The sequence below is a fragment of the Photorhabdus akhurstii genome (genome assembly GCF_019090985.1).
In the GTDB taxonomy this organism is placed as follows: Bacteria; Pseudomonadota; Gammaproteobacteria; order Enterobacterales; family Enterobacteriaceae; genus Photorhabdus; species Photorhabdus akhurstii.
This window is the reverse complement of the sequence record NZ_CP020335.1, coordinates 5,120,187-5,581,559: the sequence shown is the minus strand read 5'-3', so window position 1 is coordinate 5,581,559 and position 461,373 is coordinate 5,120,187. Positions and strand designations below refer to the sequence as shown.

Sequence of the window (461,373 nt, the reverse complement as noted above, 5' to 3'; positions counted from 1 at the left end):
GTTTCGGTCACTAACCAGATCCAGGGCAGCGAACGATCTGTTTATGAAATTCATATACACGCCGTTCCCGTACAATCCGCACAGGATATTGCTCAGGCGGTGGCTCGTGAACTGGATCGCCGTGAGCAACAACAACGCGCCCGCGCCCGTAGCTCATTTTCTGATAGAGAGGACTTTTATTCATGATGGCCGCATTGGGTTTATTTGTCTTTATGCTGAAAACCACGCCATACCAGAGCTTGCAACACCAACAATCATGGCGTTATGGATTTAACAATCGGGTGGGTACCCGTCCTGCTTTCCAGTTTATGGGGCCAAATAACGATACTATTATACTGTCCGGCACCCTGTACCCTGAAATCACCGGAGGCCAGTTGTCCTTGCTGGCCCTGCAATTGATGGCTGAGAGTGGCAAGGCATGGTCATTTCTGGATGGTAGCGGCACGATTTACGGCATGTTTATTATTGAAAGTATCGACCAGACCAAAAGTGAATTTTTTATCGATGGTACCGCTCGTAAAATTGACTTTACCGTCACGTTGCGCCGTGTGGATGACAATTTAGGGGAGATGTTCGGCGACCTTCGCACCCAAATGACTGACTTGAAAACCCGTGTCACACACAAATTGGGCGGGCTATTTTCATGATTTCTTTACCTGATATGCTAAAACTAGATTGGGTAACCGGCAAAACTAATACACCTGTGTATGTTCTCAGTGCTGGTGACAAAAATGTCAATGCCCGTATTCAGTCACGGTTGATTTCCCTGAATCTAACCGACAATCGGGGTTTTGAGGCTGACCAGTTGGATATTGAACTGAATGATAGCGATGGTCTGTTATCTCTGCCTCGTCGTGGGACGGAGTTATCTCTGCATCTGGGCTGGCAGGGGGAATCACTGATCCACAAAGGTAAATTTATTGTGGATGAAATCGAATACAGTGGTGCGCCGGACAAGATAATCATCCGTGCCCGCAGTGCAGATTTTCGGGCGACGCTTAATATCAATCGCGAGGTGGCTTATCACCAGAAAACGATCAGCGATATTGTGCGCACTATTGCCGTGCGTAACGATTTGACACCGAAAGTGGACAAAATGCTAGCCAACATCACTCTCAGTCATATTGACCAGACCAACGAATCCGACGGCAATTTTCTAACCCGGTTAGCAAAACAGGAGGGTGCCATTGCCACGATCAAGAGTGGCTATTTGCTTTTTATCCGACAGGGGCAGAACAAAGCTGCCAGCGGGCAGTCCCTGCCTTCGGTTATCATTACCCGGCAGTCTGGAGACGGTCACCGTTTTTCACTGGCAGATCGGGGCGCTTATACCGGCGTTTCCGCCAATTGGCTTAATATCCGTAACCCGAAGCAAAAAGAGAATATCACTGTTAAACGCAAGCGAAGCAAGACCAATCCGCAGCAAGAAAAGAAAAAACAGGACCATTATCTGGTTGGCAGTGAGGGTAACGTTTTTGTGATGAAGCACATCTATGCTAACAAGGCCAATGCCGAACGTGCAGCTAAAGCAGAATGGGAGAAAATTCAGCGCGGTGTGGCGTCATTCTCTATTCGACTGGCGAAGGGAAGGCCAGAGCTGTTCCCTGAAATGAAAGTCAGGGTGAGTGGCTTCAAGACCGAAATCGACGCGGCAGACTGGACGCTGGTAACTGTCACACACACCCTGAATGACAGTGGATTAACGTCATCCTTGCAATTGGAAGTGAAAATTTCTGATTCAGATAGGGTATAGTTGCTTTAGTGTCAGTTTCAGCGATGGCAACCTGTTTGTTGAGGTATTCGCGTTATGATGAGATGCCCCTTATGCGGCCACGCCGCACACACTCGTAGCAGTTTTGAACACACTCCCCAAACTAAGGAACGTTACAACCAGTGCCAGAATATTAATTGTGGCTCAACGTTTGTTAGTCATGAAACCTTTGTTCGGTTCGTCACCAAGCCGACATTGATTGAAGCGGTTCCGCCGCATCCTGATAGTGGACAGCAGACCGTGCTGGTATTCTGATCGAATAGGTGCCGATGAGTAAATAATTAAAAAAAGCGTTCCATTATTCATCGTGGTGCGCTTTTTTTATGTAAAAATCTTTTTCTTGGGAGGAGCTTAGGAACGATGGGAAGAAGGCTTATGTCATGATCGTCTCAAACTATATTCAATTTTCAGGGACGTCTCTGTGGTTCACTAAAATCTGATGAATAGCCAAAACAACATCAGAAAAATCATCATCTACAATATAAAAATAGCATTCAGGGACATTTAACACCTTGGAAAACGCGCACATTGTTTCAAAGGTTGGCTGATGAGTTCCATTTTCATACTGTGACACTCTCGCTCGTGCTGACTTTTCATCTATGCCAGCCGCAATTCCGAGTTTTTCTTGCGTGATATTTGCACGTAAACGAGCGGCTTTTAAACGTTTGTTAATCATAAAGTTAACCGTCAGTTATTAGACATGTAGCTGACGATATATTTAACATTTTTAAGAAGCGAAAAACGACGTCATTGTTTGACATCATAATGGGACCAAAATAGAATGATATCATCAAATGACGTCAATGGGATGAAGGATGATTAAGGTTAAAGAGCTGAGCTCAAAGCACCGCAAGACCCTTGCGGATGTGCTGACCACCCCGCCGAAATCCGGCATAAAATGGGATGATGTAGTCAGCCTGATTAACAAACTGGGGGGGGGAAGATCAAGAACGGCAACGGATCACGCCGGAAGTTTATCCTCATGGGCTCAGTCTATCAGACTCATCAACCTCATCCTGGTAACGTAATGGATAAAGGCGCAGTCAATGGCCTTCGTGAGTGGTTCGAAAATGTAATAGGGGTCGAACATGATTAAAAGCAACAACATTATGACTATCGACGGCCATCCCGCTTCTGTTATCTACGAAGCAGAAATTAGGGCCTTTCGCGGCAAGTTTCTGGATGTCACCGGATATTGTGATTTCGTATCAAACAGTATTGACGGGCTTGAAAAAGAGGGACAAATCTCACTGGCTGAATATATAGAAACGTGCGAGGAAGAGGGAATTAACCCATTCAAGGAAGAGGGCAAGCTAAAATCTTTTACGCTTCGTTATCCTGGCTGGCTGGAAGCTCGCTTGACTGCGGCGACAATATCACACGCAGTCTCAAAGAACCAGTTCATAGTTCAGCTGCTTGAGCGGGAACTTCAATAAAATAGATAACGCCGGACAGTGACAAAACTTGTTTTTATTGCTGTTTGGGGTTGTTGGGGTCTACTCAACCACCCCAGCGATAACAGATACTGCAATAGTGACTTATCGAGGATACTTTCCTGTTCGGTCTTGATAAATGAAAAAGCCTACAGTATGGGGCAGTGACCGGGTAGCTGTGATAACCGCCAACAAATGCGGGCTACACTGGCCCCCACTTTTGTTGGCTTTTTACTATTGCTTAATGCCTTGAAGTGACCTGCGGCGTTTCGTCATTGTTGCCGTATAGAACGATACCTGACGTGTCGATCTCATCTTCCAGTTAGCGTAAGTCGTAGTTCGTCTGTAAGCGCATCCAAAATGCCGGATTACTCCCCAGCGCAGCAGACAGTTGGATGGCGAGCGCCGGGGTTAACGCTGTTTTGCCCGAAAGAAAGCGGGAAACCGTCGCTGGAGTTACGCCGATGTTTTTAGCAAACTGGCGAACGCCAACCCCCAAATCCTCCAGCATGTTGGATACCATAACGCCCGGATGAGAAACAATAGCCTGTCTCATTAGTGATAATCCTCCAGGTTTAAAATGTAAGCATCACCATTTTTAAATTCGAATGTGATGCGCTAGTTAGCTCTGACAGTAATTGACCATATGCTAGTCCGAGCCCCTTTTAGGGGGTAACTTGTAGGCATGAATATTTATGATAATTAAAGATTTAATTGCTGTATATTTTATTTAATCTGGTTGATTTATGCAAAGATGGCTTGTGTATAAATTTTTTGGCAAGGTGAAGTGACATGAATATTAGTTACTAAAAACGAATATTTTTTGTGCTTGAGCACGTTATTTTGACTATGAACGATTTCAGCAATATTTGACGTGTGAAGATATTGAAAAGATACAACGTGCAATAACTAAAATCATTGGCGCATCAAATCTTATCGGTAAATCTGAAAGTTGACTCTTGGATTTTATCGACTAGAGTATGATTATTCCCCGTGAGGGCTTTGTTAAAAATTTCTCCCGCAAAGGGCTTATAACCCCTCAGACATATATGAGGGGTTTCAAACTGCTGACAAACCTCGTTGAAAATAAAGGGGTTGCTTCTTTCGTTATGAATCATAATGTCTCCATTTTCCTCATTAACCCGGTCTAATCCCCCGCCAGGGCGTTATTTTCACTTCTCCTGCAATAAAATGTTTGTTCTCCAGAAATAAAAACAACAAAGCATTGCGATTAGCAATGGCAGCTCGCAGGGCGAGACAGCTACGCAGGCTTGATGCACAGCACAACGTAGCCCCCGTCCGTTCAAAGAAGATAACGGGGGTGATTCATCTGTTGATGAAGGATACGCGCAATCAGAATATCGGTATCCCGGATAGTATAGAAAACCGTGTGGCGGTGAAACTCAACCCGCATGACACCTGGGACAGATGGGTATTCCCTCCCTATATGTGGCATCTCAGCTAGCGTGTCAAAAAATGCTTCCAGTGCCTCCGTATAATGGTCAGCCTGAGCTTCACCTGTATAATCATAAATCCCAGCAAAATCTTCAGCAGCCTGATCCGTGAGCTTATACATTATGTCTGCGTTTCCGTTGTTCCGCTATATCCCGTAGGGTCAGCGAGCTTTCCCCACTTTCCAAGCCAGCAATAACCGCCTTGCGTACAATCTCATCGTAAGCTTCTTGTTGCTCCAGCAAACGCAGCGCTGAACGCATAACTTCACTGGCATTTCCATAACGGCCACTTTCAATCATGCGCTGTACGAACCCGTCAAGCTGTTCGCCCATACTAACAGTAGTAATTTTTCTCATATCTCACCGATGTATTAATAGTTAATACATCAAGTGTGCAGCAAATGAGGCTGCATTACCAATGTCCTGAAGCCCCGAAAAAAATCGGGGCTTATGTCGATGTGGTCAAGGGGTGGACAATTACTTAAATAAATCCTTTTATTACAATGTGTTATGTTTTAAAAACAAACACCATCCCGTCTTTTCCCCCGCCTTATGGCGGGATTTTTTATCTAGCTAAGATTAATTCACTTTAAAATCAACCAGATAAAAATTTTATAAGCAACTGTAAGTAGCATGGAAATTCTTAAGTGTGGACACTTTTGAGTGCTACGGTTGCTTATGATTGCTAAATTTCCATGCCGCCATTCAGTGGGTTTAACGTGATTGCAAATAGTCGGGTGCCAGATGAGCATACGCCATAGTTTGTTGTATATTGGCATGACCGAGTATTTGTTGCAGTGCAACAATGTTTCCACCTTTCATCACAAAATGACTCGCGAATGTGTGGCGTAGAACGTGCGTTGCTTGTCCTTCTGGTAAATCAGGTTTTATTGACTTTAACTTTGTACGAAAGCTTTCGTAATCAACGTCAAATAATTCCCCTGACTTCTGTTTGATTTTCTTTTCTAACTCTTTTGATATCGGAATAGTTCTTTGCTTGCCATTTTTGGTTTTTAAAAATGTCACTCGACAACTTGGTATTTCGGGTTGTTGCTACCAAAAGACACTGTATTTGCACTTTCTGCAACCTACGAAAACGGGTATAACGGTGTCCGTGATGTTGCTTCGCATCCGCAAAACTGCGCTTTATCGCCTCCTTTCGTCGTTTGTAGATCTTTATTCCCCCACGGGGTTAATCGGTTTTCTCTGGCTTGCTTTTTACTGGCCTCCTAAATATGGCGGGTTATCATTTTTCAGGCTATTTTGCTAATATGACAACACAAATGGCAACATGCTTTAAGGCAATAATGAACTAAGGAGGATGAATGGAGACGATTCATTTTCGTATTGATGAAGAAACCAAGCGCTTAGCTATGCAAACTGCCAAACGCCATCAGACAGACTTTAACAAAGTTAATGAGGCAAAAAGCCGAAGAGTTGGCGAATGAAGAACGTGAGTATCAAAAAAATACCCATGCTCACTGGTTAGAAGCGGAAATTGAGAAAGCAATTGACCGATGTGAAAATGGTTTGGCTCATTTTATTGATGATTCTGAAAGTCATCGCCGGATGGCTCTACTGTGTAATAAGTTGAGCAGGGGATAAAGTGATACGTATTTCATGGGAGGAAACCGCCCAAACTGACCGGGAGCGAATTTATCTCTACTTCTTTGAGCAGGCTGGGCTGTTGTTGGCTGATAAAATTAGTACAAAATTTTCGGAAATGGCTGAACTTCTGAAAGTTACCCCATATGCAAGCATAGGCATAAAGGCTCGTAACAGCCCAGATGAGCATTATAGAAAACTCGTTGTCCTTCATTTTCCTTTTATCATGCTCTACCGTTACGATGAGGATATAGAAAATATAAAAATTCTCAGAATATTGCACATCTCCAGAAGAATAACCGGGCTTTTTTAAGTAAAAAACTTTGAGGTGAATCTAAAGAATATTCCAGTCAGATAACTGGGAGCATTTCTTTGTCTGACAGTAAACTGAGTTATAAAAAGCCTCTCGAAATACGAAGGGCTTTTGCTAAGGGTTTCAATTATACAGTAGATGAGATGTGGATAATTCATTTTAAAATCCCCTTATAATCAATGAATAATACCTTAAATAGTCCCACCCAGTATGTAGGGTTAGATTTGTTACTCTATTAACCCAATTGGTTCTCCAGTTTTGAGATCAATTTTCTGCCTGTTGCTTTGTGGCTCTTTTTTATAATCAGCGAGGGTTTTATTTGCTGTTTTAATTTTATCAGATGACTCTTTCTTGTTGCCATCGCTAAAGACGAAAAAATAAAGGCCAGAATAACGATCATTCGTTCCAGATTGGCTTGGCTTTGCATCCACAGCTCTTCAATTTGAGTCTTGATAAGGGTTTTATTCCTTCTATAACAACTACATAAGAAACACCATTTCTTGCACATTTTTGTGTTCACTGTTCGTTCATAAGAATGGTCTGTAATTAATTATGGCTGTTGGAATAGGCAGTAAGTGTGTTTTGTTTATTTGCTAGAAAATTGAATGGAATAAGTACAGTTAATCTCAAAACTGTATAAGGTGACTTTATTCATATCTGAGATCCTTGAGCAATTCTGTAGTAAGCGATCTGATGTGGTGCTCTGGCTGTTGAGTCTTCTTCTTTGCAGTGAGAGTCGTGCTGTTTTCATGACAAATGGAAGCTGTTGCGAGTCAGCTCTGACAAGGCCCTTTAGCCTATTAATTGTCCGATTTGGTCGGGCGGTACTCTTTCCGATGGTTTTTTATTGTTGTTATTCTAACCAATCCTGTTTATCTTATTTCATTTAACTTAAGTAGATTTGATTGTTCATTTGTGCTCAAAAAGGGAAAGGATATGTCTGGTAACGAGGTAAAAGATCGGCGTCCGATCAAGACACGCAATGCAGTGTGGGCCAGTAAGATGGCTAAATGGTTGCAATGTAAAGGGGCGACACCAAATGGCATATCTGTTGCCAGCGTTGTTTTTGCTGTATTAGCTGGCGTGTGTTTTGCCGTGTGTTTTTTAGTCGAGTCTTTTTGGTTGACTTCACTTTTATTGATTATTGGCGCCTTGCTTATTCAAGGTCGGCTAATATGTAATTTATTGGATGGTATGGTTGCTGTTGAAGGGGGATTGAAGACGGCTGCTGGTTCTGTTTTTAACGATCTTCCAGATCGTATTGCTGATTCTTTTATTCTGATTGGGGTAGGGTATGGCTTAACACTTTTCCCGTTTGCAGTTTCTCTTGGCTGTATTGCGGCATTACTGGCTGTTTTGACGGCTTATATTCGCTTATTAGGGGGTACTTGTGGTTTGCCTCAACGCTTCCTGGGCCCAATGGCAAAACAACATCGGATGGCATTAATTACTGTTAGTTCAATTGTTGCCGCTTTTTTACCGCAGTTATGGAGCCAGTATCTTTTATTGGCGGTATTAGTCGTTATCACATTAGGTTGTCTTTGGACATGTATTCGGCGAACCAGAGTCATATTAAGTGAATTACAAGAGAAGGATGCTTGTAATGAATAAATCACAAGAAGTGACGTTGGTAAGTAAAGGTATGGGTTCTTTCCTGTCTGGGCTTTGCCGTTTGTTAACTGGGGTAAGAATTCGTTGGATTGGGTGTAAGCCATCGGTAGCTTCTCGAATTTATTATGCTAATCATTCGAGTCATTTGGATGGGTTAGTTATTTGGGCTGGTTTTCCTCGGGTATTACGTTCTCGGGTGCATCCTGTCGCTGCCCGTGATTATTGGAGTAAGACTTATCTGCGCAAATATTTTATCAATAAAGTTTTTCGGGCTGTGCTGATTGATCGTAGAGGTGAGGATTGTTTAAAGGGAAATACTCTTACGCCAATGGAGGATGTATTAAAACGAGGTGAGTCTTTAATTTTGTTCCCAGAGGGGACACGAGGAAGTGGGGAACAAATTAATAAGTTTAAAGGCGGTCTGTATTATTTAGCGAAGAAATATCCTGATGTTGAGCTTATTCCTGTTTATTTGGAAAATTTAAACAGAGTCTTGCCAAAAGGCTCGGCACTTGTTGTTCCTGTTATTTGTTCGGCAACATTTGGGCAACCTTTGGAAAAATTAGGTGCAAAAGAGGAAAAAGCTGACTTTTTACAGCGAGCTCGTCAGGCATTGGAGGCGTTAATATTATGACTATGCTTAATAATAAATTACTCTTGTTGTTGGGGGGTATGTTCGTGCCGTTAATTATTGCCAGTATTATTGGTGCAATACTCTCTTCTAAATATTCAAGGGATAACAGTAATGCGACAATCGATAATCTGAATGCCCGCATCCGTGGTTGGTGGGGGATGTGTGTTATTTGTGTGTTGTCGGTGATTATTGGGCCAATCGGTTCAGTGTTATTATTTGCGAGTATGTCATTTTTCGCTTTACGGGAATTTTTCACTTTGACACCAACACGACGAAGTGACCATGAGGCGATGTTCTGGTGTTTCTTTATTTTCATGCCATTGCAATATGTTGCTGTTGGTATTGAGTGGTATGGCGTGTTTTCTATTTTCATTCCTGTTTATGTTTTCCTGTTTTTACCTGCTCGTATTGCATTGGCTGGAGATACAACGAACTTTCTGGAACGAACAGCTAAAATACAGTGGGGAATGTTGGTTGCGGTATTCTGTATTAGCCATGCGCCCGCTTTATTGATGTTGGATATTCCAGGTTATGAAGGGGAGAATGTCGAATTATTGCTGTTTTTAATGATTGTGGTGCAGATGTCGGATGTTTTGCAGTACGTATTTGGGAAATTGTTTGGCAAACATCCGATCGTGCCTAAGTTGAGCCCGAATAAAACAGTTGAAGGTTTTGCTGGGGGAATCTTGGCTTCCGTTTTGTTAGGAATGTCACTTTACTGGGTAACGCCATTTTCTCCGTGGGAGGCAGGTTTGATGTCGTTAGCAATTACGTTGATGGGTTTTATTGGTGGTTTGTGTATGTCAGCGATAAAACGTGATAGTGGCATTAAAGATTTCGGTGAAATGATTGAAGGGCATGGAGGGATGTTAGACAGGATCGACTCTTTATGCTTTGCGGCACCGGTATTTTTCCACCTAACGCGTTATTTCTATACCTGATGGAAAGACGCCAACGTAATGAATAAAGATTATGTTGAATCGGCACTGTGGTATGGATTGCCGCAGTGCTGGTTTCTGTGTTGTTGATGAGAGTTGGCTGAGGATGCAGCACTGAACAAAATTGCGGATGAACGTTTAAAAGATGCCGAATTTGTTAGCAAAAAACGTTGTAAGCCCTTGTCCAGTGTGAACGGGAATATTAAGGATAGGATTTCCCTGAAGTTGATTGATGATCTTAAGAGCTATAGCAGCATAATTAAATGGCTTTTTAGCCAATTTGATCTCAAAAAAGAGACTTATGTGAATGCAGACTTGGTTTTTTACCGTATTATATGAAAGTTGAATCAATTCAGCTTAATTGCTTCAGTACGCCAGGTGGTAACAGATTAAAGTGGTAACAGGTTAAAAAGGCAGATTTCTCAGGCAAAGTGATCGCATACAGAGTCCGCCGTTAGTGGGTTTGCAATTATTACATCTACAAGTCAGAGGTCATCATGAGCAATGGGATCAAAAGAATCGGTGTCTTAACGAGTGGCGGTGATGCGCCAGGTATGAATGCAGCTATTCGTGGTGTGGTTCGTGCAGGGTTAACCGAAGGGTTAGAGGTTTTCGGTGTTTATGATGGTTATCTTGGCTTGTATGAAAACCGCATGAAGAAACTCGACCGTTTCAGCGTATCCGACATGATTAACCGCGGTGGGACTTTCTTAGGCTCCGCTCGTTTCCCTGAGTTTAGAGATGAGAAGGTGCGGGCCATCGCTATTGAGAATATGAGAAGAAATGGTCTTGATGCATTGGTCGTCATTGGTGGTGATGGTTCTTATCTTGGGGCGAAGAAACTGACAGAAGCGGGTTTCCCTTGTATTGGTTTGCCGGGCACGATTGATAATGATGTGGCGGGTACGGACTATACCATCGGCTATTTCACTGCGCTGGAAACGGTGGTTGAAGCTATTGACCGTCTGCGTGACACTTCAACTTCCCACAAACGTATTTCCATTGTTGAAGTGATGGGGCGCTATTGCGGTGATCTCACTTTGTCAGCCGCCATTGCGGGAGGTTGTGAGTTTATTGTTCTGCCGGAAGTCTCATTTAGTTGTGATGAGCTTGTAGCTGAAATTAAAGCGGGTATCGATAAAGGCAAACGCCATGCCATTGTTGCAATTACTGAACATGTTTGTGATGTCTATGAACTGGCGAGACACATCGAAAAAGAGACGCATCATGAAACCCGTGCCACAGTCTTAGGCCATGTTCAGCGTGGTGGTTCCCCGGTTGCTTATGATCGTATTCTGGCTTCCCGTATGGGGGCGTATTCCATCCAATTATTGTTGGAAGGTTATGGTGGCCGTTGTGTTGGTATTCAGAACGAGAAACTTGTTCATCATGACATCATTGATGCAGTGCAGAATATGAAACGCGTGTTTAAACAGGATTGGTTGGAAACCGCGAAAAAGCTATATTGATCACGTCAATACCGGCAAATCTAAGTCTGTTGCAGCCTCGTTGGAGGCTGTAATTTGTCTTTAGATATTCCTATGGCATATAAATAAATGCTTTTAATTATTTCTGAGTGATAACGCTTTCTGTCAGCCTTGGATTTCATAACAGCCAAAAACAGTGTGGGAGAGATTCAAGTGAGAGTCAGATGGCATATAGCATTGGCGTTACTGTTGGTTACCAGTAGCAGTGTATGGGCAAAAGATCTTCAACTTCTTAATGTTTCCTATGATCCAACCCGTGAGTTATATCAGCAATATAATCAGGCTTTTAGTGATTATTGGCAGCAGAAGACAGGGGATAAAGTGATAATCCGGCAATCTCATGGTGGCTCGGGTAAACAGGCAACTTCTGTTATTAATGGCCTTGAGGCGGATGTGGTGACATTGGCTTTGGCCTATGATGTGGATGCCATTGCGGAACGTGGCCGGATAGCGAAAGCATGGATTCAGCGCTTGCCAGAGAATTCAGCCCCTTATACTTCAACCATTGTTTTTTTAGTGCGGAAAGGTAATCCAAAACAGATTAAAGATTGGTCAGATCTGGTTCGTCCAGGTGTATCTGTTGTAACGCCTAATCCAAAAACATCAGGTGGCGCACGCTGGAATTATCTGGCTGCATGGGGTTATGGGGTGATTCATAACAATCAGGATCAGGACAAAGCGAAAGCATTTGTTAAAGCCCTTTACCAGAATGTTGAAGTGCTCGATTCTGGCGCAAGAGGAGCGACCAGTACTTTTGTTGAGCGTGGAATCGGTGATGTATTAATTGCCTGGGAGAATGAGGCATTATTAGCGATTAATGCGCTTGATAAAGATAAATTCGAAATTGTGACGCCTAGCCTTTCAATTCTGGCTGAGCCGACGGTTTCTGTCGTTGATAAGGTCGTTGATAAACATCATAGCCGTGAGCTAGCAACAGAATATCTGCAATATCTTTACTCTCCCGTTGGACAGGAGATAGTGGCTAAAAACTATTATCGGCCACGTGATAAAACAGTTGCCGATAAGTATCGCTCTTCTTTTCCTGCGTTGGAATTATTTACTGTCGATAAAGTATTCGGTGGTTGGGGAAAAGCGCAAAAAGTGCATTTTGCGACGGGTGGTGTGTTTGATGAGATTATTCAGCGCTGAAAATGAATAGCCGCCGTAGGCATACGGCGGTCAATTATCGTTGAAATATGAATTAAGCTTTTTTCGCAGCAGCAGCGGCTTTTACAATAATAGCGAAAGCATCAGCTTTTAGAGAGGCACCGCCAACTAATGCGCCGTCAATGTCTGGCTGAGCGAATAGTTCAGCGGCATTATCCGCGTTCACAGAGCCACCGTACTGGATAATGATCTGTTGTGCGATTGCTTCGTCTCTTTTCGCAATATGATCACGAATGAATTTGTGCACAGCCTGAGCTTGTGCCGGTGTTGCTGATTTGCCTGTACCAATTGCCCAAACAGGTTCGTAAGCAATGACCGCGCCTTGGAATGCTTCTGCGCCCAATGTGTTCAGAACTGCATCAATTTGCCTTGCGCATACGGTTTCAGTCTGTCCGGCTTCATTTTCCTGTTCAGTTTCGCCGATGCACAAAACAGGGATTAGACCTTGTTGTTTAAGAATGGCGAATTTTTTCGCGATGAATTCGTCACTTTCTTGGTGGTAAGTACGGCGTTCAGAGTGGCCGATGATAATGTATTCTGCGCCAATGTCTTTCAACATTGTGGCGGAAGTTTCACCTGTAAATGCACCAGATAGGTTAACGTCAACATCCTGTGCGCCCAGAGCAATACGACTGCCAGCCAGCGCTTGTTTAGCCTGAGAGAGATAAAGTGCTGGTGGCGCGATAGCGACGTCACAGCCGGTAATACTGCTTAATTCTTTACGCAGGTCAGTGATAAGTTCGTTTACCATATGGGTACTGCCATTCAATTTCCAGTTACCCATCACCAATGGATGTCGCATGTTTTTTCCTCCAACCAGAGAAGTTTAAGTAGTGAGCTAAATTTAGGATCAATTCGGTAGATCAATGCTCCACAGTATAGTGATCATTACAAACAATAGCTTTTTTTATTCCTAAATTTGATTAGTTATCGGGTTCAGCTAACCATAGCTTAATCGGTTCAATGGCGAAAGTAAGCGTTTTTTCGCTACTATTTACCACAATATAGCGAATGGCGCCGATGTTGTGGCTGTAAAATGGCGATTTTTTGCTGTTTCTGAGCAAGTTATTAATGTTCTCTTTGCTCTGTTCCTGTGAAATAGTCGGGTTAAAGTGGCGCATCAGAGCTATCATGTATTGTTCTGCCAGAATATGGTTTTTCTGTGTTTCTGTTTCGCTTTCTGATGGTAATAATGTCAGTTGCAGGCTTTTGATTTTTTCACTTCCCCGCTCAAGTACGGCGGAAGAATAAAGTTTTTCATTGATTCTGCTGGCAGCTCGTGTCAGTGGCAGGTAAATGTTTTTACTTATGATTACCCGATACTCGTGTAGTGGCAATGTTGGATTGCGGCGATTATATTTTTCGCGAAATCGCGGGATGGTTTCATCAAAAGAGGGAGCATTTGGTAGAAGATAGGTTGCTTGCACTGTGGGTCCAGTGGTTGTGGATTCATCAGCATTGGCTACCAACGGCAAACCGATGATGCTTGCCGCGAATATTATGGCTAGAAATTTATTAACGTCCATTTTCATGTTGCCGCTCGCTTAGGTTAAACTGCGCTGAGAAACAGAATACACGATTGGAAAAGAATAGATGACATTACAACAATGGGGTTTTTCATTCAAAGGACGTATTGGGCGGCGTGAATTCTGGATTGGCATTGGTGTTTGCCTGGCCTTGATGTTTGTTATCCTGACTATTCAGGGAATGAATTCTTTAGCTATGCACTATGCTGTTTTTGCCCTTGTTTTGGTGATGTATCCTGCAACGGCAATGATGGTTAAGCGCCTGCATGACCGAAATAAGCAGGGAGGGTGGTCGCTGCTTTTATTACTGGCGGGGGTGTTGATTGCTGTTGACTGGGGTGGTATGGCACCGTTCTGGCAATGGGGGATTGGCCGTTTTATCCCCACATTGATCATTGTAATGATGGTGCTTGATTGCGGTGTATTCCGTGGCACTGATGGACCAAATCGGTTTGGTGAAGCAACAGAGAAAGTGGATTTTATTTCTGCCAAAGATGACTGAAATTACCAATATTGCTCACTAGTAATATGCCCCGGTTTGCGGCGTAAGTGTTTTGTCATTCCACGCTGCTCTTTTAGCAGTTGTTGGGTATCTTTCACCATTTGAGGATTACCGCATAGCATAATATGGCTGTTGTCATTGTTCATCGTAAGCCCGACTGCGGCCTCAAGTTCGCCGTTCTCAATCAGTGCCGGGATACGGCCGGTCAGTGAGCCGGGGTTTTGTTCACGGCTGACGATAGTTTGAATGCGTAATTTGCCATTGAAACGCTCAACTAGTTGTTGCATTAAGGGCAGATAGCTTAAATCCTGTGTGAGCCTGACTGCATGCACCAATACGATGCTCTCAAATCTTTCCAGGTAGTCCCCTTGTTGAAGAATTGACAGATAAGGGCCAATGGCTGTTCCCGTTGAGAGCATCCATAATGTTTTGCAATCAGGTATTTCATCAAGAATAAAGAAACCTGCGGCTTGTTCTGTCACTAGTAGATCATCACCGGGTTGCAGTGCTGCTAATCGTGGACTAAGTTTGCCGTCAGGAACTGTCACTAAATAGAATTCAAGATTATTATCTGTCGGAGCGTTAACGTAAGAGTAGGCCCGTTGTACCCGTTCATCATCTATTTCCATCGCCAGTTTTGCAAACTGGCCCGCGGTAAATTCTTCAACCGGTGCATGCATCCTGATGCTAAATAAGGTATTCGTCCAGTGAATAACTTGTGTAACTTTTCCTGTAACCCAGTTTGCCATTGGAACTTATCTCCTATCCCGAAAGAAATCTCCAAACCGTTTGTTTTTACGTCGCTATTTTAGTCCTATAGAGATAAATACCATTATCGATTCTGTGTTATAGAAAAATTAACCATTATTTTATTAATACTTAGTTTTATATGTACATATTTGTTGCCAGATATGGCGTAATTAACTGTTATTTTTTCTACAAATAAAATTGTGCACTATCTCGCAAAATATTTTAAATTTGTTAAGTTAGTCACATTAGTGGAGTAAGAGAATACAGGCCATTTTTTACATAGCCTGGGGTTTCTTGTGACTTTATGAATTGTATAAACTTATTGTGAATGCGATGAGAAAATTAGAAAACTTTCATTTATTGCTGACATTGATTGCACTGGCTGCTGTAGGGCAGATGACACAGACAATCTATGTGCCTGTTATTGCAGATATTGCTAAAGACTTTAATGTGTCGACGGGTTCTGTACAACGTGTGATGGCCGCATATCTGTTTTCTTATGGGCTTTCGCAGCTTTTTTACGGCCCTCTTTCAGACCAGATTGGCCGGCGCCCGGTTATTCTGGCCGGTATGATCATTTTCCTGTTTGCGACTGTCTGTGCTTTATTTTCTCCTAATTTGGATGTGTTGGTTGTTGCCAGTGCTTTGCAGGGGTTGGGAACAGGAGTTGCAGGTGTGATGGCCAGAACGATGCCAAGGGATTTATATACTGGCACTGCGCTGCGTTATGCTAATAGTTTGTTGAATATGGGAATTTTAGTTAGCCCGTTACTTGCGCCGATGATTGGCGGTGTGGTCGCGCATTTCTTTGGTTGGCGTTCCTGTTATCTGTTTTTATTGCTTTTGTGTATTGGTGTCGTTTATTACGTGTTTTGTAAGTTGCCGGAAACCCGGCCACAGCAAACCGAAAAACGAAAAATGTTCACCTCTTTCCATCAACTGTTATCGAATAGCTCGTTTACTGCTTATTTGGTGATGTTAATTGGTGGTCTGTCAGGGATTGCGGTCTTTGAGGCTTGTAGTGGGGTGCTGATGGGAGGAGTGCTTGGGTTGAACAGTATTACCGTCAGTATTTTGTTTATTTTGCCTATTCCAGCGGCTTTCTTTGGCGCGTGGTATGCCGGGCGAGAAGGAAGAACTTTTTATAATTTGATGTGGCATTCGGTGGTTTGCTGTTTATTGGCCGGTGCATTGATGTGGTTGCCAGGATGGTTAGGTGTAATGAATATTTGGACGCTATTGGTGCCTGCCGCCCTCTTTTTCTTTGGTGCAGGAATGTTGTTTCCTCTGGCAACAACCGGGGCAATGGAACCATTTCCTTATCTGGCAGGTGCAGCAGGGGCGCTAGTCGGCGGTTTGCAGAATGTTGGCTCTGGCTTGGCAACTTGGTTATCTGCAATGCTGCCGCAAAATAATCAATTCAGCGTGGGTATGCTGATGTTTTTTACGTCAATTTTGATCCTGCTTTGTTGGTTACCATTAGCGCATAGGATGCAGCGTCACGGGCATGTCGTTTAATCAAACAATTAAAGAAAGGGGGCATTCATTCCCCCCTTTCACATTTTATTCAGAAAATCTTAGTTTTTATCTTCCCAATCTTGTGCGCGGGCAACTGCCTTTTTCCAGCCATTGTATTTGTAATTTCGTTCGGTGGTTTCAATGCCCGGACGGAACTCTTTTTCAATGGTGGCTTTGCTTTTCACTTCATCGAGATCTTTCCAGTAACCAACCGCTAATCCTGCGAGGAATGCTGCGCCCAATGCGGTGCTTTCACGCACCACAGGGCGTTCTACACGGGTGCCAAGGATATCTGATTGGAATTGCATCAGGAAATTATTGGCAACAGCACCGCCATCTACCCGCAGTGCTTGCAGCCGGGTGCCTGAATCAGCCTGCATGGCATCCAGGACATCGCGGGTCTGATAGGCGATGGATTCCAGCGTCGCACGAATGATGTGATTACTATTGGTGCCGCGGGTCAGGCCAAAGATTGAGCCGCGGGCGTAGGGGTCCCAGTAGGGGGCGCCAAGGCCGGTAAAAGCGGGAACCACATATACGCCGTTACTATTTTTAACTTTGGTGGCAAAGTATTCGGAATCAGTAGCATCTGCAATAAGTTTCAGTTCATCACGTAGCCACTGAATAGAAGCACCACCAACGAAAACCGCACCTTCAAGTGCATAGTTCACTTCACCGCGGGGACCACAGGCAATGGTTGTCAGTAATCCATGATTGGAGCGAACAGCATCTGTACCTGTATTCATTAGCAGGAAACAGCCTGTTCCGTAGGTGTTTTTCGCCATACCCGGTTGGACACAAAGTTGACCATATAGAGCAGCTTGCTGGTCGCCTGCGATACCTGCTATAGGGATCCGGGTGCCGCCTTTACCGCCGATGTTGGTCTGACCATAAATCTCAGAAGATGAATGAACGGTAGGCAGTAGGGAGCGCGGGATTTGTAACTCATCAAGAATATGCTGATCCCATTCCAGATTGTGAATGTTGAACAGCATTGTTCGAGAGGCGTTTGTGAAATCGGTAACGTGAACTCGGCCTTGGGTCATTTTCCATACCAGCCAAGTATCCACAGTACCGAACAGTAGCTCACCTTTTTCAGCCCGTTCACGGGCGCCTGGGACATTATCTAAGATCCATTTTATTTTGGTGCCAGAGAAATAAGGGTCCACTACCAGCCCTGTATTCTGGCGAATATATTCTTCCAATCCCTCTTTTTGTTTTAGTTTAGTACATGCGTCCGCGGTACGGCGACATTGCCAAACGATGGCATTGTAGATAGGTTTACCGGTTTCTTTTTCCCAAATAATCGTCGTTTCACGTTGGTTGGTAATCCCAATACCGGCAATCTGATCAGAACTAATATCCGCTTTTGCCAATACTTCTACCAAAGTTGAGCTTTGGGTTGCCCAAATTTCCATTGGATCGTGTTCTACCCAACCCGGTTTAGGATAAATTTGCGCAAATTCTCTTTGAGAAATTGAGATAATATTGGCGTTGTGATCAAGAATTATCGCTCGGGAGCTGGTAGTTCCTTGATCAAGGGCGACAATATATTTTTTCTCAATCATATTTTCTGTTGTCATGATAATAACCTGTTCTGGTAATGCTCTACTCTAGGCTCTCTTTTTCTTCTGATCTTCAGTTTTATGAACATCAGATGGTAAATGGCGACCAATAAGTTTGCGGTAGCCAAATGCTCCCACAATACCGCCGATAATGGGTGCGGTCAGAGTAACCAGACAGTAAGGGATTTCACGTCCACCTGTCAGGGCAATATCTCCCCAACCCGCTAGATAAGCAATTAGTTTGGGACCAAAGTCACGGGCCGGATTCAGCGCGAAACCGGTTAATGGACCGAATGCTCCACCGATAACGGCAACCACAATACCAATCAGTAACGGAGCCAGAGGACCGCGAGGAATACCGTTACCATCGTCAGTTAGTGACAGAATTAAACAGACCAGAATAGCGGCAATGATAACTTCTATCATAAAAGCTTGAGAAATGGACAGTGACGCCATTGGATAAGTAGAGAATACGCCCGCTGTAAACAAGCTTTCAGGAGTGCCGCGAACGATATTATGTACTTGTTCGTAATCAAGGAATACGCTGTAGTACATCATGTAAATGAGAGCGGCAGCGATAAAGCCGCCAATCATCTGGGCAATAATAAAAGGGATAACTTTTTTGCCGTCAAAACGGGCAAACAACCATAAGGCAATTGTCACCGCTGGGTTAAGGTGAGCGCCGGAAACACCTGCGGTAAGATAAACAGCCAACGCAACGCTCATGCCCCAAATAATACTGATTTCCCATAAACCTAATTGTGCGCCGGCAATACGTGCAGCGGCAACACAGCCTACGCCAAGGAAAACCAATAGTGCGGTACCAAGAAGCTCAGCGATACATTGTCCGGTTAATGTCGTGCTAGTGGTTTGGCTCATATGTTCTATCCTACGAAGAAGATTTTAGAGGGGTAGTTATTATTGTCGCCTTCCAGCATTGAAAGGAGGAAAGTGTAAATTTATCGTTAATGCGCGGAAACGAGAAATAGCGAAATTGAAATGTGTGTGTTGTGTCAACAAAATGAGCGAATCCGCATTTATCCGCTATTTTGCTAAAAACTAAAGTGTGAGACACTTTGGGGTTTTTATTTGGTAGTTATTTTTCATGTGTTGGGGATGTTGCTAGACAGGGGCGCGTTGGCTACATACAATCAGACAATTGCTTATAAGGGGGAACCGAGAATGTCATTTGAAGTTTTTGAAAAGCTGGAAGCCAAGGTTCAGCAGGCGATTGATACTATTACCCTGCTACAAATGGAAATTGAAGAATTAAAAGAAAAAAATCGATCTTTGTCTCAGGAAATTCAGAATGCCACCAGCAGCCGTGAGTCTCTGACTCATGAGAATGAGCAATTAAAGCAAGAGCAACAAGTATGGCAAGAACGTTTGCGTGCCTTGTTGGGCAAAATGGAAGATGTTCAGTAATTACAAATTTCCAACAAATAAAAAGGGCGATCTAAAAAATCGCCCTTAATTCTATTATACGTTGCCATCAGATGATCTCATCTTCTTCACTCTCATCAAGTCCCAGTGGCTCTTCAGACAAAATGATACCGGTGTTGTCGGCATACAAATAATCGCCAGAGAAGAAGGTGACACCACCGAAATTCACCCGGATATCGCTTGCGCCGGTTCCTTCATCACGACAGCCAGCAGGAATAGCGGCTATAGCTTGAATACCGAGGTCGAACTCTGCTAGCTGGTCAACCTGACGTACAGCACCGTAAACAACAATGCCTTCCCATCCATTTTGCACAGCGAGTTGTGCCAGCTCAGCGTCAATTAATGCTTGGCGTACAGAACCCCCACCATCTACCAGTAAAATGCGTCCATGACCGTTCTCTTCAAGCAGGTCGTAAAGTAACCCGTTGTCTTCAAAGCATTTAACCGTGATGATTTGACCACCAAATGAAGTACGCCCGCCAAAATTGGAGAACATAGGTTCTACCACATTTACTTCTTCTTGATAGATGTCACAAAGCTCGGAAGTATCATATTTCATAGGATTTACGTCTGGTTAAGGTATGGAACGGTAAGTATATCCCTTTCAGGTGGATGTTAGCAAAATCATCAATTATTAAATTGATATTGTTAACAGGTATAGAATGATTAAGTTCAACCTCCCCGGAAAAGCAGCACAAATACTGTCTAGTTAAAAATAAGACCAACTGAAAATAAAATATTAGTCAGTAATGCCGCTTTAACCATCTGTCCCAACATTGGACGCATTCCCTCTGGTGTGGGTTCATTAAGTACATACCACATATGTTTGAACAACCAAGGCAAAGCGAGCAGGAACAGCCAGCCTGACCAGCCAGACGAGTTTTGTACGGTGAATAATGCCAGGCAAAGTATTGCTGTGATTATTAAACAGCCGTGATAATAACGGGCTTTTGTAGGGCCGAGGCGGACAGCTAGGGTGTTTTTGCCATGCCGTTTGTCATCTTCGATATCACGCAAATTATTGATATTTAAAACAGCAGTAGAGAGGAGACCACTGGCTGTAGCCGGGAGTATGACAACCGAGTCAAAAAAACCTGCTTGAAGATAATAAGTACCGGCAACACTTAACCAGCCAAAGAAAATCAGGACTGAAATATCGCCAAGCCCCATATAGCCATAAGGCTTTGCGCCAACGGTATAGGTAATTGCGGCAATAATTGCTAGCAGGCCAAGTACCAGAAAACCGAATATATCGCCGGGTTCTTCACAGGCAACGGCAATCAAGGCGCCACCAGACAGGCAAGCTAGCAGGACAATAATCTTCAGCGCTTTTTTCATCTGTGAGGCGGTAATAATGCCTTTTTGCATACCACGTAGTGGCCCGATACGCTTTTCAGTATCACTACCTTTGATAACATCACCGTAATCATTGGCGAGATTGGACAGAATTTGCAGTATGGCTGCTGTTAATAGCGCCAGTAAAGCAACCGGTAGCTTGAAATGCCCTGTCCAGGCAGCGAGGGCTGAACCAGTAATAATGGCTGCAAGGGCGAGTGGCAGCGTTTTAGGACGCAAACTTTCCAGCCATGCTTGAGTTTGACTAATGGAGGTTGATGAGTTCATTTCTGCGTTCACTTACTCCTGTAAATTTATAAAAAACAAATGGGAGGCAAGCCTCCCATCATTAATTACAGTGGATCAGGAATCGTATACACCGATTATAAGATAAAGCGGCTCAGATCTTCATCTGCAACCAGTTCATCTAGATGCTGTTTAACATAGTCGGCATCAATGTTAACTGACTGGCCTTGGCGTTCGCTGGCTTCGAAGGAGATATCTTCCATCAGCCGTTCAAGCACAGTATGCAGGCGACGAGCACCGATATTTTCGGTTGATTCATTTACTTGCCATGCTGATTCAGCGATTTTGCTGATGCCATCAGTCGTGAAACTGATATCCATTCCTTCTGTTGCCATAAGAGCTTTATATTGCTCTGTCAGAGATGCGCTTGGTTCAGTCAGAATACGCTCAAAATCTTCTGTGGTTAATGCTTGTAGTTCCACGCGGATTGGCAAACGCCCTTGTAATTCAGGGATTAGATCGGAAGGGCTGGCAACCTGGAATGCACCTGAGGCGATAAACAGGATGTGGTCTGTTTTTACCATGCCGTGTTTAGTGGATACCGTACAGCCTTCCACCAGTGGTAACAGGTCACGCTGAACACCTTCACGGGAAACATCAGGGCCTGAAGTTTGACCACGTTTACAAATTTTGTCGATTTCATCAATGAAGACAATACCGTGTTGTTCAACGGCATCAATGGCCTGTTGTTTCAATTCTTCCGGGTTAACCAGTTTAGAGGCTTCTTCTTCGACCAGTAGTTTGAAAGCATCTTTGATTTTTAGCTTACGAGATTTGTGTTTCTGACCAGCAAGGTTCTGGAACATAGATTGCAGCTGGTTTGTCATCTCTTCCATGCCCGGAGGCGCCATGATCTCGACGCCTACCGGTGTGGTAGCAACATCAATCTCGATTTCTTTATCATCCAGTTGACCTTCGCGTAATTTTTTACGGAATGCTTGGCGTGCGGCCGATGGTTCGACTTGCGTCTCCGTTTGTCCCCAATTATTTTTTGCTGGTGGAATCAGGACATCAAGAATACGCTCTTCTGCCAGTTCTTCTGCCCGATAACGGTTTTGTTCAATAGATTGCAGGCGAACCATTTTAACCGCAGCATCGGTCAGATCACGGATGATAGAGTCGACTTCTTTACCAACATAGCCAACTTCGGTGAATTTTGTCGCTTCGACTTTGATAAACGGCGCATTTGCCAGTTTTGCCAGGCGACGGGCGATTTCGGTTTTACCTACCCCAGTCGGACCAATCATCAGGATATTTTTAGGCGTTACCTCGTAGCGCAGCGTTTCATCTAGCTGCATACGACGCCAGCGGTTACGGAGTGCGATAGCTACAGCGCGTTTCGCTTTGTCCTGACCAATAATGTGTTTGTCAAGTTCGCTGACAATTTCGCGTGGAGTCATTTCAGACATACTATCTACCCTTACGCTTTTGAAGGAAGTTCTTCGAAGTTGTGATTATGGTTAGTGTAAATACAGATATCACCGGCAATGGTTAGCGCTTTCTCTGCGATTTGTCTGGCACTGAGATCGGTATTTTCCAACATTGCTCGTGCGGCGGATTGGGCGTACGGACCACCGGAACCAATAGCAATCAGGTCATTTTCTGGTTGAATGACATCGCCGTTACCTGTAATGATTAGAGAGGTATTTTCATCTGCGACTGCTAGCAGCGCTTCCAGTTTGCGTAGCATGCGATCAGTGCGCCAGTCTTTAGCAAGCTCGACCGCTGCCTTGGTTAGATGCCCTTGGTGCATTTCAAGTTTACGTTCAAACAGTTCAAACAGAGTAAAAGCGTCTGCTGTACCGCCGGCAAAACCCGCGATTACTTTGTCATTATAGAGGCGGCGAACTTTACGGACATTGCCTTTCATGACGGTATTACCCATCGTTGCCTGTCCATCACCACCGATTACGACTTGGCCATTACGGCGAACACTTACGATTGTAGTCACGAGTAAGCCCTTGGTTACAAAAATAGATAAATGTGACGCACGGTACTTTCGACAGTGTATACGGCTATCGAAAATACCGTGTGCACGGTGTTTAGCAGTATAGATGGGGGAGAATTATAATTTTTCAACCCCCAGTAACACGGAGAATGCAACCTGATACGCCAACGCCTTTCAGGCGCTCCCGCATTTTTTCTGCGGTGTTTTTACTGTAGGGACCAAGAACAACACGATGCCAGCCATCTCCCGTTGTGATCTGGCTTTCAATGCCCGCAAATGCCAGATTGGCGCGTACTGATTCAGCTTGGTCCATATTGCGGAATGAACCACATTGTAAAATCATACGCTGTGCCTTTTCTACGGGCTTTGGTTTACTGTTCTCAGCCGGTGGTAGCGTTTGTGGCTGAACTGGCTGAGTCTGCATTGATTGTTGCGGTAACGTTTGTTGAGGCTGTGGTTGCGGTCTTGTTTCCAGCGGTTGTTGTGTTTCCGTTGATGGCTTGATGATCACTTGTGAACGCGGCACTTGAACACCATTGTATGGTACTTCTGGCAGCGAAGTCGCCGGTTGGCGCATATCCGCCTGCATTTGTTCAAGTAACTGCCGTTGCTCGGCGGTTAGCTGAGTTTGTGAATTGATTTGCCCTCCGGATGAAGGCTCACGTGGTGTCTCAATGCCAACGGGACGATTTTCCAATTCTTTGATATAGCGCCAGCGTTCTTCCGGTTTTGGCGGTAACCCACTGTTTTGCTGAGAATGTTTTGGCACTACTTCTGATTCGCTTTTCTGTTTATTGTGGGTAATAAAGTAAAGGCCACCAATAAAGATAATGACTAATGCTACCGCGACAGCCAGTGTTGCTTTTGGCAGCCCTTGGGCTTGGTATTTTTTCTTATCGGTATTTTTACGGCGGGTGTTTGAACGCCCGCGACTCACATAATCTCGTTGTGCCACTGTCTAATTCGCTGAGTAATTTAAATAAAAGAAAATAATCGATATGTTACTTAACCTGCGGTTATTTGCCTAGCTTTTAGGCGAACAGGTGCTTTGCCGAATAATTAATTCTGATTCCAGTAACTGAGAACTGCCAGATGTTGTGTGGCCCTGAATTTGATCTAGCAACAGTAACATTGCTTTGTGACCAATTTGGTAACGGGGTTGGCCAACGGTTGTCAATGGCGGATCGCTGTACATGGCTAGACTTAAGTTATCAAACCCAATGATGGATAAATCTTCCGGTATTTTTAAGCCCATTCTTTTAGCCTGCCACATCACGCCAATCGCCATAACATCGCTGTGGCAGAAGATGGCTGTAGGGGGATCTAACAGAGAGAGTAGTTGTTCAGTCAATTTTGCGCCGCTTTCATGGGTAAAATTACCTTGGACAATATAATCTTCACGAATTGTCCCGCCAGAGCGACGCAGTGCTTGGATATATCCTTGAAGGCGATAGCGGCAAATCGGTATGTTTTCTGGGCCGGAGAGGCAAGCAATGCGTTTATGTCCCAATGTTTGCAGATAATGAGTGGCATTGAATGCGGCGGTCAGATTATCAATATGAATAGTCGGCAGCTCTAGCTCTGGTGCAAATTCGTTCGCCATTACCATAGGTGGTAGGTTTTTTTGCTCTTCTTTGCTGGCATCAAACGGGACATTAGAACCCAGTAACAACAGACCATCAATTTGTTTGGTGACAATCAGGTTAAGAAACGTGTGTTCCTGTTTTTGCTGATGTTGGCAATCACCGATTAAAACCAGATAGCCATGTTCTGCCGCTGTCTCTTCAATGCCGCAAATCACATCAGTGAAAAAGGGATCGCTGATATTTGGCACTATCACTAAAATAGTTTTTGACTCACCGCGTTTAAGATTACGGGATAAGTTATTTGGGCAATAACCCACAGCCAGTACAGCTTGTTCCACTTTTTGTCGGGTCTGGGAAGAAACCTTTTCTGGATTCATGAGTGTTCTTGATACTGTTGCGGTAGAAACGCCAGCCACTTCAGCGACATCTTTCATTGTTGCGGAGGTGCCATTCTTTTTCTGCTCCAAAACTCACTCCTCATTTCCTGACGGGTTAGTTAAATGATTGTCAATTTCTGGTTGCCGGGAAACCGTCAGTGACTTTAAGAAAAGTAATGACATGCGGTTTTAAGGTTATGACAATGTTATTAAGGGATCATTCTAAACAGTTTGGCAAATTCATTTATTCCTTAGTTTGTAAAAAAGTGTGATATAAATCATTTATTCGATATGGCTCGCAAATTAGTGAATAATTTTTCATTGATTACTGATTGTCAGGTGCGATTTTTTAAATAGTAAATAAGAGTATGTTTAATCTGCTCAGGTTATGTGTTTTAAAATAGAGGCAATTAATCGCTAACTGTCTGTTGGATCAACATCGATATTCCATTTCACTTTTCGAATTTGCGGCAAAGTTGTTATTTGTGAATAAACCATCGCCATGATTTTTTGTAAAAAAATTCTGGATGGATGTTGAATTAATAGTTGCCAACGATAACGACCGCTTCTTTTTGACTGTAATGCAGGAACCGGACCCATGATCCATAAGTTATCATCCCGCAAAGGATGATGTTCGAAAAGTAGGCGCAATTGCTGTAAAAAAGCAGGTGCTTGCTGATTATCGTGATCTTCTGACCGCAAGATAATATGGCTGGTAAATGGCGGCAAAAACACACTTTTGCGCTCATCCATAGCTTGAATAGCGAAAGCATCGTAGCCTTTATTGAGCAAAATTTGCAGTAATGGATGGTCAGGATGATGAGTTTGAAGAACCACTTCTCCTCGTTTACCTGCTCGACCAGCCCGACCAGAAACTTGTGTATAAAGTTGTGCAAAACGTTCCGCTGCCCGAAAGTCTGCTGAAAACAGAGCACCATCAACATCGAGTAAAGCGACCAGTGTGACATCAGGAAAATGGTGTCCTTTTGCCAGCATTTGAGTGCCAATCAGTATACGGGCATTTCCAGTGTGAATGTCAGCCAGTTGTTGTTCCAGTGTTCCTTTGCGGCTGGTGGTATCTCTGTCAATACGGGTAATGGGTACATCAGGAAATAGGGCTGAAATACCGTCTTCAAGCTGTTCTGTGCCAAGGCCAACAGGTTGAAGATGGGTAGAACCGCATTGCGGGCACTGGCGGGGAACGGGGCGTTGGCTGTCACAATAATGGCAACGTAACTGACGATGGTATTGATGCAGCGTGTAATAATGGTCACAGCGTTGGCATTCTGCAATCCAGCCGCATTCGTGGCAGAGTAAGGTAGGTGAGTAACCGCGGCGGTTAAGGAAAAGTATGACCTGATTGTTGGCTTGTAGATGTTCTTCAATACGCTTTATTAGTGGTTGAGATAACCCGACTTTGAGTGGTAAACCTTTTAAGTCCAATAGATGTTGAGTCGCTGGTTGAGCATGTCCTGCTCGTTTGGATAATGTCAGCGGGCGGTATTTGCCTTGTTGCACATTGTAAAGTGTTTCCAGTGCTGGAGTCGCAGAACCCATGATCACCGGGATATTCTCTTTTTTTGCTCTAAATACCGCTAGATCACGGGCATGATAACGCCAGCCCTCCTGTTGCTTATAAGAACTGTCATGCTCTTCATCGATAATGATGATGCCAAGACCGGAGAAAGGGGTAAATAGGGCTGATCGTGTACCGATGACAATTGCGTTCTCACCCTGTTGCGCCCGTAGCCATACAGCAAGGCGTTCACTGTCATTCAGGGCTGAGTGAAGAACATCAACCGGTGCGTTGAAACGTTCGCGGAAACGACGGATGGTTTGTGGTGTCAGGCCAATTTCTGGTACAAGTATCAGCGCTTGTTTACCTTGTGCCAAAATATTCTCCAGCACACTGAGATAAACTTCTGTTTTACCTGATCCGGTGATGCCTGCCAGTAACCAGGGAGAAAATTGCTGGTCTTCTGCGCGGATAGCTCCGACTGCTGTGGCTTGTTCGGTATTTAATTTCAGGCGTTCGCCGGTGATTTGGAAGTGATTTCGCCAGTTCTCATATCTAGGTTGCACAGGGTATAAATCGATAAGTGACTTCTTTTTGAGCGCCTGAAAAGCGCTTTCACTCAGTTCCAGTTCTGTAATCTGGTGGCGATATATTGCCTTACGGCGTAGGGTTGCCAGTACCTGCTGCTGTTTTGGTGAGCGTTTCAGTTGAGCCAGCGGTAATTCAGCACCGGCTGGAGTAATTTGCCATTGCCATAATGGGGCTGGTTCCGCGGGTTTTCCCTGACGAAGTAGTACCGGCAATGCATGGAACAGGACTTCACCGATGGGGTAATGGTAATAGCTGGATGCCCAGAGTAATAGTTGCCAAAGATTTTCTGAAAATAAGGAGCGAGTATCAAGAATAGATTCTATGGTTTTCAGTTGTTCTGCTGGAATATCACTGTTGTCAGCTATCCTGGTAACGATACCAATCGCTTTACGTTTGCCAAAAGGGACTGTTACTCGCATTCCTGCAACGGGTAATTGACCTTCTGTGGGCAACAGATAGTCAAAAGTGCGGGTAAGAGGGACAGGCAGAGCAACCTGAACGACAACCATAAAGTTATTCCGAACGATCAATAAATAAAGCGAAAAATTGGCTATAGGATATCATAGACAATAAACGGATTTCATTGCGAGATAGGCAGATCTTCTGTATGATCCGCCGCCTTTGGTATGGAAGATACCAAACTCATTTTATCAACACGACGTGTGGTGTCTGGCGGCAACAGGGCTGGATAGCGACACGGCCTTAACAGAGGTTATCCCATGAAAAAAGGTATTCATCCTAAATATGAAGAAGTTACTGCAACCTGCTCTTGCGGTAATGTAATGCAAATCAGATCTACCGTTGGTCACGCTCTGAACTTGGACGTATGCGGCCAATGCCACCCATTCTATACGGGTAAACAACGTGATGTTGCTACAGGTGGTCGTGTTGATCGCTTCAAGAAACGTTTCAACGTTCCAGGTGTCAGCAAGTAATTGCAGAATTGCGCCTGTCTGTAATGCCAGGCCAACTGGTACTAACGCCCGGTGTTTTGCATCGGGCGTTTTGTATTTTAGCCATATAAAAAATCCCTGAATTTCTACAGGAGTTTTTTGCGCTACTATCAATATTCCCAGGTATCGGGATCAATACCTAATTCCCGCATGATCTTTTTGGCAGCCTCTGGGATTTCATCATTACGCTCTTTGCGTAAATCAGCATCATCGGGCAGTGGTTGCCCAGTAAATGCGTGCAGGAATGCTTCACACAGCAATTCACTGTTGGTCGCGTGACGCAGGTTATTTACCTGGCGACGGGTGCGTTCGTCAGTGAGGATCCTCAACACTTTCAAAGGAATTGAAACTGTGATTTTCTTCACCTGTTCGCTTTTTTTGCCATGTTCAGCATAAGGGCTGACATATTCACCGTTCCACTCAGCCATGGGGTACCTTAAATAGTCGTAAAATCATAAAATTAAGCCAGATAACAACACCAGCTTTCGTTGTAACATATTGTCATTTTATCGTGATTTCCTTATCAATTATACAGTTATAGTATATGCGATAAACTAATGGCTATTAATAAATAAAGAATAAATAAAGCAGTATTAGTTATGATGAACAATTTTCCTATCGTTTAATCTAACCGTAAAGAGGTTTAGATGTCTAGATGTATTGACGTCTATTGTGCTAGCGGATATTCTTCCCTGATTCAATTTATGACAGACAGTGGTAGCTGATATGACACGCAAACCGGCAACAATAGCAGTTCGCAATGGGCTGAATAATGATGAACAGTATGGCTGTGTTGTTCCACCTATTTATCTTTCCAGTACATATAATTTTACAGATTTTAATCAGCCAAGGACGCATGATTATTCCCGCAGGAGTAATCCAGGCCGTGATATGGTGCAACGGGCGTTAGCTGAGTTGGAAGGGGGAGCGGGTGCTATCATGACCAGCAGCGGAATGTCAGCCATTCACCTGTTATGTACGGTTTTCCTTAAGCCCGGCGATCTGTTGGTTGCTCCTCATGACTGTTATGGCGGTAGCTACCGCTTGTTTGATAGCCTGAGTCAACGCGGTGCTTATGATGTGGCTTTTGTCGATCAGAGTGATGAACAGGCATTAAAACTAGTATTGTCCAAAAAACCAAAGTTGGTCTTGATTGAAACGCCCAGTAATCCTTTATTACGTATTGTCGATATTGCCCATATATGCCAGCTTTCCCATGAGGTAGGTGCGACAGTTGTTGTTGATAACACGTTCCTGAGCCCGGTATTACAGAAACCTCTGGAGTTGGGGGCAGATCTGGTTGTGCATTCCTGTACTAAATATCTTAACGGACATTCTGATGTGATTGCTGGAGCCATTATTGCAAAGGATGAAGAGGTTGCAACGGAACTTGCTTGGTGGGCGAATAATATTGGTGTAACCGGCGCCGCGTTTGATAGTTACTTGTTATTGCGTGGCATGCGGACTTTATCGCCACGGGTCTTGTTACAGCAAAAGAATGCATTGGAGATTGTCGATTATCTTCAACATCAACCGTTAGTGAAAAAACTTTTTTATCCAGCTTTGAAGGATCATCCAGGGCATGAAATTGCTTGTAAACAGCAATTTGGTTTTGGCGCAATGATAAGCTTTGAGTTAGACGGTAATGAACAGGCGATACGCCGTTTCCTGTCTGAGTTAAAGTTATTTACTTTGGCGGAATCATTGGGCGGGGTGGAAACCTTAATTTCCCATACGGCTACCATGACTCACGCTGGAATGTCAGCACAGGCGAGGGTGGAAGCGGGGATTACGGATTCACTATTGCGTGTTTCTGTGGGTATTGAAGATAGTCAGGATTTAATCGCTGATTTAGAAAATGCATTTCAGGCAGTAGTAAAGGAGTGACCATGAGTGCACTGGCAGTTGCAACGGCGGAAAATGGCCGCCAATTACATAAGTTTGGTGGAAGCAGTCTCGCGGATGTGAAATGTTATCAACGGGTAGCCAAGATTATGGCTAATTACAGCCAACCCGGTGATTTAATGGTGGTATCCGCAGCAGGCAGCACGACTAATCAGTTAATTAATTGGCTTAAACTTAGCCAGAACGACCGTATTTCTGCCCACCAGGTACAGCAGGTTCTGCGCCGTTATCAGCAGGATCTGATTAGAGGTTTATTACCTGAAACTGTTGCTGAAGAGTTGGTGAAGCGTTTTATTGCCGATCTTGAAAAGTTAAGCGCATTACTGGATAAACCAGTTAGTGATGTGACTTATGCAGAAGTGGTGGGACACGGAGAGATCTGGTCCGCACGTTTGATGTCAGCCGTGCTTGAAGACCAGGGTATTCCTAGCGCTTGGGTGGATGCTCGCCAGTTTTTACGCGCAGAGCGAGCGGCTCAACCACAAATCGACGTTACCCTTTCCCAGCCGTTGTTAAATCAGTTGTTAACTCAAAATCTAAATAAGCGACTGGTCGTGACCGGTTTTATCTCCAGTAATCATGATGGAGAAACGGTTTTATTGGGGCGGAATGGCAGTGACTATTCTGCAACTCAAGTCGGGGCTTTGGCAGGGGCGAGACGGGTAACAATCTGGAGTGATGTTGCTGGTGTGTACAGTGCTGATCCGAGAAAAGTTAAAGATGCCTGTTTGTTGCCGCTATTGCGTTTGGATGAAGCCAGCGAGCTTGCCCGTCTTGCCGCGCCTGTGCTGCATACCCGTACCTTACAGCCTGTTTCCATCAGTGATATTGATTTGCTATTACGTTGCAGCTACCAGCCGGAACAAGGCTCAACGCGTATTGAAAGAGTTTTAGCTTCTGGAACTGGCGCAAAAATTGTTACTAGCCATGATGATGTTTGCCTAATTGAGTTGCACGTGGCTGCTCATCATGATTTTAAACAGATATACAAAGACATTGATCTGTTGTTAAAACGGGAACAAATTCGTCCATTGGCAACAGGTATCCATCCAGACTGTAATTTGATTCAGCTTTGTTACACTTCGGAAGTGGTGAATAGTGCGCTGGGTGTGCTGGAAGATGCTGCGCTTCCGGGGAGACTTTCCCTAAGAGAAGGTCTGGCGTTGGTGGCGCTGGTTGGGGCCGGTGTATGCAAGAATCCATTACATTGCCACCGTTTTTATCAGCAACTTAAAGATCAGCCGGTAGAATTTATCTGGCACGCGGAGGATGGCATTAGCCTTGTCGCGGTGCTGCGGACCAATCAGATTGAACATGTGATTCAGGGGCTGCATCAGAGTTTGTTCCGTGCTGAAAAGCGGATTGGTCTGATTTTGTTTGGTAAGGGTAATATTGGCTCCCGTTGGTTGGAGTTATTCGCTCGTGAGCAGAAAAATATTTCGGCTCGCAGTGATTTTGAATTTATTCTAGCCGGTGTGGTGGATAGTCGCCGGAGCTTACTGGACTATCAAGGAATTGATGCTAGCCGAGCATTAGCTTTTTTTGACGATGAAGCGACAGAATATGATGTTGATGCATTATTTCTGTGGATGCGAGCGCACCCTTATGACGATCTGGTGATCTTGGATGTGACCGCTAGTGAAGAACTAGCTCGATGTTACAGAGATTTCGCCAGCTATGGTTTCCATGTTATCAGCGCCAATAAAATTGCAGGTGCTTCCAGTAGTAGCGACTATCGCCTTATTCGCGACGCATTTGCCAAAACGGGTCGTCATTGGTTTTACAATGCGACAGTTGGCGCGGGCTTACCGATCAACCATACAGTGAGAGATTTACGGGAGAGTGGCGATACCATTTTGTCCATTAGCGGCATTTTCTCCGGTACATTATCTTGGCTATTTCTGCAATTTGATGGTTCAGTACCATTCAGTGATTTAGTCGAACAGGCGTGGCAACAGGGATTGACAGAACCTGATCCGCGTATTGATCTGTCTGGTCAGGATGTGATGCGCAAATTGATTATCCTTGCCCGTGAAGCAGGGTATGAGATTGAGCCAGAGCAGGTGCGTGTTGAGTCACTAGTTCCGAAAGAAGCAGCATCAGGTTCTATTGAACAGTTCTTTGATAATAGCGGTGCGATCAATGAACAAATGGTGCAACGATTAGCCGCAGCGCAGGAAATGGGCATGGTGCTGCGCTATGTTGCTCGTTTTAATGCGAATGGTAAGGCAAAAGTGGGTGTTGAGGCGGTGCGTCCTGATCACCCATTGGCTTCCTTGCTACCGTGTGACAACGTGTTTGCGATTGAGAGCCGTTGGTACCGCGATAATCCGTTAGTGATACGTGGGCCGGGGGCGGGTCGTGATGTGACCGCCGGAGCGATTCAGTCGGATCTTAACCGTTTGTCACAACGGCTTTAAGTTTTATAACCTTCCTTGATTGATCAAATGTGATTTCCTTCGCTTGATACTTGAGGTAGTGAGAGGGTGGATGTCCTGAACAGGGCATCTTTCCTCATTGCTGCTTTAGGCATCGATCTGTAAGCCGATATAAACAAAGTTAAAGATTGCTTGATGAATTTTTTTCCGATTCAGGGTGAATATTCCTCACCGATTTAACTCAACTTTGTTGTTGACTAAAAAATGCCGATCCTTCATCTTATTTAGACGTCTAAACGTATAGGTGTTTAGAAGTGTAAACAAGAATAACTGGCAAATTATTGAGATGGGAAATTATTCCGCTTGTTAACGAGGTGCAGGGTATGAGTTTTTTTCACGCAAATCAGCGAGAGGCGCTGAATCAGAATCTGGCTGAACTGGAAGGACAGATCCGTGTTTCATTTGAATTCTTTCCACCGCGTACAACCGAGATGGAAAAAACCCTGTGGAAATCCATTAATCGCCTGAGCACCCTCAAGCCTAAATTTGTTTCCGTAACTTATGGTGCTAACTCTGGCGAGCGTGATCGTACCCATAGCATAATCAAGGGAATAAAAGAGAAAACTGGCCTTGAAGCAGCTCCGCACCTTACCTGTATTGATGCTAGCCGTGATGAGTTATGCGAAATTGCCCGTGATTATTGGAAGAATGGTATTCGCCATATTGTGGCTTTACGGGGTGATTTACCGGAAAACGGTGAAAAACCCAAAATGTATGGGTCTGATCTGGTTGAATTACTTAAGAAAGAAGCTGATTTTGATATTTCCGTTGCTGCTTACCCTGAAGTTCATCCAGAAGCAAAAAGTTCTCAGGCTGATCTGATTAGCCTGAAACGAAAAATTGATGCGGGTGCGAACCGGGCTATTACCCAATTCTTCTTTGATGTGGAAAGTTACCTGCGTTTTCGTGACCGCTGTGTGGCTGCGGGGATTGATGTAGAAATCGTACCGGGAATTTTGCCGGTATCCAATTTCCGTCAGCTTAAACGTTTTGCTGTAATGACCAATGTGCGTATTCCTAGCTGGATGACCAGAATGTTTGATGGGTTGGATGATGATCCTGAAAGCGCTAATTTAGTTGGTGCTTCTATTGCAATGGATATGGTGAAGATTTTAAGCCGCGAAGGTGTGAAGGATTTTCATTTTTATACCTTGAACCGCGCGGAACTGAGTTATGCAATTTGTCATACTTTGGGTGTTCGTCCTTAATCATTGGCTCTTACTAAGGAAATTCCTTGGTAAGAGCGTGTTTTTTTATCTATTGCATTCTTACAAAGTATAAATTTTTATTTTCCATCTGGATAATTGAGGTTAATTTATTTTTGATATTTTATAAAGTTGAATAAATGGAAGAATTAGGATGGTAATTAATAAAATTTTGTTATTAATTAACTCATTAAAAATAAACTATAGTAAATGACGACGCTGGTTATAACGTCTTTATAATATATTTCACATGATTATCACTTTTTCAGTCTCTTTATTGGAAATAAAATTAACTAATTGTAGTCGTCAAACTTATCAGCTCGTATAAAATCCTGCATCTTGGTAAATATCAATGATTACCATATCATTTTTAACACTCCAACGTAAAAAAATATGTTTGTGGCTTTCCCTTCTGGGCTGATAAATATATTTCCCATGCCTGATATCATTATGTGGCATTTTTTCGTATTCACTATTTCATACCAACCAAATTAGAGGATGAATCAGCCCTATGGGTGTTTTCAGGCGATATTATTTCAATAATATTCGTCCGTGTTTTTGATCCCTAACCTGTTAATACTGCACATTTGCAGTTGGTCTCTGTTTACCTGCTGCAATAACATTATCAATGAGAGATAATTATGCAAAACTCATTATCAAGCACTATCGATACTATTTGTCAGAAACTGCAATTAACTTGTCCGGCGGAAATTGCTTTGTATCCCTTTGATACTTTCCGGGAAAAAACTCGGGGAATGGTTAATTGGGGGGAAGCAAAACGGATTTATGAAACTGCACAAACGGAACAGGATAGAAACCTACTTCATGAAAAACGTATTTTTGCCTATGCCAATCCGCTGCTGAAAAACGCTGTTCGGTTGGGTACCCGGCAAATGTTGGGTTTTATACAAGGTTATAGTGATCTGCTTGGTAATCGTGCTGATAACTATGCCGCGCCAGGCTCGGTTGCATCGATGTTCTCACCGGCGGCTTATTTGACGGAATTGTACCGTGAAGCTAAAAACTTGCATGACAGCAGCTCAATTTATTATCTGGATAAACGTCGCCCGGATTTAGCAAGCTTAATGCTCAGCCAGAAAAATATGGATGAGGAAATTTCAACGCTGGCTCTCTCTAATGAATTGTGCCTTGCCGGGATAGAAACAAAAACAGGAAAATCACAAGATGAAGTGATGGATATGTTGTCAACTTATCGCTTAAGTGGGGAGACTCCTTATCATCACGCTTATGAAACTGTTCGTGAAATCGTTCATGAACGTGATCCGGGATTTCGTCATTTATCACAGGCACCCATTGTCGCTGCGAAGCTCGATCCTGTGACTTTGTTGGGTATTAGCTCCCATATTTCGCCAGAACTGTATAACTTGCTGATTGAGGAGATCCCGGAAAAAGATGAAGCCGCGCTTGATACGCTTTATAAAACAAACTTTGGCGATATTACTACTGCTCAGTTAATGTCCCCAAGTTATCTGGCCCGGTATTATGGCGTCTCACCGGAAGATATTGCCTACGTGACGACTTCATTATCACATGTTGGATATAGCAGTGATATTCTGGTTATTCCGTTGGTCGATGGTGCGGGTAAGATGGAAGTAGTTCGTGTTACCCGAACACCATCGGATAATTATACCAGTCAGACGAATTATATTGAGCTGTATCCACAGGGTGGTGACAATTATTTGATCAAATACAATCTAAGCAATAGTTTTGGTTTGGATGATTTTTATCTGCAATATAAAGATGGTTCCGCTGATTGGGCTGAGATTGCCCATAATCCCTATCCTGATATGGTCATAAATCAGAAGTATGAATCACAGGCGACAATTAAACGTAGTGACTCTGACAATATACTCAGTATAGGGTTACAAAGATGGCATAGCGGTAGTTATAATTTTGCCGCCGCCAATTTTAAAATTGACCAATACTCCCCGAAAGCTTTCCTGCTTAAAATGAATAAGGCTATTCGGTTGCTCAAAGCTACCGGCCTCTCTTTTGCTACGTTGGAGCGTATTGTTGATAGTGTTAATAGCACCAAATCCATCACGGTTGAGGTATTAAACAAGGTTTATCGGGTAAAATTCTATATTGATCGTTATGGCATCAGTGAAGAGACAGCCGCTATTTTGGCTAATATTAATATCTCTCAGCAAGCTGTTGGCAATCAGCTTAGCCAGTTTGAGCAACTATTTAATCACCCGCCGCTCAATGGTATTCGCTATGAAATCAGTGAGGACAACTCCAAACATCTTCCTAATCCTGATCTGAACCTTAAACCAGACAGTACCGGTGATGATCAACGCAAGGCGGTTTTAAAACGCGCGTTTCAGGTTAACGCCAGTGAGTTGTATCAGATGTTATTGATCACTGATCGTAAAGAAGACGGTGTTATCAAAAATAACTTAGAGAATTTGTCTGATCTGTATTTGGTTAGTTTGCTGGCCCAGATTCATAACCTGACTATTGCTGAATTGAACATTTTGTTGGTGATTTGTGGCTATGGCGACACCAACATTTATCAGATTACCGACGATAACTTAGCTAAAATAGTAGAAACATTGTTGTGGATCACTCAATGGTTGAAGACCCAAAAATGGACAGTTACCGACCTGTTTCTGATGACCACGGCCACTTACAGCACCACTTTAACGCCAGAAATTAGCAATCTGACGGCTACGTTGTCTTCAACTTTGCATGGTAAAGAGAGTCTGATTGGGGAAGATCTGAAAAGAGCAATGGCGCCTTGCTTTACTTCGGCTTTGCATTTGACTTCTCAAGAAGTTGCGTATGACCTGCTGTTGTGGATAGACCAGATTCAACCGGCACAAATAACTGTTGATGGGTTTTGGAAAGAAGTGCAAACAACACCAACCAGCTTGAAGGTGATTACCTTTGCTCAGGTGCTGGCACAATTGAGCCTGATCTATCGTCGTATTGGGTTAAGTGAAACGGAACTGTCACTGATCGTGACTCAATCTTCTCTGCTAGTGGCAGGCAAAAGCATACTGGATCACGGTCTGTTAACCCTGATGGCCTTGGAAGGTTTTCATACCTGGGTTAATGGTTTGGGGCAACATGCCTCCTTGATATTGGCGGCGTTGAAAGACGGAGCCTTGACAGTTACCGATGTAGCACAAGCTATGAATAAGGAGGAATCTCTCCTACAAATGGCAGCTAATCAGGTGGAGCAGGATCTAACAAAACTGACCAGTTGGACACAGATTGACGCTATTCTGCAATGGTTACAGATGTCTTCGGCCTTGGCGGTTTCTCCACTGGATCTGGCAGGGATGATGGCCCTGAAATATGGGATAGATCATAACTATGCTGCCTGGCAAGCTGCGGCGGCTGCGCTGATGGCTGATCATGCTAATCAGGCACAGAAAAAACTGGATGAGACGTTCAGTAAGGCATTATGTAACTATTATATTAATGCTGTTGTCGATAGTGCTGCTGGAGTACGTGATCGTAACGGTTTATATACCTATTTGCTGATTGATAATCAGGTTTCTGCCGATGTGATCACTTCACGTATTGCAGAAGCTATCGCCGGTATTCAACTGTACGTTAACCGGGCTTTAAACCGGGATGAAGGTCAGCTTGCATCGGACGTTAGTACTAGCCAATTCTTCACTGACTGGGAGCGCTACAATAAACGTTACAGCACTTGGGCTGGTGTCTCTGAACTGGTCTATTATCCAGAAAACTATGTTGATCCCACTCAGCGCATTGGGCAGACCAAAATGATGGATGCGCTGTTGCAATCCATCAACCAGAGCCAGCTAAATGCGGATACGGTGGAAGATGCTTTCAAAACTTATTTGACCAGCTTTGAGCAGGTAGCAAATCTGAAAGTAATTAGTGCTTACCACGATAATGTGAATGTGGATCAAGGATTAACTTATTTTATCGGTATCGACCAAGCAGCTCCGGGTACGTATTACTGGCGTAGTGTTGATCACAGCAAATGTGAAAATGGCAAGTTTGCCGCTAATGCTTGGGGTGAGTGGAATAAAATTACCTGTGCTGTCAATCCTTGGAAAAATATCATCCGTCCGGTTGTTTATATGTCCCGCTTATATCTGCTATGGCTGGAGCAGCAATCAAAGAAAAGTGATGATGGTAAAACCACGATTTATCAATATAACTTAAAACTGGCTCATATTCGTTACGACGGTAGTTGGAATACACCATTTACTTTTGATGTGACAGAAAAGGTAAAAAATTACACGTCGAGTACTGATGCTGCTGAATCTTTAGGGTTGTATTGTACTGGTTATCAAGGGGAAGACACTCTATTAGTTATGTTCTATTCGATGCAGAGTAGTTATAGCTCCTATACCGATAATAATGCGCCGGTCACTGGGCTATATATTTTCGCTGATATGTCATCAGACAATATGACGAATGCGCAAGCAACTAATTATTGGAATAACAGCTATCCGCAATTTGATACTGTGATGGTAGATTCGGATAGCGACAATAAAAAAGTCATAACCAGGAGAGTTAATAACCGTTATGCGGAGGATTATGAAATTCCTTCCTCTGTGACAAGTAACAGTAATTATTCTTGGGGTGATCACAGTTTAACCATGCTTTATGGTGGTAGTGTTCCTAATATTACTTTTGAATCGGCGGCAGAAGATTTAAGGCTATCTACCAATATGGCATTGAGTATTATTCATAATGGATATGCGGGAACCCGCCGTATACAATGTAATCTTATGAAACAATACGCTTCATTAGGTGATAAATTTATAATTTATGATTCATCATTTGATGATGCAAACCGTTTTAATCTGGTGCCATTGTTTAAATTCGGAAAAGACGAGAACTCAGATGATAGTATTTGTATATATAATGAAAACCCTTCCTCTGAAGATAAGAAGTGGTATTTTTCTTCGAAAGATGACAATAAAACAGCGGATTATAATGGTGGAACTCAATGTATAGATGCTGGAACCAGTAACAAAGATTTTTATTATAATCTCCAGGAGATTGAAGTAATTAGTGTTACTGGTGGGTATTGGTCGAGTTATAAAATATCCAACCCGATTAATATCAATACGGGCATTGATAGTGATAAAGTAAAAATCACCATAAAAGCGGGTGGTGACGATCAAATCTTTACTGCTGATAATAGTACCTATGTTCCTCAGCAACCGGCACCCAGTTTTGAGGAGATGATTTATCAGTTCAATAACCTGACAATAGATTGTAAGAATTTAAATTTCATCGACAATCAGGCACATATTGAGATTGATTTCACCGCTACGGCACAAGATGGCCGATTCTTGGGTTCAGAAACTTTTATTATCCCGGTAACTAAAAAAGTTCTCGGTACTGAGAACGTGATTGCGTTATATAGCGAAAATAACGGTGTTCAATATATGCAAATTGGTGCATATCGTACCCGTTTGAATACGTTATTCGCTCAACAGTTGGTTAGCCGTGCTAATCGTGGCATTGATGCAGTGCTCAGTATGGAAACTCAGAATATTCAGGAACCGCAATTAGGAGCGGGCACATATGTGCAGCTTGTGCTGGATAAATATGATGAGTCTATTCATGGCACTAATAAAAGCTTTGCTATTGAATATACTGATATATTTAAAGATGGCGATAATTTTGTTATTTATCAAGGGGAATTGAGTGAAACCAGCCAAACTGTTGTGAAAGTTTTTCTCCCCTATTTTATAGAGGCGTATGGAAATAAAAATCATTTATGGGTACGTGCAAAATACCAAAAGGAAACGACTGATAAGATCTTGTTCGACCGTACTGATGAGAAAGATCCGCACGGTTGGTTTCTCAGCGACGATCATAAGACCTTTAGTGGTCTCTCTTCCGCACAGGCATTAAAGAACGACAGTGAACCGATGGATTTCTCTGGCGCCAATGCTCTCTATTTCTGGGAACTGTTCTATTACACGCCGATGATGATGGCTCATCGTTTGTTGCAGGAACAGAATTTTGATGCGGCGAACCATTGGTTCCGTTATGTCTGGAGTCCATCCGGTTATATCGTTGATGGTAAAATTGCTATCTACCACTGGAACGTGCGACCGCTGGAAGAAGACACCAGTTGGAATGCACAACAACTGGACTCCACCGATCCAGATGCTGTAGCCCAAGATGATCCGATGCACTACAAGGTGGCTACCTTTATGGCGACGTTGGATCTGCTAATGGCCCGTGGTGATGCTGCTTACCGCCAGTTAGAGCGTGATACGTTGGCTGAAGCTAAAATGTGGTATACACAGGCGCTTAATCTGTTGGGTGATGAGCCACAAGTGATGCTGAGTACGACTTGGGCTAATCCAACATTGGGTAATGCTGCTTCAAAAACCACACAGCAGGTTCGTCAGCAAGTGCTTACCCAGTTGCGTCTCAATAGCAGGGTAAAAACCCTGTTGCTAGGAACAGCCAATTCCCTGACCGCTTTATTCCTGCCGCAGGAAAATAGCAAGCTCAAAGGCTACTGGCGGACACTGGCGCAGCGTATGTTTAATTTACGTCATAATCTGTCGATTGACGGCCAGCCGCTCTCCTTGCCGCTGTATGCTAAACCGGCTGATCCAAAAGCTTTACTGAGTGCGGCGGTTTCAGCTTCTCAAGGGGGAGCCGACTTGCCGAAGGCGCCGCTGACTATTCACCGCTTCCCTCAAATGCTAGAAGGGGCACGGGGCTTGGTTAACCAGCTTATACAGTTCGGTAGTTCACTATTGGGGTACAGTGAGCGTCAGGATGCGGAAGCTATGAGTCAACTACTGCAAACCCAAGCCAGCGAGTTAATACTGACCAGTATTCGTATGCAGGATAACCAATTGGCAGAGCTGGATTCGGAAAAAACCGCCTTGCAAGTCTCTTTAGCTGGAGTGCAACAACGGTTTGACAGCTATAGCCAACTGTATGAGGAGAACATCAACGCAGGTGAGCAGCGAGCGCTGGCGTTACGCTCAGAATCTGCTATTGAGTCTCAGGGAGCGCAGATTTCCCGTATGGCAGGCGCGGGTGTTGATATGGCGCCAAATATCTTCGGCCTGGCTGATGGCGGCATGCATTATGGTGCTATTGCCTATGCCATCGCTGACGGTATTGAGTTGAGTGCTTCTGCCAAGATGGTTGATGCGGAGAAAGTTGCTCAGTCGGAAATATATCGCCGTCGCCGTCAAGAATGGAAAATTCAGCGTGACAACGCACAAGCGGAGATTAACCAGTTAAACGCGCAACTGGAATCACTGTCTATTCGCCGTGAAGCCGCTGAAATGCAAAAAGAGTACCTGAAAACCCAGCAAGCTCAGGCGCAGGCACAACTTACTTTCTTAAGAAGCAAATTCAGTAATCAAGCGTTATATAGTTGGTTACGAGGGCGTTTGTCAGGTATTTATTTCCAGTTCTATGACTTGGCCGTATCACGTTGCCTGATGGCAGAGCAATCCTATCAATGGGAAGCTAATGATAATGCCATTAGCTTTGTCAAACCGGGTGCATGGCAAGGAACTTACGCCGGCTTATTGTGTGGAGAAGCTTTGATACAAAATCTGGCACAAATGGAAGAGGCATATCTGAAATGGGAATCTCGCGCTTTGGAAGTAGAACGCACGGTTTCATTGGCAGTGGTTTATGATTCACTGGAAGGTAATGATCGTTTTAATTTAGCGGAACAAATACCTGCATTATTGGATAAGGGGGAGGGAACAGCAGGAACTAAAGAAAATGGGTTATCATTGGCTAATGCTATCCTGTCAGCTTCGGTCAAATTGTCCGACTTGAAACTGGGAACGGATTATCCAGACAGTATCGTTGGTAGCAACAAGGTTCGTCGTATTAAGCAAATCAGTGTTTCGCTACCTGCATTGGTTGGGCCTTATCAGGATGTTCAGGCTATGCTCAGCTATGGTGGCAGTACTCAATTGCCGAAAGGTTGTTCAGCGTTGGCTGTGTCTCATGGTACCAATGATAGTGGTCAGTTCCAGTTGGATTTCAATGACGGCAAATACCTGCCATTTGAAGGTATTGCTCTTGATGATCAGGGTACACTGAATCTTCAATTTCCGAATGCTACCGACAAGCAGAAAGCAATATTGCAAACTATGAGCGATATTATTTTGCATATTCGTTATACCATCCGTTAATTAATTTCGCGATTATATAATACAGGCTCTCTTTTGGGGGAGCCTGATAGAAGCAATTTATGAGATATTTATAGAAGATAATTTTTTAAATTAACTTGAGGTTTTTATATTATTTAAGTTTAATCTATCTGTTTTCTGTTTTCTGTTTTCTGTTTTCTGTTTTCTGTTTTCTGTTTTCTGTTTTCTGTTTTCTGTTTTCTGTTTTCTGTTTTCTGTTTTCTGTTTTCTGTTTTCTGTTTTCTGTTTTCTGTTTTCTGTTTTCTTATTTTCTTAAAGGCGTGTAATGTAAAAAGGTGAGATCTCTTGTGATGATTCTGATTGGCCTGGAATGGGTCTTTTAGGACCTTAGCTTAAGGTTTGGTATAAATTGATAATTTCGATATCGTACCTGAAATGATCATTATTAATGATTAAACTAAAAAGAAGTTTTAGATTTTACGTACATGTATTCCTGTCTTGTGCCTGATTATAAATTAAAGGTTGTTTATGAAGAGTGTTGCGAAAAATAACTATTTTGTATAATATCCATTGGGTAGAGATAATTATGCTTATTTATATGATATTGTTTAAGTTACTTAGTTTGATTAATTTAATGAGTAATTGAGAGTATTTAAATGTGGAATAACTATTAATTATTGTATAAATGTGAGGAGAGTTGTAAGGCGATTTGGCGTGAAAATCTTTATATCTATTTTTCTGGAGACGTTTTCTCAATTTCAGAATAATATATGGTTATTATTACTTTTATGTCATAATTCAGGGAGGGAATTATTAAAAGCTGGGGTGGTTTTACTTTTAATGGTCAAGAATATAGACTTAATCATCTTGATGAATTCGAATTCACTTACATTCAAGAAAAAGAGTGTATTAAGCCGGAGAAGAGCTATAAATTTATTGTTGAATTTGGTCTACACTGTTTTACCCTGAAGCCTAATAAGCGCAAGGGTGAAACCCTTTCTAATTATCCCAGAGATCTCTATTACTTAGATTTTCTAGAAACACGTGTTTTTTGTTTTAAACGATACGTTATGTCTTTCTGCCTTCCAAATATAGTAAAAACGATAAACTCAAGAACTTGTTACAAGACAGGGAAAGGGAATTTTTTTACTATTGAATTCACTAATGACAATAGGGAAATTGTAGACTATGAAATCTATTTCAAAGTGTCACGAGAAAGCCGAGGGAAATTGCGATTATTTGTAGAAAGTGCCTACGTCAGAGATAGTGATCACGGTACGATTCAGCCACAGAAGAAAAAAATAAATTTCTTTGTTATTGCCCACAATATTCAGGTTAGAAAACTTATAAAGTAAAAAACCTCACAATAATGAGAGGTTTTTTACTTTATAACTAAGAAAATTAACTGGGAACTCTTTATAACCGCTCTTGGGTTGGTAACCATTGGTTGGATGAGACGCCTAGCTTCCGCTATCCCGTTCATACGCCTTTTAAAGTATATAGTTAACACTGTATACGCCCTATATTCTACACATATATTGTAAAATATTCTTGTCCATTTCGTGCTAAATAGCTATATGGATATCGACTCAATGCAGATATGGATTTTTATTTTTTCTGGCAATATAGTTTGTGTTGGGTACGTTCTTAGTAGTTTGGATCAAGAAATTCTCTTCAAACACGTTTCACCTTGCGTACAGCATTTATTGCGTTTTGTAAAGCAGCATTGGGAGCGAAAGCGTCATTCAAAGCGGTTGTGAATGCCTGAAAATCCTGGACTGTCATTGTTATGCGAGAGTCTCTATCTAATAGCTCACGTGCTTTCTCTTTAGCTGCTGTGCGCACGAATGCAGCCATTGTTGTGCCCATTAAAGCTGCGGCGTGAGAAATAACTTCCCTTTCATCTGTGTCCATCTTTAAATCAAATCGAGTGATAGCAGTCATTACTATTCCTCTTTAAGTACGGTAAATTAACGTATACGGTATTTTGCTGCATAAAAATTGAGTAAACAAGTTTTAATATTGAGTTTGTATCCCCACACTACATTGTCATTGTTAGATTATCTCGGTTTAATAAGTAAAGTCCGCCATAAGCCTTCGTCCAGTATGAACTGTTGTGGTTCAATAATCCTAGACACCTATCCCCGGATAATCCTTCTCCTCTGACATCTAAAACAGATAAAAATCGGGTCACTTTTTTACATAAGCAGGACAGGAAAAATACTAAGATGCCCTTAATTAATTCAATTTATGTTGGAAAAGGTTATGCCAATTTCATCCATCAGCGGTCATGTGCCACTTAGCCAAACGCAAGCTCCTCAGCACACCGTATCTTCTCCCCTACTCGAACAGGGCAACCGCTTGTTTGAACAGTCTGTCCGACGTGGCTCGCTGCATTTCCAGAGCTCGGATCTCAAGCACTTGATCGCCGAATTGCGCCAATTGCAGAGTGCTCCCAACAGCGCGCAAGCCCAACGGGTGCAAGATGCCATCCAGCACTGGGAGAACCACCATCCTAAAGAGGTAGCTGCCCGTAGCACCTGCCTTGCTGAGCTTAAACAAGCTCTGACAGAACAGGGCGCTATGGTGCGCACTTTTCAGCCAAAGGTAATGGCAACCGGCCCCCAAGCTATGTTGCAGCAGGCTATGCCAGCTTTACAGAAGATGGGAACTTACGCATGCACTGATGCCGGCACTTTCGTCAGCAAGCAGAATCCTCATTATCAGCAAATCATGGAGAGATTGAAGTCATTCAATGACAACCCGGATCGTCTGAGGGGTAACAACCAAGCCAACATGATGTCCAACATGGCGGCTATCGCCGCTAAACAAGGCAACGCCAGTCTTAACCAACTGCAATCTATCGCCGCCCGTGTCGCCCAAGCCCAAGCGGGTTGCTGCACCACTTTAGCTTATTCTGCGGCAGCCGAACTGGTGAAGCACAATCAAGGTGACCAGCAGCGCATTGAGGTAGTCGCTCATCGTGGCTCTAAGGGGCATACCCAGACCCATTGCTTCGTGGTGGTCGGGCGCGATCCCAGCAGTGAACTCAGCAAACCCGAAACTTGGGGTAAGCAAGCACATGTCATCGATCCTTGGGCTGCTACCATAGGTGGTAGATTGCAAGGTACGCCGAGTAATCCTCCGATCGCTAACCTGTGGCCGCCGACTGAATCTGTGTTTGACAACCATAAAGAGTAACCATGTTCAATTCCTTATTATCAGAACTGTGCCGACGCCTTGGGCAGGCCGAAGAATCTCTACATTCGGAGGGACTCGATCTGCTGCTCGGCCCTTTTAGTTTGCATATCCGCCAACGCGATGAGTTGGTAACTTTGTTTATTCCGTTAGGTGATGTCGAACCTTGTTCGTTGGCTACACTGGCCGATTGGCCATCATTGCAACTGAGCCGTAGCGGTGAGGGTGAGACTCTGCTCTGGAGCCGTGAATGGTTGGAGAGGCTGGATGCTGAGTTGTTGGTCAACTTGGTCGAGCGGATGTTACAGCAAGCCAGGAACCTTACAGCTACGGCCCCTATCACTGAAAGCCAAGAATGGCCGACATTCAGTATTCAAGGGAGTTCGTGGCACAAAGTTTAGGCGAAAAACTTTAAGAGATTAATCAGGTGTGTTATTGCAAGCCACGAGCGATATTATTTTGTGCATTCGTTATACCACTCGCTGACTAGTAATGTTATTACTGGGTACAGGTTTTCCTACGGGGGAGCCTGACGGAAATAATTTGTGAGAAATTCACCGAGGTAAACTTTTAAATTAATTTTATATAATTTCCTAATTACGAAGTTAAACCATCGGCGTCGATACCTGTGCGTAAGAATGAACAAGGGCGGTTTCCCGCCCCTCTTAATAGACTCTTAAATGGATTTCAGCAGGTCAAAGAATGCTGATCTGCGTTGACATGGTATTTCGAGGCCAATTAGCAGAAGTGTTCTGGTAGCTGAAGATACCATTTTGGTAGCCATCGAGGCTGTATTCTTTCAGGAAGCCAACCACAATTTGGCCCGCAGCACATGGCCAATTGTATTGCCCGTTTGTAATGCACACTGGTGTAGAAGAGTACAGCGAGTATGGCAGTGTACCGCCGTTCATCCAAGCAAAGGAATTATATCCATAGCCAATTTCCAGAACGGCGGCGCGGAGCTGATATCCTCCGTGATTGCAGTTCGTCACCGGTAAGTTGGAAGTGTATTCCCATCCGCAATTCGTTGAGCCAACGGCATAGACCCACATATTGGTTAGCGGAGGCGCGGCAACGTAAGCTACCTCAGACTTAGTGTTGAGTTCCTTCTCTTCAGCTCGGATTGGGCTCTCAGGATTAGGCAGTAGCTGAGATTGCGCTGCCAGGGCGTTTTGAGCAGTAGAGACCTCCTTCGGTTGCTCTGTTTGGGCATAGGCATTAATGCCAAACAAGGAAGCAAGAGATAACAGCATAGCAAGTTTATTTTTCTTCATTATTGAATTCTCTTAGAAATGGAAAAATCCAATTTTAGGGAAGTGAGCGAAAATCACATTATTAAATTTTATTTATGTAATGATCGAAATTTTTGCGGAGGTGATTGTTTGCTTGCTTAGTCTCACTACGGAACAAAGGTGGATAAATGATAAGGAATATTTCTTCAATTACCTTTCACCTGGTGAGAACTAACCTCTTTTTGTTGTCTATTGAGCACATTTTGTACTGGCGTGTTTGGGGAAAATGCCAGTATTGTGCTCAATAATATCACTACAATCGCGCTGAGATTGTCTCCTCCTGACAGCGACTAACCTGTATTTCGCATTCCCGCTGCGATACCGGCAATGGTTACCATCAACGCTTGTTCAACCTGAGGATCGGGATGCTGCTGTTGACGGGAACGCAGTAATAGTTCTGCCTGTAAGACGTTTAATGGATCAGTGTAAACATTACGTAGGGCGATTGATTCTGCAATCCACGGTAGATCTGCCATCAGGTGTTCATCTTTAGAAATGGTTAATACCGTCTTAATATCTGCGGAAAGTTGTTCGCGCAGTTTCTGGCCTAACGGCCATAAGTTCTTATCTACCAGACGATGATCATAATACTCCGCTAGCCACAAGTCGGCTTTAGCGAAGACCATTTCCAACATACCAATGCGAGTGGTAAAGAAAGGCCAGTCATGGCACATTTCTGCTAGTACATCCTGCTTCCCATCATTGACAACTTTTTGTAGCGCAGCACCTGCACCTAACCAAGCTGGCAACATTAGGCGATTCTGTGTCCAGGCGAAAATCCACGGGATAGCGCGTAAACTTTCCACGCCACCCGCCGGATGACGTTTGGCTGGGCGAGAACCTAAAGGCAGTCTAGCTAATTCCTGTTCTGGCGTTGCAGCGCGGAAATAAGGCACAAAATCGGGCTGTTCACGCACATAATCACGATACATCTTGCAGGAAACATCAGATAGGGTATCCATCACCTGATGCCATTCCAGTTTAGGCTCCGGTGGTGGTAGTAGGTTTGCTTCCAGAATTGCACTGGCATATAAGGCTAAGCTACTGATAGTGACCTGTGGCAGACCGAATTTAAAGCGGATCATTTCACCCTGTTCAGTTACACGTAGGCCACCTTTTAAGCTTCCCGGTGGTTGGGAAAGCAGTGCTGCATGTGCTGGCGCACCGCCACGACCAATGGTACCTCCGCGACCGTGGAACAAAGTCAGCGTAACGCCTTCTTTTTCACAAACTTTAATCAAGGCATCCTGTGCTCGGTATTGCGCCCATGCCGCAGCCATCACTCCGGCATCTTTCGCTGAATCAGAATAACCAATCATCACCATCTGTTTGTCCTGAATCAGAGCGCGATACCATTTAATATTCATTAATTGCTGAATGACATTTTCGGCATTATTCAGGTCATCAAGGGTTTCGAATAGCGGTGCAACGGGTAAGGTGAACGGACAACCAGCTTCTTTCAGTAGTAAGTGAACTGCTAATACATCAGAAGGTACTTTTGCCATTGAGATAACGTAAGCGGCGATAGCGTCTTGCGGTGACTTTGCAATGACTTTACAGGTTGCGAAAACTTCTTGCGTTTCTGTGCTTGGTTGTCAGTTATGTGGGATCAATGGACGTTTTGAGTGTAGTTCATGCAGTAGGAAAGCCTGTTTTTCTTCTTCTGACCAACTGGCGTAGTTACCTAATTCCAGATATTGCGTTAATTCAGAAATGGCGGTTGTATGGCGGGTACTTTCTTGGCGCACATCAATGCGTACCAGCGACAGGCCAAAGCAGCGGATACGGCGCAAGATATCTAATAGCTGACCATTGGCAATGATTTCCATTCCGCAGGTTTTTAGTGACTGATAACAGGCGTAAAGTGGTTGCCAAAGTTGTTCATTATCCACCAGCAGATCAGTTGGTGGCAGAACTTGCTCTCCTTTCAGTTGTTTCTCCAAATAAGTCAATGTATTGCTGAGTTGTGCCCGCAATTTTTTAGCAATTTCTCGGTAAGGTTCCAGAATTTCATCACCACCTGCTAGCTTACGAACTTCGGGTGTACATTCAGACATGGATAGTTCAGAAACCAGAACCTGAATATCTTTCAGGAATAGATCGGCTGCTTTCCAGCGGCTAAGCAGTAATACATGATGAGTCACTTCAGCCGTTACATTTGGATTACCGTCACGGTCGCCGCCCATCCAGGAAGTAAAGCGGATGGGTACCGCTTCAACTGGCAGGCTATAATCAATTGACTCTTCCAGTTGTTCATTAAATTCGCGCAGGAATGCCGGTACACCCTCCCACAAGCTGTTTTCCACCATAGCGAAGCCCCACTTAGCTTCATCAATTGGAGTTGGCCGAATTTTACGGATTTCATCGGTATGCCATGACTGGGCAACTAATTGACGCAGACGACGCATAATGTTGTTACGCTCATAATCTGCCAGATCATCGTGATCGAGTTGCGATAGACAAGTGTTAACTGCCACCAGCTTGTGAATTAATGTACGACGCGCGATTTCAGTAGGGTGAGCTGTGAGGACTAGTTCAATAGACAGCTCATTGACCGCTTTTTTCAGATCGTCGTTATTGAAATTTTTTTCTTTTAACTGGGTGAATAATTTCGCTAACGCAACGGGATTACTGGCGGCTTCACCATGTGGGGAGATGCTGTGATACTGTTCTGCAACGTTTGTTAGGTTGAGAAATTGGTTGAAAGCGCGGGCAACTGGCAATAGTTCATCATTAGATAGGTTTTGCAAGGTAGATAATAGTTGCTGGCGATCTATTTCGTTGCCTGCGCGGGATGATTTGGATAATTTGCGAATAGTCTCGACTTTATCGAGAATATCTTCTCCTAATGCTTCTTTGATTGTGTCTCCGAGCAGCTTACCTAGCATGCTGACATTACTACGCATTGCGGAATATTGTTGGTTCATATGACTCTTGGCCTTTATTGCTGGCAGAATGTTGGTTCTGTTCCTGTAGAAAAATTTTATTTAAGTGACGGAAAGTTGTTTTTTGTGTCGCCACAGTGTTGCATTTACCCTAAACCTTCATATTCATATCAGAAAATCATCAGTTTTGGCGAAATTTCTAAAATTTAATGGCAGGTCACGTTCCATAAGTATTACTTATGCGCAGGAGGCTTGGGGAAGGGGCTTTTGTTGCTAGTTATGATGCTTGAGTCCCCCTGACTTTTGGGGGACGAGTAAAACGATTAATTATTGCTTAGACAAAAATGATCTATTAACTGAGAAATTATCTTTCTGGTAGGTTCAATAAACGACATATCAATAAACTCATCCGGCTGATGTGCTTGTGCAATAGAACCTGGGCCAAGTACCAATGTGGGACATAATTCCTGAATGAATGGTGCTTCGGTACAGTAGTTGACCGTTTCAGCCTTGCGGCCTAGCAGTTTCTCTATCACATCAATCATTTTGTGATCGGTTGGGCATGCATAACCGGGAATCGGGGGATGTAATTCGTTGATAGTCAGACGGCCAGGCCAACGCTGCTTCACTGGTTCAAGGGCTTCATTTAACAGGTCGTTCAGATCCTGTAACGTTAGTCCCGGTAACGGGCGAATATCCATATGCAATTCACAATGGGCACAAATACGGTTTACTGCATCACCTCCGTGAATATAGCCGAAATTCATGGTTGGATATGGAATGGCAAATGCCGGGTTGTTGTAACGCTCTTTTAGCGTATTGCGTAGTTCAATCAAGTGCCCAATAGATTCGTGCATCAAATCAATGGCGTTTATACCACGGTCTGGATCACTGGAATGCCCGGATTGACCAACAATGCGAATAGCGTTCGATAAATGTCCTTTATGTGCGCAGATAGGATGCAATGAGGTCGGTTCACCGATAATAGCGAAATCTGGTCGAATAGTGGTACTTGCGGCGAAATAGCGGGCTCCTGCCATTGTTGTCTCTTCATCTGCGGTTGCCAGAATGTACAGCGGACGGGTTATTTTACTGACATCAATGTCTCGCAACGCATCAATAATAAAGGCGAAAAAGCCTTTCATGTCTGCTGTACCTAAACCATACAGTTTGTTATCTCGTTCTGTCAGGGTGAAGGGATCTTTAGCCCAAAGTCCTTCATCAAAGGGGACAGTATCAGTGTGTCCACATAGGAGTAATCCACCTAGGCCACTCCCCAGCGTCGCCAGCAGATTGTATTTTCCGGGGGCCTCGGGGACGGGTTGTATCTCAATCTCGAAACCAATTTCCTTTAACCAACTTGCCAGTAGGTTGATGAGAGGTTCATTGCTCTGGTCAATACTGACATCGGTGGCACTGATAGAAGGAGTCGCGATTAGTTGCCGAAATAACTCAATAAATGGAGGTAATTTTATATTCACTGTTGACAGCCTTTATTCATGATAGTATCAATATTCATGCATTTTTTTTGAATAAAAATACATTATCCCGTTTACATACTGAGCACAAGGTAAAGATATCCTATGTTGAATACGCTGGTTGTTGGTGCAAGTGGTTACACCGGAGCAGAACTGGCAGCATATCTGCATCGCCACCCGCATATAAATCTGATTGGACTAATGGTTTCTGCTCAGAGCGTTGATGCAGATAAATGTTTCTCAGATTTACATCCACAGTATAAAGGCATTGTTGATCTGCCGCTGCAACCGCTGACTGATATTATTAATGTTGCTAAAGGGATTGATGTGGTTTTCCTTGCCACCGCCCATGAAGTCAGTCATGACATTGCGCCGTTATTTCTGGCGGCAGGTTGCATTGTGTTCGATCTCTCCGGTGCCTATCGCATACAAAATGCTCAGATTTATCAACAATACTACGGATTCAAACATAAGCATACTGAATGGTTAGCACAAGCAGTATATGGGCTTGCCGAATGGCAGGCTGAAAAGATCAAACAGGCTCAATTGGTTGCTGTACCGGGATGTTATCCAACAGTTTCTCAACTCTCTTTGAAGCCACTGTTGGAAAATAGTTTGCTAGATATCAGCCATTGGCCAGTGATTAATGCTACCAGTGGCGTGAGTGGCGCAGGTCGGAAAGCCAGTATGACTAACAGCTTCTGCGAAATCAGTTTGCAACCTTATGGAATATTTACTCACCGTCATCAACCGGAGATTGAGGAACATCTGGGAACTAAGGTGATTTTTACTCCGCATCTTGGCAATTTCGTGCGAGGTATTCTTGCCACAATTACCTGTAAATTGAAGTCAGGTGTTACCGCAGAACAGATAAATGAAGCTTATCAGCAAGCATACAAGGATAAGCCATTGGTGCGGCTCTACAACAAAGGGGTACCGGCACTGAAATCCGTTGTTGGGCTACCGTTCTGTGATATCGGTTTTGTTGTACAGGATGATCACCTGATTGTTGTGGGTACTGAGGATAATCTTTTGAAAGGTGCGGCAGCTCAGGCAGTTCAGTGTATGAATATACGTTTTGGGTTTGAAGAAACTCAGGCATTACTTTAATGATTGACATGAAGGAGTAAAGCAGATGGAACCTTTAGTCATAAAATTAGGTGGCGTGTTACTGGACAGTGAAGAAGCATTGGAACGCGTGTTTACTGCATTGCAGGAATATCGACAAACGCATGAACGCCAGTTGGTTATTGTTCATGGTGGTGGCTGTCTGGTGGATGAGTTGATGCAGAAATTGCAGCTACCGATAGAGAAGAAACAAGGATTGCGGGTAACACCCGCTGATCAAATTGGGATGATTACGGGAGCGTTAGCGGGTATAGCCAATAAGACCTTGTTATCGTGGGCGACTAAATATCAACTTGCATCAGTTGGATTATATTTAGGAGATGGTAATGTGGTCAGGGTTTCCCAACTGAATGAAGAGTTGGGGCATGTGGGGAAAGCGATGCCGGGCGATGCTAAGTTGCTGAAAACGCTACTGGATGCAGGTTATATACCCATTATTAGTTCCATTGGTGTAACTGATAAAGGGGAATTGATGAATGTGAATGCCGATCAGGCAGCAACGGCGATAGCTCAGACGCTAGGTGCTGATTTGGTATTACTCTCTGATGTTAGCGGTATTTTGGATGGTAAAGGGCAGAAGATCCCTGACATTAATGCTGAGAAGGCGGAACAACTTATTGTGCAGGGCATCATTACTGACGGCATGATTGTGAAGGTGAATGCAGCTCTAGATGCCGCTAGGACATTAGGTCGCCCGGTAGATATCGCTAGTTGGCGTCATGCAGATCAACTGACCGACCTGTTTAACGGTGTTCCCGTCGGTACTCGTATTCTGGCTTAAATTAAGTTTGATTAATTTTCGGCAAAGCTTTGCTGATGAATAACAACGGAATTTTAAAGGGTAACTTCATGCATACTAAAGATATTAAAAAGATCGTTCTTGCTTATTCTGGTGGTCTGGATACTTCTGCCATTATTCCTTGGCTGAAAGAGCATTATGATAATTGTGAAGTTGTTGCGTTTGTCGCCGATGTGGGACAAAGCCGTGAAGATCTGGAGGGCGTGGAGCAGAAAGCTTTGCGCTCTGGCGCATCAGAATGTCATGTTGTGGATTTGCGTGAGGAGTTCATTAAAGATTATGTTTATCCGGTACTGAAAACTGGCGCTCTGTATGAGGGTAGCTATTTGTTGGGCACTTCAATGGCACGACCAATTATTGCTAAAGCACAGGTTGAATTGGCATTGAAAGTGGGGGCGGATGCACTTGCTCATGGCGCAACAGGTAAGGGGAACGATCAGGTGCGGTTTGAAAGCACTTATACGGCATTAGCCCCTCAGCTAAAAGTCGTCGCGCCGTGGAGAGAGTGGGATTTGCGTTCCCGTGAGGCGTTGTTGGATTATCTGAAAGCGCGAGATATTCCAACCACTGCAACATTAGAGAAAATTTACAGCCGTGATGAGAATGCGTGGCATATCTCTACCGAAGGTGGAGTACTGGAAAGTACCTGGAATGCATCCAATAAAGATTGTTGGGTGTGGACAGTCGCTCCAGAAGAGGCGCCAGATGAAGCCGAATTGGTTAGTGTCACCATTGAGAAAGGCGAGGTTGTTGGGGTTAACGGCAAGGTGATGTCTCCATATCAATGTCTTGAAATGTTGAATGCTCTGGGAGCAAAACATGGTATTGGTCGGATTGATATCGTGGAAAACCGGCTGGTGGGAATGAAATCTCGTGGCTGTTATGAAACACCGGGAGGAACCATTATGATGGCCGCGTTGCGTGGTGTTGAACAACTGGTTCTGGATCGCGATAGCTTTAAATGGCGTCAGCAGCTTGGACTGGAGATGTCCTATGTTGTTTATGACGGACGTTGGTTTGCCCCACTACGTCACTCTATTCAGGCAGCCGCTGAGACGTTGGCTGAGGATGTTCGTGGTGAAGTGGTGCTGAAACTCTATAAAGGTCAGGTGACGGCGATCCAGAAGAGATCAACAAATAGTCTCTATTCTGAAGCATTTGCAACATTTGGTGAAGATGAGGTTTATGATCACAGTCATGCAGCAGGATTTATCCGTCTGTATTCTCTCCCTTCGCGTATTCGGGCATTAAATAGTAAAGAGTAATTTCATTGTTCGTAGTTATGGAGATAATGACCAGATCGTAAATTCATCCTTGTATTTGATTTCTCTAGTCTATTATCTCCATATTGAAAATAAAATTGCTGTTTATAAAAGGTCATCAATCACTCAGACATCAGATAATCAGGAACGAAAATATGGCACTCTGGGGCGGGCGTTTCAGTCAGAAAGCAGATCAACGGTTCAAACAATTTAACGATTCACTTCGCTTTGATTACCGGTTGGCGGAACAGGATATTACCGGTTCAGTTGCATGGTCGAAAGCGCTGGTAACGGTTGGTGTGTTGACCGTTGAGGAGCAACGAAAACTGGAGTTGGCATTAAATGAATTGCTGAATGAAGTTCAAGCTAATCCACAAACCATCTTGCAAAGTGATGCAGAAGATATCCATAGTTGGGTAGAAGGGCAATTGATCAGTAAAGTTGGTGATTTGGGTAAGAAGCTCCATACTGGCCGTAGTCGTAACGATCAGGTGGCAACCGATCTCAAACTTTGGTGTAAAGAATACATTTCACATCTCTATCAGGCAATTGTGGAGTTACAGCAGGCATTGGTGATTACCGCGGAGAATAATCAAGATGCGGTGATGCCGGGCTATACCCATCTGCAAAGAGCGCAGCCTATCACATTTGCTCACTGGTGTTTGGCATATGTAGAAATGCTGGTTCGTGATGAAAGTCGGTTACAGGATACTTTAAAGCGGCTGAATACCAGCCCGCTTGGGTGCGGTGCATTGGCTGGAACCGCTTATGATATTGACCGCGAACAATTGGCATCATGGCTAGGTTTTGCTTCAGCGACGCGTAACAGCCTGGATAGTGTTTCAGATCGTGACCATGTATTGGAACTGCTATCTAATGCCGGTATCAGTATGATCCATCTTTCCCGTTTTGCGGAAGACCTCATTTTCTTTAATAGCGGTGAAGCAGGATTTATTGAACTGTCAGATCGAGTCACTTCCGGTTCTTCCCTGATGCCACAGAAGAAAAACCCGGATGCGCTGGAGTTAATCCGTGGGAAATGTGGCCGGGTGCAAGGGGCATTGACCGGCATGATGATGACGTTGAAAGGTCTGCCGTTGGCCTATAATAAAGATATGCAGGAGGATAAAGAGGGGTTATTTGATGCGCTGGACACTTGGCTGGATTGTTTGCATATGGCAGCGTTGGTGTTAGATGGCATTCAGGTCAGGCGTTCACGTTGTGCAGAAGCAGCTAAACAGGGTTATGCTAATGCGACCGAATTAGCTGATTATTTGGTTGCAAAAGGTGTTCCATTCCGTGAAGCTCACCATATTGTTGGGGAAATTGTGATTATGGCGCTTGCTCAGGGTAAGGCACTGGAAGCGTTGTCATTGGCAGAGTTGCAGAAGTTCAGCAGTGCAATTACTGATGATGTATATGATATTTTGTCTCTGCAATCTTGTCTGGACAAACGACTTGCAAAGGGTGGCGTATCGCAAAAACAGGTCATGAAAGCGATTTCAGAGGCTAAACAGAGGCTAAAATTAAGTTAGTCATTATCAGCAGGGGAGATGAATCTATCCCCTGTAAAATAAATGCGATCTTTATATATAAGTTTTTAATGATTATCTGATAGTCTTTCCCTCACGTTGATATAATTATCTATTGGTATTTTCTATCATTCATATTAGTTGAGGTGGGAATGAATATCCGCGATCTGGAATATCTTGTGGCGCTTGCGGAGCATCGGCACTTTCGCCATGCTGCTGATTCTTGCCACGTCAGCCAGCCTACATTGAGCGGGCAAATTCGTAAGCTTGAGGATGATCTGGATGTAATGTTATTGGAACGCACCAGCCGTAAAGTTTTGTTCACTCAACAAGGGATGTTATTAGTAGAACAGGCCAGAACGGTTCTCCGTGAGGTTAGAATTTTGCAGGAAATGGCGTCACTTCAAGGGGAAAACATGTCTGGTCCTCTGCATATTGGCCTGATCCCTACTATTGGCCCATATCTGTTGCCTCATATTATTCCTGGGCTTCATGGTTTGTTTCCTAAGTTGGAAATGTATTTGTATGAAGCCCAGACTCAAAGTTTGCTAGCCCAGTTAGATAGCGGCAAATTGGACATTGCGATTCTGGCAATGGGTAAGGAGACAAGAGCCTTCATTGAAGTGCCATTGTTTGAAGAACCCATGAAACTCGCTATCTATGATGGCCATCCTTGGGCAGAGCGAGAAAAAATTGCTATGGATGAATTGACGGGTGAAAAATTGCTGATGCTAGAAGATGGTCATTGCTTGCGTGATCAGGCTATGGGGTTCTGTTTTCAGGCTGGCGCGAAGGAAGATACCCATTTTCGTGCAACCAGTTTGGAAACTCTGCGTAATATGGTTGCTGCCGGTAGTGGAATAACCTTATTGCCTGATCTGGCAGTGCCACAAGAGAAAAAACGTGATGGTGTCTGTTATCTGGAGTGTAGCAACCCAGAGCCTAAGCGATCTGTTATTTTGATTTATCGTCCTGGTTCACCTCTGCGTGGTCGCTATGAGCAACTGGCAGAGGCTATTAGAGCTAGAATGGGCACTTATTACAGGCAATCAAAATAGCCGGTTCAGGCCATTTAGCGCTGCGACACGATAAGCTTCAGCCATAGTCGGATAGTTGAAAGTAGTATTGACGAAATATTCGATAGTATTACTTTCACCTTTCTGTTCCATAATCGCTTGGCCGATATGAATGATTTCAGCCGCACGTTCTCCGAAACAATGAATACCAAGAATCTCTTTTGTTTCTCTATGGAATAGTATTTTCAGGCTTCCTACGTTCATCCCCGCAATTTGTGCGCGTGCAAGATGTTTAAATTGTGCTCGTCCAACTTCATAAGGCACCTTCATTGCTGTTAATTGTTGTTCGGTTTTACCTACAGAGCTGATTTCAGGAATGGTATAGATACCCGTTGGAATATCTTCAATCAGATGAACTTCGGCGTTTCCTTTCGCCATTGCTTGAGCGGCAATTCGTCCTTGATCATAAGCAGCAGAGGCCAGGCTTGGATAACCGATAACATCTCCTACAGCGTAGATATTTTCATTGCTGGTTTGATAGATCTTATTAACTTTCAGTAAACCGCGGCTATCTGCTTCCAGACCAACGTTTTTCAGCCCTAGAGTATCAGTATTGCCTGTTCGGCCATTAGCATAAAGCAGACAGTCAGCTTTGACTTTTTTACCGGATTTGAGGTGAACGATAACACCGTCATCGACACCTTCAATTTTAGAATATTCTTCATTGTGGCGGATAACTATACCACTATTCCAGAAATGGTAAGAAAGTGCGTCTGACATCTCTTGATCAAGGAAAGCCAGTAAGTGGTTACGAGTGTTGATTAAATCAACTTTTACGCCTAATCCACGGAAGATTGAAGCATATTCGCAACCAATCACTCCGGCGCCATAAATAATGACATGCCGTGGTTCATGATCCAGTTTCAGAATGGAATCGCTGTTATAAATACGGGAATGGGTGAAATCAACATCTGGTGGACAATATGGGCGAGAACCGGTTGCGATAATAATCTTATCTGCGCTTAAAATATCGTAGTTATCGTCGGCATAGCGCACACTCACCCGGTGATCATCAATGAATGTTGCTTCCCCGGAAAACATACGACACCCATTACGTTCGTAAAATCCTTGACGCATTCTAGTTTGCTGATTAATCACCATTTCAGCACGGCGTAAGATTTCAGCAAATGAAGAGCGAAGAATGCGGGAGTTATCACTGTACAGAGGGTTTTGGTTAAATTCGATAATACGGCTGACGGCGTGACGGAGGGCTTTGGACGGGATGGTACCCCAATGAGTACAACCACCACCAACATTATTATAGCGTTCGATAACCGCAACGCTTTTACCCTGCTTCACCAATCCCATTGCTGCTCCTTCTCCACCGGGACCAGAACCAATGACAATGGCGTCAAAATGAATATGTTGCATATGAGGAAAGACCTGTTTTTACACAAAATTACAACGCTATATTAACATTGGTTGACTTAATAGCCCAATCGTCATAAGGATTTTATATCTCATTTAGGGTGAATTGAACATAGTTTTGCCCGTTACGTTAATCTGGCGCAAGATTATAAAGCTTTTGGAAAATAAATAATTATCTAACGATCGAAGTGAATTAACTAAAGAGGGAATGCTCTCCTTAATGATTTTTTGACTACGTATAGTCGCCTTTATCATCCTAATATCTAATAAGAAAATGCGCTGAGAAAATGACATTGATCATTATAAATGACATGATGAGCACATCATTACGGCAAACGCGTTAAAATTTGGTATATTTCCTAACATGTAGTTCAGATAAAGAGTCAGGATTCGTGTGAGTAACGTTATCGGCATCAGAGCGAAACAGAAAGAAAAAACTCGTCGTTCACTGATTGAAGCTGCTTTCAGCCAGTTGAGTGCCGAAAGGAGTTTTACCAGCCTTAGCTTGCGTGAAGTCGCCCGTGAAGCAGGTATTGCACCAACTTCATTTTATCGTCATTTTCGTGATGTGGATGAGCTTGGGCTGACGATGGTAGATGAAAGTGGTTTGATGTTACGTCAGTTAATGAGGCAAGCCCGGCAACGTATTGCTAAAGGTGGCAGTGTCATCCGTACATCTGTTTCAACTTTTATGGAATTTATCGGTAATAATCCAAATGCATTCCGATTATTATTACGTGAACGTTCAGGGACCTCTGCTGAATTTCGTGCCGCTGTCGCACGGGAAATCCAACATTTTATTGCTGAACTGGCAGACTATTTAGAACAGGAAAGCTGTATGCCGAGGTATTTTACTGAGGTGCAGGCAGAGGCAATGGTAACAATAGTATTCAGTGCCGGTGCAGAAGCATTGGATATTGATTTGGAGAAAAGACAGCGTTTAGAAGAACGTTTAGTCTTGCAGCTACGGATGATTGCTAAAGGTGCATATTATTGGTATCGCAAAGAAATGAATCCACCGAACCCTAAACTTAAATAACTATGAAGGAGGAGAACGAAATGATGGAACAATATCGCCAGGACAAAAGTACATTGTTACTCGCTTTTATTGTCGGACTAGCAACGAATGGAACGTTTTCAGCAGTTTTTAGCTCAGTTGTTTCTTTTTCAGTTTTCCCATTGATAACACTGATTTTATCAATTTATTGTATCCATCAGCGCTATTTGAATTACTCAATGCCAGATGGGATGCCTAAGTTAGTTGTTGCTTGTTTCCTCTTAGGATTATTTAGTTATAGTGCGATTATTAGAGTTGAATACCCTGAAATTGGCTCTAATTTTCTACCCGCGGTAATAGGTACCGTACTGGTATTCTGGATTTACAGAAAGGTAAAAATTCGCAAAAACCAGGCAATTATAGAAAATAGTCATTAATTGATGCAAAACGCCGGAGAGATAACTATCTGCCGGCGTTTCTGTTTTATATGTTCGTTAAGTATCAGTTTGATTTTTCCAGCAGTACTCCACATTCCATATGGTGTGTATAAGGAAACTGATCAAACAGAGCCAGATGGCTGATTTGATGCGTTTGGGTTAATGTTTCTAGATTATGGCAAAGGGTTTCCGGGTTACAGGAAATATAAAGGATCCGTGGATATGTCTGGACCATCTCAAGCGTTTTTTCATCAAGGCCGCTACGTGGCGGATCGACAAAAATAGTTTCACATTGATAGCTTTTTAAATTGATTCCTTGCAGGCGATTAAATTCGCGTTCACCATTCATTGCCTGGGTGAATTCCTCCGCTGACATGCGGATAATTTGTACATTATCAATCCCGTTGGCTGCAATATTGTATTGAGCGGCAGCTACGGATGGCTTGGCAATTTCTGTTGCCAATACTCGTTCAAAATTTTGAGCTAATGCCAGAGAGAAATTGCCATTACCACAATAAAGTTCAAGTAAATCACCTTTTGAACCCTTGGTAATATTAATTGCCCATTCAAGCATATGAATATTGACGCTAGCATTTGGTTGGGTGAAGCTGTTTTCCACCTGGCGATAAATCATTTTTCGGCCAGCTACAGATAAAACCTCATCAATATAATCATGATCCAATGTGATTTTGGTTTTAGCAGCTCTGCCAATTAATTCAATGTCAAACCCTTTATTTCTTAACGCCTCACGCAGTTTTAATGCTTGTTGTGTCCATTCATCACCCAATTTTTTGTGATAAAGCAAAGAAACAAGGATTTTATTACTGCACGTGGATAGATAATCAATTTGAAATAGCTTATGACGTAAGATCTGTTCAGATCTAATGGAGTCAATTAATTCTACCATCATTTTATTAATTAACTTACTAGCGACAGGGAATTGAACAAGACGAATACGTTGTTTCGTCTGTTGATCGAACATAATATGGTACAAATCATCCTGTTCATGCCAGATTCGAAATTCTGCTCGCATTCTGTAATGAGATTGCGGTGAGCGGAAAACCTCTGGCTCCGGGGGCTGGAAAGGCTCCATCATGTTTTTTAAGCGGCTGACCTTCTCCGTCAGTTGCTGCTCGTAGCTTTCCGTTGGCAGGAGATTTTGCATTATGTTTGTTCTCTTATATCTGTAGTAAGAAAAATTTTCGTGCGAAATTGTAGGGAAAGAGCAAAGGATGTCCAGTTTTCTTATTACTCATGCATAATCCTGTCTATGCTTACTATTATGAGTCAGTTTCACGCTTCATTGTAGTGTATCCTTCTGATAATAAATTGTGGGATATTTTCTCATGATAAATAAAAATCGGTTTTTATTATCCATTGTTTCAAGCGTGGTGATTTCTAGTTGGAATCAAGCTTCCGCTATGGTGGAGTCGCAGGATTCATTGGTTGTGACGGCGAGTCGTTTTAAACAGCCAGTGTCAAGCATACTGGCTCCTTATACTGTTGTAACACGAGATGAAATTGATCATTGGCAGTCAAATAGTGTAGCCGATATTTTACGTCGTCTACCCGGTGTTGATATTGCGCGGCATGGCGGTATTGGACAGCTAAGCTCTTTGTTTATACGTGGCACTCATGCTAGTCATGTATTAGTGCTGGTGGATGGGATACGTTTGAATCAAGCAGGTATCAGTGGCTCCTCTGATTTAAGCCAGATACCTGTATCATTGGTTCAGAAAATCGAATATATCCGCGGACCACGTTCCGCTGTTTATGGTTCTGATGCTATTGGTGGTGTTATTAATATCATCACTACCAGAGAGAAACTAGGCGCTAACCTTAACGTAGGTATCGGTTCACATGGTTATCAGACTTATGATGGCGCGACTCAGCAAAAGTTAGCTGAAAATACAGTCCTGACAGCAGCAGCTAACTATACCTATACTAAAGGATACGATGTTGTTGCTTATGGTAATACTGGTGGCTTTAGACAGCCTGATCGTGACGGTTTTATGAGCAAAATGCTTTGGTTGGGAGTCGATCAAAAATTTAATGAGCAAATCAGTGGGTTTATTCGAGCTTATGGCTATAACAATAAAACATCTTATGATGCGGATATTAATTGGAGTTATCCATATGCTAGACCGGATACCCGTGAACTTTATAGCCGCCACTATGATACGGGGATCAGATTTAACCGTGGGATCTACTCGTCCCAATTAATTGCAAGTTATAGTCATATAAAAGACTATAACTTTGACCCTAAATATGGGCGCTATGATAAGTCTGCTAGCCTTAATGATTCTGATCAATATAACCTGCAATGGGGAAATACGTTTCAGCTATATCAGGGTATGGTTAGTACAGGTGTGGATTTCCAAAAACAATCGATAGAAGCTGGGACCAGTTATATTCCGAAGAGTGAAACTGTACGTAATACAGGAATGTATCTGACAGCACAGCAACAACTAAAAGATTTTATTTTAGAAGGTGCAATTCGTTCAGATAAACATTCAGAAGCTGGTTGGAATACCACATGGCAAGCCAGTTTAGGTTGGGAATTTATTAAAAATTATCGTTTGATCACTTCTTATGGTACGGCATTTAAGGCTCCGACGCTTAGTCAGATGTATGGTTTTGGTGGTAATCATGATTTGAAACCGGAAGAAAGTAAACAATGGGAAGGTGGTATTGAAGGCGTCACAGGCCAGCTAAATTGGCGTCTGACTGTATATCGCAATGAGATTGAGCAATTGATCGATTATGCAAATAGCCGTTACTACAATATTGGTAAAGCAAAAATTAAAGGTGTTGAGTGGACTGGCTCAATGGACACAGGCATATTTCAGCATCAATTGACGGTACAATATATCGACCCTCGTAATAGTGAAACTAATGAAATTTTAGTTCGTCGTGCTAAGCAGCAAGTCAAATATCAACTTGACTGGCAGCTATATGATTTTGATTGGGGGTTAACTTATCAATATTTAGGGCGGCGTTATGACAACGATTTCAGTACATTCCCGGCTAAACGTGTGAAATTAGGTGGCGTCAGCTTTTGGGACTTAACGGTTTCATATCCAGTCACTTCTTATCTGACAATCCGTGCTAGAATAGCTAACCTGCTTGATAAAGATTACGAGACAGTTTATGGCTATCGCATTCCAGGACGCGAATACTATCTCACTGGGAGCTATAACTTCTGATTTAAATAAAGTCGCACGTCCGACAGTTTTAGTGTTTGATTCTGGGGTAGGCGGCTTATCTATTTACCAAGAGATCCGGCAATTATTGCCAGATCTCCACTATATATATGTTTTTGATAACGAAGCATTCCCTTATGGTGAAAAATCGGAAGAATTTATTGTTGAACGAGTTGTTCAAATTGTTGCGGCTGTTCAGCAAAAACATCCTCTGGCAATAGTGGTTATTGCATGTAACACGGCAAGTACAGTCAGTTTGCCTGCTCTACGTGAGCGGTTCAGTTTTCCGGTCGTTGGTGTGGTTCCAGCGATAAAACCCGCAGCAAAGTTAACTCGTAATGGTGTCGTTGGATTATTGGCGACTAGAGCAACAGTTAATCGCTCCTATACAAAGGAACTTATCGAAAAGTTTGCTACAGGTTGCAGGATTGAATCTATAGGCTCTGCTGAATTAGTAGAATTAGCTGAAGCTAAATTGCATGGTGGTAAGGTCTCTTCCGACATTTTAAAAAAGATACTGAAACCGTGGCTCGGAATGAAAGAACCACCTGACACAGTAGTATTGGGTTGTACTCATTTTCCACTATTAGCAGAAGAATTAGTTCAGATACTCCCTGATGGCACACACTTAATTGATTCTGGTGCCGCTATTGCCCGAAGAACGGCTTGGTTAGTTAAACATCAGAATAATCTTGTTTGTACTTCAGCAGATAGTCTTGCTTATTGTATGAAAGTGAATACTGATACTGATGCATTAATCCCCGTTTTGCAGGGATATGGATTTTCAAAACTGGAAAAATTGATAATTTAAGTTAAATTTGATGGAATAATCATCGGTCGTTAACTTTTTTCAAAATAATTATTGCCAGCGCCAGAGAACTCCCTATAATGCGCCACCACTGACCGACACAACGCTGATAAACATTGTGAAGTCAGGCAGAAGGAAAGCGAATAAGCGCTTGACTCTGCGGGCGAAAGGCGTAGTATACGCAGCCCGGCTGAGCGAGAATATTAAATTTTAATTCAGCCTGCTCTTTAACAATTAATCAGACAATCTGTGTGGGCACTCACAAGACCGTATCACAAAAAAATACGTTTTAAAGTCTTGAAGAGTGAACAACAGTTAATTCATTACGAACTAATTAGTCAGAATTCTTTGAGCATCAAGCTTTGAATTGAAGAGTTTGATCATGGCTCAGATTGAACGCTGGCGGCAGGCCTAACACATGCAAGTCGGGCGGTAACAGGAAAGCGCTCGCGCTTTTGCTGACGAGCGGCGGACGGGTGAGTAATGTCTGGGGATCTGCCCGGGGGCGGGGGATAACCACTGGAAACGGTGGCTAATACCGCATAATGTCGCAAGACCAAAGTGGGGGACCTGAAAGGGCCTCACGCCGTCGGATGAACCCAGATGGGATTAGCTGGTAGGTAGGGTAATGGCCTACCTAGGCGACGATCCCTAGCTGGTCTGAGAGGATGACCAGCCACACTGGGACTGAGACACGGCCCAGACTCCTACGGGAGGCAGCAGTGGGGAATATTGCACAATGGGCGCAAGCCTGATGCAGCCATGCCGCGTGTATGAAGAAGGCCTTCGGGTTGTAAAGTACTTTCAGCGGGGAGGAAGGGTTGAGCCTGAACAGGGCTGGGCCTTGACGTTACCCGCAGAAGAAGCACCGGCTAACTCCGTGCCAGCAGCCGCGGTAATACGGAGGGTGCGAGCGTTAATCGGAATGACTGGGCGTAAAGCGCACGCAGGCGGTCAATTAAGTTAGATGTGAAATCCCCGGGCTCAACCTGGGAACGGCATCTAAGACTGGTTGACTGGAGTCTCGTAGAGGGGGGTAGAATTCCATGTGTAGCGGTGAAATGCGTAGAGATGTGGAGGAATACCGGTGGCGAAGGCGGCCCCCTGGACGAAGACTGACGCTCAGGTGCGAAAGCGTGGGGAGCAAACAGGATTAGATACCCTGGTAGTCCACGCTGTAAACGATGTCGATTTGGAGGTTGCGGCCCTGAGCTGTGGCTTCCGAAGCTAACGCGTTAAATCGACCGCCTGGGGAGTACGGCCGCAAGGTTAAAACTCAAATGAATTGACGGGGGCCCGCACAAGCGGTGGAGCATGTGGTTTAATTCGATGCAACGCGAAGAACCTTACCTACTCTTGACATCCTCAGAATTTGCTGGAGACAGCGAAGTGCCTTCGGGAACTGAGAGACAGGTGCTGCATGGCTGTCGTCAGCTCGTGTTGTGAAATGTTGGGTTAAGTCCCGCAACGAGCGCAACCCTTATCCTTTGTTGCCAGCACGTCGAGGTGGGAACTCAAAGGAGACTGCCGGTGATAAACCGGAGGAAGGTGGGGATGACGTCAAGTCATCATGGCCCTTACGAGTAGGGCTACACACGTGCTACAATGGCGGATACAAAGTGAAGCGACCTCGCGAGAGCAAGCGGAACACACAAAGTCTGTCGTAGTCCGGATTGGAGTCTGCAACTCGACTCCATGAAGTCGGAATCGCTAGTAATCGTAGATCAGCATGCTACGGTGAATACGTTCCCGGGCCTTGTACACACCGCCCGTCACACCATGGGAGTGGGTGGCAAAAGAAGTCGGTAGCTTAACCTTTTTGGAGGGCGCTGACCACTTTGTGGCTCATGACTGGGGTGAAGTCGTAACAAGGTAACCGTAGGGGAACCTGCGGTTGGATCACCTCCTTACCTGAGATGCGTTGAGTGCAGTGCTCACACAGATTGTCTGATGAAAGTCGAGAGCAAGGGAGTCTGCGAAGCCGACCATAGGGTCCCCTTCGTCTAGAGGCCTAGGACACCGCCCTTTCACGGCGGTAACAGGGGTTCGAATCCCCTAGGGGACGCCACTTGCGGGATAACGGGTGAAAGGCGTTGTCGATGTGTCTTTAAGCGGATTTTAGAAATCTGTTTAGCGATATAAGCTCTTTAACAATCTGGAACAAGCTGAAAAATTGAAACACTCAGTAATATCGACAAGGTATTATTGGGGAGTCTCTCAAGCTGAGCAATCCGAGACCTTTTCGGGTTGTGAGGTTAAGCGAATAAGCGTACACGGTGGATGCCTAGGCAGTCAGAGGCGATGAAGGACGCGCTAATCTGCGAAAAGCGTCGGTAAGCTGATATGAAGCGCCATAACCGGCGATGTCCGAATGGGGAAACCCAGTGCGATGCGTCGCACTATCATTAACTGAATCCATAGGTTAATGAGGCGAACCGGGGGAACTGAAACATCTCAGTACCCCGAGGAAAAGAAATCAACCGAGATTCCCCCAGTAGCGGCGAGCGAACGGGGAGCAGCCCAGAACCAGCATCAGTCATAGCATCAGAGGAACGGTCTGGAAAGGCCGGCGAGAGAGGGTGACAGCCCCGTACTCGAAGGTGGCATGGCTGTGAGTTCGACGAGTAAGGCGGGACACGAGAAATCCTGTCTGAAGAGGGGGGGACCATCCTCCAAGGCTAAATACTCCTGACTGACCGATAGTGAACCAGTACCGTGAGGGAAAGGCGAAAAGAACCCCGGCGAGGGGAGTGAAAGAGAACCTGAAACCGTGTACGTACAAGCAGTGGGAGCCTTGATTCGTCAGGGTGACTGCGTACCTTTTGTATAATGGGTCAGCGACTTATATTCTGTAGCAAGGTTAACCGTATAGGGGAGCCGCAGGGAAACCGAGTCTTAACTGGGCGAATGAGTTGCAGGGTATAGACCCGAAACCCGGTGAGCTAGCCATGGGCAGGTTGAAGGTTGGGTAACACTAACTGGAGGACCGAACCGACTAATGTTGAAAAATTAGCGGATGACCTGTGGCTGGGGGTGAAAGGCCAATCAAACCGGGAGATAGCTGGTTCTCCCCGAAAGCTATTTAGGTAGCGCCTCGTGAAGTCATCTTCGGGGGTAGAGCACTGTTTCGGCTAGGGGGCCATCCCGGCTTACCAACCCGATGCAAACTGCGAATACCGAAGAATGTTATCACGGGAGACACACGGCGGGTGCTAACGTCCGTCGTGAAGAGGGAAACAACCCAGACCGCCAGCTAAGGTCCCAAAGTCATGGTTAAGTGGGAAACGATGTGGGAAGGCCCAGACAGCCAGGATGTTGGCTTAGAAGCAGCCATCATTGAAAGAAAGCGTAATAGCTCACTGGTCGAGTCGGCCTGCGCGGAAGATGTAACGGGGCTAAACCATGCGCCGAAGCTGCGGCAATGACATTCAGGTGTCATTGGGTAGGGGAGCGTTCTGTAAGCCGTTGAAGGTGGCGCTGTGAGGCCCGCTGGAGGTATCAGAAGTGCGAATGCTGACATAAGTAACGATAAAGCGGGTGAAAAACCCGCTCGCCGGAAGACCAAGGGTTCCTGTCCAACGTTAATCGGGGCAGGGTGAGTCGACCCCTAAGGCGAGGCCGAACGGCGTAGCTGATGGGAAACAGGTTAATATTCCTGTACTGAATGTGACTGCGAAGGGGGGACGGAGAAGGCTAGGCCATCCGGGCGACGGTCGTCCCGGTTTAAGCGTGTAGGTGGGAGGAGCAGGCAAATCCGCTCTTCTGTAACACTGAGGCGTGATGACGAGCTGCTACGGCAGTGAAGTGGTTGATGCCCGGCTTCCAGGAAAAGCCTCTAAGCATCAGGTGACATTGAATCGTACCCCAAACCGACACAGGTGGTCAGGTAGAGAATACTCAGGCGCTTGAGAGAACTCGGGTGAAGGAACTAGGCAAAATGGTGCCGTAACTTCGGGAGAAGGCACGCTGGCGGCAGGTGAAGGAGTTTGCCTCCGGAGCCGAAGCCAGTCGCAGAGACCAGCTGGCTGCAACTGTTTATTAAAAACACAGCACTGTGCAAACACGTAAGTGGACGTATACGGTGTGACGCCTGCCCGGTGCTGGAAGGTTAATTGATGGGGTTAGCCGCAAGGCGAGGCTCTTGATCGAAGCCCCAGTAAACGGCGGCCGTAACTATAACGGTCCTAAGGTAGCGAAATTCCTTGTCGGGTAAGTTCCGACCTGCACGAATGGCGTAATGATGGCCAGGCTGTCTCCACCCGAGACTCAGTGAAATTGAACTCGCTGTGAAGATGCAGTGTCCCCGCGGCAAGACGGAAAGACCCCGTGAACCTTTACTATAGCTTGACACTGAACATGGAGCCTTGATGTGTAGGATAGGTGGGAGGCCTGGAAGTGCGGACGCCAGTCTGCATGGAGCCATCCTTGAAATACCACCCTTGAATGCTCGATGTTCTCACTTAAGCCCGTTATCCGGGCTGAGGACAGTGTCTGGCGGGTAGTTTGACTGGGGCGGTCTCCTCCCAAAGCGTAACGGAGGAGCACGAAGGTTGGCTAATCACGGTCGGACATCGTGAGGTTAGTGCAAAGGCAGAAGCCAGCTTAACTGCGAGAGTGACGGCTCGAGCAGGTACGAAAGTAGGTCTTAGTGATTCGGTGGTTCTGAATGGAAGGGCCATCGCTCAACGGATAAAAGGTACTCCGGGGATAACAGGCTGATACCGCCCAAGAGTTCATATCGACGGCGGTGTTTGGCACCTCGATGTCGGCTCATCACATCCTGGGGCTGAAGTAGGTCCCAAGGGTATGGCTGTTCGCCATTTAAAGTGGTACGCGAGCTGGGTTTAGAACGTCGTGAGACAGTTCGGTCCCTATCTGCCGTGGGCGCAGGAAGATTGAAAGGGGCTGCTCCTAGTACGAGAGGACCGGAGTGGACGCACCGCTGGTGTACGGGTTGTCATGCCAATGGCATCGCCCGGTAGCTAAGTGCGGGAGAGATAACCGCTGAAAGCATCTAAGCGGGAAACTTGCCTTGAGATGAGTCTTCCCTTGACTTAGAGTCACGGAAGGAACGTTTAAGACGAAGACGTGGATAGGCTGGGTGTGTAAGCGCAGCGATGCGTTGAGCTGACCAGTACTAATGAACCGAGCGGCTTAACCTTACAACGCCGAAGGGGTTTTGGTGTCGGAAGACAGCAAACAGAAGTCGGAAGACAGAAGAGAGACAGATTTCAGCTTGTTCAGAGATTGGTTCCAATGGTTGTGTTGACGGAGAGTCAGACAAGGGTTGGAATAAAACGGAATATGCCTGGCGGCGATAGCGCGGCGGTCCCACCTGACCCCATGCCGAACTCAGCAGTGAAACGCCGTAGCGCCGATGGTAGTGTGGGGTCTCCCCATGTGAGAGTAGGACACTGCCAGGCTTGACTTTTAGTGTTGTGTTGCGATGAAAGGCAGCATAAAGCATATTTGATTTTTTGTGCCAACAGTGAGTTTGGCAGACTATTGCTGATATGGCTCAGTTGGTAGAGCACACCCTTGGTAAGGGTGAGGTCCCCAGTTCGAATCTGGGTATCAGCACCATGATAATATATAAAGAATTTGTCTGGCGGCGATAGCGCGGTGGTCCCACCTGACCCCATGCCGAACTCAGCAGTGAAACGCCGTAGCGCCGATGGTAGTGTGGGGTCTCCCCATGTGAGAGTAGGGAACTGCCAGACTTTATTTTGAGACAAAAAGGCCATCCAAAGGGGTGGCCTTTTTGCATTTAATAAAGAACTAACTTAGTTTTCCACGTCTATAGCTGATAAACTATTTATTAAATAGCTTTATTGAGTATTGAGTAAATGCTTTCTCTTAAAGAGTTTAATACCTTTGGGTTATCAGTCTATGCTAAACGTTTAGATATAGCTGAATCTGCCGAATCTTTATTAGCTTTATGGCGGAAAGCCAAAAGCGAAAAACAACCTGTGTTACTGCTTGGTGGTGGCAGTAATGTCTTATTTACTGCAAATTTTGAAGGAACTGTGATTCTGAATAGGATTATGGGGATTCAACAGCAGGAAACAGATGAATCGTGGCATTTACATGTAGGAGCAGGAGAAAATTGGCACGAATTAGTCTGCCATTCTCTTAAAAATCAAATCTATGGATTAGAGAATCTGGCCTTAATTCCTGGTTGCGCTGGTGCGGCACCAATTCAAAATATTGGTGCATATGGTATTGAGTTTAGAGATGTGTGTGAATATGTAGATGTTCTTAATCTAGAAACAGGGGAGCAAACGCGCCTTAGTTCTGGTGAATGTCAGTTTGGATATCGAAATAGTGTTTTCAAACATAAATATAAAGCAAATTATTCTATTCTCTCCGTAGGATTATTGTTGAAAAAGAATTGGCAGCCGATATTGAACTACGGTGATCTAACTAGGCTGTCGAAAGACAATGTAACTCCTCAGCAGATTTTTGATTCAGTGTGTGCAATGCGCACCAGTAAATTACCTGATCCTGCAATGACAGGAAACGCGGGGAGTTTCTTCAAAAACCCAATTGTCAGTGCGGAAGTTGCGGCGAAAATAAAAGAAAATTACCCTGATAGCCCCCAATATCCTTACACACATGGAATGTTTAAATTAGCGGCGGGTTGGCTCATTGAACATTGTAATTTAAAAGGTTATCGCATTGGAGGTGCATCTGTGCATCTTAGACAAGCTTTGGTATTGATAAATCAGGAAAATGCTACAGGCGAGGATATAGTTTCATTGGCTGCCTACATTCGCCAGCAAGTGATAAGTAAGTTTGGTGTATTACTTGAACCGGAGGTTCGTTTTATTGGTACTAAAGGCGAAATTGATGCTGTGGAATGTATTTCATGAAAGATATAACCGTGCCATTACAGTTGATTAAGATTTTGTCTGACGGTGACGTTCATTCCGGCCAACAGTTGGGACAAGATTTAGGGATGAGTAGAGCTGGAATTAATAAACATATACAGACAATCCGTGAATGGGGAATTGAACTAGAAACAACACCAGGCAAGGGTTATAGCCTTATGGCACCTATGCAGTTACTTGATGAATCTACTATTTTTCAATACTTGCCTCAGGATCGTATAACTGTTTTGCCAGTTATTGACTCGACTAATCAGTACTTGCTTGAACGTTTATCTGATTTGAAATCAGGGGATGCTTGTGTTGCAGAGTACCAGTATGCTGGCAGAGGAAGGCGTGGAAGGAAATGGGTTTCGCCCTTTGGTAAAAATCTTTATTTATCTATGTACTGGCGCCTTGAACAAGGACCTGCTGCTGCAATCGGATTGAGTCTGGTTGTTGGCATTGTTATTGCTGAAGTATTACATCGATTTGGCGCGGATAGAATTAGGGTAAAATGGCCAAATGATTTATATCTTGATGATAAGAAATTGGCGGGAATCTTAGTTGAACTAATAGGAAAGACTGGTGATGCTGCTCAGGTTGTAATAGGTGCGGGTATAAATATTTCGATGGATCATAAGGACGAAGAGTCTATTAATCAGCAATGGATTAATTTGTTGCAAGCAGGAATTGAAATTGATCGTAATAAATTGGCTGTAGAAATAATACTTGATCTAAGGAAAGCTCTAATTCAGTTTGAAAATGAAGGTTTGTCTTCATTTGTTTCTAGGTGGTTTGAGTTAGATAATTTTATGGATAGATCGGTAAAATTAATTATTGGTAGGCAGGAAGTGTATGGTATAGCTAGGGGTATTAATCAGCAAGGCGCTTTGTTACTTGATCAGAATGGTGTTATAACCCCATATATCGGCGGGGAAATTTCTTTAAGAGGCTGTTAGAAATGACCGGAAGAGAAATGTCTTCCGGGTTCGGAAACTATTTTTACTTACGTAGCCTTACGCTTTCAATAGTGTGGTTAGTACCTTTTGTCATGATTAGGCTTGCGCGTTCTCGAGTTGGTAAAATATTTTGTCGCAAATTTAGTCCATTTATCTCTTGCCAGATATCAGATGCAGTATTTATGGCTTCTTCTTCTGATAGCTTGGAATAGCTGTGGAAATAAGAGTCTGGATCGGAAAAAGCACCTTGGCGGAATTTTAAAAAACGACTGATATACCAACTCTTGAGTAATTTTTCTGGTGCATCGACGTAGATAGAAAAGTCGACAAAATCAGAGACAAATACATGGTGTGGATCATGAGGATAATCCATACCGCTTTGTAATACATTCAAACCCTCTAGAATCAAAATGTCTGGTTGTTTAATAAGTTTTTGCTCGTTTGGTACGATATCATAGGTAAGATGAGAGTAAACTGGTGCGGATACTTGTTTAGACCCCGATTTAATATCAGCTACAAATTTCACTAAGCTATGCATATCATATGATTGAGGAAATCCTTTCTTTTTCATCAGCCCACGTTCATTCAGTACACTGTTAGAATGTAGAAAACCATCTGTAGTAATTAATTCTACACTTCGGTGTTCAGGCCAACGACTCAGAAGGGCTTGCAATAGACGTGCAGTGGTACTTTTACCAACGGCAACACTGCCAGCAATTCCTATGACATAAGGGACTTTTTGTCCATCGGTACCTAGAAATTGTTCGAGCACTGCTTGACGACGTAAATTGGAACTAATATAAAAATTGAGCAAGCGAGATAAAGGAAGATAAATCTCAACAACTTCTTCTAAAGAAATTTCTTCATTGATTCCTTTTAGATCAATTAATTCTTCTTTTGTTAATGTCAGTGGAACTGAATCACGTAAGGTTGCCCATTGTTCACGATTGAATTGCAAATATGGAGTAGCCAAAAAAGGTTCTTTTTTATTCATAAACCAAAATCTGCCTGTTTGTGCAGGTTGGACAAGTTGCAATAAACAACCTGTACCCGACAAAAAATAAATCGCATGATATCGACTGATGAGCGGCAGGCGTAGGTTTTTTTATATTTTTAGCAGTTTTTTTTGTAAGAAATGCAGAATCGTAAAAAATTGAGTTGCTTTACTTAATGTTAGCTTTAGCTGTTTGTTTATCATGATGGACATTTGAATGACACAAAATGAAGTGACTAATCATGTTTTATTGGGTACAGAAATCAGTTCCTTAATAATTACAGGTAGTTTTGGTTTATTATTTGAGCTAAATATTTTGAAAAAAACAGCTTATTGAATAAAAATGAGCGTTTTGTGACCGAATGGTCAAGGAGAGCGATTTTTTGTTGCATAGTGCGTTCACACTGCCTAGAATGCGCAGCACTTGATGCCGGCATAGCTCAGTTGGTAGAGCAACTGACTTGTAATCAGTAGGTCCCGAGTTCGATTCTTGGTGCCGGCACCATTAAAAATTTGGAATAAGGTGGGGTTCCCGAGCGGCCAAAGGGAGCAGACTGTAAATCTGCCGTCACAGACTTCGAAGGTTCGAATCCTTCCCCACCACCAAAAATCAGATTTAGTCTTGATATTATTTTGGTTTTCGTTAGAAGCAAAGTATATTGAGATCAACGTACAGCTGATTAAAGTCAGGTAGCCGAGTTCAATGCGGGCATCGTATAATGGCTATTACCTCAGCCTTCCAAGCTGATGATGCGGGTTCGATTCCCGCTGCCCGCTCCAAGATGTGCTGATATAGCTCAGTTGGTAGAGCACACCCTTGGTAAGGGTGAGGTCGGCAGTTCGAATCTGCCTATCAGCACCACTTCCTTAATGTCCTTGTCTCCCGATTTTATTCCTGTAAACGATATTCAACGAGCAACTGCTTGGTTGATGTGGTGGAACCACCGATTCCGTGTCTTAGAGGGACAATCTAATGTCTAAAGAAAAGTTTGAACGTACAAAACCGCACGTTAACGTTGGTACTATCGGCCACGTTGACCACGGTAAAACTACCCTGACTGCTGCTATCACTACTGTACTGGCTAAAACCTTCGGTGGTAACGCTCGTGCATTCGACCAAATCGATAACGCGCCAGAAGAAAAAGCGCGTGGTATCACCATCTCTACTTCTCACGTAGAATACGACACCCCAAGCCGTCACTATGCGCACGTTGACTGCCCAGGCCACGCCGACTATGTGAAAAACATGATCACCGGCGCGGCTCAGATGGACGGCGCAATCCTGGTGGTTGCTGCGACTGACGGCCCAATGCCGCAGACTCGTGAGCACATCCTGTTAGGTCGTCAGGTAGGCGTTCCTTATATCATCGTATTCCTGAACAAATGTGACATGGTAGATGACGAAGAGCTGCTGGAACTGGTTGAGATGGAAGTGCGTGAGCTGCTGTCTCAGTACGATTTCCCAGGCGACGATACCCCGGTTATCCGTGGTTCCGCGCTGAAAGCGCTGGAAGGCGATGCAGAGTGGGAAGCGAAGATCATTGAACTGGCCGATGCCCTAGACAGCTACATCCCAGAACCAGAGCGTGCAATCGACCAGCCATTCCTGCTGCCAATCGAAGACGTATTCTCGATTTCAGGCCGTGGTACCGTGGTAACCGGTCGTGTAGAGCGCGGTATTGTTAAAGTGAGTGAAGAAGTTGAAATCGTTGGTATCAAAGACACAACGAAAACCACGTGTACTGGTGTAGAAATGTTCCGCAAACTGCTGGACGAAGGCCGTGCGGGTGAGAACGTGGGCGTTCTGCTGCGTGGTACCAAACGTGACGAAATCGAACGTGGTCAGGTACTGGCAAAACCGGGTTCAATCAAGCCACACACCACTTTCGAATCAGAAGTTTATATTCTGAGCAAAGACGAAGGCGGCCGTCATACGCCATTCTTCAAAGGCTACCGTCCACAGTTCTACTTCCGTACAACTGATGTAACCGGGACAATCGAGCTGCCAGAAGGCGTGGAAATGGTGATGCCAGGCGATAACATTCAGATGAAAGTGACTCTGATTGCGCCAATCGCAATGGACCAGGGTCTGCGCTTCGCTATCCGTGAAGGCGGCCGTACTGTAGGTGCTGGTGTTGTTGCTAAAATTATTGCTTAATAGCTAAGAATTAAGTACCTAACTTTAGGACAGGTTTGTATTCTGACTTGTTTTAGGACAGACACTTGGTTGTGCTACGCTAGGTGTCTGTTAGTTAGTGTTTTAATGGATATCACCTTTCCTTAAATTCCCTGTATGAACCATCCCATTCGGTTATCTCTTAGTGTCTTAAGTTTTTGATTTCGGCTGCTTGTTCCTACCGGTGTTATCGTTATCTGGCTGTTCTGCTAGGGTATTCTTAGAGTATATATTCATCATTCATCTGTAGAATACGTTAGCGGTAACCAACCCCCCACCTCGTGATTTTCCCGAATAAGCATTTGTCTTCAAACTTAGATGAGTCATCTTTTCTTTTATATACAGGTAGTAATATTTGACTCATGTTTGTTCTGCATCTGTTGGTATGCCCTAACGAAAGGAGGGGATACCAACGAAGAGAGTTGCTGATGTAGGAGATAGTTTTAGGATGGAATAAGTTTAAGAAAGCTCCCGATAGGGATAAAAATATTAATAATCAAAATATTACATAAATGAGAGAACTACTTCCATTTAACGAAGCTAAAGGATATTCGGAAGAACCTGAATCAGTAAATTAAAATGCGAATGATTATTGAAATGAGACTCATTATTATTTAATATGCGCTATAATGTGTACCAGAGAGTGTTATTTATGTATGTCTGCCTATGTAATGCGGTGAGTGACAAAACAATACGTAACGCGGTGCGTCAACATCATATTCACTCTATTAGAGAACTAAAACGTATTGTGCCTGTAGGCCGTGATTGTGGCAAATGCATACGCCAAGCCCGAGAGCTAATTAATGAGGAAATTGCACAGCTGCCTAAGATAGATAACGTTGCTTGATAAAAAAGAGATAAGTTTACTACTACTCTGCGGAATAGGTACTACACTTTAAGTACTGGAAGCGGAGGAGTAAACTATGAAAGGTGATAAAAAAATGATTGCTCATTTGAATAAACTTCTTGGAAATGAGCTTGTTGCAATTAATCAATATTTTCTACATGCCCGGATGTTCAAAAACTGGGGCCTTACCCGCCTGAATGATAAGGAATATCATGAATCTATCGATGAAATGAAGCATGCTGATAGGTACATCGAACGTATCCTTTTTCTTGAAGGAATTCCTAATTTGCAGGATCTAGGAAAACTTAACATCGGAGAAGATATCGAAGAAATGCTCAAATCTGACTTACAGCTCGAATTGCAGGGAGCTAGAGATTTGAAAGAAGCAATTACTTATGCTGATTCGATTCATGACTATGTTAGCCGTGATTTGATGATCGATGTCCTAGATGAAGAAGAAGAACACATTGATTGGTTGGAAACTCAATTTGAATTAATTGAACGTATGGGGATTCAAAATTATACTCAAGCACAGATCCTTGAAGGAGAATAGGTACGAAAAAATGCCCTATCTGTTAGGTTAGGGCATCTTGTTTACGCTCCTTTGATTCTATTCTGGATAAATCTTCATCTGTATCTTGCTTTGTTAATTGATTTGCGTATAATATGCGGTCTTACTTACGTGTAAGTCTGGTTTGATAACCAGTGAATGTGCAGTATTGCTTTGCTGCCATTTAAAATACTCCCGATAGGGGGGTTATATATTGAACGATTACACTCTCCCGTCAATCGAAATGGGTACGAGGAGTAATTATTTACGTTTATAAAATAGTTGGAGCTCTGGTCTCATGCAGAACCAAAGAATCCGTATTCGCCTGAAAGCATTTGATCATCGTTTGATCGATCAATCAACTGCGGAAATTGTCGAGACCGCTAAGCGTACTGGTGCGCAGGTGCGTGGTCCGATCCCGCTGCCGACTCGTAAAGAGCGTTTTACCGTTCTGATTTCTCCGCATGTTAATAAAGATGCGCGTGATCAGTACGAAATTCGCACTCATAAGCGTCTGGTTGACATCGTTGAGCCAACCGAGAAAACCGTTGATGCTCTGATGCGTCTGGATCTGGCTGCCGGTGTAGACGTGCAGATCAGCCTGGGTTAATCAGGTCATTGAACGATTGAGAGGTTGAAACAATGATTGGTTTAGTCGGTAAAAAAGTGGGTATGACTCGTATCTTCACTGAAGATGGCGTTTCTATCCCTGTAACTGTTATCGAAATTGAAGATAACCGTGTGACTCAGGTTAAAGATCTGGATAGTGATGGTTATCGTGCAATTCAGGTTACTACTGGTAGCAAAAAAGCTAACCGTATAAACAAACCTGAAGCAGGTCATTTCGCTAAAGCTGGCGTTGAAGCTGGCCGTATCCTGCGTGAATTCCGTCTGTCTGAAGGCGAAGAATATGCTGTAGGTCAAAGTATTAGCGTTGAGATTTTCGCTGACGTTAAGAAAGTCGACGTTACTGGTACATCTAAAGGTAAAGGTTTTGCTGGTACTGTTAAGCGCTGGAACTTCCGTACCCAAGATGCTAGCCACGGTAACTCTTTGTCTCATCGTGTCCCGGGTTCTATCGGTCAGAACCAAACCCCGGGCAAGGTATTTAAAGGCAAGAAAATGGCAGGCCAACTGGGTAATGAACGTGTAACTGTTCAAAGCCTAGATGTAGTACGTGTTGACGCTGAGCGCAACCTGCTGCTGGTCAAAGGTGCTGTTCCAGGTGCAACTGGCGGCAACCTGATCGTAAAACCGGCTGTCAAGGCGTAACGTCGAGGAGATAGGAATGGAATTGGTAATGAAAGACGCGCAAGGCGCGCTGACTGTTTCCGAAACTACCTTCGGGCGTGATTTCAATGAAGCGCTTGTGCATCAAGTAGTTGTTGCTTACGCAGCTGGTGCACGTCAAGGTACTCGTGCTCAGAAAACCCGTGCTGAAGTTTCTGGTTCAGGTAAGAAACCATGGCGTCAGAAAGGCACTGGCCGTGCACGTTCTGGTTCTATTAAGAGTCCAATTTGGCGCTCTGGTGGTGTAACTTTTGCAGCTAAACCACAGGACCACAGTCAAAAAGTTAATAAGAAAATGTACCGTGGTGCTTTAAAGAGCATCCTGTCTGAACTGGTACGTCAAGATCGTTTGATCGTTGTCGAGAAGTTTTCTGTAGAAGCTCCTAAAACCAAGCTTCTGGTTCAGAAACTGAAAGATATGGCTCTGGAAGATGTGCTGATTATCACTCATGAAGTTGATGAGAATTTATTCTTAGCAGCTCGCAACCTGTACAAGGTTGATGTTCGTGATGTAGCTGGTATTGATCCAGTTAGCTTAATCGCCTTCGATAAAGTGGTTATGACTGCTGATGCTGTGAAGCAAGTTGAGGAGATGCTGGCATGATCCGTGAAGAACGTCTGCTGAAAGTACTGCGTGCGCCGCACGTATCTGAAAAAGCTTCTACAGCGATGGAAAAGAGCAACACCATCGTTCTCAAAGTTGCGAAAGACGCGACTAAAGCAGAAATCAAAGCTGCTGTGCAGAGACTGTTTGAAGTCGAAGTTGAAGGTGTTAACACTTTGCTGGTTAAAGGCAAAACTAAACGTCACGGTCAGCGTATTGGTCGTCGTAGCGACTGGAAAAAAGCTTATGTCACACTGAAGGAAGGCCAGAATATGGACTTCATCGGTGGTGCAGAGTAAGTCGGAGGAGTAAAGAACAATGGCAATTGTTAAATGTAAACCTACGTCTCCGGGCCGTCGCCACGTTGTTAAAGTGGTTAACCCTGAGCTGCATAAGGGTAAACCTTATGCTCCATTGCTGGAAAAAAGCAGCAAAACCGGTGGTCGTAACAACAATGGCCGTATTACCACTCGTCACATTGGTGGTGGCCACAAGCAGCACTATCGTTTGATTGACTTTAAACGTAATAAAGATGGTATCCCTGCTGTAGTTGAGCGTTTGGAATATGATCCAAACCGTTCAGCGAATATCGCCCTGGTTCTGTATAAAGATGGTGAACGTCGTTATATCCTTGCGCCTAAAGGTCTGAAAGCTGGTGATCAGATCCAATCTGGTGCTGACGCAGCTATCAAAACTGGTAACGCATTGCCAATGCGCAATATCCCTGTTGGTTCTACCGTACATAACGTAGAAATGAAGCCGGGTAAAGGTGGTCAGTTGGCTCGTTCCGCTGGTGCATACGTTCAGATCGTTGCCCGTGATGGTTCTTATGTAACTTTGCGTCTGCGTTCTGGTGAAATGCGTAAAGTTCTGTCTGATTGCCGCGCCACTTTAGGTGAAGTTGGTAATGCAGAACATATGCTACGTGTTCTGGGTAAAGCTGGTGCAAGTCGCTGGCGCGGCATTCGTCCTACCGTTCGTGGTACGGCGATGAACCCGGTAGATCACCCACATGGTGGTGGTGAAGGTCGTAACTTTGGTAAACATCCTGTAACTCCTTGGGGTGTTCAAACTAAAGGTAAGAAGACCCGTAGTAATAAACGTACTGATCAGTTCATCGTACGTCGCCGTACTAAAAAATAATTAGAGGATAAACCATGCCACGTTCTCTCAAGAAAGGTCCATTTATCGACCTGCACTTGCTGAAGAAGGTAGAGAAAGCGGTGGAAAGCGGAGACAAAAAGCCTATTAAGACTTGGTCCCGTCGTTCAACGATCTTTCCTAACATGATCGGTTTGACCATCGCTGTCCATAATGGTCGTCAGCATGTACCAGTTTTTGTTTCCGACGAAATGGTTGGTCATAAACTAGGTGAATTCGCGCCGACCCGTACTTATCGCGGCCATGCGGCCGATAAAAAGGCTAAAAAGCGCTAAGGTAGGAGGAAGAGATGGAAACTATCGCTAAACATCGCCACGCTCGTTCTTCTGCTCAGAAGGTTCGCCTTGTAGCTGACCTGATTCGCGGTAAGAAAGTGTCGCAAGCTCTGGAAACTCTGACCTATACCAATAAGAAAGCTGCTGGTTTAGTGAAGAAAGTACTTGAGTCTGCTATTGCTAATGCAGAACACAACGATGGTGCTGACATTGATGATCTGAAGGTCACGAAGATTTTCGTAGACGAAGGCCCGACCATGAAGCGTATTATGCCTCGTGCAAAAGGTCGTGCAGATCGCATCCTGAAGCGCAGCAGCCACATTACTGTGGTTGTGTCCGATCGCTGAGACTCTGGAGACTAGCAATGGGTCAGAAAGTACATCCTAATGGTATTCGCCTGGGTATTGTCAAACCTTGGAACTCTACCTGGTATGCGAATACTAAAGAATTCGCTGACAACCTAGACAGCGATTTTAAAGTCCGCCAGTACTTGAATAAAGAACTGGCAAAAGCGTCTATTTCACGCATTGTTATTGAACGTCCTGCTAAAAGTATCCGTGTAACTATTCACACTGCTCGCCCAGGTATCGTAATCGGTAAGAAAGGTGAAGACGTAGAAAAACTGCGTAAAACTGTAGCGGAAATCGCTGGTGTTCCTGCGCAAATTAATATCTCTGAAGTGCGTAAGCCTGAACTGGACGCGAAACTGGTTGCTGACAGTATTACTTCACAGCTAGAACGTCGTGTTATGTTCCGTCGCGCTATGAAGCGCGCAGTCCAGAATGCGATGCGTTTGGGCGCTAAAGGCATTAAAGTGGAAGTCAGTGGCCGTTTAGGCGGTGCTGAAATCGCGCGTACTGAATGGTATCGTGAAGGTCGTGTACCGTTGCACACACTGCGTGCAGATATCGACTATAACACTTCAGAAGCGCACACCACTTATGGTGTACTCGGCGTTAAGGTATGGATCTTCAAAGGTGAGATCTTGGGTGGTATGGCTGCTGTTGAACAGGCGGAAAAACCGGCTGCACAACCGAAAAAGCAGCAGCGTAAAGGCCGCAAGTAAGGAGAGTCGCTGATGTTACAACCAAAGCGTACGAAATTCCGTAAAATGCACAAAGGCCGTAACCGTGGCCTGGCAGCAGGTGCGGATGTTAGCTTCGGCACTTTCGGTCTGAAAGCTGTGGGCCGTGGCCGTCTGACGGCACGTCAGATTGAAGCGGCACGTCGTGCTATGACTCGTGCAATTAAACGTCAAGGTAAAATCTGGATACGTGTATTTCCAGACAAGCCTATCACTGAAAAGCCACTCGAAGTGCGTATGGGTAAAGGTAAAGGTAACGTAGAATATTGGGTTGCCTTGATCCAGCCTGGTAAAGTCCTTTATGAAATGGACGGTGTGCCTGAAGAGCTGGCTCGTGAAGCATTCAAGCTGGCAGCAGCGAAACTGCCTATCAAGACCACCTTTGTAACTAAGACGGTGATGTAATGAAAGCACAAGAGCTGCGCGAAAAAAGCGTTGAAGAGCTGAACACTGAGCTGCTGAATTTGCTGCGTGAACAATTTAACCTGCGCATGCAGGCTGCAAGTGGCCAGCTACAACAGTCTCATCTGTTGAAACAAGTGCGTCGTAATATCGCACGCGTTAAGACTTTATTGACTGAGAAGGCGGGTGCGTAATGACCGATAAAATCCGTACTCTGCAAGGTCGTGTTGTAAGTGACAAAATGGAGAAATCTATTGTTGTTGCTATTGAGCGTAAGGTGAAACACCCTCTGTATGGTAAATTCATCAAACGTACGACTAAACTGCATGTACATGACGAGAACAATGAATGTGGCATTGGTGATGTGGTGGAAATCCGCGAAACTCGTCCACTGTCCAAAACTAAATCTTGGACTTTAGTTCGCGTTGTAGAGAAAGCGATTCTGTAAGCTGGCTCGAATAGAGTAAACGGCTCAGGCGATGAGCCGTTTATTTTTTCTATCTATATCTGAGATGTGGTGTTATAATGCCGCGCCCTCGTGATATGGGGTATCTGAACGGCCTCTTCATACTAAATTATAGTAGTGAAGTGGGCTCAGTAGTAGTTGACATTTAGCGGAGCACTAAAATGATCCAAGAACAGACTATGCTGAACGTGGCCGACAACTCCGGTGCACGTCGCGTAATGTGTATCAAGGTTCTGGGTGGCTCGCACCGTCGCTATGCACACGTCGGCGACATCATAAAAGTCACCATTAAGGAAGCAATTCCTCGTGGTAAAGTGAAAAAAGGTGATGTCCTGAAAGCGGTAGTGGTGCGCACCAAGAAGGGTGTTCGTCGCCCTGACGGTTCTGTCATTCGCTTCGATGGCAATGCTTGCGTGTTGTTAAACAACACAAGTGAGCAAGTTATCGGTACGCGTATTTTTGGGCCGGTAACTCGTGAACTTCGTAATGAAAAGTTCATGAAAATTATCTCCCTGGCACCAGAAGTACTCTAAGGAGCGGACAATGGCAGCGAAAATCCGTCGTGATGACGAAGTTATCGTGTTGACCGGAAAAGATAAAGGTAAGCGCGGTAAAGTAAAACAGGTTCTTTCTACTGGGAAAGTCATTGTTGAAGGTATCAACTTGGTTAAAAAACATCAGAAGCCTGTTCCGGCTCTGAACCAACCAGGTGGCATCGTTGAAAAAGAAGCTGCAATCCAGGTTTCAAACGTTGCGATCTTCAATGCGGCAACCGGTAAGGCTGACCGTGTAGGTTTTAGATTTGAAGACGGAAAAAAAGTTCGTTTCTTTAAATCTAACAGCGAAACTATCAAGTAATTTGGAGTAATACGATGGCGAAACTGCATGATTACTACAAAGACGAGGTAGTCCAAAAACTGATGACTCAGTTTGGCTACAATTCTGTCATGCAAGTCCCTCGGGTCGAGAAGATCACCCTGAACATGGGTGTTGGTGAAGCGATCGCTGATAAGAAACTGCTGGATAATGCAGCAGCGGATCTGGCAGCAATTTCTGGTCAAAAACCATTAATCACCAAAGCACGCAAATCAGTTGCAGGCTTCAAAATCCGTCAGGGCTATCCAATCGGCTGTAAAGTGACCCTGCGTGGTGAACGTATGTGGGAGTTTCTTGAGCGCCTGATTTCTATTGCTGTACCTCGTATTCGTGACTTCCGTGGTTTGTCTGCGAAGTCATTTGATGGTCGTGGCAATTACAGCATGGGTGTACGTGAGCAAATCATCTTCCCTGAAATCGATTACGATAAAGTGGATCGTGTTCGTGGTCTGGATATTACTATCACCACAACTGCGAAATCTGATGATGAAGGCCGCGCACTTTTGGCTGCTTTTAACTTCCCGTTCCGCAAGTAAGGCAGGGTATTCATGGCTAAGCAATCAATGAAAGCACGTGATGTAAAACGTGCGAAATTAGCTGAAAAATTCTTCACTAAACGTGTGGAATTGAGAGCTATCATTTCTGATGTGAATGCATCTGATGAAGAGCGTTGGAATGCTGTTCTCAAGCTGCAAACACTGCCACGTGATTCCAGCCCTTCTCGTCAGCGTAACCGCTGCCGCCAAACTGGTCGTCCGCATGCGTTTTTGCGGAAGTTTGGGTTGAGCCGAATTAAAGTCCGTGAAGCCGCCATGCGCGGTGAAATTCCGGGCCTTAAAAAGGCTAGCTGGTAATTGTCACCAATTGAATCACGGGAGTAAAGACAGATGAGCATGCAAGATCCCATCGCGGATATGCTGACCCGTATCCGTAACGGTCAGGCCGCGAATAAAGTTGCGGTCACCATGCCTTCCTCCAAGCTGAAAGTGGCAATTGCCAAAGTGCTGAAGGAAGAAGGTTATATTGAAGATTATAAAATTGAAGGCGACACCAAGCCAGAACTGGAATTAGTACTGAAATACTTCCAAGGTAAGGCTGTTGTAGAAAGTATTCAGCGTGTAAGCCGCCCAAGCCTGCGCATCTATAAGAAAAAAGATGAGCTGCCACAAGTTATGGCTGGCTTGGGTATCGCTGTTGTTTCTACCTCTAAAGGTGTAATGACTGATCGTGCAGCTCGCCAAGCTGGTCTTGGTGGCGAGATTCTCTGCTACGTAGCTTAATTCGGGAGGAAAGAATGTCTCGTGTTGCAAAAGCACCCGTCGTTATTCCTGCCGGCGTAGAGGTAAAACTCGACGGTCAGGTTATTTCGATTAAGGGTAAAAACGGCGAGCTAAGTCGTACAATCCACAGCGCAGTTGAAGTTAAGCATGCAGATAATCAACTGACCTTCGCTCCACGCGATGGTTATGTTGGTGGTTGGGCACAGGCGGGTACAACTCGTTCTTTGCTGAATGCTATGGTTATCGGTGTTACCGAAGGCTTCACTAAGAAGCTTCAACTGGTAGGTGTTGGTTATCGTGCAGTAGTCAAAGGCAATGTTGTTAACATGTCTCTGGGCTTCTCACATCCAGTTGACCACGAACTGCCAGCAGGCATTACTGCAGAATGTCCGTCACAAACTGAAATCGTACTAAAGGGTGCTGATAAACAGGTAATCGGTCAGGTTGCGGCAGAACTGCGTGCCTATCGTCGTCCTGAGCCTTATAAAGGTAAGGGTGTTCGTTACGCCGACGAAGTCGTGCGTATCAAAGAGGCTAAGAAGAAGTAAGGTAACACTATGGATAAGAAAGCAGCTCGTATCCGTCGTGCGACCCGCGCACGCCGCAAGCTCCAGGAACTGGGTGCAACTCGCCTGGTGGTACATCGTACCCCTCGCCATATTTATGCGCAGGTTATCGCACCAAACGGTTCTGAAACTTTGGTGGCAGCTTCTACTACAGAAAAAGCTATCAATGAGCAACTGAAATACACTGGAAATAAAGAAGCAGCAGCAGCAGTTGGCAAAGCAATTGCTGAACGTGCGTTGGAAAAAGGTATTAAAGATGTATCCTTTGACCGCTCTGGTTTCCAATATCATGGTCGAGTCCAGGCACTGGCAGATGCTGCCCGTGAAGCTGGCCTTCAGTTCTAAGGTAGAGGTGTAAGATGGCTCACATCGAAAAACAAGCTGGCGAACTGCAGGAAAAGCTGATTGCGGTAAATCGCGTATCTAAAACCGTAAAAGGTGGCCGGATTTTCAGCTTTACCGCACTAACTGTTGTAGGTGATGGTAATGGTCGCGTTGGTTTTGGCTACGGCAAAGCACGCGAAGTTCCGGCAGCAATCCAGAAAGCGATGGAAAAAGCCCGTCGCAATATGAAAACCGTCGCACTGAACAGCGGCACTTTGTATCACCCAGTAAAAGGTGCACACACTGGTTCCCGTGTGTTCATGCAGCCTGCTCACGAAGGTACTGGTATCATCGCAGGCGGTGCTATGCGTGCTGTTTTGGAAGTGGCTGGTGTTCATAACGTACTGGCTAAAACCTATGGTTCCACTAACCCTATTAATGTGGTTCGTGCAACTCTGGATGCTTTAGACAGCATGAAGTCTCCAGAAATGGTCGCCGCTAAGCGTGGTAAATCCGTCGAAGAAATTCTGGGGTAATGACCATGGCTAAGACTATTAAAATAACACAGATTCGCAGTTCAATCGGCCGTCTGCCTAAGCATAAGGCAACTTTGGTTGGTTTAGGTCTGCGCCGTATCGGTCATACAGTAGAGCGTGAAGATACTCCTGCTATACGTGGTATGATCAACTTGGTTTCCTATATGGTTAAAGTTGAGGAGTAACAGATGCGCTTAAATACTCTGTCTCCGGCTGAAGGTTCCAAGCATGCGCCTAAACGTGTAGGTCGTGGTATTGGTTCTGGCTTGGGTAAAACCGGTGGCCGTGGTCACAAAGGCCAGAAGTCTCGTTCTGGCGGTGGCGTACGTCGTGGTTTTGAAGGTGGTCAGATGCCTTTGTACCGTCGTTTGCCAAAATTTGGTTTTACTTCACGTAAGGCGATGGTTACAGCAGAAGTTCGTTTATCTGATTTTGCTGCCGTTGAAGGCGATATTATTGATCTGAACGCATTGAAAGCCGCTAATATTGTTGGCACTCAAATTGAATTCGCGAAAGTTATTCTTTCTGGTGAAATCAATCGTGTAGTAACTGTGCGTGGCCTTCGTGTTACTAAAGGCGCTCGTGCTGCAATTGAAGCTGCTGGCGGTAAAATTGAGGAATAAGTAACAGATGGCTAAACAACCAGGATTAGATTTTCAAAGTGCTAAAGGTGGACTAGGCGAGCTGAAACGTAGGCTGTTGTTTGTTATTGGCGCGTTAATTGTTTTCCGCATTGGTTCTTTTATTCCTATCCCTGGTATTGATGCCACTGTGCTTGCCAAATTGCTCGAACAGCAAAGGGGCACCATCATTGAAATGTTTAACATGTTCTCTGGTGGTGCTTTAAGTCGTGCTTCTATCTTTGCACTGGGGATAATGCCGTATATTTCTGCGTCTATTATTATTCAGTTGTTGACGGTGGTTCATCCAACGTTGGCGGAGATTAAGAAGGAAGGGGAAGCTGGTCGTCGTAAGATTAGCCAGTATACTCGCTATGGTACTTTAGTGCTGGCTATATTCCAGTCAATCGGTATTGCTACTGGTTTGCCAAATATGCCAGGAATGCAAGGACTGGTGATCAATCCAGGATTTGCTTTCTACTTCACGGCTGTTGTGAGCCTGGTTACTGGGACTATGTTCCTAATGTGGTTGGGTGAGCAGATTACTGAGCGTGGTATTGGAAACGGTATCTCTATCATAATCTTTGCTGGTATTGTTGCGGGTTTGCCGCCGGCCATTGGCCATACCATCGAGCAAGCTCGGCAAGGCGATCTGCACTTCCTCCTGTTGCTGTTGGTTGCAGTGCTAGTGTTTGCAGTAACTTTCTTCGTTGTTTTCATGGAGCGTGGCCAACGACGTATCGTTGTTAACTATGCGAAACGTCAACAAGGTCGCCGAGTTTATGCTGCACAGAGCACACATTTACCGTTGAAAGTGAACATGGCTGGGGTTATCCCTGCAATTTTTGCTTCCAGCATTATTCTGTTCCCTGGTACCATAGCTTCTTGGTTCGGGGGAGGAACTGGTTGGAACTGGCTGACTACTGTTTCAATGTACTTGCAGCCTGGGCAACCTCTTTATGTGTTACTCTACGCGTCTGCAATCATCTTCTTCTGTTTTTTCTATACCGCGTTGGTTTTCAACCCGAGAGAAACAGCAGATAACCTGAAGAAGTCCGGTGCATTTGTACCAGGAATTCGTCCGGGAGAGCAAACAGCCAAGTACATTGATAAAGTAATGACGCGCCTAACTTTAGTTGGTGCGATGTATATTACTTTTATCTGCTTAATCCCGGAGTTCATGCGTGATGCGATGAAGGTGCCATTTTATTTTGGTGGTACTTCGCTACTTATCGTAGTTGTAGTCATCATGGACTTTATGGCTCAAGTGCAAACTCTGATGATGTCAAGTCAGTATGAGTCTGCATTGAAGAAGGCAAATCTTAAAGGTTATAACCGTTAATTGGTTTGCTTGAGAAGTTACGGAGAGTAAAAATGAAAGTTCGTGCTTCCGTCAAGAAATTATGTCGCAACTGCAAAATCGTTAAGCGTAACGGTGTCGTTCGTGTGATTTGTAGTGCAGAGCCTAAGCATAAACAACGCCAAGGCTAATAAAATAGCATATTTTTCTTGCAAAGTCGGTTTGAGCTGGCTAAATTAGCCAGCCAATCTTTTTTATATCACAGCAACACTGTTTGAGTATCCTGAAAACGGGCTTTTCAGAATGGTGTTGCGGTAAATAAATAACTTAGGAGTGCATAGTGGCCCGTATAGCAGGCATTAACATTCCTGATCAGAAGCATACCGTGATCGCTTTAACATCGATTTACGGAATTGGTAAAACTCGCTCCCAAGCTATTTGTGCTGCGGCGGGTATTGCTGAACATGTTAAGATCAGTGAGCTGTCTGAAGAGCAAATTGATAAGCTGCGTGACGAAGTTGCTAGATACGTTGTAGAAGGCGATTTGCGTCGTGAAGTAACCCTGAGCATCAAACGTCTGATGGATCTTGGTACTTATCGTGGTTTACGTCACCGTCGTGGTCTACCTGTTCGCGGCCAGCGTACTAAGACCAATGCACGTACCCGTAAGGGTCCACGTAAGCCGATCAAGAAATAATCGGGGTATTGTATAATGGCAAAAGCACCTATTCGTGCACGTAAGCGTGTAAGAAAGCAAGTCTCTGATGGTGTGGCTCATATCCATGCTTCTTTCAATAACACAATCGTGACCATTACTGACCGTCAGGGTAACGCTCTGGGTTGGGCAACTGCCGGTGGTTCCGGTTTCCGTGGTTCTCGTAAATCTACTCCGTTTGCCGCTCAGGTTGCAGCAGAGCGTTGCGCCGAAGCAGTGAAAGAATACGGAATTAAGAACCTGGAAGTTATGGTTAAGGGACCTGGTCCTGGCCGCGAGTCAACTATTCGAGCGTTAAATGCGGCAGGTTTCCGCATTACTAACATTACTGATGTGACTCCGATCCCTCATAACGGTTGTCGTCCACCTAAAAAACGTCGCGTTTAATAGCGTTTACTTTTAGGTTCGATTGGAGAAAGAAAATGGCAAGATATTTGGGTCCTAAGCTCAAGCTGAGCCGTCGCGAGGGTACAGATCTATTCCTGAAGTCTGGCGTTCGCGCGATTGACACCAAGTGTAAATTAGAACAAGCACCTGGGCAGCATGGCGCACGTAAACCGCGTCTGTCTGACTACGGTGTGCAGTTACGTGAAAAACAAAAAGTTCGTCGTATTTACGGTGTTCTGGAACGTCAATTCCGTAACTACTATAAAGAAGCAACTCGTCTGAAAGGCAACACAGGTGAGAACCTGCTGAGTTTGCTGGAAGGTCGTCTGGACAACGTTGTTTACCGTATGGGTTTCGGGGCGACTCGCGCTGAGTCACGCCAAATGGTAAGCCATAAGGCTATCATGGTAAATGGCCGCGTTGTTAACATCGCTTCTTATCAGGTATCCCCGAATGACGTAGTCAGCGTTCGCGAAAAATCGAAAAAGCAGTCTCGTATCAAGGCGGCTTTAGAGCTGGCTGAGCAGCGTGAGAAACCAACTTGGTTGGAGGTTGATGCTGTGAAGATGGAAGGTGTGTTCAAACGTATTCCAGAACGTGCTGATCTGTCTGCTGACATCAACGAACACCTGATCGTCGAGCTTTACTCTAAGTAAAGCTTAGCACCAAAGAGAGGACACAATGCAGGGTTCTGTGACAGAGTTTCTAAAACCGCGCCTGGTTGATATCGAGCAAGTCAGTTCGACGCACGCCAAGGTGACCCTTGAGCCATTAGAGCGTGGCTTTGGCCATACTCTAGGTAACGCACTGCGCCGTATTCTGCTTTCGTCTATGCCGGGTTGTGCGGTGACTGAGGTTGAGATTGATGGTGTACTGCATGAGTACAGCACCAAAGAAGGTGTACAGGAAGATATCCTGGAGATTCTCCTCAACCTGAAAGGGCTGGCGGTAAGAGTTCAGGGAAAAGATGAAGTTATTCTTACCTTGAATAAGTCTGGCATTGGCCCTGTGACTGCAGCCGACATTATCCACGACGGAGATGTCGAAATCGTCAAGCCGCAGCATGTAATCTGCCACCTGACTGACGAAACTGCTTCTATAAGCATGCGCATTAAAGTTCAGCGTGGTCGAGGTTATGTGCCGGCTTCTGCCCGGATTCATTCGGAAGAAGATGAGCGCCCTATTGGTCGTTTGTTAGTAGACGCTTGTTATAGCCCAGTAGAGCGTATTGCCTACAATGTTGAAGCAGCGCGTGTAGAACAACGTACCGATTTGGACAAGTTGGTTATCGAGATGGAAACTAACGGTACAATCGATCCTGAAGAGGCGATTCGCCGTGCAGCTACTATTTTGGCTGAACAGCTAGAAGCTTTTGTTGATTTACGTGATGTACGTCAGCCAGAAGTAAAAGAAGAGAAGCCAGAGTTTGATCCGATCCTGCTGCGCCCTGTTGACGATCTGGAATTGACTGTCCGCTCTGCTAACTGTCTTAAGGCAGAAGCTATCCACTACATCGGTGATTTGGTACAGCGTACCGAGGTTGAGTTACTTAAGACACCTAACCTGGGTAAAAAATCTCTTACAGAGATCAAAGACGTACTGGCTTCACGTGGCTTATCTCTGGGCATGCGCTTGGAAAACTGGCCGCCAGCAAGTATTGCTGATGAATAACTAGATCACAGGTTAAGGTTTTACTGAGAAGGATAAGGTCATGCGCCATCGTAAGAGTGGTCGTCAATTGAACCGCAACAGCAGCCATCGCCAAGCTATGTTCCGCAACATGGCAGGTTCTTTGGTTCGTCATGAAATCATCAAGACGACTCTGCCTAAAGCGAAAGAACTGCGTCGCGTCGTTGAGCCGCTGATTACTCTTGCCAAGATCGACAGCGTAGCTAATCGTCGTCTGGCATTCGCCCGTACTCGTGATAACGAAATCGTGGCAAAACTGTTTAATGAGCTGGGCCCGCGTTTTGCGAGCCGCGCAGGTGGTTACACTCGTATTCTTAAGTGTGGCTTCCGTGCTGGTGACAATGCTCCGATGGCATACATCGAGCTTGTTGACCGTGCCGCTGAGCTTCAAACAGAAGTTGCGACTGCGGAGTAATCTGTAGGGGCATATAAAAGAACCGGGTTTATCCCGGTTTTTTTACGTTTGTATATAATGAATCTCTAACTTATTTCTTTTCATCCTGCTATGCTGATATCTTAAGTAATGTGATCTATTGTAGGAGATATAAAGATGTATCGTATTGGCCAACTGGCTAAATTAGCGAATGTAACTCCTGATACTGTGCGTTTCTATGAAAAACAAGGAATGATGGAACATCAGAACCGTACAGAAGGAGGATATAGACTTTATACAGAGCAAGATCTACAGCGCCTTCGGTTTATACGTTATGCTAAGCAATTGGGGTTTACATTGGAGGCTATTACAGAATTATTGTCTATCCGTGTAGATCCAGCACATCATACTTGTGAAGAGTCGAAGCAAATTGTAGATGCTAGGTTAATGGAAGTGGAGGAAAAACTTCTTGAAATGCGAAAAATGCGTGATTCACTTAAGATGTTAAGTGATGCTTGCTGTGGTAGCTCTCATATAAGTACTTATTGTTCTATTCTTGAAACGTTAGAACAAGGTGCTTTAAATAAGAAATAAGTAATTTTTCTTTATTATTGAAAATCCAGAGAGTACAATTGTTATGTTTTCAGATAAATTAATATTATAGAGGCATATGATGATTATATATCACCATAAAAAAGGTGTAATAAAGGACAATGCTCTAGAAGCTTTATTACGTGATCCACTATTTAAACAGCGAGTTGAAAAAAATAAGAAGGGAAAAGGAAGTTACCAGAGGAAAGAAAAACATAGTAAAGCAAGTAACTGGGAGACCAGTGGTAAGGGGTTATTAGATTCTTTACTACTGGTCTTTTAGTTTAATAGGTTAATTTCCTATTTTCCAGTAAGCTACTGGTTTCTAATAGTGATCTTGTTTCAGTAATCGATGCTGACGTCAGCAGCTAAATTGACAAAATTACTTTTCATAGTAAATCTGTAAAATAACTTAAAAGTTTTATCATATTCTTCTAATTAAAATAGGCCAAGTTGTATCAGTTATTGTGTTCGAATTATATGACTGGTACATGACTATTTCTTTGGTTTTTTAAAGGAAAAAAGGACTCGGTTGGAATAACTTCTCTACTTCGGGGACAAATTTCTTATCTGTAATAAACATAATTACATGATCTCCTTGTTCGATCACGCTGTAATCATTAGCAATAATGACTTCCTCACCGCGTGCTATTGCACCAATTGTAGTGCCTGGTGGTAATTTAATATCGCCTACAGCTCGACCAACAACCTTTGATGTGTTTTCATCTCCATGAGCAATCGCTTCGATAGCTTCGGCCACTCCGCGACGCAATGAGGAAACGCTTACGATATCCGCTTTGCGGACATGACCTAGTAGCGCGGATATTGTCGCTTGTTGTGGAGAGATTGCAATATCAATGACACCGCCTTGAACTAAATCGACATATGCACTACGTTGGATGAGAACCATGGCTTTTTTGGCCCCCATGCGTTTGGCAAGCATTGCAGACATGATATTTGCTTCGTCATCGTTGGTTAGAGCAATAAATACATCTACTTGTTCTACATGTTCTTCAGCTAATAACTCTTGATCGGAGGCATCTCCATAGAAAACAATGGTGTCATGCAATAATTCAGCTAGTTCTGTAGCTCTTTGTTGATTTCGTTCGATTAATTTAACCCTGTAATCTTTTTCGAGACGTAGTGCAAGGCCGGCACCCACATTACCACCACCTACGATCATAATACGCTTGTAGGGCTTTTCTAAACGTTGAAGCTCACTCATTACAGCACGAATATGTTGTGATGCAGCGACAAAGAAAACTTCGTCACCGGCTTCAATAATTGTAGAACCTTGTGGTCTTATTGGTCTATCCTGACGGAATATTGCAGCAACTCTGGTATTAATGTGTGGCATGTGCTCACGAAGTGAGGAAAGTGCATTTCCTACAAGTGAGCCTCCATAATAAGCTTTTACCGCAACAATACTTACTCGGCCTTCGGCAAAGTTAACAACTTGTAAGGCACCAGGATATTGAATTAGCTTGTAAATATAGTCTATGACAAGTTGTTCTGGTGAAATAAGATAGTCAATAGGAATATCATTAGGGAGAAAAAGTTTATCTGCTTCGCAGATATATTCTGCTGCGCGTATTCGCGCAACTTTATTTGGTGTATTGAATAAAGAATAAGCAATTTGGCATGCAATCATGTTAGTTTCGTCAGAATTAGTTACAGCAACTAACATATCAGCATCTTCAGCACCAGCTTCTCTTAATACCCTGGGGTAAGAGCCATGACCATTGACTACTCTGAGATCGAATTTATCTTGTAGTTGGTGTAAACGGTTAGGATCAGTATCGACTATAGTGATATCATTATTCTCACCTACCAGATTTTCAGCTAATGTACCGCCAACTTGACCTGCACCAAGAATAATTATTTTCATAGTATTCTCTAATTTATTGAAAACAAATAACTATCTCTATGAATTGCAAAGATATATTACTGTTTAATTAATCGAGCGTAAAAGAAACCATCGCCACCATTTAACTCAGGTATTATTTGTTTTCCCGGACAATCATTTGCTTCTGCTCCTGTTAATTTTGCATCTGGGTGGCGTTTTAAAAACGAGCTGATTTGCTGGCTATTTTCATCTGGTAGAATAGAACAGGTTGCATATACTAGCGTTCCGCCTTTCTTTAAGTATGGCCAGATTGCATCAAGAATCTCAGATTGTAATTGAACTAATTGAGTAATATCTTCCTCGCGGCGTAACCATTTGATATCAGGATGGCGACGGATTACTCCTGTTGCTGAACACGGGGCATCTAAAAGAATGCGGTCGAATTGCTGATTTTCTGCCCATTGTTCAGGGTGGCGTCCGTCACCGGTTTTTACTGTAGCGTGGCAATTAAGGCGTTGGAGATTTTCTTTTACTCGTTTGATTCTTTGCTCATCAATATCCACCGCTAATACTTGAGATTCTGGTGCTACTTCGAGGATATGTGTTGTTTTCCCTCCAGGTGCTGCACAAAGATCGAGAATTTTCTCTCCATTAGTGGGTTTTAGTAACTCGACACACTCTTGTGCGGATACATCTTGGACAGTGACCCAACCTTTGTCAAATCCAGGTAATATTGTTACAGGACAAGGGGAAATTATGCGGATAGCATAAGGTGATTTGGGCGTTGGTTCCGCATCAATTCCCGATTTATGAAGAAGAGCGAGATATTCATCCCGACTATGATATATACGATTAACTCTTAACCACATAGGTGGTTTTTTATTATTAGCATTAATAAATTGTTGCCATTGTTGTGGATAGGCTTTTTGGATTCGAGTTAATAGCCATACTGGGTGTAAGTGATGGCTGGGATTATTTTGTACACATTCCATTAACTGTAGCTGTTGTCTCTGAAATTGGCGAAGAACGCCGTTAATTAGCCCTTTTAATTGAGGATACTTCAGCGTTACGGCCCCATTTACTGTTTCAGCAAGTGCTGCATGGGCTGGGATGCGAGTATAGGCAAGTTGGTATATTCCAACCATAAGCAGGTAATGAAGAATACGTTGTTTACCTTTTAATGGTTTTGCCATTAGTTGACCTATTATCCACTCTAGTTGTGGTAATACGCGTAATACTCCGAAAGATAATTCCTGTAACAAGGGTTTATCTTTATCGGTTATATTTTGTTGCAGTTTGGGTAAGACTGTACTCAGAGACTGTCCTTGGTCCAGAACTTGATTGATTGCTTTTGCGGCAACACTTCGTAGATTATATGTGTTTTTCATAGTTAAAAAAGCTGACACAAGCCAGCATTAAGAGAAAATTTGTGAGAATGCTTACAGCATAAAATAGTATTTAATTGATTTTATTGCCTGGTGTAAACCATTCACGTTTAGAGTTAAGTAGATTTGCTGCTGACATTGCTTTTTTACCAGCAGGCTGTAATTGAGTAATGTTCAGAATTCCATCAGCAGTGGCAATATAAATACCTTTTTTGTCTGCTTTTAATACAGTTCCTGGTTCTGCAGAAGTTTGTTCTTCAATGGCTTCTGCTTTCCAAACTTTAACAGGTTGCCCTTCCATCTCGAAAAAGCTCATGGGCCAGGGATTAAATGCACGAATACAGCGTTCGAGGTGGGTTGCAGATAGTTCCCAGTCTATACGGGCTTCTTCTTTGCTTAGTTTTTCAGCGTAGGTAACTAAATTTTCGTTTTGAATTTCAGGTTGATTTTTACCCGATGTTATTAACGATAATGTTTCGAGTAACGCATCTGGCCCAATGTTGGCCAGTTTTTCGTATAAACTGGCGCTGGTATCCTCAGGTGTAATAGGGCAGCTTGCTTTATATAGTATGTTGCCAGTATCAAGACCTATATCCATTTGCATGATCGTTACGCCTGTTTCTGTATCGCCAGCCCAGAGCGAGCGTTGAATGGGGGCTGCACCTCGCCAACGTGGTAATAGGGAGCCATGTACGTTTAGGCAGCCTAATCTTGGAATATTTAAAACAGCCTTAGGAAGGATCAATCCATAGGCAACAACTATGAGAACATCAGGCTGTTGTTTTAGAATCCATTGTTGGTTTTTTTCTGAGCGTAAAGTAGCTGGCTGAAAAACGGTGATGTTACGTTCCTCTGCCAGTACCTTTACAGGACTGGGTGTCAGTTTTTTACCTCTTCCTGCCGGTCTATCTGGTTGAGTTAGAACGCCAACCACCTCATGCTTAGACATTAACAAAGCCTCTAAATGGCGTGCTGCAAAATCAGGTGTTCCGGCAAAAACAATACGTAAAGAATCAGACACGTTTATTTCCTGTATTAATTAATTTACTTGGTTCGGTTTTTTTGTTTGTCCAGTTTTTCTACTTTCTGGCGTATACGTTGGCGTTTCAGTGGAGATAAGTAATCCACAAAAAGTTTACCAATTAAATGGTCCATTTCGTGCTGAATACAAATTGCTAGCAGGCCATCAGCTTGTAATTCAAATGGTTGGCCATTGTAATCTAGGGCTTTGATTTTGACTTTTTCGGCTCGTGGCACCAGTGCTCGTTGCTCAGGAATAGACAAACAGCCCTCTTCTATCCCAGTTTCGCCACTTTTTTCCAGTAATTCTGGGTTGATAAGAACGAGACGCTCATTACGTGTTTCTGATACGTCAATAACAACAATACGCTGATGAATATCAACTTGTGTTGCGGCCAAACCAATGCCTTCTTCTGCATACATAGTTTCAAACATATCATCAATGATACGTCGAATCTCTGCATCAACTGTTTCAACTGGCGTTGCAATAGTGCGAAGCCGCTCGTCTGGGTAATGTAATACTTGTAATACTGACATATATGTTTAGATCTGCGTCCAAAATGTTAATGGTATTCTATGTCTATTCTAGACATTTCCCGTTTAGATTGACAGTATCGATTGCTAATTGAGCAGTTTAGTTTTGTCCGTCAATCTTAGCTAGGATGACAACATGGAAGCTATGGAAGTATGGTTGCGAATGAAGATGGTTTCTCATTTGGCAACAGAGAGAGCAGCAAATGTTGCAGAAAAATTATTACATTCCGGGAATCGTTATCTCGCTGTGCTGAAAGATAGTGGATTATCGTCAGCACAATCTCTGCAATTTACTAAAGTAAATAAAACCTTACTCGCCTCATGCCTTAAGTGGCTGGAACAACCAGAGCACCATTTATTGACATATTCTCACCCTTCGTATCCACCTCTATTAAAGCAGATACATACCCCTCCGCTTGTGCTTTTTGTGTCAGGAAAACCAAATACCCTTTTAAAGAAGCAGGTGGCGATGGTAGGGAGCAGGACAGCAAGCTATTATGGTGAGAAATGGGGAAGAGTTTTTGCAAGTGAACTGGTTGGATATGAGTTAGTTATTACTAGTGGTTTAGCTATTGGTATTGATGGTATTTGTCACCGAGCTGCATTGGATAGTGGAGGAGAAACGGTAGCTGTATTAGGTAGTGGGCTTGGGCAGATTTATCCTCATAGACACGGATCATTAGCAAAGCAAATTGAGGAGAATGGTGCTCTTGTTTCTGAATTTTTTCCGGATATGCCGCCGCGTGCAAAAAATTTTCCTAAAAGAAATCGGATTATAAGTGGATTAAGCTCAGCAGTGATTGTTGTAGAAGCGGGTCAAAATAGTGGCTCGTTAATTACCGCTCGTTGTGCCCTAGAACAAGGAAGAGATGTATTTGCATTACCAGGGCTTTTGGGAAATTCAGTGAGCGAAGGGAATCATTGGTTAATAAAGCAAGGTGCATATTTAGCTACAAACACAATGGATATTGTGGAACATGTTTACAGTTCACTACAATGGTTGAATATGGAAAGAACGGGGGAAGAAGTAAAACCGCAGTTTGAGCAAACTGAGTTGCCATTTACGGATGTGCTAGTTAACGTAGGAGCTGAAATAACGCCTGTTGATATTATTGCTCAGCGTTCTTCATTACCTATAACTGAGGTAATGACAAAGCTCCTTGAGCTGGAACTACTGGGTAAGGTGGCTGTGGTTGCTGGTGGTTATGTACGCGTGAGTTAAATTAACTGAATTTCCAGAGTCCTGTCCTGTTCAACGTCATATGAGAATAATTTTTTGAGTGAAAATAGTATGGCAAAAATGGTTCCTTTCTCTACTAATGAAACTGAATATTGCCCTGAATGTGGTTCTGTATTGGTTATACGTAATGGTATCCATGGCCCATTTCTTGGATGTTCTGGTTATCCATCATGTCAATATATTCGTCCATTAAAAGGGCAAAGTGATGGTCATGTGGTAAAAGAACTTGAAGGGCAGCTATGTCCGGCGTGTGGAGCCAATTTGATTTTGTGTCAAGGACGTTATGGAATGTTCATTGGTTGTAGTCGTTATCCTGAATGTGAACATGCAGAGCTAATTGATAAGCCGGATGAGACGTTAATATCTTGTCCGCAATGTAAACAAGGACAACTACTCCAAAGGAAATCACGTTTTGGAAAAATTTTCCATTCGTGTAACCGTTACCCTAATTGCCAGTTTGTATTAAATAATAAGCCAATTGAGGGTAAATGTATGTTTTGTTCTTATCCATTGCTGGTGGAAAAACGTACATCACAAGGTGTAAAATCATTTTGTGCCAGTAAATTGTGTGGAAAACAGCAAGTAAATTAAGTAGAGTAATAAAATGGGCAATGAAGCATTATCTGCATTTGAGAATGTATTAACTGCATTAAAAGCAGAAAAAGTGATTTCCTATCCGACTGAAGCTGTTTTTGGACTTGGATGTGATCCTGATAGTGAAAAAGCGGTAAATGAACTGCTTATATTAAAGAAACGTCCTTGGCAGAAAGGGTTGATTCTTATCGCAGATAATTATGAACAATTACAGCCATATCTTGATGATAAACTTTTAACAGAAGCACAAAAAGAAGTTATGTTTGCTTGTTGGCCAGGGCCTGTAACTTGGGTAATCCCTGCCAAATTCAGTACATCTAAATGGCTGACTGGGCAATTTACTACCTTGGCTGTCAGAGTTAGTGATCATCCTTTGGTGAAACAGTTATGTACTTTTTATGGCAAGCCATTGGTGTCGACAAGTGCAAATTTGAATGGTCTTGAACCATGCAGAACAGTAGAAGAAGTTAGACAACAGTTTGGAGATAAGCTTCCTATATTAAATGGAGATGTTGGAGGTCGGAAAAATCCTTCGGAAATTCGGGATGCTTTAACTGGTGAACTTTATCGTCAAGGATAGGAGAGGAATCAATATGGATCAATTTGCCGTCTTTGGTAATCCTGTTGCGCACAGTAAATCTCCGCGTATCCATCAGTTATTCGCTGGGCAAACAGGTATTGAGCATCGTTACGGGAAAATTCTAGTGCCGATAAGTAAATTCGAAGAGGCATTGGATGTATTTCTTAAACAAGGAGGTATAGGAGCCAATATTACTGTTCCATTTAAAGAACAAGCATTTATTCGGGCAAATGAATTGACTGAACGAGCAAGACTCAGTGGTGCAGTTAATACTTTGAAATTATTGGATAATAATAAATTGCTTGGTGATAACACGGATGGTATAGGGTTATTAACAGATTTGATACGACTTGGGTTTATTACTCAAGGACAACATATTTTGATCATTGGAGCTGGTGGTGCTGCAAGAGGTGTTTTATTTCCATTATTAGAATTTGGTTGTGAAATTACAATAACAAACCGCACGTTTAGTCGCGCTATACAGGTTGCTAATGATTTTTCGTCAATAGGTAATATTCGGCCTATTGAGATGAAAACACTGAATAATCCTGAATTTGAGCTCATTATCAATGCGACTGCATCTGGTATTAACGATGAGATTCCTTCTATATCTCCATTCATATTTAATGAAAATTGTGTCTGTTATGACATGTTTTACCAGGCTAATTTGACGCCCTTTATTTCCTTTGCTAAGAAGCATGGTGTTTCTCGTTATGCGGATGGATTAGGAATGTTAGTAGGGCAAGCTGCTCATTCATTTAAATTATGGCATGGCGTATTGCCTGAAATTACACCTGTATTGCTAACATTGGAACAGGAATTACATTCGTGAATCAATCTATTCAATTTCCTGATCGAGAAGAGTGGAACGAGCAAGAACGGATAGTCATTTTTCCCGCACTGGTAAATGGATTACTGGTTCAATGCGTTATAAGCGCCGAGGATCTTTTATACCGTTATGGAACGAAAGATCATCATCCACTAAGTCTTTTTCGACAAAATCGTTGGGATATAGAAGAGGAATTCGAATTAGTAATTAATAACGAGGATGATGATCGTTTGGGACGTTACATATTATCTTCCTGCAAATAGTTATTTTTCAAACTAACGTAGTGGCTTGCTGAATAACATAGTCCTTTTAATTCTTCAGGTTTTAGTTTTCTGACCTGACGGGCAGGGCTGCCGATATAAAGGTACCCACTTTCTAATATCTTGCCTGGGGCTACTAGGCTGCCTGCTCCAACAATAACGTTATCTTCGATCACTGAACCATCAAGTAAAATAGAGCCCATACCGATAAGTACTTGATTACCGATAGTGCAGCCATGAAGTATAACTTTATGCCCGATAGTGACATCATTTCCTACAATTAAAGGGAAACCATGAGGATTGTCTGTTGTTTTGTGTGTCACATGTAATATAGAGCCATCTTGAATGTTAGTACGTGTACCAATAGATACATAATTAACGTCCCCACGGATGACAACTAAAGGCCATATACTGACATCATCAGCAAGTCTAACATCACCAATGATTACACTAGACGAATCTAGCATAACGTTCTGACCAACTTTGGGTTGAATATTAAGGTAACTGCGTAGCGTTTCGGACATGTATACCTCTGAAGAGAAGATGGAGATTTACTTTAAATAGGATTTTAGTGAGGAAAATACCAGTATGCAATGAAAGAAACTTGTTAAATTAGGCTATTTTGGTTTGAATTTTGTTCAAAAGGAACAAGGATTCGCCTGTTGGTGATAAATGTGAAAAAAAGTATTGTATAAAAATCTGAGCTCCCTATAATGCGCCACCACTGACCGACACAACGCTGATAAACATTGTGAGGTCAGGCAGAAGGAAAGCGAATAAGCGCTTGACTCTGCGGGCGAAAGGCGTAGTATACGCAGCCCGGCTGAGCGAGAATATGATTTTTTGATTCAGCCTGCTCTTTAACAATTAATCAGACAATCTGTGTGGGCACTCACAAGACCGTATCACAAAAAAATACGTTTTAAAGTCTTGAAGAGTGAACAACAGTTAATTCATTACGAACTAATTAGTCAGAATTCTTTGAGCATCAAGCTTTGAATTGAAGAGTTTGATCATGGCTCAGATTGAACGCTGGCGGCAGGCCTAACACATGCAAGTCGGGCGGTAACAGGAAAGCGCTCGCGCTTTTGCTGACGAGCGGCGGACGGGTGAGTAATGTCTGGGGATCTGCCCGGGGGCGGGGGATAACCACTGGAAACGGTGGCTAATACCGCATAATGTCGCAAGACCAAAGTGGGGGACCTGAAAGGGCCTCACGCCGTCGGATGAACCCAGATGGGATTAGCTGGTAGGTAGGGTAATGGCCTACCTAGGCGACGATCCCTAGCTGGTCTGAGAGGATGACCAGCCACACTGGGACTGAGACACGGCCCAGACTCCTACGGGAGGCAGCAGTGGGGAATATTGCACAATGGGCGCAAGCCTGATGCAGCCATGCCGCGTGTATGAAGAAGGCCTTCGGGTTGTAAAGTACTTTCAGCGGGGAGGAAGGGTTGAGCCTGAACAGGGCTGGGCCTTGACGTTACCCGCAGAAGAAGCACCGGCTAACTCCGTGCCAGCAGCCGCGGTAATACGGAGGGTGCGAGCGTTAATCGGAATGACTGGGCGTAAAGCGCACGCAGGCGGTCAATTAAGTTAGATGTGAAATCCCCGGGCTCAACCTGGGAACGGCATCTAAGACTGGTTGACTGGAGTCTCGTAGAGGGGGGTAGAATTCCATGTGTAGCGGTGAAATGCGTAGAGATGTGGAGGAATACCGGTGGCGAAGGCGGCCCCCTGGACGAAGACTGACGCTCAGGTGCGAAAGCGTGGGGAGCAAACAGGATTAGATACCCTGGTAGTCCACGCTGTAAACGATGTCGATTTGGAGGTTGCGGCCCTGAGCTGTGGCTTCCGAAGCTAACGCGTTAAATCGACCGCCTGGGGAGTACGGCCGCAAGGTTAAAACTCAAATGAATTGACGGGGGCCCGCACAAGCGGTGGAGCATGTGGTTTAATTCGATGCAACGCGAAGAACCTTACCTACTCTTGACATCCTCAGAATTTGCTGGAGACAGCGAAGTGCCTTCGGGAACTGAGAGACAGGTGCTGCATGGCTGTCGTCAGCTCGTGTTGTGAAATGTTGGGTTAAGTCCCGCAACGAGCGCAACCCTTATCCTTTGTTGCCAGCACGTCGAGGTGGGAACTCAAAGGAGACTGCCGGTGATAAACCGGAGGAAGGTGGGGATGACGTCAAGTCATCATGGCCCTTACGAGTAGGGCTACACACGTGCTACAATGGCGGATACAAAGTGAAGCGACCTCGCGAGAGCAAGCGGAACACACAAAGTCTGTCGTAGTCCGGATTGGAGTCTGCAACTCGACTCCATGAAGTCGGAATCGCTAGTAATCGTAGATCAGCATGCTACGGTGAATACGTTCCCGGGCCTTGTACACACCGCCCGTCACACCATGGGAGTGGGTTGCAAAAGAAGTCGGTAGCTTAACCTTTTTGGAGGGCGCTGACCACTTTGTGGCTCATGACTGGGGTGAAGTCGTAACAAGGTAACCGTAGGGGAACCTGCGGTTGGATCACCTCCTTACCTGAGATAGGTTGAGTGCAGTGCTCACACAGATTGTCTGATGAAAGCAGAGCGCAAGTTGAGTCTGCGAAGCTGACTATTGAGTCCCCTTCGTCTAGAGGCCTAGGACACCGCCCTTTCACGGCGGTAACAGGGGTTCGAATCCCCTAGGGGACGCCACTTGCGGGATAACGGGTGAAAGGCGTTGTCATCAATGTATCTTTAAGCGGATTTGTGATAATCGGTTTAGCGATATACGCTCTTTAACAATCTGGAACAAGCTGAAAAATTGAAACACTCAGTAATATCGACGAGGTATTATTGGGGAGTCTCTCAAGCTGAGCAATCCGAGACTTTTTCGGGTTGTGAGGTTAAGCGAATAAGCGTACACGGTGGATGCCTAGGCAGTCAGAGGCGATGAAGGACGTGCTAATCTGCGAAAAGCGTCGGTAAGCTGATATGAAGCGCCATAACCGGCGATGTCCGAATGGGGAAACCCAGTGCGATGCGTCGCACTATCATTAACTGAATCCATAGGTTAATGAGGCGAACCGGGGGAACTGAAACATCTCAGTACCCCGAGGAAAAGAAATCAACCGAGATTCCCCCAGTAGCGGCGAGCGAACGGGGAGCAGCCCAGAACCAGCATCAGCCATAGCATCAGAGGAACGGTCTGGAAAGGCCGGCGAGAGAGGGTGACAGCCCCGTACTCGAAGGTGGCATGGCTGTGAGTTCGACGAGTAAGGCGGGACACGAGAAATCCTGTCTGAAGAGGGGGGGACCATCCTCCAAGGCTAAATACTCCTGACTGACCGATAGTGAACCAGTACCGTGAGGGAAAGGCGAAAAGAACCCCGGCGAGGGGAGTGAAAGAGAACCTGAAACCGTGTACGTACAAGCAGTGGGAGCCCCACCACCAAAGCGTTTCGCTTTGCGTGGCGCACAAAATGCGTAACGTCATCTCAGATGACGGTTGGCGGAGCGGTAGCGACGCCCAACACACTAATCAAGCAGTGGAGCGTTTTGGGGTGGGGTGACTGCGTACCTTTTGTATAATGGGTCAGCGACTTATATTCTGTAGCAAGGTTAACCGTATAGGGGAGCCGCAGGGAAACCGAGTCTTAACTGGGCGAATGAGTTGCAGGGTATAGACCCGAAACCCGGTGAGCTAGCCATGGGCAGGTTGAAGGTTGGGTAACACTAACTGGAGGACCGAACCGACTAATGTTGAAAAATTAGCGGATGACCTGTGGCTGGGGGTGAAAGGCCAATCAAACCGGGAGATAGCTGGTTCTCCCCGAAAGCTATTTAGGTAGCGCCTCGTGAAGTCATCTTCGGGGGTAGAGCACTGTTTCGGCTAGGGGGCCATCCCGGCTTACCAACCCGATGCAAACTGCGAATACCGAAGAATGTTATCACGGGAGACACACGGCGGGTGCTAACGTCCGTCGTGAAGAGGGAAACAACCCAGACCGCCAGCTAAGGTCCCAAAGTCATGGTTAAGTGGGAAACGATGTGGGAAGGCCCAGACAGCCAGGATGTTGGCTTAGAAGCAGCCATCATTGAAAGAAAGCGTAATAGCTCACTGGTCGAGTCGGCCTGCGCGGAAGATGTAACGGGGCTAAACCATGCGCCGAAGCTGCGGCAATGACATTCAGGTGTCATTGGGTAGGGGAGCGTTCTGTAAGCCGTTGAAGGTGGCGCTGTGAGGCCCGCTGGAGGTATCAGAAGTGCGAATGCTGACATAAGTAACGATAAAGCGGGTGAAAAACCCGCTCGCCGGAAGACCAAGGGTTCCTGTCCAACGTTAATCGGGGCAGGGTGAGTCGACCCCTAAGGCGAGGCCGAACGGCGTAGCTGATGGGAAACAGGTTAATATTCCTGTACTGAATGTGACTGCGAAGGGGGGACGGAGAAGGCTAGGCCATCCGGGCGACGGTCGTCCCGGTTTAAGCGTGTAGGTGGGAGGAGCAGGCAAATCCGCTCTTCTGTAACACTGAGGCGTGATGACGAGCTGCTACGGCAGTGAAGTGGTTGATGCCCGGCTTCCAGGAAAAGCCTCTAAGCATCAGGTGACATTGAATCGTACCCCAAACCGACACAGGTGGTCAGGTAGAGAATACTCAGGCGCTTGAGAGAACTCGGGTGAAGGAACTAGGCAAAATGGTGCCGTAACTTCGGGAGAAGGCACGCTGGCGGCAGGTGAAGGAGTTTGCCTCCGGAGCCGAAGCCAGTCGCAGAGACCAGCTGGCTGCAACTGTTTATTAAAAACACAGCACTGTGCAAACACGTAAGTGGACGTATACGGTGTGACGCCTGCCCGGTGCTGGAAGGTTAATTGATGGGGTTAGCCGCAAGGCGAGGCTCTTGATCGAAGCCCCAGTAAACGGCGGCCGTAACTATAACGGTCCTAAGGTAGCGAAATTCCTTGTCGGGTAAGTTCCGACCTGCACGAATGGCGTAATGATGGCCAGGCTGTCTCCACCCGAGACTCAGTGAAATTGAACTCGCTGTGAAGATGCAGTGTCCCCGCGGCAAGACGGAAAGACCCCGTGAACCTTTACTATAGCTTGACACTGAACATGGAGCCTTGATGTGTAGGATAGGTGGGAGGCCTGGAAGTGCGGACGCCAGTCTGCATGGAGCCATCCTTGAAATACCACCCTTGAATGCTCGATGTTCTCACTTAAGCCCGTTATCCGGGCTGAGGACAGTGTCTGGCGGGTAGTTTGACTGGGGCGGTCTCCTCCCAAAGCGTAACGGAGGAGCACGAAGGTTGGCTAATCACGGTCGGACATCGTGAGGTTAGTGCAAAGGCAGAAGCCAGCTTAACTGCGAGAGTGACGGCTCGAGCAGGTACGAAAGTAGGTCTTAGTGATCCGGTGGTTCTGAATGGAAGGGCCATCGCTCAACGGATAAAAGGTACTCCGGGGATAACAGGCTGATACCGCCCAAGAGTTCATATCGACGGCGGTGTTTGGCACCTCGATGTCGGCTCATCACATCCTGGGGCTGAAGTAGGTCCCAAGGGTATGGCTGTTCGCCATTTAAAGTGGTACGCGAGCTGGGTTTAGAACGTCGTGAGACAGTTCGGTCCCTATCTGCCGTGGGCGCAGGAAGATTGAAAGGGGCTGCTCCTAGTACGAGAGGACCGGAGTGGACGCACCGCTGGTGTACGGGTTGTCATGCCAATGGCATCGCCCGGTAGCTAAGTGCGGGAGAGATAACCGCTGAAAGCATCTAAGCGGGAAACTTGCCTTGAGATGAGTCTTCCCTTGACTTAGAGTCACGGAAGGAACGTTTAAGACGAAGACGTGGATAGGCTGGGTGTGTAAGCGCAGCGATGCGTTGAGCTGACCAGTACTAATGAACCGAGCGGCTTAACCTTACAACGCCGAAGGGGTTTTGGTGTCGGAAGACAGCAAACAGAAGTCGGAAGACAGAAGAGAGACAGATTTCAGCTTGTTCAGAGATTGGTTCCAATGGTTGTGTTGACGGAGAGTCAGACAAGGGTTGGAATAAAACGGAATATGCCTGGCGGCGATAGCGCGGCGGTCCCACCTGACCCCATGCCGAACTCAGCAGTGAAACGCCGTAGCGCCGATGGTAGTGTGGGGTCTCCCCATGTGAGAGTAGGACACTGCCAGGCTTGACTTTAGCGTTGTGTTGCGATGAAAGGCAGCATAAAGCACAAATAGCAGTGAGTAGGACAAATCTGTCGCAGATGGATTTGAGCGTCGCGAGGGGCGGCGGTCCGAAGGGTGAATGGCAAGCAAGCTGTTCGGTAAACTGCAAAAGTTGGTATGTAAGTTTTATATCGTAGCAAGCGATATAAATCACAGAGAATTCGGTGGTGCGGTAGTTCAGTTGGTTAGAATACCGGCCTGTCACGCCGGGGGTCGCGGGTTCGAGCCCCGTCCGCACCGCCACCTTAATTTAGGGGCGTAGTTCAATTGGTAGAGCACCGGTCTCCAAAACCGGGTGTTGGGAGTTCGAGTCTCTCCGCCCCTGCCAGTTATAAGCTCAGCGGCAACTAAGATAGTTTATAGTAGTGGTTACCCATATATGCTGCTTAGATAAGATTATTGATAAGGCGCTGGCTTTTGGTCAGCGCCTTTTTCTATGAAGCTTTGTAAGAAAAACGGATTTGCTATTACACTAAAAATCCCTTTATGCGAACTTTTTCCCCAGAAATGGTATCACTTGGAGAATTCATTTCCAAATATCGTCTGGTTCGTAAAGCCAATGTTGCCATCGATTTGAATTCATTATAGATGTTGTTAAACGCTTTCAGTTGAATAGTCTTTCCTCAATATTATTCGATCTTGTAGCAATAAAACCTTTCTTTCTAATTATCTATTATCGAAGTGAATTCTTATAGGTAACCTTTTAGACTTTCTGGCAATTTCCATACTAGTAAAAGCTCTTCTGAACTAAGTGTCTGGAGGATATATGCGAAAGAATTTTATCTAATATTTTGATTACGAAGTTTTTTTCTTAAGAAAGGCTTGAATTGAAGGAAAGGATACCTAAAACGATAAGGTAGGAACACTATGTCTGATTCAAGTCATAATTTCAAACTATACGTAAGGATTATTTGGTAAATAAGGAGCTATATGTGGGAAGATAAAAAAGTAATCCCACTTTATGCTCTATCTGAAACTTCTTTCTCCCTTACTATTTTCATTCCTGTTTTCGTATAGTATTGCTATCCATAAGTTTTGCAGAACACATACTTACTGATTGAATGATTTATATGAAAACTTCTTAACCTCTTGCAGAAGTATGTATGATAGGTATTTTTAATAGCTGTTGAATGAATGCTTGCTGATCATTTTTTTGTAGCCATATAGCATATAATGGACGTTCAATTAGTTCAGTGTTTGGATAAGAAACCAGTTCTGGATGTTCATTTTGCCAGTGTATTGGTAAGAAGGCGGCTCCTCTTACGCTATTGAGTAGTTGGCGGGCTATATGTGCTGAAGTGGTTGTGATGATGGGTAGCTGCTCACTTTTTAAGATCCGTTGTTCCTGATGATGGAAATCAGCTCCCCATTCTAGTTTGATGTAATTTTTAATTTGGCATTTCAGATTTTCTTCTGTTGTTAATAATTTCAAGCAAATATTCCCTAATAATAGGCTTTGGAACTCATCCATTTTAGGTGGTTCGGTAGTGATTAACAGATCTAATTCACGAGAATGAAGTTGTTTAACAAGGGATTGTCGTGTAGAAACCCGAGATTCTAATCTTAATTCCTGATGTTTTTTATAGAAATCTTGTAACCAGAGGGTTAAATATGCTTCCCATAGTGATGCGGTGGCACCAATTGTTAATTCAGTATGTTGAGAAGCGTGCATTATCTCCTTTTTAGCCAACTGCCAAGTACTCATCAGTGATTCAGCATAGGGAACAAGGCGCTCTCCTGCCGCTGTAAGACGGATGTTATTGCGATGGCGAGTGAAAAGATGGGTACCTAATTGATTTTCTAGCTGGCGTATGCGAAAGCTAACTGCTGATTGCGTCAGGTACAATGATTCGGCTGCTCTCCCAAAGTGACGAGTTTTACTGACTTCCAAGAAGGTTTTCAGTAATTCAGTGTCCACATATATCTCCAATAATATTTATCGTTAAGATTTAAATTTTTTGTTTTACAGAACGCCAGGCCTATCTAATACTCCGCGCCATAATTGGCATGATAGTAACAGTACTAGAATTAGGAGTGTGTCAGATGGCCGAAAGCTTCATCACGACTAATCGTTTTTTTGATAACAAAAATTACCCTCGTGGGTTCTCCCGTCATGGGGATTTCACCATTAAAGAGGCGCAATTGCTAGAGCGCCACGGTTATGCGTTCAATGAGTTAGATCTTGGTAAACGCGAGCCTCAAACAGAAGTAGAAGAGCTGTTTGTTGCTGTTTGCCGGGGTGAACGGCAGCCTGTGACAATGGAAGAAAAAGTATGGACCAAATATCTTGCAAGGATTAGTCGTCCAAAACGTTTTCATACTCTTTCAGGCGGTAAGCCTCAGATCGATGCTTCTGATGACTATACCGACACTGATGATTAATATCATCACAAATTGTGAATATAGGGGCTTTGCCCCTTTTTCATTTCTAACCCGATTGTTTTTGTAATTGTATTAATAGCCTGTCCATACTGCGGTAGCTTAAGGCTTCCATGATATGTGGTTTTTCTATCTCTTTTTTTTCTTCTAAGTCGGCAAGTGTCCGGGATGTTCTCAGAATTCGGTGCCATGCTCGGATTGAAAGCCCTAATTTCATTAGCGTTTGTTCTAGAAATACAGCATCGTTAGGTTTGAGCTTACAAAATGCCTCTGTCTCTTTACTATTCAGATGAGCATTAATCTTTCCACAGCGTTTCAATTGTATTTCTCGCGCTGCCAGCACTCTTAATCTTACATCTTTACTGCTTTCGCTTGATCTAAAAGGGCTACTCAATGTTCCAATGGGTAACAGAGGAACTTCAATTGAGAGATCAAAACGATCCAAAAAAGGTCCAGAAAGTTTTGCCAGGTATCGAAGTATTTGCTGAGGATTACTTCGATTGTGAATTCCCTGATGGTAGCCTGTCGGGCTGGGATTCATTGCCGCTATCAATTGAACTTGAGCAGGAAAACAAACTTTTGCTCTGGCTCGGGAGATAATTATTTCCCCTGATTCCAGTGGTTCTCTGAGAGCATCAAGGACTCTACGTTCAAATTCAGGTAGTTCATCTAGAAATAGCACCCCATTGTGAGCAAGTGAAATTTCACCAGGTTTTGGCAGCCCACCACCACCAACCAGTGCTGCCATTGAAGAGCTGTGATGAGGCGCTCTGAATGGGCGTGTATGCCATTGTTCTGGTGGAAGGTAGGTATCCACCAGGCTATTGATAGCGGCTACCTCAAGGGCTTCTTTGTTTGTTAATGGCGGTAATAAACTACATAGACGGCTTGCCAACATTGTTTTCCCTGTCCCTGGTGGGCCAAGTAGTAAAAGATTATGTCCGCCTGCTGCTGTGATTTCCAGTGCGCGTTTTGCTTGTTCCTGACCAATAATATCCTGAAGATCTGGCTGTGATGGCTCTGTTGAGGGCTTATGTTGGATCGTTGTTGTCAGTAGTTGTTTTTCTCCCTGAAGGAAGTGGCAGATATGTAAGAGGTGTTCTGTCATTAACGTCTCATTCTGAGATAAGATTGCCAGCTCTATTGCGTTTTCTGTTGGTAGAATAAGTTGCCTTCCTGCTTCTCCTGCGCTGAGAGCGGCTGAAATTGCGCCGTTAACTTTTCGTAGACCACCGGATAGAGCGAGTTCACCAAGAAACTCATAATGATTTAGAGTACTGGTAGGTATTTGCTCTGAAGCGGCCAGAATAGCGATAGCGATCGGCAAATCATAACGACCACCTTCCTTGGGAAGATCTGCGGGAGCAAGATTGACGGTGATTCTTTTAGACGGATAGGTAAACCCGCTGTTGATCAACGCACTTCTGACACGATCTCTTGCTTCTTTTACGGCTGTTTCAGGCAAACCAACCAAAGTTAATCCAGGTAAGCCATTACTAATATGGGCTTCAACAGTAACAATTGGGGCATGAATACCTATAGTCGCTCTGGTATAAATAACAGCGAGGGCCATCCTATTCTCCTTCGTAAGAAAGGGCATATGATGGACTGAAATTAGATAATAAATAGTTTTCTATTATTTTTTTGCGAAGCGGCTCTAATAAATATTTTGTGAAGCAACGCTAAAGACTTTTTTGAAATCATTATTAAGTAATTTTTATTTTATTTGATTGATTTTTATGATTTTATTGTTTTTAGCTTAGATTATAAAATTGATTATTTTTATATTCATATTATGAGGTTTTATTTAAGTCGTGTTTTTAGATTGGTTTTATTGAAATAGTTTATTTGAAATTAAAATTTATATATTTTTCACAGTGAATAAATTTAGCGTGTTATATCATTCTGCTTTATTTTTAATGAGGAGTTTTTATCACCTGGGTGATTAATAATAAGATCTTTACTTTTGGTTATAGTTGAATGATTTGTTTTTTATGTTACCGCTTTGTGTGTTGTTTTGTTTATATCTAATCAGTTGGTTTTTATCACTTAAATTAGATCATTTAATAGATAAATAATCTAAATTACAAGTATTTACTTGAAAATAAACAGTATTTTTTCATATCGAATAATAAAACAAAATAAATGTTGTCAAGCTATGAAGAACGTGATAACTCTTAAATATAGATTAAACAAACGAATTAAACGACCAAGATTATGAACACATTTGTCCTAGTGATTAGCCTAATTATTGTCAGCGTGGTGGTGATTATTATCCCACCGTGCGGGGCAGCACTTGGACGAAGAAAGGCTTAGAAAAACAGCCAGATCTCTCGAAGACCCCCGCACCGAAAGGCGCGGGGGTTTTTTTTCGACAAGCAAAATCAGATAGAGACGGAAACATACAACAAAACAAAATCTTGTCTCACAGGGTAAACACAGGGGATATGAAAAATGAACGGGGCGCAGTGGGTTGTAAAAGCATTACGAACGCAGGGGATTGATAAGGTTTTCGGCTACCCTGGTGGTGCGATCATGCCGGTTTATGATGCTTTGTACGATGGTGGTGTGGAGCATTTGCTTTGTCGGCATGAACAGGGGGCGGTTATGGCTGCAATCGGTTATGCGAGAGCCAGTGGTAAGCCGGGAGTTTGTATCGCTACATCGGGACCGGGAGCAACAAACTTAATCACTGGATTAGCCGATGCGTTGTTAGATTCTGTTCCTGTTGTTGCTATCACTGGTCAGGTTGGTTCTGAATTGATTGGAACTGATGCCTTTCAAGAAGTCGATGTTTTAGGTCTCTCCCTTGCTTGTACCAAACACAGTTTCTTAGTGGATTCACTGGAAAATTTACCTCAAATTATGGCGGAAGCCTTTTCTATTGCCACTAGTGGTCGACCTGGCCCAGTTTTGATTGATATTCCTAAAGATATTCAGCTGAAAGAGGGGAGTTTGGTTCCACATTTGGTACCCGTTGAGCAAAAAGCGCCCTGTTCGGAAAGTGAATTAGAACAAGCTCGGAAGATGATTGCGGCTGCGGCAAAGCCAGTATTGTATGTCGGTGGTGGAGTAGGAATGTCTCAAGCGGTTTCTGTTCTGCGAGATTTTGTTGTGGAAACAGGTATGCCGGTTGTTTCTACGTTGAAAGGTTTGGGAGCTGCTGATTCAGAACATCCATGTTATCTGGGCATGCTTGGGATGCATGGTTCGAAAGCGGCCAATCTTGCCGTTCAGTCATGTGATTTGTTGATTGCTGTGGGTGCTCGTTTTGACGATCGTGTGACTGGCAAACTTAATACTTTTGCTCCACGTGCAAAAGTTATTCATCTGGATATCGATCCGGCAGAGTTGGGTAAATTACGTCAGGCTCATGTGTCGTTACTGGGGGATGTGAAGGCATTATTGCCCCGTTTGCAACAACCATTGTCAATTATGCCCTGGCAACAGGAAGTGAAATCTCTGAAAGCTGAATATCCTTGGTGTTATGACCATCAGGGGGAGAGTATCTATGCGCCTTGGTTATTGAAGCAGGTTTCAGATCGTAAAGCATGTAATACGGTTATTACTACCGATGTTGGACAGCATCAAATGTGGACAGCTCAGCATATGACTTTTGATGGGCCTGAAAATTTTATTACATCTAGTGGGTTGGGCTCGATGGGATTTGGTATCCCTGCTGCGATTGGCGCTCAGATCGCTCGACCGGAAGATATGGTGATCTGTGTATCTGGTGATGGTTCTTTCATGATGAATGTTCAGGAATTGGGGACAATTAAACGCAAACAATTACCAGTAAAAATTTTATTGTTGGATAACCAGCGGTTGGGAATGGTGCGGCAATGGCAGGAGCTGTTTTTGATAAGCGATATAGCGAAACGACATTAACAGATAACCCTGATTTTGTCACATTAGCGAAAGCTTTTGATATTCCGGGGCAACATATCACGGATAAATCACAGATTAATGAAGCGCTGAATGCATTATTTGCCAGTAAGGGTCCCTATTTATTACAGGTATCTATTGAGGAATTAGAGAACGTTTGGCCGTTGGTCCCTCCCGGTGCAAGCAATGAAACTATGTTGGAGAAATCATTATGATGCAGCATCAACTTGCAATCCATGCTCGTTTCCGTCCTGAAATATTAGAGCGTATCTTACGGGTAACGCGTCATCGTGGATTTCAGATCTGTTCCATGAATATGGATCAAACAATGGATGGCGATAATGTTAATATCGAATTAATTGTCGCCAGCCAAAAACCGGTTAATTTATTGTCTTCACAACTGGCTAAATTAGTGGATGTCGCTGGCGTCAAGATCCTGCAACAAAAATCACAACTCATACGTGCATAACGTAGAAATAAAGGAATAAGAGAATGACGAAGCAATCCGATTACATTTGGTTCAATGGTGAGATGGTTCCTTGGGCAGATGCTAAAGTTCACGTCATGTCCCATGCTTTACATTATGGCACCTCTGTTTTTGAGGGAATTCGCTGCTATGACTCTCATAAAGGGCCCGTGGTTTTCCGTCATCGTGAGCATATGCAGCGTTTACATGATTCTGCAAAGATTTATCGCATGCCGTTGAGCCAAAGTGTCGATGAATTAATGGAAGCATGTCGGGCAACTCTGCGTAAAAATAATTTAGTCAGTGCTTATATACGCCCACTAGTCTTTATCGGTGATGTTGGCATGGGGGTTAATCCACCGGCTGGCTATAAAACGGATGTTATTATCGCTGCTTTTCCTTGGGGAGCTTATCTGGGAGAAGAAGCACTGGATCAAGGGATTGATGCGATGGTTTCTTCATGGAATCGTGCGGCGCCAAATACAATACCAACTGCGGCCAAAGCAGGTGGTAACTACCTGTCTTCACTTTTGGTAGGTAGTGAAGCCCGTCGTCGTGGATATCAAGAAGGTATTGCGCTGGATGTTTATGGTTATATCTCTGAAGGTGCGGGTGAAAATCTGTTTGAAGTAAAAGAGGGCATATTGTTCACTCCACCATTTACTTCATCTGCATTACCAGGAATTACCCGTGATGCCATTATCAAATTAGCCAAAGATTTGGGGCTGGAAGTGCGTGAGCAGGTATTGTCGCGTGAATCTTTGTACCTGGCTGATGAAGTTTTTATGTCAGGTACAGCGGCTGAAATCACACCTGTTCGCAGTGTTGATGATATTCGGGTTGGTATCGGTAAGTGCGGGCCTGTTACTAAGAAAATTCAACAAGCTTTCTTTGGTTTGTTTGATGGCACGACAGACGATAAATGGGGCTGGTTAGATCCGGTCAATCCTTAATAGAACTATACCTTTAATAGAACTATACCTTTAGTAGAACTATAAATAATTTAACGGGCGGTTCGTTCCCCGCCTGTTTTGATGACACGGGAGTGAAAATAATGCCTAAGTACCGTTCTGCCACTACGACTCATGGTCGCAATATGGCTGGAGCTCGCGCTTTATGGCGCGCGACAGGGATGACCGATGCAGATTTTGGTAAACCGATTATTGCAGTAGTTAACTCATTTACTCAGTTTGTTCCCGGGCATGTTCATTTGCGGGACTTAGGTAAACTGGTTGCTGAACAGATTGAAGCATCAGGCGGTGTTGCAAAAGAGTTCAATACCATAGCGGTGGATGACGGTATCGCAATGGGGCATGGTGGTATGCTCTATTCTCTGCCGTCACGTGAATTAATTGCTGATTCTGTTGAATATATGGTGAATGCACATTGTGCGGACGCGATGGTGTGTATTTCCAATTGTGACAAAATTACCCCAGGTATGCTGATGGCGGCATTGCGCCTGAACATTCCGGTGATTTTTGTTTCCGGTGGTCCTATGGAGGCGGGTAAAACTAAATTGTCAGATCAGATTATCAAATTGGATCTGATCGATGCCATGATCCAAGGTGCGAACCCGAATGTCAGTGATGAGGATAGTAGCCAGATTGAGCGCTCAGCTTGCCCAACCTGTGGTTCCTGCTCAGGCATGTTTACCGCTAACTCTATGAATTGTTTGACAGAAGCGTTGGGCTTGTCTCAACCGGGGAACGGTTCATTACTGGCTACTCATGCAGATCGCAAGGTGTTGTTTCTGAATGCAGGCAAACGCATTGTTGAGCTGACTAAGCGCTATTATGAACAAAATGATGATAGTGTTCTACCGCGTAGTATTGCAACGAAAGCCGCATTTGAAAATGCGATGATGTTGGATATTGCAATGGGTGGCTCAACTAATACTGTGCTTCACTTACTGGCTGCGGCGCAGGAAGGGGAAGTGGATTTCACTATGGCGGATATTGATCGTTTGTCTCGTCAGATCCCTCATCTCTGTAAGGTTGCACCAAGTACACAAAAATACCATATGGAAGATGTTCATCGTGCTGGTGGTGTGATCGGTATTTTAGGTGAGCTGGATAGAGCGGGTCTGTTGAATCGTCAGGTTAAAAATGTTTTGGGTCTGGATTTGTTACAAACGCTTAATCAGTACGATGTGATGCAAACGGCGGATGAGTCAGTAAAGGAGATGTATTCGGCAGGCCCTGCGGGTATCCGTACTACTCAGGCATTTTCACAAGATTGTCGTTGGCCTTCGTTGGATACCGACCGTGTAGAAGGGTGTATTCGCGACATTGAACATGCTTATAGTCGGGATGGTGGTCTTGCAGTTCTATTTGGTAATTTGGCTATAGATGGTTGTATTGTAAAAACCGCGGGGGTGGATAAGGACAGCCTGACGTTCCGTGGGCCAGCCAAAGTTTACGAAAGTCAGGAAGATGCGGTTGATGCGATCCTGGGTGGAAAAGTTGTTGCGGGTGATGTGGTGGTCATTCGTTATGAAGGGCCAAAAGGTGGGCCCGGCATGCAGGAAATGTTGTATCCGACGACTTATCTGAAATCTATGGGGCTAGGTAAAAGCTGTGCATTGATTACAGATGGGCGTTTTTCTGGTGGTACCTCGGGTTTGTCGATCGGCCATGTTTCTCCAGAAGCGGCTAATGGAGGGCTAATCGGTTTGGTTCAAGATGGCGATATTATTGATATTGATATTCCATTGCGGAAAATTCGACTTGATGTAGATGAAAAGATACTTGCTACCCGTCAAGAGGCTGAATTTGCCCGCGGTAATAACGCGTGGACGCCGAAAGCTCGTGAACGTCAGGTCTCGTTTGCCCTGAGAGCCTATGCTTCATTGGCGACCAGTGCGGATAAAGGCGCTGTCCGTGATAAATCTAAGTTAGGGGGATAATCGCATGGCTGCATTTCTTCCCTTAACTTCCGCACCAAACGGTGCAGAGTATTTGAAAGCGGCATTAAGCGCGCCGGTTTATGAAGTTGCTCAGGTGACTCCTTTGCAGGAAATGGAGAAAATTTCTGCCCGCTTGGGAAATACTATTTTGGTAAAGCGGGAAGATCGACAACCTGTTCACAGTTTTAAGCTCCGTGGTGCGTATGCCATGATTGCAGGTTTGACTGAGGAACAAAAAAACCGAGGAGTGATTACTGCGTCAGCCGGTAATCATGCTCAGGGGGTGGCGCTTTCTGCCAATCGTTTGGGAATTAAATCTCTGATTGTTATGCCGGTTACTACTGCGGATATTAAAGTTGATGCAGTCCGTCGTTTCGGCGGTAAGGCTCTGTTGTATGGCGCTAATTTTGATGAGGCTAAAGCTAAAGCAATAGAAATGGCACAACAGGAGGGTTATACCTTTATTCCTCCGTTTGATCATCCCGCTGTAATCGCGGGTCAGGCAACACTGGCGATGGAACTTTTACAACAGGATGTGCGCTTGGATCGCATCTTTGTACCTGTTGGTGGTGGTGGTTTGATTGCTGGAGTGGCAGTGTTGATTAAGCAACTGATGCCAGAGATTAAAGTCATTGGAGTGGAAGCGGAAGATTCAGCTTGCCTGAAAGCGGCAATGGAAGCTGGACATCCGGTAGATTTACCACGAGTTGGCTTATTTGCTGAAGGTGTTGCTGTTAAGCGTATCGGTGATGAAACATTTCGTTTGTGTCAGCAATATGTGGATGCTGTTATCACAGTGGACAGTGATGCTATTTGTGCGGCGGTAAAAGATCTGTTTGAAGATGTACGTGCGATTGCTGAGCCATCCGGCGCATTGGCACTAGCTGGATTGAAAAAGTATGTTCAGCAGTATCAGCTTAAAGGTGAACGACTGGCGCATATTCTTTCTGGTGCTAATGTGAGTTTTCACGGATTGCGTTATGTCTCTGAGCGTTGTGAATTGGGCGAGCAGCGGGAAGCATTGCTGGCAGTGACTATTCCTGAACATAAAGGGAGTTTCCTGAGTTTTTGCCAGAAGTTGGGCGATCGGGTGGTAACAGAATTTAATTATCGTTATACGGATGCTGATCCTGATCAGGCTTGTCTTTTCGTTGGTGTTCGCCTGAGTCGTGGTGAGATGGAGCGACGGGAAATTATCGCGGAATTGCGTACCGCAGGGTATCAGGTTGCTGATCTTTCAGATGATGAAATGGCGAAATTACATGTTCGCTATATGATCGGCGGTCGTCCATCTAAGCCATTGAAAGAGCGCTTGTTTAGTTTTGAATTTCCTGAATCGCCGGGGGCTTTATTAAAGTTCCTACAAACTTTGGGAACTTACTGGAATATTACATTATTCCATTATCGCAATTATGGTACAGATTATGGCCGGGTGTTAGCCGCATTTGAATTGTCAGGCACGGAAGTGCGTTTTAAGCGTCACCTTGATGCATTAGGTTATGCGTATCACGATGAGACGGATACCCCCGCGTTTAAATTCTTTTTAATGTGCCAGGCGTCTGAAACAACCGGAGGTTGATCGGTGTCTTGGTAATGAAAAAATGTATTCTATAAAACGACAAAATAGCGCCTTGGTAAGGGGCTATTTTGACAAGATTTAATATTCACCGAGGTTCCATTGGAAAGAATTCTATAACAAATTCTTTGATCATTGTGCTATTTCTTTTCTCCAACAGTGGGTTTTGCCAACCAGATAAAGATCAGCAAGATCAGAAAAATAAAGCCAAATAGCCAATAAATCTCGTTAGCGGCAATAATCAAGCCCTGATTCGTGATTTCACGTGCCAGAGAGTGGCTGGTTTGGGCTTGCGACATCCCTAATTGTCCCATTTTTTCATAGGCTTGTTGGGCAATAGGTTTATGGGGAGTTATCGATTCAGTTAACTGAACGTGGTGGACAGCTTCGCGACGGGACCACATGGTGGTGGTAATTGAAGTCCCTACGGATGTTGCCAGAGTGCGTAAAAAGTTGAACAAGCTACCGGCAGAGGCGATTTTAGCGGGTTCAACGTCAGATAGTATAATGGCTGTTAGTGGCATAATTAAACAGGCGATAGCAAAGCCCTGAATAAATTGTGGCCAGGCAGCGGTGGCAAAGTCCATTGATAGCTCAAAGGTATTTGTTCTCCAAAAGAAACAGAGTGCAAAAATGATAAAGCTGAACATAACTAAATAACGCATATCAATTTTTGAACTAAAACGACCAATGAGTGGAACGAGCATTATCGGCACTATTCCTAATGGAGCCATTACTAATCCTGCCCAAGTTGCTGTGTAACCAAACACCATTTGTAATAATTGAGGTTGCAAAACCAGCGTGCCTATGTGGAGTAGGAAAGCCAAACTGATACATAAGGTACCGATAGTAAAATTACGAGATTTAAATAGTGATAAGTCAATGATCGGATCATCGTCGGTGAGTTCCCAAATAATTAGGAAAGTGATGGCAATGACGGCGGTAATGGCTAATACAATAATTTCTGTTGAATTGAACCAATCAAGCTCTTTTCCTCTATCGAGTAATAGTTGAAAACAACCAACACCGATGACCAATAAAATTAGCCCTATGACATCAATTGACCTAGCCGTTGTTTCAGTTTCCCGGTCTTTTAACAATATCCAGGTGATAGCAATGGCAACAAAGCCAACCGGAACGTTGATGAGGAAGATCCATCCCCAATGATAGTTGTCACTGATCCAACCACCAAGTATGGGGCCACAAACCGGAGCGACAACGATAGTCATTGACCACATTGCCAGAGCCATATTGCGTTTTAGCGGAGGATAGTTGTTGAGTAACAAACTTTGCGAAAGGGGCATAATTGGCCCGGCTGAGATACCTTGTAGAACGCGGGAAATGATCAACATTTCCAGGCTATTGGCAATACCACACAACCAGGAAGTGATCACAAACAAGATCATTGAAACTAAGAAAACCCGGACTTCCCCGAACCGTTTTGCTAACCAGCCAGTTAATGGGATAGAGATCGCGTTTGCAACAGCAAATGAAGTAATTACCCAAGTACCTTGTGATACTGATGAACCCAGATCTCCAGCAATTGTTGATATTGCAACGTTAGCAATAGTCAGATCTAATATTTGTAAAAAAGCGGCTAATGCTAAAGCCAGGGTTAGCCAGCCAAGTTTGGCTCCTGATAATGGCTCTTTTAGCATGTTAACCTCACTTATTTTGACTGGTATTAACTTGAATGATTTCGTTAATTAGCTGATCAATTTCTCCGGTGTTGTAAGTCAAGACGTTGGTTTCATAAACAATGCTGTTGCGAGGCGTATTGGCAAGCACCAGACCATCCCGATTTCGGGTATCAACCGTGGCATGCATGGATAAACCGATGCGTAAAGGATGATCAATAAGTTGTTGTGCTGCTAGTTCAACACGGACAGGTAAACGTTGAACCACTTTGATCCAGTTACCGGTGGCGTTTTGTGCCGGTAGTAAAGAAAATGCGCTGCCAGTACCCATATCAAGACCTACAATTCGGCCCTGATAAGTGACATCACTACCATAGAAATCACTCACCAGTGTTACAGGTTGACCGATACGGACATTGGAGAGTTGAACTTCTTTGAAGTTAGCTTCGACCCAAAGTTGGTCAGCGGGTACGATAACCATTAGGGGAGCGCCGCTTTTTATTTGTGAGCCTACTTGAACACTGCGGCGTGAAACGTAGCCTGTTACCGGCGCTACAATCTGGGTACGCTGTAAGGTTAACCATGCATCGCGAAGCTGGGAAGCAGCCAGTTTAATCTTAGGTTGTTGATCTAATGGAGTGTCTATAACTAATGCTTGGTTGGCATAATATTGTTGTCGGGCAACATTCAGCTCAGATTTTGCCATTTGCACGCTATTGCGGGAATGAATCAGGTTTTCTTTGGCGATAGCACCGGTGAGTCCCAGATGTTCACGTCGTTTTAAATCATCTTGAGCCTGTTGTAATACCGTTTGTTTGAGCTCAATGTTAGCCAATAGTTTTTCATTATCAATAATGGTTTGGTGGGTTTGCCTGACATTATTAGCCAATGTATTTTTCGCTCGTTCAAAAGCATGTTCCGCATCAATAGAGTCTAAACGTAGCAGAATATCGCCTTGCTGAACGAAGTCGGTATTATCGGCATAAATAGCGGTTACGCTACCGGTGATCTGGGCCATCACTTGTACCTGATTACCAACAACGTAGGCATCATCAGTCGCTTGATAATGACGTAGTGAAATAAGCCAATAGGCGAAGTAACCCAACCCGGCAAAAACAAATAAGAGAGCTGCGAGGATCAGTGCTAATTTACGCTTTGACTTTTTCTCATTAAGCGGAGGTGATTGTATTTCTCCGGCCATATGTCCTCTCCCATCGCAGTGATTAAAAGTAAATTCGTCTTAAATAATGTGCTTATATTTGATTAAACACCTTGGAGTCGACTACAAGGTCAAGTTCTTCTCATTTGATAAAATGAAAATTGCTAATATTTAGCACTTAACGCCAAAAGAATGATTTAATATTAAAATTGTTTATTATCGTTATTAACATTTATCAGATAGGCTGGATTGTCTATCTGGCAATGATTAACGGTATTTTGTGTCAGTACCCAGAACATTTATCTGGGTACAAATAATCACAGAGTAGGGATACGAAGCCATTGATGTTAATTACTTAACTGACTCAGGCCGTCATTCCTCCATCAATAACGAACGTTTGTCCGGTGATATAGCGTCCCCCAGGGCTGAGCAGGAAATTGATTGTCAGAGCAATATCTTCCACTGAACCTAAACGGCCCAATGGGATGTTAGACAATAGTTTTTTCCTATGTGATGCAGGGATATGACCCAGCATTTCAGTATCAATTAAGCCTGGCGCAACGGTATTGACCCGAACATTAAATCGGCCAACTTCAACTGCTAGTGAGCGGGTAATACCGATCATAGCGGCTTTGGTTGCAGCGTAATTAACTTGCCCTGAGTTGGCTTTAAACGCAGTGACTGAGCTCATGTGGATAATGCAGCCTTCTCCCGCAGTAATCATTTCAGGGAGAAAAGCGTGATTGACTAAATAAACAGAAGAAAGATTGGTAGAAATCACATTGTGCCACTCTTCTTCTTTCATATTTATTAGCAATGCATCTTGTGTAATTCCGGCGTTATTGATGATGGCATAGGGAGAGCCATATCGTGAGATAAGCTCTGTTGACAATATTTTCACTTCTTCTGCGTTTGAGACATCACATTGATAGCCCTCACAGCGATAACCTTGCTGTTCAATTTCCTGACACAATGTTTGAGCTTCATTTGTGCTTGATTTATAGGTAAAAACCACGTGATAGTTCTGAGCAGCCAGCATTTTTACTATGCCTTTGCCGATACCACGTGATCCTCCTGAAATAAAAACCCAAGGTGTGCTGATACTCATTAAGTTATTCCTCTAAATTTTTGCCATCCGTCTGCCAATACCGCATTCATCAAATCTTAGTTGGCAATCTGCTTTCTTTTTGTTGTTCCCATCAGGCTCATCTCAACAACTAAAGAGATTTCTCCATTCAGCCAGATCGGGATTTCCAACGTACCGTATAACGAGCCATCAACATCGAATGTATCTTTTGGCAGGATCGTATATTCGATATTCGGCATTTCATCTGGGATTTGGCGATTGAGCAGCGCGGGAGAAAAACTCACGGTGTGCATGACATGCAAGACAATAAGGTCTTTGAGGCATGTTTCATCATGTTCTTGTTTGCCAAAATAGGTTTTAAATTCTGTTGCTAGTGCGGTTTTGGCACTTTGCTGCATGAAAAGATAAAACATCAGAGCATCGAGAAAGATCCAGAATTCATTGACTTCCGGAAAAGTATGTTTGAATTCAAGGGATTTTTTTATTGTCTCTTGTATGGGAACTTGGCAACGTGGTTTTTCAGGAAGTCTAGTTTTTTGTGAAAAATCAAAACAACTATAGTGACCAACTAGAGGTTTCAGGTTAGTTGTTTCGTCTTGCAGATTAAAGGTCGTTTTCCCATTTCGGTCAGTATGCTTAGTTTTAACACAATAGCAGGCATCCAGAGGGACGGGATTGCGCAAATTAACGTGCCACTGTCTGCCCATTTCCCTATTTGGTTGTGACAGATAATCGTATCCGCTTTTGAGCGGGATCATTGCCAGCATGCCGTGTACTGCAATACCACCCAACCCAACTTCTCTTGCGATTTTTTCATCAAAATGGATAGGATTGTAGTCGCCAGAGAATTTAGCCCATTGACTGAGATCTTCTTTGCTGAATTGAACGTTCATCTGTCGGCTTTCCTAAAAATAAGCGCACAGTTTGTACCACCGAAGCCATAATTAACATTTAAAGCCGTGTCAATAACTTGGTGAGTCCGGTGGATATTGGGGACATAATCCAGATCGCATAGCGGATCAGGATTATTTAGGTGCATAGTTGCGGGGATCGTTGCTGTCTCTATTGCTTTGATGCAGAAAATAGATTCAATTGCTCCGGCTCCGGCAATAAGATGGCCTGTATAGGATTTTGTACTGGAAATAGGAATACGATAAGCGTGTTCGCCTAGGCTCATTTTTAGAACATCGGTTTCGTTAATGTCGTTGAGTGGGGTTGATGTCCCATGAGCATTAATATAGTGAATATCTGAGGTAGAGAGTTTGGCCTGTTCCAGCGCCATCTGAATAGCCATGACTCGTCCTTTGCAATCAGGTGCTGGGGCAGTCATATCTGACGCATCAGAGTAATTGCCATAACCAATCACTTCCGCCAATATTTTGGCGCCTCTGGCAACAGCGCTGTCATAGTCTTCAAGACATAATATTGCTGCCCCTTCTGACATAACGAAACCACTACGATCTTGGCTGAATGGACAACAGGCTTTTTCGACAGATTCCTGCTCTTTACTCAGTGCCCCAAGAATGTCGATACTCCAGACGATGAATGGATCTCTGATGCTTTCACCGCCACCTGCCAGCATCATTTTAGTGCGTCCACTGCGGATAAGTTCAAACGCATCGCCTATCGCCATACTGCCGGTTGCACAAGCTGCAACCGGGGTATTTTGGTATCCCCGTAAATTCCAGTTCATTGAAATCGCCGCTGTCCCTACGCTGTGCATAGACATGATATTGGTCATCGGTGAGGCAATGCCTTGATCAGCATAAGAATGGCTGTTTTCAACGGTTGCATCTTCTCCACCCCAGCCAGTACCAAAAATGACGCCGCGTTCAAAAGGGGAATAATTTTCGTCAAGAGCGGCTTTATCGTTACCAAATGCCATCTTGATTGCTTCATCCGCCGCAATTAGCCCAAGTTTGCTGAATTTGGGTAGGTTCTTTAATAATTTTTTGGAAAACCGTGATACATCAGGAGAGAAAGGAATATTGCCGAAAAACTTTGCTACAACGGAAGCGTCTGGGTGTTCTTCCTTTTTATAGCCTACCCGATAATTTAGGATTGCATCCCAAATTTCTTGGGTATTTTGCCCAAGAGAACAGATAGAACCATAACCTGTGACGGCAACGCGACGATAGCCTGTTTGAATATTCATGAAACATTATCTCCAAAATTCATTTCTTGGTGACATGCTTTATTTTCTAATACAACCAAATAATAGGATTGGTAGATAAAAGCATCATAAAAATGAATGTTAGCTGTGTTGTGATGTTGTCATAGACAGCTAACATCCCAGTGTATTAGTGATGATTATTTTGCTAATTCACTGACATAATTGACAAAATCACCGATTGTCGTTGTGTTGTCTCGTTGGAACTTATCGAAATTCAGTTGAATGCCCATTTCTCTTTTTAAAGCAACCTGAATAGAAACGAAATCCAGACTCACTAAATGAATATCATCAAGTAGAGTGTCAAGAGTAATATCTTCTGGTTCGATATCAGTTAATTCAGTAATTTGAGATTGAAGTAATTCAAATAGTTTCATATTAATGTCCCCTAAAAATTTAAATAAGATTGGCGGAGTTTCGGCACAGGAATATAAGTATCATTAATAAAAGCGTTATTCCTGCCACACCGTCTTTTCACTGTCATTTTGCTATTATTCCTGGGTGATTAAAGATTGCCCTGAAATTTTAAGTAAGTTATACGTTTCTTGTTTGATGGCGTTAGCCAATATCTCAATATCATCTTGACTTGTGGTATATCCGAAGCTGATGCGTACTGCGCTATCAATACGATCATCGGGTAATCCCATAGCAACCAGAACGTGAGAACGTTGGGTTGATTTGTTATTGCTACAGGCTGATCCTAGAGATAAAGAGATGCCGTGACGTAAATCTAGCCTGCTGGCTAATGATTCAGCACGAATACCTGGGAAACTTAAATTGAGTGTCCAAGGTGCCTGAAACGCTGGATTGGTATTGCCATTAATCAGGTAGTTAACACGATGCTGTTCTAACAGGGATAGTAAAGTTTCTCTGAGCGTTTTGTAAGTATTGAAACGTTCTTGCAATCCGTTCAGTGATTCTTTAGCTGCCGCCGTTAATCCTGCGAGGCCCAAGGTATTCTCAGTGCCGCTGCGTACTCCTTGTTCTTGTCCTCCACCATGCAGCAAGGGATTTAATTGAATCCCCGGTGCATGGTAGAGCCCGCCAATACCTTTCGGGCCGTTAAATTTATGGCCGGAGAAAGAGACGGTCGTTACGCCAGAAAGTGTGTCACAGCTAAAAGGAAGTTTACCAATAGCCTGTACTGCATCGATATGCAGATAAACACCGGCCTCTTTTGCTAAAGAGGCGACAGCTTCATAGGGCTGGATCACGCCGGTTTCGTTGTTAATCGCCATCAATGTGATCAGGCGAGTTTGTGGCCGTAGGTTTTCCCGAATACTTTGTACACTTATCCGCCCTTGATTGTCGGGGTTGATCAGCGTTAGCTGAAGCCCGCGTTGCTGATACCAGAGTAATGGCGCCAGAACAGAAGGATGCTCAATGGAAGAGCTAATAACATGATGGGCAGACAGATCCGAACCGGGAAGCGTTGCTAACAAGCTGGATAAGGCTTGGTTATTACTTTCAGTTCCTCCTGATGTAAACAGGATTTGCTCTGGTACTGTGCCCATTAATGAAGCCATCGATCTTCTGGCGTCAATGAGCAACTTTTTAGCCATGTCGCTTAAGCTGTAGTGGCTGGATGGATTAGCAAAAATAGACATTGCATCTTTAATCGCCAACTGCGCTTTAACACTGAGCGGTGTTGTGGCGTTGTAGTCGAAGTATAAGCTTGTCATATTTTTCCCTTTAGCTGCTCGAATAGCTTATGCAGCATATCAAGGCAGTGTTGTTGTGCGGGTTCTAACTCGCCTAATAACGCATTAATGCCCTCAGGCGATAATGCGTTCAATTCTTCGAGAGTTTTACCTTTAGCGTGGCGACAAAATTGGTTAGACATTGCCAGGGAGGCGGTACATCCCCATGCACGAAAACAGGCATTATCTACTCGTCCCTGGTTATCCAGTGTCAGGTCGATATCAACCTTGTCACCGCATACAGGGTTACCTAATGCCAATTTAATGGTGGGGGTGGATAACGCCCCCTGGCAGTCAGGATTGCAAAAGTTGTCAATAATGATGTTGTTAAACATAATTCCACCTTGCTATTTATACAGCGGGTGTAGCTGAGGTACCTTCATCGTCTGACATTTTTCTCTCAAGGTTGACCGCACAGCAACCAAACTCTTTAGCAGCAGCGGTACGCATAACAAACTGAACTCGCTGAGAATTGCGCCAGGATTTGTTAGGATCGGTACGCAAGTAGACCAAATCTTCTGTCAGTAACATGCCGGGAGTGGAAACAGAAAGTGGATCTAAGATCACTAATTGTCCGGTTTCACCATCGGGTAGCTCACGTGTTAAATCATTAGGATCACGAACGGAGAAATGAATATAAGGGGGAACATGTTTATGGTTATATTCATCTTCGATGGCAAGAAGGTTTGCTTCAACCAGACCATACATATCACGTGTCCGGGAAGCTGGAATGCCCAGCCACTCTTCAATATCTGCATTCAATTCGCTGCGGGAGATCATATCCCCGGTAAAACGTTTCCAGCCGCCCATAGTAATTACCATGCTATCGCGATCTAAAGTGAGCTTGGTATTATTCTCTTTTAGGAACGTAATAAAACGATGGATCATGAATGGAGGACCAATTAAATGCCGGGTGAATTTGCCTTTCCACTGGATTAATTGATTCAGTGAATCTTCTGGAGAAAAGCGGTCCTGATTAATCATATAGCGTCGAGTATCTAACAGACCTGTCAGGAAATTAAAGATTTTAACCAGCGCCATTTCTGGAATATCTTCTGTTGACGGGCATAAACATAAGCCAGCACCGCCGGATACTTTGAACATACTGCGATAATTAGAATAGACAGCCAATACTGTATGATCCATCGTATCGTGGCAACGACGATAAACGCTAGGAATTCCGCTTGTGCCCGTTGAGCGCATTTCATGTTCGATTTCAGATAATGGCTTGCTTAATAAACGGTGACTTTCGGCTGATTTATAAGTTGCAACGGGTATCAATGGGATGCGAACTAAGTCATTATAATTCTGGATCTCTTCTGGCTTAATACCTTGTTTTTCACAAATATCTCTATAGTAAGGGTTATTATGATAATGGAAATGAAAAGCGTCCTTAAGTAAACAGGTTTTTAATTCTTGTTGCTCTTCTTTAGACAGCTTATAGAGTAAGTCGACATCGGCTATTAACCACTTTAGCGGATTTCCGCCACGAGATTTTATACCGTCATATATATTTTTGATATTTTCCATTTTTTTCATCTCCGGTAGGGTAAAGAGTAGATAAATTAATCTTTGTTTATTATAAGTTATAGCAATAAAGCATAAGTTACGTAGGCAAAAAGGATAGTCATTAATAATTTATTTTTATTGAATAAATTGGCTATATTATTGCTTGGATTATTATATGGATTTGTCAATATTGTTAAAATTATGCTAAAAATAGCTGGTTTATTCAAAATATTCACTTTAGTACGAATATGACCAGTTAATTCAAGTAAATTTTTTAATTGTCTTTTATATTTTTGTGAAGTTCGTTGTTTTTTGATCTATTGAGTGTTCTTTTGGCAAGTTTTTCATTGTCCTAAGATTTCGATAATGATAAAAATAAAATATAGATAAATACCAAATTAGAAAATGAGTACGCATGATGAAAATGGATTGCTTAATTGTGGGTGCCGGTCAAGCCGGACTAAGTTTAGCGGCTATTCTTGCGGCTAAGAATATTAATGTCTGCATATTAGAGCGAGAAGCGCGTATTGGTGATGTGTGGCGCAGGCGTCCTGATAATATGCTGTTATTCACTTCACGTGGTATGACTCAGCTTCATGGCTTACCATTTCCTGGAATTAAAGAGGGTTATCCAGATAAAAATGAAGTTGCTGATTACCTTGAGCGCTATGCTTCACATCATAACCTTGCTATACATACTCAAACTGAAGTGGTTGAAGTGAAGCATGATAAAAATGGCTATCGTGTTAAAACAAAAGATGGAAAAGTATTTCACGCGCCTTGTTTGGTTAATGCAACAGGCGCTAATCAATTAGCTGATATTCCAGCGCTTGCCGAACAACTTTCTACTGATATACAGCAAATCGGAGCAGATCAATATCGGGAGCCAAAACAAATTAAAGCAGGCAGCCGAGTCGCTGTCGTTGGTGATGGCGCGAGTGGCCGTCAGATTGCTAAAGATTTGGCTGCAACGACGAAGGTGACGTTATTTTGCGGTTCTTCCCGTCCTCTCTTACCTAACAGAATACTGGGCAAAGATATTTTTTGGTGGTTAAGTAAAAGTGGCTTGTTATTTGCTAATTATTACAGTTTGGTCGGGAAAATTATGCGGCGGCGTAATCCCATCCCTTGTGGCGATCTGAAAAACCATCGATTAGCAGCTTTGGATATAAAAATAGCGAATAGGTTAGTTGATGTAAAAGACAATAAATTATGTGATTTTTCTGGCAATCAATATGAGGCAGATACGGTTATTTGGTGTTTGGGGTATAAGGATAATACGGAATGGTTGACGCTTCCCGGCGCTGTGGATGCTAATGGATTCATTTGCAAAAATGGCCATGCGGAAGGAGGGAAAACCCCTTATCCTGGGTTATTTATCGTTGGGCGGAAATGGTTGAGTAGTCGTGGTTCTGAACTGATGTTAGGGGCTTATAAAGACACTCGTCGGATCGCTAAATGGGTGGAAAATTATCTGAAAGAGCATAGATCATTAAAATGAATGATTAATACAGAATAGTGATATTTTACTCTGTATATTTTATTTGTCGTAGATTGAAGGTTTATTGGGTTGTATTGTTATGGTGTTATTCTGAATTCTGTATCATTACTAAGAGTGCATAATATAGTAAATGTGCTATTAGGAATAAAATGATACAGAATCTCTAACATACTGGCTTTGATAATAACGGTTATAAATAGAAATTATTTATTTTAGGTAATATATCAAAAATATTATTTATTCATAACACAGATGTTTTGCGTTGTAAAATTTAGACCTGCTAATGTTGATGATAAATTGAAATATTTTTGTTGTGCTTGTTGCATTTTGTTTTTACTGGCATGTTTTAATTCAGAAGGTCTTAATCCATATAGTGTCATGCAGGTACGGCTGAAATGTGCGCCATCGGAAAATCCGCTATTACAAGCTAGTAAAGTCAGTGAATCTGATGAGTGTATCTCATCAATAGCATGATGCAGACGCTTCCATAGTAGATAACTACGGAAGTTGGTTCCCATTTTTTCTCTAAATAGGTGCAAGAATCGACTCTCGGATAAATAGAGCTGATTTGATATTTCACGAGAAGATATACATTTAACCGGTAATTCAGTAATAAGAGAGGCCGCTTTCATGATTCGTTTATCCTGATAACAATGGCAATCTTCTATTTTACCTAAAAGGTTGTTTAAGATGAAAATATCTGGAGAGGTTTCTGATTGTAAACAACTAATAAAATAATTTGCTATTAAACTGGATGATTCTTGATTTAAATATATGATATCTGAACCTCTCATTTGATGTAGTAATAAATGACATAGTGGATTGGCTAGGTCTATCAGTAAATTAAAACAGAGTTGCCCTTCCGAGTGTAATTTATGTTTAATATTAGAAGAAATAATGAATCCATGTGCTTGTCTCGATTCATTTTCGGTATCAATCCTCATGAGTGAATTATGTGGTGATACACTCAATTGGATACAAGGATGATGATGCCATTCTGTTTGCATATTATAAGAGAAAACCAGATCTTGTAGATGGAATTTATAGAATTTAATAAAATACGGTGATTTGTCTATTTTGTGTAACATGATGGTGTCCTTTATTAAATTATTGTGTGTGTTTGAATTAATTATTCAATATAATTATTATAAATCCTAGGTGTTATTTTTTAATTAAATTATATTAACTCGTTAAATAATTATTATTAGTTACTATGTCATCACAAAACTATTAAGTGGTTATTATTAGGTTGCCTCCTCTGGTATCTAGGTGAAAATAATTTCACTATTGTAAAATATCGTTATGACATGGTGTAAAGAATTATCCTCCACCTGTTTTTCGCGGGTGGAATATTTAATTTTTGCTAGCCAATCTTAACAATATCTGAATTACTCAACGTTAAATAGCTATTATCTGCTTGATATAATTAAAAGTATTTTCTTTCGTAACATAATTAATGACCAAAATTTAATGCGGAGCCAATATTTTTATATGATTATTTTAATTGGTTATAACTTATATTAAACATATTATCATGAGAACAATATGGTTATATTTTTATGTTCTTTGTGAATTAGGCCACATAAACTATAAGTATATTGGCATAATACCGAAAACAAGTTGCATTAGGCTTGTAATAAATAAAAGGACCTGTTAAAGCAGTTTGTTATAACAATCCCCAAAACGCTTTAATTAAGGGTTCATTAAGCCGTTTTCTCTGTACACACATTCCCAACTCAAACGGCTCTACTAGAGAAATATTGTCCAATGAAGATATGCGATTACGTACCGGTTCAGGACTGTTTTCTACAACGACATTGGGAATTAATGCCACTCCACAACCCAATGCAACCATAGAAACAATGGCTTCATGACCGGACACGGTAGCGTAAATCAACGGGTTGTTAATTTTATGGTGACGGAACCAGTGCTCAATGCGCTTACGTGAAGGGCCGTGTTCCGGCAAAATGAAGGGAATATTATTCCAGTCAGGGTACTTCTGTATGACGAGTGCGCGTACAGCGCAGGGAAGGGAAGGTGCAATCAATACCAGAGGAACTTCACCGATTTTGGTGAAGCTAACATTATCTGGTAGTTTTTCCGGCTTACCGGCGATACCTAAATCGGCATCATTAGACTGTATCTTATTGACCGCATCTGCAGCATCACCTGTAGTGAGTTTGATTTCAACCATAGGATGTTCTGCACGAAAACGGTCTAGGATCTGTGGTAAGTGACTGTAGGCCGCGGTGACTGAACAAAACAGACGTAACTCGCCACTTAGAGATGGGCTTTGTTGATTCAGTGAGTGTTTTAATTGCTGGTATTGTAGCAGTGTTTGTTGGGCGAATTGTTTAAATTGCTCGCCTGCAAAGGTCAATTTTACAGTGCGATTATCCCGTAAAAATAGTGGATGCCCCAAAATATCTTCAATACGCTGAATCTGGCGAGATAATGTGGATGGACTGACATGCATTGCTTTTGCTGTACGGCCAAAATGACAGCTTTCAGCCAGATGTAGAAACAGTTTGAGATCGCGTATATCCATAGCTTATTCCCCCTTTTCCTGTCCAATAATCTGTATTGCATAAAATGCAATGTAGTATTGTTAATATATCAATTTAAGCAATGGCTTTCATGTCATATATTGAAAATATATAAACCCTCACAGGGTGAGGAAATCTAAAAAACAGTCGCAGCACTTCATTGCTGAGCACAACATGATACGGAGTCACTAATGGCTAATTATTTTAATACGCTGAATTTGCGTCAGCAGTTGGCGCAGTTAGGTAAATGTCGTTTTATGGCGCGGGAAGAGTTTGTTGATGAGGCAGGATATTTAAAAGGCAAAAAAGTGGTTATCGTCGGTTGCGGAGCGCAAGGGCTGAATCAGGGCCTGAATATGCGTGACTCCGGTCTGGATATCGCTTATGCCCTGCGTAAAGAGGCCATTGAAGAAAAACGTGCTTCATGGCGTAAAGCGACGGAAAGTGGTTTTCAAGTCGGTACTTATGAGGAGTTGATACCGCAGGCTGATTTGGTCATTAACCTGACGCCAGATAAGCAACACTCTTCTGTTGTTCGCGCAGTTCAACCGTTGATGAAAGAGGGGGCTGCACTGGGTTATTCCCACGGTTTAAACATTGTTGAAGTCGGTGAACAAATCCGTAAAGACATCACTGTGGTGATGGTCGCGCCTAAGTGTCCTGGTACTGAAGTGCGTGAAGAATACAAACGGGGTTTTGGTGTGCCTACTTTGATCGCAGTTCACCCGGAAAACGATCCTAAAGGCGAAGGCATGGCAATCGCTAAGGCATGGGCCGCGGCAACAGGAGCGCATCGCGCCGGCGTTTTGGAATCTTCTTTCGTGGCAGAAGTGAAATCTGATCTGATGGGTGAGCAAACTATTCTGTGCGGTATGTTACAGGCTGGTTCACTGCTGTGTTATGACAAACTGGTGGCAGATGGCGCTGAGCCGGGTTATGCAGGAAAATTGATCCAGTTTGGTTGGGAGACCATCACAGAAGCACTGAAACAAGGTGGTATCACTCTGATGATGGACCGTCTGTCTAATCCGGCAAAACTGCGAGCGTATGCATTGTCTGAACAGTTAAAAGAAATGATGACGCCGCTGTTCCAGAAACATATGGATGATATCATTTCTGGTGAATTTTCTTCCGGTATGATGGCTGACTGGGCCAATGATGATAAGAAACTGTTAGGTTGGCGTGAGGAAACGGGTAACACTCCGTTTGAGAATTCACCTGAATGTGATGGCAAAATCAGTGAGCAGGAATACTTTGATCATGGCGTTTTAATGGTTGCTATGGTGAAAGCCGGGGTTGAACTGGCATTCGAAGTTATGGTTGATACCGGTATTATTGCTGAGTCTGCCTATTATGAATCTCTGCATGAATTACCGCTGATTGCGAATACTATCTCTCGTAAACGCTTGTACGAAATGAATGTCGTTATTTCTGATACAGCGGAATATGGTAACTATTTGTTCTCTCATGTTGCGGTTCCTTTGCTGAAAGAGAAGCTTATGGGTTCGCTACAGGCGGGTGATTTAGGTAAGCCGGTTGTAGATAACGGTATCGATAACGCCCAGTTGCGCGATGTAAACGAAGCTATCCGTAACCACCCAATTGAAGTTGTTGGCCGCGTATTACGTGGTTACATGACAGATATGAAACGTATTGCTGTTGGCGGTTGATTAAAGATAAGGGGGGAGAAATTCTCCCTCTTTGCATTTAATATTTATCAACCAGTAGAATCCTTTTCCTTCATAAAGAAAACCGCGTTTCCTTTCTCCTCTTTCTGCTACAATTCTATCCCCCTGAGATACTGTCCTGATATAACTTATTAAACATCATGCGATTAAATCCTAGCCAACAACAAGCTGTCGAATTTGTTACTGGTCCTTGTCTGGTTCTGGCGGGAGCAGGTTCCGGCAAAACTAGAGTGATCACCAATAAAATTGCTCATCTTATCCGTACTTGTGGCTATCAGCCTCGCCATATCGCCGCTGTGACGTTTACTAATAAAGCTGCGCGGGAAATGAAAGAGCGTGTAGCACAAACTTTGGGGCGCAAAGAGGCGAAGGGGTTGATGATTTCTACTTTCCATACGTTGGGATTGGAAATCATTAAGCGCGAGTACAAAGCGTTAGGAATGAAAAGCAATTTCTCGTTGTTTGATGATCAAGACCAGATGGCTCTGTTGAAAGATTTAACAGCCGATTTACTGGAAGAAGATAAAGATCTATTGCAAAAATTGATTTCTACTATCTCAAACTGGAAAAATGATCTGCTTTCTCCACAGCAAGTTTTGGCATTGGCCCGTTCTGCTCAGGAGCATCAGTTTGCTGAATGTTATCGTCGTTATGATTTACATCTGACGAGCTGTAATGTATTGGATTTTGACGATCTGATTACCAAACCGACTTTGCTAATGCAGCGTGATGAAGAAGTCAGGGAGCGTTGGCAGAACCGTATCCGTTATCTGTTGGTAGATGAATATCAGGACACCAATACCAGTCAATATCAACTGGTGAAATTGTTGGTGGGACAAAGGGCTCGTTTTACGGTGGTGGGTGATGATGACCAGTCTATTTATTCATGGCGCGGCGCAAGACCTCAAAATTTGGTGCTCCTGAAAGAGGATTTCCCGAAGCTTAATGTGATCAAACTGGAACAGAACTATCGTTCCTCTGGCTGTATTCTGAAAGCGGCTAATATTTTAATCGCTAATAACCCCCATGTGTTTGAAAAACGACTTTTTTCTGAACTGGGGTATGGCGATCCGTTAAAAGTGATTACCGCTAATAATGAAGAGCATGAAGCGGAAAGGGTTATTGGGGAGCTGATGGCGCATCACTTTATCAATAAGACCGAATATAAAGATTACGCCATTCTCTACCGAGGAAATCATCAATCCCGCGTGTTTGAAAAGATGTTGATGCAAAACCGCATTCCTTATCGGATTTCTGGTGGCACTTCTTTCTTTGCCCGCCCTGAAATTAAGGACTTGCTAGCTTATCTGAGGGTGCTGACTAATCCTGAGGATGACAGCGCATTCCTAAGAATTGTCAATACACCAAGACGTGAAATTGGTGCGGTTACCATTCAAAAACTGGGTGAATGGGCGAATCAGCGCGATAAAAGTCTCTATCAGGCTAGTTTTGATCTTGGTTTGGCCCAAAATCTAACCGGCCGAGGTTTGGCGGCACTACAGCGTTTTACTCACTGGATGGATGAGATAACTCGCCAGGTTGAACGAGATCCTTTGCTAGCTGCACGTGATCTACTACACGGTATGGATTATGAAAGTTGGCTGTACGAAACATCACCGAGTCCAAAAGCGGCTGAGATGCGGATGAAAAATATTAATCAGTTGTTCACTTGGATGAGTGAAATGCTGAAAGGTGATGAACTGAACGAACCAATGACTTTATCTCAGGTGGTCGCGCGTTTCACATTACGGGATATGTTGGAGCGAGATGAGGATGGTGAGGAGTTTGATCAGGTGCAATTGATGACTCTACATGCTTCCAAAGGGTTGGAGTTTCCCTATGTATTTCTGGTCGGCATGGAAGAAGGGTTATTGCCTCATCAGAGCAGTATTGATGAAGAGAATATTGATGAAGAGCGACGATTGGCTTATGTCGGGATCACCCGTGCTCAACGGGAGCTATTCTTTACTTTATGTAAAGAGCGTCGTCAATATGGCGAGTTAATCCGCCCAGAACCCAGTCGTTTTTTGTACGAGTTGCCGCAGGATGACTTACATTGGCCGCAAGATAAAAAAATAGTGACTGCCGAAGAAAGAATGCAAAAAGGGCAATCGCGTATCGCGGATATCAAATCGCGTTTAGGGCTTGGGCAGAAAAATAAGTCGTAAATATATTGAAGACTCCCTGTATCACAGAGATACAGGGAAAACGATTTTATTCAGGTTTGAGTATCCGACTCGCCTAAAACAAGTGGCCATTGAACATGGCTTTGCCACTGAATTTCCTGCTGTAAAGACTCTGCCCTCAGAGGGTGTTGCATTAGCCAGCCATGAGGTAACGTTATTGTTAACGTTTCACCACTCACTTTTAAACGTAGCGCAGGGAAAGTGTCATCTCGACGGCGGTTGGCGAAGATGATAGCTAACCGCAACAGACGACATAAACGTTGAGCCTGTATCAGAGGTAAGGCGTTTTGTTGATTGAAGGAAAACAAATCAATGGGGCCACTTTGGTTCTTTAGTAATGTGGCTAAGAGTTTTTTCTGTGCGGGCGTATAGCCGGGGAGAGTGAGATAATTGATAAGATAGGCTGCATGTGATGGAGCTTGGTGGAAATCAATACTCAGGCCAATTTCATGTATCAGACAGGCACTTTGTAATAATTCATGACATCGGCTATCCAGCTCCCAAGGTTTCGCAATTTGTGGTAGGAAGTGTTCAGCCAATTGTTTGACTCGTTGAGACTGTTCAACGTCTAACTGAAAACGGCGCTGTATATTACGTAGTGTTCTAGTACGAATATCTGGCTCTATTGGTAAATCCAGCATGCCGTAAACAAGACCTTCCCGTAAGGCGCCACCCGCAAGGATCATACTTTCAATATTTAATGCCTGGAAAATCGCTATCAGGATAGCCAGACCACTTGGGAAAACCAAAGCCCGTTCCAGCGTTAACCCTTCTATTTCCAGTTCTTCCAGCTTACCGCATTCAATCGCTTTATGTTTGAGCTCTTGAAGTTTCGGCAAAGTGATCAGCTCATCCATACCCTGAGCAATCATGATTTCTTGCAGAGCTTGAACGGTGCCGGAAGCGCCTACACAAATCTGCCAGCCTTGTTCGGTAAGCTTTGGCGCAATGGGTTTCAACGTTTCATGTGCGGCAGCTTCGGCTTTGGCGAAATTCTCTTCCGTCAGGCTACGGTCATTAAAGTAGCCTTCAAGCCAGGTAACACAACCCATACTTAGGCTGGATAACTGAGAGGCTTTTGCCCCATTCCCCGTAACCAGCTCTGTACTTGCACCGCCAATATCGACAACCAGACGTTTTTCAGGGCCGCCAGTTGTATGGGCAACACCTTGATAAATAAGCCGAGCTTCATCTTCGCCACTGATTACCTTAACCGGACAATCAAGGATTTCTGCTGCTCTTTTCACAAAGTCGTCTGAATTTTCAGCGATGCGTAAAGTTGCCGTAGCAACAACACGGATTTGTGATGGTGGTATATCCTGTAAGCGTTCAGAAAAAACCCTGAGACATTGCCAGCCTCTCTCCATCGCCTGTTGAGATAAACGGTTATTTTTATCTAATCCGGCGGCCAGCCTGACTTTACGTTTGATTCGTGCCAGTATCTGCATACTGCCGGATACTTCACGCACAACCAGCATATGAAAACTGTTTGAACCCAGGTCGATAGCCGCATAGAGCGAAGAAGAACTCAGCATCATTATTCAGCCTGAACGTTTACGGTTATTACGTGGTGTATTATTACGATGCGACAAATTGTTACGGCGCTGATGGTTTCCTGAACGCGAACGGTAGCGGCGTTTAGGAGCCGGTAAGTCTTGCAGCAAGGCTTGACTGTTATATTTGCTGACCGGGATAGCGTGCTGAATATAACTTTCAATTGCTGGCAGGTTTAGAGCGTATTCTTCACAGGCCAGGCTGATCGAGTGGCCGCTTTCACCTGCACGACCAGTACGGCCAATGCGGTGGACATAATCCTCACAATCATCGGGTAAGTCATAATTAAATACGTGAGTGACTGACGGAATATGTAATCCACGAGCTGCGACATCAGTGGCAACTAGAACATCAATATTGCCGTTGCTGAATTCTTCTAGAATGCGTAACCGTTTTTTTTGTGCTACATCACCGGTTAGTAACCCAACTCGATGTCCGTCAGCAGCCAGATGCGCCCAGATATCTTCACAACGATGTTTTGTATTGGCGAAAATGATGCAGCGATCAGGCCACTCTTCTTCCAATAACGTTTGAAGCAGGCGCATCTTTTCTTCATTAGAAGGATAAAACAGCTCTTCGCGGATACGGTGTCCCGTTTTCTGTAGCGGTTCCACCTCGACATACTCTGCATGATTCATTTGCTCAAATGCCAATTCTCGGACTCGGTAAGAGAGCGTGGCAGAAAACAGTAGGTTCATACGTTCGTTTGCTGGTGGCATCCGGCGGAATAACCAGCGGATATCTTTGATAAAACCGAGATCGTACATGCGATCAGCTTCATCAAGAATCACAACTTGAACCGCATTCAGATTAATGTGCCCCTGTTTGGTATAGTCGATCAGACGTCCGGTAGTGCCGATAACAATGTCAACACCAGATTCCAGTACTTTTAGCTGCTTGTCGTAACCATCGCCGCCGTAGGCAAGACCCATCTTTAAACCCGTTACCTGTGCCAGATTTTCTGCATCTGAGTAAATCTGTACAGCAAGTTCGCGGGTAGGAGCCATAATCAGCGCTCTTGGCTGATTGGTTTGACGCTCCTCCGCTGCGGGATGAGTCAGTAAATAATGAAAAGCAGACGCTAAAAATGCTAGCGTCTTCCCCGTACCGGTTTGCGCTTGCCCCGCGACATCACGACCTTCGACAGTGAAAGGCAATGTCAATGCTTGTATCGGTGTACAATTAGAAAAACCCTTATTATCAAGAGCTTCTATAACCTTGGGGTGCAAGGCGAAGTCGGAAAACTTCTTTTCTGTCAAGTGTGTTTTACTCATAGTGTGGTAGAATATCAGTTAACCATTGTCTTACGAAAGTGTATCCACTGAAATAAAGGCAACCTTATATCAGTAATGTTACACTAGCATGGTAAAAAATTATTCTTTGGAGTAAAAAATGAGCGAAAAAATTATTCATTTGAGTGACGCTAGCTTTGATACTGATGTTCTTAACGCAGAAGGTCCAGTTCTTGTCGATTTTTGGGCTGCCTGGTGTGGGCCATGTAAAATGATTGCGCCTATTCTGGATGAAATTGCCACAGAATATTCAGGTAAACTGACTATCGCTAAATTGAACATTGATGACAACCCGGCAACAGCTCCTAAGTATGGTATCCGTGGTATTCCTACTCTGTTGCTGTTTAAAGATGGTCAGGTTGCTGCTACTAAAGTGGGAGCATTGTCAAAGACTCAATTGAAAGAATTTTTGGATACTAATCTCTGATTGAAGTGAGCTCACATTAATACCGGGCGTTTAGCGTATATTATTATTTCTTTCATTGACCGCTAGACGTCCGTAAAGAAGCGTGATAAGTTAGCGCCACTGCTTGTATCACATACATCATGTTAGAAGTATGTTGCATACTGAATAATCTGTAGTGTCTGATAAGTCTGTTATCTCTGGATAGTCTAAAATATCCAATGGGTTATACGGGAATAATCTGGCGTATAGCTCGTTACGTTGAGATAGTTTTTATCGAAATCAGTAATGTTTCAGCATTATCTCAACAGCGTTTTTGACAGCCTGTCAGTCTTATTTGAGCTCAATCTTAGTACTTCAAATTATTACCTTTTTATATGAATAACGTATTAAAGGTCTGATTTGTTTTTTGTACAAAATAAACAGGCACCGATCGATGACGCTGCCATACTATTCACGTTCATAGTTCGAGATATACCCCGAGTTTAAGAACCCACCATTATGAATCTTACCGAATTAAAGAATACGCCGGTATCTGAACTGATTACACTCGGCGAAAATATGGGGCTGGAAAATCTAGCCCGTATGCGTAAACAAGATATTATCTTCTCTATCCTTAAGCAGCATGCGAAAAGCGGAGAAGATATCTTCGGTGATGGCGTGCTGGAGATATTGCAGGATGGATTTGGATTCCTCCGTTCAGCAGACAGCTCCTACCTTGCCGGCCCCGATGATATCTACGTTTCTCCTAGCCAAATCCGTCGTTTTAACCTCCGTACCGGTGACACAATTTCAGGTAAAATCCGTCCACCTAAAGAAGGTGAACGCTATTTTGCTCTGTTGAAGGTTAACGAAGTTAATTTTGACAAACCAGAAAATGCCCGCAGTAAAATTCTTTTTGAAAACTTAACCCCTCTGCATGCTAATAGCCGTTTGCGTATGGAGCGTGGTAATGGTTCCACTGAGGACTTGACTGCTCGTGTTCTGGATCTGGCGGCGCCGATTGGCCGTGGACAACGTGGTCTAATCGTCGCGCCACCAAAAGCGGGTAAGACGATGTTGCTGCAAAATATTGCTGCTAATATTGCTCACAATCATCCAGATTGTGTATTGATGGTACTTCTGATTGATGAACGTCCAGAAGAAGTTACTGAAATGCAACGTCTGGTAAAAGGTGAGGTTATTGCTTCTACTTTTGATGAGCCAGCTTCTCGCCATGTTCAGGTGGCGGAGATGGTTATTGAGAAAGCAAAACGTCTGGTTGAACACAAAAAAGACGTGATTATCCTGCTTGACTCTATTACTCGCTTAGCACGTGCTTATAACACTGTTGTCCCTGCATCCGGTAAGGTATTGACTGGTGGTGTGGATGCTAATGCGTTACATCGTCCGAAACGTTTCTTCGGTGCGGCGCGTAATGTGGAAGAGGGCGGAAGTCTGACCATTATTGCGACTGCGTTGGTGGATACGGGCTCCAAGATGGATGAAGTGATTTACGAAGAGTTCAAAGGTACTGGTAACATGGAACTGCATCTCTCCCGTAAAATTGCTGAAAAACGCGTCTTCCCAGCTATCGATTACAACCGTTCTGGTACACGTAAAGAAGAGCTACTCACCACCTCTGAAGAGCTACAGAAAATGTGGATTCTGCGCAAAATTATTCATCCGATGGGCGAAATTGATGCGATGGAATTCCTTATCAACAAACTGGCTATGAGCAAAACGAATGACGATTTCTTTGACATGATGAAACGTTCATAGTTTTTAACTCAGTTCATGATCATTTTAATCAGCGCCACAGTTTCGTGGCGTTTTTTGTATCCACTATTATCCACTATATTGTTATAGCACTATATATGGCATGTATTTTGCATAATATTGCTTCCCAATAGTGTCATACATAGATGTAAAGGTTATTAATTTTTCTACAGTGAATAAATAAAGAAGAATACCCTCACGAAGCGAAGAATTTATGAAGTTGGTTCCTGGCCAGAAAAACCATGTACCTGTGGATAATAAATAACCAGGCTATATTTGTTTTTCACGGAGAATTTTTATCGTGAATATTCCCAGTATGAGTATCGAAGTTTTTTGCATTTTCCTGTTTTCGTTTGCGTTTTTATTTATGGCGCGTATTGTAGGAAAGAAGATTGGCCTCGTTGATAGACCTAATTATCGTAAGCATCATCAGGGATTAGTACCTCTGGTGGGTGGGATTTCGGTATTTGCTGGGATCTGTTTTACTTTTGTTATAACAAACGAGTTTATACCTCATAAGTGGCTGTATTTAATTTGTGCCACTTTACTGGTATTTGTCGGCGCATTGGATGACCGTTTTGATATCAGCGTTAAGGTCCGGGCAACCATCCAAGCTCTGGTTGGTATTGCGATGATGTATTTTGCTGGCCTGAAATTAGATAGTCTTGGTTATGCTTTCGGCCCTTGGGACATGACACTTGGACCGTTTAGTTATGTTGTGACACTATTTGCTGTCTGGGCTGCTATCAATGCATTCAATATGGTTGATGGGATAGATGGATTATTAGGTGGATTATCCTGTGTCTCCTTCGGTGCTTTGGGGATCTTACTGTATCAAAGTGGTAATACGGCACTAGCATTATGGTGTTTTGCATTTATTGCTGCCATTCTCCCTTATATTGTTCTTAATCTTGGTTTATTAAGCCAACGCTTCAAAGTATTTATGGGAGATGCGGGCAGTACACTGATTGGTTTTACCATTATCTGGCTGCTCATTGAATCTACTCAGGGGAATGAGCGCCCTGTTAATCCAGTTACTGCGTTGTGGGTTGTTGCCATTCCATTAATGGATATGGTTGCTATTATGTATCGCCGGTTACGGAAAGGGATGAGTCCATTTTCTCCTGACAGGCAACATATTCACCACCTAATTATGCGGTCTGGATTCTCATCTCGTCAGGCTTTTATTTTAATCACTGTTGCTGCCGCTTTATTAGCCGCTATCGGAATTACCGGAGAATGGCTGGAATTTGTGCCTGAGTGGGTAATGTTGGCACTGTTCTTGCTTGCATTTGTGTTGTATGGCTATTGCCTCAAGCGTGTATGGAAGGTAGCTCGTTTTATTAAACGGCAAAAGCGTCGTATGCGCCGTTCAGCTAACCATTAAACATCTATTATCAGCAGAGGTTCTGTGCAGTGATAAAATCAGAAACGAAATCTATTCAGGATGAACAAGCTCTGGAGCATGAGCTGGATATTAGAGCCTTGTGCAGTGCGCTATGGCGTGGAAAGATATGGATTGTTGTACTGGCAATAATTTTCGCAACCGCGGCGCTAGGAGCATCTTATTTGATGCAGCAAAAATGGAGTGCCACAGCAATCACGGATCTGCCTACGACTAATCAGTTGGGGAGTTATTACTCCCAGCAGCAATTTTTGCGCAATCTGGATACTCACATTAACATTTCACCGGAAACTCAGTTACCGTCTATTTCAGAAGAAGCCTATAAGGAGTTCATCACCCAGATTGCAGCATATGATACTCGCCGTGAATTCTGGTTGAAATCTGATTATTACAAGCAGCAGCAGGAGGGCGATGCCAGAGCTGATGCGGCTTTATTAGATGAATTAGTCAATAATATTCAGTTTATTCCCCATGATGATAAAAAAGTGCTGAATGACAGCATTAAATTGACCGCTGAGTCTTCTGGACAAGCAAATCAACTCCTGCGCCAGTACATTGCTTTTGCCAATAGTCGTGCCAGTACTCATTTAAATGATGAAGTAAAAGGTGCATGGGTTACCCGTGCCCAATCTGTGGATGCACTGGTTAAGCGCCAGAAAATGGTCGCTAAAGCGCTTTATAACCGCGAAATGAATGTATTACAGCAATCCTTGAAAATTGCGGAAAAACAAGGGATTCGGCGCAATCAAACGGATATGCCGGTGGATCAGTTGCCCGATTCAAAAATGTTTATGTTAGGGGCGCCGTTGTTACAGGCTCAACTTGAGACTTTAGAAGCAATAGGGCCTAAGTATAATGTGGACTATGACCAGAATATTGCAATGTTAGCAGCATTGGATGTTCTCCCGACGCAGGATCAATTCCAGGCTTACCGCTATTTGAGAACACCAGAGGAGCCGATTACCAGAGATAGTCCTCGTAGAATGTTCTTGATGATCATGTGGGGGGCAGTTGGTGCTTTAGTGGGTGCCGGCGTGGCGTTGGTTAAATGTTCGCGTAAATAATCAGATAATTATTAGAAATAACTATTTCTGAAGGGATATCTTCTGCAACTCCAGCAGCAGGAGTAAATAGCATTAAGAGTATTGTTTGCAGGAAAATCTGCAAGTTACTGACTATAAGAGAGTCACTGTGAAAGTGTTGACTGTGTTTGGTACTCGGCCGGAGGCCATTAAGATGGCTCCGCTAGTACACGCATTGGCAAAGGATGAAGCCTTCGAAGCGAAAGTATGTGTCACCGCCCAACATCGGGAAATGTTGGATCAGGTGTTACACCTTTTTGAGATCACTCCCGATTTTGATCTCAATATTATGAAATCAGGGCAAGATCTAACGGATATTACTTGTCGTATTTTGGCAGGATTAAAGCCTGTTTTAGCAGAATTTAAGCCTGATGTTGTATTGGTTCACGGAGATACGACAACAACGATGGCAACCAGTTTGGCTGCGTTCTACCAACGTATCCCTGTTGGTCACATTGAAGCTGGATTAAGAACGGGTGATCTTTATTCCCCTTGGCCGGAAGAGGCGAACCGTAAGATTGCTGGACATCTGGCAATGTATCATTTTGCTCCGACGGAAAACTCTCGTAAGAATTTACAGAAAGAATCAATTACAGATAATCGAGTTTTTGTTACCGGAAATACAGTGATTGATGCATTGCTGTGGGTACGTGATCGAATAATGAATGATGAGGCAATGCGAAGTAAGCTAGCGAAGCACTACCCGTTTATTGATACTAATAAAAAAATGATCCTAGTGACGGGGCATCGTCGTGAGAGTTTTGGTGGCGGATTTGAGCGAATTTGTGAAGCTTTGGCACAGATAGCCCGCGCTCATCCAGATGTGCAAGTCGTCTATCCGGTTCATCTAAACCCGAATGTCAGTGAGCCAGTAAAGCGCATTTTGCATGATATTGATAACATTATTCTCATCAAACCCCAGGATTATTTGCCATTTGTTTATCTAATGAACCATGCCTATATGATCCTGACAGATTCTGGTGGTATTCAGGAAGAAGCTCCTTCTTTAGGAAAACCGGTGTTAGTGATGCGTAACACGACTGAACGGCCAGAGGCGGTTGATGCTGGAACGGTACGTTTGGTAGGAACAGAAACAAAAACTATTGTGGAAGAGGTGACTCGATTGTTGACAGACGATGCTGCCTATCAGCAAATGAGCCGCGCTCATAATCCTTACGGGGATGGCGATGCCTGTCAACGTATTCTCGACGCTTTGAAAAAAATCAGGTGACACTATGAGCTTTGAAACTATTTCTGTTATTGGTCTTGGTTATATTGGTTTGCCAACGGCGGCAGCGTTTGCATCCCGCAATAAGAAAGTCATTGGCGTGGATGTGAATCAGCATGCAGTAGAAACCATCAACCGTGGTGCAATTCATATTGTAGAACCGGATCTAGACAAAGTGGTGAAAGTTGCCGTAGAAGGCGGTTACCTGAAAGCCGTGATTGCTCCGTTACCAGCAGATGCTTTTCTGATAGCTGTTCCGACGCCTTTTAAAGGCGATCACGAGCCGGATATGACGTATGTCCGTTCCGCAGCCGAATCTGTAGCTCCGGTGCTGAAAAAAGGTGATCTGGTTATTCTGGAATCTACCTCACCAGTAGGCGCGACGGAGCAGATGGCGGAATGGCTGGCCGCAGCGCGTCCTGATTTAACTTTCCCACAACAGGTTGGAGAGGAGTCTGATATTGATATCGCTTACTGTCCTGAACGTGTGTTGCCAGGACAAGTTATGGTTGAATTAATTAAGAATGACCGCGTTGTTGGCGGTATGACGTCAAAATCTTCGACCAGAGCTAGCGAGCTGTATAAAATTTTCCTTGAAGGTGAATGTGTTGTCACTAATTCAAGAACGGCAGAAATGTGTAAGCTGACAGAAAACAGTTTCCGAGATGTAAACATTGCATTTGCCAACGAACTTTCCCTGATTTGTGCTGATCAAGGGATCAACGTGTGGGAACTGATCAGCTTGGCAAATCGTCACCCGCGTGTAAATATTCTCCAACCAGGTCCTGGCGTGGGTGGTCATTGTATTGCAGTTGATCCGTGGTTTATTGTTTCTCAAAACCCGAAACAATCACGTCTTATTCATACCGCACGTATGGTTAATGATGACAAACCATTGTGGGTTGTGGATCAAGTGAAAGCGGCTGTTGCGGATTGTTTAGCTGAAAGTGGAAAACGCGCAAGCGAAGTGAAAATTGCCTGTTTTGGTTTGGCGTTTAAACCAAATATTGACGATTTGCGTGAGAGCCCAGCGGTGCATATCACCGATATGATTGCGCAATGGCATGCAGGTGAAACTCTGGCTGTAGAACCTCATGTTCATGAATTACCTGCTTCCTTGAAGGAAATAGCTCGATTAGTTAATCTGGAAAAGGCGCTGGAAGAAGCAGATATCCTGTTGATGTTGGTGGATCATAATCAGTTTAAAGCTGTAAACAGTCATGAAATTAAACAGAAGTGGATTGTGGATACAAAAGGAGTCTGGCGTTGAGACGTATTCTAATCACAGGTGGTGCGGGTTTTATTGGTTCCGCGGTTGTGCGGCATATCATTGATAATACAGAAGACAGCGTGGTTGTGGTTGATAGTCTGACTTACGCCGGTAATCTGGCGTCTCTTGCCCCAGTTGCAGATAGCTCTCGTTATGCGTTTGAACAGGTTGATATTTGTCAACGTGGAGCGCTGGATCGAGTTTTTGAGCAATATCAGCCGGATTGTGTGATGCATCTGGCGGCAGAAAGCCATGTGGATCGCTCTATTGATGGCCCGGCGGCATTTATCGAAACCAACATTGTAGGTACTTATACTTTGTTGGAAGCTGCGCGTGCTTTCTGGCAGAAACTCAGCGAAGAGAAACAGGCTGTTTTCCGTTTTCACCACATTTCAACAGATGAAGTGTATGGTGATTTACATGATGAAGAGGGCTTTTTTACCGAAACAACACCTTATGCGCCAAGCAGTCCATATTCGGCGTCCAAAGCGTCCAGCGATCATCTGGTAAGAGCATGGCACCGGACTTATGGTTTACCGGTCATTATCACCAATTGTTCTAATAACTATGGCCCTTACCATTTCCCGGAAAAATTGATCCCACTGATGATCTTAAATGCATTAGCAGGAAAATCTTTACCGGTATATGGTGAAGGGAAACAAATTCGCGATTGGTTGTATGTGGAAGACCATGCCAGAGCGCTCTATTTGGTTGTGACAGAAGCTGAACCGGGCACAACCTACAATATTGGTGGTCATAATGAGCGCAAAAATATTGATGTGGTTTGTGCGATTTGTGAGCTGTTGGAAGAATTTTGTCCTGAGAAACCAGCGGACATTGCTTATTATCGAGACTTGATTACTTATGTTGCGGATCGCCCAGGCCATGATATGCGTTATGCCATTGATGCGGCAAAAGTTGAGCGTGAGCTAGGCTGGAGGCCACAAGAGACATTTGAATCAGGTATTCGCAAAACAGTTCAATGGTATTTAGAAAATGAAAACTGGTGGCGTAAAGTTCAAGACGGCTCTTATGCCGGTGAACGCCTTGGATTAGGTAAAAACTGAATGACGATGGGGGCAGTAAATATGAAAGGGATCATTCTGGCAGGTGGATCAGGAACCCGGTTGCATCCGATAACACAGGGTGTTTCCAAACAATTACTGCCAATTTATGATAAACCGATGATTTACTATCCTTTGTCAGTACTCATGCTAGCAGGGATACGTGATATTTTGATTATCTCTACGCCAGAAGATTTACCTTCTTTCCGCCGACTATTAGGTGATGGCGACAGATTTGGTATTCACTTAAGCTATAAAGAACAGCCATCGCCGGATGGTTTGGCTCAGGCATTTTTGATTGGTGAGGAGTTCATCAACGGCGGGCCTTGCTGTTTGGTATTGGGAGACAATATCTACTTTGGACAAGGGTTTAGCCCAAAACTGAGAAATGTTGTGTCTCGTGGAAAAGGGGCGACTGTTTTTGGTTATCAAGTGATGGATCCTGAGCGATTTGGGGTGGTGGAATTTGATGACGCGTTCCGCGTTCTTTCTATTGAGGAAAAACCAGAAAAGCCAAAATCCAACTGGGCGGTAACGGGACTCTATTTCTACGATAATCAAGTAGTAGATTTTGCTAAGCAGGTCAAGCCTTCTGCCAGAGGTGAACTAGAGATTACCAGTATTAACCAGATGTATTTGGAACGTGGAGAACTAAACATTGAGTTGTTAGGGCGTGGTTTTGCCTGGTTGGATACTGGCACTCATGACAGTCTGATTGAGGCCAGCACTTTTGTACAGACCGTTGAGAAGCGTCAGGGCTTTAAGATTGCCTGTCTTGAAGAGATTGCTTGGCGTAATGGTTGGCTGGATGATGTACAGTTAAGAGAAACAGTAAAATCCTTGTCAAAAACTGGCTATGGTCAATATCTGCTGGATCTGCTCCATGTCCGTGCGCGCCAATATTGAACCATTAGAGTGGGATAGCCACTATTTTGGGTTGTCCACCGCTCGCCTTGATTTCACATCTGATGCCGGTCTGCTAACCTCATCTCAGTTAGATCAGTATGCTTTAGTGCAAGCTAAAGTACCTGCGCAGCGATTGGATCTTATTGATGGCTTATCCGCGTTGGGCTTTTCGCTAGTGGAAGGGGAAGTCGACTTTTCCTTAATGATTGGCATAGAAAATGCTAAAGACAATTCTGAAAGTAATCTACTTTCGGCTGAGCGGCGGGATATCCCGATGTTGAAAGAGGTGGCTTCCAACGTATTTCCTTTAAGTCGTTTTCGAACCCCGTGGTATCAACCACAGGATAGTGGTCGTTTTTACGCGACTTGGGTTGAAAAAGCGGTATTGGGGACATTTGATCATCAATGTTTACTGGTAAACGGAGATAGTGGGCAACCCGCAGGATTTGTTACTTTACGAGATATTGGGGCTGGAGAGGCTCGTATGGGTTTGTTGGCCGTATTCCCAGAAAATATTGGTTGTGGTATTGGCTCAAAATTGATGTTGGCGGCGCAGCAGTGGTGTCAACGCCACCAAATACGGCAGTTAAGGATTGCGACACAAACCAGCAACATCGCTGCTTTGCGCCTTTATACACGCAGTGGTGCGTTTGTTGAAAGCACCGCGTATTGGTTATATAGGGGATGAAATGATTCCATTTAACAAACCACCAGTAGTTGGCACTGAATTAGATTACATGAAGCAAGCAATGGAGAGCGGTAAGCTTTGCGGGGATGGTGGTTTCACCAAACGTTGTGAAGAGTGGATGGAACAACATTTCAATTGTCCGAAAGTTCTATTAACACCATCCTGTACCGCTGCATTGGAAATGGCGGCTATTTTGCTGAATATCCAACCCGGTGATGAAGTTATTATGTCGAGCTTCACTTTCGTTTCCAGTTCTAACGCGTTTGTGCTGCGTGGAGCAACCATTGTATTCGTGGATATTCGCCCGGATACCATGAATATTGATGAAACCAAAATCGAAGCAGCAATTACAGCTAAAACACGCGTGATTGTTCCGGTGCATTACGCCGGCGTGGCCTGTGAAATGGATACCATTATGGCTCTGGCAGAGAAATATAACCTGTTTGTCGTGGAAGATGCTGCGCAGGGGGTAATGTCTACTTATAAAGGGCGTGCGCTGGGAACTATCGGACACATTGGTTGCTATAGTTTCCACGAAACAAAAAACTACTCTTCTGGTGGTGAAGGTGGTGCTGCGCTTATCAATGATCAATCACTGATTTCCCGTGCAGAAATTGTTCGCGAAAAAGGGACTAATCGTAGCCAGTTTTTCCGTGGCCAAGTTGATAAATATACTTGGCGCGATATCGGTTCGAGTTATCTGATGTCGGAGCTTCAGGCTGCTTATTTATGGGCACAATTAGAAGAGGCTGAGAAAATCAATGAGCGTCGCCTTGCCTTGTGGAATACCTATTATCAAGCATTAAAACCGCTGGCTGATGCTGATCTCTTGACATTGCCTGTCATACCGGAAGGGTTGGAGCATAATGCTCATATGTTCTATATCAAGCTGAAAGATGTTGAAGAACGTTTAGCATTCAATAGTTATATGAAAGACGCTGGTGTGCTAACGGTATTCCATTATGTTTCTCTGCACACCAGCCCCGGTGGTGAAAAATTTGGTCGCTTCCACGGGGAAGATCGTTTTACTACCTGCGAAAGTGATCGTCTGGTGCGTTTACCGATGTTTTACAACATAACAGACGCTGAACAGCAGATTGTCATCAAACATATTCGGGAATACTTCGCCTGATATGTCGTTAGCTAAAGCATCAATATGGACTGCGGGCTCCACGCTGATAAAAATCGGTGTGGGGCTTTTGATCGTTAAATTACTGGCGGTTGCTTTTGGCCCCAGTGGGGTTGGGCAGGCGGGTAATTTCCGTCAACTTATCACTGTGCTTGGGGTGTTGGCTGGCGCTGGTATTTTTAATGGCGTGACTAAATATGTAGCTGAATATCAACAGCAGCCGGAAAGATTGCGTGCGGTACTGGGAACATCTTCTGCCATTATCCTTGGGTTTTCCACGCTGTTGGCGGTAATTTTTTTGCTGTTTAGCGGTGCTATCAGTATTGGGTTATTTGGTCATCAAGATTATGAGCCCGTTGTGCAAGCACTCGCCTTTATTCAAATGGGGATTGCTTTTGCCAACTATTTCTTGGCTATTTTGAAAGGATACCGAGATGCCCAGAGGAATGCGTTGGCGATTATTTTAGGTAGCGTGATTGGCGTGATGGCCTATTATCTCTGTTTTTTCCTTGGTGGGTATGAAGGTGCCTTGGCGGGTTTGGCTTTAGTGCCTGCATTAATTATATTTCCCGCGGGATTGATGGTTTGGCGTCTCAAAGCGGTATCTATTTCAAGTTTTAAGCCCATGTGGGATAAGGTACTGGCTGGTCAGCTTGGCAAATTTACCCTTATGGCTCTGCTGACTTCTATTACTTTACCGGTTGCCTACATTATGATGCGAAATCTGCTGGCAGAGCATTATAGTTGGCACGATGTAGGTATCTGGCAAGGTGTAAGCAGTATTTCCGATGCTTACCTGCAATTTATCACAGCATCTTTTACTGTTTATCTGTTGCCGACGCTTTCACGATTGCAGGGTAAGAGCGAAATATCAAATGAGATAATTAAGGCGCTGAAATTTGTTTTGCCTGCTGTGGCGGTTGCAAGTTTTACTGTATGGCTGTTGCGTGATTTTGCCATTTGGTTACTGTTTTCTGACAAATTTACTGCTATGCGTGATCTCTTTGCCTGGCAGTTGGTGGGTGATGTTCTGAAAGTGGGCGCTTATGTTTTTGGCTATCTGGTGATTGCCAAGGCTGCATTGCGTTTTTATGTGTTGACAGAAGTGAGTCAGTTTTTACTGCTTACTGGTTTTGCCCATTGGCTCATTCCTGTAAACGGAGCATTAGGTGCAGCACAAGCCTATATGGCAACTTACATTATTTATTTCACCCTTTGTTGTGGTGTATTTCTTATTTATCGTAGGCGAGCATGACAACCCTAATTCACGTTTTGGGATCTGATATTCCACATCACAATCGAACAGTATTGCGCTTTTTTAATGACGTCTTAGCACAAGAAATTGGTTTTTTAGCCAAACCGAAGTTTATGGTGGTGACCAGGAATCGCGCTTTATTGGATGATTGCCCGGCATTGGAGATGGCATTCTTCGACAGTAAAAAATCTCTGGCGCAGGCTGTTATTGTTCAAGCCCGTTCAGATAGAGATTGTCGGTTTTTTTTTCACGGCCAATTTAATGTAAGTTTGTGGTTGGCGCTGTTGTCAGGAAAAATCAAACGTAATCAGTTTTGGTGGCATGCCTGGGGTGCTGATCTGTATGAAGACTCCAATCAGTTAAAATTCCGTCTATTCTATTTCTTGCGTCGTCTGGCACAGCGTCGGGTAGGGCATGTATTTGCGGTTCGTGGAGATCTCTATTTTTATTCTCAACATCATCCGAACGTACCAACATCATTGCTCTATTTTCCAACCAGAATGGAACCTGCTTTGGCAATTGCAGAAAGAACACCTGTTGAAGATGGCAAAATGACCATTTTGTTGGGGAATTCCGGTGATCGATCGAACCGCCATATTACGGCATTGAAAACTATTCATAAACAGTTTGGCGATAAGGTGCGAATCATTATCCCAATGGGTTATCCCGAAAACAATCAGGTTTATATTAATCAGGTCGAACAAGCTGCTTTATCACTGTTCCGGCCAGAAAATTTGAACATTATTAAGCAAAATATGGCGTTTGATGATTATCTGGCATTACTGCGCCGTTGTGATTTAGGGTATTTCATGTTTAATCGCCAGCAAGGGATTGGAACAATTTGTCTGTTGATACAATTTGGCGTGCCATTTGTACTCAGTCGTCAGAATCTTTTTTGGCAAGATTTGACAGAACAGCAAGTGCCGGTATTTTTCGCTGGTGATCCTTTAGATAACCAACTGATTGCGGAAGCGCAACGGCAGATGCTCTCCTTGGACAGAAACGCGATAGCTTTCTTTAGCCCGAACTTTATTGATGGCTGGCGGCAGGCGCTAGCGAAAGCGGCGGGAGAGCAGCAATGACTTTAACGCAGTTTGGCGGATTATTTGTTGTTTACTTGATATCACTGGTTTTCATCCTGACGTTGACTTATCAGGAATTCCGGCGTGTACGTTTTAATTTTAATATATTCTTCTCATTGCTTTATTTGCTGACATTCTATTTTGGCTTCCCGCTGACGTGTCTATTAGTTTTCCAATTTGATGTTGAAGTGGTGCCTGTTGATGCCTTACTACATGCTCTACTGGCTTCGACCTGTTTTTATGGTATTTATTACGTCAGTTATAAAACACGGCTAAGAAAGCCGTCTATACAGCCTAAAGCACCGGTATTTACCATGAACCGGGTAGAAACTAACTTTACATGGTTACTACTGGCATCAGTTGCGGTGGTGACAGTGGGGCTGTTCTTTATGCAAAATGGTTTTCTACTGTTTAAGTTACAGTCGTACAGTCAAATTTTTTCCAGTCAGGTTTCCGGTGTTGCCCTAAAACGGTTCTTTTACTTCTTTATTCCTGCCATGTTGGTGGTCTATTTCTTGAAGCCGACACAGTTACGTTGGCTGTTTTTTCTGATGAGCACAGTTGCTTTTGGGATACTGACTTATGTCATTGTTGGCGGAACACGGGCTAATATTATCATTGCGTTCGCGTTGTTTCTGTTTATTGGCATTGTGCGTGGTTGGATAACCTTGTGGATGTTGGTAACGGCGGGTGCAATAGGGATTGTTGGCATGTTTTGGTTGGCGCTCAAACGTTATAGTTTGGATGTCAGTGGTGCAGAAGCGTTTTATACTTTCCTCTACCTGACAAGAGATACTTTCTCACCGTGGGAAAATTTTGCGTTACTGCTGAATAACTACGACAAAATTGATTTTCAGGGGTTAGCGCCTATTATCCGTGACTTCTATGTCTTTATTCCAAGTTGGCTTTGGCCAGGACGACCTGATGCTGTGTTGAATTCTGCGAATTATTTTACTTGGGAAGTACTGGATAACCACTCTGGTCTGGCAATCTCCCCGACTCTGATAGGCTCTCTGGTTGTGATGGGGGGCGTGTTGTTTATTCCGGTTGGTGCGATTGTTGTTGGATTGATAATTAAGTGGTTTGACTGGATTTATGAATTAGGAAAACAGGAGACTAATCGTTATAAGGCCGCTATCTTGCAGGCATTTTGCTTTGGCGCGATCTTCAACATGATTGTGTTAGCTCGCGAAGGAGTGGATTCATTTGTTTCCCGTGTGGTGTTTTTCTGTATTATTTTTGGCTTATGTCTGGTAATTGCTAAGTTGTTGTACTGGTTATTTGAGAGTGCGGGGCTGATTAAAAAGTATCTGACTAGCAACTTGGTTGTATCACAAAAACGTCCGTTGCAATGTGAGGAAAGAAAATGGAGCTAAACAATATTCCTAAATACAGTATTCGTGGTTTGAATATTTGGGGCTTCCGCCATATGGCGCACTTTCTTGACCATATTTTTCAACGCGGACAGGTAAAAACGGGTACTTTAGTTGCGATTAATGCGGAAAAAGTTCTGACGGCAGAGGAAGATCAAGCTTTAAGTACACTGCTGAGTGACGCAGAATATCTGTATGCTGATGGTATCAGTATTGTACGTGCTATTCGCCGTAAATACCCGGGTGCTGAAATTTCTCGTGTAGCGGGCGCTGATTTATGGGGAGCTATCATGGAGCGTGCCGGCAAAGAAGGCACGCCTATTTTTCTGGTTGGAGGTAAACCAGAGATATTGGAACAGACGGAAAGTAAACTGCGAGCACAGTGGAACGTCAATATTGTTGGCAGTCAGAACGGTTATTTCACGCCAGAAGAACGTAATGCTGTTTTTGAACGGATTCATGCCAGCGGTGCGGCGATTGTGACAGTTGCAATGGGATCGCCTAAACAGGAAGTTTTTATGCGTGGCTGTCGAAAAATTCATTCGGATGCGTTGTATATGGGAGTTGGCGGTACTTATGACGTATTTACCGGCCATGTAAAACGTGCGCCAAAAGCATGGCAGAATTTGGGGCTTGAATGGCTTTATCGCTTGTTATCACAACCGAGCCGTATTCGTCGCCAGTTTAAATTACTGAAATTTCTTGGATATTATTACAGTGGTCGTCTGTAAATCCGCTTCTTGCCTGTTGTGTGAATTTTCGACAGGTGATGCTTTCGTCAGTCGATACAATGAATTTATTCCACAATATTTATCTAACAGTTTGATCCTGCCGGGTTTTCACTATTTGTAGTTAATTATTGGATAATTTTTTATTCCACTCAGTGGAAAAACATGTTTTGATCCCTGACCTTTTTATGGCTGATTAACATCAGTCTTGTGCGTTTTTATTTACACATTACAACATATAACAATGGACAGGGAATTTATGGCAGATCAACAACATAGCTTGCAACGGGGCTTAGAAGCCCGTCATATAGAGCTGATCGCATTAGGCGGCACAATTGGTGTCGGTCTGTTTATGGGCTCGGCCAGTACACTGAAATGGGCTGGCCCTTCCGTTTTGCTGGCTTATATTATTGCCGGAATTTTTGTTTTTTTCATTATGCGATCGATGGGAGAAATGCTGTTTCTTGAACCTGTCACGGGTTCTTTCGCTTCTTTTGGTCATAAATATCTCAGCCCATATTGGGGATGCCTCACCGCTTGGGGCTATTGGTTTATGTGGGTGGCGGTAGGAATATCAGAAATAACGGCTATCGGGGTTTATGCTGAGTTCTGGTTCCCTGAACTTCCTCAGTGGGTATCAGCATTGGTTGCAGTGGCATTAGTCGCTTTGGCTAACCTCGCGGCGGTACGTCTTTATGGCGAGCTGGAATTTTGGTTTGCGATGATTAAGGTGACCACAATTATCGTCATGATCCTGATTGGTTTGGGATTGATATTTTTCGGTATTGGTAATCAATGGCAGCCTATTGGGTTAGATAATCTGACTGCGCATGGCGGTTTCTTTGCGGGTGATTGGCAAGGGTTTTTGTTTGCGCTCTGTATTGTGGTTGCCTCTTATCAGGGGGTGGAGTTGGTTGGTATCACTGCGGGGGAAGCGAAGAACCCTCAGGTGACATTGAAGAAAGCGATTAACAATATTCTCTGGCGTATCCTGATTTTCTACGTGGGCGCGATCTTTATTGTCGTTACATTATTTCCGTGGACAGAAGTGGGTTCACAGGGCAGCCCGTTTGTAATGACATTTACCAAAGTCGGGATCACCTCAGCGGCAGCCGTGATTAACTTTGTTGTATTGACGGCTGCGCTTTCCGGCTGTAACAGCGGCATGTACAGTGGTGGACGGATGCTCTATGCGTTGGCGCAAAACCGTCAGTTGCCTTCATCACTGACGAAATTGTCAAAGAATGGGGTGCCGGTAATCTGTATTGCTATTACAATCCTGTGCTTGATAGTAGGCTCTAGTTTGAATTACTTGATCCCAAATCCGCAGGCGGTTTTTGTTTATGTATACAGTGCCAGCGTGTTACCGGGAATGGTGCCGTGGTTTGTTATTCTGATGAGCCAATTGCGTTTTCGTCAGCACCATCAACAAGCACTGAAACAACATGGTTTTAAATCTATCCTGTTCCCCTATGTCAATTATCTGACATTGGCATTTTTATGTTGTGTGTTGATCGGTATGGCAATTAACCCGGATACCCGTTTCTCATTGCTGGTAGGTGGGGGATTTTTGTTGATAGTGTCACTGATTTATTGGCTGGTGAAGCTTTTTAACGGTAAAAAACTCAAGGTCTGATCGACTGATTTACTGTCACGGTGGTAGTGAGTAGGGAAATTAAGGGCTGGCTTTATCTACGAAATGAACAAGGTGTAATCAAACGCATCATTTCTTTAAAAAAGCACTGGACAGTAGATCATTAAATCCGTACTATCCCCATCCGCAACGGCGTTAAGCGCCCGTAGCTCAGCTGGATAGAGCGCTGCCCTCCGGAGGCAGAGGTCTCAGGTTCGAATCCTGTCGGGCGCGCCATTATTTGCGTGCAAGAGCTGCGGTGATGTATTACGCTGTTGGTAGTTTAGGTATTTAAGCAGTAAATAGCTGTTATGGTGGCTATAGCTCAGTTGGTAGAGCCCTGGATTGTGATTCCAGTTGTCGTGGGTTCGAGTCCCATTAGCCACCCCATCTTTTTTATGACACGCGAGGGTGGCGGAATTGGTAGACGCGCTAGCTTCAGGTGTTAGTGTCCTTACGGACGTGGGGGTTCAAGTCCCCCCTTTCGCACCATAAAAAAGAGAAAAGAAGAATAGAAAATACAGAAAATTTCGGCGAGTAGCGCAGCTTGGTAGCGCAACTGGTTTGGGACCAGTGGGTCGGAGGTTCGAATCCTCTCTCGCCGACCAAATTCTAAAAGAACCCTGCATTGCAGGGTTTTTTGCGTTTTATCCCTTTTGTCCCCCCCGACTTTTTGTTTCCTTATCCTATCCATGTACCTTCAAGTTGTTCTCTGCTGATGAAAATTTAGTGGATTATTTTTTGAAAATAACTATTTGTTTTATATGGGAATTTCTTATTTTTTGTATTTTGACGACAATTGATATATTGGCTGTCTCAAATAAGAGACTTATAACGAATTGAATTATAATGAAAATAATAAATGCCTTATGTTTTGTCTCAAATAAGAGACAGTGCATAAAATGGATTTTGTGGTGATTCGATTTCTTGTTGTAATAAATAGAGAAATAGCTGATGAAGCGAGGCAGCTTTCATTTGAATAAAAGTTGGCACGCTAAATGCATTATTATAGGAGTAGATGCTCATCCTATTTCTTATGATTGCATATGCTTCATAAACCCAGGGATGATGCAGAGCCGATTATCGGTGCCTATTGTCCATGTCACAGATGAGTAAGATATAACTTTCTTTTCATCGCCGGCCGGACTCAACGTTGAGTGAGGCACTATCCGTCTGTAGACCTGATTGTATTTGTACACCTATCTTTGTTTTTAAGGTAGGTGTTTTTTTTATTTCTAAAAGATATATTTGGTAGGTTTATATACTGTTTAGGTATTACTATCTAATATAAACACAACTGAAAATATGATGGTTAGTTTTTTGCTATAAAATTAATTCGGTTACTTCGTTCCTAAACTTATCTTAAGGGAAATATTAATGTCAAAAATGATTGGATGCTTTGGTTGTGGTCGAATGTTGCATGAGTCTGCACAATCATGCCCACATTGTGGCGCAATGATAAAGGCTTATTCTTCTGGTAGTAAAAACCGAATTGTTGCTGCACTGTTGGCGTTTTTTCTTGGTTACATTGGCGCTCATAAATTTTATCTGGGCAAAATCGGTATGGGGGTTTTATATCTGCTATTTTGCTGGACATTTATCCCTGTACTTATCGCATTTATTGAATTTATTATTTATCTTTGCACTTCCGATGAAGATTTTGCCAGAAAATATGGTTAGAAAAATGCCCCGTGTGGGGCATTTTTAATCATCGGCATGAAGACTTGCTAATAGTGGATGAGAGATCACGACGTTACAGTGTTAGTTAACACTATTGCTATTAACGAGATCACTCTTCACTACATTACTCTCGCGCTTCAAAGTGAGCATTAATCCCTCGCGCCGAACTTGTGCGGCCTCTTCTGGTTTACGCAGTTTATCCAATGCATCTGCTAACCAGGCATAATCATGTGCATCAGGACGTTGGGCTAATGCGGTTTTAAAATCTTTTACCGCTTTTTCCCATTCTCCGTGGCGCAAAGCAACTTGTCCAAGCGTACTGTTTAGCAGGGGAGTTGAACCATGTTGTTTTAACTGATGATCCAAAGCGTTTTGTATCGGCTTTGGATCTTCGCTTTTTAAGCGTGGGATCAATAAGAGTAAACGTTCGTCGTATTGGCGTTTTAAACTTTCCAAAATGATCTTTTGTGCCGTCTCATGGTCATCACATTCAATTAAATGTTCAGATATTGCAACTTGTAAAGCCACATCATGGCGAATTTTTCGGCTTTGATCATGCCACCAACGTTTTAAGCCTTCGCTGCCTTGTTCTGCCATGTACTGATTCATCAGGCCGATATAGGCTTGCTGGCGCAATTTGTGAATTTGTAACTCATCATGTAGATGGATTTTTTCCATTACCGGTAGTATATCAATCAGTGACTGGTAAGCTCCTGATTTCATATAAGCTTGTTCAGCCAGGCGTAAGACTTCTGGATGGCGCGAAGCCTGATTTAATAGCTTGTCTACACCATGACGGGCTGCATGAATTTCACCTTGCGCAAGTTGAATGCGTACACGAGTAATGTCCACCGGTAACTGATTATTGTCTGCGACTTCTGCCGCACGTTGCAGATATTGATTGGTACGGAATTCATCCCCGCGTTGTTGAGCTGCTTCAGCCGCCAGTAAATAGTTGACCACAGGTTGTTCTGCATGATCAGCGTTACGGGTCAGTAATTGCTCAACTTGTTTGAAATCACCTTCTGCCAGTTTGATCAGCGCTGCTTTTGTTTGAGCACGGGCACGGCTGCGTTTGCGTCCAAGGAACCAGCCACGGGTACGTGAGCTTGTGCGTATAACTCTACGGTAGCACCAGCCAATGAGGCAGAGTGCCAGTTGTAAAAGAACAAATATAATGAACAGGCCGGTAACACTGGTTTCAATGTTGTAATTGTCGGTTTGAATCAGAACATATCCCTGATGGCCGGCAACGATTGGGCCAAGCACAATACCAACAATGAGTACCACAAACAGTAATAGAACTTTCAGCATAACTTAACCCTCCTGATTAGTGTCAGAGGATTGGGAAAGTAAGCTGCGAACCCGGGTTTGCATCAATTTTTCCAGTAAAGGCTGGCTTGAAAGTTGGTCTGGCGCAGTGATGGAAACAGGCTGTTGGCTTAATGAATCGATTTCTTCCAGGAATGCTTTGGTATTGGGATCGTTGATATCAAAGTAAGCTCTAACCCAAGTTGAAACCGTTTCTAATGACTGTTTAAAAACTTCACCTTGATGACGTGGTATTGCTTGGGCGGCAATCAACAGGCGGGCTCGGATATTCTCGCGTAGATAGATATCTTGATTTGGCGCCAGTAATGGCTCTGCTGCGGTATCCCGGCGACGGATGGTAATGAAATTATCCATGAAACTCTTCCAGCTTTTGCTCAGATTCTGGCGCCATTCAGATAGTGTACCGGTTAATTCATCATTATCTTCGTCCATTGGCGAACCATCGGTTGTATTGTCAGCCAGACGCAGGTTATCTACTTGGTTAGAAAGCTGATTAACTCGTAGAATAATGCCGTCAAAATCAATCTGACTAATGGCGGATAATGTACTGATATCTTGTGTAATTGCCCGACGAATTTCAATCAGGCTTGGATCATTCATTTCAGCGAGACTGGCATCTGCATTTTTCAACAGAGCGGCGGCGGTGACTATATCTTGATCATTCCATAATTTCCGGCCTGCCATTTTGACCAGAAAATCAGCTTGTGCCAGTAGCCAGCTTTTTACATCAGAGCTGGATAACGCAGAGATTTTGGCCTGTAACTCTTGCAGGCTATTACCCAGTTGACCATTTTGTGCGGCGAAATGGCTTAAAGTCTGTGATTGTTCTTTAAACAGCGCTTCAATATGCTGTTTATCTTGTGATTGCTGTTGTTTCAGTGATTCCAGTTGTTGGCGTAGCTCATGGTTCTCCGCACTCAGTAAATGGCTTTGTTGCTGTCCGTAATAATAAAGACCGCCGCCGATTGCTAGCATGATTGCAATAGCAATCATGTTTTTTAGCGTGCCAGAACGTTTTTGCTTTTGAGGCTCGGTTTCGGGCTGTTGCGAGTTTTCAACCGTAGTTTTTGTTTGTTCAACTGTCTCGGCGGACTGTTTTTGCTCCGTCATAGTGGGCATCCCATGTCAGTTTATTCTAGTGCCTGAATTAAGGCGTCGTTATCTGCACTTTTTGCAACTTTAACATCCTGCCAGCCCAAGTTCCGGGCGGTATGTGCAAGACGCTCGCTTACCACAATCAGGCGGCAATGCAATAACCACCTGTTTCGATCACTTTCGGGTATTAAGTTATATAACAGTTGCAGTATTTCGCCACTGGTTACAACTAAAGTTTGTACTCCATACTTTTGCCAGTGGGCACTGAATTCTGCTGCCGGGTAGTCTACTGGCTGGCGGAAATAACATTCACAATAATTAACTGTGGCGCCTCTTTCTGTCAGCGTCCGGGCAATAAGTTCACGTCCGCCATTTCCTCTGAGCAGCAAAGCTTGTTTATTTTCAACCTGATGTAGTGATGGTAGTTTTAGCAGGATTTCGCTGGTCTCACCTTCTGATGACCAGATAGCATTTATACCCGTTAGTTGATGAAAAGCCAGAGCTGTTGATCTGCCAATAGCATAATAAATCAGCTTGTCGGGCCATAATAGATTAATTTTATTTAACTGTGAGTTTGCATAATAAACTGCATTTTTTGACAACAGAAATACCATATCACAGGTATTTAGATGGTTAAGCTTCTCAGCTAGCTGTGGCAGCTCTGAACCTAGGTGAATATTGATTAAGGGTGCGCTGAAGGCTGTTTTTCCCGCAGCCTGTAACTTTCTGACTAGTTCCTCTCCGGCAGGAGCAGGGCGAGTCACCAGAATGCTCATGTGGGGGGATTTCCTCGATAAATTTCGGTTAGAATTTCCCGCGCACCACGCTCTAACAACTCTTCTGCCAATTCAATTCCTGCCTGGCAAGCATCTTTTGGTAAAACCGTTCTCTCACCGCGAATCATAACGCTGCCATCAGGAGCGCCAACCAATGCCCGCAACCAGATTTTCCCATCCTGCCAAATGGCATAGCTACCTATTGGTACTTGGCAGCCCCCTTCTAGCCGGGTATTCATCGCCCGTTCGGCAAGAACACAGATTTCTGTATCATAGTGATTTAATGGTGCTAACAGAGTTTGTGTTTGCTGGTCGTCAAGGCGGCATTCAATTCCTACCGCTCCTTGACCAACGGCAGGTAATGATTGTTCTGCCGTCAATGGCGTACGGATACGCTCATGCAGTTTTAACCTTTTCAATCCTGCGACGGCGAGGATGATTGCATCATAGTGGCCATTATCCAACTTGCTCAGGCGGGTTCCAACATTGCCCCGAAGGTCACGGATAATCAGATCAGGACGTAATTCACGGAGTTGACACTGACGGCGTAAACTTGATGTGCCGACAATGCTGCCTGTTGGCAATTCATCAAGAGAATGATATTTGGCAGAGACGAAAGCATCATGAGGATCATCACGTTCACAAATAGTGACCAGACCTAACCCTTCTGGAAAAGAGACAGGGACATCTTTCATTGAATGGACCGCGATATCGGCTCGGCTTTCAAGCAGAGCTAATTCTAACTCTTTGACAAACAGCCCTTTTCCTCCGATTTTTGCCAGAGGCGTGTCCAGAATGACATCGCCCTTGGTTACCATTGGGACCAGTTGAACTTCCAGATTTGGATGATATTGTTGTAGTTTTTGCTGAACATACAGCGCTTGCCACATAGCCAGAGGGCTTTGCCGGGTTGCGATACGGATGGTTTTAGTTGACATAGATGTTTGTATTTCTCAGGCATTTTCAGCCGTCATATAAATGAAAAACATAGTACTCGTTTTAACACTTCAGCCGTTTTTTTTCCAGCCAGGGGCTGAGAAGAAGATATGTCGGTTATGTTAAAGTGTAAAATAAATTTTAATTTTTAAATTATTTTTATGGCAATGAAAAGTAGATTGATTTAATTATGAATTAACTTTTTCAGTAAACTATTTCTGTAATTAAGGAATCCTGAATGAAAAGAATCATTAATTAAAATATAGCGAACGGAGTCATTTTTATCGGGTTGATGATAACAAGGTATTATGCGTATTAGTTTGAAAAAATGGACGGAGAAAATTTCTTTCGTATAAGAAAGTATAAACGGTATGGTTTTTTTGATTATTTCTATATATAACAATGTATTATTTGATTTTTCGTACGATAGGACATCGCAATTCAATTGCTTTACTGACTTTACGGTTTATCGACAAGGTGTTAAATTGATCACGTTTCCGGTAATAAATTGGTAAAAATCATTCTAAATAATTCCATCAAGCTATAACAACCGGAAACGGGGGATTTATCTGGGCACTGGAACTCAATTGGGCGAGACGTCTTGTACCTTTATATCGAAACACTGAAGCAGAGACTGGATGCGATAAACCAACTCAGGTTAGAACGCGCCTCTACCGCCATGAGTGCGGAATTTAAGCAGGTATACAGTTTACTGCCAGTATTACTGCATTATCATCATCCGATGATGCCAGGCTACATTAACGGTAATGTTCCCTATGGCGTATGTTTTTTCGTGCATGATGAAGCACAAAAATCTTATCTTAATGATTTAGAAAGTAAATTAGATCACTTCATAGAACAGCCTGCCAATGGTGAACTGCCTATTACCGGTATTTACTCAATGGGCAGTACCTCATCAATCGGGCAGAGCGGTTGTTCTGATTTAGATATCTGGGTATGTCATCAGTCATGGCTGGATAATGATGAGCGCCTTTTGCTGCAACGTAAGTGTACGCTTATTGAACAGTGGGCGGCAGCGCTTGGTATTGAAGTTAACTTTTTTCTTATTGATGAAAACCGCTTTCGCCATAATGCGAGTGGTAGTCTCGGCGGTGAGGACTGCGGTTCTACTCAGCATATTCTATTACTTGATGAATTTTACCGTACCGCTGTACGTATGGCGGGTAAGCGTTTGTTATGGGAAATGGTGCCCGTAGAAGAAGAACGTCATTATGATGAATATGTTTTATCCCTTTATGCGCAAGGTGTTTTGACGCCAAATGAGTGGCTTGATCTCGGTGGATTGGGTGAACTATCCGCTGAAGAGTATTTTGGCGCTAGCTTATGGCAACTCTACAAAAGTATCGATTCCCCTTATAAAGCCGTATTAAAAAGCTTATTACTGGAAGCCTATTCTTGGGAATATCCCAATGGTAAGTTACTGGCAATGGATATGAAACAGCGCTTGCATGCTGGTGAAATAGTCTCCTTTGGCCTTGATGCATACAGTATGATGCTTGAGCGTGTTACCCGTTATCTGACGGAAATTAACGATACGACCCGTTTAGATCTAATACGTCGATGTTTTTATTTAAAAGTCTGTGAAAAGCTCTCTCTTAATCAGGATGATAAAGGTTGCATTGGATGGCGACGCCAGGTTCTGACTCAACTGGTCTATGAGTGGAAGTGGGAACCAGAGCGGTTGAATGTTTTGGATAACCGCAACTCATGGAAAATTGAACAAGTTCGTGATGCGCATAATGAACTGCTTGATACCATGATGCAGAGCTATCGTAATCTTATCCGTTTTGCCCGCCGTAATAATCTGAGTGTCAGTGCCAGTCCACAGGATATTGGTGTGCTGACGCGTAAACTTTATGCTGCATTTGAAGCATTGCCAGGAAAAGTAACGCTGGTTAATCCGCAAATTTCGCCAGACCTGTCAGAGACAAATTTAACATTTATCTATGTTCCTCAAGGACGTGCGAACCGCAGCGGTTGGTATCTTTACAATCAGGCGCCGACGATTGGATCGATTATTGGTCATCAACCTCTGGAATATAATCGTTATCTCAATAAACTAGTGTCGTGGACCTACTTTAATGGCTTGTTAACGGAAAAATCGTGTGTCCATATTCATCATGGCGACACCCAATGTGATGAGCTGAAACTGCATGAATTGATTAATGATATTTCCGCTCATTTCCCCATCCGTTTGCCAGCGCCGACACCGAAAGCACTTTATAGTCCGTGTGAAATTCGCCATTTGGCAATTATTGTCAATTTGGAGAAAGATCCGACGGCTGAGTTCTCTAATCAGGTTGTACATTTTGATTTCCGTAAGCTTGATGTATTCAGTTTTGGTGAATCGCAACAGTGTTTGGTGGAAAGTATTGACTTGCTTTACCGTAATTCATGGAATGAAGTGCGGACCTTACACTTTAGTGGTGAACAATCTGTACTGGAAGCGTTGAAGACCATATTGGGCAAGATGCATCAAGATGCTGCGCCGCCAGCGGCGGTTGAAGTGTTCTGTTACAGCGAACATTTACGAGGGCTTATCCGAACTCGTATCCAGCAACTGGTATCTGAATGTATTGAATTACGTTTATCCAGCAATCGTCAGGACCCAGGTCGTTTTAAAGCATTACGCATTGCCGGTCAGACTTGGGGGCTGTTCTTTGAACGTCTAAATGTATCTGTACAGAAATTGGAAAATGCCGTGGAATTCTATGGGGCAATTTCTAATAACAAATTGCATGGGTTGCCGGTGAAAATTAATACCAAAGAGACACATTTGCCTGCGGTGGTTGATGGTTTTGCCAGCGAGGGCATTATTCAATTTTTCTTCGAAAATACGCAAGATAGTAAAAGTTTTAATATCTATATTCTGGATGAAACCAACCGGGTGGAAATCTATTCTCATTGTGAGGGAAGTAAGGAAGAGTTGGTTCGCGACGTCAGCCGGTTTTATTCTTCATCTCATGATCGGTTTACCTACGGATCAAGTTTTATCAACTTTAACTTGCCGCAGTTTTATCAGATTGTCCAAATGGAAGGGCAGATTCAGGTTATTCCATTTAGTGGATCATCTTTTTCACATTTGTGTGTGACTCATGATGGTGAGAATGATAGAGAAGAGCGGTCAGAATTTTATCGTTCTGTGTCTCATTACTGATTTACCCCGCGGCGCGGGGTAGGTTCAATTACGAAAAACTGAACTGTTCGCCACTTTGCTCGGTGATGGCGTGTGCTAGCATGGTTAAAAAATTGTCGCCGCTGCGGTCACAAATCCACAGACCTTCTGTGTAGTCAAAATGATAGCCACCGCCTTTGGTTGCCAGCCAGATTTGATGGAAAGGTTCCTGACGATTGATAATAATTTTGCTGTCATTATCAAAGCTCAGGGTCATGACACCGCCATTGGTTTCACAGTCGATATCAGCATCGCCATCGTAATTATCCAACTGCCCTTCGATATAAAACATTAATTGGTCAGCTAACTGGTGAAATTCACTGTCGTTCATCTTCATTTCCTATTTGCTTTTCGAGGTCTAACTGCGATTATAGAGAATATTGACGTATGAATTACAGGCATTAATGCAATGAAGAAAAAATTACGCGGATTTCTGGCTATCGTAACCTTATTTATACTTTCCGGCTGTGGACTAAAAGGTCCTCTCTATTTTCCTCCAGAACAACCATCAACCGAGAAGGCGACAACTGCATCTCAGATTCCCGCGAATACTGAGCAGCAAGGGCAGAAAGTGGATAGCACCTCTCAGAAATAAGCGAGATAAGCCGATAGTCAATGACTACGGCTTACGTGGAGCATGATATGCAGTTCTCCAAAATGCATGGTCTGGGTAATGACTTTATGGTCGTTGATGCTGTGACCCAAAATGTTTATTTCTCACCAGAGCTAATCTGCCGTTTGGCAGATAGACATACTGGTGTGGGCTTCGATCAGTTGTTAATTGTTGAAGCGCCTTATGATCCAGATATGGATTTTCACTATCGTATTTTTAATGCTGATGGTAGTGAAGTTGCACAGTGTGGCAATGGAGCGCGTTGTTTTGCCCGTTTTGTCCGTCTTAAAGGCTTAATTAATAAGCGTGATATTAAAGTCAGCACGCAATCGGGGCGGATGATGTTGAGCATCACCAATGATGATCAGGTTTGCGTTAATATGGGGGAACCTGAATTTGAGCCGCATCATGTGCCATTTCGTGCGTTAAAAGCAGAAAAAACCTATATTTTACGGGTAGTAGAGAGAACGGTTCTTTGTGGTGTTGTCTCTATGGGGAATCCTCATTGTATTATTCAAGTGCCGGACGTGGAAACGGCCGAAGTAGAAATTTTGGGGCCAGCGTTGGAAAGCCACGAAAGATTTCCTGAACGGGCGAATATTGGTTTCATGCAAATTTTAAACCGTGGTCATATCCGCTTGCGGGTTTATGAACGTGGCGTTGGGGAAACCCAAGCGTGTGGCAGTGGTGCTTGCGCAGCGGTAGCAGTCGGCATTCAGCAGCAATTGCTCGATAACCATGTTCGGGTAGATTTGCCGGGAGGTTCACTGTTGATCTGTTGGGACGGGCCGGGAAAACCGCTCTATATGACGGGGCCGGCGACGCATGTTTATGATGGCACAATTCATCTGTAATTGATTCTGAGCTGCGGAGCATCGGAGATGGAGAAAAAAGAAGAGCAGTTTAACATCAATGAGATACTTGATGATCAGACTGTCGTGGATTATTTGCTGGAAAACCCCAATTTCTTTATCCGTAATGCATGTGTCGTTGAACAGATGCGGGTTCCTCACCCGGTACGAGAAACGGTTTCTTTGGTTGAATGGTATATGAACCGCCAGAGAGCGCGGATTGCTTATCTGGAAGAAGATATAACTCGGCTCATGGAACAGGCTAGAGTGAATGAACAACTGTTTGAGCAGTTGCTTAAATTACTGATTGATTTGGTTGCGGCAGAGAGTTTGCAAGATATGCTTAGTCGGTTAAGTGCATGGGCTAAGAATATGGGGTTAAATAGTGCCAGCATCCGTCTTTTCAATGATAAATGGCATATTGGCGCACCACTTGACGCACCTAATTTAGCGCTTTCTCGCAATGCTTTTGAACCAATCCGTATTCAGCGTTTTGGTAATAAAAGCCACTATCTCGGTATGCTAAATGGGGCGGAAATTTTATTATTGTTGCCGCAAGTTCGGCAGGTAGGTTCGGTTGCCGTCTCTCTACTGGGAACGAGGGGCGAACTGGGTATGGTGATATTTAACAGCCGGAACCATCAACATTATCAAGAAGGCATGGGAACTGACATGCTTGAGCATCTGGCTAAGTTATTGCCGGATATATTATCTCGTTGGATTAAACGCATATGATGCAGGAAATTGACCAGTTACTGGAGCCGATTGAGGCATTTTTGCGCTACCTCAGGGTAGAGCGTCGGTTAAGTCCAGTGACTATCATCAATTACCGTCGCCATCTTGTCACATTGGCTGAGATGGTTTTAGAAATGGGCGTCAGCCAATGGAAAGATCTTGATCCCGCGAAAGTGAGAATGTTGGTAACGCGTAGTCGTCGGGCTGGTTTACAGTCAGCGAGCTTGGCGTTGCGTTTATCTTCCTTGCGCAGCTTCCTTGATTGGCAGGTGATTCAAGGCGAAATTTCCGTTAACCCGAGTAAAACCGTCAGCACGCCGGGAACTAAGCGTCATTTGCCGAAAAATATCGATGTGGATGAAGTGAACCAACTGCTGAATATCGATTTTAATGATCCATTATCGGTGCGTGACCGGACGATGTTGGAAGTGATGTATGGTGCTGGATTACGTTTGTCGGAGTTGGTGGGCCTTGATTGCCAGCATCTGGATCTTGAAAGTGGAGAAGTATGGGTTTCAGGTAAAGGAAGTAAAGAGCGGAAGGTGCCTTTGGGACGTACCGCGGTTGAATGGCTTAATCGTTGGTTGGCGATGCGGGAACTCTTAGAGCCGGAAGATAATGCTGTTTTTGTCTCAAAGAGTGGGCGGCGGATATCAGCCCGTAATGTACAAAAACGATTTGCGCAGTGGGGAATACGCCAGGGAATGAGCAGCCATATTCATCCTCATAAATTGCGCCACTCTTTTGCCACTCATATTCTGGAATCCAGCGGTGATTTACGCGCAGTTCAGGAATTGCTGGGCCATGCAAGCTTATCCTCCACACAAATCTATACTCATTTGGATTTCCAGCATTTGACAAAAGTGTATGATGTAGCCCATCCCAGAGCCAAACGGGGGAAATCGTAATGCGTTTTTACCGGCCTCTTGCGCCAGTGTTAGCGATGACATTTGATTTAGATGATACTCTGTATGATAATCACCCAGTCATGGATAAGACAGAAGAGGAAGTACTGAATTTTGTACGGCAGTATGATCCTAGGTTCAGTCACCTTAATTATCAGGATCTATATGCTTTCCGTGAATTGACATTGGAGCAGTATCCTGAAATTTATCATGACATGACTTTATGGCGTTGGCACTGTTCAAGGTTGATGTTTTGTCATTACGGTTTTAGTGGTGAAGACGCTGATCGAGGGGCCGATGATGTCATGGCGCATTTCACACTCTGGCGTAATCGGATTGATATTCCTGAATCAACACATAAAACTCTGGCGGCACTTGCTGAACAGATGCCGCTAGTCGCCATTACTAATGGTAATGCGGAACCTGCCGCCTGTGGTTTGGCTCCTTATTTTAAATTTGTGCTGAAAGCTGGCCCTGACGGGCGCTCAAAACCTTGCAGCGATATGTACCGTTTGGCTGCGGATCGCCTGGATTTACCGCTTGGGCAGATCTTACATGTCGGTGATGATTTGAATGCTGATGTGGCAGGGGCGCTGCGTAGTGGTATGCAGGCTTGTTGGATAAATACTAAGAACAAAAAGCTATTGCAGACAGCGGAAAGCCGCCTACTGCCTCACATTGAGATTTACAATTTGGCTTCTTTGACAGCATTGATATAATCAAGAAATTATTCTGTATAAAAACACAGCAACCTCGGGTCGCTGTCTAATCAATTGATGGTAACTATGGACGTCTCCTATCTGCTCGAAAGTCTGAATGACAAACAACGGGAAGCTGTAGCTGCTCCGCGGACCAATATGTTGGTGTTAGCTGGCGCGGGGAGTGGAAAAACCCGGGTGTTGGTACACCGAATTGCTTGGTTGTTGTCGGTGGAGAAGGCTTCGCCATTTTCCATTATGGCCGTGACCTTCACCAATAAAGCGGCTGCGGAGATGCGCCATCGGATTGAAAACTTGATCGGCACCAGTCAAGGCGGCATGTGGATTGGTACATTCCACGGTTTGGCCCATCGTTTGTTACGAGCGCATCATCTGGATGCCAATTTGCCACAGGATTTTCAGATTCTTGACAGCGAAGATCAACATCGTCTGCTTAAGCGCATTATCAAAGCGATGAATCTGGATGATAAACAATGGCCGGCTCGTCAAGGCATGTGGTACATCAATGGTAAAAAAGATGAAGGATTGCGGCCACAACATATTGAAAGTTATGGCAATCCTGTTGAGGCGACATGGCAGAAAATTTATCAAGCTTACCAGGAGGCTTGTGATCGGGCCGGGTTAGTGGATTTTGCCGAGCTTTTACTGCGAGCGCATGAGTTGTGGTTGAATAAACCTCAGATCCTGCAACATTACCGTGGCCGTTTTACTAATATTCTGGTGGATGAGTTTCAGGACACTAACAGTATTCAATATGCCTGGATTCATCTGTTGGCAGGGGAAACAGGCAAAGTGATGATTGTCGGGGATGATGATCAATCTATTTATGGTTGGCGCGGTGCGCAAGTTGAGAATATTCAGCGTTTCCTGAAAGATTTTTCTGGTGCGGAAACTATCCGTTTGGAGCAAAATTACCGTTCCACTAGTAATATTTTGAAAGTTGCCAATACATTGATTGCCAATAACAGTGATCGCTTGGGTAAAAATCTGTGGACTGATGGCGTAGAGGGTGAACCAATCTCCCTTTATTGTGCATTCAATGAACTGGATGAATCCCGCTATGTGGTTAGCCGGATAAAAAACTGGCTTGAAAATGGGGGCGCTCTGAAAAATTGCGCCATACTTTACCGCAGCAACGCTCAATCTCGTGTATTGGAAGAGGCGCTGTTACAGGCATCAATGCCGTACCGTATTTATGGTGGTCAACGATTCTTTGAGCGTCAGGAAATTAAAGATGCACTGGCTTACTTGCGTCTGATCGCCAATCGCCATGATGACGCGGCGTTTGAACGTGTAGTGAATACGCCCACTCGTGGTATTGGTGACAGAACGTTAGATATTGTGCGCCAGGCGGCGCGGGAGCGGCAGCAAACCTTGTGGGACTGTTGCCAGATATTGCTGCAAGAGAAAGTGCTGGCCGGGCGTGCTGCTGCTTCCTTACAACGTTTTATTGAACTGATTGACGCGTTATCGACAGAAACTGAAGAGATGCCATTGCATGTTCAGACTGACAGGATTATCCGTGATTCTGGCCTGCGAGCGATGTATCAACAGGAGAAAGGTGAAAAAGCGCAGGCGCGTATTGAAAACCTTGAAGAACTTGTTACCGCGACTCGCCAGTTTAGCTATCAGGAAGAGGATGAAGATTTGACGCCATTGCAGGCGTTTCTTTCCCATGCCGCGCTGGAATCGGGAGAAGGTCAGGCTGATGCCTATCAGGATTCAGTGCAACTAATGACATTGCATTCGGCTAAGGGACTGGAGTTCCCACAAGTATTTATTGTTGGCATGGAAGAAGGCATGTTCCCAAGCCAGATGTCGATTGAAGAGGGTGGACGTCTGGAAGAGGAACGTCGTTTGGCTTATGTGGGTCTGACACGTGCAATGGAAAAGCTGACCATCACTTATGCAGAAAGCCGCCGTTTATATGGTAAAGAGGTTTATCATCGGCCATCTCGTTTTATTGGGGAACTGCCGTCAGAATGTATTGAAGAAGTTCGGTTACGAGCGACAGTATCTCGTCCAGTTAGCCATAGTCGGTTGGGCACGCCTATCAGTGCCAATGATAGCGGTTATGCCCTTGGACAACGTGTTCGTCACCCTAAATTTGGTGAAGGAACCATTGTCAATATGGAGGGGAGTGGTGAACATAGCCGATTACAAATCGCGTTTCAAGGGGAAGGGATTAAGTGGCTGGTTGCTGCTTATGCCAGACTTGAAATGGTCTGAAAATAATATCCAGGTTGAATGTTGACAGGCTTTTTCTTCTAAGCGTAACATTCGCGCCTTACGATCACGTAGGGAGTAAAGGAGACTTATGATACATGCTGAGCGCATTTAAATTAGAGAATAATCGCCTGCTCCGTCTTGAGTTTGAAGAGGGAGAAAAGTTATCTGATTCCTTATGGGTAGATTTGGTTGAACCGGCAGAGCAAGACAGGCTGCAAGTTCAAAACGAATTAGGCCAAATTTTGGCAACCCGACCGGAACTGGATGATATTGAGGCGTCGGCGCGTTTTTTTGAAGATGAAGACGGGATACACGTTCACTCGTTTTTCTACTTTGAAGACGCGGAAGACCATGCTGGCAACGCAACAGTTGCATTTACTATTCGTGATGGTCGTCTCTATACATTGCGAGAGCGGGAGCTCCCTGCGTTCCGATTGTATCGTATGCGTGCTCGTAATCAGACATTGGTTGATGGCAATGCTTATGAAGTGCTGATGGATCTGTTTGAAACCAAGATCGAACAGTTGGCTGATGTTATCGAAAATATTTACAGTGTGCTGGAATCCCTGAGCCGGGTCATTATGGAAGGGAAACAGGGTGATGAGTTTGATATTGCCTTGTCCAGTCTTGCTGAACAGGAAGATATCGGCTGGAAGGTTCGTTTGTGTCTTATGGATACTCAGCGCGCGCTGAACTTCTTGGTGCGACGAGCACGTTTGCCGGGTGATCAACTGGAGCAGGCTCGTGAAATTTTGCGGGATATTGAATCGCTATTGCCACATAATGAATCCCTGTTTCAGAAAGTTAATTTCCTGATGCAGGCGGCAATGGGTTTTATCAATATTGAACAGAGCCGGATTATCAAAATCTTCTCGGTTGTCTCTGTGGTATTCTTGCCGCCAACGCTGGTGGCTTCCAGTTATGGTATGAACTTTGAATTTATGCCGGAGTTGCACTGGACATTGGGTTATCCGGGCGCAATTGGTTTAATGATTGCTGCCGGCCTTGCACCGTATCTCTATTTTAAGCGCAAGAATTGGCTTTAATATATGACCGCCGTAATCGTTTTATGGCGGTCATAATAGAATAGAGATATAAAAACAATACGTTAATACGTTAATACGTTTAATACGTAATCGTTAAACGTTAATAGTTTAATCATCTTTTTGTGCGTCATTGGGTTTTATTATTATTTTAAGATATTGATATTGAGTGGAAATAACATTAATAAATTATAAAATGCTTAAATGCTTAATGTTAAATGCTTAAATGCTTAAATGCTTAAATGCTTAAATGCTTAAATGCTTAAATGCTTAAATGCTTAAATGCTTAAATGCTTAAATGCTTAAATGCTTAAATGCTTAAATGCTTAAATGCTTAAATGCTTAAATGCTAAATGCTTAAATGCTTAATGCTTAAATGCTTAAATGCTTAAATGCTTAAATGCTTAAATGCTTAATGCTTAAATGCTTAAATGCTTAAATGCTTAAATGCTTAAAGCTTAAATGCTTAAATGCTTAAATGCTTAAATGCTTAAATGCTTAAATGCTTAAATGCTTAAATGCTTAAATGCTAAATGCTTAAATGCTTAAATGCTTAAATGCTTAAATGCTTAAATGCTTAAATGCTTAAATGCTTAAATGCTTAAATGCTTAAATGCTTAAATGCTTAAATGCTTAAATGCTTAAATGCTTAAATGCTTAAATGCTTAAATGCTTAAATGCTTAAATGCTTAAATGCTTAAATGCTTAAATGCTTAAATGCTTAAATGCTTAAATGCTTAAATGCTTAAATGCTTAAATGCTTAAATGCTTAAATGCTTAAATGCTAAATGCTTAAATGCTTAAATGCTTAAATGCTTAAATGCTTAATGCTTAAATGCTTAAATGCTTAAATGCTTAAATGCTTAAATTGGAATGCTTTCTTTGTTAAAAGAAGCTTTTACTATCATTTTCTACATTTAATATGGGTTGAAGTTTAATTTCTTAATTCAAATATTATTAACATTAATTCCACAGTGTTTATATCAGATAAATAAAAATAATGATTAAATTAAAAGGTTTTTATTGAAAAAATAGTATTTAATTATTAAAGATAAAATGGATGTGACGATAAAAGGCATTGATTTATAGAATAGAATTAGCTTATTTCATCGTATGTATTTAATCATATGAATTGCTATTCCTAATTGAGTATATTCTTTTCCCAAATATTTAAAGCCAAGGGCAATATAAAACCCTTCTGCTTGCGGATTAGCCATCACCTGTAATGATGCTTTGCCTTTTATATGAAGATCATTCAATGCGATTTGCACCAATTGCTTGCCAATGCCTTGATGCCAAAAGGTTGGTTCAACAAATACTCCATCAAGTTCAGCATTTCCATCAGATTGAGGCAATACAACACTGAACCCTAGAATTACGCTAGCTTGTTCTGCAACATAAACATACCCTGCTTCAATATGCTCTATAGGCAGTTCTATCATGTGGGGATTTGCTAGTAATAATTCTCTATCTTCTTCCCACATAAGAGACGCCCGTAATTGCAGAGCTTCAAGTGCGATCTGTTCAGTTGTATTGGCTAATCTGATGGTTATTTTCATTATTTTGCTATCTCTGCGATCTACGCTGTGTATACACGGCATCCAGTGTAAACAGCACTAATGCAGCCCAGATAAAGCCGAAAGTAATCAGACGGTCAGTGCCTATTTGTTCACCATAAACCAAGGTTGCTAGCAAGAACATCAGCGTTGGGCCGACATACTGAAAGAATCCGAGTGTAGATAGACGCAGGTGGGCAGCGGCTTCCGTGTATAACAGTAATGGCACAGTAGTAATAATGCCCGCGGCAATCAGAAATAAATTGAGAGTTGCTGAGTTATTACTTAGATCACTAGTTGGGGTGTTGGCAAAACCAAATAGGTAAATGGCGGCAATCGGCAGTAACCACAGTGTTTCAATCGTCATGCCCGTTTGAGCGTCAACATTCATCTTCTTACGCAGCAGGGCATACAGAGCAAAAGTGACAGCCAAACTTAATCCAATGACCGGTATAGAACCAAATTGCCATAGCTGGATTAACACGCCGGTGAAGGCCAGAATAACCGCAGCCCATTGTGTGCGGCGGAAACGCTCACTGAGAAACAGCATGCCGAATAAAACGTTAACCAATGGGCTAATAAAATAACCCAGGCTGGCTTCCAGCATATGACCGTGGTTCACCGCCCAGATGTAAATCAGCCAGTTACAGGCAACGACAGTGGCCGTTACGGCCAGAAATAATACTTTTTTAGGTTGACGGAAAACTTTGGCTACCTGTGACCAGTGACGAGTTAATGTTAGCAATAGCAACATAAAGAAAAATGACCAAATAATACGATGGGTCAGGATTTCGTCAGCTGGTACTTGCTGGATATGTTTAAAATAAACTGGCGCGATTCCCCAGATAAAACAGGCACTGAAAGCGTACAGTACTCCTTTGGTAGTTTGTGGCTTATTCATATCGTCCTGATGCTAATAAAATTAGAAGAAAAGTAATGGGTTTTTAGCCCGTTAACATGGAAATAATATGTCACCGGGCTGAATATTACGCAAGCGATTAAAATTATCTTGTCATCCTACCAGATAGGTCGCCGTTACACTGGCGATATGGGCTCTTTGCTCATTATGTAGTTCTGCTCTGGCGACAGAAACTTTGTTGCCATTACGGATAATGCTACTGGTGGCGGTAAATAGTTCCCCGCGGCCGGGCCGTAGGTAATCCACCCGCAAATCAATCGTTCCCATTATTGATAATCGTTTTTCTAATTCTTCTAGTGATGCGGGTACCAGACGGGTCAAGGCGTTACCGATACAGACCAATCCACCACATACATCCAGCACTGAGGCAATGACACCACCATGTAAAATTTTCTGTGCGATATTACCTACTAGTTTACTTTGGTTACGGAATTGTATTTCTACGTAATCTTGTTCAAATCGGATTAGTTCAAGTCCTAATAATTGGTTAAAAGGCATATCGTGAACAAAAGTATGACCAATCACTTGCCGGGCTTCTTCCAGGGTTAGTAGTGTTGTAGACATTTAATTTTATTCCTAAATAAAGATATATGTTACCAATGTGACTTTATATGGTTAATGGCTTGTTAATATTATGCTTTTATTGCTAACCTTGCCAGCTCATAAGGAATATCTGGCAATAATCTGAATAAACATAATTGAATACAACTATAGGTAAGCTGAAACGGATCTGTGCTTTTTTTTCGTCACGCTTGGTTTTGGGACTAGAATCAGGACAAACACTGTCGGATAAGATACCAACATCCGAGCATATCCCTGGCTCTATGTATCAAGCACATCTAATGCCGTTCGGCGGAAACAGGTACAGGCTTCTTCCCATGAGACCAGACGTTCATCAAACACCATTGGCACGACGAATTAAGGTCAAAGGCCCGAGTAGACGCAACAACTCAACGATGTAATGATCTTTCTCTACAATTGCGACAGATTCAATCCCCAACGCATCCGCAACATCAGGGAATAATTTTGTTAAATCATCCATTTAATTTGCTGTTCCCTACTGACAAGATTCTCTTAAAACGCGGTGAAGTTTTGATTTCCAGCGAAGCGGGGATCTGAGTGGATTTACCGTTATTGTAGGCACTGCTGGCCCCTACCAGGCGATAATCCACTTTCAGAAGTTCCAGTGCTTCAATCACCACCGCAGCGGAACCACCGGGTGCCGCAGGCATTAACTTCCCGGTAATCGCGTTTTGCCGCGCTTTGGTATAGATCCCATAACCCACTTTCAGTAATTGCCCTTCTTTCACCAGTTCGCGAAGTGCTCTACCAACCTGATCGTAGCCTGAGAGATCTTTGAAATCGTCACGAGTGAAAACATAACGCTTTGAGCGTTTCAGTCGTGACTGAATACGAGTTTTTGTAGTCATGTCGTCCTCCTTTGGCTATTTTTTCATCATAGCAAGCATACGACATTTTTAACAGCAAACATTTGTCAGCGGTCTGAGGCAGTACTGTAGGTACTGCCTTAATAGAATAGTGAGCATGTTACGGATGAGGCACCGTTTTCCATGCTCATTGATAGCTCTATTTTACGAATGACCAAATTTGGCAATTGGGTTAATCAGATTATCAGCAAACTGTAAACTTTGAGCCGGATCAGCTAAATCAAGCATCTGACGGTTATTCGCTATTTGCAGGCGGTTTAGACAGCAGCGTTTAATCTCCGGTGTAAATAGATCGTAACGCACAAATTGTTCACGTAATTCAGGATGGTTGTGCTGATAGCTTAAAATACAATCTGCTACGGATTGCCAGAAAAGATCCTGTGAATAGCTACCCTGTTCATCCAGTATGGCAGCCAGATAGCGGAATATACCATCAAACACATCAGATAAGATGGTCAGTGTTTTCATATCTTCTGGCATGTCCACTTTGACTCGACTCGCTTTTTCCGGTAAATCGGCGTCGGGATTCATGACCAGAATTTCTTCCGCTAAATCTTTCATGAAGATGTGCTGTGGAACATGGTTTTCCAATACCATGATGATGTTTTCGCCATGTGGCATAAACATCAGATCATAAGCGTACAAACAGTGTAACAGTGGCGCAAGATAACTCTCTAAATAGCGGCGCAACCATTCTTGAGTGGACAGGTCGGATGCTGAAATTAACGCAGGCAACAGGGCATTCCCTTGCTGATCACTGTGCAGTAATGCAGCCATCGTCATCACTTGTTGCCCAGGTTCAATTAATTGCAATGGGTTTTCTCGCCACAGTGCCGCCATCATTTTTTTGTAAGGCGTATCACTACTGATTGCTTGCTCGTAATAGCTGTTTTTGAATCCAACACTGGCGACTTCTCGTAAAATTTTAAAACGATAACGTTGCAAGATGGGATCTTGTGTTACCAAATCGAATAGCCAGTCATTAATGCCCGGTGTCGTCGCCATGTAATAAGGTGATAAACCGCGCATAAATCCCATGTTCAGAATGGATAACGCCATTTTCACATAATATCGCTGAGGATGAGTGCGATTGAATAAGGTACGGATTGACTGTTGTGCCTGATAGGCATCAGTACCAATACCAAGATAGACCAATTTCTGATTAGCGATATCGGGCGCAAATATTGATGCCAACTTGTTCTGCCATTGCCAAGGGTGAACTGGCATCAGGAAATAGTCTTTTGGATTAAGGTTAAGCGCGATTAACCGCTGGTCAAAGTCAGCTACCGTGGTTGTGCCTAGCTCTTGTTCCAGCAACTGTTGATAGTTGAGTTGCTCTATACAAGCAAAATGAGCTTGGCTCTTATGTGCGGCCAGCCATACTAAATGCATAACAGAGGCGGCTTCGGGACTAAAGTTCTGAAAATCACCGATATCAAAACCAATCCGGCCATTATTGGCGACGAAAGAGGGGTGCCCTTCCATCATCTCCCCTTCCAACTCCTGAAAATCAGTGTTCACGAGATCCATTGCACTGATACCGATTCTATTATGCTTAAAAGCGCTGCTATAGAGAGTACTGGTAATTTCTTCCAGATAGGTGGGCATGACAACATCGCTAATGCCAAGTTGTTGTTTAAACTCAATAATGAATAGCAAGGAGTCGAGTTCTACAGCTTCCCCGTTGGCATGTTTCTGTAACGAATTGGCATCAATCAGCCAGTGATCCAGTGCCATACGCCGCGCCCGGAAAGTATAGCTCACCAAGAGGTCAGCACTATTCAAACGGTAACTATCCAAACGGTAATGGTGATATCCGTCACTGTCTGCTTTTTCAGTTAACTGTTGAGGCGCGAGTAAACATTCATGTGAAAATTCAGAAATAGCTTTACACAAGTGCAGACGATTAACTTTTTGCCAGACGGCGGGTTGCAAATGTGTGGCATTTGTCACCAATGAGCCCGGGGGAGTTGATGTTGTCGCTTGGTATTCCCGCTGTAACGCAATCTGGTGCTGTTCTCTGGTACAAAAGGCCAATTTGGCTGTTTTATGAGGTAATACCAATGCCTTCTGATAAACAAAACCCGCCCGTAGATTAAGTTTATGAATTTTCTCATTATGTATATTAGGCTCAACGACAATTCGAACCACGGCAGGATCGCTGAAAATAAAGGCTATGATGGTTTGAAAAATACCCCAAGTGAAATTCTTGATTTTTTCTTGTGGCGGGGCAACCAGAATATGCATTCCCATATCATCTGGGTGTGCTGGATAATATTTTCCAATCAGATCATCTTGTGCACGATAACATTCTAATAGAAAAGCAGGTTGTTCCTGATAGATGCCAATAAATACACTGCCCGGATGGCGGGATTCTAAATCATGATAAAATTCCCATACTTGTTGTTCGGTATTATCTTTCATTCCCCAATAATGAGCATAATCCCGGTTAACCCAGTCAGTTAATATGGGAATATCCCGTTCCAGATCAAGTGGGCGTAATGCAAAGCTGCCTATTTCAGGCAAGGATTTTTCAAACAGCGTAGGATTAAAGATGGACATTAGCATGCTCCTTCGGTAGCAACGTTGAATTGCTGGAAAGCGATACTTTTCTCAATCGGGTAATGTTCAATACCGGTGATTTCATAAATCAGGCAGGAGTTGCGATAACAGGCCATTCCCAGATCCGGTGTGACGAAACCGTGGGTATGTAACTCCACATTCTGTATGAAAATGGTATTGCTCTGATCAATGCTGTAATTACGTTGTACAGCATAACGTCCTTTTTCATCCCAACGGATAAGATGACGTATACCTTCAATAAAAGTTGGAGTCTGGTATTGATAGCCGGTTGCCAGAACGATCCCTTCGGTGTCGAGAGAAAATGCTTTCTCCTGCTCATGTTGGAATAATGCTAATGTTAGGTCACGGCCATTGTTAGCATGGCTAACTTGTTGTAATTCACTATTAGTATATAAATTAACGTTTAATTCACCGTTTAATCGTTTGGTGTACATTAAATCGAAAATATCATTGATTAATGAACTGTTGATACCTTTATAAAGCTGCTTGTGGGACAGATTTAATGCATCACGCTTTTCGCCCGGGAGGCTATAGAAATAATCTACATATTCTGGTGAAGTCATTTCCAGAGTCAGTTTGGTATATTCCAGCGGGAAAAAACGTGGTGAACGGGTAAGCCAATTAAGCTGGTAATTAAATTTATCAATATCGCTGAGTAAATCGTAAAAAATTTCCGCTGCACTTTGTCCACTACCCAGAACGGTAATAGATTGTTTTTGTTGTAAGGCTGCTTTGCTCTTCAAGTAATTACCTGATGTCACCATCTGATCAGAGAAGGGTTGGCAGCACTTTGGAATATAGGGTGAAGGCCCGGTACCCAATACCAATTTTTTACAAATAAATTGGTGTTGTTGCCCAGTTAACGTATCTGAACAATGTAGTGTATATAGCGAAGCGTCTTCATCATAACTGATGCTATCAACGCGAGTGTTAAAGCGTAAATTGGATAACTGTTCTGCTGCCCATTGGCAATATTGGTTGTATTCTTTACGCATCAGGAAAAAACTTTCCCGGATATAAAAGGAATATATTCTTCCTTTCTGCTTAATATAATTAAGGAAGCTAAGTGGGTGAGTGGGTGATGCCAAGGTCACTAGATCTGACATAAACGGGGTTTGCATGGTGGAGTTTTCCATCATCATTCCCGGATGCCAGTCAAAGCCCGGTTTTTGATCGATGAACAGGCTATGAACATCTTTTAGCGGCTGAGTTAAACAAGCCAGTCCGAGATTAAAAGGGCCGATGCCAATGGCGATAAAATCATAAAGGCGAGTTGTCATAATTTCTCCTGGTGAACAGTATTAATCTTCGCTTAGTTGTTATTATGGGTTGCCAGAAAATCATTTCCGTGCATTACGATGCTGTGCACAATTTCTTGTAAATGTTGCTGGTTTGTTGCTGGGTTAAGGAAAGTAAATTTCAGATATTGTTTGCCATTGACTTTGGTACCCGCAATGACGGTATTGCCTTCACGGAATAGCGCCTTACGAATGGCCGCATTGACGGCATCAATATCTGTAGTGGGTAATTTTTGTTTAGGAATAAAACGGAAAACCAAAGTACTTAACTCTGGATAATGAATAAGTTCAAAATAGGGATTCTGCGCCATTAATCGATAGGCATCCTGAGCCGTATCGACAACTTTATCAAAAGCTTGTCCAAGTCGTTTTGCACCCATAATTCGTAATGTCAGCCACATTTTCAATGCATCAAAACGACGAGTTGTCTGGATACTTTTATTGACCAGATTGGGTGTGCCTTCTTGTAACGCACTTAGCGGATTCAAATATTCGGCATGATAAGTCAGATGGGATAAGTGTTTCTTATTTTTGACGAAGAAAGCACTGCAACTGACTGGCTGGAAGAATGACTTGTGGTAATCCACCGTGACAGAATCCGCTAAATTGATGCCTTCCAGTAGATGAGCGCGACGAGGCGAAACCAGTAAACCGCATCCGTATGCCGCATCCACATGTAGCCAGATACCATACTGCTTGGCGATAGCTGCGATAGGGTGAAGTGGATCAATACTGCCGAAATCCGTGGTGCCGGTTGTCGCGACAATGGCGAGAGGAATGTTGCCTTGTGCGATACATTGGTTAATGTTTTGTTCCAATGCTTGAGGGTCCATACGGAACTCACTGTCATGAGGAACAGAGACCACGGCGTTGTACCCCAAACCAAGGATAGCGGCGGCCTTTTGTGTACTGAAATGGCTGACTGTCGAGGTAAAAATACGCAGTTTATGAAAATCCGCCGGCAGACCATGTAGCTGATTTTTATGTTCAGGATCGCGTTGATGACAAAAATGGTCCCGTGCTAGTAGCATTGCCATCAGATTTGATTGGGTGCCGCCACTAGTAAAGATACCATCGGCATTTGTACCTAATGCCATTTTATCTCGTGTCCAGTCGAGAACTTTTTGCTCTATTAGTGTCCCGCCAGCGCTTTGATCCCAGGTATCCAATGAGGAATTAATCGCGCCAATAATGGTTTCAGCCAGAACGGCGGGTAATACCAATGGACAATTAAGATGGGCGACATACTTTGGATGATGAAAATAAACAGCATCTTTAATATAAAGTTGCTGCAACTCATCTAAAGCCTGGTTTAAAGAGGTAAGGGGGAGATCTAAATTCACTTTAGAAAATAGTGGAGATAACTCATTGGGTAATATCCCACTGAAAGGCTTATCCACCTGCTGTAATATTATCTTTATTCTGGTAATGACATTATAAGCGTCATCAAGATAGTCTCCAGCACTATGCATATTTAAGAAATATCTGGAAAAATCTTCGTCCGTTATATGACTATCTTTTGTGGGTGAATGGTCTAATAGCAGAGCGTCTCCGTACATTATATGTCCTTATTATTTCATATATAGGTTATTATTTGGTTATTGCCCAACATAGTTGATTTTATTATGTGTAGTATTTGGTTAGATTAAATAACTGTTGAATAGTAGCGCGATTAAATCATAATAATCTCTTTCTGCCGGAACAGATAAGAATTAAAAATTATAGAATAGAATGTTAGTGTCTACTTTCTACCTTGGATTCCAAAGGGCAATCATGGCAATTACCGACGCCAGGCAGTTTATTTCTTTGGCAACAAGTGCGACGCTGCATATTGTTGTGCCGTAAGATAACAGTACGATAAAGTGGATTATCTCTACCATCGGGTAGTTGTGGTTCCATGAAAAGACCATTTATAATCTCTTGATATAACTTGCTATTTATTCTTGTGCTGAATTCAGCAAGATACCAATGCATAATATAACCGATATTATTCCATAGGAGCCGTCCATTTATCCCTTGATATGATTCGATCTTTTCACATACCGGAATAATATGGCGATCCAAGAGAGAATAATGACGATGGAGTAACGATGAAGGTGTTTCATTCAACCAAGTTAAATGATAGTAAACAATATCTGGCCTGCCACTGTCATGGAATTCAACCCGAAAAAGATTGTAATGAGTATCCACTGCTTGTGGATATTCCAGCAACATTAACATCATCGGGGGAATAACCAAACCAAAATACCATTGCGCCCATAAAGAATACAGCGCTTTTTGGTTAGGTTTTATATTGTTGTCACCGTAGTATTCATCCTGATAGCGCTGAATTAATACCGGAAATTCTCTTGTATCTGACCATTGGGGGAAACTCATGCTGGCAACAGGGATATTATCTGCATTTACTCTCATGGTGGCAGTAAAATGGCTAAACGTTTGTTCAAATAACTGGATAATATCTTCAATTACCACTGTGGTTAAAGGGGTAATTGAATCGTTTGTATTTGACACCACCAACTCCCTGTTTACATGTTCATACTGCCTGATTGTAGTATCTTACATATGACTAATCATTGTAAATATAATTATGATAATTATTATTATTATCATTGTCATTATCAAGTAGTAAATCTTTTGGGCGCCTATATTGCTTGTTAATACAGCAAAACTATAGGCAGCTCACTCCCGGCTCAGATGGGATTATATTTTGGAATAATCAGTGGCTTACCTGATTCTGGATCACAAATAATACGGCAAGGGAGACCAAACACATCGGCGATACTCTGTTCGTTGATAATCTCTTCTGGTACCCCTTCGGCATAAATTTTACCATCCTTCATCATAATTAAATGTGAAGCGTAACGTAGTGCCAGGTTGATATCGTGCAGTACCAGCACCAACGTTTTTCCCTGTAAATGTAAACGCTGACAGAGATCGAGCATTTCAATCTGATGAGTGATATCCAGATAAGTGGTCGGTTCATCTAACAGTACGATCGGTGTTTGCTGTGCCAAGGTCATCGCAAACCAGGCGCGTTGACGCTGGCCGCCGGAAAGTTCACTCACTAACCGATGTGACATATCCTGTAGTTCGACTGCATGTAAAGCTTCATTAACGATTTGTTCATCTTCTGCTGACCACTGTCGTAAAAAGGATTGATGAGCGTAACGTCCACGTGAAACCAAATCGTATACGGTCAACGCTTCGGTGATGACTGCCCCTTGTGTTAGTAGAGATAGCTCACGTGCTACCGCTTTGGGTTTGTAATGTCGAATATTGCGCTCATCGAGCAGGATTTCACCGCGCTGTGGCGTGATACCTCGGCTAATAGCGCGTAGCAGGGTCGATTTTCCACAACCATTCGGGCCAATGATGACGCTGAATTCACCATCACGAATAGCAATATTCAAGCACTCAACAATCGTCTTTTTTCCGTATGCCAGCGAAAGATCTTGGGTGGTCAATCGTGAAGCGCTAGTTGGGGAATTCATATCAAGTGACATTACTTTGTTCTCCTTAATTCAGCGTACAGCAAATACATCAAATAGACACCGCCTACCCCTGCGGTGATAATGCCTACTGGCAGACGTGCCGAAGTAGGAAGCAGCAAAGTAATTAAGTCAGAAGCGAGCAGTAGTAATGCTCCCATCAATGCTGAACAAAAAAGAGCGGCACCTTTTGCCCGTACCAAGCGGCGGGCAATTTGCGGCGCGGAAAGTGCGATAAACGCCACTGGCCCGACAACCAGTACCGCCATAGAGGCCAGTAGTACCGCTAGTAACAAACTCATAAGCTGAATTGTACGGACTGGTACACCGAGCGTGTTGGCAACTTCATAGCCGAGATTGACGTAGTTTAATTGCCGTCCTAACCAAAGGAGAAAAGGGACGAACAGTATCGTTCCATAAATTAACCCAACATCTTGCCAACCTCGATTGGCGAGGCTGCCGTGCAGCAGCGAAGCGAGTTGCTGTGCTTGCTCAAGGCGTACATTCGAAATAGCGAAATTAACAAATGCCATGCAGAGGGCGGCGATAGCAATCCCGGAGATGACAATCTTGGTTGTCTGCATCTGTCCAGAGCGACTAATGTTCCCGGCGTAGACCAACAGTACTGCAAAGCTGGCCCCTAGCAGCGCACCTAAAGGAATCGGCAATACGCCAGGCCAGATGATCAGTGTGGCGACTATGCCAGCAGCAGCGCCGGCATTAACGCCGATAATATCTGGGCTGCCGAGTGCGTTGCGGGTCGTCAGTTGAAAAAGTGAACCTGAGAGTGCCAGAGTTGCACCTGCGCCGATAGCCACTAATGCGCGGGGTAAGCGTAGCTGTGTGAGAATAAATTCCTGATAAGGGGTTGAGGTTGCTAGCCAAAGGTTATCAAGACCTTGCTTACCCAGTGCCAGAGAGAGATAAAACAGCGCTGCAAGTAGTAACAATATCAACAAGATGGCTCTTTGAGTCCGTTGTGGAGGCACAAGAAAAACAGCGGTTCCCAACATAAAGGTGCGAATTTTTGTCGGTCTAGATAGGTTAATCCGCGACATAATTAACTCCACGATGGGTCTTAATAACCAGATAGAGCAGCGGTCCACCGATTCCCGCAGTGATAATTCCCACCATGATCTCCCCGGGGGCTATTACCAACCGTGCCAATATATCGGAAGTGAGCAAGAGGCAAGGCCCAGCGAACAAGCAATAGGGCAGTAGCCAGCGGAAATCGCTGCCAACTAAAGCCCGCATCAAGTGAGGCGCAGCTAAGCCAATAAAGGCAATAGGGCCTGCCATCGCGGTAGCCACCGCCGCCAGCATGGTGGCGGAAATAAGTGACAATACGCGGGTGCGGGCAACATTAGCGCCAAGTGAGCTGGCGATACCTTCACCAAACACCATCACATTCAGGGAAGAGCTGAGTGAAAGGGTCAATATCAAGGCAAATAACAGATAAGGTATCAGCGAACTCGCTTCTGCCAGAGACATTGCACTGAGCGATCCGATGGTCCAGAAGCGGTAGTTATCCAATACATGGGCATTCATTAATACAACGCCTTGGACAAAAGCAAATAAGCAGGCGTTAATGGCGGCACCGGTTAATACCATGCGCACCGGATTGCTATTACGTTGTCCGCCACTGAGCAGGTAGAACAACAATGTAGCCAGACTTGCGCCAATAAATGCTGTCCAGAAGCGCGGAAGTTCATCCAGCATGGGGATGAAAGAGAAACTGACAACCACAGTAGCCGCTCCGGCGTTAACACCCAGTAAGCCCGGCTCGGCTAACGGATTACGCAGCAATCCTTGCGTTACGGCCCCGGAAAGCGCCAGTGCGGCGCCAGCCATAATGCCGATTAACGTGCGTGGTTTGCGGGCATTGATGACCAGATCGCTATAGCTGCCGCTGTCGCCTAACCAATAGTGATGCCATATGGTTGAGAGTGGCAACGTTTTTGCTCCCAAACTCAGACTGGCAATAATACAAATGAAGGTCAGCAGTATCATGAGACCTAAGCCAAGCAGCAGTAGGAATCGGCGTTTAGGATTTGTCATGATGATTTAATTGCCTCTGCCAGAATCGGCATAAATTGTGGTAAACCCCAGCGCAAACTAAGCGGTGTGCCGTAAGACATAGCAACAACCAGTGATTGGTCGGTTAGCGGAATATAACCTCCCTGATGTACAGCTCGGATGGATTGAAATAACGGCTGTGCTTCCACTGCTTTACGTTCTTGTTCATTATTGAACCAAGTTACTAAGATATCAGCGCCATTAAGATAATCCGCATTTTCCAGTCCTATATTGGCGGCGAAACTACCGAAGGGATCGGCCAGTGTGCTAACCGATGGCAGTAGCGTTAAACCAAGATGGACTAAGGTATCGACGCGAGGATCGCCTTTGACGTATATCGATAGCATATTACTGCTGATACCCGCCTTGATATAGGCGAAAGTATAGCGATTGATATGTGGGATGGTATTGCTTGCCTCACGTAATGTAGCATTCAGCTCGGTGGTGAGCTTTTCTCCTTGCGACTGTTTATCTAGCGCACGAGCAATTAATTCAATTTGTTGTTGTGGTGTCGTAAGCCAGGGATGAGAAGGATAAGCGATCACTGGGGCGAAATGTGATAAATGGTCATAAACCTCTTGGGTGATGCCTGATTGGGTTGCCACGATCAGATCAGGCTTAAGGTTAATGACCTTCTCAATGTCCAACTCAGGATACATGTCTATTACGGTGGGTAAAGTGCCGCCCCGCTGTTGCACCGCTTGTTTAAACCACGGCAGATAGCCTTGTTCATCTCCACCCCAACGATGGGATTCAATACCGATCGGCACGATACCGAGATCCAGTACGATATCTTCCGCTCCCGCACCGAGGGCGACAACCCGCTGAGGTTGATGTGTAATCACCGCCGTACCCAATGCGGTAGTAATTTGTTTGGGATAGCCAGGCTGATCTGGCGGTGCATTGTTTGTGCTGGCTGACTTATCACAGCCAGCCAACAGACTGATCAATAGCATCAGCGGTACGGCAAACCCTTTGCAACGCTTCAATTTCATTGTTTGCCTTCCTTCAAATAAATAGAAACATAAGGTTTGCCGTCCGCAGTGTCATTATGACTTTAAACTCAGAACTTATAACGCAAGATCGCTTCAATGTTGCGAGGTGCGCCATAGTAATACTGAGAATATTGGCCGAACTGAGTATAGTAGGTCTTATCAAAGACGTTATTCAGGTTAACCGTCAAAGAGAGATCCGGCGTGAATTGATAACGGCTCATGAGGTTAACCACCGCGAAACTGTCTTGTTTCGCTTGCATTGAGGTCTTTTCAGGCCCTTTTACTGTTGACCAGGTTTTATCCTGCCAAGTAACACCACCACCAATGGTCAGATTGCTCATCGCACCTGGCAGGGTGTAGGTGGTAAACAGTTTAAACAGCCTGTTTGGCGTATTGGTATTGATTCGCACACCATTAGGATCTGTTGCCCGGAATTGCGTATAACCAGTATAAAGACGCCAGTTATCTGTCAGTTGACCACTGATTTCTGCTTCGAACCCGCGGGTTTTGGTGCCGTCTATCGCATAGTAAGCGATGGAATTATCCGGCAACTTCACGGTATCTGCCTCTGGCAGATTATCCTGACGGATTTCAAACAGTGCTAGCGAGTAATCGAGACTATTATCGAAAGCGACACCTTTTAGACCCGCTTCATAGTTTTGTCCTGATACTGGGGCAAGTAACTTATTATTGCGGTCGCGGCGGTTTTCTGGGTTGAATATTTCGGTGTAACTGGTGTAAACCGATAAATCTTGAGTGATGTTGTAGATTAGCCCGCCATAAGGAACAAATTCGTCACTATAGCTGGCATTCTGTGGAGTATTGAAATTATCACCGCGAGTCTGCCAACTGGTTACTCGACCACCGAGGATCAAAGTCAGTGGATCTGCCAGAGAAATCTGAGTAACGGCATAACCTGCGGTCTGTTCATTACGCCCTTTTGAACCAGAAGTTCGCGTATTACTCCACTCTGGTTCAGGATATTGCCAGCCAGGGGAGGTGAAGTCACCCATCCCTGGACAGCTATTTGGACGTGTAAGCATACAAGTTGCGCTGAAGTAATCGTTCTGGAAATCCTGTTGCTGGTGGTTTAAGCCGAAACTGACATGATGAGTACGGCTAAATAATCGGTAGTCACCATTCACCTGTAGATCGTAATTCTGCTGACGGCGACTGCCATCAATAAGTGTCATACTACCTGGTTTAATACCCATATTGGTGATGCGGTTAGGAAAATCAGTTTGATTTGCCCACAGAACCTTCTCGTCGAGTGTATTATTATCGTAAGTAAAGGTGCCCTTTATACTCCAGCCATTGTCAAAGTTGTGTTGCAGGCTGGTAAAGGTAGAGAAAGACCGAATCTTTGAGAAAGCCCAATCAGGAGCATAGCTGTCGCTGCGTTTATAATCGGTTTTGCTGCCATCTGCAAAATAAATTGGTAAACCACCAAACATACCGCCACGGGTGTGATTACGTTGATAATCCGCACCTATAGTCAGCAAGGTATTTTCTGTCAAATCCGCTTCAAGAACGCCATAGAACGGATATTTTTCGTGATTATTGCGATCTATAAAGGAGTTGGCTGCTTGATAAGCTGTGATAAAACGTCCGCGTAGGTTGCCACTGTCATTTAACGGGCCGGAGAGATCAAGGCCAGTGCGCCATTTATCCCAAGAACCCGCTCCGGCAGAGAATTCGCCACGGAAATCGCGGGTCGGACGTTTACGAATCAGGTTAACGGCTGCCGAAGGATTGCCTGGGCCGACCATCAAGCCGGCCGCTCCACGTACCACTTCGATACGATCAAACAGGTCAGCATCCAAAAGATTGTCACCATAGTTAAAGCGGGTATCGTAGTAGGTCGCAACCCCATCACGCAGGATGTTATTGATGCTCATGCCACGAGAAGTAAACCCGAAACGATCGCTATCAAACTGGCGTACACTCATACCGGTTGTGCTATCGATGACGCTATTAACACTGTCCAGATTTTCGTCAAGCATACGTTGTTTGGTCACGACACTGACAGTTTGTGGCGTTTCACGCGCTGAAAGATTCAGTCCGGTGGCGGTGACCATCGACGTGGTATTGTACATCCCGGTGTCTTCGGTCACGCCTTCATGTTCTGCTCGTGAAGCAGTGACGAGTATCTTGTCATTTTGGGCAGTGGTTTTATCGCTTGTATTTTGCGCACTTTCCGTAATTGCGTAACTATTTCCCATCAGTACTAACTGTATAGTCATTGCAAGAGTTGTTTTTTTAATCATAGAATCCTTTTGCAAAAACGGATACATCACTTTCTTACTATTCATTCCATCCCCGAATTAAGTCTTTTGGTATTTATCTATGTTGATATTTTTATTTATTGCTGCTCGACCTGATGAAGAGTAACCGAGTATTCATGGCGCAAAGCGTATAGCGGGTTAACTAAAGTTCCGGCAAATTTGAGATTCTTTTCACGATCGTCGAGATCGATCATCTGTTGATTATTCGCCATTTGCAGACGATTCAGACAGGTACGAACAAATTCCCGCTTAAACAGATCGAACTTACGGAATTTCTCAATCTGATGTAGATGTTGTGATTGATAATTATGGACACAGCGTGCAACCAGTGACCAGAAATGCTCTTCTGGTAGATTGAGATCTTTTTGCAACAGTGGAATCAGATAGCGGAAGAAACAATCGAAAATATCAAGGAAGATATAGTTAATCTTCATGTCGTCTTCGATAGTGACATGTAGGAAATTAATCTCTTTAGGCAGTTGAAGATCGCCATTCAAAATAGCAATTTCTTCACCAATATCTTTCATCAACATTTTTGTCGGGCTGTTATTATCCAATACCAACATTAGGTTTTCGCCATGTGGCATAAACACCAGATCATAGGTGAAGAAAGAGCGCAATAATGGAGAAAGGTAAGCATCGAGATAACGTGACACCCACTCTTCTGATTTTAAACCTGAATCCTTTACTAAAGCGGCAATGACGGAATTACCTTGATGATCAACATGCAGCAACGAAGCCATTGTCATCAAGCGTTGGTTATCTTTCAACAGCGTCATTGGGCTTTCGCGCCACAGCGCTGACAACATTTTCTTATGTGGACTGTCTTTTTTAATAGCTGATTCAAAGTAGTTATTGAAATAACCGAGAGCAGCACGTTCCCGTAGTACGGTAAAACCTTTCTGTTGGAAGAAACTGTCATTATGGACTAAGTTACTGAGCCATTCGTTGACTGATGGGGTTGTGACCATGCTGTGTGGGTCGAGCCCGCGCATAAAGCCCATGTTCAATACCGAGAGGGCGGTCTTAACGTAGTTCTTCTTCGGTTGAGTAATATTGAAGAAAGTACGGATAGATTGCTGTGCGAGGTAGCGATCATGACCTTCGCCAAGATAAACAATATTACTATTGGCAATATCTGCCGCAAAGCTGATGGCAATACGGTGCTGCCACTGCCAGGGATGGAGAGGCATCAGATAATAATCTGATGGACATAATCCCAGCGTATTAAGATGACGTTCAAATTGCGCCGGCAGGTATTTCCCTAGCTCTTCTTCTATTAATTGTTGGTATGAGAGATCGGATAGCGCGGAGAAAATAGCTTTATTCCTGTGTACCGCAATCCAGATTAAAGTCACCGGGCTGGCGCTTTCAGGCGCATAGCGCTGATAATCATCGGCATCGAAACCAATGCGGCCATTATTCGCAATAAAGACCGGATGGCCTTCACTCATTGCCGTTTCAACAACTTGATAATCAGCATGAGCTAAATCTTGGGCTGTCAGTCGGTTGTACTGATATTTAAAAGCGTGACCGTAGAGGGTGCTAGATATCTCATCGAGATAAATCGGCAGCATTTTTTCCGGGATTTCCAGTAGCGAATACAACTCAATAATCAGTTGAATGGCATCAAGCGGCTGAGATTGCTTCTCCTTGAATTTGGTTACGGATGCGGCATCAATATCAATATGATCGAGCTGATAAGCCTCCGCTTGAAAATGGTATTGGTAGTCACCTATTGCCAGAGAATACTGTTGCTGTTCATGATAGGTAGGATTAATCAATTTTTCGTGATACAGCTCACGTAATATTTTTGTCACCAGGTGGCGATTGGCATGGAGCCAGTTCTCTGCGTTGAGGTGCAGAGTGTGATTATCAGAGTTAATATGTAGTGAACTCATGGTGATAACAATCCCTATTCATAATCAAAAATCCTATCCAACATAGTCGCTATACACTGGAAACAAATCGGTACGCTTAATTCTGAAACTTTCGAATATAAGCATTCTTTTTCCTGGTATTCATTCCGATTCTCTTAGACAGGTGACTTTTGGGGTATTCAATTTTGATAACATTAATACAAATTATTATCATTAACAACTGTGTAAGTGTAAGGATTTACTCTATTTTTGCCTAAATAGCAGTCAAAAATGCGGCGTTATGGCGCTGCATTGGGATGAGTAAGATGAATTGGGGGAGAATTTTTGATCGGCTGTAACCTTTAATTAAACCTGCTTTTATACCGAGATGATGTTCAATGACATGCTGTAATTATTTCGAGAGTGAGATAGCATAATGCCCAGACGTTTTGAAAAGCGTCTGTGATTTTTTAATATGGTTGAGGAAAAGCGTGTCTACCGCAGAGGTCATTAATACGATATCACTGACAGAGCAGGTATTGCGGAAAACCTTTGGTTATTTGCAATTCCGGCCTGGCCAGCAACAAGTTATCAATACCATTCTTGAAGGGCGTGACTGTTTGGTCATTATGCCGACTGGTGGCGGTAAATCATTGTGTTACCAAATTCCGGCGCTGGTACAGGAAGGGGTAACTTTGGTTGTTTCGCCGTTGATCTCTTTAATGAAAGATCAGGTGGATCAACTGCGGGCAAATGGCGTTGCGGCGGATTGCTTGAATTCAACTCAGGCCCGTGAACAGCAAATTGATGTAATCCGGCGTTGCCGTCAGGGAATGGTTAAATTGCTGTATATCGCCCCTGAGCGCTTGATGATGGATAACTTCCTTGAGCAACTTCTGGAATGGCAACCCGCAATGCTGGCTGTGGATGAAGCTCATTGTATTTCACAGTGGGGCCATGATTTCCGGCCGGAATATCGGGCGTTGGGACAGCTAAGGCAACGCTTTCCGACATTACCTGTCATTGCGTTGACGGCGACCGCAGATGAAACTACCCGCAATGATATTGTCCGACTACTGAATCTTAATAATCCACTTATCCATATCAGCAGTTTTGACCGTCCCAATATCCGTTATACCTTGATAGAAAAATACAAACCATTAGATCAACTGTGGCTATTTATTCGCGGTCAAAAAGGTAAAAGCGGCATTGTTTACTGCAACAGCCGTAACAAAGTTGAAGAGATATCAGAGCGTTTACAAAAACGTGGTTTAAGTGTTGCGCCATACCATGCCGGGTTGGACAACAGCCAGCGTGCGCGGGTGCAGGATGCATTTCAACGTGATGATTTGCAGGTAGTGGTGGCAACCGTGGCATTTGGTATGGGAATTAATAAACCTAATGTTCGGTTTGTGGTGCATTTCAATATTCCACGTAATATCGAATCCTATTATCAGGAAACGGGACGTGCTGGACGTGATGGTTTGCCGGCGGAAGCGGTGCTGTTTTATGATCCCGCGGATATGGTATGGCTTCGCCGTTGTCTGGAAGAGAAAGAGGCGGGTACACAGCAGGATATTGAGCGGCATAAGCTCAATGCGATGGGGGCTTTTGCCGAAGCACAAACTTGCCGCCGTCTAGTGTTATTGAACTACTTTGGTGAAAGTAAGCAAACCCCTTGTGGTAACTGTGACATCTGCCTTGATCCGCCGAAAAATTATGATGGTTTAGTGGATGCCCAAAAAGCGCTTTCTTGTATTTACCGGGTTGGACAGCGCTTTGGTATCGTCTATATTGTTGAAGTACTTAGAGGCGCGAATAATCAGCGTATCCGTGATATGCGACATGATAATTTACCGGTTTATGGTATCGGTAAAGAGCAGAGTCAGGAACACTGGATTAGTGTATTGCGGCAGCTTATTCATTTAGGCTTTATCAGTCAAAACATCGCCAACTATTCTGCATTACAATTAACGGAAGCTGCGCGTCCGATATTGCGTGGTGAAGTTTCACTAAAACTGGCTGTTCCACGAATACAGAATCTGAAAGGGCGTAATCAGCAAAGTAAATCATATAGTGGTAATTATGATCGCAAACTATTTGCCAAGTTACGTAGATTACGGAAATCTATTGCTGACGAAGAAAATATCCCGCCTTTTGTTGTGTTTAATGATGTCACGTTGATTGAAATGGCAGAACAATGCCCGGTTACGGCTGATGAAATGTTATTAATCAACGGCGTGGGGCAACGTAAACTGGAGCGTTTTGGTAACGTCTTTATGGCCTTAATTTGTGAACATCTAGAGGAGCTTGAATAGTCTGAGGATAATTGATGACGCCAGAAATGTTAAAAGAAAGCTGGCTCAATCGTGAGGCACAGTTCTCTGCTTTTGCCAACGGGCCGTTATTAGACTTTTGGCAGGTCAGGGAAGAGTGTGAGTTTATCGGTATAGATAATATACTGATACGTTATGTCCGTTTTTGTGCAACAATAAAAAATTATAGATCGGTTGTTATCTTTCCAGGTCGTAGTGAAAGTTATATCAAATACTCGGAAGTGGCATTTGATTTTTATCACCTTGGCTATGACGTATTTATTATTGATCATCGTGGACAGGGGCGATCCAGCAGGATGCTTGCAGATCCACAAAAAGGGCATGTAGAAAAATTTGATGACTATATTAATGACGTTGAAATATTTATCGAAAAAGAAATTCTTCCTCGTCATTATTCTCACTGTTATGCGTTAGCCCATTCAATGGGGGCGGCAATATTAGGGGGATTTTTATTACGTCACAGCCAGATATTTGATGCAGCAGCCCTTTGTGCTCCTATGTTTGGTATTAACTTTCCTATGCCACGTTGGTTGGCGACTTTCTTGGTTAACCGGGCTGAAAAGCGGCCGGATATGCGTAACCATTATGCGGTGCTAACTGGGAAATGGCGTCCGTTGCCTTATTCGATAAACCTTCTGACACACAGTTACGAACGTTATAGCCGTTACCTCCGTTATTACGCGGATTATCCGGAATTACGTATAGGTGGTCCGACATATCACTGGATACGGGAAAGTATTTGGATTGGCGACATGCTGATAGAAAAAGCCGGAGAAATTGAGACACCATTGATAATTTTAAAAGCCAGTGAAGATAAGGTCGTTAACAATTGGAAATTACGGGCTTTTTGTGAATCACGTAACAAAGTGAAGGATTTCATCGAAGGACAATCACCTTTGATTATTCGAGGGTCGCGTCATGAGATCCTGTTTGAAAAAGATAAATTACGTAGCCAGGCACTTAATGCCATTTGTGATTTTTTTGACCGGAATTGATTCAATTATAGGAACTATAACTATGTATCATATTGTTGCTTCAGATTTAGATGGCACTTTGCTATCCCCTGATCACAAATTAACTTCTTACACCAAGGAAACCCTTAATTTACTGACCAATAAAGGCATTCATTTTATTTTTGCCACTGGTCGTCATCATGTGGACGTTGCGCAAATCCGAGATGTTCTTGGTATTGATGCCTATATGATCACTTCCAATGGCGCTCGGGTACACAACGCTGTGGGTGAACTGGTTTTCAGTCACAATGTTGATCCTGAGATTGTGCATGAATTGTGTCTAATGGAATTTGATAACGCTGATATTCTGACGAATTATTACTGCCATGATCACTGGTATATGAATCGTGAATGCCCTGAGCAGAAAGAGTTTTTTCAGGAATCCGTGTTTCATTACCAACTTTTTGAGCGTGACAACTTCAAAACCGATGATGTATGCAAAGTTTATTTCACCTGCGAAGATCATGATCTATTGGTTGTGTTGGAAGAGAAAATCAAAACGCGTTGGGGCGATAGAGTCAATGTGAGTTTCTCGTTGCGCAATTGCCTGGAAGTGATGGCGGGTGGGGTGTCGAAAGGTCATGCACTTGAGCGGGTAGCCCAATCTATGGGCTATAAATTGAGTGATTGTATTGCTTTTGGTGATGGCATGAATGACTTTGAAATGCTGACGGTAGCAGGTAAGGGCTGCATTATGCAGGATGCTCACCAGCGTTTGAAAGATATCTTGCCAGATATGGAAGTGATTGGCTCAAACGCTGATGATGCGGTTTCCCATTATTTGTGCAAAATATATCAGGTTTAATTTATTATCCACTGTAATCACAGCGCTGTTGGCGCTGTTTTTTATTAATTTTCTTCCTCATCAGGGGGACCTAAGCGATCCAATTCTGCCAAAATCAACGGAATTTGTGCCTCTAAATCGGCGGGTCTTTTATCTTTACTCCACCAGATAAGCGGCTCACGGCGTTTATAATCCACCTTACTGACCGCTTCTTTGCCGTTTAATAAAAATTTCACCATAAAAGCCAGCGCCAGACCTTTATCATTGCCACTGCTTAAAAAAGCAAAAGTATAACTGCTGACGTTAAGGATAAAACCACGTCCGACAAGGTTATTATTTTCGTCCAGTCCATACACTTTGAGATAAAAAATATTAGTTTTTTCCCCCATGCCTACTTGTGGATAGCGGGCGGCATAGGCTTTACCTTTGTACCAGGTGTAAAAAATTTGCCGTTCACGGTCGATAATTAATGGTGCTTGTCGGAGAGAAAAAAACACACCCCAAACAAAAGGTGGAATAATCAGTAGGTAAAGTAGCAAAAATGCCATATCAGTTAAAAAAATATCATTACTATATTTATAATAATTATAGCGATAATGCAGATATTTTCTCAGAGAGATTTCTTTATCGTTACCAATATAACGGGCATCTTCCATATAATTGGGCAAATCATTGCGCAAATAAAACTCTTCGCCATATTTTCCCTTTACCAACTCTATCCAATCATGAAGATTAGATTCAGCACTTTTTCGCTCTTCTATAAAATCATTCACTGTTAATAACAGGCTAGTAATTAATCCTAGTGTTACCGGAATTAAGGTAATACTTCGGAAGCGACGCTGGGGATTTCTAACCCAGCATTCCTTATCGTTAAGGCGATCCAGTATTTCCACGTGCTTAATGGTTTCTTCACTCTTGATATCCGGTGGTGCCGCCAGAATTTCTTTTTCCCAGCGTGCCAGCCGTCGGGCTGGCAATGGATGAATAGTGGGAAACCATTTTTTAAGCAAGTTTTTTAATCGTTGTTTCATTCGGAAAGATCTTCATCAGGGGGACCTAAACGATCCAATTCTGCCAAAATCAACGGAATTTGAGCTTCTAAATCGGCGGGTCTTTTATCTCTACTCCACCAAATAAGCGGCTCATGGCGTTTATAATCCACCTTACTGACCGCCTCTTTGCCGTTTAATAAGAATTTCACCATAAAGGCCACGGCTAACCCTTTATCATTGCCACTGCTTAAAAAAGCAAAAGAATAACTGCTGACGTTAGGGATAAAGCCACGCCCGATAAGTTGATTGTTCTCATCCAGGCCGTAGACTTTGAGGAAAAGAATGTTAGTTTTTTCTGCCATGCCTACTTGTGGATAACGAGCGGCATAGACTTTACCTTTATACCAAGTGTAAAAAATTTGCCGTTCACGATCGATAATTAATGGGGCTTGTCGACGTAAAAAAAACATAGCCCATACAAAAGGTGGAATAATCAGTAGGTAGAGTAGCAGGAAACCTATATCAATTTTAAAATAATAGTCACTATATTCATAATAATTATAGCGGTAATGCAAGTATTTTATCAGGGAAAGATCTTTATCATCACCAATATAATCCATACCGTTCAAATAGTCAGGTAGATCATCACGTAGGTAAAACTTCTCCCCATATTCTTTTTTAGCTACATCAACCCAATGATAAATTTCTGATTCATTACTCTTTCGTTCTTCTATGAAATCATTTACTGTTAATAACATACTGGTGATTAGTCCTAGTGTTACAGGAATCAAAGTAATACTCCGAGCGCGGCGTTGAGTGTTACGAACATGGCACTCCCTATTATCAAGGTAATCCAGTATCTCCACGTGTTTAATGGTTTCTTCATCCTTAATATCAGGTGGTACTGCTAGAATTTCTTTTTCCCAGAGCGCCAGTCGTTTGGCTGGCAGTGGGTGAATAGTGGGAAACCATTTTTTAAGTAATTTTTTTAATCGTTGTTTCATTCAGAAAGATCTTCATCAGGGGGACCTAAGCGATCCAGTTCTGCCAGAATCAATGGAATTTGAGCTTCTAAATCGGCGGGTCTTTTATCTTTACTCCACCAGATAAGCGGCTCACGGCGTTTATAGTCCACCTTACTGACCGCCTCTTTGCCGTTTAATAAGAATTTCACCATAAAGGCGACTGCCAGCGCTTTATCATTACCACTACTTAAAAAAGCAAAAGAATAACTGCTGACGTTAGGGATAAAACCACGCCCGACAAGGTTATTATTTTCGTCTAGGCCATAAACTTTGAGGAACAGAATATTAGTTTTTTCTGCCATGCCTACTTGGGGATAGCGGGCGGCATAAGCTTTGCCTTTATACCAGGTGTAAAAAATCTGTCGGTCACGATCAATAATTAATGGTGCCTGCCGGCGTAAAAAAAAGACGGCCCAGACAAAAAGCGGAATCATCAATAGATAAAGTAGCATAAATGTCATATCAATTATAAAAATATCATCACTATATTCATAATAGTTATAGCGATAATGTAGGTATTTTCTTAGAGAAATCTCTTTATCATTACCAATATAACGTGCATTTTCCATATAATCCGGTAAATCATTGCGTAGATAAAATTTCTCACCATATTCTTCTTTGACTAAATTAACCCAACGGTGAATGTATGCTTCTCCACTTCTTCGTTCTTCTATAAAATTATTAATGCTCAAAATCAGGCTACTAATAATCCCCAGAGTTACGGGAATCAAAGCAATACTTCGGGCACGGCGTTGAGTGTTACGGATATGGCATTCCTTATTATCAAGGTAATCCAATATTTCCATATGTTTGATGGTTTCTGCATTCTTAATATCTGGTGGTACTGCCAAAATTTCTTTTTCCCAACGTGCCAGCCGTTTGGCTGGCAGTGGATGAATAGTAGGAAACCATTTTTTGAGTAAGTTTTTTAATCGTTGTTTCATTCGGAAAGATCTTCATCAGGGGGACCTAAACGATCCAATTCAGCCAGAATCAATGGAATTTGTGCCTCTAAATCGGCAGGTCTTTTATCTTTACTCCACCAAATAAGTGGCTCACGGCGTTTATAATCGACCTTACTGACTGCTTCTTTGCCGTTTAATAAGAATTTCACCATAAAGGCGACGGCCAAACCTTTATCATTGCCACTACTTAAGAAGGCAAAAGAATAACTGCTGACGTTAGGGATAAAACCACGTCCGATAAGTTTATTGTTCTCATCCAGGCCGTAGACTTTGAGGAACAGAATATTAGTTTTTTCTGCCATGCCTACTTGTGGATAACGAGCGGCATAGGCTTTGCCTTTATACCAGGTATAAAAAATTTGTCGTTCACGGTCGATAATTAATGGTGCTTGTCTCTGGGAAAAGAATACTCCCCAAACAAACGGTGGAATAATTATTAGATAAAGTAGTAGAAATACCATATCAATTATAAAAATATCATTGCTATACTCATAGAAATTATAGCGATAATATAGGTATTTTTTCAGGGAGATTTCTTTATCGTTACCGATATAACTGGCCCCTTTCATATAATTTGGCAAATAATTACGTAGATAAAATTTATCACCATATTCCTTTTTCACTATATTAACCCAATGATGAATGTTTTCTTCACCACTTCTTCGTTCTTTTATAAAGCTATTAATGTTAAGAATAAGACTACTGATAATCCCTAATGTTACAGGGATTAGATTAATATTTCTAAAACGGCGTTGAGGATTGCGGATATGGCATTCTTTATCATTCAGGTAATCTAGTATTTCCATATTCTTAATGGTTTCCTTATCCTTAATATCTGGAGGGACTGCCAGAATTTCTTTTTCCCAAAGTGCCAGCCGTTTAGACGGCAGTGGATGAATAGTGGGAAACCACTTTTTAAGTAAACTTTTTAATGCTGCTTTCATTCGGAAAGATCTTCATCTGGGGGACCTAGGCGATCCAATTCTGCCAGAATCAACGGAATTTGTACCTCTAAATCAGTGGGTCTTTTATCTTTACTCCACCAGATAAGCGGCTCACGGCGTTTATAATCCACTTTACTGACCGCCTCTTTGCCGTTTAATAAGAATTTCACCATAAAGGCGACTGCCAGAGCTTTATCATTGCCACTACTTAAGAAAGCAAAAGTATAACTGCTGACGTTAGGGATAAAACCACGCCCGACAAGGTTATTATTTTCGTCTAGGCCATAAACTTTGAGGAACAGAATATTAGTTTTTTCTGCCATGCCTACTTGGGGATAGCGGGCGGCATAAGCTTTGCCTTTATACCAGGTGTAAAAAATCTGTCGGTCACGATCAATAATTAATGGTGCCTGCCGGCGTAAAAAAAAGACGGCCCAGACAAAAAGCGGAATCATCAATAGATAAAGTAGCATAAATGTCATATCAATTATAAAAATATCATCACTATATTCATAATAGTTATAGCGATAATGTAGGTATTTTCTTAGAGAAATCTCTTTATCATTACCAATATAACGTGCATTTTCCATATAATCCGGTAAATCATTGCGTAGATAAAATTTCTCACCATATTCTTCTTTGACTAAATTAACCCAACGGTGAATGTATGCTTCTCCACTTCTTCGTTCTTCTATAAAATTATTAATGCTCAAAATCAGGCTACTAATAATCCCCAGAGTTACGGGAATCAAAGCAATACTTCGGGCACGGCGTTGAGTGTTACGGATATGGCATTCCTTATTATCAAGGTAATCCAATATTTCCATATGTTTGATGGTTTCTGCATTATTAATATCTGGTGGTACTGCCAAAATTTCTTTTTCCCAACGTGCCAGCCGTTTGGCTGGCAGTGGATGAATAGTAGGAAACCATTTTTTGAGTAAGTTTTTTAATCGTTGTTTCATTCGGAAAGATCTTCATCAGGTGGACCTAAACGATCCAATTCAGCCAGAATCAATGGAATTTGTGCCTCTAAATCGGCAGGTCTTTTATCTTTACTCCACCAAATAAGTGGCTCACGGCGTTTATAATCGACCTTACTGACTGCTTCTTTGCCGTTTAATAAGAATTTCACCATAAAGGCGACGGCCAAACCTTTATCATTGCCACTACTTAAGAAGGCAAAAGAATAACTGCTGACGTTAGGGATAAAACCACGTCCGATAAGTTTATTGTTCTCATCCAGGCCGTAGACTTTGAGGAACAGAATATTAGTTTTTTCTGCCATGCCTACTTGTGGATAACGAGCGGCATAAGCTTTGCCTTTATACCAGGTGTAAAAGATCTGTCGTTCACGATCGATAATTAATGGTGCCTGACGGCGTAAGAAAAATATGGCCCAGACAAAAGGAGGAATAATCAGCAGATAGAGTAGCAGAAATGCAATATCAACCTTCAACAAATAACCACTGTTTTTAAAGTAGTTATAACGGTAATATAGATATTTCCTCAAAGATATCTCTTTATCATTACCAATATAACGCATATCTTCCATATCCGCAGGCAAATCATTACGTAAATAAAATTCTTCACCATAGTCTTTTTTTGCATAACCGACCCATCGATGAATAGCTTCTTCATTTTTTTTTCTCGAATCCATAAAATCGTTAATGTTTAAAACCAGACTACTAATAATCCCCAGCGTTACTGGGATCAAGGCAATACTTCGAGCGCGGCGTTGGGTATTGCGAATATGACATTCTTTATTATCAAGGTAGTCCAATATTTCCACGTGTTTAATGGTTTCTTTATCCTTAATATCTGGTGGTACTGCAAGAATTTCTTTTTCCCAGCATGCCAGCCGCTTGGCTGGCAGTGGATGAATAGTGGGAAACCATTTTTTGAGTAAGTTTTTTAATCGTTGCTTCATTCGGAAAGATCTTCATCAGGGGGACCTAAGCGATCCAATTCAGCCAGAATTAGGGGAATTTGGGCTTCTAAATCAGCAGGTCTTTTATCTTTACTCCACCAGATAAGCGGCTCACGGCGTTTATAATCCACCTTACTGACCGTTTCTTTGCCGTTTAATAAAAACTTCACCATAAAGGCGACTGCCAGCGCTTTATCATTGCCACTACTTAAGAAGGCAAAAGAATAACTGCTGACGTTAGGGATAAAACCACGCCCGACAAGGTTATTATTTTCGTCTAGGCCATAAACTTTGAAGAACAGAATATTAGTTTTTTCTGCCATGCCTACTTGGGGATAGCGGGCGGCATAAGCTTTGCCTTTATACCAAGTATAAAAGATCTGCCGTTCGCGATCGATAATTAATGGTGCTTGTCTCTGGGAAAAGAATATTCCCCAAACAAACGGTGGAATAATTATTAGATAAAGCAGTAGAAATACCATATCAGTTATAAAAATATCATTGCTATATTCATAAAAATTGTAGCGATAGTGTAGGTATTTTCTTAGTGAAATTTCTTTATCGTTACCGATGTAACGGGCTCCTTCCATATAATCTGGCAAATCATTGCGTAGATAAAATTTATCACCATATTCCTTTTTCACTATATCAACCCAATGATGAATGTTTTCTTCACCACTTCTTCGTTCTTTTATAAAGCTATTAATGTTAAGAATAAGGCTACTAATAATCCCTAATGTAACAGGGATTAGATTAATACTCCTAAAACGGCGTTGAGGATTGCGGATATGACACTCCTTATCATCAAGATAGTCCAGTATTTCCACATGTTTGATGGTTTCTGCATCCTTAATATCCGGTGGTGCTGCCAGAATTTCTTTTTCCCAGCGTGCCAGCCGTTGGGCTGGCAAAGGATGAATAGTGGGAAACCATTTTTTGAGTAAATTTCTTAATCGTTGCTTCATTCGGAAAGATCTTCATCAGGGGGACCTAAGCGATCCAATTCGGCCAGAATCAACGGAATTTGAGCTTCTAAATCGGCAGGTCTTTTATCTTTACTCCACCAGATAAGCGATCCACGACGTTTATAATCGACCTTACTGACCGCTTCTTTGCCGTTTAATAAAAATTTCACCATAAAGGCGACTGCCAGAGCTTTATCATTGCCACTACTTAAGAAAGCAAAAGTATAACTGCTGACATTAGGAATAAAGCCGCGTCCGATAAGGTTATTATTTTCATCCAGGCCGTAGACTTTGAGATACAAAATATTAGCTTTTTCCACCATGCCTAATTGTGGATAACGGGCGGCATAGGCTTTACCTTTATACCAGGTGTAGAAAATCTGTCGTTCACGGTCAATAATTAATGGCGCCTGACTCTGCCAAAAAAATATACAATATACAAAGGGTGGAATAATCAATAGATAGAGCAGAAAGAAACTTATATCAATTATGAGCAATCGGGTGCTGCTTGGGTAAAAAGTATAACGATAATATAAATATTTCCTTAGTGAAATTTCTTCATCATTACCAATATAGCGAGCATCTTCCATATAATCAGGTAAATCATTCCGTAGATAAAATTCTTCTCCATACTTTTTTTTCGCCAAGTTTACCCAACTATGAATCCACGCTTCATTTTTTTTTCTCGATTCCATAAAATCGTTAACATTTAACACCAGACTACTAATAATCCCCAGAGTAACTGGAATTAGAACAATACTCCGATAACGACGCTGAGGATTCCTAACCCAGCACTCCTTATTATTAAGGTTGTCTAGTATCTCCACATGTTTAATGGTTTTTTCATCCTTAATATCCGGTGGTACCGCCAGAATTTCTTTTTCCCAGAGCGCTAGCCGTTTGGCTAGCATTGGATGGATAGTGGGAAACCATTTTTTGAGTAAGTTTTTTAATCGTTGTTTCATTCGGAAAGATCTTCATCAGGGGGACCTAAACGATCCAATTCAGCCAAAATCAACGGAATTTGAGCGTCTAAATCGGCAGGTCTTTTATCTTTACTCCACCAGATAAGCGATCCACGACGTTTATAATCGACCTTACTGACTGCCTCTTTGCCGTTTAATAAAAATTTCACCATAAAAGCCAGCGCCAGACCTTTATCATTGCCACTGCTTAAAAAAGCAAAAGTATAACTGCTGACATTAGGGATAAAGACACGTTCGATAAGGTTATTATTTTCATCCAATCCGTAGACTTTGAGATACAGAATATTGGTTTTTTCCATCATACCTAATTGTGGATAACGGGCAGCATAGGCTTTACCTTTATGCCAGGTGTAGAAAATTTGTCGTTCACGGTCGATAATTAATGGTGCCTGACTCTGCCAAAAAAATATACAATATACAAAGGGTGGAATAACCAGTAGATAGAGTAGTAGGAAGCCTATATCAATTTTCAAAAAAGAGTCGCTATGCCGATAATAATTATAACGGTAATGTAAATATTTTCTCAGTGAAATTTCTTTATCATTACCAATATATCGAGCATTTTCCATATAATCGGGTAAGTCATCGCGTAGGTAAAATTTGTCACCATATTCTTCTTTGACTAAGTTGACCCACCGATGGATCCCTGCTTCATCGTTTTTACGGTCTTCGATAAATCCGTTAATATTCAGAATAAGACTACTAATAATCCCTAATGTAACAGGGATTAGATTAATACTCCTAAAACGGCGTTGAGGATTGCGGATATGACACTCCTTATCATCAAGGTAGTCCAATATTTCTACATGTTTAATTGTTTCCTCATCCTTAATATCTGGTGGTGCTGCCAGAAGTTCTTTTTCCCAGCGAGCTAGCCGTTGGGATGGCAGAGGATGAATCGTAAGAAACCATTTTTTGAATAAGTTTTTTAGGCATTGCCTCATAGTGTTCGTTCTCCATCAAAACTACCCTTAATAGTATTTTCCGCTGTGGGTTTTTCTCCCCATAAATAGCGCAGAGGGGCGATGACATTTGCTGATTGCTCATAGTACCAGTACAGTTCGCTACTATGGGGATAAACTCCCATTGTTTCCGTGACTGTTATCTCCAATGTTGCAGTATCACCATTTAGGGTCAATTTGGCCTGTTCCTGGGCTTCCTTAAATTTGGCATTGCGAAGAGCATCAGGGGAATATTTGCGGCGGTTAATCTCAACATAATCGACTCTTTCTCCCCAATAAGAGGTCTTGGGTAAAGTCACAAATATCCCACGAATATTTGAGAGATTGATCTGAAAAGCAGGCAAGGTGAAACGATAGGTAGTAACACCAAATCCCTGCTGTATTTTCAACTGTGGCTGAATAAAGAGATTTAAAAATTCTTGGTTTTCGATAACGAAGTGAGCTTGTGTTTCATTGTCCATTCTTCTTGCTGTTTTAAGCTGTTCAGATATTTCAGGTCTTCCTTTTTCTCCCCAAAAGAAATACTTATCTCCCGCTCCCCAAAAACAGTTATTCAGCACTTTTTCCAAATCTGACCAGGCACTGGTGGCCTGTCCAATACTGCCACCGACAAGCAAACTGATTCCCGCAGCCAGCCATGCCAGCATTCCTGCTGTCATGACAGAGCCAGCGACGAAGAATATTAATCCGACTGTGGTCAGAATCATCGTGCCTGTCCCTATAGCTACCTGGCTATAACCTTCCACACTATTACCTACTTTAAAGGCGTTACTTGCATCATAGAAAGAGATAATTGCTCCCAAGTATCCTGCCACACTACCGGCAACACGGGAAAATTGACTAACCATCGCCGCATTGATGGCAGGCACTTTTAGCCCATTCATCAATGCTTTCACTATGGGAGAGTTTACTTTGCTAGCCAACGTCGAACCGATGGAAGTCAAATCAGCACTCATACCAATCACCGCGGTACTAAAGCGCAGCAGATTCATATAGGAAGGCCCGGGTTGTAAAGGGTTGTTGCGGGCATATTCTGTCTGCATGAGCACATCGGACAGGGTGAATGCATTCAGAAACAGGCTGACACCGGTCAATGAAGAATCAAACAGTAAACCAATAGAGGTTTTATTAGCCCCTTCTAAGGTAAACAGCTGAACCGGCGAGTCCACACTGGTCTTAACTTCCGGTAGAGTTATCACCGGTTTATTGCCAAGTGATTCCAGGCGCTTACTCCAGTTAATCATCCGTTCTCCGATAGCCTGTTGACGCACTGCCGGGTCAGGTCGGTGGCGATTCGTTTTCGACTCCAGCCGCTTAAGCACTTCCTGATAGCTCTGTTCACTGAGTGCCACTCGGCCGTCTGGTTCAATCACTACGCCTAGCGTGGATAACAAGGCCGGAACCAGTTGTTGGGTTATCTGGTCAATCGCTTTCTGGGGAAGCTGGCGGACATAACTTGAACCCTGATAAATTGCCTGATGAGTATAGGCGCAGACGGTTGCCAGAAAGGTCCCCATCCCCAGCAGAATATTATCGACTCCACTAATAAACGGGCCTTTAAGCAGCGGTGATTTTACTTTGTCGTTATTCAGTACGGTGACAACCCCGGTGGTAATGGTGCGCCAGAAGTTGCCATCCCCGTTGCTGTCCGACTCTTTGGCCGCAAGCTTTGCCAAAACCTGCTGGCCGGGCAAGGATGATTGCAGGTTGCCGAGCAGACCGGAGAGAATTTCACTGAAAAACCGGAACTCCAGCGCGTCCTCTTCTGCCAGCGTCTGTTTTTCATCTTGCAGTGAAAAGAAGTAGTGAAAGTAATTTTGCAGCCCGCCGACTTGATAACTGAGGTCCGGGTTATCCGCAAAAGCTTCAAACAATTTCATAAACATTGCCTGACGCGCTTCAAAATCTTCGGTGACTTTTTTTAGTTTCGGCCAGTCATTTTCCCAGGCGTCAGAATCAATACTGTCATCTATTTTCTTTTTCAGCTCCGGGTTTTTGGTGGCTTTGAGCTTTTCGACATAGAAACCGATGGTCAGTGGATAGATGTTGGAGGCGTTATAGCTCTGTTGCCACAAATTCAGGATAGAATAGGCTTCCACAATATCCCGCTGACGGCCTACTGGGTCATGCAGGATCACAATCCGCGCCTGTTCATTGAAGTGCAGATAACTGTTGATTTCCTGGATAATCTTACCGGCGTCCATTTCGTAGCTGTCCTGAGTGGTCAGCGTATCAATACTGACGTCAGCCAAATCCAGCTCATTGATGTCTTTTTCAATGATGGACTTGATGTTGGCAAACTGTTCCTGCCGGATTTTGTAATCGACAATCAGTTTTCGAAAATACTTGTCTGAGGCGTTAACCGCAAAGGGGGATTGCTTCTGTTCGAGATTGATAAACTGCATGGTTTTCTGCCGCAGTTCAAGACTGTTGTCAATCTTAGCCAGTACCGAGGAGTGCCACGGGTGTTCACTGTAGGCGATACTGATATTGATGACATCTTTGGCGACAAACAGGAATGGATGGCCTTCGCCCCGAATGCCCGGCTCAGGGATAAGCCCTTCACTGGCATCTCTGCGGTTAAGGAACATATATTTTTTAAATTTCTCTACCCGCTGCTTTTTGCCGTTAACCTCTTTCTCTGACACGCAGTATTTAAAGATATGAAGATAGCCCCGGGCCTTGCTGCCGCGAGCGGTAAGCGGGTCTTCTTCCTTAATGTATATCCAGCCGGGACGCAGCAGGCGGGCGGCATAGCCTTTGGTTTGTTGGAGTGATGAAGAGAACATCAGGGTGTGGATATCCGGGGGCGCTTCTGGTTTTTCCAATTCTTTGCCGAAAAAGTTCACATAAGCATAGCGAACCGGGTAGATCGGTTTAATGTCGCAGTCACAGGGCTGAATATAGCTGTCTACCTCAAGATTTTGCGGGAACAGTTCGTAAGCTTTTTCTATTAATTTGTCAAATTGTTCCTGAAAGTCAGTGGTCATAACATTTCCTTGGTTGTCAGTTTGTTGCATTGTGCAAGAAGTGAATTTGCCCGTATTGCCTGTGTTTCTGTTTGTGAGCAGGCTGATTCCCAAAGCTGTTGCCAGTGAATTTCATCGTTTGGCATTAAACATTTGGCGGCAACGTAATAGAGTATGGCTCGCTGTTGCGTCAGCCCTTGTAAATAGGCCAGATTAGTCTGCTGCAAAACAAAAGCAGGCAGGGTGTTTTTATTCACCTGACAGCGTTCAGCTAGGTTTTCCTGAATAAAATCAATTGTCTTAAGTACGTAGCGTTGTTGCGCTTGTTGATCAAACAGTTCGCACAAGCGGCGATTGAGCGTGACAGGCGTGGGTTTTGCCTGCCGGACGTTTTCGGTGATGGTGATAATGTGGCGGGTATCGGGTTTATCACCATAGAACCACATTGCGTTGATCCCTTGCATAAAATGGGCTAATGGCCCGTCGGACAGGGTATTAAGCAGTGTTGTCAGTGTGTTGGGATGATAGAAACGGAAAAATGCCCACGTCTGAGTCAGCTCATTTTTTAAATAGGTGAACTTACGCAGATGATTCAGCAGCGTTTCAAAAGGTTGTTCGCTGTGGATAAACAAGCTCAACTCTGCCCGGTTATCGGCATTCATAATGTATCGCTGTAGCTCTGGCTGATTGCTACTGTCTTTATGCAGTTCAACCAGATAAGGGGCGCTATCTTCCAGTGAAACTTGAGTTTCTCCCTGAAATAATCCTTGCCAGCGTAAGGAGGAAGCGAGCAGATCAGGAATGATAAATCGTCCTGCCTGTTGGTATATTGCCGCATCAATGACCGCGTAGAGATGTTCGTTATCTCCATAAACAGGTATATCAGTGGCTTGTGTCAAGATTAGATCACCACGAGCGGCAGGCAGTGGAGAGTCAACATTTTCCTGTTCTACCAATATTACGGGGTGTTGATCGCTTATCTGTTGGATATGGCGTATTAACCGTAATTCGGGCAGAGTGCTTTCCATCAAATAGGTCTGTAAGGCAATAATGTCTTGGTATTGACCGTTTGCTATTCCGAAACCAATAACGTAATTGCACAGCTTTGTTAGTGCCTCGTATTCAGTCGGCGCATAGATTAATGCTTTGGCTGAATATTGTCCGGCAGGATGTTTTTCATTACCTATCGCTTGGTAGGTGCAATTGGCAACCCAGTAATAGGCTGAATTAAATGAGGATTGCGTTTTCACTCTGATGTTTCCTTCTGTGCATCGGCTTTTCCTTTGCAATCCTGAGCGATGGGCTGTCCTTCATTGGCTGCGCCGGTCAATGTTGGCACGGTGCCTGCGCTTCCTCCTTGCACTACCACCGGGCCTTTCAGAAAGATGTTGCCGTTTAGTGTGATGCCTTGAGCATCCAGAGTGATGCTTCCTGCCTTACCTCTGAGGATCAATGTATCGCTGGCTTGCAGGGTATGTATTTTGGTGTGTGAGTGAATGCCTTTAATGACATTTAATTGGTAATTGCCTTTGATATCACTCTGTTTGTTTTCACCAATTTGTTGGAAATGGGAGGCGTAGATCTCTTCCTTCCAGCTATTGTTGATCCGGGTAATTTTGTCTTTCTCAATGGTTTCGAACTGATTTTTATCCACCTGAATATGTTGTTCATTCATGATGCGGATAAATTCATCATTGCCGATTTTATGCCGCCGATCATTCATGACCGTGTGACTTTCGTCGTTCTCTATTTTTTGTGTCTTATCGTGGTTGATTTGGATCAGTTGATCACGTTGAGCGTGGATATAAATCTCTTCCCGTCCTTTTTCATCCTCAAAACGTAATTCGTTAAAGCCGTTACCTTTATGTGTTTTGGTTCTGAACGTAGTGCGCGTCTTTTCCGCGGGTAAATTCAGCGGCGGGCGGTTAAGACCGTTGTAAGTGCATCCGGTAATGATAGGCCGGTCAATATCGCCGTTGAGATAGGAGATAATCACTTCCTGACCGACTCGCGGTGTTGCCAGAAAACCAAATCCGTTGCCATTCCAGCCTTGTGCAACCCGCACCCAGCAAGAAGCCTGGTCGTCAGGCGCATCATAACGGTTCCAGTGAAAGTGAACGCGAACCGCACCATCTTTGTTGACGTAAATTTCTTCAGTGCCTGGCCCGACAACCGTTGCAACTTCGTCGCCGTCGGCCAATGGTTTATAGCGGTATGGCGGACGCCAATCGTTGCGGCCTGGAATGAACCGGGTGTGTGAATTCAGGGTAGTGCCGGTTCCGTTATCGCCTAAAACGGCGGGGACATGCCCGGTATGTTGGGAAGAGACGACTTGCCAGCGATCATTCATGGCGTCAATCGGGTGGTTGGTTAGTGTAAAAATTCTGCCCGGCATTAATCGAATACAATTACTGTCCGCTTGCCCTGATTTGCTGTCAACACGCAGGGCTTCCAGCCGGTACTGGGTAAACGGCATGCCCTCTTTGTCTTTCTGAAAACGGCCGTAACTTTCAAAAATATGAAATGGCGTGCCGTTCTCCGCTTCAAAATCCGTGGCGTTATGCTGTAAAGCGTAATTGGGGTTGTGATAATTTCTGTCTTTTTGGTCGGTAGATTCCGGGCGCATGTAGGAGCCAAGAGACCATTTATAGATAACATTTTCTTCTACTGCGTTGGCAATGTCCGGGTTGTAAATCAGCGTATCCGGCGCTCTCATGTTCAGGTAGCTATCACTCAGATAGAGCCCGTCATCGGCGAACCAGAAGAAAATCCCCTCCTCAGCCGCCAGGCGGGTAAAGAAATCATAGGATGATTCCCTTTTCATGGTGACGTATTCCCGTGTTGAGTGTGGGTTATTCAAATGGATATTGGCCCGGAGTTTCTTCTGTTTCAGTATGCGTTGTAAAATATCGGGGACACTGAGCTGGTGATAGATACGGCTGTCCTGATCGAGTGTCAGCAGCCACATTTCTGGTCTGACTGTCAGGTGATACTGAGTTTGATGTCGGTTTGTGGCGCCAACAACCGCGCTTGCAACCAATCCTTTCACTTCACGTTGCAGAATATCGTCACGGGTGACAGTGAACCGCACGGTTTGGAGCAGGAGGGTGTCCGTGTCTATATTTGAACGGCTTGCCGCTAATGTGAGAGACAGGGTAAATAACGATGAAAGCGCTTCATCTAATGTAAAATTCACTACCGCAAAAGTCATGGGCGGCAGATTGCCGATGGTGCAGGAAAAGCGGAGTCCGGTTTTCATAATGTTTCCTTCAATTACATGATCTTCTGATGCCCAGGCATATTGTAAAATTCCCAGTATTCATTGGTGTCGTTATTGATAACGGTTAATCTGTGAAAGCTGGTTTCAACAAAACAGAGGGAGAAAGCGGTGTGTAGTGTTTTGGCAAAAGCATACATTTCTCCTTCATGCTCATAATTTTCTGGTGTCATGCGCAGTGTGATGGCTTGGCCTCTCACAGGAATGCCCTTGTCAAAATGGTAGTATGGCTCAAGGTAGATAGCGCTGAGACCATCCGCCATGCGCTGAATATGCTGGCTACGCGGGGCGTCCAGATGCGCGAAGGTATCAAGTTGTTTGACCAGAGATCTGACTGATTCAATGTGACTGAGAAAAAATGGCCCAATCGACAACAAAGATAGTATCGGCCAGTGCTGATGACTGTTTACGACGGCAGGAAGATCTTTTGACGCCGACACGATATTCCTGGCCTGAATATGGCTGGGTATCTGCTCGCTGGGTATACAGATTTGCCCGATGCCCAATGTCCGTGCTTGCGTATGATATCTGTGATATTGGCAGTAAAATTCGCGATAGTGGTGTTTTGTTACGGGTTTTGCCTGATGATCATAAAACGTGAGATTAATTTGATTGCCGCCAAATGGAGATTCTTCCCGTATATGGTTAAAAAGTAATATGTTGTCACCGGGTTCGGCAAAATGGCAGGCGGCCAGTTGCTCGCTATTGATAAGAGGAACGCTGTGAGCAGATCCTTCAGATGTTCCATCAGGATCGGATTGGAGTTTAATGTTATCAATACTAAAGATTTCATTCGCTGCTAATACATAACGCGATTTGCCCTTTTCAAATGTTATCGGTTTTGTTCTTGCCGGAGCCAGGTTAATAACGGGTACGCAATGGGGAATAAATGCGGGTGTAATGTCCTCGATGGGAATGTTACAGTCAAATTCTAGAATAATGGTAAATTGCTTATCTTCTCCCAAAGGGAGCTCAGCGATTTCTTCCGATAAATCAAATGACATAAAGTCATTAACATGTGGCAGATAGAGGTATTCGTATAACACCTGCAACGGCCAGAAATAGTCATGTGGTCTCGGCAGGACCAAATTTTCTTTCAGGCGTGGAGCGATCTCAATAGCCAGCCACATCTCCGTCTCTTTTAGGGATGTTTTCAGATAAGTGTTGTTCAGCGATTGATCTACGTATTTGGTCAGTAAAGACGCCAGTTTTTGATCTTCTCCGAGAAAAAGCGTGACTTGCCCTGTCTTCCAGTGGGTAGTTGGGCCATGATATTGAAAGGTCAGTGATATCAGGCTCTTGTCTCCGCTGTGTGTCAGCGTTTTATGGACCAAAGTGATGGGCTCAATATTGATATCTTGAGTGGTTCTGAACGTAATGGATTGGTTCTGCTGTATGGCGGAAATTTCACTGCCTTTGGCAATGCTTGTGGTTTCAGTCATGCTGCCCGGTTGAATATCTAACTGGACAATGCTGGTTGAAGGGATCGGATGTAAAGGTATCGGCCATACTTTTCGTAGAAGCGGGTTGACGACTTCCGGGAAACCATCATCAATTTTTTGTTGAAGACCGGCAGTGATAAGCGCAAAACCTTCCAGTACGCGGAGAATATCTGGGTCGCCGGATTCGGAGGTAAATGGATCAAGGTGTGGATGCTCTTGCGCTGCGTTGCTCAGATCATGCTTTATTTGTGAAAGTGCTTCCCTATAGAAATCTTCAAAATTTTTCATATCTACCTTTGTGTTCTTTGTAATCAAATATTAATGTAAATTTATATTTTGATCTTATGGATATCAAGGTTGATAATTTAATTATGTGTAATTTTTTGTTTAAAACAGTTAATAACGTAAATTTTATAGGTGTTCAACTAACATGATCATGTAATTTATTTCAATGATTTTTGTTTATATAAATTTTTCTTAATCACGTTGTGGCGCCATGATAGCCAGATGTTGGAATTTGAAATTAATATTTAATCATTAGTTAATGGAGGGAAAGATGTCACGTTCTATTATTTTGGTCGGTGATTCGACTTCGCATGGCGGCAAGGTGTTAGCCGGTGATGGAAGCTTTGAGGTGTTAGGAAAGAAAGCGGCTCGGGTTGGGGATGCTGTATCCTGTCCAAAATGTGGCGGCAATCAAACCATTGTGGAAGGGACGCCGAAAATAATCAGCTCTAATGGGCAAATGTACGCACTGGAGGGAATGAAAACCTCTTGTGGCGCGACATTAATAGCTTCGCAAAGCCTGTTTCAAGCATAGGATGGCGGTGAGTTGATTCATAAAGGCATTCATTTTATTTTTGCTACTGGTCGTCATCATGTAGACGTTGCGCAAATCCGAGGTGTTCTTGGTATTGATGCCTATATGATCACTTCCAATGGCGCACGGGTACGCAATGCTGTGGGTGAACTGGTTTTCAGTCACAATGTTGATCCTGAAATTGTGCATGATTTGTGCCTGATGGAGTTTGATAACGCTGATATTCTGACGAATTATTATTGCCATGATCACTGGTATATGAATCGTGAAAGAATAACTGCTGACGTTAGGAATAAAACCACGCCCGATAAGCTGATTGTTCTCATCCAGGCCGTAGACTTTGAGACACAGAATATTGGTTTTTTCCATCCACAATAGGAAACACCCCTTTGCACTTAGGGCAGTTTATTTAATCACCTTTAGCAGCGACACGTCTTGATAAACCCAATCATCAATGGCGGTAGTAACTTTACCACCATGATCGGTTAGGTCATTTTAATCGGATGACTGCTTTGCTTACTATATTTATATCTCTGTTATCAGAGGTAATATTTGTAGATCTCGCAAGCAGATTTCAATATCATTGGCTTTATTAATATGCTTCTGGTTGTCTATGTCAAAGATATCTTTTGTAGTGATAATCAATGAGCCTTTTTTGTCATTTTTATCAGAAACAGGCATTATCTCTTCTGCCATTGGAGCTAAAGTTGGGTCTATTTCTATTGGCAAATAGAGCATCCAACCAGCACTTAAACGATCTGGGAAAACGTGTTTTCTTTTTATTCTATATGTATTGTTTTCTATCATAATATAAGGTGCACTATGAGTAGAAATCAAAAAATTAATAAAGCTGATTAATCGTGATAGCCGAAATTCATTTTCTTCAATAGATATATGAAAATCTATCTGGGTTTGCCCTAACCGATCTCGACGATAATTCATATAACAAATTGAACATGAATGGTCATCATCTTCGCCATCCCAAATCCCTTTAATAATTATAGGATTTTCTTCTGTATAATCTTCTTCAAACTCTTTTATTGCTTTTTTTGTTGCTCCTTGCTGATCAAAAGCAATATGTTGTAAAGATTCTTGACGAGTATCTCCTGGTAAATACCAAGTTTTATGGCGTCCAAAAAATATATCTATTCGTTGTGTAATTTTATATAAATCGGTAAGAACTATTGTTGGAGTTAATGGTTCTTTCCAGTCTGTATATAATTTCATATTTAATGATAATGTAGTCATTTATTTTTACCTTTGCTTAAATGTTAGTTAGGTCGTTTAATCGGATCACAGCTCTGTCTGTCATACTTATATCTCTGATATTAATGGTAGTATTTGTAGATCCCGCAAGCAGATTTCAATATCATTGGCTTTATTAATATGCTTCTGGTTGTCTATGTCAAAGATATCTTTTGTAGTGATAATCAATGAGCCTTTTTTGTCATTTTTATCATAAATAGATATTATTTCTTCTGCCATTGGGACTAAAGTCGGATCTATTTCAATTGGTAAATAGAGCATCCAACCGGCATAAACCCTATCTGGAAAAACTTGTTTTTGTTTTAGAGAATATCCTCTGGAATCCATCATGATTATTGGAGAGTAATGGTTGCTAACTAAAGAATCTACGAAATCAATCCACTTAGAATGATTAAATTTTTCTTTTTCGAAACTAAGATCAATGCCTACATCCGTTTTTCCTAGCCTATTACCATAGTCACGGCTTGAATACATGATTCTATTTTTTAACTTTATATCACCTGGAACATCAAATAATGTTTTTATGATAGATTTAAAACTCTCATCATAACTTTCTTTGAATTGATTTTTGGCATATTCAGTAATGCCACTTTCATCAAAAACATTATTTTCTTTTATTTCGTTTAGATCATATCCAGGTAGATACCATCTACTTGAACTATTAGATACTTTATTTATTTGTTGCATGATGCAGTATGTGTCATCCAATGCTAATTCCGGTGTTATCTTTTCTTTTAAATCATAAAACATTTCTATTCTAGCGTGTATTATGTTCATCTTTTTAATCCTAATTTTAAAATAAATATCTACATTTAGGGTGTATTAAATGTTTTAATGTTAATAAATTTAGCAAAAGCCTTGGCTAAATATCCGTTAGCAGCAATAGGCACGCCTTGATACACGTAATTATCAATGGCGGTAATGACTTTACCACCATGATCGGTTATGTCGTTTAATCGGATTACGGCTCTGTTTGTCATATTTATAACTCTGTCATCAATGGTAGTATTTGTAGATCCCGCAAGCAGATTTCAATATCATTGGCTTTATTAATATGCTCCTGGTTTTCAATATCAAAGATATCTTTTGTCGTAATAATCAATGAGCCTTTTTTGTCATTTTTATCAGAAATAGATATTATTTCTTCTGCCATTGGAACTAAAGTAGGATCTATTTCAATTGGTAAGTAGAGCATCCAACCGGCATAAACCCTATCTGGAAAAACTTGTTTTTGTTTTAACGAGTAACCTCTTGTATCTACTAAAATAAATGGAGATTTACAATTAGATATTAAATTTTTAATGAATACTATGAATTTATCAAAACTAACATCTTCTTTTTTAAGACTAATGTTAATTGATATATTGGTTTTACCTAACCGGATAGGATTATTATAAATTTCATCTTCACTTGTATATAAAATACTATTATTGTCTTCATAATTTCCATCTGATAAAGATTTAACAATAAGTTTAGACTTTTCATCAAAAGTTGCTTCAAAATGTTTTAATGCGTACTCAGTAGGTCCATTTTCATCAAATGCTCGGTACAACAATCTCTCTTCTAAAGAATTCTCAGGTAAATGCCAACCACTTTGCTTATTTGATAATTTATTTACTTGTTGCACCACCGGATATAAATCATTCAATGCCACTTTAGGTGTTATGCTCTCGTTTAGATCGTGAAATAGTTCTATTCTTGGGTATATTGTTGTCATATTTTTACCTTTTTACGCAAAATTAATATAATTAAACAACTATCAAATCACAGTGTTAAATACTTTAATGTTATTAAATTTAGTAAATGCTCTAAAGAAATGCGCATAAATTAGGTCGTTTAATCGGATTACGGCTCTGTTTGTCATATTTATAACTCTGTCATCAATGGTAGTATTTGTAAATCCCGTAAACATATTTCAATATCATTGGCTTTATTGATATGCTCCTGGTTTTCAATATCAAAGATATTTTTTGTCGTAATAATCAATGAGCCTTTTTTGTTATTTTTATCAGAAATAGATATTATTTCTTCTGCTATTGGAACTAAAGTCGGATCTATTTCTATTGGTAAATAGAGCATCCATCCGGCATAAACCCTATCTGGAAAAACTTGTTTTTGTTTTAACGAATAACCTCTTGTATCTACTAAAATAAATGGAGAGTTCCGAAGCGATATTGAATTTTTTAAAAGCTCAATAATGTCTTGAAGATTAAATTTATCTTTATCTAAATTGATGCTTATAGATATATTAGTTTTACCTAATCTAACAGGATTAACATGGATTTTATCTTCACCCATATATAGAATACTGTTGTTGTTCTCATCTACTCCATCAGATAATGATTTCACAATAAATCCAGAGTTTTCATCATAAGTTTCTTTAAAATCTTCTATAGCATATTTAGTAGGTCCGTTTTCATCAAATGCATTATTTTTTAATCTCTCTTCTTGAGTATAACCAGGCAAATACCAACCATTTTTTCTAGTTGTTAACTTGTTTATCTTGCATGTAATTTTATATAAATCAAGTAATGCATTTTCAGGAGTTAAAGCCTCATTTGAGTCATGAAATAATTTTATTCTTGAAAAAATCATTGACATTTTTAATTCTCCTTTTGTGAGAATGATTAAAGTTTAGTGTTAAATACCGTAATGTTAGGAAACATAGAAAATGCCGTAAGAAAGGACTTGACCACCATGATCGGTTAGGTCGTTTAATCGGATTACGGCTCTGTTTGTCATATTTATAACTCTGTCATCAATGGTAGTATTTGTAAATCCCGTAAACATATTTCAATATCATTGGCTTTATTGATATGCTCCTGGTTTTCAATATCAAAAATATCTTTTGTCGTAATAATCAATGAGCCTTTTTTGTCATTTTTATCAGAAATAGATATTATTTCTTCTGCTATTGGAACTAAAGTCGGATCTATTTCTATTGGTAAATAGAGCATCCAACCTGCACTTATTCTGTCTGGGAAAATTTGTTTTTGATTTAATCTATAGCCTCTAGTATCTATCATAATAAATGGAGAATATCTATGAGAAACTAAATGTTTAATAAAATCGATAAAGTTTTTAGTGTTGAATTTTTCTTTTTCAAGTGCAAGGTTAATAGATATATTAGTTTTCCCCAATCTATTAGGGTTGGAATGAATATCATCTTGGCCAATATATGTAATGTTATTTTCTAATTTTCCACTTTCAGAATTATCGACTATAGGATTATCAAATAGTGATACTATAATAGATCTTCCGTCATCCTCATAAATTCTCCTGAATTCTTTTGAAGCATATTTAGTAATGCCATTTTCATTAAATACGTTATTTTCTTTAATTTCTTCTTCACTATATCCAGGTAGATGCCAACCACTTGAATTATTACTGAGGTTATTAATGTGATTCATTAACTGATACGTATCGGCCAATGATAATTCCGGTGTGATGGTTTCTCTAAGATCATAAAATAATTTTATTCTTGGGTATATAATGAGCATATTTCAATTCTCCTATAAATTATTCTGGTTGTTGAGACATCATAGTATTAAAAGTTTTAATATTGAGATATGGAGCAAAAATTTCTGTAAAATATGAATAAGATATAGGCTGTATAAAATACCAGTGAGAGAGACGCTGGCGCAAGAAGTGGTAATGGCATATCAATTTCTCCTTTTTAATCAATTATCCATAACCTGCAAATAATCACGGTATTTTTCTCGGCTCTCTGTTTTACCGGATTCAGGAACGCCTTGATACACGTAATTATCAATGGCGGTAATGACTTGACCACCATGATCGGTTAGGTCGTTTAATCGGATTACGGCTCTGTTTGTCATATTTATAACTCTGTCATCAATGGTAGTATTTGTAAACCCCGTAAACATATTTCAATATCATTGGCTTTATTGATGTGCTCCTGGTTTTCAATATCAAAAATATCTTTTGTCGTAATAATCAATGAGCCTTTTTTGTCATTTTTATCAGAAATAGATATTATTTCTTCTGCCATTGGAACTAAAGTCGGATCTATTTCAATTGGTAAGTAGAGCATCCAGCCGGCATAAACCCTATCTGGAAAAACTTGTTTTTGTTTTAACGAGTAACCTCTTGTATCTACTAAAATAAATGGAGAGTTCCGAAGGGATATTGAATCTTTTAAAAGCTCAATAATATCTTGAAAATTAAATTTATCTTTATCTAAATTGATGCTTATAGATATATTAGTTTTACCTAATCTAACAGGATTAACATGGATTTTATCTTCACCCATATATAGAATACTGTTGTTGTTCTCATCTACTCCATCAGATAATGATTTCACAATAAATCCAGAGTTTTCATCATAAGTTTCTTTAAAATCCTCTATAGCATATTTAGTAGGTCCATTTTCATCAAATGCATTATTTTTTAATCTTTCTTCTTGAGTATAACCAGGCAAATACCAACCACTTTTTCTAGTTGTTAACTTATTTATCTTGCATGTAATTTTATAAATAAATTTTCAAAATAATAGATCACTGGAAGGGAACTCAGTCCGATTTTTGCGATCTGATCAATTGCCAAAAATCCCAAACCTCAACACGGACTGAGTGATGCCTATCATAGCACCCATACCTCAAAATGAATGCCAGAAAATGAGAAAACTTATCCACAAAACCCGTGATAAGAACTATTCCCGTCGATTGACGGCGTTATTGATGCTCAATGAGGGATTGACGGTGACTTATGTCGCCAAAACCCTTCATGCCGCACGCTCTTCCATCAATCGTTGGGTTGAATGGTTTACATTATATGGACTCGAAGGACTCAACAGTTTACCGGCTGGCCGACCTGCTGTCTGGGATCTCACCCCTCTCTATAGCCTGTTGCTTTTCTTATTACAGCAATCTCCCCAAGAATTCGGCTATCTTCGCTCTCGCTGGAGCCTTGAGCTTATGACTCATACTCTTAATGAATTACTCAACCTCTCTCTGACACAAAGTGTCCTCTATCGTTATTTTGCTCAGGTGGGAATTGTCTGGCGCAGAGCGGCGCCCACGGTAAAACAACCTGATCCTGAACATGAGGAGAAAATGGCAAAGATCGCAGAAGCCAAAGCGAATATTTCAGAAAAACATCCCGTTTTCTATGAAGATGAGGTGGATATTGATTTCAACCCGAAAATCGGCGCGGACTGGTGTTTCAAAGGACAACAAAAACGGGTTATCACCCCGGGAAAAAATGAAAAACATTACCTTGCGGGTTGCCTCAATGCTCAGACAGAGCAAGTTACCTATGTTAAAGGAATAAAAAAGAACTCTGATTTATTTATCAAAATGTTAGATGAACTGAATCATCAATATCCCCATGCGGAAACTCTCACATTAATCTTAGATAACTACGGTATTCATAAAAGTCAGAAGGTAAAGGAGTGGCTGGCACGACATCCCAAATTTACCCTGTTGTTTTTACCCGTCTATTCACCGTGGCTAAATAAAATAGAACGGTTATGGCAATCGCTCCATGAGACAATAACGCGAAATCACCGTTGTCAATTTATGTGGCAGTTGCTTAATTATGTTGATGCCTTTTTGGCATCGTTTTCATCACAGCAAAAACCAGGAAGACAAAAAATGAGTGTAGCACTATTATGAAATCTTATTTATAAATCAAGTAATGCATTTTCAGGAGTTAAAGCCTCATTTGAGTCATGAAATAATTTTATTCTTGAAAAAATCATTGACATTTTTAATTCTCCTTTTGTGAGAATGATTAAAGTTTAGTGTTAAATACCGTAATGTTAGGAAACATAGAAAATGCCGTAAGAAAGTATTCATAAGATATTGGCTCTAGAAAGTGCCAATGGGATTTTGGAGTATTATCTAATGTCTCGCACACTAAATTCTGCCTCCTAGCCTGATTAATCATACTGTCATATCCAGACATTTTTCCCTTTAACTTTATACTTTTATAAAAGTCATTAGGTTCCCCATTTTTAAAAAATTGATCGTAATTCGCCTTAGCTTCAAGAAATAAGCATTGTGCAGGTTTCCAACCATCAAAATTTGTATCCATGCATAACCAGGTTTCAATTATGTTTAATTCAGGGTTGTATATCGTCCCGGCAATTTTTGTTTGGTAGGCAATGGTTATTTCTGAATACGATGTGGTTTTTTCCCAAGCCATTGTAACGTTGCCAATTGCCGGACATTTCTCACATTCGGTACGGGATGAAGCAATTGTTTGTGTATCCGCTTTTGCTTTGTCTTGTTCACCTTCTTTATCTTTAGTGCTTTCCATCACACCAACGGCGGCTAATCCAGCGGCACAAGCAGCCAGTGTCCATTCAGTAGCAGCTAAAAGAGCGGGAGCCGCTGGCGCAAGAAGTGGTAATGGCATATCAATTTCTCCTTTTTAATAAATTATCCATGACCCACAAATAATCACGGTATTTTTCTCGGCTCTCCGTTCTACCGGATTAATGTATTAGCCCGGTAAAACGGAGAAGACAAGCGCAGCGCGTCAGTGTTGTCCTAATAGGCCAAAGTGATTGTTGTCTCATTAAGCGAGAAAATCTTTCTGGCTGGCAATCAGTTTTGCGCCACAGGCTGTTTGCATACCTTCCAATGCGACAGGTTTTCCCTGATGCTTTAAGTCATTGCTACCTTCCACAATAGGGAAAACCCCTTTGCATTTAGGACAGCTTACTAAATCACCTTTAGCGGCAACAGGCACGCCTTGATACACGTAATTATCAATGGCGGTAATGACTTTACCACCATGATCGGTTAGGTCGTTTAAACGGATTACGGCTCTGTTTGTCATATTTATAACTCTGTCATCAATGGTAATATTTGTAGATCCCGCAAGCAGATTTCAATATCATTGGCTTTATTGATATGCTTCTGGTTTTCAATGTCAAAAATATCTTTTGTCGTAATAATCAATGAGCCTTTTTTGTCATTTTTATCAGAAATAGATATTATTTCTTCTGCCATTGGGACTAAAGTTGGGGCTATTTTTATTGGTAAATAGAGCATCCAGCCAGCACTTAAACGATCTGGGAAGACCTGTTTTCTTTTTATTCTATAATTATCAGTTTCTACCATAATATAAGGTGAGTTATGGCTAAAAATCAGAAACCTGATAAAATCAATCAACTTAAGAAAGCGAAACTCTTTTTCTTTAATGGATATATTAATCTCTATTTTTGTTTGGCCTTGCCTTTCAACGTGATAATTAAAGTAACTAATTGAACATGCTTGCCCATCCTCGCCTCCATCCCAGACTCCTGATATAACCGTAGGATCTTCTTCTGTATAATTTTCTTTAAAGTCGTTTATACATTCGTCTGTTATTCCTCTCTCATCAAAAGCTACCCGAGTTAATGCTTCTTCGCGGCTATTTCCTCCTAAGTACCATATCTTAGAGTATCCAAAGAAGATATCTTCTAATTGTTTTACGATTTTATAGGTATCATTAACTGCAATGTCTGGAGTTAATGGCTTTTTCCAATCTGTATATATTTCTATATCTAAAGATAAAATAGTCATTTATTTTTCCTATTAGAAATTATTCGGTTAGCAAGGGGTATGAAATACTTTAATATTGGAATGAATAGATAATTTTTCTAAATAATAGGCATAGCTTATAGGTTGCATAAAATGCCAATGAGAATTTGGTATACTGTTTAATGAAGTACATACCCATTGTTGCCTTTTTCCTTGTTTTTGCATTGAGTAGTCGGACGATTTCCACCAAGGTTTGGGTTTACCTTTTTCAAAAAATTGATCATATTTAGCTTTGGCCTCAAGAAATAAGCATTGTGCAGGTTTCCAGCCATCAAAATTTGTATCCATGCATAACCAGGTTTCAATTAGGTTTAATTCAGGGTTGTATATCGTCCCGGCAATTTTTGTTTGATAAGCAATAGTTATTTCTGAATACGATGTGGTCTTTTCCCAGACCATTGTAACGTTGCCAATAGCCGGACATTTCTCACATTCGGTACGGGACGAAGCAATTGTTTGTGTATCCGCTTTTGCTTTGTCTTGTTCACCTTCTTTATCTTTAGTGCTTTCCATCACACCAACGGCGGCTAATCCCGCTGTACAAGCAGCCAGTGTCCATTCCGCAGCAGCTAAAAGAGCGGGAGCTGCTGGCGCAAGAAGTGGTAATGGCATATCAATTTCTCCTTTTTAATAAATTATCCATAACCCGCAAATAATCACGGTATTGTTGTTCCGGGCTATCCCCGGCGTTCAACATATTTTGGATTGCTGGCGAGCCGTGAAAATCACGGTTAAACGCAACGAAATATAAATAAGAGCGGATCAATGCTTCATCCTTGAACCCCATCTCAACCAAGTCCAGATAAGCCTTCTTTAATCGTTCGTGTAGGCTGTGTTCGCTTTCATTTTCGACTAATTCACTGTGTTCAGCCAGAATACGTTGTCGGATCTGGGTCACATAAGCCTCATCTTCCGCATCAATAAATTTAGCGACCTGTTCCTTGCTGAGTTTTATCATCGTTAGGCCCCTTTTACGAAATGATCATTATTATCAAAAGAATACACCCACTCATGAATACCGTCAGTGAATGCCGACAATTGCTCTGGGCTGAAAATATCCCGAATTTGATGCAAAATGCGGGGATCGTGAAAACGCAGTAATGCCGTTTCCCCCGTTTCCAGCTCAACATTCAGGTAGTTTTCAAGGTGACGAGTCAGTTTGTCTAAAGACAGCGTGGTGTGTAGCCAGGACACCGAAGGTGCAACCTTTTCCAGCGTAGATAACTTTTCTTCCCATGATTTCGCATAAGCCATATCAAACAACCACGGCCCCGCGAATGCAATTTTGGCATCCGGGTATTGCCGGAACAGGGGATTATTCATGCCGGCGATATACTTAATCTCTTCAGCAAAATGACGTTCATACTGTAGGCCGCTGACTAAGGCATACCATTTCATTTCGGGATGTGTTTCTCTGTATTCACTCCATTTTTTCTGTAATTCTGGTGTCATGACTGCCCTCTGAGAACCATTGCCGTGCCATTCAATTCTGCTTTCATCAGACAGGTCAGACAGATTTCTTTCAATGGTGTCGTCAGGGCTTTTTCTGCCTGCACGACACTGGTTTGTTTCAGTTTATCCAGCATATCCGGTAGCTTGCCACCCCAGCCTGAACCGCTGCCGGGTGATCCACTGCCGAAGTTAATGCCCGCACTGCTGGTAATACCGCCTGCATCGATTTTAAGGAAGTGCCCGGCGGCCTGTAGGGTCAGTTCACTACCGGCATCAATCACGACTTTAGCGCCGGAATTTAGGTGAATTTCATTGCCGCTTTGAGTTAACAGGGCATCATCTGCCTTGATATGGAGTTTTTGCCCCGTAGATAGGGAAATATCATTTCCCGTCTGTACGCGGTACTCATTATCAATGCGTAAATGGGCATCATGTTTAATATGATGTGTCCGGTTATGCCCAATATTGTGGGTTTCATCATTCAGAATCAGCGTATTCATATCCCGTTGAGCATGAATAAATACTTCTTCACTGCCGTTTTCATCCTCAAAACGTAATTCGTTAAAGCCATTACCTTTATGTGTTTTGGTTCTGAACGTGGTGCGCGTCTTTTCCGCGGGTAAATTCAGCGGCGGGCGGTTAAGACCGTTGTAAGTGCATCCGGTAATAATAGGCCGGTCAATATCGCCGTTGAGATAGGAGATAATCACTTCCTGACCGACTCTCGGTGTTGCCAGAAAACCAAATCCGTTGCCATTCCACCCTTGTGCAACCCGCACCCGGCAAGACATCATTAATTTTTTGTTGAAGACCGGCAGTGATAAGCGCAAAACCTTCCAGTGCTCGGAGAATATCAGGGTCGCCGGATTCGGGGGTAAACGGAGCCAGGTGTGGATGCTCTTGCGCCGCGTTGCTCAGACCATGCTTTATTTGTGAAAGTGCTTCCCTATAGAAATCTTCAAAATTTTTCATATCTACCTTTGCTCTCTTTATGATCAAATATTAATGTAAATTTATATTTTGATTTTGTGGATATCAAGGTTGATAATTTAATTATGTGTAAATTTTTGTTTCAAACAGTTAATGAGGTAAATTTTATAGGTATTCCATTAACATGATTATGTAATTTATTTCAATGAGTTTTATTTAGATAAATTTTTCTTAATCAAGTTGTGGCGCCATGATAGCCAGATGTTGGAATTTGAAATTAATATTTAATCATTAGTTAATGGAGGGAAAGATGTCACGTTCTATTATTTTGGTCGGTGATTCGACTTCGCATGGCGGCAAGGTGTTAGCCGGTGATGAAGGCTTTGGTGTGTTAGGGAAGAAAGCGGCTCGGGTCGGGGATGCGGTATCCTGTCCAAAATGTGGCGGTAATCAAACCATTGTGGAAGGGACGCCGAAAATAGTCAGCTCTAATGGGCAAATGTACGCACTGGAGGGAATGAAAACCTCTTGTGGCGCGACATTAATTGCCTCGCAAAGCCTATTTCAAGCATAGGATGGCGGTAAAAGGCCATATTCTGCCTGAAATAGGGTGAGTTGATTCAAGTACGGGTGCTCAGTGCTTCATTGTTTTACAAACTACCCGGTTGACGTGGTGGATTACGGCCTGACATATTGGTCGTCGCACTGCGAATATCCCGACCAATGACATCAATACTCGCCTGAAATGGCGGGAATGGCAGAGTAATGCCGTGTTCGCGGAATCCTTGCAAAATAAGCTGGTGGACTTCATGGCGGACAGGCATTCGATGCCCCATTTCAGCAGCATAAATACGTAATTCAAATATCTGAATACCATGTTGAAGATCAACCAGATAGGCTTCAGGCGCCGGGTTATCAAGGATCAAAGAACTGCGTTTAGCCGCGGTTAACAGGATTTGGGTGACTTCTTCACAGCTAGCTTCTGCCGGCGCAGGAATTGTCAGCACGACACGGGTGATGGTGTCAGATAATGACCAGTTAATAAATTGCTCGGTAATAAAGGCTTTGTTAGGAACAATGATCTCTTTTCTATCCCAGTCAGAGAGGGTTGTTGCCCGTGTATTGATCTTGGTGATGCTGCCGGTCAGGTTGCGGATAGTCACGGTATCACCGATACGGATCGGTTTTTCAAACAGTATCATCAGGCCAGAAACAACATTGGCGAAGATCTCCTGTAAGCCAAAGCCTAGCCCAACCCCTAGCGCCGCAACAAGCCATTGCAATTTTGACCATTCAATACCAATCAGAGAGAAACCTACCAGACCACCAATCAAAGTAATGGTGTATTTGGTGAGTGTGGTGATAGCAAAGCCGGTACCTGGCGTAAGTTCCAAATGCTGTAGTAAGGCCAACTCAAGCAGGGCGGGCAGGTTACGCACCAGTTGAGTGGTGATAATAATCACCAAGATAGCAATCAAGACAGAACCTACGGTGATGGGTTGAACAGTTTCTACATTGTTTATTGTGGTGGTGACATCCCACAGTCGGATATTTTCTAGAAATGAGAAAGCGGAATGAAGTTCTGACCAGAGCCAAATGAGTGAAACCAAGGCAAGCAGAGTCAGAATTGAACGAACTAACCCCAATGACTGAGCGCTGATGGCATCCAGATCAATAATGGGTTCTTCAACTTCAATGGCGCCTTCGATACTGCTTGAACCTGTTGAATCATCTTCTCCTTTGGCTCGTTGAGCCAGAATTTCCGCCCGTCGCTGTTTTGCCCGGTCAAAGGCGATCCGGCGTCGCTGAATCAGCATCCAGCGACGGATAATATGGTAAATAACTAGCAGGAAGAACCAGATAGCAACGGAAGTCTCTAAACGCCCCAGCAATGCTTGTGATGTACTGAAATACCCCAGTATGGAAGCTAGCGCTGCGACTATCGGCGCAGAGAGTAAAATCCACCAGAGAGCGGTATTGATAACATTTTCGCCGGAGCCATGTTTATCCAGATAGAGCGGGACTCTTGCCCGTTTCAGGCTGTTCGTGATCAGGCTTAAAGAGATACACAGGATTAGGAAGCAAAGCCTGCCAAGTGTGGAAGAAAATTCTCGATCACTGTAATGTTCAAAAGTTATCAATGCCATGACCAATGGCACAATGGCAAAGATAGATAGCTGGTAGAACCGTAAAGCCCGTTTAACGCGTTCTTCCGGCCAACGGAAATGGGCAATGAATAATCCATTTGGATGGGCGAAAGTGGCACTCAGCATGAAGATCCATAGAACGGGAGTTGTCGCACTGACGCCATAACCGATAGCGGTCGCCATAGGATATTGCCAGGCGCTTTGCAGCCCATAGCCAATGGCAGACCAGAGCATCGGCAAAGGTAACGCGACAACAACCGACCAGAATACGGTACGTAAAGTGAGGGAAAAGTGATCATGGGTGACTTTGCCGATACGGTTACTCGCGCGTTCAAGGAATGCGTAATAATGGCGGAGAGAGCCGATGCTGAATATAACCAGGAAGAGCGTGCCGAATAAGTACAGCAGCGTATCCTGAGTGGTCAGCATGACGATCAGGGCGCCGCTTAACTGAGAAAAAGTGTCCAGCGATAATAGACGGGTTAGATCCTGCACAACATTGATTGGGTAATTGAGCGAAACAGGATTAACATCCGCGACCCAGAATAGATAACGGTGTGTGGCCTCTTTAACTTCTGTTAGCGCATCATTTAGCTGACTGGTAGCGACTTTCAGTTTGGTCAATTCAAGGATTTCACTGTCATAGCCAGATAATAATGAATTGAGTAATTCTTTGCGGGTGCGGGTAAGAGAATCATAAATCCGCTCTTGTTCAGCAGTTAACGCAACGTTGCTTTTCTGTACGGGTTTTGTCTCTTTTTGTAACTGATCGAGCATGTCTTCGTATTTCAGACGATCAACCCTGAATTTGACAATATTCCGATCAAGTTGCTGTGGCTTAGACATGTCAGGCAAACGGGCAAGCTGGGTTTGGAGCGCTTCTCCGAGCGTTGTAGAGCCACCGAGCCATTGTGCTTGTTCACGAATGGTATTCAATGCTTGCCGGACTTGAATAATATCACTGGCGGCTTGTCGCTGTTTTGAGCCAATGATATTCATTCGTTGTGCTTGCTGATTTAATTCCTGAGATAAATTCCGGTTCAGTTGTAATTCATCAAGCAGAAATTTTGGTAGCTGGTCACTTTGTTCCGCCAGCATCTCGGTATGTTCTAAGGCTAATTCTGCTTTTTGCTGGCGTTGTGCATTAAGTTGGCTGCGGAGTTGTTGCAGCTCAAGATCAAGTCGATGATAGCGCTTTTTGAACAGTTCAACCCGCATACGGGAAATTTCCTGCCGATTGTTAGCGGAGAGTTGAGCTATTTCAAGTTCATTGACTGTTGCTTTGTGCGCATTGGCTTCGGCTTGAGCTAAGGCAAATTGAGCTTCTGCTAATGGAGTAGATGGTGTTCCTAATGATTGTAGGCGAGAGGATGCATCAGTTAGCAGGCGTCGCGCTTCTGATTGTTGTTGCGGTAACAGTACGAGAGAGTCGCTGATTTCCCGCCCTTTGTCCTGCTCTTGCTGTAACTGTCCCCCTTGTTCTAGCAACCGACTGCTGACTTGAATGATCTGTTGCTCAATGCTTGCAATGGGTTGGTTAGCGGGAATTGGATGAGGCGTATCACTTTCAGAGAGTAATTTTTGACGAAGTTCTTTCGTGATTTTAGGAAAATCATCAATGGCGGTCTGATATTTCTGCGTTCTGTCATTAGCAGATTTAGTATCAGCAATCCAATTGAGAGCGCCTTGCAGCGCCTGAGCAACTTCTGCATCCTGTGGGTTTTTGCTGGATTCGATTTGTTTCAGTTCTTGTTTGAGCTGGTTTTCATCAAGTGGAATCGCAGCAAGAACCGGACTAATAATGATCAGGCTAAGCAATAAGCTGATAATCAGGCGCACGATAAAGGGCTCTCCTTGGAAAGGGATTAGCTTATGTTGTCAGTAGGTTCGTCAGGTATGATCGCTTGGGCTAACAGTTCGCCCATGCGGGTTGTGGAGCCACTGCTCAAATGCCCGGCTAGCTGTACCTGATTTGATGCAAACAGGTTAATGACGGTAGAACCCAATTTGAAACGCCCCATTTCTTCCCCTTTCTTGAAAGAAATTGCGCCAGTTGCACCGGCTTCGGGGTAAGTCCAGCGCTTGATAATGCCTTCCCGTGGTGGTGTAACCGTACCACACCAAGCCATTTCAATACTGCCGACGATAGTTGCACCAACCAGAATCTGTATCATGGGCCCAAATTGAGTATCAAACAGACAGATGACTCTTTCATTACGAGCGAACAGATTTGGTACGTTGGCGGCAGTCAATGGATTGACAGAGAATAGATCGCCTGGGACATAGATCATCTCTTTCAGTAATCCATCGCAAGGCATATGTACACGGTGATAATCTTTAGGTGATAAGTAAGTCGTTACAAACTGCCCATCACGGAATATCTCTGCTAATTGATGATTACCGGCGAGTAGAGCTTCAAGTGTGTAGTGGTGTCCTTTAGCTTGAAGGAGCTGGTATGTTCGGATATTGCCTAACTGGCTGATAGTTCCGTCAGCAGGTAGCGCTAATTGGTGTTCATTGCTGACAATTGGGCGAATATCATCTTTTAATGGGCGGATAAAGAACTCATTGAATGTCGTATATGCTGAAAACTCAGGCGCTTTCGCTTCATTCATATCCACTTTATAAACACGGGCAAACGCTTTGATTGCCAGTTGAGTCAGCCAGCCAGCTTTTTTGTTAGCAAACCAGCCTGCCAGGTGAGTTATTCCCTGTTTAGGCAGTAAATAATGTAACCTGATTTTAATGTTATCCAGCACGTCAACCTCTTGGATTCTATTGGCAAAATTAGATAAAAGGGGGTATTGTACCTGTCCTTTCATTTGATGTCAGTTAGCTATCGTTATCTGTAAAAGTTTTGCGTGGTTTAATTTGATCCATACTGTCGAGAATACGGTGATAATTCTCAAAGCGTTCTTGAGTTATTTCGTTATCTTCCACTGCTTTCCGTAACGCACACTCTGGATCGTCCCGATGTTTACAATCACGGAATTTACAACCGCCCAGATAATCACGGAATTCGATAAAACCCAGAGTTACCTGCTCCGGTGTTAAATGCCACAGGCCAAACTCTCGAACTCCGGGAGAATCAATAACATCACCGCCATGTGGAAAATGATAAAGACGGGAGGTTGTTGTGGTGTGCTGACCTAAACCAGAAACATCTGAAACCTGATTGACCATAATCTCTGCTTCATCTTCTGGCAGGAGTGTATTGAGTAAACTTGATTTACCTACGCCAGACTGACCGGCAAAAATGCTGATTCGACCTGCAAGCATCTTCGTTAATTCTTCCATACCTTCGCCAGTATGGCTTGAGAGTTTCAATACTCTGTAACCAATGTTGTGGTATGTGGACATGATTTCGTTGACCCATTCACGGCTTTCTTCGTCCAACAGATCAATTTTATTCAATACAATCAATGGCTCAATGCCCAGCGTTTCACAGGCGACAAGGTAGCGATCGATAATATTGAGTGACAGTTCAGGAAGAATGGCTGACACAATCACTATTTGGTCAATATTGGCGGCGATAGGTTTAATACCATCATAATAGTCAGGCCGCGTAAGTACGGAAGTACGTTCGTGAACGGCTTCAACAATACCATTTACTTTAACATCTGCTTGTGTTTGCAGCGAAGGACGCCATACGACTTGATCGCCAGTGACCAATGAGCGGATAGTTCTGCGAATATTACAACGTTGTATAGAACCGTCTTCTGCCTCGACATCAGCATGTTGGCCAAAACGGCTGATAACCAGCCCTTCTTGAGGTTCACCTAACTGACTATCATCCATTTCAGGTTTATTATCCTGTTTTTTCAATCTTCGCTGATGATTCGCCTGTACCCGCCGTTGCTGGCCTTTGGATAGTTTATGTTTAGCCACCGAACCTCACTTGTTCCACACTTATCGCTGTTATTGCTTAAAAGCGCTATGATACACCATTAATAAGAACTATCTCTCCAATCTAGGATATAACATGTCAAAAAGTGAGCACAATCTTATCTGGATAGATCTGGAAATGACGGGCTTAGATCCAGAGCGGGATCGCATTATTGAAATTGCGACAATTGTCACTGATGCAAATTTGAATATCCTGGCGGAAGGGCCAGTCATTGCGGTTCATCAGTCTGATGAACAACTTGCTCTGATGGATAAATGGAATGTGCGCACCCATACGGGCAGTGGGCTGGTTGAACGTGTTAAGGCAAGTAAAATTGATGATCGTGAGGCAGAGAAAGCGACGATTGAATTTTTGGAAAAATGGGTTCCGGCAGGTGCTTCCCCCATTTGTGGTAATAGCGTTAGTCAGGATCGGCGTTTCTTGTTCCGCTATATGCCAGAATTGGAGGCTTATTTTCATTACCGCTATTTGGATGTCAGCACACTTAAAGAATTAGCCCGTCGCTGGAAGCCGGAAATCCTTGCTGGATTTAAGAAGCAGAATACTCATCAGGCGCTGGATGATATCCGTGAATCAGTTGCTGAGTTAGCCTATTATCGGGAACATTTTATTCAACTGTGAGTCAGAAAGTTTTATTTTCTGTTGGCATGATAATGTAAGTTCGGTGTGGCGATTAATTAACCCATTTTGGCGTTTAAATCGTCACTTGACCGAAAAGTTTGTTTTTTTGCGTTGAAAGGCTTGCGGGCGCAACGATTTTTCGTATAATGCGCACCCCATACCGATGATGAATTTCATAAGGTATGAATAGCGTACTAAAAGATATGCGGGAATAGCTCAGTTGGTAGAGCACGACCTTGCCAAGGTCGGGGTCGCGAGTTCGAGTCTCGTTTCCCGCTCCAAATTTTGGTTTGGAATCAGTATGTTGTTTCTGGTTATTATTAGCCAGCCAGTGACGCGGGAATAGCTCAGTTGGTAGAGCACAACCTTGCCAAGGTTGGGGTCGCGAGTTCGAGTCTCGTTTCCCGCTCCAAGTTTAGGTTCGCAATTGATTTCTTGGGATTAGTCTATTATTTCAGGTGATCACCAGTCAGTAATGCGGGAATAGCTCAGTTGGTAGAGCACGACCTTGCCAAGGTCGGGGTCGCGAGTTCGAGTCTCGTTTCCCGCTCCAAGTCTTCCTTATCATGCAGATACACTTAATAACCGGTGCGTGAGCAGGGTTTGCATATCTCGCCGACCATCGGCAATCACAAAAATTACCACCTGTTTACCTGTGATTTGGTAAATAACCCGGTAAGGTTTAAAAAATGTTTGGCGGAAGTCGCGGATCCCTAACTCCTGCAACTCCTTGGGATAATTGCCTTTTTCAGGAAAGTTAGCCAGACTGTCTGCTGTTTTCAGCAACTGATCCAATACATAATCAGCTTTCTCTGAACTGTCATTTTCGACAATGTAATCGTAAATGTCCTCTAAATCTGCTTCGGCATTTTTAGTCAGCATGACATGATATGGCATTAGGCGAACTTCCCTTTATTTTTTAAGCGTTGAACCACATCCTTTACCGGTGTGACTTCACCTGCTTTAACTTGTTGTTGCCCTAAAGCTAAAATCTTTAACAACGCTATAGTTTCCTGAGTCTGCTCATAAGAGGCAATATCTTGAATCACCGCTTTTGCTTCGCCATTTTGTGTAATAATCATCGGTGAACGGGACTCAGTGAGTGTCGTCATCACCGTAGCTGCATTGGCTTTTAGGTAGCTAATGGGTTTGATCTGTTCTGAATAACGCATAGAATTCCTCACATTAAAAAGGACTAAATAGAGACTATAAAAAGTCAATTGCTTGATTATAAAATCACCTTTCCAATTAAGCAAATGCTGATTTTAGAAAAGAGGGTGACTATAGATTTTTGTTGTTTTCACTCATTATTATTTTTTGGCTTATTTAGAAAGAGGTTATGAATTGCATTTCTCCGCTCCCATTTTTGCTATACAAATGTCTATTGAAGTCTCTTACATTCATGGTTTTTAGGTTCAGAGATCAGGTTTGCCATCAGGTCTCAGCAAGATCGACGCTTTTGTTTGTGCCAAAGCGTCGATAGGATGAAACTTCTGGCTTATTTCCTGCAATTCTTTGCTTTTACTATATGATTGATCTCAAATTTAGATTCGTGTGGAATAAGTTTTTTACCGGTTGATCTCTTATTGCAGATCAGGATACCTCCGATGACGAGAGCGCCGCCGATGAACATTGGGAATGTTAATCTCTCATCTAATAGGACTGCGCCGAGCAATACCGCGGTCAAAGGGTTAAGCGCAATGAATACACCGGAGCGAGTGGAACCAATTCTTTGGATTCCGTCGTAATACCAGATGTAGGCCACCGCTGAACCTACTGCGCCAAGATAAAGTAAGCTGGAGAGATCAGTCATGGATAATGCATGTATTGCGGATAAACTCATTTGACCTGTGAAAATGGCTGTTACAGTTAGCATGATAGCGCCTGCCAGGATGGAGTATGTAACGGTGTGTAGCGGGCCGATTTGGTTCACAATGTTCTTGCAGAAGACGCTATAAGCAACCCAGCTTAAAACACAACCAAAGATCAAAGTGTCACCCAACCAGTTATCTTCTTCTCCAATTGTCAGTTGTGGCGTTTTGCTAAAAATTACGATCATTGCTCCGAGCAGACAAAGAATAATTCCCAGTATTTTCAGTGACGATTGTCTTTCCTTATGAAAGAAATATGAAACAATCGCCATTACTGCTGGATTTAGTGCCACGATAAGTGAAGCTCTGGAGGCGGTTGTGTGATGCAGACCATAAAAGAAAAAAAGGTTGTAGGCGTATATTCCGCAGAGGCCCAGTCCAATGATTTTCAATAGTTGGGATAGATTAATCTTGACGAACATTTTTCCTGATAAAACGAGGAAGATAATGAGCGTTATGCCCGCAAGAATAAATCTGAGGCTTGCTGATAACAAGGGAGGTGTCTCGACAGAAATGTATCGACCTGCAACAAATGTTCCGCCCCAGATAATAGCCACAAGAGACAGCTTGATATAGGTTGAGTAGTTGTTGACCGACTGCGTTGATGCGTGGTTGCTTTTCATGTTTGTCAATGTCGCAATTTATAGGGTGGAGGATGCTTTCAAGGCGGCGTATTCCATCGTTTGTTCCAATATTTCACGTTGAGCGCGGCTACCTCCCAATAATGGCCATTTTTCATAGCTGAGACGAAGTTTATTTAGACACTCCTCATAGTGCCTAGATGTAAATAATAAGATCGCTTTAAGGACGTCTATCCCTGTGGAATGTGTGTCTGGTTCGATGCCAAATCCATCGCTTTCCGCGATCAGCTTCTCAATAAGAAAAGACTGATTTGTTGCAGAAAAAGCGAGTGCTGCATGTATTTTGTGGAAGTAAGAGGTGGATGAGCTGATGCTGCCTGTCCAAAGAACAGCAAGACGTTCCCATATTGGTTGGAAGTTAGTGTCGGCAGATTTGAGCCTAAGTTGCCACAAGAATTCTACGGCGTCCAAATCTTGTTTAGCAAATGGATTGTCTTTTAGCGCATATAATTCATCAAAAGCTTGCAATGCCAGCGTGATTTCATCGGATCGTTCATACGCAATGGCGAGATGCCAGTATACATGCATTCCCATTCCGGCGTTGGTGATCCAATGTTCTTTGCAGTTGGTCAGGAAGTGACAAAGTTCTTTCCAGCGACCTAGCTCATGCAAGGCATGTGCGACAGCATGAATGCCATAGATATTGTCCGGCATTAATTTAACAGATTTAAAACCAACCTCTAAGGCATCATCAAAACATTGAGCTTCACAAAGGACGAATGATTTTATGGAAAGATAATACGGATAGAGGTAGTGAGTGCTAACAATGTGTTCGTCACAATAAAGCAGAAGAGACCTCAGGTTGGTTGTTTTGCCAGTGCAGAAATCAAGCATGTGAATAAAGAAGAGCGCGACAATATCCGATGGGTATGCTCGAATATGTTGGGTCAGAAGCAATCTCGCGTTATCGTAATCAAATTTCACCCATGCGCTGAATGCCTTATGGATAAGGCAAAGCTCAGGGAGAGAAAGGTCGTGTTCGTTCATTTGAGTTAATGTGATTTTGAATTTATAAAGTTCTTTCATCTCGCAAGAGGTGATTGCATCAAATCCCATCAGGAGTTTTTTGTAGGTTCGCTGAGTGTCATTCATTGGAATAAATTCGTCTGAAAATCCACGGAGGGATAAGAACGTGCTGTTTATTTCCGGCCATATGGAAGATGAACCATCAGAAGGCCATTGGTAACTCATAAAATCCCCTTTTTTAATTAATTATGGTTTGGAAACTCTGTTGAGCGTTCGGCGAGCATGCCTCGCCTACTGTTTTATATCCGCATTGCATATACTTATTCAGATGTATGATCATGCGGAAATGAGTGATTACTCAAGGGGGAGATAATGACTTTAACTCAGCTCGAAATTTTTGCTGTTGTTGCTGAACGGAAGGGCTTTACCTTGGCTGCGGCCCAACTCAAGATCTCTCAGTCTGGGGTTTCCCATGCCATCAGACTCCTTGAACAGGAGCTTGGCGTAGAGCTGCTACATCGGCATCAAGGAGTTGTCGAACTGACAGATATAGGAGAAAGTCTGTTACAAAAAGCTCAGGCCATTCTTGGTCTGGCTGAGACCATGCGGCAAGAGGCCGCGGATGCTCGGGGGATGAAACGAGGTACGTTGCGAATCGGGTCGTTTGGACCGACTTCATCCTTATGGCTGTTGCCAAAGGTACTGGCCGATTATCGCAGGCTTTACCCCGGCATTGAGGTCCATATTGATGAGGGACCAGACAGGCAGGTTGTGCAGTGGCTTATGGATAGACGAGTGGATGTGGGATTTGTGACCTTGCCGGAAGATCAATTCGACACTTACCCGATTCTTGAAGATCAGATGGTGGCTTTGTTGCCGATAGATCACCCTTTGGTATTGCAGGATTCGGTAACGTTGAAAGATCTGTGTGTTGGACCATTCGCGTTGACAGAAGCGGGATCGGCTGAACTGGTTTCCAGGCTTTTTTTATCGGCAAGATTGCAACCTAATATTCGTTATCGGACGTCTCAATTGTTAAGTACTTTGGCTGCGGTTGAACGTGGGGATGCGGTGACGATTGTTGCCGAGTCATCTCTGCCGCTGGCTCGTGATGTTCGCTATGTCAAGAAAGCGCTGAATCCAAAAGTGAAACGACATGTCGGGTTGGCTGTGTTTGATGAACGTCAATCATCACCGGCCACTAAAGCATTTATCGCATTGGCGACTAAAAAATTTCGTATGGTGAGTTCGGCTGTCTCCTTGGTTTCCAGAGAACTCGTTAGTGAATGAGCTCAGCTTTATAGCACGCTACCTCCTTCCGCTAGCATATATTGCTCTTGAAACGCGAAAGAATTGTCTAAAGTAACTTTCCTATCAATGACCCGAAGCCATGAGGCTTCAGGTCGGGTTGCTTAATACTGATAATCAACTTTGATCATATTGTAATGGGACGGGTAAACGGGGTAAGTACCTCCGTTGAGAATCCCGCTAATTCTAAAGGAACCTTTGGCATCATGGCCGCTAAAGGCATTTGTGGTGCTATTGAGGGTGCCGGAGACATCCAGGCATTGCGATGGAGTGGATGAATATCGTGGGGTGTAACAAACGTTGAAAGTCTGAGTTGTCGCACCATTGCTATATAAACCGATATTCCAAGATACTGTCGTGATAGTTGCCCTTGTTGGTACCGAAGAGGGCGTGGTAAAGAAATTTGAGTTGGTGTAGCCAGCAGCATAAACATTTGGGGCACGGCTCGTTTGTGACCACATGCTGGTAGCGGCAAAGGAGATCTGAGCCGTGGTTAACGCTAGAAAACCTACTGCAATTTTGGTAAATCTTTTCATTCTTCAATCCTCATTGCTAGTGAGTTATCTGACTGTTATCTGCATGCAACCGTTGCGCGACATCCAATATGATTGGCGCACATGAAAATTGCTTGCTTATTGATTCCTATGGTTGTTCAAATCTTCCTTGATCACGTAAAAAGAATCTCACTGGAATAACAGTGGATCAAGCGAAGGCTTTGGTTGAATGTCTGAATCTGTGCGCTGGTTGCACCGATATTGTGTGATGTTTATGCCTAAAGGGGTATTGTTTGGTTGTATATTCTTTGTCTTTTTTGACATCGGTAGCCAGCCTTATGTCCTGATGGTACTCAGTTCATCGTGTGGTATTTATAGGGGTAAAGAAAGTACTATTCTTTAATTGCAAAATATTTTTTCAACTTCTGCTTGCCAAACGTTTTTGGGTAGTACATAATGCACTCCTTTCGTCAGTGAGGTATGGGAAAAATATCTGTTGAATCAATGAATTAGCTGATATTCAAAGAATTTATCTCCCGCTCCAAGTTTCTTTCCTCAGTAGTTGTGCTCACTTATTTTAGATTTGATTTTTGGGTTATATCTTCATAGTACAGATTTCTATTTTTTATCCACAGCTCGGAAGCTGGTTTCTCAGTAAATAAGTATGATGCTTTAAAATTATCACACAGACTTATCCACAGGCTGTTGCGTCTGAATTTTTCTGATTTTGAATGTTATAAAATGAGTATTCCTTTTGTAACTCGTTGATAGTTTTTCGGAATGATCCTTTGTTAAGAAATGTCATATTGATCACTTGCGCTTTTTTTGAGCATTGATCAGCAAGGGGTTTTTATTTTATTCACAGGAAAATTATCTGAATCTTTTTATGCGTTATAGAGATGGCTAATAATTAAGCATCTCTGGGCAAGCCCTTGGTTATCGCTCTAATAAGTCGTTTCTGTTGTGGTGTTTGTACATTAATAGTATTCGTTTTACGGCGAATGATTTGCTGTTTAATAGCCCAATGAATATGTTCATCTAGCATGGTGTTTAATCCAAGTTTTTGTTGCAGAGCCAGAACGATATCGTATTGATAGGGGGCGTTTCCTAAAGCAACAGTAATATTGCGTAGCCAGCGTAAATAACCAATGCGGCGAATTGCAGAACCTTCCGTTATCCGTAAGAATTTCTCTTCACTCCAATTGAATAAATCCAATAGCTTTGGTGTATGTAATATTGCACGAGGGCTGAAATCATCTTCATCTGTCAATTGGGAAAAGCGGTTCCAAGGACAAATAATCTGGCAGTCATCACAACCGTAAATACGATTTCCCATCAGTGGACGAAATTCCTCAGGAATAATACCCTCTAATTCAATTGTGAGGTAGGAAATACAACGGCGGGCATCAATAGTATAAGGGGCGATAATTGCACCGGTTGGGCAGGTTGTCATGCAGGCGATACAGCGTCCACATTGCTCTTTTTGTGGAAGATCTATCGGCAGGGGAAGATTAATCAGCAACTCACCGAGGAAAAACCATGAACCAGCTTCTCTATTAAGAATAAGTGAGTGTTTACCGACCCAGCCTAATCCGGCTTTGGCGGCGAGTGGGCGTTCCATTATGGGTGCTGAATCAACAAAAGGTCGAAAATTAAGGACTCCCTGATATTCGAAGTCATGGCAGTAGTTTTGGATTTGTTCCCCTAGTTTCTTAAGACGTTGGCGCAGTAGTTTGTGATAATCTCTTCCTAGAGCATAACGGCTGATATAACCGAGTTCAGCGTCGTTTAGCGTACTGGCAAAAGAAGCTTTAGCAGGGAGGTAATTCATTCTTACACTAATAACTCTCAGTGTTCCTGGTAAAAGTTCATTCGGGCGAGCACGCATCATGCCGTGGCGTTTCATCCATGCCATCTCTCCGTGATATTGTTTATCTAGCCATTCCTGAAGTTTTGTCTCTTCTACCGATAAATCAGTATCACAAATGCCAACTTGTTGGAAACCAAGAGAAAGACCCCATTGTTTGATATTGGCGGCTAAAAGATTAAGATCGAGAGGCGTTGTCATGATGGAAATCGGTTTATACTGCAAGACGTCGCAGTGTAGCATAATTTGTTTCAAGCCAAAAATAGTGGGTTTGATAATGAAACTGAGCAGAAGATGTTAAATGTTGATAATAGAGGTGTGTTAGGGTTATCGTTTTGGCTGATGAATTAATAAAACAACAGATATTATTCGATGAAAGAACTTGTTTTATCACTTAAAGATGAAGATGCGACAGTTTCTCTTGGAAGCGCGGTTGCTGCTGCCTGTAATAGTGGTAGTGTAATTTATTTATATGGTGATTTGGGGGCTGGTAAAACTACGTTTAGCCGTGGTTTTTTGCAGTCCTTAGGTCATAAAGGGCATGTAAAAAGCCCAACTTATACTTTGGTTGAGCCTTATGCTTTAATACCGAGGCCGGTTTACCATTTCGATCTTTACCGATTGGCAGATCCGGAAGAGCTGGAATTTATGGGAATACGTGACTATTTCCATCAAGATGCCATTTGTCTGGTGGAATGGCCTCAGCAAGGAGAAGGCGTATTACCGGATGCAGATATTGAATTACATTTGAGTTACCAGCCAGAAGGGCGACAGGCACATTTTATTGCTTTGTCTAAATATGGTGAGAGTCTGTTAGATAATTTGAAATATTTATAAGGGATCACCTGACCATGACGCGTCCTTTAGTCGTAAAAATGATAAAGAAATGGCAAGTCAGTTTTATGGTAATGGGCTGGCTGTTTATTATGATAAACAGTTTAGTGGTAACAACTGCAACAGCGGCGACTTTATCCAATATTCACGTCAGTAACAGCATAAATGAATCTAAAGTGACGATGATTTTTTCAGGTGATCGCCCTAATTACAGTTTTTTTCCATTGCATTCGCCAGAGCGTTTAGTGGTAGATATCCATCAATCAGAAAAAATTGTTGGTTTACCGATGAATCTACCGGGGCAGGATTTAGTGAGGAAAATCCGTTCCAGCCAGGCACCTGATCGACAAAAAAAACGCATTGTATTTGAACTAAATAATAAAGTTAAAGTCAATTCTATAGTACAGCAGTCGGGTAGTGAATATCGGGTGATTTTTACTCTGCGGGTTTCTGGGGTATCGACTGGTAAGTCTGTTTTTAGAGAGAGTTCACAAGCAGCTACGAGTAAGCCATCACTTACTAACAACAAATTGCAGACGACAAAACAGGCTGCTTTGCAGGCAACTTCTAAGGGCAGTCAGCGAGTCGTTATCGCTATTGATGCAGGACATGGTGGTCAAGACCCTGGTGCGATTGGGCAACGTGGATTGAAAGAGAAGAATGTGACTATCAGTGTGGCGCGCAAACTTGAAGCATTGTTACGCAATGATCCTATGTTTAAACCCGTTCTGACCCGTAACGGAGACTATTTTATTTCTGTTGCTGGTCGTTCTGAGGTTGCGCGTAAACATAGCGCGAATATGTTGGTTTCTATTCATGCAGATGCTGCCCCTAATCGTAGTGCGCGTGGTGCTTCTGTCTGGGTGTTGTCAAACAAGCGTGCAAACAGTGAATTGGGTAATTGGCTTGAGCAGCATGAGAAACAGTCTGAGTTACTGGGTGGCGCAGGAGATGCATTGGCAAATGGTACCGATCCCTACCTAAGCCAGGCGGTGCTGGATCTGCAATTCGGTCACTCCCAACGGGTGGGTTATAACGTTGCAGTACAGGTTTTAAGTGAGTTGCGTAAAGTCGGCTTATTACATAAACGTTTACCAGAACATGCTAGCTTAGGAGTGTTACGTTCACCGGATATTCCTTCAATTTTAGTGGAAACGGGATTTATCAGTAACTCAGCAGAAGAAACACTGCTTGGTTCCAATGATTTTCAGGATAAGCTGGCAAGTGCTATCCATCGAGGATTGCGCAACTATTTTCTAGCGAATCCATTACAAGCGGCACCTAAAACAGCCAAGAAGTAAAGGTTAAGTATGGCGATCAAGATCCTACCTCCTCAATTAGCAAACCAAATAGCGGCTGGCGAAGTCGTAGAACGCCCTGCATCAGTTGTAAAAGAGTTGGTGGAGAATAGCCTTGATGCTGGCGCTAGTCGTATTGATATTGAAATTGAGCGTGGTGGAGTAAAACTGATTCGTGTCCGTGATAATGGCTGTGGTATTAACCATCAGGATCTTGCGCTAGCGTTGGCTCGTCATGCTACCAGTAAGATCGCCACACTAGATGATTTGGAAGCCATTATTAGTATGGGATTCCGTGGGGAGGCGTTGGCGAGTATCAGCTCAGTTTCGCGTCTGACATTGACTTCCCGTACGGAAGAGCAGCATGAAGCTTGGCAAGCCTACGCGGAAGGGCGGGATATGGCGGTGACAGTGAAGCCGGCGGCACATCCGGTAGGCAGTACTGTCGAAGTGCTGGATCTGTTTTATAACACCCCTGCACGGCGCAAATTTCTGCGAACAGAAAAGACAGAATTTGGTCATATTGATGAAGTTGTCAGACGTATTGCACTGGCGCGCTTGGATGTATTGATCAATTTACATCATAACGGTAAGTTGGTGCGCCAATACCGGCCAGCGAAAGATGAATCACAGTATGAACGACGGTTGGCTTCCATTTGTGGCACCGCTTTTATGCAACGGGCTCTTTCTCTTTCCTGGCAGCATGACGATTTATCGATCAAAGGATGGGTTGTTGACCCGATGAATGCTGAGGCGAATGGAGATATTCAATATTGTTATGTAAACGGGCGTATGATGCGTGATCGCTTAATTAATCATGCTATCCGTCAAGCTTATCAAGATTTGCTCCGAGGAGAACAACAGCCTGCTTATGTTTTATATTTGGAGGTTGATCCGCATCAGGTGGATGTGAATGTGCATCCTGCGAAGCATGAAGTTCGCTTCCATCAAGCCCGTTTGGTACATGATTTTATCTATCAGGGTGTAACCGCCGTATTAAAACAGCGCGGAAGCGGCGCTGAATTGGATATAGCTTGCTGTGAGCCTGCGCCGGCATGGGAGCCGGAAAACCGTCCGTCAGCAGGGGAAAATCATTTTTCCCGGCAAAACAATGCTACACCTGCGGCAGCATCGTCACCAAAAGAGGTTTTGTCAAGTAAAGGGAGTGTTGGGGGCTTTCGCGGTGGTGAAAATCGCCAATATCATGGAGATCATTATCAGAAACGTCAGGGTGAGGTGTATCAGAAGCTGATGCAGTCTGTCCCTGAACCTGAAGGCAAAAGAGAGCTGTTTCCGGCAAGAATCGCTCCGGTTATGGCAGAAAAGGTTACTTCGGCTCCTGTTCAGGTTAAAAATAGCAGCCATAGTTTTGGTAAGGTATTGAGTATATATTCATCGTGCTATGCTCTGATTGAATCCCCATTGGGAATTGGGTTGTTATCTTTGCCGGTAGCTGAACGCTGGTTAAGGCGAGCACAGTTAACACCAACAGAGCAAGGGCTGAAATCACAGCCACTGTTGATACCGCTGAAACTCGTTCTTAGTAAAGAGGAAGCTGATGCTTTAAATCGTTATAGTGACTTATTAGGTTCTTTTGGTATTGATGCCTCTATATCTCATGGAAAAGCGACACTACGTGCGGTATCGTTACCATTACGTCAACAAAATCTGCCTAAATTAATTCCTGAGTTGCTAGGTTATTTAGCACAACAGCCATCAGCATCGGCAGAACAGATTGTAACTTGGCTTGCTTGTCATATCGGCAGTGAATATGAAACGTGGAATGTTGCGCAGGCGGTACAGTTATTAGCTGATGTTGAGCGTCTTTGCCCACAACTGGTAAAATCTCCACCAGATGGGTTATTACAATTAATTGATTTACAAGCAGTGGTGGCATCTCTTACTCATGAGTGATCAGAAGACTCAACATCTACCAACGGCAATTTTTGTTATGGGCCCGACGGCCTCAGGCAAAACAGCTTTATCTATCGCTTTACGCCAGCATCTTCCAGTGGAATTGATCAGCGTTGATTCTGCGCTGATTTATCGTGGAATGGATATTGGCACCGCCAAACCAACAACCGAAGAGCAAGCGTTGGCGCCTCATCGTTTAATCGATATTCTGGACCCTTCTCAACCTTATTCTGCTGCTGATTTCCGTCGCGATGCATTGAAGGAAATGGCAGAAATTACTGCCTCTGGCCGTATTCCTCTGTTGGTTGGAGGAACGATGCTCTATTTCAAGGCGTTACTTGAAGGTTTATCGCCTTTGCCTTCTGCTGATCCAGTTATTCGGGCGCAAATAGAGCAACAGGCGGCAGAACAGGGATGGGATGCATTGCATCAGCAATTACAGAAGATTGATCCGGTGGCGGCGTTAAGAATTCATCCTAATGATCCACAGAGGCTTTCTCGGGCACTGGAAGTTTTTCTTATTTCGGGTAAGACTCTCACTGAACTGACTGAATTGTCAGGAGAATCGCTGCTTTATCATGTTCATCAATTTGCTATTGCACCGGTGGAACGTGAGGTTCTTCATCAACGCATTGAAGCGCGTTTTCATCAAATGCTTGAATCAGGGTTTGAAGAGGAAGTTAAAGCACTTTATGCTCGTCATGATTTGCATGTGGATTTACCTTCTATTCGTTGTGTTGGTTATCGTCAGATGTGGTCTTATCTTTCCGGCGAAATTGACTACGATGAAATGATTTATCGCGGTATTTGTGCGACGCGCCAGTTGGCAAAGCGTCAGATAACTTGGCTCAGAGGTTGGAAGCCGGTTCATTGGTTGGATAGTTCTCAACCAGAGCAAGCTTTAAGCACAGTTATGCAGGTTGTTAGTGCATAGGTTTATTGATTGTGTACAATTGATGAGTACCAAAGCGCAATTTTTGAGTAGTTCATTTTTTCGAACCTTTAGGTTCTTAGTTAAAAACAACAAAATAAGGAAAATATAGAATGGCTAAGGGGCAATCTTTGCAAGATCCGTTCCTGAACGCATTGCGGCGTGAAAGGGTCCCGGTTTCTATTTATTTGGTCAACGGCATCAAATTGCAGGGTCAGATTGAATCTTTTGACCAGTTTGTCATTTTACTGAAAAATACGGTTAGCCAGATGGTTTATAAACATGCCATCTCTACTGTTGTACCTTCCCGCCCAGTTTCTCATCACAGTAGCAATACGAGTGTAGGGGCGAGCGTAGGTAATTATCATTCTGGTGGCGTTTCTGCTCCGGCAGCACAACAGGAAAGTGATGGCACTGAATAAGCTTGAGAGCGGTAATAGAATGAAGAAAAACATAGGTAGGGGGTTTTACCTATGTTTTTTCCTGTAGTTTTTTACTCAGCCTGAGAGGTCGCACCTTTGTTTGAACGTTATGAAGGCGGCGAACAAGCCGTTGTGGTGCATGTTTTTTTCTCGCAGGATAAAGACACAGATAATCTCAGTGAGTTTGAATCACTGGTAACTTCTGCTGGTGTAGTTCCTGTGCAAATTGTCACGGGGAGCAGGAAAGCCCCTCATCCAAAATATTTTGTTGGAGAAGGTAAGGCGGAAGAGATTGCTGAGGCGGTACAGGCTAGTGGTGCTGATGTTGTGTTGTTTAATCATGCACTCAGTCCTGCGCAGGAACGCAATCTTGAGCGGCTCTGTCAGTGTCGAGTGATCGACCGCACCGGCGTGATTCTGGATATTTTTGCCCAACGGGCGCGGACTCACGAAGGGAAGTTACAGGTAGAGTTGGCGCAGTTACGTCATCTTTCTACCCGTCTTGTCCGGGGATGGACTCACCTTGAACGTCAAAAAGGTGGGATTGGTCTGAGAGGACCGGGGGAAACGCAGCTTGAGACGGACCGGCGTTTATTACGGGATAAAATCCGTCAGATCCTGAGTCGTTTGACCCGGGTTGAGAAACAGCGTGAACAGGGGCGTCAAGCGCGAAATAAAGCGGATATACCGACGGTTTCATTGGTGGGATATACCAACGCCGGTAAATCGAGCTTGTTTAACCGCATGACGGCTGCTGAGGTTTATGCGGCTGATCAATTGTTCGCTACGCTGGACCCAACGTTGCGACGGATTGAAGTTGATGATGTTGGTACGGTGGTGCTGGCTGATACGGTTGGCTTTATTCGTCATCTGCCTCATGATCTGGTAGCGGCATTTAAAGCGACATTGCAAGAAACCCGGCAAGCAACATTGTTGCTGCATATTGTTGATGCTGCGGATAGCCGCATCGACGAAAATATTGCCGCTGTTGACAGCGTACTGGAAGAAATTGAAGCGCACCAAATTCCGGTACTGTTGGTGATGAATAAGATTGATATGCTGGAAAGCTTCACACCGCGTATTGATCGCAACGAAGATAACTTACCGGTTAGAGTTTGGTTATCTGCGCAAACCGGTGAAGGTATCCCGTTATTGTTACAAGCGTTAACGGAGCGTCTTTCGGGTGAAATTGCACACTACGAATTGCGTTTGCCGCCGGAAGCTGGTCGTTTACGCAGCCGCTTCTATCAACTGCAAGCAATAGAGAAAGAGTGGATAGAAGAGGACGGTAAAGTTGGTATCGAAGTGAGAATGCCGATTGTTGACTGGCGCCGTCTATGCAAACAAGAACAGGATTTGTTTGATTATGTTGTCTGATGTGCCTGTCAGGTGAATATCAGAAAACTTATGTGATTGAGAGTCGCTTGTTTATAAGAGGCTCTTGGCCTGAAAAACCAATCATAAAAGAATGGAGCTAAAACATGGCGTGGAATCAGCCCGGGAACAACGGACAAGACCGCGACCCGTGGGGGAGCAGCAATAATAGCGGCAATTCCGGCGGGAACAAAAGTGGTCGAAACCGTGGGGCATCTGATCTCGACGATCTGTTCCGTAAGCTGAGCAGTAAACTCGGGGGCTTTGGTGGGAACAAGGGCGGTAATGGTTCTGACCAAGGGGCAAAATTTGGCGGGCGTATTGTTAGCCTTGTCGCTGTTGCTGTCGTCGTGATCTGGGCCGCTAGCGGTTTTTATACGATTAAAGAAACAGAGCGTGGTGTTGTTACTCGTTTGGGTAAGTTTAACCATATTGTGCAGCCTGGTCTGAACTGGAAACCCACATTCATTGATGAAGTTGTTCCAGTTAATGTGGAATCTGTTCGTGAATTGGCAACCGCGGGCGTGATGCTGACATCAGATGAAAGTGTTGTTCGCGTGGAGATGAACGTACAGTATCGTGTGACTGATCCTGCCGCTTATCTTTACAGCGTGACAAGTCCTGATAATAGTTTGCGTCAGGCGACGGATAGCGCGGTACGTGGTGTTGTTGGTAAATATACGATGGATAAAATTTTGACGGCAAACCGTATGATTGTCCGTGATGACACTCAGCGTGAGTTGGAAAAGACGATTCTTCCGTATCGAATGGGAATAACCTTATTGGATGTTAACTTCCAGGCTGCTCGTCCTCCGGAAGAAGTTAAGGCCGCCTTTGACGATGTTATTGCTGCCCGTGAAAATGAACAGCAATCTATTCGTGAAGCGGAGGCTTATTCGAACGAGGTCTTGCCACGCGCGAAAGGTGATGCTCAACGTATTATTGAAGAGGCGAAAGCTTATAAGGCTCGCGTAGTATTAGAAGCGCAGGGGGAAGTGGCAGGCTTTGCCAAAATGCTGCCTAGGTATAAAGAGGCGCCTGAAATTACCCGTGAACGTCTGTACATTGAAACGATGGAAAAAGTGTTGAGTCGTACCCGCAAAGTTATTGTTAATGATCACAACAACAATTTGTTGGTATTGCCATTAGAGCAGATGTTACGTGGTGATGCTTCTGGTGTTAAAAAAGAGGGGACAGCTCAATCAGACAATATAGTCGCTTCTGAACCGCGGGTTACTCGTCCAACTTTGCCTTCAAATTCAGGCCGAGGAGCGAATTATAGCCGAACAGATAATCTGCGTAATGACATTATCAGGGTAGGGAGATAATAATCATGCGTAAGTCATTAATCTTTGTTGTTGCCGCGGCGTTAGTTGTCCTCTATGCCTCTATATTTATTGTGCAGGAAGGGCAGCGTGGTATCGTACTACGTTTTGGCAAGGTTCTGCGTGATGCTGGAAATAAACCGATTGTTTATGAGCCGGGGTTACATTTCAAAATACCTTTTGTTGAAGCGGTGAAAACTCTGGATGCTCGTATTCAGACTATGGATATTCAGGCAGACCGTTTCTTGACCAGTGAAAATAAGGACTTGATCGTTGATTCTTACCTGAAATGGCGGATTAACGATTTCAGTCGTTATTACCTGGCAACCGGTAATGGTGATATTTCTCAAGCAGAAGTATTGTTAAAGCGTAAATTCAGTGACCGTCTGCGTTCTGAAATTGGCCGTAAGGATGTGCGTGGGATCGTGACGGATTCCCGAGGTCAATTGACCACAGATGTTCGTGATGCGCTTAATAAAGGCACAACGGATAAGGAAACAGTGAGTGCAACTGAAGCGGATGACGCTATTGCATCGGCGGCGGCTCGTGTAGAGAGGGAAACGGCAGATAAACAACCTGCTATCAATCCAAATAGCATGGCGGCATTGGGTATTGAAGTTGTTGATGTGCGTATCAAACAGATCAATTTACCATTGGAAGTTTCAGAAGCGATTTACCAGCGTATGCGTGCTGAGCGTGAAGCGGTAGCTCGTCGTCATCGTTCTCAAGGTCTGGAAGAAGCAGAAAAACTGCGTGCAGCAGCAGATAAGCAAGTCATTGAAATACGGGCAGAAGCGGAGCGTGAAGCGCTTACATTGCGTGGTTCTGGTGACGCAGAAGCCGCTAAACTGTTTGCTGATACATTCAGTCAAGCGCCAGATTTCTATGCCTTTATCCGTAGCTTACGTGCTTACGAGAAAAGCTTTAGCGAAGACGGGAAAGATGTTCTGGTATTAAGCCCAGAAGCTGATTTCTTCCGCTATATGAAAGCACCTGAAAAGCGTGCAGTTCAGCACTAATAGAGGCTGAATCTATAGGCCCGCATCCGGCGGGCCTTATCATGTCTGGTGTCTAACAAAAATAACGGATGTGATAAAAATTACTGAAAGGTGTGGGATGAGATGTTAGAATCCATTTTTAAGCAACCGAGTGAATTTTGAAATGGGTAAGAACGTTGTCGTATTGGGCACCCAATGGGGTGACGAGGGCAAGGGCAAGATCGTCGACTTGCTGACTGAACGAGCTAAGTATGTTGTTCGTTATCAAGGGGGCCATAATGCTGGTCATACACTGGTTATCAACGGTGAAAAAACCGTTCTCCACTTAATCCCATCAGGGATCTTGCGTGAAAATGTTATCAGTATCATTGCAAACGGCGTCGTATTAGCGCCTGATGCGCTGATGAAAGAGATGAACGCGTTAGAATCCCGTGGTATTCCTGTTCGCGAGCGTCTGCTCATTTCAGAAGCTTGTCCACTTATTCTGCCATACCATGTTGCATTGGATAATGCCCGCGAGAAAGCGCGTGGTGCAAAAGCAATTGGTACAACCGGTCGTGGCATTGGTCCTGCGTATGAAGACAAAGTTGCTCGTCGTGGTCTGCGGGTTGGTGATTTATTTGATAAGGAAGCGTTCGCAGTTAAGCTGAAAGAAATTATCGAATATCACAATTTCCAATTGGTTAACTACTACAAAGAACCGGCGGTTGATTACCAGAAAACTCTGGATGAAATCATGGCGGTTGCCGATATTCTGACGGGTATGGTCGTCGATGTTTCTGATTTGTTGTATAAAGCAACTCAGAAAGGTGAATTGGTTATGTTCGAAGGTGCACAGGGCACGTTGTTGGATATTGACCACGGTACCTACCCATATGTGACCTCTTCCAACACGACGGCGGGTGGTGTTGCAACAGGTTCTGGTTTAGGTCCATGTTATGTTGATTATGTTTTGGGGATCATCAAAGCATACTCTACTCGTGTCGGCGCGGGTCCATTCCCAACTGAACTGTTTGATGAAACTGGCAGTTACTTGCGCGAAAAAGGTCAAGAGTTTGGTGCGACTACGGGGCGTAGCCGCCGTACTGGTTGGCTGGATATCATTGCCATCCGTCGTGCAGTACAGATCAACTCACTGTCAGGTTTCTGTATGACCAAATTAGACGTACTGGATGGTTTGAAAGAAGTAAAAATCTGTGTTGGTTACCGTATGCCTGATGGCAGTGTGATTGAAACGACACCTATGGCTGCGGATGACTGGGAAGGTATTGAGCCTGTTTATGAGACCATGCCTGGCTGGAGTGAAAGCACTTTCGGCGTGAAAGAGCATAGCAAATTGCCTCAAGCAGCATTGAACTATATCAAACGTGTAGAAGAGTTGACCGGCGTTCCAGTTGATATTATTTCTACGGGTCCGGATCGTTCAGAAACTATCATTCTGCGTGATCCGTTTGATGCCTGATGGTACCTATGATCGGGTAAAGCCGGGCTTTTCAGCCCGGTTTTTTGCTATTTATTGTGGCCTTTTTTGCTTAATGATTAGGGGATTAACATGATTTTGGCCGATTCATGGCATATAACTTGAACAAATGCTTATTTTTTCAGTTTGTTCTCGGATATATTAATTTATATCTTATTATCCAGAGGTTGATGTGCAGTTAACGAGTTTTACAGATTATGGCTTGCGTGCACTAATTTATATGGCTTCTTTACCGCAAAGCCGGATGACCAGTATTTCTGAAGTCACTGATATTTATGGTGTTTCTCGTAACCACATGGTAAAAATTATTAACCAATTGAGCCACTTAGGATTTGTGGCTGCGGTTCGTGGTAAAAACGGCGGTATCCGTTTAGGTAAGCCTGCGAAGGATATCAGAATTGGCGATGTTGTTCGCGCTCTTGAACCATTATCATTGGTTAACTGTGGTCAGGAATCTTGCCATATCACGTCTGCGTGTCGTCTGAAGGTAGTCTTAAATCAGGCAATAGAAAGGTTTTTAGAAGAGCTGGATAAGCATACTTTAGCTGATATGATTGAAGATAATATTCCCCTTTATAAGCTGCTTCTGACCGAATGAAGAAATGGCGCAAACAGCCTGCTGATGACAACGGAGGAACAGCCATGTCACAAGATCCTTTTTTGGGACGCGAAGCAGAAAAATACGAATCACCCATTCCAAGCCGCGAGTACATCTTAGACATTATCGCTAAACATACTGTACCGGTAAGTCGCCAGGAACTGGCGCAAGAACTGAATCTGATTAACGATGAAGATATTGAAGCGTTACGTCGTCGTTTACGAGCTATGGAACGGGATGGTCAACTGGTTTTCACTCGTCGCCAATGCTATGCCTTGCCGGAAAGATTAGATTTATTGAAAGGTACGGTTATTGGGCATAGAGATGGTTATGGTTTTCTGCGAGTAGAAGGCCGCAAAGATGATTTTTATCTCTCTGCTGAGCAATTAAAAATGGCTATTCATGGTGATGTTGTGCTGGCGCAACCATTGCCTCAGAATCGCAAAGGGCGTAATGAAGCGCGTATCGTTCGTGTATTGGAGCCTAAGACCAGCCAGATTGTCGGCCGCTATTTTCTTGACTCTGGTATGGGATTTGTCGTGCCGGATGATAGTCGTTTGAGCTTTGATATCCTGATCCCGAAGGATGAAAGCGGTGGTGCTCGCATGGGAAATGTGGTGGTGGTCGAGTTGATTACACGCCCGGCGCGCCGCACAAAAGCTGTCGGTAAAATAGTTGAAGTGTTGGGTGAAAAGATGGGAACGAATATGGCAGTAGAAATTGCCCTGCGTACTCATGAAATTCCCCACAATTGGCCGCCACAGGTGGAAAACCAGATTGCTTCTTTGGATGAACAGGTACCAGAATCGGCGAAAAAAGGCCGTGTTGATCTGCGTGCTTTGCCGTTGGTGACAATCGATGGTGAAGATGCCCGTGATTTTGATGATGCCGTTTATTGTGAAAGGAAGCGAAGTGGTGGTTGGCGTTTATGGGTTGCTATTGCTGATGTCAGTTATTATGTGCGCCCGCAAACCGCATTAGATACCGAAGCACGTAACCGGAGTAACTCGGTTTACTTCCCATCTCAGGTTGTCCCCATGTTGCCGGAGGTGCTTTCTAATGGCCTTTGTTCCCTGAATCCACAGGTTGATCGCCTTTGTATGGTGTGTGAGATGACGGTTTCAGCGCAGGGGCGATTATCATCTTATAAATTTTACGAAGCCGTCATGAATTCTCACGCCCGTCTGACATATACCAAAGTATGGCGTATGTTGCAGGGCGATGAAGAGCTGCGTGAGCACTACAGGCCACTGGTTCAGCATATTGAGCATTTACATGAGTTGTATCAGGCATTGGAAAATGCCCGAGAGCAACGTGGCGCAATCTCGTTTGAGTCAGAAGAGGCGAAATTTATCTTTAATGCTGAACGTCGTATCGAGCGAATTGAACCAATTGTTCGCAATGATGCTCATAAGCTGATTGAAGAGTGCATGATTCTGGCGAATATTGCTGCGGCGCGTTTCGTGGAAAAAAATGGCGAGCCAGTGCTTTACCGTATTCATGATCGGCCAAAAGAAGAGAGCATTGTTAACTTACGCTCGGTTTTCGGCGAATTAGGATTGACGTTGCCTGGTGGCATGCAACCAACACCAAAGGATTATGCGCAACTGATGCATCAAGTGGCTGAACGCCCGGATCATGAGCTATTGCAAACCTTATTATTGCGTTCAATGAAACAGGCAATTTATGATCCGGAAAACCGGGGTCACTTCGGTCTGTCATTAAATTCTTATGCGCATTTTACCTCACCTATCCGCCGTTACCCGGATCTGGTATTGCATCGGGCGATTAAATATCTGCTGGCGAAACAGCAAGGCATTGTTGAGCAAGGTGGAACACTGACCGGGGGGTGGCACAGCGATGTGGAACAGATGCTGCAACTGGGTCAACACTGCTCTATGACAGAGCGCCGCGCAGATGAAGCGACGAGAGACGTTGCCGATTGGCTTAAGTGTGATTTTATGCAAGATCAGGTGGGCAATACTTTTACTGGGATTATTACCAGTGTGACAGGTTTTGGTTTCTTTGTTCGCTTGAATGATCTGTTTATTGACGGCTTGGTGCATGTTTCCACATTGAGTAATGATTATTATCATTTCGATAATGTTGGCCAGCGTTTAGTGGGTGAATACTCGGGTAAAACTTTCCGGTTAGGGGATGAAGTTGAAATTCGTGTGGAAGCGGTTCATATGGATGAACGTAATATTGACTTTAAGCTGCTTTCTACCGCCAGAAAAGCCCGGAATGTAGGCAAAACAGCACGCGATAAAGCGAAAAAAGTAGAACTTGGTCGCGAAAGCAGTAATAAAAAAGGGCGTGGTTACCGTAAAGAGACCCACTTTGAGCCTGATGGCAGCGCTGTTCGTAAAAAGCGATCGGCGGATAAGCCTAAAGGGGAAAAGAAAAAGGGTAAGACGCTTTCTGCCAAGACTCAGAAAATTGCCGCTAAATTCAAAGCTAAACGGGCTAAGAAAAGCGCAGATAAATAATCAAAGGGCTATCCTGTTGCGGGATAGCCTAAATATTTTAATCTCCCACTGAATAGATGGAGCTTATCGCATAGGCTCACAGTATTTCGTCAGTGCTGTATGACAGTGAAAATAAGAAGATTATGAGTGAAATTATCTACGGTATTCATGCCGTTAAAGCCTTACTGGAGCGCGATCCTCAGCGTTTTATCGAAGTTTATGTCCTGAAAGGACGAGAAGATCGCCGCCTGACACCATTGATTCATGCGCTGGAAAGCATCGGGATGACTATCCAACTGGCAAATCGTCAGTGGCTGGATAATCAAACGGAAAGTGCGGTGCATCAGGGAATTATTGCTAAAGTGAAGCCGGGGCGTCAGTATCAAGAAAACGACCTGCCAGATTTACTGGCAAAAGTAGAAACCCCTTTCTTGTTGGTACTTGATGGTGTGACAGATCCCCATAATCTGGGGGCTTGTTTGCGTAGTGCTGATGCAGCAGGCGTACATGCTGTTATTGTGCCTCGTGACCGCTCCGCTCAGCTTAATGCCACGGCAAAGAAAGTGGCATGCGGTGCCGCGGAGAGCGTACCACTTATTCGTGTCACCAACCTTGCCCGTACTTTGCGTTTATTGCAGGAGTACAATATTTGGGTGGTAGGTACAGCAGGCGAAGCTGACCATACGCTACATCAGAGCAAACTAACGGGTCCTATGGCGTTAGTGATGGGAGCGGAAGGGGAAGGGATGCGTCGACTGACTCGCGAACACTGTGATGAATTGATTAGCATCCCAATGGCGGGTTCTGTCTCATCGTTGAATGTGTCTGTTGCTACCGGAATTTGCCTGTTTGAAGCGGTGCGTCAGCGCGGCTCGTTGTAACTCACTTATCTGACATTATGAAACAAAAGTGTTTTTGCATTGTTCATTCCTTGAGTTTTTGATGTAGGGTAGGTATAGTTACGCGTCAATTTTTCAGCCGCACTTAAACAAGTTCCTTGCCTCCACGGGCCGCGGTTGACCCTGACAGGAGGCTGAATAATCCGTAAGGAGCAATTCTAATGCGTCATTACGAAATCGTTTTTATGGTCCATCCTGACCAAAGCGAACAGGTTCCGGGCATGATCGAGCGTTACAGTGCGACTATCGCTAACGCGCAAGGTCAGATTCACCGTCTGGAAGACTGGGGCCGCCGTCAACTGGCTTACCCAATTAACAAACTGCACAAAGCTCACTACGTTCTGATGAACGTTGAAGCGCCGCAGGAAGTGATTGATGAGCTGGAAACTAACTTCCGCTTCAACGATGCCGTTATCCGCAGCATGATTATGCGCGTTAAGCACGCGGTAACTGAAGCATCTCCAATGGTTAAAGCCAAAGATGAACGTCGCAGCCGTGACTACTCTCTGGAAGACGCCAATATGGATGCTGAAGAAGCTGGGGATTCTGAAGAGTAATAACTGTGACAACGAATCGTTTGGTGCTTTCTGGCACAGTGTGCAAAGTCCCCATTCGAAAAGTCAGTCCTGCCGGCATTCCTCATTGCCAGTTTGTGCTTGAGCACCGTTCACAGCAACAGGAAGCCGGTCTGAGCAGGCAAGCATGGTGCAGAATGCCCGTTATTGCCAGCGGACAATTGTTACAAGTTTTAACTCACAGTATAACGGTCGGCAGTCGATTAACCGTTTCAGGATTCATTAGTTGCCATCAAGGTCGCAATGGTCTTAACAAACTGGTTCTTCATGCCGAGCAGATTGAATTGATAGATTCTGGAGACTAGCCAAATGGCACGTTATTTCCGTCGTCGCAAGTTCTGCCGTTTCACCGCGGAAGGCGTTCAAGAGATTGATTATAAAGACATCGCTACGCTGAAAAACTACATCACCGAAAGCGGTAAAATTGTACCAAGCCGTATCACTGGCACCCGTGCAAAATACCAGCGTCAGCTCGCTCGTGCTATCAAGCGCGCGCGCTACCTGTCTTTGTTGCCTTACACTGATCGTCATCAGTAATCGGCACAGTCCATTAACGACTCTGAGAGGATAAGGTAATGCAAATTATTCTGCTTGATAAAGTAGCAAACCTGGGTAGCCTGGGTGATCAAGTTAACGTTAAACCGGGTTATGCCCGTAACTACTTAGTACCACAGGGCAAAGCTGTTCCTGCAACTAAGAAAAACATCGAATTCTTCGAAGCACGCCGCGCTGAACTGGAAGCTAAACTGGCTGACGTTCTGGCAGCAGCACAGGCTCGCGCTGAGAAAATCAATGCACTGGGTTCCGTTACCATCGCTTCTAAAGCGGGTGATGAAGGTAAACTGTTCGGTTCTGTCGGTACTCGTGATATCGCTGATGCAGTTACTGCCGCAGGCGTTGAAGTTTCTAAGAGCGAAGTGCGTCTGCCTAATGGCGTTCTGCGTACTACTGGTGAACACGAAGTTAATTTCCAGGTACACAGCGATGTATTCGCTAAATTGAACGTTAACATTGTTGCTGAAGCTTAATCCCTGATTAACTGATGCTAACAAGTAAAAAACGCTGGCAATGCCGGCGTTTTTTATTGCCTCGACTGACTATTCTCTCGCTAGTCCATAAGATTTTTGTCGATAATTCCCAGTAATTGGGTATTAATCTGATTTATTTTACATTTATTTCCCTTATTTTGTCGTTTATAGAATCATAGTTTCTCTTGCTTATTCTTCTATAATATTGTCTTTTTTCTGTTTTTATCATTGTTGATTTTGCATTTTTTATAGCAAAAATATTATTCATTATCAGATTATTATCTATAAATAATCCAATTCGTATTTCTTATTATCAGATAATATCGTTATTGTTAATTCTGTTGTGATATGAGAATTTTTTATTGCATATTTTGATATATATACGTATAAATCTGGTTAATTACATGTATGATTATTTCATAATAATTAGAAATATATTCTTATATAGTCACGGTTATTTGTCATTATAATAATTTATTTCATATGAGTTTATATAAGAATATTTAATGATGATAATATATATCCTTATTATTGAACGATAATATCAAAAATTTATATGAGATTTTATTGATATAACTGTCAGAGTTGACAGTAGACTTTTAAGTGTAATTTTATAATTATCATTTTTGTTAATTAACCCTTGTGTGAGAACACAAATGAATACGCTTGTTGTTAATAGGCATGAAGTTATTCTCCATAGTTATTTATAAAGTGAATGGTTTCATTAATAAATTAATAGATACACTAGATATTGAATTGATTTACTTATTTATTAATAAAAATACCTTATCATCATTATATGTTCTTCATATTAACCCGGACATAAGGGATAAAACTGGTATGAAACTAGGTAAAAACATATTACAAACTATAGGTAATACTCCAGTAGTTATGTTGAATGGTAGATACACTAAAGGTATTAATGTCTTTCTCAAAATGGAGAATATTAACCCCAGTGGGAGTATTAAAGATCGCATTGCGGCTGCAATGTTGGAAAGGGCAGAGGCTCAGGGAGAATTAAGACCAGGCATGGTGGTTATTGAACCATCATCGGGCAATACGGCAATTGGTTTGGCAATGGCGTGTGCTGTTAAAGGTTATCGATTTATTGCTGTCTTGGACCGTATGGTACCGGCAGCGAAGCGCGATAAAATAAAAGCATTTGGTGCGGAAATCATTTTCCTGCCAGAATTTGAAGCGGGAACGGATACTGTCAAATATCGTATTGATTTAACTAGAGAGATTATAAAAGCCTATCCGAATGCGTTTAGCCCCATGCAATTTGAAAATCAGGTTAATCCTGATGAACATTATCATTCCACGGGGCGTGAGTTGTATGAAACTTTTGGCAATAATTTGACTGCTTGTTTTGCGACGGCAGGCAGTTGTGGAACACTTACCGGGATTTCCCGTTATTTGAAAGAGAAAAATCCACAGGTGCGAATTTATGGTGTTGAACCGGTTGGATCAGTTATTTTCGGTGGTGAACAAGGGAAATATCTAGTACAGGGCGCGGGACTGACGTTTATACCTTCTATTCTGGAGCGTAACAACATCGATATTACCTTGAAGGTTGCAGATATTGATGCATTTCGGATAGCAAGAAAATTAGCTAGAAATGAAGGTATTTTAATTGGTGGAACGGGAGGTTGTGCGGTAAGCGCAGCATTAAATCACTTGGATGATTTTAAACCTGGAGATAATATTGTTGTCATTATTCCTGATAGTGGAGAACGTTATATCGACACAATTTATAATGATACTTGGTTATTTGAAAATAATTTCTCAGAATTAGTTGAGGAAAGTAAAGTAGAACCTCAGCTAGAAGAAATTATTACAAACATGGGGTGCGTATTAAATGAGTTCTGATCGTGTTTTGGTGATTTACTATAATCGCCTCTATAATCCTCTTATCATAAGAAGTCTTAAATCTAAGTATAAAGAGGTGATTGCTCTTTATATTGATGAAGGACAGGTAAGAGACATTGAAGATATTGAACTGGAATGCATGGTTGCGGGCGCTGATAAATTTATCTATAAAGATTATCGGGCGCAATATGCTGAACACTTCCTGACAAAAGCGATAAAAGCGAATGCTATTTATCAAAATGGTTATTTTCTCAGTGCTGCACTTTCCCGGCCTGCGATTGCGGAGGCGGCAGTTGAAGTAGCCAATGAGCTCAATATTGATTATATTGCTCATCAATTCAGAGGTAATGATCAAGTCAGAATGGATATGAATATAGAAATTCTGAATAAAATACCTATTGCTTCGTTGAGAGATTTTAAATACGACGAAAGTGTCGTAAATAGTTATGCTATGAATTATGGTATTCCTCAAGAATTTGGTTGTAATAACCCTTATTCTACCAGTGAAAATATATGGGGATTCAGTGTCGAATGTGGACCATTGGCAGAGCCAGAAATGTTAATTCCTGAAGATGTCAAAGAGAAATTATTTGAGGATGCACTATCAGCCACTGAGCCAATATTTTTGTCATTAGGTTTTGAGAATGGCATACCGATATCGATCGACGGCGAGAAAAAATCATTATATGAAATTATTGAAATATTAAATAAAATTGGTAAAAAACAGTCAATTGGCATTTTTGATATTGTTGAAGATGGCATTGTCGGTTTGAAAACACGCGCAATTTATCAATCACCTGCTGCACATATCTTAATTACCGCTCATCGTGATTTGGAATGTTACTGTAGTAATCGTAACGAGAATTGGTTCAAAGAGATAATCGATAAAAAATGGGTTGAATTAGTTTATTCTGGGCTTTGGTATGATCCTTTATTAACTCATTTAAACCATTTTATTGATAGCATGAATCAACATGTCAATGGTGAGATTAAGCTTGAATTAGGCTATAAATATGCCAACGTTTGTTCCCGCACTTCAAAGACAACTATCTATGATGATAATTTAGCAATATATAATTGTGGGCATTTATATAGTCAAAACGATGCAGAGGGATTCGCAAAAATATTTAATATCCATACTAAGCAAAGTGCTAAATCTAAGATGAGGCAAATATTATGATTAAAGAATTATTAATGTGTAAACCGGATTTCTACGATATTGAATACGTTATTAATGATTGGATGGACCCTAATAATAGAGTCAATAAAAAACTAGCACAGCAACAATGGGATTTTCTTTATGAACGGTTGACTGAACGTGGCATCACTATTCGCACTATTGATCCTGTTAATGGTTTGCCTGATATGACTTTCTCAGGTGATTGCGGTATGGTGCATAATAATAAATTCCTTGCTAGTAATTTCCGGCACGCTGAACGCCAAGGGGAAAGCCAGTATTATATCGATTACCTGGAAAATCTAGGTTATGAGATACATCGTGTTGATGAAGGTATCTATTTTGAAGGGCTTGGAGATGTTATCTATTGGGAAAATGATATCATATTTGGTTATGGCCCTCGCTCAGATAAAGAAGCAATAAATAAGATTCAGAAAGTCTATCCAGAACTTAAAGTTAAAGGTGAACTGCATATTCAGGATAAAACTTTCTTTCATGTAGCTCTGGCATTCTCATTTATTGACAAAGATACAGTTGTTTACTATCCAGAAGCATTTACTAAAGAGAGCCAAAATTATATTATTGAAACATTTGAGCGCCGGATCTCAATATCAGAACATGACGCTAAAGAATTATTTGTCTGTAATAATATCCCAATAGGTAAAGATATTCTCATGCATGATTGTTCTATAGAGGTTGAGCATCAATTAAATAATTATGGTTACAATGTGGTTAAATGTGATATGAGTGAATTCTTAAAGAGTGGTGGTAGTCTTCGCTGCTTAGTATTAAAAATTAAATAATTATATGGGAGGATAATTAGCTATGTATATTTTAGGTATAAATTCAGTTTACCATGAGTCAGCAGTTTGCTTATTAAAAGATGGAGAAACTATCTTTGCCATTGAAGAAGAGCGTTTAAATAGAAGAAAACACGGAAAACCAGCAAATATTGATAATCCCGATGAATTGCCATTGGCTTCTATTGAAGTTGCATTAGACTTTGCGGGTATTAGCTTGGAAGATGTGAGTCATATTGGGTTTTCTATCGATCCGATAGAACGAAGAAAATCAATCTTTATTGATGAAGCCACCCATGAAGGAAGTTGGGGAAGTGTCTCGGGTGAATCTATTTTCTATCGTAAAACTACTTCAGTACCAGAAATTTTACAATCAATGGGATTCCGTGGTCAATTTCATTGGGTTCCGCATCACACAGCACATGCGGCATCTGCTTATTTTGTTTCGCCATTTGATAAAGCGTTAACCTTATCGCTTGATGGTGTTGGAGAGGATAATACCGCAGGGGTATATCTGGGCAATGGTAATAGTTTGGAAAAAATTAAAACCATTGAATACCCTCATTCAATTGGTTTTATGTGGGAGAAACTGGCAGAATTCCTGGGTTTCTCTGTATACGATGCCTGCAAGGTAATGGGAATGTCTGCTTATGGTAAGCCTGAAGGTTTTATGCCGGCGTTCCAGCAATTCGTCAAAATTTATGAGAAAGGTGAGTTTACGATCGATAACTCCATTCTCAATTTCCGCAGCCAAGATTTTTCTCACTTAGAATCCCTGTTTGGTATTGCGAAGAGAGTGCCAGGTGGTGAAGTTGCGCAGGAATATTATGATATCGCCGCTTCTCTCCAGCAAATAACTGATGAAATCGTGCTAAATATGGCTCGTCATTATTTGCAGGAAACAGCAACGAATAAGCTCTGTCTTGCGGGTGGTGTGGCGTTAAACTGCATTACGAATAAGCGACTATATGAAGAGTTGGATATCGAAGATATCTTTGTTCAGCCTGCCGCACATGACGGCGGGACGGCTACTGGTGCCGCACTATTTATCTGGCATCAGATTCTTGGAAATAATCAACGCTATCCTCTGACTCATACCTATTGGGGTCTGGGATATAGTGAAGATGATTACCAACGTAGCTTGAAAGCGCATGGTTTGGACTGGACATATGAAGAGAATATTCATGAAGTCGTCGCAGACTTGCTGGCCGAAAATAATGTCGTTGGTTGGTTCCAAGGGAGGATGGAATTTGGGCCGCGGGCATTAGGTAATCGTAGTTTATTGGCCGATCCGAGAAATAAAGATATTCGGGATTTAATGAATCGTAAAGTTAAACATCGTGAAATGTTTAGACCATTTGCGCCTAGTGTATTGCGTCAACATGTTGCTGATTGGTTCCATGTTCGGAAAGAATTACCGGAAGCTGCAAAATATATGTTGTTAGCGATGGATGCTAAAGTGGATCAGGCATCGAAAATTCCGGCAGTGGTTCACGAAGATGGTACTGCTAGAGTTCAGGTGGTAGATAGTGCATCAAATCCAGATTATGCCCTGTTGATTGAGGCATTTTATCGGAAAACCGGTGTTCCTTTGTTGCTGAACACCTCTTATAACGATAGTGAGCCGATCGTTTGTTCTCCTGATGATGCCATTAAAACTTTCATGAAAACAAATATTGATTATTTAGTTTTGGGGAATTATTTGATTAAATCTGTTCATTAATTATTGCAAGTAAAAATCTATCCCAGTAGGCATAATTGATGGAATCAGTTTGAGTCTTGCTCAGAGCCGAATTGATAAATAAAATGGCCTATTGGGATAGATAATAAGGTTGAGGTAATATTAATGATACATAGGATCATATTGGCTCGCTTTTTTTCTGTTTTTTCAGAAGCATTTGTTATGTTCGCTGTGCCTGTATTAGTATATACCTCAACTAATAGTGCTTCACTTTCATCTTTTGCTTTTGGGCTTGAGCGGCTATTCAGGGTGATTTCACTCCCTATTTCTGGTTGGATGGGCGACAGGATACATACGTTGGTTATGTTATTCCTGAGTGATATTCTTCGATCATTAGTTTGCTTATTTCTTTTTATTCTTTCATTTATATATTCTGATAATAGCATCGTATATATCATTATTCCTCTCTCATGTGTTTTATCCTTTTTTAGTGGGGCGGGATATGTCAACCTTGAAGGTTTTGTCTCTAAAAACATAAGTGTAATAGAATTACCTTCTGTTAACTCTCGTTTACAGTTTGTTGAACAGTTTACCTATATTGCAGCCCCGGCGGTTGTCGGTTTGCTGGTTTATAAATTTAGTGTTTATGCGGTATTTGCATTTGCATTTTTTCCTTTTCTGATTAGTAGCTTGATATGGTTTCAGCTACAAAGGAAAAACCAGATTGAAGAACACGCTAATAGAGAAGGTTATAATCTGCCGGCCATTTTTAAATTCTTGATGGGAAACCCATCCTTGTTACGCGTCATTGGCCTGACATTTCTGATGAATGTGATGCAAGGTGCTATTCTGTCAACGGCAGTTTATGTTATCACCAGCGTTTTTTCACAGCCAGAGGGGAGTTATGCTCAACTTTTGGCTTATGCGGGGTTGGTGAATTGTTGTGTATTTTTTATTGCGCCAAAATTATGCCGAGTTTTTGATGTGCGTATCGTTGGTGTAACGGCTTTTCTGATTGCTTTATGTGGTTTGACACTATTTGCTACTGGGCCGTTATTTGTGGTTTACACATTAGGTTTCTTACTGGTCATTGGTGCGGAAGGTTGTTTTAATCTTTTTTCCCGATCTTATCGAGCAAGTCTTATTCCGAAGCAGCGTTTTTCTCAGTATCTTGGTGTGGTGCTAGTTTTGAATCAATTAGCGATACCTTTAACTAGTTTCATTTGTGCTAATTTATTGAACTATTTTTCCTACAATAGTATTTATCTGATATTCTCTGCATTTGTTTTATTGATGTTTTTCATTATTAATCCTTATCGTTCGCTTAAATTTAATCTGCATAATAGTCAATAATGGAGGAAATATGAGTTCAAAAAAATATTTGTTAGTGCTTGATTATCTTCCGGCAAGGCTGAGTGAAATCGTTAATATTCGTGACTATATTCGATATCATTACTCCCTTGAGATGGTGATTATTAGCGATATGTTGTCCGGTGAAGAGAAAGGTATCACACCATTTGTTTATCATATTCCTGTACGAACAGAAAATTATGTTGATAGTGTGATGGCAGTTCTTAATGAACTTAATATGACATGTGCGGCTATTCTCCCCTTTATGGATGCGGTATCTGGGTATGCGGCTGTTATCGCGAAAAAATTAAACGTTTATGGTGATGATCCCGAATTAAGTTTTGCAGGTATTGAAAAATATCAATTCCGCCAACAAGAAACTCGGATATTACCACTGCTTGCGGCACAACATATTAAGACACCTCGATATACTTTTATTAATGAGATTAAAGAATTAGAAGAATTTTATGACTCTGTTCCGTATGGTGTGATTATTAAGCCTAATTGTGGTCGAGCAAATATAGGAGTGGTTGCGGTTAAAGATAGAAGTAAAATCCCAACGGCTTTTGTTCAATCTGTTGAGCAATCAGGCGGTAATCAAGTTCTTGCAGAAGAGCTTATTATTTTCGATACAGAATATTCTTATGATGGTATTGGCTGTATGGCGTTTTTAACGCAAAAAGTTTCTCAGAAAGGGGAATATCCTGTTGAAATAGGGCAAATAGTACCGGCGCAATGTGATGGCGGAAATACGATTGCATTACATAAAGCAGGGCAGGCAATGAATCTGATCTCAGGGCAAACTCTTGGTGCATTCCATAATGAGATTAAGCAGGAGAGTAAAACGGGAGAAACTTTTCTGGTTGAAACTAATCGTAGACCTGCGGGTATGCGTATTTGGGATATGGCTAACCGGGTATATGGTATAAATTTACAGGAAATTTGGGTTGACCATTTAGTCAAAGGATTTAGTGATCGGATGATATTGCCTGAAGCGAAGGGGAGAGCATTTTTGATTAATTTGCTGGCAGGTAAAGATGGAAAGATTAATGATAAATTCGATAAAACAGAAATTAATGAAATATTACTAGCATCTATTGATAATATTCTAAGTAAATTATATTACGAAATTATTGCAATAAAAATTAATTTAGAGAAGAATTCATTAGTTTACGAAACACCAAAAAGCAATAATGATTTCTGTGGTTACGTTTGTGTGCATATTAATGATGAGCACGTCAAATGTGAATCCCTGATGAATGAAATTAATGATGCATGGAGGGATATATTGTCTAATTATATTTTGTAATTTCGTATGGGTAGAGCCTTATTTCGGCTCTAATTGTTATATAATTAGATTATATGCTATTGCTTTAGCAACTGCCGCGACTTTATTGGGAACCACTAATTTCTCCATGATATTGTTAATGTGGAAATTAACTGTTCTTGTCGAAATATCCAGTATATCGGCTATTTCAGCAGAAGTTTTTCCTTCACAAGTCCATCTTATGACTTCAACCTCTCTGGTAGAGAGAGTTGGAACAATGATCTTATCCTTTTTGTTTTTTAGATTATTGAATGTTTTTATGCATTCATTCGCCAATATGCCTAACATTCCTGCTTTATTAAGTATTTCATTGTGGGAAATGGTGCCTTCTTTTCTGGCAACTGAAAAAATTGACCTTTCTCCATGATAACCTTTAATTTTGATTGAAAGACTATTTTTAACTTCATTTTTATTTGGATTTGATTTTTCAATCATAAAATCAGCGTTTTCTGATATTTTATCATTACAAATTGACGGAATAGAGAAAGTGTAATCGCCATTCATTAACTGGTCGCTGTCGTGATTATTATCTTGATTATAATTATTTGCATTTTCTATATTTAAGTTGGTTATTAGGACATATTTTTTAGTCGTGAATGGGTATTTTTCTTCCTGATAAATTGAGTAGAATTCAAAACCCAGATAATTTATCGCGTTTAACAGCTTCTTTTCTAATTCTGGCATGGTTTTGGATTTTTTAATTTCAGATGAAATCTCATTAAATAATGTATTCATAAGATTTTCCTCGTCGTATAATATTTGCAATAAAATTAATTTTATATAAAAAATATTTCATTCATATAATCAATTATAAGTAAAAATATATAAAAATTGAATTTTTATATTGTAACCTTTAAGGAATGAATATGCTACTTAGAATTATATCGATTATTAGCTCTTATATATTTTGTCGACATGTATTTTTCTAGTGATATCTTCGGTTTACCCTGCTGCATAGCGCTGTTATGCTTACGAACCTAATTTAATTTGATCACAGGTATTTTCATGGCAAAACTTTCTTTTGATTCTATCGAGGCACAAGCAAGTTATGGAGTTGGCTTGCAAGTTGGTCAGCAATTACTGGAGTCTGGCCTGCAAGGTCTGGAACCTGAAGCGCTGTTAGCAGGGTTGTGTGATGCGCTGGAAAATCATTCTCCAGCGGTGCCGGTTGATATACTACATCGTGCCTTACGTGAAATGCATGAACGTGCGGATGGTGTGCGTCGTGAACGTCAGCAAGTTATGGCAGAAGAGGGTCAGAAGTTTTTGGCAGAAAACGCTCAGCGTGATGGTATAAGCATCACTGAATCCGGTTTACAGTTTTCTGTTCTAAAACAGGGGGATGGTGCAATTCCTGCTCGTACTGATAGCGTGCGTGTTCATTATACCGGACGTCTGATTGATGGCACCGTGTTTGACAGCTCAGTACAGCGTGGCGAACCTGCTGAATTTCCGGTGAATGGTGTGATTGCTGGATGGATTGAAGCATTGACGTTGATGCCTGTCGGTTCTAAATGGGAGCTTTATATCCCTTATAATTTGGCTTATGGTGAGCGAGGCGCTGGTGCATCGATTCCTCCATATAGCACTCTGATTTTCGAGGTGGAATTATTGGATATTCTGTAAGTTTTATCCAGAAGTAGGATTAAAAATAGCCGGTATATTCGCCTCAGACTACTGATAAACCCATTTAATAAAGTGGGCGGTGTTTTCAGACTATCGAAAATTTCAGCTAGTATGTTGCCGATTAACTGGCTTTTTCTCAATGTCCCAGTTGTTTCTTTGAATAGGGTTTTTGGCCTGATCAGTTTTTGTTTTCACCTCAAAAATGAATAAGAATGTTGTCGGTAACACTATTTTTGTCCTGATATCCCATACTATTGTCACCATTATTTGGGTTCTTTCTAGATCTTAATTGTGATCATAGTACTGTTTCGCATTGGCAAGGTTAGATTCCACTTTTTCCTTTCTCTTGTTAAATAAGATTTCAAAATAGTGCTACATCTTATACCACTCATAATTCTATGTATAACAATGGGTTGAAGAAGGCTATGTGTAGCATAATTACGAAACGTTATTTAACACCTGTTTACTTTTACTTTTGACTGAATTTCAGCATTTTAAAGTGTTTTTTATTTCTAATAACTTTAATAACAAATAAATAATGTTTTGCTTGTTTTTATTATAAAGATAATATTGATTTATTAAATATATTGAAGAATAGTGTAATTAATTCATTGCATCAACGATTGTGAAAAGGTCTGGCGAATTAATAAGCCAGGAGTTTTATCTTGATATAAAGGAAATTGAAATGAGTGCAATTAAAATGTCGCCATTAATACCCTATTTTTCTCGTCGTATTAATTCTGAAAGTCTATACCGAATTTCCCCCAAAAGAATGGCGCAGGCTATTGATGTTAGTATTGATCTGGGAGAAGAAGAACGTAATCCGACAAAGGGGATACCTGGTTATTTTGCTTATGGTTGGCGTAGCGCTGCCAACCGAATAATTCACGCTAATACACTCGGAGTAGAATATATTTCTCTGAGATTTATCTCGTCGGCAAATAGAAATAATAATATTGAAGCGGGCTTAATATTATTTGAAGAAACACTGCAAAATATATTGGCTTCGATTGGTTCCGTGCCAGTAAAGATGATTGTCGATCCTTTTGGTCTGGCGTTAACAGAGGATGGGCAATGGGGTGTGCGGGATAATAACGGTAATTTTGATAAGGGACAGACTCATAATTTGCTGGAAAAAGTGGGTTTTATCCTTTCGCGTAATCATGTTCATGGAGTGGTTACGTTGGGACGTTTACCAGAGGAAGTGATGTTGACGAAAAAAGGGATCAGTAAGGCGGGGGATTATACGAAAATTTATTCGTTCTCCCAAAATAGTGAGACCAGCACTGCCTATGTTTATTTGGATGCTGTAGGCCATAATACCGGTCAGAAAATCATGCCAGGTAATGTCAAAGAGATGGATCTGTGGGCACTCCTCGATATTTGGCATGGCGCCGATGTCTCGGTGATTAAACCGATGGAAAGTTTCCATCTGATGAGCTCGTTACGTTACCTGATTGAGAATGAAACTGCCCGCGAACAATTTTTGAATTCTCCTGATGTTAAGGATATGGCCCAGAAAAACGCCTTTGTTGCCAAAAGTTTGGCGGAAATGAATGCATCTCCTCTTGAGCTGTCGTTGAAGTGTTCCCGAATCAAAATGGCTGGTTATACGGTTTCTGGCACAACTTACATGCTAGCACTATTGGCGCATGAAAAGGGTCCTGAAATGGCAAGGGCACGTATGGAGGAAATGTGGATAACGGCGCTTGGTGTGATGGATGAACAGTGTGAATGCCTTATTGATCGCAATGTGGTCAAATATCTTGAAGGTTCAATTCTTGCTTAGGTAAATTGACACGATATTGTCATATGTTTCAGATGATAGTGATCCCTGAATTATTGTTGTCTGAAACATTAATTATGTATGGAAAAGCGTGGCTATTATTCACCCTCTTACATTATAGGACTATATGAATTCTTCTAATCAAGATACGAAATACAGAGCTATATTTATCGCCATCATGATCGTCACCTTTATGATTGGTTTTGATACAACTGGCTTAGGGGTTGCTATCCCGGTGATCGCGACTGAACTTGGTTTTGGTGTTAAAGAAGGAGCATGGCTCAGCATTTCTTATACAGCAGGCTTTGCTGCTTTCCTATTACCCGCCGGAATAATCACTGATCGTCTGGGAGCCATGAGAACACTGATTTCCGCCTTGTTGGTGTTCGTTGTTGCTTCTTATATGTCCGTTAGTTGTGTTTCTCTTGGCAGTTTTATCTTTGTTCGTTTAATTCAAGGCATTGCCGCCGCTTTTTTGAATACAGCGGCGATGGCGTTGTTGAATCTTCTATTTCCCGTGGGAAGTAGTAACCGTTCACAGGTTTTCAAAACCTGGTCAATGATACTTGGGCTGAGTTTTTCTTTGGGGCCGCCTTTAGGGGGCTTGATAATCAGGATGCTGGATTGGTCATGGATATTGTTACTCAATTTGCCCTTAGGGGGGCTGGTTGTATTCTTGATGTTGAAAAGAAAAGGCCGCACTTTGTCTGCCGGTGGGGCGTTAAGCCGTGTTTCTCTGTTTAGTACCTTACCAGTGACGGCGATTCTGTTGTTGGTCACCATGTATCAATATATCGATCAAGTGCTTCCGGGTCAGAATGGCACTATCATCAAGGCAACGCTGCTTATTCTGGGGGGAATAAGCGTTTGGCTGTGTCACCATTTTTCTGTGCGTAGTTTCACACGTTTACCTGAGCTTAAAAATGGTGCCTTTGTTATCTCATTGGTTCTGCCGATTATTTTTTCTATCGTCTATTGGAGCTTATTTGTGGTGTTACCGCAATATTTCGCGGTGAAATTGGGCTTTGATGCATTGTATCTGGCTATGACAATGCTATTGCTTTCTTTGCCGTTAACCTTGGTACCTTTATTGAGGATTGCCGAGCGTTTCAATCTTCAAGCTACCGAGGGATTCCTGATGTTAACGGTTGGATTGGTGCTGTTGGCTGGTATCTTTAGTCCGGTTGTTGATGGGAATGTTTGGTTGTTGGCGGTTGGATTGTTGTTGTTAGGTACGGGAGCGGCAGTACTTAACCCATTGATGGCAAGGCTGGTGATGGACAATGTTGCTCCTGAGAATTCAGGATTGGCGGCAGCTCTTACCAGCACGTTGCGTCAAGTCGGGTTTGCCGCAGGAGTCGCTTTTTTTTCATTGTTGACGCAACACAGCGAGGAGTCTGTCATCCATATCTCGGAAGCTATGGCGTTACTGATAGCCGCCATGTTGTCTTTAGTGGCGCTTGCGGTGTGCCAGGGTTTACAACGAAGTCGCGGATATTAACACAAGGTTTTTAATGCTTAACTTAAATGAATGAATTGTTGGTGGTACAACGGGTTAGATGACGGCATCATATTGGGCAAAAGTGCTTGGTGAGAACATGAAGATAATAGCGATTGCATCAGATTGTCAGTAACTTGAGCAGGTATATCCAGTTGTTTTTATTTTAAGAGGGGTAATAAAATTCTTACCGTTCCAATAAAAGATCAATTGGTAATATAGTCTAAAATGATAACAGATGACTAACCGCAGAGGTGTATGATGCTAGAACAAATCTGCCAACTGGCTCAGGAAGCTGGTGCGGCTATTATGACAATTTATCAGGATGAACATCCTCTGAAAGTTGATCATAAGCAAGATGATTCACCGGTTACTATGGCTGATATTGTAGCTCATAAAATCATTAAAGCCGGATTATCCCGTATCGCTCCGGAAATTCCACTGTTGTCGGAAGAAGAGCTTCCCTCTTGGGAAGAGAGGCGTGATTGGAAGCGCTATTGGTTAGTTGATCCTCTGGATGGTACTAAGGAATTTATTAATCGTAACGGTGAATTTACGGTTAATATCGCCTTGATTGACGAGGGCGTTCCTGTGATGGGGGTCATATATGCTCCTGTGCAGGATACGCTTTATTCCGGGCAAGGGAGGCAGGCATGGAAAAAAGCCGGTGGTGGTCAATGCTTGCCGATTAAAATTCGTGATGCTAATCCACCAATGGTAATCGTTAGCCGTTCTCATATGGATACAGAATTAGAAGATTATCTCAATCAGTTAGGTGAACATCAGACGGTTTCTGTGGGGTCTTCACTGAAGTTCTGTTTGGTGGCTGAAGGAAAAGCGCAACTTTATCCTCGTTTTGGACCTACTCATATCTGGGATACTGCGGCGGGTCATGCTATAGCCATTGCTGCTGGTGCTCACGTGACGAATTGGAAAGGTCAGACTCTAGATTATACGCCTCGTGAATCATTCCTAAATCCGGGATTTAGAGTAACGATTTTTTAATCGTGGTTGTTTTCTAGCAGATTTGTTTTTTTAGCAGAATAGTGGTGATAAGGGCAAACGAAAACATACCTGCAAGTCGTTATCACCACGGATGTTTTTACTGTAGTTCTTTACGAACTAATTCAATGACTTGTTTGATTTCGCTACTGTTTAGCTTACCTTCTTTAGCAAACTTCGCTGCGCCATTTTTGTCCAGGACAATAATGGCAGAACTTTTCGCTTCCAACTGCCAAGCTTTTTTGACCACACCGTTGCTGTCAGCGATAAACTGAGACCACGGAAACTCTTTTTTGCTATCTTCAATACTACTGCGGACAAATGGCCCAGTACCGAATATGGCGTCACTGACATTGATGATGGTGGTGGTTTGGTATTTTTCTTTTGAAAAATCAGCGCGTTTTATCTCTTCTATCAGCGGAGAATTCATCTCTTTAGCGGCACTACGACCTGCAATATGTTGTATGACTCTCACTTTACCAATCAGTTTTCCACTATCCCAATTTTGGTAGCTAAACTTGTTATTATTGAGTAGCAACTCACCTTTATCAGAGACATTGATCGAAGGAACCTGCTGTTCCAGGGTGATGTTGTGAGCGAATGCTAAAGCAGGAGAACAAAGTAGCGCAGCATATAGCATAAAGTTCTTTATCATAATTTTTCCTTTGTAGGTTATGTGACAATACATGGATCTCTAGCATAGCGGGTATTAACTGATTTATCTCTTTAAAGAAGATCAAATTTTTAACATTAAATAAGAGATAAAGTTACATAGTTATGTATATCTAAATATCTGTCATTTTATGTAAATTCGGTGCATAAAACTAAAAATGGAGGGAACAAAATCGGATAAATTCAGTCTATTATTCTACATAACGGTATCGTGTATGGAGTTGGTTCACCAAACGTAACCGTAAGAAGCACTTAGGAGGAAAAAAGCAGAGATGAAAATTTTTCACCGATATAACCCACTGAAAATTGCTCTCTACGTTAAAACTTTATTCCGTGGACGTTTATACATTAAAGATATGGGGGCTTTTGAATTCGACTGTGGCAAAATTTTACCACCGAAGGTGAGAGATAAGCGCCATTTTAGTGTAATGAGCGAAGTCAATCAGCAAGTGCTACGTTTGCAGGCCGAAATAGGATAGATAACGAAAAAGAGTCGGGTTGCATATTCATACTGATGTAATCAGAGCGCCACAAAATAACAATGAGTGGCGCTTAACGAGAATACTAAACGGCCTTAGTTCAAGAGTAGGCCGTTTTTATTTATCATCACTGATAAGTAGGTTTTGTGTTGGCGTCGCGGTGGGAATATCCGTGATTTTTGTGACTAGTAGCTGATCGATTTTGTAGTTATCAATATCGACAACTTCAAACTTGTAACCAGCAAATTTGACTGAATCGGTACACTTTGGAATTTTACGCAGCCGGAACATCATGAAACCGGCAATGGTTTCATAGTTACTTGAATCAGGGAAGTCATCAATATCCAGTACCCGCTGTACATCATCGATAGGTGTTCCCCCTTCTACTAACCATGAATTTTCGTCACGGATGATAATCTGCTCTTCCTGCCCTTGGCCGACTAAATCACCCATCAGGGTAGTCATAACATCATTAAGGGTAATCACACCCATTACCAGCGCATATTCATTCAGGATAATAGCGAAATCTTCACCCGCCGCTTTAAAACTTTCTAAAGCATCGGAAAGCGTTAAAGTATCTGGAATGATCAGCGCGTTGCGGATCTGGACACCCTTGTTGAAGCTTAGGCTTTGACCACTCAGAACACGGTTGAGTAGGTCTTTGGAATCCACATAACCGATAACGTGGTCAATATCTCCATCACATATCAGGTACTTGGAGTGTGGCTGGTTGGAAACCTGTTGTTTGATACTGTCTTCACTTTCATTCTTGTCGAAGTAGATGATACTTTCCCTTGAGGTCATGGCCGAGGGCACTGTACGGGATTCGAGTTCGAACACGTTTTCAATCAGTTCATGCTCTTGTTTACGCAGAATACCAGCAACAGCGCCTGCTTCCACAACCGCAAAAATATCATCAGATGTGATGTCTTCATTACGCGTTGTCGGAATTTTAAAAATCTTAAAGATAAGATCAGACAGGCCATTAAATAGCCAAACTAGCGGACGGAAAACTGTCAGACAGAAACGCATTGGGTTTACGATTTTCACTGCGACAGCTTCAGGCTTGATCATGCCGATACGTTTTGGTGTCAAGTCTGCGAGCAAAATGAATATACTGGTCACAATGGTAAATGAGCAGATAAAGCCCAACTGTTCCGCCCATTCAGGACGCATAAATTTCATGAAAAAAGCTTTCAGTGAAGGGGAGAATGCGGATTCACCGACAACACCTGCCAAAATTGCCACTGCATTTAGGCCGATTTGCACCACGGTAAAAAACATTCCCGGTGTTTCTTGTAATTTGAGGACATGGGCTGCGTTGACATTACCCTCATCGACCATCAGTTTTAGTTTGATTCGTCTGGAGGCAGCAAGAGAGATTTCAGATAACGAAAAAAAGGCGCTTATCGCGCACAATAGAAACACTATTAAGAGACTATTTAGCATATGGGGTCCGTGTTTTACCTCCGGTGGTAGGGTAGGTTGTCATTTAGAAGAGCACCGGAGGAAACAATAAAAATCATATAAAATAAAAAGTGATAACAAACACTTAGAAAACCATTGGTTAGCGTATTAATTATAACATTAATAAAATGTAACGACTAGTTTTTGTTCATTTGGGGTAGGCAAACACCAATACCGCCTAGTCCGCAATACCCCTCAGGATTTTTAAATAGATATTGTTGATGATAGTCTTCAGCGAAATAGAATGGTCCCGCTTCTGTGATCTCCGTTGTAATAGGGCGGTTATCCTCTTGTTGTTGCATTGCTTGTTGGAAACGTTCAAGGCTGGCTAATGCCAGTTTATGTTGCTGAGGTGACACAGTATAAATCGCGGAGCGATACTGAGTACCAATATCCCCTCCCTGGCGCATTCCTTGAGCAGGATCGTGGTTTTCCCAGAAAAGTTTTAATAGGTTTTCGTAGCTGTTTTTTGCTGGATCGTAAACAATTCTTACAACCTCAGCATGTCCGGTCAGGCCGCTACAAACTTCTTCGTAAGTTGGATTCGCTGTTGTACCGCCGCTATAACCTGCGGAGGTGGTGTAAATATCAGGTTGTTGCCAAAATAGGCGTTCTACGCCCCAGAAGCATCCCATACCAAAATAGGCAACTTCCATATTTTCTGGGACGGGTTCTATCGCATGATCGGTAACAGCATGGTTAGGTGAAACCTTAAGAGGCTCGGTTCTGCCTGGTAATGCGCTTTGAGGATCAATAGATAGGCTTTTATTAGCTGAAGTTGGCACAATTCACTCCCGTAATTATTAAGTTTTCAGACATTAATAGATTGTATATATTATAAACTTTACTCAAGATAAATTTATTATAGTCAAATTATTCCGATCAGGTTAGGAGTTCGCGTGTCAAGATACCCCGTTTTATGCTTTCTTTGTGTGTCTATCGCCTCTCCCATTGCTTATAGCGCTAATCTTCGTCTGAAAATAGAGGGACTAACAGGCAGTTTAGCGAAAAATGCCCGAATTCATCTCTCCACTATCAGCACAGATGAAGTTGCGCCAGATGGCCGTTTTCGATCTCGTGTAGATAAAGCGATTCGTGAAGGCTTGCGCCCGCTTGGTTATTATGAACCTATTATCGAGTTTACCTATCAGGAAAATAAACCACCTGCTCGCTCGGTATTAACGGCAAAAGTTACCGCAGGTGAACCTGTGCGAATCGCCGGTGTTAATGTTGTTTTGGAAGGTGGGGCAAAGACAGATGGAGATTATGCCAAACTGGTAAAAAGCAAAAGCCCAAAGAAAGGAACGGTTCTTAATCATGATGAATATGAAAGCCTTAAAGGTTCTCTGACCGGGCTTGCTATTAGGAAAGGTTATTTTGACGCTGTTATGAAAAAGAGCCAATTGGGTGTTTCCAAAGCGCGGCATGAGGCATTCTGGGACTTTGTTTTTAATAGCGGTGAGCGTTATCACTTTGGTCAGATACGTTATCGTGGTTCACAGATCCGCGAAGATTATCTGAATCCTCTGGTTCCGTTCAAAGAAGGGGATTTTTATACCTCAGAACAATTGGCCGAATTGAATCGGCGGTTAGCAGAAACTGGCTGGTTTAACTCAGCGGTAGTTACACCGGATTTTAATACCGCGAGAAAAAACGGTGACGGGATGCTTCCTCTTGAAGCGGTATTAACTCCACGTTCCAAAAACTATGTTGAACTGGGTGGGGGTTATGGATTTGATATAGGACCACGGGTAAAGGCGAAATGGACAAAACCTTGGCTTAATTCCCGTGGACACAGCCTTAGTACCAGCATCAACCTTTCTGCACCTGAACAGGTTGTTGATGCCACCTATAAAATGCCGCTGAAAGTAAACCCGTTAGAGCAATATTACGCATTGCAGACGGGTTATAAGCGTAAAGATATCAATGATACCGTATCAGATACCGCGACAGTAAATCTTTCCCGTAATTGGGATCTTTCAACGGGGTGGCAGTATGGGATCAATATGCGTTGGAGTCTCAGCCACTTTACTCAGGCTAATGTCACCAATACGGCAATGTTATTGTACCCAGGAGCAAATGTTAGCCGTATTCGCCAGCGTGGGGGGACGATGCCTTATTGGGGCGATAGCCAGCGCTATTCTATTGATATCTCCGATACCCTCTGGGGTTCCGATGTCGATTTCTTGGTGTTACAGGCGCAAAACGTTTGGATCAGAACTTATTGGGATAATCACCGTTTTGTTGCTCGGGGTAATTTGGGTTGGATAGAAACCAATGCGTTCGAAAAAGTTCCCCCTGACTTACGCTTTTTCGCTGGTGGTGATCATAGTGTCCGTGGTTACAGATATCAGAAAATTTCCCCTAAAGACGATAAAGGCAAATTGACCGGTGCATCCGCACTGGTTGTGGGTTCGCTCGAGTACCAATATAACGTCACGGGTAATTGGTGGAGTGCTGTTTTTGTTGATACCGGCGAGGCCATTAATGACATTAGAAAGAGCGATTTTAAAACCGGCGTGGGTGTTGGTGTGCGTTGGGCTTCTCCAGTCGGACCCATTAAATTTGACCTTGCCAGACCAATAGGGGATCCAGAATCCCGTAATATCCAGTTTTACATCGGGTTAGGATCTGAATTATGAGATGGATTAAAAAGGTCAGTATTGCTTTTCTGCTGATGGTGACTTTGTTGGTTATTGTTATCGCTGGGTTGGTTGGAACGCAATCTGGCCTGCATTTTATGATTAATAGTGCTGCCCGTTGGGTACCGGGGCTAGATATAGCCAGCGTCAGTGGTGGTTGGCGTGATTTGACTCTGAAAGGCGTTAAATATCGAATGCCTGGTGTGAATGTTAATGTCAATCAACTCCACCTTTCATTGCGTCTTTCTTGTCTGAAAAATAGTCAGTTATGTATTAATGCATTGACGACGGAAGGCGTAAAAGTGGCGATTAATACTAGCCAATTGCCCCCTGCGGGAGAACCATCACCAAAGTCAGAGCCTTTGACTGAACTGAGGACGCCGTATCCAGTCTCACTTGATTTGCTATCTGTTAAAAATGTCACTGTCACTGTAAATGATACGCTATTTGCTCTTGATGAATTTAGGACCGCAGCTCATTGGCAGCAAAAAGCATTAACGCTTAAGCCAACGAAAATTAATGGATTGCTGGTGGGACTGCCAAAAATTCCCCCTGAACGGCTGAAAACGATGGAAGCAGAAGAGGAAGCGAAACGAGGGAGTGAACCGGAAAAATCGTTGGCGGAAATCCTGAAAAAATTGTTCTCCCAACCGCTATTGGCAACGTTACCAGAAGTGCCTATTCCACTGGATATGACTGTTGAAGGGATCAGTGGTAAGCAATTACGGCTGACGGGTGATACCAATATCACAATCAATGAGTTTTTACTGCAACTTAGCAATCAGGGACAGCAGATTCAGCTCAATAAATTGAATGTTAAAATGCCGGAAGGTTCTCTTGCCGTTAATGGTTCCGCGACTCTGGCGCAGCAGTGGCCGATAAAACTGCTAATAAAGGGTGAATTAAGTCGACAAGAGATCCAAGGGCAGAAGGTTAATGTAAAACTTAATGGCGCTTTACTGGAGCAGCTCAGTCTAGGGCTGAATTTGTCTGGTCCTGTCAGCGCTAAACTTGATGCTCAAGCGGAACTGGCGAAGACAGGTTTACCAGTGCGGATGACGTTTGAAAGCCAGCAACTGAGTTGGCCTTTAACGGGGATGCCTGAATATCAGCTTGATGGCATAAAAATGCGCCTGAATGGTAAGGCCAGTGGCTATGATCTGTCATTGCGTTCCGGTATTAAGGGAAATGAAATTCCACCGGCATTACTTGTGTTAGATGCTAAAGGTAATGAAGAGCAGTTTAAGTTGACTCGTCTACGCCTATCTGCTTTGCAGGGAAAGGTTGAATTGGCAGGTGTGGCGGATTGGAGCAAAGCTATAAGTTGGAATACGGTGCTGATACTCTCCGGGATCAATACCGCTAAACAGTGGCCGGAATGGCCTGCCAAAATAGAGGGGAAAATAGTGACCCGTGGTAGTTTACACGGTGGTAGTTGGCAGCTCCAGATCCCAGAAATTATGCTGGACGGTAACGTAAAACAGAACTTAGTAAAAGCCAGAGGTAAGATTTCTGGTAACGCGGCTGGTCAGTGGAATATTACTCAATTTGAGCTGGCTTTAGGGCGCAATAAAATGAGTTTTCAGGGCCAGTTGTCCAAACAGTGGAAACTGGATGGCGATATCAATGCACCGAAGCTGGATGGCATATTACCGGGGCTTGGCGGTGTTGTGAACGGAACGCTGAAACTGCGCGGTAATATGCAAACGCCTCAGCTTTCGGCTGATCTCAATGCCAATGGATTGAAGTGGCAGGATTTGCGCATTGATCGTGTGAGTGTAAAGGGGAATGTACGTTCTGATGAACAGATCCACGGGGATCTTGCTGTTAAAGTCAGTCAGTTAAAACAGGCGGATTTGATTGTCCGTAATTTGACGTTGGATGCAAAGGGCAATGAAAAACAGCACAACTTGCAATTGAAGGTCGACGGTGAGCCGATTGCTGGTCAACTTTCGCTTAATGGTAGTTTTGATCGTAAGCAACAGCGATGGAAAGGCAGCATCGACAATACCCGTTTTGACACCCCGGTTGGAGAATGGCGTTTAACTAAAGCAATAACTCTCGATTATTTTAATCAACAACAGAAAGTTACTGTGGGCACGCATTGTTGGCTGAATCCACATGCGCGGCTCTGCGTACCTAAACTCATTGAAGCAGGTGCCAGCGGTAGCGCATCCCTTATTCTTGAACGCTTTGATCTTGCTATGATTCAGCCATTACTGGGGCCTGAAACACATTTGAAAGGTGTATTCAGTGGCAATGCTGACGTTAAATGGAGTGCGGACGGAGGATTACCTCAGGCCAATGTTATTTTGCGTGGTGATGGGGTGCAGGTTAAGCAGATGGTTGATGGTACTGCGTTGCCGGTAGATTTACAGACGCTGACACTCAATGCAGGCTTGAAGAATGGCACGGCAAAGCTGAATTGGTTGTTTAAGATTATGGGAAATGGTCAGTTTAACGGTGACGTTCAGATTGCTGATCTTGCAGGGAGCCGTAAGCTGTCGGGCAATGTCGATGTTCAGGATATTTCATTGGCGTTAATCAAGCCGATTCTAGGGAAAGGTGATAAGGCGGAAGGTCATTTGAATGCTAACCTGCGTTTGGGTGGTAATGTCAAAAATCCATTATTGTTTGGCCGGTTGAACTTGGGTGCATTGCAAGTTTCAGGTCATTGGATACCATTTGATATTACTCAAGGGCAAATCGGTGTGAATTTTGATGGAGTACGCTCTGTTCTTGAGGGGGTTATCAAAACCCCGAAAGGACAACTTAACCTGAATGGTGATGCAGACTGGCGCAATGTGGATGCATGGCATGCAAGAGTGGCGGCTAATGGTGATAAGTTAAGAGTGGTTTTTCCACCAATGGTGAAAATCGATGTTAGCCCTGCTCTGGTATTTGAGGCTTCTCCTCAGTTGCTGAAATTGGATGGTAGCGTTGGTATTCCTTGGGCGCGTATTACTGTGAAGGAGCTACCAGAAGCGACAGTTGAGGCATCACCGGATGAAGTCATATTGAATGAGAATCTTCAGCCATTACAGGAGAAAAAAGCGTCGATACCGATTCAAAGTAATTTGACGATTCATATAGGAGACGATATTCGTCTCAGTGCTTTCGGCCTTAAAGCGCAACTTAAAGGCGATTTGAAGGTTGTTCAAGATAAACAGGGACTGGGTTTGAATGGTCAAGTTGATATTCTTGATGGTCGTTTCCATACTTATGGGCAGGATCTGATTGTTCGCAAAGGGCTGATTATGTTCTCCGGTCCACCTGATCAGCCATTGCTGAATATTGAGGCTATTCGTAATCCAGATTCTACCGATGGGCAGGTTATTGCAGGGGTAAGGGTGACCGGTTTGGCGGATCAGCCAAAAGTAGAAATTTTTTCAGAGCCTGTGAGATCACAATTGGAGGCACTTTCTTATCTGTTGCGTGGTGAAGGGTTAGAGAATAGTAACTCGGACAACTCACAGATGACGGCAATATTAATAGGTTTGGGGGTTGCACAGAGTGGTCAGTTGGTGGGTAAGATCGGTGAAATATTTGGTGTTTCCGACTTAGCTCTGGATACTCAGGGGGTTGGTGATAAATCACAGGTAGTTGTTAGCGGGAAGATTACAAAAGATCTGCAAGTTAAGTATGGTGTTGGTATATTTGATTCACTGGCAACATTAACCTTACGTTATAGGTTGATGCCTAGATTGTATCTGGAAGCGGTGTCTGGTATTGATCAGACATTGGATTTGCTCTATCAGTTTGAGTTTTAAAAATGCGAATTATTGTTTATGGCAGCTTACGGCGCAAACAGGGCAATCATCACTGGATGACCGATGCTCAATGGTTAGGTGATCATCGGCTGGAAGGCTATGAGCTATATGACCTTGGGCATTATCCTGCGGTTGTCCGTGGTGACGGAAGTATTGAATGTGAGGTATATCGAATCAATTCTACTATCCTGACAGAATTAGACGATTTGAAAGATAATTCGCGGGAGTATCTAAGGGAATTGATTCAGACACCGTATGGCAATGCATGGATATATCTTTATCAGTTTCCAATAACTGGTTTACGGCGGATAAAAAGCGGTGACTGGTTGAAGCGTCATGTGGAAGAGTAAATAAAAAGCCTTTTTTTGTAATAAAAAGGGAGTATGGTATTAAAAAACCTCTGTTGGTGATGTTTCCCAGAGGTTTTTTAATTATTCAAACAGGAAAAAACTATTTCTTAGCGGCACGTTCGAAAGAGGAGATAATTTCTGCTTTAGCAGCTTCGGCATTATCCCAACCATCCACTTTAACCCACTTACCTTTTTCCAGATCTTTATAGCGCTCAAAGAAGTGAGTGATCTGAGCGCGCAGTAGTTCTGGTAGATCGTTCACATCTTTAATGTGATCATACTCTTTGGTTAGTTTGCTATGTGGCACTGCAACCAGTTTCGCGTCTTCACCTGATTCATCAGTCATTTTCAGAACACCAACCGGACGGCAACGAATCACAGAGCCTGGTTGTAGTGGGTATGGCGTCGGAACCAGAACATCAACCGGGTCACCATCCAGAGATAAAGTGTTGTTGATGTAACCATAGTTGCATGGATAGAACATCGCGGTAGACATGAAACGGTCTACAAACAGCGCACCGGATTCTTTATCAATTTCATATTTAATTGGATCTGCGTTTGCAGGGATCTCAATAATGACATAGATATCTTCAGGCAGTTCTTTTCCTGCCGGTACTAAGTTCAGGCTCATGAAAGTTTCCTTTATTTCAAACCAGAATAGAGTGGGGAGTATTATAGCCAAAACATTTTTTAAAGTACTCTCCATTTTTCTGACAAGTAGCTTGTTGGTAAATGCTGTCTCTGAGTTTGATGATAGCCCCGTGGTGCAATCACTATAAAACCTAGAACAAAAGGTCGTTTAACACTGCCACTGGCGAGAGCATAATAACCAGTGACATGCTCATTACCACACATGACAAAGGTGCAGTTAGCTTCTGTATAGGGCATTTTTTGTATTTACATATTGATATATAAGTTGTGGATTATATTATGTTGTCATAAGTCATGACTTATTAGGTTGTTGTGTGGATTATAATTTTAACTCGTCGATTTGAAGATTGGTTTGATGAGCAAGATATCAGTACCCAGAAAAAAATATTGGCAGACCTTAGTGTGTTAGAAGTGTTTGGTCCTCAACTAGGCCGTCCTGTTGTTGACTCTTTGTATGGTTCAAAATTTAACAATATGAAAGAGTTAAGAATTCAGTGTAAGGGGAGGCCAATAAGAGCATTTTTTGCCTTTGACCCATTAAGACGAGCTATTGTTCTATGTGCTGGTGATAAGACAGGGAACGAAAAGCGTTTTTACAAAGAAATGATCTCGGTGGCTGATGCTGAGTATAAAGCTCACTTAGCGAGTTTGGAGGGTAAAAATGAAAACTCTTAAAGATAAGATACGAGAATTTTCTGTTGAAGATCGAGCAGATATAAAACAGATGGCTGATGAAATGATTTTAGAAACTGGTTTGCAACTGATGAGAGAAGAGCTGAATATCTCTCAGAAAAAACTGGCGGATAGTTTAGGTATTAGTCAGCCTGCAATTACGCAAATAGAACAACGGGGTAACGATATAAAACTGGCTACGTTAAAGCGTTATGTTGAAGCTATGGGAGGCAAACTTAGCCTAACCGTAGAACTCCCAACTGGGGATGGGAGAATTTTTCATATCTGACAGAAGTGGTGACTACTCCTTTAGTTTGTGCACGATTTTGTGTAGTCGCCATTTTATTGAAGGTGATCTGTTAGGTGGTCACCAATCAGTAATAAAGTAACTAGTTAAAATCAAAAAAGCGACGAAAAATCCCGCCGCTTATCCGAAATTAACCGATGAAATTACTCATCTGGGAACTCAGCCATAAAACTCTCTGCTTTCTCCACCATCGATTTACTGCCCACAAAGAAAGGAACGCGCTGATGCAGTTTGGATGGGATGATATCCAGAATGCGGTTGACGCCATCACTGGCTTTACCTCCGGCTTGTTCAGCCAGGAATGCCATTGGGTTACATTCATACAGTAGGCGTAATTTTCCTGATGGATGGCTAGCTGTGCTTGGGTAAATGTAGATACCGCCTTTCAGCAGATTGCGGTGAAAATCAGCAACCAGCGAGCCAATATAACGGGTGGTATAAGGGCGCTGAGTGGCTTCATCTTGTTCCTGGCAATATTTGATGTATTTCTTTACCCCCATAGGGAATTTGATGTAATTCCCTTCGTTGATGGAATACATATTGCCATTGGGTGGGAACTGAACTTTCTCATGGGAAAGACAAAATACTCCCAAGGAAGGATCGTAAGTAAAGGCGTGTACCCCACAGCCGGTGGTGTAGACCAGCATAGTTGAAGAACCGTAAACAACATATCCGGCGGCAACCTGACGATGGCCTGGTTGCAGGAAATCTTTTTCAGTCACTGGCTGGCCGATGGGGGTAATACGGCGGTAGATAGAGAAGATAGTACCGACGGAAACGTTTACATCAATATTTGAAGAACCATCCAATGGGTCCATCAAAACAACATATTTTGCGTTTTCTGCGCGGTCTCCTTCGAAAATGACGATATTATCTTCTTCTTCTGAAGCGATCCCCGCAACTTCACCGCGTGCTTTCAGTGCTGCTTTGAGTTTTTCATTAGCATACAGGTCCAGTTTCATCTGCACCTCGCCTTGGATATTGGACACACCGCTGGTCCCTAAAATATCCACTAAACCGGCTTTGTTGATATCACGGTGAATGATTTTTGCTCCGAGCTTAATAGCGGAAAGCAATGCAGTGAGTTCACCCGTAGCGTGAGAAAAATCGTGCTGCTTTTCGACGATGAATTCGCCTAATGTTTTCATGACGAAAGTCCTGAATGTGATTTGATAGTGGTTTTAGAGTGACTGTTGCACTCTTACGCGGGCAGTTTAGCCAAAGAAAGGGATGATTCATAGGCTATTCCATTTCTTATCTTGCTATTGATGGTTAGAATAGTGGCTAACTTCATGCTATGGAATAGGAAATCAATGCGTATTCATATTCTTGGTATCTGCGGCACTTTTATGGGTGGACTGGCGATTTTGGCACGTTCTCTTGGCCATGAAGTGACTGGTTCTGATGCCAATGTTTATCCACCAATGAGTACCTTACTGGAAAAACATGGGATTAATCTGATTCAGGGATATGACCCGGCACAGTTGGATTCTGCGCCAGATATGGTCATCATCGGTAATATTATGAGCCGTGGGAATCCTTGTGTAGAAGCGGTGCTGGAGCGTGGGCTCCCTTATACTTCTGGCCCACAATGGCTGCATGATTATGTTTTGCCTGAACGTTGGGTGCTGGCGGTTGCAGGGACGCATGGCAAGACAACGACTGCGGGTATGTTAGCCTGGATTTTGGAAGCTTGTGGTTATAAACCAGGTTTCTTAATTGGTGGTGTTCCGGGGAATTTTGAAACATCAGCTCAACTCGGGGAAAGCCCGTTTTTTGTAATAGAAGCTGATGAATATGACAGTGCCTTTTTTGATAAACGATCTAAGTTTGTGCATTACAGCCCACGTACGCTGATCATGAACAATCTGGAATTCGATCATGGCGATATTTTTGGCGATCTGGCGGCTATTCAGAGACAGTTCCACCATCTTGTTAGGATCGTTCCGGGTAGTGGCAAGATCCTTATCCCGGATAACGATATTAACCTGAAACAGGTTTTGTCTATGGGCTGTTGGAGTGAATTGGAGCTAGTGGGTGAAACCGGTAACTGGCAGGCAAAAAAGATCAGCACAGACAGCCGTAATTATCAGGTGTTTTATGATGGTAAAGTTGTTGGAGAAGTGAACTGGTCGTTGGTGGGTGAACATAATATGCGTAACGGGCTGATTGCAATTGCCGCTGCACATCATGTTGGCGTCCAGCCAGCAGATGCTTGTTGTGCTTTAAGTGAATTTATTAACGCACGTCGTCGCCTTGAGCTGCGTGGTGAGGAGAATGGCATCACTGTTTATGATGATTTTGCACATCACCCGACAGCAATACTGGCAACTTTAGAAGCTCTGCGTAGTAAGGTTGGTGGAACTGCGCGTATTATTACTGTGTTGGAACCGCGTTCAAATACCATGAGAATGGGTATCAGTAAGAATGAGATCGCGCCAGCACTAGGACGTGCTGACGCAGTGTTCTTATTTCAGCCAGCTAATATTAAATGGCATGTATCAGAAATTGCAGATCGCTGTGTTCAGCCTGCTTACTGGAGTGCCGATATCGATTCACTGGTAAATATGATTGTTGATAAGGCACAACAGGGTGATCATATTCTGGTTATGAGTAATGGTGGGTTTGGTGGTATTCATGAAAAATTGCTATTTGCACTGAATAAAAAAGCTTGTCGATCCTGAAAATAACCAAGGGAAAATGAATCGCGCCATTGTTGGCGCGTTCATTTAAAGTTCTTGTTCGAATAACCCAAGAATTGCTTCACGTAACTGCTCTGCCGTAAAACCTCTAGCTGGTGTGGTAAAAATGGTGTCATCGCCAGCGATACTGCCAAGTATACCTTCTGCTTTACCAAGAGAATCTAGCAGACGTGCAATAAGCTGTGCAGCACCGGGACTTGTGCGAATGACAACAATTGAATGGTTGTGATCAACGTCCAATACCAAGTTTTTTAGTGGGCTGGTGGCTGTTGGGACGCCAAGTTCAGCAGGCAGACAGTAGACCATCTCCATTTTGGCATTCCGGGTGCGAACAGCGCCAAATTTAGTGAGCATTCTGGAAACTTTGGATTGATTAATGTTCTCAAAACCTTCTTCCAGTAAAGCGGTGACAATTTCACCTTGAGAGCTAAATTTTTCTTCTTTCAATAACGCCTTGAAAGCTTTTACTAAATCTTCCTGTTTAGAGGGAGTACGCATATTTCACCATATTCAGTCAGCTATGAAGCTTGATATTATGCATATAAATGCATTTTTATGCAATAATAATGATTTTATAGCCAGTTTGAACCGAGCAAAATTGGCCTTATGTTATATAGAAATTCATAAAACATGAATATGAAAATTTGCTTTTTTTAGTTGGTTATTCAGGTAAATATATTGTTAATCAAATGATATTGTTTGGCGTTGTTGTTGGGTGTAAGGTATTTAGCCGATTATTTCGTAAAATCATAGGGAAATTCTCAAAATAGTGTCCGTTATCTCATTAACAGATAAGCATTTTGCCTAGAATACGGCGACTTTTGCGTCCCACTATTAGAGCGTAAGTCCACAATTTGGCTGTTAATAGATTGTTTTCAAAAACGTAGTAATCTATGGTTCTTAACCAGATGAATTCACAGCATTTTAAAGTATAAACGATTTAAGGAGTATCAGGATGAAAGTTGCAGTTCTCGGTGCAGCCGGTGGTATTGGTCAGGCTCTTGCTCTTCTACTAAAAACCCAGCTTCCTTCAGGTTCAGAACTCTCTTTATATGATATCGCTCCAGTAACACCTGGGGTGGCTGTTGATCTGAGCCACATTCCAACGGAAGTAAAAATTAAAGGCTTTGCCGGTGAAGATGCCACTCCTGCGTTAGAGGGAGCAGATGTTGTATTGATTTCTGCGGGTGTTGCCCGTAAACCTGGCATGGATCGTTCAGATCTGTTTAATGTTAACGCGGGTATCGTTCGTAACCTGGTAGAACAAGTGGCTAAAACTTGTCCGAAAGCACTGATTGGGATTATTACTAACCCAGTCAACACAACTGTAGCTATTGCAGCCGAAGTGCTGAAAAAAGCGGGTGTATATGACAAAAACCGGCTGTTTGGCATCACAACTCTAGATGTTATTCGTTCTAATACTTTTGTTGCTGAATTGAAAGATAAAAAACCACAGGAAATCGAAGTGCCCGTCATCGGTGGTCATTCTGGTGTGACAATCTTACCTCTGTTGTCGCAGATCCCAGGTGTGAGCTTTACTGATGAAGAGTTGGTTGCCTTAACTAAACGTATTCAGAATGCCGGCACTGAAGTAGTTGAAGCTAAAGCGGGTGGAGGATCTGCAACTCTGTCTATGGGGCAAGCTGCGGCTCGTTTGGGGCTCTCTTTGGTCCGCGGCTTACAAGGCGAAAGTGATGTTGTAGAGTGTGCTTATGTTGAAGGTGATGGCGAATATGCTCGCTTCTTCGCTCAGCCGGTTCGTTTGGGTAAAAATGGCGTAGAAGAGCGTTTGGACATTGGTCAGTTGAGTGATTTTGAGCAGAAAGCGCTGGAAGGCATGCTAGATGTATTGAGAAAAGATATAGAATTAGGCGAAAAATTTATTAATAACTAATTTATATATTTTATAAGTAAAAAATATATATCTATGAAATAATAAAACCGCTGGTATAGCGAATTACCGGCGGTTTTTATTCAACGAATATAATTCGTTAGCTAATTATTTGTTTGTTCGCGTACTTTCCTTTCTAATAATTCTCCAGTATTTGGATCAAAATAGCGACTTGGCCAAATTTCTGAAGGGTGTATTTCCAGATAATTCGCAATTATCCATTCTCCCTTTGGCCACGGCCGAGACAGCGCATTGGCTAGGGTCGACGAGCTAAGCCCCGCTCTGCGTGATACTTCAGCTAAGGTTGTTCCCCGCTTGCGTAAAGCTGCAATTATATCGGCAGGATGCCAATCAGATTTCCTTGAAATCATTTTTAATCCTTTTTTTATTAAATTTGATGCCATTAGTGGTATAAATAACAGGTACGCATGAGAGTAATAACGAACTTAAACCTGTTATTGAGAAATAAAATAGCATTATTTTTCTAAAAATATTTCCAAATTTTTTCTTAAAAACTTCTTTTTTGAACTTGGTTACAAAAATAGAGAAACGTGATGAAAAAAGAGTGGTATTCGGCCAAGGAGTTAATCGGCGTGGGTGAGTTACCTGGATCACCACAAGGAGTTAATGCCAGAGCAAAACGCGAGGAGTGGTTACGTCAGAAAAGACGAGGTAAACAGGGTAAAGCGGTAGAGTATCACTACTCCTGTTTCCCGGAAACGACCATTGCAGCACTGGAGCTTCATGAATCATCTTCTGAGTATCAGGTGCAGAAGCAAGATCCTTTATCGATTTGGGTTGGTGCTTTCCATCAGTTATCAGAATCTGAGAAACAGGCTGTGACAGCCATGATCTTACGGGATGGTATCAGAAGTTTTTTAGAAAAACTTTCTGTTATTTGACCTATTTTTGGAAATTAAAAATGCCAACTAACTTGGATTCTTCTTCATTATCCCGGTGCAAAGTGAGAAGAAAAGTATGAAAAAAGAATGGTACTCAGCTAAAGAGCTGGTTGGTATTGCCGGACTTCCTTCTTCGCCTCAGGGAATAAATCTGATGGCAAGGCGGGAAGGATGGGAATATAGACGTAAACGGGGTGTTCAGGGCAAGGCTCTTGAATATCATATAAATAGCTTGCCTGAGGATGTACTTAATGTGCTATCTGTAGGGGAAAGCACTGTTGATTATGCAAACAAACGGCAAGACCCATTCTTAATTTGGATTGAGGCTTACTATCAACTAACTAAAGTTGAGCGGGAAAAAATTGTGAAATTTATCCTTCGAGAGGGGCTGGCAAAACTTATTGGTTATATTGATGTGGGTGCTGAAGACGCAGAGAAAAACCTGGAGTCAGATTAACCCCAGGTTTTGTTCTATCGATTAAGAAAGGCGTTGTACGGCAATATGGGCTAACCCCACGAGTGCTTGCTTGTATGGGGAGTTTTCCAGCGCCTGCAAAGCAGCTATTGCTTTATCTGCTTCTTCCTCTGCTCGTTTACGGGTATATTCCAGTGAGCCGCACTGTTTCATGGTTACCAGTACGGTTTCGAGTAAATGGCGGCCATTACCTTTTTCAATTGCTTCACGAATGAGTGCTGATTGTTCTGGAGTACCATGATTCATGGCGTGTAGTAAAGGTAATGTTGGTTTACCTTCATTAAGGTCATCACCGGTGTTTTTGCCTAATGTATCGCTATCGGCATCATAATCTAGTAAGTCGTCTATTAACTGGAATGCAGTGCCTAAATAACGTCCGTAATTTTGTAAAGCGGTTTCTTGCTCTGGGGTGGCGTTAGAAAGAATTGCAGAAGCATGTGCGGCGACTTCAAATAATCGGGCTGTTTTACTGTAAATCACCCGCATATAATCATCTTCAGAAATATTTGGATCATTGCAGTTCATCAACTGTAAAACTTCACCTTCAGCGATAACATTGGTTGCTTCTGACATCAATTTAAGAACTCGCATAGAGTTAAGAGCGGTCATCATTTGGAAAGAGCGAGTGTATATAAAGTCACCAACCAGTACGCTTGCTGCATTACCAAACATGGCATTGGCGGTCGCTTTGCCACGTCGCATGTCTGATTCATCCACAACATCATCATGTAACAAAGTTGCTGTGTGGATAAATTCAATTAATGCGGCAACAGTAATATGCTTATCACCCTGATAACCCAATGCTTTGCTAGCCAGGATGGCAATGATTGGGCGGAGGCGTTTTCCACCGCCACTGATTATGTAGTAGCCCAACTGATTGATAAGAGTAACGTCAGAATTCAACTGACTAAGAATGGTTTCATTTACCGCTGCCATATCATCAGCGGTTAGCTTGATAATAGATTCTAAATTCATATTTTTTCGGCTATGGGTTTTAATGCAGGGCTGTGTTCATATTAACATTAAAATAGTTATTGCTGTGTCTTGATTGTACTCGAAAAACAGTCTAAATAAATGACAATTCAGCAACTATGTTTTTTTATCATCTGCTCTAATTCTGCACTTGTCTTCTTAGGCTTTTTTGCGTAGAATTCGCGCCCTATTATGAATATTTATAGTGCGCTCTGGAATGATATTTGAGGGGGCGTGCGGAAAGCGGAGTTTATATGTACGCGGTTTTCCAAAGTGGTGGTAAACAACACCGAGTCAGCGAAGGTCAAACTATTCGCCTGGAAAAGCTGGACATCGCAACGGGTGAAACTGTTGAGTTTGACCAGGTTCTGATGGTCGCTAATGGTGATGACATTAAAATCGGCGCTCCTGTCGTTGAAGGCGTTAAAATCAAAGCTGAAGTCGTTGCCCACGGTCGTGGCGAGAAAATTAAAATCGTTAAATTTCGTCGTCGTAAACACAGCCGTAAGCAGCAAGGCCACCGTCAGTGGTTCACCGATGTTAAAATCACTGGCATCGCTTAAGATTTAGGAGAGCAGATTAATGGCACACAAAAAGGCTGGCGGCTCAACTCGTAATGGCCGCGATTCTGAAAGTAAACGTCTGGGTGTAAAACGTTTTGGTGGCGAGTCTGTATTAGCAGGCAGCATCATTGTTCGTCAACGTGGCACTAAATTCCACGCTGGCAATAACGTTGGTTGTGGTCGCGATCACACCCTGTTCGCATTAGCTGATGGGAAAGTTAAATTCGAAGTTAAAGGCCCGAAAAACCGCAAATTTATCAGCATCGAAGCTGAATAAGTTTTTCGAGTTATAAACCGAATCAGAAGCCCTGCATGTGTTGCGGGGCTTTTTATATTCTAAAGTACGCCATCTCTGGGTAACACGGCCGTCCAGCACTGTAATGGCTATCATACGGAGAAAAAATATGAAATTTGTAGATGAAGCCAGAATACTGGTTGTTGCGGGGGATGGTGGCAATGGTTGTGTCAGCTTCCGTCGTGAAAAATATATTCCGAAAGGTGGGCCAGACGGTGGGGATGGTGGAGATGGTGGAGATGTCTATCTGCTAGCAGATGAAAATCTCAATACACTGATTGACTATCGTTTTGAAAAATCCTTTCGAGCGGAGCGTGGACAAAATGGTCAAAGCCGTGATTGTACTGGCAAGCGTGGTCAGGATATCACGATTAAAGTCCCTGTTGGGACGCGTGTCCGTGATGCGGTAACCGGTGAGGTTCTTGGCGATATGATTCGTCATGAACAGCGTTTAATGGTTGCGAAAGGTGGATTCCACGGGCTTGGCAATACCCGCTTTAAATCTTCTGTTAACCGGGCTCCTCGTCAAAAAACAATGGGAACTTCAGGTGAAACCCGCGAATTGATGTTGGAACTGATGCTGTTGGCAGATGTTGGTATGCTGGGGATGCCAAATGCGGGAAAATCCACGTTTATCCGAGCTGTTTCTGCTGCTAAACCAAAAGTTGCAGATTATCCATTTACTACTCTGGTACCAAGCTTGGGTGTAGTAAGGATGGATAACGAACAAAGTTTCGTTGTGGCTGATATTCCAGGACTCATTGAAGGTGCTTCCGATGGCGCTGGTTTGGGTATTCGTTTCTTGAAACATTTGGAACGTTGCCGGGTACTGCTGCATGTAATTGATATTTGTCCTATTGATGAATCAGATCCTGTTGAAAATGCTCGAATTATTGTCAACGAGCTACAGCAATACAGTGAAAAATTGGCAGAAAAACCACGTTGGTTGGTATTTAATAAAGTTGATCTGTTGGATTCAGAAGAAGCTAAACAGCGAGCCCAAGCTATTGCTGATGAATTGGGGTGGGAAGGCGACTTTTATATGATCTCAGCGATAAATCACCTAGGGGTTAAAGCGCTTTGCTGGGATATTATGGAGTTTATGAAAACTCAGCCTCGTAATATGAGTACAGCAAACGGTGAATCTCAGCCTGAGAAAGTTGAATTTATGTGGGATGACTATCATAAGAAGCAATTGGAACAGGTTTCGGAAGTAGACGATGACTGGGATGACGATTGGGATGAAGATGACGACGAAGGCGTTGAGGTTATTTATAAACGCTGATTCTTTTACTTTCTCATCATAATTAAGGGCGCCATATTTGTGGCGCCAATTTTATCAGTTGCTTTGGTATAAATCTTTATACAGTCTGCTTTCGAATCGAATCAAAGGAGCCCGACGGTTGCGATGTTCTTTTGGCGGTACGGCGTAAGCAGAAATAAATTGCACGAAAGCAACTTGTTGACCGCTAGCAGTGGTTATAAAGCCAGCCAAGTTATAAACTCCTTGCAGGGCACCGGTTTTAGCCGAAACTTTTCCGTTTACCCCTGCTTCATCCAGTCCTCCCCGGTATCTTAATGTGCCGTCATGACCCGCCAATGGCAGCATGGAAATAAAATCTAATTCTTGATCATGTTGAGCAATAAACTGTAATACTTCCATCATGGTTGCTGGAGTAATCAGATTATGGCGGGATAATCCTGAGCCATCTACCATCACCGTATTTCCTAGGTCGATGTCTGCTTTTTGTTTTAATACTTGCCGTACCGCATCAGAGCCTGAACGCCAGGTTCCTGGTATATCAAAGTGTTCTCGGCCTATTGTCCTAAATACGGTATCAGCAATCATATTGTCAGATTTTTTTAGCATGACTTTCAGCAGATCATGTAATGGTGCCGATTGATTTTTAGCCAAAACTTTTCCCGGTTCAGTTGGTAAACTTTGGCGTTTGAGATTACCTGTGATTTCAATTCCTGCAACTTGCAATTCATTTTTGAGAATTGCCCCTGCATAGCTGGCGCCATTTTGAATCGCGAAAGCCAGTGGCAACGGTTCACTGCGTTGAGTCAGGCATCCGGTAAGAGTAAAACGGTTCAGTTCTCCGGGAACGACGTCCAGTTCGCAGTATTGGCTTTCAGAAGAGCCTTTTGCCAATGTCTTAACTTCACTGAACATATTTACGGGATAAAAAGATGCTATGCGGATAAATGCGGTATCACCGGGGCGTTCAGCACTATATAGCGAAACTGAAAAACAGTTTCGATCTACAATTGCGGCAGCAGGGGGAGCACTGAAACATTGGGTCATGTCATTCCATACCCAACCGGGAGCTTTATCATGGCTGGCAAAAGCGGAAACATCTATCAGAAGGTTGCCGTCAATTTTTTCCACGCCAGATTGTTTCAAAACGGTGACCATATTGCGAAGTTGTTGACGGGTCAGTGTTGGATCTCCGACAAAACGAGCGATCAAATTCCCTCTCAGGACGCCGTTTGAAATTTTTCCGTGGCTTTCCAGCGTGGTGATAAAGCGATAATCTTTACCCAGTTGTAACAATGCTGCAAGAGCTGTGACAACTTTCAGCGTACTCGCTGGTAGAGCCATTTGCTGCCCGTGATAATCAATTAACGGGGTATTGGCACCAACTTTTTGAGCGATTAACGCCAGATTAGTACCATCAGGCAGATATTGCGTATATTCCTCAACGGGTGTGGCGTTTGCGTTGGGTGTAATTAAGTACAGAGTGGTAACGCAAACTAATCTGCTGGCAATTTTAAAGAAGGACATAAATTTCGCATATGGATGTAGACGTACCACAATACTAAGGCGCAAAGTGGGGAAAAGTAAACGATGACCCATCACCAAGTCTACGTTAGAATGATATATTAATATGTAAAATATGATTGTGAACTCCGGGTAGCCCTGTGGTTTGCACTATTGTTTATTGTCTGTAAGCCCGCCCGACAAGGTGTGCTCATTGTGCTGTTATCTGAAAACATCAGGATGATGCTTGTTTTTTGCTCAGGAAAGATTTAGAGGATTAATAAATGAAACAGATTCCAATGACGGTACGTGGCGCGGATAAGTTGCGCGAAGAGTTAGATTATCTAAAGAACGTACGCCGTCCAAAAATTATTTCAGACATTGCTGAAGCACGTGAACATGGTGATCTGAAAGAAAACGCTGAATATCACGCTGCTCGTGAACAACAAGGTTTCTGCGAAGGCCGTATTCAGGAAATCGAAGCTAAGCTTTCTAATGCACAGGTGATTGATGTCACGAAAATGCCCAAGACTGGACGTGTTATTTTTGGGACTACAGTTACGGTTTTGAATGTTAATACTGATGAAGAGCAGACTTACCGGATTGTGGGTGACGATGAAGCAGATATTAAAGAAAATTTAATCTCAGTGAATTCACCAATTGCCCGAGGTTTGATAGGTAAAGAAGTTGATGACGTTGTTATTATCAAAACACCGGGTGGTGAAGTTGAATATGAAATCCTGAAAGTTGAATATATTTAACTTCTGGATTGGCCTGTTGCTATTGATTTACGTTAGGTAAAGTTGCACAAGGATCGTGGTGAAAGTAAAAAAGGCCGGATATGGCCTTTTTTATCATAGTATATGCACGGAATTTTATATAAATGAGGTTTGATTATTTAGGTAAAATAATTTTGCGTTCTTCCGATTGGCGGTAAAGAACTAGGATTTTACCGATAATTTGCACATTATATGCACCGGTCTCGCGGACAATTGCATCGGCGATCAAATTTTTGGTTTCACGATCTTCGCCTGCGATTTTGACTTTGATAAGCTCATGGTGTGACAGTGTTTGCTCAATTTCGGCCAACACACCCTCGGTCAGGCCGTTATTACCAATCATGACGACAGGTTTTAGCGGGTGAGCGAGACTTCTCAGGTGTTGTACTTGTTTTTTGTTAAGGGTCATTGTTTTTTTGCTTAGTTAGGATTGAAAACGGGACATTCTACCGCCATCTCATCTCTATCACCATAAATAGTGTGTTGTGGTTTTGGTGTATGGAGCAATAGATATCTGGCTCTTTATTCGTAGTATAGTTGGAAAGGACAATGGCCAATAAAAAACGTTCGGCAAGCTCTAGTCGCTGGTTACAAGAACACTTTAGTGATAAATATGTTCTGCAAGCACAGAAAAAAGGGCTTCGTTCTCGCGCTTGGTTTAAACTTGATGAAATTCAACAAAGTGACAAAGTTTTTAAGCCTGGCATGACCGTTGTCGATTTAGGCGCAGCTCCTGGTGGATGGTCTCAGTACGCAGTGAGTCAAATTAATGATAATGGGCGAGTGATTGCCTGTGATCTTTTGCCGATGGATCCCATTGTTGGCGTCGATTTCCTTCAGGGTGATTTTCGTGATGAACTTGTATTGAAAACATTGCTTGAGCGAGTTGGTGATAACAAAGTCCAGGTCGTCATGTCGGATATGGCGCCCAATATGAGCGGAACACCTGCGGTCGATATTCCTCGATCCATGTATCTGGTTGAATTGGCGTTAGATATGTGTCGTGATGTGCTGGCCCCCGGGGGGAGTTTTATTGTCAAAGTGTTTCAGGGAGAAGGCTTTGATGAATACCTGAGGGAAATTCGCTCCCTATTTACGAACGTGAAAATTCGTAAGCCGGACGCTTCGCGGGCACGATCGCGTGAAGTATACATTGTAGCGACAGGGCGGAAACTATAGTACCCTGAATGCTATTTGTTAACACAGTTGTAATATGAGGTTAATCCCTTGAGTGACATGGCGAAAAACCTGATTCTCTGGTTAGTTATCGCAGTTGTGCTGATGTCGTTATTCCAGAGTTTTGGTCCCAGCGATTCCAATAGTCGTAGGGTGGATTATTCTACCTTCATCAATGAATTAGCCCAGGATCAGGTGCGCGAAGTTCGTATCACAGGTCGTGAAATTAATGTTAGTAGGAAAGATAACAGCAGATACACCACTTACCTACCAGTACAGGATGAAAAACTGTTAGATACGTTACTGAATAAAAACGTAAAAGTGGTTGGTGAACCTCCAGAGGAGCCAAGTCTGCTAACTTCTATTTTCATTTCCTGGTTCCCGATGTTATTGCTTATTGGGGTCTGGATTTTCTTCATGCGTCAGATGCAGGGCGGCGGCGGTAAAGGGGCAATGTCTTTCGGTAAAAGCAAGGCCCGTATGCTGACAGAAGATCAGATTAAAACCACTTTTGCTGATGTTGCTGGTTGTGACGAAGCGAAAGAAGAAGTTGGTGAACTGGTGGAATATCTGCGAGAGCCAGGCCGCTTCCAGAAGTTGGGTGGAAAAATCCCGAAAGGTATTCTAATGGTCGGGCCTCCGGGTACGGGTAAGACTTTGCTGGCAAAAGCGATTGCGGGTGAAGCGAAGGTGCCATTCTTTACTATCTCCGGTTCTGACTTCGTTGAAATGTTTGTTGGTGTTGGTGCATCCCGTGTTCGTGATATGTTCGAGCAGGCGAAGAAAGCAGCACCTTGTATCATCTTTATTGATGAGATTGATGCGGTAGGCCGTCAGCGTGGTGCTGGTTTGGGTGGCGGTCACGATGAACGTGAGCAGACTCTGAACCAGATGCTGGTTGAGATGGATGGTTTTGAAGGCAACGAAGGTATTATCGTTATTGCCGCGACTAACCGCCCCGACGTACTTGATCCTGCCTTGTTGCGTCCTGGCCGTTTTGACCGTCAGGTTGTTGTTGGTTTGCCAGACGTACGTGGTCGCGAGCAGATTCTGAAAGTTCATATGCGCCGGGTTCCTCTGGATACTGATGTTGATGCTTCTGTCATTGCTCGCGGTACTCCGGGATTCTCTGGCGCTGATTTGGCTAACCTGGTGAACGAAGCTGCTTTGTTTGCGGCTCGTGGTAACAGGCGCGTAGTTTCTATGGTTGAATTCGAAAAAGCGAAAGACAAAATCATGATGGGCGCAGAACGCCGCTCTATGGTGATGACGGAAGAGCAAAAAGAATCAACTGCTTATCATGAAGCAGGCCATGCCATTATTGGCCGCTTGGTTCCTGAGCATGATCCTGTTCATAAAGTTACCATTATTCCACGTGGTCGCGCCTTGGGTGTGACTTTTTTCCTACCGGAAGGCGATCAGATCAGCGCTAGTCGTCAGAAGTTGGAAAGCCAGATTTCAACCTTATATGGCGGTCGTCTGGCGGAAGAGATTATTTACGGTCCAGACAGCGTTTCTACTGGCGCATCTAACGATATCAAAGTGGCGACATCAATTGCCCGTAACATGGTAACGCAGTGGGGTTTCTCAGAAAAACTCGGCCCATTACTCTATGCAGAGGAAGAAGGAGAAGTGTTCCTTGGCCGTTCAGTTGCTAAAGCTAAGCACATGTCTGATGAAACGGCTCGTCTTATCGATCAGGAAGTAAAGGCAATTATCGATCATAACTATCAACGTGCTCGTCAGATTCTGATGGACAACCTTGATATTCTACATTCGATGAAAGATGCATTGATGAAGTACGAAACTATTGATGCCCCCCAGATTGATGACTTAATGAATCGTACGAATGTGCGTCCACCAGCTGGATGGGAAAGCGATAATGGCAGCAATAATAACAGTCGCCCAACAGGTAATACACCTCCTCCGCAGGCTACAAAACCAACTGGTGATATCAATACATTGGCGCAAGGTGGTGAACAAGTAGGGCAGTCAGGAAATAAAGATCAGTAATTGTTCCATTGTTTCGTAGTCTGATTGATATATTTATGAAACCCCAGGTAAGTCCTGGGGTTTTGACATTGAAGGTAGCCCAAACATGAAACTCAGAGCCAGAGATAATGTTCTCAACCTTTCTCGCCCACAAATAATGGGTATTTTGAATGTGACTCCAGATTCATTTTCTGATGGTGGTGTTCATAATACTCTGGATATGGCTTTACGACATGCTGAAAAGATGATTAATGAAGGAGCTGCGATCATTGATATCGGTGGGGAGTCTACCCGTCCGGGAGCTGATGAAGTCAGTGAACAGGAAGAAGTAGAGCGTGTTGTTCCGGTTGTTGAGGCTTTAGCTCAACGATTTAATATTTGGATTTCTGTTGATACCTCGAAAGCATTGGTGATGAGTGAGTCAGCAAAGGCTGGCGCCCATTTGATTAATGATATTCGTGCATTGCAAGAGCCTGGTGCTTTGGAAAGCGCGGCTAAATCTGGTTTACCCGTTTGCTTGATGCATATGAAGGGCCAGCCACGGACAATGCAGGATGCGCCACATTATGAAAATTTGTTAAGTGAAGTGAAACAATTTTTTACTGAGCAAATTGAACGTTGTGTGATGGCAGGGATAGCAAAAGATAAACTTGTTCTTGATCCAGGCTTCGGTTTTGGTAAGAACTTGACGCATAATTATCAGTTACTGGCACATTTAAACCAATTTCATCAATTTGGTTTACCTGTGCTAGCAGGAATGTCACGTAAATCTATGATAGGTCAGTTGCTTCATGTACCGCCACAAGAAAGGGTTGTCGGTAGTGTAGCTTGCGCTGTTATCGCTGCTATGCAAGGAGCGCAAATTATCCGGGTGCATGATGTCAAAGAAACCGTGCAGGCAATGCAAATTGTCGAAGCAACACTTTCAGCAAAGGAAGAAAAGAAATTATGAGTAACCGCAAATACTTTGGTACTGATGGTATCCGTGGCAAAGTGGGCAATAGCCCAATTACGCCAGATTTTGTGTTAAAGCTTGGTTGGGCTGCGGGTAAGGTACTGGCTCGTCACGGTTCTCGTAAGATCATTATCGGTAAAGATACCCGTATTTCTGGCTATATGCTGGAATCTTCTTTAGAAGCAGGTTTAGCTGCGGCTGGTTTATCGGCTTTGTTTACTGGTCCCATGCCAACACCTGCTGTTGCTTATTTGACTCGTACCTTCCGTGCTGAAGCTGGAATTGTTATCTCTGCCTCTCATAATCCTTATTATGATAATGGTATTAAATTCTTCTCTATTGACGGTACGAAACTGCCGGATGATGTGGAAGAGGCAATTGAGGTTGAAATGGAAAAGCCGCTGACTTGCGTGGAGTCCGCAGAGTTGGGACGTGCAAATCGTATTGTGGATGCTGCGGGTCGTTATATTGAATTCTGCAAAGGTACATTTCCAAGTGAGCAAAGTCTTAATGGCTTGAAAATTGTACTTGATTGCGCTAACGGTGCGACTTACCACATTGCCCCAAATGTACTCAGAGAACTGGGGGCTGATGTTGTGACGATTGGCTGTGAGCCAAACGGTATCAATATTAATGAAAAATGTGGTGCTACTGATGTTTGTTTATTGCAGCAACGTGTTGTAGAAGAGAAGGCTGATGTTGGTCTGGCATTTGATGGTGATGGTGACCGCATTATTATGGTTGATCATTTGGGACAGAAAGTTGATGGCGACCAGATCCTTTATATCATTGCTCGTGAAGCATTGAGACAAGGGCAACTGCGTGGTGGTGTTGTTGGTACACTGATGAGTAATATGGGATTGGAGTTGGCATTGAAGCAGCTTGGCATCCCGTTCCTGCGTGCTAAAGTGGGTGACCGTTATGTGCTGGAAAAATTGCAGCAAGAAGGATGGCGTTTAGGCGCTGAAAATTCTGGTCATGTTATCTTGTTGGATAAAACAACTACGGGTGACGGCATTGTTGCTGGCCTTCAGGTTCTGAGTGCTATGGTACGTAACCATATGAGTTTGCACGATCTGTGTAGTGGTATGAAACTTTTGCCACAGGTGCTGGTAAATGTTCGTTTCTCCGGTTCACACGATCCACTTAAATCGGAAAATGTAATTAATATTACTAAATCTGTTGAAGCTGAATTAAATGGTCGTGGACGGGTATTGTTACGTAAATCTGGTACTGAGCCATTGATTCGTGTCATGGTAGAGGGTGAAGATAATGTACAAGTCACGGCCTTGGCTCATCGTATTGCTGATGCGGTGAAACACGCGGATTAATTTGTTGTTTTTTTCCTCAAGTGATTCTGATTATTGAAATTAACCTTGCGTATCAGATGTGGTTTGGTTAGTATTCAGACCCACTCGGTCAGGCGATTAGCCTGTTTGAGTGGGTGATGCAGTATAAGGTAGCCACATAGATTGTGGTAAACCCCACGAGGACATAGGTACGACATATGTATGACGCTCTTTTAGTTGTTTTCTTGCTGGTTGCTATCGGGCTAGTTGGCTTGGTTATGCTACAGCAAGGTAAAGGTGCTGATATGGGTGCTTCCTTTGGGGCGGGTGCCTCTGCGACGCTGTTTGGTTCATCGGGTTCTGGTAACTTTATGACCCGTATGACTGCGATTTTCGCTACTCTGTTTTTCATTATTAGTTTAGTACTTGGTAATCTGGCCAGTAATCAGACCGGTACGAGCAGTAAGTGGGAAAACATTGGCGAGCCTGCTAAAGTCGAGAAATCAACGGAGATTCCGGCGGCGCCAGCAGCACCAAATAGTGACATTCCGCAGTAATCATCACAAGAAAGAATTAAAATGGGGCTGTTTAATCAGCGATGGCCTCATGTAGTGCCGAGGTGGTGAAATTGGTAGACACGCTACCTTGAGGTGGTAGTGCCCACACTAGGGCTTACGGGTTCAAGTCCCGTCCTCGGTACCATTATTCGGATAGCTTGCGTTTTCGCAGTTATCGGCGTAATATTTGCCACGTTTTCGAACGCGGGATGGAGCAGCATGGTAGCTCGTCGGGCTCATAACCCGAAGGTCGTCGGTTCAAATCCGGCTCCCGCAACCACTTCTTAAATTAAGATGCACCTTTTTGAACGAAATAATTCAGCAATATTTGAAATATTGATTCTGATTTAAAAGGGCATGAAGTGAGTGGTTGAAGCCACTGGCAGCAAATAGGGTCCAGTTGCATAAAGCCCCGAATTTCGGGGTTTTTTGTTATTTGACAACAGAACTACTGGGCTAATTAGCCCTTTTTTTATGTCTTGGGGGTGGGCTTGTCCACATTAGAGCAAAAATTAACAGCGATGATTTCAGCACCAGTTGAAGCTTTAGGCTTTGAGTTAGTCGGCTTAGAGTTTATTCGTGCACGTGTTTCTACACTGCGGATTTATATTGATAGTGAGAATGGCATCACTGTTGATGATTGTGCTGATGTTAGCCACCAGGTCAGTGCGGTATTGGATGTCGAAGATCCTATCTCAGTGCTTTATAACCTGGAAATTTCTTCACCTGGCTTAGAGCGTCCATTGTTCACGGTTGAACATTACCAGCGTTTTATTGGTGAGGAAGTCAGTCTGGTCTTACGTATAGCAATGCAAAACCGTCGGAAATGGCTGGGCATTATCAAAACTGTCGACGGCGAAATGATCACGGTTACGGTGGATGGAAAAGATGAAGTGTTCGCACTGAGCAACATCCAGAAAGCGAACCTGGTACCCCACTTTTAAAGTTCGGATGAGGCAACTAGGATGAATAAAGAAATTCTGGCTGTTGTGGAAGCGGTTTCCAACGAAAAATCCCTTCCACGCGAAAAGATCTTCGAGGCGCTGGAAACAGCATTGGCCACAGCCACCAAGAAAAAATATGAACAAGATATTGATGTTCGTGTCAGCATTGACCGTAAATCTGGCGATTTTGACACCTTCCGTCGTTGGTTAGTTGTTGAAGAAGTGACTCAGCCGACTCGTGAAATTACGTTGGAAGCGGCTAGGTTTGAAGAGCCTGAAATTGATTTGGGTAGCTATACCGAAGATCAAATTGAATCAGTGACTTTTGATCGTATTACAACGCAGACCGCTAAACAGGTTATTGTACAAAAAGTACGTGAGGCTGAACGCGCTATGGTTGTTGACCAGTTCCGCGAACAGCAAGGTGAGATCATCACCAGTGTGGTTAAGAAAGTCAATCGTGAGAATATCACCCTTGATTTGGGCAATAATGCTGAAGCAGTTATTCTTCGCGAAGATATGTTACCAAGGGAAAATTTCCGCCCAGGTGACCGTGTGCGTGGCGTACTGTATGATGTTCGCCCTGAAGCACGAGGTGCGCAACTGTTTGTCAGCCGTTCCCGTCCGGAAATGCTGGTTGAACTGTTCCGTATTGAAGTTCCGGAAATTGGCGAGGAGCTAATTGAAATTAAAGCTGCTGCCCGTGATCCGGGATCTCGCGCCAAGATTGCAGTAAAAACGAATGACAAGCGTATTGATCCTGTTGGTGCTTGCGTTGGAATGCGTGGTGCGCGAGTACAGGCTGTTTCCAGCGAACTGGGCGGCGAACGAATCGATATCGTACTGTGGGATGATAATCCTGCTCAGTTTGTCATTAATGCTATGGCTCCGGCTGATGTTGCATCCATTGTTGTTGACGAAGATAAGTGCACGATGGATGTTGCCGTTGAAAGCAACAACTTAGCGCAGGCTATCGGCCGTAATGGTCAAAATGTGCGCCTCGCTGCGCAATTGTTGAAAAAGCACCGTGGTGATGACAAATGGGAATTAAATGTCATGACTGCTGAAGAGCTACAAGCAAAACATCAGGCAGAAGCTCATGCTTCTATTGATACATTCACTAAGCATCTCGATATTGATGAAGAATTCGCTACTGTTCTAGTCGAAGAAGGGTTCTCAACTCTGGAAGAATTGGCTTATGTACCAATTAAGGAACTCCTGGAAATTGAGGGCCTTGATGAAGAAACTATCGAAGTCCTGCGTGAACGTGCGAAAGCTGCTTTAACTACTCTGGAACTGGCTCAGAAAGAGAGTCTCAGTGATAAACAACCAACCGAAGAGTTGTTAAATCTGACTGGTATGAACCGTACTCTGGCATTTGACCTGGCTGCCCGTGGCATCTGTACGCTGGAAGATCTTGCCGAGCAGGGTATCGACGACCTATCTGATATTGAAGGTTTGAATGATGAGAAGACAGGCGAGCTCATCATGGCTGCCAGAAATATCTGTTGGTTTGGCGATGATGCGTAATAAACCGTAGCAGGAAGGAACAGCATGACAGATGTAACCGTAAAATCACTGGCAGAAGAGATCCAGACTTCGGTTGATCGCTTAGTACAGCAATTTGCTGATGCAGGGATTAAAAAAACCGAAACTGATTTTGTCTCCCAGAAAGAAAAAGAAGCTTTACTGGCACATTTGAACCGCGAACAAGGCGGTTCGGCTGGTAAACCCGATAAATTAACATTGCAGCGTAAGACACGTAGTACGCTGAATGTTTCAGGCACCGATGGTAAAAGCAAACCGGTAGCCGTTGAGGTCCGCAAAAAGCGTACATATGTGAACCGTGATGCAATTGAACAGGCTAAAGCGGAAGAACAGGCGAAGCGTGAAGCGGAAGAGCAAGCACGGCGCGAAGCAGAAGAAAAAGCGCAACGCGAAGCCGAAGCAGCAGCGAAGAAACTCGCTGAAGAGCAGGCTAAACGTGAGGCAGAAGAAAAAGCCAAACGTGAAGCAGCTGAAAAAGCTAAGCGTCAGGCAGCGGAAAATGAAAAAGTGACCAATCAACATACCGAACATAAACAAAAACCAGTCCAGAGTGAAAAAGCACGTCGTGAAGCAGAAGCTGCTGATCTTAAGCGCAAAGCAGAAGAAGAGATGCGTCGTAAGGTAGAGGAAGAAGCTAGACGCGTTGCTGAGGAAGCTCGCCGTATGGCTGAAGAGAATCAGGATAAATGGTCAAGTGATTCAGATTCTATTGATAACGACGATTATCATGTCACTACCTCCCGTCATGCCCGCGCGGCAGAAGACGAAAACGATGCTAAAGTTGAAGGTGATCGCCGTGCTCGTGGTCGTAGCGGTAAGGCTACTCGCCAGAAGAAAAATAATAAGCATTCTGAATCTAAAGCAGATCGTGAAGAAGCCCGCGCAGTTGGTCGTACAAAAGGCAAGCAACGTAAAACCAGCACATTGCAACAAAGTTTTAATAAGCCTGTAGCGGCTGTTAACCGTGATGTTGTGATCGGTGAAACCATTACTGTTGCTGAGTTGGCTAATAAAATGGCTGTTAAAGGTTCTCAGGTCATCAAAGCCATGATGAAAATGGGCGCAATGGCAACCATCAACCAAGTGATCGATCAGGAAACAGCGCAGCTAGTTGCTGAAGAGATGGGCCATAAGGTTATCCTGCGTCGTGAGAATGAGTTGGAAGAAGCGCTGATGAGCGACCGCGATACAGGTGAAGCGGTTGCTGAACCTCGTGCGCCGGTTGTGACGATCATGGGTCACGTTGACCACGGTAAAACTTCTTTGCTGGATTACATTCGTTCTACAAAAGTCGCTTCTGGTGAGGCAGGTGGTATTACCCAGCATATCGGTGCTTACCATGTTGAAACTGAAAGTGGCATGATTACTTTCTTGGATACCCCAGGGCATGCTGCATTTACTTCAATGCGTGCACGTGGTGCAAAAGCTACCGACATCGTGGTCTTGGTTGTTGCTGCTGATGATGGTGTGATGCCTCAGACTATCGAAGCTATTCAGCATGCAAAAGCAGCGAATGTGCCTGTGGTTGTTGCTGTTAACAAGATCGACAAACCAGAAGCTGATCCAGATCGTGTGAAGAATGAGCTTTCTCAGCACGGTGTTCAGCCTGAAGAATGGGGTGGTGAAACTCAGTTTATTAATGTATCTGCTAAAGCTGGTATTGGTATTGATGAACTGCTGGATGCAATCTTACTTCAAGCGGAAGTTCTTGAACTAAAATCAGTCCATTCTGGTATGGCAAGCGGAGTTGTGATTGAATCATTCTTGGACAAAGGCCGTGGTCCGGTCGCAACAGTACTAGTTCAAGAAGGTACTTTGAATAAAGGTGATATCGTACTTTGTGGCTTTGAATATGGACGAGTTCGTGCAATGCGTGACGAACTAGGTCGTGAAGTGTTCTCCGCGGGCCCATCTATTCCAGTGGAAATCCTTGGCCTGTCCAACGTACCTGCGGCTGGTGATGAAGCAACTGTTGTACGTGACGAGAAGAAAGCTCGTGAGGTTGCTCTGTATCGTCAGGGTAAATTCCGTGAGGTCAAACTGGCTCGCCAGCAGAAATCTAAACTGGAAAACATGTTCGCTAACATGGAAGAAGGTGAAGTTTCTGAATTGAATATCGTTCTGAAATCTGACGTTCAGGGATCATGTGAAGCGATCCGCGAGGCATTGGAACAATTGTCTACCAATGAAGTGAAAGTGAAAATCATCGGCTCTGGCGTAGGTGGTATTACTGAGACTGATGCAACACTGGCTGCTGCTTCTAATGCAATTATTCTGGGCTTCAATGTTCGTGCCGATGCTTCCGCACGCCGAGTTGTTGAAAATGAAAACTTGGATCTGCGTTATTACTCTGTTATTTATAGCCTGATTGATGAAGTTAAACAGGCAATGAGTGGTATGCTGGCACCTGAATATAAACAGCAGATCATGGGGCTAGCAGAAGTTCGTGATGTGTTTAAGTCACCGAAATTTGGTGCGATTGCAGGTTGTATGGTGACCGAAGGTACGATTAAACGCAATAATCCAATTCGTGTGTTGCGTGATAACGTAGTGATTTACGAAGGTGAACTGGAATCCCTTCGCCGCTTTAAAGATGACGTTAACGAAGTCCGTAATGGTATGGAATGTGGTATCGGTGTTAAGAACTACAACGATGTTCGTGTTGGTGACATGATCGAAGTATTTGAAGTTATTGAAGTTAAACGATCTATCGCTTAATTCCTACCACTGGTTAATTTCATTATTGGGGGGCTTTTGCCCCCCAAATGTCAGGAGATATAACAATGGCAAGAGAATTCAGTCGTACTCAGCGTGTTGCACAGGAAATGCAAAAAGAGATTGCCATCATTTTACAGCGAGAAGTGAAAGATCCCCGAATCGGTATGGCGACTGTTTCTGGTGTTGAAGTTTCCCGTGATTTGGCTTATGCCAAAGTATTCGTCACCTTTCTGAATGTGTTGACTGAAGAACATGATTCCGAAGTGGTAAAGAATGGTATTAAGGCATTGAATGAAGCTTCTGGTTTTATTCGTTCTCTGCTGGGTAAAGCAATGCGTTTGCGTGTCGTACCAGAACTGACTTTTTCCTACGATAATTCCTTGGTAGAAGGGATGAGAATGTCTAATTTGGTTACTAATGTTGTGAAGAATGACGAACAGCGCCGGGCTTCTGCGGATCACAAAGAGGAGAAGTAATGGGGCGTCGTCGTCGCGGTCGTGATATACATGGTGTGTTGTTACTGGATAAGCCGCAGGATATTTCTTCTAATGATGCGTTACAAAAAGTAAAACGTATTTTCAACGCCAGCAAAGCGGGTCACACTGGCGCGTTGGATCCACTGGCAACGGGTATGTTACCGGTTTGCCTTGGTGAAGCCACGAAGTTTTCCCAGTTCTTACTTGATTCTGACAAACGTTATCGAGTGATAGCTCGTCTTGGTCAGCGAACTGACACATCTGATTCACATGGGCAAATCATCAGTGAAAGGGCAATCCTGCTAAATCAGGCTCAACTTGATGCAGCTTTGGATAAATTCCGTGGGGATACCATGCAAATTCCTTCCATGTATTCCGCACTGAAACATCAGGGAAAACCGTTGTATGAGTATGCTCGTCAGGGTATTGAAGTAGAACGCGAAGCACGACCAATTACAGTCTATGAATTACAGTTTATCCGTTGGGAAGATGATGAACTGGAATTGGAAATACACTGTTCGAAAGGAACTTATATTCGCACTATTATTGATGACTTAGGTGAATTATTAGGCTGTGGTGCTCATGTTATTTATTTAAGACGTTTACAGGTAGCGAATTATCCAAATGATCGCATGGTAACACTTGAGCAATTATATGAATTGCAAAAGCAGGCTAAAGATCAGGAAATACCTGTGGGTGAATTAATTGATTCATTACTATTACCAATGGATAGTGCAATTGCTCATTTCCCAGAGGTTAATTTGATTCCAGTAGTTGCGGCTTATTTTAAACAAGGTCAGGCGGTACGCAGTGCCAAATCGCCGACTTTGGTTGAAAGTATGGTACGTATAACTGAAGGTGATGAACGGAAATTCATTGGCATTGCTGTTATCAATGACGATGGGCTTGTTGCTCCCCGCCGTTTAGTTGTTGAAAGCCGGGATTAGGGTATTTGGGGCTATCTTGCGCTTAACTTATTTGCAGCGTAGAATGGCGCAGTTATATGTTGGGTAGCTGAATTAGAGATCGGCACCTGTAATTTTAGTTTATATGTTTTTGGAGTTGTAATATGTCTCTAAGTACTGAAGCAAAAGCACAAATTATTGCTGAATTTGGTCGTGATACGAATGACAGTGGTTCTAGTGAAGTACAGGTTGCTTTGTTAACTGCACAAATTAACCACTTGCAAGGCCACTTTTCAGAGCACAAAAAAGATCACCACAGCCGTCGTGGTCTGCTGCGCATGGTTTCTCAGCGTCGTAAACTGTTGGACTATCTGAAGCGTAAAAATGTAACAAGTTACACTGCGCTGATTGGGCGTCTTGGCCTGCGTCGCTAATCAAGCAAGTTTCAGTGGAAAGGGGCCATATATGGCCCCTTTTCTTCTGAGAAGCCATCATTAGGTAACAGCACGAAAAATGTTGGTGATGGTTTTTGTTAAGGCTCTTCAGTTACAGAGGTTCGCGCGGCTAATGAGAGTGCTTAAGGGAGTAAGACCTGTCGTTAGTCGCGAGGATGTGGCATGAAGAGATTATTCATTGTTGTCTGCTGAATATAAAAGACAATGTTAACGAAAGGATATTATTTTGCTTAATCCGATTGTTCGTAAATTTCAATATGGTCAACATACCGTTACTATCGAAACAGGTATGATGGCTCGCCAGGCTACTGCTGCTGTCATGGTCAATATGGATGACACGGCTGTATTTGTCACCGTTGTTGGTCAGAAAAAAGTAAAAGAAGGTCAGGATTTCTTTCCACTGACTGTTAACTATCAGGAGCGTACTTATGCTGCTGGTCGTATTCCAGGCAGTTTCTTTCGTCGTGAAGGTCGCCCTGGTGAAGGCGAAACATTAGTCGCTCGTTTAATTGATCGTCCTTTGCGTCCTCTGTTCCCGGAAGGTTTCCTGAACGAGGTGCAGATTGTAGCGACAGTTGTTTCTGTTAACCCGCAAGTAAACCCAGATATTGTTGCAATGATCGGCGCTTCTGCTGTGCTGGCACTATCTGGTATTCCGTTCAATGGTCCAATTGGCGCGGCTCGCGTTGGCTATATTAATGATCAGTATGTGCTTAACCCAACCAGTGATGAGCTGAAAAACAGCCGTTTGGATCTGGTGGTTTCAGGTACTGCTGGTGCTGTTTTGATGGTTGAATCTGAAGCCGACATTCTAACTGAAGAGCAAATGTTAGGTGCGGTAGTATTCGGCCATGATCAACAACAGGTGGTTATTGAAAACATCAATGCATTAGCTGCGGAAGCAGGTAAAGAAAAATGGGATTGGGTGCCGGAACCTGTTAATCAAGCGTTGCATGACCGTGTAGCTGAATTGGCAGAAAGCCGTTTGGGTGATGCTTACCGTATCACTGAGAAGCAAGAGCGTTATGCTCAGGTTGATGCTATCAAAGAGGAAGTGACGGCTGCGCTGTTGGAACAGGATGAAGCTTTAGAGGACGCCGAAATCCATGAGATTCTGGGTAGCTTAGAGAAAAAAGTTGTCCGTAGTCGTGTTTTGCGTGGCGAGCCGCGTATTGATGGCCGTGAAAAAGATATGGTTCGTGCATTGGACGTACGTACTGGAGTTCTGCCTCGTACGCATGGCTCTGCGTTGTTTACCCGTGGTGAAACTCAGGCTTTAGTTACTGCAACTTTGGGTACAGAACGTGATGCACAGATCATTGACGAGTTGATGGGAGAACGCACAGATCGTTTCCTATTGCACTACAACTTCCCACCATATTCTGTTGGTGAAACAGGTATGATGGGTTCGCCAAAACGTCGTGAAATTGGTCATGGTCGTCTGGCTAAACGTGGTGTGGCGGCAGTCATGCCAAAAGCTCATGAATTCCCATATACCGTTCGTGTAGTTTCTGAAATCACGGAATCAAACGGCTCATCTTCAATGGCGTCTGTTTGTGGCGCATCTCTTGCGTTGATGGATGCAGGTGTGCCGATTAAAGCTGCTGTTGCTGGTATTGCAATGGGATTAGTGAAAGAAGACGATAATTTTGTTGTTCTGTCTGACATCTTGGGTGATGAAGATCATTTGGGAGACATGGACTTTAAAGTTGCGGGTAGCTGTGAAGGTATCAGCGCACTGCAAATGGACATCAAAATTGAAGGCATTACCCGTGAAATTATGCAAATTGCTCTGAATCAGGCAAAAGGTGCTCGTTTGCATATCCTGAGTGTAATGGAACAGGCAATTAACAGCCCACGTAATGAAATTTCAGAATTTGCACCACGCATTCACACTATTAAGATCAATCCTGATAAGATCAAAGATGTTATCGGTAAAGGCGGTTCAGTTATCCGTGCACTGACAGAAGAAACCGGTACTACCATTGAGATCGAAGATGATGGCACTGTGAAAATTGCTGCAACTGATGGTGAAAAAGCAAAACATGCCATCAGTCGTATTGAAGAAATCACTGCTGAGATCGAAGTTGCCCGCGTTTACACTGGTAAAGTAACTCGCATCGTTGATTTTGGCGCATTTGTTGCTATCGGTGGTGGTAAAGAAGGTCTGGTACATATTTCTCAGATTGCGGATAAGCGTGTTGAGAAAGTGGCTGACTATTTGCAGGTCGGTCAGGAAGTTTCAGTTAAAGTTCTGGAAATTGATCGCCAGGGTCGTGTTCGCCTGAGCATTAAAGAAGCGACAGCCGGTGTAATTGTCGAGGATACACCAGTAGCACCACAATCAGCAGAATAAATTTGATGTTATAAACCGGCGTCTTGTAAAAAAGCGCCGTTTATAGACTCAGGGCAGGAGGCCCAATAAATGCAATATGGGTGATAGGGCATTCTTAATTAATGTCTGACTTTCGGGAGTAGGAAATGAATCTTTTTCTGCGCTGGTGTTATGCTGTAGCAATACTTCTTTTGGCAGGATGCAGCAGCAAGGATTGGCGTAAAAACGAAGTTTTTGCTATTCCGTTACAACCTTCATTGCAACAAGAAGTCATTCTGGCTCGCATGGAACAGATTCTTGCGAGTCGGTCATTGACAGAAGATGAGTACGCACAGCTTTTATATGAGAGAGGTGTGCTGTATGATAGTCTCGGGCTGAGAGCTTTGGCACGGAATGATTTTTCTGTTGCCTTATCTATTCGGCCTAATATTCCAGAGATTTTTAATTATCTGGGAATTTACTTCACACAGGCTGGCAATTTTGATGCCGCCTATGAAGCGTTTGATTCTGTATTAGAGCTTGATCCAACTTACAATTACGCGCGTCTTAACCGTGGCATCGCGTTGTATTACGGTGGTCGGTATAAGTTAGCGCAGGATGATCTGCAGGCGTTTTATCAAGACGATCCAAATGATCCTTTCCGTTCGCTGTGGTTGTACCTGGTGGAAAAAGAATTTTATCCTAAAGGGGCGATGTTGAACTTGTCGCAGCACTACGAAAAAGCGAACCGGGGGCAATGGGGCTGGAATATAGTTGAATTCTATTTAGGCAAAATTAGTGAATATACATTGATGAACCGCTTGAAAGAGAATGCAACGGATAACACTTCGCTCGCTGAGCATCTCAGTGAAACTGACTTCTATTTAGGTAAACATTACCTAAGTCTGGGGGACAAGGATAGCGCATCTGCGTTATTCAAGCTGACGGTAGCTAACAACGCACATAACTTTGTTGAGCACCGCTATGCATTGTTGGAATTGGCGCTGTTAGGCCAGGAACAAGATGACCTATCAGAATCGGACCAGCAATAGCTGACGAACATTTCGAGATCGATTAACAAAGTCCATCATCTTGACCGATGAGGGCTTATTTGTTCGTTTAATTAAATACTTTGAGCCAGTTCACATTTTAAATGAAAATGACCGAAATTTTTTTCGATGCGTTATGTAGACTGGCCGCCATAACTAACGAGGCACCATTACATGACCACTGAGACTGAAATCTCTTTTGCTGATCTGGGTTTATCAGCACCTATCCTTTCTGCACTGGAAGATCTTGGCTATGAAAAGCCATCTCCAATTCAGCAACAATGTATTCCCCATTTATTAAATGGTCGTGACGTACTAGGTATGGCGCAGACGGGGAGTGGTAAAACTGCGGCATTCAGTCTGCCTTTACTGCATAACATCAATGCTGAGTTGAAAGCTCCACAGATCCTTGTGTTGGCGCCGACCCGTGAACTGGCGGTACAGGTAGCCGAAGCGTGCGCAGATTTTTCCAAACATATGCGTAACGTGAATGTTGTTGCGCTGTATGGTGGGCAACGTTATGACGTTCAGTTACGCGCTTTGCGTCAAGGGCCACAAATTGTTGTGGGTACACCTGGGCGTCTTTTGGATCATCTGAAACGTGGTACGTTAGATCTATCTAACCTGAGCGGCTTAGTTTTGGATGAAGCAGACGAAATGCTGCGTATGGGCTTTATCGAAGATGTTGAAAACATCATGAGCCAGATCCCCGCAGAGCATCAGACTGCGCTGTTCTCTGCAACTATGCCAGAAGCTATCCGTCGCATTACTCGTCGTTTTATGAACGATCCGCAGGAAGTGCGTATTCAAGCGAGTGTAACGACTCGTCCTGACATCAGCCAGAGCTATTGGTCTGTTTACGGTATGCGTAAAAATGAAGCTTTGGTGCGTTTCCTTGAAGCAGAGGATTTTGATGCCGCGATTATTTTTGTGCGCACCAAAAACGCAACGCTGGAAGTGGCAGAAGCACTGGAGCGTAATGGCTACAACAGTGCGGCGCTAAACGGTGATATGAACCAGGCACTGCGTGAGCAGACATTGGAACGTCTGAAAGATGGCCGTTTGGATATTTTGATTGCAACTGATGTTGCAGCGCGTGGTCTGGATGTTGAGCGCATCAGTCTGGTTGTTAACTATGACATTCCAATGGATGCCGAATCTTATGTTCACCGTATTGGCCGTACTGGTCGTGCAGGGCGTGCTGGTCGAGCGTTGTTGTTTGTAGAAAACCGTGAACGTCGCTTGTTACGTAACGTTGAACGTACAATGAAGCTGACTATCCCGGAAGTTGAACTGCCAAATGCTGAATTGTTGAGCCAGCGTCGTCTGGAAAAATTTGCCGCTAATGTACAGCAGCAATTGGAAAGCAGTGATCTGGATCAGTACCGTACTCTGTTGTCTAAATTGCAACCTGCGGAAGATCTGGATATAGAAACGCTGGCCGCGGCATTATTAAAAATGGCGCAAGGTGAGCGTCCATTGATTCTGCCTCCAGATCCGGCGCGTCGTCCTCGCCGTGAATTCAATGAACGTGATGATCGTCGTCGTAATGGTTTTGATGATCGTGGCGAACGCGGCGATCGTCCTCGTCGTGAACGCCGTGATGTCGGTGAAATGGAGTTGTACCGTATTGAAGTGGGCCGTGATGATGGTGTTGAAGTTCGTCATATCGTTGGTGCGATTGCTAACGAAGGTGATATCAGCAGCCGTTATATTGGCAATATCAAATTGTTTGCAACGCATTCCACAATTGAATTGCCAAAAGGTATGCCAGGTGATTTATTGTCCCACTTTACCCGTACCCGCATTCTGAACAAGCCAATGAATATGCAGTTATTGGGTGATGCACAGCCATTTGAACGTCGTGAACGTCGCGGTGGTGGGCGTAACGGTAATGGTAGTGGCCCTCGCCGTGATCGTGAGAGTTTTAATGGTGGCGGTCGTCGTTTCAATGGTGAACGCCGCGGTGGAGAAGGTCGTGGTGAAGGCCAAAGCCGTAGCAATTTCCGTGGTCGTGGTGATGATCATGGTTCATCTGCTCCACGCCGTCGTCATAACAATAGTAACGCACAGTAATCATCTGAACTGATATACCCTATGGATTTCAAGATGCATCGCGACGGCAAGGGAGCGAATCCCCGGGAGCATAGGTAACTATGTGACCGGGGTGAGTGAGTGCAGCCAACAAAGAGGCAACTTGAAAGATAACGGGTATTTTAAATAATAAAGCGGCTCTTTCTACAGGAGCCGTTTTTGTTATCAGTTAATTTATTTAATGTTTTTTATAATAAAAAAGCTGCTCTTTATACAAAGGGCAGCTTTTGATATGAGAAAGAGATCAGTGAGTCAGTACCTCAACTGAATTACCTGCACTGCGGGCGCGCCACAGTTTCAGCCATTGCATAATGGAAGAAACCGTAATCACAACGCCGAGGATAACCATCACAATGGAGATCGTTCCATTGAAGATGTTGAAACCTTTTGCTGTGGAGTTGAAGTAAACATTCTTCACCATCCAGTAAGCAGCGTAGTTCACAGTAACATACAGGTAAACCAGTGGTATCAGGCAAGTCAGCATATACCAGCGTTTTTCAGACAGACGCAGGATAATTGTCGCACCAATCATCAGGCCGATGGAGGCCATCAGTTGATTGGATACCCCGAATAGCGCCCAGACTGAATTGATATCGCCGGAATTCAGCAGATAGCCCCACAGTAAACAGGCAATGATACTGCAACCAATGGAACCTGGTAACCAGTTAATGCGTTTCAGGGGCGCCCAGATATCGCCCAGGAAATCTTGCAGTAGGTAACGGGCAACGCGTGTACCGGAATCAACCGCTGTCAGGATAAATACGGCTTCGAACATGACGACGAACTGGAAGAAGTAGGATGTTAGCTGGTTGAACCAAGGGACGCGGGTGAAGATATCCGCCATACCAACCGCCAATGTGACGGCTCCACCGGTACGGCCATACAGATCCAGACCAATTTCCTGACTCAGTTGTGGTAGATGGATAACATCCATACCCAGTGTAGCAAAGACCTCTGGGGAGGAGTTAATCGCGAAATAGTCAGCAGGATAGAGAGAAGTGGCAGCGATCAACGCCATGACGCCAACGACACATTCTGCCAGCATGGCGCCGAAACCAACTGGCAGAATATCACTCCACTTATCGATCTGTTTTGGTGTTGTGCCAGAGCCGATAAATGCATGAAAACCAGAAATAGCGCCACACGCAATGGTGATGGAGATAAACGGCCACACCGGACCTGCCAGTACAGGGCCATTGCCATGAATAAATTCAGTCACTGCCGGGAATTGGATCTCTGGGTTAATAAAGATGACTCCCACAACTAACGCGCCGAATACACCGATTTTCATAAAACTGGAAAGATAACCACGGGGAGTCAGTAGCATCCATACTGGCAGAGCGGTTGCAAAAAATGCATAGATTGGCAGTGCCAAGCTAACAGTCGATGTACGTAGACTCAGCCATTCACCGAAGGCGGATGCTTGAATGTAAGGGCCGACAATCACACAAGCCATGATGGTGATAATACCTACCCAAGTTGCTCCGCGCATGTTACCAGTGAAGCGCTCCCACAGACCGACGCCGATTGCGACCGGAATGGTCATAAATACTGCAAATGTTCCCCAAGGGTTACGCTCTAGCGCATGAACGACCACTAGGGATAGACCTGCCATAGTAATCGTAATGATGAACAGCATTGCAAGGCCGGTGCACCAACCAGCAATTGGGCCAAGTTCTGTTTTAGCAACTTCTGACAGAGATTTACCGCTATGTTTCATTGAAGCGAATAAAACAACCGTATCATGCACGGCACCGCCGATAACACAGCCGATTAACAGCCATAACATACTTGGCAGATAACCGTATTGGGCTGCTAACACAGGGCCAACCAGCGGTCCTGCGGCTGCGATTGCTGCGAAGTGGCTACCAAAATTGACCCATTTTTTCGTGGGTACATAATCTTTACCGTCTTCCAGTAGATGGGAAGGTGTAACCTCGCTGTCATCTGCTTTCAGTACCTTCTTAACGAAGAATACGCCGTATAAGCGGTAGCAGATAACCAGAATACACAACGTTGCAATGACAAATGTGAGAGCGTGTTGCATTTCTCTTCTCCTGAGAGTTATAAATTTTTACTCGTATCTTGTCACAGGTAAAGGAAGCTATAAGGGAGCGTCTGAGTGAGTGGTTATATGGCGGGTTAAGTGGTCAGATTCAGCAGGTGAGCGGTGAGTAAGAACTGACTAACCTGCTGAAAATGTGATAAATGTCACGATTACTTCAATCCTAGAGCCTCTTTCAATGGCTTCAAATAACGGCGGCTGACGGGAATAGTTTTACCATTGCGTAGAATCAGTTCGGCCTGTCCGTGATCACCAAATAAGATTTCGCGCAGATGGGTCATATTGACCAAATATTGACGATGATTTCTCATCAATGGGGTGCGGGTTTCCAATGTGCGAAGTGTCAGTTCAGTAAATCCTTCCTGCCCGTTGGTACACATAACATATACTCCGCTTGGACGGGAGGTGACATAAAGGATTTCATCCAGTTGCACAAGCCAGATTCGGCTGTGGCCGGTGCATGGGATATATTTCAGCGGCTTTTCTACTTTAAGGATGGAAATATCCTGTTTCTGATGCCCTTGCCGTAATCGTTGTAAAGTTTTAGTTAGGCGGTTTTTTTCCAAAGGTTTTAATAAATAGTCAAATGCGTGCTCCTCAAACGCTTGTATTGCATATTCATCAAACGCAGTCAGAAAAACAATATAGGGACGATGTTCTGGATCGAGCATACCAACCATTTCTAATCCGGTGATACGTGGCATTTGGATATCCAAAAATACAACATCGGGTTTTAGATGATATATGGCACTAATGGCTTCAACAGCATTGGCGCATTCGCCAATAATTTGAATATCGTGTTCTTCTTCTAGCAAACAACGTAGATTTTCTCGTGCAAGCGGTTCGTCATCAACAATTAATATATTCATATTCACACAGTTTTATTAGCCTCTTTAATGAGTGGCAAGTGTAAAATTACGCGAGTAAATTTTTCTGGTTGGCAATCTATTTGCACATCATAATTTTCACCATAGCGAAGTCGTAGCCGTTTATCTACCAGACTCATTCCTAGTCCATCCCCCATAGAAGCTGATTTATAAAGACCGGCATTATCTTCCACTTCCAGTATCAACAATTGATTTTGTTGATGAGCACGAATAGTAACCTTACCAGTTTCTAATAACTGTGATGTGCCGTGTTTGATCGCATTTTCTACTATTGGCTGGAGAGAAAAAGCGGGTAATTTAGCGTGAAGCAGAGATTCCGGCAGTTCAATGCTTATTTGTAGATGCTCACGGAAACGCGCCTTCTCAATTTGTAAGTAAGCATTCACATGCTCTATTTCATCAGACAGCGTGACAATCTCTTCTGACCGTTTCAAGTTTTTACGGAAAAAGGTTGAGAGATATTGTACTAATTGACCCGCTTGATAACTGTCTCGTCGGATCACGGCTTGCAAGGTATTTAAGGCATTAAATAAAAAGTGAGGATTCACTTGCGCATGAAGCAGCTTAATTTCGGATTGAAGCAGTGATTGTTTGTTACGTTCATATTGTCCTGCGAGGATTTGGGCGGATAACAAACTGGCAATGCCTTCCCCTAGAGGGCGGTTGATTGAGCTGAACAGACGGTTTTTGGCTTCATAAAGTTTGATTGCGCCGATAACTTGCTGATTTTCTCCCTGTAGCGGGATGACCAGAGTTGAACCGAGCTTGCAGGTTGGATTGATTGAACAACGGTAAGGTATTTCATTGCCATCGGCATAAACCACTTCATTATTTTCAATTGCTCGACGGGATTGATCTGAAGCAATAGGTGTTCCAGGGAGGTGATGATCTGAACCGATACCAATAAACGCCAAGAGTTTTTCTCTATCTGTAATAGCCACTGCGCCTATTTCCAGTTGTTGATAAATAACTTTTGCTACCTTCATACTGTTATTTTCATTAAATCCTTTTCGTAGAATACCCTCTGTATAGACAGCGATTTTCAGGGCTTGAGCAGAAAATGCACTAGTGTATTTTTCAAATATCGCGCGTCGGTCAAGTAGGATACGTATAAACATTGCTGAGCCGATACTATTGGTGATGATCATGGGGATGGCGATATTTTTGACCAACGCTAATGCTTCACTGTATGGACGAGCGAGCAGTAGTAAAATGCCCATCTGTATTATTTCAGCACAAAACGTGACGACAGCGGCTGTCCAGGGATTAATCAGTCGGTTTATCTGACCACGTTTCGTCAGATAGCTGTGAATAATGCCACCGATTAAACCTTCAATAATGGTCGATATCATGCAACTGAAAGCGGTTATCCCACCAAGGGAGTAGCGGTGCAGTCCACCGGTTAATCCCACCAGTGCGCCGACACTTGGCCCACCCAGAAGCCCGCCAAGGACTGCGCCAATAGCACGGGTATTGGCAATGGAATCACCTACATGCAGACCAAAATAGGTTCCCATAATACAGAAAATGGAAAAAGCGACATAACACAGCAGTTTATGAGGTAAACGCACAGTGACTTGTAACAGTGGAATAAATAGTGGTGTTTTACTTAGTAGCCAGGCGATCACCAAATAAACACACATCTGTTGTAGTAATAACAACACAAGATTAAATTCGTACATAAATTTTCCGAGAGGATTTATGGATGTTATTAGTTTACAGAAACAGCTAATAATATTATTAAAAGTTTAGTTTAAGTAGGTTAATATTTGACAACAATCATAAACCACTACACTATTATAAAGCGTCTTCCTTTCTGTCAGTGATTATACGCACGAATATATAAGAAATTTTCCGTAGAACAATGCGAAGCTATAACGTTAGTTTTGAGTCGGGTAATTTTGGATGTGTAAGACATCATGAAAAAAAGAACACTTTTTACGATTTTACTGGTGATTTTGCTCACAGCAATGGCTGTGTTGTTTCATTCTCATAACCAATATTTATTGTTGCAAGGTGAAGTTGATGCGCCGGAAGTGATTGTGGCGTCTAAAGCTAAGGGACGAGTGATCAAACGTCACATTGAACGGGGAGATGATGTTAAAGCAGGCCAGTTGCTGATTACACTTGAAAGCCCTGAATTACTGGCCCAGGTTGCTTCATTAGAAGCTGCTCGTGATCAAGCCAAAGCGCAGTTGGAACAATCTCTTCATGGAACCCGTGAAGAAAGTATTCGGAATTTGGAAGCGGGTTTGGCACAAGCTCAGGCCGAATATGATAATGCGGTACGTGAATATGAGCGCATTCAGAATGTCGCATCTAAAGGTTATGTTTCACGAAACGATCTAGATAATGCTCACAGAAGTAGGGATGTTGCTTATCAGAAAATGCAGAGCGCAAAAGCGGCATTGGATGAAGGCAGGCATGGTGACAGGATTGAATTGCGCCAGAAATACGCAGCAGCTTTACGTCAGGCTGAACAGCAACTGATTGAGTTGCGAACCCAGAGTGATGATTTGCAAGTCAAAGCGCCTGTCGCGGGGGAAGTGGGGCCGATTCCGGCAGAAGTTGGTGAATTATTTAGTGCTAATAGTCCTTTAGTGACATTAATCCGTGTACCAGAAGCTTATTTTATTTATAACCTGCGGGAAGACATTCTGGCAAAGGTACACAAAGGGGATAAAGTCAAACTTCGTATTCCTGCGCTAGGTGATAAAGAGGTTGAAGCCGAAGTTCGTTATATCTCTCCGATGGGTGATTACGCGACTAAACGTGCCACTCGCGCCACTGGTGATTTCGATTTAAGAACCTTTGAAGTGCGCTTGTATTCCTTACAGCCTATTGAAGGTTTACGTCCTGGTATGAGTGCCTTGTGGCGTTGGGATAAGTAGGTGACTGATGCGAAGCAAGGTTGTATGGCGTGGTTTCGAACGCGCTTTTAGCCAAGAAATCCGGGCTGTGATTCGTAGCCCAGTTTTTCACTGGCTAAGCTGGTTATTTCCGTTGATGTTATTTGTGCTGATCAGCGCTAATTTCTCAGAAGGGACGTTGCTCAATCTGCCAGTATCGGTGGTTGATAATGATCAGAGTCCGCTGTCACGTCATCTAATACGTAACCTGGATGCGGCTTCTCATGCGCAGATTAAATCTTATGATGGCGGATTACAGGAATCTCTTGAGAGGCTTGGCAATGCTAAGGATTACTCTTTACTTTATATCCCACACGATTTTGAAGCTAATGCGCTCAGAGGAAACCAGCCAACCGTGCGTATGTATTACAACGCGTTGTTTTATGGTGCCGGAAGTTATTCTATTCAAGATCTCAGTGGTTTAATGGCAGAGATTAATGCGAAGTACCGTTCCATATTGGCGACGGAAATGGGTCATCAGTTACCGCCATTAGCCAATGTTACGCTCGTTTATGACAGCCTTTTTAATGCCAGCGGTAGTTACATCTATTATCAGCAGTTTGCGGCCACAATCCATTTATTACAGCTTTTTGTTGTAACCTGCACGATTTATAGCATGGCACGCAGCAAGACACTGATGACAATGAAACCATTTACTTTCGCTCTATTGGGAAAATTGGCGCCTTATACCCTGTTTTTTACTCTGTTGTTGATTGTTGAATTGGCCGCTCTGATTGGTGTATTTGATGCAAAAGTGAATGGTAATCCGATATATATGGTAATAGTGGGTTTCTTCTATGTCATTGCCGCTCAAAGTATTGGCCTGTTGCTGTTTACTTTCACTAATAGCACATTGACGGCTTACAGTTTAATTGGAGTGCTAGTCAGTATTGCGACGACTTTTTCAGGTATGTCAGTGCCAGAATTATCAATGATATTGCCGGCGCGAATAATTGCCAATATTGAGCCTTTGACGCATGCGCTAAATGCGATGTTTGATATTTTTCTGCGAGAGGTTTCTTTGCTGGGTATTTTATCTGTTTGTGCTTTATTACTTATTTATCCGGTTGTTTGCTTTCTGTTAGTACGAAACCGGTTATTTAAACGACTTGGTTTGCCACAGGGTGATGAATAATGCAGATGTATTGGCAAACTTTTCGCCGGGTATTAATGGGAATGTTGGAAAAGCCCATGTGGATGTTGATGTTGGTTTCCTTGTGTATGATGAGTTTGGTATATGTCCGGCCAACAGTATGGGATCTACCGGTTGCTGTGATCGACCAGGATCACAGCTCTGCTAGTCGCTCTTTGATACGCCAGCTTAATTCTACGGCTAAAATTGCTGTCCACAGCTATGATAATTTAGCTGATGCTCGTCATGATCTACTGCTACGTGAAATTTTTGCGATTATTATTATTCCGGCGGATCTGGAGAAAAATATTCTTAATGGAAAAAATATCACTTTTCCGATTTATGGTGATGCAACAAGTCGTCTTGCCAATGGACAAATTCAGCAAGAGTTAACCTCAGCCCACCGGCAATTGCTAAACGAATATAACAGTAAATTATTATTGAAATATGGTTTTAGCCCTGAACAGACAGAATTATTACTGATGCCGATTCGTAGTGAAACTGTTGGGCTATTTAATCCTGGTGTTAGTTTTGCCGCAATTGTTTTTCCCGGTTTGTTGGTGATGTTATTACAACACTCGTTATTGATATCTTGTGTGCGGGTCAGTATTACGATACGTGGTACACCGAAAGGTAAACCGCCATTGCCTGTCTATTTGGGAGCGTTGTCGGCGTTATTACCGATTTGGCTTTTTCTCTCCATCATCTTTTTTGTGCTTTGGCCGTGGGTGTTGGGATACCGACAGGAGGCGTCTATTCTTTTGCTATTAATGCTGACGTTCTTGTTTATGTTGGCGGTACTCGGATTAGGTAAATTAGTGACAGAATGTATGCGCAGTGTAGAAATGATCTATTTAACGATCGCTTTGCTTACCACGCCTGTGTTCTATATTTCCGGCACAGTCTGGCCGGTACAGGCAATGCCTGATTGGGTGAGAGCAATTTCTTCTGCTTTACCATCGACTTGGGCAACGAAAGCGATTGCCGGTGTTAACCAAATGGGATTGCCAGTACAGAATGTACTGGGAGATATTGCCATGATGCTGGTTCTTGGTGGGGTTTATACTCTGTTAGGAATTTTGATAAGTATGGTGCGTAATGGTGAATTAAGGAAAATAACCTATTATTTGCGTAGGGTGTTTAAGTGATGATTTATGTTTCCTAATTCGTGATTTATTCTAGTGCGATAGCAAAATGACCAGATAGAGTGGTGTATATATGTTCTATTTTTATACTCATTATAATTTTTTATCTATGTAATTCAGTTGGGTAGATAAAGTTATGGTAATCACATTAATAATTAGTACTTATCATTAAATATCTCTCTATGTATTGTTTTTTTAGAATCATATAACAGAACCAATGATAGTTTCGGTGTGCTGTCAGGAACGATCAATTTCACCGATATGAGATGGAAAAACGATTGGAGGATATGACATATGGCTAAAGTAACTCCTATCTCACATTCAGAAGTGAGAAAGCGTCTTCTTAATACACCGGAAGCTATACAAGCTTATGTTGAGGCTACAGAAGAATATGAGCTGCTGGAACAACTCACTGAGTGGCGGGAAAAGGCGGGTCTAAAGAAAATAGATATAGCTAAACGGATGGGAATTAATCCGTCTGCGGTTACCCGTATTGAGAAGAATGTAACGAAAGCTAGTTGGCACACACTTAAACGTTATGCTGCTGCATGTGGTGTTGAGTTATCTTTAACTGCGAAGTAATACTACAGAAAGTGTGTTCCGTTGGTGGTGATACTTAAGATCTGCTTGTTCTAAGAGGCTTCCGTTAAAGGAAGCCATTTTCCTGCAATATTTCTATCTGATCTCCTCGCTTAGAATCTCGTTTTTTTCAGCGAAAGCAAAAACAGTATATTCTTAACGACAAAAGCGCTGATTAAAAAACAGAAGAAAACAGAAAATGCATCGACATAAGTAAGATTAAGATAAATAAAATAGGCTATTGTGACGCCAATAGCAGAATCAAGTTGATCGAATAAAATAAACAATCGCTTATTTTGTTCCGGGTGTTTTCCCGGAGGTGCGCCGAGCCTCCTTTTTAGCCAAGAGTTCGGTAATTCGAAAAGAACATAGCCGAAACCCGCCAGAAAACCGGCAAATAAGCAGGAGGAAGTAGTCTGGGGAATAATAGTGTCCTGTGTTCCGGTGCCGGGAACTAACCACAATAGCGAAAATAGCGCGGTAATAATGGGTACAACAATAAAACCGCGCCAGGTCTTGTTGCGACCGAAATAACGTTGATGTATTGGAATAGCCCAGCGGGCAAAATAGTTTTTCGTCACAATTACCATGTGTAAACAACCACCAAGGATGACGGGGATCATTAAAATCCATCCATGATAAAAACTATTGAACATAAAGACTCCAGAAATGAAGACCGGTAAATAAAACAAATCCTGCAAGTGTTGTACTGATGATAGTATTGAGACTCTTGAATTTATAAAACGGGCGATCCCATAACATAGCGATACTGAATGTAAGGAGCGCTAATGTCAGTAAGAGATGGCTTAACCACGGCTCGACGACTAAGCTTACCAAAGCGTAACCACTGATAATAAATAAGCTCCAGAATACGGGCATACCGAGATAGGAGAGCTGGTTTTCATTCTTAATATTCCCGACTTCATTAAATACAGATAATCGCAGGCAACCACTAATGATCATTAAGATAATAAACAGGGAATACCAAGATTGATAACCGGAAAGGTAGAGAATAATAGCTGGAGAGATCAAGTAAATAAGTTGATCCATAAATCCATCAAGATAACGACCAAATGGGCGCGTAATATTTAAGTTTCTGGCTAAAATACCATCGAGCGCGTCGCCAAGCATGGCAAGATATAAAAACGCAATAGCTAAGTAATACCAATGTTGTAATGCGGCTGCCACGGCAAGAGCGCTAAATACCGCCCCACCAATAGTAATATAGTCTGCTCTATTTAATTGGATAATAAAATGATTATTGTTCATAACTTTTCCTTATTTTTCCTTGTATGGAACGGAGGACAATTGGCCTTTTCTGAGCATATTTGTCAGAGCAATGCGGTTTATTTTGCTGTTATGACGAATATCGACCGGAATAGAATTAACATAATAAATACGGGTAACTAGTGTGAGCGCCAACTGGTCTAAAATAGCGGGTAAATCTGCCGGTAGTGTGGCGCTCTCCAGTATCAGAGCGGCACCGCCTAAAGGATGTAACACGAATGCGCTTTGAGTGATCTCTGGTAGTTCATTGATCCTTTTTTCCAGTACATAGGGATGAACGATACGGCCATCATCTAGCACCACTTTGTCTTTTACCCGTCCAAGTAGCCAGAGCTGTCCTGTGGTGTCCAGATAACCAACGTCGCCGGTACAGTGCCAAATACCCCCCTGTTTACGTGGGAGCTTGTTTTCTTTCGTTGCTTGAGGATTATCAATATAGTCTTTGAGCACATGAGGCCCGGCAACCAAGATTTCACCGATATTACCGGCGGCCAGTGGGATAATTTGTTGGGGGTTGGCAGTTATTTCCCGAATACATATTTCTGCTTGTGTCACCGGTTTTCCGACCAAATAACCATCATGAGTTGCCCAGTGGTTTAATTGAGTCGTCATTTCGACGGTACTGATCGGTTCAACCTCGGTGGAACCATAGACTACTAAATGCTGAGCATGTGGGAAGACGGTCAGGCAGTTTTCAAGCAGAGCTTTGTTGGCAGGCGCACCACCTACAATGATTGTTCGCACGTTGGGGAATGACAACCCTTTGCTCTTAGCATAACCGGTAATTTTGCTCATATAGGCGGGAGCGCCGCTGAGGCATGTAATACCTTGGTCTTGTACTTGCTTGACGATCTTCTGCGGATCAACGGTTGCGGGATAGGCAAAGTCAAAATCAGGCAGAATACTGCTGTTGCCGCAGCATAATGAGTGCAGCACCATAACGGGGAAACTGTGTAGGTCAATCTCACTCTTTCCCTCAGTAAAAAGCGCTGTTATGGCATAAAGTTGTGCTAGCAGGCTGTCATGAGTGCGGTTTGCGCCTTTGGGTATGCCGGTGGAGCCTGAGGTAAAGGTAATTAACCCGGTTGTATCCGGCGGTAAATCTCGGCAGATAAAGCTATCTAAAGATAAATGTTGACTGGGTGTTTCCAGCGCTTTCATGCCCCAGATACGTTGGCCGATGACAAAACGTCGTAGTCGCCACAGTTCAGGGATCAAAAACCAGAATTTTCCTAACGTAGGTTGAGTGATCACTGCCGATAATTTACTGCGGCGCAGTATCTCTCTCAGTTGCTTTTTGGAAAGCCCGCGTTCAAGCATAACTGGAACTAGTCCTAAACCCAGAATAGCAATAAGCAATGGATACAGGACTAAGCCTGGTTGAATAATCACCAACAAGCGATCGCCAGCGACGAAGCCGGCTTGGGTTAATAGACGCTGGAAATGGGAGGCATGAGAAAAAAACGCTTGAAAGCTTAAGCCGCTACTGTGCTCCAATGAATGTGGCACTTGCAGGGCTAAATGCTCGGGATGTTTTTGGGCTGCATTGACAATTGGTTGACAAATATTTGTCATGCGATCCTCCTGTAATAAAGCGCATATTGATGCTTGGTGGCAGCCAGCGTATTAAAAAGCCGTCCTGCGGTCTTGAGAGATGTATTATCTTCACGCATCAGAGCGCCTCCCAGACGTGGGTGAATACGCCTGGCGCTCTGTTCAAATGAGTAATATAGCGTGTTGTACAGCCGACTGCCCCGGTATTGCGGTGCAACTGCCACGGTTTTCAACAACCCGATAGCGGGCTGACCTTTTTGTAGAACAGACAGACTCAGAATTAACCCGGCAATTTCGCCGTTGGTGGTTTTAGCCAGAAATGAGGCAGGATAACGGCAAAAAGGTTTAATAAACTCCTCACCACAGTGCTGTTGAAATGCTGACCAAGATGGCGTGGTATAAGCGAAATTTTCGCCAAATACCGAGTCGATAAAAGAATAAAGTTTAACCTGTTCTTGCATCCATAATTCCGGTGTTAACGGCAATAATGTTGCTTGAATATCAGGAAGTTTTTGCGCGCGTTGATGAGCTTGCTGAAAGTTGCCTGCTATTGCCTGAGTATCGTCGAATAGTGAGATATAGCGATAACGGATATCAAACCCTAACTCTTTTAACAAAAGAGGATAGTAAGGAGGGTTATAAGGCTCATGCTCAAAGGGAGGGACCTCAAAATGATCAAGTCGAACGCGGTAATCTCCGAAAGTTGAGAAATTAATGGGTCCGTAGAGATTACGCGCACCATTTTCCTTGGCCCATTGTTCCAAGGCGCTAAACAGCATGGTGTTGCTTGCTATGTCATTATCCGTTTCCCAAAAGCCGAAAAATGCGGCAGATCGGCCATCAACCCTATGAGGTACTAAAAAGCCGACAAGACGGGTTTTCCCAGGAATGCAGCCAATCCAAGCTTTACTGTGATTAAACCAGGAATTCTTTGGACTGAACTGTTGTTGCACTTTTTCCCGGTCTTCGCCAGGCCAAAGCGGCCAATCGCGATAAATCATTGGCGGAAGGTCAAGAAAACCTTCTGGCAGTGGATTGGCCGGAGACCATTCTCCCATGAAGATATTAGACATGTTCACTCCTTGATGCTTGTTCTTCTGTTGTGGTGTCGTGTAAGCGGACAACACTTCCAGTTGCGCCATCCATGCGTACGCGATCGCCGTCTTGCAAAATTTGTGTGACGGCAGGAATGCCAACAATTGCGGGGATACCCAGTTCACGGGCGACAACGGCGGAATGTGAGAGAGTCGAACCGCGCTCGATGAGTAATCCACCGGCGGTAGGGAATAATGGCGCCCACCCCGGATCGGTACGCACAGTACATAGGATCTGACCTGCCAGCGACATTTCATCTTGTGGGTTTTTAATTAATCGGATAGTTGTTTCAACCTGCCCTGGGTAACAACCTATGCCTTGTAGCACGCTGCTATCAGTTGTGGCCTGCTTTTCCTGATAGGGATAGCTGTAATCTTGCTGTTGATACAGCGAGCCTCTAATGAAAAGGTGATGAGCGGGTTCATCCTCGGTTTCGTAGCTGGCATATTCTTGCTTGCGTATAGCAACTAAAGGCTTAAGTTGGGTTTGTATTGCTGTTCCTTCGTAGCCGCTGTAGATCTCCTCTAACGTGAGATAAAAAATATCGCGGGGTTCAGCGAGGATACCTTCTAGTGCATAGGCTTGACCAAGTTGTATGAAAATATCCCGGTATAGCCCAAACATACGGGTCCGGGTGAAGCGCATATTTTCCCGGTGGCGTATCGCCTGGCGCAATTTCTGCAAATTGTTTTTGAAAGCGTTCATGCGTCTGGAGCCAAGTCGCTCGTGTATTTGCTGAAATGCCGTGTTTTCGGCCTGAGTACGCAATTTTCTTTCTCGGCTGGATAACGTCTCTGGGGTGAGAGTATCGATAGCAAGGTAGTTTTTTAGTATCAGAAATAGAAAGCTGGGATCTTGTTTTAACGTGATGGTTTCCAGCTTCAATTCCCCCATCGTGCGATCGCCATATTTTTTAATATAATCGATGCACTGCTGGTGGAATGGTTCATCGAGGTGGCGTACTTGGGTCAGCAGGGTACGAGCATCACCGTGGGTCAATAGGTTGCGCAACTCAGGGTGCTGGCGTGCATATTGGCACATTTTTAATAGCACTTTGGTTGGTTGGGTGCTTTCAATATCTTCATCCCCAGAGAGGAGATCACCTAATAATGCAGATGAATTCTCAATACCGGCAGCAATTAGCTCTCGGTTTACCCGGCCATTAAACATCATCACATAGAAGTCGTTCAGGATCGGCGTCGTCCAGCGTCGTAGCAGATGTTCATCCAGATATTTCAGTTTCTCGATTAGTTGGCCGCTGTTACAAGTATGCGGTTCTGCTTGTTTTATGGCGGCGTCATGCCATTTGAACTGTTCTAAAAATAGTTCTACCCGTTGATCCATAGTCCTAAAGGCATATAACAGGCGCAGAAATGCCCACCCCATTTTTGGCAGTTTCTTTATTTTGTCGCCCGGTGAAAGCGTTTTATCCTCAACAAAATCAACTGGATCTTCCAGCCCCATCATTCTTTCCATATCTTTTTTATTGGTTTGGAAAGAGGGGAGTAATAATAGCCCTTTATACCAATTGTTGATGTTGTAATAGATCCTGCCTTTAATTAAACCGAGCATGTTCTCCAACATGGAACGATGCTGGTTAACTTGTTTATCCGAGCAACCTAAGGCACGTATTGTCTGTTCATAGACGGTGGCATAACCGGCGCGAGCAAAAGAGAAGGTTAGTGGTGTTGTTATTCCACAATAAGATTCCTGAATATTGGAGTTATCAAAGATAATATGGCGCTCGCTTTGATCATCCTGACGTGGCAAGCGGGTTATTGGCCGGGTCTGTAGAATAAAGATTTTATGGTTTTGAATTGTCCATTCGATATCTTGTGGGCATCCCCGTTCTGCCGCGATTTTTTTGCCAATATTTCGTAATGCATAGATTTCATTATCGAGTAAGGTCGGTTTCCACTGTTTTTCTTCTGCGACGGGTATTGTTATTGTACCGTTGCCATTGGTGGTATCGAAAACACTTGCTGTCTCTTTTTGTGTGATATGGCGTTCAATCTCCGATGTAGTGAGATGAACTGAGAATTCGTCGGTATCGCATTCGCCGGAAACCACACCTTCTCCGGTACCCCAGGCGGATGAGATTAGGCAATGTTGCCTGCTGCCTGTCACTGGGTGGGCAGTAAACATGACGCCAGAAACCTCACCGGCAACCATGTTTTGAATGATGACAGCACTACTTATATTGCCCATCGGTAGCTGTTTGTGTAGGCGATATTGTAATGCACGTGTGTTAAAAGCTGAGGCCATCACAGCGCGTAAGCTATTGATCAGCGCTGATTTACCTCGTTGAAATAGGTAGCTGTCCATCTGCCCGGCGAAAGAGGCATTGGCGGCGTCCTCGCCAATGGCTGATGAGCGAACAGCGAAAAATGTATCTGGGTGATTCTCCGATAAGAGAGCCAATTCTTCTTCTAATTCAGTAGGCAGTGAAATTGACTGTATCCACTGACGCAATGGCGCAGCAATAGTATCGAGTTTTTCCTGGCTGATATCACGTGGTACGGCAGCCAACTGTTCTATAATATTGTTTGCAAATGTATCTTTGATAAGCAGGCTATTTAGTACCTCGCTGCTGATGACCCAATAATTAGGTACAGGAAAACCGTTTTGCGTAAGCCATAATAAATTAGCCGCTTTGCCACCTAAGGAGTGTTCCGCCAATTCAATAGCGTTATCTTGAGTGTAGAGATATTTCATATTATTCCACCAATGCAGCAATAGTATACTTTGCTTACATCATGGTCTTATTTGCACGTAATATTGTTGGCGTGAATAGATCAATAAGATATGAATGTATTACAAGCTATTGCTGCACCCTTATTTTAGAGGAAGAGTAAAATTAAATAGTTTATTCGGTTGATTATTAATTCCGTGTTAATGAAATAAGCCAGCGGAGAGTTTTCATTGTGCGCTCCATAAATGGATAGCCAACAACATTGTGGGCCATCATATAAAGTGGAATTCTTCTCATCCATAAATCACGCAGTGCTAATTCATAGCCGCGACGCCAATTTATTGGATCAAGAGATAGCCCCGATTTTTGCTCAAGTTCAACCCGGTGTAGTTCAATATAATAAGCTACCTTATCTGCGTCGCTTTGTGGGTCTAAGCTAAAGGCCAGAAGTTCTGCCAGGTCGCGTTGTGGTAGATGTAAAGTAGACAACTCCCAATCCCAAGCGCATAAACGTAACTCAGTTTCCTGTTTCCGGAAAGCAATATTGCGTGGGTTGAAATCACCGTGAATCAATGTCCTTGGCATCTGTTCGATTTCCTTCCACCAAGTTGCGGTATTGTTTACCCAGTACTGGAAATCGTCTTGTTCTTCGACGGTAAACAACTCAGGGAACGTTTGGTGAATAAAATTGCCCAGTTTTTGCCACAGGGGCTTCATCTGTGAAACCGTATCGGCATTCGCAATTTGCAGTTGTGGGAACTTCAACGTGAGCTCTTCTTCTCGTCCCAACCAGATAGCGTGAATATCTGCTATTCCTCGGATGGCAGCTTCAAGGTGGCGCTGCTCCCAAGGTGTTTCCAGATTAATGTTGTTCATTAACACCATATCGTGGAGCAATTCTTCAATCAGGGCATAAGTTCCGGTTGCTTCGTTTTCAATCACACCATAGATAATTGGAATATAACGCATCAACCGTGGATCTTGCTGATTCATAATAGCCAGCTCACGGCTATGGCTTTGATTAAATTCAAGCTGATGTTCAAAGTCCTGGAAAACAGCAAACAACTCAGGAGAACAGTGTTTGGCGATATCCAGTACCATATTGACGACCTCACTCCCCAGAGGTTTCAGTTTCAGCATCACGGGTAAATTGTTCTGTGCGGATGTCGTCATAGAAAAAGGAAATAAGCCAATTAAACGTTCCGCATAATTTGAGCTCAGACTTGTCAGCATGCTGTGCTCATCACCGCCAGAAAATTTAGGATTGATCGTGGTTAAATGGGCGCCTTGTAACACAGGGTTAAAATCTGCTTGCTGGAAGAAGGAGAGATCAAGGTCCTGTGGGGTATGTGCAATAATATTGCTGGTGGTGACAGGGCGATAGCGGCCAAGTCTTTCATGTGATTGAGCGAACTCATCCGCAGCAATAGCTGATAGTGTTGAAATATCAAGGGCCAGACAATAGCTGGCGATGATCTCCGCCAGGCGGGCAGTGCCGTTTTCATCGGTGCAGCCCAACATGTTCAGACATTCACGTTGGTGTGGTAAATAAGTTCCGCCACCGATAGTACCGATGATCAGAGAAGGCAGTGTAATACTGCAATAGACGCGGTTATCGGCAGTTAATGTCATGTGCAGGTGGGCGACTGACGATTCATGTACGCAGGCAATATCTTGCCCTAGAGCGGTAAACATCCCGGCAATCACATTGGCCGCATTAATATTCATGCCGATCATCCCTGAGGCAATAGCGCCTTCGCAGACATGATGATAAGCCGTGACAAGTTGTTGTGGTGTGACTCGCAAGATTTGCTGGCAGGATTCAGCATCTAAATAAACCTCAGCCACTACACGAGTTCCACGACCTTCGATGAAAGGTTGATAAGACACCTTTTTATCACTAGATGTATTACCATCGATCATAAAGTGACGTAGTGGTATAAACGCCATTTTGGCTAACTGTTGTTGGATCCATTGACATGCGTACCAAGTGCAAATGGTGGTCATGTTTTGACCTGCCGCGGCGGCGGTATTGTAGATAAATTGCAAATGGACGCTGCGACCGATGATATGTGGATTTATTTCCAACAATTGCGCATGTTTTGAATGGCGTCCTATTTCATACCGTAATTCGCTGATATGTTCTTTGATCCAATCACTGAACATAATGCTATGCGAGACGCTATGAAATTCAAAACGCGGGGCTCGTATCATGCGTTGACCAAGTACACGCGCGGTCGTTCCCCCTGATTGCGTAATAACGGAAGAACCACGGGATACCGAAGCAATTAAAGCGCCCTCTGTGGTGGCAAGTGGAGCATAATATACCCCTTGAGCGTATTGTCCCTTTATCAAGAGAGGGCCGGCTATCCCCACAGGGATTTCTATTGAACCAATAAATCCCTCAATGGTTTTTGTCAGTTTGGTCGCATCCAGCTGAGTATTTGCCACGTGTTCCAATGCATGCCCGGTATGTTTTGCCAAATAATCCAGACGTTTTTGTCGCGCTTCCTCGGTGTAGGTGTAGAGGTGGCGGCGGGGCAATAATTTTACTTGAGTTGTTTCTGTACGGACGGCAGATGCTCCTTGGTGTTTTTTGATGCTGAATATGTCACGTGACAATTCTAGAATAGAACCTCGCGCACAGTTTTCTATGTGATCAGTGGTATTATCTGATGCATCACTTACATATGATTGGATATTCTTTTGCAACATAATTATATTTCCTTTAATACCTAAGCAAACCCAAGCTTTATTAAGATGCTGGCAGTGCAAACCGAGTAACCCAGCACCATAAATATTCCCACGACAGCTTCATCGCGTTTGCGATTTTGGATAGTGGGGTTACGGAGGAATTTACTTAATTGCCATAGACACAATGCATAACAAACGACCAAGATAATTAACGCCCATAACGCTATACCATCAGTGGTGATACGGATTAGCCAAATCTGTAATATCAACATGACGGTGAGTAATGCCGCGATAATAGCGACAGCCCCTTTTCTGCCGAAAATAGATGAATAGGTCGGTATTTCCAGGCGCTCTTCATCTGGACCTTTACACTTGCGTGTAATTTCAAAACTGAATCCAGAGAAGAAGCACAACCCCATTAAGACCCATATTGGGAAAGTGAATGTGAGATTAGGGCTGGCGATATTGCCCAACCACCAGATAATGAGCGGCATTACCAGCATATGGGAAATGGCATACCAAGTAAGGTGTTGGTTTAACCAATCACCGATAAAGAACTCTTTGCCCATAAGACAGGTCCAGATAAATACCAATAGCCAGGCAAAAGTAACTGAACCAATTCCTCTATCTAAAAATAGACTTCCACCCAATTGTAATGCGACACAACAGATACCAAGCACCCGTAGATTTTTCAGCGTAATAATACCGCGTTGTAAAATCCTCTGTGGGTGATGTTCACAATCCAGTTGATAATCCTTATGCTCATCGAATATCCGTAATAGTAAAAAATAGGAGAAGGACATCAGGCAACCGAGCAGGATTTCCCATGATAAAACAGGTTTTTCCCTTATTGAATAAAAAGCTACGGAATAACTGATGATATAAAAGAGAAAGAAAAGCGGCGCATTTTGCAGCGGGAAACGCTCATCCATCCATAGCTTTATCCTCTTACCAATGAATTTTGAATAAATATCTTGGCCTTCCATACATCATTCCTATTTATTGTATAAAGACTAAACTATATACATTTGTGAAAATTCAGCTTGAGGATAATCAATCCAGAAGAGAATCTTAATAAAGTCTATGAGTGTTTTTTAACATTATTTCTCTAAATAACTTCAAAAATACGTATAGACTGGAGCCATACATTAAGCCAAAAGTTTGTCATCGGCTATAATCAGTATGTGTAAATTTTAATTTTAGTATGCAACTTATGTTTACAAAATTTTCCATAACTGTATGTTTGTACGATATTTTATTTCATCATCAGATTGAGGGATAACGGGCTTCGATATCATATTTCAGACAAATATAAATGAGTATCTGTTTCGTTATCTGTATAACTTGTCACGCAAATAAATTTTTAGTAGGACAAAGTTACTCCATATAAAATACCGGAATAAAACAATAAATGATTAGTTATTGTAATTGAATGAGTGGTGAGATGTTTTGATTTAGCGCAGTTTATAGTCAGATATTGCCACAATAATTAAAAGGTAATATTTACAGTTAGGTCTGTATTGGATTCTTGATGTAGGATCGGGGAATGCCGATATATTTTGGCTAAATAGCTACGTTACTTTATCAAGTAAGGAGTCTGAGCTGTGTTAGGAAAAATCCACAATCTTACTCTGTGCTGGTTTACTGCTGTCCGTGCTAGTCATTTAGTTGTCAACCAGTATAAGCAGGAAGAGGTTAGTTTCAGCGACGAAGCCAATGATCTGATTCTGATAGTTATCCGTACGGAATTAGGGTTGTGTGTTAAAAATTTGGTAGATGCGATAGCGTTGAAATTCATTCTTACTGTTCTCTGTGCAGGTTTGTTGCAATTGGCTGAGTGTGTAAAAACGAGTTTGCCGGAGGGCGCGGATCAGCACGATCTGGCGCGATTATCATGTTGATCAGGGTAGAAATTCCGGTAGATGCAGCGGGAATAGATCGGTTATTACGGAAATCTTTTGATACCCCGGCAGAAGCGGAATTAGTTCAACAATTGCGGGAAGATGGACTATTGACGTTAGGCGTGGTTGCCACAGATGACGAAGGCCAGGTAATCGGTTACGTGGCTTTTAGTCCGGTGGATATTAATGGTGAAGATCACCAATGGGTTGGTCTGGCGCCGTTAGCGGTTGCAGAAGAATATCGCCGGCAGGGAATTGGTGAAAAGCTGGTGTATGAAGGTTTGGATAGCCTGAATGAATTTGGTTATGGCGTCGTCGTTGTTTTAGGTGATCCACACTATTATCACCGGTTTGGTTTTACGCTTGCTAGTGAGCACCAATTGTATTGCCAGTGGCCAACGTATGAATCTTATTTTCAGGTATATGAATTAGCTGATAGTTTTTTGGCTGACCATCAGGGACTGGTTACTTATTCCCCACACTTTGGCCGTTTCTAATTGATGCTAAATATTCTGATATACAGACGGGCTGGCAAATAACCAGCCTCTCTTTTTGCTGTTTACTTAATTGTTTTACTTGATATTCCAGCCGTGAGGCACTGGAGCGGTCTCCGGCATGACTGCTGAAAACCAGCTGTAACGGTCCTTTCCCTCTCAGTGATTTTGCCCCTTTCCCGTTTTCATGTTGTGCAAAACGGCGATGAATATTTGTCGTTATCCCGGTGTAAAGCATGCCAGATTTTGTTTTCAGTAAGTAAAGAACCCATTGATTTTCGGCCATATAATTTTTTTCTGAATTTTCTATTTTTGATATTTATATTTTACTCGAACGCTTTTCTATATCATTTTTCTGAATAATTTAGTTTAAGTTATTATAATATAACAGTTTTATAAGACCCGTTACATATCAATTTGCTATACGTCGCATTATTTATTCAAAAAAATTGAAATAGAATAGCAATAATTGCTAATTTTTATTCCGGCCTTTAGAGCATACTATGATCCACATCACAGAGAGTAACTCATTCAACTAAAAATTGATCAAGGATCATAGTATGAAAAACGTAAAATATATCGCTGCTGCTTTAGCTTTAAGTGCTATCTCTTTTGGTAGTATGGCGGCAACAGAAGTTCAAACTGCTTCCTCTTCTAAAGTTGGCGTAGTTTCTGTCACGGGGGCTGATACTTTGGAAACCCTAAGTGCCGAGTTGTCCAAAAAAGCTGACAAAGCAGGGGCATCTTCTTTCCGCATTATCTCTGCTGGCGGTAAGAATCAATTATCAGGTGTTGCTGAAATCTATAACTAATTTATAGTAGAACATACTGAACCCTGGCCCTGTCAGGAGATGTCAGAACACGCCGTAGGATGATGTTTATCCCGGCGTGGTTCTGGGCTTCCAGGCAGATATAATCCTGCTATTGGAGAGAGTGTGAACGCTCCTGAAAACTTTCAGATTATCCATAGATACCTCGCAAGACAGCATGTCCTAACGCTTTGTACAGCAACCGGTGATGATATTTGGTGTGCAAATTGCTTCTATGTTTTCAATGCCGATGAGATCGCTTTCTGGTTTATGACTGAACTGCATACTCGCCACGGTGAAATGATGCAGGTAAACCCGCAGGTTGCAGGTACCATTGCTGGGCAGATTCGAAATATTGCACAGATAAAGGGTATTCAATTCAAAGGGGAAGTCATTCGTCTTGAAGGTGAACAAGATAAAGCGGCCAGAGCACGTTATTGCCGCCGTTTTCCTGTGGCAATTGCTGCTAAAACACCTATTTGGCAATTGAATCTCAATGAAATAAAGATGACTGATAATACGCTTGGATTTGGTAAGAAAATCTGCTGGCAGCGATAAAATTATCTTAATCTATAAATAATCTGGTTGCGGCTACCACGCCATAGTAAACCGGGTTCATAAAGATCTTGTATAAATTTGCCATCCACTAGCACATTAATATAGCTGACAATTTCCCGTTGAATTTCGCTAAGTTCCTTTAGCAGATAACCTGTCCAAAGCCAAATGTCCTTGTCTGGGCACTCTGTTTTAACCCGTTTTACCAATTTCAGGATCGCGGGGGCATTATGTGGATGTAGAGGATCGCCGCCAGATAAAGATAGCCCTTGTCGTTTAATGCGTTTGTCCTGTAAATCAAAAATTACACGATCTTCCATTTCCTGTGTAAATGGTTGGCCGGAGTTCACCCGCCAGGTACTTTTGTTATAACAACCGGGGCATTGATGTTCGCACCCGGCGACAAACAGTGTGCAGCGGGTTCCGGGGCCGTTAACCACATCAACAGGGTAGTATTGGTGATAATTCACTTTGTCAGCCTGCCTTCATTAGCCTAATTGTCCATTTGCCAGATGTTTTACCCTGCGTTTCACCTCTTCTTGTTTACCCGCATTGAATGGGCGGGCATCGGGGCTCCCTAGATAACCACAGACGCGGCGGATGACTGATACTCTGGAAGGTTCATGATTGCCACAATGTGGACAGGTAAACCCTTTGCTGGTACAGGAGAATTCACCGGTGAATCCACAGTCATAACATTCGTCGATGGGGGTATTGGTGCCGTAATAAGGGACACGTGAGTAGCTGTAATCCCATACATCTTCCAGAGCTTTCAGATTATGTTGCAGATTAGGATATTCGCCGTAACAGATAAAACCGCCGTTTGTTAATGGTGGATAAGGGGCTTCAAAATCCAATTTATCATAAGGATTGACCTTCTTTTCAACGTCGAGATGGAAGCTGTTGGTGTAATAACCTTTATCCGTCACCCCTTTAATCACACCAAACTCAGCGGCATCAAGGCGGCAGAAACGGTCACATAGATTTTCGCTTGGAGTGCTGTATAAACTGAAACCATAACCTGTCTCTTTTTTCCATTGATCAGTGGCTTTTCGCAGATGATCAACAATTGAGAGTGCTTTTACACGTAATTGTTGATCATCAAATAGATGAACCTGATTGCCATACAATGCGTTAATGGTCTCATGAATACCAATATAGCCCAGAGAAATAGAAGCCCGACCATGTTTAAAGATTTCAGCGATATTATCATCGGCTTTTAAACGAACCCCGCAGGCGCCTTCTATATAAAGGATTGGCGCAACTTGTGCTTTAATGCCTTCCAGGCGGGTAATACGGGTCATCAATGCTTGCTTCGCCAGTGCCAGCCGTTTGTCCAGTAATTGCCAGAAATGTTTTTCATCGCCTTTGGCTTCGATAGCTATCCGAGGCAGGTTCAAACTGATAACCCCTAAGTTATTGCGTCCTTCATGAATTTGTTCACCCTTTTCCTCATAAACACCGAGGAAACTGCGACAACCCATCGGGGTTTTAAAGGAGCCTGTGACCTTAACCACTTGATCATAGTTAAGAATATCTGGGTACATACGCTTACTGGCACATTTGAGAGCCAGTTGCTTGATATCGTAGTTAGGATCACCGAGTTTGTGATTCAGACCATCACGGATAGCAAATACCAGTTTGGGGAATACCGCTGTTTTGTGATTCTTACCCAAACCAGCAATGCGGTTACGCAGAATAGATTGCTGAATTAAGCGGGATTCTTTTGACGTACCCAGACCAAAGCCAAAAGTGACAAAAGGAGTCTGCCCATTGGCGGTATGCAGTGTATTAACTTCATATTCCAGTGATTGGAAAGCGTCGTAACACTCTTTTTCTGTTCGTGCTTCGGCATAAGATTTTTTATCGCTGATATCCCACTGTTCGGCAATCGCCAAGTGTTTTTTATAGCTGGCTTTAACGAAGGGGGCTAATACTTCATCTATACGATTGATGGTGGTACCGCCATAAATATGGCTGGCGACCTGAGCGATAATTTGAGCGGTTACTGCTGTTGCGGTTGAAATGGATTTTGGCGGTTCTATTTCAGCATTACCCATTTTAAAACCATTGATTAGCATGCTCTTCAGGTCGATTAGCATACAGTTAAACATTGGGAAAAAGGGGGAATAATCGAGATCATGATAGTGTATCTCGCCTCTTTCGTGAGCCAATACCACATTGCGCGGCAGAATATGTTGTTTGGCATAACTTTTAGCAACAATCCCGGCCAACAGATCCCGTTGAGTGGGAATCACTTTGCTGTCTTTATTGGCGTTCTCATTGAGCAAGGAAACGTTGCTCTGTTCAACTAAACCACGGATTTCTTGATTCAGTCGGCTATGTAACTCTCGGGTAATATCCCTATTGTGACGATATTCGATATAAAGACGGGCAAGGTGCTTATATCTGCCAGCCATTAACTGATTTTCTACTGCATTCTGAATATCTTGTGCATTAACTTGCCTGTAGTCAGCGATTAATTGCGTTACTGTGGATGCAACTTGGATACAATACTCATCATCCGTCACGCCAACGGCAGAAGCGGCCCGTTTTATGGCATCTTTGATGCGTGTTTTATCAAATGGTACCTGTCGACCATCCCGTTTTATCACAACAGTTTTCACAATATGGCTCCTTGAGAATGTTGCTTAAAAGTGCAAACGATTCTCGTTTTGATATTCAGCTTAAAGATAGATATCGCTATATATAGTTTTATTTACATATTTAAGCACAATATATAGTAACTTGAAGTGAGATAATCACGTTCTCATTTGATCTGAAACAAAGAATGAAGACTTATATTTAAGGTCCAGTGAGAGGTACAACCCTTTGGTCAGTAACTAACCAAGGGGTTGTAGAAAACAGGGCAGGGATTATTTACGAATCGCGATAGCTTCGATTTCGATTTTAACGTCTTTTGGCAGACGGGCTACTTCAACACAAGAACGTGCCGGGAAAGATGCATTGTGTTCTTTGAAGAATGCTTCATAAGTTGCGTTAACGGTACCGAAGTCATTCAGGTCTTTAACGAAGACAGTTGTTTTAACAATGTCACCGACAGTGAGACCTGCTTTCTCAACGATAGCTTTAACATTTTCCAGTGATTGACGAGCTTGAGCGGCGATATCTTCTGCGACATCACCTGTTTCTGGATTGACTGGGATCTGGCCGGAAGTGATGACCATATTGCCAAGATCAACACCCTGAACATAGGGACCAATTGCAGCAGGGGCTTTATTAGTATTAATCTCGTATGACATAGGTTTTCCTGTTAATGTGATAACTAAGTGAATATTTCATTGAAGGTACTATTATAGTGTCCGCTTCTACCTCAGCAACTGACATAGATCGTTCAATCGTTGCGTATCACCACATCGCGGTCGAACTCTTTCTCGCAGTATTTGCAGGTTAGCACCACATCTTCCGCTGTCACTTTGACTCGAAAACTGCTTTCTACTGGCTCATTGTGGCTGATGCAGTTGCTGTTAGGGCAGACTAATACGCTATCGATACGCTCAGGCAAGTTAATGGGAAGTTTCTTCACAACTTCGTAGTCTTCAATACAGTTCACCGTGGCATTCGGCGCATACATAGCAAGTTGGTTAGCTTGTTGTTCTGTCAGGAATGTATTTTCGATTTTAATGATATCTTTTTTACCTAGTCGATTGGAAGGCAAGTTCAGGCCGATGGTAATGCGTTGATCGGTTTCAGTTAGTTTAAACAGGGAGAGTAGTTTGAAGCCGACCTGAGCCGGGATATGGTCAATCACCGTACCGCATCTAATAGCTTCGACTTGTAGTTTATGATCTTGGGTCATCGTGTTTTGTATGAATACATTTTAGTGACAACTTTCTGTATTCATCCTCCAGAGATATTGTTAAGAATCGACACGTCTTCCATTTTAGGCGGTGTCATCCTGTTTATCCAGATAAGACGTAGACAAATCAATATTATCTTACTGTTGTTATTCCATATACTTAGCTTTAGCCGTCATTGTTATAAGGGCACTATGTTGAATTTATTTATTTTGGCTATTTTGTTTGAATTGTTTATCTTATTGAAAGCTATTGTTTTTAAATTAAAAGGTATTTTAATATCTTAAAACCAATGGTTAAAATAGATTTATTCAAAAATTGATTTAATTAATGTTTGTTGGGAATATAAGGGTTAATAGATTATTTATGTCAGAAATTTAGTTTTAAATTAATATGTTTATTGTAATAAATCATTATTAACAATATTATTTAATCAAATAAAATGAAGAATGAAATTTTTAAATGTTTATTTAAATAATAAAATGTAAAATGCATTTATTACTATTTTCATGAACTTTTAGACATTGTTTTAATAATGTATAGATTGAAGCAATAATCAAATTTTTAATCTTAGAGTAAACAGGTTTATTAAATTACATGTGATGAGAAAATTATTGTTGAAAAATGAATTGTTACATCAGATAAAAGGTTTTTTATGATAATTTAATAAAATGAGTGGCTTATTTTATACGGTTACTTTAAGACGTAAGTCTGGTAAAGATATGCCAACTACCTTATAGCGTTTATCGCTTTATTATATAATGAACCGATCTAGCTGGTTTTACTCATTTTCCGACTAAATGGTGGTATTATGGTTATGGTAATCTGGCTCTGTTGTTTTATAATAGTTATAATAAATCAATCTATGGTGAGGTTATTTTAAATAGAGAATGTGAATTCTATAATATTAACTTGGCACATGTTAGGAAGAAATAATGAATAATACATTAATTAACCATGATAATATCTTAGCCCTTTGGGCTTTTGTAATGATTGCAGCTACGTTAGCGATTATAATGGAACAAAAATATAGGTGGGCATCGAAAGTACCTGGTGCGGTGATAGCATTAATTATTGCCCTCTTAGCATCCAATTTAAAAATAATTCCTACTCAATCAGTAGTATACGATGCAGTTTGGCAATATATTGTTCCGTTGGCGATACCTTTATTATTATTTAAAATTAATTTACATAGCATTATTAAAGAAAGTTGGAGACTACTTATACTGTTCTTATTCTCTTCTATAGCGACGATGGTGGGTGCAGTCTTGGCTTTTAAAATTTTAAAAAACTATATACCGGAGCTGGATAAAATAAGTGCTATGATTGCCGCGTCATATACTGGTGGGGGCGTGAATTTTGCGGCAATGGTTGCCAAATTGAAGCCCACTCAAGATATGACTGCATCCACGATCGTTGCTGATAATCTCATGATGGTCTGCTTTTGCATAATATTAATAACATTAGCGGGTTGGTCATTGGCAAGAAAGTTTTGGGGAAGTCCTTATTCTAACGCTATGGTGAATGATTCTAGTTTAGATAAATCAAAATATCTTGCTGCATCTTATTGGCAACCTAAAAATATCTCTTTAAAGGATATTGCGTTATCTTTAGCATGGGCAATTTTTATTGTAGCAGTTTCATTTCAATTCTCAGCTTGGATAAAAACAATTTCACGACAGACTGGGAGTATTTATCAGGAATTGCTTTTTAGCTTGATATCAGATAAATATCTTATCTTAACAACCGTAACTTTTGCTGTGGTTTCGATATTCAAAAAAACTTTTAATAATTTAAATGGCAGTCAGGAATTGGGAACTTACGCAATTTATATATTCTTTGTTGTAATAGGTATTCCTGCTTCAATAGGGCTTATTATTAGCAATGCGCCTTTGTTGTTTTTATTTGTATTCATTATAGTAATGATTAACTTATTATTAACTCTTGGTTTTGGTAAGTTATTCAAATTTAACCTTGAGGAAATTATACTTGCATGTAATGCAAATATTGGCGGCCCAACAACTGCCGCAGCGTTAGCGATTAGCCGAGGTTGGATAGGCTTGGTTGGGCCTATTATGGTTATTGGAACGGTAGGATATGTGATTGGCAACTATATTGGGACGATTGTTTATTTTATTGTTACAGAGATTTTGTGAAATTAATCATAATATTCTCAGGTTAATATTAAAAACTTATAATTTTATTTCATTAGATTATTTTATCTTCCCTCCTTTGTCGTCAAAAGGAGGGAGCCGGGCAGCGTGTAGATAAAAGTGACGGTTTTTGTGTGTACTTTACTGCCCGGAGATGCTGTCTTGCTCACTGAATGGGCAAGACGTATTTTGGCGCCACATCGAGTTTGTTTTCGATACCGAAGGTGGTAAACAGACTGATTAATCGCTATTCCAGAAGAAAATAATAACCCATTATATTTGTGGATAAAAAAGTACTTTCTCTATTTTAATCATTCATTTAAAACTAAAGATAATAGAGCCTGACGAGCATAAATACCATTCTCTGCCTGTTGGAAATAATAAGCATAGGGCGTTTTATCTACATCGACAGTAATTTCATCAATACGTGGCAACGGATGCAGAACTTTGAGGTTCTCTTTCGCTCCGAGCAGATCGGAGGCGCGTAGAACAAATTGTGCTTTTACGTTGGCATATTCGGATGGATCAAGGCGTTCTTTCTGTACACGAGTCATATAAAGAATATCTAGTTCCGGTAATACTTCTTCAATATTCGCGTGTTGGCTGTAGGTTGCACCTTTTTCATTCAGCATATGAAGAATATGGTTTGGCATTGCCAATGCTTCCGGGGCGATAAAATAAAAGTGATTGCCATTAAATTTCGCCAGCGCTTGTGATAGCGAATGGACAGTGCGGCCATATTTCAGATCACCAACCATAGCGATATTCAGACTATCCAGCCGTTGCTGAGTTTCCTGAATCGTGAACAGATCTAACAAGGTCTGAGTCGGATGTTGGTTGGCGCCGTCACCGGCATTGATAATCGGAGTGTGACCGGAAAACTCAGAAGCCAGACGTGGGGCGCCTTCCTGTGGATGGCGTATCACGATGGCGTCAACATATTGGCTGATAACGGAAATAGTATCGGCTAGCGTTTCACCTTTCTTACCTAGAGAGGTGTTGCTGCTGTCTGAGAAACCGACAACTGAAGCGCCAAGGCGATGGATTGCTGTTTCAAAAGAGAGGCGAGTACGGGTGGAAGCTTCGAAGAAACAACTAGCGATGACCTTGGGTTTCAGCAATTCAGGTTGTGGTCTGGCTTTCAGTGCAGCAGCAGTCTGCAACACCAATTCCAGATCTTCGCGACTCAGATCATTTATTGAGATGATATGTTTGCGATATAACGGATTAGCCATTTTTCACTCTCCTCTAATGCTGACATCCGGGGTGGCGATCATGAATCGATTACCGGGCAAAAAAAAGCCCCTCATTGAGGGGCGTTAAATGATTGGTTTAGCAACGGGAAAACAATGACGGCTAGCTGCCCTCTTTCAGGCAGTTGTGCTGGATGACAAAAATAAGCGCTGTCTTTCATGATTTCTCCCGGCAAATTGTGGCGCATTATACTCGTGAAAAATCTTACAGCAACTATTTGACCGAAGAAAAATAAGATTGGCAGGATCATATCTTTAAAGACATCATCCTGCCGATATCTCAACTAATTAAATTTTAAGATCATTTGCTAATGTTGCCACCATTACCGCTTTAATGGTATGCAGGCGATTTTCTCCTTGATCAAACACAATACTGTGCTCTGATTCAAAAACTTCATTGGTAACCTCCAGCCCTCCATACATATTAAATTCAGCCGCGAGCTGTTTGCCTAATATCGTTTCTTCATCATGAAATGCCGGCAGACAGTGCAGGAATTTTACCTGTGGATTGCCTGTCATGTTCACCACATCCATATTCACTTGATAAGGTTTCAAGAGGTTAATTCGTTGTTGCCAAACTTCTTTTGGCTCGCCCATAGAAACCCAGACATCGGTATAAAGAAAATCAGTATTTTTAACCCCTTCGGCGATATTTTCCGTCAGAGTAATTTTACCTCCTGTTTTTTCAGCCAGTTTCTGACATTCAGTAACCAGTGCGGCATTGGGCCAGTACTTTTCAGGGGCAATCAATCGAACATCCATGCCCATTAGTGCCGCGGCTTCTAGCATGGTATTACCCATATTGTTACGGGCATCCCCCAAGTAGGCGAATTTGATTTCTGACAATGGTTTTTCTGGTTGATGTTCCTGAATAGTTAGCAGATCTGCCAGTAGCTGAGTAGGGTGAAATTCATCTGTTAGTCCATTCCATACCGGAACACCGGCATATTTTGCCAGTGATTCAACGATTGTCTGGGCATAGCCGCGATATTGAATACCGTCATACATACGGCCAAGTATACGAGCGGTATCTTTGATCGATTCTTTATGACCAATCTGGTTACCACTGGAGCCGAGGTAGGTGATATTTGCCCCTTGATCGTAAGCTGCCACTTCAAATGAACAGCGGGTACGGGTGGAATCTTTTTCAAAAATCAGCACGATGTTTTTGCCTGTTAACAGGGCTTTTTCTGTACCAGATTTTTTAGTCGATTTTAATTCAGCAGCTAGCTTTAGCAAGGCATGAATTTCTGCTGAGGAAAAATCAAGTAACCTTAAGAAATGACGCTGATGGAACGGATTCATTGTTTGGTGTCTCCGTATTTATTGTTTGCATTTAAATTCAATCTATATCTATAAAAATGCAATTTCAACTCCGTATTAGATTTCTTTGATGTAAACAGTGGTTAGCCCGCCTGTGGTGTGGGAGAATGAGTATTGGGACGGCCAACTGCTTGAGGATATTTGGTATGGCAAATCAAAGAGACTTAGAAGAACAACGCGAAGAAACGCGCCTTATTATTGAAGAATTACTGGAAGATGGTAGTGATCCTGATGCACTTTATGCCATTGAGCATCACTTTTCCGCTGAGGACTTTAGCCTGTTGGAAAAGGCAGCGGTTGAAGCCTTTAAACTGGGTTATGAAGTGACTGACGCGGAAGAATTGGAAGTCGAAGATGGTACGATTCTGATGTGTTGTGATGTTATCAGTGAGTGTGGATTGAATGCAGAATTGATTGATGCCCAGGTTGAACAGTTGGTGAATCTGGCTGAAAAAATTGGCATTAATTATGATGGTTGGGGCACTTACTTCGAAGATCCTGATGAGCAAGATGAAGATGATTTGCCGGAGCAGGGTGAGAGTAGACTTCATTAGTATGATCAATATGTTAAGAATCCTGTATTAGCTCTGGTCGTGATTGATACATGTGATTCAAAACAAAATAGTCCTTATCTGCTTTGGCGAATAAGGACTATTGCATTTAATAGACTATTTTATCAAACCGTGTTCTCTGACTTTTGAAAGAATGGTTCCCCTCCTAATTTGGTTTGCCTCGGTGACTTCCCTTTTTAATTCTTGCCCTAGCTCATTAGAAACCAGATCCTTATGTTTTTCTGCAAGATTGCTTAATTCTTCTGCGGTGTGAACAACGCCGGTCACTTTCCACGCGAATGACAGACCTTTGAACGCCACTTTGGCTACCGGGTGTGGTACGACTGCGGCGGCTGTATCCAGTGTGGCGCCGACCGTTGCACCCAGCGATGCCCCGGTAATTAGCGTATCTGTTGCGACCTCTTTTAAATCATCAGTTGCTTTTTGCAGCTCTTCCAATTTTTCTGGGGTGACGGTAGCAGTAGCCGCACCTGCCTTAAATACCTTTTTTATACCGTCGAAGGTGAGGCTAAAATTATTAATTGCGTCGGTGCCAGCGGCTTTTGTTAGCTCAGTTTTGTTTAGTTCACCTATATTGCCAGCGGCGGCGAATTCTCCGGCAGCCGCGACTAAACTTGCCCCTTCTTTTATTGCTTGAGCGCCAGGGACTTGTCCCTGCGCGAGATGTTCTGCGGCTTCTTTGCGTCCCGCTATGTTATGGGCTATCTGTTTCATCGGGTCATAGTTTGCTTTTAAAGCACTCGCTTTTTGGGTGATTTTGCTGACTTGTTGATCACCATAGGATTCAGAAGCAGGAGATGGCATCTGAGGTCTTTCAGCTTGTTGATTTTTATGTTTGTAAAGTTCGTATGCTATACCGCCAACGCCTAATGCGCCTGTTGCTACGGTTTTAAATATACGTCCATCTTCATCTATGCCAGTCATTGGATTATTTCTTACCATACGGTATAAATTCAGGCCATCTACTGTTCCAGCCGGGTCAGCGCTTAACCATCTACCGGCCCACGGTTGATAATAACGGTAGCCGTAATAGTACAGTCCTGTTGCATCACGCTCTTTGCCTGAATAACGAATGGTTTTGTAACCAGCTTCAACCTGATTTCTTGCCGCCCATATTGCGGTGCCGCCATAGGGGTAATACTCTTCCCAACTGATAATTTCCCCGTGCATATCCAGTTCTAATTCGCTGCTGTGTGTAAGATTATCGTAGCTGTATCTGACTTGATCGTTATCTATGCCAGTGGGTTGGCCTTTTTCCCAGTGTAGAACGCGTACTTGTGCTCTTCCTGCTTGTCCGACAGCAATAACTTGCAAGTCTTCGGTGATATTGGCGCCGCTTTGAGTGGTATGTAATTCCAACCCTGGCAGGTAAGTGACTCGTTGTTGTTGCGTGGCATTGGGTGTTTGCTGTTCATTTATTTTCAATAGCCGCATTCCATCACTGTCATAGCGGTACCATTCGCGCGCGCTGTTACCACTTTGGTTCACTTGTTGTAGTTCTCCCCGGGGTGTCCAGTTTAAGGATTGCCCTGATAACAGACTGGTTTGATGACCACCTGCATCAAAGAATGTATCAACGAGATTGGGATCGTTGGTTAGGGTACTGAGGACACCACGGTTATTGCGGTTTGAAATGGTGATATCTGTGGTGTAGTTATTGTTACTTGCCGGAGCGCTATGCCGGATTTGTGTCAGGTTGCCGCTATCGTCGTAGGTATAAGTGCGAGTATAGTTAGTATAGGTATTGTCATCGGTAGGAAGAGGGGTAACTAAAGGAGGGAGCTGGCTTCCTTGCTGACCAATGTTAGCCATCTCGCGGCCGGTTACTTTGATGAGTTGGTACAGAGAATCATAGGTATACGCATTTTCCGGTACTATTTTCTGATTACGCCAGAATCGGGTTGCTTCTGCATCATTACGAATATTGATCACATTGCCAACAGGATCATATTCATAACGTAAATCCTGTAGTGGTTTTGTACTATCTTTAGTCCGGCGAGTTTTAATGTTAATTAATCGTTGAGTCTCTGGTTCATAGGTATATTCCGTAATAACGCCATTACCATGTTCTTCTCGTAATTTCTGTCCGGCTGCTGACCAGATAATAGACTGTACAATAACTTTTTCGGATTGGCCTTTTAATGTTAACCAGCTACCTTTCAATTGGCCCGCGACATCATAGGCCAGCCGCTGCATATTTCCCTTGGAGTCGATTTGGGTTAGCAAAGCATCAATGGCATCAGTTTTATTTTGAGTAGTGAATATGTTGTCATTTAGTTTTGTACGCCAACTATTTTCATCATCACCGCGCCAATCAACTTCCTGATTTTCGGCTATTAATTGACGGGATTGTGATAAAACCGCGCCTGTTAAGGAGAGACTTTCCAGTTGTATCAATCCCGCCGTGTCATAATGGCGTATACATTGCCCGGCGAGGTTCTGGTTTTTCTCTGCATCGGTATTACTTGCCCAAATAAGGCGTTCCGTAGTTTTCTCGTTCTTTTGTATTAATTCGGTGACAGCCAGCAAGCGGCCGGGCAAGGTATTACCTTCATAGTGATGAGTTTGACGAACGCCTGTTGCATTGATGGTCAGTATTGGGCGTCCTTCGATATCGTTTAATGTAACTGTTCGGCCGGCATCGATACTTTCTTCACGCAGCGTATTACCAGCGAGACTAAAGGTACGAGTGAAGTTTGAACCGCTCTGATTTTTATATCTACGTGGGTCCGTGCTTTTTACTTGAAATCCTTGAATATTAAATTCATAGCGAGTGATCAATTCGTTGCTATTGGTTTCATTGGCTTGAGTACGCAGATATTCCAGCGTACGGATATTTAACCCTCGATTATCTCGTACGCTGACAGATGGAGTATTTCGGTTAATTGCAGAATTGTAATGACTCATATTGCAGCTCCTTATGCTGTTTTAGTCTGTTAGCTAGTTTAATAGTAATGACCTGAGACTTTACTATGGAATGAGTAAAATCTTTAACAGAACAGTATGATAATTTTTGAAATTGACAGTATGAGAATTAGTATTTCCATAGATGTGAATAGAATGGTAGGGTGACGAAAAATTATTTTTATATTCATATAATTAAGTTATCATCTCACCTTGTCGGTTATATCTGTGATATTGAAGGTTTGTACGCGGATATTTAATTGATGTGTGGATAAGAGTTTGGGATGTTAATTATGACATTGGAAAAAATTATTCTTTTGTATATTCTCTTTGTTTGATAATAAATAAGGCTATTTTACTATTATGACTCCAATATGACAGCAGGATAGTGGTTATTTCTATTACCATCAATTCTCTTATATAAAAGAAATTTCAGATAATTATTTCTATCATTTATAGTACAGATGCTGGTAAATGGTGTAAAAAGTGTTAATTTAATCGGAAATGGATGTAATTGATTATTAGGATATATTCATATTATTGACATGGTTTTTTACTCTATATTAGCAACTTAATGGAAAGGTCTTATATATTGATCTTAATTACGTCAATAAAATAGTATTAATTTAAAGAAGGTATTTCAAATGGCTAATGTAAGTAATATTAGGAAAATTATTAATAATACCCAAAAGAAAATCTATGTTGTGGTAGGCGAAGATAATAACAAAACGCATACTGTTAATATTAATTCTGAATGGGTAGGTGATCTCTGGGTACCGTGGATTGGGGCGCAGGATGAAAGTAAAAAGGCTATTCGTATAACGATAGATGGTGAGCCAGAAATTATTTGGTTTTTTCAAGACTTTAAAAATCCTCCAGGTAAGGATCAAATAAAGTATCATAAAGGTAAGATTTTCAGCTATAAAAATGCAAAGGATGTAGAAGGTGAAAGCTCAGGAGGAGGGAACAAGACGTTGCGTTTCTATATAGATGCTAAAAAGGTGGTGAAATTTAAACTAATTTAATTAAGGGAAAGTGCAGAATTCTGATTGTTCTCATGGATAGCAGAATGCATTCAGAATTCTGTGTTAATTTTCACGACTCATATATTAAGTAGCTATTCTTAGTTATGTCATTGCTATGCAACTATTAAGAGAAAACCACCTCTTGCAAGCAGAGGCGGTTATTTTCTTATTTGGAAACATCGGTACCGAAATACTGAGTGGAAATGCGTAGATAGGTGCCATCGGCTTTGATATCGGCTAGTGCCTTATCGATAGCGGCTTGTAATTCTGGTTCGCCTTTACGGATTAGCACACCGACTGGATCGCCATTGGGTTCAGACGCGACAACTTTTACCGGTGCATTGGGTTTGTGTTTCCTAAAATCGAGATAGGACAGATTATCGTTGATAGTGGCATCAGCCCTGCCTGTAGCAACCAAATCGATGGCCTGATTAAATCCTTCGGTAGGAACGATTTCCGCACCGAAACGTTTTGCCAACCGGGCATAATTGCTGGTTAAGCTATGGCTGGAGGTTTTACCTTTCAGATCGCTAAACGTTTTTATATTGTCATTATTTTTCCGGGTGATAAGTACGGCTTTAGATATGATATACGGTGCGGAAAAGTCATATTTCTTTTGGCGTTCTGGCGTAATAGCGACCTGATTGAGTACCGCGTCATAGCGTTTAGCATCCAGCCCGGCAATAAGCCCATCCCATTTGCCTTCGGTAAACTCGGCTTTGACATTCAGACGTCGTGCGATTTCGCGGCCAATATCAATATCAAATCCAGTTAAAGCTCCTGAGGCATCGTGATAGGTAAATGGCGGGTAAGTTCCTTCGGTAGCGATTTTGAATACCCCTGTTGATTTAATATTATCAAGGCCAGACTCTGCATGTGCAGAATATGCAATGCCGAATTGAATAACACCCGCTAATAATGCGGTGAACAACGTTTTCATTTTCTTTCTCCAAACTGTTAAAAAATTTATTTGATGGTCATTAACTGATTCTTGGATCAATTACGGCAAGGTTATTTTAACGGTGGGTTATATCTCCCAATCCGGTAAAGTATTGGTTAAGGTTGAAACAAATTCCACAGTACGTTGTTTAACGGCTCGGGTGAAAATCGTTTTCGACGTTCCCGATTCGACAATTTCCCCGGATTCTAAAAATATGACGTCGTGGGCAAGATTTGCTGCCAAGCGCAGATCATGGGTAGCCATTAACATCGTGGTTCCTTCTTTAGCCAACTGCTTTAATACGGCAACAACTTCCTGCGATAATTCTGGATCAAGAGCGGAAGTTGGCTCGTCGCACAATAACACCTTGGGCGAAGGCGCCAGTGCCCGAGCAATCGCTACGCGTTGTTGCTGACCACCGGATAGTGTGGCTGGAAAGACATCGGCCTTGTGTGACATACCAACCTTTTCCAGTAGTTCAAGCGCTCGCTGTTTAGCCTGTTCATGTGACCATTTTTGAACCCAGATTAACCCTTCCATAATATTTTCAATGACCGTGAGATGAGGGAAAAGCTGGAAGTTTTGGAATACCATACCGGTTTGTTGGCGAATCCGTTGTATATCCTTGTGGGCAATCCGACCTTTGCCGGTGAAAGTCATGCTTTCATTGCCGATTTGGAGCTTCCCGGCTTGGGGAATTTCTAATAAGTTGATGCAGCGTAATAGCGTGCTTTTGCCACTTCCTGATGGGCCAATCAGTGCGGTCAGGCTGCCTTCCTCAATGGTGAGATCGATTTTTGTCAGGACCTTGTGCCCGTCAAAACTTTTTTCAATGCCGGAGAGTTGGATCATCTTTTAATTCCTGTGTGTCACTCTTTTGCGAAAACTTCTTTTCTAGACGGGCTTGTAGTGATGACAACACTGAACTGATTATCAGATAAAGTATTGCCGCCTCAGTATAAAGAATGAGAGGTTGATAAGTCACCGCAGCAATACGTTGTGCGGCAAGGAAAAGCTCCGGTACGGTGATGACTGAGGCCAGTGAAGTATCTTTCACCAGTGAAATAAATGTGTTTGATAGTGGTGGAATCGCGATTCTTGCGGCTTGAGGTAGAATGATCCGACGTAATGATTGCGTCCAGCTCATACCGATAGAATAAGCCGCTTCCCACTGCCCTTTTGGTACAGACAATAAAGTCGCGCGAATCACCTCGGAGGTATAAGCGCCAATATTCAAAGTGAAGCCAATCACCGCTGAGGTGAATGCGCCTAACGTAACGCCGACGCTAGGTAAGGCATAAAAAATAAGAAACAGTTGTACCAGCAACGGCGTGCCGCGGATCAGCCAGACGTAGAATTTGGCGACGGCAATAAGCGGTTTTGGCCCGTAAAGCCGGATGAGCGCCACGATAAAACCCAGTATGATACCGAGAGTAAAAGTAATGAGGGTTAGTGGAATAGTGAAGGTAAAGCCCGCATAAAGCATAGGCCAAAAAGAATCGAGTACTAAATTGAACCAGGAGGGTTCCATATATTTTCCCTATTGTGTGTAATATAACTATACCCGTCATCGTTCAAGTTGCCTCTTTGTTGGCTGCGCTCACTCACCCCGGTCACATAGTTACCTATTCTCCCGAGGATTCGCTCCCTTGCCGTCGCGATCCATCTTGAAATCCATAGGGTATATACATTTATAGTGATTTTTTTAAATATCATATGGCAAGCTGTCAACTTACATATATAAGATATAGTTATATCATATTGTCATTTTAGATATATAGAGTGATTTATATAAATCAATATATCTAATGTTTGATTAAAATATTTTCTGGCTGTTTAATTCAACAAGGTTAATAATAAAGTCCCCTGGACAGAGTTTGTCTTTAACTTTCAGGGAACTGTTAAGGGAATATTGCACTTATTCGGAAGGATTATCACCAAAATAGTTAGCCCAGATACGCTGATAGGTACCATCGGTTTTGATGTCAGTTATTGCTTTATCAATAGCAATTTTGAGTTCTGACTCTCCCTGACGAAGTAAGACGGCTGTCAGCCCTGCATCGGGGCTAGTTGCGACAATTTTTACTGGTGCGTTTGGTTTGTGCTTCTTATAGTCCAGATAAGATAGATTATCATTAATAGTGGCATCGGCTCTGCCGGTACTAACCAATTCAATTTCCTGACTAAATCCATTCGTGCCGATAATTTCCGCGCCGTTATCTCTGGCTATTTGAGCGAAGTTGTTGGTTAGAGTATGTGCTGAGGTTTTGCCTTGTAAGTCGCTGAATGTTCTTATGTTATTGTTATCTTTATGAATGATAAGTACCGCTTGCGATGTGATATAGGGGATGGAGAAGTCATATTTTTTCTTGCGCTCAGGTGTAATCGCAATTTGGTTAATTACCGCATCAGAACGTCCCGCATCTAACCCGGCAATCAGTCCGTCCCATTTTCCCTCAATAAATGTTGGTTTGACATTCAATCGGCGTGCAATTTCACGGCCAATGTCGACGTCGAAGCCAGTTAAAATACCGGAGGCATCGTGATAAGTGAATGGTGGATAAGCTCCTTCCGTCGCTATTCTGAATGTGCCGGTGGATTTAATCTTATCAAGGGTTGATTCTGCATTAGCGGAATGTACTAGGCCAAATTGGATAGTACTTGCCAATAATAGGGTAAGAATTGTTCTCATTCTATTTCTCCGGGTTTTTATAAATGAGTAAATTAATTTATTGCTACCTTGATAGTGCTTAATGAAATAAATTATTCATAATAATAAATAATTGAATATTAAATTAGACTAAAATTGCATTATTGTTTACCTTTTTGCTTGTAATAATGTATTTATATGATTTTATTCTCTCTATAATATGCTAACTATAATGATTTATATATAAAATAAAATTATATCATATTGTCATTTAAGATATGTAAATTTAAAAATTAATATTCACTCATGTTAAGGAAGTAGGTATGGTTATTTTCAATATTCTTGATGGCATTTATATGGAATAGATTCAACTTACATCTTATTATTAATTTTGTCGTTTACTATTTAAATTAAAAAGCCACTGACAATGAATTGCAGTGGCTTTGGTGAGAATTTACTTTTTGAAAAGATTACAACGCGGTAATCGTTTCTTTTTGAGCCAGCAGCTTCTCTTTTGATGTATTGCAGCTTGCCAGACGTTCACGCTCTTTGGCGACAACAGCTTCGGGCGCACGGCTGACGAAACCTTCATTTGACAGCTTGCCTTCAATGCTGCCAATCTCTTTATCCAGTTTCTCAATCTCTTTATTCAAACGGCTTAGTTCAGCTTCTTTATCCACTAAGCCAGCCATTGGAATTAATACTTCTGCGCCATTAATCAGTTTAGTGACAGAAATCGGCGCTTCTTCACCCGCAGAGAGAAGCGTGACGGAAGATAAGCGGCCCATTGCCTGAATAAAATTCAGGTTTTCCGCTACACGGCGTTGTGCATCAGCATCGGCATTACGTAGCAGAACTTCCAGTGGCTTGCCTGGTGCGATATTCATTTCAGCACGGATATTACGTACTGCAATAATTGCGTCCTTAATCCATTCCAAATCGTTCAGCGCCAACTCATCAGTTTTCGCTAGATCAAATTCAGGGAATGGTTGCAGCATAATGGTATCTGCTTCAATTCCTTTAACCACTTTCACCCGTTGCCAGATGGTTTCAGTGATAAATGGAATAATTGGGTGAGCCAGGCGCAATAATCCTTCCAGAACCTCGATCAGAGTATGACGGGCGCCACGAACTTCTGCCTCTGAACCTTTGTTAATTGCCGGTTTAGAAAGCTCCAGATACCAGTCACAGAACTGGTTCCAGGTGAATTCATAAAGAATATTGGCAGCCATATCAAAACGATATGTATCCAGTGCTTCACGGTAAGCTTTTACTGTCTGGTTAAATTCAGCCAGAATCCAACGATCAGCCAGTGATAGCGCCATTTCACCGCCATTTTGGCCGCAATCCTGACCTTCTGTATTCATTAGAACAAAGCGGCTGGCATTCCACAATTTGTTACAGAAATTACGGTAACCTTGCAGGCGCTTCATATCCCAGTTGATATCACGACCTGTTGAGGCCAGCGCTGCTAACGTAAAGCGTAGGGCATCGGTACCATGCGCTTCGATACCTGCCGGGAACTGCTTCTCGGTACGTTTGCGGATTTTTTCGGCCAACTGTGGCTGCATCATATTGCCGGTACGTTTTTCTAGCAGATCTTCCAGAGAAATACCGTCAACCATGTCCAGTGGGTCAATGACATTCCCTTTGGATTTGGACATCTTCTGACCTTCTTCATCCCGGATAAGACCGGTCATGTAGACAGTCTTAAAGGGAACCTGAGGTTTGCCATTTTCATCTTTGATGAAATGCATGGTCATCATGATCATGCGAGCAATCCAGAAAAAGATGATATCAAAACCGCTCACCAACACATCGGTTGGGTGGAAAGTTTTCAACGCCTCGGTTTGTTCAGGCCAGCCAAGGGTAGAGAAAGTCCATAAACCGGAAGAGAACCAAGTATCCAGTACATCTTCATCTTGGTTTAAAGCGATGTCTGCGCCCAGATTGTTTTCACGGCGGACTTCTTCTTCACTGCGACCAACATAAACATTCCCGTTGGCGTCATACCATGCCGGAATACGGTGGCCCCACCATAATTGGCGAGAGATACACCAATCCTGAATATCGCGCATCCAGGAGTAATACATATTTTCATACTGCTTAGGTACAAACTGGATATCGCCATTTTCAACGGCTTCGATAGCCACTTTCGCCAGAGGCGCGGTACGGACATACCATTGATCAGTCAGCATGGGTTCAATAACCACACCGCCGCGGTCGCCATAAGGAACAGTCAGATCATGAGGTTTAATTTCAACCAGCAGGCCTAGTTTTTCGAACTCAGCAACCATCGCTTTACGAGCCGCAAAACGTTCCATGCCTTGGTATTCAACCGGAATATCAGAGCTGTAAACATCAGAAATTTCGCCATTGGTATCGAAAACTTCGGCTGCATGACGGATGTTGCCATCAAGGGTCATGATGTTGATCATCGGCAGGGCATGGCGCTTACCGACTTCATAGTCATTGAAGTCATGGGCTGGTGTGATTTTCACGCAACCGGTGCCTTTTTCCATATCCGCATGTTCATCACCGACAATAGGAATGCGGCGGTTAACTAATGGCAGAATAATCTCTTTGCCGATTAAATCCTTGTAACGCGGATCTTCCGGGTTAACTGCCACGCCGGTATCGCCTAACATCGTTTCAGGCCGGGTAGTTGCAACGATCAGATAATCTTTCCCTTCTGCGGTCGTGACACCATCGGCCAATGGATAACGCAGATGCCACATAGAACCTTTAACTTCACGGTTTTCAACTTCCAGATCGGAAATTGCAGTGTGCAATTTCGGGTCCCAGTTAACCAGCCGTTTCCCCCGATAAATGAGATTCTCTTGATACAGACGGACAAAGGCTTCTTTTACGGCGTTGGACAGACCTTCATCCATAGTGAAACGCTCGCGCTCCCAGTCAACGGAGTTACCCAGACGACGCATCTGATTGGTAATCGTGCCGCCGGATTCTGCTTTCCACTGCCAGATCTTATCGATAAACGCATCACGGCCATAATCGTGGCGGGTTTTGCCTTCTTCTGCTGCGATCTTGCGTTCAACCACCATTTGAGTAGCAATACCTGCGTGGTCAGTACCGGACTGCCACAACGTATTTTTACCCTGCATCCGCTGATAGCGGATCATGGTATCCATAATGGTTTGCTGAAACGCGTGGCCCATATGTAGGCTGCCGGTCACGTTTGGCGGCGGGATAACAATACAGAAACTCTCACGGCTGGTATCGCCGTTCGGCTTGAAGTAACCACTTTTCTCCCAATGGTTATAAAGAGGCTGTTCAATTTCTTTAGGATTGTACGTTTTATCGAGAGATGGCTCGGCTTGCGTTTGAGTTGCGGGTGTTTTTTCCATTTTATCTTGATACTTAGTATGTTGGCGGCGTTGCCGTGGTCAAATTAAAGCCGACGCTGCGATATGATTTATATCGTTCACGCGCTAACTGTTTCAAATTTTCATCTATAGGAACGAAGTCTATCACTTCATGGAAAGCGGTGGCAAAGTCTGCAAATTGCGGCAACAGATTTATTAAGATATCACGAGGGGCATTTCCCCGTTTTTGCGGCCAACATAACTCAACCGGCGCGCCATATCTTGGCCCTTCGCCAGCAAGATTATGTGGGACGAACTGATGAGGCTCCCGTTGCCATAAGGCTTCATCTAACTTTTCTGCCTGTAGCTGGTTTTCACAGGCAATTAGCACCCGTTTTCCTGCTCGCCATTGGTCGGCCGCAAATTGACATGCCAGCCATTCGTGAGCTTGCAAATCTGCCTGAGGTGGTGGCTGTTCCAGTAAATAAAACGTGGCACTTTTCATAATGTCTCTGTTACGGAGAAAGGGCATTGTCAAATGCCCTTTTGATAAACTAAGAGAGGAATCAAATCAATCGTCGTTATTGATACCGGCACTTCCCGCCCGATTTAACAAGAATTGCGACAGTAGTGCAACCGGGCGACCTGTTGCGCCTTTTGCTTTACCTGAACGCCAGGCCGTACCCGCGATATCCAGATGCGCCCAGTGATATTTTGTTGCGAAGCGAGACAGGAAACAGGCTGCGGTAATCGCACCACCCGCACTGCCGCCGGTATTCGCCAGATCGGCAAAGTTAGAATCGATTTGCTCGAGGAACTCGTCAGTCATTGGCAGACGCCATGCGCGATCACCGGATTGTTCTGAGGCATTGAGTAACTCATGGGCCAGTGGATTATGGTTGGATAACAATCCACTGTAATGGTTACCAAGCGCCGTTATGCAAGCCCCGGTTAGTGTAGCGATATCAATGACCAATTCTGGATCAAAACGTTCAACGTAAGTTAACGCATCGCACAGAACCAGACGGCCTTCGGCATCGGTGTTGAGTACTTCGACAGTCTGACCAGATAGGGTGGTTAAAATATCTCCAGGTCGGTAAGCGCGACCCCCTGGCATATTCTCGCAGCCTGCCATGACGCCGATAACATTGAGTGGTAATTGTAGCTCAGAAACCACTCGCATCACGCCATAAACCGTTGCCGCCCCACACATATCATATTTCATCTCATCCATGCCGCCAGCAGATTTGATTGAAATACCGCCGGAGTCAAAAGTCAGGCCCTTGCCAACCAGAATGATGGGTTTGGCATTTTTATCAGAACTGCCTTTATATTCCATGACTGACATCAGAGATTCATTCTGAGAGCCTTGACCAACCGCCAGATAGGCATGCATGCCTAGCTCTTTCATCTGCTCTTCACCAATCACTTTTGTTGTAATATGGCTATTGGCAGAATCTGCGAGCTGGCGTGCCTGAGAAGCCAGATAAGCTGCATTACAGATATTGGGTGGCATGTTACCAAGATCTTTGGTCGCTTTGATACCGGCAGCAATGGCAAGGCCGTGTTGGATTGCACGTTCACCGCTGGTTAGCTCCCGACGGGTCGGAACATTGAAAACCATCTTACGCAGTGGGCGGCGCAACTCATTTTTATTACTTTTTAGCTGGTTGAAAACATAGAGAGACTCTTTCGCTGTTTCCACCGCTTGGCGTACCTTCCAATAATTATTGCGGCCTTTAACATGCAGTTCTGTTAAGAAGCAAACTGCTTCCATTGAACCCGTTTCATTGAGGGTATTGATAGTTTTCTGAATAATCTGTTTATACTGGCGTTCATCCAATTCGCGCTCTTTACCACAGCCGATAAGCAGAATACGCTCAGATAACACATTGGGAACATGATGCAGCAGCAGTGATTGACCAACTTTGCCTTCTAGTTCACCGCGACGCAGCAATGCACTGATGTAACCGTCACTTATTTTATCGAGTTGTTCAGCGATAGAGGAAAGGCGACGAGGTTCGAAAACGCCGACAATGATACATGCACTACGTTGTTTTTCCGGGCTACCGCTTTTTACACTAAACTCCATGCGTTCTCCTGAATCTTAAAGACAAAGACGGATGCTATCGCTAAAATATAGCGTTCCGCATTAATCTACCCCATAGAAAATTAACTATTTATGTTAAGCTAAACCCACTATTTGTTATTGTTTAGCTAACTATATAAGTATGTTCTGATTGGGAACCTGAATATGGAATGCTTCGATATCATTTTAGCAGTGAGGAAGCCAAACTGATGCACATAATAAATGGTATATATACAATGAAGTTAGCGATTTTCCTGCAAAAAGACAAGTTTTCACAGGCGTAATAAGCGTGATCATCATTAGATATCTAGTACGGGAAACCCTGAAAAGCCAAGTTGCGATACTTTTTATCCTTTTACTCATCTTTTTCTGTCAAAAGTTAGTAGAAGTTTTGGGTGCCGCAGTGGAAGGGGACGTCCCGGCAAACTTAGTTTTATCCTTATTAGGATTAGGTGTGCCTGAAATGGCGCAGTTGATTTTGCCCCTGAGTCTGTTTCTTGGGGTATTGATGACTTTCAGTAAACTCTATACTGAAAGTGAAATAACTGTTATGCATGCGTGTGGCTTAGGCAAGCGTGTGCTGGTAGTTTCGGCGCTTATTCTGGCGTTGTTAACTTCCGCGTTAGCGGCAGTGAATGTCATTTGGCTCATGCCGTGGTCCTCGAAATATCAAGAACATGTGGTGGCTGATGCTAAAGCTAATCCAAGTTTAGCGGCGATCATGGAAGGGAGGTTCAAACCTTCCGACGATGGTAATTTGGTGCTCTATATTGGCAACGTGCATGGCAATAAATTTGAAAACGTATTCCTTGCCCAACTTCGTCCCGTTGATAATCAGCGTCCTTCCGTGGTGATCTCTGATGGTGGTCATATGGTGGAGCGGCCTGATGGCAAACAGGTAGTTATCCTTAATCATGGCACCCGTTATGAAGGTACTGCCATGTTGCGTAATTTTAGGATCACTGAATTCCGTGATTATCAAGCAATTGTTGGGCATCAGACATCAATCGTAGATAGTAATAAAGTTGAACAGAAGTCTATTGTTCAGTTATGGCAGGATGATGATAAAGATTCCCGCGCAGAGTTCCATTGGCGTCTGACTCTGGTGCTTTCGGTACTGATTATGGCCATGATGGTTGTACCCTTGAGTGTGGTAAACCCGCGTCAAGGTCGGGTACTAAGCATGTTGCCAGCGATGCTGCTGTATCTCATTTTCTTCTTACTACAAAGTTCCCTGCGTTCTAACGGTAGTAAAGGTAAATTGGACCCCCTTATCTGGATGTGGTTAGTCAACGGGGCGTATTTGACGCTGGCGTTGGTTCTCAACATTTGGGATACCTTACCGATGCGTAGGATTCGGGCTCGTTTCAAAGACAGAGGAGTAGCCTGATGTTTGGTGTATTGGATCGTTATATCGGGCGGACTATTCTACAGACTATTCTGATGACGCTGTTTATGCTGGTATCACTTTCCGGCATTATTAAGTTTGTTGATCAGCTAAGAAAAGTGGGGCAGGGGGAATATACTACTATTTCCGCGGGTCTTTATGCTTTGTTAAGTGTACCGAAAGATATTCAGATATTCTTCCCGATGGCCGCTTTGCTTGGCGCTTTATTGGGACTTGGTACGCTGGCAACCCGTAGTGAGTTGGTGGTCATGCAGGCTTCTGGATTTACCCGTATGCAAATTGCTGGTTCAGTGATGAAAACGGCTATTCCGTTGGTGATCCTGACAATGGTTATTGGTGAATGGGTCGCGCCACAAGGTGAACAGATGGCGCGTAATTACCGGGCTCAGAAGATGCTTGGTGGTTCTCTGGTTTCAACAACTAAAGGTATGTGGGCGAAAGATGGGGACGATTTTATCTACATCCAGCGGATTGTGAGTGATACAGAGATTAAAGGCGTCAATATCTATCATTTTAGTGATGATAAAAAACTACTCTCTGTAAAGTATGCAGCCAGTGCGGTTTATGATGAAGATAGCGACCTGTGGAAGCTTTCTCAGGTGGAAGAATCTGATCTGACAGACAGCAAAAAAATCACTGGCTCACAACGTATTTCCGCTGACTGGAAAATTCTCCTGACGCCAGAACAGTTAAATGTGGTAGCGCTGGAGCCTGAAGCACTTTCCATTAGTGGTTTATATCAGTACATCAAGTACCTTAAGCAGAGTGAGCAGGAGTCAGGACGTTATCAACTGAATATGTGGAAAAAAATATTTGCCCCACTTTCAGTTGCAGTAATGATGTTGATGGCACTCTCTTTCATCTTCGGACCATTGCGTACCGTGCCGATGGGGGTGAGGATAGTAACAGGGATCAGCTTTGGCTTCCTATTCTATGTACTTAATGAGATCTTTGGCCCACTGAGCCTGGTGTACAACATGCCTGCGGTTCTGGCAGCACTGTTACCAAGCTTATCGTTTCTTATTGTGAGTATTTACTTACTCCTTAAGAGACAGTAGTTTTTAGAAATCGGGGAACCATAGGGATAGGGTTTTTGGCTAAGAAACCCTATCCTGGGCTCTCGATTTTAAGACGTAAAAGGCTTAAGCCTGATGGTGATTCCTCGACAATGCGGTTACCAGTTGATTAACCCCCGTTGTTACGCTACTGAACTGGCTGCGTTGTTTACGAGTAATTACCACAAACACCCCGATATTTTGTTCGGGGATCATTGCCATATACGTATTAAACCCCCCGCCGCCACCGGTTTTCTGATAAATACCCGGTACATCGCCACGGCCATTCATGTAAACCCACCCAAGGCCAACGCCATCTGCCTGACCGGCAACATCCATCCCTTTAATTGAAGCCAGAGCGGAACGCTTAAAATAAATACCTTGTTCGCGACTCGCAGTTTGTTTACGTAACTGACTGTCTGATGATAAAAACTGCTGCATCCAGCGCTGCATATCTTTTGGCGTTGAATAAATTCCACCACTGCCTGCCGCAGCAATCGTATTAAGACACGGACTCGGCTTATAACTTTCCATCAAACGAGCACACTGAGAATGGTTTGGTGTCAGTGTAGTGTCTTTCATGTAATAAGGGCCAGTGATCTTATCGTATAACAAACGGGTGTATGGCTTACCTGTAGCCTTAGAGAGCGCATCTGCCAATAAATCATAAGCCAGATTAGAATAAGATGCTGTTGTGCCTGGTGCGGAGTCTAATTGAGCTGTCTTTAACCAAGTCCAGCGGTTGACTTGTGTAGGCCAGACAAAAACAGGACGCCCCCATCTACCTCCCGGTTGCTCACGAGGTAAACCACTGGTATGGCTTGCCAGGTGGAATAACCGGATAGGTTGAAGAGGGCCGTACAGGGGCACTTTCACGCCATAATAACTATAATCCTGCAATGGATCGGTGGAGCGTAGAACCTCATCCTCTTCGAGCTTGATCATAATTTCACTGGTCATCAACTTAGTTAGCGAGGCAATACGAATGATTGAATCGGGCTTCGGACGGATGCCGCTTCCCGGACGGGTTTCACCGAAACTGCGGTAAACCGTCTGATTATTATCAATCACCACCATCGCCATGCCTTGCGCATTGCTGCCGTTGAAAATATCCTGTGCATACTGATCAACCAACTGTGAAGCCAGCTTTTTAGTTCTCGCATTTCCTTCGAACACTTCCCATTTCAATGGTTGTTTCTTCGGTTGCAGAAACTTTGCCGAATATGTTTTATCAGAAGAAGAACAGGCTGCGAGAGCCAACATCATGGTAGAAACAGAGAAGATCTTAAAAAACTGTTTATTCATTTTGAATTGACCAATCAGGCATACTTCCGGTGAATACAGGAACAGGATAGAGAAACCAGCAACAGCTACTTATTCTTTTTAAACAATGCCATCAACGCACCAATGACAATGCCCAAAAAGATCCCGGCGCCAATCCAGCTAATAATCGTCATAACCATTTACCTCATAGCGAATTATCATGTTGAGATTATATAAGTTGATTATAGGTTGTCTATCAGCGTCAGGTGGTTCGGCTAACGATGATTGTAAAAACTGTCTCGGGGGGAGTTGTTTTTTCTCTGTTATTGTAGAGAAGGCGCTATTTCAGGTGGAAAAGATATTGCTAGGTGTATTTATTTAGAGCTTTTATGTTCAGTAATTGAACATACATTTGTGTTGAGAGATGGGTTTGATCTTTTTTTCAACACTTAAACCAAAGTTAGAAGGATAACAGTTGCTAACAGATCGCTGACAGGTATAATGGCCCTCGTTTTCCGCATACTACTTCAGTGCCGAAGTGGCGAAATCGGTAGACGCAGTTGATTCAAAATCAACCGCCTTCGGGTGTGCCGGTTCGAGTCCGGCCTTCGGCACCATGACTATGTTCATAGCAGTTCACCAAAGTCCACTTATCCAAGAAAACTCCTTATAAATCAAATAAAATAGTCTATCAAGGTCTATTATCGTCCGTTGCAATCCACATATCTGTGGGGGCATAATTGGGGGCATCTTCCGATTCGATTAATAATGTGCCCCCAACATGAAACTCAATGCCAGGCAAATAGAGGCAGCAAAGCCAAAAGATAAAGCCTATAAACTCGCTGATGGTGGCGGGTTGTATCTGGAAATTACTCCGAGAGGTTCAAAATACTGGCGTATGAAATACCGCCGACCTACTGATAAAAAAGAAGACAGGTTAGCATTTGGGGTTTACCCGGTAATTTCTCTTGCTGATGCCAGAGCTAAACGTGATGAGGCTAAGAAACTGATAGCTAATGGTATAGATCCCAAAGCAACACAGAAAGAGACTCAAGCTGAGGCATCAGGCGAATTCAATTTTGAAACTATTGCTAGGAAATGGCACTCCAGTAATAAGCGGTGGGGTGACTATAACCGGGCGCGTGTACTGCGCAGCCTTGAACAATACATCTTTCCTCATATTGGTAAAATTGATATCCGTCAGTTAAAGACTAGTCATCTATTAGTACCTATCCGAATGGTGGATGATGCAGGAAAGCATGATGTAGCTCAACGGCTCCAACAGCGGGTAACTGCTATCATGCGCTATGCCGTACAAAATGACATTATCGACAGTAATCCGGCTATAGATATGGCTGGGGCGCTGACCATGCCTAAAACTAAACATTATCCTGCATTGTCATCCAATTGCTTTCCTGAATTATTGGAACGTATAAGTCATTACCGTGGCAGGAAAATTACACGTTTAGCGGTGGTACTGACTTTACTCACTTTTGTACGTTCTAGTGAGTTACGTTTTGCACGATGGGATGAAATTGACTTTAATAGTTCAGTGTGGGAAATACCTGGTCAACGAAATCCAATTGAAGGAGTTCGTTATTCTTACCGTGGCATGAAAATGAAATCAGCCCATATTGTGCCGTTGAGTAATCAGGCAATAGATATCTTACAGCAACTTAAAGAGCTTAGTGGGGACAATGAACGGCTTTTTCCCGGCGACCATGATCCTAATAAAGTTATGAGCGAAAATACGGTAAATAATGCATTACGAGTGATGGGATATGATACAAAAACGGAAGTATGCGGGCATGGTTTCCGAGCGATGGCTTGTAGCGCTTTAGTTGAATCAGGGCTATGGTCAAAAGATGCAGTTGAAAGACAAATGAGCCACACAGAGCGTAATGGTGTCCGAGCTGCTTATATCCATACATCTGAACATTTGGAGGAACGGCGATTAATGATACAATGGTGGGCGGATTATTTGGATCAATGTAAAAAAGAATTTATTGTTCCTTACGTTTTCTCAAATAAAAATAGTAAATAGTCATATAGAAACACATTAATTGACTGTATAAAAAAGCCCACTTTGAATAGTGGACAATAGATGTCTTGAGTTAATAATGTTTTTTTAAGAATTATAAAGTCTCTCTGGTATGGATATTTTAATGCCGTTATTTTTCATAACGGGAAGGCCAGATAATTTCAGGTGCAACTCCCAATGCATTAGAAATAATTCTTTCTCCTTTAGGCCAGAGACGTGTCAGTGCATTTGCCAGTGTGGATAAAGCTAGTCCAACGTTCCTTGATAAAGCGGCTAATGTTATTCCTTTCTTTTTCAGTCCGGCAATAATATCGGCTGGATGCCAATCCTGTTGAATCATATTTTATATTTCCCTGAGTGGTGACATAAAATAATTATCCTTTCATGGACTCTATCTGTAAATAGTTAAAGTTAAAAAAACACCATTATTTTATTACTTCCCACATTTAAATAAAACTCCCCCACTGATTACCCATTTTATTTTTCTTTAAATAAAGATAAGATGATTTTCTAATTATAAAATAATGTGAGTGCTCTATTGGATATTAATAAATGGGATGGTGTTAAGCATACATTATGAATGAATTAAATAGCTCTATACCGACAGAAGGAAAATACTTACTCTTCCCCCATTTTATCCCCCACAACGTATGGATTTTTATTGCCCCCACATTGATATTATTAAAATCGCTTGAGGTGTTGTGGTCCACTAATTTAGGACACATTATTAGCCTTTTTCCAGAATTCCTCTTTCTCTACCGGGGTAGCGCCATTATTAAAGCGGTGAGGACGGCACTGACTGTAATAACCCATCAGCCATTGGCCGATATCACACCTTGCCGACATCTCATCCGGATAGCCCCCTTCCGGTATCCATTCACTCTTCAGACTTCTGAACAACAGTTCCATAGGGGCATTATCCCAACAGTTTCCGCGTCGGCTCATACTCTGTATGACCCCTTCTCTCCATAATAACTGCCGGTAACGCTTACTGCTGTATTGACTTCCCTGATCTGAATGAAATACCACTCGCTTTTCCGGCCTGCGTATCTCCAGTGCATGACGTAGTGCCCGACAAATCAGCTCTGCGTCTGCCGTTGATGACATCGCCCAACCGACGACACGACGTGAATACCAATCCATCACCACCGCCAGGTAACTCCACCCTTTCCCCGTGCGGATATAGCTGATATCCCCGCGCCAAAGGATGTTCGGTTCCCCGGGGATAAATTCACGTCTTACCCGGTTCGGTGACGCCACTGACTCCTCAGGGCAAATCCGATAACGATGTCCCCCCGGCTGGCGACTTATCAGACCGGACTCTTTCATCAGACGACGCACCTTCCAGCGACCTATCGGAATACCGGCTTTTCTCAATTGGTACATTAACGTGCGACTCCCCGCCGCCCCACGGCTGGCTGAGTGCAGTTCCCTGAGCCGCACCTTAATTTTCAGTCGGTTATCATCAATCCCTTTCCGGCTCCCGGCATAATAAGCCCTACGAGAAACATTCAAGAGACGACAAAGGTCAGTGACCGGCCAACGCCGACTTAGCCGTGTGATTAAAGCGTAAACTTGCCGGGGGTTTCGCTCATCAACACGGCAGCCTGCTTTAAAATGGCTTTCTCCATTTCCAGACGCCTGACCTGGGCTTCCAGCGCTTTAATGCGCTGTTGTTCAGGTGTCAGCGCGATACCGGAAGGGGTAATCCCGTTCAGTTCGGCCTGATATTGTTTTATCCACTTGCGCAAGGTGCTGGGGTCGAGTTCGAGAGCCCGGGCCACATCAGGCACACGTTGCCGGTGTGTAATAACTTGTGTAATCGCCTCCAGCTTGAATTCCGTGGAGAAGCGACGTTTAGTTTGATGTTTGATGATTGTTCATAGACTACACCTCAATTGACTGTTGTCACATTAACAGGCTTTTGATGTGTCCGGGAATATTAGACCACAACATACTCGCGTACCACCGTTTGACTGATATCGGCCAGATTCAGGACCCCCATCAGGTTCAGACGGGTACGGCTTCCCGTGGTTTTCCGGCCTTTGCGCATCCAGCCATAAGCCAGTTTCGTCCCCTGCGTAGGATGGGCTCATGGTCTCCGGCTTCCTGCTTCCTGCTTCAGTTTCCCGTAGGTTTCCATAAAGGCCCGTTGCTGTTCCGCGTTGAACTTGTGTGGCGCGCCGGTCGGTTTTTTATCACTGAATCCATTGTGGCGCAGCCATTTATTTATGCCGGGAACGGTGTAACGGATATCCCACTTTTCTTTGACAAGACGGATAACCGCCTGTGTGGTGGGCAGAAGATTCGCGGTCAGATAAGCGATAAGTGCCTGAGTCTGTGTTTCGCTGAGATGACTCTGAGAGCCGCCATTTTCGGGCTTGAGTTTGCAGTGATTAAGATAATCGCTGATATGACGATTAATGGTCGTTTCATGAAGACGCAGGGCCTGAGCGATCATCACTGAACTCCAGCCCTCAGAGGCCATCAGGACTGCTTTGATGCGATCACACCCTCTCTTATCACGGCAGGTGTGATGGAGGTGTTCAAGTTCGGCTTTTTGTTCATCGGTAATGAATATTTTCATGACTGATACCATGAACCTCATTTGGGCGAAAATCATGCAGTTTCAATGAGCACAGGTATATATATCTAAAGCCAAAGTTAATTTTTCTTCATAATCCTCACCGAATTCTTTCGAATAAAAATCGGTTTCTTTACTAATTTTTATATAAATCTCGATGAGCACCAATTTAACGAAATATTCTTTCAGGCAGAATTTTATTCTTCAGTGTCACTCTTTCAAAAACACTTTCAATCTTTCTAGAAGTTTATCCGTTTCTTTAATTTCACACTCCCAGACAATCAATACCCGCCAGCCCATTTCTTGCAGTTTCAACAAATTCAGAGAATCCCTTGCTCTGTTTCTTTCGAGTTTTGCAGACCAATATTCCTGATTTGACTTTGGCATTCGATTCCGCCGACATCCCTTATGACTATGCCAAAAGCAGCCATGTACGAATATAACTTTGCGCTTTCCCCAAAAGACTAAGTCGGGCTTCCCTGGCAGTCTTGGATCGCACAGCCGATAACGAAACCCGGCATGATAGACGAGGCGTCTGACGATTCGTTCAGGACTTGTATCTCTCCCTTTAACCCTGGACATAACATAGCTTCGTTTAGCCGGAGTAAATGTGTCTATCATAAAACCTCGCTATGTTATGTCGTTGCTCAAAGGCGCTTTCGTATCGAAAGCGCCTTCAGCTAAAAATACTAACCAGTTGCAATAAACTCTGTTGCGATATTTTAACCCTGTTTAAGGTTCGCCAGCGTACGCAACGGTCGTCTTTCAAGTTCAAACGTATCAATAAATCGTAGCGGAGACTTCTCATCAACCAATCCAAAAGAGTCAATCAAGGCATCACGTTCGGAGTTTCGCCATTGCCATAATGGATGCGTGACGACCGCACGCCAAAGTTCTTTTCCATCCTGTCTTCCGATAAGAACCGGCAATGAATGCTCTTTTGACAATTTGATAGTTTCTGGCCGCAGCGCCTCGGCGTCTTCCGCTAGCTCAAACGCTCTTTCTCGCCATCCTTTCATCTCCGGCTGATCCCAGTCGGCGGCGTTCAGGCCGCATGCGAATTTGGGCATAACCATTGCACGTAAGTAGGCCATGCCTAAACGCCAGTCCAGCAAGCCGTGATACCGGCGGTTGCCGTAGCGCTGTATGCACTTGTAACAAGCGGTTTGACATTGAGAGGGATGATTCTTCTTGAGGAAATCAACCATCGGCCAACCGCTCTTATCTTCCAGAATGTCATGCAGCAATGTGACTATCAAAGGAGGACCGCCAGCAACCTCTGGTTCGGCAAGTCGTCTGCATAATCCTGAACCGTTGATTAGCGCGTCGGCGATTTGCAATATAGGTTTACCAAGGTGCAACCGGGGTTCAAGGGTTTCGAACTCGTCTGGTGATACATCCAGATAGAGCGCGGCTTTATGCGTTAATATCTGAGTTGCGCTGATAGCCGCCGCTCGTGTGGGTAAATTCATGTACTCGCCATATCTGGAGACCATATTCAGATTAAGGCGAGCATCGAATTTCATTAATTCCAGGTGAAGCGACTCAGTCTCTTTGCTTGATACAAGTCCAAAGCTTTTCTTCTCGCCAGTACACTGCCATCTGAAATTAAAATTATTGCGTAATCTAGGCCAGTTTGAATCAATCGCCTGACTTCCTTTAATCGGCGAGGAGTAGGTAGCTAAGGGAATCGGCGCTTTTTGGTCAGTCGCCAGATCAACGGTAAATCGTTCGCCTTCCTTCTCTCCGTTAATCGGCCCATCGTTAAGTCGCAAAATAGTAACAGCGCCGCGCCGTACAATAAAAGAACCACAATTTTCCGGTGTTCCTTTATGCAACACGGTCGCTGTTGTTTTTAATGACATGCGGGTAAAGCTGTCCATATCGTCTTTTGGCTCGAAATCCGTGCGGAAAGCGGCAGGGGTTATGTAGAGTCTAAATTCGTCTGAGCTGATAGGAGTATCGCAATCCTCGCAATTAATGTCGTTATCAGGTTGATTCTGCTCCAGCTTCGCGGAACCGCATGCCGAGCAAATTGCGACATAGCGGCACGATTCCTGCCATGAACCTACCGTCGAGAGATCTGAAACTCGATTGTTCTGGACTTGTGGTTCCCGGTAATTGCCGGTGAAGCCGATCACTTCGTGCTTTTTCTTATCCTTAATCAATACCGAGCCAGGGGCATACTCGAAAACTGCAAGATCAAGATCGCGATCCATTGTCGACCATTCATATTCTGTTTGATCATTCAGTCCTTTTGTTTTGCGTAATCCCAGATACAGGTTGCGTACCCGAGTCGGCATTCCATACATCGGCAGCTTCCCGCGTTCGGCTAGAAAGCGGGCTAGCCCTACGCTGTCGTCAGGAGCGTAAGCGCTCAGTTCGGCGATTTCTTTGATTGTTTTTTCAGCATCCAATTCGGAATAAAGACGTTTTTTTTGCTCTGGGTCGAACGTTGCGGCTTCAATAAAACGCTCGCGTATATTCTGAGTCGCTTCCAGTGCGCCCTGCAATCGTTCAGCCCAGTTCGCGTTATCATCATGATAATAGTCATGCGTCGAAACGTATTCTCCATGAACATCAGGTGGAACGAGTATATCGCTAGGGAAAGTCGCCTTTTTTTTGTGATCCTCTTCGCGCAAAAGATTAAATGCGGCTCTAAGCCATACTTTCCGCATTAGCCTTAATGGAATAGCGTCGTGATCTACCGCCAGGAAGGGCGGAGGCGGCGGATCTCCGGTAATTGCGCGAGGATGAGCGAAATAATAGGCGTCATGGGTACGCCCACGACAAAACGTGATCACAAAAGAAAATGCCTGACCGCGCCGCCCGGCCCGGCCGACGCGCTGCTGGTAATTAAAGCGCTGAGGCGGCATGTTGGCCTGATAAACTGACTGAAGCGAACCAATATCGATGCCGACCTCCATCGTTGTGGTAACGGCAAGCATATCGATTTCCGCATCCAGCTTTTCGAGTTCGCTCATCTTATCGACGAAAATGCCTTTGAATTTACGAAGTCGATCGGAAAAATCATCTGTTTGTCCCGTCAATTCTTCGACATTCAGCCGGAAACGTTTAACGCCGTCCCGCTCACCACGCGTAATACGTTTGCCAAGAAAATTTTCTTCCCATAACGTTTCAACGACGCCGCAGGGTTCAGCGTTGAGCGGTTTTACGCAGCGAGTACAATGTTTGAATCCTATGTGTAAGTGAATTCGCCCGCATTTGCCGCATTGCCAGTAAGGATCGCCTGGTTTAGCTACCTTGAGATATAGCTTGCCGATATTGAATAAACCTGCCGTATGTCCTTGAGCGGCGAATCGATCCAGAATTTTTGTCAGATTCTCTTGGTAATTGTTGTCGCTGAATAAAGCCTTGGCGACACGCTTAACTTTTTCTTTGTCAACATCTTTCCCTGTATTCCAGTCGACAGCTTGTTTGGCATCGAAATATTTATTTTCTTTAACGCGATAGACGCTGGAAAAAACCCTTAGCCATGCATCAAGTTCCGGTATGTCATCTTTATTTGAAATGCATGGATATGCCAGTCCTGTTTCTTCCAGTGCGAAAAAAGTATTGGAGAAAATAACGTCATCTATCAGTTCGAATTGATCGTCGCATATTTTCGTTTTTATCTTCATTCTTTCTGGAGAAGGAAGTCTTTCACTGTATTTAATGACTTCACCTTCTTTAATAAAATTGGCATGCCAAACAGTGCTATTATCCTCATCTGAATTAGATCGGTACTTGTAGGGCGATATTCCCAGTCCGGCTAGCTCAGATGTGATTCTTCCGATTGAATCGCCTTCAGATTCCAATAATTTGTCGATTTTTACCCGTCTGTATTTACAAAGATCAGTAATACCCACTTGGCTTTTTTGAAGCTCATACAGACGGACATACTCATCGTAGTTCTCGGATTGTTTGGCTTTGGCCTTTTCTTCTTCAATATCACCTTCTGAAATGTACTCTTTTTCAGCATCTCTAATAATCGCTCTGGCAGCCGTAACCAGAATTTCTCTACGTAAGTCGCGCAAGTGCAAGCGTTCGATTTCTAGCGCCATTGACGCCGCATCCTGTCGGCTATCTGAAAAAACAATACTCTTCGCATCCGCGCCGATCGCATGCAGTAATTCGAATAGCTCCGTCGCCACCAGTTGGGATGATTTAGTCACGCCGGTACGGAATGCGCGAATGGGCGTTCTGGTACGATTGGTCGCCGGTCGACTGGAATAGTCAATACCGCAGTTAGGGCAACAGAAAGGCTGCGCGGAAGGTTTTTTCGCAGGTTCGCCTTTTTTAGTTGCGACCGAATTCTGGAAATAGAGATATCCGCGAACCGCGTCAGCATTCGTCGCCGATGTTTCTTGCCCGACAGTCACAATGCCTGTAACAGGATTAAGCGCCGCCTTCTGCCAGACATCCCAGTCTTTTTCGCTGTTTGCTGGGGGTTCATCGACAGGCCAGAAAACCGCAAACTCATCCAGCGTCATATCATCGTAATATTCAGAGCCGGGGCGTTCGGGAAGATTTTCAAGATTGGTCGCCGAAGGTAATAATTCAACCATTTCGCCGTCATTCTGCCCCTTCTGACCGCCGAGCAGTAAATCGCCGCATGCTTCACAGTACAACATTTCGAATAAACGGCGACCGCGTTCTCCTCCTGGGGTTGAGGGCGCGTGTGACAGGCCGCGTTCCAGACAGAAATCGGCGAATTTAGCTTTTTGTTCTCCCGGCGATACGGATGCGAAGAAACCCTCAATATTTCTGACGAATGTATGCAAGCGAAAAGCCGGCGTAGCTTTGGCAAGCTTCTCACAGGCGAGCCCGGAATCCGGAAGAGCGCGCAACAACATTAACCCGCGTAATGCAAGCTCTAGCTCCTCCTCCCCATTCCAATTTTCCTTCAGAAAAATTTCGTTGATGATGTGTTTGGGAGGCATAGCACGCGGCATTTCGCCGTCTTTCTCAATACAGGCGTTCGTTAATAATGCGGCTGCGATTTCCGCTGCCTGTTTAATACCTTGTCGACTATTTTGTTCTTTCACACCAAGGGCCAGCATAGCATCAAGCAAAGCCTGATCTAGCTCGTCCGTCATCTCCACGCGACGAACAGTGCCGCCTTGTCCGGTAAGAACCATTCGCATTAATGCGGCAAAAGACCGCGCAACGATTTTTTGTTCCGGTTTTGGTGGTATGAAGGGTTTTCCCTGAATGACGCAGTTATGCCAAAAATCCGGCTCATCGCTGCCGGCATCCAGAGAATCGCGGCAAGTACCGAAAGGCGCGAAGAGATCCCGCAGGTACTTCCGCGATTGTTCGCCATCCGCGCCATCCATCGGCAGTGATGCGGAAGATGCCAGCAAACGCAGCTTGTAACGGTGTTTAGGGTCGTCAAGTCCGAGCCGAATAATCAGCGATTTAATCAGCATAGCGGTTTCCGTACCGGAGGAGCCGCGCATTAAATGCAGTTCATCGAACACTAGATAGAAGTAAGCATCGTCATTATTCATCAGCCATTCGCGCGTAATATCGAAAATATCATCTTCGACCTCACGCGAAAGCATCGCCCCCAACATTGAGGCGTTCGTGACGAGAACGTCAGGCGGCACGGCCTGCATATCCCAGCGTGAAACCATTTCCCCGCCGTCTGTCGAAGGGAAAATGTATCGGGTCTTTTCCGAGGGATTTTCTTTTTCGTCGAACGTGCGCGCTGCCTGTTGATCGCTATCGATTCGTTTCAACGCCTTACGTAATTTTTCAAGATTACGGACGCGGCGACTTTTCTCCGAACTGACGCCGAAAAGACGGGGATGGCTGGCGTAACCGGTAACCGGCGTGGCGCTGGTATATTGCCCGAAGAAGATTCGGTTTCCGGCGAAACGATGTTCCATAACCTGCCTTGCCTCATCGGCATCCAGCGTTTTACGCAAACGCGCCATTTGATCTTCAACCAGAGCGTTCATCGGATAAAGCACCAACGCTCTGACCGCCGCCGGGCGTTTTTCTCCTTTACGACGCGAGACCCAGTTTGCTCCAGCTTCATTCCACCATCGATTTTGCAGGTAACCGTCGGAAGGCGCGGGCCAGACGACAGCCTCATTCGATAATGCGGCCAGTATGGGCAACATAAAACTTTCCGTTTTTCCTGAACCTGTACCCGATGTCACTATGCCAGGGCAGCCTGGATGAATGCCGCGTTCCAACATTTTCACTTGGTGAAGATAAGGCGCATGGACTGAACGACGCGACCAGACCTCGTCGCCGAGTTTCGAATCAAACAGACCGGATAACGCCAGTTCGACGAACGCTTTTCGGCCTTCCGAAGATAGACAGTTTAGCGGCCCGTTTTCCATATCGGCCAAATCTTCAAGATAGTTATCCGAAGATATATACCGTAAAACGGGTTCAATATAAGGTTCTGCTGCGAACTCCCCGCTGCTGTTCAGCAGCTTGCGCCTTGATGCCGCGACCAAAGGATCGGCAATTCGGAAGCTGGTTTCAATGTATGAAATAAAGAAGTCCTGAATGCGACGAAAGCCGCCAATCGGATCTAACATGATTTCCTTCTCCTGTAATCTATTGGGCGCAGAGCTCGTTATTTTGTAAATCAGCGAACAAATCAACTAAGCGATTCTGATGTACAGTTTTGTTTTCATCGTCGAACAATGCAACTTCCAACGCCGCCCTCGTCGCCCGCAGCGTATTTACCACATTCAGTCGATCGCCTGACATTCCATCCGCGATAACGAGTTTTTCCTGGATAGAACCTTGCGGCTCAGCGCCCGGGTCTAGTTCGCTATGATGTTCGGCGGATAGATAAAGGGGAGATAGCGCAATCGCATTGTGAACGACGGCGTTTTCCACTTGCAGGCGGAGATGCTCTTCCTTCGTCTCTTCCGCTTCTTCGCAATCTTCGTTTTCAATTGTGCCGCAGAGCAGAAAGCGTCGGGGCAGATCGCCGCTGCGCAATCTATCTTTCAGCGCAGGCAACCAGAAGCGTGCAGCGGAACATTCGACGCGTTCTATGACGGCTAGGATCGTACGAGGGCGGAAGGCGTCGCTCAATAATAATCCCTGGTAAAGCGGCGTTGCCAGACTATTTCCTGCGCGAACCCAAAGATCTTCATAGGAGATCATCGTTGGATCGGCGATCTGTCGGATAGAACGGCCTGAAGAAATAAGCGATTCGGCGATAGCCAGAAAATCCTGAGTTTCAGGGCCATGCAGCAATGGACATTCGCCAGCCAGCATTAACGCCAGGAACTGCTCCATCAATATCTTTCCATTATGCGTCAGTAATTTATTTTCTCTAACGATAAGCCCAAACTCTGCGCAAGATACCACTTTCGTTTCAGTAGGGAGACGTATTTCAGGAATCGCTGAATGGGCCATCCGGCGCATTCTCTCTGCAATAGCGATATTGATTTTTTCAAGCTCAGCCTGCGCTAGGGCTGCACGCTCTTCGGCATCCCGAAGAGAGGCCAAAGACCTTTCACGCTCGGTAATCAAAGAGGTCAGCGTCCGGCGCTGACTTTCGTTTTGGTTGCATAAATCAGCAAGGGCGTTTTTCAGCCGATCGATCTCGCTTTCGAGATCTGCTTTCTCACGTTTTAGCGTTTTCTCTATTTTTATTTGTTTTTCTTTGAATTCCGCACGTAGTTTTTCTTCTTCGCTCAGACGAAGTTGCGCAAGTTTATTCTCGCTCTCGCTTTTTTTCTCCATCTGAAAGGCCGCTATTTCCGCTTCAATAGCTTCGCGACGGCGCTGACGCTCAGAGGAAAACTCTTCATCGAGCGCTTTTTGCTCCTCGGAGCGTAATCTGTTCCGTTCTTCTTCTGAGATGTTTTGTATCTGGTTTTCAAGCAGGTCGGAGATATGGCCGTCATGCAATACAGCTTCAGCGAGTTGTCGGGCTAAGGAATCCTCTTCTTCGAGTTTCTTCGCCAGTTCTCCAGAACGAAGAGCCTGAGCGGCGGCCAGCAGATCGTCTACGCCGGATTTTAATTTCCCGTTTTGCTCGTCGGCGTGTTTGCGGAGCCACGAAGCGATCATCATTGATGAGTCGGTGCCGGCGATAAGCTGAACCACATTTTCAATGTAGTGTCTATCTGGCGTCCAGTCGTGGATCTGACTGGGCGAAACATCCGCTCTGGGCATATAAAACGTCTTAATGTTTTCTGACTGGCCGGATACGGTGATTATTCCGCTTTCATAAAACGTGTATTCAGGAACGCGCTGGTTTCTGGACAGAATAAAATGGCCTGGTTTTGATTCCGTCAGATTCGCCAGTATGAACCTGTCAGTATCGAAGCGGATCGCCCACTGCCCCGGTTCGCCGTGCGTTTCAATTCCTTCGAGGTTCAGGCGATGACGAGACGCAAGGAGAGACTGCGCCGAGGATAAATCATAGTAAGGATAAATACGGCAAGGATGCTTTGCTCGCGCGAGTTTGCTGCGCACGCCTGAATCAATCTGGAAGATAATCCAATCATTTGGCCGTAGCTGCGAAGTGTCGAATCCGATAAGTTCGACCTCTCCTGTACGGGGGAACATTTTTTTAGGGTTGTCGATTGCGCACCAACCATTTTTAGTTTGCTGTGCGACGACTTTAAAATATGAAAACCGATCGTTTCGTCGATCGTATCGGCCAATATACCAAGGAATATCTTTCATTATTCTCCTCCTTATTTTTCAGCCCATAACGCTAGATGCCCGTTTTCCCATCTTAGGCGCGTTTTACCGCCGGAATGGCGAGCTGTGGAAACTAAATGATTTGCGTCATGATCGGCATCCCACGCGTACGAAAGGAAGCATCCCGGAAGCAGTCGGTTCAGCCAACGGAAAGAAACGTTGTCTAGAGGATAAGCATATCCAGCTTCAGTCGGACCGCCGTTCCTGAGCAGGCTGCGCCGTAATCCCGTCGCCAGCGCGTCAGGCAAGCCGCAGTCGTCGGTAATGCAAATAAAGCGATTATCCGCGACGCGCCTGAACGTCGGGCGATGCGCATTCACGTTTGCGGCAATAATCGCGGTGGTTCGGGACAAAAAAAACGCCGTTTTGCGCCGGGAAACGACCTTGTACACATCATGATCGCGCCCGCCCGGATGAACATGACGCGTTAAAAGTACCGTTGCGTTCTCTGAATTCGCATGCGACAAGAAACGTCCGGAATGCCAGTCCCAGACGGCTGCTTGAACGTGCAGTTCGGCAGTACGGTGCGCCGACATCAATGCGAGAGGCGTCATATCAGACGTCGACGGCGCATCGACAAGCGGCCATTCCATAACTCGGGATAACTCGACAGGATCATCGATTTCCGCGCCAAACACAGGAGGAGACCAGACGCTTACGCCGCCGCGACGAAAACATTTACCGCCCAGCGCTGAGACCGCTTTTTGAAAATCACCTATAAGGCTGGAGCAGACGGCGCCTTCCACGACGACTAGGCTGTTTTCTCCGTTGCGAATTTGAAGCAATGAAGGTTTGACTAACGTCCATACCCGACCTTTCCAGGACTGGCGCAAGCGTGGTTCAATCAGACCTGCGTCATGCAGACAGCGAATCAGATGCCATATGTTGACGTTGTCGGCAACGCGTTTTAGAAGCGCGACTAATTCAATTTCCTCCCATCCGCTGGCACCGTTTGCGTAAATCGCCTCCAGAAGATGCTCGCAACGTACATCGTGGTCTTCTATTATCAGGGAAGCTTCAGCACGGAATAACGGCGTTTTCAGTGAAGAAGATGCCCATTCGGTAAGACGTTCGAGTTTATATTTTGCGCTTTCTCCCAGCGCCGGATGCGGCACGGCCCGATCTAAAAAACGCACTCGCTGCCGCCAGGGCAATGTTTTCTCACCTATCCCCAGCTCGGGTTCGATAATAAACTCGCCGTTGAGTGGCATGGATGACATTAATCGCCCATCTGTCTTCCTGACGTTGATTTTCGCGAAGTTTTCTCCGGAAGCATAAACTCTGTAATTTTGCGTGTCTGATTTAATGGACGGTAAAAAAGCAGGTAATCCTAACCATCCTCCCGGCACTCTTATTCCGTCGTAAAACTGTAGGCGAGTAATCTGTTCATCCAGTAAATCCGATGACGCTTTCAGTACGCGAAATATATCCCTTGCTAAATGGTGGCTCAGTGGGCGTATAGTCAGAAGCCAGTCATCTTCTGTAACCGTATCGTTCAGATATTGGCTTATTCGCATGGAATATTTACAGGATAACGCGATGTGAAATCGTGGAGAAAACGTATCGGGAGCGGCTATCGCTCTCCAGCGTCCGTGGCCGAGTTGATAAAAAAGAGTAAGCCGCTCTGGACGGCTTTTCCCAGATTTTCGCTGTTAACGGCGACAGCTGATGCCAACGCTTCGGATAACGAGGAAGCGAAAACACTTTCGTCACTCTCGTCGGCGGCGCTGAAATAACATCGCGAATCGTCGAAATCGACGCGCATATCAATGATCGCTTTGTGCGTCTCAATATCGGAGAATAACGCCATAGCTCGCTGGCGCAGACGCCAGAAGGGCATGTCGGCAAGCGCCCTCCGACCTGAAAGCCAGGCATTTTTAAACTCGTCGAATGCCTGTTTCAGCGCATAAGAGGCGTTCTCTTGCTGAATCGCGGCCTGAAAATAGTCGATTAACAGTCGGGGACTGGAAACGGCTTGCGGATGGTTCGTAAGAACACGGTTCATCAAGCGCAGGTCCGCTTTCTTGGGAAAAGTCAGACGCAGGGTATAACCGATATGACTCCAGCTTGGGGGGATCTCCGGCAGACACAGGCGACGATAAGGCTCGCCTTTCTGAATTCGTCGTTCAATCCATTCTACCAGTGCTTCCCACATGGCATTAACGCCTGCCAAGTTCTGATAGATATGTCCGGTCCGCAGCCAGCTCTGTAACTTCAGACGAAAATCATTGCTTTCCCCCTGAACATCGAATTGACTGCTAATGAGTAGCGTCATGACAAGATAAGTAAAATATCCGGGCGTTTTGTCATTGGATCTTTCCATCATACCGCTTTCAAGGCGCTGCGGCAGATCCGGTATGTTCGACATACAGGACTGGAACGCTTTTTCTATTTCATCCGCGTTGACGCAGTTCTCGGCGAATGCCGCCGCGAGCGTCGACGGCGTCACTTCAAACCAGCGAATATCCTGAGCATCGCCGTCGGTGCTGAACCGGAGAAAATAATCGACCAGCTTAATTTCCCAGCCATCGGGCGTAACAGGCGGCGTCCAGTTCATGCTTGTTTATCTTCCGCCTGATTGTTGCCGTTTCGGACTGCCGCAGCTAGAGGTTCCAGTATGCGCTCGGCCAGAAAACGGACGGAAGGAACTGCAAGTCCGTCGCCAATGATTTTAAATGCTGATTGATTCGCTGCTGGAAGGATAAAATCTTCCGGCAGCCCCATTAATGCTGCTGCTTCTTTAATCGACAGAAGGCGCGTTTTCACTTCGTCTTTATCGGCGACGATAATACGGGCACGGGACGCGCCGCCTTTCGGCGTTCTCAGACAACCGACGACGGGCGAAAACGTGATTTCAGCCCGTTGTCGGTTGACGCCTTTCTCTTTGCGCATGCGAAGATAAAGACTGCCTATCGTTGTTTCCCCTGACTCTCGCGCTTTCGCCAGGCGCGCCAGATGCGCTGGCGCCATCATGCCGATCAGTCTTCGGGTTTCATCGGAAGAGTGCCATAATGCGTTTTGATCTTCGCAATCAATCAGGTCGGTAAGTTCTTTTGTTCTGGAACCCGGCGCATCGCCGGGAGTCCACCAAATCCAGTCGTTGCGGGCCTCCTCGGGAAACGTCTCGCAGGCGCGAAGTAGCGAGGGCGAGTGCCACGGCGACAGCGGCTCATTCGAACATAAACGCGCCGGAACGGAAACCTGACGACTAATCGCAACGATGAACACACGGGGTCTGGATTGTGGTAGAAAGTGCTTTGCATCAATGATCATCGCACCATACCGATAACCCATTTTACTTAATTGACGGCATATCGCAGCGAAATGGCGTCCCTGATCCAGCGTCAATAACCCAAGGACGTTTTCCAGAACCAGTGTCGGTGGTTTCCTGTTTTCCCCGCCAAGTTTGTCTATTAAATCAAGAAAAGGCCATACCGCGCCGGAACGCGTGGTTTCATCCTCGCTGGCATCGATTTCGCCGATCCCAAGCCCATTGCCAGCCAGCGATAAATCCTGACAGGGAAATGAGGCCCAAACTAAATCAGCACGCCCGGTCAGATCGCCTGGTTTGATTTCACGCACATCGCGGTCATCAAAATGTCTAGCTCCCCAATTTTCGATATAACTCGACGTTTTTATCGGATCTATATCGTTGGCGAACAGGCATCGCCACTGTTTACCCAAACCAGCCCGGGCCATACCGCCGCCGGCGAAAAATTCATAGAAACCGAATTCCGCCTCGCGCATTTCTTCTGATCTGTTATTGCTCGTGACGGCTTCTTTTTTCATTACCTGACCATAAATTTTTGTTGATGATTCGGAGGGGATGCTTAACTACCGTAAAACGACGATGTCGGAGAGATAGTCTATAAAATCATGAAGATAATAGCTACATGGACATTCGGCTTTAAATACCGGTGATGATTGATTTCTTGAATTAATGATATGTCCATGATTTAAATAGTAAAAATTCCATCTGCTTTTGTGCTCGTAGTTGTGTCGCTGACATAACATGTTTATATTTAGAGAAATAATTTTCTAATAGACTGGAAAATCAAGAATGCCGTTTGTTATTTCCCCCTGGTCTGAACTTGCGCAAAGATATGATGGTACTATCTTATTGGGCAATGGCGCGAGTATCGCTGTCAGTCCGCGTTTTGCGTATGGATCTCTGCTTGAATACGTCAGACAACGAGAGAGCCTGGCGGAAGATGCGCGAAGGCTTTTTGACTTTTTTGAAACTGAAGATTTTGAACTTATCCTCCGTATTGTCTGGCAGGCATCTAATGTCAATAAATCTTTACAAATCGAGGACGTGCGTACCCACGGGGCCTACCTCAGAATTCGTGAATGCCTTATTCAGGCCGTTCGCGATGTGCATCCTGAACACAATGAAGTCAGCGAGCAACTGCCCTATATTTACGATTTTCTGAAAAGATTCAACACGGTTATTTCGCTCAACTATGACCTTATCGTTTACTGGACTATGACATATGGTTTAGATATTCAGGATCGCCACAAATTTAAAGATTGTTTTCTTGGCAGAGGCGTTTTTGCAGAGGACTGGCAGCGGTTAAGAACGCCGTATGGCGATGAGCAATCTAATACGCTTGTTTTTTATCCACATGGCAGCCTCGTATTGTGTCGAAACCGTGTAGAACAGGAACATAAAATTCACATCAGGGGAGCGGGTTTGCTTGAATCCATTCTGGAACGCTGGAAAAGTGAGGAAGTTGTCCCTCTGTTCGTAAGTGAAGGAACGTATAAGCAGAAGGTTAACTCTATCCAAAACAGCTTCTATCTATCAAAAGTTTATCGGGAAGTTCTTGCCGAACTGAGAGAAAATCTGGTGATTTTAGGTTGGGGAATGGGTGAACATGATATACATCTGCTAAAACGAATGGCAGGAACAGGGATACAGAGAGTCGCAGTATCTGTTTTCAGAAGAGATCGGGCATATTGCAACAGAGCTAATCTATTGATTAAGCAGAATCTGGGACAAAACATCCGAGTAGAATTCTTCGACAGTGAAAGTCCTGGATGTTGGAATATTCCCACGGAAAATTAGTAAAATTTATTACTTAACTCGAATTCTGGATAAGAAATTGACATGAAGCCTGTTCCAGGAGCAGTGTTTTAGTGTATGCCGAAACAGCTCCGGGGAAGAACAGACTATGGACAACTTAGTTGAAATTTTTGTGATATCGATGATTTTTGCCGTTTTTTCATCCATCAATGGGAACAATTTTGTCTCGATAGCGGGCATCGTTTACGCCGCCGACAAGGTCACATGTATCCCAGTGAAATCATGACCATTTTGATCCTTTTCTATCTGTCGCATTACCGGGATTTTAAAAATTTTTATCTAAATAAATTTTCAAAATAATAGATCACTGGAAGAGAACTGAGTCCGATTTTTGCGATCTGATCAATTGCGAAAAATCCCAAACCCCAATACGGACTGAGTGATGCTTATTATAGCACCCATACCTCAAGATGAATGCCAGAAAATGAGAAAACTTATCCATAAAACCCGCGATAAGAACTATTCCCGTCGATTGACGGCGTTGTTGATGCTCAACGAGGGATTGATGGTGACTTATGTCGCCAAAACCCTTCATGTAGCGCGCTCTTCCATCAATCGTTGGGTTGAGTGGTTTACATTATATGGGCTCGAAGGACTCAAAAGTTTACCGGCTGGCCGACCTGCTGTCTGGGATCTCTCCCCTCTCTATAACCTGTTGCTTTTCTTATTACAGCAATCCCCCCAAGAGTTAGGCTATCTGGACCTTGAGCTCATGACTCATACCCTCAATGAATGACTCAACCTCTCTCTGACGCAAAATGTCTACTATCGTTATTTTGCTCAGGTGGGGATTGTTTGGCGCAGAGCGGTGCCTACGGTAAAACAACCTGATCCTGAATATTAGGAGAAAGATGAGGTGGATATTGATTTCAACCCGAAAATCGGCTCGGGCTGGTGTTTCAAAGGACAACAAAAACGGGTTATCACCCCGGGAAAAAACGAAAAACATTACCTTGCGGGCTGCCTCAATGCCCAGACAGAGCAAGTCGCTTATGTTAAAGGAATAAAAAAGAATTCTGATTTATTTATCAAAATGTTAGATGAACTGAATCATCAACATCCCTATGCGGAAACTCTCACATTAATCTTAGATAACTACAGTATTCATAAAAGTCAGAAGGTAAAGGAGTGGCTGGCACGACATCCCAAATTTACCCTGTTGTTTTCACCCGTCTATTCACCGTGGCTAAATAAAATAGAACGGTTATGGCAATCGCTCCATGAGACAATAACGCGAAATCATTGTTGTCAATTTATGTGGCAGTTGCTTAATTATGTTGATGCCTTTTTGGCATCGTTTTCATCACAGCAAAAGCCGGGAAGACAAAAAATGAGTGTAGCACTATTATGAAACCTTATTTACTACGCTGAATAAAAAAGTTGATGCAATGACGATGAAAAGATCTTTAAATGTTACGGAGCTAATAAATATATCTAACCGGTTAAGATAAAACCAAATAACAAACAACGCAATGAACCCCATGATGGCCGTAGGTGTAATAACTCGTTTGACTAAATTTATTACTTCATTACCTATGTCGTTGCTGCCCATCTTGCATATCCTTTCAGTTAAATAAATGCTTGGATTCATATACATTCAAGCTCAGCTTTGTGGGTTGGAAGGAATAAGTAATTAATCCCAACACAACCTCTAACAAAAAGCCGAACATATTAAGCCGTACTAGAGAAGAGAGCTAACACGCTACACTAGTTCCCCTCCTAACACACTACACACATTGGTTTACCTGAAACTGGTTCGGGGTGAATTTCCGCTTTAATGCTGAATACCTGCTGTAATAATTTCGGGGTCATGACCTCCTCGGGCGAGCCTTGGGCGACAACCTGCCCTTGGGAAAGCAGCACCAGGTGGTCACAGTACCGGCTAGCCTGATTGAGGTCATGAAGTACGGTCACGACTGTTTTTCCTTCGTTGTTCAGTTCACGCAGTAGCTTCATCAATTCCACCTGATGGTTGATGTCAAGATATGTAGTGGGTTCGTCGAGCAGTACCACTGGTGTATCTTGGGCCAGAACCATTGCCAGAAAAGCGCGTTGGCGCTGCCCGCCTGAAAGATCGGTAACGCGTTTATCGGCAAGATGGCTAATCTGCGTTTTTTCCATTGCTTGTTGTACAAGGTGACGATCATGAGATGCTAAACGCCCCCAGAATGTAAGCCAGGGGCTGCGTCCGTATGCAACCAATTCATGGACAGCGATCCCCTCTGGTGTGAGAGGATGTTGCGGTAAGAGCGCCAGATGTCTGGCGAGCTTGCGTGAGGAAAAGTGCGCTAAAGGTTCACTATCTATTGTTATCTTTCCAGATAATGGCGTTAATAGCCGCGAAAAGCATTTCAGTAATGTCGATTTCCCACAGCCGTTGGGGCCGAGCAACGCTGTGATTTTCCCTGTCGGAAGGGTGAGCGACAGGTCATTTAGAATGCGTTTCTCCCCGTAGCCCGCAGATAACTTTTCCGTAGCCAGTTGCATTTAACGTGTCCTCACTAAAAGCCAGAAGAAATAAGGGGCTCCAATGATGGCGGTCAGTACGCCAGCAGGCAGTTCCATTGGTGGTGCTATGCTCCTTGCCAGCAAATCGGCTAGCAGCAGAACCTGTGCGCCCATAAGCATGGATGCTGGTATAAGCCAGCGATGCCGTCCTCCCACAAGTCTGCGAACGAGATGGGGCACCACGAGGCTGATAAAGCCAATCGGCCCGCAAACAGCGACGCCTGTTGCGGCAAGCGCTACTGCCAGCATTAATCCCCAGGATTGTACGTGCAGAAGCGAAACGCCCAGTGTGCTGGCGCTGTCATCACCGAGCGCCAGCAAATCTAAATCGCGACAAAAGCGCAGGCTGAACGGTATCAGTATCATCAATACTGGCAGGGCTGTAGCCACAAACTGCCAGTCGCGTCCCCACAGACTGCCGGTCAGCCACAAAAGCGCGTTATTGATATCTTGTGGGCGTGAGAGCATTAGGTAGTCGGTGATACTTGTCCAGGTAGCTGAAAGTGCCACGCCAACTAGTGCAAGGCGCAGCGGCGAAGAGGGGCCGGCAATCGCCCGCAGCAGGATTAGCGCGGCCATTCCACCACCAAAAGCAAGGAGAGGAAGCCACTGTACCGGCAGAGAAGGGAAGAGGATCAGTGCGCTTACGGATGCCAGGCTTGCTGCATGATTTACTCCCAGTACATCGGGGGAGGCCAGTGGATTACGAACAATGCCCTGAACCAGAACGCCGGAAAGCGCCAGCGCGGCGCCTACAGTGATGGCGAGTAAAATACGTGGTAGGCGGTACTGTGTTAGCACAAAGTGGTGTTTGTCACCGGGTTGCCAGCCGCTTATTAACGCTTCCCAGGGAAGTGGTTGTGCGCCCATGCGTAGCGCTAGCACCAGCGTAACTGCCAGCAATATTACTAACAGCGAGATAACCTGACGATTCATGTTCGCCTCCTTGCCAGCCAGACAAAGCAGGGTGCGCCAATCAGAGCCAGTACCGCTCCTGCCGGGAGTTCTCCTGGCCAGGCCAGCGCACGGGCCAGTAAATCGGCAAGTAGCATAAACACCGCTCCCAGCAATATGCACATTGGCAGTGTGCGGCGCAGATCATAGCCGACCCAGAAACGCGCCAGATGGGGCATGAGCAGGCCAATAAACACGATCGGCCCCGCCACACTGACGCAAGCCCCCACCAGAGTCAGTACCGCCAAACTGACGAAGATACGCAGGCGAGTTAGATTCACGCCAAGTGTATGGGCACTGACATCGCCGGCGTTGAGCAGATTAAGCGATTTCGCCAACAATAAAACCACAGGTGCAGTGACCGCTACGAAAGGGAATAGTTGCCAGAATTCAGGCCAGCGGACATGGGAGACTCCACCCGCTAGCCAGTAAAAAATGCCGTAAGCATGCTCTTCGGCAAGCAGTAGCGTAATACGTGTTAGTGCCATACATAAGGCAGATAAGGCAATGCCTGCCAGAATTAGCTGGTTGCGATCGTATTTTTGCTGCCAGCTACCACTTGCGGCCATCACCATCATCCAGCTAATTCCACCGCCGCAAGCCGCCACAAGGGAAATGGAATATCCGGCCAGCGGCGCTGGGCTGAAAGCGCTGACTAGCGCCATTGCCAGAGCTGCGCCACTGTTAATGCCCAGTAAGGAGGGTGAGGCCAGCGGATTATGAGTGAGCGTCTGGAGTAGTGCGCCGGCTAGCGCCAGAGCTGCGCCGAGCAGAATAGCAACCAGACTGCGTGGTAGCCGCAGATTAATAACCAGCGCTTCAGGCAGCGTCGGTGTATGACCCGGCACCAGTGCCTTGAGCGCACTGATGGCAGGAATGGGAATAGAGGAATAGCAAAACAGACTTAGCCAGAACGCACTAAACAGTGCAACCAGCGGCAATCCCCAAAGCCAGACCGGATGATGGCGGCGTCTCATGGTGTTTCATTAACTGGCTGATGATGGAAGATTTTTACCGCATCACTGCCAATGCGTTCAGCGGCAAATATCCCGCGCATACGAGCCCAAGTGTTGCTGTCTACTGCCGCTATCTGATGTTTGTGCTGTGCTGTCATCATCTGCCACAGAGTATCTTGCTGCCAGCGCTTCACAATGCTCTCCTGGCGATAGTGGGCCACGATAAGCCAGTCAGGATTGAGTGCCAGTAACTGTTCCAGGCTGAGGGAAGTCATTGCTGCATGGTTAATTGGTGTAGGAACCTTTAGCCCTAATGCCGTTAGGACGCTGCCGGTATAGGTATCGCTGGAGTGCAGGTTAAATTGCTGTTCGCGCGAGGTGCCAAAAACTACACTGACGCCTTGTGGCAACTGGCTGGCATAGCCTTTCATGCGTTCACGGTGCTCTGCCAGCCGTTGTTGCATCTCACTCTCTTTCCCCATCACTTTGCCGATGATCGCGGCAGATTGCAGGTTTTCTTCATAGGTTTCGTTACGGGACTTTAGCAGCAAAACGGGAGCGATGCTCTTGAGTGCCCGATAGATCCCCGCATGACGTTGACTGTCTGCAATGATGAGATCAGGTTTCAGTGAGCTGATGGCTTCAAGGCTTGGCTGGGCGCGAGTGCCCGTTGATTGCCAGGGTTTAATACGCTGGCGAACATCCGTGAGGATGCGCTGCGGATCGTTATCATCGGCAATACCCACCGGGCTGATATTGATGGCGGCCAACGCATCAGCAAACGACAATTCCAGCACGACCACGCGCTGGGGAACGGTATCGAGAGTAAAACTGCCTTGCTCATCCTGTACCGTGATCGCAATGGCATGGGGCAGGCTGGTGAAGAAGAGCAAAACGATAAACATAACGTGAATCGGTGCAAGCATAGCTTAACTCCAGAAATAGCAAAGCCGGGCAATGGCCCGGCGAACGGATTAATGTAACGTTAGAATTTTACAGAACCCTGCATATAGAACGTACGTGGCTGCCCGGCGTAGATGCCTTTGTTATTGTCATCATAGGAACGGGTGTAATACTCGTGGTCGAAAATGTTTTTCACCCCAAAGGCCAGACTCAGATTAGCCATTTGTGGACCGAAGTCATACGCCACGCGGGTATCCCACAGCATAAAGCCTGGAATGCGACCGGTGCTTCCATTGGCGCTTTCTTGCACGGTATTAGCGTTATCAGCAAACTGGCTGGATTGAGATGTGCTATTGAGGTTGAAGGTCCAGTTACCCGGTTTGTAATCTATGCCAAATGCGCCTTTATGTTTCGGTGAGAACGGTACTTGATTCCCGTAGGTGTTGCCTTCTTCACGAATTTCCGCGTTGACATACGTGTAGCTGGCGTAAACCGAAACGTTATTCAGTTTAGGCGTAAGTTCCGAAAGATCGTAACGTGCCTGAGTTTCCAGCCCAGTATGTCGGGTTTTTCCACGTGCCGTAACGGTATCGTTAGTCTGGTTGGAGTCGTACTGATTGTTGAAGTTAATCAGGAACAGCCCCATTTCCGCAGCCAATGCGCCGTCGTCGTAGCGGGTTCCGACTTCCCAAGTTCGGGCCTTTTCAGGTTCTACATTGCCGCTTTTCACCGCCTTGCCAATTTGGCTGTACTGTACGGTACCGAACGAGCCTTCCGTATTGGCGTAAAGATTCCAGCTATCAGTAACGTGATAAAGAACATTGAGTGCAGGCAGTGGCGCATTGTAGCTTACTTCCTGGCGAGTGCCTTTCACATTGTTGTTTTGGAAGGATTTGATATGTTCGAATCGTATCCCAGGCGTGATGGTCCAGTTGCCGATATCAATGCGGTCATCAATATACCAAGCATGTGCCTCGGTGCCGGAGCGGGTATTACGGTCATAAGGGCTTGATGTGCTGGGTAATTCGCCGCTGCGGGTGGCGGTGTAGTAACGCATTTCGTGACTGGATTCATTCACATAACGGTAGCCAATCCCTACTTCGTGGGCCGAAGGACCTAAATTGAAGAGCTGGCTATAGCGAGGTTCGATGCTGCGCACCCAATATTCGCGCGGAGAAAGGGTAATGCGCTTGCCTTGCTCAAGATAGCCGCTGCGCAAGGTATGAGTATATAAGCCCTGAATATTGAATTTGTGCTGTTGGTCGGGTTGATACTGGTAGCTGAGACTTGCGAGCTGACGGCGGCCCCAGAAGCGGTCATACGGGCGAGTGGATTGCCAGCGATTGGCATTGTAATCGGCGCGTGAAAGGCCGCCGGGCATATCCGCGCTGCCATCGTAATATTGCAGTAGGCTGTTGAAGGTATGTACTTCATTGGGTGCATAGCGGCTTTTGAGCATCACGTCGTCAATGTGCGTGGCGCTGTGCTCGCGCCAGTCGCTGCCGCGTGTGCCGGAGTAGAGAAGCGCTGTGCCGAAACCGTTATCTGCCGTACCGCCAATCATCAGATTATGGGTTTCTTTTGGATTATTTTGTGAGGATGTGGGACTAAGCTGGCCTTCTACGCTTGCGTCAATACCAAAATTCTGCGGGATAGCGCGGGTCACGAAATTCACCACACCACCTACGCTTTGTGGCCCGTAGCGCACAGCGCCGCCGCCGCGTACCACATCTATTGCGTCCATGTTGCCTAGAGATACGGGCGCTAACGATAGCTGTGGCTGGCCGTAAGGCGCGAAGGGTACCGGAACGCCATCCATCAGAACCGTAGAACGGCTGGCGAGACGTGGGTTCAGGCCACGAATGCCAAAGTTCATCGCCAGATCGTGACTGCCGGTACCGTTGTTTTCCGGTGCGTTGACGCCGGGAATGCGGTTCAACACTTCACGCATTGTGGTTGCGCCTGTTTTAGCAAAATCTTCCCGGCGGATGACATCACGTGCGCCTGCATGTTCAAACACGTCAGCTTCACGCGCACTACCTAGCCAGTCGCCTACCACGGTCAGCACGTCTTTCTGCGCAGCAGGGGCGGGTTCGAGTGTGAACGTGTTATTGCCCAATGTTTTTACCTGCAAATCAGTGCCGGCCAGCAAGGTGTTCAACCCATCGGTGATGGAGTAATTGCCGTGTAGACCACTACTCTGTTTGCCGTGGGTTAAGCTGGCATCGACTGAAAGGGTAATACCGGCGTGGGTGGAGTACTGATTAAGAACTTTATCCAGTTCTCCTGCATTAATGTCATAGTGTACGCTAGCTGGCTCTACCGCAGCATACGTTATCCCTGAGGTTAGGCAAGCCACCGGTAACAGGCTCAAACGAATCGCCATTACCAGCGGTGTTGCTTTGTGAAGCGCGCGCAGTGGCTGTGCACGTAAAGGCATCATAACGTCTCCATAATCATTTTGTTGCTGTATTCATTTATGAAGTCGAACGAGGAAACAAAAAGGGACAATTGAAAATGATTATTTTTTACGTTAACGATTTTTCTACAGGCAGAACATTTACCCAGTAACGGGTAATATATTGAATTTTAACGGGAAGTGTCTTCCCTATGACGGATAATATCGTATCGGTATTTTTTATCGGGAAAGTACCGCTTAACCGTAGCGAGGCGATGGCTGGGTCGCAGCGTAATATACCGCTTCGATAACGGGCGAGAGTTGCTATCACTTCACTCAGTGGCTTATCGCTGAAGCTTAGTATACCCTGCGTCCACGCGTTGTCTTCGTCGGTTGCCGCGGTCAGTTCACCAAAATCGGTGGCGCTGAATCTTAGGCTTTCACCCTGACGCACAATACATTTATGGTCGGCGCCGGTCAATATCACCTCTACGGCATGTTGCTGCACGCTAAGGAGTGTGGAGTTGGCTTCCTGACGAACCGTAAACTTGGTGCCTAGCGCGGTCAGTTGTGCATGGCGGGTTTGTACACGCAACAGTTTTGCCTCGGTATCATGTCCGGTAGTGATAGCAATTTCGCCATACCGGAGATGTACCAGACGTTGTTGAGGGGTAAAATGGACATCTACGGCACTGTCGGTATTGAGTGTAAGCAGTGTGCCATCGCTCAGTCGATGGTGGCGAATATCCCCTTTAGCAGTATGATAATCGGCCCGCAGACCTTCCCCCACTTCCGAACACCACAGTTGCCAGCCACTGCCAGCTCCTAGTAACAACAATATGCCTTTCATCACCCTGCGTCGCGACAGGTGAGTTTCCTGAAGTGCGTGGCTTGCCACATTACCTGGTACTACAAGCATCTGATTGCGCAGATTTTCCACTTGCTGCCATGCCCACTGATGATCTTGATGCTGTTCGTACCAGCGTTGCCATTTTTCAGTTTGCAGCGGACTTACCTGATCGCTACTCAGTACAGCATACCAGTGCGATGCCGATTTTAATGCCTGGCGGCGAGAATGGGTCAACATGGTGTTCATATCAGAGTCCATGCTCCAGGCGAAACAGCAGGCAGTGTTCAGTGGCTTTGGCCATATATTTTTTCACAGAACTGACGGACACATTGAGGCGCGAAGCGATGTCGCTGTAGGTCAGATTTTCAAGCTGAGACAGTAAAAACGCTTGGCGCGTTTTGTTGCTCAGACCATCGATCATCTGGTCGATTTGCTGGAGTGTCTCAAGTTGACACTGACGGATTTCTGGCGAGGGCATAAACACCTCGGGCCGTTGCTCCAGCAGTTCCAGATAGGCTTTTTCCAACGCGTTGCGGCGAAACAGATCGATCATTACCCTTTTGGCGATCGTGCAGAGGAAAGATTTTTGGTCGCGAATGGTTTGTAGCGAGTCGCCGGCCATCACGCGCAGGAAGGTATCCTGTGCTACGTCATCAGCGTCAAAGGACGATTGCAGTTTGCGCGTGAGCCAGTTTTTCAGCCAGCCATGATGCGCGCCATAAAGCGATTCAAGGGTTAGCTCAGCGTTAGCGGAAACAACAATGTGGTCAGACATAACCTATAGCATCAAAAATCAATAATCACGGCATCATCTTAATGTGAGAATAGTTATCATTACAATCATTACTAAGGTTTTTTATTTCATATTGATGTGACTTAAGTCGGTGTATCCATAAGATCTGTGTTTAGTTTCTTTAATAGGTTGGAGCAAGTGGGTTAATGAAGACTGAGCTGTGGTTGGAAAAAAACTGAAGCCAGTTCATAAAGAATAGTAGAGAGAGGTGAAAGTTGGTGCGACCGACCAAGAAAGTGGATTTAAACACTGAGCTAATTAACCTAAAGAGCGCTTTTTACTTACTCCGCAGATCCCGATTTGCTCGGGTTAGACTGTGTGGTTTATCGTTTTTCGGCTATCTGAAAGCAAAGGGTTATAAAGATTTTCTCTCATTCAAGTAAAAGTAAATACGTCTTATCCTGAACGTGATAAAACAGGTATTAAGAAAAATCGCTTTTGTCTATCAGTGTGGTTTTAAAATCTGGAAAAGAGGCCAGCGTATCATGAATAAATAGGTAAAAACTTAAATCATTAAAGGTAAAAAGAAGTGATTAAGGATTTTTAAAAGCGGGTAAAAATCTGATGCTATATTGACATTGAAAAAGAAAACATCGGAGAAAACAGGTTTTAAATTGATTAACCAAAGTGATAAAATAACAGTGTTAACCCAATAATACGATGTTATATCAAAACATTTAACGGGATTAACGGGATTAACGGGATTAACGGGATTAACGGGATTAACGGGATTAACGGGATTAACGGGATTAACGGGATTAAAATTTATTAAAGAAATGGGCGTTGATATTAATACCATTAACATACCTTTTACCCTTTCTGGTTTTAAACCGCGTTAGGAGATGAAAAAAACTATTATATTTGCATAAGCTATCTAATGAAAACCATTTGTTAAATGAATTTTTATTTAAAAATATGAAAAACCTCGGAATGGGAATTGCTTTACAGATTTATTATCTTTATTAACGTGGTTCACTATCTCTTTTTACCTGCGTATTCTTTTTTTTTGTGATTATACGCTTATTTTTAACAGTGATTAATCAGCTAAGAGTAAAAAAACAGGTGCTCCATTAATGCGAGGTTTTTAAAAGGTGAAGGGTGACTAAAAACGGCCTATTTACTACCATGTTTAATGTATTTATCAGCAATGGTGTTATTCGATTTTTTTATATTTAACTATAACCAGCAATGGCTATTTGAAAATGTAAATGCAGGGGTATTGTTTTTTATGTAATTGATTTAAATAAATTAGCTTTTTTTAGTGAGAATAGTTAATTGAATCTAAATTTATTAACAGATAATTGAAAATAAACCAGCGCGTAAAATAATATTATTGAAACAGAAGGATATGAAAGTATTTTACTGCCGTTATTTTATGAAAAAAACCGTAAAAAATAATGAAATAAAAAAGGATAAAATGGTTGATTTGGTAGGATTTAATCTCTTAAAGATAGGTTGTTATCCGAAAAAATAAGGGTAGTGACCTATAAAAACTGATTAAAGTTCCTGATAAGATAGTGTCAGTAAATATAAAAAGTAGGCGTCAAAAGTAATAAAAAACTGTTAAATCTTTATGCTGATTAAATAACTTTCTAAAATAGTGCTACACCTTACACACGTTACGTGACATATAACTCTATATATAACAATTGGTTGAATAAAACCACGTATAGCGTGATTATGAAACCTTATTTAAAATCAGTGGTTGAAAAAATGAATTTTAACAATAGCTTAAAACCTACCCATCATAAAGCTGTCAATGAAAACTTAGAAATAAAAATGGGTTTAATTAATGCTTATATTTCCAGGAAAAAAGATAAATAAGAATATGAATCTGCTAATTCGATAATCTATTTTTCAAAATGAGTCGCTTTAATAGTGTTTTCAATCGGAGAATAAACCCTGTCATAAACCAGTTAAATAATTGATGATAAAAAATCGGCATAACAAAATCCCCAGATAAATGATTTAACCGAATACAAATTGGGTTACTTGCAGCGTTATTATATTGCATTTGTTGTACAATTCTGTGATGCCTTAAATACGTCAGTTTAAATTACAGTCTCAAAAAAGAGGTCAGATATTTTTAGATAGTATAGAGGGGAGGTAAATTTAGTTTGTGAAATATGCTATAATTCTATTTGTTTTTGTTAAGGAGGAAAATGGAATGAAAGCGATATCAAAAATTAAACGCTCGCATATCATGAGATCTATACACTCAAAAAGCACAAAGCCAGAAATCATTGTTGAAAAAATCCTAAATAATCTTGAGATTAATCACATATCCCAATGTGAAAAAATATATGGCAAACCAGATTTTGTGTGTGTCGAGCATAAAGCCGCCATACTTGTTAATGGCTGTTTTTGGCACAGTCATTCGTGCCACATGTTTAGGCCGCCAAAATCTACAAGTGAATATTGGACCAAAAAGCTCAAAAATAATATAGAAAGAGATATGCGTGTTATATCTAATTTGAGCAATCTTGGTTATAGGGTTCTGGTTGTATGGGAGTGTGCATTGTTAGGGAAGAAAAAACTGGATAGCATTATTTTGCAGGATTGTATTGAAGAGTGGATTTTTACAGGTATTAGAAATTGTGAGATAGACTATCAAGGGATTAAACTTATGCAGTCGTTGTGCTAGTAAGCTTAAACAGTGAAGATCGAGAAATCATCCCTCTCTCCTTTCTTTGACTCATTAAGCTCTCACTCCATCCTTCATTATGGCGTTTTTTATACGGTTTTGCGCACATTTAAAAAATAAAAAATCAATAAAAACAACATGATAAAAATAAATAAATTATTTTCAACTTATGTTGTGCACACATCAGGTTTTGTTTATCATGTATAAAGGATCAGGTTAAGGCCGATGAGAACGAGAGTGAAGAAATGACAACAAGCATTACATCAGAAATTAAAAGCGAGAAAATCCATTTACGGATTACTCCATCTCAAAAGGAAATATGGAAAGCTTTAGCTGAGGCGCAAGGTGTAAGTTTAGCAGCATGGATTGAAAATAAAATATCGATGGCATTAGCATCGAATAGTGATATCTTTCAAAAAGAAAAATATAAATTGGTTTCGCTTTTTGCTGGTTGTGGCGGAATGGATTTAGGCTTCTGTGGCGGTTTTTCTGTCTTGAATAAAGAATATAAAAAAACAAAATTTGAAATTATTTGGGCTAATGAATTCAACCCCAATGCAGTAAAAACATATAAAAAAAACTTTTCTCATGATATCGTTGAAGGCGACATATGGGAACTTATCGATTCAACCCCTACAGAATGTGATGTACTGATAGGAGGCTTCCCCTGCCAAGATATATCTATCAATGGTAAAAGAGCTGGCGTAGACGGAAAGCGCAGCGGTTTATATCTTGCTATGGTCGAAGCTGTTAAACGCTCACGACCAAAGATTTTTATTGCTGAAAATGTCAAAGGGCTACTCATGAAATATAATGAAGAGTCTTTAGCCCGTGTTATAAAGGATTTCAGTGAATTGGGTTATAATGTTAGTTATAAACTATATAATTCAGCCAATTTTGGTGTACCCCAAACGAGAGAGCGAGTTTTTATTGTTGGAACATTACATGGAAATCCTTTATTCAAAGAACCTGTTGATATTCTCCATAAAAACGAATGGTTGACTTGTTATGATGCGATTCATGATTTAGAAACCGTTGATGAAGATCGCAATCTTAATCATATTTGGAGTAAGGCTAAAAAAAGTCCAGACCAAGGAAGTAGACGTTTAAAGAAAGATAAGCCATCTCAGACTATAAGAGCGGAATGTCATGGTAATATTCAGTTCCATTATAAATTAGATCGTCGTATTTCGATGCGAGAGGCTGCGCGTTTCCAGTCATTTCCTGATAATTTTGTTTTCGAATCGAACTTGAGGGAAACCGAAAGACAGGTTGGAAACGCTGTTCCACCGGTTTTAGCTTGGCATTTAGCGCAAGCCGTTGAAGAATATCTCGATAAATTATAAGCAATATATTTAGAATACCATGACTGTTATTTGTTATCAGTCATGGTATTGTTGCAAAGACTTAGAGGGCGTTCAGAATTCTGTGTCACGTTAATTTAGCGGTTATAAATAGAGTTTCTGATGGTTTCCATCCTACAGCATAGGTATCTGCCAGTTTTAACCAGTACTTAATTCTTTCTTCTTTGGGAAGAACTACTCCCCAATACTCTTCAAATAAGGCATCTTCTAATTCATAAAACGCTCGAAGCATTTCGATCTCTATATCTTTTAATGCCCTTTCTATATAATTGCCACCTCTTTCTGGCGACGATCTCATTGCGACACTTCCAGCAGAAAATAAATCTCTAGCTTGATTACATAATATGCCATAATATGTTAGAAGGAACATTGTCACATCATCGTATTTTCCTGATACTCGGCTAGATTTAACAATCTGTGGACAAAGTACTGCTGATTCTGCTCGATACTTTCGCTTCTCCGGCTGAGAAAGTTTTGTATATAGCCTTACTTCCAATGGTAGAGTTCTTTCATCAGGTTGATCATCAATCCACCAAAGCCTTTCACCGGGCTTTAACCTATTTTTTGCATACTTTCTAATGAAGGGCATTTTTTCTTCCGGACTTAAAATCCTGAAGTCGTTATAGCTTATATTGAGCTTATCGAATAATGGTTCTTTGGCATTAATTTCCACTTCAAATCTTGGAACATGAGACGTTCTTACGTGCATGATACATTCTTCATAACGCCCCCATTTAACTTCTGGTTCTCCGCCAATTTTTCCAAAAAGTAGATATACATAATCTACTCCCTGCTTACGACTCCCTTCGAAAATGCTATTTGCTATTGATCTCCATGTATTATTATCTGAATATTTTACTTCTACACCAAAGTTTCCAATAATTATGTCTGGAAACTCTTGTGCAGGCGGATTCATATCTACAGATAACCTCATGTCCGTTAATATCTCTCCTAAAACCTCTCTGACTCTTTGCTCGAATTTTTTTGAGTTATGATGCTCGTTTGATGATCTCAAGTCTTGAGTGAGTTTTTCTGTTGTCTTAGTTAATAAGGTCTCAAAAATTTGGCGCTCTATCATTTTTTATCTAACATCTTTTCTATCCATATATGCCATTAGATTACAACGACATGTACCGTGGTCACAAGTTATAATAAAGTTATTAAAAATCAATTAAATAGAGCAAGATACCAAAGAAAAGACTCGGCATTAAGATAATTTAAAACAATGATAGCTGGCAGAGTCCCCTTAACATACCGACAATTGTGTGATGTACCTACAAAACTTCGTAGCTCATGCAGGGCAACCGCATGAATGCTTAAATATTATTCAGATTAGAAAATCCTGCTTGTACGACTTGTTCCAGAAATTGCGTTTTCATCCAGGCTCGCATTCGTTTCTTTCTTATACTTAATTTGCTGCCTTCTGTTTTCAGCATATTCAAGGCAATTCGCCTCAATATCGCGATATTTTCCGCCGCATTTTCTCGATAAATCTGACAATCATCCTCATGAAACGTCGCATCCAATACCCAATGGAGATTGTTCTCAATACGCCAATGGCTGCGCACTGCCTGAGCTAAGCTTTCTTCTGTCAGGGGGGCTGAGCTGATGTAATAACGATACTCCAGACTGGGTGATTGGCCTTTTTCTTGCCGGTAACCCATGACAACACCAAGGGTTTTTAATTCCGGCCAGGCGGGGAATTCTGCTTTGAGTGTCTCGGCACTGATGACATGACTTTCCCGGATTTCAAGGCGTCCATGCGACTGTTCCAGCATGACTTTTTCTCTTACCGAAGGCGCGATACGCTGGGCTTTTAACGCCTTTTGAATCGCCCTGTGGAGATGTTTTTGGTTATCTTTAACACTGAACAAATAATCCGCACCCGCATCAAGGAGTGCCTGAGCTATCCGGGTCTGACATCCCATCGCATCAAGGGAAACCAACGCGCCTTTTAGGTCTAACAATTTAATCAGCTCAGGAATAGCCGTGATTTCATTGGACTTCTTTTCTGTCCTAACCTGACCCATCACCAGTTTATTCGTGGTGGCATAAGCGCTCACCAAATGCAGCGTGGAAAGGCGCTCTTCCGGTGAATAAGCGCCCCGCAATACTTTACCGTCAATGGCCACTAATTCGCCCTGGGTGAGTTCATGAACAGCCTTCATCCAGTTGATAAAACAGAGGTTAAATTGTTCCGGGTTAATGCGCGAAATAAGGCGGGCAAACGTATCATCAACAGGGACACCTTCTTTGAACATGCCTTGTTTCAGGAACCAATCATGGTGCCCTTCGGTATACTCCTGAATATCACTCCAGCCTTCTGCGCCCGCAATCACGGCACACAGTGACGAAAACAGGATGTCAAATAAAGGATAGGTGACTTTCGCACTCTGGCGAGGGTCTTGGATTGCCGAAAAATGAAGGGTAAAGTTCTCAAGGCACATGATATAGGTTTTCACTCTCAAAAGAGAGTATAAGATCACAGTGCTTTATTTGAAGCAACCTATTTTATTTTTGGCTAAAAAACATTCGTGATCTTGCCCTGGTAGCTCATGAGTTTTACTGCCTATGTTTCTAGTTGTTTCGTATAGAAAACATCTGATAAAATAGTAGCCGATTTATAATTAGCACTGTATTTTTCAGTAAATTAAACCATTCTTCTTTTATGCTTTTAATACGTTAAAATAATTTCATATTGTTTTTTTTAAAAAACTATTTTCTCGCTCGATTAACGCTTAAATACCTGTTAAACCGTTATAATCTTGACAGGTTAATCCGTCGGAGCTTTCACCATCGTTGTATGAATGGTATTAATAACAATATCAATCCAATCTAACGAAATACCATTCTTTTTAAGATCGCCCTCTGGTTTGTTGGTGGTATCGCTTTTATCTTGCCAATACCCTTATATGTTCCCAATATACGGTAAGTGATTTATTGCTAGTAAATATTTTTAATTGATTGTAATTTCAATATGTTATTTTTCCATCAGGACCATACCAGCATCATGTGTACATTAAGTATATCTTTAACTAGCGTGTCCAGTTTTTTGTAGATTGGCCTGACAAATGACAGGAAAAACTATTAGTATTGGGAAAATGATCACTTTAGTTTGAAAACCGTTTTCAGGGAAATAGAAATGTTACACGTAATTGCATGGCCTGATCTGCTTATTTGCATTTTTGTCGTTTTCTTTGCTTATCTGGTTTTTGGTATGGCCGGGTTTGGTTCTGCACTTATTGCTAGCCCCATTCTGGCATTTTATATTCCTATAGCGAAAATTGTTCCTATGCTTGCGTTGGTGGATTTGACTGCCGTAGTGATTAATATTACCAGAGAGGGTAAGAAATCAGAGTTTAGTGAGATCAAGTTAGTTATTCCATTAATGGTTGTCGGTAGCTTGATTGGCGCCGCTATTTTATTGATGGCCCGACCTAATGTTTTAGTTCTGGTGTTGGGGTTATTTGTTGTTTTCTATTCAATTTATTCGCTATTTTTCAGTAAAACCTACCGTCAATTCCCCGCTAAAGCCGCCATTCCATTTGGGCTAAGTGGCGGTATTTTCAGTGCGCTATTTGGTAGTGGGGGTTTCCTTTATGCAATTTATCTGACTGGGCGGATATCTGATAAGGAGGTTTTCAGGGTTACTCAGACGACTTTAATTGGTTTCAGTACCCTGACGAGAGTGATTATTTTTGTTTTCATGGGTATCTATCTGGACACCTCATTTTTGTTATTGATACTGGTATTTATTCCAGCCATGTTGTTGGGGATCTATTTTGGCCGTCAGGTGACACTGAAAATCTCCAGAGAAACATTCTTGAAGTTTATCAATATTATTGTGCTGGCTTCGGGCTTAATGCTGATATATCGTTATATATTTACTCTTTAAAATAATAACTAATCGGAATTAATATATTCAATATAATATTATTAATTTGTTGTTTTTAGTTCATTTCATATTTATTCTTTTTATTTTTGCTGGATAGATATAAATAAAATGAACAGTCGTGACTATAGAAATAATAATTTTTTTGCCATTTTTACTATTACTACGAGTGTCGCGGTTATTGGCATTGTCATTGGTTTGACGATCCCAATGATAGCGTTACGCTTGAATAGCCAAGGTATCGATGAGTTGTACATTGGTTTAATTTCTGCGGCTCCGGCGTTGGGGGTTCTTTTGAGTGCTCCGGTAGTCCAGAAAATTGTAGCTCTGGTAGGTAAGAAACACGCCATGATGATTGCAACAGGGGTTTCTGCTGGCAGTTTGCTCCCACTTTTGGGTTCGTTGCCGATGGAGGTGCTTTTTCCTCTGCGGCTAATGACTGGCGCTGCTAACGGGTTAATGATCTGTCTAGGTGAAACCTGGATTAATGAACTCTCTGAAGAGAATAAACGAGGCAGGGTATTGGCTGTTTATACGACGGTTTTTACTATCAGTCAGTTGCTTGGCCCTTCTATCATTGCTTTTTATGGTATTGAAGATAAAGCGCCGATATTGATTTGTACTCTGATCCATATCATCTCCCTGGTACTTTTTGTCATGGTAGATCAGAAGAAAGGCGATAAATTGCCGCAACACAGTAAGAAATCCAATTTCTCTATTGTTCAATTTGTGAAGGTTGCACCGGCGATCTGTGGTGGTGTGCTGTTTTTCTCTTTTTTCGACGGGACCATTCTTTCTATGTTACCCATATACGGAATGAGTTGTGGGTATGTCGAAGCCGTAGCAGCACTAATGATAAGTGTTGTTCTTGCTGGCGATGCATTGATGCAGCTCCCGTTTGGTTGGCTGGCGGATCATATGAATCGTATGCGTTTGTACCAGATTTGTGGTGTAGCAACGCTCGGAGCAAGTACGTTACTGCCATTTGCTATGGCGCATCACTATCTTATCTGGCCTCTGTTGATTGCTTTAGGGGCAACTGCGGGGGCTATCTACACCATTGCATTGGTCCAAATTGGTCAGTATTTTTCAGGAAATGATCTGATAGTGGCTAATGCTGCGGCGGCTATGTTGTGGGGGATTGGGAGTTTGTTTGGGCCGCTGCTTGCCGGTATAGCGAGTTCAATGACGTCATCAGGTTTACCTGTTCTACTTGTCATCATTGCAGCACTGTTTCTGATTTCAACAATGGATCGGTTCAATCCACAGTGTGATAAAAGTGAAGTGTTCAGTCGATAGCTGTACTGGTGTAAAAGCTGGCTGTGAATGGCAGTCAGCACTTATCCAACTTAAATACCGTCAAAGAGGAAATCGAGTGCCGCTTTTACCTGATTACGGTATTGCGATGCATCGCAAAATTCAGCACCCAAAGCATGAACAGATATACTGGCTAGTTCGTGAGTCATGACAGCATATTCTTTATCGTCTATCAGCCTGATAAGGGGGATCATTCGAACAGGGCGACTGCTGCCAGGATATTTTTCAATTGGCAGCAGTGGGATCACAATTCGGCGGTTTAACTGCCCGATAATGTCACTCGTGACGTCCAGCAACAGGGGATAAACAACAGTTTTCCCAGTATTACGATAAACGGTGAATTGCATCGCTAAAATGTCCTGTATTCATCACTGAAACAACCATGTTCGTCATGGAAACGGTTTAATACCTCCAGAGCTTCCCTATTATCTTCCTGCCATTTCAGCGCCTCGCGATGGCGTAATTCGGCATCCAAGGCGGCGGTCAGTGTGGCACTAAAGTTAATACCTGCTTCACGTGCCCGGTTCAGTAAGCCTCGTTCTACAGTCATTGTGACGCTCTGTGTGTTGCGTTGTCTTGCTGTCATGATTTATCTCCGGTATTGAGTCTGCGTGTAGTTTACACGTATATGGACACGAATTATAGTTCTGAATGTCGGTTTTTTCGGCTTGTTCAGCGTTACCATTCGTTACTTGTAACGGCTCGCATTTCATTTCGTCCGGCTCACAATAACTGCAAATGAAATTCATTTCATGGTGAAACTGTTGGATCTTCCTTGTCGTCTAAGGCTAAACATTGTAATTAACTATCGTAAAAAGTTTAATCTCCAGAAGTCGTTCTTCTAATGTTTGGTGAAATAATACTGTTAGCTATTGATTTCGACACTATGATCACTGGATAATCTTTCGCCTTAAATTCTCTCTCTGTTTTCTATTCTGAAAGCCAAACGATTGCTTTTATGTTTTGTTGAACCGATTGGTGCAATATTCATTAAGTGTTGCGTTATTAAGCAAGGTAATCGTTTTCGTTTGATTAGGAAGCAGAAGAAGTACTATGAACATAATGCAGGGGAATGACATGTCAGGCATTCAGGCACCAGTTAAATGCAAACTGGATAAGTATTTTAAATTGACCGAACGTGGCACAACGGTACGCCGTGAAATTCTGGCAGGGATCACAACTTTCTTGGCGATGGTTTATTCAGTCATCGTTGTACCGGGAATGTTAGGGCAGGCAGGGTTTCCCCATACTGCTGTCTTTATTGCGACTTGTCTGGTTGCCGGTTTTGGTTCTTTGTTAATGGGGTTGTGGGTTAACTTGCCAATGGCAATTGGTTGTGCAATTTCGTTGACTGCATTTACTGCCTTTAGCTTGGTTTTAGGGCAGCAAATCACTATCCCGGTTGCACTCGGTGCGGTATTTCTGATGGGGTGTTTGTTTACGGTGATTTCTGTTACCGGTATTCGTTCCTGGATTTTACGCAATATACCAATGGGTATTGCGCATGGTGCAGGGATTGGTATTGGACTGTTTTTGTTACTGATTGCGTCAAATGGTGTTGGTCTGGTCATTAAGAATCCACTGGAAGGTCTGCCTGTTGCTCTGGGATCGTTCACCTCTTTTCCGGTTGTGATGACTCTGCTTGGGCTGGCTGTTATTTTTGGCCTGGAAAAATTGAAAGTTCCCGGTGGTGTGTTGTTAGTGATCGTGGTGATTTCTGTTATTGGGCTGATTTTTGATCCGGCAGTGAAATATCAAGGGTTTTTTAAGGTACCAAGTCTGGGCGATGACGGTCTGTCCTTGATTTTTAGTATGGATATTATCGGGGCTTTGCAGCCAATTGTGTTACCTAGTGTGTTGGCGTTGGTAATGACTGCGGTGTTTGATGCCACCGGTACCATCCGTGCAGTAGCAGGGCAAGGGAATCTGTTGGATAAAGGCGGGCAGATTATTAATGGCAGTAAAGCGCTAACTGCCGATTCGGTTAGTAGTATTTTTGCCGGTGCTATCGGCGCTTCTCCGGCTGCGGTATATATTGAATCAGCCGCGGGTACCGCAGCCGGTGGTAAAACAGGTTTAACCGCAACAGTTGTCGGTATCCTGTTTCTGTTAATTTTGTTCTTTTCTCCACTTTCCTATCTTGTACCGGCGTATGCCACGGCGCCGGCGTTGATGTATGTTGGTTTGCTGATGCTGAGTAATGTCAGAAAGCTGGATTTCGATGATTTTGTTGGGGCAATGTCCGGTATGCTTTGTGCGGTCTTTATTGTCCTGACCTGCAATATTGTAACCGGTATTATGTTGGGTTTCAGTTCGCTGGTTGTTGGTCGTATCTGTTCCGGTGAATGGCGCAAATTGAATATCGGTACAGTGGTAATTACGATCGCTTTAGTAGCATTTTATGCTAGTGATTGGGCTATTTGATTGATTAAAAAGTGCGTAAGCGGTGTTCACCCCTGCGCACTTTGCCATTTCTTGCGATTACTTTTAAATTCTCAATTATTTCCCCCGCTATTTATCTGATTAGTTTACAATATTCCTGCAATTCTTTCGGATACGGCTCCGTGTGTATCTACCTTTTTCGATTGATTCAGTTATTTTAGTCTTAAGATTTATTCTCACTGTTTTTGTGTTAACGGGAAGAAAGAGAGTTTCAATCTGTATACCAACGGTTCTTAGGTAAATTGTAAGGGCAACATGGAAATATTCTTTACTATTCTGATCTTGATTTTGGTGGTTTCAGTTTCTGGTGTTCTGACTAAAGTGATTCCGTTCCGCATACCTCTGCCGTTAATGCAGATTGCAATGGGAGCATTGCTGGCTTGGCCACACTTTGGCTTACATGTTACTTTTAATCCTGAGCTATTCCTCGTTCTGCTAATTCCTCCTTTGTTATTCGTTGATGGCTGGAAAATGCCAACCAGAGAGTTTTTCCAGTACGGACGGGAAATTTTCATACTGATGCTGGTATTAGTGCTGGTTACTGTTGTCGGTATTGGTTATCTGATTTATTGGCTGATGCCAGGCATTCCGTTAATTGCTGCTTTTGCTCTTGCTGCTGTGCTATCGCCAACAGATGCGGTGGCTTTATCATCCATTGTCGGAAAAAGGCGCATGCCTAAGCGCATGATGAATGTGATGGAAGGGGAAGCGTTAATGAACGATGCTTCCGGCCTGGTAGCCTTAAAGTTCGCTGTAGCGATAGCAATGGGAACGATGGCATTTTCTGTTACTGGCATGACCATAGAATTCGTCAAGGTTGCTATTGGCGGTTTGTTATCCGGTATTGCAGTAACTTGGTTGTACAGTAAATCCCTGCGTTTAATGAATCGTTGGAGCGGTGGCGATCCAGCAACCCAAATTGTTTTCATGTTGCTGTTGCCGTTTGCTTCTTATTTGATTGCGGAACATATTGGCGTTTCCGGTATTTTGGCTGCGGTTGCCGCAGGTATGACTATCAGTAAATCAGGGGTTATCCGTAATGCGCCATTAGCGATGCGTTTACGTGCTGATAGCGTCTGGTCAATGTTGGCGTTCGTGTTTAATGGCCTGGTGTTTATCATGTTGGGCCTGCAATTGCCGGGGATCTGGCAAACTTCCGTTGTACAGGCAGAACTTGATCCGACCGTTGAAACCTGGATGCTGTTCGCCGCGGTCGCAGTGATTTATGGCGCTCTTCTACTGCTGCGTTTCTGCTGGTTATGGCTGATGAAGAATATCAGCAAAGTTTTTATGAAAAAAAATCCACTGAATTTTGCGACTTATACCACTCGTGAATTATGGCTGGCATCTTTTGCCGGAGTTCGTGGAGCAATCACGCTTGCTGGCGCACTGTCTGTACCTCTGTTTCTGGCGGATGGTTCGCCATTCCCGGCCCGTTATCAGCTTATCTTTATTGCTGCGGGAGTCATTCTGTTCTCGTTGTTAATTGGCGTTCTCTCTTTGCCATTCCTGTTACGGGGCATTCAAGCTTCTGATAAAGAGGCAGATGTCAGTGAGGTACGAGTGGCGCGGGCAGCGATGGCGGAAGTGGCGATTGTTAGTATGAATAAGATGGAAGAGCGTCTTTCTGCTAGTCCCGAAGAGCAATTGGATGCTGAGGTTATTACTGAAGTTGCTTCCAGGGTAATTGGTTATTTGCGTCGCCGTACTGTGGGGCAGGATGAGATAGAACATAACTTGCTAGTGGAAGATTTGGAACGTCGTTTTCGTCTGACCGCATTGAGGGCAGAGCGTGGTGAGTTGTATCATCTGCGTGCAACCAGAAAAATCAGTAATGAGACATTGCAAACCTTACTGCATGATTTGGATTTACTGGAAGCTCTGCTGGTACAGAAAGAGCACTGATATCTTGTAGTTTGTTGGTGGTTACGACAATCTTGCGAATCACTTTATTCAGCCTGATCGGTGAATATCTCACTTGTCAGGTTGATAGCTGATTTGTGGTGTTTACTCGTGTCTGGCTGGTGGCATGAGTTTTTGCATCATAGATACCGGAACCCCCTGGCAATAATGAATAATACGTTGGTTCCGGTGGAATGGTTGGTAAAATTTACCATTGGAGGGAGTTTGGTTGCTGCGTTGTTCTGGGGTCATCGACGTTTAATTTTGCAATTCCTTTTACGAATGGCAGATTATCCATCGCGTGTTGACGAGCGGAATGGATAAATGCGTCAGTTTCAGGCTGATACTGCTCGCCTTCACGAACGGCAGCGTACAGTCTGCTCCATAAACCTTCTCCCAGTGTTTTAGTTACCACTAACCCTTGCCTTTCAAATGTCTCAACAACCCAATGTGGCAGGGCTGCGATTCCCATGCGGGCAGCGACCATTTGGATCAGTAACAGCGTGTTATCCACATTTTTCAACGTAGGGGCAACCCCCGCAGGTTGCAAGAAACGCCGCCAGATATCGAATCGCTGACGCTGAACGGGGTAGATCATCAAGGTTTCATCAATTAAATCTTTTGGCTGAATGTGCAATTTATTTGCCAGAGGGTGATCCGGAGCGACAACCAGTTTGACCTCATAATCAAATAGCGGTGTGTAGTGCAAATGACTCTCCGGGAGAATATCTGATGTTAAAACGACATCCAATTCCCGTTGCAGTAATGCTGGCTGTGGATCAAAAGTAACGCCGGATTTGAAATCCACATTGACTTGGGGCCAGGTTTCTCGGAAATGCTTGAGTGCCGGTGTCAGCCATTGAATACAACTATGGCATTCAATGGCGATACGTAGATTTGTTTGGCCCGGCTCTTTACATTCGCGGAGTGCATTTTGAACCAGAGGAAGCACTTGTTCTGCTAGTCGTAATAAAATTTCACCCTGTGGCGTGAAGCGAAGCGGTTGACTTTTACGGATGAACAACCGGAAGCCAAGGCGATGTTCAAGATCGCTGAACTGATGAGACAAAGCGGATTGTGTTTGATGCAGATGATTGGCTGCCGCTGCTAATGAACCGCAATGACTCAATGATTGTAGTGTTTTTAGATGTTTTATTTCGATCATGAGAAACCTTCAGGATGATAATGAATAAATTGCGCTTGTGGTTTATACCTTACCTGTTGATTATGGATGTGTAAACATCTAGACGGCTAAAAATGACGGGATAATGAAATGACGATTATTAATCACACACTTGGCTTTCCACGTATCGGTTTGAAAAGAGAACTCAAAAAGGCTCAGGAGAACTATTGGGCAGGGAAAATTTCTCAGCAAGAATTATTGGAAACTGGCCGAGAGTTACGTGCCCGTCACTGGGAACAACAAAAGCAGGCTGGTGTTGATTTAGTGCCGGTTGGTGATTTCGCTTGGTATGATCATGTTCTAACCACTAGTTTACTGCTCGGTAATGTGCCGCCGCGTCACCAGAATCCAGATGGCACGATTGATCTAGATACACTGTTCCGTATTGCTCGCGGTCGTGCGCCGACGGGTGAACCTGCCGCCGCCGCGGAAATGACTAAATGGTTTAATACTAACTACCACTATATCGTGCCGGAATTTCAGCAAGGGCAGGAATTTAAACTGAGTTGGACTCAGTTATTAGAAGAAGTAGATGAAGCGTTGGCTCTGGGTCATCAAGTGAAACCAGTTTTACTGGGGCCGGTAACTTACCTGTGGCTGGGTAAAGTGAAAGGTCAGGTATTTGATCGTCTCTCTTTATTGAAAGATATTCTTCCTGTTTATCAGCAAGTATTAGCTGAGTTAGCTAGACGTGGTATCGAGTGGGTTCAGATTGATGAACCTGCGTTGGTACTGGAACTGCCAGCAGAGTGGTTAGCCGCTTATCCGGTTGCTTATCAGGCGCTTCAAGGACAGGTTAAATTATTGCTGACTACCTATTTCGATAGCGTTGGTCACAATCTAGAAACGATCAAATCCTTGCCGGTACAAGGGCTGCATGTGGATCTGGTTGCTGGTCAAGATGATATCGCGCAACTGAATGAGTCATTGCCAAAAGAGTGGGTGCTTTCCCTTGGTGTGATTAATGGTCGTAATGTATGGCGTGCTGATTTAACCGCTAAACATCAGTTGATTAAGCCATTGGTAGATAGCCGTACATTGTGGATTGGTTCTTCCTGTTCTCTTCTGCACAGTCCTATTGATCTGAATGATGAGACTGCGCTTGATGCCGAGGTGAAAAGCTGGTTTGCGTTCGCATTGCAGAAATGTGAAGAGTTAGCCTTGCTGGCTGCGGCATTGAATCAGCCAGAAGGCGGTAAACAAGCGGAATTGGATGCTTACAGTGCGCCAATCCGCGCCCGTCGTGAATCTAAACGGGTAAATAATCAGGCTGTTACTGAACGCCTTGCGGCAATTAATCCACAGGACAGCGAGCGTAATCAGCCATACCCACAGCGTGCGGAAATACAGCGTCAGCGCTATAACTTGCCATTGTGGCCGACAACAACCATTGGATCGTTCCCACAAACGACGGAAATTCGTGGTTTGCGTTTGGATTTCAAAAAAGGCCGGGTAGATGGCGCCAGCTATCGCACCAATATCTGTGAACATATTAAGCAGGCAATTAACGAACAGGAACGTCTAGGGTTAGATGTATTGGTTCATGGCGAAGCTGAACGTAACGACATGGTGGAATACTTCGGTGAACACCTCGACGGTTTTGTCTTTACGCAAAATGGTTGGGTTCAGAGCTATGGTTCCCGTTGTGTTAAGCCACCGGTGATTATTGGCGACGTCAGCCGTCCTGAAGCTATCACGGTAGAATGGGCTAAATATGCTCAATCACTAACGGAGAAACCTGTCAAAGGGATGTTAACCGGTCCGGTGACAATTCTCTGCTGGTCATTCCCAAGGGAGGATGTCAGCCGCGAGACGATTGCTAAGCAGATTGCATTGGCGCTGCGTGATGAAGTGGACGATTTGCAAGAAGCGGGTATTGGTATCATCCAGATCGATGAGCCAGCATTGCGGGAAGGTTTACCACTGCGCCGGGAAGAGTGGCAGGCTTATCTTGATTGGGCAGTAGAGGCATTTAAATTGAATGCTGCAATTGCTAAAGATGACACACAGATTCACACTCATATGTGTTATTGCGAGTTCAATGACATCATGCCTTCCATCGCAGCATTAGATGCGGACGTGATTACCATTGAAACTTCCCGTTCAGATATGGAGTTGTTGGATTCATTCGAAAACTTCTCTTATCCGAATGAGATCGGGCCGGGTGTTTATGACATTCATTCACCTAACGTACCTAGTGTTGAATGGATTGAAGCACTGCTACGTAAAGCGGCTGATCGTATTCCGGTCGAACGCTTGTGGGTTAACCCGGATTGTGGTTTGAAAACCCGAGGTTGGACTGAAACTCGCCAGTCACTGGCAAACATGGTACAAGCGGCGAAACGTCTTCGTGAATCAGTGAAATAACTCATCCAACAATTTGCCTGTCACCTTTAATTGGTGATAGGCATTTTTCATAAAATAATCTTTTTTTCTTGCAGTAGTGCATAGTGATGCGAGCTTAGCCGGGATCTTTTCTATTACCAAACTTTTAGTAACTTATATATGCCATATTGGTATTTGTAAAAGTACATTTTATTAACAAAATAACTCGGGTATTAACAAGATGGAAGCATTGTAATAGAAACTTAATAATTAAAGAGAGGATTATATGGATGTTAATAAGTTGCAAGGTAAGAAAAGTAGCTCTCGAAGAAATTTTTTGAAAAGTAGCGCTGCTATTACGGCGACTGCTGCGCTTGCTCCGATGAGTTTAGCTCGTGCGGAAGCAAAATTATCATCACAACATGGAATAGGCATATGTACGCTTGCGCCAGAGCAGATATCAGGGCCATATTTCCGAAATGACAAAATTGTAAGAAGGGATATTACTGATTCAGAATTAGGAATACCTTTTTTATTGAAAATTACTGTCATGGATGAAAAAACATGTAAACCCGTTGATAATTTATTTGTTGATATCTGGCATTGTAATAGTCGGGGGAAATATTCCGGTTGGACTTATATCAGTCCCGATGTAGTACCTAACGTTGCGGGAATAGCTTCTGCCAATAGAACTGATGATAAAAGTTTTCTAAGAGGAGCTCAACCATCGGATAAAAATGGGATAGTTCATTTTACGACTATTTATCCTGGGTTTTATGCTGGTAGAGCAACTCATATTCATATTGGAATTAGAAAATTGAGCACAAATGTAACTGACAAAGAGCATTTTGCTTTTGTTGGTCAGATGTATTTTCCAGAAGAGATCAATACAGAGGTTTATAAATATGATCTGTATTCAAAACGGAGGGTAATCAGAACTAAAAATAATGAGGATACATATTTTAAAAATATGAATGGTCATCTTTCAGAAATAAAAGTAACAAAAATAGACGAATCTGATATTAACCGTGGGATACTAGGTGAAATAATTCTATCAATAGACTTGGATAATATATCTAATTTCATAACTAAAGATGATTTATATTCCCATACGGTATGACCGGTTTTATTGAATAAACTAAATTTCAATGTAATAACATTCGAAATTATAAAATAACCTATGTAAATGGTGTGCTGATTAATAATTTAATAAAGTATCAGGTACTTGATATTTGCATACGGATATTGTGCAGGCACAGAGAGGATTATCTTTACTGTTTGATTGATATTATCAGTAGAGCATACTGTCTGTGCCTGTCATTTTCTCAGAGGAAAACTTTCAGTCCCACAAGCGGAATATCAAATTAATGAGTTGCGCCTCCATTAACGGTGATATCTTCACTGTTTTTTAATGCTTCATCGATAGCAATTTCCAGTGCGGTTATAACTGTTTCTAGGGCCATGCTCGGAGCACCTGAATACCGAACTGCTTGTTCAGGCAGATAAGGAATATGGATAAATCCACCGCGTATTTCAGGATTGGAGCATGCTAAATGATGCAACAAGCCGTACATGGCGTGGTTACAAACAAAAGTGCCTGCGGTTTGTGAAATGGAGGCAGGGATTCCTGCTTCACGCAAACCCTTGACTATCGCATTGATCGGTAACGTGGCGAAGTAGGCGGCAGGGCCTGTTGTGACTATGGGGGTATTGATAGGTTGATTGCCTTGATTATCAGGAATACTAGCGTCATTGATATTAATTGCCACGCGTTCCACGGTAATATTTGGTCTACCGCCTGCCTGTCCCACGGCAATGACCAGATTAGGCTGTACATCATCAATAGCAGCATACAGACAGGCTAGGGAGACGTCGAACACACATGGAAGCTGACGCGCTTCAACGCGGGCTCCACATAATTCTCGTCCCTGTAATTGTTTGGCTGCTTCCCAGGATGGATTAATCGTTTCTTTGTCGAAAGGCTCGAAACCTGTAATTAAAACTGTTTTTTGTGTCGTCATCGATAGTGCCCTTAATTATGATAGAAAGAGTCTAATATATCTATACCCGTCATCTTTCAAGCTGCCTCTTTGTTGGCTGCACTCACTCACCCCGGTCACATAGTTACCTATGCTCCCGGGGATTCGCTCCCTTGCCGTCGCGATCCATCTTGAAATCCATAGGGTATAAACAATATGCATTCTATAAAAAGATAACTGTGATATTTATATTTGGTAATTGTTTTATTTTTGTTGAAAATATAATTGTAATATATTGGTAAATAAGCAAGAAAATTGTTTATTAGTTATGGAAGTAAAATACAGTTAATTTTTTAATATGTTCATCATAAGAAAAAGTTATTTTTAAAATATCCAAGATTATTGCGTTGTTGATTTATAAATGTTAGGAGAATATTTTAATAACGACAGTGACTTATATTTGGTTAAGTTGATAGTTTGTTGTAAGTATTTTTTTATGTCCGGGTGGTGAAACGATAATTTTTTCTTTATTGATGGGATGGATATTAGCCTCTATTAACTCTCAGGGAGAAAATATTTCAATGAGATAATCCGTGATATATTTCTCTCAGCATGTTTTATATATAAAAATAACTAAACAATGGATTGTTTTTTCCATAATACAAACCTAATTCCAGTTAGTTTGTGGGTGGAAGAAAACACCCTGTTTTTTACCCATCTCATGTCTATTTTGTGATTTACATCTCAAAATAATGTATGTTTTTCTTTTTTATATTACTTTGAAGTGACATTTATCACTAAAAGATGTCTAAATGCTCAATACAGTAGATCCCAACTAATTTCATTATAAATTCTTCTTGCTGAGGAGTCTGATATGTCTGATGTATTTCACTTAGGTCTGACCAAAAACGACCTACAAGGCGCAACTTTAGCTATTGTTCCGGGTGATCCGAAACGTGTAGAAAAAATCGCAAGATTGATGGATAATCCAGTTCATCTTGCTTCTTTACGTGAATTTACGTCATGGAGGGCAGAAATTGATGGTAAAGCTGTCATTGTGTGCTCTACGGGTATCGGTGGCCCATCAACTTCTATCGCTGTTGAAGAATTAGCGCAATTGGGTGTGCGTACTTTTTTGCGTATCGGCACAACAGGTGCAATTCAGGAAAATATCAATGTTGGTGATGTGTTGGTGACTACTGCGGCTGTTCGTTTGGATGGTGCTAGTCTGCATTTTGCTCCGATGGAATTCCCGGCGGTTGCCGATTTTGAATGCACGACTGCTTTGTACGAAGCAGCAAAAGATTTAGGTGCAACGGTACATGTGGGGGTAACGGCTTCTTCCGATACTTTTTATCCTGGTCAGGAACGTTACGATACCTATTCTGGCCGTGTTGTGAGCCGTTTCAAAGGTTCAATGGCTGAATGGCAGGCGATGGGGGTCATGAATTATGAAATGGAATCGGCAACTTTATTAACAATGTGTGCAAGCCAAGGACTGCGTGCGGGGATGGTTGCCGGTGTTATTGTTAACCGTACTCAGCAGGAGATTCCTAATGTTGAATTACTTGAGAAAACAGAAAGTAACGCATTAGGGATTGTAGTAGAAGCTGCTCGCCGTTTGTTGTAAATCATACTTTTTGGGCCGGAGTATTCCGGCTCACTCTTATTTTAAAGAGAAATCTGTTAATGTCTTAACACCTAACAATTAATTAAGAGTCATCATGATCACAACATCTTTATTGCATCCATCAGTGCTTCCACTCAATGGAGGGATTAATTTTCGTGATTTAGGCGGTAAAAAAGTCGCGAATGGTGGAAAAATCAAATCAGGTTTACTTTTCCGTTCTGGTTCTCTGGATCGCTTAACAGAAAAAGACCTATCTTTCCTGGCAAATAAAAATCTCTTTCAAATCATAGATTATCGTGATATCAGTGAAGTAGAGGATAAGCCTGATTTGGTATGGAATGGCGCTAATTATTATCACGCTCCGGCCAACCCCTTATCTGATGAAGTGAATGCGAATTTGGAAAAATTAGCGTCAGAGATGTTGGAACAATTTAATCCTCAGGCATTTATGTTCCGTCTTTATGAATTATTGCCTCTAAAAAACTCGGCCTATAAGACATTGGTTAAGTTACTGCAACAACCGGAAAAAGGGGGAATCGTCCAGCATTGTGCGGTGGGTAAAGACAGAACCGGTGTAGGCTCTGCTCTAGTATTATTTGCATTGGGGGCTGATTTGGATACGGTAATGGAGGATTATTTAGTGACTCACTCTACTCTGGCTCCTTATCGTGAATATTTGTTAAATGAGCATGCGAAAACTATGAGTGACGATGTGGTTGATAAATTCGCTTATGTTTATTCCGTGAGAGAAGAGTTTTTAATGACGGCATTAAACAGTATTAATCAGCATTATGGCAGTGTAGATATATGGCTGGAGAAAGATCTTGGCCTTGATTTTGCTGTTCGTAAGAAATTACAAGATTATTTCCTTGAATAAAAAGTTGGTTTAATTCTGGTTAATGCAGCGGTGGTTAAATTGAATATGGTATTACCCGTTATCTTTCAAGTTGCCTCTTTGTTGGCTGCGCTCGCTCACCCCAGTCACATAGTTCGCTATGCTTCCGGGGATTCATTCCCTTGCCGTCGCGATGCATCTTGAAATCCATAGGGTATATTAATCAGTATAGGAATATGAATTTGAGTCTTCATGAAATAGTTGATCTGGTGATCGCTTTTGTTAAAGCTCATGATACCTGGATCATGCCGATTGTTTTCTTGCTCGCTTTTGGTGAATCTCTGGCTTTTTTCTCCTTGTTATTACCTGCAACGATAATATTGCTTGGATTGGGGGCATTAATAGGTGAAAGTGGCCTTAATTTCTGGCCAATTTGGTTGGCAGCCGCAGCGGGGGCTTTTTTGGGCGATTGGGTATCTTATATTGTAGGCGCCCATTTTAAAGGTGATGTTGGTAAAATTTGGCCGATTTCCCGTAAACCGCAATTACTGACACGAGTACACCATTTCTTTGAACGTTGGGGTATCTGGAGCATTTTCTTCGGGCGATTCTTTGGGCCATTCCGGGCAATTGTGCCATTGGTCGCGGGTATTTGTGCCATGCCATTGCGTTATTTCCAGATAGCGAATATCTGTTCCGCACTTATCTGGTCTTTTGGCGTATTAGCTCCAGGCGCGTTTGGTTTGCAATGGTTAGTGAAATGGGTGAGTTAATTGGGAGCGGCTTCGCAGACTGAACCATCTGTATAAATCATTCTGGACATCTATACAGTGACAATTTAGTTTATCTGGTCTAAGCATTAGATAGAGGAAGTACCGGTGGGTATCCAGTTGTTATATACGTTGATAGGTACACTTGGCGGCCTGTTGGGCGGTGGTATTCTTGTTTGGTTCTCCGTTCATCAACGTATTCAACAGCAAGAGCTGGAGTTACGGAAATTGGATAGCCAGCTTGCCGTTGCTAATGAGAAACTTGAACAATCCGCTTATTGGCGGGTTGAATGTGAACAATTGAACCAGGAATTGCGGGCTCAGAGAGAAGTCAATAGCGTGCAAGAATCTGAACTGCGGGAAGTGACGACACGCTTGGAAGAGAGTCGCTTTGCGGCTGAAGAGAAACAGCGGTTGCTGATCAACAGTGAACTACGTTTGAATACGCAATTTGAGAATTTGGCTAACCGTATTTTTGAACAAACGGGTCGCCGTACTGATGAACAAAATCGGCAGAGTCTCAATACGCTTTTAGCGCCATTTCGCGAACAGCTTGATGGCCTTCATCGGCAGGTACAGGAGAGTTTTGGTCAGGAAGCCCGTGAACGTCATACTCTTGCACATGAAATCCGTAATTTACAGCAACTGAATGTCCAGATGGCGCAGGAAGCTATCAATCTGACGAATGCCCTTAAAGGTAATAATAAAATTCAGGGAGATTGGGGCGAAGTTGTGTTATCCCGTATTCTGGAAGCCTCTGGTTTACGAGAAGGGCATGAATTTTGTACTCAGGTAAGTATCAAGGTAGAGGGTAACCGCCGTTTCCAACCCGATGTTATTGTTCATTTGCCACAAGGGAAAGATGTGGTCATTGATGCCAAAATGTCGCTGGTCGCTTATGAGCGTTATTTCAACAGTGGCGATCGGCATCAGCAGGAGTTAGCCCTTCAAGAACATATCGACTCAATTAAAGGCCATATTCGTGGTTTGAGCCGCAAAGATTACCAACAGTTGCCTGGGCTGAAATCGTTGGACTATGTATTGATGTTTATTCCGGTTGAACCCGCTTATCTGGTTGCGCTTAACAAGGCGCCTGAGTTGCTTGATGAAGCACTTAAATACAATATTATGCTAGTTAGTCCATCAACATTGTTGGTTGCTGTACGTACTATTAATAACTTGTGGCGCTATGAGTATCAAAGCCAAAATGCGCGTTTAATCGCCGATAAGGCTGCCCGTATGTACGATAAAATGCGTTTGTTTGTCGATGACATGCAAGGTTTGGGGCAAAGTTTGGATAAGGCTCAACTTAATTATCGACTGGCAATGAAAAAGCTGATTGAGGGACGTGGCAACCTGATAAGTCAGGCAGAGAGTTTTCGTAATTTAGGTGTTGAGGTGAAACGGCCGATTGATTCCGAACTGGTTGATAAGGCCAGTCAACCATTCTGTGCTAATGATTAATACCAGGATGGGGTTTTACCTGAAAGGCTGATACACTTTTATAACGCTTTGAATAAAAAATGGGCAAATAACATGGTAGACCACACGAAACAAACCACACATTTTGGTTTCCGTACTGTAGCAAAGGATGAAAAAGCAGGCATGGTGGCTGATGTGTTTCATTCTGTTGCGACAAAATACGATTTAATGAATGATTTAATGTCGTTTGGCATCCATCGTATCTGGAAGCGTGTGGCTATTGATGCCAGTGGTGTGCGCAGAGGTCAGAGGATACTTGATTTAGCGGGTGGTACCGGCGATCTGACTGCTAAATTTTCTCGTATAGTTGGTGAAAAAGGCGAAGTTGTTCTTGCTGATATCAATGAATCTATGTTGAAAGTTGGGCGTGAAAAATTACGTGATGCTGGTGTTGTTGGCAATGTTAGCTATGTGCAAGCCAATGCGGAAGCGTTGCCTTTCCCTGATAACTATTTTAATTGCATCACTATCTCTTTTGGTTTGCGCAATGTTACCGAAAAAGAAAAAGCCCTGCGTTCTATGTTTCGGGTGTTGAAGCCGGGTGGGCGTTTATTGGTACTTGAATTTTCTAAACCTTTGTTCGCACCGTTAAGCAAAGCGTATGATGCTTATTCTTTCCATGTGCTGCCAAAAATTGGTCAGGTTTTTGTGCGGGATGCTGACAGTTATCGTTATCTGGCGGAATCCATCCGTATGCATCCTGATCAGGAAACGCTTAAAACGATGATGGAAGAGGCTGGCTTTGAACAGGCGACTTATACCAATATGACCGGCGGCATTGTTGCACTACACAGAGGTTTTAAATTCTGAGATGGAAAGACCATCACTGAGTACAGCCATTAATTCCACACTTACGCCGGTTTTAACCGCAGTGATGGAAACATCGTTGAATTACCTGTTGTACCGTGAACCGGTGTTAAGGCCAGCCCGTATGCGGTTGGTAGACAAAGTTTTGTCGATCGAATTAAAAGAGATGAACACGCCACTTACATTGGTGTTCAGTGAGAAACAGGTGGACGTATTAAGCCAATGGGGCGAATCTGCCGATTGCACGGTTAAAACTCACTTTGCTGCTTTGCTTAAACTACGGGATCGCCAACAAATTTCCAAATTGCTCAATAGCGGTGAAATGGTTATTGAAGGAGATATGCAGGTTGTTCAGCAATGGTCTGCTTTGTTAGATATGGTTGAATGGGATTTGGCCCATTATCTTTCTCCTTATTTCGGGGATATTGCTGCCGAAAGTATTAGTCAACTCCTTAAAAAAGGATTTCAGTTTGTTTCCGGTTCAGTGGAATGCCAGAAAAATTATCTGGCGGAAGCGTTAACAGAAGAATGGAAACTAGCCCCAAATCAGCTTGAAGTGGCTTATTTCAGTGAAGAAGTTAGCATGTTGGCCAAAGATATCGAGCAAATAGAACAACGATTGGCAGTATTAGAGGGAAAATATGACTCCAGGTGAATTAAGGCGCCTTTATTTGATCATACGGGTTTTTCTTTCTTATGGATTGGATGAACTCATTCCCCGGATTCGCTTAACCTGGCCTCTTCGTTTTGGTCGTTATTTATTGTTCTGGGTCCCGAATAGACATAAAGATAAATCACTTGGAGAGCGACTGCGACTTGCCTTACAGGAATTAGGGCCTGTTTGGATTAAATTTGGACAGATGCTTTCAACGCGGCGTGATCTGTTTCCTCCCGCGATAGCGGATCAATTGGCATTATTGCAAGACCGAGTTGCCTCTTTTGATGGTGCTCTGGCGCGTCAATATATTGAAACTGCTTTAGGCGGACCATTGGAAACTTGGTTTGATGATTTTGAACCTATTGCTCTGGCCTCTGCTTCAATTGCTCAGGTCCATACAGCTCGGTTAAAAGAGAATGGACAGGAAATTGTTATCAAAGTCATTCGTCCTGATATTCTGCCGATTATCAAAGCGGATATCCGGTTAATGTACCGTCTGGCTAATTGGGTACCAATGTTATTGCCCGATGGACGCCGTTTACGTCCTCGTGAAGTTGTGCGGGAATACGAGAAGACGTTAATTGATGAACTGAATTTGCTGCGTGAAGCGGCTAATGCAATTCAACTCCGCCGTAATTTCGAAAATAGCTCAACGCTGTATGTACCGGAAATTTATTCTGATTATTGCCGTGAAAATGTTCTGGTGATGGAGCGAGTTTATGGTATCCCTGTCTCTGATATTGAAGCATTAGAAGCGCAGAATACCAATATGAAATTGCTGGCCGAACGGGGAGTACAGGTCTTTTTTACGCAGGTTTTTCGCGATAGTTTTTTCCATGCGGATATGCATCCGGGAAATATTTTTGTTAGCTATGAACGTCCTGAAGATCCGTTTTATATTGGTATTGATTACGGTATTGTTGGTTCTCTTAATAAAGATGATAAACGTTATCTGGCTGAGAATTTTATTGCTTTCTTTAATCGTGATTACCGGAAAGTTGCTGAACTTCATGTGGATTCAGGCTGGGTTCCTAGTGATACCAATGTTGAAGATTTTGAATTTGCAATCCGTACAGTTTGTGAGCCAATATTTGAGAAGCCACTTGCTGAAATTTCATTTGGTCATGTACTTCTGAATCTATTTAATACTGCGCGTCGTTTTAATATGGCAGTGCAGCCTCAGTTAGTTCTTCTACAAAAGACGCTTTTGTATGTAGAAGGTTTAGGACGGCAGCTTTATCCACAGCTTGATTTGTGGAAAACAGCAAAACCGTTTCTGGAGGAGTGGTTGCATAGCCAGGTTGGATTGCCCGCTGTTATCCGGGCGTTGAAAGAAAAAGCGCCTTATTGGGCAGAAAAGTTGCCAGAACTACCTGAATTAGTGTATGACAGTCTTCAGCAGCATAAACATTTGCAAGTGAGCATTGAGAAGTTATCAGGTCATTTGAAAGGGCAACAGATAAAACAGCGACAGTCTCAGTATTTGCTTGGTGTTGGTGCGACATTGTTTCTCTGTGGCAGCTTGTTTTTGTTGTCTGGCTTGGCAAATATTCCTTGGTTGTTTATAGGCGCGGGTACCGTTTCATGGTTGTTTGGCTGGTGTCGTCTGAGTAAGATTGAGTAAAATTTGTCTTATGACAGATTTTTTTGAAGGTCGGTTATAGTTCGTGGTATGTATAATGAGCTATTAAAATAATCCCTATTAAATAGAGGTAAATCAGAATGGGCGGTATAAGCATTTGGCAATTACTCATTATTGCGGTCATTGTGGTGCTGTTGTTCGGCACGAATAAACTCCGTACTTTGGGTTCTGATCTTGGAGCATCTATTAAAGGTTTTAAAAAGGCGATAGGGGATGATAATCAGCCTCAACAGGCTCAAAAAACCAGTAATGATGCCGATTTTGAGATGAAAAACATTACTGAAAAACAATCTGTAGCTCAGTCTGAAACATCTGAGAGCAAAAACAAAGAGCAGGTATAAACCGTGTTTGACATTGGTTTTAGCGAGCTGCTGCTAGTTATGGTCATTGGCTTGGTGGTTTTGGGGCCAGAACGGCTACCGGTGGCGGTAAAAACAGTTGCTGGTTGGATCAGGGCACTGCGCTCTTTAGCTACTAACGTCCAAAATGAGCTGGCACAAGAGTTGAAGTTGCAGGAGCTCCAGGAAAGCCTGAAAAAAGTTCAAGAAGAAGCGGGGTTGCAGAATTTATCCCCGGAACTAAAAGCTTCGATGGATGAGCTAAAAGAAGCTGCTGAGTCTTTGAAAAAAGCATACCAAAATGAACCTGACGCAGAGAATATGAAAGCATCAGGAATAAATGAGGCAGCACAAAAGCCGGCAGCATCTCAGGTTGCGGTTTCATCTAAGCCTTCAGCTCCAGTTGATGATCAAACGGTTTCTGCAACGAAGAAAAAAACTTCTGATTAAGTTAATGGTGAACACTAAAACATGGCTGTTGATGATACCCAACCACTTATCAGTCACCTTATTGAACTGCGTAAGCGAATTCTAAACAGTTTATTGACTGTATTAGTGGTTTTTTTAGCATTGGTTTATTTTTCTAACGACATCTATCAAATGATTTCTGCGCCTTTGATTAAGCAATTGCCTCAAGGTGCCAGTATGATAGCGACAGATGTCGCTTCTCCCTTTTTTACGCCAATAAAACTGACCATTATGGTGTCGATATTTGTATCTGCGCCTATGGTTCTCTATCAAGTATGGGCATTTATTGCACCTGCGTTATATAAACATGAACGCCGCTTGATGATCCCTCTGCTTGTTTCCAGTAGCTTGTTGTTTTATTTAGGGATGGCATTTGCTTATTTTGTTGTATTTCCGATTGCTTTTGGATTCTTTGCTAAAACGGCACCAGAAGGGGTGCTGATTGCAACGGATATCAGCAACTACTTAAGCTTTGTTATGGCACTGTTTATGGCCTTTGGCGTCTCTTTTGAAGTACCTGTTGCCATTATTTTATTATGCTGGAGTGGGGTAGTTACTCCTGAGTCCTTGAAGAAAAAGCGTCCGTATATTTTGGTCGGTGCTTTTGTTGTTGGCATGTTGTTAACGCCGCCGGATGTTTTCTCGCAAACCTTGTTGGCTATTCCTATGTATCTGCTGTTTGAACTGGGGATTTTGCTCTCCCGTTTTTATACCGGACAGCGGAAATTGGGAGATCGTTCAGAGGAAGATGAACAGGAAACGCCAGAAGTGAATACGGAAAAGTGATAATAGTAATCTTAACATGTTGTTTTGTAGTGCTAAGATAATTAACACGAAGCGATAGCATATTAATTAACCCAGCGCGAGTGCGCTGGGTTTGAGTTAGGAGAGCTATATGAGCTATGCATTTCCAGGAACTTTCCCTGGTCGACGTATGCGCCGGTTGCGCTGTCATGATTTTTCCCGCCGTCTGGTTGCTGAAAACCAATTAACTGTTAATGATTTAATCTACCCTGTATTTGTGATGGAAGGCACTAATCGTCGTCAAGAAGTGCCCTCTATGCCAGGGGTGTATCGTCTGACGATGGATCTTTTGCTGAAAGAAGCTGAAGAGATTGCCCGATTGGGGATTCCTGTATTGTCTCTGTTCCCCGTGATTGAAGCAGATAAAAAATCTCTGGGTGCGGAAGAAGCTTATAGCCCTGATGGGTTGATTCAACGTACGGTTCGTGCGTTGAAAGATGCTGTTCCTGAACTAGGGTTGCTAACTGATGTGGCATTAGATCCATTCACTACACATGGTCAGGATGGGATCATCGACCAGGATGGCTATGTAATGAATGATGTCACCAAAGAGATCTTGGTCAAACAGGCATTGTCACATGCAGAAGCTGGTGCTGAGATTGTAGCGCCGAGCGACATGATGGATGGGCGTATTGGTGCAATCCGTGGACTGTTTGAAGCGGAAGGACATGTAAATACTCAAATTATGGCTTACTCCGCTAAGTATGCTTCTGGTTATTACGGTCCATTCCGTGATGCAATCGGTTCAAATCGTAATCTGAAAGGGGGTAACAAAAAAACCTATCAGATGGACCCTGCGAATAGTGATGAAGCATTGCAGGAGATTGCACAGGATTTGCAGGAAGGCGCTGACACTGTAATGGTAAAACCAGGTATGCCCTACCTGGATGTTATCCGCAGGGTAAAAGATACATTCGGTGTACCAACCTTTGCTTATCAAGTATCTGGCGAATATGCCATGCACATGGCTGCTATTCAGAATGGTTGGTTACAGGAACAGGTAATTGTGGAGTCTCTGCTATGTTTCAAACGCGCAGGAGCAGATGGTGTACTGACCTATTTTGCGAAACAGGTTGCTCAACAGTTATATGAACAGAAACGTTAATATTTGATAAAAAACGGGCGAATGTAAATTCCGCCCGTTTTTTATTTGGTTAAATTTTCACAAACTGCTTATTATCAAGTGCCTTAGGTAATTGTTTATTCAGAATATTAAGTAACAGAATAGAACGGGTTTCTCCATCTGGCTCATTGTAGATAGCTTGCAATCCTTCAAAAATTCCTTCGGTGATTAATACGGTATCGCCCGCCACAGGTGTGTCTGGTGAGACATATTCTTGCTCAGTTGCTGATACGATCTCTTTAATCAACGTTTCCGGTACGATAGCCGGGTGTACGCCAAAACGGACAAAATGGCTAACACCGCGTGTTGAATTGATAGTTGTAGTATGAATAACTTCAGGGTCAAACTGAACGAACAGATAATTAGGAAAAAGTGGTTCTATATTCACAGTACGTTTACCACGGGTTATTTTTTCAATTCTCGCGGTAGGAGTCAGGCAAGCAACATCCTGTCGTTCCAGATTTTCTATTGCTCGTGAAATTTGCCCACGCTTACAGTAAATGAGGTACCAGTTTTCCATCTTTATTTAACCTTGATCCAATGACTATTAAGCATAGCAAAATAGAAAAGGGCGTTACAGGCATTATCTTAGTGATAATTGTTTAATGATGCATATTTATTGTTATGAGTAGATCTTATGTTTTTCAGTAAAAAAGCGATAAGTAATATTTTGATAAGTGACAGATAAAGTAATTAATATAAAATCGATTGTTATTTGTTCAATAGATATTAATAAAAGAAAAATATCAGTATTTCTGTTGAGTAATTGCAAAATTTGATAGTTATTGAGTCGTCATATGAAAAATCTGTGATGAACGACTGGCTATATTTTGTGCTGTGAACCCAGAGGAGATAGTTATAGCATTATTTCTGTGGTAAGAGTGAAGGTATCAAGATGTACCAGAGCAAGATGTTCCAACTAAGCATCTTACTGAGTAATTTGATGCTCAAATATTAACTCATTAGGCTCCATTGCTTTGTATTTGACTTTAAGGTCGCAAGGTTGAATTAACCCCGTTGCTTTTTAGTAACTTATTGGTTTACTTTGTAGTCTTCTGAAAAAAACACAAAAAAGCTGAGTGGGATGGCTTATAATGTTTTCCCCCTTAAAAACCGGCATAAATGAATAGTATGAAATACCGTGATTTAAGAGATTTTCTAGCCTTATTGGAGCATAAAGGTGAGTTGAAACGCATCAGTGTTGAAGTTGATCCTTATTTGGAGATGACTGAGATTGCAGATCGTACCCTTCGCGCTGGTGGGCCTGCCTTGTTGTTTGAAAATCCCAAAGGTTATTCGATGCCTGTATTGTGTAATTTGTTCGGTACTGCTGAACGTGTTGCTATGGGGATGGGGCAGAAAGATGTTAAAGCTTTGCATGATGTAGGTAAGCTATTAGCTTTTTTGAAAGAACCCGATCCTCCGAAAGGTTTTCGTGATTTATTGGATAAGCTACCGAAATTTAAGCAAGTCCTTAATATGCCAACTAAGCGACTTAATACTGCACCTTGTCAGGAACATGTTTTGGTTGGTGACGATGTAGATTTAACCCGTATTCCTATCATGCACTGTTGGCCAGAGGATGCTGCGCCATTGATTACTTGGGGGCTGACAGTCACTCGTGGCCCGAATAAAGAGCGGCAAAATCTTGGTATCTATCGCCAGCAGGTACTGGGTAAAAATAAACTCATTATGCGCTGGTTATCTCATCGTGGTGGTGCGCTTGATTTTCAGGAATGGTGTCAGGCACATCCAGGAGAACGTTTCCCGGTGGCTGTTGCCTTGGGGGCTGATCCTGCGACAATATTGGGGGCTGTGACGCCGGTTCCTGATACATTATCGGAATATGCATTTGCCGGGTTATTAAGAGGATATAAAACAGAAGTTGTGAAATGTCTTTCAAGTAACTTGGAGGTGCCAGCCAGTGCTGAGATTGTATTGGAGGGGTATATTGAGCCTGGGGAGTTAGCTCCAGAAGGGCCATATGGTGATCATACGGGCTATTATAATGAAGTCGATATGTTCCCGGTGTTCACTGTGACACATATTACTCAGCGTCATGATGCTATTTATCATTCGACTTATACTGGCCGCCCGCCAGATGAACCTGCTGTGTTGGGGGTTGCATTGAATGAGGTGCTGGTACCGATTTTACAAAAACAGTTTCCTGAAATTGTCGATTTTTATCTGCCTCCTGAAGGTTGTTCCTATCGTCTTGCCGTCGTGACTATGAAGAAACAATATCCGGGCCATGCCAAGCGGGTCATGATGGGGGTTTGGTCATATCTACGGCAATTTATGTATACAAAGTTTGTTATTGTTTGTGATGATGATATCAATGCCAGAGATTGGAACGATGTCATTTGGGCAATCACTACGCGAATGGACCCGGCAAGAGATACAGTATTAATGGAGAATACTCCGATAGATTATCTCGATTTTGCATCGCCAGTTTCAGGATTAGGTTCGAAAATGGGAATGGATGCAACGAATAAGTGGCCGGGAGAGACGCAGAGGGAATGGGGACGTCCTATTGTGATGAGTGAAGAAGTGCGTACCCGCGTCGACAAAATCTGGGATGAATTAGATATTTTAGGACCATAAGAGGGAACGCATGACAACACTGAGCTGCAAAGTAACCTCTGTAGAGGCTATTACTGATACGGTTTATCGGGTACGGTTACTTCCCGATTCTCCGTTCTCATTCCGCGCCGGTCAGTATCTGATGGTGGTAATGGATGAGAGAGATAAACGTCCGTTTTCAATGGCATCAACGCCTTCAGAAAAGGAATTTATTGAATTACATATTGGCGCTTCTGAACTGAATTTGTATGCAATGGCTGTGATGGATAGAATTCTGGATCAGAAAATGATCAATATTGATATCCCTCATGGTAAAGCTTGGTTCCGTCAAAGCAGTGCTAATCCTCTGTTATTAATTGCCGGCGGTACGGGGTTTTCTTACACCCGTTCAATATTACTGACAGCGTTAGAAGAACAACCTGAACGTCAGATCTCTATGTATTGGGGAGGCAGAGAATTACAACATTTATATGATCTTGCTGAATTACAGTTACTTACAGAGCGCTATCCTAATTTGAAGGTTGTTCCGGTTGTTGAACAGTCAGAGAATGGTTGGTGTGGACGTACAGGAACAGTGCTTAAAGCAGTACTAGAGGATTTTGGTAGTTTGGTCAATTATGATATTTACATTGCAGGGCGATTTGAAATGGCAAAAATTGCTCGTGAGCGCTTTTGTGGTGAGCGTGATGCTTCTGCTGACAACATGTATGGTGATGCTTTCGAATTTATTTAAAATAATAAAAAAACCCGCCCCTGACAGGCGGGAATTACGGCAACAACGACTCAGTTATAATAATTCTTACAGATACGTTCTTAATCCATTCTTTCTATAATGGTGGCGATACCTTGACCTAAACCGATACACATGGTTGCTAGCCCAAATTGAACATCGCGGCGTTCCATTAAGTTCAACAATGTTGTTGTGATGCGAGCGCCTGAGCAGCCTAGAGGATGACCGAGAGCAATTGCGCCACCATTTAGGTTAACTTTGTCATCCATACTATCCAGCAAATTCAGACCTTTCAGGCAGGCAAGTGACTGAGCAGCAAATGCTTCGTTTAATTCCATCACACCAATATCACCCAGTTCTAAACCTGCTTTCTTGAGCGCCATTTGTGTAGCAGGGACCGGGCCATATCCCATAATGGAAGGATCACAACCAACAGCTGCCATAGAACGGATGCGGGCACGAGGTTTCAGCCCCAGATTCTTGGCATAACTTTCACTGGTTATCAACATTGCAGACGCACCATCGGATAAAGCAGAAGAGCTGCCTGCTGTGACTGAGCCTGTTACTGGATCGAATACAGGACGCAGTGCGGCTAGATCTTTCAGATTAGTATCCGGGCGAATTACCTCATCGTAATCAAACAGCTTCAATATGCCATCGGCATCGTGACCATAAATTGCTGATATCTCATTGGAGAATGCGCCTGATTGTGTTGCCTGTGTTGCACGTTGGTGCGAACGAAGTGCAAATTCATCTTGCATTTCACGGCTGATATGGTGAATCTTCGCCAACATTTCAGCGGTTAAACCCATGACTCCTGCGGCTTTGGCAACGCTCAGACTCATTTTAGGGTGGAAATCCACGCCATGAGTCATTGGAACGTGGCCCATGTGCTCTACACCACCGATCAGTGTGACATTGGCTTCTCCGGTCATGATCATACGAGCGCCATCATGCAGCGCTTGCATTGATGAACCACATAGCCGGTTAACAGTCACGGCTGGTACAGAGTGAGGGATATCAGCCAGTAAAGCTGCATTACGGGCAATGTTGAAACCTTGTTCTAGAGTTTGCTGTACACAGCCCCAGTAGATGTCATCAATTTCATGTTGCTGTATTGCCGGATTACGTTTAAATAGCTCTTTCATCAGGTGAGCGGAGAGATCTTCAGCCCGGACCTGACGGAATGCACCACCTTTTGAGCGCCCCATTGGGGTGCGGATGCCATCAATAATGACTACATTTTCCATGTTTCCAGACCTCACGCTGTTTTTCCGGTGCTGACAGCAATCGTTGCTGCTGTAGGATAGTAACTTTCATTACGTTCAGCTTTGGCTTTCAGACCAGGTGGTACCTGATAAAGAGCACCGAGGTGAGCATAATTTTCAGCCATTTTTACGTAAGCTGCTGTTCCCATTGTTTCCAGATAACGGAAAACACCACCGTGGAATGGAGGGAAACCAAGGCCATAAACCAGAGCCATATCTGCTTCTGCCGGGCTGGCAATGACTCCTTCTTCCAGACAACGGACAACTTCGTTGATCATCGGGATCATAGTACGAGCAATGATCTCTTCACCGGAGAAATTACTCTTCTGTTGGCAGATAGTTGCCAGCAGTTGGTCTGTTTGCTCGTCCTGCTCTTTTTTAGGCTTACCTTTCTTATCTTGAGTGTACTTGTAGAAACCAAGGCCGTTTTTCTGCCCGTAACGTTGATTGTCATATAGAACATCAATGGCATCTTTATAATCACGCTCCATTCGATCTGGGAACCCTTGGGCCATGACTGATTGAGCATGATGTGCAGTATCAAGACCAATAACATCAATAAGATAGGCAGGACCCATTGGCCAACCAAATTCTTTCTCCATGATTTTGTCTATTTGGCGGAAATCACCACCATCACGCAATAGCAGACCGAAGCCAAGGAGATAAGGAAGCAGTACCCGGTTTACAAAGAACCCTGGACAGTCGTTAACGACGATCGGAGTTTTACCCATTTTGCTGGCATAGGCGACTACGGTTGAAATTGTCTTTTCAGACGTTTTTTCACCGCGAATTACTTCAACTAACGGCATGCGGTGTACCGGGTTGAAGAAATGCATACCACAGAAGTTTTCCGGGCGTTTTAGGGAGTTAGCCAATTCTGAAATCGGAATTGTTGATGTATTGGAAGCTAGGACACAATCTTCATTAACCAGAGTTTCAGTTTCTGATAGTACAGCCGCTTTGATCTTAGGATTCTCTACTACAGCTTCAACCACGATTTGAGCCTGTTCGATACCGGCATAGTTTAAGGTAGGTTGAATAGAAGAGAGGGTTTTCGCCATTTTTATGGCATCTAGACGGCCACGTTCAAACTGCTTGTTTAGAAGTTTCGCGGCTTCACTCATACCTAATTCAAGGGCTTGCTGGCTGATGTCTTTCATCATGACAGGCATCCCTTTGCGGGCAGATTGATAGGCTATACCACCACCCATAATTCCTGCACCTAGAACTGCGGCATACTCAGGTGTTGTGACTTCTTTCAGATGTTTTTTTGCCAGCCCTTTTACATACTGATCATTAAGAAAAATGCCCACTAAGGCACGGGCAACATTTGTCTGTGCTAGAGGAATGAAGCTGGCGGTTTCTTGTTTCAACGCTTCATCGCGACCAAGTGTAGCGGCTTTTTCTATGGATTTAACTGCGGCGATGGGAGCTGGATAATGAGGACCGGCGACTTTCATCACCATACCTTTTGCCACACTAAAACTCATGCTTCGTTCAATTTCATTGAGTTTCAAAGGCTCTAATTTCGGCTGGCGTGCGGCTTTCCAGTCAAGGTTCCCTGCAATTGCTTGTTCCAGCATTGATACTGCGGAGTCAACCAATTTTTCTTTGGGAACAACAGCATCAATCAAACCGTTTTTCAATGCATCTTCTGCACCAATGTCTTTACCTGCTGCAATGATATCTAGAGCATTATCAGTCCCGATCAAGCGTGGAAGGCGAACAGAGCCACCAAAACCAGGCATAATACCAAGTTTGGTTTCTGGCAGCCCAATGCGTACATCCGGGGAGGTCACACGGAAATCTGTAGATAGAACACATTCACAACCACCACCAAGAGCATAACCGTTTATTGCCGAAATGGTTGGTACAGGTAAATCTTCTATCCGGTTTAAAATGCTATTTGAAAAGTTAAGCCATTCTTGCAGTTTTTCTACAGGTGAATCGAATAAAGAGAGGAATTCAGTAATATCTGCACCAACAATAAATGCAGCTTTTTCAGAACGTAATAAAACGCCTTTCAGTCCAGTTTGTTGCTCCAGGCTAGCAACAGCCTTATCGAGAGATGCAACGGTTTTGGTATCTAGTTTATTAATCGCGGCTGGGGCATTGAAAACCAGTTCAGCAATGCCATCTTTCAGCCAGCTTACTTGAATTGTTTCACTTTGATAGAGCATGTCGTTCTCCTAAATGAGCGCATACCATCTGGTATGACCAGATGGGTTTGATTGTGGTTATTATGTTAAGTAAATGCAAATGAGTGATTAGTTTTTTGCAAGGGTGATCACAAGTGAGATTTGTATCTCATTGACAATAATTGTTTTTATATTTTGATAAATAAGGTGTTAGCGGGAGCCGATAAATTGAGAGGGTTTTGCGTGATACCTGCAAATATCAATGGCTGTGATAAGCTAATGGTCTAGCCATAAAATAAAAAAGGTCAATTGAAATGGAAAAGTTGGCATCTCTGTACCACGAACATATCTCTACATTGCAGCAACGTACCTGTGAAGCATTGGCCCGTAATCAATTCGATGCTTTGCTGATTCACTCTGGTGAGTTACAGCGTATTTTTCTTGATGATAGAGACTACCCTTTCAAAGTTAACGCTCACTTCAAAGCTTGGGTGCCAGTAACCAAAGTGCCTAATTGCTGGTTGTGGGTAGATGGTATTAATAAGCCTAAATTATGGTTTTACTCACCGGTAGATTATTGGCACAGCGTAGAACCGCTACCGACTAGCTACTGGACTAAAGAAGTTGAAATGATCCATCTGGCAAATGCTGGAGATATCAATGCAGAGTTAAGCACTTATGTGAAACAGAATGTTGCTTACATTGGTTGTTCACCACAAAGAGCAAAAGAGATTGGTTTCTCTGAACACAATATTAATCCAAAGCCTGTCCTTGATTATTTGCATTTCTATCGTTCATACAAAACAGATTATGAATTAGCTTGTATGCGTGAAGCACAAAAAACGGCTATTGTCGGGCATTTGGCCGCTTATGAAGCATTTCAGGCTGGGATGAGTGAATTTGATATTAATATCTCTTATCTTACGGCAACAGGTCATCGTGATACAGATGTACCTTATGACAATATTGTTGCTATGAATGAGAATGCGGCTGTTTTGCATTACACTGTATTGCAGCACAATGTACCTTCAGAGATACGTAGTTTCCTGATTGATGCTGGTGCTGAATATAATGGTTATGCAGCAGATATCACCCGTACTTATTCAGCAAAAAGCAATAACGAATTTTCCTCTTTAATTAAAGATATGAATGCTGAACAAAAAGCACTAATCAGTACAATTAAAGCAGGAGTTCGCTATACCGAATATCATGTTCAGATGCATCATCGTATTGCTAAGTTATTGAAAAAATATGGTATTATGAAAGATATTAGTGAAGAGGTTATGGTTGAGAAAGGGCTGACAACGCCATTCTTTCCACATGGTATTGGTCATCCTCTTGGATTACAAGTCCATGATGCGGCAGGGTTTATGCAGGATGATACAGGTGCATATTTAGCAGCTCCGGATATGTATCCTTATCTGCGTTGTACCCGTATTCTGGAACCCCGAATGGTGCTGACTATCGAGCCTGGCCTTTATTTCATCGAATCGCTGCTTGCACCTTGGCGTGAAAGTGAATTCAACAAACATTTTGACTGGAATAAAATTGGGATGCTTAAACCTTTCGGTGGTATTCGTATCGAAGACAATATTGTGATCCATGCAAATAAAGTGGAAAACATGACTAGGGATCTTCAATTGCCATAATGAAGCCTTATTTGATACCCGCAGCTTCAGTGAGTTTTACTGAAGAGATTAAAAAAAGTCGTTTTATTACCTTGCTGAAGCATACTTGTGGGGTGGATGAGGCCAAGGAGTTTATCCAGCAAATCAAAGCTCAGTACCCTGATGCCCGCCATCACTGCTGGGCGTTTGTTGCTGGTGCGCCGGATGATTCACAACAGTTGGGTTTTTCAGATGACGGCGAGCCTTCAGGGACCGCAGGTAAACCGATGCTATCCCAGCTTATGGGAAATAATGTTGGTGAAATAACCGCGGTCGTTGTTCGTTATTTTGGTGGAATAAAATTAGGTACCGGGGGGTTAGTAAGGGCATATGGAAGTGGTGTTCAACAGGCGCTGAAATTGCTGGAAACAAAATATAAGGTTCCACAGAAACTCTGTTCCTTGCAGTGTGAATATGCCCATATCTCTATGATTGAACAGTTATTACAGAAATCATCAGGGCAAATTATTTCCAGTGAGTATGCAGAGAATGTTACTTTGCGGATTTCACTTCCAACTACCTTAGTGGGGGAAGTCGGTGATAAATTACGTGATCTAAGTCGTGGTGTACTGCATTTAACACCTGATCTGTAAATATTCTCTGTAACTGGATTTCTAAGGAACCAGCTAAATGCATTTTCGTGCCATAACCCGTATTGTTGGGCTGCTTGTCATTCTTTTCTCTGTCACCATGATAATTCCAGGATTGGTAGCACTTATCTATCGTGATGGCGCTGGGCGTGCATTTAGTCAGACATTTATTTTTGCCTTAATTATTGGTTTGATGCTTTGGATACCAAATCGGGAGCAAAAACATGAATTAAAGCCCCGAGAAGGGTTTCTTATCGTTGCTTTATTTTGGATTGTACTTGGTAGTGTTGGGGCTTTACCTTTCATCTTTTCTGAACAGCCAAACCTTTCTATTACAGATGCATTTTTTGAGTCTTTCTCCGGTTTAACAACAACGGGTGCTACGACCCTGATTGGGCTTGATTCCTTGCCTAAAGCGATTCTTTTCTACCGGCAGATGCTGCAATGGTTAGGTGGTATGGGGATTATTGTGCTGGCTGTTGCAATATTGCCTCTACTCGGGGTTGGGGGAATGCAACTCTATCGGGCTGAAATGCCTGGCCCTTTGAAAGATAATAAAATGCGCCCACGAATTGCTGAAACGGCAAAAACCTTATGGTTGATTTATGTATTACTGACAATTGCCTGTGCTTTGTCATTATGGGCTGCGGGGATGTCAGTTTTTGATGCCATTTCTCATAGTTTTTCAACTATCGCAATTGGTGGATTTTCTACACATGACGCGAGTATTGGTTATTTCCATAGCCCCGCGATAAATACCATTATTGCGATTTTTCTGCTGATTTCTGGTTGTAACTTTGGTTTGCACTTCGCGGTATTAACGGGACGTAGCCTGACAGTATATTGGCGGGACCCTGAATTCCGCATGTTTATCTCCATTCAATTGGTGCTTGTTATTATTTGCACTCTGATCTTATGGAATCACTCTGTTTATAAATCGGGGATGGAGACACTAAATCAAGCTTTTTTCCAGGTTGTTTCAATGGCGACAACGGCAGGATTCAGCACAGATAGCTTTGCACGTTGGCCATCATTTTTGCCAATATTACTGTTGTGTTCCGCGTTTATTGGTGGTTGTGCGGGTTCAACGGGAGGAGGACTGAAAGTCATTCGTATCTTATTACTATTCCTGCAAGGTTCCCGTGAATTGAAGAGATTGGTTCATCCAAATGCGGTTTATACCCTCAAGCTAGGGCGAAGAGCATTACCTGAACGGATTATTGAAGCTGTTTGGGGATTCTTCTCTGCTTATGCTTTGGTATTTATCATTAGCTTGTTATTACTTATTGCAACTGGTGTAGATGAACTTTCTGCGTTTTCTGCAATAGCCGCTACACTAAATAATCTAGGGCCTGGGTTGGGTGTTGTTGCGGATAACTTCACTGCAATGAATCCGGCAGCCAAATGGATATTAGTTATAACGATGTTGTTTGGTCGCTTGGAAGTATTCACTTTATTAGTTTTATTTACACCAACCTTCTGGCGTGAATAGTCTATTTTGGGAGAGGGAGATGGCTATGAATTGTTTGTTACTTTATTCCAGTAGGGATGGGCAGACTAAGAAAATCATTACCCGCATTGCTGAAAATCTACGCAGATCAGGGGAGGTGTGCGAGCTTAGTGATTTAGCAACAGCCAAAACGATCAATTTGGAAGCTTATGACAAAGTTATGATTGGTGCTTCTATCAGATATGGTCATTTCAATTCGGCACTGAAAAAGTTTGCGATCTGTCATCAACAACAACTTAATAAAATGCCAACTGCGTTTTTTGGCGTAAATCTGACAGCAAGGAAGCCAGAGAAACGTACACCAGAAACGAATGTGTATGTTCGTAAATTTCTGCTGAATACCCCTTGGAAGCCAGATTTGTGTGGTGTTTTTGCTGGTGCATTACTTTATCCCCGTTATCATTGGTTGGATCGGATAATGGTGAAGATGATTATGAAGATGACCGGTGGGGAAACTGATACAACCAAAGAAATTGAATATACCGACTGGCAGCAAGTCGATCATTTTGCTAATGATTTCCTTGAAATAGTGAGTGAAAAATAACTGATTTGTTCTTTTTGTCAGTGTTTTGTTGAAAAAATCCGCGAATGGCAATTTTTTTTTCAATAAATACTTGCCAGCGTCAAAGAACTCCCTATAATGCGCCACCACTGACCGACACAACGCTGATAAACATTGTGAGGTCAGGCAGAGAAAAGCGAATAAGTGCTTGACTCTGCGGGCAAAAAGCGTAGTATACGCAGCCCGGCTGAACGAGAATATGATTTTTTGATTCAGCCTGCTCTTTAACAATTAATCAGACAATCTGTGTGGGCACTCACAAGACCGTATCACAAAAAATACGTTTTAAAGTCTTGAAGAGTGAACAACAGTTAATTCATTACGAACTAATTAGTCAGAATTCTTTGAGCATCAAGCTTTGAATTGAAGAGTTTGATCATGGCTCAGATTGAACGCTGGCGGCAGGCCTAACACATGCAAGTCGGGCGGTAACAGGAAAGCGCTCGCGCTTTTGCTGACGAGCGGCGGACGGGTGAGTAATGTCTGGGGATCTGCCCGAGGGCGGGGGATAACCACTGGAAACGGTGGCTAATACCGCATAATGTCGCGAGACCAAAGTGGGGGACCTGAAAGGGCCTCACGCCGTCGGATGAACCCAGATGGGATTAGCTGGTAGGTAGGGTAATGGCCTACCTAGGCGACGATCCCTAGCTGGTCTGAGAGGATGACCAGCCACACTGGGACTGAGACACGGCCCAGACTCCTACGGGAGGCAGCAGTGGGGAATATTGCACAATGGGCGCAAGCCTGATGCAGCCATGCCGCGTGTATGAAGAAGGCCTTCGGGTTGTAAAGTACTTTCAGCGGGGAGGAAGGATGTAACTTGAACAGAGTTGGATTTTGACGTTACCCGCAGAAGAAGCACCGGCTAACTCCGTGCCAGCAGCCGCGGTAATACGGAGGGTGCGAGCGTTAATCGGAATGACTGGGCGTAAAGCGCACGCAGGCGGTCAATTAAGTTAGATGTGAAATCCCCGGGCTCAACCTGGGAATGGCATCTAAGACTGGTTGACTGGAGTCTCGTAGAGGGGGGTAGAATTCCATGTGTAGCGGTGAAATGCGTAGAGATGTGGAGGAATACCGGTGGCGAAGGCGGCCCCCTGGACGAAGACTGACGCTCAGGTGCGAAAGCGTGGGGAGCAAACAGGATTAGATACCCTGGTAGTCCACGCTGTAAACGATGTCGATTTGGAGGTTGCGGCCTTGAGCTGTGGCTTCCGAAGCTAACGCGTTAAATCGACCGCCTGGGGAGTACGGCCGCAAGGTTAAAACTCAAATGAATTGACGGGGGCCCGCACAAGCGGTGGAGCATGTGGTTTAATTCGATGCAACGCGAAGAACCTTACCTACTCTTGACATCCTCAGAATTTGCTGGAGACAGCGAAGTGCCTTAGGGAACTGAGAGACAGGTGCTGCATGGCTGTCGTCAGCTCGTGTTGTGAAATGTTGGGTTAAGTCCCGCAACGAGCGCAACCCTTATCCTTTGTTGCCAGCACGTCGAGGTGGGAACTCAAAGGAGACTGCCGGTGATAAACCGGAGGAAGGTGGGGATGACGTCAAGTCATCATGGCCCTTACGAGTAGGGCTACACACGTGCTACAATGGCGGATACAAAGTGAAGCGACCTCGCGAGAGCAAGCGGAACACACAAAGTCTGTCGTAGTCCGGATTGGAGTCTGCAACTCGACTCCATGAAGTCGGAATCGCTAGTAATCGTAGATCAGCATGCTACGGTGAATACGTTCCCGGGCCTTGTACACACCGCCCGTCACACCATGGGAGTGGGTTGCAAAAGAAGTCGGTAGCTTAACCTTTTGGAGGGCGCTGACCACTTTGTGGCTCATGACTGGGGTGAAGTCGTAACAAGGTAACCGTAGGGGAACCTGCGGTTGGATCACCTCCTTACCTGAGATAGGTTAAGTGCAGTGCTCACACAGATTGTCTGATGAAAGAAGAGAATAGGTTATCGTAATAGGCTTGTAGCTCAGGTGGTTAGAGCGCACCCCTGATAAGGGTGAGGTCGGTGGTTCAAGTCCACTCAGGCCTACCAAACGCTTTTCCTCTTTGCCATTTTAAACGCTGCATTACTCATGTGCTCGCGCACACTGCGTGATTCGCGTTGAAACTGGCTGTGATGAAAAGGTTTGTATAAAATTCTGCGATAGCGGCCTATTTCTGTATGGGGCTATAGCTCAGCTGGGAGAGCGCCTGCCTTGCACGCAGGAGGTCAGCGGTTCGATCCCGCTTAGCTCCACCATACTAAATGTAGTTCAGAGTATATTGGCAACAGTATGCTGCGAATTATTTTGCTCTTTAACAATCTGGAACAAGCTGAAAAATTGAAACACTCAGTAATATCGACAAGGTATTATTGGGGAGTCTCTCAAGCTGAACAATCCGAGACCTTTTCGGGTTGTGAGGTTAAGCGAATAAGCGTACACGGTGGATGCCTAGGCAGTCAGAGGCGATGAAGGACGTGCTAATCTGCGAAAAGCGTCGGTAAGCTGATATGAAGCGATATAGCCGGCGATGTCCGAATGGGGAAACCCAGTGCAATGCGTTGCACTATCATTAACTGAATCCATAGGTTAATGAGGCGAACCGGGGGAACTGAAACATCTCAGTACCCCGAGGAAAAGAAATCAACCGAGATTCCCCCAGTAGCGGCGAGCGAACGGGGAGCAGCCCAGAACCAGCATCAGCGATGCCATCAGAGGAACGGTCTGGAAAGGCCGGCGAGAGAGGGTGACAGCCCCGTACTCGAAGGTGGCATGGCTGTGAGTTCGACGAGTAAGGCGGGACACGAGAAATCCTGTCTGAAGAGGGGGGGACCATCCTCCAAGGCTAAATACTCCTGACTGACCGATAGTGAACCAGTACCGTGAGGGAAAGGCGAAAAGAACCCCGGCGAGGGGAGTGAAAGAGAACCTGAAACCGTGTACGTACAAGCAGTGGGAGCCCCACCACCAAAGCGTTTCGCTTTGCGTGGCGCACAAAATGCGTAACGTCATCTCAGATGACGGTTGGCGGAGCGGCAGCGACGCCCAACACACTAATCAAGCAGTGGAGCGTTTTGGGGTGGGGTGACTGCGTACCTTTTGTATAATGGGTCAGCGACTTATATTCTGTAGCAAGGTTAACCGTATAGGGGAGCCGCAGGGAAACCGAGTCTTAACTGGGCGAAGTAGTTGCAGGGTATAGACCCGAAACCCGGTGAGCTAGCCATGGGCAGGTTGAAGGTTGGGTAACACTAACTGGAGGACCGAACCGACTAATGTTGAAAAATTAGCGGATGACCTGTGGCTGGGGGTGAAAGGCCAATCAAACCGGGAGATAGCTGGTTCTCCCCGAAAGCTATTTAGGTAGCGCCTCGTGAAGTCATCTTCGGGGGTAGAGCACTGTTTCGGCTAGGGGGCCATCCCGGCTTACCAACCCGATGCAAACTGCAAATACCGAAGAATGTTATCACGGGAGACACACGGCGGGTGCTAACGTCCGTCGTGAAGAGGGAAACAACCCAGACCGCCAGCTAAGGTCCCGAAGTCATGGTTAAGTGGGAAACGAGGTGGGAAGGCCCAGACAGCCAGGATGTTGGCTTAGAAGCAGCCATCATTGAAAGAAAGCGTAATAGCTCACTGGTCGAGTCGGCCTGCGCGGAAGATGTAACGGGGCTAAACCATGCACCGAAGCTGCGGCATTCAGAGGACAGATTTCAGACGACAGAGGACGGAATGATGTCTTGAAGAGTTTGATTAATCAGGTTCTGGATAGTAATCGTCTGTGGCTGTGAAGCCATAGCGAAAATGCTGACCGGATTGGGGCGTCATCTGTAAGCTGTATTCTGACGTCTGTTCTCTGGATGGGTAGGGGAGCGTTCTGTAAGCCGTTGAAGGTGGCGCTGTGAGGCCCGCTGGAGGTATCAGAAGTGCGAATGCTGACATAAGTAACGATAAAGCGGGTGAAAAACCCGCTCGCCGGAAGACCAAGGGTTCCTGTCCAACGTTAATCGGGGCAGGGTGAGTCGACCCCTAAGGCGAGGCCGAACGGCGTAGCTGATGGGAAACAGGTTAATATTCCTGTACTGAATGTGACTGCGAAGGGGGGACGGAGAAGGCTAGGCCATCCGGGCGACGGTCGTCCCGGTTTAAGCGTGTAGGTGGGAGGAGCAGGCAAATCCGCTCTTCTGTAACACTGAGGCGTGATGACGAGCTGCTACGGCAGTGAAGTGGTTGATGCCCGGCTTCCAGGAAAAGCCTCTAAGCATCAGGTGACATTGAATCGTACCCCAAACCGACACAGGTGGTCAGGTAGAGAATACTCAGGCGCTTGAGAGAACTCGGGTGAAGGAACTAGGCAAAATGGTGCCGTAACTTCGGGAGAAGGCACGCTGGCGGTAGGTGAAGGAGTTTGCCTCCGGAGCCGAAGCCAGTCGCAGAGACCAGCTGGCTGCAACTGTTTATTAAAAACACAGCACTGTGCAAACACGTAAGTGGACGTATACGGTGTGACGCCTGCCCGGTGCTGGAAGGTTAATTGATGGGGTTAGCCGCAAGGCGACGCTCTTGATCGAAGCCCCAGTAAACGGCGGCCGTAACTATAACGGTCCTAAGGTAGCGAAATTCCTTGTCGGGTAAGTTCCGACCTGCACGAATGGCGTAATGATGGCCAGGCTGTCTCCACCCGAGACTCAGTGAAATTGAACTCGCTGTGAAGATGCAGTGTCCCCGCGGCAAGACGGAAAGACCCCGTGAACCTTTACTATAGCTTGACACTGAACATGGAGCCTTGATGTGTAGGATAGGTGGGAGGCCTGGAAGTGCGGACGCCAGTCTGCATGGAGCCATCCTTGAAATACCACCCTTGAATGCTCGATGTTCTCACTTAAGCCCGTTATCCGGGCTGAGGACAGTGTCTGGCGGGTAGTTTGACTGGGGCGGTCTCCTCCCAAAGCGTAACGGAGGAGCACGAAGGTTGGCTAATCACGGTCGGACATCGTGAGGTTAGTGCAAAGGCATAAGCCAGCTTAACTGCGAGAGTGACGGCTCGAGCAGGTACGAAAGTAGGTCTTAGTGATCCGGTGGTTCTGAATGGAAGGGCCATCGCTCAACGGATAAAAGGTACTCCGGGGATAACAGGCTGATACCGCCCAAGAGTTCATATCGACGGCGGTGTTTGGCACCTCGATGTCGGCTCATCACATCCTGGGGCTGAAGTAGGTCCCAAGGGTATGGCTGTTCGCCATTTAAAGTGGTACGCGAGCTGGGTTTAGAACGTCGTGAGACAGTTCGGTCCCTATCTGCCGTGGGCGCAGGAAGATTGAAAGGGGCTGCTCCTAGTACGAGAGGACCGGAGTGGACGCACCGCTGGTGTACGGGTTGTCATGCCAATGGCATCGCCCGGTAGCTAAGTGCGGGAGAGATAACCGCTGAAAGCATCTAAGCGGGAAACTTGCCTTGAGATGAGTCTTCCCTTGACTTTAGTCACGGAAGGAACGTTTAAGACGAAGACGTGGATAGGCTGGGTGTGTAAGCGCAGCGATGCGTTGAGCTGACCAGTACTAATGAACCGAGCGGCTTAACCTTACAACGCCGAAGGGGTTTTGGCGTACAGAGGGCGGTTGTCAGAAGACAGCGGCCGGAAGAGAGACAGATTTCAGCTTGTTGAACAGATTGCTTCGGGTGGTTGTGTCGGAAGAGACGCAACGGCCGGAAGGAAACCGAATATGCCTGGCGGCGATAGCGCGGTGGTCCCACCTGACCCCATGCCGAACTCAGCAGTGAAACGCCGTAGCGCCGATGGTAGTGTGGGGTCTCCCCATGTGAGAGTAGGACACTGCCAGGCTTTAAATACAGTGGAAACCCTCAGCGTAAGCTGGGGGTTTTTGCGTTGTTAAGACATACGACAGTCGCTTTGGCTCCATGAACGTTACGATGCTTGTCGAAATTTGCTTTTGTTAATCATCCCTTTATCTCCAGTACATTAGCTATCTGCGGCTGGCAGTTTTGTATTTAGCGGTATATCGCTGTTTTCCTCTGAATAGAATTTGCCTTGGGCAAAGTTTTTTCCACACTTCTTATTAGATGATATAAGTTGCTCTTCTTCCTATAATCGTTGAAATTTCTTTGGGATTTTGTCTCATACACCGTAAAAACTCTGCTTGAATAAACTGTAGTGCAATAATGAGGTTAGGACTTCCATGAGTTCGTGTCGTAAATATTATTGCTAAACGAACCAAATTATAGAAAATGGGGCTTGTTCGTCACTTTTAATGAAATGTTTTCAACATCTTAATGACTAAGTGTATGCACATGACTTAATTGCCTGTGTTTTATCTCGCCGTAGTTGAGTTCAACCTTTCAATGTTTTCAATAGATTTTAAAATCTAGTCGAGAGGAAGGTTTCAAAGTGGATCAGTAGGATAAATCTTATCGGCATGCTGATTAACAGGTTATTTTTGATATCGGTTTTGAGTACTTTATGACGTAGCCTTTTCTTAATTGGTATGAGCTGACGATAGTTTTCTCTTAATTGCATGCCTGCTTGTACTTAAGTTAACAACGTAGTTCATATTAACCTTGAGTCAGTATCGAATGATTAAACCTTAATTTCGTCTGGACATTTCTCCTAAGCTGACTTAATGTCTCTGCTATCTGATTTTGATAGGTTTGGCAATTTTCAAGTTCTTAGTCACTGTAGAGACTTGGTTCTTGCTGATTGTGGTGGTTCATTGCCTTTCAATCATTCGGTAATAAATCCTCCTGATTAATAAAAAAACATTTCTTATATTTCCGCTCTAAAGGATGAGATTTTACGATGCATTGAATAAATGGGGATTACGGTTTCACTATCAGACTAAGTTTAAAAAATGTATCCTTATAGTGTATAAATATGTCATAACACTGCGTTTATTATCCTAAACTTGACTAATTCTATATTGCATTGAAATATGAAGAAAAAACGCCCTATTTTACAAGATGTTGCTGATCGTGTTGGTGTAACTAAAATGACGGTAAGTCGTTTCTTACGTAATCCTGATCAAGTTTCTGAGCAATTGCGAGAAAAAATAGCGGATGCTTTAGATGAGTTAGGTTATATCCCAAATAAAGTGCCGGATATTCTTTCTAATTCTACTAGTCATGCTATTGGTATTTTATTGCCTTCTTTGACTAACCAAGTTTTTGCGGAGGTTATCCGTGGTATCGAATATGTGACGGACAATTATGGTTATCAAACTATGTTGGCTCACTATGGATATCGCTCAGAAAAGGAAGAAGAGCGTTTGATTTCTTTACTTTCCTATAATATTGATGGTTTGATTCTTTCAGAACGCACTCACACTCCACGAACTTTAAAAATGTTGGAAACGGCTGGTATCCCTGTCGTTGAGCTGATGGATTGTGTTTCTCCTTGTTTTGATACGGCGGTCGGTATTGACAACTTTGAAGCTGCTCGGCAAATGACAATGGCAATGATTGAGCGTGGTTGTCAGCGGGTGATTTATCTTGGTGCGAGACAAGATGAAAGGACAATTATTCGTCTGGAGGGTTATGAAGCTGCAATGGAAGGTGCGGGGTTAAAACCAGGTAAGATAATGACTCCAGACAGCTCTTCTTACACGTTAGGGGGGCAGTTACTGAATGAAGCACGAACAAAATATCCTGATGTTGATGGTCTATTTTGTACTAACGATGATCTCGCTATCGGCGCAATTTTCGAGTGCCAACGTCAAGGGATAGCTGTACCGCATGATATTGCGATAGCTGGCTTTCATGGTCATGATGTTGGTCAAGCGATGACACCAAAACTTGCCAGTGTATTGACGTCTCGTGACTTAATGGGGCGGAGGGCTGCCGAATTATTAATGGCTCGGTTGAAAGGCGAACATTTACCGCAAAAAATGATTGATATAGGTTTTCAGTTATCTCCGGGGGAGAGTATCTAATCGGTCTGGTGGATTTGCATTTTTTGAACTAATTTGTGATGAGTGTCACATTTATATTTCCTGAATATTTCGTGTTGTTGCGAATTTCATCTCTACTTCTGATAATGTTACCGATAACAGTTACCGGTAACATTTTGTAGATAAAATATCTACGTTAAGGAGTTTATATGGGTGATACCCAGCATTCGAATCATGCTTTTGTGCTTATGGGGGTATCCGGTAGTGGTAAATCTGCTGTTGCCAGTGCTGTAGCCTGTAAATTGGATTCTGCTTTTTTAGATGGTGATTTTTTACACCCAAGATCTAACATTAGTAAGATGGCTAAAGGCTATGCACTGAATGATGAAGATCGTGAGCCTTGGTTGAAATCATTGAACCATGCAATTTTTGCTATGCAACGCACAAACTCGGTCTCCTTAATTGTTTGTTCTGCTTTAAAAAAACATTACCGGGATATACTGCGTGATAATAATAAGAATCTGTCATTTCTTTATATGAAAGGCGACTTTGATTTAATTGAAAGTCGATTGAAGGCACGTAAAGATCATTTTTTTAAACCTCAAATGTTGGTATCTCAGTTTGAGGCATTAGAAGAGCCAGAGAGTGATGAACAGGATGTTTATCTGGTTGACATTAGATCATCTCTTGATGAAGTGATAAATCACTCGATAAGAATAATTAATAGTGTCATTTCAGGGGAAAAATAATGAATACTTTAACCTTAGTGCTGACAGCGGTGGGTTCTGTTCTCTTACTATTGTTTCTGGTGATGAAAGCCAGAATACACGCTTTTGTTGCGTTAATACTGGTTTCTATGGGAGCGGGTGTTTTTTCTGGTATGCCACTGGATAAAATTGCTGAAACAATGCAAGAAGGAATGGGAGGAACGTTAGGTTTCTTAGCTATTGTTGTCGCACTAGGGGCAATGTTTGGTAAAGTTCTGCATGAAACAGGCGCACTGGATCAAATTGCGGTTAAATTACTAAATAGTTTTGGTGAAAAGAATGCTCATTATTCACTGGGGATTGCTGGCCTGGTTTGTGCTTTGCCGTTGTTCTTTGATGTAGCGATTGTTTTATTGATTGGTGTGGCATTTGCAGTAGCGCGTCGTACTGGCGGTAATGTAGTCAAGCTGGTTATTCCTTTGTTTGCCGGTGTTGCAGCCGCCGCAGCGTTTTTGTTACCTGGTCCAGTACCGATGTTGTTGGCTTCACAAATGAATGCTGACTTTGGTTGGATGATCTTGATTGGTATCAGTGCCGCGATTCCTGGGATGTTACTAGCGGGGCCAATCTTCGGTAGTTTTATCAGTAAGTATGTCACTCTGGATTTACCCAACGATATAAGTGAGCCAAGTCTTGGTCAAGGTAAGATGCCATCTTTTGGTTTGAGTTTGTCACTGGTTCTGTTCCCTTTGGCTTTGGTTGGATTAAAGGCTATTGGTGAGAATTTTGTTGAACAGGGTTCTGAGTTGTATCAGTGGCTTGCATTTATCGGTCATCCATTTTCTGCGATTTTAGTTGCTTGTTTGATTGCTATTTATGGTTTGGCAATTCGCCGTGGGATGAGTAAAGAAAAAGTGATGGATATTTGCTCTTCGGCTATTCAACCGGCTGGAATTATTTTATTGGTGACTGGGGCTGGTGGTGTATTTAAACAAGTATTAGTGGATTCTGGTGTTGGTCCTGCTTTGGGAAATGCATTGATTGGTGCGGGCTTGCCTATTGCATTAGCGTGTTTCATCCTTGCTGGAACAGTACGTATTATTCAAGGTTCTGCAACCGTTGCTTGTTTGACAACTGTTGGTCTGATTTTGCCAGTTGTTGATCTTCTGGAATATTCTGGCGCCCAGCTTGCAGCTCTTTCAATCTGTATTGCGGGTGGTTCTTTGGTACTGAGCCATGTTAATGATTCAGGTTTTTGGTTATTTGGTAAATTTACTGGTGCAACAGAATCTCAGACACTGAAAACTTGGTCAATTATGGAAACTATTCTTGGAACAACAGGCGCGGTTGTTGGAATGGTTTTCTTTACTATGTTGTAATTTGTATGAATTCAGGGATTGTATTCGCAAAAACCGCCGTAAACCTTTGCCCAGTGCGGGTGGGGATATCAGGCGAAAAGCCCAGAGGGCTTTAGGGCTGGCGACTCCGACGTCTCCTGACTGAATGGATATCTGCCGGTAAAACAGGCTAAAATGAATTCACTTTATCAATGAGCGCTGAATATGTTAAGAGCGACCAAAGTCCGCATCTACCCCACACCCGAACAGGCCGAGTATCTTAACGGCTAGTTCGGGGCGGTCCGTTTTGCGTACAACAAGGCGCTGCACATCAAAAAGCATGCCTACAAACGTCACGGCGTGAATTTAAATCCGCGCAAAGACCTCAAACCGTTACTGGCGGTCGCGAAGCAATCCCGCAAGTATGCCTGGCTCAAGGAATATGACGCCATTGCATTACAGCAGGCGGTGATCAATCTGCATATTGCGTTTGATAATTTTTTCAATCCGAAGTTGCGCGCCCAATTTCCCACGTTCAAACGCAAACAGGGTAAGCAATCGAGCTATCACTGTGTTGGGGTGAAAGTGCTGGAGGGCGCAGTGAAGATCCCGAAATTGTCACCGATAGAAGCACGCATACACAGAAAAATTGAAGGGAAAGTGAAGAGCATTACGCTTTCTCGTACCGCCACGGGAAAATATTTCGCCGCTATCCTGTGTGACGATGGTAAAGACGTGCTGGAAAAGCCGGGCGTTATCACCCGCGTGACCGGGTGTGATATGGGATTATCCCACTATCTTATCCAGTCGACCGGAGAGAAGGTCAATAACCCGTGTCACCTTATCAACGCCCGATTACGTCTGGCGTCTGTCCATGAGCGGGTAACCCATGCCCGCGCCGATTTTCAACACAAACTCTCCCGAACAATGGTTGACGAAAACCAAGTGGTCATTGTTGAGACGCTGAAATCGGCTAACATGATGAAGAATCACCACCTTGCCCGCGCTATCGGGGATGCGGGCTGGAATAGCTTCCTCATGAAACTGGAATACAAAGCCGCAGTGGCCGGGCGTCCATCTGGTCAAACTGGATCAGTGGTTCGCCAGTTCGAAAACCTGTCATGGCTGCGGTCACAAAATGCCAGAACTGCCGCTGCGTAAGCGGATCTGGCCATGCCCTTGCTGTTATGTCGAACATGACCGCGATATCAATGCGGCGATCAACATCCAGCGCAAGGGCATAACAGAATTACAGGCGGCGGGACTCGTCGTTTCTGCCCACGGAGGCCAGCGTCAATCCGTCATAAAGACGGTGGCGGCCTGAGAAGTGGGAAGCCTCGCCGTTTTTTACGGCGGGGAGCAGTCACAAGGCGGCAAGATAAGTAAACTACCTGAAAATATTGGTGACATTAAAAGAGTGTTCTTGCTAGCGGGTGACGGTGGCACCAGCGATCTTTATAGGCAAAAGTGGGCTTGCCAATAGAATAACGCATCGTTTTTTGATTCTGCTGACAGAGCGCCGAAGCATTTTGAATATTTAACCACATGACAATGCTTCCAAGGCTGAGATTAGCATATTCAGGATCGTATCCGCCGTTTACTGCATCGAATGAAACCCATTGAGGGCTGTCTGATTTTATAACTAAATCGTAGGCTGCTGGGGTTCCATTGATAGTTAGTACACATCCGTACAGATGCTGTTTGAGTTCGGTGTATAATTCGGTTAATTTCCCTTTTTCTTCTTCACTGTGTGTTTTTTCCCACCGTTTCTCATACAGTGTGGTGTAAATGTCAACAAATTCCTGGCAGGTAAAATCATCGATTTGATGTATTTCTCCTCCTGCACGTTTAAATCTATTAATTTCATTACTCCGATTTCTTCTTGTTTTATAAGAAAAATCTTCTTTAGCAAGGCATATTGTTCGTTTGTTTAATCGGCCATAATAAAGATTGACAAAGTTTTCTTTGTGCAGAGGCGATATGGTTTTTGATTTCCCAGGGATGATAGTTTTTAGATGTTTGGCAATAGGGAAGAGAATTTCATCGTAACTGAAAAAATAGTAGTCCTTTTGGTGACTTGCTGCCAGATGATGATCTTTACATGTAAAGTATGCCCCTTCGATAACGTTTTCTATTTGTGGATTTTCTTTGACGTAAAAGATAAAACTATTGCCAAATTTTTCATTTAAGAAGCGTACAATATCTGGATGAGTCGATATTCCACCACCATAAAGAGAATACGCTTGTTGGTAACGTTCGAAACTACACTCTTTCCAGCCGGAGATGAGTCTTTTTATAGCACTGAGAGGATACTTTTTTGGAAAAATCATATTTTAAATACTCTTTTTGACGCTATGTTTTACACATGTATAAACTTATTTTTCAACGTATTAAATACAACAAAAAAGACAATTTGTCTTTATTAAATGGGTTTCTTGTGAGTTCATACATATTGTAAACCTAAGATTATAAGTTTAATTTCTCTGCACTAAAAACAAGATAAGTATTTAGTACTATTCCCAATCAAGCTTTATTGTTGCTTATTGATCGAGAATATTTATTAATTGTTGATATAAAGCTTCAGCACTGCGCTCATAACCCGCGGCCGAAAGGTGAACATAATCAGGACGAGCAAGATCTTGTTGCGCCCAGCTCTTAATTGAGCATTTTCCACCCATATATTCACGCCAGTTCCAGAATAGTGTGTGCTGATCTTGAGCGACTTTTTGTTGAATATGGATGATATTATCCAACATTGTTGGTTGTTGTGTTGTACAACTTGTAAGTTGATTGTTTTTCAAAGAATCACCTGGCCCAATAATAAGGATAACTGCTTGTGGTAGCTGATTACGAATCTGCTTTATCTTCGTTTCCAGTTGCTGGCGATAGCTTGATAAATCAAGCGAATGATTAAAAGCCTCATTTGTGCCATAAGCGAGGATCACCATATCAGGACGCATTTGAACTAATGTATCAATCCATTGTGGCTGCCACTTATCCATCATATTAATAGTTGCACCATTAATACCCAAGGCAGATAACATAATACCTGGTTGTGCGCGTTTGATAAACCAGCCGCCTAATTTTAACTGATTATTTTGTATCGCCATAATATTAACTGGGAATGTAACAGATTCTCCAGTAGAAAATTGCCAGTGACCGTGGGTTGCCGATAATTTCACGATTCGTTTGGTGGCAGATTGAACCAGAATCTGAGCATCCCCCGATGCTTGGTATAACGTCTTGAGTTGATAGCGATCATGGGATGGTGCAAACAGCTTTAGAATTAATTGACTTATTTGGCTATTGGGTTCTGCAATTGCACCGCCAAGAGGAAAATCAGGCCGATTATCTTTGCGGCTGGTAGTGAGTTTCCATTGCTGTGTATTACCGGTCATACTGACCATAGCGTTACGTTGGCCAGGTACATTAATTGGGCTAACAAAACCAATCCCTGCATCGCCAAAACGTTGTTGCAATAAAGAGCGAAGCTTGCCGGTAAAAAAATCAGCAGCGGTATGGGAATCTCCTATCTGAACAAAATGCAGTTGATTATGGTGACTGTTATGCAGTTTATTCGCCAGTAAGGCTAAATTTGGTTCACCGAAGTCTATTAGCTGTTGATTTTCTTTTGCCGGTTGTTGTGTTGGCATTTGTTTATGGCACGATATCAAACTTAAAGAGAGTGTGATGACCAGACTAATGCCAGCAGACTGGTATCGCCGACGGAGTTGTTTAGCTATTTTCATTTTGCTTGGTTCCATTTTGTTTGGCTGGTTCCTGAATAAATTTAATCAATGAAAATATGTTGTCTGAGATAGCTTGCTGGCCTTTTAAGCTAAAGTGTATGCCATCATCACTTCTGAGTTTAATTTTGTTACTATTATCGCCAATATAATCGGAATAATCATTTGCATGGTATTTAAAAATATCATTAACAGAAACGTAGATTTCCCCAGCTTTCGTGACTTCTGATCGATACAAGGATCTCAGATATTCCATGCTGTTGGAGAGTTTTTTCTGTCGCATATTGGGAGGACCAACCCAGATAATATCAGCACCGTGGTTACGTGCTTCGGTAAGGATCATGTCGATACGTTGGCGATAGAGATTTTCCCAATCGGGGCTGGCGAATTTCAGGTAGGTGTTTCCATGTTTTGGTGGCATATCCCAGGGATCATTTGGTCCCAAAAAAATAACAACTAGCTTGATATTATGGTTGGCTTCCAGTGTTTTATTGATAGTTTCCGGCCAGTTAAAAAAACTAGGGTAAGCAAGTCCAGTACTTTGTTTGCTGAGATTAATACTTGAAATACTGTAATTTCGGTAGAGTCGACGTTTCAGATGGGGAGCGATACCCTGCATCATTGAATCTCCGGCAAACAGTACTTTATCTTTGGCGGTCAGTGTCACGTTGGTTTTACCGATAACCGCACTGGGGGAAACATTATTCCTTAAATCATGAGGTATTGGTGAATTAACAGGATGAGTATGGGAAGATTTCTGTAATAACTCAGGAAAAGTTGCAGGCAGATTTGTAACAGGAGAGGGATAACCACTTAGGAGCTTGAGTCCAATCTGAAAATCCGCAGGCAGTGTGATATCAGCTTCCTGGGAAGTTTGCTGATGATTGCCACTGTTATTGCCGGTAGTATGTAACATGAAAGCTTCCCCCGCAGCGAGTATGCCTTGTTCCAGGTTATCACCGAAATCCCAGAGCGGATGACCTTGTAAAGTAGCCCAAAGGCTTTGCTGATGGTATTCCTGTTGCCAAAATCTATCCAGTGAACGATGATTTAGCCAGATTAACAGTAGGCTAGTTAATATTACGGTAAATATGACTTGCCCTGCCGTCTTTAAATTAGATTTGAATTCAGAAATTGGCATAAATGAATCCTGGTATTCCTTGTGGTGAGAGCATAAATACTAAAGTCAAAATAATCGCTAATGGTATTGGGTAATATATCCATGAAATCTTAGAATGCATTTTCTCAACCATTATTTTTAGATTAATCAGCCACGGATAGATAATAAAGAGTCCCCAGAACATCAATAACAACCCACTGTTGGCTATTATTGAATGAAATAAATCTGATGATATCAATTGATTTAATAATATTAGTGCATCATCTAGAGTAGGACAGCGGAAGAAAACCCATGCCAGACAGACAAAGTGGAAAGTGATGATTCTTGATAAAAATGAGCTGACTGGGTTTCGGGAAATATTTTGATTTTTTTTGTCTATTGGGGGAAATAACTGGTATTTGACATTGAGGATTATTAATCCCAATCCATGAATAGCTCCCCAGATAATGAAGTTAATTCCGGCTCCATGCCATAATCCAGAGATTACCATAGCGACAAACAAATTAAGATTCTTACGTATAAATCCTTTCTTATTACCACCAAAAGGAATATAGACATAATCACGGATAAATTCAGACAAACTGATATGCCAACGGCGCCAGAAAGCTTGCAAGTTTTCTGCCAGATAAGGGGCATTGAAGTTTTCAGGTACCCTGAAACCAAGGAGTAGCGCTAATCCAGTAACAAGGTTGGTATAACCAGAAAAATTAAAATAGATATGCCATGCATAGGCATAGATACCAACCAGTATTTGCCCCGTATTGTAGCTGGCAGGATCATCAAAAACTGGATTGACATAATTTTCAGATAAATAAGAGCTGAATAAGAATAGCTTAATTATCGCCAGTGCAATCAGTAATATAGCTCTTGATGGTTCAATGATTACTCTTGATGAAATCTGGATTTGAGGCAGGAAATTTTTAGCTCGGTTGATTGGTCCGGCAACAATACTTGGAAAAAAGCATAGGTATAAGGCGACATCAGGAAATGATGCTTTGGGCATCTCTTTTCTTGCGACAGCAACGACATAGCTGACGGAATGAAATGCATAGAAAGATAAACCCAAAGGGATGAGTAGTGTCAGTACAGGTAAATCTATGGACAAGCCAAATTCGGCAAACGCTTGTTGGAGACTTTCCTGAAAGAAAGAATAATATTTGAATAGCGTAAAACATCCCAGAATACCTATCGTTAGGATAGTAAATGTGATGCGATTGGATAGAAATTTGCTGGCTATGTTTGTTAAAAGATAAATAAATAGCGTATAGCTAAATAGGATGCCGGTGAAAAGAGGATTAAAGGAAAAGACAAACAGATAACTTGCGATTATCAGTAGATAGTTTTGTGCTTTCGCATTTTTTTGTAGCATCCAATACAAGAGAAAGAAAGCAACAAAGGAACCAAGAAACTCAAAAGAAAAGAAATTCATATTAAACTCTGGTCAATCATTTTATCTTAATATAGGTTAATATTGGGTGATATTATAGTATTTGATCTAAACATTCTATCAATGAAAAGAACAAACCGATGGACATAAGAAAATCATCCGTTCCATAGTGGGCTATGGTAACGGATGATATTGGTACTTAGCACAAGATATTCAAACAGAAGATATTCATGCTAATGACTTATTTAGGCCCTTAGTCATGGTCGTTTTTGGCTAACTTCTGCGCCTGAGTAATAAGCCCTTTATTGCTGTTAAATACTTTATGCAGATAACTGTTGTAAGTCGAACCCAATTGTGAATACCCTTCAAGATTATCAATCAATTTGCTGGTATTTAGTGATTCTTGAAGGCTTCTCTGCTTGGCGCGTGAAACACGCAATGATTCATAAGCGTTATGAGTATTCATATTTTTCATATAAGCTTCGACAGAATCATTGATGGTCGAGTAGGAGAAATAACCTTTTATTTTACCTTGGGTTTTCTTACAGTTGTTACCGCAACGCATACCGAACAAGTTGTTATTCTGTTGTGCAAGCTTAGATGTTCCCCAGCCAGATTCTGTTGCGGCCTGAGTGGCAACAAAATGGGTTGGGATAATATCAACACGACTTAGTAGCTTGCTCCAATTAACTTTTTTAGGCGAGCTGCTACAGCTCACGTTGTAGTTTTTACAAATTTGTTGCAGGCGCTTGATATCCTGTATGGACCAATGCTTGGCGTTTTGGTGTTCCAATAGCCATTTCCGTTCCTGCATAATTTGTTGATTGTGTTGATCAATCACAGGGACAACAACATTTAAAAACGCTTTCTTACGTAGGGTGCCCGAAGGGTATTTTCGCAAATCTGGCAAACTGCTTTGCATGTCATTGTGAGAATACTCTATGCTTTTAGCGGTGCTGGTTGAGGCATGACTAAAAGCGGAAAACAATAGTGAGATAAAGAAAGCGAAGATGGCAGTTGTCCTCATCGTTTGAGAGGGCATTGCTTTTCCTCGTTTGCTCTGAATAAAAAACAAGCTGATGTTAGCAAAATAAATCCAGCATAGCCAGAGTTATTAGCGATTCATAAATATATTTTCTGTAATAAAAATTATTATTTTGCTCATTTGTTCTGTGGTTTTTTATTAATTTATATATGGTTATGTGCTATTCGTGTACAAAATATTACCTGTTCTGGGTGAATTATCCATCAGATATAATCATGATTTTCGAGTTAGTTTTGTGTCTGTAAGTTGCTTTTTCAAAAGAAAAATGATTTGTAAACCAGTTAGTATAATATCGAAAGTGATTGAATCTGGTTTTATATAGTACTGTTAATTATAGTACAGCCAATCGTAAGAATACTGCGGCGAGTAGTAAACTGATTGATATTAATATTGCCGTTATAAGAATAATTATCATTTTCATAAAAAGGTGACCAGTTACCGATATGGTCTTTTTCCTCTGTGAGTTAAAATTAAGTCGTCTTTGTCAGGCTTGAGCTAATTTTCTAATGTATCCATTGTCATTGGTGCGATGCAGGATATTCGATATGGTTCTAAATGTTAAGTTAAAATAAGTAACAATGTGTTACAAATATTTACTTCAGGTGATATTGTGAAAATATAATAATGAAGGTGTATATAAGGATAAAAAATTTTTAATAATTTATTTGTTGATAATTATAAATATTTATCTTTATATTTTTATATTAAAGGTGGTTTTGGGGAGTGGAATTCATATTTTTATTATGTTGGGTTAAATTGTTTATTACATTTTTGTATTGCGTGAAATTATATTAACATATAAGGTTTTTATTTTTAACTTATTCTATGTTGTTGATTTTTAATTTATTATTTTTATTGTTAATCAATATTGTTGGGTTTTTTTATATACTGTATCTTTCTGTTTTTATGATTTTCTTTGTCTTGTTTTTTATTGAGATATATTTTTATTTCAGACTGGTTGTTGTTTCTGTTTATTCTTTAATAAGGCTTGAATATATTGTTCTTGATATTGTTTTTTAAATTTTATTAATAAGTGTAAATATGTTTTTTCTATTTTTCGTAGAGTTACACTATTTTATTAAGAAATTAGTTGAGTGTGCGTGATTACTTAATGTTAGGGTTATCATTATGTTACGTAAACTCAGGGGAGATTATAAATGTAAATGAATTTTTCTTCAGAAACACTTTATTACAAATTATTACTTATTGAAACATAAATTTTTAATTCGGATAGGGGAAATAAGAGACATCTCCTTTGCCTCTTGGGTAATTTTCCTCTTGATTAATTGTATTCAAAGTTCAGCACAGAGGTTGCTTTCAGGTCCCCTGCTATGATGTTTTGCGGATCATAAACGTGGTAGTAAGCATTAAGGTCGATGGAAAAGTTTTTATCAATGACATTGCCGGAGTTTTTGCTGAATAGCAGTGTCGCGCCACGGGATGAGGATGGCGAGGCGCTGAAAGTTATCGGCGATGAATCACTTGTCTGAGAGACACGGATACCAACACCTTTAGCGGCACCGGCTTTGCTATCAATTAAGGTTTGATTGTCATTTGGCAGCAGATTATTACTGCTTAGGTAAGCTTTAACTGAGCGTGAAGTTTTACCGTTTTGGAGATATTTGCATTCAAAGTTCAGGGTAAAAGGGGTTTCGCCTTTATCTATTCCGTTAAGCAATCTAATGCGGTTGACTTTTGGTAGATTCACTGTTAACCCAGCATTTAAGAAGTGACAAGTTGTATCTCTGTGATTAAAAATCATCGTAACGGGCTGGTAATAGATATCTTCAGAATGCGTCGGCCACTCCCAGGTAAGAATAAAGGTCAGGAAATCGGTAGCGAAACGGAGAATGGCATCAAGGATTCCTAAGTTGGTGGTATCCATAGCAATTACAGCAGTTTTTAATGTTGCAGAATTGCCGGAAAAGACATGAATATTACTACCACCGGGTCTGCCACCCAGTAGTTTTACATTAAGTGTAAATTGGGCTTGCAATTTGCCAGCAGGGTATGTGTCATTACTGTTTCCCAGATTAATACTATTGCTAGGAGAAAGATTCGTGACAGTCACTTCGGCATAATCTTTGCCGCCATTGAATCCTAAGACAACTTTGTTTTTGGTAAAAGGCGAACCGTTAGCAACAGAGTTTTGTTTCCATAATGAATTTCTTGTACATGTAAAATAGCCAGAATATTGGGTGTTGAGTATCCAGGTTGCATTACTGTTCAGGGTGAGATTATCTGTCATATCTACCGTGATTGCCGGTGCTGTTATTGCATATTTAGGTTGGCAGTCTGCGTAGGCTATGTTGCTGCTTAGACTGATTATGGCCGCCAGATACAATGGCTTAAGTTTCATTATTCTTCTCCCTTAACGGCAAATATTGGCGGTTGAGCCCATTTCAGGCTGTGGATCGTTTATTGTGCAACTCTTTTCGCCTAGCTGACCGATGCGGATATAAATTTGTTGTGGTAATTTTTCTGCTCGCAGGAAAACCATGCTGCCCTGACCAACGTATCCTAAGCTGTTACCTTCTGAATCGACAATTTCAGTCCCGAAAGGTAAAGGTTTACCATCAGCCTGGGCGGCATAGAAAACAAACGTTTTCCGCTGGTCTGTTTTAAATCCGATGTGGGTAATCGCACCGGAATATGGCGCAACATCTCGGATATTACCGATAAGTTCAGCGGCATCTTCTGATACTTCACTGGTATCTAGCATGATGGCGTTTTTACGGTAAGGAGAAAGATAAGGTATCAGCAACTTACCGCTGTTGTTTGTCACCATGCTTTTATCTCCATTCACAGAAGCGTTTGCCGTGCCCGGCGCGTCAATGATGGCGAAAGTTTCCCCAACCTGATTAGCAGCCAGAATGCCGCCTTGATAAGCAACTAAACTGCCGATTGCGCCAAGCCCCATTTGGCGGTATTCCGTGGATTGGCTATAAGAACTACTCAATGTGGAAGCGGATGTTTTATAGGTCAAATTTGCACTGGTTGTTGTCGAACCGCTTTTCTGATCTGAAATGTTGAAGTGGTAATTCAAACGGTTGCTTGGGCCTGCGCTGCCGCTTAATCCTACGTTACTGTTGTCATAGTGGCTTTCATTGACTGAGATATTGTTGGTCAAATAGGCGGGGTAGCCAAACAACTCGAAAGGAATGGATAGCATCAGATAGTAGCGCTGTTCCTCTTTACTCTCTGTTTCATTGATATTGTATCGGACACGGCTTGCTGTCAGGGAATAATTGACTTTACCCAGACTGTTGGAATACCCCATTTGATACTCCCTACTTTTATTCTGGGTTCCCCAGTAATCACGGAATGTTCCCGAAAGAAAAAGTGAACCAGCACCACTACCAAGATTCTGATTTAAATTGATATTAAAGGTATTTTTTTGATGGGAATAGTATTGTTGGTTATAGCCGTTGCTTATCCAGTCATGTAGATCAATTGCATCGATTAAGGTGAGATAATTTTTAGTTGAATAGCGATAAGCCGCCAGCGAAAAATTTGTTTTTGTTTGTGGAATATAGCGGCTATAAGCCAATTTGTAGCTTTGACCTTTCATGGTTGGGCTATTATCAAATTTGGCGCTGGATTGTGAAACGTCAATTGAGACAGCGCCAATGGGTAGATTAAAGCCACTACCTAACAATAGCGAGTAATAATCTTTACTGATAATGGCGCCTGTATAACCGGTCAGGACATTATTAAAACCATATTGATAGCTGGCTTGAAAAAAGTTTGGTTTATAACGACTGTTAGCAATATGTGTTTTACCTGCACTGATATCATATTTGCCAAGACCTTCTTTCATCATATTAGGAACGGATGAAAAGGGGACGGTAAAACTATTAGCACGTCCGTCTGCTTCCGTCACTTCAACTAGCAAATCACCACCTGAACCTGTTGGTAAAATAGTATCAATGGCAAACGGTCCCGGTGGCACATTACCTTGATAAATAACAACATTATTTTGGGTGATTTTTACCAGAGCGTTAGTCTGCGCAACTCCTCTGACGATAGGGGAAAATCCTTGCCAGGCATCGGGGTGCATGCGCATATCTGTTTTCAGATTGATACCTCGAAAACGGAAAGAGTCGAATAAATCGCTGGATGTATAGCTATCGCCAATGCGAAGTTCTGAATTAATTGATGAAATTCCCCGTTGCAGATAACGGGTATTATTACTCCATTTATCACCATTTGAACGTGTGTAGTGATAAGAGGATTGATCACGTAATTGCCAGCCAAATAGATTTAAACCGCTATTAAGCGACACGTAAACATTATCTTCATTTTCACGGTCGCGGTTTTGTTTATTCCTATTTTGAGTATGGTAATAGTTGGCATTATAGAACAGCATAGCGCCGGGGATACCTCTGTCCCAGAATGCAGGATCAATATAGCCTTTTAGCTCGTTTTTGACATACGCCTGCGGGACCACAAGATGTAGACTGAGTTTAGGAACATCGAGATTAGCGGTTCCTTCATATATTATTTTAGTAAGAAGAATTTCATCTTTGGATAAATTTGATTCTGATAATTGGTTTTTATCAATTTTTATACCTAATCTAGAAAGATCTTCATTAAATAAGTAAATATCTTTACCATCATTCTGGATATTAATATCAAATCTTCCTTTCCAGTCATTATTCAGATATATATCAATATCGTAACGGCCTGCGGGCAGTTCTGAAGTGGAATAAAACCGGGATAAATCTGCTTTTGCAGATTCACCGGCGAGAAAATCAGTATTAAATGTTGCGGCATAGCATAAACAACCTGTATACAGCAAGGCACCTATTATCAGAGCTAACGGACTAAATTTTTGTCTTATCATGTTCTATGCTATGCCAGTAATATCACTATTGAAGTAGTAAAGTTAATTTATTTATAGCACCAAAATCGTCAATAATAGCCAGAGTTAATTTGTCTCCAACTTTTACTTTTTCATTGGTACTGAATGAGTGAGAGGAGAACGGTTTTATAATTGTTCCTTCATTGAGTAAGTTAGGTTGAGTATCGGAAGATTTAAGGCCGACGATATTCACGAAATAGGGTGATGAATTCTCCAATTTTAGTTGGCCACCCTCACGTTTTAATACAATATGTTGTTGGAGCTGTTTCGGTAAAATAGAAAGCTTATCAGGCCGGTAGAAAAATTTGATCCGGGTACGAATAGCAATCTGCATGACGTTTTTGTCACCAATATTTTCTGCAACGGGGGGAATATCCAGAACATTTAAATAAAACAGCGATTCACGATCAGTCGGTAGATTGCTGTTGATGTGCTTAATTCTTAATTGCTGCCCATTATTGCCATCAATTTTGACGACTGGAGGGGTGAGTAAAAAGGGGACTTTAGCTGTTTCAGGTGTTGAATTAGGATCACCATCATCTATCCAGGATTGTATTAGGGAGGGTTGATCCCCTGCATTTAATAATTGAACCGATACCTCTTTATTACTGGATGGGTAAATAACACGTGTTGTGTTAATAACGATGTTGGCATGAGCAGATAAAGTCGTCATCCCTAATAATATAGCTAAAAATAATTTCTTCATAACGTTATTTTTGCCAAATTAAATAAGCCTATTTATTTAAATAGGCTTTATTTATTGTAGTAAATAATTATAGATAAGTAACGTGATAAGTAACCATCGTTACTACTTTACCTGGATCTGCATCAGCAGTACCTACTTTGTAATATTTCGCATAGAAATCGACAATTTCGGGTGCTGCCGTAGAGCCCTTGATTCCTGTATCAAACGCCTTATTCAGCATAATAGGGGCGTGTTCTTCGCTGTGTTTAACAATAGCGATACCTACGTTTTTCGGCTTGCCGTTTGCATTGAGCTCTTGGTTGACCAGGTATTTACCATCGTTAGCAATGGTATTTGATGATGTGAACTGGATTTTTAACATAGAGGTTGCTGGGTCAAAACCAACAGCTTTGGATTGGCAGTTAGAAAATTCCAGTGAAAATGCTTTCTTACCAGAATCAATTAAGCCTTCTTTTTGTCCGGCTTGAGTGACTGAGATAGGTTCCAATATAATTGACAGGTTGGCTGAAGCGCCACCATTAATAGTACAAGTAGCATCAGTGACTGCACCAGAGAAATGTAGTGTACCGCCAGCAGCATTATCGGCTGCAACAGCAGAACCTGAGGCAAAAATAAGGGCGGCGGTGGTTGATAACGCGAGTTTATTCATTTTTCCTCTCCAGGAGTAGGGACATCTTAATTGGTTTTATCAGGGGGTAAAGATAGGGGCCCTGAATCCCCCGATACATCAAATAGATTAATAAAACAATGTTGTTTTTTATCTATTAAATTGATTAATACTTTAAATTTAAAATAAAAATCAACATATTATATAGTTGAAAATAGTTTAGTAACTTGAGATTTAGTTTAATGATTTTAATAATTTCCAATGTAAGTTCTTATTTTATCTATTTAGATAAAGATGATATTGTTTATACATATTTATAACTTGAAAACATATATTATAGACGATTAAACCTATTTAAGAAGGGATTTTTGTTATTTAAGTTAAATTAAGAGTGAATGTCTATTTTTTCGATAAAAATAAGTGAAATACACAGTTTATGAGTATAATTGGAAATTATTCTCTAATTTTTGCGTCTTTTTGAGATTTTATTTCTTTTTTGGTCTTTTGGGTTGGTTAATTTTTTTGTGACCTTTTGATTTGTTTTTTAGGTGTCATGTAATATTAATTATTCTATATCAATTATTTATTGGTTTTTTTATCTTTGTAAATATTTCAATACGATTTTTATCCGGTGAAATAACGCCTTGGTGATGAGGGTTTTCCCTTTATGACTTAATTGAAGTGCAGTTGGTATAGTTTGTTTTTATTATAGATAATGTTGGGTTTATATTATTATGTAACATTATGTAAATAGTAAATAATAATTGATGATATTTCAATGTGATTATCATTTGAGAAATGGTAATTTAAAGTCGCTTATATGTTTTAACTCATAATATTATATTCATTCTTTCATCAAAAATATGTGAATCAATAATTCTCTTGTTGTTCTTTCGCTTTTTCTGCCAATTGTGGAAAATCAAGCGCAATCCAGTAACTTTCTGGTACAGGAAGATCTTTCATTTGGCGACTGGGCCACAATTGTAGTTCGGCCAATTCAGATAATCTGTAGCCAATATATTGTTGCGGCAGGGTGAGCCTAAGTGGAAATTGCTGTTCTGTCGGCACCATATTAGGTGTGCGATCACTGTGAGTATGGAAATCGCGTTGAAGGATTAAACGTTTATCGGGTATACGGCGTTTGCTGTCCCACCAGATACCATCAATCTGTTCAAACATTTTCCGCGTTTCATCAGGGGATAAGGCTTCCAGTTCACGCAGTGCTGGAGGCAGAATGGCTTGCATTGATAGACGGTATTGCTTCATTGACGGCACTTGTCCTGCCAGTATCAAAGAGAGGGAAAGACGAGCGCCTAGTAGATTAGAGTAGAGATCTTCCGGGGAGAATGCCGACACTTTTTCAGAAAATCCTGGTACAGACTGATAACCATACCATTGGGCGATTTCATGCCATGCAGCAAGTTCAAAGGCCAATTTTACCGCTAGATAAGCAGTTAGGGTATAACGTTGTTCTATCGCTGCTGGTGGTGTGAATTGATAGAATTGGATACGGCGTAATGCTAATTCGCTGCTGAGTTCTATTTGCCACTTTTCTCCAAGACGAGGCCAGATTTGACTGAACAGAAAAACCGCATTATCAGCGGTATCCCGTACATGGGAAATATCAATGAATCCGCCCCGGCGGGTATATATCATCCCCACTTTTTCATTACTGAGTCCTGTTAATGAAGCAACGGTACCAAAAAAACTGTTGTTATAATTATGTGCCCCAAGATTATCGGCATCCAGCACATTACTTATGTGGTAAAAAGGGACTGGAATGGTCAGTAATTCAGTTTTTAAATTATAGCCAAAAGCGCAGCAAGCTCTTAATCCTTCGGGTGAGGGAATCGGAGCAAGAACCGGCCATGCACGGGTGGCTTCGGCGGTTGTTTCACTATTTAAGTCAGGTTGTACTGGTGCGATTGAAGAAAAAGTTCCCTGGCATCCTGCAACTAACGTTAAAGCAGCAATCCATAAACGCAATTTCAAAACGCCTCTCCCACCTGAAAATAAAATCCATTGCTTTTTTTACCGATGCCAAAATCCAGTCTGACATTCATTTTGGGTTTAAATTCAAAACGATAGCCAGCGCCAACTGTGGGTAGCCAGTTTTTTGAGCCTATATCTTCTGCGTAATGACTTAGGGTGCCAGCCCCAACCCATAAGACGAATCCGTGCCGCCAGTCCAATTTGCGCCGATATTCTAATTGAGTGCTGATAACATTTTTGTCCCGGTATCTACCTTCATAATATCCGCGCATCCGGTTGCCATTACCTAACATTGACAGCATATTCCAGGGCACCTGGCCGTCAATGAAACGACCATAACTATCAAATGCCAGTACAGATTTTTCATCTAATTGATAATAGGTGCTGTATTGCATATCCACGGTGTTAAACCGACGGTCGCTGCCTAATGCCGGGGAAAAATGGGTGTAAGTAATATCAAGTAATTGTCCTTGATGAGCATTAGGCAGAAAATCCCGTGTGTCATAGCTGAAATAGGCACTGACGCCAGAACTCAATATGGATCGTCCATCATTCTCGGCTGCGAAAAGTTTTTTAGCGCCGTTATCGGGATCTTTGGCGTGTAATGATGAAAAATGCCAGCCAGCGCCTAAATAGGTAGAATCAGCAACTCGATAGAGAATTCTGGGTTGTAAGCGCAATTCCTGTGAGCGATATTTTTCTTTGCCATCATCTACCTTACCTGCTTGATATCCCGTACCCCAGTAATAAGTGGGAACGTTGTTCAATGTACCGGAAAGGAAAAAACGCCATTGGTCATCAGCAAAGAAATTGTAGTTATCAAATGTGAAGCCAAAGGCGCCGGTTGAAGAGGCAAATCCATTTAGGGAAAGAGAAGAGATTTGGCTGGTGTGATCATTATCATCTGGTCGATAGAGACCGACGATAGCAACACCGAGACCGGCACCTAACTCTGGAGTATAAAAGGGGCCGGGTAAAACGCCCCAGTCAATCGCTTTACTGCTGTCATAGGTATTACTGCCACCTAATTTTTCCAGCCAGCCATCGATTTTTTCCCTGCTAAGTAGTGCTTCACTATATGAGAAATCAGAAATAAAAAGGCTGACTAAAGCCAGCCCATGTAAAGTACAGCGGATATTCATTTAAAAACGGAACTCTCCTGAAATATAACAGCTGTTACGTTTGTTAAAGCCAACTTCAGTCAGCAGATTAAAATGGCGGGTGACTTCCAGCCTTGCACCAACCGTATTATTCCAGCGAGATGCAATATGCTGTTTTACTTTGAATTTCATACTATCATAATCGTCGAATGCACTGACCAGTTTGTCAAACATGGGGGGTAAGTCCAGATTACTAATATTGCCTTTAAATTCCTGAGTAATTCTCTGGTACATACCACCGGTCCATACTTGCAATTTGGTATTTCCTTGTCCTGGGATGATTGGCTGGAATATAAACTCATAACCAACACGTGGTGTAACAACCAGAGCGCTAATTTTACCATTCAGAATGTCCAGATTAGTGTAGGTATAGTTGGTATCAAGCGTACCGAAAAACTGATCGTAACCCCCTGCCAGAGTTAAACCGCCACCGTAGGTTTTACCTTTAAAGTCCAGTGCGAAAGGGATATCTTTCATATCAGGAATAGAGAAACCAGCAAATCTGATTCCTTCAATGTTGGTTTTCGATGTGCCTTTTGTCCAGCCATAAACGCCATAAACATTCAGAAAAGGCAGAACCCAAGTATCCAGTTTGAGCATATGTGATTCATTCTTTCCTCTGGTTTTTCCTGTCTGGATATCCAGTGCGTCTTCAAATTCTGGGGTATTCGGTATAATGATTTTAATATCGTCTACAATGATATTCTGTCGCATATTCATATAACCGTAACTGGCGCCAAAAGGTTCCGGTAGGTCATAACCTTTAGCTCTAGCTTCATCACCCCAAATCGGAAGTATCCGTGATTCTTGCTTATTTGGTTTTCTGGATAAACTACCATCAGCAGTCGTTTGGCTTCTTCCGGATTGGCTGACAGAGAGAGAAAGAATTGGGTGATCATCAGCATAGCTATAAGGGATTGCCAGGCATGATGAAATAACGGCTAACTTACTAATATCAGAAAATTTCGTATCAAAAAATTTCATAATAGGAAGCTCGGCTTTGCGGGTAAGAAAATTTAAGGTTGTTAGATACGTCCCATCGTAATATTCAAAGCGCAACAGACCCGGCAAACTATCATAAGTTTTATTGATAATAAGTATCATAAAGTGCTGAAAAGTATAATTTTACTGTTCATCTAATGAACTATTTTGGTTTTACTCGGCAGAGATAAAAGGATCATGGCTATTACTCCACCGATTAATCCCCAGAATGCAGCGCCTACGCCAAGTAACGTCACACCGGAAGCGGTGATCAAAAATGTGATTACTGCGGCGTCTCGTTGCTTTTCATTTTGTAACGCTTGTAGCAGGCTGCCAGAAATTGTTCCAAGCAATGCTAATCCGGCAATAATATGAATAAGCGCCGCCGGTAGGGCGCTGAATAACATACTGATTGAGCCACCGAACAGTCCCGCTATCAGGTAAAACACGCCTGCTACGGCAGCGGCCATATAACGGCGATTTGGGTCAGCATGAATTTCCGGGCTCATACAAATTGCGGCCGTAATGGCGGCAATACAGACGGAAAAACCACCAAAAGGTGACAAGATCAGTGAAATGAGCGCAGTCCAGCTTATTAGTGACGAAACAGAAACCGGATATCCTGAGGCTTTTAGTGTGGCGATGCCGGGCGCGTTTTGGGATGCCATTGTGACGATGAAAAATGGAATACCGACACTCAATAACGAAGAGAGTGTGAAACTGGGTGTAATAAATTCAGGGGTGACAAACGCGGCTGTAGATTGTTGTTCAAAGTGAATATCTCCCTGTAAAGCGGCGATAATCAGCCCTGATAATAGTGTTAAGATGATGGTATAGCGGGATAAATATCTGCGTGCCAGAAGATAAGTCAAACACATTCCGGCAGTCAGTACGAAGTTGACCGAAAATGAAGAAAAAGCATCCAAACCAAAGCGTAATAGAATACCGGCTAACATGGCTGCGGAAAGTGCTTGTGGGATATAGTTCATTAATCGAGCAAACAGGCCGGTAATACCGCACAGCAAGATCAGTGCCGAAGCAAAGATAAAGATACCAATGGCTTCGTTGATTGATGTTCCAGGTAGCGTTGTCGCCAGTAGCGCGGCACCCGGTGTTGACCATGCGGTAAGGACGGGGGTGCGGTAATAAAGCGATAGCCCTAGGGAGCTGATACCCATTCCAAGTCCTAGCATACTTAGCCAGCCACCGATCTGTAGGGTGGTGGCGCCCGCCGCTTCCGCAGCCTGAAAGATAATTGCCGCTGAACTGGTATATCCGACTAAAACAGCGACAAATCCGGCGGTAATTGCCGGAAAAGAGAGGTCACGCAGAGAAATTGTATGGCGCATGGTGGTCTCCATTTAAATTATTTTGGTTAAAAGTATCTGAATTTGGCTATAATTTAGCTAACTATCAGCGTAAAACAGATTTATCGGTAGTGAACTTCCTTGTACAAACTTTGATGATGACAAGATAACGGTAGAATCTGCCAGAATTTCAGGTAATTTACTGTGATCAGAAAAGTAAGGATCGCAACGGCAAATAAGTCATGATGAATTTCATTCGAAAAATTTGAAGCTAAAAATAACTATATTCTATAATTAATTCTTATAATTATATGGAGCCTGCTAAATGGAAAACTATGTTCGCCCTGTTTTAACGTTACCGGATAATGCGGAACGATTATTATTGCACTCTTGTTGTGCTCCTTGCTCTGGTGAAGTGATGGAAGCGCTACATGCCTCTGGAATTGATTACACCGTCTTTTTCTATAATCCGAATATTCATCCAAAACGGGAATATTTAATTCGCAAAGAAGAGAACATTCGTTTTGCAGAGCAACACAATGTGCCATTTGTGGATGCGGATTATGACAGCGATAACTGGTTTGAACGTGCTAAAGGCATGGAACTGGAGCCAGAAAGAGGTGTTCGCTGCACCATGTGTTTTGATATGCGTTTTGAGCGTACTGCTTTGTATGCTTATGAAAATAATTTCAGTGTTATTTCAAGCTCGTTGGGCATTTCTCGTTGGAAAAACATGCAGCAGATAAATGATTGTGGAAAACGAGCGGCAAGTCAGTATCCGGGGATTCAATACTGGGATTACAACTGGCGTAAGCAAGGTGGTTCAGCCCGGATGATCGAAATCAGTAAACGGGAAAGATTTTATCAGCAGGAATATTGTGGTTGTATCTATTCATTGCGTGACACGAATAAACACCGTAAATCTCAGGGACGGGATATCATCAGAATTGGTGTTAAATATTATGGTGATGAAGATACCGAAGGGGCTTGTTAAGCTTTTCACGATAGCCTGTTGAGGGGGGGATTTTCCCCCCTGAATTTACAGTTATGACGTTACTAAACTTGTGTCATAACGATTGCGGACATAATTGCGGAATAATATAAGTTTTAGGCCGGAAAACTCAGTGAGCCTTCTTAGCTTCTTTGTTTGCTGCCTTCTGGTGTGAGTGTTGTTTAGGTGCGGTTTTGTCGGATTTCTTCCCTGCTTTGGTATTTTCCACATGGGAAGGGGTAGCCTTGGTATCCGAAGATTGGGTTACGGGAGTGCTAGGTGCAGCTAATACTGCGCCAGAGAATAACAGTGATAATACAGTTATAGATAAGCCTAAACGTGTCATGATAATTTTCCTGTGTTTTAACTTTAGTTTCACTTGCTGGAATACATTTTGAGCGACTAAGTAAGCTACTTGCTATTCCAGATTTGTCTTAACGCTCAGTGAGTATACGGGCTTGATCGTTAATTCAGCAATTTAAGATAATGCATTTTTATAGGTTTTTATAATTCGTTGAAGAATCGTTGAAGTTTTTGGGCATAATTTGCCTGATAACAGAGAGTGTTTGTTTAAAGCGATAGGTTCTCTATTGATATGTATACTCCGGGTTTTGTGAGTTGTTTGTGTTAACTGTTCATTCATAAGCAGGTTTGCACAAGCTGTAATTAATTATTATTGCCAGTCTGCTTGCACACTATTTATAACTTATAGGTTATAGCCTATAGGAGATAATAATGTTTTAATGAAAATGAAAATGAAAATGAAAATGAAAATGAAATAAACGTAGTCTATTTATATAATACGTTATTTATTTAAATAAATTTTCAAAATAATAGATCCCTGGAAGGGAACTCAGTCCGATTTTTGCGATCTGATCAATTGCGAAAAATCCCAAACAGAGCAAGTCACCTATGTTAAAGGAATAAAAAAGAACTCTGATTTATTTATCAAAATGTTAGATGAACTGAATCATCAATATCCCCATGCGGAAACCCTCACATTAATCTTAGATAACTACGGTATTCATAAAAGTCAGAAGGTAAAGGAGTGGCTGGCACGATATCCCAAATTTACTCTGTTGTTTTTACCCGTCTATTCACCGTGGCTAAATAAAATAGAACGATTATGACAATCGCTCCATGAGACAATAACGCGAAATCATTGTTGTCAATTTATGTGGCAGTTGATTAATTATGTTGATGCTTTTTTGGCATCGTTTTCATCACAGCAAAAGTCAGGAAGACAAAAAATAAGTGTAGCACTATTATGAAACCTTATTTAAAAGGCGCCATTGACTTTGATGAAATAAAACGTTAAAGAAAAGATATTGATATATCGGTAAAGGTCAAGCGAGAAATAATAATTCCGCGCTATCCTAAGGATAGAGAGGAGATAGAAAAAGCCATTGCGAAACTTCAAGCTAAAATCTCTGAACTGGATGCGATATTAGCAAAAGAACCGCCGCCGGAATGCAGATGGATACCGGCCGTCGATAATCCCATGCAATAAAGATGATGTTCTTTGTAGCGTGTGATTAAAACGCCCTTGAGCCGATTTAATTTCATTGGAAAGTCATGAGAATCATGCTTAAAAGAGAAAATTAAGCGACGTAGAGTCAATGGTATTTATGATGTTTTATAAGGTATTGTTTTATCTATATAATTTTTAGGTTATTTCAAATGTTTTCTGTAAAATTATGGTTTGGATACATCAGGTCGCGACAGTGGCGGATAATTTTTTGTGCGGCGGGCTTAATCGGATTGGCCATCTTTGGACTGCGGTTATTGCTCTTTGATTATCGGCCGGAGATATATCACTTTTGGCATCAAGAGCGACAATCTATTGATAGAGAGTGGCAAACCTGGGCCAGCCGATATATGCCTGTGTTGCACAATAATGTATTTTTACCGGAGAAAGCGATTGCTACGATTATCTTGCAGGATGAGGCAGGATAATCCCTGCCTTGAATTAGGATTGAGTTATTATCTGTGATTATTTTGGGTAATGAAATCTATTCTCATTCGCATTATCTAATTGAGAATCATTATTTTTTACCTCGGCGTAGCATATTGTTGTTGGGGTAAGATAAGATTAAGATTGGAATAATACATTTATTGTGTTTTTGTTTGTATATAACATGCTGAAAGTAATGAAAATATATGTCTTATTATGGGTTTATGACGCAAAAATATCAATGGGGTGAATTTGATTCATATTATTTTGATCGATGCAACCTTTTTGTGTATACAAATGATATTCCGTTTAAGATTGGTTTAAATATGCTGAATTTTGCCGTTGAGATTAAACAAATTGTGCTGTTTGATAAAAAAACACTTGATTTTAATATGCGCTAATGAGGAGAATTGACTTATTCAATAACCGTCTATTTCGTTATTGAATCTATTAATTCGAGAGCAGGCATCAGGCCCTCACGATTATTTTCATTCCGGTTAACTGCTGAGTCAGGAAATACCGGATGAAATCTCTTGTTCCCCGGATTAACCAGGGCTGACAACCGAGCATTTATTCGGTTGGATTTGTGCCAGTTGAATGGATGAATTGACCTCATCGCTGATGGCAACTGGGACTTTATTGAAACAGTAGGAAGCACCTCGCTTGCTACTGCACAGCCGTTTTATCTGATATCCGGGGAAAACCTATTAATGGATAGAAAAATGTTGCGGGCTCGCCAGCTGCGAGCGAGTCAAGCCGCGCTGCCGGGCCATGCCCGCTACCGCCTTGAAGTGCGGCGCTGTGGCGCCGAACTGGAGGTATTCAGCTTCACCGGCGAAGAGCGCCTGTGTGCGCCCTATTGCTACACCATTGATTTCACCAGCCCGACCCGGGATATCGACCCGGCGGTGATGCTCAACAAATCCGCCACGTTTATCTTGCAGGCGCCGGAAAACCCGGCACAGGTGCGTAAAGTGCACGGCGTCATCACCCGTTTTAACCGGATTGCCGCCTCGGCGGATGAAACGCGCTATCAGGTCTGTCTGGAGCCTTATCTGGCATTGCTGCGCCACACCCGCCGCAGTGGGATTTACCAGCACCAGTCGGTGCCGGAAATCGTGGAAAAGGTTCTGCGCGACCGACACGAATTTCGCGGGCAGGATTTCCTGTTCACGCTGGTGCGGGAATACCCAAAACGGGAACTGGTGGTGCAGTGGCAGGAGAGCGATCTGGACTTTATCCAGCGTATTCTGGCGGAAGTGGGGATCTGGTACCGCTTCGAGATGGACAGCCGTCTGGGGATTGAAGTGGTGCGGTTCGGGGATAACCAGCGCAACTATCAGTACGACGTGCGCTTGCCGCTCCGTGACCCGGCGGGCATGAATCATAGCGACCATGATTCGGTGTGGGACTTGCACGTTGAGCATCAGGTGGTGACGCAAGGCGTGAAAGTGCGGGACTACAACTATCGGGCTGCGGGCAATGACCTGCAATATCAGATCAGCCGGGATCGGGATACTACCGTGGTAGGGGAAGTTTACCGTTATGGCGACAACTTTCTTGAGCGGGGAGAACAGATCCAGCCCGAGCCGGAAACGGCGGGATTCTACGCCCGTTTGCACCATGAGCGCGATTTGTACCGGCAGCACCTTGTCAGCGGCAAAAGTTCCTCCCCGGAGTTGGTGCCCGGCTTAGTGCTGGAGCTCGACGGAGAGAGACCGGCCGCGGTGGGCAAAGCGGGGGTGCTGATTGTCTCTATGCACAGCAGCGCCCGGCGTGACAGCAACTATCTGGTCAGTTTCAGCGGCATTCCGTACAGCGAAGTGTTGAGCTACCGGCCGGAGTTGCGAGCGCGGCCGGTGATTGCCGGTACCATTCCGGCGCGGGTGACCAGCGACTGGCCGAACGACACTTACGGCCATATCGACACCACGGGCCGTTACCGCGTCAAATTTGATTTTGATTTGGATGAATGGCCGTCAGGCAGAGAAAGCCTGCGGGTACGTTTAGCCCGCCCGTACGCCGGTAAAACGCACGGTTTTCACTGGCCGTTGATTCAGGGGACCGAAGTGGCGATCGCGTTTGAGCAGGGCAACCCGGATCGGCCCTACATCGCCCATGCGTTGCATGACTCCCGGCATGAAGACCATGTAACCCTCTACAACTACAAACGCAATGTGCTGCGCACGCCGGCCAACAACAAACTGCGCATGGACGATGAGCGCGGCAAAGAGCACATCAAACTGAGCACCGAATATGGCGGGAAAAGCCAGCTCAATCTGGGACATCTGGTGGATGGACAGCGACCGCATCCCAATAAGCGCGGCCAAGGGTTTGAGTTGCGCACCGACGACTGGGGAGCGATCCGGGCCGGGAAAGGGCTGTTTATCAGCGCCGATCAACAGGTTAAAGCCTCGGGCCAGCAATTGGATATGCAGCGTGCGCTGGCTGAACTGGATGCGGCGTTGCAGACCGCGGCGGGGTTGCGTTATGCCGCTGAGGCGGCGAAAGCGGAACTGGCTGACATCGAAACCCAGTCCGCCTTTATGAATGAAACCCTGAAAGAATTACAACAGCGAGCGCTCTTACTCTCTGCGCCCTCCGGCATTGCTCAGGTGACGCCGGGCAATTTGCAGTTCTCCGCCGGGGAGAACCTGATAACCACCGTCGGCGGTGATGCAGATATGAGCATGATGAAGAAATTCCGGCTGGCGGTGGGGAACGGCCTGAGCTTGTTCACCCGAACCTTGGGCCTAAAGCTGTTGGCGGCTTCCGGCAAGGTAGAGATTCAGGCACAGACTGACGCGGTAGAGGTGTTGGCTCAACAGGCGCTGACGCTGGCAAGTCAACAGGATCGTGTGACTGTCTCGGCGAAAACGGAACTGCGTCTGGAGTGCGGCGGGGCTTATATCTCGCTGAAAGACGGCCATATTTCTTTTGCCGGTCCTAAAAATGCCCGCTTCCAGTGTGACATTTTGCAGAAAAACGGCCCGGTGAGTCAGAGTTCAGACCTGACGTTGCCTGAGCGTTGCGCGTCAACGGCAGAGCGGATGATGGGTAATCAAGATGGTGTAACGAAAAAATAAGGTGTAGACCATGATAGAAACAACTATTCCACTGACAGTGGATTACAATTTTTCCCCCGAGGCTGAAACCAGACGGCAAACCGGTTTGTTGGCTGACTTGCGTACGGCATTTACTCAGCATGGCGAACACGGTTTTTTACTGGTTGACCCGGCGGTTTTTCTCAAAAACCGACAGGAAGAGAGACTCCCGGCGGCAATCCTGAATCATCAGCCGGCGGCCATACCGACGCAGATAAAGCATCATCATTTCGAATCCCGTTATTCGCCCTGGCTGGTGCCACTCAATCTTAATCAGCCGGAGGATGCTGAACTGCTGGCGCTGAGCGTCACGCAGGCGTTGCAGGAAACCGATCCGGCGGAGTTGATAGCCGGACGTGGGCGAATGGTGTGTGGCTGGCTGTTTAGTGCCAGCCCGGCCTCCGCGATTGCACACCATATCAGTATGATGGCGGTGCAGTCCGTCTCATTTCAACCGCAGGCCATGCTGCGCTTTTATGATCCGGCGGTCAATAATGCCTTTTGGCCGGTGCTGGATAGCTGGCAACGCTCGCGTTTGTTGGGGCCGTTAACCGACTGGTATCTGATTGACGGCGACAGTCAGTTACTGCACCGGGACAATGCCGAGTCTGCTCAGGAACTGTACATCTTTTCACTGTCATTGACAGCGGAACAGGTAGCAGAAATGGCCTGGTCAGGGCCGATGAATCGGGCACTGCGCCGATATCGTCAGGCACACCGCAATCAGTTACGTCGAACAGAACGGGAATCCCTGCATATTATGCTGGCCTTGCTGCGCCGGGTGACAGCACGCTACGCCTTTGATGCAGTACAGGACCTCGAAGCCTGTGCATTGCATGGTCTGCTTTACCATCCAGAGATAGATCTACACCCCCGAATACAGTCGCTGTTATCCCATGAAGAGGGCAGGAGCGCTGGCGGTTATGTCATTCGCATCGCTGAACTGACAGCAGAAACGTGGTCGGCACTGGCTCGTGAGTGCGGCCGTCCCAATCCTGCCATTATTCCCTCCAAGAACCAGGAGATGTTGTGATGAATGAATCATTATGTTGGACATGTGAGTCCACCGGACCGGCACTGTTGCCGGTGCGTTATACCGTGGTGCCTGATGATGTTTCGGAAACCTTGCCGGTGTGGGCGGAAACGCCAGAACCAGCGGCGCCGGGCTATCATTATGCGCTGCGTGCCTTACGGCAGGGGTTTTTATATGTCTATTACGCGAGTGCCGGATTAGATGAGCCGGAGAGTTGGGATGCCTGGAGCGTTAGCGAGGATGGTGCGCTGTGGCAACAGTTTTGTGCGCCTTTTGGTGTCTCTCCCAAGAAAACCTCAGATTGCCGTGCGCCGACCCATCAGAGCGCCAATATGGAATTTATCGTACTCCAGGATATGGCCTTGTATACGGAAACTTGGCTGGCTTTCACGCCCTCAGCGTGGAGCCAGGAGACCATCAAGTATTATCACAACAACCGCGCAGCGCGGGAAAAGAGGATGCAGTGCGTGAAACCGTGGCAGTGGCGCGGGGTGCCGGAAGGGGTCGGGATTGCTCAGGCGACGATAGAGAACCTGAATACCGTCATCGATTACTGTCTGGGAGACAATGATTCCGGCAAATATGTTCTGCCTTGTAACCGGAAAGTGCTGCGTATCAGCCGGACATTAGAAGAGGCGCCCTACTATGAAATTTATCACGGTGCGTTGAGGCCAAAGAGCACCTTGTATCCGTGGAGTAGCAAGCGGGCGGGATGTGCGGACATTACGGTCAGGGCGATGCAAAAACGCGGGCGGGCTGCGGATGGCACGCCGGTATCGCCGGTATTAATCGCGTTGCATGATCCGATAGGAATAGCGCATGAATTAGCGGGCTGGGGTGATGATATCGCTGGGGCGCATAAAACCTTTTTGGATGAATTGTCGATTGAGTTTATGACCGACAGTTCACTGAATGGGGCGGAGAATCAGTTGCGTCAAATGCACACCACACATTTCAAAAAGCCGGATAAAGAAAAGGATGCCATTTTGGCGGCTTCTACGGGTTTGTCAATTCAGGAGTGGGAAAAACGCAGAGAGGATTCAATTCGTCACGCCATCGAATCGGATAAGAAAACCTTTGCCCACGATTGGAAAAAATATACCGCAGAGCTGAATCTGGCTAAACGACAGGCATTTAATCAATGTTATGCCGATCTTTGCACCGACGTGGCGAAGGAACTGGAGCAACTGGCCCAGTTGAGGGTGAGTTGGCTGAAACAGAGTGGGTTTATCACCTGTTGTCAGGATTTTCATACCACCCGACTGGAGGACAATCTCAATTATCGTGAGGCCGTGGATTATGCCATCGCTTCGCTTAACGTGACCGAAACCGGTTGTGCCTATTTAGATGCTTTAATTGACGAATATTCTGCGCTGTCACCAGAAAATATTGTCTGGCGCTCGTTATTGCTGAATAACCCGGAAGTGACGAAAGAGATGGACGGGTTTTTACAGAAGATGCAGTTGAATAAGGGGAATGAAAAACCGGCGGACATTTCAGTGTTTATGAAGACGGTAACGACACTGAGTGGAAAACTGGTTGAAGCCTACGATAAAGCGAATGAAGCACTGGAAAAGCCGCCCAAATCCGACAGTACCTTTGCCCGGGCGATGTTGCACAGTGACCGGCGGCTGGTCACGCTGGGTGACCGGTTCTTTAATTTTACCCGTTTAGGAAAAGTGCTGAATAGTACCAATGAAATGCTGAGTAAAACTCTATTCTCGGTGATTTCAGGTGTGTCTTTTGGCAGGGCGGTGAAACTATCGGTATCGCAGCTTCAAGAGGGTGATCTATTCCGGCGTCAGGTGTTGAAGCAACTTAAGGAATCAGGAGCAAAAGCTCATCTTGAAACGAAAAATGGTTATAACGATAAATTTAAAGAATTTGTTGAAAGTGCAGAAGGAGAGCCAGTGTTAAAAAAATCTCGGATTAAATTATTGGCCTTATTTTTTAATGGGTTGGAATATGCCAATCAGTTAAAAGAGAGTAAAGGGGGTGTCAAGGGCCAGGCCCAGGTGACCGCCGCGTTTTTAAGTACATTGAGTACGGCAATGGAGATTGTGGAGCCGATGGTTAAGCACGGCATAGAAAATATAGCTGCAGCCAACACGATTAAGTTTATTGGGACGAATGCAGGGACGGTTTCTGCTGCATTAAATTTTGGAGTAGATATCAGTGAGTTGGGATCTGAATTGTGGAATGGACGACGCTGGCAGTTTATTGGTCTTTACGGTCTTAAAGTGGCTTATGATTTTGCGCAACTCACAGCAGCATTAAATGGTTTATTAGAAATCTTAATTAATAGGGCATTAATTTCAACTGAAAGTTTACTAGTTAGAGGAGTATCAAGGCTTTTGGTGTGGGAATATTTTGTTTTGCTATGTAATTGGCGAGTGATGCTCGTTATTTTTGTGGTTGAAGTATTAGTGATATATTTTTCTGATAATGACTTACAAAAATGGTGCAGAAGTTGTGTTTTTGGTTTGGAGCCAGCGAAAAATTTGCAATCCACGCAATGGATTTACCCTGAATCACAGAAAGATAAGTTGTGTGAGGAACAACGTAAAAGTTTTTTTGAAGCAATTAAGGACGGCTTATGAGTACTTATCGTCCTTATAAAGAAGCTATTGACTTTGATGAAATAAAACGTCAGAGAAAAGATATTGATATATCGGTAAAGGTTAAGCGAGAAATAATAATTCCGCGCTATCCTGAGGATAGAAAGGAGGAAGAAAAAGCGATTGAGGAACTTCAAGCTAAAATCCCCGAACTGGATGCGATATTATCAAAAGAACCACCGCCACCGGAATTGCCGCCGGGTAAGCCGTTAATCAAAGTGAGTGGTGTATTAGAAGAACTCGAAACACTCTGTGTTATGGGTTATTTTACTGATCGTGAATATGATCCGGCCGCTTTTGCCCGTCAGGAAGAACGAGAGTTGTTTGGAGGGTTATTGATGGCAGTGGCAGGAAATACTTCAGCGGCGGCAGTTAGTTTGCAAACCAAAGTGAGGGTAAGGGATGTTTGTGATTTTGTCCGGGGTAAAATTAATGGAGTGCCATTTCACGGTTGGTTAGGTTTTACTATAGCAAAAGCGGGTGATTACGTTGAATTAGCAGTAACCGAGCAGGAGGGATACTATGTGGTTTATGCCATTGCCCATCCCGAATTAAGGGTGATATCGATGACCCCGCGTTGTAAACAGGGTATTCACTCAAATGCTAAATATCAGATACGTGGCACTTGGTATGGTTCTTTAGTGCTTTTCTTTGCTTTCATGGTAGGGGGAATTTTTAGTGAGCAAACCAGAGAAAATATTATTTTGTATATAAAATATACCTCTTTATTTTGTGGTTTGATGGCAATTGTTTTTTCACCGTTAATCTATTTTTCCTGTATGAGAAAACCTAAACCGACATTTAGGTTGGCTGAGGAGATTTTCACGGTATTGGATTTCCCTAATCCTACGGAAATTAATCTTTATCAATTTACGATGAAAAAGTTGAAGGAAATGAAGGCTAATTCTCCGGCAGGGAAATCTGGTAAAGAGAGTGAAAGAGTTTTGCCGGATAAGAGCTGTTATTCCAGCTATTACTATTATTACTGATTCAAGTAATTGAGCAGAGGATATCGGTTTTATGAAGAACAAAGTAAAAGTTTTGCTGATGCAATGAAGGATATCTCATGAATACTTATCAGATGTTAAAAGGTGCTATTGACTTTGAGGAAATAAAAAGTCAGAGAAAAAGTCTTAATACGCAGATAGCAGTTAAGAGAGAAATAACGATTCTGCGCTATCCTGAGGATAGCGAGGAGATAGAAAAAGCGATAGAGGAGCTTCAAGCCAAAATCCCTGAACTGGATGCAATATTAGCAAAAGAGCCGCCACCACCGGAATTGCCCCCTCGTAAACCTTTAATCAAAGTGAGTGGTGTATTGGAAGAGTTGGAAATACTCTGTGTCAAAGGCTATTTTTCTGATCGCAAATATGACCCCGAGGAATTTGCCCGCCGGGAGGAGAATAGACAATTTGGTGCATTATTGCTGGCGATGTTGGGAAATAGTTCTCAGGCCGCAGTGAATTTACGGACTGAGGGACGATTAAGTAAAATATGTCATTTTGTGCAGGGGAAAATCAATGGCATCCCTTTTCATGGTTGGATAGGATTGAC

The 461,373-nt window shown here is 43.3% G+C and carries 397 protein-coding genes, 21 tRNA genes, 10 rRNA genes and 15 pseudogenes (2 of these 443 running past the window's edge); 259 read left to right on the top strand and 184 right to left on the bottom strand.

Annotation, left to right across the window (positions count from 1 at the left end):
• The 4 genes in view from B0X70_RS24155 to B0X70_RS24140 are tightly spaced (at most 54 nt apart) and all read left to right on the top strand, a layout consistent with a single transcriptional unit that may run on beyond the window.
• Window positions 1-186, top strand: partial view of a phage tail tape measure protein gene (locus B0X70_RS24155; RefSeq protein WP_217470533.1) — the final stretch only. The gene continues 2,457 nt to the left of window position 1, outside the view; the window shows 186 of its 2,643 coding nt (coding positions 2,458-2,643); its start codon lies beyond the left edge, outside the window; it ends in the stop codon at window positions 184-186.
• Window positions 183-647 (top strand): phage tail protein, encoded by a 465-nt coding sequence (locus B0X70_RS24150; RefSeq protein WP_217470532.1) that lies wholly within the window; start codon window positions 183-185, stop codon window positions 645-647. The genes B0X70_RS24155 and B0X70_RS24150 overlap by 4 nt, the downstream gene beginning before the upstream one ends.
• Entirely contained in the window at window positions 644-1,753 is a 1,110-nt protein-coding gene (locus B0X70_RS24145) for a phage late control D family tail protein (protein ID WP_418889047.1), read from the top strand. The genes B0X70_RS24150 and B0X70_RS24145 overlap by 4 nt, the downstream gene beginning before the upstream one ends.
• Before the next feature lie 54 nt (window positions 1,754-1,807).
• Window positions 1,808-2,026: an ogr/Delta-like zinc finger family protein gene (locus B0X70_RS24140; protein ID WP_023045648.1), complete on the top strand. Its 219-nt coding sequence runs from the start codon at window positions 1,808-1,810 to the stop codon at window positions 2,024-2,026.
• Window positions 2,027-2,171: 145 nt separating this feature from the next.
• Here B0X70_RS24140 and B0X70_RS24135 read toward each other — a convergent pair whose 3' ends face one another.
• Window positions 2,172-2,447, bottom strand: a complete 276-nt coding sequence (locus B0X70_RS24135; RefSeq protein ID WP_036780172.1) for a helix-turn-helix domain-containing protein — start codon at window positions 2,445-2,447, stop codon at window positions 2,172-2,174.
• A gap of 139 nt (window positions 2,448-2,586) precedes the next feature.
• On the opposite strand from B0X70_RS24135, the pseudogene B0X70_RS24130 reads away from it, so the two are divergent.
• Window positions 2,587-2,867: pseudogene (locus tag B0X70_RS24130) on the top strand (type II toxin-antitoxin system HicA family toxin).
• Window positions 2,860-3,207: a type II toxin-antitoxin system HicB family antitoxin gene (locus tag B0X70_RS24125; protein WP_036780168.1), complete on the top strand. Its 348-nt coding sequence runs from the start codon at window positions 2,860-2,862 to the stop codon at window positions 3,205-3,207. Before B0X70_RS24130 ends, B0X70_RS24125 begins: the two are co-directional and overlap by 8 nt.
• A gap of 319 nt (window positions 3,208-3,526) precedes the next feature.
• Here the strand turns inward: B0X70_RS24125 and B0X70_RS24120 are convergent, their stop codons facing one another.
• The 7 genes and pseudogenes from B0X70_RS24120 to B0X70_RS24090 all read right to left on the bottom strand — a co-directional run.
• Complete coding sequence (locus tag B0X70_RS24120; RefSeq protein WP_051560791.1) at window positions 3,527-3,760, bottom strand: HigA family addiction module antitoxin; 234 nt, start codon at window positions 3,758-3,760, stop codon at window positions 3,527-3,529.
• Window positions 3,760-3,879, bottom strand: a pseudogene (locus tag B0X70_RS24115) (type II toxin-antitoxin system RelE/ParE family toxin); the annotation flags it as partial. The pseudogene B0X70_RS24115 and the gene B0X70_RS24120, both read right to left, overlap by 1 nt.
• Window positions 3,880-4,341: 462 nt before the next feature.
• Entirely contained in the window at window positions 4,342-4,491 is a 150-nt protein-coding gene (locus B0X70_RS24110; protein WP_157297613.1) for a hypothetical protein, read from the bottom strand.
• A 16-nt stretch (window positions 4,492-4,507) separates the two neighbouring features.
• Window positions 4,508-4,780, bottom strand: coding sequence for a type II toxin-antitoxin system RelE/ParE family toxin (locus B0X70_RS24105; protein WP_110085776.1), 273 nt, complete (start codon window positions 4,778-4,780; stop codon window positions 4,508-4,510).
• The gene (locus tag B0X70_RS24100) at window positions 4,773-5,015 is read right to left on the bottom strand and encodes a type II toxin-antitoxin system ParD family antitoxin (protein WP_036780161.1); all 243 of its coding nucleotides are present in this window, start codon (window positions 5,013-5,015) and stop codon (window positions 4,773-4,775) included. The genes B0X70_RS24105 and B0X70_RS24100 overlap by 8 nt, the downstream gene beginning before the upstream one ends.
• A 328-nt stretch (window positions 5,016-5,343) precedes the next feature.
• Window positions 5,344-5,702: pseudogene (locus B0X70_RS24095) on the bottom strand (tyrosine-type recombinase/integrase); the annotation flags it as partial.
• Window positions 5,587-5,911: pseudogene (locus B0X70_RS24090) on the bottom strand (transposase); the annotation flags it as partial. The pseudogenes B0X70_RS24090 and B0X70_RS24095, both read right to left, overlap by 116 nt.
• Window positions 5,912-5,983: 72 nt before the next feature.
• On the opposite strand from B0X70_RS24090, the pseudogene B0X70_RS24085 reads away from it, so the two are divergent.
• Together B0X70_RS24085 and B0X70_RS24080 are read left to right on the top strand one after the other, a co-directional pair.
• A pseudogene (locus B0X70_RS24085) lies at window positions 5,984-6,263 on the top strand (damage-inducible protein J).
• 1 nt (window position 6,264) lies between these two features.
• Window positions 6,265-6,576 carry a type II toxin-antitoxin system RelE/ParE family toxin gene (locus B0X70_RS24080; protein ID WP_036814563.1) on the top strand — a complete coding sequence of 104 codons (312 nt, stop codon included), beginning with the start codon at window positions 6,265-6,267 and terminating at the stop codon, window positions 6,574-6,576.
• Between the two features lie 227 nt (window positions 6,577-6,803).
• Here the strand turns inward: B0X70_RS24080 and B0X70_RS24075 are convergent, their stop codons facing one another.
• Window positions 6,804-7,007 (bottom strand): hypothetical protein, encoded by a 204-nt coding sequence (locus B0X70_RS24075; RefSeq protein WP_036814561.1) that lies wholly within the window; start codon window positions 7,005-7,007, stop codon window positions 6,804-6,806.
• Between the two features lie 505 nt (window positions 7,008-7,512).
• Here B0X70_RS24075 and B0X70_RS24070 point away from each other — a divergent pair.
• The 6 genes from B0X70_RS24070 (at window position 7,513) to B0X70_RS24045 (ending at window position 12,395) form a co-directional block, all read left to right on the top strand.
• On the top strand, window positions 7,513-8,187 hold the full coding sequence (locus B0X70_RS24070; RefSeq protein WP_036780157.1) for a CDP-alcohol phosphatidyltransferase family protein: 675 nt from the start codon (window positions 7,513-7,515) through the stop codon (window positions 8,185-8,187).
• Window positions 8,180-8,821, top strand: coding sequence for a lysophospholipid acyltransferase family protein (locus tag B0X70_RS24065; protein WP_036780155.1), 642 nt, complete (start codon window positions 8,180-8,182; stop codon window positions 8,819-8,821). Before B0X70_RS24070 ends, B0X70_RS24065 begins: the two co-directional genes overlap by 8 nt.
• Complete coding sequence (locus B0X70_RS24060; RefSeq protein ID WP_181148262.1) at window positions 8,818-9,762, top strand: phosphatidate cytidylyltransferase; 945 nt, start codon at window positions 8,818-8,820, stop codon at window positions 9,760-9,762. Before B0X70_RS24065 ends, B0X70_RS24060 begins: the two co-directional genes overlap by 4 nt.
• A gap of 93 nt (window positions 9,763-9,855) precedes the next feature.
• Window positions 9,856-10,098 carry a hypothetical protein gene (locus tag B0X70_RS25485; protein ID WP_036814557.1) on the top strand — a complete coding sequence of 81 codons (243 nt, stop codon included), beginning with the start codon at window positions 9,856-9,858 and terminating at the stop codon, window positions 10,096-10,098.
• Between the two features lie 158 nt (window positions 10,099-10,256).
• Window positions 10,257-11,228: a 6-phosphofructokinase gene (pfkA, locus tag B0X70_RS24050; protein ID WP_036814555.1), complete on the top strand. Its 972-nt coding sequence runs from the start codon at window positions 10,257-10,259 to the stop codon at window positions 11,226-11,228.
• Window positions 11,229-11,417: 189 nt separating this feature from the next.
• On the top strand, window positions 11,418-12,395 hold the full coding sequence (locus B0X70_RS24045; RefSeq protein WP_321208847.1) for a sulfate ABC transporter substrate-binding protein: 978 nt from the start codon (window positions 11,418-11,420) through the stop codon (window positions 12,393-12,395).
• 52 nt (window positions 12,396-12,447) lie between these two features.
• On the opposite strand, the gene tpiA is transcribed toward B0X70_RS24045, so the two are convergent.
• Together tpiA and B0X70_RS24035 are read right to left on the bottom strand one after the other, a co-directional pair.
• Window positions 12,448-13,215 carry a triose-phosphate isomerase gene (gene tpiA, locus B0X70_RS24040; protein WP_040148771.1) on the bottom strand — a complete coding sequence of 256 codons (768 nt, stop codon included), beginning with the start codon at window positions 13,213-13,215 and terminating at the stop codon, window positions 12,448-12,450.
• A gap of 121 nt (window positions 13,216-13,336) precedes the next feature.
• On the bottom strand, window positions 13,337-13,945 hold the full coding sequence (locus tag B0X70_RS24035) for a DUF1454 family protein (RefSeq protein ID WP_418889046.1): 609 nt from the start codon (window positions 13,943-13,945) through the stop codon (window positions 13,337-13,339).
• Window positions 13,946-14,006: 61 nt separating this feature from the next.
• On the opposite strand from B0X70_RS24035, the gene B0X70_RS24030 reads away from it, so the two are divergent.
• Window positions 14,007-14,441, top strand: a complete 435-nt coding sequence (locus B0X70_RS24030) for a DUF805 domain-containing protein (RefSeq protein WP_036780140.1) — start codon at window positions 14,007-14,009, stop codon at window positions 14,439-14,441.
• Window positions 14,442-14,443: 2 nt separating this feature from the next.
• Here the strand turns inward: B0X70_RS24030 and fpr are convergent, their stop codons facing one another.
• A complete protein-coding gene (fpr, locus tag B0X70_RS24025; RefSeq protein ID WP_036814547.1) occupies window positions 14,444-15,190 on the bottom strand; it encodes a ferredoxin--NADP(+) reductase in 747 nt (248 codons plus the stop codon).
• A 334-nt stretch (window positions 15,191-15,524) separates the two neighbouring features.
• Here fpr and emrD point away from each other — a divergent pair, with 334 nt between their 5' ends.
• The gene (gene emrD, locus B0X70_RS24020) at window positions 15,525-16,709 is read left to right on the top strand and encodes a multidrug efflux MFS transporter EmrD (protein ID WP_217470530.1); all 1,185 of its coding nucleotides are present in this window, start codon (window positions 15,525-15,527) and stop codon (window positions 16,707-16,709) included.
• Between the two features lie 59 nt (window positions 16,710-16,768).
• Here the strand turns inward: emrD and glpK are convergent, their stop codons facing one another.
• Window positions 16,769-18,292 carry a glycerol kinase GlpK gene (gene glpK / locus B0X70_RS24015; protein ID WP_036780134.1) on the bottom strand — a complete coding sequence of 508 codons (1,524 nt, stop codon included), beginning with the start codon at window positions 18,290-18,292 and terminating at the stop codon, window positions 16,769-16,771.
• A 30-nt stretch (window positions 18,293-18,322) separates the two neighbouring features.
• A complete protein-coding gene (locus B0X70_RS24010; RefSeq protein ID WP_036780131.1) occupies window positions 18,323-19,153 on the bottom strand; it encodes an MIP/aquaporin family protein in 831 nt (276 codons plus the stop codon).
• Window positions 19,154-19,456: 303 nt separating this feature from the next.
• Between B0X70_RS24010 and zapB the strand changes: the two genes are divergently transcribed.
• Window positions 19,457-19,699, top strand: coding sequence for a septal ring assembly protein ZapB (gene zapB / locus B0X70_RS24005; protein ID WP_036780129.1), 243 nt, complete (start codon window positions 19,457-19,459; stop codon window positions 19,697-19,699).
• A 67-nt stretch (window positions 19,700-19,766) separates the two neighbouring features.
• On the opposite strand, the gene rraA is transcribed toward zapB, so the two are convergent.
• The 7 genes from rraA to priA form a co-directional block, all read right to left on the bottom strand.
• Entirely contained in the window at window positions 19,767-20,276 is a 510-nt protein-coding gene (gene rraA / locus B0X70_RS24000) for a ribonuclease E activity regulator RraA (RefSeq protein ID WP_036780127.1), read from the bottom strand.
• Window positions 20,277-20,422: 146 nt separating this feature from the next.
• Window positions 20,423-21,340, bottom strand: a complete 918-nt coding sequence (locus B0X70_RS23995; RefSeq protein ID WP_036814570.1) for a 1,4-dihydroxy-2-naphthoate polyprenyltransferase — start codon at window positions 21,338-21,340, stop codon at window positions 20,423-20,425.
• A gap of 95 nt (window positions 21,341-21,435) precedes the next feature.
• Window positions 21,436-22,767 carry an ATP-dependent protease ATPase subunit HslU gene (gene hslU, locus B0X70_RS23990; RefSeq protein WP_036780124.1) on the bottom strand — a complete coding sequence of 444 codons (1,332 nt, stop codon included), beginning with the start codon at window positions 22,765-22,767 and terminating at the stop codon, window positions 21,436-21,438.
• A gap of 11 nt (window positions 22,768-22,778) precedes the next feature.
• The gene (gene hslV, locus B0X70_RS23985) at window positions 22,779-23,309 is read right to left on the bottom strand and encodes an ATP-dependent protease subunit HslV (protein WP_036780122.1); all 531 of its coding nucleotides are present in this window, start codon (window positions 23,307-23,309) and stop codon (window positions 22,779-22,781) included.
• A 124-nt stretch (window positions 23,310-23,433) separates the two neighbouring features.
• Window positions 23,434-24,261, bottom strand: coding sequence for a cell division protein FtsN (ftsN, locus tag B0X70_RS23980; RefSeq protein ID WP_036814541.1), 828 nt, complete (start codon window positions 24,259-24,261; stop codon window positions 23,434-23,436).
• 69 nt (window positions 24,262-24,330) lie between these two features.
• Window positions 24,331-25,359, bottom strand: coding sequence for a DNA-binding transcriptional regulator CytR (gene cytR, locus B0X70_RS23975; protein WP_217470529.1), 1,029 nt, complete (start codon window positions 25,357-25,359; stop codon window positions 24,331-24,333).
• 327 nt (window positions 25,360-25,686) lie between these two features.
• Window positions 25,687-27,885 carry a primosomal protein N' gene (gene priA, locus B0X70_RS23970; protein WP_217470528.1) on the bottom strand — a complete coding sequence of 733 codons (2,199 nt, stop codon included), beginning with the start codon at window positions 27,883-27,885 and terminating at the stop codon, window positions 25,687-25,689.
• Between the two features lie 210 nt (window positions 27,886-28,095).
• On the opposite strand from priA, the gene rpmE reads away from it, so the two are divergent.
• Complete coding sequence (rpmE, locus tag B0X70_RS23965) at window positions 28,096-28,311, top strand: 50S ribosomal protein L31 (RefSeq protein ID WP_036780114.1); 216 nt, start codon at window positions 28,096-28,098, stop codon at window positions 28,309-28,311.
• 128 nt (window positions 28,312-28,439) lie between these two features.
• Here rpmE and metJ read toward each other — a convergent pair whose 3' ends face one another.
• A complete protein-coding gene (gene metJ, locus B0X70_RS23960) occupies window positions 28,440-28,757 on the bottom strand; it encodes a met regulon transcriptional regulator MetJ (protein ID WP_036780112.1) in 318 nt (105 codons plus the stop codon).
• Window positions 28,758-29,055: 298 nt separating this feature from the next.
• On the opposite strand from metJ, the gene metB reads away from it, so the two are divergent.
• The 4 genes from metB to tcbA all read left to right on the top strand — a co-directional run bounded on the left by metB (window position 29,056) and on the right by tcbA (window position 42,033).
• Entirely contained in the window at window positions 29,056-30,216 is a 1,161-nt protein-coding gene (metB, locus tag B0X70_RS23955; protein ID WP_105395911.1) for a cystathionine gamma-synthase, read from the top strand.
• Window positions 30,217-30,218: 2 nt separating this feature from the next.
• Window positions 30,219-32,654, top strand: a complete 2,436-nt coding sequence (locus tag B0X70_RS23950; protein ID WP_217470527.1) for a bifunctional aspartate kinase/homoserine dehydrogenase II — start codon at window positions 30,219-30,221, stop codon at window positions 32,652-32,654.
• Window positions 32,655-32,995: 341 nt separating this feature from the next.
• Window positions 32,996-33,880 carry a methylenetetrahydrofolate reductase gene (gene metF, locus B0X70_RS23945; RefSeq protein ID WP_036780106.1) on the top strand — a complete coding sequence of 295 codons (885 nt, stop codon included), beginning with the start codon at window positions 32,996-32,998 and terminating at the stop codon, window positions 33,878-33,880.
• A 638-nt stretch (window positions 33,881-34,518) separates the two neighbouring features.
• Entirely contained in the window at window positions 34,519-42,033 is a 7,515-nt protein-coding gene (gene tcbA / locus B0X70_RS23940; RefSeq protein ID WP_217470526.1) for an insecticidal toxin complex protein TcbA, read from the top strand.
• Between the two features lie 1,632 nt (window positions 42,034-43,665).
• Here the strand turns inward: tcbA and B0X70_RS23935 are convergent.
• The gene (locus B0X70_RS23935) at window positions 43,666-43,935 is read right to left on the bottom strand and encodes a type II toxin-antitoxin system TacA family antitoxin (protein WP_217470525.1); all 270 of its coding nucleotides are present in this window, start codon (window positions 43,933-43,935) and stop codon (window positions 43,666-43,668) included.
• A 321-nt stretch (window positions 43,936-44,256) separates the two neighbouring features.
• Between B0X70_RS23935 and B0X70_RS23930 the strand changes: the two genes are divergently transcribed.
• The gene (locus B0X70_RS23930; protein WP_246593377.1) at window positions 44,257-45,192 is read left to right on the top strand and encodes a hypothetical protein; all 936 of its coding nucleotides are present in this window, start codon (window positions 44,257-44,259) and stop codon (window positions 45,190-45,192) included.
• 2 nt (window positions 45,193-45,194) lie between these two features.
• The gene (locus B0X70_RS23925; protein WP_036782552.1) at window positions 45,195-45,590 is read left to right on the top strand and encodes a type III secretion system chaperone; all 396 of its coding nucleotides are present in this window, start codon (window positions 45,195-45,197) and stop codon (window positions 45,588-45,590) included.
• Between the two features lie 294 nt (window positions 45,591-45,884).
• On the opposite strand, the gene B0X70_RS23920 is transcribed toward B0X70_RS23925, so the two are convergent.
• The 3 genes and pseudogenes from B0X70_RS23920 to argE all read right to left on the bottom strand — a co-directional run bounded on the left by B0X70_RS23920 (window position 45,885) and on the right by argE (window position 50,847).
• Window positions 45,885-46,463, bottom strand: a complete 579-nt coding sequence (locus B0X70_RS23920) for a YolA family protein (protein ID WP_036814526.1) — start codon at window positions 46,461-46,463, stop codon at window positions 45,885-45,887.
• 308 nt (window positions 46,464-46,771) lie between these two features.
• A pseudogene (gene ppc / locus B0X70_RS23915) lies at window positions 46,772-49,408 on the bottom strand (phosphoenolpyruvate carboxylase).
• A gap of 281 nt (window positions 49,409-49,689) precedes the next feature.
• Window positions 49,690-50,847 carry an acetylornithine deacetylase gene (argE, locus tag B0X70_RS23910; protein ID WP_217470523.1) on the bottom strand — a complete coding sequence of 386 codons (1,158 nt, stop codon included), beginning with the start codon at window positions 50,845-50,847 and terminating at the stop codon, window positions 49,690-49,692.
• Between the two features lie 102 nt (window positions 50,848-50,949).
• Here argE and argC point away from each other — a divergent pair, with 102 nt between their 5' ends.
• The 5 genes from argC (at window position 50,950) to oxyR (ending at window position 56,623) form a co-directional block, all read left to right on the top strand.
• Window positions 50,950-51,954, top strand: a complete 1,005-nt coding sequence (gene argC, locus B0X70_RS23905) for an N-acetyl-gamma-glutamyl-phosphate reductase (RefSeq protein ID WP_217470522.1) — start codon at window positions 50,950-50,952, stop codon at window positions 51,952-51,954.
• A 25-nt stretch (window positions 51,955-51,979) separates the two neighbouring features.
• Window positions 51,980-52,753 (top strand): acetylglutamate kinase, encoded by a 774-nt coding sequence (argB, locus tag B0X70_RS23900; RefSeq protein WP_036782567.1) that lies wholly within the window; start codon window positions 51,980-51,982, stop codon window positions 52,751-52,753.
• A gap of 68 nt (window positions 52,754-52,821) precedes the next feature.
• Window positions 52,822-54,036, top strand: coding sequence for an argininosuccinate synthase (locus tag B0X70_RS23895; RefSeq protein ID WP_036782569.1), 1,215 nt, complete (start codon window positions 52,822-52,824; stop codon window positions 54,034-54,036).
• 152 nt (window positions 54,037-54,188) lie between these two features.
• Window positions 54,189-55,568, top strand: a complete 1,380-nt coding sequence (gene argH, locus B0X70_RS23890) for an argininosuccinate lyase (RefSeq protein ID WP_036814518.1) — start codon at window positions 54,189-54,191, stop codon at window positions 55,566-55,568.
• 149 nt (window positions 55,569-55,717) lie between these two features.
• A complete protein-coding gene (oxyR, locus tag B0X70_RS23885; protein WP_217470521.1) occupies window positions 55,718-56,623 on the top strand; it encodes a DNA-binding transcriptional regulator OxyR in 906 nt (301 codons plus the stop codon).
• Here the strand turns inward: oxyR and sthA are convergent.
• Complete coding sequence (gene sthA, locus B0X70_RS23880; RefSeq protein ID WP_036782578.1) at window positions 56,615-58,012, bottom strand: Si-specific NAD(P)(+) transhydrogenase; 1,398 nt, start codon at window positions 58,010-58,012, stop codon at window positions 56,615-56,617. The two genes, oxyR and sthA, sit on opposite strands and share 9 nt — an antisense overlap.
• A 391-nt stretch (window positions 58,013-58,403) precedes the next feature.
• On the opposite strand from sthA, the gene fabR reads away from it, so the two are divergent.
• Window positions 58,404-59,048 carry an HTH-type transcriptional repressor FabR gene (gene fabR, locus B0X70_RS23875; RefSeq protein WP_036782581.1) on the top strand — a complete coding sequence of 215 codons (645 nt, stop codon included), beginning with the start codon at window positions 58,404-58,406 and terminating at the stop codon, window positions 59,046-59,048.
• Window positions 59,049-59,071: 23 nt separating this feature from the next.
• Window positions 59,072-59,443, top strand: a complete 372-nt coding sequence (locus B0X70_RS23870; protein ID WP_036782597.1) for a YijD family membrane protein — start codon at window positions 59,072-59,074, stop codon at window positions 59,441-59,443.
• 64 nt (window positions 59,444-59,507) lie between these two features.
• On the opposite strand, the gene trmA is transcribed toward B0X70_RS23870, so the two are convergent.
• On the bottom strand, window positions 59,508-60,608 hold the full coding sequence (gene trmA, locus B0X70_RS23865; protein WP_040148786.1) for a tRNA (uridine(54)-C5)-methyltransferase TrmA: 1,101 nt from the start codon (window positions 60,606-60,608) through the stop codon (window positions 59,508-59,510).
• Between the two features lie 181 nt (window positions 60,609-60,789).
• On the opposite strand from trmA, the gene btuB reads away from it, so the two are divergent.
• The 10 genes from btuB (at window position 60,790) to birA (ending at window position 71,282) form a co-directional block, all read left to right on the top strand.
• Window positions 60,790-62,649: a TonB-dependent vitamin B12 receptor BtuB gene (gene btuB, locus B0X70_RS23860; protein WP_217470520.1), complete on the top strand. Its 1,860-nt coding sequence runs from the start codon at window positions 60,790-60,792 to the stop codon at window positions 62,647-62,649.
• The gene (murI, locus tag B0X70_RS23855; protein ID WP_217470519.1) at window positions 62,594-63,457 is read left to right on the top strand and encodes a glutamate racemase; all 864 of its coding nucleotides are present in this window, start codon (window positions 62,594-62,596) and stop codon (window positions 63,455-63,457) included. Before btuB ends, murI begins: the two co-directional genes overlap by 56 nt.
• A 361-nt stretch (window positions 63,458-63,818) precedes the next feature.
• Window positions 63,819-65,364: ribosomal RNA gene (locus B0X70_RS23850) — 16S ribosomal RNA — on the top strand.
• A gap of 82 nt (window positions 65,365-65,446) precedes the next feature.
• A tRNA-Glu gene (locus tag B0X70_RS23845) sits at window positions 65,447-65,522 on the top strand.
• 185 nt (window positions 65,523-65,707) lie between these two features.
• Window positions 65,708-68,616: ribosomal RNA gene (locus B0X70_RS23840) — 23S ribosomal RNA — on the top strand.
• A gap of 145 nt (window positions 68,617-68,761) precedes the next feature.
• A 5S ribosomal RNA gene (gene rrf / locus B0X70_RS23835) occupies window positions 68,762-68,877 on the top strand.
• A gap of 84 nt (window positions 68,878-68,961) precedes the next feature.
• Window positions 68,962-69,037, top strand: a tRNA-Thr gene (locus tag B0X70_RS23830).
• Window positions 69,038-69,058: 21 nt separating this feature from the next.
• A 5S ribosomal RNA gene (gene rrf / locus B0X70_RS23825) occupies window positions 69,059-69,174 on the top strand.
• Together the 16S, 23S and 5S rRNA genes with 2 tRNA genes alongside form the textbook arrangement of a ribosomal RNA operon.
• 126 nt (window positions 69,175-69,300) lie before the next feature.
• Entirely contained in the window at window positions 69,301-70,326 is a 1,026-nt protein-coding gene (gene murB / locus B0X70_RS23820) for a UDP-N-acetylmuramate dehydrogenase (RefSeq protein ID WP_036814879.1), read from the top strand.
• Window positions 70,323-71,282 carry a bifunctional biotin--[acetyl-CoA-carboxylase] ligase/biotin operon repressor BirA gene (gene birA / locus B0X70_RS23815; protein ID WP_036814878.1) on the top strand — a complete coding sequence of 320 codons (960 nt, stop codon included), beginning with the start codon at window positions 70,323-70,325 and terminating at the stop codon, window positions 71,280-71,282. The genes murB and birA overlap by 4 nt, the downstream gene beginning before the upstream one ends.
• Window positions 71,283-71,325: 43 nt before the next feature.
• On the opposite strand, the gene coaA is transcribed toward birA, so the two are convergent.
• Complete coding sequence (gene coaA, locus B0X70_RS23810; RefSeq protein ID WP_036781906.1) at window positions 71,326-72,276, bottom strand: type I pantothenate kinase; 951 nt, start codon at window positions 72,274-72,276, stop codon at window positions 71,326-71,328.
• A gap of 429 nt (window positions 72,277-72,705) precedes the next feature.
• On the opposite strand from coaA, the gene B0X70_RS23805 reads away from it, so the two are divergent.
• The 37 genes from B0X70_RS23805 (at window position 72,706) to B0X70_RS23625 (ending at window position 90,671) form a co-directional block, all read left to right on the top strand.
• Window positions 72,706-72,781: transfer RNA gene (locus B0X70_RS23805), tRNA-Thr, on the top strand.
• 17 nt (window positions 72,782-72,798) lie between these two features.
• Window positions 72,799-72,882: transfer RNA gene (locus B0X70_RS23800), tRNA-Tyr, on the top strand.
• Window positions 72,883-72,981: 99 nt separating this feature from the next.
• Window positions 72,982-73,056 (top strand) — tRNA-Gly (locus B0X70_RS23795).
• A gap of 6 nt (window positions 73,057-73,062) precedes the next feature.
• A tRNA-Thr gene (locus B0X70_RS23790) sits at window positions 73,063-73,138 on the top strand.
• 111 nt (window positions 73,139-73,249) lie between these two features.
• Complete coding sequence (tuf, locus tag B0X70_RS23785; protein WP_217470518.1) at window positions 73,250-74,434, top strand: elongation factor Tu; 1,185 nt, start codon at window positions 73,250-73,252, stop codon at window positions 74,432-74,434.
• 670 nt (window positions 74,435-75,104) lie between these two features.
• Window positions 75,105-75,299, top strand: coding sequence for a bacterioferritin-associated ferredoxin (gene bfd, locus B0X70_RS23780; protein WP_046393852.1), 195 nt, complete (start codon window positions 75,105-75,107; stop codon window positions 75,297-75,299).
• A 76-nt stretch (window positions 75,300-75,375) separates the two neighbouring features.
• Entirely contained in the window at window positions 75,376-75,852 is a 477-nt protein-coding gene (gene bfr, locus B0X70_RS23775) for a bacterioferritin (protein ID WP_036781902.1), read from the top strand.
• Between the two features lie 295 nt (window positions 75,853-76,147).
• A complete protein-coding gene (gene rpsJ / locus B0X70_RS23770; RefSeq protein WP_001181005.1) occupies window positions 76,148-76,459 on the top strand; it encodes a 30S ribosomal protein S10 in 312 nt (103 codons plus the stop codon).
• 32 nt (window positions 76,460-76,491) lie between these two features.
• Complete coding sequence (rplC, locus tag B0X70_RS23765) at window positions 76,492-77,121, top strand: 50S ribosomal protein L3 (RefSeq protein ID WP_036814876.1); 630 nt, start codon at window positions 76,492-76,494, stop codon at window positions 77,119-77,121.
• A 16-nt stretch (window positions 77,122-77,137) separates the two neighbouring features.
• On the top strand, window positions 77,138-77,743 hold the full coding sequence (gene rplD, locus B0X70_RS23760) for a 50S ribosomal protein L4 (RefSeq protein WP_036814875.1): 606 nt from the start codon (window positions 77,138-77,140) through the stop codon (window positions 77,741-77,743).
• Window positions 77,740-78,042, top strand: a complete 303-nt coding sequence (gene rplW / locus B0X70_RS23755; protein ID WP_036781897.1) for a 50S ribosomal protein L23 — start codon at window positions 77,740-77,742, stop codon at window positions 78,040-78,042. Before rplD ends, rplW begins: the two co-directional genes overlap by 4 nt.
• 19 nt (window positions 78,043-78,061) lie before the next feature.
• The gene (gene rplB, locus B0X70_RS23750) at window positions 78,062-78,886 is read left to right on the top strand and encodes a 50S ribosomal protein L2 (RefSeq protein WP_036781895.1); all 825 of its coding nucleotides are present in this window, start codon (window positions 78,062-78,064) and stop codon (window positions 78,884-78,886) included.
• A 14-nt stretch (window positions 78,887-78,900) separates the two neighbouring features.
• Window positions 78,901-79,179 carry a 30S ribosomal protein S19 gene (gene rpsS / locus B0X70_RS23745; RefSeq protein ID WP_011148791.1) on the top strand — a complete coding sequence of 93 codons (279 nt, stop codon included), beginning with the start codon at window positions 78,901-78,903 and terminating at the stop codon, window positions 79,177-79,179.
• Between the two features lie 14 nt (window positions 79,180-79,193).
• Window positions 79,194-79,526: a 50S ribosomal protein L22 gene (rplV, locus tag B0X70_RS23740; RefSeq protein ID WP_011148790.1), complete on the top strand. Its 333-nt coding sequence runs from the start codon at window positions 79,194-79,196 to the stop codon at window positions 79,524-79,526.
• Window positions 79,527-79,543: 17 nt separating this feature from the next.
• Window positions 79,544-80,245: a 30S ribosomal protein S3 gene (gene rpsC / locus B0X70_RS23735; protein ID WP_015836279.1), complete on the top strand. Its 702-nt coding sequence runs from the start codon at window positions 79,544-79,546 to the stop codon at window positions 80,243-80,245.
• A gap of 12 nt (window positions 80,246-80,257) precedes the next feature.
• On the top strand, window positions 80,258-80,668 hold the full coding sequence (gene rplP / locus B0X70_RS23730) for a 50S ribosomal protein L16 (protein ID WP_011148788.1): 411 nt from the start codon (window positions 80,258-80,260) through the stop codon (window positions 80,666-80,668).
• Window positions 80,668-80,859, top strand: coding sequence for a 50S ribosomal protein L29 (gene rpmC, locus B0X70_RS23725; protein WP_010847484.1), 192 nt, complete (start codon window positions 80,668-80,670; stop codon window positions 80,857-80,859). Before rplP ends, rpmC begins: the two co-directional genes overlap by 1 nt.
• The gene (rpsQ, locus tag B0X70_RS23720; RefSeq protein ID WP_011148786.1) at window positions 80,859-81,113 is read left to right on the top strand and encodes a 30S ribosomal protein S17; all 255 of its coding nucleotides are present in this window, start codon (window positions 80,859-80,861) and stop codon (window positions 81,111-81,113) included. The genes rpmC and rpsQ overlap by 1 nt, the downstream gene beginning before the upstream one ends.
• Before the next feature lie 179 nt (window positions 81,114-81,292).
• A complete protein-coding gene (gene rplN / locus B0X70_RS23715; protein ID WP_036781889.1) occupies window positions 81,293-81,664 on the top strand; it encodes a 50S ribosomal protein L14 in 372 nt (123 codons plus the stop codon).
• 10 nt (window positions 81,665-81,674) lie between these two features.
• A complete protein-coding gene (gene rplX, locus B0X70_RS23710) occupies window positions 81,675-81,989 on the top strand; it encodes a 50S ribosomal protein L24 (RefSeq protein WP_036781887.1) in 315 nt (104 codons plus the stop codon).
• Window positions 81,990-82,003: 14 nt separating this feature from the next.
• The gene (gene rplE, locus B0X70_RS23705; protein WP_011148783.1) at window positions 82,004-82,543 is read left to right on the top strand and encodes a 50S ribosomal protein L5; all 540 of its coding nucleotides are present in this window, start codon (window positions 82,004-82,006) and stop codon (window positions 82,541-82,543) included.
• A gap of 12 nt (window positions 82,544-82,555) precedes the next feature.
• The gene (rpsN, locus tag B0X70_RS23700; RefSeq protein ID WP_036781885.1) at window positions 82,556-82,861 is read left to right on the top strand and encodes a 30S ribosomal protein S14; all 306 of its coding nucleotides are present in this window, start codon (window positions 82,556-82,558) and stop codon (window positions 82,859-82,861) included.
• Window positions 82,862-82,894: 33 nt separating this feature from the next.
• Window positions 82,895-83,287, top strand: coding sequence for a 30S ribosomal protein S8 (gene rpsH / locus B0X70_RS23695; RefSeq protein WP_011148781.1), 393 nt, complete (start codon window positions 82,895-82,897; stop codon window positions 83,285-83,287).
• 14 nt (window positions 83,288-83,301) lie between these two features.
• Window positions 83,302-83,835: a 50S ribosomal protein L6 gene (gene rplF, locus B0X70_RS23690; protein WP_036781883.1), complete on the top strand. Its 534-nt coding sequence runs from the start codon at window positions 83,302-83,304 to the stop codon at window positions 83,833-83,835.
• A gap of 9 nt (window positions 83,836-83,844) precedes the next feature.
• Window positions 83,845-84,198, top strand: coding sequence for a 50S ribosomal protein L18 (gene rplR / locus B0X70_RS23685; protein ID WP_011148779.1), 354 nt, complete (start codon window positions 83,845-83,847; stop codon window positions 84,196-84,198).
• Between the two features lie 14 nt (window positions 84,199-84,212).
• Window positions 84,213-84,713 (top strand): 30S ribosomal protein S5, encoded by a 501-nt coding sequence (gene rpsE, locus B0X70_RS23680; RefSeq protein WP_036781881.1) that lies wholly within the window; start codon window positions 84,213-84,215, stop codon window positions 84,711-84,713.
• Window positions 84,714-84,718: 5 nt separating this feature from the next.
• The gene (rpmD, locus tag B0X70_RS23675; RefSeq protein WP_036781914.1) at window positions 84,719-84,898 is read left to right on the top strand and encodes a 50S ribosomal protein L30; all 180 of its coding nucleotides are present in this window, start codon (window positions 84,719-84,721) and stop codon (window positions 84,896-84,898) included.
• Between the two features lie 3 nt (window positions 84,899-84,901).
• Window positions 84,902-85,336, top strand: coding sequence for a 50S ribosomal protein L15 (gene rplO, locus B0X70_RS23670; protein WP_036781879.1), 435 nt, complete (start codon window positions 84,902-84,904; stop codon window positions 85,334-85,336).
• 7 nt (window positions 85,337-85,343) lie between these two features.
• Window positions 85,344-86,675 (top strand): preprotein translocase subunit SecY, encoded by a 1,332-nt coding sequence (gene secY, locus B0X70_RS23665; RefSeq protein ID WP_036781877.1) that lies wholly within the window; start codon window positions 85,344-85,346, stop codon window positions 86,673-86,675.
• Between the two features lie 32 nt (window positions 86,676-86,707).
• Window positions 86,708-86,824 carry a 50S ribosomal protein L36 gene (rpmJ, locus tag B0X70_RS23660; protein ID WP_002227352.1) on the top strand — a complete coding sequence of 39 codons (117 nt, stop codon included), beginning with the start codon at window positions 86,708-86,710 and terminating at the stop codon, window positions 86,822-86,824.
• Window positions 86,825-86,973: 149 nt separating this feature from the next.
• Window positions 86,974-87,330 (top strand): 30S ribosomal protein S13, encoded by a 357-nt coding sequence (gene rpsM, locus B0X70_RS23655; protein ID WP_036781875.1) that lies wholly within the window; start codon window positions 86,974-86,976, stop codon window positions 87,328-87,330.
• A gap of 15 nt (window positions 87,331-87,345) precedes the next feature.
• Entirely contained in the window at window positions 87,346-87,735 is a 390-nt protein-coding gene (gene rpsK / locus B0X70_RS23650) for a 30S ribosomal protein S11 (RefSeq protein WP_002919257.1), read from the top strand.
• Window positions 87,736-87,770: 35 nt separating this feature from the next.
• Window positions 87,771-88,391, top strand: coding sequence for a 30S ribosomal protein S4 (gene rpsD, locus B0X70_RS23645; protein WP_011148773.1), 621 nt, complete (start codon window positions 87,771-87,773; stop codon window positions 88,389-88,391).
• Between the two features lie 25 nt (window positions 88,392-88,416).
• Entirely contained in the window at window positions 88,417-89,406 is a 990-nt protein-coding gene (locus B0X70_RS23640; RefSeq protein WP_011148772.1) for a DNA-directed RNA polymerase subunit alpha, read from the top strand.
• 40 nt (window positions 89,407-89,446) lie between these two features.
• A complete protein-coding gene (gene rplQ / locus B0X70_RS23635) occupies window positions 89,447-89,839 on the top strand; it encodes a 50S ribosomal protein L17 (protein WP_036781873.1) in 393 nt (130 codons plus the stop codon).
• A gap of 135 nt (window positions 89,840-89,974) precedes the next feature.
• On the top strand, window positions 89,975-90,391 hold the full coding sequence (gene zntR, locus B0X70_RS23630) for a Zn(2+)-responsive transcriptional regulator (protein ID WP_036781871.1): 417 nt from the start codon (window positions 89,975-89,977) through the stop codon (window positions 90,389-90,391).
• 79 nt (window positions 90,392-90,470) lie between these two features.
• Window positions 90,471-90,671 (top strand): alternative ribosome-rescue factor A, encoded by a 201-nt coding sequence (locus B0X70_RS23625; protein WP_036781869.1) that lies wholly within the window; start codon window positions 90,471-90,473, stop codon window positions 90,669-90,671.
• Between the two features lie 228 nt (window positions 90,672-90,899).
• On the opposite strand, the gene trkA is transcribed toward B0X70_RS23625, so the two are convergent.
• The 4 genes from trkA to def all read right to left on the bottom strand — a co-directional run bounded on the left by trkA (window position 90,900) and on the right by def (window position 95,176).
• Window positions 90,900-92,276 (bottom strand): Trk system potassium transporter TrkA, encoded by a 1,377-nt coding sequence (trkA, locus tag B0X70_RS23620; protein ID WP_036781867.1) that lies wholly within the window; start codon window positions 92,274-92,276, stop codon window positions 90,900-90,902.
• A 56-nt stretch (window positions 92,277-92,332) separates the two neighbouring features.
• The gene (rsmB, locus tag B0X70_RS23615; RefSeq protein WP_036781865.1) at window positions 92,333-93,622 is read right to left on the bottom strand and encodes a 16S rRNA (cytosine(967)-C(5))-methyltransferase RsmB; all 1,290 of its coding nucleotides are present in this window, start codon (window positions 93,620-93,622) and stop codon (window positions 92,333-92,335) included.
• 70 nt (window positions 93,623-93,692) lie between these two features.
• The gene (gene fmt, locus B0X70_RS23610) at window positions 93,693-94,640 is read right to left on the bottom strand and encodes a methionyl-tRNA formyltransferase (RefSeq protein ID WP_036814871.1); all 948 of its coding nucleotides are present in this window, start codon (window positions 94,638-94,640) and stop codon (window positions 93,693-93,695) included.
• 23 nt (window positions 94,641-94,663) lie between these two features.
• Complete coding sequence (gene def, locus B0X70_RS23605; protein ID WP_036781861.1) at window positions 94,664-95,176, bottom strand: peptide deformylase; 513 nt, start codon at window positions 95,174-95,176, stop codon at window positions 94,664-94,666.
• 133 nt (window positions 95,177-95,309) lie between these two features.
• On the opposite strand from def, the gene dprA reads away from it, so the two are divergent.
• From dprA to B0X70_RS23580, 5 genes are all read left to right on the top strand, one after another.
• Entirely contained in the window at window positions 95,310-96,395 is a 1,086-nt protein-coding gene (dprA, locus tag B0X70_RS23600; protein ID WP_036814870.1) for a DNA-protecting protein DprA, read from the top strand.
• Window positions 96,396-96,464: 69 nt separating this feature from the next.
• Window positions 96,465-97,004 (top strand): DNA topoisomerase family protein, encoded by a 540-nt coding sequence (locus tag B0X70_RS23595; RefSeq protein ID WP_036814869.1) that lies wholly within the window; start codon window positions 96,465-96,467, stop codon window positions 97,002-97,004.
• A 13-nt stretch (window positions 97,005-97,017) separates the two neighbouring features.
• On the top strand, window positions 97,018-97,587 hold the full coding sequence (gene tsaC / locus B0X70_RS23590; RefSeq protein ID WP_036814868.1) for an L-threonylcarbamoyladenylate synthase type 1 TsaC: 570 nt from the start codon (window positions 97,018-97,020) through the stop codon (window positions 97,585-97,587).
• Window positions 97,588-97,600: 13 nt separating this feature from the next.
• Window positions 97,601-98,419 carry a shikimate dehydrogenase gene (gene aroE, locus B0X70_RS23585; protein WP_036814867.1) on the top strand — a complete coding sequence of 273 codons (819 nt, stop codon included), beginning with the start codon at window positions 97,601-97,603 and terminating at the stop codon, window positions 98,417-98,419.
• Window positions 98,416-98,679, top strand: coding sequence for a DUF1488 family protein (locus B0X70_RS23580; RefSeq protein ID WP_036814866.1), 264 nt, complete (start codon window positions 98,416-98,418; stop codon window positions 98,677-98,679). Before aroE ends, B0X70_RS23580 begins: the two co-directional genes overlap by 4 nt.
• Here the strand turns inward: B0X70_RS23580 and B0X70_RS23575 are convergent.
• Window positions 98,655-99,200, bottom strand: a complete 546-nt coding sequence (locus B0X70_RS23575; RefSeq protein ID WP_036814865.1) for a gamma carbonic anhydrase family protein — start codon at window positions 99,198-99,200, stop codon at window positions 98,655-98,657. The genes B0X70_RS23580 and B0X70_RS23575 overlap by 25 nt on opposite strands.
• 473 nt (window positions 99,201-99,673) lie before the next feature.
• Here B0X70_RS23575 and B0X70_RS23570 point away from each other — a divergent pair.
• The 6 genes from B0X70_RS23570 (at window position 99,674) to B0X70_RS23545 (ending at window position 105,212) form a co-directional block, all read left to right on the top strand.
• Window positions 99,674-101,219, top strand: a 16S ribosomal RNA gene (locus tag B0X70_RS23570).
• An 83-nt stretch (window positions 101,220-101,302) separates the two neighbouring features.
• Window positions 101,303-101,378, top strand: a tRNA-Glu gene (locus B0X70_RS23565).
• Between the two features lie 189 nt (window positions 101,379-101,567).
• Window positions 101,568-104,586: ribosomal RNA gene (locus B0X70_RS23560) — 23S ribosomal RNA — on the top strand.
• Window positions 104,587-104,731: 145 nt separating this feature from the next.
• A 5S ribosomal RNA gene (gene rrf / locus B0X70_RS23555) occupies window positions 104,732-104,847 on the top strand.
• Between the two features lie 203 nt (window positions 104,848-105,050).
• A tRNA-Asp gene (locus B0X70_RS23550) sits at window positions 105,051-105,127 on the top strand.
• A 9-nt stretch (window positions 105,128-105,136) separates the two neighbouring features.
• Window positions 105,137-105,212, top strand: a tRNA-Trp gene (locus tag B0X70_RS23545).
• A 753-nt stretch (window positions 105,213-105,965) separates the two neighbouring features.
• On the opposite strand, the gene hdfR is transcribed toward B0X70_RS23545, so the two are convergent.
• Window positions 105,966-106,802: an HTH-type transcriptional regulator HdfR gene (hdfR, locus tag B0X70_RS23540; protein WP_217470517.1), complete on the bottom strand. Its 837-nt coding sequence runs from the start codon at window positions 106,800-106,802 to the stop codon at window positions 105,966-105,968.
• 125 nt (window positions 106,803-106,927) lie between these two features.
• Here hdfR and B0X70_RS23535 point away from each other — a divergent pair, with 125 nt between their 5' ends.
• Window positions 106,928-107,266 (top strand): MaoP family protein, encoded by a 339-nt coding sequence (locus B0X70_RS23535; protein ID WP_036779611.1) that lies wholly within the window; start codon window positions 106,928-106,930, stop codon window positions 107,264-107,266.
• 46 nt (window positions 107,267-107,312) lie between these two features.
• On the opposite strand, the gene B0X70_RS23530 is transcribed toward B0X70_RS23535, so the two are convergent.
• A complete protein-coding gene (locus B0X70_RS23530) occupies window positions 107,313-108,836 on the bottom strand; it encodes a YifB family Mg chelatase-like AAA ATPase (RefSeq protein ID WP_217470516.1) in 1,524 nt (507 codons plus the stop codon).
• 644 nt (window positions 108,837-109,480) lie between these two features.
• Between B0X70_RS23530 and ilvL the strand changes: the two genes are divergently transcribed.
• The 6 genes and pseudogenes from ilvL to ilvA all read left to right on the top strand — a co-directional run bounded on the left by ilvL (window position 109,481) and on the right by ilvA (window position 116,098).
• Window positions 109,481-109,579, top strand: coding sequence for an ilv operon leader peptide (gene ilvL, locus B0X70_RS23525; RefSeq protein ID WP_071647081.1), 99 nt, complete (start codon window positions 109,481-109,483; stop codon window positions 109,577-109,579).
• A gap of 138 nt (window positions 109,580-109,717) precedes the next feature.
• Window positions 109,718-111,363: pseudogene (ilvG, locus tag B0X70_RS23520) on the top strand (acetolactate synthase 2 catalytic subunit).
• Window positions 111,360-111,617 carry an acetolactate synthase 2 small subunit gene (ilvM, locus tag B0X70_RS23515; RefSeq protein WP_036779619.1) on the top strand — a complete coding sequence of 86 codons (258 nt, stop codon included), beginning with the start codon at window positions 111,360-111,362 and terminating at the stop codon, window positions 111,615-111,617. The pseudogene ilvG and the gene ilvM overlap by 4 nt, the downstream one beginning before the upstream one ends.
• A gap of 23 nt (window positions 111,618-111,640) precedes the next feature.
• A complete protein-coding gene (locus B0X70_RS23510; RefSeq protein ID WP_217470515.1) occupies window positions 111,641-112,567 on the top strand; it encodes a branched-chain amino acid transaminase in 927 nt (308 codons plus the stop codon).
• 101 nt (window positions 112,568-112,668) lie between these two features.
• The gene (ilvD, locus tag B0X70_RS23505) at window positions 112,669-114,519 is read left to right on the top strand and encodes a dihydroxy-acid dehydratase (protein WP_105398518.1); all 1,851 of its coding nucleotides are present in this window, start codon (window positions 112,669-112,671) and stop codon (window positions 114,517-114,519) included.
• A gap of 4 nt (window positions 114,520-114,523) precedes the next feature.
• A complete protein-coding gene (gene ilvA / locus B0X70_RS23500; RefSeq protein ID WP_036809839.1) occupies window positions 114,524-116,098 on the top strand; it encodes a threonine ammonia-lyase, biosynthetic in 1,575 nt (524 codons plus the stop codon).
• A gap of 137 nt (window positions 116,099-116,235) precedes the next feature.
• Here ilvA and B0X70_RS23495 read toward each other — a convergent pair whose 3' ends face one another.
• The 9 genes from B0X70_RS23495 to B0X70_RS23455 form a co-directional block, all read right to left on the bottom strand.
• Window positions 116,236-117,753, bottom strand: a complete 1,518-nt coding sequence (locus B0X70_RS23495) for a DHA2 family efflux MFS transporter permease subunit (RefSeq protein WP_217470514.1) — start codon at window positions 117,751-117,753, stop codon at window positions 116,236-116,238.
• Window positions 117,754-117,760: 7 nt separating this feature from the next.
• Window positions 117,761-118,933, bottom strand: coding sequence for a multidrug efflux MFS transporter periplasmic adaptor subunit EmrA (emrA, locus tag B0X70_RS23490; protein WP_214040247.1), 1,173 nt, complete (start codon window positions 118,931-118,933; stop codon window positions 117,761-117,763).
• Between the two features lie 322 nt (window positions 118,934-119,255).
• Window positions 119,256-119,999 carry a 3-oxoacyl-ACP reductase FabG gene (fabG, locus tag B0X70_RS23485; protein ID WP_040150234.1) on the bottom strand — a complete coding sequence of 248 codons (744 nt, stop codon included), beginning with the start codon at window positions 119,997-119,999 and terminating at the stop codon, window positions 119,256-119,258.
• A gap of 56 nt (window positions 120,000-120,055) precedes the next feature.
• The gene (locus B0X70_RS23480; RefSeq protein ID WP_040150231.1) at window positions 120,056-120,871 is read right to left on the bottom strand and encodes a MaoC/PaaZ C-terminal domain-containing protein; all 816 of its coding nucleotides are present in this window, start codon (window positions 120,869-120,871) and stop codon (window positions 120,056-120,058) included.
• The gene (locus B0X70_RS23475) at window positions 120,868-122,133 is read right to left on the bottom strand and encodes a beta-ketoacyl-[acyl-carrier-protein] synthase family protein (RefSeq protein WP_040150229.1); all 1,266 of its coding nucleotides are present in this window, start codon (window positions 122,131-122,133) and stop codon (window positions 120,868-120,870) included. Before B0X70_RS23475 ends, B0X70_RS23480 begins: the two co-directional genes overlap by 4 nt.
• A gap of 155 nt (window positions 122,134-122,288) precedes the next feature.
• A complete protein-coding gene (locus B0X70_RS23470) occupies window positions 122,289-122,525 on the bottom strand; it encodes an acyl carrier protein (protein ID WP_011148745.1) in 237 nt (78 codons plus the stop codon).
• A gap of 114 nt (window positions 122,526-122,639) precedes the next feature.
• A complete protein-coding gene (locus B0X70_RS23465) occupies window positions 122,640-123,830 on the bottom strand; it encodes a cysteine desulfurase family protein (RefSeq protein WP_040150228.1) in 1,191 nt (396 codons plus the stop codon).
• Complete coding sequence (locus B0X70_RS23460) at window positions 123,827-124,183, bottom strand: iron-sulfur cluster assembly scaffold protein (protein ID WP_036809862.1); 357 nt, start codon at window positions 124,181-124,183, stop codon at window positions 123,827-123,829. The genes B0X70_RS23465 and B0X70_RS23460 overlap by 4 nt, the downstream gene beginning before the upstream one ends.
• 16 nt (window positions 124,184-124,199) lie before the next feature.
• Complete coding sequence (locus tag B0X70_RS23455; protein WP_040150226.1) at window positions 124,200-125,378, bottom strand: LuxE/PaaK family acyltransferase; 1,179 nt, start codon at window positions 125,376-125,378, stop codon at window positions 124,200-124,202.
• 394 nt (window positions 125,379-125,772) lie between these two features.
• On the opposite strand from B0X70_RS23455, the gene B0X70_RS23450 reads away from it, so the two are divergent.
• Window positions 125,773-126,858, top strand: a complete 1,086-nt coding sequence (locus B0X70_RS23450) for a flavin-containing monooxygenase (RefSeq protein ID WP_036809868.1) — start codon at window positions 125,773-125,775, stop codon at window positions 126,856-126,858.
• A gap of 233 nt (window positions 126,859-127,091) precedes the next feature.
• On the opposite strand, the gene B0X70_RS23445 is transcribed toward B0X70_RS23450, so the two are convergent.
• Together B0X70_RS23445 and ilvY are read right to left on the bottom strand one after the other, a co-directional pair.
• Window positions 127,092-127,946 carry an AraC family transcriptional regulator gene (locus B0X70_RS23445; protein WP_036809871.1) on the bottom strand — a complete coding sequence of 285 codons (855 nt, stop codon included), beginning with the start codon at window positions 127,944-127,946 and terminating at the stop codon, window positions 127,092-127,094.
• A 578-nt stretch (window positions 127,947-128,524) separates the two neighbouring features.
• Window positions 128,525-129,406: an HTH-type transcriptional activator IlvY gene (gene ilvY / locus B0X70_RS23440; protein ID WP_217470513.1), complete on the bottom strand. Its 882-nt coding sequence runs from the start codon at window positions 129,404-129,406 to the stop codon at window positions 128,525-128,527.
• A 189-nt stretch (window positions 129,407-129,595) separates the two neighbouring features.
• Here ilvY and ilvC point away from each other — a divergent pair, with 189 nt between their 5' ends.
• The gene (ilvC, locus tag B0X70_RS23435) at window positions 129,596-131,074 is read left to right on the top strand and encodes a ketol-acid reductoisomerase (RefSeq protein WP_217470512.1); all 1,479 of its coding nucleotides are present in this window, start codon (window positions 129,596-129,598) and stop codon (window positions 131,072-131,074) included.
• 158 nt (window positions 131,075-131,232) lie between these two features.
• Window positions 131,233-133,260: a DNA helicase Rep gene (gene rep / locus B0X70_RS23430; protein ID WP_217470511.1), complete on the top strand. Its 2,028-nt coding sequence runs from the start codon at window positions 131,233-131,235 to the stop codon at window positions 133,258-133,260.
• Window positions 133,261-133,310: 50 nt separating this feature from the next.
• Here the strand turns inward: rep and gppA are convergent, their stop codons facing one another.
• Window positions 133,311-134,813 (bottom strand): guanosine-5'-triphosphate,3'-diphosphate diphosphatase, encoded by a 1,503-nt coding sequence (gppA, locus tag B0X70_RS23425; protein WP_217471798.1) that lies wholly within the window; start codon window positions 134,811-134,813, stop codon window positions 133,311-133,313.
• 6 nt (window positions 134,814-134,819) lie between these two features.
• On the bottom strand, window positions 134,820-136,106 hold the full coding sequence (gene rhlB / locus B0X70_RS23420) for an ATP-dependent RNA helicase RhlB (protein WP_036809883.1): 1,287 nt from the start codon (window positions 136,104-136,106) through the stop codon (window positions 134,820-134,822).
• A gap of 118 nt (window positions 136,107-136,224) precedes the next feature.
• Between rhlB and trxA the strand changes: the two genes are divergently transcribed.
• The 20 genes from trxA to B0X70_RS23320 all read left to right on the top strand — a co-directional run bounded on the left by trxA (window position 136,225) and on the right by B0X70_RS23320 (window position 154,808).
• Window positions 136,225-136,551: a thioredoxin TrxA gene (gene trxA / locus B0X70_RS23415; RefSeq protein WP_110091077.1), complete on the top strand. Its 327-nt coding sequence runs from the start codon at window positions 136,225-136,227 to the stop codon at window positions 136,549-136,551.
• 477 nt (window positions 136,552-137,028) lie between these two features.
• The gene (rho, locus tag B0X70_RS23410; protein WP_011148733.1) at window positions 137,029-138,288 is read left to right on the top strand and encodes a transcription termination factor Rho; all 1,260 of its coding nucleotides are present in this window, start codon (window positions 137,029-137,031) and stop codon (window positions 138,286-138,288) included.
• Window positions 138,289-138,586: 298 nt separating this feature from the next.
• Window positions 138,587-139,672 carry a UDP-N-acetylglucosamine--undecaprenyl-phosphate N-acetylglucosaminephosphotransferase gene (wecA, locus tag B0X70_RS23405; protein WP_217470510.1) on the top strand — a complete coding sequence of 362 codons (1,086 nt, stop codon included), beginning with the start codon at window positions 138,587-138,589 and terminating at the stop codon, window positions 139,670-139,672.
• 29 nt (window positions 139,673-139,701) lie between these two features.
• The gene (gene wzzE, locus B0X70_RS23400) at window positions 139,702-140,754 is read left to right on the top strand and encodes an ECA polysaccharide chain length modulation protein (protein WP_217470509.1); all 1,053 of its coding nucleotides are present in this window, start codon (window positions 139,702-139,704) and stop codon (window positions 140,752-140,754) included.
• A gap of 127 nt (window positions 140,755-140,881) precedes the next feature.
• Window positions 140,882-142,003, top strand: a complete 1,122-nt coding sequence (gene wecB, locus B0X70_RS23395) for a non-hydrolyzing UDP-N-acetylglucosamine 2-epimerase (RefSeq protein ID WP_036779676.1) — start codon at window positions 140,882-140,884, stop codon at window positions 142,001-142,003.
• A gap of 4 nt (window positions 142,004-142,007) precedes the next feature.
• The gene (wecC, locus tag B0X70_RS23390; RefSeq protein WP_217470508.1) at window positions 142,008-143,270 is read left to right on the top strand and encodes a UDP-N-acetyl-D-mannosamine dehydrogenase; all 1,263 of its coding nucleotides are present in this window, start codon (window positions 142,008-142,010) and stop codon (window positions 143,268-143,270) included.
• Window positions 143,267-144,337 (top strand): dTDP-glucose 4,6-dehydratase, encoded by a 1,071-nt coding sequence (gene rffG, locus B0X70_RS23385; RefSeq protein WP_217470507.1) that lies wholly within the window; start codon window positions 143,267-143,269, stop codon window positions 144,335-144,337. Before wecC ends, rffG begins: the two co-directional genes overlap by 4 nt.
• A gap of 21 nt (window positions 144,338-144,358) precedes the next feature.
• Entirely contained in the window at window positions 144,359-145,240 is an 882-nt protein-coding gene (rfbA, locus tag B0X70_RS23380; protein ID WP_036810343.1) for a glucose-1-phosphate thymidylyltransferase RfbA, read from the top strand.
• Window positions 145,218-145,928: a dTDP-4-amino-4,6-dideoxy-D-galactose acyltransferase gene (rffC, locus tag B0X70_RS23375; RefSeq protein WP_105398533.1), complete on the top strand. Its 711-nt coding sequence runs from the start codon at window positions 145,218-145,220 to the stop codon at window positions 145,926-145,928. Before rfbA ends, rffC begins: the two co-directional genes overlap by 23 nt.
• Window position 145,929: 1 nt before the next feature.
• Window positions 145,930-147,060: a dTDP-4-amino-4,6-dideoxygalactose transaminase gene (gene rffA, locus B0X70_RS23370; protein WP_217470506.1), complete on the top strand. Its 1,131-nt coding sequence runs from the start codon at window positions 145,930-145,932 to the stop codon at window positions 147,058-147,060.
• Between the two features lies 1 nt (window position 147,061).
• Window positions 147,062-148,312: a lipid III flippase WzxE gene (gene wzxE, locus B0X70_RS23365; RefSeq protein WP_110086225.1), complete on the top strand. Its 1,251-nt coding sequence runs from the start codon at window positions 147,062-147,064 to the stop codon at window positions 148,310-148,312.
• A complete protein-coding gene (locus B0X70_RS23360; RefSeq protein WP_217470505.1) occupies window positions 148,309-149,394 on the top strand; it encodes a TDP-N-acetylfucosamine:lipid II N-acetylfucosaminyltransferase in 1,086 nt (361 codons plus the stop codon). The genes wzxE and B0X70_RS23360 overlap by 4 nt, the downstream gene beginning before the upstream one ends.
• Window positions 149,391-150,770 (top strand): ECA oligosaccharide polymerase, encoded by a 1,380-nt coding sequence (wzyE, locus tag B0X70_RS23355; RefSeq protein WP_036809904.1) that lies wholly within the window; start codon window positions 149,391-149,393, stop codon window positions 150,768-150,770. Before B0X70_RS23360 ends, wzyE begins: the two co-directional genes overlap by 4 nt.
• Window positions 150,761-151,498 (top strand): lipopolysaccharide N-acetylmannosaminouronosyltransferase, encoded by a 738-nt coding sequence (wecG, locus tag B0X70_RS23350; RefSeq protein WP_217470504.1) that lies wholly within the window; start codon window positions 150,761-150,763, stop codon window positions 151,496-151,498. Before wzyE ends, wecG begins: the two co-directional genes overlap by 10 nt.
• A gap of 256 nt (window positions 151,499-151,754) precedes the next feature.
• Window positions 151,755-153,131 (top strand): bifunctional threonine/serine APC transporter ThrP, encoded by a 1,377-nt coding sequence (gene thrP / locus B0X70_RS23345; protein WP_046395360.1) that lies wholly within the window; start codon window positions 151,755-151,757, stop codon window positions 153,129-153,131.
• 157 nt (window positions 153,132-153,288) lie between these two features.
• Window positions 153,289-153,365: transfer RNA gene (locus tag B0X70_RS23340), tRNA-Arg, on the top strand.
• Window positions 153,366-153,442: 77 nt separating this feature from the next.
• Window positions 153,443-153,518: transfer RNA gene (locus tag B0X70_RS23335), tRNA-His, on the top strand.
• A 15-nt stretch (window positions 153,519-153,533) separates the two neighbouring features.
• Window positions 153,534-153,620, top strand: a tRNA-Leu gene (locus B0X70_RS23330).
• 39 nt (window positions 153,621-153,659) lie between these two features.
• Window positions 153,660-153,736, top strand: a tRNA-Pro gene (locus B0X70_RS23325).
• Between the two features lie 769 nt (window positions 153,737-154,505).
• Window positions 154,506-154,808, top strand: coding sequence for an NINE protein (locus tag B0X70_RS23320; protein WP_036809912.1), 303 nt, complete (start codon window positions 154,506-154,508; stop codon window positions 154,806-154,808).
• 81 nt (window positions 154,809-154,889) lie between these two features.
• Here the strand turns inward: B0X70_RS23320 and hemY are convergent, their stop codons facing one another.
• The 4 genes from hemY to hemC are packed head-to-tail and all read right to left on the bottom strand — an operon-like array spanning window position 154,890 to window position 158,949.
• The gene (hemY, locus tag B0X70_RS23315) at window positions 154,890-156,122 is read right to left on the bottom strand and encodes a protoheme IX biogenesis protein HemY (RefSeq protein ID WP_036783055.1); all 1,233 of its coding nucleotides are present in this window, start codon (window positions 156,120-156,122) and stop codon (window positions 154,890-154,892) included.
• Between the two features lie 3 nt (window positions 156,123-156,125).
• A complete protein-coding gene (gene hemX, locus B0X70_RS23310) occupies window positions 156,126-157,250 on the bottom strand; it encodes a uroporphyrinogen-III C-methyltransferase (RefSeq protein ID WP_036783053.1) in 1,125 nt (374 codons plus the stop codon).
• 20 nt (window positions 157,251-157,270) lie between these two features.
• The gene (hemD, locus tag B0X70_RS23305; protein WP_217470503.1) at window positions 157,271-158,011 is read right to left on the bottom strand and encodes a uroporphyrinogen-III synthase; all 741 of its coding nucleotides are present in this window, start codon (window positions 158,009-158,011) and stop codon (window positions 157,271-157,273) included.
• The gene (gene hemC, locus B0X70_RS23300; protein ID WP_217470502.1) at window positions 158,008-158,949 is read right to left on the bottom strand and encodes a hydroxymethylbilane synthase; all 942 of its coding nucleotides are present in this window, start codon (window positions 158,947-158,949) and stop codon (window positions 158,008-158,010) included. Before hemC ends, hemD begins: the two co-directional genes overlap by 4 nt.
• A 599-nt stretch (window positions 158,950-159,548) precedes the next feature.
• Here hemC and B0X70_RS23295 point away from each other — a divergent pair.
• Window positions 159,549-162,125, top strand: a complete 2,577-nt coding sequence (locus B0X70_RS23295; RefSeq protein ID WP_036809920.1) for a class I adenylate cyclase — start codon at window positions 159,549-159,551, stop codon at window positions 162,123-162,125.
• A 28-nt stretch (window positions 162,126-162,153) separates the two neighbouring features.
• On the opposite strand, the gene cyaY is transcribed toward B0X70_RS23295, so the two are convergent.
• Entirely contained in the window at window positions 162,154-162,474 is a 321-nt protein-coding gene (cyaY, locus tag B0X70_RS23290) for an iron donor protein CyaY (RefSeq protein ID WP_040152177.1), read from the bottom strand.
• 78 nt (window positions 162,475-162,552) lie between these two features.
• Here cyaY and lptM point away from each other — a divergent pair, with 78 nt between their 5' ends.
• From lptM to corA, 7 genes are all read left to right on the top strand, one after another.
• Window positions 162,553-162,738, top strand: a complete 186-nt coding sequence (lptM, locus tag B0X70_RS23285) for an LPS translocon maturation chaperone LptM (protein WP_036809927.1) — start codon at window positions 162,553-162,555, stop codon at window positions 162,736-162,738.
• A gap of 47 nt (window positions 162,739-162,785) precedes the next feature.
• Window positions 162,786-163,610, top strand: a complete 825-nt coding sequence (gene dapF, locus B0X70_RS23280; protein ID WP_040152180.1) for a diaminopimelate epimerase — start codon at window positions 162,786-162,788, stop codon at window positions 163,608-163,610.
• A gap of 27 nt (window positions 163,611-163,637) precedes the next feature.
• Window positions 163,638-164,342 (top strand): DUF484 domain-containing protein, encoded by a 705-nt coding sequence (locus B0X70_RS23275; protein ID WP_217470501.1) that lies wholly within the window; start codon window positions 163,638-163,640, stop codon window positions 164,340-164,342.
• Window positions 164,339-165,250 (top strand): tyrosine recombinase XerC, encoded by a 912-nt coding sequence (gene xerC, locus B0X70_RS23270; RefSeq protein WP_269468752.1) that lies wholly within the window; start codon window positions 164,339-164,341, stop codon window positions 165,248-165,250. The genes B0X70_RS23275 and xerC overlap by 4 nt, the downstream gene beginning before the upstream one ends.
• Window positions 165,250-165,966, top strand: coding sequence for a 5-amino-6-(5-phospho-D-ribitylamino)uracil phosphatase YigB (gene yigB / locus B0X70_RS23265; protein WP_105398546.1), 717 nt, complete (start codon window positions 165,250-165,252; stop codon window positions 165,964-165,966). The genes xerC and yigB overlap by 1 nt, the downstream gene beginning before the upstream one ends.
• Before the next feature lie 66 nt (window positions 165,967-166,032).
• On the top strand, window positions 166,033-168,195 hold the full coding sequence (gene uvrD / locus B0X70_RS23260; protein ID WP_455430688.1) for a DNA helicase II: 2,163 nt from the start codon (window positions 166,033-166,035) through the stop codon (window positions 168,193-168,195).
• Window positions 168,196-168,290: 95 nt separating this feature from the next.
• On the top strand, window positions 168,291-169,241 hold the full coding sequence (gene corA, locus B0X70_RS23255; RefSeq protein ID WP_036783019.1) for a magnesium/cobalt transporter CorA: 951 nt from the start codon (window positions 168,291-168,293) through the stop codon (window positions 169,239-169,241).
• 1,103 nt (window positions 169,242-170,344) lie between these two features.
• Here corA and B0X70_RS23250 read toward each other — a convergent pair.
• From B0X70_RS23250 to B0X70_RS23180, 15 genes and pseudogenes are all read right to left on the bottom strand, one after another.
• Complete coding sequence (locus tag B0X70_RS23250) at window positions 170,345-170,797, bottom strand: GNAT family N-acetyltransferase (protein ID WP_217470500.1); 453 nt, start codon at window positions 170,795-170,797, stop codon at window positions 170,345-170,347.
• Window positions 170,798-170,804: 7 nt separating this feature from the next.
• Entirely contained in the window at window positions 170,805-171,695 is an 891-nt protein-coding gene (gene rarD, locus B0X70_RS23245) for an EamA family transporter RarD (RefSeq protein WP_105398549.1), read from the bottom strand.
• A 111-nt stretch (window positions 171,696-171,806) separates the two neighbouring features.
• Entirely contained in the window at window positions 171,807-172,277 is a 471-nt protein-coding gene (locus B0X70_RS23240) for a thioesterase family protein (RefSeq protein ID WP_217470499.1), read from the bottom strand.
• A 361-nt stretch (window positions 172,278-172,638) separates the two neighbouring features.
• Window positions 172,639-172,755: pseudogene (locus B0X70_RS23235) on the bottom strand (nucleotidyl transferase AbiEii/AbiGii toxin family protein); the annotation flags it as partial.
• Window positions 172,748-173,143 carry a DUF6088 family protein gene (locus B0X70_RS23230; RefSeq protein WP_036809950.1) on the bottom strand — a complete coding sequence of 132 codons (396 nt, stop codon included), beginning with the start codon at window positions 173,141-173,143 and terminating at the stop codon, window positions 172,748-172,750. The gene B0X70_RS23230 and the pseudogene B0X70_RS23235, both read right to left, overlap by 8 nt.
• 162 nt (window positions 173,144-173,305) lie before the next feature.
• Window positions 173,306-175,723, bottom strand: coding sequence for a GNAT family N-acetyltransferase (locus B0X70_RS23225; protein ID WP_217470498.1), 2,418 nt, complete (start codon window positions 175,721-175,723; stop codon window positions 173,306-173,308).
• Window positions 175,723-177,024 carry a lysine N(6)-hydroxylase/L-ornithine N(5)-oxygenase family protein gene (locus B0X70_RS23220; RefSeq protein WP_217470497.1) on the bottom strand — a complete coding sequence of 434 codons (1,302 nt, stop codon included), beginning with the start codon at window positions 177,022-177,024 and terminating at the stop codon, window positions 175,723-175,725. The genes B0X70_RS23225 and B0X70_RS23220 overlap by 1 nt, the downstream gene beginning before the upstream one ends.
• 32 nt (window positions 177,025-177,056) lie before the next feature.
• The gene (locus B0X70_RS23215) at window positions 177,057-178,601 is read right to left on the bottom strand and encodes a pyridoxal phosphate-dependent decarboxylase family protein (protein ID WP_046395007.1); all 1,545 of its coding nucleotides are present in this window, start codon (window positions 178,599-178,601) and stop codon (window positions 177,057-177,059) included.
• Between the two features lie 175 nt (window positions 178,602-178,776).
• On the bottom strand, window positions 178,777-179,553 hold the full coding sequence (gene fhuF, locus B0X70_RS23210) for a siderophore-iron reductase FhuF (protein WP_046395008.1): 777 nt from the start codon (window positions 179,551-179,553) through the stop codon (window positions 178,777-178,779).
• Window positions 179,554-179,732: 179 nt separating this feature from the next.
• Complete coding sequence (locus tag B0X70_RS23205; RefSeq protein WP_217470496.1) at window positions 179,733-180,545, bottom strand: ABC transporter ATP-binding protein; 813 nt, start codon at window positions 180,543-180,545, stop codon at window positions 179,733-179,735.
• Entirely contained in the window at window positions 180,545-181,588 is a 1,044-nt protein-coding gene (locus B0X70_RS23200) for a FecCD family ABC transporter permease (protein ID WP_046395010.1), read from the bottom strand. The genes B0X70_RS23205 and B0X70_RS23200 overlap by 1 nt, the downstream gene beginning before the upstream one ends.
• Window positions 181,575-182,588: a FecCD family ABC transporter permease gene (locus B0X70_RS23195; RefSeq protein ID WP_040150952.1), complete on the bottom strand. Its 1,014-nt coding sequence runs from the start codon at window positions 182,586-182,588 to the stop codon at window positions 181,575-181,577. The genes B0X70_RS23200 and B0X70_RS23195 overlap by 14 nt, the downstream gene beginning before the upstream one ends.
• On the bottom strand, window positions 182,585-183,601 hold the full coding sequence (locus B0X70_RS23190) for an iron-siderophore ABC transporter substrate-binding protein (RefSeq protein WP_046395011.1): 1,017 nt from the start codon (window positions 183,599-183,601) through the stop codon (window positions 182,585-182,587). Before B0X70_RS23190 ends, B0X70_RS23195 begins: the two co-directional genes overlap by 4 nt.
• A 68-nt stretch (window positions 183,602-183,669) precedes the next feature.
• The gene (locus B0X70_RS23185; protein ID WP_152662910.1) at window positions 183,670-185,913 is read right to left on the bottom strand and encodes a TonB-dependent siderophore receptor; all 2,244 of its coding nucleotides are present in this window, start codon (window positions 185,911-185,913) and stop codon (window positions 183,670-183,672) included.
• A 50-nt stretch (window positions 185,914-185,963) separates the two neighbouring features.
• A complete protein-coding gene (locus tag B0X70_RS23180; RefSeq protein ID WP_217470495.1) occupies window positions 185,964-187,787 on the bottom strand; it encodes an IucA/IucC family protein in 1,824 nt (607 codons plus the stop codon).
• 449 nt (window positions 187,788-188,236) lie between these two features.
• Here B0X70_RS23180 and recQ point away from each other — a divergent pair, with 449 nt between their 5' ends.
• The 3 genes from recQ to yigL are packed head-to-tail and all read left to right on the top strand — an operon-like array spanning window position 188,237 to window position 191,899.
• Window positions 188,237-190,063: an ATP-dependent DNA helicase RecQ gene (gene recQ / locus B0X70_RS23175; RefSeq protein ID WP_036809981.1), complete on the top strand. Its 1,827-nt coding sequence runs from the start codon at window positions 188,237-188,239 to the stop codon at window positions 190,061-190,063.
• 14 nt (window positions 190,064-190,077) lie between these two features.
• Window positions 190,078-191,076, top strand: coding sequence for a lysophospholipase L2 (gene pldB, locus B0X70_RS23170; protein ID WP_036809984.1), 999 nt, complete (start codon window positions 190,078-190,080; stop codon window positions 191,074-191,076).
• 22 nt (window positions 191,077-191,098) lie between these two features.
• Complete coding sequence (gene yigL / locus B0X70_RS23165; protein WP_040150964.1) at window positions 191,099-191,899, top strand: sugar/pyridoxal phosphate phosphatase YigL; 801 nt, start codon at window positions 191,099-191,101, stop codon at window positions 191,897-191,899.
• A 44-nt stretch (window positions 191,900-191,943) separates the two neighbouring features.
• Here yigL and B0X70_RS23160 read toward each other — a convergent pair whose 3' ends face one another.
• The 13 genes from B0X70_RS23160 to B0X70_RS23100 are packed head-to-tail and all read right to left on the bottom strand — an operon-like array spanning window position 191,944 to window position 208,623.
• The gene (locus B0X70_RS23160) at window positions 191,944-192,909 is read right to left on the bottom strand and encodes a hypothetical protein (RefSeq protein WP_217470494.1); all 966 of its coding nucleotides are present in this window, start codon (window positions 192,907-192,909) and stop codon (window positions 191,944-191,946) included.
• On the bottom strand, window positions 192,906-193,874 hold the full coding sequence (locus B0X70_RS23155; RefSeq protein ID WP_217470493.1) for a hypothetical protein: 969 nt from the start codon (window positions 193,872-193,874) through the stop codon (window positions 192,906-192,908). The genes B0X70_RS23160 and B0X70_RS23155 overlap by 4 nt, the downstream gene beginning before the upstream one ends.
• Window positions 193,871-194,839, bottom strand: coding sequence for a hypothetical protein (locus B0X70_RS23150; protein ID WP_217470492.1), 969 nt, complete (start codon window positions 194,837-194,839; stop codon window positions 193,871-193,873). The genes B0X70_RS23155 and B0X70_RS23150 overlap by 4 nt, the downstream gene beginning before the upstream one ends.
• A complete protein-coding gene (locus B0X70_RS23145) occupies window positions 194,836-195,804 on the bottom strand; it encodes a hypothetical protein (protein ID WP_217470491.1) in 969 nt (322 codons plus the stop codon). Before B0X70_RS23145 ends, B0X70_RS23150 begins: the two co-directional genes overlap by 4 nt.
• Window positions 195,801-196,769 carry a hypothetical protein gene (locus B0X70_RS23140; protein ID WP_217470490.1) on the bottom strand — a complete coding sequence of 323 codons (969 nt, stop codon included), beginning with the start codon at window positions 196,767-196,769 and terminating at the stop codon, window positions 195,801-195,803. The genes B0X70_RS23145 and B0X70_RS23140 overlap by 4 nt, the downstream gene beginning before the upstream one ends.
• Window positions 196,766-197,734, bottom strand: coding sequence for a hypothetical protein (locus B0X70_RS23135; protein WP_217470489.1), 969 nt, complete (start codon window positions 197,732-197,734; stop codon window positions 196,766-196,768). Before B0X70_RS23135 ends, B0X70_RS23140 begins: the two co-directional genes overlap by 4 nt.
• On the bottom strand, window positions 197,731-198,699 hold the full coding sequence (locus tag B0X70_RS23130; protein WP_217470488.1) for a hypothetical protein: 969 nt from the start codon (window positions 198,697-198,699) through the stop codon (window positions 197,731-197,733). The genes B0X70_RS23135 and B0X70_RS23130 overlap by 4 nt, the downstream gene beginning before the upstream one ends.
• Window positions 198,696-199,664, bottom strand: coding sequence for a hypothetical protein (locus B0X70_RS23125; protein WP_217470487.1), 969 nt, complete (start codon window positions 199,662-199,664; stop codon window positions 198,696-198,698). Before B0X70_RS23125 ends, B0X70_RS23130 begins: the two co-directional genes overlap by 4 nt.
• Window positions 199,661-200,629, bottom strand: coding sequence for a hypothetical protein (locus B0X70_RS23120; protein WP_217470486.1), 969 nt, complete (start codon window positions 200,627-200,629; stop codon window positions 199,661-199,663). Before B0X70_RS23120 ends, B0X70_RS23125 begins: the two co-directional genes overlap by 4 nt.
• Window positions 200,626-203,637, bottom strand: coding sequence for a toxin VasX (locus tag B0X70_RS23115; protein ID WP_217470485.1), 3,012 nt, complete (start codon window positions 203,635-203,637; stop codon window positions 200,626-200,628). The genes B0X70_RS23120 and B0X70_RS23115 overlap by 4 nt, the downstream gene beginning before the upstream one ends.
• Window positions 203,634-204,866 (bottom strand): DUF4123 domain-containing protein, encoded by a 1,233-nt coding sequence (locus B0X70_RS23110; protein WP_105399811.1) that lies wholly within the window; start codon window positions 204,864-204,866, stop codon window positions 203,634-203,636. Before B0X70_RS23110 ends, B0X70_RS23115 begins: the two co-directional genes overlap by 4 nt.
• A complete protein-coding gene (tssI, locus tag B0X70_RS23105) occupies window positions 204,863-206,875 on the bottom strand; it encodes a type VI secretion system tip protein TssI/VgrG (RefSeq protein WP_217470484.1) in 2,013 nt (670 codons plus the stop codon). The genes B0X70_RS23110 and tssI overlap by 4 nt, the downstream gene beginning before the upstream one ends.
• A 14-nt stretch (window positions 206,876-206,889) precedes the next feature.
• The gene (locus B0X70_RS23100; RefSeq protein ID WP_246593376.1) at window positions 206,890-208,623 is read right to left on the bottom strand and encodes a type VI secretion system baseplate subunit TssF; all 1,734 of its coding nucleotides are present in this window, start codon (window positions 208,621-208,623) and stop codon (window positions 206,890-206,892) included.
• A gap of 268 nt (window positions 208,624-208,891) precedes the next feature.
• Between B0X70_RS23100 and B0X70_RS23095 the strand changes: the two genes are divergently transcribed.
• A complete protein-coding gene (locus B0X70_RS23095; RefSeq protein WP_110087272.1) occupies window positions 208,892-209,155 on the top strand; it encodes a PAAR domain-containing protein in 264 nt (87 codons plus the stop codon).
• 12 nt (window positions 209,156-209,167) lie between these two features.
• Window positions 209,168-209,533, top strand: a pseudogene (locus tag B0X70_RS23090) (HAD hydrolase family protein); the annotation flags it as partial.
• Window positions 209,534-209,680: 147 nt separating this feature from the next.
• On the opposite strand, the gene B0X70_RS23085 reads toward B0X70_RS23090, so the two are convergent.
• The 8 genes from B0X70_RS23085 to B0X70_RS23050 all read right to left on the bottom strand — a co-directional run bounded on the left by B0X70_RS23085 (window position 209,681) and on the right by B0X70_RS23050 (window position 214,862).
• Window positions 209,681-210,403 carry an immunity 52 family protein gene (locus B0X70_RS23085; RefSeq protein WP_217470482.1) on the bottom strand — a complete coding sequence of 241 codons (723 nt, stop codon included), beginning with the start codon at window positions 210,401-210,403 and terminating at the stop codon, window positions 209,681-209,683.
• Between the two features lie 66 nt (window positions 210,404-210,469).
• Window positions 210,470-211,198: an immunity 52 family protein gene (locus B0X70_RS23080; RefSeq protein WP_217470481.1), complete on the bottom strand. Its 729-nt coding sequence runs from the start codon at window positions 211,196-211,198 to the stop codon at window positions 210,470-210,472.
• A 35-nt stretch (window positions 211,199-211,233) separates the two neighbouring features.
• Window positions 211,234-211,401 (bottom strand): PAAR domain-containing protein, encoded by a 168-nt coding sequence (locus tag B0X70_RS23075; RefSeq protein WP_377312410.1) that lies wholly within the window; start codon window positions 211,399-211,401, stop codon window positions 211,234-211,236.
• A gap of 2 nt (window positions 211,402-211,403) precedes the next feature.
• Window positions 211,404-212,138: an immunity 52 family protein gene (locus B0X70_RS23070; protein WP_217470480.1), complete on the bottom strand. Its 735-nt coding sequence runs from the start codon at window positions 212,136-212,138 to the stop codon at window positions 211,404-211,406.
• A 149-nt stretch (window positions 212,139-212,287) separates the two neighbouring features.
• Complete coding sequence (locus B0X70_RS23065) at window positions 212,288-213,022, bottom strand: immunity 52 family protein (protein ID WP_217470479.1); 735 nt, start codon at window positions 213,020-213,022, stop codon at window positions 212,288-212,290.
• Between the two features lie 143 nt (window positions 213,023-213,165).
• A complete protein-coding gene (locus tag B0X70_RS23060; RefSeq protein ID WP_217470478.1) occupies window positions 213,166-213,921 on the bottom strand; it encodes an immunity 52 family protein in 756 nt (251 codons plus the stop codon).
• 180 nt (window positions 213,922-214,101) lie between these two features.
• The gene (locus tag B0X70_RS23055) at window positions 214,102-214,260 is read right to left on the bottom strand and encodes a PAAR domain-containing protein (protein ID WP_217470477.1); all 159 of its coding nucleotides are present in this window, start codon (window positions 214,258-214,260) and stop codon (window positions 214,102-214,104) included.
• Window positions 214,261-214,262: 2 nt separating this feature from the next.
• Complete coding sequence (locus tag B0X70_RS23050) at window positions 214,263-214,862, bottom strand: immunity 52 family protein (protein ID WP_246593375.1); 600 nt, start codon at window positions 214,860-214,862, stop codon at window positions 214,263-214,265.
• Window positions 214,863-215,016: 154 nt separating this feature from the next.
• On the opposite strand from B0X70_RS23050, the gene B0X70_RS23045 reads away from it, so the two are divergent.
• Window positions 215,017-216,057, top strand: a complete 1,041-nt coding sequence (locus B0X70_RS23045; RefSeq protein ID WP_217470325.1) for an IS630 family transposase — start codon at window positions 215,017-215,019, stop codon at window positions 216,055-216,057.
• 118 nt (window positions 216,058-216,175) lie between these two features.
• Here the strand turns inward: B0X70_RS23045 and B0X70_RS23040 are convergent, their stop codons facing one another.
• The 8 genes and pseudogenes from B0X70_RS23040 to B0X70_RS25475 form a co-directional block, all read right to left on the bottom strand.
• Window positions 216,176-216,802, bottom strand: a complete 627-nt coding sequence (locus B0X70_RS23040; protein WP_217470476.1) for a restriction endonuclease fold toxin 5 domain-containing protein — start codon at window positions 216,800-216,802, stop codon at window positions 216,176-216,178.
• Window positions 216,803-216,964: 162 nt separating this feature from the next.
• Entirely contained in the window at window positions 216,965-217,228 is a 264-nt protein-coding gene (locus B0X70_RS23035; protein WP_112877239.1) for a PAAR domain-containing protein, read from the bottom strand.
• Window positions 217,229-217,230: 2 nt separating this feature from the next.
• Entirely contained in the window at window positions 217,231-217,956 is a 726-nt protein-coding gene (locus B0X70_RS23030) for an immunity 52 family protein (protein WP_217470475.1), read from the bottom strand.
• Window positions 217,957-217,983: 27 nt separating this feature from the next.
• Window positions 217,984-218,586, bottom strand: a complete 603-nt coding sequence (locus tag B0X70_RS23025; protein ID WP_217470474.1) for a restriction endonuclease fold toxin 5 domain-containing protein — start codon at window positions 218,584-218,586, stop codon at window positions 217,984-217,986.
• 1 nt (window position 218,587) lies between these two features.
• Complete coding sequence (locus B0X70_RS23020; RefSeq protein WP_217470473.1) at window positions 218,588-218,932, bottom strand: hypothetical protein; 345 nt, start codon at window positions 218,930-218,932, stop codon at window positions 218,588-218,590.
• Window positions 218,933-218,934: 2 nt separating this feature from the next.
• The gene (locus B0X70_RS23015; protein ID WP_217470472.1) at window positions 218,935-219,426 is read right to left on the bottom strand and encodes a DUF4123 domain-containing protein; all 492 of its coding nucleotides are present in this window, start codon (window positions 219,424-219,426) and stop codon (window positions 218,935-218,937) included.
• Window positions 219,423-220,214 (bottom strand): annotated as a pseudogene (locus B0X70_RS23010) (type VI secretion system Vgr family protein); the annotation flags it as partial. The pseudogene B0X70_RS23010 and the gene B0X70_RS23015, both read right to left, overlap by 4 nt.
• On the bottom strand, window positions 220,105-220,398 hold the full coding sequence (locus B0X70_RS25475) for a type VI secretion system baseplate subunit TssF (RefSeq protein ID WP_246593373.1): 294 nt from the start codon (window positions 220,396-220,398) through the stop codon (window positions 220,105-220,107). The gene B0X70_RS25475 and the pseudogene B0X70_RS23010, both read right to left, overlap by 110 nt.
• A 268-nt stretch (window positions 220,399-220,666) precedes the next feature.
• On the opposite strand from B0X70_RS25475, the gene B0X70_RS23000 reads away from it, so the two are divergent.
• Window positions 220,667-220,930, top strand: coding sequence for a PAAR domain-containing protein (locus tag B0X70_RS23000; protein WP_105397903.1), 264 nt, complete (start codon window positions 220,667-220,669; stop codon window positions 220,928-220,930).
• Window positions 220,931-221,006: 76 nt separating this feature from the next.
• Here B0X70_RS23000 and mscM read toward each other — a convergent pair whose 3' ends face one another.
• The 3 genes from mscM to rsgA all read right to left on the bottom strand — a co-directional run bounded on the left by mscM (window position 221,007) and on the right by rsgA (window position 226,391).
• Window positions 221,007-224,342: a miniconductance mechanosensitive channel MscM gene (gene mscM / locus B0X70_RS22995; protein ID WP_217470471.1), complete on the bottom strand. Its 3,336-nt coding sequence runs from the start codon at window positions 224,340-224,342 to the stop codon at window positions 221,007-221,009.
• Between the two features lie 26 nt (window positions 224,343-224,368).
• Window positions 224,369-225,262 (bottom strand): archaetidylserine decarboxylase, encoded by an 894-nt coding sequence (asd, locus tag B0X70_RS22990; RefSeq protein ID WP_036810042.1) that lies wholly within the window; start codon window positions 225,260-225,262, stop codon window positions 224,369-224,371.
• A 73-nt stretch (window positions 225,263-225,335) separates the two neighbouring features.
• Window positions 225,336-226,391, bottom strand: a complete 1,056-nt coding sequence (rsgA, locus tag B0X70_RS22985) for a small ribosomal subunit biogenesis GTPase RsgA (RefSeq protein WP_214039507.1) — start codon at window positions 226,389-226,391, stop codon at window positions 225,336-225,338.
• 94 nt (window positions 226,392-226,485) lie between these two features.
• On the opposite strand from rsgA, the gene orn reads away from it, so the two are divergent.
• From orn to B0X70_RS22965, 4 genes are all read left to right on the top strand, one after another.
• Entirely contained in the window at window positions 226,486-227,031 is a 546-nt protein-coding gene (gene orn / locus B0X70_RS22980; RefSeq protein WP_040151115.1) for an oligoribonuclease, read from the top strand.
• Window positions 227,032-227,236: 205 nt separating this feature from the next.
• Window positions 227,237-227,312, top strand: a tRNA-Gly gene (locus B0X70_RS22975).
• Window positions 227,313-227,367: 55 nt separating this feature from the next.
• Window positions 227,368-227,443 (top strand) — tRNA-Gly (locus B0X70_RS22970).
• Window positions 227,444-227,508: 65 nt separating this feature from the next.
• Window positions 227,509-227,584, top strand: a tRNA-Gly gene (locus B0X70_RS22965).
• 11 nt (window positions 227,585-227,595) lie between these two features.
• On the opposite strand, the gene B0X70_RS22960 is transcribed toward B0X70_RS22965, so the two are convergent.
• The 4 genes from B0X70_RS22960 to B0X70_RS22945 all read right to left on the bottom strand — a co-directional run bounded on the left by B0X70_RS22960 (window position 227,596) and on the right by B0X70_RS22945 (window position 230,734).
• Window positions 227,596-227,928 carry a type II toxin-antitoxin system RelE/ParE family toxin gene (locus B0X70_RS22960; RefSeq protein ID WP_036810050.1) on the bottom strand — a complete coding sequence of 111 codons (333 nt, stop codon included), beginning with the start codon at window positions 227,926-227,928 and terminating at the stop codon, window positions 227,596-227,598.
• Entirely contained in the window at window positions 227,928-228,203 is a 276-nt protein-coding gene (locus tag B0X70_RS22955) for a type II toxin-antitoxin system Phd/YefM family antitoxin (protein WP_036810053.1), read from the bottom strand. The genes B0X70_RS22960 and B0X70_RS22955 overlap by 1 nt, the downstream gene beginning before the upstream one ends.
• A 326-nt stretch (window positions 228,204-228,529) precedes the next feature.
• Entirely contained in the window at window positions 228,530-229,525 is a 996-nt protein-coding gene (locus B0X70_RS22950) for a DMT family transporter (RefSeq protein ID WP_217470470.1), read from the bottom strand.
• An 18-nt stretch (window positions 229,526-229,543) separates the two neighbouring features.
• Window positions 229,544-230,734 (bottom strand): tetratricopeptide repeat protein, encoded by a 1,191-nt coding sequence (locus tag B0X70_RS22945; protein WP_110090573.1) that lies wholly within the window; start codon window positions 230,732-230,734, stop codon window positions 229,544-229,546.
• A gap of 147 nt (window positions 230,735-230,881) precedes the next feature.
• Between B0X70_RS22945 and B0X70_RS22940 the strand changes: the two genes are divergently transcribed.
• Entirely contained in the window at window positions 230,882-231,799 is a 918-nt protein-coding gene (locus B0X70_RS22940) for a LysR family transcriptional regulator (protein ID WP_217470469.1), read from the top strand.
• Window positions 231,800-231,921: 122 nt separating this feature from the next.
• On the opposite strand, the gene B0X70_RS22935 is transcribed toward B0X70_RS22940, so the two are convergent.
• Entirely contained in the window at window positions 231,922-232,353 is a 432-nt protein-coding gene (locus tag B0X70_RS22935) for a flagellar protein FlhE (RefSeq protein ID WP_217470468.1), read from the bottom strand.
• A gap of 187 nt (window positions 232,354-232,540) precedes the next feature.
• Between B0X70_RS22935 and B0X70_RS22930 the strand changes: the two genes are divergently transcribed.
• Window positions 232,541-232,714: a hypothetical protein gene (locus tag B0X70_RS22930; protein WP_160169988.1), complete on the top strand. Its 174-nt coding sequence runs from the start codon at window positions 232,541-232,543 to the stop codon at window positions 232,712-232,714.
• Between the two features lie 507 nt (window positions 232,715-233,221).
• Here B0X70_RS22930 and queG read toward each other — a convergent pair.
• On the bottom strand, window positions 233,222-234,379 hold the full coding sequence (gene queG / locus B0X70_RS22925) for a tRNA epoxyqueuosine(34) reductase QueG (RefSeq protein WP_040151236.1): 1,158 nt from the start codon (window positions 234,377-234,379) through the stop codon (window positions 233,222-233,224).
• A 171-nt stretch (window positions 234,380-234,550) separates the two neighbouring features.
• On the opposite strand from queG, the gene tsaE reads away from it, so the two are divergent.
• From tsaE to B0X70_RS22815, 22 genes are all read left to right on the top strand, one after another.
• On the top strand, window positions 234,551-235,015 hold the full coding sequence (gene tsaE / locus B0X70_RS22920) for a tRNA (adenosine(37)-N6)-threonylcarbamoyltransferase complex ATPase subunit type 1 TsaE (RefSeq protein ID WP_046396622.1): 465 nt from the start codon (window positions 234,551-234,553) through the stop codon (window positions 235,013-235,015).
• A 14-nt stretch (window positions 235,016-235,029) separates the two neighbouring features.
• Window positions 235,030-236,313: an N-acetylmuramoyl-L-alanine amidase AmiB gene (gene amiB / locus B0X70_RS22915; protein WP_246593372.1), complete on the top strand. Its 1,284-nt coding sequence runs from the start codon at window positions 235,030-235,032 to the stop codon at window positions 236,311-236,313.
• Window positions 236,314-236,322: 9 nt separating this feature from the next.
• Window positions 236,323-238,224: a DNA mismatch repair endonuclease MutL gene (gene mutL / locus B0X70_RS22910; protein WP_217470467.1), complete on the top strand. Its 1,902-nt coding sequence runs from the start codon at window positions 236,323-236,325 to the stop codon at window positions 238,222-238,224.
• Window positions 238,217-239,158 carry a tRNA (adenosine(37)-N6)-dimethylallyltransferase MiaA gene (miaA, locus tag B0X70_RS22905; RefSeq protein ID WP_217470466.1) on the top strand — a complete coding sequence of 314 codons (942 nt, stop codon included), beginning with the start codon at window positions 238,217-238,219 and terminating at the stop codon, window positions 239,156-239,158. The genes mutL and miaA overlap by 8 nt, the downstream gene beginning before the upstream one ends.
• Window positions 239,159-239,268: 110 nt before the next feature.
• Window positions 239,269-239,577, top strand: coding sequence for an RNA chaperone Hfq (gene hfq, locus B0X70_RS22900; RefSeq protein WP_011148654.1), 309 nt, complete (start codon window positions 239,269-239,271; stop codon window positions 239,575-239,577).
• A 96-nt stretch (window positions 239,578-239,673) separates the two neighbouring features.
• Entirely contained in the window at window positions 239,674-240,954 is a 1,281-nt protein-coding gene (gene hflX, locus B0X70_RS22895) for a ribosome rescue GTPase HflX (protein ID WP_036810071.1), read from the top strand.
• Window positions 240,955-241,058: 104 nt separating this feature from the next.
• Window positions 241,059-242,279 (top strand): FtsH protease activity modulator HflK, encoded by a 1,221-nt coding sequence (gene hflK / locus B0X70_RS22890; RefSeq protein ID WP_217470465.1) that lies wholly within the window; start codon window positions 241,059-241,061, stop codon window positions 242,277-242,279.
• 5 nt (window positions 242,280-242,284) lie between these two features.
• Window positions 242,285-243,295: a protease modulator HflC gene (gene hflC, locus B0X70_RS22885; RefSeq protein ID WP_036810077.1), complete on the top strand. Its 1,011-nt coding sequence runs from the start codon at window positions 242,285-242,287 to the stop codon at window positions 243,293-243,295.
• 142 nt (window positions 243,296-243,437) lie between these two features.
• Entirely contained in the window at window positions 243,438-244,736 is a 1,299-nt protein-coding gene (locus B0X70_RS22880) for an adenylosuccinate synthase (protein WP_036810080.1), read from the top strand.
• Window positions 244,737-244,926: 190 nt separating this feature from the next.
• Window positions 244,927-245,352: a nitric oxide-sensing transcriptional repressor NsrR gene (gene nsrR, locus B0X70_RS22875; protein ID WP_036810084.1), complete on the top strand. Its 426-nt coding sequence runs from the start codon at window positions 244,927-244,929 to the stop codon at window positions 245,350-245,352.
• A 44-nt stretch (window positions 245,353-245,396) separates the two neighbouring features.
• Window positions 245,397-247,841: a ribonuclease R gene (gene rnr, locus B0X70_RS22870; protein ID WP_036810086.1), complete on the top strand. Its 2,445-nt coding sequence runs from the start codon at window positions 245,397-245,399 to the stop codon at window positions 247,839-247,841.
• A gap of 122 nt (window positions 247,842-247,963) precedes the next feature.
• Window positions 247,964-248,701, top strand: a complete 738-nt coding sequence (gene rlmB, locus B0X70_RS22865) for a 23S rRNA (guanosine(2251)-2'-O)-methyltransferase RlmB (protein WP_105397892.1) — start codon at window positions 247,964-247,966, stop codon at window positions 248,699-248,701.
• A gap of 179 nt (window positions 248,702-248,880) precedes the next feature.
• Window positions 248,881-249,276, top strand: coding sequence for a 30S ribosomal protein S6 (rpsF, locus tag B0X70_RS22860; RefSeq protein ID WP_036776597.1), 396 nt, complete (start codon window positions 248,881-248,883; stop codon window positions 249,274-249,276).
• A gap of 5 nt (window positions 249,277-249,281) precedes the next feature.
• On the top strand, window positions 249,282-249,599 hold the full coding sequence (priB, locus tag B0X70_RS22855) for a primosomal replication protein N (RefSeq protein WP_011148645.1): 318 nt from the start codon (window positions 249,282-249,284) through the stop codon (window positions 249,597-249,599).
• A 4-nt stretch (window positions 249,600-249,603) separates the two neighbouring features.
• Complete coding sequence (rpsR, locus tag B0X70_RS22850) at window positions 249,604-249,831, top strand: 30S ribosomal protein S18 (protein ID WP_000135199.1); 228 nt, start codon at window positions 249,604-249,606, stop codon at window positions 249,829-249,831.
• A gap of 38 nt (window positions 249,832-249,869) precedes the next feature.
• Entirely contained in the window at window positions 249,870-250,322 is a 453-nt protein-coding gene (rplI, locus tag B0X70_RS22845) for a 50S ribosomal protein L9 (protein ID WP_036810089.1), read from the top strand.
• A 681-nt stretch (window positions 250,323-251,003) separates the two neighbouring features.
• On the top strand, window positions 251,004-252,191 hold the full coding sequence (locus tag B0X70_RS22840; RefSeq protein WP_235319415.1) for a PLP-dependent cysteine synthase family protein: 1,188 nt from the start codon (window positions 251,004-251,006) through the stop codon (window positions 252,189-252,191).
• Window positions 252,181-253,371, top strand: coding sequence for an argininosuccinate synthase (argG, locus tag B0X70_RS22835; RefSeq protein ID WP_036776593.1), 1,191 nt, complete (start codon window positions 252,181-252,183; stop codon window positions 253,369-253,371). The genes B0X70_RS22840 and argG overlap by 11 nt, the downstream gene beginning before the upstream one ends.
• A complete protein-coding gene (locus tag B0X70_RS22830) occupies window positions 253,368-254,171 on the top strand; it encodes a dimethylarginine dimethylaminohydrolase family protein (protein WP_110085874.1) in 804 nt (267 codons plus the stop codon). Before argG ends, B0X70_RS22830 begins: the two co-directional genes overlap by 4 nt.
• Window positions 254,172-254,193: 22 nt before the next feature.
• On the top strand, window positions 254,194-255,891 hold the full coding sequence (locus tag B0X70_RS22825) for a carbamoyltransferase family protein (protein WP_036776588.1): 1,698 nt from the start codon (window positions 254,194-254,196) through the stop codon (window positions 255,889-255,891).
• A 123-nt stretch (window positions 255,892-256,014) separates the two neighbouring features.
• Window positions 256,015-257,202 carry an MFS transporter gene (locus tag B0X70_RS22820; protein ID WP_217470464.1) on the top strand — a complete coding sequence of 396 codons (1,188 nt, stop codon included), beginning with the start codon at window positions 256,015-256,017 and terminating at the stop codon, window positions 257,200-257,202.
• Between the two features lie 130 nt (window positions 257,203-257,332).
• The gene (locus B0X70_RS22815; protein ID WP_246593371.1) at window positions 257,333-258,508 is read left to right on the top strand and encodes an ATP-grasp domain-containing protein; all 1,176 of its coding nucleotides are present in this window, start codon (window positions 257,333-257,335) and stop codon (window positions 258,506-258,508) included.
• A gap of 36 nt (window positions 258,509-258,544) precedes the next feature.
• Here B0X70_RS22815 and B0X70_RS22810 read toward each other — a convergent pair whose 3' ends face one another.
• The gene (locus B0X70_RS22810; protein ID WP_036776580.1) at window positions 258,545-259,261 is read right to left on the bottom strand and encodes a helix-turn-helix domain-containing protein; all 717 of its coding nucleotides are present in this window, start codon (window positions 259,259-259,261) and stop codon (window positions 258,545-258,547) included.
• A 270-nt stretch (window positions 259,262-259,531) separates the two neighbouring features.
• Here B0X70_RS22810 and B0X70_RS22805 point away from each other — a divergent pair, with 270 nt between their 5' ends.
• The 4 genes from B0X70_RS22805 to cysQ all read left to right on the top strand — a co-directional run bounded on the left by B0X70_RS22805 (window position 259,532) and on the right by cysQ (window position 264,441).
• Window positions 259,532-260,152 (top strand): BamJ family beta-barrel-assembly machinery protein, encoded by a 621-nt coding sequence (locus B0X70_RS22805; protein WP_036776577.1) that lies wholly within the window; start codon window positions 259,532-259,534, stop codon window positions 260,150-260,152.
• Between the two features lie 685 nt (window positions 260,153-260,837).
• The gene (locus B0X70_RS22800; RefSeq protein ID WP_217470462.1) at window positions 260,838-261,941 is read left to right on the top strand and encodes a hypothetical protein; all 1,104 of its coding nucleotides are present in this window, start codon (window positions 260,838-260,840) and stop codon (window positions 261,939-261,941) included.
• Window positions 261,942-262,065: 124 nt separating this feature from the next.
• Window positions 262,066-263,439 (top strand): MFS transporter, encoded by a 1,374-nt coding sequence (locus B0X70_RS22795; protein WP_217470461.1) that lies wholly within the window; start codon window positions 262,066-262,068, stop codon window positions 263,437-263,439.
• 258 nt (window positions 263,440-263,697) lie between these two features.
• On the top strand, window positions 263,698-264,441 hold the full coding sequence (gene cysQ / locus B0X70_RS22790; RefSeq protein WP_217471795.1) for a 3'(2'),5'-bisphosphate nucleotidase CysQ: 744 nt from the start codon (window positions 263,698-263,700) through the stop codon (window positions 264,439-264,441).
• Between the two features lie 97 nt (window positions 264,442-264,538).
• Here the strand turns inward: cysQ and B0X70_RS22785 are convergent, their stop codons facing one another.
• Complete coding sequence (locus B0X70_RS22785) at window positions 264,539-265,093, bottom strand: YtfJ family protein (protein WP_217470460.1); 555 nt, start codon at window positions 265,091-265,093, stop codon at window positions 264,539-264,541.
• 289 nt (window positions 265,094-265,382) lie between these two features.
• Between B0X70_RS22785 and B0X70_RS22780 the strand changes: the two genes are divergently transcribed.
• Complete coding sequence (locus B0X70_RS22780; protein WP_011148633.1) at window positions 265,383-265,589, top strand: stringent response modulator YtfK; 207 nt, start codon at window positions 265,383-265,385, stop codon at window positions 265,587-265,589.
• Between the two features lie 117 nt (window positions 265,590-265,706).
• Here B0X70_RS22780 and paeA read toward each other — a convergent pair whose 3' ends face one another.
• Both paeA and msrA read right to left on the bottom strand, forming a co-directional pair.
• On the bottom strand, window positions 265,707-267,038 hold the full coding sequence (gene paeA, locus B0X70_RS22775) for a polyamine export protein PaeA (RefSeq protein ID WP_036810103.1): 1,332 nt from the start codon (window positions 267,036-267,038) through the stop codon (window positions 265,707-265,709).
• 155 nt (window positions 267,039-267,193) lie between these two features.
• Window positions 267,194-267,841 (bottom strand): peptide-methionine (S)-S-oxide reductase MsrA, encoded by a 648-nt coding sequence (msrA, locus tag B0X70_RS22770; RefSeq protein WP_110090585.1) that lies wholly within the window; start codon window positions 267,839-267,841, stop codon window positions 267,194-267,196.
• Window positions 267,842-267,955: 114 nt separating this feature from the next.
• Between msrA and tamA the strand changes: the two genes are divergently transcribed.
• From tamA to B0X70_RS22755, 3 genes are read left to right on the top strand one after another with little or no spacing between them, the layout of a single operon-like run.
• Window positions 267,956-269,698: an autotransporter assembly complex protein TamA gene (tamA, locus tag B0X70_RS22765; protein ID WP_217470459.1), complete on the top strand. Its 1,743-nt coding sequence runs from the start codon at window positions 267,956-267,958 to the stop codon at window positions 269,696-269,698.
• On the top strand, window positions 269,695-273,468 hold the full coding sequence (tamB, locus tag B0X70_RS22760; protein ID WP_217470458.1) for an autotransporter assembly complex protein TamB: 3,774 nt from the start codon (window positions 269,695-269,697) through the stop codon (window positions 273,466-273,468). The genes tamA and tamB overlap by 4 nt, the downstream gene beginning before the upstream one ends.
• 2 nt (window positions 273,469-273,470) lie before the next feature.
• Window positions 273,471-273,818, top strand: coding sequence for a gamma-glutamylcyclotransferase family protein (locus tag B0X70_RS22755; protein WP_065392172.1), 348 nt, complete (start codon window positions 273,471-273,473; stop codon window positions 273,816-273,818).
• A 100-nt stretch (window positions 273,819-273,918) separates the two neighbouring features.
• On the opposite strand, the gene ppa is transcribed toward B0X70_RS22755, so the two are convergent.
• Complete coding sequence (gene ppa, locus B0X70_RS22750; RefSeq protein WP_036776561.1) at window positions 273,919-274,449, bottom strand: inorganic diphosphatase; 531 nt, start codon at window positions 274,447-274,449, stop codon at window positions 273,919-273,921.
• Window positions 274,450-274,787: 338 nt separating this feature from the next.
• Here ppa and B0X70_RS22745 point away from each other — a divergent pair, with 338 nt between their 5' ends.
• Window positions 274,788-275,144, top strand: coding sequence for a type II toxin-antitoxin system RelE/ParE family toxin (locus tag B0X70_RS22745; RefSeq protein WP_472853265.1), 357 nt, complete (start codon window positions 274,788-274,790; stop codon window positions 275,142-275,144).
• Window positions 275,131-275,430, top strand: a complete 300-nt coding sequence (locus B0X70_RS22740) for a type II toxin-antitoxin system RelB family anti-toxin (protein ID WP_049585084.1) — start codon at window positions 275,131-275,133, stop codon at window positions 275,428-275,430. Before B0X70_RS22745 ends, B0X70_RS22740 begins: the two co-directional genes overlap by 14 nt.
• A gap of 161 nt (window positions 275,431-275,591) precedes the next feature.
• On the opposite strand, the gene fbp is transcribed toward B0X70_RS22740, so the two are convergent.
• Window positions 275,592-276,596 (bottom strand): class 1 fructose-bisphosphatase, encoded by a 1,005-nt coding sequence (fbp, locus tag B0X70_RS22735; RefSeq protein ID WP_046396595.1) that lies wholly within the window; start codon window positions 276,594-276,596, stop codon window positions 275,592-275,594.
• Between the two features lie 165 nt (window positions 276,597-276,761).
• Here fbp and mpl point away from each other — a divergent pair, with 165 nt between their 5' ends.
• Window positions 276,762-278,132 carry a UDP-N-acetylmuramate:L-alanyl-gamma-D-glutamyl-meso-diaminopimelate ligase gene (mpl, locus tag B0X70_RS22730; RefSeq protein ID WP_217470456.1) on the top strand — a complete coding sequence of 457 codons (1,371 nt, stop codon included), beginning with the start codon at window positions 276,762-276,764 and terminating at the stop codon, window positions 278,130-278,132.
• A gap of 45 nt (window positions 278,133-278,177) precedes the next feature.
• Here the strand turns inward: mpl and argR are convergent, their stop codons facing one another.
• Complete coding sequence (gene argR, locus B0X70_RS22725; protein ID WP_036776550.1) at window positions 278,178-278,648, bottom strand: transcriptional regulator ArgR; 471 nt, start codon at window positions 278,646-278,648, stop codon at window positions 278,178-278,180.
• A 457-nt stretch (window positions 278,649-279,105) separates the two neighbouring features.
• Here argR and mdh point away from each other — a divergent pair, with 457 nt between their 5' ends.
• The gene (mdh, locus tag B0X70_RS22720) at window positions 279,106-280,044 is read left to right on the top strand and encodes a malate dehydrogenase (protein WP_040151153.1); all 939 of its coding nucleotides are present in this window, start codon (window positions 279,106-279,108) and stop codon (window positions 280,042-280,044) included.
• Window positions 280,045-280,145: 101 nt separating this feature from the next.
• Here mdh and B0X70_RS22715 read toward each other — a convergent pair whose 3' ends face one another.
• Complete coding sequence (locus B0X70_RS22715) at window positions 280,146-280,412, bottom strand: helix-turn-helix domain-containing protein (RefSeq protein ID WP_011148622.1); 267 nt, start codon at window positions 280,410-280,412, stop codon at window positions 280,146-280,148.
• Window positions 280,413-280,595: 183 nt separating this feature from the next.
• On the opposite strand from B0X70_RS22715, the gene B0X70_RS22710 reads away from it, so the two are divergent.
• Both B0X70_RS22710 and B0X70_RS22705 read left to right on the top strand, forming a co-directional pair.
• Window positions 280,596-280,943 (top strand): DNA-binding protein, encoded by a 348-nt coding sequence (locus tag B0X70_RS22710; protein WP_036776546.1) that lies wholly within the window; start codon window positions 280,596-280,598, stop codon window positions 280,941-280,943.
• A 76-nt stretch (window positions 280,944-281,019) separates the two neighbouring features.
• The gene (locus tag B0X70_RS22705; protein WP_036776545.1) at window positions 281,020-281,400 is read left to right on the top strand and encodes a DNA-binding protein; all 381 of its coding nucleotides are present in this window, start codon (window positions 281,020-281,022) and stop codon (window positions 281,398-281,400) included.
• A gap of 21 nt (window positions 281,401-281,421) precedes the next feature.
• On the opposite strand, the gene ispB is transcribed toward B0X70_RS22705, so the two are convergent.
• Window positions 281,422-282,393 carry an octaprenyl diphosphate synthase gene (gene ispB / locus B0X70_RS22700; protein ID WP_036776542.1) on the bottom strand — a complete coding sequence of 324 codons (972 nt, stop codon included), beginning with the start codon at window positions 282,391-282,393 and terminating at the stop codon, window positions 281,422-281,424.
• 251 nt (window positions 282,394-282,644) lie between these two features.
• Here ispB and rplU point away from each other — a divergent pair, with 251 nt between their 5' ends.
• The 3 genes from rplU (at window position 282,645) to cgtA (ending at window position 284,533) form a co-directional block, all read left to right on the top strand.
• Window positions 282,645-282,953 carry a 50S ribosomal protein L21 gene (gene rplU, locus B0X70_RS22695; protein WP_011148618.1) on the top strand — a complete coding sequence of 103 codons (309 nt, stop codon included), beginning with the start codon at window positions 282,645-282,647 and terminating at the stop codon, window positions 282,951-282,953.
• Between the two features lie 19 nt (window positions 282,954-282,972).
• A complete protein-coding gene (rpmA, locus tag B0X70_RS22690) occupies window positions 282,973-283,230 on the top strand; it encodes a 50S ribosomal protein L27 (RefSeq protein ID WP_011148617.1) in 258 nt (85 codons plus the stop codon).
• A 127-nt stretch (window positions 283,231-283,357) separates the two neighbouring features.
• Window positions 283,358-284,533 carry an Obg family GTPase CgtA gene (cgtA, locus tag B0X70_RS22685; RefSeq protein ID WP_217470455.1) on the top strand — a complete coding sequence of 392 codons (1,176 nt, stop codon included), beginning with the start codon at window positions 283,358-283,360 and terminating at the stop codon, window positions 284,531-284,533.
• Window positions 284,534-284,587: 54 nt separating this feature from the next.
• Here cgtA and dacB read toward each other — a convergent pair whose 3' ends face one another.
• Window positions 284,588-286,036 (bottom strand): serine-type D-Ala-D-Ala carboxypeptidase, encoded by a 1,449-nt coding sequence (dacB, locus tag B0X70_RS22680; protein WP_214039518.1) that lies wholly within the window; start codon window positions 286,034-286,036, stop codon window positions 284,588-284,590.
• Between the two features lie 260 nt (window positions 286,037-286,296).
• Between dacB and greA the strand changes: the two genes are divergently transcribed.
• The gene (gene greA, locus B0X70_RS22675) at window positions 286,297-286,773 is read left to right on the top strand and encodes a transcription elongation factor GreA (RefSeq protein WP_036776530.1); all 477 of its coding nucleotides are present in this window, start codon (window positions 286,297-286,299) and stop codon (window positions 286,771-286,773) included.
• A 133-nt stretch (window positions 286,774-286,906) separates the two neighbouring features.
• Here the strand turns inward: greA and yhbY are convergent, their stop codons facing one another.
• Window positions 286,907-287,200 (bottom strand): ribosome assembly RNA-binding protein YhbY, encoded by a 294-nt coding sequence (yhbY, locus tag B0X70_RS22670; protein ID WP_036776529.1) that lies wholly within the window; start codon window positions 287,198-287,200, stop codon window positions 286,907-286,909.
• Between the two features lie 140 nt (window positions 287,201-287,340).
• Here yhbY and rlmE point away from each other — a divergent pair, with 140 nt between their 5' ends.
• The 17 genes from rlmE to B0X70_RS22585 all read left to right on the top strand — a co-directional run bounded on the left by rlmE (window position 287,341) and on the right by B0X70_RS22585 (window position 305,245).
• Window positions 287,341-287,970 (top strand): 23S rRNA (uridine(2552)-2'-O)-methyltransferase RlmE, encoded by a 630-nt coding sequence (rlmE, locus tag B0X70_RS22665; protein WP_046395596.1) that lies wholly within the window; start codon window positions 287,341-287,343, stop codon window positions 287,968-287,970.
• 48 nt (window positions 287,971-288,018) lie between these two features.
• Window positions 288,019-289,980 (top strand): ATP-dependent zinc metalloprotease FtsH, encoded by a 1,962-nt coding sequence (gene ftsH, locus B0X70_RS22660; protein WP_036810131.1) that lies wholly within the window; start codon window positions 288,019-288,021, stop codon window positions 289,978-289,980.
• 85 nt (window positions 289,981-290,065) lie between these two features.
• Window positions 290,066-290,911, top strand: coding sequence for a dihydropteroate synthase (gene folP, locus B0X70_RS22655; protein WP_036776525.1), 846 nt, complete (start codon window positions 290,066-290,068; stop codon window positions 290,909-290,911).
• Window positions 290,908-292,245, top strand: coding sequence for a phosphoglucosamine mutase (gene glmM, locus B0X70_RS22650; protein ID WP_036776523.1), 1,338 nt, complete (start codon window positions 290,908-290,910; stop codon window positions 292,243-292,245). The genes folP and glmM overlap by 4 nt, the downstream gene beginning before the upstream one ends.
• A 176-nt stretch (window positions 292,246-292,421) precedes the next feature.
• On the top strand, window positions 292,422-292,760 hold the full coding sequence (secG, locus tag B0X70_RS22645; RefSeq protein ID WP_036776521.1) for a preprotein translocase subunit SecG: 339 nt from the start codon (window positions 292,422-292,424) through the stop codon (window positions 292,758-292,760).
• A 56-nt stretch (window positions 292,761-292,816) separates the two neighbouring features.
• A tRNA-Leu gene (locus B0X70_RS22640) sits at window positions 292,817-292,905 on the top strand.
• Between the two features lie 58 nt (window positions 292,906-292,963).
• A tRNA-Met gene (locus tag B0X70_RS22635) sits at window positions 292,964-293,040 on the top strand.
• A 211-nt stretch (window positions 293,041-293,251) separates the two neighbouring features.
• Window positions 293,252-293,704: a ribosome maturation factor RimP gene (gene rimP / locus B0X70_RS22630; RefSeq protein ID WP_036776519.1), complete on the top strand. Its 453-nt coding sequence runs from the start codon at window positions 293,252-293,254 to the stop codon at window positions 293,702-293,704.
• Between the two features lie 21 nt (window positions 293,705-293,725).
• Window positions 293,726-295,234 carry a transcription termination factor NusA gene (nusA, locus tag B0X70_RS22625; RefSeq protein ID WP_011148606.1) on the top strand — a complete coding sequence of 503 codons (1,509 nt, stop codon included), beginning with the start codon at window positions 293,726-293,728 and terminating at the stop codon, window positions 295,232-295,234.
• A 24-nt stretch (window positions 295,235-295,258) separates the two neighbouring features.
• Window positions 295,259-297,970 carry a translation initiation factor IF-2 gene (gene infB / locus B0X70_RS22620; protein ID WP_217470454.1) on the top strand — a complete coding sequence of 904 codons (2,712 nt, stop codon included), beginning with the start codon at window positions 295,259-295,261 and terminating at the stop codon, window positions 297,968-297,970.
• Window positions 297,971-298,035: 65 nt separating this feature from the next.
• The gene (rbfA, locus tag B0X70_RS22615; protein WP_036776512.1) at window positions 298,036-298,446 is read left to right on the top strand and encodes a 30S ribosome-binding factor RbfA; all 411 of its coding nucleotides are present in this window, start codon (window positions 298,036-298,038) and stop codon (window positions 298,444-298,446) included.
• Window positions 298,446-299,393 (top strand): tRNA pseudouridine(55) synthase TruB, encoded by a 948-nt coding sequence (gene truB / locus B0X70_RS22610; RefSeq protein ID WP_217470453.1) that lies wholly within the window; start codon window positions 298,446-298,448, stop codon window positions 299,391-299,393. The genes rbfA and truB overlap by 1 nt, the downstream gene beginning before the upstream one ends.
• Window positions 299,394-299,515: 122 nt before the next feature.
• On the top strand, window positions 299,516-299,785 hold the full coding sequence (gene rpsO, locus B0X70_RS22605) for a 30S ribosomal protein S15 (protein WP_217470452.1): 270 nt from the start codon (window positions 299,516-299,518) through the stop codon (window positions 299,783-299,785).
• 247 nt (window positions 299,786-300,032) lie between these two features.
• Window positions 300,033-302,162, top strand: a complete 2,130-nt coding sequence (gene pnp / locus B0X70_RS22600) for a polyribonucleotide nucleotidyltransferase (RefSeq protein WP_046395601.1) — start codon at window positions 300,033-300,035, stop codon at window positions 302,160-302,162.
• A gap of 125 nt (window positions 302,163-302,287) precedes the next feature.
• Window positions 302,288-303,172 (top strand): lipoprotein NlpI, encoded by an 885-nt coding sequence (gene nlpI, locus B0X70_RS22595; protein ID WP_036776503.1) that lies wholly within the window; start codon window positions 302,288-302,290, stop codon window positions 303,170-303,172.
• Between the two features lie 101 nt (window positions 303,173-303,273).
• Complete coding sequence (gene yrbN, locus B0X70_RS26045; RefSeq protein ID WP_105394837.1) at window positions 303,274-303,354, top strand: protein YrbN; 81 nt, start codon at window positions 303,274-303,276, stop codon at window positions 303,352-303,354.
• A complete protein-coding gene (locus tag B0X70_RS22585) occupies window positions 303,344-305,245 on the top strand; it encodes a DEAD/DEAH family ATP-dependent RNA helicase (RefSeq protein WP_217470451.1) in 1,902 nt (633 codons plus the stop codon). The genes yrbN and B0X70_RS22585 overlap by 11 nt, the downstream gene beginning before the upstream one ends.
• A 262-nt stretch (window positions 305,246-305,507) precedes the next feature.
• Here the strand turns inward: B0X70_RS22585 and B0X70_RS22580 are convergent, their stop codons facing one another.
• The 3 genes from B0X70_RS22580 to B0X70_RS22570 form a co-directional block, all read right to left on the bottom strand.
• Entirely contained in the window at window positions 305,508-307,310 is a 1,803-nt protein-coding gene (locus B0X70_RS22580; protein ID WP_217470450.1) for a carbon starvation CstA family protein, read from the bottom strand.
• 170 nt (window positions 307,311-307,480) lie between these two features.
• Window positions 307,481-308,197 (bottom strand): two-component system response regulator BtsR, encoded by a 717-nt coding sequence (gene btsR, locus B0X70_RS22575; protein WP_040151174.1) that lies wholly within the window; start codon window positions 308,195-308,197, stop codon window positions 307,481-307,483.
• Window positions 308,198-308,199: 2 nt separating this feature from the next.
• On the bottom strand, window positions 308,200-309,897 hold the full coding sequence (locus tag B0X70_RS22570; protein ID WP_217470449.1) for a sensor histidine kinase: 1,698 nt from the start codon (window positions 309,895-309,897) through the stop codon (window positions 308,200-308,202).
• A 237-nt stretch (window positions 309,898-310,134) separates the two neighbouring features.
• Between B0X70_RS22570 and B0X70_RS22565 the strand changes: the two genes are divergently transcribed.
• The 4 genes from B0X70_RS22565 to B0X70_RS22550 all read left to right on the top strand — a co-directional run bounded on the left by B0X70_RS22565 (window position 310,135) and on the right by B0X70_RS22550 (window position 313,983).
• Complete coding sequence (locus B0X70_RS22565; RefSeq protein WP_036776487.1) at window positions 310,135-311,106, top strand: HlyD family secretion protein; 972 nt, start codon at window positions 310,135-310,137, stop codon at window positions 311,104-311,106.
• Between the two features lie 7 nt (window positions 311,107-311,113).
• The gene (locus B0X70_RS22560) at window positions 311,114-312,259 is read left to right on the top strand and encodes an ABC transporter permease (RefSeq protein WP_217470448.1); all 1,146 of its coding nucleotides are present in this window, start codon (window positions 311,114-311,116) and stop codon (window positions 312,257-312,259) included.
• Window positions 312,259-313,404, top strand: a complete 1,146-nt coding sequence (locus B0X70_RS22555) for an ABC transporter permease (RefSeq protein WP_217470447.1) — start codon at window positions 312,259-312,261, stop codon at window positions 313,402-313,404. Before B0X70_RS22560 ends, B0X70_RS22555 begins: the two co-directional genes overlap by 1 nt.
• Window positions 313,405-313,695: 291 nt before the next feature.
• Window positions 313,696-313,983: a type II toxin-antitoxin system RelB family anti-toxin gene (locus tag B0X70_RS22550; protein ID WP_011148593.1), complete on the top strand. Its 288-nt coding sequence runs from the start codon at window positions 313,696-313,698 to the stop codon at window positions 313,981-313,983.
• 110 nt (window positions 313,984-314,093) lie between these two features.
• Here the strand turns inward: B0X70_RS22550 and B0X70_RS22545 are convergent, their stop codons facing one another.
• The 7 genes from B0X70_RS22545 to B0X70_RS22515 all read right to left on the bottom strand — a co-directional run bounded on the left by B0X70_RS22545 (window position 314,094) and on the right by B0X70_RS22515 (window position 324,288).
• On the bottom strand, window positions 314,094-314,636 hold the full coding sequence (locus tag B0X70_RS22545) for a CDP-archaeol synthase (protein WP_036776481.1): 543 nt from the start codon (window positions 314,634-314,636) through the stop codon (window positions 314,094-314,096).
• Complete coding sequence (locus B0X70_RS22540; RefSeq protein WP_036776478.1) at window positions 314,626-315,249, bottom strand: CDP-alcohol phosphatidyltransferase family protein; 624 nt, start codon at window positions 315,247-315,249, stop codon at window positions 314,626-314,628. The genes B0X70_RS22545 and B0X70_RS22540 overlap by 11 nt, the downstream gene beginning before the upstream one ends.
• A 9-nt stretch (window positions 315,250-315,258) precedes the next feature.
• Window positions 315,259-316,842, bottom strand: coding sequence for a fatty acid CoA ligase family protein (locus B0X70_RS22535; protein ID WP_217470446.1), 1,584 nt, complete (start codon window positions 316,840-316,842; stop codon window positions 315,259-315,261).
• Window positions 316,839-317,894: a hypothetical protein gene (locus tag B0X70_RS22530; protein ID WP_217470445.1), complete on the bottom strand. Its 1,056-nt coding sequence runs from the start codon at window positions 317,892-317,894 to the stop codon at window positions 316,839-316,841. Before B0X70_RS22530 ends, B0X70_RS22535 begins: the two co-directional genes overlap by 4 nt.
• Entirely contained in the window at window positions 317,887-320,631 is a 2,745-nt protein-coding gene (locus B0X70_RS22525) for a phosphoenolpyruvate synthase (protein ID WP_246593370.1), read from the bottom strand. The genes B0X70_RS22530 and B0X70_RS22525 overlap by 8 nt, the downstream gene beginning before the upstream one ends.
• Before the next feature lie 166 nt (window positions 320,632-320,797).
• Window positions 320,798-323,323 carry a hydroxymethylglutaryl-coenzyme A reductase family protein gene (locus tag B0X70_RS22520; protein WP_217470443.1) on the bottom strand — a complete coding sequence of 842 codons (2,526 nt, stop codon included), beginning with the start codon at window positions 323,321-323,323 and terminating at the stop codon, window positions 320,798-320,800.
• Between the two features lie 20 nt (window positions 323,324-323,343).
• Window positions 323,344-324,288, bottom strand: a complete 945-nt coding sequence (locus B0X70_RS22515) for a prenyltransferase (protein ID WP_214066820.1) — start codon at window positions 324,286-324,288, stop codon at window positions 323,344-323,346.
• 618 nt (window positions 324,289-324,906) lie between these two features.
• On the opposite strand from B0X70_RS22515, the gene B0X70_RS22510 reads away from it, so the two are divergent.
• Both B0X70_RS22510 and B0X70_RS22505 read left to right on the top strand, forming a co-directional pair.
• Window positions 324,907-325,203, top strand: a complete 297-nt coding sequence (locus B0X70_RS22510) for a hypothetical protein (RefSeq protein WP_214066819.1) — start codon at window positions 324,907-324,909, stop codon at window positions 325,201-325,203.
• On the top strand, window positions 325,197-325,700 hold the full coding sequence (locus tag B0X70_RS22505; protein ID WP_217470442.1) for a GNAT family N-acetyltransferase: 504 nt from the start codon (window positions 325,197-325,199) through the stop codon (window positions 325,698-325,700). The genes B0X70_RS22510 and B0X70_RS22505 overlap by 7 nt, the downstream gene beginning before the upstream one ends.
• On the opposite strand, the gene B0X70_RS22500 is transcribed toward B0X70_RS22505, so the two are convergent.
• Entirely contained in the window at window positions 325,669-325,983 is a 315-nt protein-coding gene (locus B0X70_RS22500) for a GIY-YIG nuclease family protein (RefSeq protein WP_036776461.1), read from the bottom strand. The genes B0X70_RS22505 and B0X70_RS22500 overlap by 32 nt on opposite strands.
• A 274-nt stretch (window positions 325,984-326,257) precedes the next feature.
• Here B0X70_RS22500 and bhsA point away from each other — a divergent pair, with 274 nt between their 5' ends.
• Together bhsA and B0X70_RS22490 are read left to right on the top strand one after the other, a co-directional pair.
• The gene (gene bhsA / locus B0X70_RS22495) at window positions 326,258-326,509 is read left to right on the top strand and encodes a multiple stress resistance protein BhsA (protein ID WP_036776459.1); all 252 of its coding nucleotides are present in this window, start codon (window positions 326,258-326,260) and stop codon (window positions 326,507-326,509) included.
• Window positions 326,510-326,632: 123 nt separating this feature from the next.
• Complete coding sequence (locus B0X70_RS22490; protein WP_105394850.1) at window positions 326,633-327,064, top strand: YhbP family protein; 432 nt, start codon at window positions 326,633-326,635, stop codon at window positions 327,062-327,064.
• Between the two features lie 2 nt (window positions 327,065-327,066).
• On the opposite strand, the gene nrdG is transcribed toward B0X70_RS22490, so the two are convergent.
• The 4 genes from nrdG to pyrI form a co-directional block, all read right to left on the bottom strand.
• Window positions 327,067-327,531, bottom strand: a complete 465-nt coding sequence (gene nrdG, locus B0X70_RS22485) for an anaerobic ribonucleoside-triphosphate reductase-activating protein (RefSeq protein WP_217470441.1) — start codon at window positions 327,529-327,531, stop codon at window positions 327,067-327,069.
• An 18-nt stretch (window positions 327,532-327,549) separates the two neighbouring features.
• Complete coding sequence (nrdD, locus tag B0X70_RS22480) at window positions 327,550-329,688, bottom strand: anaerobic ribonucleoside-triphosphate reductase (RefSeq protein WP_217470440.1); 2,139 nt, start codon at window positions 329,686-329,688, stop codon at window positions 327,550-327,552.
• 249 nt (window positions 329,689-329,937) lie between these two features.
• A complete protein-coding gene (gene ridA / locus B0X70_RS22475) occupies window positions 329,938-330,324 on the bottom strand; it encodes a 2-iminobutanoate/2-iminopropanoate deaminase (RefSeq protein WP_036810177.1) in 387 nt (128 codons plus the stop codon).
• A 92-nt stretch (window positions 330,325-330,416) separates the two neighbouring features.
• The gene (gene pyrI / locus B0X70_RS22470; RefSeq protein ID WP_036810179.1) at window positions 330,417-330,881 is read right to left on the bottom strand and encodes an aspartate carbamoyltransferase regulatory subunit; all 465 of its coding nucleotides are present in this window, start codon (window positions 330,879-330,881) and stop codon (window positions 330,417-330,419) included.
• Window positions 330,882-331,814: 933 nt separating this feature from the next.
• Here pyrI and B0X70_RS22465 point away from each other — a divergent pair.
• Window positions 331,815-333,035 (top strand): DUF819 family protein, encoded by a 1,221-nt coding sequence (locus B0X70_RS22465; protein WP_217470439.1) that lies wholly within the window; start codon window positions 331,815-331,817, stop codon window positions 333,033-333,035.
• Between the two features lie 308 nt (window positions 333,036-333,343).
• Here B0X70_RS22465 and pyrB read toward each other — a convergent pair whose 3' ends face one another.
• Together pyrB and argF are read right to left on the bottom strand one after the other, a co-directional pair.
• Window positions 333,344-334,267 (bottom strand): aspartate carbamoyltransferase, encoded by a 924-nt coding sequence (pyrB, locus tag B0X70_RS22460; protein WP_036810183.1) that lies wholly within the window; start codon window positions 334,265-334,267, stop codon window positions 333,344-333,346.
• A gap of 306 nt (window positions 334,268-334,573) precedes the next feature.
• A complete protein-coding gene (gene argF, locus B0X70_RS22450; RefSeq protein WP_036782473.1) occupies window positions 334,574-335,590 on the bottom strand; it encodes an ornithine carbamoyltransferase in 1,017 nt (338 codons plus the stop codon).
• Window positions 335,591-335,754: 164 nt separating this feature from the next.
• On the opposite strand from argF, the gene rraB reads away from it, so the two are divergent.
• Entirely contained in the window at window positions 335,755-336,162 is a 408-nt protein-coding gene (gene rraB, locus B0X70_RS22445) for a ribonuclease E inhibitor RraB (RefSeq protein ID WP_011148570.1), read from the top strand.
• 114 nt (window positions 336,163-336,276) lie between these two features.
• Here rraB and B0X70_RS22440 read toward each other — a convergent pair whose 3' ends face one another.
• The gene (locus B0X70_RS22440; protein WP_217470437.1) at window positions 336,277-339,087 is read right to left on the bottom strand and encodes an RHS repeat domain-containing protein; all 2,811 of its coding nucleotides are present in this window, start codon (window positions 339,085-339,087) and stop codon (window positions 336,277-336,279) included.
• A gap of 641 nt (window positions 339,088-339,728) precedes the next feature.
• Between B0X70_RS22440 and B0X70_RS22435 the strand changes: the two genes are divergently transcribed.
• Complete coding sequence (locus B0X70_RS22435; protein ID WP_044467104.1) at window positions 339,729-340,109, top strand: hypothetical protein; 381 nt, start codon at window positions 339,729-339,731, stop codon at window positions 340,107-340,109.
• Between the two features lie 166 nt (window positions 340,110-340,275).
• On the opposite strand, the gene B0X70_RS22430 is transcribed toward B0X70_RS22435, so the two are convergent.
• The 7 genes from B0X70_RS22430 to pepA all read right to left on the bottom strand — a co-directional run bounded on the left by B0X70_RS22430 (window position 340,276) and on the right by pepA (window position 349,117).
• Window positions 340,276-341,049, bottom strand: coding sequence for an amino acid ABC transporter substrate-binding protein (locus tag B0X70_RS22430; RefSeq protein ID WP_065392215.1), 774 nt, complete (start codon window positions 341,047-341,049; stop codon window positions 340,276-340,278).
• Window positions 341,050-341,136: 87 nt separating this feature from the next.
• Window positions 341,137-341,901 carry an amino acid ABC transporter ATP-binding protein gene (locus tag B0X70_RS22425; protein WP_036810194.1) on the bottom strand — a complete coding sequence of 255 codons (765 nt, stop codon included), beginning with the start codon at window positions 341,899-341,901 and terminating at the stop codon, window positions 341,137-341,139.
• Window positions 341,879-342,580 carry an amino acid ABC transporter permease gene (locus B0X70_RS22420; RefSeq protein WP_036810197.1) on the bottom strand — a complete coding sequence of 234 codons (702 nt, stop codon included), beginning with the start codon at window positions 342,578-342,580 and terminating at the stop codon, window positions 341,879-341,881. The genes B0X70_RS22425 and B0X70_RS22420 overlap by 23 nt, the downstream gene beginning before the upstream one ends.
• 387 nt (window positions 342,581-342,967) lie before the next feature.
• Window positions 342,968-343,741 carry an amino acid ABC transporter substrate-binding protein gene (locus B0X70_RS22415; protein WP_217470436.1) on the bottom strand — a complete coding sequence of 258 codons (774 nt, stop codon included), beginning with the start codon at window positions 343,739-343,741 and terminating at the stop codon, window positions 342,968-342,970.
• 428 nt (window positions 343,742-344,169) lie between these two features.
• Window positions 344,170-347,067 (bottom strand): valine--tRNA ligase, encoded by a 2,898-nt coding sequence (locus tag B0X70_RS22410; RefSeq protein ID WP_217470435.1) that lies wholly within the window; start codon window positions 347,065-347,067, stop codon window positions 344,170-344,172.
• Window positions 347,068-347,080: 13 nt separating this feature from the next.
• Entirely contained in the window at window positions 347,081-347,530 is a 450-nt protein-coding gene (locus B0X70_RS22405) for a DNA polymerase III subunit chi (protein WP_046395764.1), read from the bottom strand.
• Window positions 347,531-347,596: 66 nt separating this feature from the next.
• Entirely contained in the window at window positions 347,597-349,117 is a 1,521-nt protein-coding gene (gene pepA / locus B0X70_RS22400; protein WP_036782446.1) for a leucyl aminopeptidase, read from the bottom strand.
• Between the two features lie 286 nt (window positions 349,118-349,403).
• Between pepA and lptF the strand changes: the two genes are divergently transcribed.
• The gene (gene lptF / locus B0X70_RS22395; protein WP_036782442.1) at window positions 349,404-350,504 is read left to right on the top strand and encodes an LPS export ABC transporter permease LptF; all 1,101 of its coding nucleotides are present in this window, start codon (window positions 349,404-349,406) and stop codon (window positions 350,502-350,504) included.
• On the top strand, window positions 350,504-351,580 hold the full coding sequence (gene lptG, locus B0X70_RS22390; protein ID WP_217470434.1) for an LPS export ABC transporter permease LptG: 1,077 nt from the start codon (window positions 350,504-350,506) through the stop codon (window positions 351,578-351,580). The genes lptF and lptG overlap by 1 nt, the downstream gene beginning before the upstream one ends.
• Window positions 351,581-351,664: 84 nt before the next feature.
• On the opposite strand, the gene ampH is transcribed toward lptG, so the two are convergent.
• Window positions 351,665-352,882: a D-alanyl-D-alanine-carboxypeptidase/endopeptidase AmpH gene (gene ampH, locus B0X70_RS22385; protein WP_217470433.1), complete on the bottom strand. Its 1,218-nt coding sequence runs from the start codon at window positions 352,880-352,882 to the stop codon at window positions 351,665-351,667.
• 490 nt (window positions 352,883-353,372) lie between these two features.
• Here ampH and B0X70_RS22380 point away from each other — a divergent pair.
• Together B0X70_RS22380 and B0X70_RS22375 are read left to right on the top strand one after the other, a co-directional pair.
• Window positions 353,373-353,457: transfer RNA gene (locus tag B0X70_RS22380), tRNA-Leu, on the top strand.
• A 164-nt stretch (window positions 353,458-353,621) separates the two neighbouring features.
• On the top strand, window positions 353,622-354,884 hold the full coding sequence (locus B0X70_RS22375) for a tyrosine-type recombinase/integrase (RefSeq protein ID WP_217470432.1): 1,263 nt from the start codon (window positions 353,622-353,624) through the stop codon (window positions 354,882-354,884).
• A gap of 127 nt (window positions 354,885-355,011) precedes the next feature.
• Here B0X70_RS22375 and B0X70_RS22370 read toward each other — a convergent pair whose 3' ends face one another.
• The 9 genes and pseudogenes from B0X70_RS22370 to B0X70_RS22335 form a co-directional block, all read right to left on the bottom strand.
• The gene (locus B0X70_RS22370; RefSeq protein WP_110085856.1) at window positions 355,012-355,221 is read right to left on the bottom strand and encodes a helix-turn-helix domain-containing protein; all 210 of its coding nucleotides are present in this window, start codon (window positions 355,219-355,221) and stop codon (window positions 355,012-355,014) included.
• A 374-nt stretch (window positions 355,222-355,595) separates the two neighbouring features.
• Window positions 355,596-356,758 (bottom strand): IS3 family transposase gene (locus B0X70_RS22365; protein ID WP_217471794.1). Its coding sequence is split into 2 segments (ribosomal slippage): window positions 355,596-356,497 and window positions 356,497-356,758, totalling 1,164 coding nucleotides; the frame shifts between segments, so codons are not numbered across the junction.
• Between the two features lie 68 nt (window positions 356,759-356,826).
• Window positions 356,827-357,468: pseudogene (locus B0X70_RS22360) on the bottom strand (winged helix-turn-helix domain-containing protein); the annotation flags it as partial.
• A 207-nt stretch (window positions 357,469-357,675) separates the two neighbouring features.
• A complete protein-coding gene (locus B0X70_RS22355; RefSeq protein ID WP_246593552.1) occupies window positions 357,676-358,047 on the bottom strand; it encodes a very short patch repair endonuclease in 372 nt (123 codons plus the stop codon).
• A 140-nt stretch (window positions 358,048-358,187) separates the two neighbouring features.
• Entirely contained in the window at window positions 358,188-364,025 is a 5,838-nt protein-coding gene (locus B0X70_RS22350; RefSeq protein ID WP_217470431.1) for a DEAD/DEAH box helicase, read from the bottom strand.
• A 19-nt stretch (window positions 364,026-364,044) separates the two neighbouring features.
• Complete coding sequence (locus tag B0X70_RS22345; protein ID WP_110085854.1) at window positions 364,045-366,141, bottom strand: hypothetical protein; 2,097 nt, start codon at window positions 366,139-366,141, stop codon at window positions 364,045-364,047.
• Window positions 366,142-366,152: 11 nt separating this feature from the next.
• Window positions 366,153-367,676, bottom strand: coding sequence for a hypothetical protein (locus B0X70_RS25470; RefSeq protein ID WP_246593369.1), 1,524 nt, complete (start codon window positions 367,674-367,676; stop codon window positions 366,153-366,155).
• A 56-nt stretch (window positions 367,677-367,732) separates the two neighbouring features.
• Entirely contained in the window at window positions 367,733-368,716 is a 984-nt protein-coding gene (locus tag B0X70_RS25465; RefSeq protein WP_246593368.1) for a hypothetical protein, read from the bottom strand.
• Window positions 368,713-369,948, bottom strand: coding sequence for a DNA cytosine methyltransferase (locus tag B0X70_RS22335; protein WP_110085852.1), 1,236 nt, complete (start codon window positions 369,946-369,948; stop codon window positions 368,713-368,715). Before B0X70_RS22335 ends, B0X70_RS25465 begins: the two co-directional genes overlap by 4 nt.
• A gap of 271 nt (window positions 369,949-370,219) precedes the next feature.
• Here B0X70_RS22335 and B0X70_RS22330 point away from each other — a divergent pair, with 271 nt between their 5' ends.
• The 3 genes and pseudogenes from B0X70_RS22330 to B0X70_RS22320 all read left to right on the top strand — a co-directional run bounded on the left by B0X70_RS22330 (window position 370,220) and on the right by B0X70_RS22320 (window position 372,596).
• The gene (locus B0X70_RS22330) at window positions 370,220-371,227 is read left to right on the top strand and encodes a DUF4917 family protein (RefSeq protein WP_110085851.1); all 1,008 of its coding nucleotides are present in this window, start codon (window positions 370,220-370,222) and stop codon (window positions 371,225-371,227) included.
• Between the two features lie 106 nt (window positions 371,228-371,333).
• Window positions 371,334-371,542, top strand: a pseudogene (locus B0X70_RS22325) (IS982 family transposase); the annotation flags it as partial.
• A gap of 85 nt (window positions 371,543-371,627) precedes the next feature.
• Window positions 371,628-372,596 (top strand): annotated as a pseudogene (locus tag B0X70_RS22320) (IS630 family transposase).
• A 368-nt stretch (window positions 372,597-372,964) separates the two neighbouring features.
• Here B0X70_RS22320 and fecE read toward each other — a convergent pair.
• The 7 genes from fecE to fecI all read right to left on the bottom strand — a co-directional run bounded on the left by fecE (window position 372,965) and on the right by fecI (window position 380,589).
• Window positions 372,965-373,732: a Fe(3+) dicitrate ABC transporter ATP-binding protein FecE gene (gene fecE / locus B0X70_RS22315; RefSeq protein WP_217470430.1), complete on the bottom strand. Its 768-nt coding sequence runs from the start codon at window positions 373,730-373,732 to the stop codon at window positions 372,965-372,967.
• On the bottom strand, window positions 373,733-374,689 hold the full coding sequence (fecD, locus tag B0X70_RS22310; RefSeq protein WP_217470429.1) for a Fe(3+) dicitrate ABC transporter permease subunit FecD: 957 nt from the start codon (window positions 374,687-374,689) through the stop codon (window positions 373,733-373,735).
• A complete protein-coding gene (fecC, locus tag B0X70_RS22305) occupies window positions 374,686-375,684 on the bottom strand; it encodes an iron-dicitrate ABC transporter permease FecC (protein ID WP_217470428.1) in 999 nt (332 codons plus the stop codon). Before fecC ends, fecD begins: the two co-directional genes overlap by 4 nt.
• The gene (locus B0X70_RS22300; RefSeq protein ID WP_217470427.1) at window positions 375,681-376,589 is read right to left on the bottom strand and encodes a Fe(3+) dicitrate ABC transporter substrate-binding protein FecB; all 909 of its coding nucleotides are present in this window, start codon (window positions 376,587-376,589) and stop codon (window positions 375,681-375,683) included. The genes fecC and B0X70_RS22300 overlap by 4 nt, the downstream gene beginning before the upstream one ends.
• Before the next feature lie 59 nt (window positions 376,590-376,648).
• A complete protein-coding gene (gene fecA, locus B0X70_RS22295; protein ID WP_217470426.1) occupies window positions 376,649-379,009 on the bottom strand; it encodes a TonB-dependent Fe(3+) dicitrate receptor FecA in 2,361 nt (786 codons plus the stop codon).
• 85 nt (window positions 379,010-379,094) lie between these two features.
• Window positions 379,095-380,060: a ferric citrate uptake sigma factor regulator FecR gene (gene fecR / locus B0X70_RS22290; RefSeq protein WP_217470425.1), complete on the bottom strand. Its 966-nt coding sequence runs from the start codon at window positions 380,058-380,060 to the stop codon at window positions 379,095-379,097.
• Between the two features lies 1 nt (window position 380,061).
• A complete protein-coding gene (fecI, locus tag B0X70_RS22285) occupies window positions 380,062-380,589 on the bottom strand; it encodes a ferric citrate uptake sigma factor FecI (protein WP_046395763.1) in 528 nt (175 codons plus the stop codon).
• Window positions 380,590-382,774: 2,185 nt separating this feature from the next.
• Between fecI and B0X70_RS22280 the strand changes: the two genes are divergently transcribed.
• Window positions 382,775-383,251: a very short patch repair endonuclease gene (locus tag B0X70_RS22280; protein WP_105399380.1), complete on the top strand. Its 477-nt coding sequence runs from the start codon at window positions 382,775-382,777 to the stop codon at window positions 383,249-383,251.
• A gap of 245 nt (window positions 383,252-383,496) precedes the next feature.
• On the top strand, window positions 383,497-384,597 hold the full coding sequence (locus tag B0X70_RS22275) for a DNA cytosine methyltransferase (protein ID WP_046396326.1): 1,101 nt from the start codon (window positions 383,497-383,499) through the stop codon (window positions 384,595-384,597).
• An 85-nt stretch (window positions 384,598-384,682) separates the two neighbouring features.
• Here B0X70_RS22275 and B0X70_RS22270 read toward each other — a convergent pair whose 3' ends face one another.
• Window positions 384,683-385,693 carry a restriction endonuclease gene (locus B0X70_RS22270; protein WP_217470424.1) on the bottom strand — a complete coding sequence of 337 codons (1,011 nt, stop codon included), beginning with the start codon at window positions 385,691-385,693 and terminating at the stop codon, window positions 384,683-384,685.
• A 238-nt stretch (window positions 385,694-385,931) separates the two neighbouring features.
• The gene (locus B0X70_RS22265) at window positions 385,932-387,062 is read right to left on the bottom strand and encodes an ISAs1 family transposase (protein ID WP_046397199.1); all 1,131 of its coding nucleotides are present in this window, start codon (window positions 387,060-387,062) and stop codon (window positions 385,932-385,934) included.
• A gap of 695 nt (window positions 387,063-387,757) precedes the next feature.
• On the opposite strand from B0X70_RS22265, the gene B0X70_RS22260 reads away from it, so the two are divergent.
• A complete protein-coding gene (locus tag B0X70_RS22260) occupies window positions 387,758-388,510 on the top strand; it encodes a sulfite exporter TauE/SafE family protein (protein ID WP_217470423.1) in 753 nt (250 codons plus the stop codon).
• A gap of 108 nt (window positions 388,511-388,618) precedes the next feature.
• Window positions 388,619-389,806 (top strand): MFS transporter, encoded by a 1,188-nt coding sequence (locus tag B0X70_RS22255; protein WP_217470422.1) that lies wholly within the window; start codon window positions 388,619-388,621, stop codon window positions 389,804-389,806.
• Window positions 389,807-389,856: 50 nt separating this feature from the next.
• Here the strand turns inward: B0X70_RS22255 and B0X70_RS22250 are convergent, their stop codons facing one another.
• Both B0X70_RS22250 and B0X70_RS22245 read right to left on the bottom strand, forming a co-directional pair.
• Entirely contained in the window at window positions 389,857-390,171 is a 315-nt protein-coding gene (locus B0X70_RS22250) for a CcdB family protein (protein WP_036810272.1), read from the bottom strand.
• A gap of 2 nt (window positions 390,172-390,173) precedes the next feature.
• A complete protein-coding gene (locus B0X70_RS22245) occupies window positions 390,174-390,410 on the bottom strand; it encodes a type II toxin-antitoxin system CcdA family antitoxin (protein ID WP_036778251.1) in 237 nt (78 codons plus the stop codon).
• 491 nt (window positions 390,411-390,901) lie between these two features.
• Here B0X70_RS22245 and B0X70_RS22240 point away from each other — a divergent pair, with 491 nt between their 5' ends.
• Window positions 390,902-392,248 carry an NCS2 family permease gene (locus tag B0X70_RS22240; protein ID WP_217471793.1) on the top strand — a complete coding sequence of 449 codons (1,347 nt, stop codon included), beginning with the start codon at window positions 390,902-390,904 and terminating at the stop codon, window positions 392,246-392,248.
• 273 nt (window positions 392,249-392,521) lie between these two features.
• The gene (locus tag B0X70_RS22235; protein WP_217470421.1) at window positions 392,522-394,171 is read left to right on the top strand and encodes a Na+/H+ antiporter; all 1,650 of its coding nucleotides are present in this window, start codon (window positions 392,522-392,524) and stop codon (window positions 394,169-394,171) included.
• A gap of 205 nt (window positions 394,172-394,376) precedes the next feature.
• On the opposite strand, the gene metR is transcribed toward B0X70_RS22235, so the two are convergent.
• On the bottom strand, window positions 394,377-395,333 hold the full coding sequence (gene metR / locus B0X70_RS22230; protein WP_217470420.1) for an HTH-type transcriptional regulator MetR: 957 nt from the start codon (window positions 395,331-395,333) through the stop codon (window positions 394,377-394,379).
• A 108-nt stretch (window positions 395,334-395,441) separates the two neighbouring features.
• Here metR and metE point away from each other — a divergent pair, with 108 nt between their 5' ends.
• A complete protein-coding gene (metE, locus tag B0X70_RS22225) occupies window positions 395,442-397,718 on the top strand; it encodes a 5-methyltetrahydropteroyltriglutamate--homocysteine S-methyltransferase (RefSeq protein WP_217470419.1) in 2,277 nt (758 codons plus the stop codon).
• A gap of 244 nt (window positions 397,719-397,962) precedes the next feature.
• On the top strand, window positions 397,963-398,796 hold the full coding sequence (locus tag B0X70_RS22220) for an intradiol ring-cleavage dioxygenase (RefSeq protein WP_105394877.1): 834 nt from the start codon (window positions 397,963-397,965) through the stop codon (window positions 398,794-398,796).
• Between the two features lie 244 nt (window positions 398,797-399,040).
• Here the strand turns inward: B0X70_RS22220 and pcp are convergent, their stop codons facing one another.
• Entirely contained in the window at window positions 399,041-399,697 is a 657-nt protein-coding gene (gene pcp / locus B0X70_RS22215; protein ID WP_217470418.1) for a pyroglutamyl-peptidase I, read from the bottom strand.
• An 832-nt stretch (window positions 399,698-400,529) separates the two neighbouring features.
• Here pcp and udp point away from each other — a divergent pair.
• The 11 genes from udp (at window position 400,530) to hemB (ending at window position 410,194) form a co-directional block, all read left to right on the top strand.
• Window positions 400,530-401,285 (top strand): uridine phosphorylase, encoded by a 756-nt coding sequence (udp, locus tag B0X70_RS22210; RefSeq protein ID WP_036810294.1) that lies wholly within the window; start codon window positions 400,530-400,532, stop codon window positions 401,283-401,285.
• Between the two features lie 94 nt (window positions 401,286-401,379).
• A complete protein-coding gene (locus tag B0X70_RS22205) occupies window positions 401,380-402,162 on the top strand; it encodes a tyrosine-protein phosphatase (protein WP_217470417.1) in 783 nt (260 codons plus the stop codon).
• Between the two features lie 194 nt (window positions 402,163-402,356).
• Window positions 402,357-402,893 (top strand): DedA family protein, encoded by a 537-nt coding sequence (locus B0X70_RS22200; protein WP_377312254.1) that lies wholly within the window; start codon window positions 402,357-402,359, stop codon window positions 402,891-402,893.
• A gap of 165 nt (window positions 402,894-403,058) precedes the next feature.
• Window positions 403,059-404,354: a DNA recombination protein RmuC gene (gene rmuC, locus B0X70_RS22195; RefSeq protein ID WP_418889076.1), complete on the top strand. Its 1,296-nt coding sequence runs from the start codon at window positions 403,059-403,061 to the stop codon at window positions 404,352-404,354.
• Window positions 404,355-404,426: 72 nt separating this feature from the next.
• Complete coding sequence (ubiE, locus tag B0X70_RS22190; protein WP_217470415.1) at window positions 404,427-405,182, top strand: bifunctional demethylmenaquinone methyltransferase/2-methoxy-6-polyprenyl-1,4-benzoquinol methylase UbiE; 756 nt, start codon at window positions 404,427-404,429, stop codon at window positions 405,180-405,182.
• Between the two features lies 1 nt (window position 405,183).
• The gene (gene ubiJ, locus B0X70_RS22185; RefSeq protein WP_046397211.1) at window positions 405,184-405,834 is read left to right on the top strand and encodes a ubiquinone biosynthesis protein UbiJ; all 651 of its coding nucleotides are present in this window, start codon (window positions 405,184-405,186) and stop codon (window positions 405,832-405,834) included.
• Window positions 405,821-407,461, top strand: a complete 1,641-nt coding sequence (gene ubiB, locus B0X70_RS22180) for a ubiquinone biosynthesis regulatory protein kinase UbiB (protein WP_046397212.1) — start codon at window positions 405,821-405,823, stop codon at window positions 407,459-407,461. The genes ubiJ and ubiB overlap by 14 nt, the downstream gene beginning before the upstream one ends.
• A gap of 98 nt (window positions 407,462-407,559) precedes the next feature.
• Window positions 407,560-407,820, top strand: a complete 261-nt coding sequence (gene tatA / locus B0X70_RS22175) for a Sec-independent protein translocase subunit TatA (protein ID WP_046397213.1) — start codon at window positions 407,560-407,562, stop codon at window positions 407,818-407,820.
• Window positions 407,821-407,823: 3 nt separating this feature from the next.
• A complete protein-coding gene (gene tatB / locus B0X70_RS22170; RefSeq protein WP_046397214.1) occupies window positions 407,824-408,267 on the top strand; it encodes a Sec-independent protein translocase protein TatB in 444 nt (147 codons plus the stop codon).
• A gap of 21 nt (window positions 408,268-408,288) precedes the next feature.
• Window positions 408,289-409,071 (top strand): Sec-independent protein translocase subunit TatC, encoded by a 783-nt coding sequence (gene tatC / locus B0X70_RS22165; protein ID WP_036778273.1) that lies wholly within the window; start codon window positions 408,289-408,291, stop codon window positions 409,069-409,071.
• Window positions 409,072-409,180: 109 nt separating this feature from the next.
• Window positions 409,181-410,194 (top strand): porphobilinogen synthase, encoded by a 1,014-nt coding sequence (gene hemB / locus B0X70_RS22160; protein ID WP_217470414.1) that lies wholly within the window; start codon window positions 409,181-409,183, stop codon window positions 410,192-410,194.
• A 49-nt stretch (window positions 410,195-410,243) separates the two neighbouring features.
• On the opposite strand, the gene rfaH is transcribed toward hemB, so the two are convergent.
• Window positions 410,244-410,732, bottom strand: coding sequence for a transcription/translation regulatory transformer protein RfaH (gene rfaH, locus B0X70_RS22155; RefSeq protein WP_040153298.1), 489 nt, complete (start codon window positions 410,730-410,732; stop codon window positions 410,244-410,246).
• A 611-nt stretch (window positions 410,733-411,343) separates the two neighbouring features.
• Between rfaH and ubiD the strand changes: the two genes are divergently transcribed.
• A complete protein-coding gene (gene ubiD, locus B0X70_RS22150) occupies window positions 411,344-412,816 on the top strand; it encodes a 4-hydroxy-3-polyprenylbenzoate decarboxylase (RefSeq protein ID WP_046397216.1) in 1,473 nt (490 codons plus the stop codon).
• 10 nt (window positions 412,817-412,826) lie between these two features.
• Window positions 412,827-413,528, top strand: coding sequence for an NAD(P)H-flavin reductase (gene fre / locus B0X70_RS22145; protein ID WP_036778280.1), 702 nt, complete (start codon window positions 412,827-412,829; stop codon window positions 413,526-413,528).
• Window positions 413,529-413,608: 80 nt separating this feature from the next.
• Here the strand turns inward: fre and fadA are convergent, their stop codons facing one another.
• Both fadA and fadB read right to left on the bottom strand, forming a co-directional pair.
• A complete protein-coding gene (gene fadA, locus B0X70_RS22140; protein ID WP_046397217.1) occupies window positions 413,609-414,775 on the bottom strand; it encodes an acetyl-CoA C-acyltransferase FadA in 1,167 nt (388 codons plus the stop codon).
• 11 nt (window positions 414,776-414,786) lie between these two features.
• On the bottom strand, window positions 414,787-416,973 hold the full coding sequence (fadB, locus tag B0X70_RS22135) for a fatty acid oxidation complex subunit alpha FadB (protein WP_217470413.1): 2,187 nt from the start codon (window positions 416,971-416,973) through the stop codon (window positions 414,787-414,789).
• Window positions 416,974-417,245: 272 nt separating this feature from the next.
• Here fadB and pepQ point away from each other — a divergent pair, with 272 nt between their 5' ends.
• The 14 genes and pseudogenes from pepQ to B0X70_RS25460 all read left to right on the top strand — a co-directional run bounded on the left by pepQ (window position 417,246) and on the right by B0X70_RS25460 (window position 432,528).
• Window positions 417,246-418,580 (top strand): Xaa-Pro dipeptidase, encoded by a 1,335-nt coding sequence (gene pepQ, locus B0X70_RS22130; RefSeq protein ID WP_217470412.1) that lies wholly within the window; start codon window positions 417,246-417,248, stop codon window positions 418,578-418,580.
• A complete protein-coding gene (locus B0X70_RS22125) occupies window positions 418,580-419,191 on the top strand; it encodes an IMPACT family protein (RefSeq protein WP_046397220.1) in 612 nt (203 codons plus the stop codon). Before pepQ ends, B0X70_RS22125 begins: the two co-directional genes overlap by 1 nt.
• A 37-nt stretch (window positions 419,192-419,228) precedes the next feature.
• On the top strand, window positions 419,229-420,680 hold the full coding sequence (gene trkH, locus B0X70_RS22120; RefSeq protein ID WP_046397221.1) for a Trk system potassium transporter TrkH: 1,452 nt from the start codon (window positions 419,229-419,231) through the stop codon (window positions 420,678-420,680).
• A 25-nt stretch (window positions 420,681-420,705) separates the two neighbouring features.
• Entirely contained in the window at window positions 420,706-421,242 is a 537-nt protein-coding gene (gene hemG / locus B0X70_RS22115; protein WP_040153310.1) for a menaquinone-dependent protoporphyrinogen IX dehydrogenase, read from the top strand.
• A gap of 378 nt (window positions 421,243-421,620) precedes the next feature.
• Window positions 421,621-423,165: ribosomal RNA gene (locus B0X70_RS22110) — 16S ribosomal RNA — on the top strand.
• Window positions 423,166-423,233: 68 nt separating this feature from the next.
• A tRNA-Ile gene (locus B0X70_RS22105) sits at window positions 423,234-423,310 on the top strand.
• 131 nt (window positions 423,311-423,441) lie between these two features.
• Window positions 423,442-423,517, top strand: a tRNA-Ala gene (locus B0X70_RS22100).
• 162 nt (window positions 423,518-423,679) lie between these two features.
• A 23S ribosomal RNA gene (locus tag B0X70_RS22095) occupies window positions 423,680-426,842 on the top strand.
• A gap of 143 nt (window positions 426,843-426,985) precedes the next feature.
• Window positions 426,986-427,101, top strand: a 5S ribosomal RNA gene (gene rrf / locus B0X70_RS22090).
• Window positions 427,102-428,206: 1,105 nt separating this feature from the next.
• Window positions 428,207-429,202: a gluconate operon transcriptional repressor GntR gene (gntR, locus tag B0X70_RS22085; protein WP_217470411.1), complete on the top strand. Its 996-nt coding sequence runs from the start codon at window positions 428,207-428,209 to the stop codon at window positions 429,200-429,202.
• A 167-nt stretch (window positions 429,203-429,369) separates the two neighbouring features.
• Window positions 429,370-429,909, top strand: coding sequence for a gluconokinase (gntK, locus tag B0X70_RS22080; RefSeq protein ID WP_036809727.1), 540 nt, complete (start codon window positions 429,370-429,372; stop codon window positions 429,907-429,909).
• A complete protein-coding gene (gntU, locus tag B0X70_RS22075; protein WP_036809724.1) occupies window positions 429,909-431,246 on the top strand; it encodes a gluconate transporter in 1,338 nt (445 codons plus the stop codon). Before gntK ends, gntU begins: the two co-directional genes overlap by 1 nt.
• A gap of 183 nt (window positions 431,247-431,429) precedes the next feature.
• A pseudogene (locus B0X70_RS22070) lies at window positions 431,430-432,365 on the top strand (RNA-guided endonuclease TnpB family protein).
• The gene (locus tag B0X70_RS25460; protein WP_336246324.1) at window positions 432,283-432,528 is read left to right on the top strand and encodes a zinc ribbon domain-containing protein; all 246 of its coding nucleotides are present in this window, start codon (window positions 432,283-432,285) and stop codon (window positions 432,526-432,528) included. The pseudogene B0X70_RS22070 and the gene B0X70_RS25460 overlap by 83 nt, the downstream one beginning before the upstream one ends.
• Before the next feature lie 85 nt (window positions 432,529-432,613).
• Here B0X70_RS25460 and B0X70_RS22065 read toward each other — a convergent pair whose 3' ends face one another.
• From B0X70_RS22065 to B0X70_RS22005, 13 genes are all read right to left on the bottom strand, one after another.
• Window positions 432,614-433,534, bottom strand: coding sequence for a GNAT family N-acetyltransferase (locus tag B0X70_RS22065; RefSeq protein ID WP_036780383.1), 921 nt, complete (start codon window positions 433,532-433,534; stop codon window positions 432,614-432,616).
• Between the two features lie 210 nt (window positions 433,535-433,744).
• Window positions 433,745-434,953 (bottom strand): SGNH/GDSL hydrolase family protein, encoded by a 1,209-nt coding sequence (locus tag B0X70_RS22060; RefSeq protein ID WP_217470410.1) that lies wholly within the window; start codon window positions 434,951-434,953, stop codon window positions 433,745-433,747.
• Window positions 434,940-436,091: an SGNH/GDSL hydrolase family protein gene (locus tag B0X70_RS22055; RefSeq protein ID WP_217470409.1), complete on the bottom strand. Its 1,152-nt coding sequence runs from the start codon at window positions 436,089-436,091 to the stop codon at window positions 434,940-434,942. The genes B0X70_RS22060 and B0X70_RS22055 overlap by 14 nt, the downstream gene beginning before the upstream one ends.
• Window positions 436,078-437,499 carry an MBOAT family O-acyltransferase gene (locus B0X70_RS22050; protein ID WP_217470408.1) on the bottom strand — a complete coding sequence of 474 codons (1,422 nt, stop codon included), beginning with the start codon at window positions 437,497-437,499 and terminating at the stop codon, window positions 436,078-436,080. The genes B0X70_RS22055 and B0X70_RS22050 overlap by 14 nt, the downstream gene beginning before the upstream one ends.
• 211 nt (window positions 437,500-437,710) lie before the next feature.
• Window positions 437,711-438,499 carry a protein bax gene (locus B0X70_RS22045; protein ID WP_036809710.1) on the bottom strand — a complete coding sequence of 263 codons (789 nt, stop codon included), beginning with the start codon at window positions 438,497-438,499 and terminating at the stop codon, window positions 437,711-437,713.
• A gap of 1,285 nt (window positions 438,500-439,784) precedes the next feature.
• The gene (locus B0X70_RS22040) at window positions 439,785-440,861 is read right to left on the bottom strand and encodes a fimbrial protein (protein WP_036809708.1); all 1,077 of its coding nucleotides are present in this window, start codon (window positions 440,859-440,861) and stop codon (window positions 439,785-439,787) included.
• Between the two features lie 12 nt (window positions 440,862-440,873).
• Entirely contained in the window at window positions 440,874-443,348 is a 2,475-nt protein-coding gene (locus B0X70_RS22035; protein ID WP_217470407.1) for a fimbria/pilus outer membrane usher protein, read from the bottom strand.
• A gap of 25 nt (window positions 443,349-443,373) precedes the next feature.
• A complete protein-coding gene (locus B0X70_RS22030) occupies window positions 443,374-444,072 on the bottom strand; it encodes a fimbrial biogenesis chaperone (RefSeq protein WP_217470406.1) in 699 nt (232 codons plus the stop codon).
• Between the two features lie 67 nt (window positions 444,073-444,139).
• Window positions 444,140-444,721, bottom strand: a complete 582-nt coding sequence (locus B0X70_RS22025) for a fimbrial protein (RefSeq protein ID WP_036780407.1) — start codon at window positions 444,719-444,721, stop codon at window positions 444,140-444,142.
• 828 nt (window positions 444,722-445,549) lie between these two features.
• Window positions 445,550-446,671, bottom strand: coding sequence for a DUF4056 domain-containing protein (locus tag B0X70_RS22020; RefSeq protein WP_217470405.1), 1,122 nt, complete (start codon window positions 446,669-446,671; stop codon window positions 445,550-445,552).
• Entirely contained in the window at window positions 446,668-447,813 is a 1,146-nt protein-coding gene (locus B0X70_RS22015; RefSeq protein WP_217470404.1) for a BamA/TamA family outer membrane protein, read from the bottom strand. Before B0X70_RS22015 ends, B0X70_RS22020 begins: the two co-directional genes overlap by 4 nt.
• The gene (locus B0X70_RS22010; protein ID WP_082301056.1) at window positions 447,814-448,935 is read right to left on the bottom strand and encodes a hypothetical protein; all 1,122 of its coding nucleotides are present in this window, start codon (window positions 448,933-448,935) and stop codon (window positions 447,814-447,816) included.
• Between the two features lie 32 nt (window positions 448,936-448,967).
• Complete coding sequence (locus B0X70_RS22005; protein ID WP_217470403.1) at window positions 448,968-450,161, bottom strand: benzoate/H(+) symporter BenE family transporter; 1,194 nt, start codon at window positions 450,159-450,161, stop codon at window positions 448,968-448,970.
• A gap of 283 nt (window positions 450,162-450,444) precedes the next feature.
• Here B0X70_RS22005 and B0X70_RS22000 point away from each other — a divergent pair, with 283 nt between their 5' ends.
• Window positions 450,445-451,113 (top strand): epoxyqueuosine reductase QueH, encoded by a 669-nt coding sequence (locus tag B0X70_RS22000; RefSeq protein WP_036809691.1) that lies wholly within the window; start codon window positions 450,445-450,447, stop codon window positions 451,111-451,113.
• A gap of 127 nt (window positions 451,114-451,240) precedes the next feature.
• Here the strand turns inward: B0X70_RS22000 and B0X70_RS21995 are convergent, their stop codons facing one another.
• Window positions 451,241-451,456 (bottom strand): hypothetical protein, encoded by a 216-nt coding sequence (locus tag B0X70_RS21995; RefSeq protein ID WP_110086888.1) that lies wholly within the window; start codon window positions 451,454-451,456, stop codon window positions 451,241-451,243.
• Between the two features lie 526 nt (window positions 451,457-451,982).
• On the opposite strand from B0X70_RS21995, the pseudogene B0X70_RS21990 reads away from it, so the two are divergent.
• Window positions 451,983-452,381: pseudogene (locus B0X70_RS21990) on the top strand (IS630 family transposase); the annotation flags it as partial.
• A gap of 145 nt (window positions 452,382-452,526) precedes the next feature.
• Here the strand turns inward: B0X70_RS21990 and B0X70_RS21985 are convergent.
• Complete coding sequence (locus B0X70_RS21985) at window positions 452,527-452,676, bottom strand: hypothetical protein (protein ID WP_161786684.1); 150 nt, start codon at window positions 452,674-452,676, stop codon at window positions 452,527-452,529.
• A 114-nt stretch (window positions 452,677-452,790) separates the two neighbouring features.
• Here B0X70_RS21985 and B0X70_RS21980 point away from each other — a divergent pair, with 114 nt between their 5' ends.
• The 7 genes from B0X70_RS21980 to B0X70_RS21950 form a co-directional block, all read left to right on the top strand.
• Entirely contained in the window at window positions 452,791-453,066 is a 276-nt protein-coding gene (locus B0X70_RS21980) for a hypothetical protein (protein WP_214040561.1), read from the top strand.
• Between the two features lie 204 nt (window positions 453,067-453,270).
• Window positions 453,271-453,465 (top strand): hypothetical protein, encoded by a 195-nt coding sequence (locus B0X70_RS21975; protein ID WP_217470402.1) that lies wholly within the window; start codon window positions 453,271-453,273, stop codon window positions 453,463-453,465.
• Between the two features lie 309 nt (window positions 453,466-453,774).
• Window positions 453,775-456,150, top strand: coding sequence for a type VI secretion system Vgr family protein (locus B0X70_RS21970; protein ID WP_246593367.1), 2,376 nt, complete (start codon window positions 453,775-453,777; stop codon window positions 456,148-456,150).
• Window positions 456,151-456,160: 10 nt separating this feature from the next.
• Window positions 456,161-457,201: a DUF4123 domain-containing protein gene (locus B0X70_RS21965; protein ID WP_214040640.1), complete on the top strand. Its 1,041-nt coding sequence runs from the start codon at window positions 456,161-456,163 to the stop codon at window positions 457,199-457,201.
• Window positions 457,201-459,801, top strand: a complete 2,601-nt coding sequence (locus tag B0X70_RS21960) for a T6SS effector BTH_I2691 family protein (protein ID WP_217470401.1) — start codon at window positions 457,201-457,203, stop codon at window positions 459,799-459,801. The genes B0X70_RS21965 and B0X70_RS21960 overlap by 1 nt, the downstream gene beginning before the upstream one ends.
• The gene (locus B0X70_RS21955; RefSeq protein WP_217470400.1) at window positions 459,798-460,808 is read left to right on the top strand and encodes a putative type VI secretion system effector; all 1,011 of its coding nucleotides are present in this window, start codon (window positions 459,798-459,800) and stop codon (window positions 460,806-460,808) included. The genes B0X70_RS21960 and B0X70_RS21955 overlap by 4 nt, the downstream gene beginning before the upstream one ends.
• 77 nt (window positions 460,809-460,885) lie before the next feature.
• Window positions 460,886-461,373 carry the beginning of a putative type VI secretion system effector gene (locus B0X70_RS21950; RefSeq protein ID WP_217470399.1) on the top strand. It continues 505 nt past the right edge of the window, so the window shows 488 of its 993 coding nt (coding positions 1-488); the start codon lies at window positions 460,886-460,888; the stop codon falls past the right edge of the window.

Bases quoted from the DNA above. Each gene is read 5' to 3' on its own strand.
- B0X70_RS24150 (WP_217470532.1), top strand. From the start codon at position 183: ATGATGGCCGCATTGGGTTTATTTGTCTTTATGCTGAAAACCACGCCA.
- B0X70_RS24145 (WP_418889047.1), top strand. From the start codon at position 644: ATGATTTCTTTACCTGATATGCTAAAACTAGATTGGGTAACCGGCAAA.
- B0X70_RS24140 (WP_023045648.1), top strand. From the start codon at position 1,808: ATGATGAGATGCCCCTTATGCGGCCACGCCGCACACACTCGTAGCAGT.
- B0X70_RS24135 (WP_036780172.1), bottom strand. From the start codon at position 2,447: ATGATTAACAAACGTTTAAAAGCCGCTCGTTTACGTGCAAATATCACG.
- B0X70_RS24125 (WP_036780168.1), top strand. From the start codon at position 2,860: ATGATTAAAAGCAACAACATTATGACTATCGACGGCCATCCCGCTTCT.
- B0X70_RS24120 (WP_051560791.1), bottom strand. From the start codon at position 3,760: ATGAGACAGGCTATTGTTTCTCATCCGGGCGTTATGGTATCCAACATG.
- B0X70_RS24105 (WP_110085776.1), bottom strand. From the start codon at position 4,780: ATGTATAAGCTCACGGATCAGGCTGCTGAAGATTTTGCTGGGATTTAT.
- B0X70_RS24100 (WP_036780161.1), bottom strand. From the start codon at position 5,015: ATGAGAAAAATTACTACTGTTAGTATGGGCGAACAGCTTGACGGGTTC.
- B0X70_RS24070 (WP_036780157.1), top strand. From the start codon at position 7,513: ATGTCTGGTAACGAGGTAAAAGATCGGCGTCCGATCAAGACACGCAAT.
- B0X70_RS24065 (WP_036780155.1), top strand. From the start codon at position 8,180: ATGAATAAATCACAAGAAGTGACGTTGGTAAGTAAAGGTATGGGTTCT.
- B0X70_RS24060 (WP_181148262.1), top strand. From the start codon at position 8,818: ATGACTATGCTTAATAATAAATTACTCTTGTTGTTGGGGGGTATGTTC.
- pfkA (WP_036814555.1), top strand. From the start codon at position 10,257: ATGAGCAATGGGATCAAAAGAATCGGTGTCTTAACGAGTGGCGGTGAT.
- tpiA (WP_040148771.1), bottom strand. From the start codon at position 13,215: ATGCGACATCCATTGGTGATGGGTAACTGGAAATTGAATGGCAGTACC.
- B0X70_RS24035 (WP_418889046.1), bottom strand. From the start codon at position 13,945: ATGAAAATGGACGTTAATAAATTTCTAGCCATAATATTCGCGGCAAGC.
- B0X70_RS24030 (WP_036780140.1), top strand. From the start codon at position 14,007: ATGACATTACAACAATGGGGTTTTTCATTCAAAGGACGTATTGGGCGG.
- fpr (WP_036814547.1), bottom strand. From the start codon at position 15,190: ATGGCAAACTGGGTTACAGGAAAAGTTACACAAGTTATTCACTGGACG.
- emrD (WP_217470530.1), top strand. From the start codon at position 15,525: ATGAGAAAATTAGAAAACTTTCATTTATTGCTGACATTGATTGCACTG.
- glpK (WP_036780134.1), bottom strand. From the start codon at position 18,292: ATGACAACAGAAAATATGATTGAGAAAAAATATATTGTCGCCCTTGAT.
- B0X70_RS24010 (WP_036780131.1), bottom strand. From the start codon at position 19,153: ATGAGCCAAACCACTAGCACGACATTAACCGGACAATGTATCGCTGAG.
- zapB (WP_036780129.1), top strand. From the start codon at position 19,457: ATGTCATTTGAAGTTTTTGAAAAGCTGGAAGCCAAGGTTCAGCAGGCG.
- rraA (WP_036780127.1), bottom strand. From the start codon at position 20,276: ATGAAATATGATACTTCCGAGCTTTGTGACATCTATCAAGAAGAAGTA.
- B0X70_RS23995 (WP_036814570.1), bottom strand. From the start codon at position 21,340: ATGAACTCATCAACCTCCATTAGTCAAACTCAAGCATGGCTGGAAAGT.
- hslU (WP_036780124.1), bottom strand. From the start codon at position 22,767: ATGTCTGAAATGACTCCACGCGAAATTGTCAGCGAACTTGACAAACAC.
- priA (WP_217470528.1), bottom strand. From the start codon at position 27,885: ATGGTTGTCGTTCAGGTTGCTCTGCCTGTCCCTCTTACCCGCACTTTT.
- rpmE (WP_036780114.1), top strand. From the start codon at position 28,096: ATGAAAAAAGGTATTCATCCTAAATATGAAGAAGTTACTGCAACCTGC.
- metJ (WP_036780112.1), bottom strand. From the start codon at position 28,757: ATGGCTGAGTGGAACGGTGAATATGTCAGCCCTTATGCTGAACATGGC.
- metB (WP_105395911.1), top strand. From the start codon at position 29,056: ATGACACGCAAACCGGCAACAATAGCAGTTCGCAATGGGCTGAATAAT.
- B0X70_RS23950 (WP_217470527.1), top strand. From the start codon at position 30,219: ATGAGTGCACTGGCAGTTGCAACGGCGGAAAATGGCCGCCAATTACAT.
- metF (WP_036780106.1), top strand. From the start codon at position 32,996: ATGAGTTTTTTTCACGCAAATCAGCGAGAGGCGCTGAATCAGAATCTG.
- tcbA (WP_217470526.1), top strand. From the start codon at position 34,519: ATGCAAAACTCATTATCAAGCACTATCGATACTATTTGTCAGAAACTG.
- B0X70_RS23935 (WP_217470525.1), bottom strand. From the start codon at position 43,935: ATGACTGCTATCACTCGATTTGATTTAAAGATGGACACAGATGAAAGG.
- B0X70_RS23930 (WP_246593377.1), top strand. From the start codon at position 44,257: ATGCCAATTTCATCCATCAGCGGTCATGTGCCACTTAGCCAAACGCAA.
- B0X70_RS23925 (WP_036782552.1), top strand. From the start codon at position 45,195: ATGTTCAATTCCTTATTATCAGAACTGTGCCGACGCCTTGGGCAGGCC.
- B0X70_RS23920 (WP_036814526.1), bottom strand. From the start codon at position 46,463: ATGAAGAAAAATAAACTTGCTATGCTGTTATCTCTTGCTTCCTTGTTT.
- argC (WP_217470522.1), top strand. From the start codon at position 50,950: ATGTTGAATACGCTGGTTGTTGGTGCAAGTGGTTACACCGGAGCAGAA.
- argB (WP_036782567.1), top strand. From the start codon at position 51,980: ATGGAACCTTTAGTCATAAAATTAGGTGGCGTGTTACTGGACAGTGAA.
- B0X70_RS23895 (WP_036782569.1), top strand. From the start codon at position 52,822: ATGCATACTAAAGATATTAAAAAGATCGTTCTTGCTTATTCTGGTGGT.
- argH (WP_036814518.1), top strand. From the start codon at position 54,189: ATGGCACTCTGGGGCGGGCGTTTCAGTCAGAAAGCAGATCAACGGTTC.
- oxyR (WP_217470521.1), top strand. From the start codon at position 55,718: ATGAATATCCGCGATCTGGAATATCTTGTGGCGCTTGCGGAGCATCGG.
- sthA (WP_036782578.1), bottom strand. From the start codon at position 58,012: ATGCAACATATTCATTTTGACGCCATTGTCATTGGTTCTGGTCCCGGT.
- B0X70_RS23870 (WP_036782597.1), top strand. From the start codon at position 59,072: ATGGAACAATATCGCCAGGACAAAAGTACATTGTTACTCGCTTTTATT.
- trmA (WP_040148786.1), bottom strand. From the start codon at position 60,608: ATGCAAAATCTCCTGCCAACGGAAAGCTACGAGCAGCAACTGACGGAG.
- btuB (WP_217470520.1), top strand. From the start codon at position 60,790: ATGATAAATAAAAATCGGTTTTTATTATCCATTGTTTCAAGCGTGGTG.
- murI (WP_217470519.1), top strand. From the start codon at position 62,594: ATGGCTATCGCATTCCAGGACGCGAATACTATCTCACTGGGAGCTATA.
- murB (WP_036814879.1), top strand. From the start codon at position 69,301: ATGCTTTCTCTTAAAGAGTTTAATACCTTTGGGTTATCAGTCTATGCT.
- birA (WP_036814878.1), top strand. From the start codon at position 70,323: ATGAAAGATATAACCGTGCCATTACAGTTGATTAAGATTTTGTCTGAC.
- coaA (WP_036781906.1), bottom strand. From the start codon at position 72,276: ATGAATAAAAAAGAACCTTTTTTGGCTACTCCATATTTGCAATTCAAT.
- tuf (WP_217470518.1), top strand. From the start codon at position 73,250: ATGTCTAAAGAAAAGTTTGAACGTACAAAACCGCACGTTAACGTTGGT.
- bfd (WP_046393852.1), top strand. From the start codon at position 75,105: ATGTATGTCTGCCTATGTAATGCGGTGAGTGACAAAACAATACGTAAC.
- bfr (WP_036781902.1), top strand. From the start codon at position 75,376: ATGAAAGGTGATAAAAAAATGATTGCTCATTTGAATAAACTTCTTGGA.
- rpsJ (WP_001181005.1), top strand. From the start codon at position 76,148: ATGCAGAACCAAAGAATCCGTATTCGCCTGAAAGCATTTGATCATCGT.
- rplC (WP_036814876.1), top strand. From the start codon at position 76,492: ATGATTGGTTTAGTCGGTAAAAAAGTGGGTATGACTCGTATCTTCACT.
- rplD (WP_036814875.1), top strand. From the start codon at position 77,138: ATGGAATTGGTAATGAAAGACGCGCAAGGCGCGCTGACTGTTTCCGAA.
- rplW (WP_036781897.1), top strand. From the start codon at position 77,740: ATGATCCGTGAAGAACGTCTGCTGAAAGTACTGCGTGCGCCGCACGTA.
- rplB (WP_036781895.1), top strand. From the start codon at position 78,062: ATGGCAATTGTTAAATGTAAACCTACGTCTCCGGGCCGTCGCCACGTT.
- rpsS (WP_011148791.1), top strand. From the start codon at position 78,901: ATGCCACGTTCTCTCAAGAAAGGTCCATTTATCGACCTGCACTTGCTG.
- rplV (WP_011148790.1), top strand. From the start codon at position 79,194: ATGGAAACTATCGCTAAACATCGCCACGCTCGTTCTTCTGCTCAGAAG.
- rpsC (WP_015836279.1), top strand. From the start codon at position 79,544: ATGGGTCAGAAAGTACATCCTAATGGTATTCGCCTGGGTATTGTCAAA.
- rplP (WP_011148788.1), top strand. From the start codon at position 80,258: ATGTTACAACCAAAGCGTACGAAATTCCGTAAAATGCACAAAGGCCGT.
- rpmC (WP_010847484.1), top strand. From the start codon at position 80,668: ATGAAAGCACAAGAGCTGCGCGAAAAAAGCGTTGAAGAGCTGAACACT.
- rpsQ (WP_011148786.1), top strand. From the start codon at position 80,859: ATGACCGATAAAATCCGTACTCTGCAAGGTCGTGTTGTAAGTGACAAA.
- rplN (WP_036781889.1), top strand. From the start codon at position 81,293: ATGATCCAAGAACAGACTATGCTGAACGTGGCCGACAACTCCGGTGCA.
- rplX (WP_036781887.1), top strand. From the start codon at position 81,675: ATGGCAGCGAAAATCCGTCGTGATGACGAAGTTATCGTGTTGACCGGA.
- rplE (WP_011148783.1), top strand. From the start codon at position 82,004: ATGGCGAAACTGCATGATTACTACAAAGACGAGGTAGTCCAAAAACTG.
- rpsN (WP_036781885.1), top strand. From the start codon at position 82,556: ATGGCTAAGCAATCAATGAAAGCACGTGATGTAAAACGTGCGAAATTA.
- rpsH (WP_011148781.1), top strand. From the start codon at position 82,895: ATGAGCATGCAAGATCCCATCGCGGATATGCTGACCCGTATCCGTAAC.
- rplF (WP_036781883.1), top strand. From the start codon at position 83,302: ATGTCTCGTGTTGCAAAAGCACCCGTCGTTATTCCTGCCGGCGTAGAG.
- rplR (WP_011148779.1), top strand. From the start codon at position 83,845: ATGGATAAGAAAGCAGCTCGTATCCGTCGTGCGACCCGCGCACGCCGC.
- rpsE (WP_036781881.1), top strand. From the start codon at position 84,213: ATGGCTCACATCGAAAAACAAGCTGGCGAACTGCAGGAAAAGCTGATT.
- rpmD (WP_036781914.1), top strand. From the start codon at position 84,719: ATGGCTAAGACTATTAAAATAACACAGATTCGCAGTTCAATCGGCCGT.
- rplO (WP_036781879.1), top strand. From the start codon at position 84,902: ATGCGCTTAAATACTCTGTCTCCGGCTGAAGGTTCCAAGCATGCGCCT.
- secY (WP_036781877.1), top strand. From the start codon at position 85,344: ATGGCTAAACAACCAGGATTAGATTTTCAAAGTGCTAAAGGTGGACTA.
- rpmJ (WP_002227352.1), top strand. From the start codon at position 86,708: ATGAAAGTTCGTGCTTCCGTCAAGAAATTATGTCGCAACTGCAAAATC.
- rpsK (WP_002919257.1), top strand. From the start codon at position 87,346: ATGGCAAAAGCACCTATTCGTGCACGTAAGCGTGTAAGAAAGCAAGTC.
- rpsD (WP_011148773.1), top strand. From the start codon at position 87,771: ATGGCAAGATATTTGGGTCCTAAGCTCAAGCTGAGCCGTCGCGAGGGT.
- B0X70_RS23640 (WP_011148772.1), top strand. From the start codon at position 88,417: ATGCAGGGTTCTGTGACAGAGTTTCTAAAACCGCGCCTGGTTGATATC.
- rplQ (WP_036781873.1), top strand. From the start codon at position 89,447: ATGCGCCATCGTAAGAGTGGTCGTCAATTGAACCGCAACAGCAGCCAT.
- zntR (WP_036781871.1), top strand. From the start codon at position 89,975: ATGTATCGTATTGGCCAACTGGCTAAATTAGCGAATGTAACTCCTGAT.
- B0X70_RS23625 (WP_036781869.1), top strand. From the start codon at position 90,471: ATGATTATATATCACCATAAAAAAGGTGTAATAAAGGACAATGCTCTA.
- trkA (WP_036781867.1), bottom strand. From the start codon at position 92,276: ATGAAAATAATTATTCTTGGTGCAGGTCAAGTTGGCGGTACATTAGCT.
- rsmB (WP_036781865.1), bottom strand. From the start codon at position 93,622: ATGAAAAACACATATAATCTACGAAGTGTTGCCGCAAAAGCAATCAAT.
- def (WP_036781861.1), bottom strand. From the start codon at position 95,176: ATGTCAGTATTACAAGTATTACATTACCCAGACGAGCGGCTTCGCACT.
- dprA (WP_036814870.1), top strand. From the start codon at position 95,310: ATGGAAGCTATGGAAGTATGGTTGCGAATGAAGATGGTTTCTCATTTG.
- B0X70_RS23595 (WP_036814869.1), top strand. From the start codon at position 96,465: ATGGCAAAAATGGTTCCTTTCTCTACTAATGAAACTGAATATTGCCCT.
- tsaC (WP_036814868.1), top strand. From the start codon at position 97,018: ATGGGCAATGAAGCATTATCTGCATTTGAGAATGTATTAACTGCATTA.
- aroE (WP_036814867.1), top strand. From the start codon at position 97,601: ATGGATCAATTTGCCGTCTTTGGTAATCCTGTTGCGCACAGTAAATCT.
- B0X70_RS23575 (WP_036814865.1), bottom strand. From the start codon at position 99,200: ATGTCCGAAACGCTACGCAGTTACCTTAATATTCAACCCAAAGTTGGT.
- B0X70_RS23535 (WP_036779611.1), top strand. From the start codon at position 106,928: ATGGCCGAAAGCTTCATCACGACTAATCGTTTTTTTGATAACAAAAAT.
- B0X70_RS23530 (WP_217470516.1), bottom strand. From the start codon at position 108,836: ATGGCCCTCGCTGTTATTTATACCAGAGCGACTATAGGTATTCATGCC.
- ilvL (WP_071647081.1), top strand. From the start codon at position 109,481: ATGAACACATTTGTCCTAGTGATTAGCCTAATTATTGTCAGCGTGGTG.
- ilvM (WP_036779619.1), top strand. From the start codon at position 111,360: ATGATGCAGCATCAACTTGCAATCCATGCTCGTTTCCGTCCTGAAATA.
- B0X70_RS23510 (WP_217470515.1), top strand. From the start codon at position 111,641: ATGACGAAGCAATCCGATTACATTTGGTTCAATGGTGAGATGGTTCCT.
- ilvD (WP_105398518.1), top strand. From the start codon at position 112,669: ATGCCTAAGTACCGTTCTGCCACTACGACTCATGGTCGCAATATGGCT.
- ilvA (WP_036809839.1), top strand. From the start codon at position 114,524: ATGGCTGCATTTCTTCCCTTAACTTCCGCACCAAACGGTGCAGAGTAT.
- B0X70_RS23495 (WP_217470514.1), bottom strand. From the start codon at position 117,753: ATGCTAAAAGAGCCATTATCAGGAGCCAAACTTGGCTGGCTAACCCTG.
- emrA (WP_214040247.1), bottom strand. From the start codon at position 118,933: ATGGCCGGAGAAATACAATCACCTCCGCTTAATGAGAAAAAGTCAAAG.
- fabG (WP_040150234.1), bottom strand. From the start codon at position 119,999: ATGAGTATCAGCACACCTTGGGTTTTTATTTCAGGAGGATCACGTGGT.
- B0X70_RS23480 (WP_040150231.1), bottom strand. From the start codon at position 120,871: ATGAACGTTCAATTCAGCAAAGAAGATCTCAGTCAATGGGCTAAATTC.
- B0X70_RS23475 (WP_040150229.1), bottom strand. From the start codon at position 122,133: ATGAATATTCAAACAGGCTATCGTCGCGTTGCCGTCACAGGTTATGGT.
- B0X70_RS23470 (WP_011148745.1), bottom strand. From the start codon at position 122,525: ATGAAACTATTTGAATTACTTCAATCTCAAATTACTGAATTAACTGAT.
- B0X70_RS23465 (WP_040150228.1), bottom strand. From the start codon at position 123,830: ATGACAAGCTTATACTTCGACTACAACGCCACAACACCGCTCAGTGTT.
- B0X70_RS23460 (WP_036809862.1), bottom strand. From the start codon at position 124,183: ATGTTTAACAACATCATTATTGACAACTTTTGCAATCCTGACTGCCAG.
- B0X70_RS23455 (WP_040150226.1), bottom strand. From the start codon at position 125,378: ATGGAAAATATCAAAAATATATATGACGGTATAAAATCTCGTGGCGGA.
- B0X70_RS23450 (WP_036809868.1), top strand. From the start codon at position 125,773: ATGATGAAAATGGATTGCTTAATTGTGGGTGCCGGTCAAGCCGGACTA.
- B0X70_RS23445 (WP_036809871.1), bottom strand. From the start codon at position 127,946: ATGTTACACAAAATAGACAAATCACCGTATTTTATTAAATTCTATAAA.
- ilvY (WP_217470513.1), bottom strand. From the start codon at position 129,406: ATGGATATACGCGATCTCAAACTGTTTCTACATCTGGCTGAAAGCTGT.
- ilvC (WP_217470512.1), top strand. From the start codon at position 129,596: ATGGCTAATTATTTTAATACGCTGAATTTGCGTCAGCAGTTGGCGCAG.
- rep (WP_217470511.1), top strand. From the start codon at position 131,233: ATGCGATTAAATCCTAGCCAACAACAAGCTGTCGAATTTGTTACTGGT.
- gppA (WP_217471798.1), bottom strand. From the start codon at position 134,813: ATGCTGAGTTCTTCTTCGCTCTATGCGGCTATCGACCTGGGTTCAAAC.
- rhlB (WP_036809883.1), bottom strand. From the start codon at position 136,106: ATGAGTAAAACACACTTGACAGAAAAGAAGTTTTCCGACTTCGCCTTG.
- trxA (WP_110091077.1), top strand. From the start codon at position 136,225: ATGAGCGAAAAAATTATTCATTTGAGTGACGCTAGCTTTGATACTGAT.
- rho (WP_011148733.1), top strand. From the start codon at position 137,029: ATGAATCTTACCGAATTAAAGAATACGCCGGTATCTGAACTGATTACA.
- wecC (WP_217470508.1), top strand. From the start codon at position 142,008: ATGAGCTTTGAAACTATTTCTGTTATTGGTCTTGGTTATATTGGTTTG.
- rfbA (WP_036810343.1), top strand. From the start codon at position 144,359: ATGAAAGGGATCATTCTGGCAGGTGGATCAGGAACCCGGTTGCATCCG.
- rffC (WP_105398533.1), top strand. From the start codon at position 145,218: ATGTCCGTGCGCGCCAATATTGAACCATTAGAGTGGGATAGCCACTAT.
- rffA (WP_217470506.1), top strand. From the start codon at position 145,930: ATGATTCCATTTAACAAACCACCAGTAGTTGGCACTGAATTAGATTAC.
- wzxE (WP_110086225.1), top strand. From the start codon at position 147,062: ATGTCGTTAGCTAAAGCATCAATATGGACTGCGGGCTCCACGCTGATA.
- B0X70_RS23360 (WP_217470505.1), top strand. From the start codon at position 148,309: ATGACAACCCTAATTCACGTTTTGGGATCTGATATTCCACATCACAAT.
- wzyE (WP_036809904.1), top strand. From the start codon at position 149,391: ATGACTTTAACGCAGTTTGGCGGATTATTTGTTGTTTACTTGATATCA.
- wecG (WP_217470504.1), top strand. From the start codon at position 150,761: ATGGAGCTAAACAATATTCCTAAATACAGTATTCGTGGTTTGAATATT.
- thrP (WP_046395360.1), top strand. From the start codon at position 151,755: ATGGCAGATCAACAACATAGCTTGCAACGGGGCTTAGAAGCCCGTCAT.
- B0X70_RS23320 (WP_036809912.1), top strand. From the start codon at position 154,506: ATGTCAAAAATGATTGGATGCTTTGGTTGTGGTCGAATGTTGCATGAG.
- hemY (WP_036783055.1), bottom strand. From the start codon at position 156,122: ATGCTGAAAGTTCTATTACTGTTTGTGGTACTCATTGTTGGTATTGTG.
- hemX (WP_036783053.1), bottom strand. From the start codon at position 157,250: ATGACGGAGCAAAAACAGTCCGCCGAGACAGTTGAACAAACAAAAACT.
- hemD (WP_217470503.1), bottom strand. From the start codon at position 158,011: ATGAGCATTCTGGTGACTCGCCCTGCTCCTGCCGGAGAGGAACTAGTC.
- hemC (WP_217470502.1), bottom strand. From the start codon at position 158,949: ATGTCAACTAAAACCATCCGTATCGCAACCCGGCAAAGCCCTCTGGCT.
- cyaY (WP_040152177.1), bottom strand. From the start codon at position 162,474: ATGAACGACAGTGAATTTCACCAGTTAGCTGACCAATTAATGTTTTAT.
- lptM (WP_036809927.1), top strand. From the start codon at position 162,553: ATGAAGAAAAAATTACGCGGATTTCTGGCTATCGTAACCTTATTTATA.
- dapF (WP_040152180.1), top strand. From the start codon at position 162,786: ATGCAGTTCTCCAAAATGCATGGTCTGGGTAATGACTTTATGGTCGTT.
- B0X70_RS23275 (WP_217470501.1), top strand. From the start codon at position 163,638: ATGGAGAAAAAAGAAGAGCAGTTTAACATCAATGAGATACTTGATGAT.
- xerC (WP_269468752.1), top strand. From the start codon at position 164,339: ATGATGCAGGAAATTGACCAGTTACTGGAGCCGATTGAGGCATTTTTG.
- yigB (WP_105398546.1), top strand. From the start codon at position 165,250: ATGCGTTTTTACCGGCCTCTTGCGCCAGTGTTAGCGATGACATTTGAT.
- uvrD (WP_455430688.1), top strand. From the start codon at position 166,033: ATGGACGTCTCCTATCTGCTCGAAAGTCTGAATGACAAACAACGGGAA.
- corA (WP_036783019.1), top strand. From the start codon at position 168,291: ATGCTGAGCGCATTTAAATTAGAGAATAATCGCCTGCTCCGTCTTGAG.
- B0X70_RS23250 (WP_217470500.1), bottom strand. From the start codon at position 170,797: ATGAAAATAACCATCAGATTAGCCAATACAACTGAACAGATCGCACTT.
- rarD (WP_105398549.1), bottom strand. From the start codon at position 171,695: ATGAATAAGCCACAAACTACCAAAGGAGTACTGTACGCTTTCAGTGCC.
- B0X70_RS23240 (WP_217470499.1), bottom strand. From the start codon at position 172,277: ATGTCTACAACACTACTAACCCTGGAAGAAGCCCGGCAAGTGATTGGT.
- B0X70_RS23230 (WP_036809950.1), bottom strand. From the start codon at position 173,143: ATGACTACAAAAACTCGTATTCAGTCACGACTGAAACGCTCAAAGCGT.
- B0X70_RS23225 (WP_217470498.1), bottom strand. From the start codon at position 175,723: ATGTCCATCTTTAATCCTACGCTGTTTGAAAAATCCTTGCCTGAAATA.
- B0X70_RS23220 (WP_217470497.1), bottom strand. From the start codon at position 177,024: ATGACAACTCGCCTTTATGATTTTATCGCCATTGGCATCGGCCCTTTT.
- B0X70_RS23215 (WP_046395007.1), bottom strand. From the start codon at position 178,601: ATGTACGGAGACGCTCTGCTATTAGACCATTCACCCACAAAAGATAGT.
- B0X70_RS23205 (WP_217470496.1), bottom strand. From the start codon at position 180,545: ATGTCACTTGATATGAATTCCCCAACTAGCGCTTCACGATTGACCACC.
- B0X70_RS23200 (WP_046395010.1), bottom strand. From the start codon at position 181,588: ATGTCGCGGATTAACCTATCTAGACCGACAAAAATTCGCACCTTTATG.
- B0X70_RS23195 (WP_040150952.1), bottom strand. From the start codon at position 182,588: ATGACAAATCCTAAACGCCGATTCCTACTGCTGCTTGGCTTAGGTCTC.
- B0X70_RS23190 (WP_046395011.1), bottom strand. From the start codon at position 183,601: ATGAAATTGAAGCGTTGCAAAGGGTTTGCCGTACCGCTGATGCTATTG.
- B0X70_RS23185 (WP_152662910.1), bottom strand. From the start codon at position 185,913: ATGAATAGTAAGAAAGTGATGTATCCGTTTTTGCAAAAGGATTCTATG.
- B0X70_RS23180 (WP_217470495.1), bottom strand. From the start codon at position 187,787: ATGAGTTCACTACATATTAACTCTGATAATCACACTCTGCACCTCAAC.
- pldB (WP_036809984.1), top strand. From the start codon at position 190,078: ATGACGCCAGAAATGTTAAAAGAAAGCTGGCTCAATCGTGAGGCACAG.
- yigL (WP_040150964.1), top strand. From the start codon at position 191,099: ATGTATCATATTGTTGCTTCAGATTTAGATGGCACTTTGCTATCCCCT.
- B0X70_RS23160 (WP_217470494.1), bottom strand. From the start codon at position 192,909: ATGAAACAACGATTAAAAAACTTGCTTAAAAAATGGTTTCCCACTATT.
- B0X70_RS23155 (WP_217470493.1), bottom strand. From the start codon at position 193,874: ATGAAACAACGATTAAAAAAATTACTTAAAAAATGGTTTCCCACTATT.
- B0X70_RS23150 (WP_217470492.1), bottom strand. From the start codon at position 194,839: ATGAAACAACGATTAAAAAACTTACTCAAAAAATGGTTTCCTACTATT.
- B0X70_RS23145 (WP_217470491.1), bottom strand. From the start codon at position 195,804: ATGAAAGCAGCATTAAAAAGTTTACTTAAAAAGTGGTTTCCCACTATT.
- B0X70_RS23140 (WP_217470490.1), bottom strand. From the start codon at position 196,769: ATGAAACAACGATTAAAAAACTTACTCAAAAAATGGTTTCCTACTATT.
- B0X70_RS23135 (WP_217470489.1), bottom strand. From the start codon at position 197,734: ATGAAGCAACGATTAAAAAACTTACTCAAAAAATGGTTTCCCACTATT.
- B0X70_RS23130 (WP_217470488.1), bottom strand. From the start codon at position 198,699: ATGAAGCAACGATTAAGAAATTTACTCAAAAAATGGTTTCCCACTATT.
- B0X70_RS23125 (WP_217470487.1), bottom strand. From the start codon at position 199,664: ATGAAACAACGATTAAAAAACTTACTCAAAAAATGGTTTCCCACTATC.
- B0X70_RS23120 (WP_217470486.1), bottom strand. From the start codon at position 200,629: ATGAGGCAATGCCTAAAAAACTTATTCAAAAAATGGTTTCTTACGATT.
- B0X70_RS23115 (WP_217470485.1), bottom strand. From the start codon at position 203,637: ATGACCACTGACTTTCAGGAACAATTTGACAAATTAATAGAAAAAGCT.
- tssI (WP_217470484.1), bottom strand. From the start codon at position 206,875: ATGAAAACCGGACTCCGCTTTTCCTGCACCATCGGCAATCTGCCGCCC.
- B0X70_RS23100 (WP_246593376.1), bottom strand. From the start codon at position 208,623: ATGAAAAATTTTGAAGATTTCTATAGGGAAGCACTTTCACAAATAAAG.
- B0X70_RS23095 (WP_110087272.1), top strand. From the start codon at position 208,892: ATGTCACGTTCTATTATTTTGGTCGGTGATTCGACTTCGCATGGCGGC.
- B0X70_RS23085 (WP_217470482.1), bottom strand. From the start codon at position 210,403: ATGACTACATTATCATTAAATATGAAATTATATACAGACTGGAAAGAA.
- B0X70_RS23080 (WP_217470481.1), bottom strand. From the start codon at position 211,198: ATGAACATAATACACGCTAGAATAGAAATGTTTTATGATTTAAAAGAA.
- B0X70_RS23075 (WP_377312410.1), bottom strand. From the start codon at position 211,401: ATGACAAACAGAGCCGTAATCCGATTAAACGACATAACCGATCATGGT.
- B0X70_RS23070 (WP_217470480.1), bottom strand. From the start codon at position 212,138: ATGACAACAATATACCCAAGAATAGAACTATTTCACGATCTAAACGAG.
- B0X70_RS23065 (WP_217470479.1), bottom strand. From the start codon at position 213,022: ATGTCAATGATTTTTTCAAGAATAAAATTATTTCATGACTCAAATGAG.
- B0X70_RS23060 (WP_217470478.1), bottom strand. From the start codon at position 213,921: ATGCTCATTATATACCCAAGAATAAAATTATTTTATGATCTTAGAGAA.
- B0X70_RS23055 (WP_217470477.1), bottom strand. From the start codon at position 214,260: ATGACAAACAGAGCCGTAATCCGATTAAACGACCTAACCGATCATGGT.
- B0X70_RS23045 (WP_217470325.1), top strand. From the start codon at position 215,017: ATGCCTATCATAGCACCCATACCTCAAAATGAATGCCAGAAAATGAGA.
- B0X70_RS23040 (WP_217470476.1), bottom strand. From the start codon at position 216,802: ATGCCATTACCACTTCTTGCGCCAGCGGCTCCCGCTCTTTTAGCTGCT.
- B0X70_RS23035 (WP_112877239.1), bottom strand. From the start codon at position 217,228: ATGACAAACAGAGCCGTAATCCGTTTAAACGACCTAACCGATCATGGT.
- B0X70_RS23030 (WP_217470475.1), bottom strand. From the start codon at position 217,956: ATGACTATTTTATCTTTAGATATAGAAATATATACAGATTGGAAAAAG.
- B0X70_RS23025 (WP_217470474.1), bottom strand. From the start codon at position 218,586: ATGCCATTACCACTTCTTGCGCCAGCAGCTCCCGCTCTTTTAGCTGCT.
- B0X70_RS23020 (WP_217470473.1), bottom strand. From the start codon at position 218,932: ATGATAAAACTCAGCAAGGAACAGGTCGCTAAATTTATTGATGCGGAA.
- B0X70_RS23015 (WP_217470472.1), bottom strand. From the start codon at position 219,426: ATGACACCAGAATTACAGAAAAAATGGAGTGAATACAGAGAAACACAT.
- B0X70_RS25475 (WP_246593373.1), bottom strand. From the start codon at position 220,398: ATGAAAAATTTTGAAGATTTCTATAGGGAAGCACTTTCACAAATAAAG.
- B0X70_RS23000 (WP_105397903.1), top strand. From the start codon at position 220,667: ATGTCACGTTCTATTATTTTGGTCGGTGATTCGACTTCGCATGGCGGC.
- orn (WP_040151115.1), top strand. From the start codon at position 226,486: ATGTCAAAAAGTGAGCACAATCTTATCTGGATAGATCTGGAAATGACG.
- B0X70_RS22960 (WP_036810050.1), bottom strand. From the start codon at position 227,928: ATGCCATATCATGTCATGCTGACTAAAAATGCCGAAGCAGATTTAGAG.
- B0X70_RS22955 (WP_036810053.1), bottom strand. From the start codon at position 228,203: ATGCGTTATTCAGAACAGATCAAACCCATTAGCTACCTAAAAGCCAAT.
- B0X70_RS22950 (WP_217470470.1), bottom strand. From the start codon at position 229,525: ATGAAAAGCAACCACGCATCAACGCAGTCGGTCAACAACTACTCAACC.
- B0X70_RS22945 (WP_110090573.1), bottom strand. From the start codon at position 230,734: ATGAGTTACCAATGGCCTTCTGATGGTTCATCTTCCATATGGCCGGAA.
- B0X70_RS22940 (WP_217470469.1), top strand. From the start codon at position 230,882: ATGACTTTAACTCAGCTCGAAATTTTTGCTGTTGTTGCTGAACGGAAG.
- B0X70_RS22935 (WP_217470468.1), bottom strand. From the start codon at position 232,353: ATGAAAAGATTTACCAAAATTGCAGTAGGTTTTCTAGCGTTAACCACG.
- B0X70_RS22930 (WP_160169988.1), top strand. From the start codon at position 232,541: ATGTCTGAATCTGTGCGCTGGTTGCACCGATATTGTGTGATGTTTATG.
- queG (WP_040151236.1), bottom strand. From the start codon at position 234,379: ATGACAACGCCTCTCGATCTTAATCTTTTAGCCGCCAATATCAAACAA.
- tsaE (WP_046396622.1), top strand. From the start codon at position 234,551: ATGAAAGAACTTGTTTTATCACTTAAAGATGAAGATGCGACAGTTTCT.
- amiB (WP_246593372.1), top strand. From the start codon at position 235,030: ATGACGCGTCCTTTAGTCGTAAAAATGATAAAGAAATGGCAAGTCAGT.
- mutL (WP_217470467.1), top strand. From the start codon at position 236,323: ATGGCGATCAAGATCCTACCTCCTCAATTAGCAAACCAAATAGCGGCT.
- miaA (WP_217470466.1), top strand. From the start codon at position 238,217: ATGAGTGATCAGAAGACTCAACATCTACCAACGGCAATTTTTGTTATG.
- hfq (WP_011148654.1), top strand. From the start codon at position 239,269: ATGGCTAAGGGGCAATCTTTGCAAGATCCGTTCCTGAACGCATTGCGG.
- hflK (WP_217470465.1), top strand. From the start codon at position 241,059: ATGGCGTGGAATCAGCCCGGGAACAACGGACAAGACCGCGACCCGTGG.
- hflC (WP_036810077.1), top strand. From the start codon at position 242,285: ATGCGTAAGTCATTAATCTTTGTTGTTGCCGCGGCGTTAGTTGTCCTC.
- B0X70_RS22880 (WP_036810080.1), top strand. From the start codon at position 243,438: ATGGGTAAGAACGTTGTCGTATTGGGCACCCAATGGGGTGACGAGGGC.
- rnr (WP_036810086.1), top strand. From the start codon at position 245,397: ATGTCACAAGATCCTTTTTTGGGACGCGAAGCAGAAAAATACGAATCA.
- rlmB (WP_105397892.1), top strand. From the start codon at position 247,964: ATGAGTGAAATTATCTACGGTATTCATGCCGTTAAAGCCTTACTGGAG.
- rpsF (WP_036776597.1), top strand. From the start codon at position 248,881: ATGCGTCATTACGAAATCGTTTTTATGGTCCATCCTGACCAAAGCGAA.
- rpsR (WP_000135199.1), top strand. From the start codon at position 249,604: ATGGCACGTTATTTCCGTCGTCGCAAGTTCTGCCGTTTCACCGCGGAA.
- rplI (WP_036810089.1), top strand. From the start codon at position 249,870: ATGCAAATTATTCTGCTTGATAAAGTAGCAAACCTGGGTAGCCTGGGT.
- B0X70_RS22840 (WP_235319415.1), top strand. From the start codon at position 251,004: ATGAAGTTATTCTCCATAGTTATTTATAAAGTGAATGGTTTCATTAAT.
- argG (WP_036776593.1), top strand. From the start codon at position 252,181: ATGAGTTCTGATCGTGTTTTGGTGATTTACTATAATCGCCTCTATAAT.
- B0X70_RS22830 (WP_110085874.1), top strand. From the start codon at position 253,368: ATGATTAAAGAATTATTAATGTGTAAACCGGATTTCTACGATATTGAA.
- B0X70_RS22825 (WP_036776588.1), top strand. From the start codon at position 254,194: ATGTATATTTTAGGTATAAATTCAGTTTACCATGAGTCAGCAGTTTGC.
- B0X70_RS22820 (WP_217470464.1), top strand. From the start codon at position 256,015: ATGATACATAGGATCATATTGGCTCGCTTTTTTTCTGTTTTTTCAGAA.
- B0X70_RS22815 (WP_246593371.1), top strand. From the start codon at position 257,333: ATGTTGTCCGGTGAAGAGAAAGGTATCACACCATTTGTTTATCATATT.
- B0X70_RS22810 (WP_036776580.1), bottom strand. From the start codon at position 259,261: ATGAATACATTATTTAATGAGATTTCATCTGAAATTAAAAAATCCAAA.
- B0X70_RS22805 (WP_036776577.1), top strand. From the start codon at position 259,532: ATGGCAAAACTTTCTTTTGATTCTATCGAGGCACAAGCAAGTTATGGA.
- B0X70_RS22800 (WP_217470462.1), top strand. From the start codon at position 260,838: ATGAGTGCAATTAAAATGTCGCCATTAATACCCTATTTTTCTCGTCGT.
- B0X70_RS22795 (WP_217470461.1), top strand. From the start codon at position 262,066: ATGAATTCTTCTAATCAAGATACGAAATACAGAGCTATATTTATCGCC.
- cysQ (WP_217471795.1), top strand. From the start codon at position 263,698: ATGCTAGAACAAATCTGCCAACTGGCTCAGGAAGCTGGTGCGGCTATT.
- B0X70_RS22785 (WP_217470460.1), bottom strand. From the start codon at position 265,093: ATGATAAAGAACTTTATGCTATATGCTGCGCTACTTTGTTCTCCTGCT.
- B0X70_RS22780 (WP_011148633.1), top strand. From the start codon at position 265,383: ATGAAAATTTTTCACCGATATAACCCACTGAAAATTGCTCTCTACGTT.
- paeA (WP_036810103.1), bottom strand. From the start codon at position 267,038: ATGCTAAATAGTCTCTTAATAGTGTTTCTATTGTGCGCGATAAGCGCC.
- tamB (WP_217470458.1), top strand. From the start codon at position 269,695: ATGAGATGGATTAAAAAGGTCAGTATTGCTTTTCTGCTGATGGTGACT.
- B0X70_RS22755 (WP_065392172.1), top strand. From the start codon at position 273,471: ATGCGAATTATTGTTTATGGCAGCTTACGGCGCAAACAGGGCAATCAT.
- ppa (WP_036776561.1), bottom strand. From the start codon at position 274,449: ATGAGCCTGAACTTAGTACCGGCAGGAAAAGAACTGCCTGAAGATATC.
- B0X70_RS22740 (WP_049585084.1), top strand. From the start codon at position 275,131: ATGAAAACTCTTAAAGATAAGATACGAGAATTTTCTGTTGAAGATCGA.
- fbp (WP_046396595.1), bottom strand. From the start codon at position 276,596: ATGAAAACATTAGGCGAATTCATCGTCGAAAAGCAGCACGATTTTTCT.
- mpl (WP_217470456.1), top strand. From the start codon at position 276,762: ATGCGTATTCATATTCTTGGTATCTGCGGCACTTTTATGGGTGGACTG.
- argR (WP_036776550.1), bottom strand. From the start codon at position 278,648: ATGCGTACTCCCTCTAAACAGGAAGATTTAGTAAAAGCTTTCAAGGCG.
- mdh (WP_040151153.1), top strand. From the start codon at position 279,106: ATGAAAGTTGCAGTTCTCGGTGCAGCCGGTGGTATTGGTCAGGCTCTT.
- B0X70_RS22715 (WP_011148622.1), bottom strand. From the start codon at position 280,412: ATGATTTCAAGGAAATCTGATTGGCATCCTGCCGATATAATTGCAGCT.
- B0X70_RS22710 (WP_036776546.1), top strand. From the start codon at position 280,596: ATGAAAAAAGAGTGGTATTCGGCCAAGGAGTTAATCGGCGTGGGTGAG.
- B0X70_RS22705 (WP_036776545.1), top strand. From the start codon at position 281,020: ATGAAAAAAGAATGGTACTCAGCTAAAGAGCTGGTTGGTATTGCCGGA.
- ispB (WP_036776542.1), bottom strand. From the start codon at position 282,393: ATGAATTTAGAATCTATTATCAAGCTAACCGCTGATGATATGGCAGCG.
- rplU (WP_011148618.1), top strand. From the start codon at position 282,645: ATGTACGCGGTTTTCCAAAGTGGTGGTAAACAACACCGAGTCAGCGAA.
- rpmA (WP_011148617.1), top strand. From the start codon at position 282,973: ATGGCACACAAAAAGGCTGGCGGCTCAACTCGTAATGGCCGCGATTCT.
- cgtA (WP_217470455.1), top strand. From the start codon at position 283,358: ATGAAATTTGTAGATGAAGCCAGAATACTGGTTGTTGCGGGGGATGGT.
- dacB (WP_214039518.1), bottom strand. From the start codon at position 286,036: ATGTCCTTCTTTAAAATTGCCAGCAGATTAGTTTGCGTTACCACTCTG.
- greA (WP_036776530.1), top strand. From the start codon at position 286,297: ATGAAACAGATTCCAATGACGGTACGTGGCGCGGATAAGTTGCGCGAA.
- yhbY (WP_036776529.1), bottom strand. From the start codon at position 287,200: ATGACCCTTAACAAAAAACAAGTACAACACCTGAGAAGTCTCGCTCAC.
- rlmE (WP_046395596.1), top strand. From the start codon at position 287,341: ATGGCCAATAAAAAACGTTCGGCAAGCTCTAGTCGCTGGTTACAAGAA.
- folP (WP_036776525.1), top strand. From the start codon at position 290,066: ATGAAACTCAGAGCCAGAGATAATGTTCTCAACCTTTCTCGCCCACAA.
- glmM (WP_036776523.1), top strand. From the start codon at position 290,908: ATGAGTAACCGCAAATACTTTGGTACTGATGGTATCCGTGGCAAAGTG.
- secG (WP_036776521.1), top strand. From the start codon at position 292,422: ATGTATGACGCTCTTTTAGTTGTTTTCTTGCTGGTTGCTATCGGGCTA.
- nusA (WP_011148606.1), top strand. From the start codon at position 293,726: ATGAATAAAGAAATTCTGGCTGTTGTGGAAGCGGTTTCCAACGAAAAA.
- infB (WP_217470454.1), top strand. From the start codon at position 295,259: ATGACAGATGTAACCGTAAAATCACTGGCAGAAGAGATCCAGACTTCG.
- rbfA (WP_036776512.1), top strand. From the start codon at position 298,036: ATGGCAAGAGAATTCAGTCGTACTCAGCGTGTTGCACAGGAAATGCAA.
- truB (WP_217470453.1), top strand. From the start codon at position 298,446: ATGGGGCGTCGTCGTCGCGGTCGTGATATACATGGTGTGTTGTTACTG.
- rpsO (WP_217470452.1), top strand. From the start codon at position 299,516: ATGTCTCTAAGTACTGAAGCAAAAGCACAAATTATTGCTGAATTTGGT.
- nlpI (WP_036776503.1), top strand. From the start codon at position 302,288: ATGAATCTTTTTCTGCGCTGGTGTTATGCTGTAGCAATACTTCTTTTG.
- yrbN (WP_105394837.1), top strand. From the start codon at position 303,274: ATGAAAATGACCGAAATTTTTTTCGATGCGTTATGTAGACTGGCCGCC.
- B0X70_RS22585 (WP_217470451.1), top strand. From the start codon at position 303,344: ATGACCACTGAGACTGAAATCTCTTTTGCTGATCTGGGTTTATCAGCA.
- B0X70_RS22580 (WP_217470450.1), bottom strand. From the start codon at position 307,310: ATGCAACACGCTCTCACATTTGTCATTGCAACGTTGTGTATTCTGGTT.
- btsR (WP_040151174.1), bottom strand. From the start codon at position 308,197: ATGAATATATTAATTGTTGATGACGAACCGCTTGCACGAGAAAATCTA.
- B0X70_RS22570 (WP_217470449.1), bottom strand. From the start codon at position 309,897: ATGTACGAATTTAATCTTGTGTTGTTATTACTACAACAGATGTGTGTT.
- B0X70_RS22565 (WP_036776487.1), top strand. From the start codon at position 310,135: ATGAAAAAAAGAACACTTTTTACGATTTTACTGGTGATTTTGCTCACA.
- B0X70_RS22560 (WP_217470448.1), top strand. From the start codon at position 311,114: ATGCGAAGCAAGGTTGTATGGCGTGGTTTCGAACGCGCTTTTAGCCAA.
- B0X70_RS22555 (WP_217470447.1), top strand. From the start codon at position 312,259: ATGCAGATGTATTGGCAAACTTTTCGCCGGGTATTAATGGGAATGTTG.
- B0X70_RS22550 (WP_011148593.1), top strand. From the start codon at position 313,696: ATGGCTAAAGTAACTCCTATCTCACATTCAGAAGTGAGAAAGCGTCTT.
- B0X70_RS22545 (WP_036776481.1), bottom strand. From the start codon at position 314,636: ATGTTCAATAGTTTTTATCATGGATGGATTTTAATGATCCCCGTCATC.
- B0X70_RS22540 (WP_036776478.1), bottom strand. From the start codon at position 315,249: ATGAACAATAATCATTTTATTATCCAATTAAATAGAGCAGACTATATT.
- B0X70_RS22535 (WP_217470446.1), bottom strand. From the start codon at position 316,842: ATGACAAATATTTGTCAACCAATTGTCAATGCAGCCCAAAAACATCCC.
- B0X70_RS22530 (WP_217470445.1), bottom strand. From the start codon at position 317,894: ATGTCTAATATCTTCATGGGAGAATGGTCTCCGGCCAATCCACTGCCA.
- B0X70_RS22525 (WP_246593370.1), bottom strand. From the start codon at position 320,631: ATGAAATATCTCTACACTCAAGATAACGCTATTGAATTGGCGGAACAC.
- B0X70_RS22520 (WP_217470443.1), bottom strand. From the start codon at position 323,323: ATGTTGCAAAAGAATATCCAATCATATGTAAGTGATGCATCAGATAAT.
- B0X70_RS22515 (WP_214066820.1), bottom strand. From the start codon at position 324,288: ATGGAAGGCCAAGATATTTATTCAAAATTCATTGGTAAGAGGATAAAG.
- B0X70_RS22505 (WP_217470442.1), top strand. From the start codon at position 325,197: ATGTTGATCAGGGTAGAAATTCCGGTAGATGCAGCGGGAATAGATCGG.
- B0X70_RS22500 (WP_036776461.1), bottom strand. From the start codon at position 325,983: ATGGCCGAAAATCAATGGGTTCTTTACTTACTGAAAACAAAATCTGGC.
- bhsA (WP_036776459.1), top strand. From the start codon at position 326,258: ATGAAAAACGTAAAATATATCGCTGCTGCTTTAGCTTTAAGTGCTATC.
- ridA (WP_036810177.1), bottom strand. From the start codon at position 330,324: ATGTCATACGAGATTAATACTAATAAAGCCCCTGCTGCAATTGGTCCC.
- pyrI (WP_036810179.1), bottom strand. From the start codon at position 330,881: ATGACCCAAGATCATAAACTACAAGTCGAAGCTATTAGATGCGGTACG.
- B0X70_RS22465 (WP_217470439.1), top strand. From the start codon at position 331,815: ATGAATAATACATTAATTAACCATGATAATATCTTAGCCCTTTGGGCT.
- pyrB (WP_036810183.1), bottom strand. From the start codon at position 334,267: ATGGCTAATCCGTTATATCGCAAACATATCATCTCAATAAATGATCTG.
- argF (WP_036782473.1), bottom strand. From the start codon at position 335,590: ATGAATCCGTTCCATCAGCGTCATTTCTTAAGGTTACTTGATTTTTCC.
- rraB (WP_011148570.1), top strand. From the start codon at position 335,755: ATGGCAAATCAAAGAGACTTAGAAGAACAACGCGAAGAAACGCGCCTT.
- B0X70_RS22440 (WP_217470437.1), bottom strand. From the start codon at position 339,087: ATGAGTCATTACAATTCTGCAATTAACCGAAATACTCCATCTGTCAGC.
- B0X70_RS22435 (WP_044467104.1), top strand. From the start codon at position 339,729: ATGGCTAATGTAAGTAATATTAGGAAAATTATTAATAATACCCAAAAG.
- B0X70_RS22430 (WP_065392215.1), bottom strand. From the start codon at position 341,049: ATGAAAACGTTGTTCACCGCATTATTAGCGGGTGTTATTCAATTCGGC.
- B0X70_RS22425 (WP_036810194.1), bottom strand. From the start codon at position 341,901: ATGATCCAACTCTCCGGCATTGAAAAAAGTTTTGACGGGCACAAGGTC.
- B0X70_RS22420 (WP_036810197.1), bottom strand. From the start codon at position 342,580: ATGGAACCCTCCTGGTTCAATTTAGTACTCGATTCTTTTTGGCCTATG.
- B0X70_RS22415 (WP_217470436.1), bottom strand. From the start codon at position 343,741: ATGAGAACAATTCTTACCCTATTATTGGCAAGTACTATCCAATTTGGC.
- B0X70_RS22410 (WP_217470435.1), bottom strand. From the start codon at position 347,067: ATGGAAAAAACACCCGCAACTCAAACGCAAGCCGAGCCATCTCTCGAT.
- B0X70_RS22405 (WP_046395764.1), bottom strand. From the start codon at position 347,530: ATGAAAAGTGCCACGTTTTATTTACTGGAACAGCCACCACCTCAGGCA.
- pepA (WP_036782446.1), bottom strand. From the start codon at position 349,117: ATGGAGTTTAGTGTAAAAAGCGGTAGCCCGGAAAAACAACGTAGTGCA.
- lptG (WP_217470434.1), top strand. From the start codon at position 350,504: ATGTTTGGTGTATTGGATCGTTATATCGGGCGGACTATTCTACAGACT.
- ampH (WP_217470433.1), bottom strand. From the start codon at position 352,882: ATGAATAAACAGTTTTTTAAGATCTTCTCTGTTTCTACCATGATGTTG.
- B0X70_RS22375 (WP_217470432.1), top strand. From the start codon at position 353,622: ATGAAACTCAATGCCAGGCAAATAGAGGCAGCAAAGCCAAAAGATAAA.
- B0X70_RS22370 (WP_110085856.1), bottom strand. From the start codon at position 355,221: ATGATTCAACAGGATTGGCATCCAGCCGATATTATTGCCGGACTGAAA.
- B0X70_RS22355 (WP_246593552.1), bottom strand. From the start codon at position 358,047: ATGTCCAGGGTTAAAGGGAGAGATACAAGTCCTGAACGAATCGTCAGA.
- B0X70_RS22350 (WP_217470431.1), bottom strand. From the start codon at position 364,025: ATGTTAGATCCGATTGGCGGCTTTCGTCGCATTCAGGACTTCTTTATT.
- B0X70_RS22345 (WP_110085854.1), bottom strand. From the start codon at position 366,141: ATGAAAGATATTCCTTGGTATATTGGCCGATACGATCGACGAAACGAT.
- B0X70_RS25470 (WP_246593369.1), bottom strand. From the start codon at position 367,676: ATGCGAATAAGCCAATATCTGAACGATACGGTTACAGAAGATGACTGG.
- B0X70_RS25465 (WP_246593368.1), bottom strand. From the start codon at position 368,716: ATGAACTGGACGCCGCCTGTTACGCCCGATGGCTGGGAAATTAAGCTG.
- B0X70_RS22335 (WP_110085852.1), bottom strand. From the start codon at position 369,948: ATGAAAAAAGAAGCCGTCACGAGCAATAACAGATCAGAAGAAATGCGC.
- B0X70_RS22330 (WP_110085851.1), top strand. From the start codon at position 370,220: ATGCCGTTTGTTATTTCCCCCTGGTCTGAACTTGCGCAAAGATATGAT.
- fecE (WP_217470430.1), bottom strand. From the start codon at position 373,732: ATGCAACTGGCTACGGAAAAGTTATCTGCGGGCTACGGGGAGAAACGC.
- fecD (WP_217470429.1), bottom strand. From the start codon at position 374,689: ATGAATCGTCAGGTTATCTCGCTGTTAGTAATATTGCTGGCAGTTACG.
- fecC (WP_217470428.1), bottom strand. From the start codon at position 375,684: ATGAGACGCCGCCATCATCCGGTCTGGCTTTGGGGATTGCCGCTGGTT.
- B0X70_RS22300 (WP_217470427.1), bottom strand. From the start codon at position 376,589: ATGCTTGCACCGATTCACGTTATGTTTATCGTTTTGCTCTTCTTCACC.
- fecA (WP_217470426.1), bottom strand. From the start codon at position 379,009: ATGATGCCTTTACGTGCACAGCCACTGCGCGCGCTTCACAAAGCAACA.
- fecR (WP_217470425.1), bottom strand. From the start codon at position 380,060: ATGAACACCATGTTGACCCATTCTCGCCGCCAGGCATTAAAATCGGCA.
- fecI (WP_046395763.1), bottom strand. From the start codon at position 380,589: ATGTCTGACCACATTGTTGTTTCCGCTAACGCTGAGCTAACCCTTGAA.
- B0X70_RS22280 (WP_105399380.1), top strand. From the start codon at position 382,775: ATGAAAGCGATATCAAAAATTAAACGCTCGCATATCATGAGATCTATA.
- B0X70_RS22275 (WP_046396326.1), top strand. From the start codon at position 383,497: ATGACAACAAGCATTACATCAGAAATTAAAAGCGAGAAAATCCATTTA.
- B0X70_RS22270 (WP_217470424.1), bottom strand. From the start codon at position 385,693: ATGATAGAGCGCCAAATTTTTGAGACCTTATTAACTAAGACAACAGAA.
- B0X70_RS22265 (WP_046397199.1), bottom strand. From the start codon at position 387,062: ATGTGCCTTGAGAACTTTACCCTTCATTTTTCGGCAATCCAAGACCCT.
- B0X70_RS22260 (WP_217470423.1), top strand. From the start codon at position 387,758: ATGTTACACGTAATTGCATGGCCTGATCTGCTTATTTGCATTTTTGTC.
- B0X70_RS22255 (WP_217470422.1), top strand. From the start codon at position 388,619: ATGAACAGTCGTGACTATAGAAATAATAATTTTTTTGCCATTTTTACT.
- B0X70_RS22250 (WP_036810272.1), bottom strand. From the start codon at position 390,171: ATGCAATTCACCGTTTATCGTAATACTGGGAAAACTGTTGTTTATCCC.
- B0X70_RS22245 (WP_036778251.1), bottom strand. From the start codon at position 390,410: ATGACAGCAAGACAACGCAACACACAGAGCGTCACAATGACTGTAGAA.
- B0X70_RS22240 (WP_217471793.1), top strand. From the start codon at position 390,902: ATGTCAGGCATTCAGGCACCAGTTAAATGCAAACTGGATAAGTATTTT.
- B0X70_RS22235 (WP_217470421.1), top strand. From the start codon at position 392,522: ATGGAAATATTCTTTACTATTCTGATCTTGATTTTGGTGGTTTCAGTT.
- metR (WP_217470420.1), bottom strand. From the start codon at position 395,333: ATGATCGAAATAAAACATCTAAAAACACTACAATCATTGAGTCATTGC.
- metE (WP_217470419.1), top strand. From the start codon at position 395,442: ATGACGATTATTAATCACACACTTGGCTTTCCACGTATCGGTTTGAAA.
- B0X70_RS22220 (WP_105394877.1), top strand. From the start codon at position 397,963: ATGGATGTTAATAAGTTGCAAGGTAAGAAAAGTAGCTCTCGAAGAAAT.
- pcp (WP_217470418.1), bottom strand. From the start codon at position 399,697: ATGACGACACAAAAAACAGTTTTAATTACAGGTTTCGAGCCTTTCGAC.
- udp (WP_036810294.1), top strand. From the start codon at position 400,530: ATGTCTGATGTATTTCACTTAGGTCTGACCAAAAACGACCTACAAGGC.
- B0X70_RS22205 (WP_217470417.1), top strand. From the start codon at position 401,380: ATGATCACAACATCTTTATTGCATCCATCAGTGCTTCCACTCAATGGA.
- B0X70_RS22200 (WP_377312254.1), top strand. From the start codon at position 402,357: ATGAATTTGAGTCTTCATGAAATAGTTGATCTGGTGATCGCTTTTGTT.
- ubiE (WP_217470415.1), top strand. From the start codon at position 404,427: ATGGTAGACCACACGAAACAAACCACACATTTTGGTTTCCGTACTGTA.
- ubiJ (WP_046397211.1), top strand. From the start codon at position 405,184: ATGGAAAGACCATCACTGAGTACAGCCATTAATTCCACACTTACGCCG.
- ubiB (WP_046397212.1), top strand. From the start codon at position 405,821: ATGACTCCAGGTGAATTAAGGCGCCTTTATTTGATCATACGGGTTTTT.
- tatA (WP_046397213.1), top strand. From the start codon at position 407,560: ATGGGCGGTATAAGCATTTGGCAATTACTCATTATTGCGGTCATTGTG.
- tatC (WP_036778273.1), top strand. From the start codon at position 408,289: ATGGCTGTTGATGATACCCAACCACTTATCAGTCACCTTATTGAACTG.
- hemB (WP_217470414.1), top strand. From the start codon at position 409,181: ATGAGCTATGCATTTCCAGGAACTTTCCCTGGTCGACGTATGCGCCGG.
- rfaH (WP_040153298.1), bottom strand. From the start codon at position 410,732: ATGGAAAACTGGTACCTCATTTACTGTAAGCGTGGGCAAATTTCACGA.
- ubiD (WP_046397216.1), top strand. From the start codon at position 411,344: ATGAAATACCGTGATTTAAGAGATTTTCTAGCCTTATTGGAGCATAAA.
- fre (WP_036778280.1), top strand. From the start codon at position 412,827: ATGACAACACTGAGCTGCAAAGTAACCTCTGTAGAGGCTATTACTGAT.
- fadA (WP_046397217.1), bottom strand. From the start codon at position 414,775: ATGGAAAATGTAGTCATTATTGATGGCATCCGCACCCCAATGGGGCGC.
- fadB (WP_217470413.1), bottom strand. From the start codon at position 416,973: ATGCTCTATCAAAGTGAAACAATTCAAGTAAGCTGGCTGAAAGATGGC.
- pepQ (WP_217470412.1), top strand. From the start codon at position 417,246: ATGGAAAAGTTGGCATCTCTGTACCACGAACATATCTCTACATTGCAG.
- B0X70_RS22125 (WP_046397220.1), top strand. From the start codon at position 418,580: ATGAAGCCTTATTTGATACCCGCAGCTTCAGTGAGTTTTACTGAAGAG.
- trkH (WP_046397221.1), top strand. From the start codon at position 419,229: ATGCATTTTCGTGCCATAACCCGTATTGTTGGGCTGCTTGTCATTCTT.
- hemG (WP_040153310.1), top strand. From the start codon at position 420,706: ATGAATTGTTTGTTACTTTATTCCAGTAGGGATGGGCAGACTAAGAAA.
- gntR (WP_217470411.1), top strand. From the start codon at position 428,207: ATGAAGAAAAAACGCCCTATTTTACAAGATGTTGCTGATCGTGTTGGT.
- gntK (WP_036809727.1), top strand. From the start codon at position 429,370: ATGGGTGATACCCAGCATTCGAATCATGCTTTTGTGCTTATGGGGGTA.
- gntU (WP_036809724.1), top strand. From the start codon at position 429,909: ATGAATACTTTAACCTTAGTGCTGACAGCGGTGGGTTCTGTTCTCTTA.
- B0X70_RS22065 (WP_036780383.1), bottom strand. From the start codon at position 433,534: ATGATTTTTCCAAAAAAGTATCCTCTCAGTGCTATAAAAAGACTCATC.
- B0X70_RS22060 (WP_217470410.1), bottom strand. From the start codon at position 434,953: ATGAAAATAGCTAAACAACTCCGTCGGCGATACCAGTCTGCTGGCATT.
- B0X70_RS22055 (WP_217470409.1), bottom strand. From the start codon at position 436,091: ATGCCAATTTCTGAATTCAAATCTAATTTAAAGACGGCAGGGCAAGTC.
- B0X70_RS22050 (WP_217470408.1), bottom strand. From the start codon at position 437,499: ATGAATTTCTTTTCTTTTGAGTTTCTTGGTTCCTTTGTTGCTTTCTTT.
- B0X70_RS22045 (WP_036809710.1), bottom strand. From the start codon at position 438,499: ATGCCCTCTCAAACGATGAGGACAACTGCCATCTTCGCTTTCTTTATC.
- B0X70_RS22040 (WP_036809708.1), bottom strand. From the start codon at position 440,861: ATGAAACTTAAGCCATTGTATCTGGCGGCCATAATCAGTCTAAGCAGC.
- B0X70_RS22035 (WP_217470407.1), bottom strand. From the start codon at position 443,348: ATGATAAGACAAAAATTTAGTCCGTTAGCTCTGATAATAGGTGCCTTG.
- B0X70_RS22030 (WP_217470406.1), bottom strand. From the start codon at position 444,072: ATGAAGAAATTATTTTTAGCTATATTATTAGGGATGACGACTTTATCT.
- B0X70_RS22025 (WP_036780407.1), bottom strand. From the start codon at position 444,721: ATGAATAAACTCGCGTTATCAACCACCGCCGCCCTTATTTTTGCCTCA.
- B0X70_RS22015 (WP_217470404.1), bottom strand. From the start codon at position 447,813: ATGAATATCCGCTGTACTTTACATGGGCTGGCTTTAGTCAGCCTTTTT.
- B0X70_RS22010 (WP_082301056.1), bottom strand. From the start codon at position 448,935: ATGATACTTATTATCAATAAAACTTATGATAGTTTGCCGGGTCTGTTG.
- B0X70_RS22005 (WP_217470403.1), bottom strand. From the start codon at position 450,161: ATGCGCCATACAATTTCTCTGCGTGACCTCTCTTTTCCGGCAATTACC.
- B0X70_RS22000 (WP_036809691.1), top strand. From the start codon at position 450,445: ATGGAAAACTATGTTCGCCCTGTTTTAACGTTACCGGATAATGCGGAA.
- B0X70_RS21995 (WP_110086888.1), bottom strand. From the start codon at position 451,456: ATGACACGTTTAGGCTTATCTATAACTGTATTATCACTGTTATTCTCT.
- B0X70_RS21985 (WP_161786684.1), bottom strand. From the start codon at position 452,676: ATGAAATTAAATCGGCTCAAGGGCGTTTTAATCACACGCTACAAAGAA.
- B0X70_RS21980 (WP_214040561.1), top strand. From the start codon at position 452,791: ATGTTTTCTGTAAAATTATGGTTTGGATACATCAGGTCGCGACAGTGG.
- B0X70_RS21975 (WP_217470402.1), top strand. From the start codon at position 453,271: ATGTCTTATTATGGGTTTATGACGCAAAAATATCAATGGGGTGAATTT.
- B0X70_RS21970 (WP_246593367.1), top strand. From the start codon at position 453,775: ATGGATAGAAAAATGTTGCGGGCTCGCCAGCTGCGAGCGAGTCAAGCC.
- B0X70_RS21965 (WP_214040640.1), top strand. From the start codon at position 456,161: ATGATAGAAACAACTATTCCACTGACAGTGGATTACAATTTTTCCCCC.
- B0X70_RS21960 (WP_217470401.1), top strand. From the start codon at position 457,201: ATGAATGAATCATTATGTTGGACATGTGAGTCCACCGGACCGGCACTG.
- B0X70_RS21955 (WP_217470400.1), top strand. From the start codon at position 459,798: ATGAGTACTTATCGTCCTTATAAAGAAGCTATTGACTTTGATGAAATA.